This window comes from Lujinxingia sediminis (assembly GCF_004005565.1).
GTDB classification, from domain to species: domain Bacteria; phylum Myxococcota_A; class Bradymonadia; order Bradymonadales; family Bradymonadaceae; genus Lujinxingia; species Lujinxingia sediminis.
Window position 1 is genome coordinate 173,014 of sequence record NZ_SADD01000001.1, and the last position, 461,373, is coordinate 634,386.

At 63.6% G+C, this 461,373-nt stretch carries 385 protein-coding genes, 5 tRNA genes, 2 pseudogenes and 1 riboswitch (2 of these 393 cut by a window edge); of the genes and pseudogenes, 189 read left to right on the forward strand and 203 right to left on the reverse strand.

What is annotated here, in order from left to right; genetic code table 11:
• The 4 genes from phnE to EA187_RS00695 form a co-directional block, all read right to left on the reverse strand.
• A protein-coding gene (phnE, locus tag EA187_RS00680; protein ID WP_127778836.1) for a phosphonate ABC transporter, permease protein PhnE crosses the window boundary here: on the reverse strand, positions 1 to 1,263 show its 5' portion. 351 nt of this gene lie to the left of the window's left edge; only the first 1,263 of its 1,614 coding nucleotides appear in the window; its start codon is at positions 1,261 to 1,263; its stop codon lies off the left edge, out of view.
• Positions 1,264 to 1,298: 35 nt separating this feature from the next.
• Positions 1,299 to 2,255: a phosphate/phosphite/phosphonate ABC transporter substrate-binding protein gene (locus EA187_RS00685; protein WP_127778837.1), complete on the reverse strand. Its 957-nt coding sequence runs from the start codon at positions 2,253 to 2,255 to the stop codon at positions 1,299 to 1,301.
• 238 nt (positions 2,256 to 2,493) lie between these two features.
• Complete coding sequence (locus EA187_RS00690) at positions 2,494 to 3,636, reverse strand: 4-hydroxyphenylpyruvate dioxygenase family protein (RefSeq protein WP_206524144.1); 1,143 nt, start codon at positions 3,634 to 3,636, stop codon at positions 2,494 to 2,496.
• 180 nt (positions 3,637 to 3,816) lie between these two features.
• Positions 3,817 to 4,419 (reverse strand): HD domain-containing protein, encoded by a 603-nt coding sequence (locus tag EA187_RS00695; protein ID WP_164855868.1) that lies wholly within the window; start codon positions 4,417 to 4,419, stop codon positions 3,817 to 3,819.
• 82 nt (positions 4,420 to 4,501) lie between these two features.
• On the opposite strand from EA187_RS00695, the gene EA187_RS00700 reads away from it, so the two are divergent.
• The 9 genes from EA187_RS00700 (at position 4,502) to EA187_RS00740 (ending at position 15,244) form a co-directional block, all read left to right on the forward strand.
• Positions 4,502 to 5,410 (forward strand): Rossmann-fold NAD(P)-binding domain-containing protein, encoded by a 909-nt coding sequence (locus tag EA187_RS00700; RefSeq protein WP_127778839.1) that lies wholly within the window; start codon positions 4,502 to 4,504, stop codon positions 5,408 to 5,410.
• A 238-nt stretch (positions 5,411 to 5,648) separates the two neighbouring features.
• On the forward strand, positions 5,649 to 6,527 hold the full coding sequence (gene cpaB / locus EA187_RS00705; protein WP_164855869.1) for a Flp pilus assembly protein CpaB: 879 nt from the start codon (positions 5,649 to 5,651) through the stop codon (positions 6,525 to 6,527).
• 253 nt (positions 6,528 to 6,780) lie between these two features.
• Positions 6,781 to 8,160, forward strand: coding sequence for a pilus assembly protein N-terminal domain-containing protein (locus EA187_RS00710; RefSeq protein WP_164855870.1), 1,380 nt, complete (start codon positions 6,781 to 6,783; stop codon positions 8,158 to 8,160).
• 12 nt (positions 8,161 to 8,172) lie between these two features.
• Positions 8,173 to 10,023, forward strand: a complete 1,851-nt coding sequence (locus EA187_RS00715; protein ID WP_127778840.1) for a TadA family conjugal transfer-associated ATPase — start codon at positions 8,173 to 8,175, stop codon at positions 10,021 to 10,023.
• A gap of 176 nt (positions 10,024 to 10,199) precedes the next feature.
• The gene (locus EA187_RS00720; protein ID WP_127778841.1) at positions 10,200 to 11,054 is read left to right on the forward strand and encodes a type II secretion system F family protein; all 855 of its coding nucleotides are present in this window, start codon (positions 10,200 to 10,202) and stop codon (positions 11,052 to 11,054) included.
• Positions 11,055 to 11,105: 51 nt separating this feature from the next.
• Positions 11,106 to 12,035, forward strand: coding sequence for a type II secretion system F family protein (locus EA187_RS00725; RefSeq protein ID WP_127778842.1), 930 nt, complete (start codon positions 11,106 to 11,108; stop codon positions 12,033 to 12,035).
• Positions 12,036 to 12,093: 58 nt separating this feature from the next.
• Complete coding sequence (locus EA187_RS00730) at positions 12,094 to 13,428, forward strand: FHA domain-containing protein (protein WP_127778843.1); 1,335 nt, start codon at positions 12,094 to 12,096, stop codon at positions 13,426 to 13,428.
• A 16-nt stretch (positions 13,429 to 13,444) separates the two neighbouring features.
• The gene (locus tag EA187_RS00735) at positions 13,445 to 14,773 is read left to right on the forward strand and encodes a tetratricopeptide repeat protein (RefSeq protein WP_164855871.1); all 1,329 of its coding nucleotides are present in this window, start codon (positions 13,445 to 13,447) and stop codon (positions 14,771 to 14,773) included.
• Between the two features lie 36 nt (positions 14,774 to 14,809).
• A complete protein-coding gene (locus tag EA187_RS00740) occupies positions 14,810 to 15,244 on the forward strand; it encodes a Flp family type IVb pilin (protein ID WP_127778845.1) in 435 nt (144 codons plus the stop codon).
• An 11-nt stretch (positions 15,245 to 15,255) separates the two neighbouring features.
• On the opposite strand, the gene EA187_RS00745 is transcribed toward EA187_RS00740, so the two are convergent.
• The 9 genes from EA187_RS00745 to EA187_RS00785 form a co-directional block, all read right to left on the reverse strand.
• Positions 15,256 to 15,948: a heme exporter protein CcmB gene (locus EA187_RS00745; protein ID WP_127778846.1), complete on the reverse strand. Its 693-nt coding sequence runs from the start codon at positions 15,946 to 15,948 to the stop codon at positions 15,256 to 15,258.
• An 18-nt stretch (positions 15,949 to 15,966) separates the two neighbouring features.
• The gene (locus EA187_RS00750; RefSeq protein ID WP_127778847.1) at positions 15,967 to 16,674 is read right to left on the reverse strand and encodes an ABC transporter ATP-binding protein; all 708 of its coding nucleotides are present in this window, start codon (positions 16,672 to 16,674) and stop codon (positions 15,967 to 15,969) included.
• 27 nt (positions 16,675 to 16,701) lie between these two features.
• Positions 16,702 to 18,060, reverse strand: coding sequence for a hypothetical protein (locus EA187_RS00755; RefSeq protein WP_127778848.1), 1,359 nt, complete (start codon positions 18,058 to 18,060; stop codon positions 16,702 to 16,704).
• Positions 18,057 to 18,614, reverse strand: coding sequence for a zinc ribbon domain-containing protein (locus EA187_RS20545; protein WP_206524145.1), 558 nt, complete (start codon positions 18,612 to 18,614; stop codon positions 18,057 to 18,059). The genes EA187_RS00755 and EA187_RS20545 overlap by 4 nt, the downstream gene beginning before the upstream one ends.
• Positions 18,611 to 20,800 carry a heme lyase CcmF/NrfE family subunit gene (locus EA187_RS00765; protein ID WP_127778849.1) on the reverse strand — a complete coding sequence of 730 codons (2,190 nt, stop codon included), beginning with the start codon at positions 20,798 to 20,800 and terminating at the stop codon, positions 18,611 to 18,613. The genes EA187_RS20545 and EA187_RS00765 overlap by 4 nt, the downstream gene beginning before the upstream one ends.
• 14 nt (positions 20,801 to 20,814) lie before the next feature.
• Positions 20,815 to 21,357, reverse strand: a complete 543-nt coding sequence (locus tag EA187_RS00770; protein WP_164855872.1) for a cytochrome c maturation protein CcmE — start codon at positions 21,355 to 21,357, stop codon at positions 20,815 to 20,817.
• A gap of 254 nt (positions 21,358 to 21,611) precedes the next feature.
• Positions 21,612 to 22,451, reverse strand: a complete 840-nt coding sequence (locus EA187_RS00775) for a hypothetical protein (RefSeq protein ID WP_115603399.1) — start codon at positions 22,449 to 22,451, stop codon at positions 21,612 to 21,614.
• 38 nt (positions 22,452 to 22,489) lie between these two features.
• Entirely contained in the window at positions 22,490 to 24,460 is a 1,971-nt protein-coding gene (locus EA187_RS00780) for a protein kinase domain-containing protein (RefSeq protein WP_127778851.1), read from the reverse strand.
• 63 nt (positions 24,461 to 24,523) lie between these two features.
• The gene (locus EA187_RS00785; protein ID WP_127778852.1) at positions 24,524 to 25,633 is read right to left on the reverse strand and encodes a TadA family conjugal transfer-associated ATPase; all 1,110 of its coding nucleotides are present in this window, start codon (positions 25,631 to 25,633) and stop codon (positions 24,524 to 24,526) included.
• 324 nt (positions 25,634 to 25,957) lie between these two features.
• Between EA187_RS00785 and EA187_RS00790 the strand changes: the two genes are divergently transcribed.
• From EA187_RS00790 to EA187_RS00805, 4 genes are read left to right on the forward strand one after another with little or no spacing between them, the layout of a single operon-like run.
• Positions 25,958 to 26,665, forward strand: a complete 708-nt coding sequence (locus EA187_RS00790) for a cytochrome c biogenesis protein (protein ID WP_115603396.1) — start codon at positions 25,958 to 25,960, stop codon at positions 26,663 to 26,665.
• Positions 26,666 to 26,722: 57 nt separating this feature from the next.
• Positions 26,723 to 27,010 carry a CcmD family protein gene (locus EA187_RS00795; RefSeq protein ID WP_115603395.1) on the forward strand — a complete coding sequence of 96 codons (288 nt, stop codon included), beginning with the start codon at positions 26,723 to 26,725 and terminating at the stop codon, positions 27,008 to 27,010.
• Entirely contained in the window at positions 27,010 to 28,152 is a 1,143-nt protein-coding gene (locus tag EA187_RS00800; RefSeq protein ID WP_115603394.1) for a hypothetical protein, read from the forward strand. Before EA187_RS00795 ends, EA187_RS00800 begins: the two co-directional genes overlap by 1 nt.
• Positions 28,153 to 28,181: 29 nt before the next feature.
• On the forward strand, positions 28,182 to 29,153 hold the full coding sequence (locus tag EA187_RS00805) for an NAD-dependent epimerase/dehydratase family protein (RefSeq protein ID WP_127778853.1): 972 nt from the start codon (positions 28,182 to 28,184) through the stop codon (positions 29,151 to 29,153).
• A gap of 182 nt (positions 29,154 to 29,335) precedes the next feature.
• Here EA187_RS00805 and argS read toward each other — a convergent pair whose 3' ends face one another.
• Complete coding sequence (gene argS / locus EA187_RS00810; RefSeq protein WP_127778854.1) at positions 29,336 to 31,261, reverse strand: arginine--tRNA ligase; 1,926 nt, start codon at positions 31,259 to 31,261, stop codon at positions 29,336 to 29,338.
• 473 nt (positions 31,262 to 31,734) lie between these two features.
• Between argS and EA187_RS00815 the strand changes: the two genes are divergently transcribed.
• The 3 genes from EA187_RS00815 to EA187_RS20230 all read left to right on the forward strand — a co-directional run bounded on the left by EA187_RS00815 (position 31,735) and on the right by EA187_RS20230 (position 33,823).
• Complete coding sequence (locus EA187_RS00815; protein WP_127778855.1) at positions 31,735 to 32,496, forward strand: hypothetical protein; 762 nt, start codon at positions 31,735 to 31,737, stop codon at positions 32,494 to 32,496.
• Positions 32,497 to 32,819: 323 nt separating this feature from the next.
• Positions 32,820 to 33,467 carry a hypothetical protein gene (locus EA187_RS00820; RefSeq protein WP_127778856.1) on the forward strand — a complete coding sequence of 216 codons (648 nt, stop codon included), beginning with the start codon at positions 32,820 to 32,822 and terminating at the stop codon, positions 33,465 to 33,467.
• A gap of 125 nt (positions 33,468 to 33,592) precedes the next feature.
• Positions 33,593 to 33,823, forward strand: a complete 231-nt coding sequence (locus EA187_RS20230) for a hypothetical protein (protein ID WP_164855873.1) — start codon at positions 33,593 to 33,595, stop codon at positions 33,821 to 33,823.
• A 79-nt stretch (positions 33,824 to 33,902) separates the two neighbouring features.
• Here EA187_RS20230 and EA187_RS00830 read toward each other — a convergent pair whose 3' ends face one another.
• Entirely contained in the window at positions 33,903 to 35,132 is a 1,230-nt protein-coding gene (locus EA187_RS00830) for a hypothetical protein (RefSeq protein WP_127778857.1), read from the reverse strand.
• Positions 35,133 to 35,305: 173 nt separating this feature from the next.
• On the opposite strand from EA187_RS00830, the gene EA187_RS00835 reads away from it, so the two are divergent.
• Positions 35,306 to 36,253, forward strand: a complete 948-nt coding sequence (locus tag EA187_RS00835; RefSeq protein ID WP_127778858.1) for a hypothetical protein — start codon at positions 35,306 to 35,308, stop codon at positions 36,251 to 36,253.
• 109 nt (positions 36,254 to 36,362) lie between these two features.
• Here the strand turns inward: EA187_RS00835 and EA187_RS00840 are convergent, their stop codons facing one another.
• Positions 36,363 to 37,205: an alpha/beta fold hydrolase gene (locus EA187_RS00840; protein WP_164855874.1), complete on the reverse strand. Its 843-nt coding sequence runs from the start codon at positions 37,203 to 37,205 to the stop codon at positions 36,363 to 36,365.
• Between the two features lie 310 nt (positions 37,206 to 37,515).
• On the opposite strand from EA187_RS00840, the gene EA187_RS00845 reads away from it, so the two are divergent.
• The 4 genes from EA187_RS00845 (at position 37,516) to EA187_RS00860 (ending at position 41,314) form a co-directional block, all read left to right on the forward strand.
• Positions 37,516 to 38,409, forward strand: coding sequence for a hypothetical protein (locus tag EA187_RS00845; RefSeq protein WP_127778860.1), 894 nt, complete (start codon positions 37,516 to 37,518; stop codon positions 38,407 to 38,409).
• 29 nt (positions 38,410 to 38,438) lie between these two features.
• A complete protein-coding gene (locus tag EA187_RS00850; protein WP_127778861.1) occupies positions 38,439 to 38,978 on the forward strand; it encodes a polyhydroxyalkanoate synthesis regulator DNA-binding domain-containing protein in 540 nt (179 codons plus the stop codon).
• A 101-nt stretch (positions 38,979 to 39,079) separates the two neighbouring features.
• On the forward strand, positions 39,080 to 40,471 hold the full coding sequence (locus EA187_RS00855; RefSeq protein ID WP_115603384.1) for a zinc-ribbon domain-containing protein: 1,392 nt from the start codon (positions 39,080 to 39,082) through the stop codon (positions 40,469 to 40,471).
• Positions 40,472 to 40,474: 3 nt separating this feature from the next.
• The gene (locus EA187_RS00860) at positions 40,475 to 41,314 is read left to right on the forward strand and encodes a hypothetical protein (protein ID WP_127778862.1); all 840 of its coding nucleotides are present in this window, start codon (positions 40,475 to 40,477) and stop codon (positions 41,312 to 41,314) included.
• 100 nt (positions 41,315 to 41,414) lie between these two features.
• Here the strand turns inward: EA187_RS00860 and EA187_RS00865 are convergent, their stop codons facing one another.
• Together EA187_RS00865 and EA187_RS00870 are read right to left on the reverse strand one after the other, a co-directional pair.
• Entirely contained in the window at positions 41,415 to 42,791 is a 1,377-nt protein-coding gene (locus tag EA187_RS00865; RefSeq protein WP_115603382.1) for a phosphomannomutase/phosphoglucomutase, read from the reverse strand.
• A gap of 150 nt (positions 42,792 to 42,941) precedes the next feature.
• Positions 42,942 to 43,715: a hypothetical protein gene (locus EA187_RS00870; protein ID WP_127778863.1), complete on the reverse strand. Its 774-nt coding sequence runs from the start codon at positions 43,713 to 43,715 to the stop codon at positions 42,942 to 42,944.
• 158 nt (positions 43,716 to 43,873) lie between these two features.
• On the opposite strand from EA187_RS00870, the gene EA187_RS00875 reads away from it, so the two are divergent.
• On the forward strand, positions 43,874 to 45,730 hold the full coding sequence (locus EA187_RS00875) for a hypothetical protein (RefSeq protein WP_127778864.1): 1,857 nt from the start codon (positions 43,874 to 43,876) through the stop codon (positions 45,728 to 45,730).
• 13 nt (positions 45,731 to 45,743) lie between these two features.
• Here EA187_RS00875 and EA187_RS00880 read toward each other — a convergent pair whose 3' ends face one another.
• Positions 45,744 to 48,137, reverse strand: coding sequence for a transglycosylase domain-containing protein (locus tag EA187_RS00880; RefSeq protein WP_127778865.1), 2,394 nt, complete (start codon positions 48,135 to 48,137; stop codon positions 45,744 to 45,746).
• Complete coding sequence (locus EA187_RS00885; RefSeq protein WP_127778866.1) at positions 48,137 to 49,579, reverse strand: hypothetical protein; 1,443 nt, start codon at positions 49,577 to 49,579, stop codon at positions 48,137 to 48,139. The genes EA187_RS00880 and EA187_RS00885 overlap by 1 nt, the downstream gene beginning before the upstream one ends.
• A 172-nt stretch (positions 49,580 to 49,751) precedes the next feature.
• Between EA187_RS00885 and EA187_RS00890 the strand changes: the two genes are divergently transcribed.
• The 4 genes from EA187_RS00890 (at position 49,752) to EA187_RS00905 (ending at position 53,355) form a co-directional block, all read left to right on the forward strand.
• Positions 49,752 to 50,711 carry a bifunctional riboflavin kinase/FAD synthetase gene (locus EA187_RS00890; protein WP_127778867.1) on the forward strand — a complete coding sequence of 320 codons (960 nt, stop codon included), beginning with the start codon at positions 49,752 to 49,754 and terminating at the stop codon, positions 50,709 to 50,711.
• Positions 50,704 to 51,165: a PaaI family thioesterase gene (locus EA187_RS00895; protein WP_164855875.1), complete on the forward strand. Its 462-nt coding sequence runs from the start codon at positions 50,704 to 50,706 to the stop codon at positions 51,163 to 51,165. Before EA187_RS00890 ends, EA187_RS00895 begins: the two co-directional genes overlap by 8 nt.
• A gap of 185 nt (positions 51,166 to 51,350) precedes the next feature.
• Positions 51,351 to 52,403 (forward strand): DUF3078 domain-containing protein, encoded by a 1,053-nt coding sequence (locus EA187_RS00900; RefSeq protein WP_127778868.1) that lies wholly within the window; start codon positions 51,351 to 51,353, stop codon positions 52,401 to 52,403.
• A 58-nt stretch (positions 52,404 to 52,461) separates the two neighbouring features.
• On the forward strand, positions 52,462 to 53,355 hold the full coding sequence (locus tag EA187_RS00905) for a CPBP family intramembrane glutamic endopeptidase (protein WP_164855876.1): 894 nt from the start codon (positions 52,462 to 52,464) through the stop codon (positions 53,353 to 53,355).
• A gap of 486 nt (positions 53,356 to 53,841) precedes the next feature.
• On the opposite strand, the gene EA187_RS20235 is transcribed toward EA187_RS00905, so the two are convergent.
• From EA187_RS20235 to EA187_RS00930, 6 genes are all read right to left on the reverse strand, one after another.
• Complete coding sequence (locus EA187_RS20235; RefSeq protein ID WP_164855877.1) at positions 53,842 to 54,336, reverse strand: GNAT family N-acetyltransferase; 495 nt, start codon at positions 54,334 to 54,336, stop codon at positions 53,842 to 53,844.
• Positions 54,337 to 54,415: 79 nt separating this feature from the next.
• Positions 54,416 to 56,764, reverse strand: coding sequence for an FG-GAP repeat domain-containing protein (locus EA187_RS20240; protein ID WP_164855878.1), 2,349 nt, complete (start codon positions 56,762 to 56,764; stop codon positions 54,416 to 54,418).
• A gap of 31 nt (positions 56,765 to 56,795) precedes the next feature.
• Complete coding sequence (locus EA187_RS00915) at positions 56,796 to 58,241, reverse strand: FtsX-like permease family protein (RefSeq protein WP_127778871.1); 1,446 nt, start codon at positions 58,239 to 58,241, stop codon at positions 56,796 to 56,798.
• Positions 58,242 to 58,285: 44 nt separating this feature from the next.
• Entirely contained in the window at positions 58,286 to 59,002 is a 717-nt protein-coding gene (locus EA187_RS00920; protein ID WP_127778872.1) for an ABC transporter ATP-binding protein, read from the reverse strand.
• 2 nt (positions 59,003 to 59,004) lie between these two features.
• Positions 59,005 to 60,768: a hypothetical protein gene (locus EA187_RS00925; RefSeq protein WP_127778873.1), complete on the reverse strand. Its 1,764-nt coding sequence runs from the start codon at positions 60,766 to 60,768 to the stop codon at positions 59,005 to 59,007.
• A gap of 434 nt (positions 60,769 to 61,202) precedes the next feature.
• A complete protein-coding gene (locus EA187_RS00930; RefSeq protein ID WP_127778874.1) occupies positions 61,203 to 62,153 on the reverse strand; it encodes an isopenicillin N synthase family dioxygenase in 951 nt (316 codons plus the stop codon).
• Positions 62,154 to 62,595: 442 nt separating this feature from the next.
• Here EA187_RS00930 and EA187_RS00935 point away from each other — a divergent pair, with 442 nt between their 5' ends.
• Entirely contained in the window at positions 62,596 to 63,069 is a 474-nt protein-coding gene (locus tag EA187_RS00935) for a DUF2267 domain-containing protein (protein ID WP_164855879.1), read from the forward strand.
• A gap of 25 nt (positions 63,070 to 63,094) precedes the next feature.
• On the opposite strand, the gene EA187_RS00940 is transcribed toward EA187_RS00935, so the two are convergent.
• The 3 genes from EA187_RS00940 to nirK form a co-directional block, all read right to left on the reverse strand.
• A complete protein-coding gene (locus EA187_RS00940) occupies positions 63,095 to 63,928 on the reverse strand; it encodes a class I SAM-dependent methyltransferase (RefSeq protein ID WP_127778875.1) in 834 nt (277 codons plus the stop codon).
• A 53-nt stretch (positions 63,929 to 63,981) separates the two neighbouring features.
• Entirely contained in the window at positions 63,982 to 64,998 is a 1,017-nt protein-coding gene (locus EA187_RS00945; RefSeq protein ID WP_127778876.1) for an SCO family protein, read from the reverse strand.
• A 133-nt stretch (positions 64,999 to 65,131) separates the two neighbouring features.
• Entirely contained in the window at positions 65,132 to 66,652 is a 1,521-nt protein-coding gene (nirK, locus tag EA187_RS00950; RefSeq protein ID WP_127778877.1) for a copper-containing nitrite reductase, read from the reverse strand.
• Between the two features lie 567 nt (positions 66,653 to 67,219).
• On the opposite strand from nirK, the gene EA187_RS00955 reads away from it, so the two are divergent.
• From EA187_RS00955 to EA187_RS00970, 4 genes are read left to right on the forward strand one after another with little or no spacing between them, the layout of a single operon-like run.
• Entirely contained in the window at positions 67,220 to 68,470 is a 1,251-nt protein-coding gene (locus EA187_RS00955) for an NnrS family protein (RefSeq protein WP_127778878.1), read from the forward strand.
• Between the two features lie 10 nt (positions 68,471 to 68,480).
• Positions 68,481 to 68,975 (forward strand): CopD family protein, encoded by a 495-nt coding sequence (locus tag EA187_RS00960; RefSeq protein ID WP_164855880.1) that lies wholly within the window; start codon positions 68,481 to 68,483, stop codon positions 68,973 to 68,975.
• Positions 68,976 to 69,032: 57 nt separating this feature from the next.
• Complete coding sequence (locus EA187_RS00965) at positions 69,033 to 69,497, forward strand: hypothetical protein (protein ID WP_127778879.1); 465 nt, start codon at positions 69,033 to 69,035, stop codon at positions 69,495 to 69,497.
• On the forward strand, positions 69,497 to 69,898 hold the full coding sequence (locus tag EA187_RS00970; RefSeq protein WP_127778880.1) for a hypothetical protein: 402 nt from the start codon (positions 69,497 to 69,499) through the stop codon (positions 69,896 to 69,898). The genes EA187_RS00965 and EA187_RS00970 overlap by 1 nt, the downstream gene beginning before the upstream one ends.
• A 15-nt stretch (positions 69,899 to 69,913) precedes the next feature.
• Here the strand turns inward: EA187_RS00970 and EA187_RS00975 are convergent, their stop codons facing one another.
• The 5 genes from EA187_RS00975 to EA187_RS00995 all read right to left on the reverse strand — a co-directional run bounded on the left by EA187_RS00975 (position 69,914) and on the right by EA187_RS00995 (position 75,095).
• A complete protein-coding gene (locus EA187_RS00975) occupies positions 69,914 to 70,714 on the reverse strand; it encodes an ABC transporter permease (RefSeq protein ID WP_127778881.1) in 801 nt (266 codons plus the stop codon).
• A 32-nt stretch (positions 70,715 to 70,746) separates the two neighbouring features.
• Positions 70,747 to 71,751 (reverse strand): ABC transporter ATP-binding protein, encoded by a 1,005-nt coding sequence (locus EA187_RS00980; RefSeq protein ID WP_115603359.1) that lies wholly within the window; start codon positions 71,749 to 71,751, stop codon positions 70,747 to 70,749.
• Positions 71,752 to 71,806: 55 nt separating this feature from the next.
• On the reverse strand, positions 71,807 to 72,667 hold the full coding sequence (locus EA187_RS00985) for an ABC transporter permease (RefSeq protein ID WP_115603358.1): 861 nt from the start codon (positions 72,665 to 72,667) through the stop codon (positions 71,807 to 71,809).
• 27 nt (positions 72,668 to 72,694) lie between these two features.
• Positions 72,695 to 73,630 (reverse strand): ABC transporter ATP-binding protein, encoded by a 936-nt coding sequence (locus EA187_RS00990; protein ID WP_164855881.1) that lies wholly within the window; start codon positions 73,628 to 73,630, stop codon positions 72,695 to 72,697.
• 61 nt (positions 73,631 to 73,691) lie between these two features.
• On the reverse strand, positions 73,692 to 75,095 hold the full coding sequence (locus EA187_RS00995; RefSeq protein WP_127778883.1) for a serine/threonine protein kinase: 1,404 nt from the start codon (positions 75,093 to 75,095) through the stop codon (positions 73,692 to 73,694).
• Between the two features lie 135 nt (positions 75,096 to 75,230).
• On the opposite strand from EA187_RS00995, the gene queG reads away from it, so the two are divergent.
• From queG to EA187_RS01010, 3 genes are all read left to right on the forward strand, one after another.
• Positions 75,231 to 76,391 (forward strand): tRNA epoxyqueuosine(34) reductase QueG, encoded by a 1,161-nt coding sequence (gene queG, locus EA187_RS01000; protein ID WP_206524147.1) that lies wholly within the window; start codon positions 75,231 to 75,233, stop codon positions 76,389 to 76,391.
• 140 nt (positions 76,392 to 76,531) lie between these two features.
• Positions 76,532 to 77,425: a R2-like ligand-binding oxidase gene (locus EA187_RS01005; RefSeq protein WP_127778885.1), complete on the forward strand. Its 894-nt coding sequence runs from the start codon at positions 76,532 to 76,534 to the stop codon at positions 77,423 to 77,425.
• Positions 77,426 to 77,486: 61 nt separating this feature from the next.
• Positions 77,487 to 78,341, forward strand: coding sequence for an N-formylglutamate amidohydrolase (locus EA187_RS01010; RefSeq protein WP_164855882.1), 855 nt, complete (start codon positions 77,487 to 77,489; stop codon positions 78,339 to 78,341).
• 107 nt (positions 78,342 to 78,448) lie between these two features.
• Here the strand turns inward: EA187_RS01010 and EA187_RS01015 are convergent, their stop codons facing one another.
• Positions 78,449 to 79,039 carry a YqaA family protein gene (locus EA187_RS01015; RefSeq protein WP_115603352.1) on the reverse strand — a complete coding sequence of 197 codons (591 nt, stop codon included), beginning with the start codon at positions 79,037 to 79,039 and terminating at the stop codon, positions 78,449 to 78,451.
• A gap of 123 nt (positions 79,040 to 79,162) precedes the next feature.
• The gene (locus tag EA187_RS01020) at positions 79,163 to 80,941 is read right to left on the reverse strand and encodes a hypothetical protein (protein ID WP_127778887.1); all 1,779 of its coding nucleotides are present in this window, start codon (positions 80,939 to 80,941) and stop codon (positions 79,163 to 79,165) included.
• A 174-nt stretch (positions 80,942 to 81,115) separates the two neighbouring features.
• Here EA187_RS01020 and EA187_RS01025 point away from each other — a divergent pair, with 174 nt between their 5' ends.
• The 4 genes from EA187_RS01025 (at position 81,116) to rpsU (ending at position 85,553) form a co-directional block, all read left to right on the forward strand.
• Entirely contained in the window at positions 81,116 to 82,246 is a 1,131-nt protein-coding gene (locus EA187_RS01025; protein WP_127778888.1) for an esterase/lipase family protein, read from the forward strand.
• Between the two features lie 151 nt (positions 82,247 to 82,397).
• Complete coding sequence (locus EA187_RS01030) at positions 82,398 to 84,278, forward strand: choice-of-anchor D domain-containing protein (protein WP_127778889.1); 1,881 nt, start codon at positions 82,398 to 82,400, stop codon at positions 84,276 to 84,278.
• A gap of 262 nt (positions 84,279 to 84,540) precedes the next feature.
• On the forward strand, positions 84,541 to 85,218 hold the full coding sequence (locus EA187_RS01035; protein ID WP_127778890.1) for a hypothetical protein: 678 nt from the start codon (positions 84,541 to 84,543) through the stop codon (positions 85,216 to 85,218).
• Positions 85,219 to 85,328: 110 nt separating this feature from the next.
• Positions 85,329 to 85,553 carry a 30S ribosomal protein S21 gene (gene rpsU / locus EA187_RS01040; RefSeq protein WP_115603347.1) on the forward strand — a complete coding sequence of 75 codons (225 nt, stop codon included), beginning with the start codon at positions 85,329 to 85,331 and terminating at the stop codon, positions 85,551 to 85,553.
• A 118-nt stretch (positions 85,554 to 85,671) separates the two neighbouring features.
• Here the strand turns inward: rpsU and EA187_RS01045 are convergent, their stop codons facing one another.
• The gene (locus EA187_RS01045) at positions 85,672 to 87,180 is read right to left on the reverse strand and encodes a serine/threonine-protein kinase (RefSeq protein ID WP_115603346.1); all 1,509 of its coding nucleotides are present in this window, start codon (positions 87,178 to 87,180) and stop codon (positions 85,672 to 85,674) included.
• A 108-nt stretch (positions 87,181 to 87,288) separates the two neighbouring features.
• Entirely contained in the window at positions 87,289 to 88,326 is a 1,038-nt protein-coding gene (locus EA187_RS01050) for a PEGA domain-containing protein (RefSeq protein ID WP_127778891.1), read from the reverse strand.
• Positions 88,327 to 88,561: 235 nt separating this feature from the next.
• Here EA187_RS01050 and EA187_RS01055 point away from each other — a divergent pair, with 235 nt between their 5' ends.
• Entirely contained in the window at positions 88,562 to 90,550 is a 1,989-nt protein-coding gene (locus EA187_RS01055; protein WP_127778892.1) for a serine/threonine protein kinase, read from the forward strand.
• A 116-nt stretch (positions 90,551 to 90,666) separates the two neighbouring features.
• On the opposite strand, the gene EA187_RS01060 is transcribed toward EA187_RS01055, so the two are convergent.
• The 6 genes from EA187_RS01060 to yidD all read right to left on the reverse strand — a co-directional run bounded on the left by EA187_RS01060 (position 90,667) and on the right by yidD (position 96,633).
• Complete coding sequence (locus EA187_RS01060; protein WP_115603343.1) at positions 90,667 to 92,871, reverse strand: fused MFS/spermidine synthase; 2,205 nt, start codon at positions 92,869 to 92,871, stop codon at positions 90,667 to 90,669.
• A gap of 114 nt (positions 92,872 to 92,985) precedes the next feature.
• A complete protein-coding gene (locus tag EA187_RS01065; protein ID WP_127778893.1) occupies positions 92,986 to 93,501 on the reverse strand; it encodes a hypothetical protein in 516 nt (171 codons plus the stop codon).
• Between the two features lie 68 nt (positions 93,502 to 93,569).
• Positions 93,570 to 94,007 (reverse strand): Fur family transcriptional regulator, encoded by a 438-nt coding sequence (locus tag EA187_RS01070; protein WP_115603341.1) that lies wholly within the window; start codon positions 94,005 to 94,007, stop codon positions 93,570 to 93,572.
• 124 nt (positions 94,008 to 94,131) lie between these two features.
• The gene (locus tag EA187_RS01075) at positions 94,132 to 94,824 is read right to left on the reverse strand and encodes an SDR family oxidoreductase (protein WP_127778894.1); all 693 of its coding nucleotides are present in this window, start codon (positions 94,822 to 94,824) and stop codon (positions 94,132 to 94,134) included.
• Positions 94,825 to 94,967: 143 nt separating this feature from the next.
• Entirely contained in the window at positions 94,968 to 96,017 is a 1,050-nt protein-coding gene (locus EA187_RS01080) for a hypothetical protein (protein WP_127778895.1), read from the reverse strand.
• The gene (gene yidD, locus EA187_RS01085; protein WP_127778896.1) at positions 95,983 to 96,633 is read right to left on the reverse strand and encodes a membrane protein insertion efficiency factor YidD; all 651 of its coding nucleotides are present in this window, start codon (positions 96,631 to 96,633) and stop codon (positions 95,983 to 95,985) included. Before yidD ends, EA187_RS01080 begins: the two co-directional genes overlap by 35 nt.
• A gap of 158 nt (positions 96,634 to 96,791) precedes the next feature.
• Here yidD and EA187_RS01090 point away from each other — a divergent pair, with 158 nt between their 5' ends.
• Positions 96,792 to 97,688 carry a universal stress protein gene (locus EA187_RS01090; RefSeq protein ID WP_127778897.1) on the forward strand — a complete coding sequence of 299 codons (897 nt, stop codon included), beginning with the start codon at positions 96,792 to 96,794 and terminating at the stop codon, positions 97,686 to 97,688.
• A 110-nt stretch (positions 97,689 to 97,798) separates the two neighbouring features.
• On the opposite strand, the gene EA187_RS01095 is transcribed toward EA187_RS01090, so the two are convergent.
• Positions 97,799 to 98,566, reverse strand: a complete 768-nt coding sequence (locus EA187_RS01095; protein WP_115603336.1) for an SDR family oxidoreductase — start codon at positions 98,564 to 98,566, stop codon at positions 97,799 to 97,801.
• A 135-nt stretch (positions 98,567 to 98,701) separates the two neighbouring features.
• Between EA187_RS01095 and EA187_RS01100 the strand changes: the two genes are divergently transcribed.
• The 6 genes from EA187_RS01100 to EA187_RS01125 all read left to right on the forward strand — a co-directional run bounded on the left by EA187_RS01100 (position 98,702) and on the right by EA187_RS01125 (position 107,370).
• A complete protein-coding gene (locus EA187_RS01100; RefSeq protein WP_127778898.1) occupies positions 98,702 to 99,796 on the forward strand; it encodes a coiled-coil domain-containing protein in 1,095 nt (364 codons plus the stop codon).
• A 58-nt stretch (positions 99,797 to 99,854) separates the two neighbouring features.
• Positions 99,855 to 103,067, forward strand: coding sequence for a [protein-PII] uridylyltransferase family protein (locus EA187_RS01105; protein ID WP_127778899.1), 3,213 nt, complete (start codon positions 99,855 to 99,857; stop codon positions 103,065 to 103,067).
• A 130-nt stretch (positions 103,068 to 103,197) separates the two neighbouring features.
• Positions 103,198 to 104,121 carry a branched-chain amino acid transaminase gene (locus EA187_RS01110; RefSeq protein ID WP_115603333.1) on the forward strand — a complete coding sequence of 308 codons (924 nt, stop codon included), beginning with the start codon at positions 103,198 to 103,200 and terminating at the stop codon, positions 104,119 to 104,121.
• A gap of 173 nt (positions 104,122 to 104,294) precedes the next feature.
• Positions 104,295 to 105,374 carry a class I fructose-bisphosphate aldolase gene (locus EA187_RS01115; RefSeq protein ID WP_127778900.1) on the forward strand — a complete coding sequence of 360 codons (1,080 nt, stop codon included), beginning with the start codon at positions 104,295 to 104,297 and terminating at the stop codon, positions 105,372 to 105,374.
• Positions 105,375 to 105,467: 93 nt separating this feature from the next.
• Positions 105,468 to 106,289, forward strand: coding sequence for a hypothetical protein (locus EA187_RS01120; protein ID WP_127778901.1), 822 nt, complete (start codon positions 105,468 to 105,470; stop codon positions 106,287 to 106,289).
• Between the two features lie 187 nt (positions 106,290 to 106,476).
• Positions 106,477 to 107,370, forward strand: a complete 894-nt coding sequence (locus tag EA187_RS01125; RefSeq protein ID WP_115603330.1) for a universal stress protein — start codon at positions 106,477 to 106,479, stop codon at positions 107,368 to 107,370.
• A 17-nt stretch (positions 107,371 to 107,387) separates the two neighbouring features.
• Here the strand turns inward: EA187_RS01125 and EA187_RS01130 are convergent, their stop codons facing one another.
• Positions 107,388 to 108,035: a hypothetical protein gene (locus EA187_RS01130; protein WP_127778902.1), complete on the reverse strand. Its 648-nt coding sequence runs from the start codon at positions 108,033 to 108,035 to the stop codon at positions 107,388 to 107,390.
• 259 nt (positions 108,036 to 108,294) lie between these two features.
• On the opposite strand from EA187_RS01130, the gene pdhA reads away from it, so the two are divergent.
• From pdhA to EA187_RS01150, 4 genes are all read left to right on the forward strand, one after another.
• Positions 108,295 to 109,371, forward strand: coding sequence for a pyruvate dehydrogenase (acetyl-transferring) E1 component subunit alpha (pdhA, locus tag EA187_RS01135; protein ID WP_206524148.1), 1,077 nt, complete (start codon positions 108,295 to 108,297; stop codon positions 109,369 to 109,371).
• A 10-nt stretch (positions 109,372 to 109,381) separates the two neighbouring features.
• Complete coding sequence (locus EA187_RS01140; RefSeq protein WP_127778903.1) at positions 109,382 to 110,359, forward strand: pyruvate dehydrogenase complex E1 component subunit beta; 978 nt, start codon at positions 109,382 to 109,384, stop codon at positions 110,357 to 110,359.
• An 88-nt stretch (positions 110,360 to 110,447) separates the two neighbouring features.
• On the forward strand, positions 110,448 to 111,743 hold the full coding sequence (locus EA187_RS01145) for a pyruvate dehydrogenase complex dihydrolipoamide acetyltransferase (RefSeq protein ID WP_127778904.1): 1,296 nt from the start codon (positions 110,448 to 110,450) through the stop codon (positions 111,741 to 111,743).
• 101 nt (positions 111,744 to 111,844) lie between these two features.
• Entirely contained in the window at positions 111,845 to 112,813 is a 969-nt protein-coding gene (locus EA187_RS01150; RefSeq protein ID WP_127778905.1) for an NAD(P)H-dependent flavin oxidoreductase, read from the forward strand.
• A gap of 84 nt (positions 112,814 to 112,897) precedes the next feature.
• Here the strand turns inward: EA187_RS01150 and EA187_RS01155 are convergent, their stop codons facing one another.
• The 6 genes from EA187_RS01155 to EA187_RS01180 form a co-directional block, all read right to left on the reverse strand.
• Positions 112,898 to 113,671, reverse strand: coding sequence for a toxin-antitoxin system YwqK family antitoxin (locus tag EA187_RS01155; RefSeq protein WP_127778906.1), 774 nt, complete (start codon positions 113,669 to 113,671; stop codon positions 112,898 to 112,900).
• A gap of 147 nt (positions 113,672 to 113,818) precedes the next feature.
• On the reverse strand, positions 113,819 to 114,286 hold the full coding sequence (locus tag EA187_RS01160) for a hypothetical protein (RefSeq protein ID WP_115603323.1): 468 nt from the start codon (positions 114,284 to 114,286) through the stop codon (positions 113,819 to 113,821).
• Between the two features lie 4 nt (positions 114,287 to 114,290).
• Positions 114,291 to 114,815 carry a GtrA family protein gene (locus tag EA187_RS01165; RefSeq protein WP_115603322.1) on the reverse strand — a complete coding sequence of 175 codons (525 nt, stop codon included), beginning with the start codon at positions 114,813 to 114,815 and terminating at the stop codon, positions 114,291 to 114,293.
• Between the two features lie 64 nt (positions 114,816 to 114,879).
• The gene (locus tag EA187_RS01170) at positions 114,880 to 115,764 is read right to left on the reverse strand and encodes a GNAT family N-acetyltransferase (RefSeq protein ID WP_115603321.1); all 885 of its coding nucleotides are present in this window, start codon (positions 115,762 to 115,764) and stop codon (positions 114,880 to 114,882) included.
• A 12-nt stretch (positions 115,765 to 115,776) separates the two neighbouring features.
• Complete coding sequence (locus EA187_RS01175; RefSeq protein ID WP_127778907.1) at positions 115,777 to 116,562, reverse strand: hypothetical protein; 786 nt, start codon at positions 116,560 to 116,562, stop codon at positions 115,777 to 115,779.
• A gap of 157 nt (positions 116,563 to 116,719) precedes the next feature.
• A complete protein-coding gene (locus tag EA187_RS01180; protein WP_127778908.1) occupies positions 116,720 to 117,964 on the reverse strand; it encodes a serine/threonine protein kinase in 1,245 nt (414 codons plus the stop codon).
• Positions 117,965 to 118,274: 310 nt separating this feature from the next.
• Here EA187_RS01180 and EA187_RS01185 point away from each other — a divergent pair, with 310 nt between their 5' ends.
• Complete coding sequence (locus tag EA187_RS01185) at positions 118,275 to 118,505, forward strand: hypothetical protein (protein WP_127778909.1); 231 nt, start codon at positions 118,275 to 118,277, stop codon at positions 118,503 to 118,505.
• A 105-nt stretch (positions 118,506 to 118,610) separates the two neighbouring features.
• Here the strand turns inward: EA187_RS01185 and EA187_RS01190 are convergent, their stop codons facing one another.
• Positions 118,611 to 119,768, reverse strand: coding sequence for a calcium/sodium antiporter (locus EA187_RS01190; RefSeq protein WP_115603317.1), 1,158 nt, complete (start codon positions 119,766 to 119,768; stop codon positions 118,611 to 118,613).
• Positions 119,769 to 119,928: 160 nt separating this feature from the next.
• Here EA187_RS01190 and tgt point away from each other — a divergent pair, with 160 nt between their 5' ends.
• From tgt to EA187_RS01205, 3 genes are all read left to right on the forward strand, one after another.
• Positions 119,929 to 121,443 (forward strand): tRNA guanosine(34) transglycosylase Tgt, encoded by a 1,515-nt coding sequence (tgt, locus tag EA187_RS01195; protein WP_127778910.1) that lies wholly within the window; start codon positions 119,929 to 119,931, stop codon positions 121,441 to 121,443.
• A gap of 277 nt (positions 121,444 to 121,720) precedes the next feature.
• The gene (locus tag EA187_RS01200) at positions 121,721 to 123,844 is read left to right on the forward strand and encodes a transglycosylase SLT domain-containing protein (protein ID WP_127778911.1); all 2,124 of its coding nucleotides are present in this window, start codon (positions 121,721 to 121,723) and stop codon (positions 123,842 to 123,844) included.
• 57 nt (positions 123,845 to 123,901) lie between these two features.
• The gene (locus EA187_RS01205; protein WP_115603592.1) at positions 123,902 to 124,624 is read left to right on the forward strand and encodes an NAD(P)H-binding protein; all 723 of its coding nucleotides are present in this window, start codon (positions 123,902 to 123,904) and stop codon (positions 124,622 to 124,624) included.
• Between the two features lie 64 nt (positions 124,625 to 124,688).
• Here the strand turns inward: EA187_RS01205 and EA187_RS01210 are convergent, their stop codons facing one another.
• Positions 124,689 to 125,339: a M23 family metallopeptidase gene (locus EA187_RS01210; protein WP_115603315.1), complete on the reverse strand. Its 651-nt coding sequence runs from the start codon at positions 125,337 to 125,339 to the stop codon at positions 124,689 to 124,691.
• A gap of 106 nt (positions 125,340 to 125,445) precedes the next feature.
• Positions 125,446 to 126,798 carry a glutamate--cysteine ligase gene (locus tag EA187_RS01215; RefSeq protein WP_115603314.1) on the reverse strand — a complete coding sequence of 451 codons (1,353 nt, stop codon included), beginning with the start codon at positions 126,796 to 126,798 and terminating at the stop codon, positions 125,446 to 125,448.
• A 267-nt stretch (positions 126,799 to 127,065) separates the two neighbouring features.
• Here EA187_RS01215 and EA187_RS01220 point away from each other — a divergent pair, with 267 nt between their 5' ends.
• Both EA187_RS01220 and EA187_RS01225 read left to right on the forward strand, forming a co-directional pair.
• Positions 127,066 to 129,420 (forward strand): tetratricopeptide repeat protein, encoded by a 2,355-nt coding sequence (locus EA187_RS01220; RefSeq protein WP_127778912.1) that lies wholly within the window; start codon positions 127,066 to 127,068, stop codon positions 129,418 to 129,420.
• Positions 129,417 to 130,460, forward strand: a complete 1,044-nt coding sequence (locus EA187_RS01225; protein WP_127778913.1) for a type I phosphomannose isomerase catalytic subunit — start codon at positions 129,417 to 129,419, stop codon at positions 130,458 to 130,460. Before EA187_RS01220 ends, EA187_RS01225 begins: the two co-directional genes overlap by 4 nt.
• Positions 130,461 to 130,615: 155 nt before the next feature.
• On the opposite strand, the gene EA187_RS01230 is transcribed toward EA187_RS01225, so the two are convergent.
• A complete protein-coding gene (locus EA187_RS01230) occupies positions 130,616 to 131,932 on the reverse strand; it encodes a hypothetical protein (protein WP_115603311.1) in 1,317 nt (438 codons plus the stop codon).
• Positions 131,933 to 132,169: 237 nt separating this feature from the next.
• On the opposite strand from EA187_RS01230, the gene EA187_RS01235 reads away from it, so the two are divergent.
• A complete protein-coding gene (locus EA187_RS01235) occupies positions 132,170 to 133,027 on the forward strand; it encodes a ParA family protein (protein WP_164855883.1) in 858 nt (285 codons plus the stop codon).
• A gap of 176 nt (positions 133,028 to 133,203) precedes the next feature.
• Entirely contained in the window at positions 133,204 to 134,769 is a 1,566-nt protein-coding gene (gene gcvPB / locus EA187_RS01240; RefSeq protein ID WP_115603591.1) for an aminomethyl-transferring glycine dehydrogenase subunit GcvPB, read from the forward strand.
• A 96-nt stretch (positions 134,770 to 134,865) separates the two neighbouring features.
• Here gcvPB and EA187_RS01245 read toward each other — a convergent pair whose 3' ends face one another.
• The 28 genes and pseudogenes from EA187_RS01245 to EA187_RS01375 form a co-directional block, all read right to left on the reverse strand.
• Positions 134,866 to 136,014 carry an acyl-CoA dehydrogenase family protein gene (locus tag EA187_RS01245; RefSeq protein WP_115603309.1) on the reverse strand — a complete coding sequence of 383 codons (1,149 nt, stop codon included), beginning with the start codon at positions 136,012 to 136,014 and terminating at the stop codon, positions 134,866 to 134,868.
• Between the two features lie 92 nt (positions 136,015 to 136,106).
• Complete coding sequence (locus EA187_RS01250) at positions 136,107 to 136,586, reverse strand: cyclic nucleotide-binding domain-containing protein (protein ID WP_115603308.1); 480 nt, start codon at positions 136,584 to 136,586, stop codon at positions 136,107 to 136,109.
• 153 nt (positions 136,587 to 136,739) lie between these two features.
• Positions 136,740 to 137,243, reverse strand: a complete 504-nt coding sequence (locus tag EA187_RS01255; RefSeq protein ID WP_127778914.1) for a hypothetical protein — start codon at positions 137,241 to 137,243, stop codon at positions 136,740 to 136,742.
• A 252-nt stretch (positions 137,244 to 137,495) separates the two neighbouring features.
• Entirely contained in the window at positions 137,496 to 138,338 is an 843-nt protein-coding gene (locus EA187_RS01260; RefSeq protein ID WP_127778915.1) for a hypothetical protein, read from the reverse strand.
• 18 nt (positions 138,339 to 138,356) lie between these two features.
• Positions 138,357 to 138,905: a hypothetical protein gene (locus tag EA187_RS01265; RefSeq protein WP_127778916.1), complete on the reverse strand. Its 549-nt coding sequence runs from the start codon at positions 138,903 to 138,905 to the stop codon at positions 138,357 to 138,359.
• A 6-nt stretch (positions 138,906 to 138,911) separates the two neighbouring features.
• Positions 138,912 to 140,000: a hypothetical protein gene (locus tag EA187_RS01270; protein WP_127778917.1), complete on the reverse strand. Its 1,089-nt coding sequence runs from the start codon at positions 139,998 to 140,000 to the stop codon at positions 138,912 to 138,914.
• Positions 140,000 to 141,802: a hypothetical protein gene (locus tag EA187_RS01275; RefSeq protein WP_115603303.1), complete on the reverse strand. Its 1,803-nt coding sequence runs from the start codon at positions 141,800 to 141,802 to the stop codon at positions 140,000 to 140,002. Before EA187_RS01275 ends, EA187_RS01270 begins: the two co-directional genes overlap by 1 nt.
• A complete protein-coding gene (locus EA187_RS01280; RefSeq protein ID WP_127778918.1) occupies positions 141,802 to 142,563 on the reverse strand; it encodes an OmpA/MotB family protein in 762 nt (253 codons plus the stop codon). The genes EA187_RS01275 and EA187_RS01280 overlap by 1 nt, the downstream gene beginning before the upstream one ends.
• Positions 142,560 to 143,336, reverse strand: coding sequence for a motility protein A (locus tag EA187_RS01285; RefSeq protein ID WP_206524149.1), 777 nt, complete (start codon positions 143,334 to 143,336; stop codon positions 142,560 to 142,562). The genes EA187_RS01280 and EA187_RS01285 overlap by 4 nt, the downstream gene beginning before the upstream one ends.
• A 60-nt stretch (positions 143,337 to 143,396) precedes the next feature.
• Positions 143,397 to 144,134 (reverse strand): tetratricopeptide repeat protein, encoded by a 738-nt coding sequence (locus EA187_RS01290; protein ID WP_115603301.1) that lies wholly within the window; start codon positions 144,132 to 144,134, stop codon positions 143,397 to 143,399.
• Between the two features lie 19 nt (positions 144,135 to 144,153).
• A complete protein-coding gene (locus EA187_RS01295; protein WP_127778919.1) occupies positions 144,154 to 145,419 on the reverse strand; it encodes a hypothetical protein in 1,266 nt (421 codons plus the stop codon).
• On the reverse strand, positions 145,419 to 146,408 hold the full coding sequence (locus EA187_RS01300) for a hypothetical protein (protein WP_115603299.1): 990 nt from the start codon (positions 146,406 to 146,408) through the stop codon (positions 145,419 to 145,421). The genes EA187_RS01295 and EA187_RS01300 overlap by 1 nt, the downstream gene beginning before the upstream one ends.
• Positions 146,405 to 148,375 carry a hypothetical protein gene (locus tag EA187_RS01305; protein WP_127778920.1) on the reverse strand — a complete coding sequence of 657 codons (1,971 nt, stop codon included), beginning with the start codon at positions 148,373 to 148,375 and terminating at the stop codon, positions 146,405 to 146,407. Before EA187_RS01305 ends, EA187_RS01300 begins: the two co-directional genes overlap by 4 nt.
• Entirely contained in the window at positions 148,372 to 149,064 is a 693-nt protein-coding gene (locus EA187_RS01310; protein ID WP_127778921.1) for a porin family protein, read from the reverse strand. Before EA187_RS01310 ends, EA187_RS01305 begins: the two co-directional genes overlap by 4 nt.
• Positions 149,061 to 150,680, reverse strand: coding sequence for a hypothetical protein (locus tag EA187_RS01315; RefSeq protein WP_115603296.1), 1,620 nt, complete (start codon positions 150,678 to 150,680; stop codon positions 149,061 to 149,063). Before EA187_RS01315 ends, EA187_RS01310 begins: the two co-directional genes overlap by 4 nt.
• A 181-nt stretch (positions 150,681 to 150,861) precedes the next feature.
• On the reverse strand, positions 150,862 to 151,944 hold the full coding sequence (locus EA187_RS20550; RefSeq protein WP_206524150.1) for a hypothetical protein: 1,083 nt from the start codon (positions 151,942 to 151,944) through the stop codon (positions 150,862 to 150,864).
• Positions 151,945 to 152,108: 164 nt separating this feature from the next.
• On the reverse strand, positions 152,109 to 152,783 hold the full coding sequence (locus tag EA187_RS01325; protein WP_115603295.1) for an MBL fold metallo-hydrolase: 675 nt from the start codon (positions 152,781 to 152,783) through the stop codon (positions 152,109 to 152,111).
• Complete coding sequence (locus EA187_RS01330; RefSeq protein WP_127778922.1) at positions 152,780 to 153,838, reverse strand: hypothetical protein; 1,059 nt, start codon at positions 153,836 to 153,838, stop codon at positions 152,780 to 152,782. Before EA187_RS01330 ends, EA187_RS01325 begins: the two co-directional genes overlap by 4 nt.
• Complete coding sequence (gene nusB / locus EA187_RS01335; protein WP_115603293.1) at positions 153,790 to 154,236, reverse strand: transcription antitermination factor NusB; 447 nt, start codon at positions 154,234 to 154,236, stop codon at positions 153,790 to 153,792. Before nusB ends, EA187_RS01330 begins: the two co-directional genes overlap by 49 nt.
• A gap of 12 nt (positions 154,237 to 154,248) precedes the next feature.
• The gene (ribH, locus tag EA187_RS01340; protein WP_115603292.1) at positions 154,249 to 154,719 is read right to left on the reverse strand and encodes a 6,7-dimethyl-8-ribityllumazine synthase; all 471 of its coding nucleotides are present in this window, start codon (positions 154,717 to 154,719) and stop codon (positions 154,249 to 154,251) included.
• 27 nt (positions 154,720 to 154,746) lie between these two features.
• Positions 154,747 to 155,898: a 3,4-dihydroxy-2-butanone-4-phosphate synthase gene (ribB, locus tag EA187_RS01345; RefSeq protein ID WP_127778923.1), complete on the reverse strand. Its 1,152-nt coding sequence runs from the start codon at positions 155,896 to 155,898 to the stop codon at positions 154,747 to 154,749.
• Positions 155,899 to 155,919: 21 nt separating this feature from the next.
• Positions 155,920 to 156,558: a riboflavin synthase gene (locus EA187_RS01350; protein WP_115603290.1), complete on the reverse strand. Its 639-nt coding sequence runs from the start codon at positions 156,556 to 156,558 to the stop codon at positions 155,920 to 155,922.
• A gap of 3 nt (positions 156,559 to 156,561) precedes the next feature.
• Positions 156,562 to 157,719, reverse strand: a complete 1,158-nt coding sequence (ribD, locus tag EA187_RS01355; RefSeq protein ID WP_115603289.1) for a bifunctional diaminohydroxyphosphoribosylaminopyrimidine deaminase/5-amino-6-(5-phosphoribosylamino)uracil reductase RibD — start codon at positions 157,717 to 157,719, stop codon at positions 156,562 to 156,564.
• 6 nt (positions 157,720 to 157,725) lie between these two features.
• Positions 157,726 to 158,238: a transcriptional regulator NrdR gene (nrdR, locus tag EA187_RS01360; RefSeq protein WP_115603288.1), complete on the reverse strand. Its 513-nt coding sequence runs from the start codon at positions 158,236 to 158,238 to the stop codon at positions 157,726 to 157,728.
• Between the two features lie 22 nt (positions 158,239 to 158,260).
• Positions 158,261 to 158,719: a ribose 5-phosphate isomerase B gene (gene rpiB, locus EA187_RS21020; protein ID WP_347343327.1), complete on the reverse strand. Its 459-nt coding sequence runs from the start codon at positions 158,717 to 158,719 to the stop codon at positions 158,261 to 158,263.
• Positions 158,720 to 158,776: 57 nt separating this feature from the next.
• Positions 158,777 to 158,983: pseudogene (locus EA187_RS21025) on the reverse strand (acyl carrier protein); the annotation flags it as partial.
• A gap of 281 nt (positions 158,984 to 159,264) precedes the next feature.
• Positions 159,265 to 159,453 (reverse strand): 50S ribosomal protein L32, encoded by a 189-nt coding sequence (gene rpmF / locus EA187_RS01370; protein ID WP_111727862.1) that lies wholly within the window; start codon positions 159,451 to 159,453, stop codon positions 159,265 to 159,267.
• 102 nt (positions 159,454 to 159,555) lie between these two features.
• Entirely contained in the window at positions 159,556 to 160,143 is a 588-nt protein-coding gene (locus EA187_RS01375) for a YceD family protein (RefSeq protein WP_127778924.1), read from the reverse strand.
• A 192-nt stretch (positions 160,144 to 160,335) separates the two neighbouring features.
• Here EA187_RS01375 and EA187_RS01380 point away from each other — a divergent pair, with 192 nt between their 5' ends.
• Positions 160,336 to 160,806, forward strand: a complete 471-nt coding sequence (locus EA187_RS01380) for an LEA/WHy family protein (RefSeq protein WP_127778925.1) — start codon at positions 160,336 to 160,338, stop codon at positions 160,804 to 160,806.
• A 20-nt stretch (positions 160,807 to 160,826) separates the two neighbouring features.
• Here the strand turns inward: EA187_RS01380 and EA187_RS01385 are convergent, their stop codons facing one another.
• Entirely contained in the window at positions 160,827 to 161,987 is a 1,161-nt protein-coding gene (locus EA187_RS01385; protein WP_127778926.1) for a hypothetical protein, read from the reverse strand.
• 279 nt (positions 161,988 to 162,266) lie between these two features.
• On the opposite strand from EA187_RS01385, the gene EA187_RS01390 reads away from it, so the two are divergent.
• The 3 genes from EA187_RS01390 (at position 162,267) to leuS (ending at position 166,818) form a co-directional block, all read left to right on the forward strand.
• Positions 162,267 to 163,313: a M23 family metallopeptidase gene (locus EA187_RS01390; protein WP_127778927.1), complete on the forward strand. Its 1,047-nt coding sequence runs from the start codon at positions 162,267 to 162,269 to the stop codon at positions 163,311 to 163,313.
• Positions 163,314 to 163,360: 47 nt separating this feature from the next.
• Positions 163,361 to 164,080 carry a glutathione S-transferase N-terminal domain-containing protein gene (locus EA187_RS01395; protein WP_164855884.1) on the forward strand — a complete coding sequence of 240 codons (720 nt, stop codon included), beginning with the start codon at positions 163,361 to 163,363 and terminating at the stop codon, positions 164,078 to 164,080.
• Between the two features lie 149 nt (positions 164,081 to 164,229).
• Positions 164,230 to 166,818: a leucine--tRNA ligase gene (gene leuS / locus EA187_RS01400; protein WP_127778928.1), complete on the forward strand. Its 2,589-nt coding sequence runs from the start codon at positions 164,230 to 164,232 to the stop codon at positions 166,816 to 166,818.
• 509 nt (positions 166,819 to 167,327) lie between these two features.
• On the opposite strand, the gene EA187_RS01405 is transcribed toward leuS, so the two are convergent.
• Complete coding sequence (locus tag EA187_RS01405) at positions 167,328 to 167,540, reverse strand: hypothetical protein (protein WP_127778929.1); 213 nt, start codon at positions 167,538 to 167,540, stop codon at positions 167,328 to 167,330.
• A 259-nt stretch (positions 167,541 to 167,799) separates the two neighbouring features.
• Between EA187_RS01405 and EA187_RS01410 the strand changes: the two genes are divergently transcribed.
• Together EA187_RS01410 and EA187_RS01415 are read left to right on the forward strand one after the other, a co-directional pair.
• Positions 167,800 to 168,300, forward strand: a complete 501-nt coding sequence (locus EA187_RS01410) for a hypothetical protein (protein WP_127778930.1) — start codon at positions 167,800 to 167,802, stop codon at positions 168,298 to 168,300.
• A complete protein-coding gene (locus tag EA187_RS01415; protein WP_115603278.1) occupies positions 168,300 to 168,734 on the forward strand; it encodes a hypothetical protein in 435 nt (144 codons plus the stop codon). Before EA187_RS01410 ends, EA187_RS01415 begins: the two co-directional genes overlap by 1 nt.
• A gap of 722 nt (positions 168,735 to 169,456) precedes the next feature.
• Here EA187_RS01415 and EA187_RS01420 read toward each other — a convergent pair.
• On the reverse strand, positions 169,457 to 170,932 hold the full coding sequence (locus EA187_RS01420; protein ID WP_115603277.1) for a hypothetical protein: 1,476 nt from the start codon (positions 170,930 to 170,932) through the stop codon (positions 169,457 to 169,459).
• Positions 170,933 to 171,236: 304 nt separating this feature from the next.
• Between EA187_RS01420 and EA187_RS01425 the strand changes: the two genes are divergently transcribed.
• The gene (locus EA187_RS01425; protein ID WP_115603276.1) at positions 171,237 to 171,644 is read left to right on the forward strand and encodes a VOC family protein; all 408 of its coding nucleotides are present in this window, start codon (positions 171,237 to 171,239) and stop codon (positions 171,642 to 171,644) included.
• 90 nt (positions 171,645 to 171,734) lie between these two features.
• Here EA187_RS01425 and EA187_RS01430 read toward each other — a convergent pair whose 3' ends face one another.
• Complete coding sequence (locus EA187_RS01430) at positions 171,735 to 173,693, reverse strand: ABC-F family ATP-binding cassette domain-containing protein (protein ID WP_127778931.1); 1,959 nt, start codon at positions 173,691 to 173,693, stop codon at positions 171,735 to 171,737.
• A gap of 127 nt (positions 173,694 to 173,820) precedes the next feature.
• On the opposite strand from EA187_RS01430, the gene EA187_RS01435 reads away from it, so the two are divergent.
• The 4 genes from EA187_RS01435 (at position 173,821) to EA187_RS01450 (ending at position 178,852) form a co-directional block, all read left to right on the forward strand.
• Positions 173,821 to 174,135 (forward strand): GNAT family N-acetyltransferase, encoded by a 315-nt coding sequence (locus tag EA187_RS01435; protein ID WP_347343328.1) that lies wholly within the window; start codon positions 173,821 to 173,823, stop codon positions 174,133 to 174,135.
• A gap of 238 nt (positions 174,136 to 174,373) precedes the next feature.
• Positions 174,374 to 176,548 (forward strand): alpha-ketoacid dehydrogenase subunit alpha/beta, encoded by a 2,175-nt coding sequence (locus EA187_RS01440; protein ID WP_206524151.1) that lies wholly within the window; start codon positions 174,374 to 174,376, stop codon positions 176,546 to 176,548.
• Positions 176,549 to 176,692: 144 nt separating this feature from the next.
• Positions 176,693 to 177,826, forward strand: coding sequence for an MBL fold metallo-hydrolase (locus tag EA187_RS01445; protein WP_127778933.1), 1,134 nt, complete (start codon positions 176,693 to 176,695; stop codon positions 177,824 to 177,826).
• Positions 177,827 to 178,180: 354 nt separating this feature from the next.
• Positions 178,181 to 178,852, forward strand: a complete 672-nt coding sequence (locus EA187_RS01450; protein WP_127778934.1) for a class I SAM-dependent methyltransferase — start codon at positions 178,181 to 178,183, stop codon at positions 178,850 to 178,852.
• Between the two features lie 7 nt (positions 178,853 to 178,859).
• On the opposite strand, the gene EA187_RS01455 is transcribed toward EA187_RS01450, so the two are convergent.
• Positions 178,860 to 179,960, reverse strand: coding sequence for a saccharopine dehydrogenase NADP-binding domain-containing protein (locus EA187_RS01455; RefSeq protein ID WP_164855885.1), 1,101 nt, complete (start codon positions 179,958 to 179,960; stop codon positions 178,860 to 178,862).
• A gap of 380 nt (positions 179,961 to 180,340) precedes the next feature.
• Here EA187_RS01455 and EA187_RS01460 point away from each other — a divergent pair, with 380 nt between their 5' ends.
• The 4 genes from EA187_RS01460 to EA187_RS01475 all read left to right on the forward strand — a co-directional run bounded on the left by EA187_RS01460 (position 180,341) and on the right by EA187_RS01475 (position 186,118).
• Entirely contained in the window at positions 180,341 to 181,663 is a 1,323-nt protein-coding gene (locus EA187_RS01460; protein ID WP_127778936.1) for a hypothetical protein, read from the forward strand.
• 473 nt (positions 181,664 to 182,136) lie between these two features.
• Positions 182,137 to 184,092 carry a hypothetical protein gene (locus tag EA187_RS01465; protein ID WP_127778937.1) on the forward strand — a complete coding sequence of 652 codons (1,956 nt, stop codon included), beginning with the start codon at positions 182,137 to 182,139 and terminating at the stop codon, positions 184,090 to 184,092.
• A gap of 313 nt (positions 184,093 to 184,405) precedes the next feature.
• Positions 184,406 to 185,209 (forward strand): hypothetical protein, encoded by an 804-nt coding sequence (locus EA187_RS01470; RefSeq protein WP_115603267.1) that lies wholly within the window; start codon positions 184,406 to 184,408, stop codon positions 185,207 to 185,209.
• 519 nt (positions 185,210 to 185,728) lie between these two features.
• On the forward strand, positions 185,729 to 186,118 hold the full coding sequence (locus tag EA187_RS01475) for a hypothetical protein (RefSeq protein ID WP_127778938.1): 390 nt from the start codon (positions 185,729 to 185,731) through the stop codon (positions 186,116 to 186,118).
• Here the strand turns inward: EA187_RS01475 and EA187_RS01480 are convergent.
• Together EA187_RS01480 and EA187_RS01485 are read right to left on the reverse strand one after the other, a co-directional pair.
• A complete protein-coding gene (locus EA187_RS01480) occupies positions 186,115 to 186,402 on the reverse strand; it encodes a 4a-hydroxytetrahydrobiopterin dehydratase (protein WP_127778939.1) in 288 nt (95 codons plus the stop codon). The genes EA187_RS01475 and EA187_RS01480 overlap by 4 nt on opposite strands.
• 34 nt (positions 186,403 to 186,436) lie before the next feature.
• Entirely contained in the window at positions 186,437 to 190,609 is a 4,173-nt protein-coding gene (locus EA187_RS01485) for a serine/threonine-protein kinase (RefSeq protein ID WP_127778940.1), read from the reverse strand.
• Positions 190,610 to 190,936: 327 nt separating this feature from the next.
• Between EA187_RS01485 and EA187_RS01490 the strand changes: the two genes are divergently transcribed.
• From EA187_RS01490 to EA187_RS01505, 4 genes are all read left to right on the forward strand, one after another.
• A complete protein-coding gene (locus tag EA187_RS01490; RefSeq protein WP_115603263.1) occupies positions 190,937 to 191,728 on the forward strand; it encodes an exodeoxyribonuclease III in 792 nt (263 codons plus the stop codon).
• Between the two features lie 111 nt (positions 191,729 to 191,839).
• On the forward strand, positions 191,840 to 193,306 hold the full coding sequence (locus tag EA187_RS01495) for a M20/M25/M40 family metallo-hydrolase (RefSeq protein WP_127778941.1): 1,467 nt from the start codon (positions 191,840 to 191,842) through the stop codon (positions 193,304 to 193,306).
• A 147-nt stretch (positions 193,307 to 193,453) separates the two neighbouring features.
• Entirely contained in the window at positions 193,454 to 194,122 is a 669-nt protein-coding gene (locus EA187_RS01500) for an L-threonylcarbamoyladenylate synthase (RefSeq protein WP_115603261.1), read from the forward strand.
• Between the two features lie 83 nt (positions 194,123 to 194,205).
• Complete coding sequence (locus EA187_RS01505) at positions 194,206 to 195,000, forward strand: CAP domain-containing protein (RefSeq protein WP_115603260.1); 795 nt, start codon at positions 194,206 to 194,208, stop codon at positions 194,998 to 195,000.
• 83 nt (positions 195,001 to 195,083) lie between these two features.
• On the opposite strand, the gene EA187_RS01510 is transcribed toward EA187_RS01505, so the two are convergent.
• The gene (locus EA187_RS01510; protein ID WP_127778942.1) at positions 195,084 to 196,940 is read right to left on the reverse strand and encodes an ABC transporter ATP-binding protein; all 1,857 of its coding nucleotides are present in this window, start codon (positions 196,938 to 196,940) and stop codon (positions 195,084 to 195,086) included.
• Between the two features lie 191 nt (positions 196,941 to 197,131).
• On the opposite strand from EA187_RS01510, the gene EA187_RS01515 reads away from it, so the two are divergent.
• The 3 genes from EA187_RS01515 to EA187_RS01525 all read left to right on the forward strand — a co-directional run bounded on the left by EA187_RS01515 (position 197,132) and on the right by EA187_RS01525 (position 201,719).
• On the forward strand, positions 197,132 to 199,612 hold the full coding sequence (locus tag EA187_RS01515) for a hypothetical protein (RefSeq protein WP_127778943.1): 2,481 nt from the start codon (positions 197,132 to 197,134) through the stop codon (positions 199,610 to 199,612).
• Between the two features lie 10 nt (positions 199,613 to 199,622).
• A complete protein-coding gene (locus tag EA187_RS01520; RefSeq protein ID WP_115603257.1) occupies positions 199,623 to 200,873 on the forward strand; it encodes a DUF1501 domain-containing protein in 1,251 nt (416 codons plus the stop codon).
• Between the two features lie 180 nt (positions 200,874 to 201,053).
• Complete coding sequence (locus EA187_RS01525; protein ID WP_164855886.1) at positions 201,054 to 201,719, forward strand: HD domain-containing protein; 666 nt, start codon at positions 201,054 to 201,056, stop codon at positions 201,717 to 201,719.
• Positions 201,720 to 201,722: 3 nt separating this feature from the next.
• Here the strand turns inward: EA187_RS01525 and EA187_RS01530 are convergent, their stop codons facing one another.
• Together EA187_RS01530 and EA187_RS01535 are read right to left on the reverse strand one after the other, a co-directional pair.
• Entirely contained in the window at positions 201,723 to 202,622 is a 900-nt protein-coding gene (locus EA187_RS01530) for a histone deacetylase family protein (protein ID WP_127778945.1), read from the reverse strand.
• Between the two features lie 7 nt (positions 202,623 to 202,629).
• Positions 202,630 to 203,469, reverse strand: coding sequence for a TspO/MBR family protein (locus tag EA187_RS01535; protein ID WP_127778946.1), 840 nt, complete (start codon positions 203,467 to 203,469; stop codon positions 202,630 to 202,632).
• Between the two features lie 177 nt (positions 203,470 to 203,646).
• Between EA187_RS01535 and EA187_RS01540 the strand changes: the two genes are divergently transcribed.
• Positions 203,647 to 204,195, forward strand: coding sequence for a hypothetical protein (locus tag EA187_RS01540; RefSeq protein WP_127778947.1), 549 nt, complete (start codon positions 203,647 to 203,649; stop codon positions 204,193 to 204,195).
• A 4-nt stretch (positions 204,196 to 204,199) separates the two neighbouring features.
• On the opposite strand, the gene EA187_RS01545 is transcribed toward EA187_RS01540, so the two are convergent.
• Together EA187_RS01545 and EA187_RS01550 are read right to left on the reverse strand one after the other, a co-directional pair.
• Entirely contained in the window at positions 204,200 to 206,437 is a 2,238-nt protein-coding gene (locus tag EA187_RS01545) for a hypothetical protein (protein ID WP_127778948.1), read from the reverse strand.
• A 257-nt stretch (positions 206,438 to 206,694) separates the two neighbouring features.
• Positions 206,695 to 206,768, reverse strand: a tRNA-Leu gene (locus EA187_RS01550).
• 105 nt (positions 206,769 to 206,873) lie between these two features.
• Between EA187_RS01550 and EA187_RS01555 the strand changes: the two genes are divergently transcribed.
• The gene (locus tag EA187_RS01555; protein ID WP_127778949.1) at positions 206,874 to 207,740 is read left to right on the forward strand and encodes a hypothetical protein; all 867 of its coding nucleotides are present in this window, start codon (positions 206,874 to 206,876) and stop codon (positions 207,738 to 207,740) included.
• Positions 207,741 to 207,771: 31 nt separating this feature from the next.
• Here EA187_RS01555 and EA187_RS01560 read toward each other — a convergent pair whose 3' ends face one another.
• Positions 207,772 to 209,742 carry a polysaccharide deacetylase family protein gene (locus EA187_RS01560; protein WP_115603250.1) on the reverse strand — a complete coding sequence of 657 codons (1,971 nt, stop codon included), beginning with the start codon at positions 209,740 to 209,742 and terminating at the stop codon, positions 207,772 to 207,774.
• A gap of 7 nt (positions 209,743 to 209,749) precedes the next feature.
• Entirely contained in the window at positions 209,750 to 211,672 is a 1,923-nt protein-coding gene (locus EA187_RS01565; RefSeq protein ID WP_206524153.1) for a hypothetical protein, read from the reverse strand.
• Positions 211,673 to 211,876: 204 nt separating this feature from the next.
• On the opposite strand from EA187_RS01565, the gene EA187_RS01570 reads away from it, so the two are divergent.
• The 3 genes from EA187_RS01570 (at position 211,877) to EA187_RS01580 (ending at position 217,375) form a co-directional block, all read left to right on the forward strand.
• Positions 211,877 to 212,422 (forward strand): hypothetical protein, encoded by a 546-nt coding sequence (locus tag EA187_RS01570; RefSeq protein WP_115603248.1) that lies wholly within the window; start codon positions 211,877 to 211,879, stop codon positions 212,420 to 212,422.
• 62 nt (positions 212,423 to 212,484) lie between these two features.
• A complete protein-coding gene (locus EA187_RS01575; RefSeq protein WP_127778951.1) occupies positions 212,485 to 216,489 on the forward strand; it encodes a tetratricopeptide repeat protein in 4,005 nt (1,334 codons plus the stop codon).
• A 103-nt stretch (positions 216,490 to 216,592) separates the two neighbouring features.
• Positions 216,593 to 217,375: a double zinc ribbon and FHA domain-containing protein gene (locus EA187_RS01580; RefSeq protein WP_127778952.1), complete on the forward strand. Its 783-nt coding sequence runs from the start codon at positions 216,593 to 216,595 to the stop codon at positions 217,373 to 217,375.
• 214 nt (positions 217,376 to 217,589) lie between these two features.
• Here EA187_RS01580 and EA187_RS01585 read toward each other — a convergent pair whose 3' ends face one another.
• Positions 217,590 to 217,811, reverse strand: a complete 222-nt coding sequence (locus EA187_RS01585) for a cold-shock protein (RefSeq protein ID WP_115603245.1) — start codon at positions 217,809 to 217,811, stop codon at positions 217,590 to 217,592.
• Positions 217,812 to 218,328: 517 nt separating this feature from the next.
• Entirely contained in the window at positions 218,329 to 219,135 is an 807-nt protein-coding gene (locus EA187_RS01590; RefSeq protein WP_164855887.1) for a tetratricopeptide repeat protein, read from the reverse strand.
• Between the two features lie 143 nt (positions 219,136 to 219,278).
• On the opposite strand from EA187_RS01590, the gene EA187_RS01595 reads away from it, so the two are divergent.
• Positions 219,279 to 219,683 carry a hypothetical protein gene (locus EA187_RS01595; protein ID WP_127778953.1) on the forward strand — a complete coding sequence of 135 codons (405 nt, stop codon included), beginning with the start codon at positions 219,279 to 219,281 and terminating at the stop codon, positions 219,681 to 219,683.
• Here EA187_RS01595 and EA187_RS01600 read toward each other — a convergent pair.
• Entirely contained in the window at positions 219,680 to 221,293 is a 1,614-nt protein-coding gene (locus tag EA187_RS01600) for a hypothetical protein (RefSeq protein ID WP_127778954.1), read from the reverse strand. The genes EA187_RS01595 and EA187_RS01600 overlap by 4 nt on opposite strands.
• A gap of 160 nt (positions 221,294 to 221,453) precedes the next feature.
• On the opposite strand from EA187_RS01600, the gene EA187_RS01605 reads away from it, so the two are divergent.
• Complete coding sequence (locus EA187_RS01605; protein WP_115603241.1) at positions 221,454 to 223,241, forward strand: hypothetical protein; 1,788 nt, start codon at positions 221,454 to 221,456, stop codon at positions 223,239 to 223,241.
• On the opposite strand, the gene EA187_RS01610 is transcribed toward EA187_RS01605, so the two are convergent.
• Together EA187_RS01610 and EA187_RS01615 are read right to left on the reverse strand one after the other, a co-directional pair.
• Positions 223,228 to 224,088 (reverse strand): SIR2 family NAD-dependent protein deacylase, encoded by an 861-nt coding sequence (locus EA187_RS01610; protein ID WP_115603240.1) that lies wholly within the window; start codon positions 224,086 to 224,088, stop codon positions 223,228 to 223,230. The two genes, EA187_RS01605 and EA187_RS01610, sit on opposite strands and share 14 nt — an antisense overlap.
• Positions 224,089 to 224,144: 56 nt before the next feature.
• Positions 224,145 to 224,708 carry a hypothetical protein gene (locus EA187_RS01615; protein ID WP_127778955.1) on the reverse strand — a complete coding sequence of 188 codons (564 nt, stop codon included), beginning with the start codon at positions 224,706 to 224,708 and terminating at the stop codon, positions 224,145 to 224,147.
• Positions 224,709 to 225,032: 324 nt separating this feature from the next.
• Between EA187_RS01615 and EA187_RS01620 the strand changes: the two genes are divergently transcribed.
• Positions 225,033 to 226,148, forward strand: coding sequence for a hypothetical protein (locus EA187_RS01620; RefSeq protein WP_127778956.1), 1,116 nt, complete (start codon positions 225,033 to 225,035; stop codon positions 226,146 to 226,148).
• 303 nt (positions 226,149 to 226,451) lie between these two features.
• On the opposite strand, the gene EA187_RS01625 is transcribed toward EA187_RS01620, so the two are convergent.
• A tRNA-Leu gene (locus tag EA187_RS01625) sits at positions 226,452 to 226,535 on the reverse strand.
• A 211-nt stretch (positions 226,536 to 226,746) separates the two neighbouring features.
• On the opposite strand from EA187_RS01625, the gene EA187_RS01630 reads away from it, so the two are divergent.
• Positions 226,747 to 227,316 carry a hypothetical protein gene (locus EA187_RS01630; RefSeq protein ID WP_127778957.1) on the forward strand — a complete coding sequence of 190 codons (570 nt, stop codon included), beginning with the start codon at positions 226,747 to 226,749 and terminating at the stop codon, positions 227,314 to 227,316.
• Between the two features lie 187 nt (positions 227,317 to 227,503).
• On the forward strand, positions 227,504 to 227,659 hold the full coding sequence (locus tag EA187_RS20245) for a hypothetical protein (protein ID WP_164855888.1): 156 nt from the start codon (positions 227,504 to 227,506) through the stop codon (positions 227,657 to 227,659).
• A 261-nt stretch (positions 227,660 to 227,920) separates the two neighbouring features.
• On the opposite strand, the gene EA187_RS01635 is transcribed toward EA187_RS20245, so the two are convergent.
• Entirely contained in the window at positions 227,921 to 229,330 is a 1,410-nt protein-coding gene (locus EA187_RS01635; RefSeq protein WP_115603236.1) for an HD domain-containing protein, read from the reverse strand.
• A gap of 92 nt (positions 229,331 to 229,422) precedes the next feature.
• Between EA187_RS01635 and EA187_RS01640 the strand changes: the two genes are divergently transcribed.
• From EA187_RS01640 to EA187_RS01680, 9 genes are all read left to right on the forward strand, one after another.
• Entirely contained in the window at positions 229,423 to 230,502 is a 1,080-nt protein-coding gene (locus EA187_RS01640) for a glutathione S-transferase family protein (protein WP_164855889.1), read from the forward strand.
• A gap of 288 nt (positions 230,503 to 230,790) precedes the next feature.
• Positions 230,791 to 233,592 (forward strand): DUF4397 domain-containing protein, encoded by a 2,802-nt coding sequence (locus EA187_RS01645; protein WP_127778959.1) that lies wholly within the window; start codon positions 230,791 to 230,793, stop codon positions 233,590 to 233,592.
• A 578-nt stretch (positions 233,593 to 234,170) separates the two neighbouring features.
• Positions 234,171 to 234,242: transfer RNA gene (locus tag EA187_RS01650), tRNA-Gln, on the forward strand.
• A 216-nt stretch (positions 234,243 to 234,458) separates the two neighbouring features.
• Entirely contained in the window at positions 234,459 to 235,082 is a 624-nt protein-coding gene (locus EA187_RS01655; RefSeq protein WP_115603233.1) for a 50S ribosomal protein L25, read from the forward strand.
• A gap of 132 nt (positions 235,083 to 235,214) precedes the next feature.
• The gene (pth, locus tag EA187_RS01660) at positions 235,215 to 235,781 is read left to right on the forward strand and encodes an aminoacyl-tRNA hydrolase (RefSeq protein WP_115603587.1); all 567 of its coding nucleotides are present in this window, start codon (positions 235,215 to 235,217) and stop codon (positions 235,779 to 235,781) included.
• Positions 235,782 to 235,895: 114 nt separating this feature from the next.
• Positions 235,896 to 236,102 (forward strand): hypothetical protein, encoded by a 207-nt coding sequence (locus tag EA187_RS01665; RefSeq protein WP_115603232.1) that lies wholly within the window; start codon positions 235,896 to 235,898, stop codon positions 236,100 to 236,102.
• Positions 236,103 to 236,203: 101 nt separating this feature from the next.
• Positions 236,204 to 236,605 (forward strand): 30S ribosomal protein S6, encoded by a 402-nt coding sequence (gene rpsF, locus EA187_RS01670; RefSeq protein ID WP_115603231.1) that lies wholly within the window; start codon positions 236,204 to 236,206, stop codon positions 236,603 to 236,605.
• Between the two features lie 9 nt (positions 236,606 to 236,614).
• On the forward strand, positions 236,615 to 237,058 hold the full coding sequence (gene rplI, locus EA187_RS01675) for a 50S ribosomal protein L9 (RefSeq protein ID WP_115603230.1): 444 nt from the start codon (positions 236,615 to 236,617) through the stop codon (positions 237,056 to 237,058).
• Between the two features lie 118 nt (positions 237,059 to 237,176).
• Positions 237,177 to 240,149: an FAD-binding and (Fe-S)-binding domain-containing protein gene (locus tag EA187_RS01680; RefSeq protein ID WP_164855890.1), complete on the forward strand. Its 2,973-nt coding sequence runs from the start codon at positions 237,177 to 237,179 to the stop codon at positions 240,147 to 240,149.
• Between the two features lie 29 nt (positions 240,150 to 240,178).
• On the opposite strand, the gene EA187_RS01685 is transcribed toward EA187_RS01680, so the two are convergent.
• On the reverse strand, positions 240,179 to 241,597 hold the full coding sequence (locus EA187_RS01685) for a redoxin domain-containing protein (protein ID WP_127778961.1): 1,419 nt from the start codon (positions 241,595 to 241,597) through the stop codon (positions 240,179 to 240,181).
• Positions 241,598 to 241,696: 99 nt separating this feature from the next.
• Positions 241,697 to 242,482 (reverse strand): alpha/beta fold hydrolase, encoded by a 786-nt coding sequence (locus tag EA187_RS01690; RefSeq protein WP_241250170.1) that lies wholly within the window; start codon positions 242,480 to 242,482, stop codon positions 241,697 to 241,699.
• A 109-nt stretch (positions 242,483 to 242,591) separates the two neighbouring features.
• Here EA187_RS01690 and EA187_RS01695 point away from each other — a divergent pair, with 109 nt between their 5' ends.
• Positions 242,592 to 243,746: a metallophosphoesterase family protein gene (locus tag EA187_RS01695; protein WP_127778963.1), complete on the forward strand. Its 1,155-nt coding sequence runs from the start codon at positions 242,592 to 242,594 to the stop codon at positions 243,744 to 243,746.
• Here EA187_RS01695 and EA187_RS01700 read toward each other — a convergent pair.
• From EA187_RS01700 to EA187_RS01735, 8 genes are all read right to left on the reverse strand, one after another.
• Complete coding sequence (locus EA187_RS01700; protein WP_127778964.1) at positions 243,729 to 246,713, reverse strand: PD40 domain-containing protein; 2,985 nt, start codon at positions 246,711 to 246,713, stop codon at positions 243,729 to 243,731. The two genes, EA187_RS01695 and EA187_RS01700, sit on opposite strands and share 18 nt — an antisense overlap.
• Positions 246,714 to 246,763: 50 nt before the next feature.
• Positions 246,764 to 247,489, reverse strand: coding sequence for a hypothetical protein (locus tag EA187_RS01705; RefSeq protein WP_127778965.1), 726 nt, complete (start codon positions 247,487 to 247,489; stop codon positions 246,764 to 246,766).
• Positions 247,490 to 247,767: 278 nt separating this feature from the next.
• Positions 247,768 to 248,859, reverse strand: coding sequence for a hypothetical protein (locus tag EA187_RS01710; protein ID WP_127778966.1), 1,092 nt, complete (start codon positions 248,857 to 248,859; stop codon positions 247,768 to 247,770).
• 326 nt (positions 248,860 to 249,185) lie between these two features.
• Positions 249,186 to 250,043 carry a hypothetical protein gene (locus EA187_RS01715; RefSeq protein ID WP_127778967.1) on the reverse strand — a complete coding sequence of 286 codons (858 nt, stop codon included), beginning with the start codon at positions 250,041 to 250,043 and terminating at the stop codon, positions 249,186 to 249,188.
• Between the two features lie 758 nt (positions 250,044 to 250,801).
• Positions 250,802 to 252,307 (reverse strand): hypothetical protein, encoded by a 1,506-nt coding sequence (locus EA187_RS01720; RefSeq protein WP_127778968.1) that lies wholly within the window; start codon positions 252,305 to 252,307, stop codon positions 250,802 to 250,804.
• 28 nt (positions 252,308 to 252,335) lie between these two features.
• Positions 252,336 to 254,048, reverse strand: a complete 1,713-nt coding sequence (locus EA187_RS01725) for a putative ABC transporter permease subunit (protein WP_115603220.1) — start codon at positions 254,046 to 254,048, stop codon at positions 252,336 to 252,338.
• The gene (locus EA187_RS01730) at positions 254,045 to 254,890 is read right to left on the reverse strand and encodes an ABC transporter ATP-binding protein (RefSeq protein WP_206524154.1); all 846 of its coding nucleotides are present in this window, start codon (positions 254,888 to 254,890) and stop codon (positions 254,045 to 254,047) included. Before EA187_RS01730 ends, EA187_RS01725 begins: the two co-directional genes overlap by 4 nt.
• Before the next feature lie 54 nt (positions 254,891 to 254,944).
• Complete coding sequence (locus EA187_RS01735) at positions 254,945 to 256,501, reverse strand: hypothetical protein (protein WP_115603219.1); 1,557 nt, start codon at positions 256,499 to 256,501, stop codon at positions 254,945 to 254,947.
• A 202-nt stretch (positions 256,502 to 256,703) separates the two neighbouring features.
• On the opposite strand from EA187_RS01735, the gene EA187_RS01740 reads away from it, so the two are divergent.
• A complete protein-coding gene (locus EA187_RS01740; RefSeq protein ID WP_115603218.1) occupies positions 256,704 to 257,189 on the forward strand; it encodes a hypothetical protein in 486 nt (161 codons plus the stop codon).
• A gap of 27 nt (positions 257,190 to 257,216) precedes the next feature.
• Here EA187_RS01740 and EA187_RS01745 read toward each other — a convergent pair whose 3' ends face one another.
• The 7 genes from EA187_RS01745 to EA187_RS01775 all read right to left on the reverse strand — a co-directional run bounded on the left by EA187_RS01745 (position 257,217) and on the right by EA187_RS01775 (position 266,870).
• On the reverse strand, positions 257,217 to 258,005 hold the full coding sequence (locus EA187_RS01745) for a TatD family hydrolase (RefSeq protein ID WP_115603217.1): 789 nt from the start codon (positions 258,003 to 258,005) through the stop codon (positions 257,217 to 257,219).
• A gap of 19 nt (positions 258,006 to 258,024) precedes the next feature.
• Positions 258,025 to 259,212 (reverse strand): HEAT repeat domain-containing protein, encoded by a 1,188-nt coding sequence (locus EA187_RS01750; protein WP_115603216.1) that lies wholly within the window; start codon positions 259,210 to 259,212, stop codon positions 258,025 to 258,027.
• A gap of 30 nt (positions 259,213 to 259,242) precedes the next feature.
• Positions 259,243 to 261,219 carry a methionine--tRNA ligase gene (metG, locus tag EA187_RS01755; RefSeq protein WP_127778969.1) on the reverse strand — a complete coding sequence of 659 codons (1,977 nt, stop codon included), beginning with the start codon at positions 261,217 to 261,219 and terminating at the stop codon, positions 259,243 to 259,245.
• A 113-nt stretch (positions 261,220 to 261,332) separates the two neighbouring features.
• Positions 261,333 to 262,784, reverse strand: coding sequence for a PSP1 domain-containing protein (locus tag EA187_RS01760; RefSeq protein WP_164855892.1), 1,452 nt, complete (start codon positions 262,782 to 262,784; stop codon positions 261,333 to 261,335).
• Between the two features lie 64 nt (positions 262,785 to 262,848).
• Positions 262,849 to 263,877, reverse strand: a complete 1,029-nt coding sequence (gene holB / locus EA187_RS01765) for a DNA polymerase III subunit delta' (RefSeq protein WP_347343324.1) — start codon at positions 263,875 to 263,877, stop codon at positions 262,849 to 262,851.
• A 60-nt stretch (positions 263,878 to 263,937) separates the two neighbouring features.
• Positions 263,938 to 265,377, reverse strand: a complete 1,440-nt coding sequence (locus EA187_RS01770; RefSeq protein ID WP_127778972.1) for a trypsin-like peptidase domain-containing protein — start codon at positions 265,375 to 265,377, stop codon at positions 263,938 to 263,940.
• Positions 265,374 to 266,870: an HAD-IG family 5'-nucleotidase gene (locus EA187_RS01775; protein WP_164855894.1), complete on the reverse strand. Its 1,497-nt coding sequence runs from the start codon at positions 266,868 to 266,870 to the stop codon at positions 265,374 to 265,376. The genes EA187_RS01770 and EA187_RS01775 overlap by 4 nt, the downstream gene beginning before the upstream one ends.
• Before the next feature lie 418 nt (positions 266,871 to 267,288).
• Between EA187_RS01775 and EA187_RS01780 the strand changes: the two genes are divergently transcribed.
• From EA187_RS01780 to EA187_RS01800, 5 genes are all read left to right on the forward strand, one after another.
• Complete coding sequence (locus EA187_RS01780; protein ID WP_127778974.1) at positions 267,289 to 269,322, forward strand: hypothetical protein; 2,034 nt, start codon at positions 267,289 to 267,291, stop codon at positions 269,320 to 269,322.
• Positions 269,323 to 269,539: 217 nt separating this feature from the next.
• Positions 269,540 to 270,520, forward strand: a complete 981-nt coding sequence (locus EA187_RS01785; protein WP_127778975.1) for a fumarylacetoacetate hydrolase family protein — start codon at positions 269,540 to 269,542, stop codon at positions 270,518 to 270,520.
• A 130-nt stretch (positions 270,521 to 270,650) separates the two neighbouring features.
• Positions 270,651 to 271,292 (forward strand): maleylacetoacetate isomerase, encoded by a 642-nt coding sequence (gene maiA / locus EA187_RS01790; RefSeq protein WP_127778976.1) that lies wholly within the window; start codon positions 270,651 to 270,653, stop codon positions 271,290 to 271,292.
• Positions 271,293 to 271,301: 9 nt separating this feature from the next.
• Positions 271,302 to 271,754, forward strand: a complete 453-nt coding sequence (locus EA187_RS01795) for a GNAT family N-acetyltransferase (protein ID WP_127778977.1) — start codon at positions 271,302 to 271,304, stop codon at positions 271,752 to 271,754.
• Between the two features lie 124 nt (positions 271,755 to 271,878).
• Positions 271,879 to 272,607, forward strand: coding sequence for a metal-dependent hydrolase (locus EA187_RS01800; RefSeq protein ID WP_127778978.1), 729 nt, complete (start codon positions 271,879 to 271,881; stop codon positions 272,605 to 272,607).
• A 138-nt stretch (positions 272,608 to 272,745) separates the two neighbouring features.
• On the opposite strand, the gene EA187_RS01805 is transcribed toward EA187_RS01800, so the two are convergent.
• Both EA187_RS01805 and EA187_RS01810 read right to left on the reverse strand, forming a co-directional pair.
• Positions 272,746 to 273,114 carry a fluoride efflux transporter FluC gene (locus tag EA187_RS01805; protein ID WP_127778979.1) on the reverse strand — a complete coding sequence of 123 codons (369 nt, stop codon included), beginning with the start codon at positions 273,112 to 273,114 and terminating at the stop codon, positions 272,746 to 272,748.
• An 8-nt stretch (positions 273,115 to 273,122) separates the two neighbouring features.
• Positions 273,123 to 273,542 (reverse strand): fluoride efflux transporter FluC, encoded by a 420-nt coding sequence (locus tag EA187_RS01810; protein WP_164855895.1) that lies wholly within the window; start codon positions 273,540 to 273,542, stop codon positions 273,123 to 273,125.
• A gap of 673 nt (positions 273,543 to 274,215) precedes the next feature.
• Here EA187_RS01810 and EA187_RS01815 point away from each other — a divergent pair.
• The 3 genes from EA187_RS01815 to EA187_RS01820 all read left to right on the forward strand — a co-directional run bounded on the left by EA187_RS01815 (position 274,216) and on the right by EA187_RS01820 (position 276,098).
• On the forward strand, positions 274,216 to 275,010 hold the full coding sequence (locus EA187_RS01815; RefSeq protein ID WP_127778981.1) for a hypothetical protein: 795 nt from the start codon (positions 274,216 to 274,218) through the stop codon (positions 275,008 to 275,010).
• A gap of 188 nt (positions 275,011 to 275,198) precedes the next feature.
• The gene (locus EA187_RS20250; protein ID WP_164855896.1) at positions 275,199 to 275,369 is read left to right on the forward strand and encodes a hypothetical protein; all 171 of its coding nucleotides are present in this window, start codon (positions 275,199 to 275,201) and stop codon (positions 275,367 to 275,369) included.
• A gap of 102 nt (positions 275,370 to 275,471) precedes the next feature.
• On the forward strand, positions 275,472 to 276,098 hold the full coding sequence (locus EA187_RS01820) for an MYXO-CTERM sorting domain-containing protein (protein ID WP_127778982.1): 627 nt from the start codon (positions 275,472 to 275,474) through the stop codon (positions 276,096 to 276,098).
• Between the two features lie 127 nt (positions 276,099 to 276,225).
• Here the strand turns inward: EA187_RS01820 and EA187_RS01825 are convergent, their stop codons facing one another.
• On the reverse strand, positions 276,226 to 276,813 hold the full coding sequence (locus tag EA187_RS01825) for a hypothetical protein (RefSeq protein WP_127778983.1): 588 nt from the start codon (positions 276,811 to 276,813) through the stop codon (positions 276,226 to 276,228).
• A 58-nt stretch (positions 276,814 to 276,871) separates the two neighbouring features.
• Between EA187_RS01825 and EA187_RS01830 the strand changes: the two genes are divergently transcribed.
• On the forward strand, positions 276,872 to 277,558 hold the full coding sequence (locus EA187_RS01830) for a hypothetical protein (protein WP_127778984.1): 687 nt from the start codon (positions 276,872 to 276,874) through the stop codon (positions 277,556 to 277,558).
• Positions 277,559 to 277,649: 91 nt separating this feature from the next.
• Complete coding sequence (locus tag EA187_RS01835; RefSeq protein ID WP_127778985.1) at positions 277,650 to 278,321, forward strand: hypothetical protein; 672 nt, start codon at positions 277,650 to 277,652, stop codon at positions 278,319 to 278,321.
• Between the two features lie 100 nt (positions 278,322 to 278,421).
• Here EA187_RS01835 and EA187_RS01840 read toward each other — a convergent pair whose 3' ends face one another.
• Entirely contained in the window at positions 278,422 to 278,736 is a 315-nt protein-coding gene (locus EA187_RS01840; protein WP_127778986.1) for a hypothetical protein, read from the reverse strand.
• Between the two features lie 378 nt (positions 278,737 to 279,114).
• On the opposite strand from EA187_RS01840, the gene EA187_RS01845 reads away from it, so the two are divergent.
• The 6 genes from EA187_RS01845 to EA187_RS01870 all read left to right on the forward strand — a co-directional run bounded on the left by EA187_RS01845 (position 279,115) and on the right by EA187_RS01870 (position 284,028).
• A complete protein-coding gene (locus EA187_RS01845; protein WP_127778987.1) occupies positions 279,115 to 279,945 on the forward strand; it encodes a BRCT domain-containing protein in 831 nt (276 codons plus the stop codon).
• Positions 279,946 to 280,134: 189 nt separating this feature from the next.
• Positions 280,135 to 280,208 (forward strand) — tRNA-Arg (locus tag EA187_RS01850).
• 513 nt (positions 280,209 to 280,721) lie between these two features.
• Entirely contained in the window at positions 280,722 to 281,495 is a 774-nt protein-coding gene (locus EA187_RS01855; RefSeq protein WP_164855897.1) for an HmuY family protein, read from the forward strand.
• Positions 281,495 to 282,895, forward strand: coding sequence for an MXAN_6640 family putative metalloprotease (locus tag EA187_RS01860; protein WP_127778989.1), 1,401 nt, complete (start codon positions 281,495 to 281,497; stop codon positions 282,893 to 282,895). Before EA187_RS01855 ends, EA187_RS01860 begins: the two co-directional genes overlap by 1 nt.
• A complete protein-coding gene (locus EA187_RS01865) occupies positions 282,892 to 283,395 on the forward strand; it encodes a hypothetical protein (protein WP_127778990.1) in 504 nt (167 codons plus the stop codon). Before EA187_RS01860 ends, EA187_RS01865 begins: the two co-directional genes overlap by 4 nt.
• 138 nt (positions 283,396 to 283,533) lie before the next feature.
• Positions 283,534 to 284,028, forward strand: a complete 495-nt coding sequence (locus tag EA187_RS01870) for a response regulator (protein ID WP_115603193.1) — start codon at positions 283,534 to 283,536, stop codon at positions 284,026 to 284,028.
• A 22-nt stretch (positions 284,029 to 284,050) separates the two neighbouring features.
• Here EA187_RS01870 and EA187_RS01875 read toward each other — a convergent pair whose 3' ends face one another.
• Positions 284,051 to 284,725 carry an HAD family hydrolase gene (locus tag EA187_RS01875; RefSeq protein ID WP_115603192.1) on the reverse strand — a complete coding sequence of 225 codons (675 nt, stop codon included), beginning with the start codon at positions 284,723 to 284,725 and terminating at the stop codon, positions 284,051 to 284,053.
• A gap of 22 nt (positions 284,726 to 284,747) precedes the next feature.
• Positions 284,748 to 285,494, reverse strand: a complete 747-nt coding sequence (locus EA187_RS01880; protein WP_164855898.1) for an SRPBCC family protein — start codon at positions 285,492 to 285,494, stop codon at positions 284,748 to 284,750.
• A gap of 238 nt (positions 285,495 to 285,732) precedes the next feature.
• Between EA187_RS01880 and EA187_RS01885 the strand changes: the two genes are divergently transcribed.
• The 6 genes from EA187_RS01885 (at position 285,733) to gmk (ending at position 290,906) form a co-directional block, all read left to right on the forward strand.
• Positions 285,733 to 286,890, forward strand: a complete 1,158-nt coding sequence (locus EA187_RS01885; RefSeq protein ID WP_164855899.1) for a cysteine desulfurase family protein — start codon at positions 285,733 to 285,735, stop codon at positions 286,888 to 286,890.
• Between the two features lie 170 nt (positions 286,891 to 287,060).
• Complete coding sequence (mnmA, locus tag EA187_RS01890; protein WP_347343330.1) at positions 287,061 to 288,152, forward strand: tRNA 2-thiouridine(34) synthase MnmA; 1,092 nt, start codon at positions 287,061 to 287,063, stop codon at positions 288,150 to 288,152.
• 2 nt (positions 288,153 to 288,154) lie between these two features.
• Positions 288,155 to 288,982 carry a ribonuclease III gene (gene rnc, locus EA187_RS01895; protein ID WP_115603189.1) on the forward strand — a complete coding sequence of 276 codons (828 nt, stop codon included), beginning with the start codon at positions 288,155 to 288,157 and terminating at the stop codon, positions 288,980 to 288,982.
• 108 nt (positions 288,983 to 289,090) lie between these two features.
• A complete protein-coding gene (locus EA187_RS01900) occupies positions 289,091 to 289,324 on the forward strand; it encodes a Sec-independent protein translocase subunit TatA/TatB (protein ID WP_115603188.1) in 234 nt (77 codons plus the stop codon).
• Positions 289,325 to 289,348: 24 nt separating this feature from the next.
• Positions 289,349 to 290,239: a YicC/YloC family endoribonuclease gene (locus EA187_RS01905; RefSeq protein WP_164855900.1), complete on the forward strand. Its 891-nt coding sequence runs from the start codon at positions 289,349 to 289,351 to the stop codon at positions 290,237 to 290,239.
• Between the two features lie 4 nt (positions 290,240 to 290,243).
• Positions 290,244 to 290,906, forward strand: coding sequence for a guanylate kinase (gmk, locus tag EA187_RS01910; RefSeq protein ID WP_127778994.1), 663 nt, complete (start codon positions 290,244 to 290,246; stop codon positions 290,904 to 290,906).
• A 100-nt stretch (positions 290,907 to 291,006) separates the two neighbouring features.
• Here gmk and EA187_RS01915 read toward each other — a convergent pair whose 3' ends face one another.
• The 4 genes from EA187_RS01915 to EA187_RS01930 all read right to left on the reverse strand — a co-directional run bounded on the left by EA187_RS01915 (position 291,007) and on the right by EA187_RS01930 (position 298,193).
• Positions 291,007 to 295,047 (reverse strand): serine/threonine-protein kinase, encoded by a 4,041-nt coding sequence (locus tag EA187_RS01915; RefSeq protein WP_127778995.1) that lies wholly within the window; start codon positions 295,045 to 295,047, stop codon positions 291,007 to 291,009.
• Positions 295,048 to 295,103: 56 nt separating this feature from the next.
• On the reverse strand, positions 295,104 to 295,751 hold the full coding sequence (locus EA187_RS01920; protein ID WP_115603184.1) for a hypothetical protein: 648 nt from the start codon (positions 295,749 to 295,751) through the stop codon (positions 295,104 to 295,106).
• 167 nt (positions 295,752 to 295,918) lie between these two features.
• The gene (locus EA187_RS01925) at positions 295,919 to 297,574 is read right to left on the reverse strand and encodes a penicillin-insensitive murein endopeptidase (RefSeq protein ID WP_164855901.1); all 1,656 of its coding nucleotides are present in this window, start codon (positions 297,572 to 297,574) and stop codon (positions 295,919 to 295,921) included.
• 226 nt (positions 297,575 to 297,800) lie between these two features.
• Positions 297,801 to 298,193 (reverse strand): RidA family protein, encoded by a 393-nt coding sequence (locus tag EA187_RS01930; protein WP_115603182.1) that lies wholly within the window; start codon positions 298,191 to 298,193, stop codon positions 297,801 to 297,803.
• 237 nt (positions 298,194 to 298,430) lie between these two features.
• Here EA187_RS01930 and EA187_RS01935 point away from each other — a divergent pair, with 237 nt between their 5' ends.
• Positions 298,431 to 301,340 (forward strand): AAA family ATPase, encoded by a 2,910-nt coding sequence (locus EA187_RS01935; RefSeq protein WP_115603181.1) that lies wholly within the window; start codon positions 298,431 to 298,433, stop codon positions 301,338 to 301,340.
• Positions 301,341 to 301,387: 47 nt separating this feature from the next.
• Here EA187_RS01935 and EA187_RS01940 read toward each other — a convergent pair whose 3' ends face one another.
• The 5 genes from EA187_RS01940 to EA187_RS01960 all read right to left on the reverse strand — a co-directional run bounded on the left by EA187_RS01940 (position 301,388) and on the right by EA187_RS01960 (position 306,686).
• Positions 301,388 to 302,242 carry a Rossmann-like and DUF2520 domain-containing protein gene (locus EA187_RS01940; protein WP_127778997.1) on the reverse strand — a complete coding sequence of 285 codons (855 nt, stop codon included), beginning with the start codon at positions 302,240 to 302,242 and terminating at the stop codon, positions 301,388 to 301,390.
• On the reverse strand, positions 302,239 to 302,823 hold the full coding sequence (gene nadD, locus EA187_RS01945; protein WP_115603179.1) for a nicotinate (nicotinamide) nucleotide adenylyltransferase: 585 nt from the start codon (positions 302,821 to 302,823) through the stop codon (positions 302,239 to 302,241). Before nadD ends, EA187_RS01940 begins: the two co-directional genes overlap by 4 nt.
• Complete coding sequence (locus tag EA187_RS01950; protein ID WP_115603178.1) at positions 302,816 to 304,015, reverse strand: exo-beta-N-acetylmuramidase NamZ family protein; 1,200 nt, start codon at positions 304,013 to 304,015, stop codon at positions 302,816 to 302,818. The genes nadD and EA187_RS01950 overlap by 8 nt, the downstream gene beginning before the upstream one ends.
• The gene (locus EA187_RS01955) at positions 304,012 to 305,403 is read right to left on the reverse strand and encodes a hypothetical protein (RefSeq protein WP_127778998.1); all 1,392 of its coding nucleotides are present in this window, start codon (positions 305,401 to 305,403) and stop codon (positions 304,012 to 304,014) included. Before EA187_RS01955 ends, EA187_RS01950 begins: the two co-directional genes overlap by 4 nt.
• A gap of 218 nt (positions 305,404 to 305,621) precedes the next feature.
• A complete protein-coding gene (locus EA187_RS01960; protein WP_206524156.1) occupies positions 305,622 to 306,686 on the reverse strand; it encodes a ParA family protein in 1,065 nt (354 codons plus the stop codon).
• A gap of 257 nt (positions 306,687 to 306,943) precedes the next feature.
• On the opposite strand from EA187_RS01960, the gene EA187_RS01965 reads away from it, so the two are divergent.
• Positions 306,944 to 307,909, forward strand: a complete 966-nt coding sequence (locus tag EA187_RS01965) for a dioxygenase family protein (protein ID WP_206524157.1) — start codon at positions 306,944 to 306,946, stop codon at positions 307,907 to 307,909.
• Between the two features lie 285 nt (positions 307,910 to 308,194).
• Entirely contained in the window at positions 308,195 to 309,121 is a 927-nt protein-coding gene (locus EA187_RS01970; RefSeq protein WP_127778999.1) for a hypothetical protein, read from the forward strand.
• Positions 309,122 to 309,626: 505 nt separating this feature from the next.
• Here the strand turns inward: EA187_RS01970 and EA187_RS01975 are convergent.
• The 3 genes from EA187_RS01975 to EA187_RS01985 all read right to left on the reverse strand — a co-directional run bounded on the left by EA187_RS01975 (position 309,627) and on the right by EA187_RS01985 (position 315,672).
• Positions 309,627 to 311,399, reverse strand: a complete 1,773-nt coding sequence (locus EA187_RS01975; RefSeq protein ID WP_164855902.1) for an SMP-30/gluconolactonase/LRE family protein — start codon at positions 311,397 to 311,399, stop codon at positions 309,627 to 309,629.
• A 380-nt stretch (positions 311,400 to 311,779) separates the two neighbouring features.
• Positions 311,780 to 314,329, reverse strand: a complete 2,550-nt coding sequence (locus EA187_RS01980) for a hybrid sensor histidine kinase/response regulator (RefSeq protein WP_164855903.1) — start codon at positions 314,327 to 314,329, stop codon at positions 311,780 to 311,782.
• Between the two features lie 323 nt (positions 314,330 to 314,652).
• Positions 314,653 to 315,672: a lysylphosphatidylglycerol synthase transmembrane domain-containing protein gene (locus tag EA187_RS01985; RefSeq protein ID WP_127779002.1), complete on the reverse strand. Its 1,020-nt coding sequence runs from the start codon at positions 315,670 to 315,672 to the stop codon at positions 314,653 to 314,655.
• 112 nt (positions 315,673 to 315,784) lie between these two features.
• Between EA187_RS01985 and EA187_RS01990 the strand changes: the two genes are divergently transcribed.
• From EA187_RS01990 to EA187_RS02000, 3 genes are all read left to right on the forward strand, one after another.
• Entirely contained in the window at positions 315,785 to 316,336 is a 552-nt protein-coding gene (locus EA187_RS01990) for a hypothetical protein (protein ID WP_127779003.1), read from the forward strand.
• Positions 316,337 to 316,345: 9 nt separating this feature from the next.
• On the forward strand, positions 316,346 to 318,124 hold the full coding sequence (locus EA187_RS01995) for a hypothetical protein (protein ID WP_115603171.1): 1,779 nt from the start codon (positions 316,346 to 316,348) through the stop codon (positions 318,122 to 318,124).
• Positions 318,125 to 318,197: 73 nt separating this feature from the next.
• Positions 318,198 to 319,646 (forward strand): HD-GYP domain-containing protein, encoded by a 1,449-nt coding sequence (locus EA187_RS02000; protein WP_127779004.1) that lies wholly within the window; start codon positions 318,198 to 318,200, stop codon positions 319,644 to 319,646.
• A gap of 90 nt (positions 319,647 to 319,736) precedes the next feature.
• Here the strand turns inward: EA187_RS02000 and EA187_RS02005 are convergent, their stop codons facing one another.
• The 12 genes from EA187_RS02005 to coaE all read right to left on the reverse strand — a co-directional run bounded on the left by EA187_RS02005 (position 319,737) and on the right by coaE (position 334,981).
• Positions 319,737 to 322,523, reverse strand: a complete 2,787-nt coding sequence (locus EA187_RS02005) for a hypothetical protein (RefSeq protein WP_127779005.1) — start codon at positions 322,521 to 322,523, stop codon at positions 319,737 to 319,739.
• Positions 322,524 to 322,576: 53 nt separating this feature from the next.
• Positions 322,577 to 324,394, reverse strand: coding sequence for a molecular chaperone DnaK (dnaK, locus tag EA187_RS02010; protein WP_127779006.1), 1,818 nt, complete (start codon positions 324,392 to 324,394; stop codon positions 322,577 to 322,579).
• 51 nt (positions 324,395 to 324,445) lie between these two features.
• Positions 324,446 to 325,573 (reverse strand): J domain-containing protein, encoded by a 1,128-nt coding sequence (locus tag EA187_RS02015; protein WP_127779007.1) that lies wholly within the window; start codon positions 325,571 to 325,573, stop codon positions 324,446 to 324,448.
• A gap of 213 nt (positions 325,574 to 325,786) precedes the next feature.
• Positions 325,787 to 326,992, reverse strand: a complete 1,206-nt coding sequence (locus EA187_RS02020) for an acetylornithine transaminase (RefSeq protein WP_115603166.1) — start codon at positions 326,990 to 326,992, stop codon at positions 325,787 to 325,789.
• A 16-nt stretch (positions 326,993 to 327,008) separates the two neighbouring features.
• On the reverse strand, positions 327,009 to 328,424 hold the full coding sequence (gene hslU / locus EA187_RS02025) for an ATP-dependent protease ATPase subunit HslU (protein ID WP_206524158.1): 1,416 nt from the start codon (positions 328,422 to 328,424) through the stop codon (positions 327,009 to 327,011).
• A gap of 66 nt (positions 328,425 to 328,490) precedes the next feature.
• Positions 328,491 to 329,039: an ATP-dependent protease subunit HslV gene (gene hslV, locus EA187_RS02030; RefSeq protein WP_115603164.1), complete on the reverse strand. Its 549-nt coding sequence runs from the start codon at positions 329,037 to 329,039 to the stop codon at positions 328,491 to 328,493.
• Between the two features lie 3 nt (positions 329,040 to 329,042).
• Positions 329,043 to 329,990: a tyrosine recombinase XerC gene (locus EA187_RS02035; RefSeq protein WP_115603163.1), complete on the reverse strand. Its 948-nt coding sequence runs from the start codon at positions 329,988 to 329,990 to the stop codon at positions 329,043 to 329,045.
• Positions 329,991 to 330,023: 33 nt separating this feature from the next.
• Positions 330,024 to 332,195: a RelA/SpoT family protein gene (locus EA187_RS02040; protein WP_127779009.1), complete on the reverse strand. Its 2,172-nt coding sequence runs from the start codon at positions 332,193 to 332,195 to the stop codon at positions 330,024 to 330,026.
• 178 nt (positions 332,196 to 332,373) lie between these two features.
• Positions 332,374 to 332,775 (reverse strand): helix-turn-helix domain-containing protein, encoded by a 402-nt coding sequence (locus EA187_RS02045; protein WP_127779010.1) that lies wholly within the window; start codon positions 332,773 to 332,775, stop codon positions 332,374 to 332,376.
• Between the two features lie 47 nt (positions 332,776 to 332,822).
• A complete protein-coding gene (locus EA187_RS21030; RefSeq protein ID WP_206524198.1) occupies positions 332,823 to 333,026 on the reverse strand; it encodes a type II toxin-antitoxin system HigB family toxin in 204 nt (67 codons plus the stop codon).
• 184 nt (positions 333,027 to 333,210) lie between these two features.
• On the reverse strand, positions 333,211 to 334,314 hold the full coding sequence (locus EA187_RS02055; RefSeq protein ID WP_164855904.1) for an SDR family oxidoreductase: 1,104 nt from the start codon (positions 334,312 to 334,314) through the stop codon (positions 333,211 to 333,213).
• 16 nt (positions 334,315 to 334,330) lie between these two features.
• A complete protein-coding gene (gene coaE, locus EA187_RS02060; protein ID WP_241250152.1) occupies positions 334,331 to 334,981 on the reverse strand; it encodes a dephospho-CoA kinase in 651 nt (216 codons plus the stop codon).
• 185 nt (positions 334,982 to 335,166) lie between these two features.
• On the opposite strand from coaE, the gene EA187_RS02065 reads away from it, so the two are divergent.
• The 5 genes from EA187_RS02065 (at position 335,167) to EA187_RS02085 (ending at position 339,661) form a co-directional block, all read left to right on the forward strand.
• Positions 335,167 to 336,144, forward strand: coding sequence for a hypothetical protein (locus EA187_RS02065; protein WP_127779011.1), 978 nt, complete (start codon positions 335,167 to 335,169; stop codon positions 336,142 to 336,144).
• Positions 336,141 to 337,439 carry a hypothetical protein gene (locus tag EA187_RS02070; protein ID WP_127779012.1) on the forward strand — a complete coding sequence of 433 codons (1,299 nt, stop codon included), beginning with the start codon at positions 336,141 to 336,143 and terminating at the stop codon, positions 337,437 to 337,439. The genes EA187_RS02065 and EA187_RS02070 overlap by 4 nt, the downstream gene beginning before the upstream one ends.
• An 85-nt stretch (positions 337,440 to 337,524) precedes the next feature.
• Positions 337,525 to 338,121: a ribosome biogenesis GTP-binding protein YihA/YsxC gene (yihA, locus tag EA187_RS02075; protein ID WP_115603157.1), complete on the forward strand. Its 597-nt coding sequence runs from the start codon at positions 337,525 to 337,527 to the stop codon at positions 338,119 to 338,121.
• Entirely contained in the window at positions 338,118 to 338,603 is a 486-nt protein-coding gene (gene rimI / locus EA187_RS02080; RefSeq protein ID WP_115603156.1) for a ribosomal protein S18-alanine N-acetyltransferase, read from the forward strand. Before yihA ends, rimI begins: the two co-directional genes overlap by 4 nt.
• An 89-nt stretch (positions 338,604 to 338,692) precedes the next feature.
• The gene (locus EA187_RS02085; RefSeq protein ID WP_115603155.1) at positions 338,693 to 339,661 is read left to right on the forward strand and encodes a ribose-phosphate diphosphokinase; all 969 of its coding nucleotides are present in this window, start codon (positions 338,693 to 338,695) and stop codon (positions 339,659 to 339,661) included.
• A gap of 91 nt (positions 339,662 to 339,752) precedes the next feature.
• On the opposite strand, the gene EA187_RS02090 is transcribed toward EA187_RS02085, so the two are convergent.
• From EA187_RS02090 to EA187_RS02100, 3 genes are all read right to left on the reverse strand, one after another.
• Entirely contained in the window at positions 339,753 to 340,625 is an 873-nt protein-coding gene (locus EA187_RS02090) for a metallophosphoesterase family protein (protein WP_115603154.1), read from the reverse strand.
• 25 nt (positions 340,626 to 340,650) lie between these two features.
• The gene (locus tag EA187_RS02095) at positions 340,651 to 341,157 is read right to left on the reverse strand and encodes an HNH endonuclease (RefSeq protein ID WP_115603153.1); all 507 of its coding nucleotides are present in this window, start codon (positions 341,155 to 341,157) and stop codon (positions 340,651 to 340,653) included.
• 228 nt (positions 341,158 to 341,385) lie between these two features.
• Positions 341,386 to 342,141 carry a ComFC family protein gene (locus EA187_RS02100; RefSeq protein WP_164855905.1) on the reverse strand — a complete coding sequence of 252 codons (756 nt, stop codon included), beginning with the start codon at positions 342,139 to 342,141 and terminating at the stop codon, positions 341,386 to 341,388.
• A gap of 89 nt (positions 342,142 to 342,230) precedes the next feature.
• Here EA187_RS02100 and EA187_RS02105 point away from each other — a divergent pair, with 89 nt between their 5' ends.
• Positions 342,231 to 342,698: a 23S rRNA (pseudouridine(1915)-N(3))-methyltransferase RlmH gene (locus EA187_RS02105; protein WP_127779014.1), complete on the forward strand. Its 468-nt coding sequence runs from the start codon at positions 342,231 to 342,233 to the stop codon at positions 342,696 to 342,698.
• A 95-nt stretch (positions 342,699 to 342,793) separates the two neighbouring features.
• Here the strand turns inward: EA187_RS02105 and rsfS are convergent, their stop codons facing one another.
• Together rsfS and EA187_RS02115 are read right to left on the reverse strand one after the other, a co-directional pair.
• The gene (rsfS, locus tag EA187_RS02110; protein WP_115603150.1) at positions 342,794 to 343,243 is read right to left on the reverse strand and encodes a ribosome silencing factor; all 450 of its coding nucleotides are present in this window, start codon (positions 343,241 to 343,243) and stop codon (positions 342,794 to 342,796) included.
• A gap of 93 nt (positions 343,244 to 343,336) precedes the next feature.
• Entirely contained in the window at positions 343,337 to 344,623 is a 1,287-nt protein-coding gene (locus EA187_RS02115; protein ID WP_115603149.1) for a glutamate-5-semialdehyde dehydrogenase, read from the reverse strand.
• Positions 344,624 to 344,898: 275 nt separating this feature from the next.
• On the opposite strand from EA187_RS02115, the gene EA187_RS02120 reads away from it, so the two are divergent.
• From EA187_RS02120 to EA187_RS02140, 5 genes are all read left to right on the forward strand, one after another.
• Positions 344,899 to 345,189 (forward strand): co-chaperone GroES, encoded by a 291-nt coding sequence (locus EA187_RS02120; protein WP_115603148.1) that lies wholly within the window; start codon positions 344,899 to 344,901, stop codon positions 345,187 to 345,189.
• Between the two features lie 109 nt (positions 345,190 to 345,298).
• Positions 345,299 to 346,954, forward strand: coding sequence for a chaperonin GroEL (groL, locus tag EA187_RS02125; RefSeq protein WP_115603147.1), 1,656 nt, complete (start codon positions 345,299 to 345,301; stop codon positions 346,952 to 346,954).
• A 268-nt stretch (positions 346,955 to 347,222) separates the two neighbouring features.
• The gene (locus EA187_RS02130; RefSeq protein ID WP_115603146.1) at positions 347,223 to 348,935 is read left to right on the forward strand and encodes a serine/threonine protein kinase; all 1,713 of its coding nucleotides are present in this window, start codon (positions 347,223 to 347,225) and stop codon (positions 348,933 to 348,935) included.
• Positions 348,936 to 348,955: 20 nt separating this feature from the next.
• The gene (locus tag EA187_RS02135) at positions 348,956 to 350,494 is read left to right on the forward strand and encodes a serine/threonine-protein kinase (RefSeq protein ID WP_115603145.1); all 1,539 of its coding nucleotides are present in this window, start codon (positions 348,956 to 348,958) and stop codon (positions 350,492 to 350,494) included.
• A 179-nt stretch (positions 350,495 to 350,673) separates the two neighbouring features.
• A complete protein-coding gene (locus EA187_RS02140; RefSeq protein ID WP_115603144.1) occupies positions 350,674 to 351,942 on the forward strand; it encodes a peptidylprolyl isomerase in 1,269 nt (422 codons plus the stop codon).
• Between the two features lie 305 nt (positions 351,943 to 352,247).
• On the opposite strand, the gene EA187_RS02145 is transcribed toward EA187_RS02140, so the two are convergent.
• Positions 352,248 to 355,283, reverse strand: coding sequence for a fused MFS/spermidine synthase (locus tag EA187_RS02145; RefSeq protein ID WP_127779015.1), 3,036 nt, complete (start codon positions 355,281 to 355,283; stop codon positions 352,248 to 352,250).
• Between the two features lie 190 nt (positions 355,284 to 355,473).
• On the opposite strand from EA187_RS02145, the gene EA187_RS02150 reads away from it, so the two are divergent.
• The 5 genes from EA187_RS02150 (at position 355,474) to EA187_RS02170 (ending at position 358,655) form a co-directional block, all read left to right on the forward strand.
• Complete coding sequence (locus EA187_RS02150; RefSeq protein ID WP_115603142.1) at positions 355,474 to 355,923, forward strand: RrF2 family transcriptional regulator; 450 nt, start codon at positions 355,474 to 355,476, stop codon at positions 355,921 to 355,923.
• Complete coding sequence (locus EA187_RS02155) at positions 355,913 to 356,821, forward strand: pyridoxal-phosphate dependent enzyme (RefSeq protein WP_127779016.1); 909 nt, start codon at positions 355,913 to 355,915, stop codon at positions 356,819 to 356,821. The genes EA187_RS02150 and EA187_RS02155 overlap by 11 nt, the downstream gene beginning before the upstream one ends.
• 79 nt (positions 356,822 to 356,900) lie before the next feature.
• Positions 356,901 to 357,182, forward strand: a complete 282-nt coding sequence (locus tag EA187_RS02160) for a ubiquitin-like small modifier protein 1 (RefSeq protein ID WP_115603140.1) — start codon at positions 356,901 to 356,903, stop codon at positions 357,180 to 357,182.
• Positions 357,179 to 358,123, forward strand: coding sequence for a PLP-dependent cysteine synthase family protein (locus EA187_RS02165; RefSeq protein ID WP_127779017.1), 945 nt, complete (start codon positions 357,179 to 357,181; stop codon positions 358,121 to 358,123). The genes EA187_RS02160 and EA187_RS02165 overlap by 4 nt, the downstream gene beginning before the upstream one ends.
• Positions 358,124 to 358,127: 4 nt before the next feature.
• The gene (locus tag EA187_RS02170; protein WP_115603138.1) at positions 358,128 to 358,655 is read left to right on the forward strand and encodes a M67 family metallopeptidase; all 528 of its coding nucleotides are present in this window, start codon (positions 358,128 to 358,130) and stop codon (positions 358,653 to 358,655) included.
• Here EA187_RS02170 and EA187_RS02175 read toward each other — a convergent pair.
• The 3 genes from EA187_RS02175 to EA187_RS02185 form a co-directional block, all read right to left on the reverse strand.
• On the reverse strand, positions 358,627 to 360,825 hold the full coding sequence (locus EA187_RS02175; RefSeq protein WP_127779018.1) for a transglutaminase domain-containing protein: 2,199 nt from the start codon (positions 360,823 to 360,825) through the stop codon (positions 358,627 to 358,629). The two genes, EA187_RS02170 and EA187_RS02175, sit on opposite strands and share 29 nt — an antisense overlap.
• A 79-nt stretch (positions 360,826 to 360,904) precedes the next feature.
• Positions 360,905 to 361,768, reverse strand: coding sequence for an MBL fold metallo-hydrolase (locus tag EA187_RS02180; protein WP_127779019.1), 864 nt, complete (start codon positions 361,766 to 361,768; stop codon positions 360,905 to 360,907).
• A gap of 60 nt (positions 361,769 to 361,828) precedes the next feature.
• Entirely contained in the window at positions 361,829 to 363,316 is a 1,488-nt protein-coding gene (locus EA187_RS02185; protein WP_127779020.1) for a M61 family metallopeptidase, read from the reverse strand.
• 304 nt (positions 363,317 to 363,620) lie between these two features.
• On the opposite strand from EA187_RS02185, the gene EA187_RS02190 reads away from it, so the two are divergent.
• Both EA187_RS02190 and EA187_RS02195 read left to right on the forward strand, forming a co-directional pair.
• Positions 363,621 to 365,249 (forward strand): DUF4388 domain-containing protein, encoded by a 1,629-nt coding sequence (locus EA187_RS02190; RefSeq protein WP_115603134.1) that lies wholly within the window; start codon positions 363,621 to 363,623, stop codon positions 365,247 to 365,249.
• A 30-nt stretch (positions 365,250 to 365,279) separates the two neighbouring features.
• Positions 365,280 to 365,666 (forward strand): roadblock/LC7 domain-containing protein, encoded by a 387-nt coding sequence (locus EA187_RS02195; protein ID WP_115603133.1) that lies wholly within the window; start codon positions 365,280 to 365,282, stop codon positions 365,664 to 365,666.
• A 48-nt stretch (positions 365,667 to 365,714) separates the two neighbouring features.
• On the opposite strand, the gene EA187_RS02200 is transcribed toward EA187_RS02195, so the two are convergent.
• The 4 genes from EA187_RS02200 to EA187_RS02215 form a co-directional block, all read right to left on the reverse strand.
• Positions 365,715 to 366,749 (reverse strand): sensor histidine kinase, encoded by a 1,035-nt coding sequence (locus tag EA187_RS02200; RefSeq protein WP_127779021.1) that lies wholly within the window; start codon positions 366,747 to 366,749, stop codon positions 365,715 to 365,717.
• A gap of 46 nt (positions 366,750 to 366,795) precedes the next feature.
• Positions 366,796 to 368,313, reverse strand: coding sequence for an OmpP1/FadL family transporter (locus EA187_RS02205; RefSeq protein WP_164855906.1), 1,518 nt, complete (start codon positions 368,311 to 368,313; stop codon positions 366,796 to 366,798).
• A gap of 22 nt (positions 368,314 to 368,335) precedes the next feature.
• Positions 368,336 to 369,889 carry a class I SAM-dependent methyltransferase gene (locus tag EA187_RS02210; protein WP_127779023.1) on the reverse strand — a complete coding sequence of 518 codons (1,554 nt, stop codon included), beginning with the start codon at positions 369,887 to 369,889 and terminating at the stop codon, positions 368,336 to 368,338.
• Positions 369,890 to 370,002: 113 nt separating this feature from the next.
• The gene (locus EA187_RS02215) at positions 370,003 to 370,191 is read right to left on the reverse strand and encodes a hypothetical protein (RefSeq protein ID WP_127779024.1); all 189 of its coding nucleotides are present in this window, start codon (positions 370,189 to 370,191) and stop codon (positions 370,003 to 370,005) included.
• Positions 370,192 to 370,421: 230 nt separating this feature from the next.
• Between EA187_RS02215 and asd the strand changes: the two genes are divergently transcribed.
• Both asd and EA187_RS02225 read left to right on the forward strand, forming a co-directional pair.
• A complete protein-coding gene (asd, locus tag EA187_RS02220; RefSeq protein ID WP_127779025.1) occupies positions 370,422 to 371,279 on the forward strand; it encodes an archaetidylserine decarboxylase in 858 nt (285 codons plus the stop codon).
• 170 nt (positions 371,280 to 371,449) lie between these two features.
• Positions 371,450 to 373,081: an SAM-dependent methyltransferase gene (locus tag EA187_RS02225; protein WP_164855907.1), complete on the forward strand. Its 1,632-nt coding sequence runs from the start codon at positions 371,450 to 371,452 to the stop codon at positions 373,079 to 373,081.
• Positions 373,082 to 373,261: 180 nt separating this feature from the next.
• Here EA187_RS02225 and EA187_RS02230 read toward each other — a convergent pair whose 3' ends face one another.
• From EA187_RS02230 to EA187_RS02240, 3 genes are all read right to left on the reverse strand, one after another.
• Complete coding sequence (locus EA187_RS02230) at positions 373,262 to 373,801, reverse strand: hypothetical protein (RefSeq protein ID WP_115603126.1); 540 nt, start codon at positions 373,799 to 373,801, stop codon at positions 373,262 to 373,264.
• Positions 373,802 to 373,829: 28 nt separating this feature from the next.
• Complete coding sequence (locus EA187_RS02235) at positions 373,830 to 375,953, reverse strand: DEAD/DEAH box helicase (protein WP_127779026.1); 2,124 nt, start codon at positions 375,951 to 375,953, stop codon at positions 373,830 to 373,832.
• 153 nt (positions 375,954 to 376,106) lie between these two features.
• A complete protein-coding gene (locus tag EA187_RS02240; protein ID WP_115603124.1) occupies positions 376,107 to 376,541 on the reverse strand; it encodes a DciA family protein in 435 nt (144 codons plus the stop codon).
• A 300-nt stretch (positions 376,542 to 376,841) separates the two neighbouring features.
• Here EA187_RS02240 and EA187_RS02245 point away from each other — a divergent pair.
• The 12 genes and pseudogenes from EA187_RS02245 to sctV all read left to right on the forward strand — a co-directional run bounded on the left by EA187_RS02245 (position 376,842) and on the right by sctV (position 390,471).
• Positions 376,842 to 376,913 (forward strand) — tRNA-Val (locus EA187_RS02245).
• A 176-nt stretch (positions 376,914 to 377,089) separates the two neighbouring features.
• Positions 377,090 to 377,614 (forward strand): translation initiation factor IF-3, encoded by a 525-nt coding sequence (gene infC, locus EA187_RS02250; RefSeq protein ID WP_115603123.1) that lies wholly within the window; start codon positions 377,090 to 377,092, stop codon positions 377,612 to 377,614.
• A gap of 217 nt (positions 377,615 to 377,831) precedes the next feature.
• The gene (rpmI, locus tag EA187_RS02255) at positions 377,832 to 378,029 is read left to right on the forward strand and encodes a 50S ribosomal protein L35 (protein ID WP_115603122.1); all 198 of its coding nucleotides are present in this window, start codon (positions 377,832 to 377,834) and stop codon (positions 378,027 to 378,029) included.
• 63 nt (positions 378,030 to 378,092) lie between these two features.
• The gene (rplT, locus tag EA187_RS02260) at positions 378,093 to 378,449 is read left to right on the forward strand and encodes a 50S ribosomal protein L20 (protein WP_115603121.1); all 357 of its coding nucleotides are present in this window, start codon (positions 378,093 to 378,095) and stop codon (positions 378,447 to 378,449) included.
• A gap of 147 nt (positions 378,450 to 378,596) precedes the next feature.
• Positions 378,597 to 379,628, forward strand: coding sequence for a phenylalanine--tRNA ligase subunit alpha (gene pheS / locus EA187_RS02265; protein WP_127779027.1), 1,032 nt, complete (start codon positions 378,597 to 378,599; stop codon positions 379,626 to 379,628).
• Positions 379,629 to 379,684: 56 nt separating this feature from the next.
• On the forward strand, positions 379,685 to 382,168 hold the full coding sequence (pheT, locus tag EA187_RS02270; protein ID WP_127779028.1) for a phenylalanine--tRNA ligase subunit beta: 2,484 nt from the start codon (positions 379,685 to 379,687) through the stop codon (positions 382,166 to 382,168).
• Between the two features lie 201 nt (positions 382,169 to 382,369).
• On the forward strand, positions 382,370 to 382,651 hold the full coding sequence (locus EA187_RS02275; RefSeq protein WP_115603581.1) for an integration host factor subunit alpha: 282 nt from the start codon (positions 382,370 to 382,372) through the stop codon (positions 382,649 to 382,651).
• A gap of 63 nt (positions 382,652 to 382,714) precedes the next feature.
• Positions 382,715 to 383,455, forward strand: coding sequence for a MerR family transcriptional regulator (locus EA187_RS02280; RefSeq protein WP_115603118.1), 741 nt, complete (start codon positions 382,715 to 382,717; stop codon positions 383,453 to 383,455).
• 1,151 nt (positions 383,456 to 384,606) lie between these two features.
• Positions 384,607 to 385,452: pseudogene (rpoD, locus tag EA187_RS21105) on the forward strand (RNA polymerase sigma factor RpoD); the annotation flags it as partial.
• A gap of 93 nt (positions 385,453 to 385,545) precedes the next feature.
• Positions 385,546 to 386,670: a serine/threonine-protein kinase gene (locus EA187_RS02290; RefSeq protein WP_127779030.1), complete on the forward strand. Its 1,125-nt coding sequence runs from the start codon at positions 385,546 to 385,548 to the stop codon at positions 386,668 to 386,670.
• A gap of 296 nt (positions 386,671 to 386,966) precedes the next feature.
• On the forward strand, positions 386,967 to 388,178 hold the full coding sequence (locus tag EA187_RS02295; RefSeq protein WP_127779031.1) for a hypothetical protein: 1,212 nt from the start codon (positions 386,967 to 386,969) through the stop codon (positions 388,176 to 388,178).
• A gap of 199 nt (positions 388,179 to 388,377) precedes the next feature.
• Positions 388,378 to 390,471, forward strand: a complete 2,094-nt coding sequence (sctV, locus tag EA187_RS02300; protein ID WP_127779032.1) for a type III secretion system export apparatus subunit SctV — start codon at positions 388,378 to 388,380, stop codon at positions 390,469 to 390,471.
• Between the two features lies 1 nt (position 390,472).
• Here sctV and EA187_RS02305 read toward each other — a convergent pair whose 3' ends face one another.
• Positions 390,473 to 391,258, reverse strand: coding sequence for a hypothetical protein (locus EA187_RS02305; RefSeq protein ID WP_115603113.1), 786 nt, complete (start codon positions 391,256 to 391,258; stop codon positions 390,473 to 390,475).
• Positions 391,259 to 391,466: 208 nt separating this feature from the next.
• On the opposite strand from EA187_RS02305, the gene EA187_RS02310 reads away from it, so the two are divergent.
• A complete protein-coding gene (locus tag EA187_RS02310; protein ID WP_164855908.1) occupies positions 391,467 to 392,393 on the forward strand; it encodes a double zinc ribbon and FHA domain-containing protein in 927 nt (308 codons plus the stop codon).
• A 22-nt stretch (positions 392,394 to 392,415) separates the two neighbouring features.
• On the opposite strand, the gene EA187_RS02315 is transcribed toward EA187_RS02310, so the two are convergent.
• From EA187_RS02315 to EA187_RS02335, 5 genes are read right to left on the reverse strand one after another with little or no spacing between them, the layout of a single operon-like run.
• The gene (locus EA187_RS02315; protein ID WP_115603111.1) at positions 392,416 to 393,333 is read right to left on the reverse strand and encodes an alpha/beta fold hydrolase; all 918 of its coding nucleotides are present in this window, start codon (positions 393,331 to 393,333) and stop codon (positions 392,416 to 392,418) included.
• Positions 393,334 to 393,336: 3 nt separating this feature from the next.
• On the reverse strand, positions 393,337 to 393,897 hold the full coding sequence (gene pyrE / locus EA187_RS02320; protein WP_115603110.1) for an orotate phosphoribosyltransferase: 561 nt from the start codon (positions 393,895 to 393,897) through the stop codon (positions 393,337 to 393,339).
• Positions 393,898 to 393,928: 31 nt separating this feature from the next.
• Positions 393,929 to 394,765, reverse strand: a complete 837-nt coding sequence (locus EA187_RS02325) for a polymer-forming cytoskeletal protein (protein ID WP_127779034.1) — start codon at positions 394,763 to 394,765, stop codon at positions 393,929 to 393,931.
• 3 nt (positions 394,766 to 394,768) lie between these two features.
• Entirely contained in the window at positions 394,769 to 395,086 is a 318-nt protein-coding gene (locus EA187_RS02330) for a bactofilin family protein (RefSeq protein WP_115603108.1), read from the reverse strand.
• A gap of 38 nt (positions 395,087 to 395,124) precedes the next feature.
• Positions 395,125 to 395,457 carry a bactofilin family protein gene (locus EA187_RS02335; RefSeq protein ID WP_115603107.1) on the reverse strand — a complete coding sequence of 111 codons (333 nt, stop codon included), beginning with the start codon at positions 395,455 to 395,457 and terminating at the stop codon, positions 395,125 to 395,127.
• 368 nt (positions 395,458 to 395,825) lie between these two features.
• Between EA187_RS02335 and EA187_RS02340 the strand changes: the two genes are divergently transcribed.
• Both EA187_RS02340 and EA187_RS02345 read left to right on the forward strand, forming a co-directional pair.
• Entirely contained in the window at positions 395,826 to 399,209 is a 3,384-nt protein-coding gene (locus EA187_RS02340) for a hypothetical protein (RefSeq protein WP_127779035.1), read from the forward strand.
• Positions 399,210 to 399,266: 57 nt separating this feature from the next.
• Positions 399,267 to 400,532, forward strand: coding sequence for an OmpP1/FadL family transporter (locus EA187_RS02345; protein ID WP_127779036.1), 1,266 nt, complete (start codon positions 399,267 to 399,269; stop codon positions 400,530 to 400,532).
• A gap of 8 nt (positions 400,533 to 400,540) precedes the next feature.
• Here EA187_RS02345 and EA187_RS02350 read toward each other — a convergent pair whose 3' ends face one another.
• The 6 genes from EA187_RS02350 to EA187_RS02375 all read right to left on the reverse strand — a co-directional run bounded on the left by EA187_RS02350 (position 400,541) and on the right by EA187_RS02375 (position 407,164).
• A complete protein-coding gene (locus EA187_RS02350; RefSeq protein ID WP_115603104.1) occupies positions 400,541 to 401,554 on the reverse strand; it encodes a lamin tail domain-containing protein in 1,014 nt (337 codons plus the stop codon).
• The gene (locus EA187_RS02355; protein WP_115603103.1) at positions 401,551 to 402,222 is read right to left on the reverse strand and encodes a hypothetical protein; all 672 of its coding nucleotides are present in this window, start codon (positions 402,220 to 402,222) and stop codon (positions 401,551 to 401,553) included. The genes EA187_RS02350 and EA187_RS02355 overlap by 4 nt, the downstream gene beginning before the upstream one ends.
• Positions 402,219 to 402,710, reverse strand: coding sequence for a hypothetical protein (locus tag EA187_RS02360; RefSeq protein WP_127779037.1), 492 nt, complete (start codon positions 402,708 to 402,710; stop codon positions 402,219 to 402,221). Before EA187_RS02360 ends, EA187_RS02355 begins: the two co-directional genes overlap by 4 nt.
• A 122-nt stretch (positions 402,711 to 402,832) precedes the next feature.
• Positions 402,833 to 404,287: a UDP-N-acetylmuramate:L-alanyl-gamma-D-glutamyl-meso-diaminopimelate ligase gene (gene mpl, locus EA187_RS02365; protein WP_127779038.1), complete on the reverse strand. Its 1,455-nt coding sequence runs from the start codon at positions 404,285 to 404,287 to the stop codon at positions 402,833 to 402,835.
• A gap of 24 nt (positions 404,288 to 404,311) precedes the next feature.
• Positions 404,312 to 404,986 (reverse strand): PilZ domain-containing protein, encoded by a 675-nt coding sequence (locus EA187_RS02370; RefSeq protein ID WP_115603100.1) that lies wholly within the window; start codon positions 404,984 to 404,986, stop codon positions 404,312 to 404,314.
• Positions 404,987 to 405,010: 24 nt separating this feature from the next.
• Positions 405,011 to 407,164, reverse strand: coding sequence for a serine/threonine protein kinase (locus EA187_RS02375; protein WP_127779039.1), 2,154 nt, complete (start codon positions 407,162 to 407,164; stop codon positions 405,011 to 405,013).
• Positions 407,165 to 407,275: 111 nt separating this feature from the next.
• Between EA187_RS02375 and EA187_RS02380 the strand changes: the two genes are divergently transcribed.
• The 10 genes from EA187_RS02380 (at position 407,276) to EA187_RS02425 (ending at position 419,746) form a co-directional block, all read left to right on the forward strand.
• Entirely contained in the window at positions 407,276 to 408,694 is a 1,419-nt protein-coding gene (locus EA187_RS02380) for a DEAD/DEAH box helicase family protein (RefSeq protein WP_115603098.1), read from the forward strand.
• Positions 408,681 to 409,883, forward strand: a complete 1,203-nt coding sequence (locus EA187_RS02385; RefSeq protein WP_127779040.1) for a DUF790 family protein — start codon at positions 408,681 to 408,683, stop codon at positions 409,881 to 409,883. Before EA187_RS02380 ends, EA187_RS02385 begins: the two co-directional genes overlap by 14 nt.
• 134 nt (positions 409,884 to 410,017) lie before the next feature.
• Positions 410,018 to 411,136, forward strand: a complete 1,119-nt coding sequence (locus EA187_RS02390; protein WP_127779041.1) for an MYXO-CTERM sorting domain-containing protein — start codon at positions 410,018 to 410,020, stop codon at positions 411,134 to 411,136.
• A gap of 58 nt (positions 411,137 to 411,194) precedes the next feature.
• Positions 411,195 to 412,199: an MYXO-CTERM sorting domain-containing protein gene (locus tag EA187_RS02395; RefSeq protein ID WP_127779042.1), complete on the forward strand. Its 1,005-nt coding sequence runs from the start codon at positions 411,195 to 411,197 to the stop codon at positions 412,197 to 412,199.
• Between the two features lie 275 nt (positions 412,200 to 412,474).
• Complete coding sequence (locus tag EA187_RS02400) at positions 412,475 to 412,954, forward strand: GbsR/MarR family transcriptional regulator (RefSeq protein ID WP_127779043.1); 480 nt, start codon at positions 412,475 to 412,477, stop codon at positions 412,952 to 412,954.
• Entirely contained in the window at positions 412,947 to 414,404 is a 1,458-nt protein-coding gene (locus EA187_RS02405) for a TolC family protein (RefSeq protein ID WP_127779044.1), read from the forward strand. Before EA187_RS02400 ends, EA187_RS02405 begins: the two co-directional genes overlap by 8 nt.
• On the forward strand, positions 414,397 to 415,596 hold the full coding sequence (locus tag EA187_RS02410) for an efflux RND transporter periplasmic adaptor subunit (RefSeq protein ID WP_115603092.1): 1,200 nt from the start codon (positions 414,397 to 414,399) through the stop codon (positions 415,594 to 415,596). The genes EA187_RS02405 and EA187_RS02410 overlap by 8 nt, the downstream gene beginning before the upstream one ends.
• Positions 415,597 to 415,698: 102 nt before the next feature.
• The gene (locus tag EA187_RS02415; protein WP_127779045.1) at positions 415,699 to 418,785 is read left to right on the forward strand and encodes an efflux RND transporter permease subunit; all 3,087 of its coding nucleotides are present in this window, start codon (positions 415,699 to 415,701) and stop codon (positions 418,783 to 418,785) included.
• The gene (locus EA187_RS02420; protein WP_127779046.1) at positions 418,782 to 419,069 is read left to right on the forward strand and encodes a PG0541 family transporter-associated protein; all 288 of its coding nucleotides are present in this window, start codon (positions 418,782 to 418,784) and stop codon (positions 419,067 to 419,069) included. The genes EA187_RS02415 and EA187_RS02420 overlap by 4 nt, the downstream gene beginning before the upstream one ends.
• 146 nt (positions 419,070 to 419,215) lie before the next feature.
• Positions 419,216 to 419,746, forward strand: a complete 531-nt coding sequence (locus tag EA187_RS02425) for a hypothetical protein (RefSeq protein ID WP_115603089.1) — start codon at positions 419,216 to 419,218, stop codon at positions 419,744 to 419,746.
• A 71-nt stretch (positions 419,747 to 419,817) separates the two neighbouring features.
• Here EA187_RS02425 and EA187_RS02430 read toward each other — a convergent pair whose 3' ends face one another.
• A complete protein-coding gene (locus EA187_RS02430) occupies positions 419,818 to 420,399 on the reverse strand; it encodes a zinc metalloprotease (RefSeq protein WP_127779047.1) in 582 nt (193 codons plus the stop codon).
• Between the two features lie 352 nt (positions 420,400 to 420,751).
• Here EA187_RS02430 and EA187_RS02435 point away from each other — a divergent pair, with 352 nt between their 5' ends.
• From EA187_RS02435 to EA187_RS02460, 6 genes are all read left to right on the forward strand, one after another.
• Positions 420,752 to 422,374, forward strand: coding sequence for a collagen binding domain-containing protein (locus tag EA187_RS02435; RefSeq protein WP_127779048.1), 1,623 nt, complete (start codon positions 420,752 to 420,754; stop codon positions 422,372 to 422,374).
• A 215-nt stretch (positions 422,375 to 422,589) separates the two neighbouring features.
• Positions 422,590 to 423,351 carry an aquaporin Z gene (gene aqpZ / locus EA187_RS02440; RefSeq protein WP_127779049.1) on the forward strand — a complete coding sequence of 254 codons (762 nt, stop codon included), beginning with the start codon at positions 422,590 to 422,592 and terminating at the stop codon, positions 423,349 to 423,351.
• A gap of 211 nt (positions 423,352 to 423,562) precedes the next feature.
• Complete coding sequence (locus tag EA187_RS02445; protein ID WP_127779050.1) at positions 423,563 to 424,606, forward strand: DUF7151 family protein; 1,044 nt, start codon at positions 423,563 to 423,565, stop codon at positions 424,604 to 424,606.
• 239 nt (positions 424,607 to 424,845) lie between these two features.
• Positions 424,846 to 426,471: a hypothetical protein gene (locus tag EA187_RS02450; protein WP_127779051.1), complete on the forward strand. Its 1,626-nt coding sequence runs from the start codon at positions 424,846 to 424,848 to the stop codon at positions 426,469 to 426,471.
• A 423-nt stretch (positions 426,472 to 426,894) separates the two neighbouring features.
• Positions 426,895 to 428,760 carry an MrcB family domain-containing protein gene (locus EA187_RS02455; protein ID WP_127779052.1) on the forward strand — a complete coding sequence of 622 codons (1,866 nt, stop codon included), beginning with the start codon at positions 426,895 to 426,897 and terminating at the stop codon, positions 428,758 to 428,760.
• 11 nt (positions 428,761 to 428,771) lie between these two features.
• Positions 428,772 to 431,069, forward strand: coding sequence for a DUF2357 domain-containing protein (locus EA187_RS02460; RefSeq protein ID WP_164855909.1), 2,298 nt, complete (start codon positions 428,772 to 428,774; stop codon positions 431,067 to 431,069).
• Between the two features lie 42 nt (positions 431,070 to 431,111).
• Here the strand turns inward: EA187_RS02460 and EA187_RS02465 are convergent, their stop codons facing one another.
• Complete coding sequence (locus EA187_RS02465; protein ID WP_127779054.1) at positions 431,112 to 431,972, reverse strand: AraC family transcriptional regulator; 861 nt, start codon at positions 431,970 to 431,972, stop codon at positions 431,112 to 431,114.
• A gap of 43 nt (positions 431,973 to 432,015) precedes the next feature.
• Complete coding sequence (locus EA187_RS02470; protein WP_127779055.1) at positions 432,016 to 432,927, reverse strand: NAD(P)/FAD-dependent oxidoreductase; 912 nt, start codon at positions 432,925 to 432,927, stop codon at positions 432,016 to 432,018.
• Between the two features lie 782 nt (positions 432,928 to 433,709).
• On the opposite strand from EA187_RS02470, the gene EA187_RS02475 reads away from it, so the two are divergent.
• Complete coding sequence (locus tag EA187_RS02475) at positions 433,710 to 434,507, forward strand: hypothetical protein (protein ID WP_127779056.1); 798 nt, start codon at positions 433,710 to 433,712, stop codon at positions 434,505 to 434,507.
• A gap of 279 nt (positions 434,508 to 434,786) precedes the next feature.
• Positions 434,787 to 434,972 (forward strand): hypothetical protein, encoded by a 186-nt coding sequence (locus EA187_RS02480; RefSeq protein WP_127779057.1) that lies wholly within the window; start codon positions 434,787 to 434,789, stop codon positions 434,970 to 434,972.
• 133 nt (positions 434,973 to 435,105) lie between these two features.
• On the opposite strand, the gene EA187_RS02485 is transcribed toward EA187_RS02480, so the two are convergent.
• Positions 435,106 to 435,690 carry a type IV toxin-antitoxin system AbiEi family antitoxin domain-containing protein gene (locus tag EA187_RS02485; RefSeq protein ID WP_127779058.1) on the reverse strand — a complete coding sequence of 195 codons (585 nt, stop codon included), beginning with the start codon at positions 435,688 to 435,690 and terminating at the stop codon, positions 435,106 to 435,108.
• Positions 435,691 to 435,939: 249 nt separating this feature from the next.
• On the opposite strand from EA187_RS02485, the gene EA187_RS02490 reads away from it, so the two are divergent.
• Positions 435,940 to 436,209 carry a hypothetical protein gene (locus EA187_RS02490; protein ID WP_127779059.1) on the forward strand — a complete coding sequence of 90 codons (270 nt, stop codon included), beginning with the start codon at positions 435,940 to 435,942 and terminating at the stop codon, positions 436,207 to 436,209.
• Here EA187_RS02490 and EA187_RS02495 read toward each other — a convergent pair.
• The 3 genes from EA187_RS02495 to EA187_RS02505 all read right to left on the reverse strand — a co-directional run bounded on the left by EA187_RS02495 (position 436,192) and on the right by EA187_RS02505 (position 439,559).
• Positions 436,192 to 436,887, reverse strand: a complete 696-nt coding sequence (locus tag EA187_RS02495) for a DUF2306 domain-containing protein (protein WP_127779060.1) — start codon at positions 436,885 to 436,887, stop codon at positions 436,192 to 436,194. The genes EA187_RS02490 and EA187_RS02495 overlap by 18 nt on opposite strands.
• A 133-nt stretch (positions 436,888 to 437,020) precedes the next feature.
• Positions 437,021 to 438,520 (reverse strand): SLC13 family permease, encoded by a 1,500-nt coding sequence (locus EA187_RS02500; protein ID WP_164855911.1) that lies wholly within the window; start codon positions 438,518 to 438,520, stop codon positions 437,021 to 437,023.
• 70 nt (positions 438,521 to 438,590) lie between these two features.
• Positions 438,591 to 439,559, reverse strand: coding sequence for a hypothetical protein (locus EA187_RS02505; protein ID WP_127779062.1), 969 nt, complete (start codon positions 439,557 to 439,559; stop codon positions 438,591 to 438,593).
• A 193-nt stretch (positions 439,560 to 439,752) separates the two neighbouring features.
• Positions 439,753 to 440,050: riboswitch (cobalamin riboswitch) on the forward strand.
• Positions 440,051 to 440,253: 203 nt separating this feature from the next.
• On the opposite strand from EA187_RS02505, the gene EA187_RS02510 reads away from it, so the two are divergent.
• Positions 440,254 to 440,619 carry an acyl-CoA thioesterase gene (locus EA187_RS02510; RefSeq protein WP_430687890.1) on the forward strand — a complete coding sequence of 122 codons (366 nt, stop codon included), beginning with the start codon at positions 440,254 to 440,256 and terminating at the stop codon, positions 440,617 to 440,619.
• A gap of 3 nt (positions 440,620 to 440,622) precedes the next feature.
• Here EA187_RS02510 and EA187_RS02515 read toward each other — a convergent pair whose 3' ends face one another.
• Positions 440,623 to 441,771, reverse strand: coding sequence for a hypothetical protein (locus EA187_RS02515; protein ID WP_127779064.1), 1,149 nt, complete (start codon positions 441,769 to 441,771; stop codon positions 440,623 to 440,625).
• A 484-nt stretch (positions 441,772 to 442,255) separates the two neighbouring features.
• On the opposite strand from EA187_RS02515, the gene EA187_RS02520 reads away from it, so the two are divergent.
• The 3 genes from EA187_RS02520 to EA187_RS02530 are packed head-to-tail and all read left to right on the forward strand — an operon-like array spanning position 442,256 to position 445,180.
• Complete coding sequence (locus tag EA187_RS02520; protein ID WP_206524161.1) at positions 442,256 to 443,512, forward strand: di-heme oxidoredictase family protein; 1,257 nt, start codon at positions 442,256 to 442,258, stop codon at positions 443,510 to 443,512.
• A complete protein-coding gene (locus EA187_RS02525) occupies positions 443,509 to 443,922 on the forward strand; it encodes a QcrA and Rieske domain-containing protein (protein WP_206524162.1) in 414 nt (137 codons plus the stop codon). The genes EA187_RS02520 and EA187_RS02525 overlap by 4 nt, the downstream gene beginning before the upstream one ends.
• A 1-nt stretch (position 443,923) precedes the next feature.
• Positions 443,924 to 445,180: a hypothetical protein gene (locus EA187_RS02530; RefSeq protein ID WP_127779066.1), complete on the forward strand. Its 1,257-nt coding sequence runs from the start codon at positions 443,924 to 443,926 to the stop codon at positions 445,178 to 445,180.
• Between the two features lie 41 nt (positions 445,181 to 445,221).
• Here EA187_RS02530 and EA187_RS02535 read toward each other — a convergent pair whose 3' ends face one another.
• The 4 genes from EA187_RS02535 to EA187_RS02550 all read right to left on the reverse strand — a co-directional run bounded on the left by EA187_RS02535 (position 445,222) and on the right by EA187_RS02550 (position 449,538).
• Positions 445,222 to 445,434: a DMT family transporter gene (locus EA187_RS02535; RefSeq protein ID WP_127779067.1), complete on the reverse strand. Its 213-nt coding sequence runs from the start codon at positions 445,432 to 445,434 to the stop codon at positions 445,222 to 445,224.
• Positions 445,435 to 445,484: 50 nt separating this feature from the next.
• Complete coding sequence (locus EA187_RS21110) at positions 445,485 to 446,465, reverse strand: pirin family protein (protein ID WP_127779490.1); 981 nt, start codon at positions 446,463 to 446,465, stop codon at positions 445,485 to 445,487.
• An 897-nt stretch (positions 446,466 to 447,362) separates the two neighbouring features.
• Positions 447,363 to 448,619 carry an Nramp family divalent metal transporter gene (locus EA187_RS02545; protein ID WP_206524164.1) on the reverse strand — a complete coding sequence of 419 codons (1,257 nt, stop codon included), beginning with the start codon at positions 448,617 to 448,619 and terminating at the stop codon, positions 447,363 to 447,365.
• Positions 448,620 to 448,749: 130 nt separating this feature from the next.
• Entirely contained in the window at positions 448,750 to 449,538 is a 789-nt protein-coding gene (locus tag EA187_RS02550) for a sulfite exporter TauE/SafE family protein (RefSeq protein ID WP_127779068.1), read from the reverse strand.
• A 278-nt stretch (positions 449,539 to 449,816) separates the two neighbouring features.
• On the opposite strand from EA187_RS02550, the gene EA187_RS02555 reads away from it, so the two are divergent.
• Complete coding sequence (locus EA187_RS02555; RefSeq protein WP_115603062.1) at positions 449,817 to 451,931, forward strand: M13 family metallopeptidase; 2,115 nt, start codon at positions 449,817 to 449,819, stop codon at positions 451,929 to 451,931.
• A gap of 160 nt (positions 451,932 to 452,091) precedes the next feature.
• On the opposite strand, the gene EA187_RS02560 is transcribed toward EA187_RS02555, so the two are convergent.
• From EA187_RS02560 to EA187_RS20255, 3 genes are all read right to left on the reverse strand, one after another.
• Positions 452,092 to 452,484: a VOC family protein gene (locus EA187_RS02560; RefSeq protein WP_115603575.1), complete on the reverse strand. Its 393-nt coding sequence runs from the start codon at positions 452,482 to 452,484 to the stop codon at positions 452,092 to 452,094.
• Between the two features lie 86 nt (positions 452,485 to 452,570).
• The gene (locus EA187_RS02565; RefSeq protein WP_127779069.1) at positions 452,571 to 453,197 is read right to left on the reverse strand and encodes a hypothetical protein; all 627 of its coding nucleotides are present in this window, start codon (positions 453,195 to 453,197) and stop codon (positions 452,571 to 452,573) included.
• A 193-nt stretch (positions 453,198 to 453,390) separates the two neighbouring features.
• Entirely contained in the window at positions 453,391 to 453,549 is a 159-nt protein-coding gene (locus EA187_RS20255) for a hypothetical protein (RefSeq protein WP_164855912.1), read from the reverse strand.
• A 151-nt stretch (positions 453,550 to 453,700) separates the two neighbouring features.
• Between EA187_RS20255 and EA187_RS02570 the strand changes: the two genes are divergently transcribed.
• The gene (locus EA187_RS02570; protein WP_164855913.1) at positions 453,701 to 454,393 is read left to right on the forward strand and encodes a protein-L-isoaspartate(D-aspartate) O-methyltransferase; all 693 of its coding nucleotides are present in this window, start codon (positions 453,701 to 453,703) and stop codon (positions 454,391 to 454,393) included.
• An 18-nt stretch (positions 454,394 to 454,411) separates the two neighbouring features.
• Here EA187_RS02570 and EA187_RS02575 read toward each other — a convergent pair whose 3' ends face one another.
• The 8 genes in view from EA187_RS02575 to hemC are tightly spaced (at most 59 nt apart) and all read right to left on the reverse strand, a layout consistent with a single transcriptional unit that may run on beyond the window.
• On the reverse strand, positions 454,412 to 454,723 hold the full coding sequence (locus tag EA187_RS02575) for a GNAT family N-acetyltransferase (RefSeq protein WP_164855914.1): 312 nt from the start codon (positions 454,721 to 454,723) through the stop codon (positions 454,412 to 454,414).
• Between the two features lie 35 nt (positions 454,724 to 454,758).
• Positions 454,759 to 456,045 carry a glutamate-1-semialdehyde 2,1-aminomutase gene (gene hemL, locus EA187_RS02580; RefSeq protein WP_127779071.1) on the reverse strand — a complete coding sequence of 429 codons (1,287 nt, stop codon included), beginning with the start codon at positions 456,043 to 456,045 and terminating at the stop codon, positions 454,759 to 454,761.
• Between the two features lie 59 nt (positions 456,046 to 456,104).
• Positions 456,105 to 457,133 (reverse strand): ferrochelatase, encoded by a 1,029-nt coding sequence (gene hemH, locus EA187_RS02585; protein ID WP_115603057.1) that lies wholly within the window; start codon positions 457,131 to 457,133, stop codon positions 456,105 to 456,107.
• A 24-nt stretch (positions 457,134 to 457,157) separates the two neighbouring features.
• Complete coding sequence (gene hemB / locus EA187_RS02590) at positions 457,158 to 458,141, reverse strand: porphobilinogen synthase (RefSeq protein ID WP_127779072.1); 984 nt, start codon at positions 458,139 to 458,141, stop codon at positions 457,158 to 457,160.
• The gene (hemG, locus tag EA187_RS02595) at positions 458,138 to 459,544 is read right to left on the reverse strand and encodes a protoporphyrinogen oxidase (RefSeq protein WP_164855915.1); all 1,407 of its coding nucleotides are present in this window, start codon (positions 459,542 to 459,544) and stop codon (positions 458,138 to 458,140) included. The genes hemB and hemG overlap by 4 nt, the downstream gene beginning before the upstream one ends.
• A gap of 23 nt (positions 459,545 to 459,567) precedes the next feature.
• Entirely contained in the window at positions 459,568 to 460,596 is a 1,029-nt protein-coding gene (gene hemE / locus EA187_RS02600) for a uroporphyrinogen decarboxylase (RefSeq protein WP_115603574.1), read from the reverse strand.
• The gene (locus EA187_RS02605; protein WP_164855916.1) at positions 460,593 to 461,315 is read right to left on the reverse strand and encodes a uroporphyrinogen-III synthase; all 723 of its coding nucleotides are present in this window, start codon (positions 461,313 to 461,315) and stop codon (positions 460,593 to 460,595) included. The genes hemE and EA187_RS02605 overlap by 4 nt, the downstream gene beginning before the upstream one ends.
• 10 nt (positions 461,316 to 461,325) lie before the next feature.
• Positions 461,326 to 461,373 carry the 3' end of a hydroxymethylbilane synthase gene (gene hemC / locus EA187_RS02610; protein ID WP_164855917.1) on the reverse strand. Its footprint extends 861 nt past the window's final position, so only the last 48 of its 909 coding nucleotides appear in the window; its start codon lies beyond the right edge, outside the window; it ends in the stop codon at positions 461,326 to 461,328.

The window sequence follows — 461,373 nt, forward strand, 5'->3', positions numbered from 1 at the left end:
ATAAAAGGTCAGCGCCAGAATACCCGGAAAAGGTCCCAGACCTACAATCGCCACAAAGAAGAGCCCCCAGATGATGCTGGGAATGGTGCGCAGCAAGTTGAGGATCAGGCGCGCTCCCACCTGAAAGGGGCGTGCCGATATGTTACGCGCGGCGAGCGTGGCGATGGGCAGTGAGACAATCGCGGCGAGTGTGGTGCCGATAAGCGCCATCTGCACCGTCTCCAGAAGACTTTTCCCCACATTTTTGCTCACCGAGAAGTCCGGAGGGAGCATCCGAGAGAGGAAGTTCGCAGCGTGATCGACGTTGCCGAAGATACGGGTCACCGAGAAGTCCACGCCCATCGCCGACCAGATATACAGGCCCGCGATCAGGAGCATAAGTACCAGGTAAAACGAGGTCTTGCCCCAGAGCCCGTCGATGGGAAGTGGCGCGGGAGTCGCGGCGCTGGAGGCGTCCTGTTCTCCGGCCGCAGAGGGAGCGTCGGGTGCGACTTCTGTGCTCAGGTTTCCATCGGTCGCCCCGCGACTCTCAAGCTCTTCGAGCAGGCGACAGCCCTGATCGGGATCGCCATCGAAGAGGAGCCGACCGTGGTGCATCACGAGGACCCGCGTGGCGAACTGACGCGCCATGTTCAGATCGTGCATCACCATGACCAGCGCGCGCTCCGAGGTCGTCGCATCGCCACCTGCCAGGCGTTCAATCGATTGCCGGGCCCAGTGCACGTCGAGGCTGGCGATCGGCTCATCGAGGAGCATCACCCGGGGGTTCTGATGCAGCAGGCGCGCGATCGCCACGCGTTGCTGCTCTCCGCCGCTGAGCCGTGAGCTGCGCGTATGAATGCGCTCCTCAAGGCCGAGCTCTTCGAGGAGAGCGCGGGCCTGATCGCGATCTTCGCCAGGAAAGTGAAGCAGGCTGGCCGCCGAACGCTGATGCAGCAGGCGGCCGCAGAGCACGTTTTGAAGCGCGCTGAGCTGCGGAACCAGCCCGTAGTTCTGAAAGACCAGGCCCACCTGCTCATACATCGCACGCGGAGGCAGGCGGTCGGCCTCCATGCGGAAGCCGGCCACCTCGACAGACCCGGAGCTCGGGCTTAGAAGCCCACTGAGGACGCGCATCAGCGAGGACTTCCCTCCGCCGCTGCGGCCGATGATCGCCACGCGTTCCCCGGCGTCGACCTCGAAGGAGATGCCACGCAGCGCTTCGACGCGTTGCGCGTCGCGCTCATAGCTCAGATGGAGATGTTCAACCCGTATAACGCTCAAGGGGTTTGTCCTGCAGTGTGTGGAGCGCGTCTCGTTTAGAAGCGCGCCTCAAAACCGACCAGATCTCGCATACGCTTGAGCTCACTGACGTGCTCGTCGTGGCTACGCTCAATGATGCGTTCGGCACCGTAGACGCTCTTGAGCAGCTCGGCGTTTTCCGGTTCGTTGAGAGCCAGGAGGGCGTCTCGTACCTTATCTTTGACCTCCTGCGGGAGGTCACCGCGGATGGCGATGCCATGGGTAGGCACCGGACCCTGGCGTTCAATGACTTTGACGTTGGCGCGCTGTTCCTCATCGAGGTACTGGTTGAGCGCGTAATCGGAAGCTGCCGCAGCGTCAACCTGACCGTTGACAAGAGCAAGCAGGGCCTGCTGGTAACCACCGGCGTAGGTGACGTTACTGAAGAATTCGCTCGGATCCTGGTCCGCCTTCAGATACCCCTCATCGATGACCTTGCCCAGGGGGAAGAGATAACCGGAGGTCGAGGTCGGGGAGGTGAATGCGATGGAGCGGCCCTTTAGGTCGGCGATGGAGTCAATATCGCTATCGGCCAGCGCGTACCACTGCGAGTAGTAAAAGGGGTTTCCGCCGCGCTCTTCAACAACGAGCAACTCGGCACCGGCGTTCTCGTGAGCGACCAGGTAGGGAAGCCCGCTGAAGTAGGCGACGTCTGCGTTATCCGAGCGAAGCGCCTCGACCACCGCCGAGTAATTTGTCGGCAGAAAAATCTCGACCTCGTAGCCGGTCTGCTCCTCGAGGAACTCCGCCATGCGCTCAGCGTCGAGCTCCAGCGCCTGCGGATTCTCCTGGGGTTGGAAGGCAAAGGTCAGCTCGATCGCTTCGGCGGCCTCTCCTTCGGTGGCTTCGGCGGTCGCTTCTTCGGTGGTTTCGGTCGGCGCGGCCTCGTCTTTCTCGCAGGCCGCGAGCACGAGGCTGGTGCCCAGTAGAAGGGCCAGCGAGGGGCGATGAAGTCGATGGATGTGTGCCATCATATGCAATCCTCAAGCGAAGGAGAGGGACAACGCCGGGGCGAACTTCGCCCGACGCACCGGATCTGGACGACATAGATGGTCGTTGGTGCGCCGGTCGTCAATAAGAAATTGAGAATTGATTTCAATTGAGCCCGGGTTCGGGGCCCCAGAGTGGCACAGGCCGACATCGGAATGTCGGCCTGTGCCGGATGATGCGGGTGCGCTCCGGGCCCCGAGCGGGGCGCGGAGGGGCGAGCGATCAGATGCGGCCGCGCTCGACCTGGTCGCGCTCAATGGCTTCGAAGAGGGCGCGGAAGTTTCCGCCGCCGAAGCCCTGGTCGCCCTTGCGCTGGATCAGCTCAATGAAGAAGGGGCCAGCTTCGGGCTGATCGTAGTAGATGGCCGCCTCCTTCATGAAGATCTGCAGGAGGTACTTCTCGTCGGCGCCGTCGACCAGGATGCCGTGGTCTTTGAGCACGTCGTAGTCCTCGTCGATCTTGGAGACGCCCTGCTCCGCCATACGTCCCGGAGCGGCATCGTAGTAGCTCGGCGGGGTGTAGAGGAATTCTACGCCTTTGCCCTCCATCTCCTTGATGGAGCCGATGATGTCATCGAGGTTGAACGCCGCGTGCTGCACACCGCCGCCACCGAAATCTTCAAGGTACTTCTGGATCTGGGAGGCGTTGAAGAAGGGGCGCTGAGGCTCGTTGTTGGCGAACTTGATGCCGCCTTCCGGATCCCACATGACGATCGACTTCAGACCGGAGCCGGACTGGCGGGTGGGGTCAATGTCGCTGGTGTGGAAAGCGATATCCCAGAACTGCTCCATACCCAGCACGTCGCGGAACCAGTCCACAAGGGGCTTGAGCGTGCGCACGTTGGAGGTGAGGTGGTCGATGGTGGTGAAGTTGAAGCGGTTGGTGCCGCCGGTGTTCACCGTCTCGTAGCCGGCATCGTAATCGGTGTAGCCCTTCTTCTCGACGAAGCCGTAGGTGGTATTGCCCAGGGGCGTGGCGATCTCGAAGGAGCGACGGGTGCCGCCACCGGCCTCATCGGTCCGGATCTCGTCGATAAAGGTCGCACCACGTTCTTCGAGGCGCTTCCAGGCCTCTTCGATGTTTTGCACGGCGAAGTTAACGGTGCCGATGCCGGCGGTGTGAAACTTGCGGTGGTAGGCCGCCCAGCTGTCCTCGCGCTGCGACTCGACGCACTCAATGATGATGTCGCCAGCCGCATAGACTTCCGCCTTATCACCGGTCTTCTCTTCCCAGGCCGGGGTGGAACGGGCGACAAGTTTGAAGTCCAGCATATCGACGTAGAACGTGCGGCTGCGCTCGAGATCGAGCGTGACAAAACGAAGACCGTCGTAGCCGGTGATGCCGAGGTTCTTAATTTGCGACATGTGCGCCTCCAGAGTGTGAGGGGTAGAAGCCGTTGAGCGCTGTGCGTCCAGCCTGCGAATGCGTTGCCTCAACGTGCCGGGGGGATAGACCGCCGATCGAACTAGCTTAATGTCGCACCCCTGTAAAGACGGTGCTTCGTTGGCGTGAGGGCGGCTCGTGAGTTTGAGAAACGCGGGGCTTTAGTCGAAATGAGCGTCGAACCAACGCCTCTCTTCGTAACGTGTCCGCAGGGCGTCGAAGACGGCGCGGGCCAGGGGGATGCCGCGATCGTCGAAGGTGTCGTGGTCGTCAAAAAATCGCTCGACGTCGCCGCGTCGTTGCTGACGGTACTCCAGCGCTTTGGCCAGCATCTGAATGCGGTCGGCCACTTTAACGATGCGGGCCTCCAGGGTTTGTCCCTGGCGATATTCGTCAAAGGCCTGGCGCCAGGCGGGCACCGCGGCCAGGATGCGATCGGCTGCGCGATCTTCTGCCCTGTCGACGGCGTCTTTGCCGATGAGCTGCTTGACCGGGCGCGGGAGGTCGGTGAGCATCGCCTCGCTTAAGTCGTGGACCAGCGCGATGCGCATGACGCGCTCGACGTCGGGTTTAGGTTCCGGGTGGTGATCGGCCAACCACAGGGCGACCACCATCACGCCGTGCACGTGAGCGGCGATCGATTCGGGACGCTCCACCCCGCAGACCTGCCAGCCGGTCCTGGGCAGTGCTTCCAGTCGCTCAGCGCGACTCAGGAGCCGAAGGAGCTCCTCGGCGTCGCCGGGCGATGTGTTCTGATCTTTCATTCCCATCTCCGTCGTGGCGAGGATGTCGAGGGCGCATCCTCACGTGTCATCGTCGATGGGGAGTTTGAACTGTGAGACGCAGATGGCAAGTCAACAACGTGGAAGAGCAGCGATCTGCGGGGCCGATGAACTCGTGGGCGGACAGATCGCTCGCCGCCTGGTGGATGAGGGCGTCGAGGTTCGGGCGCTTGTCGATGCCGACGCGCCACGCTGGCATCTGGATGATATCGAAGTGGACTGGCGCGTTCATTCGCGTGCTCATCAAAGCGCTCAAGCGCTGGAAGCATCGCTCGTTGGATGCGGCGTCTTCTTTATCGCCGACGTCGCTCGCCATGCCCGCGGGGCACCCGACGCATCGACGGCCCGTCGCATTGCGGTGCGGGAGCTGAGGATGCGGCTCGACGCTGCGCTGGCCGCTCAGGTGCCGCGCGTCGTGGTATTGAGTGGGCAGCAGACGTTGGAGCTCGGCGCCGTGGAGGGGCCTCCTGCGCGGCCCGATGAGACAGGCACCTCGGTGCGGGAGGCTTTGATCGCGGTGGAGTCCGAGATCTATCGGTATGTGGCCTCGGGGATGCACATCTGCCTTGTCGTAGCCTCGCCAGCGCTCGGGCCTGGCGATGTATACGCTGAGCACGTGAGCGCCTTTGTGCAACCTCTGGCGGGGTGGGATGGCTTTGTCCAGATCTGTGATGCCCGCGATGTGGCCCAGGTCGTGATCAACGCTGCACGCCGTGGCCGCGCCGGGCGGCGTTATCCCTTCCTGGGAGAGGCGATCACGCTGGAGCGCTTTTCGACGCTCCGCGAAGAGCACGGCGGGGGCGGGCGGCCCGTGAACCCGGAGTGCCACTGGCCGCCGGCCTGGGCGCAGCACCCGCACGCCCTTAAAAGCGAGCTGGCCGCAGGTGAGCTGGGCGTTCGCACGCGGCCTCTGGCGTTAACACTGCGAGACGCCGCAAGGTGGTACCGTCGCGCCGGGATGTTCGTTTTTTAAGCGCGTCGCAGGGACTGGAAGCTCGTGAGGCCATCTGGTAGGCTTTCGCTTTACACGAGCTACGTTATCATCGAGGCCGGACCACTGTTGGAGATGGAATATGGTCCGAGGCTCGGGTCTGACTTGCCCCTGTCGGGCGAGTTGGTGTAGGAAATGCAGTTAAGCATAGATGAATGCTAACCGGCAGTCGCGCGGAGCGCGCTGCGATGCTCAGGGCTCTCGGCGAGGAGAAATTAGAATGGCCAAGAAGAAACTACTTATCGCGGCGGTCATCGTCGGCGCGTTTGCTGCCTTCCTGCTCTACCTCTACACGGCGCAGATTCAGGAAGAGAAAGACGAGCTGATGGCCAACCCCCGCGAGGTGATCGTGGCAGCGCGTGATATCGCTTCCGGCACCTTGCTGACGCGCGAGCACATCAACACCAAGACGGTGCCCGGGCAATTCTTGCCGGCCAACCCGCTCTTGAGCCAGGACCTTGAGATCTATCTGGACATGCCGGTGAGCGAATCGATCCGCGAGGGCTCGATGATTCTCACCAGTGACTTTGCCGTCGCCGAGGTGGCACGCACCCTCTCGGGTCGTATCCCGGCTGGCGAGCGCGCGATGACGATCCCGGTGGATGCGATCTCGGGGGTTTCCGGTCTTCTGCGCCCCGGTGACCGTATTGATATCCTGGGAACCTTTCCGGTGGGCACCGAGGATAACTTGATCCCGGAGGCGGCTGGAAATGACAGCATCGGCTATGTGACGATGAACCTGCTTCAGAACGTCACGTTGCTGGCTGTCGGTCAGGAAGTCTCCGACATCCCCAGCGGAGATTCCCGCGGCAATCGTGGACAGTACAGCACGGTGACCCTCTCGCTGACGCCGAGCGAAGCCGAGCTCTTGGTGATTTCGCAGACTCGCGGAAAGCTGATGCTGCTTTTGCGTCACCGCGACGATATCGAGGCGGTCACGGTCACCAAGACCACGCTCCGCGAGGTGCTTGAAGAGCTGGAAGTTATTAACCGCGACCGTCAGAAGCGCGTGGAGCGTCGTCCCAGCTGCGGCCCGAATCAGAAGATGAGCGGCGGCAAGTGTGTCGACACCATCGAGTTTTTGCGTGGTGGTCAGTAAGTGAGCTGAGCGCACGACGCGAAGCCATCGAATAAGGCGTGCTCCCGGAGTCGGGGGTGCGCCTTTTTTTCAACTGGAACGAATTCGCCTCGTTGACCGGGTTCGCAACGAGGTGAGGGGCGGGTTTTTCGATTGCGTTTTCTGAGACTTCGCGCGAGACTGCCCCCGTTCTATAGCCTAGTCGAGCCGGCAGACCGTCCTGGTGTGCGGATTGCTGAAGTGAATGCACTGGTATGCAGCTGTAAGGAGAAGCATGAAGACGCTTGTAAGGGTAGGCGCGTTGTGGGCGATCTTGTGTGTGGTGATGCCCCTGCTTGTGTGGCCGATGGACTCGGCGCACGCTCAGGAGACGGTAGTCCCCGACCATGAGTTTACGATCGCTGTGGGTGAGACGCTGACGATCAACGCGCGTGGTGTGCGCCGTGTCTCCATCGGCTTGCCCGATGTGGCCGATGCACAGACCAGCAACGACGCTCAGTATCTTTTCATTTCCGGTAAGCGCGAAGGCGTGACCACTGTCAATATCTTCTCGGGCTCGGGCGACGACCAGCGCACCCTGCTGATCCGCGTGGTCGGTGTGAACCCGACCTCGCTGGCCGAAGAAGTGCGGGCGGTTCTGGGCGATCGTGCCGGTGTCGATATTCGCGTCGTCAAAGGCCGCGTGCTGATTGAGGGCGAAGTTGCCAGTGAGATTTTCCAGCGCAAGATCGACCGCCTCACCGAGCTCTACCCCAACCAGGTGCTCAACTTCGCTACCTACCGTGAAGCCTTCGTTGAGGGCGCGCGCATGGTGGCCATTGATGTGTATTTCATTCAGCTGGCCACCACCAATCAGGACAACCTGGGCGTGCGCTGGAACCAGTTCATCGGCTACAACCTCACCGGTGGTCAGGGCGATGTGCCCCTCTACTACGAGGCTGGTGACCTGGGCCCGGGCGTGTTGCCTGCGGAGTCGAGCCAACCGCCGCGCCCGATGGCACTTACCGGCGGCAGTGGCCTGACGACCTACTCTTCGCTGGTCGGTAACCTGAACTTCGCGCTGGACCTGCTGGTCGATACCGGCATGATCAAGACGATTCAGAATGCCACGCTGGTGACCGAGGCGGGTACCGAGACGACCTACCATTCCGGCGGCACTCTGCTGGTTCCGGCGATCACCGCAAATACCACGACCTACGAGGCGATTCCCTACGGGTTGAAGCTCGCAATCACGCCGGTGCTCGACTTTGAGAATCGCGTCAAGCTCACCGTCGATCTTCGCTTCAGCGAACTCGACTATGCCAATGCTGTCGGGCAGGTTCCCAGCCTTCGAAACAACGATATCACCAGCACCGTCAACATGATCGAAGGTCAGTCGGTTCTGGTGAGCGCGCAGGACAATACGAGCATGACCTCCAACGAGCGGGGCTTGTGGCTTCTGAGCCGTATCCCTATCCTTGGGTGGGCGTTTAAGAGTCGCAACATGTTCAACCAGCAGACCAACAACGCCTTCTTCATTACCCCGCGGGTTTACGAGCCCGGGACCGATTTCCACCGCACCCTGGTGCAGGGTGTCTTCCAGCACCTGCTCGATGGGGGCGCTCAGGCCGAAGATCTGCCGGAGCTCTCCAACGCGCAGCCTCAGGGTGAATAAGAGGCAAGGCCCATGAAGCAGATTCGCGTTCTCGATAACCGCGGCCAGGAGTACCTCTTCCCGCTGGATAAGCCGGTGATGGAGGTCAGTATTGGCCGCAGTCAGAACAATGATATTGTTCTGAACAGTAAGACGGTTAGCCGTCGTCACGCGATCATCAAAGTGATGGGTGAGCGCGTGATGTTGGTCAACCAGTCGGCCAACGGCGTCTTTGTTAATGGCGAGCGCGTTGAGCGGGTGCGTGAGCTGCGACTGGGCGAGTACGCGGCGATTGATCCCTACCGATTCTGTGTCGAGCCGGCCGGGCCGGGGGCGCTTCCTTCGCCCTCGCCGGCAGGCTACGGCCCGGGTAATAACCGGGCGACGATACCGCCTTCCGGCCGTGCCACGCCCCCGCCGGCATCGGCCCGACAGGCCGCATCCGGTGGTGTGGCTACCGCGTCGCGGCCGGAGCGCCGTCCTGTGGCTCCCCGAGACATCAAAAAGAAGGCCGAGACCGTCGAGGAGCTCCTTGGTGATCTGGCGCCCAATCCGGATTATCAGGAGCAGCGCGTCAGTCTTCGCGGCGAAGAGGTCGTGATCCACGATCGCAAGGTGCGAAACGCTTTCATCGGCTTTAAGTCCGAGCTGCACGACGAGCTGAAAGAGCGCCTCGACCTGCACAGCTTTCAGATCACCGATTACAGCTCGCCGCGGGTCATTCGGCAGGTTTCTGAGAAGCTCAAAGAGCTTATCAGCCGACGCCAACGCGAGATCCCGCCGCCGTACACCCCGGACGAAGTCTTTAAAGAGATGATGGATGAGGTCTGCGGTCTGGGCCCCATTGAGGACCTCGTTAAACACAAGGGTGTCTCCGAGATCATGGTTGTCGACCGCGAGCACATCTACGCCGAACTCAACGGCAAGATCGTGCTTACCGACCGCATCTTCAACGATGAGAAGTCGATGATGACGGTTATTGAGCGTATCGTCATCCCGCGTGGTCGACGCATCGACGAGTCCAACCCGCTGGTCGATACGCGTCTGGCCGACGGATCGCGAGTCAACGCAGTCATTCCGCCGCTGGCGCTGAAAGATCCCTGCCTGACGATTCGTAAGTTTCCCGACGAGCGGCTCTCGGTTAAAGATCTTATCAACTTTGGCAGCCTTACCGATGAGATGGCGAAATTTCTCGCCCGTGCGGTTCGCTCCAAGAAAAACATCATCATCTCCGGAGGAACTGGCTCCGGTAAGACGACGCTACTCAACGTCCTCTCGGGCTTTATCGGACAGACGGAGCGCGTGGTCACCATTGAGGATGCCGCTGAGCTTCAGATCTACCAGGAGCACGTCATCAGCCTGGAGACCAAGCCCCCGAACCTGGAGGGCAAGGGCGAGATCGGGATCCGCGAGCTGGTCAAGAACGCGCTTCGTATGCGTCCGGACCGTATCGTCGTCGGTGAGTGTCGTGGTGGTGAGGCGCTGGACATGCTTCAGGCCATGAACACCGGTCACGATGGCTCCATGACCACGGTTCACTCCAACAGCCCCACCGAGGCGATCGCCCGTCTGGAGACACTCGTTCTGATGAGCGGGATGGAGCTTCCTACCCGTGCGATTCGCGAGCAGATCGCCGGCTCGGTCGACGTGATCATTCAGCAGTCGCGATTCATGGACGGCAGCCGACGCATCACCTACATCACCGAGGTTGTGGGCATTGATGATGACGGATTTGTGAAGCTCGAAGATATCTATCGCTACCGCCAGAAAGGGGTCAACGAGAAGGGGAAGGTCTACGGCTATCACCTGGCGACAGGTTATCTTCCCAGCTTCCTTGATGAGTTCTTGATTAAGGGGCTGGCGAACCCCGAAGACTTCTTTTAAGCGACGGGCAGGAGCTGTCTGGCCCGGGTGAAGTGGGCGGTTGCAGACTCGTAGGCTGCTCGTTAAAGTTTGCTTAGCATCGAAAGGGCTGGATTGGCGTCAGGTCGACCGATTCAAGCCGGTGAGGCCCTGGCCAACCGGGTTGAACAGGGCACCTACAGCGAGGAAAACACACCGTGTTATACTTATGGTTAGCGTTGGCGCTGGGGTTTGGTGCCGGGTTTCTTGCAATCTGGGCCGGAGGTGACTGGATCGCCGAGCGCCTTGCGGCGGAACGTGGCGTCTACGAGCGTATCGTCGGTAAAGAGCTTCACCGACTCTTCTTGCCGGTCTCCCCTCAGGAGTTTGTCCTCATTCATGCCGGCTTTCTGTTGATCTGCGTGCTGGCCGGGGGGCTGCTTTCAAAGAGCGCCATTCTGGGCGTTATCGGTGGTTTTTTGGCCGGAGTTTTCCTGCCTCGAGTCTACTTGAAGCGGGCGTGGGCGAGCCGCCTTGCTGCGATTGATGAGCAGGTCGAGGAGGCGATGGTGTACATGGCCAACAGCTTTAAGGCCAACCCCTCGATGCCCGAGGCGATTCAGGATGTGTGTAACGCGATGGGGCCGCCCATCAGCCAGGAGTTCGGCGTTCTGCTCAAGGAGTACCGCCTGGGTACGCCGCTGGATCAAGCACTTGTGAACCTGCAGCGTCGTGTGCCTTCACGTAACCTGGAGCTTGCGATCTCGGCGTTGGTCATTGGCCGTACCGTCGGTGGTAACATCCCGGAGATTCTCAGTCAGATCTCGGGAACCATCCGCGAGAGCTTCCGTCTTGAGCGGGTTATCGATACCCAGACTGCTCAGGGGAAGATGCAGGCATGGGTTATGGGGCTGATGCCGGCGGTCGTCATCGGGGTGTTCTACAAGATGGACCCGACGCTGATTCAGCCGCTTTTTGAAACCTTTGTGGGCTATATCGTCCTGGGGCTGGCCGGGGTGTGTAACATCATCGGCGTGGTCATGATCCTGAAGATTGTTCAGATCGACGTTTGATCGAGCCGCAGGCGGCCCTGCTGCGGTCTGCTCAACTTGAGCGAGGTACGTGTGAATTCGACGATCATTCTGTTCGGTGCGATGGGACTTATCTTTCTCGCCTTCGCGCTCTTCGTCTGGGGTTTTGTCCCTGAAGAGATCGAGGAGGACGAGATCTACGGTTACCGCCTCACCCGGCGCAAGCGGATGCTGGAGGAGGACGCGCTCTACGCCATGGTGCTTCCGCTGGTGAAGCTCTTTGCTCACTACATCCGCAGCATTCCCCGCCTGCCTTTTGTGGACATGGAGAATCTGCGCTCGTCGCTTCGCGATAAGTTGATGCGCTCGGGTTTTATGGGATCATTTACCCCGAACGAGTTTTTGGGGATGTGCTGTGTCTCCGGGCTCATCGCGTTTGTCTTTGTGATGCTCTTCACGCAGCTGGTCGTCGGGATGGCGAACATCGGGCTTGCCTGCGTGGCGGGGTTTCTTGCCCTGGGCTTCCCCTGGCTCTCTTTGAGTGGCGCGATCAGCAGCCGACTCATCGAGATCGACCGCCGCCTTCCGTACACCGTTGACCTGCTGGTGCTCTCGATGCGTGCCGGTCTGGACTTTATGTCGGCGTTGGACCGGGTGGTTGCCCGCGGGCAGATCCAGAACCCCGACGACCCGATGATTCAGGAGTTGGGTGTTGTGCTGCAGGAGATGCGCGTGGGTACGGCGCGTACGGACGCGTTGATTAACTTGTGTGAGCGTGTCAACTCGGAGTACCTCAACTCGATGGTAGGTGCGATCATTCAGTCTGAGCGTCGCGGTACACCGCTGGCGAACGTGCTTGAGATTCAGGTCGATACGATTCGCAACAAGCGTACAGCTAAAATCGAGAAGGCAGCCAGTCAGGCGGCTGTGAAGATCCTATTCCCGCTGCTCTTCATCTTCGGAGCGGTCATGATCGTGATCATGGGCGCGATGATCATCAAGGTCTCCGGGAGCGGGATGTGATTGAAGAGCCCCGGCAACGATCACCACTCCACGTTTTGCATTTGCGGAAGAATCCTCCATGTCATCCTTCTGGTTAGAGTTCGACCATAACGGTCAGACGCAGAACGCTTCGTTTAACAGCCAGTCCGTGACGATCGGTCGCGACCGCGGCTCGGATTTTATTCTGGACCATCCGACCGTTTCACGGCAGCACGCGCTGATCGTGGAGGAGGGCGGCGGCAACTATCGTCTGGTGGTGCTCTCCCGCGGCGGTCTGACGGCGGTGGACGGGCAACCGGTCAATGGGGAAGTCTCGCTGTGGGACGGTGCGATGCTGACGCTGGGCAAGCACTCGGTCCGTTTTCGTGCGCCTGATTCGGCGGTACGCGGCGGCCATGCTCAGGCAGCGACGCCGCATGCGCAGATGCCTCAGCCCTCCGGTTTTGGCGCAACGCCCGCCGGTGGCGGCTTCGGCCAGCCCTCCGGTTTTGGCGCAACGCCCGCAGGTGGCGGCTTCGGCCAGCCTGCGGGTGGCGGTGCGGGAGGGTTCGGCCAGGCTCCCAACGCCCCGGGGGCATCCGGCTTTGGACAGTCCGCAGGGCAGGGGCAGGGCTTTGGACAACCCGCCCCCGGCGGATTTGCTCAGCAGCCGGTGCCGGGTGGTTTCGGCGCGCCTCCGCCCTCGGCGGCGGCCCCGGAGAAGAAAGAAGAGAAGAGCGGGGACGCTGCGGGGATCATCTCCTGGGATGAGATCGCCGCCAGTGATGAGGCCCTCTCCGAAGGTGACGATGAGGCTGTAGCGAGCGACTACCAGCGTATTCAGTCCGCCAGCAAAAAGGCCGGCGCCAAGCCCGACGAAACAAGTCCGGTGGTGGTGATCGTCGGAGTGCTTATCGCGGTGGGAATGCTCGGGTACACCTTCTTTGGCGGTGGACCCAGCGTCGAGACCGGGGGGGCGGAGCAGGTCGCCTACTCGGAACTTCCTCCGGTGCAGCTCGATGTGGATTGCGTTGCCGAGACCGATTGCATGCGTAAGGCGCAGGAAGCCTATCGGATCGCCACAGATCTTCTGGATAAGCGTGATGTGGAGAACCGCAATCTGTTCGACGGTTATAAGAGGCTGCTCGAGTCGCGTGAGTTGATGACGAAGGGAGGTATCGAGCAGTTCCCCCCGGAGATGCAAGGCTGGCAGGCGCTCCATGATGACGCCCGCGCCCAACTCGACGCCTATTACAAGAATTTCCGGGCTGCCTTTCACAGCGCGAAACAACGCCAGCGCTACATGGAGATGGCCCAGACGCTCAAGCAGCTGGAGGCGTTCTTCCCCGATAAGACGTCGCGAGAGAACCGCTGGGCGTCTGAGATGGAAATGGACATGAAGAGCAGCGGTACCTACCCGCGGACCATGCGTTAAAGGCGATATGAGTCAGATGAAAGGAAGGTTCAGGAGCCTGCGCTGCGTGGTTGCGCAGGCTCTTCTCGTTTGTATGCTCGCGCTTATCGCTGGCTGTGTAACAACGCAGTCGTTGGGCGATCGGGCGTATCGGAGCGAGGAGTATTCGCTGGCGTTGGAGTACTATGAGCAGGCCATCGCCGAGGGCTCACGCGATCCGGAGCTTTATTATCGGGCGGCGCGGGCTTCGACCAACGTGGGGTCGTTCTCCCAGGCAGAGCGCTACTACAGCCGCTCGCTTCGACACGGTGGTGGGGTGCGCGTGGCACGCTCGCTGGCTCAGCTCTACGTGCAGACGAGCAACTTCGCCCAGGCCGTGCGAGTCTACCAGTACCTGATGCGGGTGGAGGAGGATGTTCAGCCGGTCTACAGCAATATGGGCGCCGCGTTGATGTACTCGGGACGCTACCTGGATGCGGAGTCGTTTATGATCATCGCGCAGCAGATGAAACCCTCCGATCCGGTACCCTATATCAACCTGGGCGTGCTCTATGACCGCCACATCCGCAATCGGCCGCGGGCGGTTGCGTTTTACCAGTGCTTTACCGAACTCACCCCCGACGTCTCTCAACGTCGCCAGGTTGAAAATCGGATGCTGGAGATGGCCAATGAGGGGCCGATCGATGCCTCTCGGGTCGGGCTCAAGTGTGGGGAGATTTATCGTCTGCCGGAGCCGACGGCCGTGGATCTTGGGGATGCCCTCAAGGACTATGGCGGTGAGGTGGACCTGGGGTTTGAGGTTGAGGCCGGGCAGCAGGACGATGCCGAGATCGAGATTCAGCGCACCGCTCCCCCTGAAGGACGATTGGATGACGTGCGCCGGGTTGAAGAAGGTAGCGAAATGGCTCCCGAAGCGTCCCAGGCATCCGAGAACACTCCGGGGGATGTGGCGAATGGCCGCGATGACGAGGCAGCGGTGGCGTTACCTGAGACTGCTGCAGGGGGAGCAGAGGACGAATCTGCGCCGGTCAAAGATGCGGAGGAAGTGGCTCTGAACCTCTATGAGGATGGCCGCTACGATGATGCGCTGCGAACTCTTCGATCGATCGACGGGCGAAGCGAGCAGGGCGATCGGGCTTTTGGACTGGCGCTCTACCGCACGGGGCGCTTTGAGGAGGCGGCTGAATGGTTGGAGCTTACCCTTGAGCGTCTGCCGAGTCCTGAGGTCACCGGCGCGCTTGTAGACGCCTACCGGCGCCTGGGCCGACGGGACGCGTTACTGACAGTGTGTGAGCGTTTTGAGGGGTGGCCTGATTACGAGAGTGCGTTGCAGCGATGTCCTGATGCGCCTCTGCAAATCGACTAGAACGTTGGGACATGTTCAGGCAAGTGGAGGAAAGCGATGATGCGTCGAATTCGCAGCGCCTGGGAGCGAACCCCGGTGTGGCTGGGGCGGGGAAGGGGAGCGACCGCGGCGGAGTACATGGTACTTCTGATGCTCGCTGCCCTGTTTATTGTAGCGATGATTCGGGTCTTTGGTTCCTCGGTGACCTCGAAGTTTGAGGCCAGCCGTCAGGAGATCTCCCAGATCAGCAGCGAAGACCGTGGGGATAGCGCTGGCAGCAGTCACGGGGCGGCCGGGGCGACGAACACCAGTCAGCGCAGTGTCACGCGGACCACTGCAGCGAGCACGGCGGCCGCGGATGCGCGGGCACGTGGCGAACGCCCGGATGCCCGGTTGTCCTCGGTCGGTGGTGTTAGCTGGGTCGTCGTCGCGATCGTGCTGGGGCTCTTCGGCCTCTTGGGCTACGTGATCTTCGGTGGAAAGAAGGAGTGAGGCGATAGGGCCTACTCCACTGCGGCGAGCACGAAGCGGAAGAGCAGGACGCAGAGCACGCCGTAGGCCAGATCCATGGCAATCATCGCCTTGAGCCATCCCTCAATCTGAAGCCAGCTCTGCCCGGCAAGCAGGGCTGCGCTGATCTTCACCCCGGCGATCAGCAGGGGGATGAGCAAGGGGTATAGCAGCACCGGCAGGAGTACCTCGCGAAGGTCGTTTTTGACGAGCATCGCTGAGACAAGTGTTCCCAGCGTCGCAAAGCCCAACGTGCCTATAAGCACCGAGCTCAGGTGCAGCACCCAGGTGGGGCCCAGGTTCACCGAGAAGGCCAGAAGCAGCAGGGGGATGAGCGCGAGCTCAAAGAGAAGCATAAAGATCAGGTTTGCCGCGAGTTTGCCCACATAGAGGCTGACCTGGCTTCCGGGGATCAACGCCAGTGCGCGCAGGCAACCGCTGGCCGTTTCATGCTGAAATCCGCGTCCAATGGCCAGTGTGCCGCTGAAGACAATCGAGATCCACAGGATGCCCGGGAAGACCTCGGCGGTAGCGTCGCCGCTGCGGTAGAAGGCAAAAGTAAACACGGCCATCAAGAGCACTGAGAACGCCACGGTGGTTGTGAGGATCTCGCGTGTGCGCCACTCCCGGCGCAGGTCTTTGGCCAGGATGGTGCGGCTCTGTCGCAGGATAAGCGAGGTCTTCATCACCAGAATAACCAGATCTCAGGCATGGGCCTGATAATGTGAGATAAGGGAGGTGCCGGACGGGAGCGGGCCGCTGGCGCGGAGCTGGCCTTTTCGGAGAATCAGGACGTTGTCAGCCAGCGTTTCGATCAGCGAGAAGTTGTGCGAGATGATCACCACGATGCGGCCCCCATCGCGGAGTTCGCCAAGCAGTGAGCTGACAAGCGCCGTGCCGGCCTGGTCGAGGCCGGTGGCGGGCTCGTCGAGGAGCACCAGCTGGGGGTCATGTAGGAGCGCACGCGCGATGGTCAGACGCTGTTTCATCCCACGAGAGTAGGTGCCCACCGGACGGTCAGCGGCAGCGCTCAGGTCAACACGCTGGAGCCATCCTTCGGCGACCCTTTCGATGCGCGGGATGCCGTAGAGTTGGCCAAAAAAGGTAAGGTTCTCTCGCCCGGTGAGTTCGTCGTAGACGAGGGTCTGGTGGCTGACCCAGCCGATGCGGGCGCGGCCGCGGCGGGCGAAGTCACGGAAGGCAACCTTGCCAAAGCGCACCTCCCCGTCGGAGGGGGCGTCGACAGTGGCGAGGATGTTGAGGAGCGTGGACTTACCGGCGCCGTTGTTGCCCAGAAGTGCGGTGATGGAGCCCGACGTTAAGGTCGTGTTCACGCGGTGGAGCGCGTACGTGCGCCCGAAGGCGCGCGAGACGTCTCGCAGCGTCACTGTGGTGGGAGAGCGTGGAGGCATGGAGCGCTCAGAGATGCTGGCCAACGATCAGGACTGAGGGGCGTGGCCCAGGTCGCGCAGCTTGGAGAGGATGAGTGAGAGACGCTCGCGCAGAAGTCCGACCTCCGCGTCGATCTCCCACCGGGTCTCTTCGTCAGCGCTCTGGCGCAGGCGCCTGAGCTCGGCCAGTTCGTCGAGGAGTAGCTCGCGCTCGGCGTTGAGCGCGCTCAAGATCTCCTCGCGCTTGCTGCCGTCATGAAGGCGACGATGCTCTCGCAGTCCGAAGACGATAACGAGCAGGGATACCAGGATCCCCAGCGCCAGAGCGATCCATCCGCCCATCGGACGCCCGAAGGGCAGCCCGCGCAGCTGGAAGGCATAAGGTTGAGCGGCGGCCACGTCGCGGCGGTTGGCGATGAGGAACTCCATGTCATCGCGCAGCCCCAGAGAGGAGGCGTCGGTGGTAAGCTCAAAGCCCGGGGCGACCATCTCCAGGGTGCTCAGGCGAGGGGTGCGTTTGTACTGGGTCTGAAGCGGGGCGATCAGCTGGACGGTGTCGGTCGGCCAGGCCATCTCCTGCTCGTAGTTAAAGACGTCGTCGCGCGCCGAAACCGAGAAGCGGATCTGCATCGTGACGGGCTCGCCGGGTTTGATGACACCTTTCCAGAAGACGACGTTGTTGATGACCTCGAAACTTCCCTGACCGTCGGCGCGGATGCCCTCGGCTTTGATCGGCAGGCGAATCGGAAGTCCGCGCTCGTAGGCCGGGTCGGGGAGCATGGCCACATCGACGGCGTGCTCGGCATCCAGCACAAAGGTCCAGGTCTGGCTGAGGATGATGTACTCCTCCCAGGGCTCGACGATGACGCGTTTGGATGCGACTCGAAGTCCGGCGAGGTCGTGGCCTCGGTCGAAGACGCGCACATCCATGCGCACGCCGTCAGCGGCGGCGTAGGCGCGGGAGCTAAAGGGTACGCCGCCGTAGGTGGCGTGAGCGCTCAGGCGCAGCCCCTGCTGCGCCACAGCCTCGGGAACCTGGTGGAAGACGGCCAGGCCCTCGGCGTTGGCCACCGAGGTCCAGCGGGCCACGGGCTCCGGTGCGTTGACTTCGAAGGGGCCGCGGGGGCGCGCGGCCTCCAGAATCACCGGGGTGCCTGCGAGGTCGGCACCGGAGTCGGCGCCGTGCTCAAGCTGAACGTTGATCGTCCAGTGTTGGGCTGCAGTCGCCGTAGGGGCGGCCTGCGGCTGGGCCTGAGCCACCGGGGCGGCCTGCGGCTGGGCCTGAGCCACCGGGGCGGCCTGCGGCTGGGCCTGAGCCACCGGGGCATCCTGAGCGAGAACCGGTGCAGCAGTAAGCGCCACAACAAGCGCAGCGAGAGAAGCGGGACGTAGATCGGGGAACTTCATCCGGTGACCTCGGAGGTCAGGGGGGCGGTGTGGCGGGGGCGCTCCTCGAGAGAGACCTCGCGTGGCGTTCCACAAATGGCGCAGAAGCGCGCGCGAGGGCTAAGCGGCTCTCCACATTCACTACAGGAGTCATTGGCCTTAGCGTCGTCTCGGGAGACCCGTGGCGCATCTTTAACAGGGTGGGCCTGAGCCTGGGGCTCGGGAAGGGCCTGATGGCGGGCGGCCACCGCGTCCTCGATATGGGATTCCCACTCGCGCCCGCCGTGAATGGCGTCGAGGCGTCGCATGATCGCTACGGCCCGGCGTTCATGGGAGCGTTTAAATCGCGTGTAGTCCTCGGTGGAGATCTTGGAGGTCTGGTGATCGTATTCGATGTCGCGAAGCGACTGCACCAGGGCTGCCTTGCGAGCCATCAGGCCTTCGATCTCGCGGAGTTCTTCGTCGAGGACTTCAAAACGGAGCTGCTCATCGCGCTTCGCCAGAAAGGGACGCAGCATATTGAGCAGCCCCCAGAGCGTAAACGCGATGGCGACAATCAGCAGGGGGAGGCTCATGAGGGCTCCGGCTGCGCAGGGGACACGTCAGAAGGGCCATCGATGAGCGCGGCCACCGGGGCCTGCTCCATGCGGCGGGCGTCGCCCCAGGAGGTGTGCGACTCGACGGTCCAGACGAGCATGGGTGAGAAGACGATCATGACGACGCCGCCGAAGATTGCGGCACGGCCCAGTCCGCCGGCGCCGGGACGCAACGACTCCAGAGATTCGCGGGTGGGCCAGAGGCAGATAAGCGTGCCGAGCACCAGGATGATGCCACCGAACCAGAACCACCATGTGAAGGGGCTGACAAAGATCTTGAAGGCGGCGCGGCGGCCGTCCGGATCGTAGTTGACGAGCGCCACGTAGACGTCTTCCAGAGGGGTGGAGCGGATGTCGATCTCGCTCACCGGCATGTTCGGGCTGGAGTGGAAGATGGATTTGCCGGGATGCATCTCGTAGAGCGGGCGGCCATCTCGGGCGACCTGCACGCTGGCGGAGTAGAGAACGCGCTCGCGGTTGTGCTGATCACTCAAGCTCTTGTAGGTGAAGCTGTAGTCACCGATCTGCATCGATTCACCCTGGGCCAGGCTGACGTCCTTCTCGATCTTCATGGCGTTGCCGGCGAAGGCAACGAAGGCGAAGACCACACCCAGGTGCACGATGTAACCGCCGTAGCGACGTTTCTGCTTCATGCAGAGGCGGTAGAGCGATTCGCCAAAACTCTCGTCGTGCATGCGCCGACGTGCGCTGATGCCACGGGAGAACTCCTGAACGATGGTGGCACCGACGAAGAAACACAGGGCGATGGCAATGATCGCGTAGCTGGCATCGAGGCTATTTGGGCTGACCAGCCCCTGGCCGCGTACCATCCAGTAGAGGCCCACGCTCAGGGGGGTGAGGATGAGGGCGGTGGCGATGGGGATGACGAAGTTACGCTGGAAGTTCTTCCAGTTCGCGCGGCGCCAGGCGATGATCGTGCCGATGCCCATCATCAGCATCATCAACAGACCCAGGGGAATCATCCAGCGGTTAAACCACTGGGGGCCCATGGCGATGTCCTGTCCGGTGAGGCCTTCTTTGATGCGCGGCCACAGGGTGCCAAAGAGCACGACCGCGGTCATGGAAAGGAACATCCAGTTGTTGAAGATGAAGGCCGCCTCGCGGCTGACCGGGCTGTCCAGACGCTGTTCGCTCTGGAGCGCCTTCCAGCGGTAGATGAAGAGCGCGATGCTGAGGACGGTGACCGTGAGCAGAAGGTTGAGGAAGTAGGGGCCGATGTCGCTCTGGGCAAAGGAGTGCACCGACTCGATCAGCCCGCTGCGGGTGATGTAGGTGCCGAAGATCGTCAGCAGGAAGGTGCCGATCATCAGGCCGACGTTCCAACGCTTGAGCATCCCGCGGCGCTCCTGAATGAGCAGGGAGTGGATCAGAGCGGTGGAGGTCAGCCAGGGAAGGAGCGCGGCGTTTTCGACCGGGTCCCAGGCCCAGTAGCCGCCCCAGCCCAGCTCCTCGTAGGCCCACATGCCGCCGAGGATGTTGCCGATGCTCAAGAAGAGCCAGGGCCAGAGGATCCATTTGCGGGCGGCTTCAACCCAGGCGTTGGAGAGGTTACCGCTTAAGAGTGCGGCGATCGCGAAGGCAAAGGGCACGGTCATCGAGGCCATGCCGGTGAGCAGAGCAGGGGGGTGCAGCACCATCTTCGGGGTCTGCAGCAGGGGGTTGAGGCCCTTACCCTGGGTGGGATCGTCGATCAGGTGGTAGCCCTCAAAGGGGTTGGAGCCGAAGACCAGAATGACGAGCAATCCGGCGGCCACCGCCAGGCTGACCGCCATCACCCAGGGCATAAAGTCCTGGTAGCTTTTGCGGTTGGTGTAGACGCAGATGGCCGTAAAGAGGGTGACCTTCCAGATCCAGAAGAGAAGGCTTCCGGCCTGGCCGCCCCAGAAGGCACCGAGCAGGTAGAAGGTCGGCATGCTCTGGTCGGAGAAGGCCGCCACGTACTTGATGCTGAAGTCGTGGGTGAGCAGCGCGTGGATGAGCACCATGGAGGCCACCGAGATGGCACCGAAGGTGGTGTAGGTGGCAAAGCGCGTGGCGTGTAAGAAGCGCCGCGAGCCGGTGCGTGCTGCGATGATGCCCATGGTCACGCCGACAAGTGCGACGTAGAGCGCAAGGTAGATGGCAAGGGATCCGAGCCAACTCATAGACTGTCCGGGGTTTAGCGTGCGGCTTGTGGCGAGAGTTCAGCGCCGGTGGGGGGGGCACCCTCGTAGCGGCTGGGGCATTTGACGAGGACCTCGTCGGCGTGAAGCGTCAGGGTCTCGTCGACGACCCCCTGGGCGACGACTTCGCTGTCTTCCTGAAAGGTGTCGGGGAGTGCCCGGGTGTAGACGACCTTCATGCCCACGCCCTGCTCGGAGATACGGAAGGTGTTGTGGATGCCTCCGGCCACGCCCTCAAAGGACCCGGGCTCGACGATACCTTTGACGCGTACGGTCTTGCCGATGAGGTCATCGCCTTTGGCCACGGCCTGATCCACTTCGTAGAAATAGGTCTCTCCTTCGAGGCCATCGAGGACCAGAAAGGCGATGGCGACGATGGCGACGAGCACGCCGATGATCAGGCCCCAGCTCGGGCCATCGGCCTGGGTGGTGGGGAGATCGTTGTAGCCGTCGAGCTCCTCGTCGAGGAGGTCGGCGTCGAGATCACCGTCCCAGCCGTGGGCGTGGGGGTCGGAGGGGGGCGTGGTGTGAGAGGTCATAGCAGGATCCAGAATAATGCGGTTGACGAAGCCACCGGGGGAACGTCGGGAGCGGCTTCGGGCATTCCCCGAAAACGCAGTGTTTTCGGGCATCGGCGGCCTGATGTGAGGGTTAGCGTAAGCGCACCATGCTGGCAAGGCGAGGGCTTGCGGCAATTTGACGCGAAGGCTGGCGTAGAAACGCCAGACGCGGCGCCCCGGGATGTCGGGGGCCGCGTCTCTGGGAGGTGCCACACTGGTGTGAGCCGAAGTTCTTACCAGAGGTTGATGATGTGGTTGCCGCCTTCTTCCTCTTTGGGCGCGGTCTTCTTTTTGGTGGTGCGGCGCGTGGTGGTGCGGCGTCGTGTGGTGCGGCGCGGCGCCTTCTTGACGGTGGGGTCGGTGAAGTCCTGCTGAATGCGGAAGATCGTCTCGTCGTAGCCCAGCGCGAGCTCGTAGGAGGGACGCGCCGGCTCGAAGAAGGGGGATCCCTCGACACCCGGCTCAAAGGCGGGGGTACGGAGGGTGACTTCGGCGGTGCGTCCGGGGATGCCCTCAAAGGCGAACTGGGCGACGCCGCGATCGTCGGTACGGGCAACTTCCTCGCCATTGAGGTGCACGGGGAGGTTGTCGCAGGCCCCTTCTTTGATGCGATCGTCGCAGTTGGCCTGGACCCAGCCCATGTAGGTGTGGCGCAGCGAGATGACTTTGGAGTTGAGGGTCAGCGGCAGGCTGGAGAGTTGTCCGCCGATGGTCTCGGTGACGCGAAGTTGATCGACAAGCTCGCCGTTCTCTGCCACGCGGAAGCCCTCCGGGGCGATGACTTTCAGCGAGACTTCGGTGCCGGGTTTCTCAACCAGCGTGGCTTTAAAGATACCGTCGGCGTCGGTAAAGCCGACGATCTGGCCGTCGAGTTCGATGGCGGCCGCGCCGATGGGCGCGTCCCCGGGGCCGGTGACCTGGATGTCGATGGGGAACTCAAAGTCTGGCGGAGGGGGCGGAGGGCCCTGGGGCTCGGACTCACAGGCGCTGATCATCAGGCTCAAAAGAGCGATGAGCGAGAGCGCGCCGAAGAGGCGCGTGAAACGAGAGGTGCGGGTATGGGGCTTGAGCATCGTAGGCTCCAGGGCGCGTCGTGGGGGCGTTGTCGCGATCACTTATCGGTGTCGTCTTCGTTGCGGGTCACGTTGACGACTTCGGCGGAGGAGGCGGCCTGGATGAAGTCGTCGGCGCTGGCCGAGGGATCGACGGCGCTCAGGTCTTCGTAATTTCTGCGGGCCTGGCTCACCAGACCTTTGTCGAGGTCGGCTTCGACACGCTCGCGCAGGTCTTTGACGTAGTCTTTGATTTCACCGTTGTTGTAAATCTCGCGCCAGAGGGCCAGGTCGTCTTCGGCGGGCACGTTCTGGGCACGGATCACCTGTGTGATCGCTTCGAGTGCCGGGCGGTAGCTCTCGAATTGTTCGCTGCGGCGCGCCTTATCGCCGTCGGCTTTGAGCTCTCGGGCCTGGGCGCGAAGTTCGTCGAATTGATCTTCGGTGATCTCGGTCGGGCCGCTGGCCGGCGGGTTCTGTTTGAAGCTCTGGGAGATGGTCAGGCGTTGGTCAACGACGATGGTGCCGGGGAGGGGAACGTCCGGGGCGTTGGGTTGCGCGGCTGCGGGATCGGCCGAATTTGCGGCGGGCGCCGGGGTGCCGGGCTCAGCCGGGGCGGCGGCCTGTTGCTGCTGTTGTGGCTGTTGTTGCGGAGGGGGCGGCTGGCTGGAGTCTCCCATGAACATCATGGCGACCAGGCCGAGCATCATCAACGCGGCGACACCTCCGATGACCACCTTCATGTCGAGCCCCCCACTGCCACCACCGGATTTGAGCGAGGCGGCGAACTCGAAGGGCGTCTGCTGACGCTGGGTCGGATCGGGATTGAGAGCGGTCTGCAGCGCCTGCGCAAGTTTCTGGTCGCTGAGCTGCCCCAGGCGCGAGCTGTCCAGGGGGAGGCCGGTGAGCGCGGCGGTGGCTACGGCGGCAAGACTGAAGACGTCGGTTGCCGGAGAGAGCTGGCGTTGGGCCGGCGGAAACTGCATTTCGGGGGGGCCGAAGGCGCCCAGTCCACCGCGATCTTCAAAACGCAGCATGTCAAAGGGCTCTACCATCGCGTTGCCCTGGGGGGTGATCCAGACCGCGTCGGTGGTGAGGTTGGCGTAGGCGAGCTGTTGGGAGTGGATGGTCTCCAGGACGTCGGAGACGGCTTTGAGCCAGGCGATGACCTGCTCGGGGGCCTGAGCGCCCTGCTGCTGGATGATCTGGGTGAGGCGCGTGCCCTCGGGGCGGTCGATCTCGACCCACATGCCAGATCGGGAGACGAACATGCCGTTCATGGGCACCAGGTTGGGGTGGCGCAGTGCGTGGAGCTGGGCAATGCGCTGGCGCAGCGGGGTGGACATGTGCTCGGCGGGACCTTCCCAGACGCGCTTGAGAACAACGGGGCGTCCGAGCTGGTTTTGAGCAAAGATGAGCGTGATGTCGCCGCGCTGAATGGCGTCGGGAGTGAAGACGTAACCGCGCTGCAGATCCTGGTCGTTCTCAATCGGGTCGCCGCCGGAGGATTCGGCGCCGGCCATCAGGGCGTTGACGTCGACGAACTGGGTGTTGCCATCGTAGCCCGCGGCCTGCTGCTCGGGGGTGTAATGCGCGGCCTGCTCGGCGAAGTCGGCGATGTTCACGAACTGGGTGCTGCCTTCATAGCCCGAGGCGTCTTCACCGATGTAGACCTGGTGGCCGCCGGAGCCCCCCATGGAGGGAGCGGGAGCGGGAGCGGCGGGCTGCGCAGCCGGCCGGGAGTAGCCGCCGTAGTCGGGAGCGCTGCTGGTGATGTGGTCGTTGTCGTGGCCCTGGCCGCCCATCATATCCGGGGGGAGCTCAAAGAGCTGAGTGGCCTCATCGGAAGGACCCTCGAAGGTGGGCGGAGGGGCGAACTGGGGTTCGGGTCCCCCCTGGAGCGCGTTGAGGTCCACCATCTGGGTTTTGTCGTCGGCGTCGGACTCAAAGCCGCCGTCGCCTCCCTGCTGGCGCTGGTTGGCACGGTCGATGAGGCTGCGGCGGGCTTGTTTGAAACGATCGTCGGACATAGTCAGGCCGTAAAAAGAGGGGGCGCAGGCTGCGGGGGCATCACGGGAGAGGTGTCATAGCGATCAGTCGCGGGGCTTGGCGAACCAGCGTTCATCGATGGGCAGGCCGCGCTCACGGATGGCGTCGATGAAGGTGGGGAGGTTGCCCATACCGATGTGTTCGCCGATGACCTTGCCGGTTTCGGGATCGTTGCCGCGGTTGCGGAAGACGAAGATCGGTCGGATGCGGTATTCGCCGCGTTCATCGAGGCCGAGGACCTCGCAGATGTGAGTGATCTTGCGGCTACCATCGTTGAAGCGGCTGGTCTGAATGATGACCTGGATGGCCGAGGCGACCTGGCTGCGAAGGGCGGCCAGGGGCATATCGACCTCACTCATCATGGCCATGGTTTCCAGGCGACGCAGGGTGTCGTCGGGGTAGGTGGCGTGGGTGGTCGACATGGTGCCACCGTGACCGGAGGTCATGGCCTGGAGCAGGGTCAGCGCCTCGCCGCCACGGATCTCACCGATGACGATGCGGTCGGGGCGAAGACGCATCGCGGAGTGGAAGAGGTGTTCGATCTCGACGGCACCGCGACCTTTGGCGTCGGGGCCGCGAGTCTCCAGCATCAGGCAGTGAGGCTGCTGCATCTGAAGTTCGGAGGAGTCTTCGATGACGATGATGCGATCGTGGTCGCTGATCAGGGAGCTGACGCAGTTAAGCAGCGAAGTTTTACCGGAGCCGGTACCGCCGGCGACGATGATGTTGCGCTCCATCTTCACGCAGATGTCGATGAAGTTGGCCGCCTCGCGGGTGATCGAGCCGTAGCTGATGAGTTTGTCGATGGTCAGATCGAACTTGCCGAAGCGACGAATGGCCATTGAGACGCCGTTTCGGGCGCAGGGCGGAAGGACCACGTGAACGCGGCTTCCGTCGGGGAGACGCGCGTCCATGCGGGGGTTGAGCTCATTGAGGGTCTTGCCGACGAACTGGGCGATGTTTTTGGCGCCGCCCATCAGGTCGTCTTCGTTCTCAAACTTCGCGTCGGTCTTCTGGAGCTTGCCCTTGACCTCGATCCAGATGTCATCGGGGCCGTTGACCATGATCTCGCTGACGGAGTCGTCGTCGAGATAGGGGGTGAGCACGTGGAAGTAGCGCCGAATCGACTGTTCAAAGATTTGCTGTGGGATCATGGTGACTGCTTACGTGGGGCGCGCAGGGCTCAGCGGGTGAGCGATCTGGTTGCGGGTGACACGCAGCGGTAGGCTGCGACGACGGGTCGGCGAGCGTAAAGGGTTGTCATCGTCGCGGAGTATATACAAGCGCTCAAAGGAGCGTCAATCGGGCAGCCCGCGGCCTGCGGGGCAGCTTGTGAGGGGGGGGAGGGCGTGCTAAAGCGGCGCGGGAATGCGGCCAGAAGACGTGATGTTGAGGCCGGACCGAAGGCCGGCAGTGTCCCGGCGCGCAGCGGTTGCGCGCGGGGGGTGGTCTGAGACGTCAAGACGGTGGTTGAGCCGATGTTGAAGTTTATCGACAGGTCGATATTTCCTGTGGTTGCGGCCCTGGCGGTGTTGAGCACGCTTGTGGCGATGGGGTTGATCTTCTTTTACGCGCCGGTCGAGCAGACGATGGGCATCGTGCAGAAGATCTTTTATGTGCACGTGCCCTCGGCGATGGCGTCGTACGCGGGATTCACGGTGACGGCGGTCTGCAGCCTGATCTACCTCTTTTCACCGCGGGAGCACTGGGATCACGGGGCGGTGGCGGGCGCGGAGCTGGGGCTGTTCTACTGCACCTTTGTGCTGATCAGCGGGCCTCTGTGGGCGTACAAGGCCTGGGGCACGCCCTGGACCTGGGATCCGCAGCTGACGGCGACCTTTGTGCTCTTTCTGCTCTACGGGGGTTATGTGCTCCTGCGTCATTTTGGCGGGAGCAGCATGCGTCTCAAAAAGATCGCAGCAGTGCTGGGGGTGATCGCCTTTGTCGACATTCCGCTGATTCACTATTCGGTGCGGATCTGGGGCGGATTGCACCCGGTGGTTGAGCGCGAGGGAGGCGGGGGGCTTGCTGCGGATATGGCGCAGGTCTTCGGGGTGAGCATGCTGGCCTTTTTGCTGATGTTTGCCACGCTTCTATGGCTGCGTTTTCGGGTGCGCTGGCGGGAAGCGGAGCTGGATCGGCTCTATCTGGAAGTTGAGGACCTGGCGCGGGTTCGCGAGGCGTAACGCCACGATCGTGCGGCAATACCGACAGGCTCAGTTGTGGTGTGTGAGGAGAGAGTGATGACGACGTTTTGTAAGGAAAAGACGGGCGCGCTGGTGGCGTTTCTGCTGGTGATGGGGGCGTCGCCCCTGGCGAGCGCGCAGGGGGCGGGAGCATCGCTGGCGTCGCAGGATACCTCGGTGCCGGGCGGGACGTTGTTGATGATTTGCTACATCATCCTGTGGGTGATGATCGGCGGGTATGTGTTTTTTGTGATGCGTCGGCAGAAGGCGCTGGCCGAGGACCTGGAACGGCTTGAGGGTCGGCTCGATGAGGTGTTGGGCACCGGCGCTCAGGGAGATGTGTGATGGCGAGTCGGAGTGAGACGTTGCGGGTTACCCCGGTGGTGGGGGCGAGGGAGAGGCTGGCGTTTGCGCGCTTCGGTCGGGAGATCGGCAAGGGGGATCCCAACCATCGAACGCTGCCCGATCTGGTGGTCTGGAACGATCTTCGGCCGGGCGGAAACCCCTGGTTTGAGCATGGGGAAGCCGAGCTCTTTCTGGCGCGGCGTGGCGAGCGGATTGTGGGACGAATCTCGGCCCAGATCGATCAGGAGCATCTGAAGCGCTACGAGGATGATGCCGGGTTTTTCGGTTATTTTGACTGCGAAGATGATGCGGAGGCGGCCCAGGCGCTGCTTGATGCGGCCGCCGACTGGTGCCGGGCCCGGGGCATGGTGAAGATGCGCGGGCCTTTTTCGTTTTCGATCAACGAGAAGTGCGGCCTTCTGATCGACGGCTTTGATACGCCGAATTACGTGATGATGCCGCATAACTCGCCCTACTATCAGGGGCTGATTACGGGCGCTGGCTTTGAGGGGATCAAGGATCTCTACGCCTGGCGCTACCACCGCGAGGATCCGCCGGAGTCGGTGCTTCAGATCGCCGATGCAGTGGCGGAGTATCCCGGGCTGGTGGTGCGTCCGTTGAATATGGATGACATCGAGGGGGACCTCGAGATCATCATGGATATCTTCAACGATGCCTGGTCGAAGAACTGGGGCTTTGTGCCGCTGACACGGGCTGAGGTTCATGCGATCGCGCAGCAGTTTCGGTTGATCGCCGATCCGAACCTCTGCCTGATTGCGGAGGTGGAGGGTAAGCCTGCGGCGATGGCGGTGGCGCTTCCCAACATCAATGAGACGGCGGCCGATCTCGACGGCAAGCTCTTTCCGCTGGGGTGGGCGAAGTTGCTTTACCGGCTTAAAGCCAGGCCGCCGAAGACGTTTCGGCAGATTTTGCTGGGGGTCAAACGCGAGTATCGCGGAAGCGTGCTGGGGGGCTTAAGTGTGCTGCTCTACGTGACGATTCATCGCACGGCATACTCGCGGGGCTATCAGGAGGCCGAGGCCAGCTGGACGCTCTCCGATAACGACCGGATCAACCAGGGGATGGCGTTTATGGGGGCGGAGCACTACAAGACCTACCGCATCTACGAGCGGGAGATTTAAGTTGCTTTGAGCGATGTGCGGAGGTGGTGATGCGGGTGTTTCTGACGGGTGGAACGGGGTTTGTGGGCTCGCATGTGGCCGAGGTGCTTCAGGAGGTGGGCCACGAGGTGGTGGCGCTGGTCCGGGAGAGTTCCGATGTGCGGCATCTGAACGCGCTGGGGGTGGAGCGGGTCGTGGGCTCGCTGGGGGCACCGCAGGCGCTCGTTGAGGTGTTGGAGAGCTGCGAGGCGGTGATTCACGTGGCGGGGATGACCACGGGGAAGAGTGCGCGGGAGCTCTTTGAGGTCAACGGGGCGGGCAGCGGGAAGTTGGCTCAGGTGGCGGCCGAGGCCGGTGTTGAGCGCTTTGTGTACGTGTCGAGCACCGCGGCGCAGGGTCCGGGAGAGGGGAGAGAGCCGCGGCCGCGGGGTGTGCGGCCGCAGCCGGTGAGTTATTACGGGCGCAGCAAGTTGCAGGGAGAGGGGGCCGTGCTGGCACTGCGGGAGAACATGGGGGTGACGATTCTGCGACCGCCGCCTGTGTATGGTCCGCGCGATCGGGATATGTTTCAGGTTTTTCAGCTGGCGAGGTTTGGCGTGGGCCCGGTGCTGGGGGATGGGTTGCGCTGGTTGAGCGTGATTCATGTGCACGATGTGGCGCGGGCGGCGCTGCGTTGTCTTGATGATGAAGGGACGGCCAACGTCTATACGGTAGATGACGGGGGGCGCTACACCTGGCGCGATCTGACGCGGATCGTGGGGGAGGCTGTGGGGCGACGCCCGGTGCACCTGCCGATTCCGCAGGTGCTCTTCGGGGCGGCGGCGCTTCTCAGTGAGGCGGGTGGCAAGGCGGTGGGGGCGACGCCGATCTTCAATACCGATAAGTACGCGGAGATGTCGCAGCAATCCTGGGTGTGCGGGCATGAGGCGATTGCCGAGAAGCTGGGGTGGGCGCCGACCTTGAGGCTTGAGGAGGGGGCGCGGCAGACGGCGCAGTGGTATCGCGAGCAGGGCTGGCTTTAAGACTCCCGGGCCACTCGGAGCGCAGGCGTGGCGTGACGCGTTGGGGTGAGGAAGGTCAGCGAGGTTAGAGAGATTCAGGCTGAATAAAAAAGGCCGCCCGGAGTGCCGGGCGGCCTTTTTTCGATCAGGTTGCTCTGGAGACGATCTTTATCGACGGAAGTGTCGATGTGTCGTGCGTGATCTTACATCTCGTCGAGGGTCTCGATGCCGAGGATGGCGAGGCCGGCTCCCAGGGTGTTCTGGACGGCGCGGGCCAGGAGGATGAGGCCGTCTTTGCGGGGGCCTTCCAGGTCGACGATGCGGTGGTCGGCGTCGTTGTAGAGGGTGCTGAAGGTTTTGGAGATGTTAAAGAGGGCCTCGGTGATGCGACCGGGGGAGAGCTGGGTGGCGGCGGTTTCGACGGTGCGGGGCCAGTCCTGGAGCTGGCGAATCACCGCAAGTTCGAGATCGCTGGAGAGGCTTTTGAGGGCGTTGTCGCGGGCCTCGTCGTTGAGCTCGGGCCAGCCGCCGAGCCTGCGGGCAATCGAGGAGATGCGCGCGTAGCTGTAGAGGCAGTAGGGGCCGGTGCGCCCCTGAAAATCGATGGACTTCTGCGGGTCGAATTGCACGGTGGAGCGCGGCGAGAAGTCGAGAATGAAGAATTTGAGGGCGGCCAGGCCGATGACGCGGGCGCGATGGGATTTGTCCTCATCGGAGAGCTCGGGGTAGCGCTCGGCGACGGCGGTGCCGGCGAGTGCCTCCATCTCGTTCATCAGGTCATCGGCGTCGACGACGCGGCCCTCGCGGCTCTTCATTTTGCCGTCGGGGAGCTCCACCATGCCGTAGGAGAGGTGGTTGAGGTTGCCTTCGAGCTCAGGGCGCAGCATGGCGAGGATACGGAAGAGCACATCGAAGTGGTAGTTCTGCTCATCGCCGACGACGTAAATCATGCGTTCGACGTCGTACTCGTCAAAACGGGCCAGAGCCGTGCCCAGATCCTGGGTCATGTAGACGCTGGTGCCGTCGCCGCGCAGGAGCACCTTCTGGCCCTGGAGGCCGAGGGCTTCGAGGTCGCAGACGACCGCGCCGTCGTCGAGTTTTTTGAACTTACCCTGCGTCAGGCCTTCTTCGACGATGGATTTGCCGAGTTTGTAGGTGTTGGACTCGTAGTAGACGCGGTCGAAGTGCACGCCCAGGCGGCTGTAGGTTTCATCGAAGCCGTCGAAGACCCACTGGTTCATGGTCTTCCAGAGGGCGACGACTTGCGCGTCGCCAGCTTCCCAGTCGCGGAGCATCTGACGAGCGGCGCCGCCGAGTTCGCTTAAGGTGTTGAAGTAGAGATCTTTAAAGGCGGCGAAGAAGGCTTTTTTGAGGGCGTCGGCGTCGTCGCCATGGGTCTTTCTGGCGTCTTTGCTCTCGGGGGAGTTGAGCCAGGATTCAAGGCGTTCTTTGGCTTCGGGGCTGGTTTGCCAGGTGGTGTATTCGTCGCGGAAGGCCTGGTCGAAGCGTACGTAGTACTTGCCGACGAGGTGGTCGCCTTTGATGCCGGTGCCCTCGGGGGTCTCACCCTGGCCGAAGCGCTGGTAGGCCAGCATGGATTTGCAGATGTGAATGCCGCGGTCGTTGATGAGGTTGACGCGGGTGACGTTGTGTCCGGCGAAGTCGAGGATGCGGGCTACGGAGTCGCCGATCAGGTTGTTGCGCACATGGCCCAGGTGCTGGGGCTTGTTGGTGTTGGGAGCGCTGAATTCGATCATGATCTTATGAGGATCGAGGACATCACGTCCGAAGTCGTCGCCGAGTTCCAGGGCCTGGGAGGTGACGATGAGAGCGAGTTGCGCGGGATTGAGGCGCAGGTTGACGTAGGGGCCGTCGGCGCTGACGGCGTCGACGAGGGGATCGTCGGCGATGACGCCTTCGAGGTATTCGGCCAGCTGGGCGGCGATCTGGGGGGGGCCCTTGCGCAGGTGTCGGGCCAGCACGAAGACGGGGAATCCGCGGTCGCCCATGGTCGGGTCGGGCGGGTTGGCCAGGGTGATCTGAGAGGCGATCTCGGCGGGGATCTCGAAGGCCGCCAGGGCCTGATCTTTGAGCGCGATGAGGTGAGATTCGATCTGGGCGATGCGCATGAACTCTCCAGTGGGCGCCCTTCCGGGAAGGTGTCCCCGGTGGGGACAGGAGGGCAAAGAGGGTGCGTGACGAGGGCTTCGTCGATGGTGGCAAAACAGGGATGTCGGGCGCCGTGCAGCGGGGCCGAGTTGTGGGGACAGCGCGGCCGTGGGGGGGCGCCCACAGAATCAGGTAGCGCCGGGGGTGCCACAAGGCGCGTCCGGCGGCTGAGGGCGCAGAAGATAGGAGGGGCAGGCGGGGAAGGCAAGAGGGGCTACGGTGTGGTGTTTGGTGTCAGGGGGGGCGCGTCTAAATTAGGGGTGGAGCGCGACCGGTTAACCTGAAGGTCCTTGGAGTTGGCGGGTCGAGACGACATGATCACTTGCCGCGCGGAGCCCGATGGCCCGGCGGGGGCAGACGGTGGCGCGGGTATTCAGCGACTCGGCCTGCGCCGCTCGTCAGCCGGTCGCCAACGTCAGCAGGGGAGTACGAGATGGCGAACAAGGAACAAGAACGAGGACAGGAGTATGGCAACGAACCCGTCACAGGCGCACACGCCTATGGCGAAGAGATTGTGATGGAGGGGGCTACGATTGTGGATCGTCCCATCTCGCAGATCTCATGGGGGGCGGTTGTGGCCGGGGTCTTTGTGACCTTTGTGGTCTTGATGTTGCTCAACGTGCTGGGGTTGGCGATTGGCGCGGCGAGTTTTGATGTGTATCAGCCCAATCAAGGCGGTGAGCTGGGGCTGGGCGCGGCGATCTGGTGGACGGTCAGCGCGCTGCTTGCGCTCTTTGCCGGGGGTTGGGTGACGGGCAGGTTGAGCGGGGTGCATCATCGTCAGGAGAGTCTGTTGCACGGCATTGTGACCTGGGCGGTGACTGTGAGCGCGCTCTTGCTTGTCGTGGGCACGGCGTTTGGTCAGCTGGTGGGCGGCGCGTTCGGATTCCTGGGCCGTGCGGTGGTGGGAGCGGCAGGGGCCTCCGAGGTTTTGGGGCAGCTGGAGGTGTCGGCGTTACAGCAGGGGTTAAGCGGTGACCAGCTTGCGCAACTTCAGGCCGACGCGATGATGATCGGTCAGGAGGCGACGTCGGCGATGGCAGCGGCGTCGTTCTGGGCATTTGTCGCGATCTTGCTGGGGGCGCTGGCGTGTGCGTTTGGCAGCAGCTTTGCGTCGGCCTCCTTGAGCGAAGAGGAGTATTTTGAGCGCGGCGGTACCAGGGCCTATCGGCGCATGCAAACGCGTGAAGTATAAATTTGAGGGCGATTTCTCGGGCTGTTCGTCCTTCGAAGGTGAGGGCAATGAGACTGGAGCCCGGGTAAGCAAAGCCCCCTGCGCTGAGGCGCAGGGGGCTTTTTTGTGAAAAAAATGAGGGTGGGACGCAAAGCCCTGCGTCGGGCTGCGACAACAAGGGTACGAGGCCTGGTTCAGGCTTCCGGGGGCGCCGCGAGGCGGACCCCTTGGCCGATGTTTCGACGGATATTTCGGGGAGCGGGGCAGGGCTCCGCGGTATTTATAAGGAGGGGATTATGCGTGCGAGTTTCAATGTAGGTGCATGTAGGCTTATGTGCGTTCTCATGGTGATGACGATGGTGAGCGCGGGGTGTGGGGGGAGCGATGAGGTCGCTGCGGCGACGTCCTGGCGAGGTGATGTGATCCCGGTGGGCGATGCGCCCGGGGGAGCGGGAAGCGGGAAGGGGGATGACGGTGCATCGCTGCAGGGCGACGAGATGCTGGAGGAGGGTGAGGTGAACGGGGTCGATGAGAGCGATGAGGAGGCAAGCGGTGAGGAGGAGGTGTCCGTGCGGGATGAGCGGGCGCATCGCTGTCGGGTGACCTGCTTCAAGGTGATGTGGTGTCAGGAGAGTTCGGAGGCGATGGTGTCGTGCGTAGAGATGTGTGAGTTGGAAGAGGAGAGCGGTGCGGTGAAGGAGCCGGTGGTGCGTTGTCTGGAGGGGGCCGAGACGTGTCGGGAGGTGGATCGCTGCCACCGTCGGCTGGAGATCTGCGATGAGGTTTGCGGGGCGAAGCACCATTGTGGGCAGTGGGACGATACGCGTGGGGACTGCCATCTGTGGTGCGCCGAGGAGGTGTGGTCGGGGCGGCTGACGTGGGAGAATCACGGCTGTGTGACCGAGCAGGCGCGGGGGATGCGCTGTGATGCGCTGGATGTGGAGCGCTGTGGGTTGCGCGAGGTGGAGGAGGGGAAGGTGTACGGGGGATGAAGGTGAGGTGCCGGGACGTTTGAAGAGGTTGACCGGGGCGTCAGGCCGCGTAGGGTATGCGGGATCGGACGGTGGCGATGGCGGGCGCCCCGGTGTTGAACTTCTTCAGCGGGAGAGATGGAGACGTGAAGTTACGAAAGCCGGGCAACACGACGTATAATCTTTTGCACGGGCTACCGCTGGTGCTGCTGGCACTGGGGCTGCTCTTCGGGGCGCATATGGGCTATCAGGTGGCCGTGGGAGAGCGGGAGGCGGATGGGGGGCTGGCGATCGCGGGGTTCATCCTGGTGTATTTTGCGTATCGGGCGCGCTTTTCGATGCAGATGCTTTTTGTGAAAGACGACGCGAAGGGCTGAGGCGTGCGGGGGAGGCGGGGGACGCCGGAAGGGAGTGCGGTTGTGCGTTCAGGGGCGATGCGAGGGGGAGCGGGAAAGGTCAGCCGTGAGCGGGGGCGTTGAGGGCCTGAAGGATGGCCTCTCGGAGCTCGGTGAGTCGCTCGGTAAGGGATGGAAGGTCGTCCGGGGCGTTACGCCAGCGGTCGAGGAGGCCTTCGCGGGCAACGAGCGCGGTGTCGCCGTGGCGGACCAGGCGAGCGCGCTGGAGGACTTCGAGAAGCTCGTGGGCCTTCAGGGTGTGGCAGTCGTCGGACTGGTCGCGGCAGTGGGGGACGAGAGCGGCCGGGATCAGATCGAGCGTGCGAGCCAGTTCGTTGAGTGCGTCGATAAGAGGGCCGAGCTCCTGGCCTCGCCACCAGAGGCGTACGCCGTACATGTCATCGGTGAGGGTAAAGAGGTGACGGCCAGCGCGATCGCAGCAGGTAAGCATGGCCATGATCATGGCCACGTAGGGGTTGCAGGTGACGATGAGTGTGGCCAGCTCCGGGCTTTTTTTGGAAGCCAGGGCCAGGGTGGTGGGGTTGAGGGGAATGGAGCCGAACCAGCGGGCGGGTTGGTCGAGGACATCGTAGGAGGCGCGCTGCCAGCGTTTTTGAGGCAGAGGTTCGCTGCGTAAAAAGAGCAGGAGTTGGGCGGGAAGGCCAATCCAGATGGCGGTTCGTGAGGAGAACTTGCGGGCGCTGAAAGCGCTCAGAAAGCTCTGGCCTTCAAAGGAGAGGGCAGCATGGGATTGGGGTAGGGGTTGGCCGGTGGTCCAGTCGAAGTCCTGGCGGTTGTAGGCATAGCCGAGCATGGCGGCCAGGGCGGAGGCGCGGCGATCGACGGTGGCAGCGGCCAGGTTGGTGTGGGCGGTGATGGCGCGGCGGCAGGCCTCGCGGGTGGCGGCGGGCTCGGGCGTATCGGCAAGTTCGGCGCGTTTGAGCTCGTGGACGGTGCGAACCAGCTGTCGGGAGAAGAGGGCGTTGGCGAAGATGCGCGGCCTTGCCGGTGCGCTCAGCGCAAAACGTTGCCCCTCGGTGCTCAACCCCCATTCACCGCTTCCCTCCATGATGGCCAGGCCGAGCCAGCGGGCGAAGTCGGCGTAGTAGCGGGCGGTGCGTGGGTCGACCTCCATGGCCCGGGCGATGGCGCTGAGCTCATGGGTGCCTTTGTGAAGCTGGTCGATGAGCGCCAGGAGGGTACCCAGGTTGTTGGCCTGAGGAGCCTCGGAGATGGGGTCGAGAAGATCGAGCTGGGGCTTCTCGGAGCTATCGTCGAAGGAGTCGTTCATCGCACTACTCTAGCGCAGAAGGGGGCAGGAGGCGACGCCCGCGTTTTGCAAGCGAGGGGGCTGTGTTATGGTCCGCGCCGAAACCACCGCTTAACGCCGCCGGGAAGTGACGTACGTCGTGCGGACTGAGAGCGAATGACCACGACATAATAAACAAGCATGGGAGCGACCCGATGCCTACAACCCAGAAGATGATCACCGTGACGTTGATGGCCTGTGCGCTGTGGGGATGCAGCAAGACCGAGGCGCGGGTGCTCAATGTGGTGACGCATGAGATCGAGAAGTGCCGCGCGTCGGAAGATGCCTTTTACGAGGTTAAGCTCCACGGCGATGAGACCTACCAGGTGCTGACGCAGACCTGTCATGAGGCGATCTCGGAGGTGGAGATGGCCAGCGAGTGGCGTGGTCTGGTGACGACCGGGCCTGTTTCGTGGATGGCCGGTGAGGACAGCGCGACGCGCGCATTTGTGCTGAGCAATGTGGAGTGGCCCGACCTCGATCGCGCGTTGCGGATGGCCAATAACCCGGAGGCCAACGCGAAGTCGCTGGCTGAAGCCGAGAAGAGCTTTGCGGCCGCACAGGCTGCGTATCCGAAGAGCGGCTGGGTGCGCCTGGCGCGTCTGGATAACCTGCTGAAGTTGCGTGAGGAGACGCGCTCGGGCACCGAAGCACCGGAGACTCTGGGTGACGAGGCCTCGGCGGTGATCGATGCGATCGATGCCTGGGCCAAAGAGAGCGGGGAGAGCGAAGTTGCCGCCGAAGCTCACCTCAAAGCGATCGCGTATTACGAGCGTTATATCACCCGTCAGGAAGTGGCGTTGGAGTCGTTGGGTTCGCGCACGCCCTGGTTTGAGGCGGCGATTGAGCAGGCGAAGAAAGATGGCGACACCAAGACCGTCGAGGAGTACTCGGCGGAGTTGGAGGAGCGACTTGCACGGGAGCCGGCCGAGCGCGAGGCGCTGGAAGTGCGCTTGCATCGTCTCAAGGAGCTGCGCTGTGAGCAGGCCTCGAAGTTGAGCGTCAGCGGTGTGGAAGATAATGCGTTGCGAGAGACGGTGAGCGCGAAGCTCTCCGCGATCACCTGCCCGGTGCCGGCGCGGGTGGCGGCAGATGCCGAATAAGGTGGCTGAGCGGAAGCTGAGCATGTCCTAAGAACGACGTATCGACCCGCCACCCGTGTGGCGGGTCGATGTCGTCTGGGGCTCCTGGGAGGACAGCTATGGGGAGGATTTAAGGGATCAGGAAGTCGTGCAGGGCGCGGTTAAACTCCAGCGGAGCGTCCTCCATGGGGCTGTGGCCGCATCCTTTAAAGATGTGCAGGCGGGCATCTGGGATGTCGCGCTGAAGCCGGTGGGCGGTGTCCAGGGGAAGGAGATGGTCGCGGTCGCCCCAGAGTAGCAGTGTGGGGAGGTCGATGGTGTGGCCCCCGGCGCTGCGGTCGCCGGCGGCGACGAGATCGCTGGCGAGTTTGAGCATAAACTCCAGACGCGCGGGCTCTTTGAGTGGCGAGAGGTAGGCGTCGAGTTCGGTGGGAGACATACGCGCGCGGCGCCACTGCATCGGTTCGAGAAGGCGGATGCCCAGGCGGTTCATGCCCAGGCGCGCCAGTGATGTGGGCAGGGCGTTGATGAGGGGGGCTGTACGCGGTGAGGGGCGAAGTTTAAGGCCGGGGCTGACCAGGCTCACGCTCTGGAGGCGGCGCTCGGGGGTATGGCGAGCGTGTAAGAAGCTCAACGTGGCGCCCAGAGAATGGCCGACCAGGTGGATGCGGGGGGCGTCGATGGCCTCGAAGAGGGCCAGAAGCCAGTCAGAGAGGGTGTCAAGGGTCGGAGCGATTTCCGGCGCCTGGTAGGTCTGGTCGCGACCGTGGGCCGGAAGATCGACGACGATGACACGGAAGTGCTCCGCGGCCGGCGCAATGGCCAGTCGAAACGCCATGGCATGGGCCATGATACCGTGGAGAAAGACGAGGGTGTCGGGGCCCTGGCCACATTCCCACCAGTGAAAGGGAAGGCGTCGAAATGGCGAGGGGGTGTAGACCGAGCGGAGCGGGGTCGGAGTCGGGACAGGCATCCAGGAGGCAGTCATGGCAGAGGCGGGGGCTTGGCAGTAAGGTAGGAAGGACGCGAGCGGACGTGAGCATAGCGGCGCCGGGCGAAAGGGGAAGCAAAAGGACGCCATCACAACGATCGTCGGACCCTGATGGCGTCGACGTTTGCAGGAGAAAGGGGGGGCGACTTGACGCTCCCCACCCCCCTTGATAGAACCGCGGGACGTATTGGAAGTGACCCAGGCTGCACCGGCAGTGATGGCCTCAAGTGAAGAGGCCTGCGCTGCGAAATGACTGAGCATGCTGCGTCGTCGGGCTGTTGGAGGTTGGTGGATGAGTGCATGGAAACGCCGAGTAGTGAGTCTGTGGAGCGCGCTCAGTGTGTTAACGCTGGCGGCGCCCGCGATGGCCGGCAGCAACGACCTTGAGTTGTCGCGCTTTGCGACTTTCAACGACACGACGAGTGCGTCGGGCTGTACGGAGACCTGTGGGTTTGCTGAACCCGATGATCAGCTTTTCTATGATCTGTCCCGAGATCTGGGGCAGGTTATGGCGCCGCGTTTTGTGGCGCCCTCGGAGACGCTGGGGCAGGCTGGTTTTGCGGTGATGTTTATGGGGAGCCTCTCGGCGATCCCCCATAATGAGGCGCACTGGCAGGAAGGTGTGCGCGACCGCAACCCGGAGTCCACGCTCTTTACCGGGCATCTTCAGGTGCGCAAGGGACTTCCCTTCTCGTTTGAGGTGGCCGGGAACCTGGGCTACCTCTACGACAGCGAGATGTTCACGATGGGGGCCGATGTGCGCTGGGCGCTCAACGAGGGGTTTTATTATTTCCCCGACGTGGGTGTGCGCGGGACGGTGAACACGGTGGTGGGCGCGCGTGAGCTCAACATGGTCAACGTGGGCTGGGACGTCTCCGCCTCGAAGTCGTTTGCGCTGGGCGGGGTGATGGCGCTGACGCCCTATGTGGGCTTTCAGCAGCTTTATGTGATCAGCTCCAGCCGTGTGCTCAACGCCTATCCGCAGGATCCGCGGCCGCCGCAGTTTAACCCGGACAGCCCCAATCAGGTGTTTGCGCCGGAGTTTGTGTTCGGTCAGGAGCAGATCCAGATCAACCGATTCCTGGGCGGGCTGCGCATGCACGTGTGGATCTTGAACTTCACGTTGGAAGCGGTCTTTTCGGATACGGTTCAGCAGTATACGTTTGCGGGCGGAGTGGACTTCTAAACTGCGACCCGTCAGCAAGGCTTGAAGGCATGCCAAAGCTCGTAAAGCGTTACGCGAACCGAAAGCTCTACGATACCGAATCGAGCACGTACATCACCCTGGAGAACATCGAAGAGATGGTTCGAGAGGGGGAGGATGTGCGCATCATCGACAACTCCACGGGGGAGGATATTACCAGCGCGACGCTGGCGCATATCGTGCTCGATCAGCAGCGCTCCAACCCGGCGTTTCCAGTCTCGGTGTTGCGGGGGATCATTCAGTCCGGGGAGGAGTTTTTTGCCCGGCTGCAGTGGCCTGTGACGCAGTTTCGCGATGAGTTTAAGCGTCGGGCCGAGGCGTTGGAGGAGGGGGGCAAGGCGATCCGTGAGTTTGTAGACGGGACGCAGCGCTCGATCGACGATATGCAGCGTAGGCTCGACGATCGTTTTCGTGATGCGGTCGATCAGCTCACGCACCTTCCCGAGATGCAGCGTGAGATTGACGAGCTCAAAGAGACGGTCGAGGAGCTCGAAGAGCGTCTGATGCGCCTGGAGACGATGGTCGTGCAGGAGCATGAGAGCTCGAAGTAGGGTGAGATAAGGGGCTTGGTGGCGCGAGGGTTTCGCGCTAGGTTGGGGGCCGGTTCTGGGGCCTAAGTCCGCAAGATAAAACGAGAAACCGAGGCGAGTCGATGATCATCCGGTGTCCCGAGTGTTCGACAGGATTCAACCTCCCCGACGAGCGGGTTAGCGAGAAGGGCGTCAAGTTGCGCTGCTCTCGTTGCAGCCACGTCTTCCGCGTGCGCGCGGGGGAGGGCGACGATGTGGAGATCTATTATCAGGACGAAGATAATGCTGAGGAGGGCGCTGAGGTGACATCGTCGGAAGATGCGGGAGAGAAGAAGCTGAAGTTGCCGTCGAAAGGCGGATTGAGCCTGGGTGGTTCATCCAGTGCCAATCCTTTTCCGAGCGCGGGGTTGAGTCTCAAGCCCAAGAGTGCGAGCGCGAAGGTGGGGGATGATGCGTTTGAGGGGGCATTTGACGAGTCCTCGGAGGCCGAGGAGATGGAGGAGAGCGCGGCAGCGACGCCTGCGGCGAAGTTCGGACCGCCGCCGGGGGTGAAGGTGGCCGGAGCGCCTCCGACAGCTGCGGCGGCGGCACTCGAGGACGAGGAGCCGATGCTGGGACAGGGCACCTCGGCCTTTGGCGATCCATCAGACTTTGTGGATGACTCGTTCGGGGAGGACGGGCCGTATTTTGATCCGAACACCGGCAAGGTGGAGTCGCCGGCGGCCCCGGCAGGGCCGAGCGCGGGAGGACCTCCGGCGGGAGCCCGTCGCCCGGGCGCTCCGGTCGCGCGTGGGGCAGCTCCGGCCGGGGCAGCTTCGGCTGCTGCTGCGCCGGCGCGTGTGGCTGTGGCACCGGCGAGTTTTGATGGCATCGACGATCTGGAGCCGCATCGCATCGGTGGAAGTGGGGGCTCGAAGGTGGTGATGCTGCTCTTGCTGGTGTGCCTGGTTGCGATGGGCTTTCTGGGAACGGTGGCGGCGCTCAACGGCGGGTTTTTAGACTTCAAGCAGTTCGGTCAAATGATCGAGGTGGCCTTTGGCGATGGTGAGTACTCGCCGAGGGAAGCGTGGGCAAAGCCCACGCAGACCACGATCATTCAGGCGCCCGAGGAGCCGCTGGTTGCGGAGAGCGTCTACGGCCAGCTGGTGGATGTGGGGCGCAGCGATAAGGTGCTGGTGGTGCGCGGCTTTGTGCGCAGCTACGCCGAGGAGTCATTTCATAATGTGAAACTTCGCGCGACGGTGAGCAGCGCGGAGGGGCGCCCACTTCGTGAGGTCAGCGGCGTTGCCGGGATGGACGTGAGCGCCGCTGAGATCGCCGGTCAGAAGAGCGTGGCGGATGCGCAGGGGCTGGTTGCCGGTGGCGGTCAGTCGGTGAGCCCGAAGAGCGTGGTGCCCTTTACGTTGGTCATCGATGAGGTGCCGCAGACGGTGCTCGACGGTGGCAGCTTTGGGCTGAAAGTCTCCGTCGCGGACCAGGCCGGTGGTGGCGCGCCGGTGGCTGCCGGCGAGTGAGTGATGTCGGACTCCTCGCAGGACGATGATTCCGGAGCCGCAATGCGTGCGGCCCGAGACGCGGTGCCCGATCCGCTGGCGTCGGCCTATGAGGCGATGGTGCGGCACGCGGTGGGTCTGCCGGAGATTCCGATGCGGGCCGCCGCGCTGGCCGAGCGGCTGGAGGCCCTGGAGGCTGAAGAGGCCGTATGGTGCCTCGATCAGCTGATTCGCGGGGCGCTCTGGGGAGATGCGGACGCGATGGAGGCGATGCTGGCCGCGTCCTTCTGGCTGGTGACCGTCGATGTAGATACGCACTACGCGACGTTGAAGGCGCTCTTTGAAGCGGCGTATAAAGCGGAGCGCGAGTCGGTGATCGCGCTCTTGCGAGACGCCCCGCCGGTGCGAGCGTTGGCCAGTGGGCGGAGGTTGCCGGAGGTTCGGCTGCCGCTTGATCGGGAGATCACGCTGGGGGAGCGGCGGATGATGGCGGCCGGTCAGGATCGTCGTCTTCTGGAGCGTCTGGTGATGGATCCGAGCCCCCTTGTGATCGGCAAGCTCCTGGCGAATCCGCATACCCGTACGCGCGATGTGCTGGTGATTGCAGCCCGTCGACCGACGATGCCCGATCTCTTGTGGGAAGTGGCCCGGCATCCGGTGTGGTGGCGACGTCTGGAGGTGCGGGAGGCGCTGGCGCGTAATTCCTTCGGAAACACCGGAATGGCGCTGAAAGTCCTGCCGACTCTGCCCTTGAAGATGTTGAGGCAGGTAGCAGGGAGCGGGGAGTTGCACGAGCTGGTTCAGGGCTTTGCTGCGCTGCTGGTGAAGTTGCGCGAGGAACGCACCGCACCCTGGCGCGTTTGAGGTCGTTGAGGGCGATTTAAGGGGAGCTACCTTGTAAAACACAACGAGCCTCCCGGGTCTGCCGGGAGGCTCGTTGTGTTTTTATGATGCCGAGTTTGGCTTACTGGGAGAGCTGCCGCTTGGCTTCGGCGACGGCATCGTCGAGGAGCTTGAGGTAGGCGTCGCGGGTTTCGGGGGAGCTGCCCTCGGCACGCATCACGAGCACAGGCTGGGTGTTGCTGGCGCGCACCAGGCCCCAGCCCTGGGGGAATTTGACGCGAACGCCGTCGATGGTGTTGGTCTCAAAGTCGGCGGCGAAGTGCTGAGCGACCAGGCCCGGGACACGGAATTTGAGCTGCTCGGAGCAGTCGCGGCGGATCTCGGGAGTGACGTGGGTCTGGGGGACGTCGGCCAGAAGCTCGCTTAAGGTCTTGTCGGTGTTGGAGAGGATTTCGGCCAGGCGGCAGGTGGCGTAGAGCGCGTCGTCAAATCCGAAGAAGCGATCGTTGAAGAAGATATGGCCGCTCATCTCACCGGCCAGGTGTGCGTTGGTCTCCTGGATCTTGGCTTTGATGAGGCTGTGGCCGACGCGCGCCATCACCGGCTCTCCCCCATGCGCCCTAATATCGTCGAAGAGGGTCTGGGAGCATTTGACCTCGCCGATAATCGTAGCACCAGGGTTGTTCTTGAGGACCTGGCGGGCAAAGAGGATCATGAGGCGGTCGCCCCAGATGATCTGGCCCTTTTCGTCGACGACGCCGATGCGGTCACCGTCGCCGTCGTAGGCAACACCGAAGTCGCAGCCGAGCGTTTTGACGCGCTCAATGAGGTCGACGAGGTTCTCGGGGACGGTGGGATCGGGGTGGTGGTTGGGGAAGGAGCCGTCGGGCTCGGAGTAGAGCTCTTCGACGCGGGCGTTAATGGCGTCGCGCAGAAGTTCGGGGGCGATGATACCGGCGACGCCGTTGCCGGAGTCGACGGCGATGTGGAGTTTGCGCGAGCCCATGGTGATGTTGTCGCGGACCCACTCGATGTAGGTCTTGCGAAGATTGGGCATGGCCGAGCAGCTCAAGTCGTCGCCGGAGGAGAAGTCGCGAGCTTCGATGAGGCGGCGCAGCTCCTGGATGGTTTCTCCATGGAGGGTTTCTTTGCCGATCATCATTTTGAAGCCGTTGTACTCACCGGGGTTGTGGCTGCCGGTGATCTGGACCGCGCCGTGGAACTCGGAGGTGACTGCGGCGAAGTAGACGAGCGGGGTGGGTACCACGCCCAGGCTGACGACGTGGGCGCCGGCCTCGCGCATGCCGCGCTGCAGTGCATCGAAGATGCGGTCGGAGGAGCGGCGCGCATCGCGGCCGATGCCGATGCGCGGGGCGCTTTGCGTGCGTCGGGTGACCATGGTGGCAAAAGCACGTCCGATGTCGCAGACGAGGTCGTCGTTTAGATCGGTGTCGGCGATGCCACGTATGTCGTAGGCGCGGAAGATCTCGGCGTTCATGAAGGCTCCGTCGTCGGGAGGGCGAGGGGGTGAGCGGCGCGGACGTCGAGGCCGGTGCGGGATTGGGAAAGCGGGCCGAAGCTAAGCGCCGCAAAACGTTTAGCAAGGCGGGGTGTAGCACCACGGTGGCGGGAGGGGCAAGTTTGGGGTTCAGGGGCGTCTGTCGGGGCGAATTTCGAGATCGAAGGTTCGCCAACGCGCGGGCAGGCAGAGGAGGTCGGAGCTGAGTTCCAGGCGAAGCCAGAAGCGCACCGAGGGGGCGGCGAGGAGCTCTGTGGCGGGGAGGTTGGGGAGCTCGAAGCTCAGGTCGAGGCGGTGGGCGCTGGCGCGGTTGCGGGTGGAGGGTTGAGGCGGGCGGCGCCCCAGGGCGAGTTCGGCCGGAGCGCCGGCGTCAGGGCGAGTGGCGACGAGCGAGATGGCGGTGAGGTGAGGGAGGATGGCGAGTGTGGAGGCGGTGCCGCGCTCTTCGATGGCGCAGAGCAGGGTCAGGCTGGTGTGGCCGCGACGGGTGGAGGCGCCGGCGACCAGGCGTCGTTGGGGAAGATCGCGAGCAAGTGCGGGCAGAGTGGTGCGGGCATCGGGGGGGCGAAGTTCGGGAGGCAGCGCGCCGCGGTCGGGAAATGCAAGCCAGCCAGGATCCTCGGGGCTTCCTGTGACGCGGATGGCCACCGGGTCATCGTCCTGCATCATGGAGTAGCCGATGACGGCGTGTTGGCGGGTGAGGCCCGCCTCGATGCGCTGGACGAGATTCTGCGCGGCGTCTCTGGCCTCGAAGCGCTGCAGGTAGATCTGACGGTCGAGGGTTCCGACGCGACAGATCGTGTGGCCGTCGGTAGCGATGACCTCGGGGAAGCGCTGGCCGTCGGGGCTGCGGTGGGTGCGCCAGAGGAGAAAGGGAAGTTCGGTAGGTGACGTTGCGCTCAAGGTGAATCCCTGCAGGTAGGCGTGTGGCGGGGATGATGAGTGTAATGGCAGCTGGCTCACGATGCCAGAGAGAGGGATGTTTTGACCCGGAGGGGATGGTGGTTCACCATGGCGGGGAAGTCGACGAGGAAGTCGGAGAAGACGTTGAGGGAGTCGCGATGCAGTTGAAGACGACAGAGATGGTGGCGGCGTTGGTGATGGCGGGGCTCTGCGCTTGCGAGACGCCACGCAGCTCGGAGGGTGGCGAGGGGGAGGCGCAGAGCGCCGAGGTTGACGTAGCAGGTAGCGATCGTGAGGAGGTGGTGCGGCAGGCCGCAGCGCTGCGCGATCGCGCCTTTGAGGTTCCGGTGACGATCGAGGAGGCGGAGACGCTCGGGGCGGCACGTCTGCCAGAGGCGGTCGAAACAGAGCGAGCGCGGCTCGCCGTCGGTCTTTATGGGGATGCGGAGGCGTTGAGGCTGCATGGGGACGTGAGCCGAATGCGGGCCTCGGCCGAATTTTTGGAAGAGGGGGTGCGTGTGCGTCAGGTGGGGCAGGGGGCGTCGTCGCGGTGGGCGGCGGCGGTGGCCGCGAGTCGGGCGCTGGAGAAGGAGGTGTTCGGGGCGATGGCGCAGGCTCAGACGGTGGACGGCTGGCTTGCGCGCGAGGTTGTGCTGGGGGCCGGGCCGATGTTTGCGGCGACGCTGGCGCAGGCACAGGCTCAGGAGATGAAGGTGGATGCAGCGCTGATGGCGCGGCGCCCCGATCTGGTGGAGCGGGTCGAGGGTGTGGGGCCGTTGCTTCGAGGGGAGGGCGATGGTCTGGGCGCGGCGGTGACACGAGAGGCGTTGGCGCTGGGCGCTGCGCTCTACCGTGCCCGGGGCTGGGCGGGGGTGGAGTGGGGGCGGGTGGAGGGGGCGGTGCGGAGCGTGGAGGTGGTGCGACCGGATCGGTGGTTGGCCGGCGACGGGGTGGCGACCTGGCAGTGGCCCGAGATGTTTGAGGAGGTGCAAAAGGCTCGGCGTTGGGAGGAGGTTGCCCGTGGGGAGGTGGGGCCGCTTCTGACGAGTGTGTGGCTTGAGGAGGTTCTTCCGGCGCATGAGGCGCGCTCGATCTTCGGGGCGTGGCTGGCCGATAGCTACCGGGTTTATGAGGGGCCGGGTGAGGCGGGCCAGGCCCTGGTGTGGCTGACGGCCTGGCGTACACCGCACGAAGCCCGGCAGGTGGCCGGCGCGATGGAGCGGGCGTTGCTGGCCCGGCTGGGGAGTGAGGCGCGTTCGGGGCGGATGCGCGTGGCGGTGCAGGGGCTTAATGTGGCGCTGACGAGCTATGAGAGGGCCCAGGATCCGCAGATTCTCGACGATGAGGTCAAGGCGCTGGCCGGGGCTGCGGTGGCGTTCTTGCCTGAAGAACCGGCGCCGATGTCGTTCGTTCCCACGACCTATGAGCGCTACGTTGAGGCCGCGCAGGATGCGACGTTGGAGGGCTCCACGTGGATCGATCCGGCGGCGGGCTGGCAGATGTCGCTGGCGGCGTTTGAGGGGTGGACGGTGCAGAAAAGCGATGAGGTGCACGTGCGCTGGTTTGCGACCCACGAGGATGGTTCGCTGGTGCAGTGGACGACGGAGCTTGTGGATCCCTCAGGGGCGGTGTTTGGCGGGGAGGAGTATGTTCGTCGGCTCCAACAAGCGTTCGCGAGCTCGGTGGTGGGATCGTCGCCAGAGGTGGTTGTCTCTGCAGAGGACGAGGGGCCACGGGTGTTGCTCTCGGCGGCCGGCGAGGTGGAGGGGGAGACGATCGAGCTGCGGCTATGGCAGTGGGAGCGCGGTGAGGTGATCGTCTCGTACAGCGTACAGGAACCCGAGAGTGGGTTTGGGGAGCGGTTGGGGGAGGCGCAGACAGTGTTAGAGACACTCAAGGTCCACGGGGAGGCGTTGGTGAAGGCGTCGCCGGGTGCCGAAGCTGAGGAGGGCTCCCGGGGCGGGGAGCAGAGTGATGAAGCGCAGGGGATTCTTGAGTTTCGGGTGGAGGAGTGAGGCCGGGTCAGGCTCAGCGGATCGCGTCAAGGCGCAGAATCTGGCGGGAAGCGCGGGTCGGGGCGAATTCGCCCGGGGCGGTGCCTGGTACAAAGAGGTAGGGCTGGCCGGGTTCGCCGGGCCGGGCGCGCAGGCCGGTGTCGGGATCGATGAGGATGGGGTCGAGCTCGATGGTGCGCTCGGGCCACTGGAGGGTGGGGTCTTCGAGGTGGGCGTAGAGCTCGGCCAGGATCGGAAGCGCGGTGCGGCCGCCGTGTTCGCCGCGGCCCAGGGGCTCTGTGTTTTTATCGCTGCCGACCCAGACAACGAAGGTGTGGTGGGGATCGGCGGCGGCGATCCAGGCGTCGAACTCGTTGGTGGTGCCGGTTTTGGCGATGAGGGGCCAGGCGTCGGGGAGTTTGGAGGCGGTACCGCGGGTGGCGACCTGGGTAAGCGCGCTGTGGAGAAGGGCGTTGGCGCGGGGGCCCAGGGCCTGCTCGGGAGGGGTGAGGGGAGCGGCGATGCGGGCCAGGCGCGCCGGCGCGGGGGCTGAGTGGGATGCAAAGTGGCCGCGGTCGTTGATGTGGCCGCTACGCAGGTCGACGATACGATCGATCTGGCGGGTGGAGGCTCTCAGACCGCCTCGGGCGACGCTGGCGTGGGCGCGGGCGATGTCGGGAAGTGTGACGCAACTTGCGCCCAGGGCCAGAGAGGCGGTGGGGTCGAGTTCGGAGCTGACGCCCATCCTGCGGGCGCGGGCGATGAGGGCAGGGGCTCCGAGTCGCTCAAGGAGGTGAAGGGCGGGGATGTTGCGGCTGAAGACAAGCGCGTTCAGCGCGGTGATGGTGCCCTTGAAGTCGGCGTCGGCGTTGCGGGGCTGCCAGCCCCGGGGTTGCCCACGGGTCTCAACGGTGGTGGGGATGTCGCGTAAGGGGGTGGCCAGGGTGAATGTGCCGGAGAGGGCTTCGGCGTAGAGGATGGTTTTAAAGAGGCTTCCGGGCTGGCGGCAGGCGCGGGTGGCGCGGTTAAAGGCGCTGCGATCGATACGGTGGCTGCCCACGCTGGCGACGACGTCACCGCTGATATGGTCGAGGAGCAGCAGGGCGCCTTCGGCGGGGGGGGCGTCAGAAAGCTGCCAGGGCATATCGGGGCCAGGGCGGCGAAGTACGACGAGGTCGCCGGGGTGGAGTAGGCTACGGTAGGCGTATCGGTCGCGAGGGCGCTGGCTGCGAGGCTCGATTCCGCCGAGCCATTGGAGGTTCTCGGCGTTGATGAAGATGTCGGTCTGCGGGGTTTGAAGGAGGATACCATCGCGCTCGACCTCGCGGACGAGCGCCGGGGTTACCCGATTGCCGGCGTTGATTCCACGAAAGAGGTTCGCGGGAGCCGGAGGAGCTGAGCCGGTGTGTGCGTTTTGCTTCAGGCGGGCGGGAGGCGCCCGGAAGCCCTGACGTTGGCCGTGGTCTTCCACGCCGCGTTGCAGCGCCCGGCGCGCCAGGGCCTGGAGGGCGGGGCGATGGGGGGTGATGATGTGTTTGCCTGCCAGGTTCCAGTCGAGCTCGGGGTGGTGGTTTGCGAGATACTGGCGGGCGTCGGCGTCGGCCTCGGGAAGTTGCAGGGCGGTGGATGGGGCGGGTGTGAGGAGCGCGTCCAGGGGCAGGGGGGCGTCGGCTTCGCGTTGGTAGGTGTCCTGATCGATGACGCCAATCTCGTGGAGGCGGCGCAGCACGCGGTTTCGCTTCTGCCTGGCGAGCTCGGGGGAGGCCACCGGGTTGTAGTTGCTGGGGGCGGGCAGGATGCCGGCGAGCATGGCCATCTGGCCCAGGGTGAGGTCGTGGGGGGCTGTGCGGAAGTAGCGGTGGCTTGCAGCGGTGATGCCCCAGGCCTGTTCACCGAAGTAGACGTTGCGAAGGTAGGTCGCGAGGATCTCGGGTTTGGAGTAGTGGGCCTCAAGCTGGCGGGCTAAGAGAAGTTCCTGGACCTTGCGGTGGGTTGTTTTCTGCCGGTCTAAGAAGTGTTTGGCGACCTGCTGAGTGATGGTGCTCGCGCCTTGCACGATGCCGCCAGCGCGCAGGTTGACGAGCGCGGCGCGAGCGATGGAGCGGGGGTTGTAGCCGCGGTGCAGGAAGAAGTCTTCGTCTTCGGCGGCGAGCACGGTGGCGATGAGGAGCGGTGGGAGCTCTTCGTAGGTGAGGGGTTGGGGAGGGGGCTGGGAGGTGAGGGGCCAGCCGTCCGCGGTGGAGCTATGTGTCGGGAGCTCCGGGTGCCAGGCGTTGAGGTCGGGCAGGGGGGGGAGGTTGGCGTGGGCGCGCGCGCTTAGCTGGGAGAGCCAGATGGCGAGTGCGAGGCTGGCGAGCAGGGCCAGGGCCAGGGTGTAGAGAAGGGCGCGTTTAAAGGTTGAGCGCCAGTAGGAGGGGGGGCGCGTCATCAGAAGCTCATGCCGGCACCCAGGCCGATGTTCCAGAGGCGCACGGTTTCAAAGACGCCGTCGTCGCGCAGCTGCCAGAGTCCGCCGTACTGCGCATGGGCGTAGATGGGGCCCCAGACACCCAGACGGCCTTCGGCGACGGTGAGTGCGCCGTTGAGGTCGAAGAGGCCCTCGGTGGCGCTTTCGTGGGCGGGGCCGTCGAGGTGGGCTTTGTAGTAGAAGGCGCCGAGTTGCAGGCGCTTTGTGAGTTGGAGGGCAGCGCGGGTGCGCAGGGCCGCGTTACCCGGGCCCTGAGCGTCTTCAAAGGCGGCGCTCAGGGTGAGGATGCCGGCCAGGCGAGCCTGCACCCAGGCCTGGGCGCCGTGACGGGTGGAGGGCGCGGTGGAGCGGGCCACGCGGAGTTTGGGGCCGGCCAGGCCGGGCTCGGTGGGGGAGAGGGTCTGGAAGCGGGAGACTTCGTAGAGGGGATCGATGTATTCGGGGAGGTAGCGGTCGGAGAGGCGGCGGTACTCGAGGCGCGCGGAGAGCTCGACGGGGTCGGCGATGTTCTGGCGCCAGAGCAGGCCTGCGTGCAGTCCGCTTCCCAGGCCGATGTGGGCGTTGAGGTCGAGGTAGGGGGTGAGGGTGATGCGGGCGCGCTCCAGGAGGTTGAAGCGTAGATCGAGGCCGAGCAGGGTGGTGGGTTGGGAGCTTTCGACCAGGGGCTCTCGGGTGGGGCCGGCCAGGGCGCTGCCGTCGGGGTTGCGCTCAAGGTCGGTCGGAGCGCGGAGGTCGGAGACCAGCGTTGCGCCGAGCTGAAGGCGATCGAGCGCACGGGGGGCGTCTTCGATGAATGTGGTCGGGCGCAGGTGGGCGCGCAGCCCTATGAGGTTGGGGCTGGCGAGGTTGTTGGTCAGAAGTTCAATGCCGGCGCGCTTGAGGTCGAGGTGGGCGCGCAGGCCCAGGCGGTAGTGGTCGGTGGTGATGACGTTGTAGTAGCCGCCGATGATCGTGCCGTTTCCGAGTGAGGCACCGCCGAGCTCACCGAGACGTACATAGAGTGGGTCGTTGAGGGTGCCGTATTCAAGGCGGCGGATGATGCGCAGGTAGTCGGAGAGTTCCAGCCAGTCTTCTTCGCGAAGCAGGGTGTTTTGTTCTGGCGAGCGGTCGGCAAGGCGCAGGCGTAGCGGGACCTGCAGCGCGGCATGGAAGAGTGCGGAGCAGCTGCCACCTTTCTCACAGAGAGGAGCGGGCAGGGGTTTGATGAAGGTCAGTCGCGGGGTGAGGTTGAGGAAGAGGTCTTCGGCGACAGGACCGACACCCACCTCCGCAGAGAGCATCATCATCGCGGCGCTATCATCCTTAGAAGACTCGCCGCTCTCAGCGCTGGCCGGGGCAGAAAGCGCCAGGACGACCAGGCCGGTCAGCAGGGTGAGTAGGTGGCGAGGGGGCAGAGAGCGCATAGGGAGGCCCGGAACGGGGTCATCGATGAAGATCCGGGAGGCAGCCTAGCGCGAGGTCAGGGGCGGGACAACCGGGGCTGTGAGCGGCGGCCTTGTCGGGGGGAGGGGGGATCATTACACTCCGCGCGTTCTCGCGGCCTACAAGGGGCTGCCTACGACCGATGAGCAGAAGATGACGCGAGTCTATACGACGATCGAGGAGGCCGGCGCCGGGCTTAAGCGCTCGGTGGTGACGATTGGCAACTTTGACGGGATGCACCTGGGGCATCAGGCCATCTTTGCGCAGGTTAAGGCGCAGGCTGCAGTGCAGGGGGCGACCTCTGTGGCGATGACCTTTGACCCGCATCCGGTGGCGTTTTTCCGGCCGGAGGCCGCGCCGGCCAAACTCAGTGTTTCGCCGCAGCGTTATGCGCTGATGGGAAGCTACGGGGTGGAGGCGGTGGTGGCGTTGCGCTTTGATCAGGCGCTGGCCTCGATGCGCCCGCAGGCGTTTATTGAAGAGGTACTCGTGGAAGGGCTGGGGGCAGTGGAGGTGGTGGTCGGTGAAGACTTCCGTTTTGGTCATCGCCGCGAGGGGACCACGGCGTTGTTGCGAGAGCAGGGGGAGCGTTTTGGTCTGAAAGTGGTGGTCCCGACGCTTGTGAAGGTGGACGGGGAGGTGGTCAGCTCGACACGGGTGCGGGGGTGCGTGGTCGCCGGCGAGTTGGAGATGGCGCGCAGACTACTGGGCCGTCCTCATCGTTTGATGGGGGAGGTCGTTCACGGGGAGGCGCGGGGGCGCGCGCTGGGGTTTCCGACAGCCAATCTGGCGGTGGCCGAGGGGATGGCGCTGCCGCCTGATGGGGTTTATGCCACGCGACTTGCTGTGGGGGACGCGCATGGGGGCTGGCAGGCGATCACCAATATTGGCACGCGGCCAACCTTCGGGGGCGGGGCGCGCACGGTGGAAACCTTCGTGTTGGAGGAGGGGGTTGGCGAGGAGCTTGATCTCTATGGCGAAGATGTTTCGCTGTCGCTTTACCGCCATGTTCGGCCGGAGATGAGGTTTGAGTCGCCCGCGGCACTTGTCGCGCAAATTCAAGAAGATGTGGCGCAGGTGCGCGCCTATTTTGAGGAGGGCCGTGATGCCTGAGCCTGAGGTTTTGATGCGTTTCGCGTCTGAGGAGCATAGTGTGGCGAGCTGGCGGTCGATGTGGCCGGAGCTACGCCGGGGCACGGCGCTTGAGGTGCACGGAGTGGAGCTTCTTGCCGCGGACGACGAGGGCATTGAGCTCTCGATGGTCATGGGGCCGCATGCCTTGCAGCCCTTCGGGCTCTTGCACGGGGGCATCAGCATGTTGCTGGGAGAGTCGGCGGCGAGCATGCATGCGTGCTGGAAGCTCGACCTGACAAGGCGGGTGCCGGTGGGCATCGAGATCAATGGCTCGCATATGCGCAGCGCGACCGAGGGGGTGATCTTGACGCGGGGGCGAGTGCTGCGAAAGAGCCGCACGTTGATCCATCACGAGGTCGAGATTGTGCAGGCCGAGAGTGGGAAGACGCTCTCGGTGATTCGGGTGACCAATCTCTTTAAGTCGATCGCGTGATCGCTGGTCGCCACGGGGGGAGGGGGTGGGGTGACGCGACGCGACGCATGGGTGCTTGTTCTCTTTGAAGATGTGGCTAAGGTGGCGCGCGGTCTGGCCCTGAACATGGCCCTCGAACGCCGCTCAAAGGAAGGGGCGGCGCGGGGTGTCCCGGGCAGGTCCGATCCGGAGTTGATGTCGAAGTTATGAAACCAGAAGTGGAGACGTTGATGTTGAAGTTGCAGAAGTTGGGAGTCGCGCTGGGAACCGGTTTGTCGGTGATGGCGATGGCAAGCGGGGCGATGGCGCAGGATGCCGATGCGCCGAAGTACGTGGGTCAGGAGCAGCTTGAGGTTGACGAGCAGCCTCAGGGCTTCAGCGGAAGCCTGGGGGTGGAAGCCAGCTTTAACCTGGTGTCCAACCAGAATGTGATCGGTCAGAACGAGGGGACGTCCTTTTTGCTGGGCGGGGCGGTCAACGGTGGGCTCGACTATTTTTCGGGCAAGCACCAGTGGCGCAATACGCTGCTCTACAATACGAGCTGGGCGCGCACGCCTGTGATTCAGGAGTTTGTGAAGAACAACGACAAGCTCGAGATCGAGAGCATTTATAACTACCTGCTCAACGACTGGATCGGGCCTTACGGGCGTGCGAGTGCGGAGACGAGCTGGTTTGCGACGGAGCTCGTGAGCGAGGAGCCCACCGGCTACCTGATCAGCCGGGAGGATGGGAGTGTGGACGGGGAGGTCACCGATCGCCTGCGCGTGGCCGATCCGCTGACGCCGCTCAACCTCTTCCAGTCGGTTGGTGTGGCGCTGGAGCCGGTGCGCAAGGAGGCGATTCGCGCCACGTTGCGCGTGGGCTTTGGTGCACGTGAGGCGTTGGCTGCCGGCGTGCTCGTGGTCCAGGACGACGGTGGAACCTCCGACGTGGAGCTCGTGGAGTTGAGCAACGCCTACCAGGCCGGTGCCGAGGCTTTCATCGGTGTGGAGGGTAAGTTCCCGGAACAGCGTGTGGACTACCGGGTGGGAGCCACAGCGCTGATGCCCTTCTTGAACAACGATGATCAGAACCGCTCCCCCTTTGAGCTGACGCGCATCGGGATGACGGGCAAGGTGCGGGTGGCGATTGTGGATTGGATGGGCCTGACCTACAGCCTGATGGTGCTGAGCGATCCGCAGCTTTTGGATGAGACTCAGGTTCAGAACAGCGTGCTGTTGACCTTCAACTACACGTTGATCGACACCAACGAGGAGTAAGGTTGTGGCGGCAGGCGATGGGGCAGAGTCGAAGGTTGGGGGGGCGCTGAGGCGCTATTTGACGTGGACCTTCATCGCGTGCTGGGGGTGGGCCGGAGCCTTGTTTCTGGCGGGGGTGGAGTACGGCGGGGCGATGAGTCTTATCATCGCCCTGCCTTATATGTTGATTCCGGCGATCGTGGCGATGGTGGTCGATCGTGGTGGGGGTCGGCGAGTGAGGGAGAGTCTGGCGATACGCCTCAAGCTCAACCGGTGGTGGGCCGTGGGGTGGGTTCTTCCGGTGGTGCTGGCATTTGCGGCGCTCTTTGCGGCGCTGCTGATTCCCGGGGTGGGGTTTGATGTGGGCATGGGGGGAATGCTGGAGACGCTGAGCGGAGTGTTGCCGTCCGATGAGATGGCAAAGGCGGAGCAGGCATTGGCGCAATTTCCGCCGCTGCTCTTTTTGTTGATTCAGCTGGTTCAGGGGTTGGTGGCCGGGGCGACGATCAACGCGGTGTTCGCCTTCGGGGAGGAGGCTGGCTGGCGCGGGCTGATGTTGCGGGAGCTGGCGCCGATGGGGTTCTGGAAGAGTGCGTTGGTGATCGGGGCTGTGTGGGGGGTGTGGCATGCGCCATTGATTTTGCAGGGGCACAATTACCCGGAGCATCCGGTGCTGGGGGTAGGGATGATGACGCTGTGGTGCGTGCTGCTCTCTCCGCTCTTCAGCTGGGTGACGGTGAGGGGGGGCTCGGTGTTGGTGGCGGCGCTGATGCACGGGACGCTCAATGCGACCTTTGCGTTTTCGTTTCTGTATCTGGATCGGACGATTCCGCTGGTGACGGGGCTCAACGGGGTTGTGGGGATGGGGGTGTTGGTGGTGGCCAACGTGCTGCTCTGGGTTGTGGGGCGGCCGGAGCTCGATGGCGGGATGTGGGCTCCGGGGGCGGAGGGTGGAGGCCCCGAGGCCGAGTAGGCGTTCTGTGCTGGCGAGAAGTGGAGGTGGGGATGCCGAGTAGCGGATCTCGCTGGCGAGAACGCCAGGTCGGGGTTCCGAGTAGCGGATCTCGCTGGCGAGAACGCCAGGTCGGGGTTCCGAGTAGCAGATCTCGCTGGCGAGAACGCCAGGTCGGGGTTCCGAGTAGCAGATCTCGCTGGCGAGAACGCCAGGTCGGGGTTCCGAGTAGCGGATCTCGCTGGCGAGAAGTGCATATAGGGGTTCCAAACATCACTTCTTGCCGGCGAGAAGTGATGTTTGGAATGTTATGTTTGTGAAGGTCTTGTGCCGAGTCGCGTACTCAGGGGGGAATGTCGAGCGGGTGCCGAGGCGTATCGGCCGCATGGCTTCGCGTGCGAGCGACGCGGGCCGGGATGATGTGCGGCCGTGTCGGAGAAAAGGCAGATGGCGCCGGACCAGGGGAGGTGAGCAGGTCGCGCAATACGGCGTAGGGCGTCGAAGGTACTAGAGTCGACGCTCCATAAACACGGCGTCTTCGTCGTAGCCTTCAGCAGGACGCAGGGGGCGGAACCCCTGCTTTTCCCAGAAAGGGGCGGCGTCTTGCACGGCGACAAGCGTGATCACCTCAAAGCCGTGCGTAGTGGCCGCGTCTACCAGCGAGGCGATGAGCGTCGAGGCGACGCCACGGCCGGAGCAGGCCGGGTCGACGGCGACATCATGCAGGTGCAGCGCGTCAGCGTCGTGGTGACGTTCGGTGAGGATACGACCCAGCCCGGGGCTTTCCTGCGAGGGCCAGGGGTGGGCCAGAAGGTAGCCCGCCAGGCGCCCCGTGTCCTCATCGGCCGGGACACCGAAACAAAACTCCGGGGCCAGCGCGATCTTTGAGAGCAATGCGTCGGTGGGCTCCTGGAGGCCTTCTCCGTAGGCAAGGCACTGAAGTCGGTCGAGCTCGGGGGCGTCGGCTGGCCGGAGCGGACGCGGTGCAATCGTCGATGTCATGGTGATTCTCCTCGCAGATATAGAAACACCGGCCCCATCTCCGGGGCCGGTGTCAGCGGTGGTGAACTCGTCGATGGTATCAGCCCGGGATGGGGGCGCACACCCCGTTGTTGAGGCAGTAGAAGCCGTCCCGGCATTGGTCGTTGGCGGTGCAATTGCAACCGACAGTAGCTCGCAGCTCGTTGTTATCCTCGTTGCACTCGCGGAAGTTGCGCTGGCCGGTGCCGTCATCGTTGATGCGTGCGATGACTTCCACCTGCTGACCGTCGCCGGCCTGAATGGGGGCATCGTACCAGTCGTAGTTAAACTCATGGCGAGCGCCCGGGGCCAGCAGGTCGTCGGAGAGCACGACGTCGATGAGTGTCTCCTGGCCGCCCTCGACCAGATAGAGAGCGACGGGGAGGCCTTCGATCACACCGCGGCTTCCCTGGTTGGCGGCGATGAAGGTCAGGGTGAGGTGATCGTCATTGCAGACGCCACTTCCCTCGCTGACGACGAGATCGGGGGCGTTGAAGAGGCCTTCGCCCTGGACGTTCTGGCGGTAGTTGTTGAGGTAGTCGCGGCTCCAGTTGTCAATGCGTCCGGAGGGGATGGCACCGGGGCGGTTGACGGTGCCCGGGCAGAGGGCGTCGTCGATACCATCGCAGACGTTGGTGACGCTGTAGGCGTGCTGGTTCCAGACGGGGCGCGTGGCGACCCAGCGGTTCTCGATGTCGCGGATGACGCGCACGCCGTTGGAGGCGCCGCCAAGATCTTCGAAGCCCGGCCATTTCAGGGCGCAGTTACCGCCGACGCCGGAGTAGTCGTTGGAGATCACGACGATCTCGGCGTGGTAGTCGGCGTCGACGTCCACGATGACGGGAAGCTCGCGGGTGGTGCCGCTGGTGTTGGCGATCTGGAAGAAGAGGTCGGTGCTGCCGTCGGGGTTGCCTTCGCCGTCGTAGACGCGCAGGAAGCACTCGTCGCCGTAGACGACCTCGGCTTTGCCGTCGCCCTGGAAGTCAAAGACCGAGGATCCGGTGACACGGCTGGAGAAGTCCTGGGAGGGGAGCTTCCACATCAGCTCTCCGCGCTCGTTGAAGACCACGTAGAAGCAGGCGCCGGCGGTGGCGACGTTGGGCAGGCCGTCGCCGTTGAAGTCAGCGATGGTGGGGGGACCGGCACCGTTGGTGTTGCACTGGGTGGTGGAGTAGTGGGGATGGCCCTCGGTGGGCATGGAGGCGGTCCAGATCAGCTCTCCGGTGACTCCGTCGTGGAGTTTGACGGCGGCTGCGACGTTTCCGGTGATGATGGCGACTTCCGGGAGGCCGTCGAAGTCGCCGTAGGCGAAGGTGCCGTTGATCACCTGACCGAAGTCAGCCACGGCGGGGAAGCCGCCGACGCCGTCGTTGTAGGTCCAGAAGGTGGGGCATTCGGCGGTGGTGTCGGAGGTGCGGTTGAAGCTGAAGGCGCCGTTGGACGCGACCACCTCCAGGTTGCCGGTGCCATCGAGGTCCGCCACGATCGCGTTCTTGGGCGTGGCGCCGACCTCAGCGTTGCTGCAGAGCTCGGCACCGGTGGCGCCGTCGAAGACGCGGTTGTTGGCGACGACTTCAATACGGCCGTCGTGGTCGAGGTCGACGAGGTAGGCACCGTCCCAGCTCATGGAGAAGCCGGGAGTGCGCCACATCTCGGTAAACCCGGTGGTGTGATCATCGAAGGCGATAAGGCCCTGGCCGCCACTGAGGACGGCGACGATCTCGTTGCGCCCGTCGCGGTCAATATCGCCTACGGCCAGCGAGGAGGCACCGGAGACGCGCACGGCCGGATCGGTGAGGTCGAAGACCGGCTCGTAGGTGCGTCCGTTGACTGCCCGCAGGATGCTGTCGACGTTGTAGGCGCTATTTTTGAATGTGGAGAAGATGATCTCGGGGATGCCGTCGCCGGTGATGTCGACGACGGCGGGGGTCATCATGATCTGCTTATGCTCCGGCTCCGGGGTGGTTTCATCGGCCTGCCAGGCCACGTCGACGACCGGGTCAAAGACGTCGCCCTCGGGCTGGTAGATGCAGGCGTCGCCCAGGTCGGGCAGGCAGCGCTCGAGGGTGGGCTCGCAGAAGTTGCCCTCGGGGCAGTCCAGAGTGTTCTCGCAGGCGTCGCCCGGGGTGACGCAGCCACCGGCCAGGCAGAGCTGATCGGGCCCGCAGCAGTCGTCGTTACAGACCTGCAGCGCGGGGCACTGAGGGGTGATATCAGGCTGGCCGGCGTCGTTTTCAGCGTCCGGGAGGTCGCCGCCGTCGGGGCGGCCCGAATCCAGCTCGGTGTCGCCTTCAAAGGCATCGCGATCGTTGTCGGGGCCGGTCAGGCCGCCGGTGTCCGCGCAGTCGCCGCAGCCGGAGAGGGCCAGCGCCAGAAGGGCCACTTTCAAAGAGAGTGAGAGCGTGCGCATGCAAGACCTCAGTATGAGTAGAAGGTATCGATCAGCGAGAGGTAAGGGCGGCGGCCGGAGAGATGGCTCCGGCGCGGCGCGCGGGTAAAAGTGCACCAAGCCAGCAGAATAAAAGAGCAGTGGCCAGTCCCAGGGCAGCCATCCAGGGCTGCCAGCCAAAGAGGGAGTTTGGCTTAAAAGGAAAGTCGCCTACCAGCGAGTGAAACGCAAGGTCTAGGCCATACGCCGCCAGCCAGCCCAGCAGCAGGCCAGAGGCCGCGGCGAGGAGGGCGACGACGGTGGCCTCACCGAGCACCAGGAGGTGGATGGTGCGGCGAGTGGCCCCGAGGGCGCGCATCAGTCCAATCTCGGCGCGGCGCTCCAGCACCATCATCGAGAAGGTGTGGGTGATGTTGAGCGCGGAGATGCCCAGGATGATCAGCGCGATGAGGTTAAAGAGCAGCGTGATCAGCGAGATGAGCAGCCCGATGCGCTCGGCCTGCTGATGACGAGCGGAGAGTTGCAGGCCGAGATCTTCGGTAAGGCGGCGAGTGAGCGGGGCGACCTGGTCGTTGGAGCGGGCCTCGACGAGCAGGGAGTGGTAGGTGTCGGCGCTCTGATCGCCGGAGTAGCGGCGGTTGAGGCGTTGCACGACGCTCAAGGGGAGAGTCGCGCCCATGGGCATGGCGCGCTCGGAGAAGCCGACAAGGCGCGCGCGCTCGGTCTGGCGAGCGGCGCGCTCATTGCGGCCGAGAAAGCTCTGGCCGAGGACCAGATCGAACTCCAGGCCGACGAGCATCGCTTCGGAGAGGCGCGGGAGCTGGCCACCGATGCCCTGACTGCCTTTGAGCGCGGTGCGCAGGCTTCCGTTGAAGAGCTCAATGAGGTTGGGGTGGGCAATGACCGGGATGGGCCAGGCGCAGGTGCGACGTTGGGCGTGGCAGTAGGCCTGGGCCCCGCAGCTCTTGCTCACGTCGTCGCCCGGGGTGCATGATGTCGGCTCACAGACCCCTTCTGCGCATTGAAAGCCTGTGGGGCAGGGGGCGTTTGCCTGGCAGGAGGCCGGGGCGGCGTGGTCGATAAAGCCCAGCGGGTCGGGGATGGTCTCGTCGACAAGGTTCTGGGGGATGCCGTCGGCGATGAACTCGATGGTGAGATCGCGACCGAGGAGGGAGCCGCCGCCGCGGGCGCTGGCCGGAAAGGTGAGTTTTTGTTTGGGGAAGACCGCCTCGACCTCCTCGAGTTCGGCGACGCGGCGTACCAGCCGGTCATCGAGGCCGCCGCCCGAGCCGAAGAGGCCGCCCAGGGAGGGGCCTTCGGCGGCCGGGTCGACGACCTCAAGCTGCCCGATCACAAAGACGCGCTCCAGGATCTGCGTGCGTACGCCTTCGCCCAGGGCGGTGAAGAAGAAGAGGGTGGCGATGCCCACGGCCACACCCAGCCCGGAGAGGGCGAAGTGGGCACGGTTGCGGCGAAGGCTCTGGGTGACCAGGGCCATCAGGCGACTTCGGGACGAAGAAGAGGCTGGGGAGGCTGAGGAGCTCACGCGACCTCGGGGGTGAGCGGGGTCTGGAAGACGTCTTCGATGAGTTTGCCCTGGTCGAGGACCACCCGGCGGTGGGCGCGGGCGGCCACATGGTGCTCGTGTGTGACCAGGATCACGGTGATGCCCTGCTCGCGGTTAAGGCGCTCGAAGATCTCAAGGATCTGAAGGCCGGTGTCGCGGTCGAGGCTTCCGGTGGGTTCGTCGCAGAGCAGAATGTCGGGCTTTGCGAAGAGGGCGCGCGCGATGGCCACGCGCTGTTTCTGGCCGCCGGAGAGTTGTGGGGGGCGCGCGCTGGCGAGGTGGGTGAGGCCGACGCTCTCAAGGAGATCGAGGGCGCGCTGCTGCGCCTGGGAGGCCGAGAGGCCGCCTCCGAAGAAGGAGGGCAGCGCGATGTTTTCGACCGCGCTGAGGTGATTGAGCAGGTTGAATTGCTGAAAGACGTAGCCCAGGTGCCGCTGGCGGGTTGCGGCGAGCTCACGCTCGGAGAGGGTGTGCAGGGCCGGGGCGTCGGGGCCGCCCAGGGTGACGCTGCCCTGGTAGTCGGTATCCAGTCCGCCGATGGCGTTGAGCAGGGTCGTCTTTCCGCTTCCGGAGCGCCCGACGATGGCCACAAACTCACCGCCCTCGATCGTCAACGTGATGGCGTCGAGGGCGGTGACCTCACGCTCGTCGAAGAGAAAGCGGCGAGTGAGGTTGTGTACGACGAGGTTCATGACTACTCGGCGGGGGTGTCAGCGGGGGTGCCCGGCTCGGGCAGTGGGGCGACGAAGTCGAGGGAGGCGGTGGCGAAGAGGCCTTCGTCTTCGACGGCGACTTCGATCAGCAGTTCCTGGAGGGGGTTGAGGGTGCTGATGACGCTTCCGATCATGGGCACCGAGCCGAAGTTCTCGCGAAGGCGCTCGAAGTTGAAGTAGAGGCCGTTGAGGTTCTTCTCGGAGGCGAAACGCGCGCCCAGGTCGAGGCCTTCGACGTCTTTGAGGGCGGGCTCGTCACGCTTGCCGCTTAAGTATTCGTAGACGGCGTCTTCGCCCATGCCGGCGGCGGCAAGGGTGAGGTTGTCGCCGCGCTGGAAGAGGCGCGCGGGCATCGCATTGAGGTTGGCCGGCACGAGCACGCGGGCGTCTTCGACGGGCTGTCCTTTGTAGTTGAGCGGGCGGAGCTCGGCGAAGCCTGTGGCGAACTGGCCCAGGCTGTCGACGAGGGCTTCGAGTTTGCGTTGCTCGCTGAAGTCGGCGGAGATGAGCAGACCGCTGGCCGAGATCACGCTGAGCGTCTGCTGGATCGCGGTTCCTTTGCCAAGGGCACCCATCAGCTTACTGGCAGCGACGCCGTAGAAGGCCACCAGAGAGTGGCCGCTCATCGCGGCGATCACGTCGTCTTCGAGGTTGAGGTTGTAGTTGCGGCCCAACTCCACGAGGTTGCGGCGGATGGCCCGGCTGTTCTCTTCGGGGAGCCCGTCGAGGAAGGCCTGGTAGGCTTTGGGCAGATCGAAGCTGGTGCGGATGCCGAGCATGGTGTTTTTGGTGAGCAGGTTTGCCCAGTCGGCCTCCATCTGGCTCAGATAAGCCTCGCGGGCCTTTTTGACGAGTTCCTCATCGCCGCCGGCGTACGCTTTGAGCTGAATACGGGTGTCGGTGGTCAGCAGGCCCACGCCCGCGCCTTCGGCGTTGTTCTGGGAGAAGAGCGCGACCTGCTTGATGAGCTGGTCGACCGGGGTGGGGCTGGGGTTCGGATTCATCTCCATGCGGGCCAGATAGCGGTCCGGATCGACGTAGACGCTCAGGGGAAGGTCTTTGGCCAGGTTGTCGCGAAAGGCGATAAAGGGCGCGCTCTTTCCGAGCGATTTCTCGGCCGACGTGGTCTGGATCTGGTTGGCGATGGCCAGCGCCGTACCTTCTTCGAGAGCCTCAATGACGTCGAAGGCCGGCAGCGCCACAAAGGCGATGTTGTTTTCGTAGAACCAGGCCAGCTCCAGCCCGCCGGATTTGCCGCTGATCTTAAGGGAGGAGTTGCCCATCTTCTCGTTCCGCACCGGCTCGGTGATCTCGAAGGTGTTGCGGAGGCGTTCGATAAGGACGCTCTCAAAAGCCTGCTTGTCGGCGACGTAGGTCAGCAGCACGGGTCGGTTGACGACCATGGCGACCATCAGGGAGCCGTCGGGGGCGATGCCGGCACGCTTCCAGCTTTCCGGGTCGTTGAGCTTGATGCCCCACTCGCGTTGAATCTGCGATTCGATCATGCGCACCGCCGGGTTGAAGGCTTCGGTGCGGCGCATGACGATGTCGAAGGCCTCGCGGGTCTCATTGAGTTTGGGGGCGATGATGAGGGCGTCGGTGCTCAAGGGGAGCTGCTCGGAGAGCTGGGTGATGCGCTCCCCGGCAGTCGCGGGGATGGCTCCTGTTTTGGAGCCGCACCCGTCGCAGGCAGGCGCAATGAGGAGCGCGGCCAGGGCGAAGAGGAGAATGAGGAAACGCTGCATAATGGCACTCCAAAAAGGGGCAGGTACAGAGCCCCGGTGTGGGGAGAGGTTGTCTATCGTCGTGGGGGTCATATCAACCCGGGACGACGTTCGGCTATCGTAGCGCGGGCCAGATGTTACGCTGTGAGCTATCATTGACGCCGTGTCTGCTGCGTTGAGAGCACCTCGGGCAGCGTTGCAAAGCCTCGACGATGCTAAAGCATCGCCTGCGTTTCGCGCCTTGCCCGAGAAGCTCTCAACCTCGCAGCCATCGACATCAATTTCTACTCACAGCGTAGTAAGAGGACAAAGGCGCGAGCGTCAAGCCCGGGCGCGTATGCGTGATGCGGGTACAGGCGAGGCGCTCCGGGGGCAATGGTGGGGAGAGCAAACAAAAAGGCCGCGAGCGAACTCGCGGCCTTCGGTGAGGGGCCCCGCATCGAGGGGGCGTCTTCTTACTTCAGCCCGATCTCACGGAGGCGCTCAAAGAGGAACTCTTCGGCGGTGATGGGCTCGCTGGCCGGCTCCTCGCCCTCTTCGAGGCAGGTGTCGAGGACTTCGAGCACGTAGTCGGGGTGGGGGTGCACAAAGAAGGGCATGGAGTAGCGGCTGGTGGCGTCGCCCTCGGGGTTGACCACGCGGTGGGTGGTGGAGGGGAGCTTGTTGTTGGTGATGCGGGCGAGCATGTCGCCGGAGTCGACGATCATCTGACCTTTGATGGCGTGGATGGGGCGCCAGGTGCCGTCGCGCTCCAGAAGCTCCAGACCGGACTGGGTGGCTTCGGGAAGCAGAGTAATCAGGTTGATGTCTTCGTGCTCGGCGGCGCGCATGGTGCCGGGCTCATCAAAACCGTCGCAGACCGGGTAGTGAATGACGCGGATGATGGAGTTGCCGTCCTGGATCATGTCCGGGAGGAAGCTCTCTTCCTGACCCAGGTAAAGCGAGATGGCTTTGAGCATGGTCTGGGCGGAGTTCTCCATGGCCTGGTAGAGCTCCTGAGCCTTTTCGCGAAGTTTTGGGACATCTTCGGGCCAGACGTTTTTCTGGATGCGCTCGGCCATGGCGTGGTCGGCGGGAAGATCGCGGCCCAGGTGCCAGAACTCTTTGAGGTCAGCCTTCTCGTTGTTTTTAGCGTGCTCGACCCCAAAGGAGGTGTAGCCGCGCTGGCGGCCGGTCTCGGGGGACTCGTAGCGGCGCTTGGTGTCTTCGTCGAGGGCGAAGAACTGCTCGAAAAGGTCGTAATTTTCGTAGAGGAGGTCGGTGTCGACGCCGTGGCCTTCAACGGCCACGAAGCCCAGCTCTTTGAGGGCATCACCGATTTTCTGGACGAAAGCCTGGCGGGTGGCTTCGTCACCGTGGGTGTAATCGCGAAGGTCGACGACAGGGATGGTCTGTTCCTTTGCCATGACAGCAACTCCGAGGGTGTGGCGCGGGGGCCAGAAGAGGCGTGTGAGCCGCGGGGTTTGCGGCGCGGGGGTGCTGGGCAGAAACACTTAGCAGATGGTGAGGCAAACGCAAGGGAGGGCGCGCCGCCGGAGTGGGTCTGTTACACGGCTGTCACACGGGTACGGGGGGCTTCGTTCATGGTGTGGCTCGGGGCCATACGTGGTCGGACTGCGTGTCTGCTTCCGGTGGGGCAGGGCGGCTTTACCACGGAGTGTCAGGCGCCGATTGGCGAGAGGGCAGACACGCGGCTGCGCGAGCCGCGATAGAGCGCTTCCACTCGCCGGTGGTCTGTGAGTGCATGCGTCGCGGGCGGTGTGCGCTGGTGGTACGTGTTTGGTGGCGGGCGTTTGCGCCGTATTTTTGGGGTGAGAGCAACGGACCACTTAACCTCGGAGGATGACGATGACGACGACCGGCCTTACAAATCTCGATCGCGCGATCAATACGCTGCATATCTGGCTCAGCGCGCTGGAAGACGAGCTGCGTTTTGAGGACCGCGCTCAGACCTACCGCGCGCTGGAGGCGACGCTCTGTTCGCTTCGTGATCAGCTGACGATCGAGCAGAGTGCGCACCTTAGTGCGCAGCTTCCCCTGATTGTTCGTGGTGCGTTTTTTAACGGGTGGCAACCCTCCCGGGTGCCGGTGAACGATCGCAGCCTGGAGGGCTTTCTCGACCATGTGCGTCAGGGGCTGGAGCACGGGCCCGGCAGCGAGAAGGTCGATCCGCTCAGGGTGACGCGCGCGGTCTTCGGGGTGCTCCAGGAGTTTATTGCGCCCGGGCTCATCGAAAAGATACGAGGAGGGTTGCATGGCTCGATCGCGGCGGTGTGGCCGAACCCATCCGAAGATTCGGAGGGGCGGCAGCACCTGCACTGAAGCGGTCGGCCAGCCCCGGCTAGAATCACCGGGGAAGACGACCCACGACCAGAAACTGTCGCTCGAGCGTGAGCTCGTGAAGTTCCGCCTCGAACCCGCCAGCTTCAAGCTCGGCGATGATCTGCTCAGGGGTCATACGATGTTGGGCGGGAGGCCCCTGGGGGGAGTCTTTATCGTAGTCGACGATCCATACCGAGCCACCCGGGCGAAGCCGCGAGGTGAGATGGCGGGCGTAGGCTTCGCGCTCGGGGATGTGGTGCCAGGTGTTGACGCTTAAGATGCGGTCGACCGACCCGGGCTCAAGCCCCGAGGCATCGGCGCGGGCCTGGACCGTCTCCACGTTGACCCAGCCGCGGGCCCGGGCTTCGTCGTCGATGTAGCGCAGCATCGCGTCTTCCATGTCGACGGCGTAGACGAGCCCCTCGGGGCCCACCTGGCCGACAAGATGCGGGATGAAGTAGCCGGTGCCCGCGCCGATGTCGGCCACGCTCATGCCCGGCTCGATCTGCATGGCTTCGACCACAGCGGCGGGACGTTGCCAGAGGTCGCGCTCGGGGCTGTTCCAGCGGTCGACGTAATCTTCGGGGTTTTTAAAGGCGTGGTCATGATGCCCTTGAGAGGGGTGGGCATGCTCGTGCGAATGGTGCTCGTGGTGTTTGTGGTGCTCGGTCACAGCGGGCTCTTCGGTGGCGCCGTCTTCGACGGCGAGTTCATCGTTGTCGGCCACAAGGGCGCCGGCGGAGTCGTCGACCACCGAGGCCTCCGCTTTCTCCATGGTCGAGGGGCCTGAGCAGGCCAGCGCGCCGGTCAGAAGTAAGGTCAGCGCTCCGGGGCAGAGGCGCGAAAGGTACGAGGTCATCACAGATCTCCATCAAGCGGTGAGAGGAATCCTTCACACATCACCTCGCCACCTTACTCGAAGACCCGGATTCGGATCACCTCCTGTGGCACCGCGGTGCAACCAAAGTAGAAATCACCCGGTTCGTCGAACTTCTGCAGCGCCGATTGACCCGGAGCCAGCGCGATGTCGCCGACGAAGTGGTACATGTAGTCGTCGTTTTTCCAGCGGATGGCGTCGCCCACGTTGACGCGCAGGTAGGAGGGAAGCGTGGGGTTTTGCTGGGCCGCACGGGTATACGAGCCGGCCTCAATCGAGACGTCGCGGACCTCGCCGACTTCGGGCAAACGCTGGCCAAGCGTGGGGTCTTTGAGAAGCGAGCGCACATCTTCGGTCATGGCCTCGACCGAGGTGCCGTAGGGGTAACTCACGGCAATGCGCTGGCCGTCCATCACCAGGTAGATCTGCCCGCTGTGATCCCATGTGTAGTCGCGGCCGGCGATGGGTTTTTCGAGCTCGACGCGGCGGCGCACTACGCCCCAGTTGTCGTAGGTCGGCTGCATGTCTTCGCCCGGGCGGGCGGTCAGGCCGACGATCTCACCATGATAGTGTCCCAGGTAGGCGCGGAGCTCTTCGGGCGTCTCTTTTTCGGGGTCGATGGTCACAAAGAGAAACTGCACCTGGTCGGCGTCTTCGCCCAGGTTCTCCTCGATCTTCTCGAATTTTTTGAGGTTGGTGGGGCAGACGTCCAGGCAGCTGACGTAGCCAAAGAAGACCATCGCCAGGGGGTGGGGCTGGCGCTTAAGCGAGAAGGCTCTGGCGTTGTGGTCGATGCCGTGCAGCGCCGGCGCGAGCCTGGGCGGGTTGTAGTGGATACCGCGCAGAGTTTTGGGGGCCTCGGCGGTGGCGGCCAGCTCGTCAGTGTCGCTGGCAACCAGCGCGCCGTTTAAGATGAGGGCGCTCAGGCCACCGAGAACGACCAGCGCGGCCGCAGCGGCGAGGAGGTTCTGGCGAGTAAAGAGGGTGGGGGAAGCGGGGCGCGCCGGGTCATGTGTCGGGGCGATGGTGTCGGGGAGACGTTCGGCGGTCATGGGAGCCTCCGGCGCGGCGGGTAGGGCGGAGAGGTCGGTGTGGCGTGGGGTGCCAGGTCATGGCGGAGCTCATGGAGGGGGAAGATTCGATGCTTTGCCTCCCGGGCCGCGAGCGGCCCGGGAGGCAGGAGGGTCAGTGAGCGGCGGGTGCCAGCCCGTCGAGGCCTTTGAAGATGCTCTCGTCCGCTTCACCGCTGACCTCCAGGATGCCGACGGCACCTTTGTCGAGGCGGCTCAGGGCGTGGTCGACGAGCAGGTAGCTGCCCGGGTAGTCGACCTCAAACTCCACCATCGTTGCGCCGCCCGGAGGTACCGAGGTGGTCTGCACGTTGAGCAGCGGCTCGTTGAGCAGGGCGCCCTCGGGGTAGACCCGGTCGAAGATCTCGCCAATGACGTGGAAGGCGCTGTGGAGGTTAGGACCACCCACCCCGAAGAAGATGCGCAGGGTGTCGCCAACTTCCGCCTTCATCGCGCGGTCGCCGGTGATCGAGCCCACTCGCCCGTTGAGAAGCACGTAGGTGGGGAGCTCGTCGAGCAGGCGCTCACCATCTTCCTCCATATGGCCGTCAGTGCCGGGGCGAGCGTTGGTGTAGTACTCGCCCTGGACGACGTAGTACTCGTGGTCGACTTCGGGGAGGCCTCCCGGGGGTTCGACCAGGATGAGTCCGTACATGCCGCGCGCCATATGCGTGGGGATGTGCGGGGTGGCACAGTGGTAGACGTAGATGCCGGCTTTGAGCGCTTTGAACTGCAGCGAGCGACGCTCCCCGGGAGGGACCTGCAGGTAGACCGCGCCGCCGCCCGGGCCGGTGGCCGCGTGGAAGTCGATGGAGTGCGGCATCAAGCTCGTCTCGTGATTATCGAGGTGGATGACCACATCGTCGCCTTCCATCACCCGCAACATCGGTCCGGGAACTTTGCCGTTGTAGGTCCACAACTCGAAGGTGGTGCCGTCTTCGATCTCGGCGATGACCTCTTCGGTCTCAATGACAAACTCGACCTTCTCGGGGCGCGTGCGGGTCAGCGGAGCGGGGATGTCGGAGGCGTCCCAGCCCACCTCGTCGATGCTGACGCGTTTGGCCGGTTTGAGGGCGGCGCCGAAGCCTGCGGGCGGGCCGCCGCTGTGGTGCGCCATCGTCGGAGCATTGGCCGTCGCTACCATCTCGGGGGCGGCTGCCGAGCCTTCGACGGTGAGCTTGCCCACCATGCCCGCCTGGCGATGGCCGGGGATGGTGCAGTAGTAGGTGTCGCTGGCCGCGGCGACGAAGGTGAAGGTGGTCGTCTCATCGACCTTCATGATGGCGTCGCTTTTGGTGCTGGCGTTCTCCAGGCCGATGTCGTGGGCCATCGCCTCCTTGTTGATGAGCGTGATGGTGACCTCGCTGCCTGCTTTGACCTTGAGCTCAGGGTTGATCGTGCCATCGATGGCACCACCGACGCCTTTGTAGCCCGTAATGTGGGCTTCCAGCGTGAAGGCGACCTGTTCAGTGGGCGCCTGCTTGCGGGCACCCTGCTTGAGCATCGAGCCGGGGGTATTCGTGCGGCCGTCGGTCTCCTCGAGGATACAGCCGCTAAAGGCGATGGCGGTCAGAAGCAGCGTCGCCAGCAGGGCGAGTCGCCGGGGCGAAAGGGCATCGAAGACATGCGTGGTCATGGCCTACCTCCTCGCGATCGATGACGCCGTCGATAGGCGCCGGGGGCCTGACGTATGCTGGCGAGGCCCTTCGCCAGTGCTCCTGTCGGGGGGGAGCGATGGGTTCGCATCGTCGTTGTGCCAGAGCCGTGCCACCGGCCGAGAGTTCAGGTGCGGTAAAGCTGACCATTTGGTTAAAGGGCGCACAGAATCTGAGCTTTACGCCATGTTACAAGTGCGGCTTTTTTCTCACGTTGCACCGGTATGCGCTTTGAAACGCGCGTACGGCGGCTTCTCAGTGTGCAGGAGTTGCGTTTGGTCAGTGTTTTGCGCAGGTATTGCGCGTTCATGTCGGCTCGTTCCCACGGGTGACGCTCATCGTTGAGCCATCGGGATGGTGGGTTGCCGAAGAACGATGCCCGAATAGGGGGCGGACGCCGGCGATTTACGGCGTTGCGAGTGAGGGCAGCGATACCATCAGGAAACGAAAGGGGGCGTCGGTACAGAACTTGCGACCAGGAGGATATGAGAGTGTAGTTTGCGCAAAATGTGCGTTAATGGCCCGACCATGAGGGTACCGAGGTGAGTATGGTGCAGATCGATCTTCTATCGCCCGGAGCAGCCAGGTCGGCTGACTCCGCCGACGCTCCCCACGCGCTATGGGCCTGCGGGTTTCGCCCCTTCTTTCTGGCGGCGGCGATCTTTGCGGTGGTTGCGGTGCCCTGGTGGGCGACGATCTTCGCGCGGGGGCTGCGCGTGGAGACCGGTTGGTCGGTGCTGAGCTGGCATGGCCACGAGATGGTCTTTGGCTTTGCGATGGCGGTGATCGCCGGATTTCTGCTCACCGCAGTGCAAAACTGGACCAAAGGCGTCACCGCGCAGGGGCCGTGGCTGATGGGGCTGGTGGCGCTCTGGGGGGCCGGTCGTCTGGCGATGAGCGGGGTTTGGGAGCCGGGGATCGTCGGAGCGCTCCTTGATCTGAGCTTCATCCCGGCGGTGGCCGTGGCGATCGGGCGGCCGCTGCTGGCCACGAAGAATCGTCGCAACTACGCCTTTATCGCGATGCTGGGCGTGCTTTTTATCATGAACCTCCTGATGCACCTCGCTTCGCTCGGTGCGCCTGTTTCCGGAGAGCGTCTGTGGCTTCTGGCGGCCCTCGATCTTGTTGTGGTGATGATGCTGGTCGTCGGCGGACGTGTCATTCCGATGTTCACCCGCAACGCCACAGGGGTCGCCGTGCACAAGCCGGCCTGGCTGGAGAAGGTCCTGAGCGTGCTCGTAGGCCTGAGCATCCTCAGCCAGCTGGCGCTGGGACTCGATGCGCACGGTTTGCGCTGGGTCGCCATTGGAAGCTCGGCGCTGGCCGGTGTGGCTGTGCTTGCCCGGATGGTCGGTTGGGGCACACGCGCCACGCTCAGGACACCGCTGCTCTGGGTGCTGCATGCCGGCCACGCCTGGATCGGCCTGGGCTTTGTGCTGCGCGCGGCCGCCTACCTCTGGCCCCAGGTCTCCTCGGCGATGGCCACCCACGCCATCACCGTGGGGGCGGTGGGCATGCTCACCCTGGGGATGATGGCGCGTGTGTCCCTGGGGCATACCGGACGCCCGCTCAAAGCCCACGCCTGCATGGGCTGGGCCTTCGCGCTGATCGGCATCGCTGCGCTCGGACGCACGTTTTTGCCCATGCTTGGTCCGGCGCTGCTCGCGGGCGTATGGCCCGGTTATTACGTGGGCCTGGTGAGCGTCTCGGCCACGCTCTGGGCGGTTGCGTTTTTGATGTATGCGGTGGTCTATCTGCCGGTGCTCACGCGCCCCCGTGTTGACGGGCGGCCGGGCTGAGGAGGCGCGGATGGAGATCGTCTACAAAGTCGCCGTCGCCACCCACGTTATTGCCGCCACGATCTGGGTGGGCGGGGTGCTCTTTATGGCGCTGGTGGCCATTCCGGTGGCCCGCACGCTCGAGCCGAAGCTGCGCAGGCATGTGACCTCGGCCATCGGCCAGCGCTTTCAGCGCGTGGGCTGGGCCAGCCTGGGGTGGTTGGTGCTCAGCGGAGCCTTCATGATGTACTTCTGGGGGGCGCGCTGGGCTAACCTCGTCGATCTCTCCTTCTTCCAGGCGCCGCATACCAGGGTGCTCAGCCTGAAGCTCGGGCTGGTCACGCTGATGATGCTCTTGAGCCTGACACACGACTTTGTTGTTGGGCCGCGCGCCTCCCAAAACGTCTCGCTGGAGCAGGCCACCCGCTATCGCAAACTCGCCGCATGGCAGGGGCGTATCACCGGGGGGCTTGTCATCATCATTGTCGTTCTGGCGACGGTGGTTGCGCGGCCCTGGTTTGTTTGATTTGGGTGTATCATGTTGATGTTGTTGGTGAATTGTTCTCTTTTAGAGGCGTGCTGAATGCCGGTCGTGAGCCGAATCTTTCTGAAGCTGGGGCTTCTGTACTTTGTGTTGGCGATGCTTTTTGCGGTGGGGCTGGCCCTGGCGGGAGGGGCGTGGACGGCGCTCTTGCGGCCGACCTACCTGCATCTTTTTATGGTGGGGTGGATCACCCAGTGCATCGTCGGCGTGGCGCTCTGGCTCTTTCCTAAATGGAGCAAAGAGCAGCCTCGCGGACCCGAGTGGCTCGGGTGGACGAGCCTTCTGGGGCTCAATCTGGGGCTTGTGCTGCGCGCCGTTGCCGAACCGATGCAGGCGATGCAAGGGGCGGATGAGGCCGGGATTCTGGGGGGCATGCTGGTCGTCTCGGCCATCGCTCAGTGGGCCGGCGGGCTGGCCTTTGCCGCCGCGATCTGGCCGCGGATCAAAGACCCCAAAGCCGAGCGGGCGCGGCGCAAGAAACAAGCGCGCGCCGGGGAGGGCTGATGGCACCGCTCTCGATACATGCGTTGCGCCTGGCGATTTTGCATCTGGTGGTGGGGTTGAGCGCCGGCGCGTTGCTGCTCGCCAATAAGGGCCCGACGATCTTGCCCCTGGCCGGCCTGGGGAGCACGGAGCTCTTACGCATCCACCATCACACGCTGCTTTTTGGCTGGACGGTGCAGCTTGTGATGGGCGTGGCGTACTGGATTTTGCCGACCTTCGGCGCGCGTACCGAGCGCGGAAGCGAGCGCGCGATGCTTGTGGCCCTCATCGCGCTCAACCTGGGGGTGGTTCTGGCCGTGGCGGGTCTGCGTCTGGAAGGTTGGGGGCTGCAGGCCATTGCGGCACTGAGCTTTGGCGTGCACGCCTGGCCCCGGGTCAAAGCCTTTGGGGAGTCCGGTTGAGTCCGAAACAAGCCCTCAGACGTGAAACTGTTTCTCGCGGAAGATCGCGGTGGCCGCGGCCGTGGCCAGCACCGTGATGAGTCCGGCCACCAGGAGCCCGAACCACCATTCAAAATTCAGGGGCTCATCGAGGATGAGCTTGTCGAGCCAGCCCGCGCGGTCGGCGCCCTGAAGGCCGGCGATGGTGCGGACATGGAACTTCACGCTGGCGAGCTCCATCACCGGAATGGCCGCCACCATCATCTCCACCACGACATAGTAGATGATGCCCAGCAGCAGGCTCGATGAGAAGATCACCGCCAGCATGGCAAAGAGCGCGGTGTAGGTGAGAGCCCCCACCGCCGCCGCGCCCAGCATCTGGCCCAGCGTCCCGAGCTCCGAGCCAAGCTCCCCGGAGCTCCCGGCGCAAATCGCAAAGAGCAGGGCGATGGGGAGTGTGCTCACCAGCGTGGCGCTGAGCATCGCGCTTTTGAGTTTGGAGAGATACAGAATCGCGCGCGGAATCGGTCGCAGGGTCAGGTAGGTGATGGTGCGCCCCTCAATCTCATCGACCACCGAAGGCCCCCCGAAGTAGAGCGCGGCCAGGGGCACGAGAAAGGGCAGATACACCGACTCCAGGCTGTTGCGGAACATCGTCATCCCGTCGAGCTCACCGAAGGCCACATAGGCCAGGGCGACGAACACCGGGAGCAGTTGGACCGCGAGCAGCACAAAGGTCTTTCGGGCGCGAAGCTGTCGACCAAAATCCAGCGCAAAGAGGCTTGTGGCCTGGCGCACCACGCCGAAGTTGCGGGCCGGAAGAGAAGTTGTGCTCATGGCAGGCTCGTCGGGAGCAGAGAGACGGTGGCTCAGGAGACCAGGTAGCGGAAGACCGCCGAGAGGTCGTTGTCGGAGGAGGTCAGCGCGTGAAGCGTCAGCCGATGTTCCACCGAGAGTGAAGCGATGCGGCTGTAGGCCAGATCGGGCTCGGAGGTGGAGACGAAGAAGCCGCGCTCGGTGAAGCTCAACTCCAGGGTGTCTTCAAACGCGCTCAAGAGGCTGGCGAGTTTGCGGGGCGACTCGCACTCCACATAGATGCGGTGCGGGTGCTCGTCGATCATCTCGCGAATGCGGTAGATGTTGCCATCGGCGAGCACACGACCGCGGTTGATGAGCACAATATCGGAGGTCATGGCCTCGACTTCGTGCAGAATGTGGCTGGAGACGACGACGGTTCGTCCTTCATCGCCGAGCCTGCGGATCAGGTCGATGATGGTGCGACGGCCGACCGGGTCGGTGCCGGTCAGCGGCTCATCAAAAAAGAGGACCTGCGGACGGTGCGCGAGCGCCTGGGCGATCTTGATGCGCTGGCGCATTCCCTTGGAGTACTCGCGAATGGGCCGGTGGGCCTGTTCCGTCAAACTCACTGTGGCGATGGCCTCTTCGGCAAGCGTGGCCGCGTCGCTCTTCGAGAAGCCCTGCAGGCGCGTGAGGTGGGTGACAAAGGCGCGCCCGCTCATCTCTTCGTAGAAGGCGTCTTGCTCGGGTACAAAGCCCAGTTTTGCGAAGGCTGCGGCGTTGTTCCAGACGCGCTGCCCTCCGATGGTCGTCATGCCTGTGGCCGGTCGAAGTTGGCCGGTGAGGCATTTGAGCAGGGTGGACTTGCCGGCACCGTTGGGCCCCAGAAGGCCCACCACGCCCTGGCCGATGTCAATGGAGATGTCGTTTACGCCGATGACCTGGCCGTACCAGTACGAGAGTTTGCGCGCAGCGATGACCACATCACCGCGACCCACGCGGGTGACCTCCGAGTTGGCTGCGCCTGTTGAGGCGGCAGCGGTCGGGGCGTCAGAAGTTGGAGCGGGGCTGGACATCAGCGCCTCGTCGCAAAGCGAGCAGAAAGAGAAGTTGCGTTACGAGAGAAGACCATCAGGCGATGCCCTCCAGGCGGCTGACGCGGCGGCCGAGCGCGGCAATGCCCGCACCACCCAGCCCCAGCGTCACGATAAAGGGGGCCCACATCGGCACCGTCTCCGGGAACTCCGGTCCGCCGGCCAGCAAGGCCTGGCCCAGAAGCGTCAGGTTGCCGGTGAGGCTGAAGAGCGCGGCTGCGGCGTGTCCGCCGCTGACCGTTCCGAAGATCGCGTGCAGAATCAGCGGTACAATGATCGCGCCCAGCCACCCGAGTACCGCGTAACCGGTGCGGTTGGTCAGGCTGCTCAATCCCACCACCATCGCGCTCATGACAGCCACAAGTCCTGCCGACATCAGTACGCCCACGGCGTGCAGCGCGGCGACCTGGCCGGCGTATTCGGTGGAGGCAAAGAAGGCGACACGCAGCGCGCTCAAGAGGATCGCCGGCGCGATTGTGGTCAGCGCCCCCAGCAGGAAGAGGCAGAGGAATTTTCCAAACGCGTAGTCAAAACGGCTGATAGGCTTGGAGAAGTAGAGCTGCACGGTGCGGTGGCGGAGATCGTCGCTGATGATCCCGCAGCCGTTGGCCACATAGACCAAAGCCAGGGCGAAGACCTCGAACTGCAAAAAGATCACCACCGGCCCGCGTCCCGGGGCCTCCGCCGCGCCCATCTGACCGAGCTGCGAGCGCATCGCGTATTCGCCGACGATGAGCACGCCGAAGATCAGCGGCACAAGCCAACTTCCCAGCACCACCAGTTTGGTGCGCCAGAAACGCCAGTAGGTGCGCAGCGAGATCCAGGCGATGGTCCACCAGGCAAAACGCTCAACGATGGGGCCTTCGTAGCGGGTATACTGCTGATCGCGGATCGACATAGGTAAGAACCGATGAGGAAAGGTGTGTTACGCACCGAGCTCCGTACGTGCCCGGGAGTTTTCTTGATCGAGGAGCGCCAGAAAGGCCGTCTCCAGGGTGAGGCGCTGGGGCAAAAAGTGACGTAGTTGCACTTTATGTTCCACGGCCAGACGCACCAGCTCATCGGCACTCTGCGCGCTGCTCAGGCGCACTTTGAGGTGCATGCCGGCCTGCTCAACCGAGAAGCCCGCCTCGGTGAGAAGTTGTGCAAAACGCTCGTTCTCATCGCGGGTGCCCACTTCGATGACCGGGTCGTCGCTCTTCTGCAGCTCGGCCAGCGAGCCCACGTGCACCAGCGCGCCCTGGTTGAGCATGACCACGCTGTCGCAGATCTTTTCGACATCCGGAAGAAGATGGGTGGAGAGCACCACGCGCACATCGCGCTCGCGCACATCTTCGATTAGCTCCAGCATCTCGTCGCGGCCTTTGGGGTCGAGGCCGTTGGTGGGCTCATCGAGAAAGAGCAGCCTGGGGCCGTGCACGAGCGCCTGGGCGAGCTTGGCGCGCTGCTTCATGCCGGTGGAGAAGCCGCCGAGCTGGCGGTAGCGGGCCTCGCCAAGCCCCACGTAATAGAGGACTTCGTGGGCGCGCCGAAACGCCTCGCTTTTGGGGAGCCCGCAGAGCTGGCCGTTGAAGCTGACGTAATCAACGGCGGTCATGTAGGGCAAATAGCAGTCGTTTTCGGGCATGTAGCCCACCGCGCGGCGGATGGCACGGGCGTCGTGAGGAAGGCGCATCCCCAGCACCTCGGCGCTGCCGCCGTTGATGGGGATGAGGCCCAGGAGCGCCTTGATGAGCGTGGACTTGCCTGCCCCGTTAGGGCCGAGAAGCCCCACCGCGTTGGACTCCAGCTCAAAACTGATGCCTTTGAGCGCGGCGAAGCCCCTGTAGTCCTTCTGGACGTTGTCGAGTCGAAAGAGCACGGGATGATCCCCCGGTCGGTGGTCGAGCGCGCGCGGCGCCTTCGGGTTAGGGCTGGCGCTTTTAGCGGGTGAGCAGGTAGCCGATGATGGCCACAAGCACCAGGAAGATGAAGGAGGCCAGGCCAATGACGATGGTGATGATCGTACGGGTGGAGTCGTTGGTTTTGCCGGGCTGTGCGGCGGCTGCTGCAATGCCTCCTCCGGCACTTGCGGATCCGGCACCGGGCATCGGCGCGGCCATCGCCAGGGTAGGCGCGCTCTCGGCCTCTGCGACGCTGGCCGGTGTGTGAGCGGGTGCCCCCTGGCTTAAGTCGACGGCGCGGTACATCCCGGTGAGTTCCATCCCGGGAACGTAGGCCGCACGCCCGCTGAGCCCGCGCTCTCGGATGATCTCCTGCTCGCGGGCCACCAGCGCCTCGAACATCTCCATGGCGTCTTCGAAACGATCGTTGGGGTCCTTGGCCAGCGCCTTCATGATGATGCGCTGCATGGTCGGCGCTACCGGTCCCGGCGCTACCGTGGCCAGCGGGGGCACCTCGTTGAAGACGTGAGCGGTGAGGATCTGCACCGGGGTGGACCCGGTGAAGGGGACCTTGCCGGTGATCAGCTCGTAGAGCATCACACCCAGGCTGTAGAGGTCGGTGCGGTGGTCGAGCTCCATGGCCTGAGCCTGCTCCGGGGAGAGGTACTCCGGAGTTCCGTAGACGATGCCGGCCTGGGTGAGCTTTTGCTGCTCGGGGCCGCCTTCAACCTCGTTGATTTTGGCGATGCCGAAGTCGAGGATCTTGACGAAGTTCGACTCTCCGCGGAAGTCGGTCAGAAGCACGTTATCCGGCTTGAGATCGCGGTGAATGATGCCCAGATCGTGGGCTTCGGAGAGGCCGCTGCAGAGCTGCTTCATCAGCTTGATGGCCTGGATCTCCTCCATCGGCTGGGAGCCCATGCGGTCGCGCAGGCTCTGACCCTCGACGTACTCCATCGCCAGGTAGAGCAGCCCCCCATCGGTGCGTCCGAAGATAAAGACGCGGATAATGTTGGGGTGGGTGAGCATGGAGACGACGCGCGCTTCGCGGTGAAAACGCTGAATCAGCTCATCACTCTCAGCAGAATGCTCGTGAAGGACTTTGACGGCGATCTTCTGGTCGATGGAGTTCTGCCGCGCTAAGTAGACCGCGCCCATGCCCCCTTCACCCAGTTTGCGAGTGATGGTGTATTCACCAAAAAGGCTCTGTCCGACGAGGTTATTCGGATCAAGGGGCGGGTTGGTGCGCATCGGCGCGCGTCCCGCGTGCTGATGGTTGGGCTGCTGACCGGTGGGATGCGGGCTGCGCATCGGCGCCGAAGCAGGTGGTGCGCTGCCAGCCGACGTGGGACCATCGACGCGGTGAACGAGCGCTTTGCCGTCGTCCGGACAAAAGAGCGTGTTGTCGGGAAAGCGACGGTTGCATTTAGGACAGATCCGCATCGGTAACTCCAGAACCTTGCAGGGAGATCAGCTCAGCGATCTCTTGTATCAGGTTTGCGCGCGAGCGCTTATAGCACAGCGCTTCGCAACACAACAACGGCGCGCAGAGCGCCAGAGCAGGGCGATGAGACGATGGTGAAGGGCAATCCAGACGAGCCCGGTTCAAAGGAGCGGGGCGCGCTACGTGATGCGATCAAGGCCGAGGCTGTGCGCCTGGGTTTTGAGGCCTGCGCGATCGTGCCGGCCGAGCGCCTGCCGACGGCGCGCGCATACCAGGAGTGGCTGAGTGAGGGGCGCCACGGCACGATGCACTATATGGAGAATCATCAGCCCCTGCGCGTGGACCCGCGTGTGCTGGAGCCTGGCACCCGTTCGGTGATCGTGCTCCTGAGCAACTACCGCCAGCCCACCGACCTCTTTGAGGGGGGCATGCGTGTGGCGAGTTATGCCCACGGGGACGACTATCACGACTTTTTGTGGGAGCGCATGCGCGCCCTTGCCGCCTTCGTGCATAACGAGACTGGCGTTGACGTTGCAACTCGCCCCGCGGTGGATTCGGCCCCCTTGCTTGAGCGTGATCTGGCGCGGATGGCCGGGCTGGGATGGGTGGGCAAAAACGCGCTGCTGATCCGTCAGGGGCTGGGGAGCTTTACAATCATCTCGGAGGTGCTCGTAGCGCTGGACCTGGGGGAGCCGGCCGAGCCCGCCGCCGACCGTTGCGGGCGTTGTACCCGCTGCATCGACGCCTGCCCCACCGGGGCGATCATCGCACCGCAGGTCATTGATGCGCGTCGCTGCATCTCGTATCTGACCATTGAACTTCGTGGGCCGATTCCCCGCCGCCTTCGTCCCCTGATCGGCAATCATCTTTTCGGGTGCGATATCTGCCAGACGGTCTGCCCCTGGAATCGGCGTGCGCCGCTGAGTGAGGACCAGAACTTTGCGCCCCGGGAGGCCTATCGCGCGCTCAGTCCCCTGGAGCTTCTGGGCTTCGATCATCCTCGCTACGTTGAGACGTTTCGGCGTTCGCCCATGAAACGAGCGAAGCTCGGGGGGCTTAAGCGAAATGCGGCGGTCGTGGTTGGCAACACCGGATCGGTCGACGATGTGCCGGCGCTGACCCGCTATCTGGAGCGCGAAGACGACGCTGTGGTGCGCGGGCATATCGCCTGGGCGCTCGGGCGTCTGGGTGGCGAGCGGGCCGCTGAGGCGCTTCGGGCCGCGCTGGCGCGCGAAGAGGATTCGCTGGTGCTTGATGAACTCGATGTTGCGCTCAGGATGGTCAGCGGCGTCTGAGGTGTCCGGGGGCATCTTTTTTCGCAGAAGTCCTTGCTCCGCGCGTGTTATCGGGCCTACACTTCCCCACACACTGACCCTCAGAATGGGTGCGCGGCATGGACGCGCCCCTACCGAACTCTTTGCCCGAGGAGCGAGCAATGACAATCGCAAGCGCTGGTCAGGCCCGTGTGTTTAAGTCCACCGGTGTTGGCGGGCTCGACTTTGAGAGCTTTCCGATGCGTCTTTTTCAGAAGGCCAAGAAGTTCGGTATCTGGGATCCGCAGAGCTTTGATTTTTCAAAAGATCGCGCCGATTGGGAGTCCTTTACCCCGGAGCAGCGCGAGGTGCTCCTGCACTTAAGCTCGCTCTTTCTAGGTGGGGAGGAGTCGGTGACCCTCGACCTTCTGCCGCTGATCGGTGTGGTGGCCGAAGAGGGGAGGCTGGAGGAGGAAATGTATTTAACCTCCTTTCTCTGGGAAGAAGCCAAGCATGTGGAGGTGTTTCGGCGTTTCCTTGATGAGGTGGCGCGGGATTCCAGCGACCTCACGCGTTTTCACGGGCCTTCGTATCAGGCGATCTTCTACCAGGAGCTACCCGGCGCGCTGGGACGTCTTCGAAAGGATCCTTCGCCGGTGGCCCAGGCGGAGGCGTCTGTAACCTATAACCTCATCGTCGAAGGCGTGTTGGCGGAGACGGGCTACCACGCCTACTTCCAGATGTTAGAGGCCAACGATGTGATGCCGGCGATGCGCGAGGTCGTCGGAAAGCTCAAGCAGGATGAGTCACGCCACCTGGCCTACGGCGTCTACCTCTTGAGCAGGCTTGTGGCCGAGCATGGCGACGAGGTCTGGGAGGCGATTGATCGGCGTATGAATCACCTCCTCCCGCTGGCGCTGGGTATGATCGATGAGATGTTTGCGGCCTATGATGAGCTGCCCTTCGGACTTTCCATGGACGACTTTGTGACGTTCGCCACCACGCAGTTCCAGAAACGCTACGAGCGAGTTGCAAAGGCACGCGAACAAGATCTGGAGGAAATCGTTGGGACGTGATACTTGCCTGCATATGGTCGAGGCAGTCCACCCGAGAGGGAGCATGAGCGAACCAGGTATCATGAGAGTCGAACGTCCGGAGGAGCAACGCGTCCCGGTGGTCGTCGACGTGCCGCACGCCGGGGAGTGGATCCCCGATGATGTGCACGAGGAGATGGTCATTGGCGAGCGCGTGTTGCGCCGCGATCTGGATCTTTATGTGGACCAGATCTGGGCAAAGACCACCGAGCTGGGGGCGACGCTGGTCGCCTCCAATGTGTCGCGTTACGTGGTGGATCTGAACCGCGCCGAGGACGACATTTCCCCGGAGACGGTCGAAGGCGGTAAGCGCATCCTGCGCCCCGGGTACTATCAGGATCGGGGGGTGGTCTGGCGCACAACCACCGCGCGCACGCCGGTGATGGCCGGGCCGATGAGCAAGGCGGCGTTTAAACGCCGGCTTAACGCCTTCTACCATCCTTACCACCAGACGTTGCGTGAGGAGATCGAGCGAGTCAAAAGCCAGTTTGGCTATTGCATCCTGCTCGATGGTCACTCCATGCCCTCGATGGGACGTAAGGGGCACGATGATCCGGGGCGTCGGCGAGCGGAGATCGTACCGGGTGATGTGGAGGGACTGTCCTGCGATACGACGCTGCGGTGGTTGGTCGAGGAGCATTTTCGCGAGAAGGGATTCAGCGTGCGCTCCAATGAGCCGTATAAGGGCGGCTGGATCACCCGGCACTACGGACAACCTCAGCAGGGAGTGCACGCCATTCAGATCGAGATTCGTCGCGATCTTTATATGGATGAGCGCAGCTTCCGCATCCGGCGGGAGGGGCTGGAGCGGCTGGCCGAGGCCTGCACCGCGTTGATCCCGCGCTGTGGTGAGCTTGATGAGGAGGCGCTTCGCCCCTCGAAGCGGCCGCGTTTCTAGAGCGGCTCAGGTCTGAGAACGCTAATCTGAGAACCCTAAGGGGGGGAGTGTAGGGCGCCGTGCATGCAGAGGTGAAGCCCACTTAAGGCGGGCCTCTGCGAGGTGCTTCAGGCCGCGGCGCTGGCCCAGCCGAAGGCGAAGAGGGCGTAGTAGACGCACACCCGGGGAACGCGTACCAGTGTGGCGGTGAAGAAGCGCTTAAAGGGCATGCGGTAGATGCCCGCCAGCCAGCAGACCACTGAGAAGGGCATCGGGGTGACGGCGGCGATACCGACGGCCCAGGCGCCCCAGCGCTTAAAGAGGGCTTCGCCGCGCGGGCGGAAGAGCTCCAGGCGGCGATCCAGAAAGGGAACGCGGGCCACCAGGGGGCCGACGACATAGGCGAGTGCACCGCCCATCAGGCTGGCCAGGCTGGTGGCGATGAGCACCGGGATCACAGCGGCGTCAGCGGCGACGCCTGCGAAGAGGTAGGTGGAGGCGGGGATCGGAAAGCTGATGGCGTCAGCGGCCAGTACGCCCAGGAATATCCCCAGCGGACCGAGCACCTGCACAAAGCTGGTAGCCATCTCGGTGATAGGGTCGCGCAGCCAGTAGCCCAGCAGGGCGGCTGTGGCGAACATCACGATCATGATGCCAAGGCTCTGCCAGAGCAGGCGTCGCATCAATTTGTCGTCGGCAATGTCAGGTGCTTCGCTCAAGGCATCGTACTCGGGCTGCAGGGGCGTAGAGGCGACATAGTGCCCTTGTTTGGCGTCAGAGGAAAGGAACGCGTCATCACGAGCGCTGCGGGCGGTTTATAGAAGTCTAACGCTCGGGATGTGTCAGTCCTTCCGATGGTGAGCGATCGACGTTCGCTGCTGGACCTGAGCTGCGCGCAGCGTGCAGGCCAGCGCGCGGGTGGAGGCGCAGTCCGGGGCAAGTTCCAGGATGCGTTGTGCCAGGTCGAGCGCGCGGGTGAGGTGGCCCTGGTGTTGGGCGCTCTGAAGCTCGGAGCGGAAGGTTGCGAGGGAGGTCTCGCGCGTGCACGCGTCGATGAGCGTATCGCGATAGTCGGCGCGTCGCTGCGGGTTGGCGAGCTCGGCGTGGGCCAGGTCCAGACGAGCCAGGATGCGCGCTTTGAGGGGGAGAAGGTCGGCCGAGAACTCGGGGGTGAGGATCTGCTCGCGCAGGCTGAGGTAGGCGCGTTGAATAAGCGCCGAGTAGGCCGACCAGTGAAGGTCGAGGAACGCGAAATGATCGTCGCTCTCGATGCGCGCATCGAGGCGGCGCAGTGCATCGAGACCGGGATCCTCAAAGGCCTCGTCCCCGGAGGCGGCCTGGCGATGGGGCGGAGCGAGCGCGTGCAGAAGATCGAAATGATGCAGCGTGAGCAACGCTGCGGCGACGGTGGATTCAGGAAGATCCAGTTCGAGAAGGCGTGTGGTTCTGCAGGGGCCGTCGAGCAGGGCTTGCACCACCGGGGTAATCTGTGGCGAGGCGGCAAGCTGCCGACGTCCCAGCCCGGGCTGCTCGCGTAGGATAAAGGGGCCAGCACCCGGCTGGCTGATGCGACTGCGGAGTTCCTGTTCGGGCAACGCCAGAAACGCCTTGAGGGTGCGCCCGAAGAGGTGGGTGCCCAGCTCCACGCGCGTCGAGGAGTCGAGAGCGGGAGACGTCTCCAGCGCGTAGAAACGGGCCTGGCCACGCTGCCATCGCGCTCCGCCAGGGTCGAGCACGTAGAGGATACGCGCGCGACGGGTCAGCGCGAGGTGGCGCGCTGAGAGGAGTTTGAGCTCCAGCAGCGCCTGCTCCAGCGAGCAGGACTTCGAGGTGGCGCGCGCGGTGGCGCGGGCGAGTTGCTCGGTATCGAGCTGGCCTCCGCGGAGCAGGAGCGTGGAGAGCGCGATCGACTCGGGGTGGGGGGCCTGCCAGACCTCCCAGACCGCGCGTTCAGCCAGCAAAAATGTCGTGACGCCCCGGGGCTGAACCACCTGTAGATAGCCCGGACTCGGATCATCGAGGTGGGTACGCAGCACCGAGGCGAAGGGCTGCGAGCTCAGGTCGACGTCGTAGCGATGCGGCAGCGAGGAGAGCGGCGGTGGGGACTCGGGCATCGCCACCACCGTGTTCTCGTTGCTGGCCGCTCCCAGCATGCGCCGAAGCTCCTCGCCGCGCAGCCGCGTGGCCAAACCCGGACGTTCCACCTCAAGCAGAAGCTCACCGGACTCATGGCGAGCGCGGCGAACCTTTAAGGTCAGCGTGCCACGCGTATTCGCACCTCGGGTACGAGGTCCGTGCAGCCGCAGGATGCCCGGAGTGCGCGCCTCGCCCGGGGGAACGCGTACGCAGAGGCGGCTTTCGGCGAGTACACCCCGCCAGATCCGCTCGAATCGCGCCAGGTTGTCGATCTCCACCTCCAGCACCGCCGGGGTCACCTCACCTGGCAACCAATGTGCACCGGGGAGCTCGTCGGGGGAGGCGGTACGCACGCGAAGATCGCCACCCAGGCGGTTGAGTTCCTCGGCGATATCGTGCTCTGGCAGGCTTGCAGCGAACTCTGCGATGACCTCTGAGAGCCGCTCGCTGAGCGCGCGGCGCACCTCTCGACCCTGGTGGCTCATGCCTTCCCCTGTGGTGGGCTCCCTGGCGGAGCCCCGTCCCCCTGTTATCTCACCGATGCCTCTGAAGTTAAGGCGCAGCGCGGCGCAGGCCAGCGTTCTCAAAAGATTGCTTTCACTGCGCAGGCGTGCACAATACCGGCCCAACGTTCACCGCAGCACGTGGCAGGCAGCGCAATGGCTCATCATCACATGTATCTGGTCGCCGGCTTCTTCGGATTCTCCAACCTGGGCGGGATCACGTACTTCCATCACGTGCGCGAGGCCTTGCAGACCGCATTTGAGCGCGCCGGTCACACGCTGCAGGTCCACAGCGTGCCGACGCTTCCCACCGGGTCGATCCGGCGGCGAACGGCGTTGTTGGCCGAGGCGATCGCTCGGAGCGCCGGGGATTGCGGGCCCATCCACCTGGTTGGACACTCCACCGGTGGACTCGATACGCGCCTGCTGGTCACCCCGGGGGTCTCGCTGCCGGTTGACGACGACGTCGATGTGGAGGCGTTGGCCCGGCGGGTGCGCTCGGTGACCACGGTGGCAAGCCCGCATCTGGGCACGCCGATGGCTTCGTTTTTCAATAACTTCTTCGGCGAGAACATCCTGCGGGCCATCTCATTGGGCACGATCTACACGCTGCGCTTCGGGCGTCTGCCCCTGCGTGCGCTTATTGAGCTGGCCGGCATCGTCACGCGCCTGGACCGCCTGGTGGGGCTCGATAACACGATTCTAGACCAGTTCTACCATGAGCTTTTTAAGGACTTTGACGCTGAGCGACGCGACGAGATCAGCGCCTTCCTCGATGATATTCGCGTGGATCGCTCCGTTGTCGGTCAACTCACTCCCGGTGCGATTGATCTCTTCAACGCCTCGACCGGCGATCGTCCCACGGTGCGCTACGGCTCGGTGGTCACCCGGGCGCCGGGCTTCTCTCCGAAGACGGCGCTGCGCCTGGGGGCCGATGCCTACGCCCACGCCTCGCATGTGCTTTTTCGCGCGTTGCAGGTCATCACCGCGCGTAGCGGGGATTACCCGCCTCTTAAACCCGACCAGCACCAGGTGCTTGTGGAAGCCTACGGCGCGCTGCCCGGTCGTCGCGAGAGCGACGGCGTGGTGCCCTCCCTCGCGCAGGTCTGGGGCGAGGTGATTCACGCCACGGTGGCAGACCACCTCGATGTCTGCGGTCATTTCAATGACGCCCATCACACCCCGCCCCACGTCGACTGGTTTATCTCCGGATCGGCGTTCACGCGCGAGCGCTTCGACAGGCTCTGGGATGACGTCGCGGCCTTCCAACTCGCCAGCCTGCGCTGAGCCTTTTCGGCGACTGCCACGCGGGTCGGTACACAGCGGCTTGCATTGAACCGGCCCGGGCCGCTAGGTTGTCGCGGTTAAACGCACTCTGCGAGCGCTTGCCGCTGGCAGGCGCTCAGGCTGGCCCAACGATGTAAACCGGAAGGTGAAGATGAATCGCATTCAATCGCTAGTTGCCACGGCTCTGATGAGCCTCGTTATCGGCGCGTGTGGGGGCAATGATTTCAGCTCCGACGCGGTGCCCGAGTTGACCATCGACCTGAGCGAGGCCCAGATCCTGCTCGACGCGGTCGGGCCCTCGGACAGAACGCAGACCATTGCCACGCCAATCATTCTGCGCAACTCCAGTGAGGGTGAGCTTCGTGTGACGAAGATCGAATGGGTCGCTCGCCCCGATCGTCTGGAGGGCTACTTCATCGGCGACGTCAGTGCGGCCAATGAGGGCAGCACCTGCAGCGAAGACATCGATTGTGGCTCCGGGGGTATCTGCCTGCGCAGCGGCATTTGCCGCGACGCCGGTTTCGAAGCCACGCCTTTTGAGGTGGGTAACCGCTACGACCTGAACTTCTTGCTTCGTCGCGGCGACACCATCACCTGCCCGACCCCGGGTGCCGATGTGCCCGTGGAGATTCAGGACCGCTACTGCGGCGAGCTTCGCATTGAGACCAACGCTTCCAACAATGCTGGCATCGTCGAAGAGGGCGCCGCTAACATCTACTTCCTCACCTCCGGCGGCAGCGGTGAGATGGCGGTGCAGCCCGGGTTGATTCAGTTCACAAACGCCACCGCCGGCGTCTCGCAGAGCTCGCAGTTCACCATCGAGAACCGCGCCGGCTCTCCGCTCTTTATTGAGCGGGGCGACTTCGGTCAGAACTCCCAGGTCTTCGAGATCACGCCTTCGGTCTTCGGGCGCGAGATCGCAGCGAACAGCACCGAGACCTTCACGCTGACCTACGCCCCCTCGGTGGAGGCGGAGCTTGAGTTCTCGACCACTCTGGAGTTCGCCAGTAGCTCGGTGACCGGCTCCTCCTCGGCCATCACCATCGAGGTGACCCAGGGGGTGGGGGACGCGCCGCTGATCGAGGTTGACCCCTTGCAGCTCTCCTTCGCCGACTCGAACTCCCAGACGCTGACGGTGCGCAACTACGGCGGTGCCACGCTTGCTCTGAGCCAGATGCGCATCATTCCCAGCGAGGCGGCCGCGTTCTACCGCATCATGCTCGACGGGGTGAACCTGCTCGAAGACTACACCACCCAGCGCCTCGCCCGTATGACGGACGAGGAGCCCAGTGAGCTTGAGCTGACGGTCGAGTTTGACGCCAGCGCCGAAGGATCTTCGGTCGGCACGCTGGAGATCCGCCACAATGACGCGGCCTCCGGCAACATCACCAACGTCTCGCTCCTGGGCGACGCCACCGAGATCGCCGTTGGTGAGGCCTATCCCACAACCCTCGCCCTGCGCTCCGATGGTCCGCAGGTCGAACGCGAGATTGCCATCTACAACGGCGGCAATGACGACCTGGTGATCACCGGCGTCAACGCGCAGGGGCAGGGTACCACTACGAACCTTGACCTCTTCCGCTTTGAAGGTTTTGAGGGCACGGTGCCTCCGGGCGGCGTCCATACCGGAACGGTGATCTTCGAGGGTGAAGATCCTTTCAATCACGCGGTGGTCGCCGCGATTGAGTCCAATCATGCCGGACAGGAGCAGGCGATGACCTTGCTGATCAACGCCCGCGTGGTCAGCGCCTCGCCGATGGACCTGAGCGTGGAGCCGTCCTTCTCCAACGAGGCGGTGGTGGGGCAGTCGACCACGCTGACGCTTCGTGACGCCGCGGATGCCGCGCTGCTCAACAACGCCCGCTGGTTCATCCTGGAGCGTCCGGCGGGCAGCGCGCTTCTGGTTCGCGGCATCGGTGAGAGCATCACGTTTGAGCCCGACGCCGCCGGCACCTACCGTGTTGGTGTGCTGGCCAACGACTCGACCAACCGCGAAGAGCAGGTCGTCTTTGAGTTTGAAGCTGTCAATTAAGGTTCAGCAGGATCGCTTCTGAGCCGAAGCATCGCCCCCCAGGCCCACCCGGTGGTCAGCGCTTGACACCGTAGGTGGGCCTACTTATATTCCGCCCCCGGTCCAGATCTGCGTAAAACCAGGGTCGACCCAGAACACCCGCATCATTTGCAGCGGGACAACATACATTGCACACGACAGACGTGGTTTCACACACGCATCCGGGCGTCGCTTTTTGATGGATAGTGAAGAGCGCCGCGCGAGCATCATGGAGAAAAGCCTCATGGCCGAAGTGTTTCAGAACGTCAATAACTTCTTTGTCGACGAGCGACTGCAGCAGATGCCGACCTTCCCGGAGTGGGAGAATGGCGCGATCGAGCAGTCTCTTCGTGAGATCGAGGAACTCCTCGAGAAGCGCCAGGCGCAGCTCGACGAGACCCCCGGTGAGCTGGAGACCCAGTACTACTGGATGAGCTACGTGTTGCGCGCGCTGGGCTACTGCGCCTCGGTGGCCGAGCCTCCCCCCCAGGGTGTTGACGCTGAGGACGTGCGCCCTGACTTCACGCTCTTCTACTCGGCCGACGACTTCCGTCGTGTGGTGGGCATGCGCGGCGAACGCGAGTTCTTCGCCAACGCTCTGGGCGTGGTCCGCACGCTGAGCTGGGGCTCCTCGCTCGATGAGTACGAATCGGAAGACGGCACCTACAGCCCGGCCTTCGACGTGGATCGCCACCTGCGCAATACCGGCACCAACTGGGGCATTCTGACCAACGGAAAGGTCTGGCGCCTCTACCACCGCGATTCCTCCGGTCTGCTCAACACCTACTTTGAGTTCGACCTGATGACCGCGCTGGAGTCCAACGACATGGACGCCTTCCGCACGTTCTGGCTGGTGTTCTCGCCGGAAGGGTTGGGCGGCTCGGAGGTTGGTGGAGCGATCGTACAGCGTCTCCTCAACTGAGTTTGAGTCTTTGATACGCATCCCGCGTGACGTCCCGCAGACAGCTGGACGCGCGTAGCAACCTTTTTGCCGGCGTGGCAGCACCCGGCACCTCACCGGAGGATATAACCATGGCCCGACGAGACGATAAGCTCGGCCCCCTCGAAGTTGAAGTTCGCGATAACAACGTCAACCGTGCGATCAACCGCCTTAAGCGTGAGATCGGTCGTGAAGGCGTCAGCCGCGAGCTTAAGCGTCGCCGCTTCTACGAGAAGCCCAGCGTCGCCAAGCGCCGCAAGCAGCGCGAAGCGGAGCGCCGCCGCCGTAAGGAAGAGCGTCGCCGCGAGAACCGCTGAGGTTTTTTAGGCGCGAACGCCCTTATAAAAAAGCCCCGCCACACGTTACGTGTGGCGGGGCTTTTTTATATCGAGCGGGTGAAGATCGAAGCGTCGCCGTCGTTCGTCGACGGAGATTTCAGCGCAGCAGCAAGATCGCGATGAGCGCCAGCGCAATCACGCAGAGCAGGGCGACGACCAGGTTCAAGGGCGTCAGCCAGGCGGGCTTGGATGTGGCGGAGGTCCTCAGCGGGGCGCTCAAGCCGGGCGCAGGGAGCTGCTGGCCGTCGGGAGCTGGTTGGGAATTGAGGGAGGGGCCAAACCCGCGGCTGGCCGGCTGAGGAGGTGCGGTGGGATAGGTCGGGCGTTGAGCCCGCGCTACGGGGCCTGACGATGAGGGGGCGGGCGTGGGGTTGGAGGAGGTATCGCTGGTGCCGGGCGTACCTGAGGCAAAGGGGCCCTCACCGCGTTCCTTCATCTGGCGCAGTGTTTCGAGGGGGTTCTCCATCATCTCGGTGGCGTCATCGGCATCACTTTCCAGGCGCTCGAAAAGCGGGCGCGTGTCGGTGTGGGTATCGGGCTCCTCCTTCAGGGCCATGTCCTGGGTGGCGTCGATGCCGAAGTCAGCGTTTTTGCGATGCTGCTCGAGCATCCCGACGGGCAACGCCTCCATGACCATCGTGGCGGCGTCCTCACCGGCAGCACCTGCCTCCAGAGGCTGGTTGACGGCCATTTCGGCGGTAGCGTCGACGTTGACGGCCGGGCTGCGAAGCGTAGCGGGCTCGCGGGGAGGCGGCATCACCTGGTCGAGCGCGCGGAGCATCATCTCGGAGCTGGCGTAGCGCTGGCTGACGTCTTTGTCCAGCGCGCGTGAGAGCCAGGGCCAGAGCGGATGCCGTGCAAGCACCTCCGGGGCCGGGAGAGGCGTGGGGGCGATCTGCACCCGAGCACGCTCCAGCGGCGTGGCTCCCTGGACCAGAGGCGCGCCGAGGATAGTCTCAGCCAGCGTCAGCCCCAGTGAATAGAGGTCGCTGGCAGGAACCGGTGACTTGCCCAGCAAGAGCTCCGGCGGCATGTAGGTGGGGCTACCCAGGGTCATGCCGGCCGAGGTCAGATCGTGGTTTCCGATCATCGTCTTGGCGATGCCGAAGTCGAGGACTTTGACAAAGTCACGCTCCCCCTCGAAGTCGCAGAGCATGATGTTGGCCGGCTTTAAGTCGCGGTGCACGATGTCCAGAGCGTGCGCAGCGCTCAGCGCGCGGAGTACGCCTCGGGCTACGCGCGCCACAAGCGCCGGTTCAAAGGTCCCGCAACGCACGATGCGCTCGGCGAGGGTCTCGCCACTGAGCAGCTCCATGGCAATGTAGAGTGCGTTGCTCTCGGGGCAGCGCCCGTATTCGTATTGACGAATGGAGTGAGGGTGGCGCAGGGAGCTGGCCATGAGCGCCTCGCGCTCAAAACGCTGCTCAAGCTGCTGCTGGTCGAGCTGATTGCCCGCGGCGTGCAGAACCTTCACAGCGAGTTCGCGCGACTGCTGAAGATCGTGGGCCCGGAAGATGATTCCAAAGCCCCCGCTTCCTATCTCTGCGAGCAGACGATAACGCTGCGCCAGGGTATCGCCGACCTGTGGTGCCTCTTCGACCCGCATCCGCAGCTCCCGTAGGTTGCCTACATACAAAGTCGGCGTGTCCGGGACCGACTCCGTGACCGCTTCGAACAACGCCGCCCCCCTTCTTGGGCGGGGGCGGCTAAGGGATTAGAAGTGCCCGCCGAGCACAAATCCGGCACTCTCCGCGCCGATGGCAGGTGCCACGCGCAGCCCCAGGCGACGCTGAATCGCGTCGTCGTCCGAGGTGCTCTTCGCGCTGTTCTGCGACATGTAGTCGTAGAGCAACCACGCACCGCCGCCGACGACCAGCAAACCGCCGGCGACATAGCTCCCGATGGCGATGTTAGCGCGGCTCTGCCGGCGCTGGGTCAGCTCGTTGTACTCTTCGGTCTGGCCGGGACTAAGCTGGCTGCGTTCCTCGTCAATACCGGGGATCACGACCAGGTCGAAGACCAGGCCATTGGCCAGCGCCAGAGCCCCTGCACCCATGAGTCCATAGGCCACATAGTTGACCGGCGCGTTGGCCTGGTCAGCCTCACCCGGTTCCTCGATCACCGTGCTGGCCACCGGCTCTGTTTCCACCGACGGCTCTTCGAGCAGCGCACCGACGGTGGCGTCCTGCTGGGCAGACACCTCGATCTCGCGGGTGAAGTCGGAGTACCCCTCCAGCTCCACACGCACCTGATAGGTACCCGGGGCCATGCCGGCGCGCTCGGTCGGGGTGGTGCCCACGAACTCTTCGTTGATATAGACCCGGGCGAACATCGGTTCGGACTCAAACATGATCCGACCGCCGAGCTCCTCGTTGTAGGCGGAGCACTCGCCGGTCCCTGCATCAAGCGCCTGCTGAGCGCTGGCGATGAGCTCTTCCTGGGCGGCGGGGTGGCGGATGAACGCGGCGTAATACACAAGGCTCATCGCGCAATCATCGGCCTGCGCGTAGCTGCGTGCCACGTTGAGAAGAAGGCGCGGATCGGGCTCTTTGCGGTTGGCAAGCAGCAGGCGCTCGATCGCCACGTCGTACTCACCGGCCTCGTAGGCTTCGCGGGCCAGCTGAACGAGCGTGTTCAAGTCTGAGTCGGCCAACTCCTGCTTGGTCACCGGCTCCTGGGCCAGGGCTGATCCGGCCATCGTCGCCGTCGTCAGCGCCATCACCGTCAGGGCTGTTGCAATCTTAGCTACCACGGATCTTCCTCCAGATATTCATCACTTCAGGTGGCCATACGTATCGAAAGGTCAGGCCGGACGTTGGTCGCACTCTAACGACGTCGGCAGATCATGTTGAAGATCAACCCGGGGTGTAGCATTTACGCCCTTCTCTTACAACGATGGCCGCGCAATGCTTGGAGCATTCGCGCCGTCTATGGTACACCGCACTACCTGTCATAGGTTAAAGCATGCACCCTAAGGAAAGAACCTCATGATGAACCTGCCCGAGCTTGGTGACGTCATCGACGACACCTATGAGATTCGCGACATCCTTGGAAAAGGAGGCATGGGAGCGGTCTATCTAGCCCGCCAGATTAATATGGATCGCGACGTTGCCATGAAGATCCTGGTGGCCAGCGGTCCGAAATTTGACGAGATGGTCAAGCGGTTCCGCCGTGAGGTCATGGCGATTCGTAACCTCTCCCACCCCAACACGGTGCGCATCTACGACTTCCGCGACGATCCGGAAGGGTTGCTCTACTACACGATGGAGGCGCTGCGCGGCGAGACGCTCAAAGACCTGATGCGCCGCGAGGGACCGATCTCCCCCAAACGGGTTAAGCACGTGGTGCGCCAGGTGCTCAAGAGCCTCTCGGAGGCGCATAGCTACGGGATCGTGCACCGCGACTTGAAGCCGGCCAACATCATGCTGGTCGACATGCACGGGGAGACCGACTTTGCCAAGGTCCTCGACTTCGGCATCGCCAAGGTGTTTTCGGAGTCGGACGATGACGAGGAATTGACCTCGGCGGGCATCGTGGTCGGAACGCTGCGCTATATGGCACCGGAGCAGATTGCCGAGAAGCACGTCGGGCCGCCCACCGACCTCTACGGGCTGGGGCTTATTGCCGTTGAGATGCTCTCCGGTCAGAGCGTGTTTGCCGGAACCGGGCAGTGGAATCTGATCCATCAGCAGATCAGCGACGATCCGGTGCCGATCCCCGAGGCGATCCTCAACACCGCGCTGGGTCAGGTGCTCAAGACCTGCGTGGAGAAGAGCTACGAGGCGCGCTTTCCGACGGCCGATGCGATGCTCAAGGCGCTCGATCAGATTCCGGAAAGCGCGCTGGAGACGGCACCGCTCTTTGAACGTGCGCCGGGCGGCGAGGGGTTTGTCGCAAAAGCCGGGGTGACGGCTGCGCCGGTGGATGAAGCTGCGACGATGATCACCGAGTCTCCCTTTGCTGCCGATGGTTCGATGCCGGCCCCGACTGGAAAGACGGCGGCCGTTCCGAGACCTCGTCCCTCCCGGGAGCACGTGAACACCGGCAACTTCGGAGGTTCGGCGGCGGCGAGTCAACCGGTTTCGGGAAGTTTCGGGGAGCCATCGGCGCAGTCGCAGCCCTTTGCGGCAACGGCTGGCGCCGATGCGATGCCGAATCTGGGTACGTTCCAGAACGCGGCGAAGCCCGCGTCCAAAAGCAAGGTTCTGCCGATCGCCGCGATCGTGATTCTCTTGCTCGCCGGCGGGGGCGCCGCCTGGGTGCTGACACAGGGCGGGGGCCAGGATGGTGAAGAGGTTGGAGCGCAGGCTGCGATGCAGCAGGCCGAGGGGCAGGGGGAGGCGAATCACGCGCCAGTCGAAGAAGCTGCCGTACCGACCACGGAAGAGGCCACCGCCGGGGAGGAGGCTTCCGGTGGCGAAGAGGTCGCTGTGCAACTGATTCGTGTGCGCAGTGAGGGCGTCCGCGCGATGGTGTTTGTCGGCGATGAGTTGATGGGCCGCACTCCGATCAGCATTGAGGTAGGGGATAGGGCTGTGGAACTCCGCCTGGAGGCCTCCGGCTTTGAGACCTTGACCACGGTGCTGGAGCCCGGTGGTCCAGAAGAGGTCGATCTGGCCCTTGTCGAAGATACGTCGTCGGCGCAGGAAGAGGAGGTCGTCGCTGAGCGCGAAGAGGCGTCTTCGGGGCGAGAATCCTCGGGTTCTGAGCGCCCCTCGAGCAGCCGCAGCGGGGCGTCGGTGCGCGACTCCGGTGCGCGCTCGCAGAGCGCTCGTCGCCCGGCTCGGGAGCCCGCGGAAGAGCAGGCCGCGCCTAAAGCCAGCGATGGCTGGGTTGACCTGGGGGCGATCGCACCTCGCGAGGACGACTCCAGGAAGAAAAAGACCGCGCCTCCGGCTGATGACGGCTGGGTGGATATCGCCGCGCCCCCTCCTGAGGAGGAGAAGAAAGAAGAGGTGGATATCCCGCTCTTCTGAGCGTGGATCTTCCTGGTGAAAGCATAAAAAAACGCCGGCTCCGTGCCGGCGTTTTTTTATGAAGGTCATCGCATGGAAGTCCGTGCTCGGCTGGGGAGGCGCGCGGCGCTCTACCCTTAGAAGTCCATGATATAGGCGTCGAAGATGTTGGCGTAGTCGTCGGTCCAGACGCGCAAATTGGGTTCGGGTTTGTACTCATGCCAGGAGGGGTGGTCGATGAGCGCGCCGAAGGCCTCTTCGTTCCTGGCCATCATCAGCCAGTCCGAGCCGTCGACGTAGAGGTTGTAGACCGGATCATCGGCGTCGACCCATTGGTCGCGACCGCGAACCACAAGCCCCAGCTCCCCGGCGATGCGGGTCAGCGGGGGTTGAAGGTCCAGGTGGCGGTTGGAGATGTGGAATGCCAAAATTCCATCGGGCGTCAGCTTATCCAGATACATCTCAATGGCCTCCCGGGTCAGGAGGTGCACAGGAATGGCGGTGGAACTGTACGCGTCGAGCACGATAAGCTCGTAGCGCTCCTCGGGCATCTGCGCGAGCTGCAGGCGACCGTCGCCTAAGATCACGCGGCACTCCCCCAGGCAGTCCTCCAGGTAGCTGAAGTACCGAGGGTCGCGGGCGATGCGAGCGATGGCCTGATCGATCTCGAAGAAGTCGGCCTCCTGGCCGCGGTGGGTGTAGGCGGCGATGGCACCGGTACCCAAACCCACGACCGCGAAGGGGTGGCGCTCGGGGCGTTTGCTCAGGACCTCAAAGAGCTGCCCCAGAGGACCGGTGAGGTAATAGTAGGAGAGAGGGACCTGGCGAAACTCGTCATCCTGGGCCTGAACCCCGTGCAGGGTCGTGCCATTGTAGAGCTTGTGGTAGCCGCCGTCGGGTGTTGTCAGCACTTGATTGGCGGCAAAGAAGCTGCGCTCGGCGTGGAGCTCGTTGCCTTCGGGCTGGCCCAGATACACTGTGGAGATAAGCAGCGGTACCGAGAGCAACACCGGTGTGAGGACGCGCGCCCGGGTGAACGCAATCACCGTCGGGATGCCCAGCGAGAGCGCCACCGCTCCCAGGGTGGCGATTTCGCGGGAGCGCTCCAGTCCCAGGTAGATCATGACGTCGCGGCCCACCAGATAGCCTGCGAGCGCCGCTCCGAGCAGCAGCGTGATCTGCACCGGCCGCCGGCCGTAGAGCGCCCCGGGGAAGGCCAGCGCTGCCATCACCAGAAGCGCCGGGTAGTCGAGCAAACGATCGAAGATCAGCGGGGCGAGCAGCGCGTTAAAGACCCCGCCCAGCGCTCCGCCGACCGACATCCAGCAAAAGAACTCGGTGAGGTGACGTGTGGCCGGACGGTCAGCGGCAAGCAAGCCGTGAAAGACCAGCGAGATGATCAGCAGGCCCAGAAAGTGCGCGCCAGCCACCCACTCCAGGGGATTGCCGAGCTGCACAAAGAGCATCGCCCCGAGCCCGAGCAAGGTCAGCGGAAAGAGCGTGAAGACGCCCAGCGAGCGAAACCACCCCACACGGGCGAAAACCAGCACAAAGGAGAGCAGGTAAATCGCAAGCGGGGGAATCCACAACATGGGCACCGGCGCGATGTCGGTGGTTACAAAGCTGGTCACAGCGAGCATCATGCTGGAGGGGATGAAGGCCCAGAGCACCCAGCGTGCGCGTCGCCCCCAGCTCAATGGCAGCACTGCTGCCGGCGGGCTCGCTTCGCTCGCCGCCGCGGCAGGCTCCGCACTGCGCCACAAGGCCACGGCGCACCCGGCCACCGCCGCGATCAACACCAGGTAGCAGATCATCCACAGCGTGGTCTGCGCCTGCACCCCGATGCGCGGCTCGATCAAAAAGGGATAGGCCACAAGCCCGAAAAAGCTCCCCACATTACTCGCGGCATAGAGATGGTACGGGTCAGCCGCGTCCGGGTGGTCCGTGGTAGAGAACCACTTCTGCAAGAGCGGCGCGCTCGTTGAGATCACAAAAAAGGGCCAGCCCACCCCTAAAAACAGCGCTCCCAGCAACCAGAGCGCCGGATTCTCCAGGCTGGCCGCATCGGTGGGGGGCTCAAAACCGATCGGCAAAAAGAGCACGCCGGCAATCATCACCGCCAGGTGCACCAGAGATTGCCGACGGGTGCCAAGCCACCGCGTTGAGGCGTGCGCGTAGACGTAGCCCCCCAGCAGCATGGCCTGAAAAAAGACCATGCAGGTGTTCCATACCGCCGGCGAGCCGCCGAGGACCGGCGTGACCATCTTGGCGACCATCGGTTGCACGAAGAAAAGGAGCGAGGAGCTCAGGAGCAACGTCAGGGCGTAGAGGAGGTAGCGCATGGAGACTCGTAGAGGATGGGTATGCAGCCGGGCAAGAAGCACAACAGGCGCGACCACGCTAACGCGGCCGCGCCCAGAAGGGGGGGGGATGCCATATGGGGCCGGACGACCACGTTAGTCATGGTCGTGATCGTGCGCTTCGGATTCGATGATGAGGCTCAACGTGGGTTCGCCGGCGGACCCAAGTTCGATCACGTAGCGTTGCGCGTCCAATGAGACGCGGTGCGCTTGCATAAGCTCCACGCAGCCGTCGACCTCGGAGACCCTTGTCTCCAGCGCAACATCGGCACTGGTGAGTACGCTGAGTTCCACCGCGGAGCTGGTGAAGATCACATAGTCGGCATGTCCGGGCGCCTCGAAGATCAGGTAGCCGCGGTACTCGCCGGAGCCGACTTCGGTCTCGTTGAGCGTGACTTCGTAGAGGGTGTGGCCCTGACTGACGTCGGCGCTTGCTCCGGCAATTCCCGTGCTTGCGGCAAGTGTTGTCGGGCTGTCCTGAGCGTGGGAGCAGGCTTCCTCTTCGGTGCTTCTCTCCTCATGAGCCTGATGATCATGGTCTTCGCCCTCGCCGCAGCCCGCGCCGAGAATCAGGGATACCATCGCCAGAGACAGGAAGACGTGCCACTTCATCGTGGTGCTCCGAGGTAGGGTAAATAAGCGCAGTGCGACGAGGTCGGTTGTGTTCGCTACACAGGGGCTCAGCCGCATTTGGCGCAGCGCCCCTTCAAAAAGATCTCGCTGATCTCGGCGACGAGCGCAGGGCTTTTGTCCTGTCGGTTCATGGTGATCTCGACCTCCGCCAGACACGAGATCTCACCACAGTCTACACACATAAAATGAGGATGCTCTCCCTCATCGTGGTGATGATCGCCGCGGAACTCGAAGCGCCAGATATGGTCGCCCAGATCCAGGCGATTGAGCAGGCCTACCTCGGTCAGATCGGTGAGGTTTCGGTAGATGGTGGCCTGGTCAAACCCCCGGGGCACCAGCTCCTCGGAGAGATCGGCATGACTCAGCGGCGCGTTGGCCCGGGCCAGTCGCGCCAGCACGGTGGTGCGCGAGGTCGTGCAGCGGAGCCCGGCCTCGCGAATCATCGCCTGAATTGCGTCTTCGGTGTACTCGTTGGAAGGGACCATCAGATGCGAGCCTCTAGGGGGGAAGAGCGGGACGGCGCAAGCCCCATCGACCTATCACGAGGGACCTTCAAGGCGCAATTGAAGGGCTCAGAAGGGGGCGGCACCGCCGCATTCTTACAAGGGTTCACCAGGCGATGGTGTTCCCATTCCACTCCTTGAAGCTGCCGGAGGTTGAGGCGTTGGCGTTGTCGATGACATCGAGCAGGCTCGTAACGCTGGTTTCGGTGTCGATGAGCGCGTTGGGGCCGCCCATGCGCGTTTGCACCCAGCCGGGGTGCACGACAAAGACGATGATACCTTCATCTGCAAGATCCAGCGCCAGCGAGCGTGTGACCATGTTGAGCGCGGCTTTGGAGGCGCGATAGGCGTAGGAGCCACCGCTGGAGTTCTCGGCAATCGAGCCCATTTTTGAGCTGAGGTTGACGATCTTGGCGTCTCCGGTGGCGCGTCGCAGGGCCGGAAGCAACGCCTCGGTCAGTCGCAGAGTGCCGATGGTGTTTACCCGAAAAGATCGCTCGATGACCTCGAAGTCCATCTCACCGAGCTCACCGCAACGCTCCAGGATGCCAGCGTTGTTGATCAGAACATCAATGGCGCGTGCGCCGAGTTCTTTTACAAAGGCCTCAATGCTGGCCACATCGGCGATATCGAGACTGAAGATGGCGAGCCGATCGGCGTGCTCTCCTTGCAGAACCTGTAGCTCCTCGGCGCGCTCGGGGTTGCGGGCGGTCGCCACCACGGATTCGCCGCGCTCGAGCAGCTCGCGGGTAAACTCCAGTCCGATACCTCGATTTGCGCCGGTGACCAGGTAGGTCATGGATGCTCCTTGGATGTGTAAATGGTTGCGTCGGCATGCGTGCTGCGCGCCGTAGTGAAGGTTCGGGCAGAAGCTGGACATGGAGGCAGGTAAGGCAAGTCGCGCCCCGCACCTTTTGCTGCATATCGATTAAAACACATCGATTAGAGCATATCGGGGATAGGCGGCTCGCTCGGTGGCGTGGCAGGCTCCGGGGTGAGCGCCGGCCAGTCAAAGCCGAAGCTGAAGATCACCGCGCTTTCCCGAACCTCAAAGCGCTGCCGGGCCCAGAGGTCGGTCTGAAGCTCGTCGTAGTAGCGCTGGTAGCGCGTGGCATTGATGCGCTTTGCGTCGACCAGCGCGTTGGCGATATTGCCGCTGTAAAAGCCCAGCGCTAAAAGGCCGGCGGCCACCGTCAGCGGGATGCTGTCCAGCCCCCGATAGGCGTAAACGCTGGCTGCGCCGAAGATGCCGGTAAACCCCAGGGCGAGCAGCGCGTCAACAGGGCGACCGTTGTAGAGTTGCCCCGCACCCGGAATCAGGGCCGAGAGCGTGGCCGCAAGCCAGGGCTGTTTGAGCTTCAGGCTATCGAAGGCCCGGTGGCGCGCCACGAGCTCACGGGCAGCCCCGGCCAGAGCGGGGTCGTCGAAGGTGTCGGCGCGCGCCTCGGTGACGCCTGGCGAGCGCAGCAGCGATTCCACAAAAAGGGTTTGATAGCGCAGCAGCTCTTCGAGTCCCGGGGCGTCTTCGTTCGCACGTGCCTGGAGCCCCACCAGCGTTTCATAACAGGTGGCGATTGCGCCCAGGTTTAGGCAGAGCTCCTGCAGGCCGAGCAGGTAGCTCTGAAGGCGAGCCTCGGCGTTGGGAGCGCTTCGGCTGGCGTCGAAGAAGTGCTGCATCGCCAGCTCCGACATGGCGTTTCGTCGGTAAATCTCGCCAATGAGCAGGGCAGCGAGGTGGTCGGAGTCGGGAGTGCCCGAGAGCAGGCGGTAGCGTTTGATGCTGGTGATGGCGCGGTAGTCGTCGCCCTCATCAAAAAGGCGCAGGCCGATCTCGACCTCGGTGCTGGCCTGCCAGTCCAGGTAGGTTTCGAAGTCAGGAGCAACCGTCGCGACGGGCTCTGGGGAGGCCGGGGCCGACTCCCGAGACGTTGGCTCCGCATGCGGAGCTTCCGGCTCTTCAGCGCGCGCCGGCGTGGGGCTCCACAGCAGCATCGTCAGCGCGATGACGCTCGAGAAGAGCGTCGGCCAGGCCCGAGCGTTGCGCCTGTACAAAGAGGTACCAGCCATGATGAGGGGACTCCGCGTAGGGGGTTCGATCAAGGGTGGGGTCGTCGCCCCAGATGGTGTACGCCTGAACCGGATCGATGAGTTTGCCGTCGGCACCGCTGGCGTAGAAGTCGTCGGGCCGTTGATCGCGCTGCAGACGGCCGAAGGTCCAGACCACGCCCAGCGGGCTGTGGGAGAGGGCCTCAAGACCAAAGCGCGAACAGCTCGGCGCGAAATTGCACGTGCTGCCGTCGACCCGGCTATAGGTCGCGCTGTAGGCGCGCCACCACAGGTAGGCGGTGGCCTGCGCCGGGCTGCTCGCCAGGTGCGCCTGGCCATGTCCGGCATCGGGCGCGTCAGCCGCAGAGCTCGGGGCTCGATCGCCGGCGAGCGCGGCCGGATGGGGGCGCAGCCGCTGAGGCGCGAAGGGCGTCAGCTGCTCCATGCGCGGCCGGTGGGCTGTGGGCACAAACTCCGGCGCGCTCACGCAGGCCAGGCCCGTCACCCCCAGGGCAACAACCAGCGTGCTCGGCACAAGGAGGGTGGAGAGCTGGGGGGGCATCGGCGTCCGTCACATGAGTTTCGAATTTCCTTTGAGCACACGGGCCGATGTTTACTATAAGGCCTCTGGTGATGCCAGCTTTGGTGAGACCTCTGACGAGCGTGGGCTCGCACAGGGGGCGATGATGCGCCATGATTTGACGGTCGAGAGGAGGCAGGATGCAGGGCAAGCGAGTGGTCATCGGGACGGATCTTTCGGAGAACGCGCAGCCAGCGGCGCGTTACGCGCTTAAGTTAGGCCGCTTGCTCGGGCTTGAGGTGCATGTGCTCCATGTGCTTGATGTCTCACTCAAAAGCTGGAAGAGCGCGTTTGAAGAAGTCAGCGGGGCCCAACTTCGCGATAAACTCGACGCCCGCATCCGCGACTGGTTTGAGGAGGCCACCGGCGAAGCTCCCGACGGCGTGATGCTGGAGGTGGGCTCGCCGATGCGTTCGACCTGTGAGATGTGCCAGAAGGGCGATGTGGCCTTCCTGGTCATCGGGATGTCAGGGCGCGGGGCCTGGAACAAGTTTATCTTCGGCTCCACAGCGATGGAGCTTGCGCATACGCCGCCCTGTCCCCTCATCATCGTGCATCCGGAGCGCGACCGGGTTGAGGCCGGCATGGAGATCGCGCTGGGCACGGACTTCAGCGAGCGTTCCGACCGGGCGATGGAGGTGGGGGTGGCCCTGGTCAACAAGCTCAAGAGCCCGATGCACCTGGTGCACGCACACGCCCTCTCGGCCACCACGGTTATCCTGGACTCCGAGCTCCCCGAGGCGCTGCAGTCCACCGCGATTGTCGACTGGGCCGAAGAGGCGATGGCATCCTTTATGAAACGCCACGACGCGCTGCTTGAAGGGGTGGATTGCGACGCGCACCTCCTCTCCCAGAGCCCGGTTGCGGGGCTTCGTGACTTTGTGGAGTCGGCGAACATCGATCTTGTGGTTGTCGGGCATTATCCGGCGGATGCCGGCCGCCTCGATCGCCTGGCGAGCGTGATGGTCAAGTGGGTGCAGAACATGAACTGCACCACGCTGATTGTGCCAGCACCCGGTGCGATTGCGGCCCGTTAAGTCGCATGAACAGGCGACATCCCGGCGTTGCCGGGATGTCGCGCAAAAAAAAGAGCGCGGGAGCTTCACTCGAAGCCTCCGCGCTCTTTCTTTATGGGCAACGCTGCGACCTAGATGGAAACCCCGCCATCGACGTCGATGCAGCGCCCGGTGAAGTAGTCGCATTCAATGATGAAGCGCACCGCCATAAAGATCTCTTCCGGCGTGCCCACCCGGCGAAGGGGCACGCGACTGAGCATTGCTTGAAGCATCTCGTCACGCATGCCCTCGAGGATCGGCGTCTCGATAAAGCCCGGCGCCACCGCGCCCACCCGGATGCCGTAGCGCGCAAGCTCCTCACCCCACAGCTTGGTGTCGGCAATCAGACCGGCTTTGGCTGCCGAGTAGTTCGACTGGCCCTGGTTGCCGTGGCGCGAGACCGAGCTGATGTTAACGATCACCCCGCCTTTCTCATCATTCTCCACCATCCACGCCGCCACCTCGCGGGTGAAGAGGAAGGGGCCGGTCAGGTCGACATCGATCACCGCCTGCCAGTCGTTGAGGCTCATTGTTTTGACCTTGCCGCTCTCGCGATCTTTTTTGACGAGCAGGCGATCGCGGAAGATCCCGGCGTTGTTGACCACACCGTTGACCTTGCCGAAGGCTTCCACGGTCGCGGCCACGGCCCCTTTGACGGCGTTTTCATCGCTGACGTCCGCAGCATAGGTCGCCAGTCGTCCGGGCAAATCGGTGGCCTCGGCGCTGAGCACGGCCAGGGGCTCGTCGGCGATATCGACCGCCATCACGTCGGCGCCGGCTTTGACGAGTTCGAGCGCAAAGGTTCGGCCCATGCCTTGAGCTGCACCGGTGACGATGATCTTCATCTGGTCGAGCTTCATACACACCTCAAATAGGTTTGCCTTGCGCCGGCGTTACCACTAGAAAAAGTGCCGTTGAGGGCCCGATGGGGCCCGGCGTCATCGCTTTAAAAGCGTCGGCGCATGGAGCAGGTTGACTAGCCAGGGTGAAGTATCATGAGTCGTACGACCTTCAAAGAGCTCAAAGAGCGGGCCGATTCCATCTACCAGCGCTATGACGCGCATTTCGCCGGCAAGGCTCGCGCGACCCGCGATCTGGAGCTGCTCGACACGCTGCTCGCCGATCTCGAAGGGGTGATCGAGGAGGGCACCTCCCAGATCAACGGCTCGCGTGATCCGGCGATCGTCTCGCTTCTGGAGATGGCCCGCGATAATCAGCAGGTTTACCGCGATGAGCGCCAGGCGATCGTGGAGGCCAAAGAAGCCGGCCCGATCTCCGAGGAGGCCGCGCGCGTGATCGCCGATGCCAACCTCGTCTTTGGCCAGTACCGCCGCCACTTCGCCGGAAAAGATCGCCGCACCCGCGACATGGGCCTGCTCATGGAGATCATCACCGACCTTGAAGAGGTGCGCGCGCGGATGAAGGCGCTGGTGAAGTCGCATCGCGCCGAGATCGAGCCCAACCTTCAGATCGTCGAAGATAACCTGCGGATGTATCGCAATGAGGCTCACCAGGTGGAGGCCGCCCAGACCCAGGGTACCCCTCAGGAGCAGGCCGATCTGCTGGCGACGCTGGCCAATGAGCAGTTCTCGCTCTACCGCGATCATTTTGCCGGGAAATCGCGTCTTACCCGCCGTGAGGGGCTCCTGGAGCGCATGATCGAGCAGCTCAAGCGGGCGCGCGTCGGGATGCAACGCCTCAAGAAGCGCGGGCTTCGCTCGCAGGCCAACGAGCGCAACGTGGGCATCATCACCGACAACGTGAAGCTCTACACCGGGGAGCTCGCCGCGATCAAAGAGGCCAGGGCCGAGCTGACCACCGAGCAGATCGCCGGCTCCCTGGGCGCCGCGGCCAACGAGGTGATGGCGGAGTATCGCGAGCATTTTGCCGGTCAGAACCGCGCCACCCGCGATTTGGCGAAGCTCTCGCTGATGTGCGATCAGCTCGCCGAGATCGGCCGCCAGATGCACGCCATTGAGGTGAAGTCTCCGCTGGAGATGAACGCCAAGAACCTCGACATCGTCAGCGACACTCGCACCATGTACGAGCGGGAGTACCGCGAGGTGGAGAAGGCCAAGGTCGGCGCTTAAGTTCGGAGCACGTCGGGGGGGCGTCTTCCGGGGGGGATTTCAACACAGGAGCTAAGCCGTGGCGTCGCAGCATTGCGAAAGGTTGGGGGAGGTGGTGCGCGAGTCCGGCGCTTCGCTGGACGCCGAGCTTATCGCGAAGCTCGGTCGGGCTGGCGACCAGGGGCATCTTGATCTCGATGCGCTTTTGCGCCGCATTGATGGGTTGAGCTGGCCGGGTGAGCTGCTCACCGACGTTCTGCGTCTGGTGGAGAGCCTGCTCGATCAGCAGGTCGATCTCTCGATGCCCGGCGAGGTCGATGTGGCCCTGAGCCTGGGCTCGGCCGGGCGCTACCCCTGGCGTGCGCTGGGCCGTCAGCCGGAGCTTCTGGGCTGGCTGGCCGCCGGGCGCTGGCGCGATGAGCCGATGCCGCCGCAGGCGATGGCCGAGGATTTGAGCGCCTACCTCGACGCGGTGGCCGCTCGCCAGGCCGAGGGGGCCACCCGTGAGGAGCGTTTTGCGGCGCTGCATCGCGCGCTGCGTTGGTTTAAACATCGCCAGCTTCTGCGGATCTTTTTGCGCGAGATCGAAGGTGCCTCGGTGCGTCATACCACCTCGGAGGTCGCCGAGGTGGCCAGCGTCTGCCTGGATGCGGCACTGCGTTCGGCGGCGGCCATTCTGGGGGCTCCCGCACTCACCGATCATTTTTGCGTGCTGGGCATGGGCAAGCTCGGCGGCCGGGAACTCAACTACAGCTCGGATATCGACCTGATCTTTGTGGCCAGCGACCAGGCCATGGCGACCTCCGAGTCACGCTCAAACGTCGAGGCGCTGGCCCGGGAGGTGGTGCGCGCGATGGACGCCATCACCGAGCAGGGGCAGGTGTTTCGCGTGGATCTTCGCCTTCGCCCCGACGGCTCCCAGGGCCCGATTGTGCAGGGGGCTTCGGCCACCATCGACTATTACCTGAGCTGGGGCAGGGGATGGGAGCGCGGCGCGATGCTCAAGGCTCGTCCCGTGGCCGGATCGATCGCGCTTGGCGACGAGGTGCTGCAGGCGTTGGAGCCCTTTATCTTCAGGCGCTATCTCGACTTCACCGCTATTGATGAGCTGCGGCGAATGAAGGCGATGATCGATGATCAGGCCCGCGCGACCCGCGCGATCTCGCGGGCACGCACGCCTCAAGGAGAGAGCTCACCCCACGCTCCTTCCTCGTCTTCGGCGACACCGGCTGCGGCGAGTTCGCCGCTTCAGCAACGCCTGCTTGCAAAGCTAGGCCGTGCCGCGCCGAGCGCGCCACCATCGAGCCCGACACCGCGCGCGCCAACCCGCGTCCCTCCCAACGATGAGGAGCAAGGACCGCACGGCTGGGACGTGAAGATCGGCCGCGGGGGCATCCGCGAGATCGAGTTCTTTGTGCAGGCTCTCCAGCTTGTGCACTGTGGCACGCGCCCCACGCTGCGCGTGCGCACCACCCTGGAGACCCTCGATCGTCTGCTCTACGCCGGGTTGCTCGGTGCCGAGGAGCATCGCGCGCTCGCCGACGCGTATGACCTCTACCGACGTCTGGAGCACCGGGTGCAGATGGCCGGCGATCGCCAGAGTCACAGGTTACCCGAGGATGCCGCAGGCTTCGCCCTGCTGGCCTGGCGCATGGGGGAGTCCGCCGAATCGTTGGAGCGACGCGTCGAGGTTTGCCGCCAGGCGGTTCGCGAGATCTTTGAGCGCCTCTTTGAGCAGTCACCGCGCAGCTCCGAGCAGGCCACCGTCGCTGATAGCTCCGCCGAGGAGCTCGCAGCGCTGCTGGCGATGGACCCCGATGAGCTTCTGCAAGACGCCGGCGTGCGTGCCCTGCGTGAGGCGGGGTTTGTCCGTCCACGCCAGGCCGCCGGCCAACTTCAGGTGCTTTCGCAGAAGCGTTACGGGCCCTTCTCGGCGCGGCGCGCGGTGGGCGATCCGGCGCAGGCCCGCTACCTGCTCAGCGCCATCTGCTCCGCACCTGATCCAGAGCAGGCCCTGGGGTATCTGGTGCGATTTACCACCGAGGTGGGCGACACTCCGGGGACCTGGCGGATGCTCAGGGAAAACCCGCACGCGGTGCGACTTCTGATGCACCTCTTTGGCTCCAGCGCGCCTCTGGCGCGCATGCTCGCCACGGAACCCGACGTCTTCGTAAAGATGATCGCGAGTTCAACCGCCGCCATTGAGCGCGATCAGGCTTCCATGGCTCGGGCGCTGGCCGCGCGGGTGGGAGAGGTCGATGATCCGGCCCATAAGCTCGGACGGGTGCGGCGATTTCACCAGGAAGAGAGCCTGCGCATCGCGCTCCATGAGGTCGCCGGTGTGGTGCCGGTCGATGTGACCTGCACACAGCTCAGCGAGCTGGCCGAGGTTGTGCTGGGGCAGGTCGATGCGATCCTCGCCACCGATGACGGCAGCGTCGAGGCTCAGCCGCGCGCCCTCTGCGTGGTCGCCATGGGCAAGTTCGGGGGTAGGGAGCTGGGTTTTGGCTCCGATCTCGACTTTATCTTCGTCTACGACGATGAGGGCCCCGGTGCGATCGAACACCAGGAGGCCACCCGCCGAGCCCGCCGCATGGTGCGCGCACTGAGTGCGGCGACCGAGGCCGGAGGTTTTTACGAGGTCGACCTCCGCCTGCGCCCCTCCGGCTCCCAGGGCACGCTGGTGACCTCGTTTGAGGCCTGGCGCGCCTACCATCTGGAGCGTGCCGCTTTTTGGGAGCGTCAGGCTCTGGTGAAAGCCCGCGCCATCGGTGGCACCCCCGAGCTCCGAGAGCGCCTTGAGCACGAGCGCCAACGCCTGGCTTACGACAGACCCCTCCCGGACGATCTCGACCGTCAGATCGACGCGATGCGCCAGCGCATGATCGATGCCGCCGAGATCCCCCGCGGCGAGATCGATATAAAGCAGAGCCGCGGCGGGCTGATCGATGTGGAGTTTCTTGCGCAGTACTTCCAACTTCGCGCGCCGCATACCGCCCGCCAGGCCCGCTCCACCACCGCCGCGCTTAGCGCCCTCAGTCGGGCCCCCGAGCTCAGCGCCGGACTGGATCTTGAGGGGCTCGCCCGCGATTACCTCTGGCTGCGTCGCCTGGAGCTTCGCCAGGCCATCGCCGGTGCCTCCACCCGCGTGCCCCGCGGCGGCTCCCAGCTCGCCGCGCTCGCCAGGCAGATGGGGCACCAGGGCCGCGATAACGTGGCACAGTTCCACGACGAGCTCGCCACCACTCGCCAGCGCATCAGCCTGGCCTGGTCACAGATCTTTGCGCGTTGATTCCTTTTCCTCCGGCTCACAGGTGTGATAGCCCTGTCGCGAATTCCGATGCCCGTTGTTGTCTTCTGACAGCGTGGGAACATCTTTGCCCCGACACGACGATATCGGGGCGTTGGACACAGGAGGAGACGTGGCAATTACAGCTGATAAAATCTGGATGGACGGTGAACTCGTACCTTTCGAGGACGCCAAAATCCATGTGCTCACGCACACCCTGCACTACGGACTGGGCGCATTTGAGGGCATCCGCTGTTATCAGCGCGCCGACGGTGCCTCGGCGATCTTCCGGCTCGGCGAGCATATTCGCCGTCTGCTTGAGACCTGCCATATCTGCACGATCGATAGCCCGTACACCCGCGAAGAGCTGGAGCGGGCGTGTGTGGAGACGGTGCGCGCCAACGGCTTCAAAGATTGCTACCTGCGCCCGGTGGTCTATCTGGGACACGGGGAGATGGGCCTGAGCGCCATGAGCAACGATGTCCGCGTAACGGTCATTGCCTGGCATTGGGGCGCCTATCTGGGCGACGATGGCATCAACAACGGGATCCGCGCCAAGGTTGCCAGTTTTAACCGCCATCACGTCAACTCCTCGATGGTTAAAGGCAAGATCAACGGCCAGTACGTCAACAGCATCCTGGCCAAGCGCGAAGTCATGAAGGCTGGCTACCAGGAAGCGATCATGCTCGACACCAACGGCTATATCTCCGAGGCCAGCGGTGAGAACATCTTCGTGGTACGCGACGGCGTGATCTACTCCACCCCCCTGGGAAGCTCGATCCTGGGCGGCATCACCCGCGACACGGTGCTGACGCTGGCCCGTGAGCGCGGCTACACGATCATTGAGCAACGCGTCACCCGCGACTTCCTCTACGTCGCCGACGAGATCTTTATGACGGGCACCGCCGCCGAGGTCACCCCGGTGCGCGAGCTCGACGACCGCACCATCGGTACCGGCAAACCCGGCCCGGTTACCAGGACTCTGCAGGACGCCTACTTCGATCAGGTCCGCGGCTCGGCCACCGACCACATGGAGTGGCTGACGATCGTCGAATAAATCTCGCCCGGGCTCCCCTGTGCGATGAAAGACGTTGAAGCGGCGCGGTAACTCAGGCTTTGAGTGTGGCGCCGCTTCTGCGTATGTACCGTCTTCAACCCCCGATGTTTGAAGTTCCCGCCGGCGAGGGTTTTGCCGAAGTACTCATATTCACTGGATCATTTGGAGGAGAGATGACCGCATCGATCGACCGCATCGTTGAGCTTCTTGGCTCGGACGCCGACAACCTTCTGGGCTATCAGTCAAAGACGATCGCCCGAGAGCGCCTCAGCCTTCCCGGACCGGATTTTGTGGAGCGCGTCTTTATGAACAGCGACCGCTCCCCGCGGGTGCTGCGCAGCCTGCAGGCGCTCTACGACGGCGGGCGCCTGGGCGGCACGGGCTACCTGTCGATCCTGCCTGTGGACCAGGGCATTGAGCACGCGGCCGGGGCGTCCTTTGCGCCCAACCCCGATTACTTTGATCCGGCCCACATTGTGGAGCTGGCTATTGAGGGAGGCTGCAACGCTGTGGCCTCGACCTTTGGCGTGCTCGGGATGGTGGCGCGGCGTTACGCGCACCGCATCCCCTTTGTGGTCAAGCTCAACCACAACGAGCTGCTCTCCTACCCCAACAGCTACGATCAGATCATGTTCGGTACGGTCGAGCAGGCCTACGAGATGGGCGCGGTCGCCGTGGGAGCTACCATCTATTTCGGCTCGCCGGAGTCCACCCGTCAGATCGTGGACGTCGCTCGCGCCTTTGCCCGCGCCCATGAGCTGGGCATGGCCACCATCCTGTGGTGCTACACCCGCAACAACGCCTTTAAGACCGAGGGCAATGACTACCACACCGCCGCCGACCTTACCGGACAGGCCAACCATCTGGGGGTGACGCTGCACGCTGACATCATCAAGCAGAAGATGCCCGAGACCAACGGGGGCTTTAAGGCCGTCAAACACGAAGACGGTTCGAAGTTCGGCCGCACGCACCAGAAGGTCTACGATGAGCTCAGCAGCGAGCACCCCATCGATCTGACCCGCTACCAGGTCGCCAACTGTTACATGGGCCGTGCCGGCCTGATTAACTCCGGCGGGGCTTCCGGCGACAATGACCTGGCGGACGCTGTGCGCACTGCGGTCATCAACAAACGCGCCGGCGGCACCGGGCTTATCCTGGGGCGCAAAGCCTTCCAGCGCCCTCGCAACGAGGGTATCGCGCTGTTGAACGCGGTCCAGGATGTCTACCTTTGCGACGACGTCACGATCGCGTAAGTTAAGCGGCACGCAACACGCTGAATTTTTGGAAACGGCCGGCCCGGGGGGCCGGCCGACGTGTCAGAACACGAATCGATGATCGAGGTGAGTATGAAGTCGCATTGGAAGGCAAAAGTCGCAGCAGGGGTCATGGGCCTGAGCCTGGTCGGGTGCAGCACCAACCAGATCGCCGGGAGCATCATGGGTAACGCCATGGCGACCACCGAGCAGCGCATTGGCGAGGAGATCGGAAACCGCGTGGCCGGGGCGTTGCTCAAAGACCTGACCCCCGCGTTGATGCGCCAGTACACTGTCGGTCTGATGCAGATGCTCTTCTACCAGGGCGGCTACAATATGGAGTTCGCCGAGTATCAGCCTGGCGAGTACACCTCCTGGAGCGTCGAAGGCTCCGACTTCGGCCAGGAGATCGTCAAAGCCTTTCTGCGCGTTGAAGAAGATGGCAAAGAGTGGTGGCGCATTGAGTCGCGCGCCACTGATAAGTCCAACGACGAAGAGGTCGAGCTGATTATGGAAGCGCTCTTCGAGATCAGCGAAGACGGCAAGCGCTATGTGCGTCGGGTGCGTGCGAAGTACCCCGGTGAGGAGGAAGCCCGGGAAGTGCCGGTGCACGAAGAGGACGCCGAGCGCTGGGTCGTCTACTCCCAGGGACAACTCACCGACGAGAGCATGGAAGGTTTGCTCAAGGGCGAGGAAACCCTGGAGACGCCGGCAGGCAGCTTCGCCACCGAGCGCTACGAGATGGATGGGACGCAGGGCGTCACCAGCTTCACCTGGTGGGTTACCGACCAGGATGTGCCCGGGGGACTTGTGGCCACCGAGCACCGTGACAACGACGACAAGGTCTATCAACGCATGGTGCTGCAGGCCTATGGCGATGATGCGGTGGAGTCGAAGCTCGGCGTCTTCGAGTGAGAGGGTGTCCTGAGGTCTGAGAACGTTTTGGAGGTCGTCGGTTTTATCGACGGCCTCCTTGCGTTTCAAATGGGTAACAATTGTATGCGGAGACTTTGCCCGGGGACGCCCGTGTGTACTCTCTGCCGGCCATACCCCGCCGTGAAGGGGCCTCCGAATGAATTGAACTTTAGAAGTGGGGACTTCAATGACTGTGCTCTGCGCCACCGACTTTTCAACCAACTCCCAGGCCGCCATCCGTCTGGCCGCTGACCTGGCGCGCCGCACCGGCCGCAGCCTCCTGTTGACCCACGCTGTGGATCTGGCCGCCGACGATCAGGCCTGGCGTGTGCTGGTCGAAGCCCCCGACGAGATCGAAAAGTCTGCCGGCGAGCAGGCGGCCACACGCCTGGAGACCTTCTTTGAGGAGAGCGTCGATCCGGCGCTTCGCCCCAAGTTGGTGCGGTTCGAAGTGGGTATGGGGTCGCCCGTGGAGGTCATCCTGGATCTGGCTGAGAAAGAGGCCTCCGCGATGGTGGTCGTCGGGACGCGTGGAGCCAGCCGCCTGCGTGAGATCTTTTTAGGGAGCGTCGCCAACAGTCTCGTGCGTCAGAGCGAGGTCCCGGTGCTTCTGGCACCGCCGGAGACGGCCAACGGTGCGTTCAAAACGATTGTGGTCGGACTGGATCTATCGCCGGTGAGCGGCGCGGTGCTGCGCCGTGCCGCGACGCTCGCCCGCGAACAAGACGCCGGTGTGCATGTGGTTCATGCCCTGATCGTACCGGAGGTCACCGGTCTTGCGATGTCGCTCAATGAGCCGGCCTCGCGTCTTCCCGAACTTCGGGCGGAGCGTCAGGCGCAGATCAAAGAGCTGATTGTCAATGAGGGCGCCGAAGATGTCGTCGATGAGGTTCAGGTCATCGTCGACGCACCGGATCGGGCGCTGGTTGATTACGCCGCCAACGTGAAGGCTGATCTTATCGCGATGGGCACGCGAGGTCGCCGTGGCTGGTCGCGTTTCTTTCTGGGGAACAGCGCGGAGCGCACGATGCGACGTGCGCGCTGTCCGGTCTTTGTGCTGCCGATTGGCGAAGAGGATTGAGAGAAGAGTGGGGCGCGTCAGCGCCCCAGCCACTCCAGCCAGGCAGCGTCGCGCCCGAGCCAGTAGAGCGCCGTCAGTCCGATGACGACGACCAGCGACTGTCGCAGGGTGTGTGGATCGCTTCCGCGGCGCCCCTGCATCGGCCCCAGGTATAAGAGCAGCAGGAGTACACCCTGGGTTACCAGCACTCCCTGGCCGGCGAGTACGACGGTGCGCGGGCCAAATCGCTCTGGGCCAAACGCAAAAATCCCTTGCATGCCCAGCCAGCCCGCCGCGCTCAGGGCGAGTATCGCGACGAGATCGCGCGCCTTTGGCGCGCGGCCATCACTGAAGAGCGCGAGCACCCCGGCAACCACCGGACCGCCCATCAGCGCGCCGAACACCATCAGCCAGGGATGCAACGCCGCCGGCTCCGCCGGCGGCGCCTGCTCACCCGCGCCACGCCGGGCCCGCATCAGCTCTGGAGCGATGCCCTGCATCGAAGGCGGAGCCTCAGCCCAGGCCCGCTCCAGCTCATTCTCATAGATCTGGGCCGACGTCGCATCGTGTCTGGCCGTGTCAGAGTCGGCCCACGCCTCAACGCCCCCGGCCGGCGTGTCGTCACGGCCGGAGGTGGCTTCATCGGGAGGAACAGGTCGCCGGTGACGGCGTCGATCGCGGGACATCTCAGGACACTCCGGACAAAAAGGTGAAAGACCGCGCGCAGCCTAGCACAGCGCGCCGCGGGCAGGCGATCGAAGCCTGCCCCCTTCTTGACGCCGCGCAGGCAGGGCACTATTGATCTGGCCGGGCACTCGCCCCCCAGCCACACTCCGGGCTCGCCATCTTCTGGTGCGGGCCTGACGCACTGCCATTGAACCTCAAGACGTCGATACCCAACTTTTTGCGGGCATCGGCACGGGTCGACTTTTACCTGGACGAATCATGGCACAGACGAAAGCAAAAGATGATGAGGCCAGCCAGCAGGCTGCCCCTCAGGTGGAGGCGCTCAATGTTGAGCTTGCCGCGCAGGTTCGCGAGGAGCTCGGTGATGAGCGCCTTGTGGCGATGTTGCGCGATATGCTCCTCTTGCGTCGTTTCGAGGAATACGCCGGTCGCGCCTACCAGCGCCGCAAGATCAAAGGCTTCTGCCACCTCTACATCGGCCAGGAGGCCGTTGGGGTAGGTGCGATGGCTGCGCTGACCGACGCTGACAAGATCGTCAGCCACTACCGCGAACACGGTCACGCGTTGGCCCGAGGCATGGAGCCCAACGCCGTGATGGCCGAGCTCTTCGGCAAGGCCACCGGTTGCACCGGCGGCAAGGGGGGCTCGATGCACCTCTTCGACGCCGAGAAAGGCTTTCTGGGCGGCTGGGGCATCGTCGGCGGCCAGATCGCGCTGGCCGGAGGCGTAGCCTTCTCCCAGAAGTACCGCGATGAAGATGCCGCGTGTCTGTGTTTTCTGGGAGACGGCGCGGTTCACCAGGGCATCGTCCACGAGACGCTGAACATGGCGTCGCTGTGGGATCTGCCGCTGATCACCATCGTCGAGAATAACCGCTACGCCATGGGAACCTCCATTGAGCGTGTGGCCGCGGTCACCGATTTGGCCAAAAAGTCCGAGCCCTACAACATCGTCGGCGAGACCGTCGACGGGCAGGACATCTTCGCGGTCTACGATGCTATTAAGCGCGCCCGTAAACGCGCCGTCGAAGAGGGCCGCCCCACCTGGCTTGACGTGCTCACCTACCGCTACCGTGGTCACTCGATGACCGACCCGGCCCCCTACCGCACCAAAGAGGAGGTTGAGGAGGAGCAGGACCTGCGCGATCCCATCGCTCGCATGAGCGGCTGGATGGTCAGCGAAGGCATCCTCACCGAAGACAAGGTTGGCGCGATCGACGAGGAGGTCACCCAGATCAGCAAAGACGCGATGGCCTTTGCGGATGAGTCCGACTTCCCGGACCCCTCGGTGCTGACCGAAGACGTGTACGTTGAGTGGCCCTGGGACATTGAATAAGGACGACGTCATGCGTGAAATTGCATTCAGAGACGCCCTCAACGAAGCACTCGCCGAAGAGATGGAACGCGACGAGTCGGTCTTTTTGATGGGCGAAGAGGTCGCCAACTACAATGGCGCCTACAAAGTCAGTAAGGGCTTGCTCGATAAGTTCGGGCCTCGCCGGGTGGTCGACACCCCGATTGTGGAGCTGGGCTTTGCCGGCATCGGCGTAGGTGCGGCGATGGGCGGGTTGAAGCCGGTCATTGAGATGATGACCTTTAACTTCGCCATCCTGGCGCTCGACCAGATCGTCAACCACGCTGCTAAGCTGCGCTACATGTCCAACGGTCAGCTCAGCTGTCCGCTGGTGATGCGGGGGGCCGCCGGGGCTGGCGGCTCGCTGGCCAGCCAGCACTCCCAGTCGCTGGAGCAGCAGTACGCTCACATCCCCGGGCTCAAAGTGATGATGCCCTCGACGCCCTACGACGCCAAAGGGATGCTCAAGACGGCCATCCGCGATCCGGACCCTGTGATCTTCATCGAGTCCGAGGTCATGTACGGCATGAACGGGGAGGTTCCCGACGAGGAGTACCTCATCCCCGTGGGCAAGGGCGATATCAAGCGCGAAGGGGCCGACTGCACCATCGTGACCTGGAGCCGGGCGGTGCACTGGTCGTTGCAGGCCGCCGAGATCGCCGCCGAGCAGGGTATTGATGTCGAGGTCATCGATCTGCGAACCGTGCGCCCCTTCGACAAAGAGATGATCGCCGAGTCGGTTAAGAAGACCAACCGCGTCATTGTGGTCGAGGAAGCCTGGCCGATGGCGTCGGTGGGCGCGTCGGTGGCCGAGTGGATCGGCCGCGAGCTCTTCGACTGGCTCGACGCGCCGGTTGGTCGCGTACACCAGCGCGACATCCCCATGCCTTACGCCTACAACCTGGAGCCGCTCTCCTTGCCCTCGGCTGAGAAAATCGCCGAGGCTGTCAAGAAGGCCTGTTACCGCTGAAGGTTGAGCCCTGCCGGCCTCCTCCGGCCGGCAGGGCGTGGGCGACCCGACAACGATCAATGGTTAGCTAAAGCATATCGAGGCACCGATGGCAGAAGTTATGGAGATGTTGGCGCTTAGCCCCACGATGGAAGAGGGCACTCTGGCGGAGTGGACCAAAGCCGAGGGTGATAGCGTCGCCGAGGGCGATATCCTGGCGGAGGTGGAGACCGACAAGGCGACCATGGAAATGGAGTCGTTTTATGCGGGCACCGTGCTCAAACTTCTGGCTGAGCCGGGGCAGACGGTGCGCGTGGGCGATCCTCTGGTGATTATCGGCAAGGAGGGCGAAGATATCTCCGGGCTGCTCTCGGAGCTCGGTGGTGGGGGCAAGCCCGCAGCCAAAGCGAAGTCTGAGCAGGCCGCGCCCGAGAAGGCCGAAGCCGCTCCCGAAGAAAAAGAAAGCGCCTCGATGGAGGTTGCCGAAGACGCAGGCAACGACGACGGCCGCCGCATCAAGGCCAGCCCGCTTGCGCGCAAGATGGCCGAAGATAAAGGCCTCGATCTTTCCACCATCGAAGGCAGCGGCCCCGGCGGGCGTATCATCAAGCGCGACATTGAGTCGGCCAAAGCGGCCCCGGCCAAAGCTCCGCGCGCCGCAGCTGCCGCGCCCTCGGCCGAGCTTCATGCTGCGGCCGGCCTCAGTGAAGTACCCGGCGAGCAGAAGTCGCTGAGCCAGATGCGCAAGACCATTGCCAAACGCCTGGTCGAGGTCTGGCAGAGTACCCCGCATTTCTACCTGACGATGGGCATCGACATGGCCGCGGCCATGAAGGTGCGCAAAGACATCAACGCTCAGCTGGCCGCGGCCGAGGCTGGCTACAAGGTCTCGGTCAACGATCTGATCGTGAAGGCCGCTGCAGCCGCGCTGGCGAAATACCCGGCGATGAACACCGGCTTTGCCGGCGACTCGCTCTATGCCTTCGATGAGGTCAACATCGGAGTGGCCGTCGCTATCGAAGACGGGTTGATCACCCCCACGGTGCGTAACGCCGATCAGAAGGCGCTCGGTGCCATCGCCCGCGAGGTGCGCGAGCTTGCCGGTCGCGCCCGCGACAAGAAGCTCAAGCCCGAGGAGTACAGCGCGCATACCTTCTCGATCAGCAACCTCGGCATGTACGACATCGACGAGTTCATGGCGGTCATCAACCCGCCGGACGCCGCGATCCTTGCCTGCGGTGCGGTCAAGCAGGTTCCGGTCGTCGTGGATGGAGAGCTTGCAGTGGGCACGCGCATGAAGCTCACCCTGGCCTGCGACCATCGCGTGGTCGACGGGGCCACCGGCGCGGAGTTCCTCAATGAGCTTCGTCGCAATCTGGAGAACCCGCTGTTGCTCCTGGTCTGATGTTGGAATGAAACACGTGCGAGGGCGGCTTTGTAAGCCGCCCTCGTTGCGTTCTACCCTTTCTTTTTTCACATCTCGCGTACCGCCTCGGAGTTGTAGTTATGACCCTCCCCGCGATTTTCAAGAACAACCGACTGCCCATCGTCGCCGCGCCTATGTTTCTGGTCTCCGGCGATGAGCTCACGATTGCCATCTGCAAGGCCGGTATCACCGGCACCTTCCCCGCGCTTAACCAGCGCACCACCGAGGGCTTTGAGCAGTGGGTGGTGAAGATCACCGACGAACTCAACGCGTTCCGCGAAGCCAACCCCGAGTCCCCCTGCGGTCATTTTGGCGTGAACCTCATTGTGCATCGCTCCAACCCGCGTCTGCAGGCCGACCTTGAGGTCGTGGTCAAACATAAGGTGCCGCTGGTCATCACCTCGCTCGGCGCGGTCAGCGACGTGGTTGACGCGGTGCACAGCTACGGTGGGGTGGTCTTCCACGATATCACCAACCGTCGCCATGCCGAGAAGGCCGCTGAGGCTGGCGTCGACGGTGTGATCCTGGTGGCGGGCGGCGCTGGCGGCCACGCCGGCACCCTTAATCCCTTTGCGCTGATGGCCGAGATTCGCAGTTTCTTCAAAGGTACGATCCTGCTCGCCGGTGCGATCTCCAGCGGCAGTGACGTGGCCGCGGCTCGCGCCATGGGGGCCGACCTGGCCTACATGGGCACTCGCTTCATCGCCACCCGGGAGAGCAACGCTCAGCCCGAATACAAGCAGATGATCTGTGATGCCCGCGCTGAAGACATCGTACACACCCCGGCGGTCAGCGGGGTTCCGGCGAGTTTTATGCAGCAGAGTCTGGAGGCCAATGGCTACGATCTTGCGACGTTGCGGGATCCGGCTGCCGTTGATTTTGGCAAAAAGCTCACGGTGAACGAGGAGGCCAAAGCCTGGAAGACGGTCTGGTCGGCCGGTCACGGCGTCAGCGCCATCGCCGACGTACCCACTGTCGCCGAGCTGGTGAACCGCCTCGAAGGGGAGTACCGCCAGACCCTTCAAGAACTCAGTGCCGAGCTCGGATAAGGGGCGCGGACTTTGAGCCATTCAGAATAAAAAAAGGCCGGGCGAGGATGCCCGGCCTTCTTTGTGTCTGAAGTTCGTTTGAAATCAATAGCTTACGACGCTTGCCTCCAGGCCGTTGCGGGTCCATCGGATCCAGGCACCCACGCGCGAGCCCTCGTCATACTCACCCTCACAGGAGGGCTCACCGTTGGTATGCCACTCGGTCCACAGGCCGACGCGCGCGCCGTTGAGGTACTCACCCTCCTCGGCAATCTGCCCGTTGGGGTGCACGCGCATATACGGGCCATGACGGGTGCCGCGCGAGGTGGCGCAGTACTGCTCATCCCGGGTGGCGACGCGATGGGTGCGGGCCGGGCAGCTGAGCTCGGTGTTTGTAAAGCGGTCGACCTCCACGATCACAACCTCGGTGTGGTGGTGATGATGTTCGACCACCGGGCGCGGGTAGTGATGGTAACGGCGGTGCACGCGCGAGCGGCGCGGACCACGGTACGTCTCATAGCGGGTGCGGTAGTGATGGTCATGATGCCGCACGTGATGGGGCGGTCGATAATCATGACGGTGGCCATGGCCCCTCCCCTGATGACGGCGATGCCTGTCGCCGTGGTAGCGATGGTCGCGCCCATGACGGTCATGGCGTTCGTGACGCGCATTGGGGTTGGAACGCACGTTGCGCACTCGCCGCTCGGAGCGTGTTGTTGTTGTGGTGGTGGTGCGCCTGGTCCGTCGCTCAGTTGACGGTGCGCTGCGGGCGTTGGATTGAGCGCTGGCCTCCGGCAGCGTGAAACTACCCCCGGCGAAGGACCATGCGGCAATGAGTGTGATGGCGAAGATGGAGAGTCGCAAGGGGGAGTGCTTCATGGCACAGCTCACGGTTGAGAGGTTGCGGTTAACTCGCATGTCAGCTGTCGGTTTGGACGCGAGCTTCAGCAACGTATTCATAATACGCCGGCTGTGCAGTGAAATCGGGGGCGTGTCAGCGCTCGCCAGGGGCGGGAGGCCGCACCATTACCAGCAGGTGGCCGGGGGGCACTGGCCCTCGATGGGGTAGCCCTTATCGCGTCGCGCCAGGTCGAGCGTGGCCTCGCACTGGGCCCGCGCGCGCTCCCTGGCCGCGATATCGTCGGGGTGCGCTCCCCAGCCGCAGATCAGATCTTCGGGGGAGTCGCTGCACTCGGGAGTGACGTCGCCGGGCAGGCAGAGCTTGACGCAGGAGAAGCAGGCCGGGGTACGCGGGTCGGCGCGCTCAATGCGCCCGCTCGCTTCTGCAGGCCGGGCATCCGGCGGCAAGGCCGCGCGCAGGAAGGGGTCGCCATCGGCGGGAGGAGGTCGCCCGATCAGCGTCTCTCCGGCGCGGGTCTGCTCCCGTGTTCCGCGCTCCTCACCCGATGATGCGCAGGCCGCAAGCCCGCAGAACAGAGCTAGAAGAAGCACCATCATGGCGGCATCGTGTACAAGGTTTTGGTACGGCGTCATGGTGTCAGCTCGGCGTGTCTGCGTCGCGAAACGCCCAGAAGTGGCTGGCTAAAAAGTTCAGGGCCATGCCGCACCCGATGCCGGTGAGAACGCCCAGCGTCGGCGCGAGCTTGTAGCCGGCGACTTGCCAGCCCAGCATCACCCACAGGGGCAGGCTGGCCCAGGCGGTGACCATCTGCACGGCCCCTGCGCCTGAGGCTGCCACGTAGTAGCGAGTAAGCCGGCGGTACCAGTCGCGACGATCGCCTTTGACGCGGTCGCCCCAGGTGAAGCGGTCGTTGAGCAAAAAGTTTGTGAAGATGCTCACGATCACCCCGGCCAGGTTCGCCAGCACAAAGCGCAGGTCGTCGCTCAGGGTGGTGGGAACGACCAGATGGAAGAAGAGCTTGAACACCGCCAGATTGACCCCGACTCCGCTCAAGCCCACCACGCCAAAGGTGATCAGCCGCGTGACCCGCGCGCGCCAGCGCTCCGGTGTCGGTCTGGCGAGCTCGAGTTCGGTGGAGATGTCGAGGGGTTCGATCGTCATAGAGCTTACTTCCTGAGAGAGAACAGCGCGTCGCGGCACACCCTAGCGGGCCTGCTCGCGCGCTTCAATCTGCAATGAAAACCGTCTGATAGGGCTCGCGAAAGCTAAAGCCGACGCGCCGATAGACGCGACTTGCCGCCTCGTTGGTCTCATTGACGTAGAGCGTAATGCGGGGAAGTCCCTGAGCGAAGAGCAGGGCGCAGAGGTCGCGCATCGCCCGCGTGGCGATGCCCTGGTTGCGATGCAAGGGGTCGGTGTACACACCCGAGATCTGCGCCCCCTGAGAGCCGCGTGTGGAGATATCGGCCTTAAAGAGCAGGCGCCGTTCGTCGAACCAGCTGTAGGTGCGTCCGTTTTCGATACGGTAACGCACATGGCGACGAAATCCCTCGGCATCGCGCTCCAGAGGATCTTCGAGCGTTTCCTCCCGGTGCATGCGCGCGCTGGCCAGAAAGATCGCTTCGAGCTCCTCCTGACGAGCCCGCCGCAGTCCCGATGGCTCGCCCCGACTCATGAGATTTGAGGGGGTGAGCTCATAGAGTTGCTGCTGCTGAATCAGGCGCGCTCGCACGCTCTGCTCGGCGGTGTAAGTGCTCCAGAAGGACTCAGCGCAGGCCCGTCGCGAGACGATGTGCTGAAAGAGCGTGCCCCGGCGAAGGAAGAACGCTCCGAACTCGCCACAGAGGGTCGGGTCATGAGCCTCCACCATCACGAGGCGCCCGGCCAGGTTGAGGGCGGCCGCCTGCAGCTCTCGCGCCTCATCAAAGAGCCCCCAGAAGGAAAACTGACCGCGAGAGTGCGCCTCAACCCCGTGCCCCTCCAGCCAGCAGAGCTGGAAGAGGTTGGCCTCCAGACGGCTCTCATACAAACGCGTCAGCGCCCGCCGATGCCGGTTTTGCAGCTCGACGGGCGCTGAGAGCGGTGCCTGGTTGGCGGGGTCTGTCGCCATCAACTCGCCAGGTTAGAAGCCACCACCGAAGGGATCGAAGTCCAGATCGATGTCGATCTTTTTCTTCTTCTCGGTCTTCTTGGTGGTGGAGCGAGCCGGACGCGAGCGACTCGTCGAGGATGAGCTCGATGCGGAGCTACGACGCGACGAGCTTCGGCGCGCGGCGGGCTCAGGTTCGGGCTCCGGCTCGGCTTCCGGGATCGGGTTAAAACTGAGTTCCACCACACTGACCTGGGTCTCCGAGGGGCTGTAGACGGCCTTGGGGTAGGTGGTGTTGTCGACCTGGTATCCGGCAGGCATCAGCAAAAAGGCTACGACACCGGCACCGATCACCGCGACGACCAGCGCAGCGAGCACCATGACCTGCGTCGAGTTGGACTTGGCCGGGGCGGCCTGCTCGGGCTGAGCGGCCTGAGCAGGAGCAGCCTGTTCGGGGCGTGCAGCCTGTGCGACCGGTGGTTGCGCGGCGGCCTCGGGAGGCGCTTCGTGCTTGAACTCTTCGGGCGGCTCCCACTGTCCGCTCTCTTTGAGATCTTCGATACGCAGCGCTTCGATCTTCTGGGTGCGGCGCTTCTCAACTTCTTCCAGACGACTCTTCTCGGCCGAGAGCCGGGCTTCGGCCTCGGCACGCCGGCGAGCGTCTTCTTCCTCTTTGCGGCGGCGCTCTTCTTCTTCGCGCGCGGCGATCTCGGCGGCGATGCGTTGCTGCTCAAGCTCGGCCTCGGTGGCCGTTTCATCCAGAATTCCTGCGAGCAGATCGCCGGCGTCGTCGTCGCTGGCCCACTTTTGATTCGCCACGGTCTTTCTCCTGAACACTCGGCCTAAAGCCGATCCATGTGAAGCTCAACAGGCGCCTGATCTCCAGCGCAAGTCGTCTGAGTATAATGGCGGCGGCCGGGGGCGACAACCGCGCATCCTCCCGGCGCTACAACCTGAAACCTGGCCGCTCGATGAATCAGCTGCGCATGTTGACCCGAAAGCGAAAGGGCCAGCGCCCGGCCAGGGTAAAGACCTCATCGTTGCGCAGCACGTGGCGGGCGATCTCGCGCTCGTCGACATGTGTGCCGGTGGCGCTGAGAAGATCGATGAGCAGGACTTCGCCAATCTCCAGCGGCAGGATCATCACGTGCTCTGGAGCCACCGCGTCATCCGGGATCACGATATCGCAGCGCCCCGGATGCCGGCCGATCTTCAGCCCGGCGCGGCGCAGAAGGATGCGCCCGGGCACAAGCCTTCCGGAGAGATCCTCGAGGTACCCAAAGGCCCGGGGCTCGGGAAGCGGTGAGGGCTCGGTGGGCTCAAAGCAGCGCGGATCACCGCCGCGCGAGCGGCTGGCAGCGGCAGGGCTCGCGTCTTCGGCGCGCTCACGCTGGATGGCCACCCGGCAGCGGCTCAGCGCGGCCTCCATTTCGCCGGCTGAGTAATAGCGTTCGTCGGGCTCTTTAAAGAGCGAACGCATCACCACCTCGACCAGACACTCCGGAAGATCCTCGCGCAGGGTCCGCGGGTCGGCTGGCTGCTCCTGCTCGATACGCTTCATCAGCGGGTAGCCTTCCTCTCCATCGAAGGGGACCTCGCCGGTGATCATCTCGTAGAGCGTCACGCCCAGGCTGTAGAGGTCGGCGCGGTGGTCGACGGTGCGCGGGCTGGTGAGCTGTTCGGGGGCCATGTAGACCATCGTGCCCACCAGGTCGCGGCTCTCGGTGACCCGCGCGTTCTTACTGCCGACTTCGGCGCGCGCCACCCCGAAGTCGGCGATTTTTACGCGCCCCTCGGGGGTGACCATGATGTTTTCGCTCTTGATGTCGCGATGAACCACCCCGTGATGGTGGGCGTAGGCCAGGGCGTCAAGGGCCTGAATGGCGATGTCGATCGCCATCAGCGGATCGACGACCTCAACCTCTTCATCGAGGATGTCGGCGATGGCGCGACCGGGGACAAATTCCAGCACCATGGCTGGCCGATCTTTGACCACCAGCGGCTCATAGCAGGTCACGATGCCCGGATGCTGCCGGCCGAGCATGTTTTGAATGCGGGCCTCCTGGTGCATGCGGTAGACGAGCACCTCATCACGCGCGCTCTCCTCGCTGAGCACCTTGATCGCCACGGGCATCCCGGTGGGGCGATAGACTCCACGGTAGACCGTCGCCATGCCCCCGCGCGCCAGAACGCGGCCGATTCTGTAGTTGCCGATGATCACGGCTTGATTCCCTGAAAAGAGGTCGCTGAGCGGCTCACCAGAGTCGCAGATGCAGTATGCACGTCGCGTGTGATCTTGGCGATGCTCATTGTGGCGTGAGAAGCCCCGATTCAACGAGGACCCCTTATTAAGCCCGGTACATCGCCGAGACCGGTGTCGGCGCGCTCAAACTACGGGGTTGAAGTAGTGCGGGAGGTTTTCTTGACAGCTTGCGTCATTCAGCTTATTCCCGAAATGTAGGCGTTTTTACAGCAGGTGCTGTGAAGACGAGATCGCAGAGTCGTAAAAGAATCGAAAGAAGAGGTCGCACATGTTCCGTCTTGTTGCCCTGATGTTCATCGCTATGTTCGCTTTCACCGCCTGTGAAGAGCCTGCTCCGGCTGAAGAAGCCGCTCCGGCCGAAGAAGCTGCTCCGGCTGAAGAAGCCGCTCCGGCTGAAGAAGCCGCTCCGGCCGAAGAAGCCGCTCCGGCCGAAGAAGCCGCTCCGGCTGAAGAAGCCGCTCCGGCTGAAGAAGGCGCTGAAGAAGCCGCCGCTGAGTAAGGCGCTTCGGTGTCCAATGCCTGATGGGTGTTCGACACGCTTCCGAAAAAAAGCCGACCGGATTTTCCGGTCGGCTTTTTTTTGTCCGGTCGCAGGGGGATTTCTTTATTCTTCAGGCGCGCTCGTTTCCCGGGCATCGTCTCGCTGCTGTCTGTAGCGCCACTCGCGAAGTCCCATGACGCCGAGCGTGAGCAACGTCAGCGGGCCGACAAAGCCAAACATCGTCGCCTTGAACTCCGCCGCGTAGGACTGTTCGGTGGCGTTGAAGACGACGTAGAGCACAAAGGCCAGATAGAAGACCATGAAGACGGCACCCTCCCAGCGGTCGACGCGCTGCGAGGTGAAGACGATCGGCAGGCAGGCCACCGCTACGGCCACCATCACCGGGAGATCGAAGGCCAGCGAGGCGGCGGCCACGCGTAAGCCGTCGGGACTCGCCACCCCGGCCGCCCCCAGTACTGCGAGCAGGTTGAAGATGTTGGAGCCGATGACGTTGCCCACCGCCAGGTCGCGCTGGCCGCGTACCCCGGCGAGCACCGAGGTGGCGACCTCGGGCAGTGAGGTGCCCGCGGCGACCAGAGTCAGGCCGACGACCAGCTCGCTCACACCCAGGCCCAGTGCGATGGTCTTCGCCCCGTCGACAAGCCAGCCTGCGCCTATTACCAGAAGCCCCGCGCCAGCCGGGAGCATCGTCACCTGAAAGAGACGTTGCTTCCAGCCATCGCTCCGGATCGGAGCGTCTGACGCGCTTGCATCGTCGGACGATGCGTGTTCGGCGGCCGCATCGATAAGCGCGGCGTCGAGAGGCTCGGGGGAGGCGCGGGCCTCCAACAGCAGCGCAACGATATAGGCTACAAGACCACCGCAGAGCGCGACGGCCTCGACGCGAACGAGGATGCCGTCGCGGGCCATCCACCACACAAGCACGGATGCGGCGATCATCACCGGTACGTCCCGGCGCACAATGGCGTTATGCACCACCAGCGGCGTGATCAACGCCGAGAGCCCCAGGATAAAGAGGACGTTGAAGATGTTGGAGCCGATGACGTTGCCCAGGGCCAGATCGCCTGTGCCGCCGAGCGCTGCGCCCACGCTTACCGCGATCTCCGGCGCGCTTGTGCCCAGCGCAACCACCGTAAGGCCGACGACCAGCGGCGAGATTCCCATGGCCAGCGCCAGGGCCGAGGCCCCGCGAACCAGCACCTCGGCACCAAGCATCAACACCACAAACCCGACAAGAACCAGAGCAAGCGCGATCAGCATGACAGTCACCAAGAGCGCAGAAAAAGGAAGTTGGCGCGGCGGTTGCGTTCGACCGCCGCGCTGAGGCATTTTGGCCGCGCCCCCGGGGCAGCGCGACGACGCCGCGCTCCGAGAGGGCCCGGCTCATCTCATCGACCGACTTACCCACGATAAAGATCTTATGACAGATACCACGCAGGAAGGCGCGCCCTCGCAGGCGCTCAGCTTTGAACTTAAATGCACCGACGGGCGCGCGCGCCGCGGGAAAGTCACCGTGACCCACGGAAGCTTCGAGACCCCGGCCTTCATGCCGGTGGGCACCCGCGGGACGGTCAAGGGCATGACCCCCCGCGATCTTCGGGAAACCGGCGCGGAGATCTGTCTGGGAAATACCTACCACCTCAACATCGCGCCGGGCGGAAAGATCGTCAAGAAGCTCGGGGGGCTGCATGGCATGATGGGCTGGGATGCACCGATTCTCACCGATTCGGGGGGCTTCCAGGTCTTCTCGCTTCCCAAGCTCGAGATCGAAGAAGAGGGCGTGACCTTCGCGTTCAAAAAGGGCGGCAAAGCCATTCAGCTGACGCCCGAGCGCAGCATGCAGATTCAGGAAGCACTGGGAGCCGACATCATCATGGCGTTTGACCATGTGGTCGCTCACCCCGCCCCCTACCAGCTGGCCGAGGAGGCGGTCTACCGGACCTCGCGCTGGTTGGAGCGCTGCCGCAAAGCGCACACCCGCACCGACCAGGCGCTCTTTGGCATCGTGCAGGGCTCGACCTTCCCTAATCTGCGCCGTCTTTCGGTGGAGCTTATCTGCTCGCAGGACTTGCCTGGCTATGCCATCGGTGGGCTCTCGGTGGGGGAGGGCCACCAGCTGATGATGGACACCATCGATCAGACTGAGCCCTTTATGCCGGCCGAGAAGCCGCGCTATTTGATGGGCGTGGGCTACCCCGAGGATCTGGTGGAAGCGGTGGCCCGCGGCGTCGACATGTTTGACTGCGTGCTGCCCAGCCGTCTGGCGCGCTCGGGCATCATCTTTACGCGTCACGGTCGCTACCGGGTGACCAAGGGGCGCTACAAGGCCGATAAGTTCCCGCTGGATACCAACTGCAACTGCTACGCCTGCCGCAACTTCAGCCGGGCCTACATCAACCACCTGATCAACTCCAAAGAGATCCTGGGTTCGGTGCTGGCTACCCTGCATAACATCACCTTCTACCAGGACCTGATGCGCGCGATGCGCCAGGCCATCGAAGAGGGGCGCTTTGAGAGTTTTCGGCGCGCCTTCCTCGACGAGTACCTCTCCGATGATCGCAAAGAAGAGCTCGATCTTGAGGAGGTCCTCGGTGTCAGCGAAAACGAGGGCGACGATCTTCCCTGGAAGACGACCCACTCGGTGGTACCGCCCACGACTGTTGAGGAGAACCGCCGGCGCTCGCGCCGTGACGCCGAGGTCAGCGTCCCGGAGGAGAGGATGAAGGAGCATAAACGCGACTCAAAGAGCGACTCCGGTAAAGGCTCACATGCGAAAGCAAAGGGCCAGGGCAACACCCGCCGCACCTCCTCCGGTCGCTCGCAGAAGTCGGCGAAATCGTCGAAATCCGGCGCGCCGAAGTCGGGTGGGAAGAACTCCGGGAAGTCGGCGAAGTTCTCAAAGTCTTCGAAGTCCGGGGCGGGTAAACCCAAATAAACGTCGTCACCACGCGAGCCCGGAGCCGTGCATCATCGCTGTGCGGCCTTTTGCCGCCGGGCGGGGGGGCGTGTGGACGAGGTCGTGTGTGTGACGAAATTTTTCCGCGCTTTACCGACAGGTGCAGAGTGCGGACCGGGGAGTCGGAGAGCAAAGGACGTTGGCTTTGAATGAGCACATCACAGGCAGATTACGAGAACCGTTCATCGCAGAGTGCTCGTGGCGCCTGCGCCTCGCCAGGCTGATCGCGCTGGGGGTTCTGCTGGGCGTTTTTCTTATGAGTTCGCCCGTTCTTGCTCAAGATGAGCCGCCGGCCGAGCTTACCGACGCCTACGCCCGCTGGCGTGTGGAGGTGGAGACGGACCCCGCCCGGGTGCTTGCTGAGGCGCAAAACGCTGCGGATTTCGGGCCTGTGGAAGAGCTTCGCCAGCACCTGGTGGCAGAGGCCGCCATCGCCGCGGGGCGACTCGATGTGGCGGTCGATGCGCTGGCCTGGCTCTTTGATAAGGCGCAGGATGGCACCGATCGTTTTGCGGCCGGCATCGATCGCGCCGAGTTGCTCGTGCTCCTGGGCCGTGCGGACGAGGCTCGAGCGCAGCTCGAAGACTTAGGAAGAGCGGAGCCCGAAGGGCGACGCGCAGACTCCCGACATCTGGCCGCGCGCCGCGCCCGGTTGCGCCATGATCTGGCCCTGGCCGCAGGCCAGGGCGCGGCGGCCAGCTCCTATGCCCGCGCGCTCCTGACGCGCTACCCGGCCGAAGATGCCACGCGCCGCCCCGGCTTAAGCGTGGGCGTCGGTGAACTCGATGACGCCGCAAAAGTCCGCCGCGGACTGGCCCTCTATGAGGCCTGGGATTACGAGGAGGCCCGCGCTGCGCTTGAACCTTTTGCCGATCACAAAGAGCACGCCGCCACCGTGCGCTGGCACCTGGCAGACATCGCTCTGAACCGCCTGCGCGATGATCCGGTGCTCGCCGAAGAACTCTACGGAGAGCTTGCCGCCGGTCGCACACGCCACGCGGAAGCCGCACATTACCAGTACGCCCGCGCCCAGATGCGCCAGGAGCGCTACGACGATGCGCTCGATACCCTGGAAGCCTACCAGGCGCGCTACCCGCGCGGGACCTGGTCGGAGGCCGTGGACTACTACCGGGGCTGGCTCCCCTACGATCATCGCGAAAACGAGCGGGCCATCCAGGGCTTTGAGCAGTACATCGACAAACGCGGCTATCGCACCGCGCGCTCCTCGCTCGTCATCGGGTTCTGGGCCTGGGCGCACATCCGAGAGCAGCAGTGGCAGAAGGCCATCGAGGTCTATGAGCGCCTGCACCGCTACGGCAACATGCTGGTGGAGGGCAAAGCGCTCTACTGGCAGGCCTACGCCCACCTGCAGCTTGAGGAGCGCGAGCAGGCCATCGCTCGCCTCGATCGTCTGCGCCAGCGCTACCCGGTGACTTACTACGGGATGCTTGGCGAGCAGCTGCGGGCGACGATCGAGGGTAAGGATCCGACCGCCTCGAAGGTGTGGTGGCCGCCGGGGTCGGGACAGGCCGATGACAGCCCCAGGGTCGACATCGATGATCTTCCGGTAGCCCGTCTCAGCGCCGCAGATCGCGAGCGCTGGCAGAAGGTGCGCTGGTTTGTGGCGTTGGGCGAGCCGGAGCGGGCCAGGGAGGCCTTTTTGCCGATGCGTCGGCGAGTTTTCGCCGTGGTGCCCGCCGACCAGCAGCGTGCCTGGATTCACGCCCTGGGTCAGTTCGTGGGCGACTACCACACGATGTGGAATGAGGTCACCGGTGGCTCGATCTCCGCGATGCCACGTCTTCCCGACACCTCGGCGCTGGAGACGGTGATGGCCTACCCTCGGGCTTACCGGCAGGTGGTGGAGGAGGCCACCTCCGAGTTCGAGCTTCCGCCGGAGCTGATGTGGGGCATCATGCGCCAGGAGTCGCGCTACCGCCCCGGCCAGATTTCGCACACCGACGCGGTGGGCGCTTTGCAGATGATCCCGGCCACCGCGCGCCGCATCGCCGAGGAGCTTCACGTTGACTACAACGTGCGCACCTTCCACCGGCCCGAGGTCGGTTTTCGTTTCAGCGCGTTTTATATGCGCCGACTCCTCGATGTTTTTGCTCAGCGCATCGTGTTGATGGCCGGCGCCTACAACTCCGGTCCGGACGTCATCAAACGCTGGGTGGAGAAGAACCCCGGGGGGGATTTCGCCGGTCTCATCGAGGAGTTCGAGTACAACGAGGGCCGCAATTATGCGCGCAAGGTCACCGAGCATATGCTGCGTTACCTCTACATCTACGAGGACGACGTCGAGCGTCGCGGGATGTGGCTCGACCGGATGTTCCCGCTGGACCGCACGATCGAACTTCCCGATGATGTGGGTTATTAAGGTAATGAATTCAATGGCTTGCGTGTGCCTTTTGAGGCCCGTTTGAAGGCGGCGACAATGAGCAAAGAATCGACGAAACGTGCATTTGTCGCCGGGGCGACCGGCTACACCGGTCAGCAGGTCGTGCGCATTCTGGCCGCGCAGGGCGTGGAGGTGGTGGCGCATGTGCGCCCGGACTCCTCCAGCCTTGAGCGCTGGCGGGAGAGGTTCGAGGGGTGGGGCGCCCGGGTGGACACCACCGCCTGGGAGCAGGGCGCGATGACGGCCACGCTCAGCGAGCTGCGTCCCGAGCTGGTCTATTGCCTCATCGGCACCACCCGCGCGCGCGACAAAAACACCGAGGAGGACGCCGGTTATGAGGCGATTGATTTTGGCCTCACCGAGCTTCTGGCCGGAGCCTGCGCGGCGGGCTCCCCGAAGGCGCGTTTCGTGTACCTCTCGGCGATGGGCGTGAGCGCGTCGTCGTCCTCGGCCTATTATAAAGCGCGCTGGAAGGCCGAGGAGTCGGTGCGGGAAAGCGGGCTGAGCTACATCATCGCCCGGCCCGGGCTTATCACCGGCCCCGATCGCGAAGAGAGTCGCCCGATGGAGCGCGTCGCCGGAGTGGTTTCCGGGGCGATCTTCAAAGGACTGAGCGCGGTGGGGGCTGATACCCTCCACGATCGCTACGCGCCCACCGATGCGGTGGAGCTGGCCACGGCACTTGTGCAGCGAGCGCTGGAGGCCACCGATGATGCGATCGTGTTGGAGACTCCCCGGCTTCGCTGCGGCCGCCTCTGAGCCCGAAGCTCGCTCCAGGTGGTGCGCGCCGCATCCCGGGTACAGGTCGTGGTCGCCGGGAGATTCAGCCGGCCAGCGCCATTTGCGGCTCGGCCTCACACACCGGGCGGCTGAGCTCCTGGCCGGTCTGCGGCTGCGGATGCTCCGCGAACCCCGCCGGCACCGACTGGCACCACCAGCTGGAGCAGCTGCGTTGCACCTGAAAATGCAGATGCGTGCCGCAGACCCAGCCCGAGTTGCCCACCCGGCCGACGACCTGGCCTGCCTCGACTTTGTCGCCGGGCTTCACGGTGACCGAGCCGGCATCCAGGTGCAAAAGCAGCGCGTCGTAGCCGTTTTGAAGATCGATGACCACGTAGTTGGCGTCCCAGGCAAACTCCGGTCCGCAGCCGTGGCGGGTCGAGTCATCGTGCACAAGCCTGACCTCCCCGGCGGCCGGCGCGCTGACCGGGGTGCCCACGGGAAGATCGAAATCGAAGGCCCAGGTGCCCAGCCCGGTGTGGCTTCCCACGTCGTGGGTCTGGGTGACGCGGAAAGCCTCCGAGCACTCCCAGGGGAGCTCCAGCTGACCGAGCTCCGGGAGCGGCGGCGGCGCCTGTGTGTCGGAATGATGCGAGTCTGGCAGCGTGGCCTGGGCGCTTCGCGCGGCGATAAAAGACAGCACACACGCGGCCAGCAGGGCGAAGAGGACGCCCGGCAAGAGATGGCGAATCATAAACGCTCTCGTTCAACGTCTGAAGAGATGGGAGCGCCCCCCGAATGCTCCGGGGGGCGGTGAGACGTTGAAGTAAAGGTGTAAGTTTACGATTTTATTTAAATTTTTAGATCGCGTGGCGTTTGAGTAACGCCCCGAGGTCGCCGCCGGTCTCGGCGAAGTCGTCGGCGAAACGGTCGGCCAGGCTGCGGCGGCTCTCCACGATCTCGACGAGCGGCTTGAGGAAGACCGCCTCACTTTCGTGACCGTATTCGGCGGCCAGGGCGTCGAGCCCGCGCGTGGCGATGGACACCAGTTCGCGGGCAAGATCGAGCACCGGTCCGAAGGCACTCTCCGCGTGAATGCCGCCGTCCATGGCCTGGACGTAGAGCGCGCGGTGGTTGGCCTCATCGAAGGGCTCGAAGAGTGAGACGACCTCTCTGCGGCTGGGCTCGTGGTAGAGCAGCCCCTTCCAGAGCGCGGGCAGCGCAACGATGAAGTCGCGCGGGCCACCGTCGGCGCTGCGTACCTCGATGTATTGCTTGAGCCGGACCTCGGGGAAGAGCGTGGAGGCGTGCAGCTCGAAGTCGCCGAGCACCGGGGAGTAATCCGGGTGCTTGCCGTCGACGAAGTCGCGGAAGGAGTAGCCCGCGAGGTCGATGTAGCCCTCCTCCCGGCGCACAAAGAACATCGGGACGTCGAGCAAGTACTCCAGATACTCGCTGTAGCCCCAGTCGTTGCGGTACATGAAGGCCGGCACGCCACTGCGGTCGGGGTCGGTGCGGGTCCAGATGTGGTTTCTAAAGGACTGCTTTCCGGTGGGCTTGCCCAGACGAACCGGGCTGTTGGCAAAGAGCGCGCCGACCACCGGGCTGGCGAGCACGGCGGTGCGAATGATGTCGGCAGCGTCATCTTCGCTCACATAGTCGAAGTTCGCCTGAATGGTGCAGGTGCCCTTCATCATCCAGTGGGCCAGGTCGCCACGGGTAGGCATATAATCCCGCATGATCCCGTAGCGGGCCTTGGGCATCCAGGGAATCGCATCGAGGTCGTAGGTGGGGTTAAGGCCCCAGCAGGCAAACGTGAGCCGGTCGCCGCCGGCAGCTTTGACCTCCCGGAAGTGGGTGTCGATCTCGGCGGCGGTATCAAAGACGGTTTTAAAGATCGCGCCGCTGAGCTCGAACTGACCGCCCGGCTCCAGCGTGATGGCCGCCCCGTCGCGCACAAGCGCCACCAGGTGGCCGCGGTCCAGCGCGGTGGCCTCCCATCCGTGCTCGGCCACCAGCGTCTGCAGAAGATCGCCGATGCCGCCTTTCTCCTCGTAGGACGCCATGTTCTGGTCGGAGGCACGCAGCACGAACTTCTCGTGCTCGGTTCCCACACCGCGATGGCGTCGGTCTTTTTCGCCGGCGCGGAAGAAGTCAAGAAGCTGCTCGCGATCGACGATGGGCGAAGTGTTGATGTTCTGGTCGCGGGACATGTACGGCTACTCGGGGAGGGGGGAGGGCGGGGGGGAGTGGGAATGCAGAGGGGGCCGGGGCCCATAAAAAAGACTGCGAGCAGCGAGGCTCGCAGCGGCGCCACACTAGAAGATGGGTGGCGAAGGGATCAACTGCACACACAAGCAATGAGCAGGGCTAAAACTTCCCCGAAAGACGAACTTTCGCGAATCTCGGAGAGCTTGCTGGAGACTCGTCCGCTGTGCTTAGTATGAGGACAGTCTATTGGAGTGACTTTTGGAGGATGCATGACCAGTCAAAATGCGATGTCCGGGCTACGAAACTCTCTGATCCTGGGCACGCTTCTGGGGTTGAGCGCGGCCTGCGCGTCGACCCCGCAGGGGCCGGTGGCCTGGCCTGATACCCCCATTGAGACCGCACCGGCCGGTGACCCGGAGGAAGAGGCGCGCTTTGAGCGCGGCGATGACGGTCTTCTTTATGTGGTCGGCGGTGAGCAACTTAAGGTCGGGCAAGCCGTCTTCGGGCGCTACGATGGCGTCTGGCCCCTCCAGGGGACCGCGCCCCCGGCGCTCTTTGTGGGGCAGGTCGTTGAGAATGCCGGCGCGGCGAGCTGGCGGGTGCATCCGCTTTACATCTTCCCGGAGACCGATGTCATAGCGCTTCAGCCGGCCCTGGAGCTGGCCGATGGCGAGCCCGAATCGATGGGGAAGGGCGTCGGCGAGTTAACCTCGATTGATTACAGCGGCCCGACCCATCTGGGGGTGAACCTCGGGGGCATCGAAGGTGTGCAGCAGGGGGATATGTACCTGGTGTTGCGCAACCCGGAGGCCGAAGGCGTCCCTGCCGGCCAGCTCACCCGTCGGCTCCTGGGCGTGTGCATGATCGTGGAGGTTGAGGCCGAGACGAGCACCTGTCGGCTGCGCGTGGGCCATCACGACTACGGCTGGGCCGGCACGATCAACGAGGGCGATCAGGTACTCTTTGCCGAGCCGAGTTTTGGCAAAGCTCCTGCCGAGGCTGTGATGTATATCAGCCCGGTGGAGGGGCGTGATGAACTCAACGCGAAAGTCGTGGCGCATCTGCAGGCCTATATCGATCGCATGCCCGGTGCGCGCGTGCGCGTCGAGCCCTTTGATGCCTCGATCGACGCGGCCGATGAGAATTTTCACCGCTGGGGTTCGCTGGCCAGCTCCAACGAGCTTCCGGCGATGCTTCTAGGCGTCTCAGTGGTGGATCGCGATGGCGAAGAGCACCTGGTGCTCAACTACACCGGCCTGAGCCCGGCGCTGGGCAGCGGTATGGTTGCCGCTCCCCCGGAGGGCGGTGTGGACATGGGGCCGATCGACGCGCTTGGTGAAGAGGCGTTCGGGCAGGTGGGCGCAACGGTGCTCGGCGCGCTGATGGTCTATCGGGGCCAGAACGCCGAGGCGCTCATGCACCTTCACGACGCGCTTCGCTCGCCCGGGCTCCAGGGGCCCTGGCGCTGGCATGTGCGCGATCAGTACGCGATGCGCTGGGGAGCGCTGGGGCATTTTGATGAGGCCCTCTGGCTGGTCTTGCAGGATGAGGCGATCGCTCGCGCCGAGAGCAATGAGCGCGCGCGCCTCAATGCGCTGGGAACTCGGGTGAGGCTGCTCGACTTCCTGGAGCAGCCCGAGGCTGCTCTGGCCGCGTCTGAGGCGTATCTGCAAGCGCGTCAGGACGAGCGACCCGGCACAAGTTACCTCTCCGCGCTGAGCATGAACGCCGAGATGTTGGCCGGTGTCGGCAACTTCGGGCGGGTGCGCGAGATCGTCGATGAGATCGTGGAGCTCTGCCCCGATGCCTGTCAGGGCGACGCCATCGGACTTCTGGCTGGCATCTACTGGGCCTCGATGGGTGATCCCGAACTCACCACCCGAATCGTCGGCGAGATGCTCACCCTGAGCACGCATACCGAAGACAACGCGATGGCCAGCGTGCGCATGTTCCAGGGGTGGACGGCGATGGGCGAGCGTGAGCTGGAGCAGGCTTTGATCGCGTTTCTGGAGGCGGAGCGACTTTTTGAAGAGGAGGGGTCAACCTACGGTCAGGCCCGCGCCAACCTCTACATCGCCATTGTGCAGATCGGGCGCGATGAGCCTCAGGATGCCTTTGAGCGAGGCATGGCCGCCCTGGAGACGATGACGCGCCTGGGCGACTACGGTTCCACGGTGCAGGTCTACGAGTATTTAAGCGGTCTTTACGCAGACATCGACCCTTCGCAGCCCCCGCAACCCTACCTGGGCGGGGCGGTGCAGGTGCTTCAGGGCAACCTGCAGGCCAAACTCGCCACGGGCAGCTTCGGCGACGCCTCGGAGGCTGCCTTCAGTCTGGCGAATTTCCTCTTTCGGGTCGGGCAGCTCGAAGATGCCGAGAACCTCTTTAAACGCGCGGTGACCCTGGGGTTGCGTTCGACGCGTTTTGATATCTGCGCGCTCTCTCATCTCTTTTTAGGACTTGCAGCCCGCGCTCAGGGCGATATGGAAGGGTTTCAGGACGAGGTGCTTCGCGCTCGTCTGATGAGTGAGCTCGCCGAAGATCCGATGATCGACGAGCTGATCAACAACCTGCTCTCACCGTCCGATGGTGGCGGCGACGACGTACCCACGCAGATGTTATGAGCGATATCACGCCCTATGTGTTGAAGATGCGCCCGCTCTTGATCGAGAAGATCTGGGGCGGGCGAAAGTTGGCTTCCCACTTCGGAAAGGCCCTTCCCGAGGCGGGGCGTTATGGCGAGAGCTGGGAGGTCGCGGATTTGCCCGAGGGGCAGTCACAGGTGGACTCCGGCCCACTCGCCGGGAGCACGCTCAGCGAGGTGGTTGCGCTCTGGGGGCGCGACCTGGTGGGCACGGCGGCGCCGGATGGCAGGCGTTTTCCCCTTCTTGTGAAGGTGCTCGATGCGGCCGCTGACTTAAGCGTGCAGGTGCATCCGGGGCATGCTGATCTGGCGGAGCTCCCCGGTGCGAACTCCAAAGATGAGTGCTGGATGATTCTCGACTCCGAGCCGGGAGCCTCGATCGTGCACGGGCTCAGCGAGGAGGTCGCGCCCGAAGCGTTTGCTGAGGCCGCCCGCCAGGGCACACTTAAGCCTATGTTGCATCACGCGCCGGTTCGCCCCGGGCAGGTCGTACGTGTGAGCCCGGGCACCGTACACGCCATCGGCGCCGGGGTGGCCCTGCTGGAGGTGCAGGAACCCTCCGACACCACCTACCGGGTCTATGACTACAATCGCCCCGGTCTCGACGGGGAGCTGCGCGCGCTGCACCTCGACGAGGCGATGAAGGTCAGTCGGCTGCGCCCCTCCGACGAGGTGGCTGTGGAGCCGATTACGCTTGGCGAGGGCGTTGAGCTTCGCGTGGACGCGCCGGGTTACCGCCTGGAGACACTGCGCCTGGCTGGCGAGCGTCGTGTCCGCTGGGCGGTCGAACGCAGCACGGCGCAGGTGATCTTTTGCGTGAGCGGCCGGGTGGTGCTTGACGACGGGGCAGGCGGAACGCTCGTCATGCAGGTCGGTGAGACGGCCGTGGTGCCCGCGGCATTGAGGCAGGTCAGCGCCCGAACGATCGACGCGGAGTTGGCAGTGGCGGGCCTGGGAGGTGCGCTGCTCATCCGCGAACTCAACGCGGTGGAGTATGGCGAGGAGGTCGCGCCGGTCTGATGCATTCGCTCAGGTTGTTTCAACGATGTAAGCGGGCCGACGCTCCACGCGTCTGAGCGCGAACGAAAAAAGCCCCGCCTCCTCAGGACTGAGGAGGCGGGGCTTTTTCGTATGACTGCATCAGAAGTCAGCATCGCGAGGATGCGTCGACGCGATCACTCGGGAATGCAGAAGTTGGGCATGTTGAAGAACTGACCGGCGATGCAGGTCTGACCGTCAGGGCAGTTGCCGCGAACAAAAGGCGGCGTGGGTATAACGGTAAGCTCACAACCGGTGCACATCAGCCCGTCGCAGGTTTGACCTTCACCGCTGCAGGTGCAGTCGGGGTTGCACATGCCACATCCCGCGTCTCCGCCAGCGCCGGAGCAGGTGTTGGTGGCCGGGTCACAGAACCCGGGGAAGGGGCAGGAGGTTGGGTCGTTGGGATCGCAGGAGCCACCGGCGTTGGGGATCTCGCAGGAGCCGCTGGCAGTGCACTCGTAACCGGCCGGACAGGCGTTGGGGTCGGTGGTGCAGTTGGGGGCCTGGCCGCAGAAGCCGTCGATGCAGAGCTCGCCGGCGGAGCAGTCGGCCGCACCCACGCACTCGGAGCAGCAGTTGTTGATGCAGTAGGGGGTGCCGTTACCGGACTGCCCGCAGATGCCGGGCTGGTCGTTGGAGCAGGGGGTGGCGCAGCCCTGCTGCTGCTCGCAGACCCCGGCGTTACAGACACGACCGGCGTCGCAATCACCGGCGTTTTCGCACTGGACGCAGGCGCAGGCTTCCGTGTCGAAGATCGGGTTGGTCGGGGTGCAGTCTTCCGGCCCGATATCGGAGCAGTTGTTGGTCTGGCAGGTGCCGTTGCTCTCGTCGCAGTATTCGCCAGCCTGGCAGCTCGCGCCGGGAAGGGTGCAGTCGGGCTGGCAGGTTCCGTAGCCTTCAACGCATCGCTCACCGTCGCCGCATGTTACCGTGTTGCAATCGACGATGGGGATGCACTGATCTGTGCCCGGATCGCAGAACTCGGTGCCCTGCTCGCAATCGTCGGTGCTCTCACAGGTGTTGTCGCTGCTCCCGGGAACGCACTCGCCACCCAGGTTGCAGACCTCACCTTCATCGCAGTCGCTGGCGTTCTGGCAGTCGCCGGTTTGGACGCTTCCGCCACAAACACCTTCAATGCAGGCTTCACCGTTGGAGCAATCGTCCGGGCTGTAGCACTCAGGCGCGGAGCAGGAGCCTTCGGGGCGCTCCGGGGTGATCAGGCAGACCTGTTCGATCGTGCAGAATTCGCACTCGGCGACGATGCACAGGCTGTTGGCGCCGCAGACGGTGCCGAGGTCGCAGTCGATGTCGGTGACACAGGTCGCAGCTGCGACGTCGTCACCGGGGCAACCGGTGGAGAAGGCCGCGACCGAAACAACCAGCGCCAGCGAGGCCAGGAAACGGCGCGTACACTGCGCCAGGCTCTGAGGGAAAGTAGTGTTCATCATCATGAGTCAATCCGGTGTATCAGTGCGTCCGCGAAGCTGCCCGGGATCATCCCTGGATGAGGACTACGGCTGACAAGAAATCAGACGCAACTCAGCAGCGAGGCCGTGACGCGGGGGTTCTAGTTGCCCTTGAAGGGACTGTCCACCATACGGGTTTCGCCTTGTAAGTCAAACGCTTCTATGATGTCTTTTCGCCGCTTAGGCCAGACCGGTTCACCTCAAAAACGAACGAAGGCGATCATGCGCAATCTGATTTCGACGGGCTTACGAAAGTTGGTCAAAAACGAGTCGCGTTACCCAAGGGGGCAGCGCAGCGCGGTGGTGATAGCCGTGGCGACGGTGAAGGGAGGTGTAGGGAAAACAACGACCGCCGTCAACCTGGCCAGCGCCCTGGCCACCTTTCACGACAAAAAGGTGCTCCTGATTGACCTCGACGCGCAGGGGCATTGCTCCACGAGTTTGAGTTCGGCGTTACCCGCGGTTGGGCCCGAGCCCACGCCGATAAGCGAGGTGCTGCTTTCGGAGGAGCGCCTTGATGTGCTCGACGCTCGCCGTTCCACCACGATCGCCAACCTCGACCTGACGCCAGCCGATCGGGGGCTGGCCGAAGCCGAGGGGCGCATCAGTCAGAAGATCGGAAAGGAGCTGCTTTTGCGTGACGCGCTGGAGTACGCGCGCACTCATTACGACGTGATTTTGATGGACTGCCCGCCCAATAAGGGGAACCTCACCCTTAACGCGCTTCTTGCGGCCGATCAGGTGCTCATTCCCACCGATCTTTCGCCCTTGAGTGTGCAGGGGGCCGATGAACTTCTGGAGACCGTGCTCACAATTCGGGACCGCCTCCATCACCGTGTCGAGATTCTTGGGGTGGTGCTCACGCGGGTCGATGGTCGAAATGTGACGATCAACCAGGAGATTTTGCAGAGCATTGAGGCGGCCTGGGGCGATCTGGTGCTGGGGCAGACCATCGGCATCAACACCCAGCTTGCGCGCGCGCAGCTCAGCGGGGAGTCGATCTTTGATCATGCACCGCAGAGCCGAGGGGCGGCGCATTATAAAGCGCTGGCCGATGAGGTCATCGCGCGTCTGGGATGAGCTCAGGTACGTCATCTTTGGAGGGATCAGGTTCGGTGTTGCTTGCGCACAGCCCCGGGCCTCTTCTATGAGCAATGCGACACGCGGGTTGCAGGCACACGGTCTGGCTCGGGTGTGTGGTTCGCATCTTTCGCATCGTGGATGTGACGGAGAATCAGCAGATGACGGAGCAAGCGATGGAAAACCCTGTAGGGCTTGAGGCCTTTGTCGAAAACGCGCCAATCTCGCCGGCCGAGCGCGTCTCGCGCGGTTTGCAATTTGAAGAGCCGCTGATCTTTGAGCGCAGCGAGCCGGGGCGTCGCGGTTTTGTCTTCTCGGAGAGCGATTGGGACGTGGAGCGGGTCGATGTCGCCAGCGAACTCGGCGAGCTTCTGCGCGAGAATGACGCGGAGCTTCCGGAGGTGACCGAGCCCGATGTGGTGCGCCATTATACGCGGCTCAGCCAGTGGAACTACGCCATTGATACCGGGTTTTATCCGCTGGGTTCGTGCACGATGAAGTACAACCCGAAGATCAATGAGGCGACCGCGCGGTTACCGGGCTTCGCGCGTCTGCATCCCTATATGCCCGAGCGCTGGACCCAGGGGGCGCTGGAGCTTCTGTGGAACCTGGAGGGGCTACTCTCGGAGATCGCCGGGTTGCCGCATTGCTCGTTGCAGCCCGCCGCCGGTGCCCAGGGCGAGCTCACGGGGTTGATGTGCATCCGCGCCTTTCATGAGTCGCGTGGTGATACGAAGCGCACGCGCATCATCGTGCCGGACTCTGCGCACGGCACCAACCCGGCGTCTGCGGCCTTTTGTGGGTTCAGCGTGGTGGAGGTGCCCTCAAGTCCTGATGGGACGCTCAGCGCGGCGGCGGTCGCTGCTGTGATGGATGAGACGGTCGCTGGCCTGATGATCACCAACCCCAACACTATGGGGATCTTCGAGGGTGAGATCGCCGAGATCTGCAAGGTCGTCCACGAGGGCGGCGGCAAGGTCTATATGGATGGTGCCAATATGAACGCCATTCTGGGGCAGGCGCGCCCGGGTGATTTTGGCATCGATGTGATGCATTACAACGTGCATAAAACCTTCTCGACGCCGCACGGCGGTGGCGGCCCCGGCGGCGGTCCGATCTGTGTGAGCGACGACCTGGCACCTTTTCTTCCGGTGCCGCGCATTGAGCGTCATGAAGTCGAGGGCAAGGCCACGTTTAAGCTCGTGCGCGAGGGTTACGAGCAGTCGGTGGGCAAGGTCAAAGCCTTCTGGGGCAACTTCCTGGTGTACGTGCGTGCCTACACCTACCTGCGCGAGTACGGCAGCAACCTGCCAAGGATCAGCGAGCGCGCGGTGCTCAATGCCAATTATGTACGCACGCAACTCAGCGATACGTACAGCGTGGCGTACCCGGGCACCTGCATGCATGAGGTGGTGTTTGATGACCGATCGTACAAGGCCTCGGGCGCAACCACGCTCGATATTGCCAAGCGCATGATCGACTTTGGGATTCATCCGCCCACGACGTACTTTCCGTTGAACGTGTCGGGAGCGCTGATGGTGGAGCCCACCGAGACCGAATCGTTGCGCACGCTCGATGAGTTTATCCTGGTGATGCGCACCATTCACCGCGAGGCGCTGGAGGCTCCCGAGAAACTTAAGGGCGCGCCGCATAACGCGTTCCGAACGCGCCTTGATGAGACAAGCGCTGCGCGCAAGCCCGTGCTCACCTACCGTCAGGCGCGCGCGCAGCGCGAGGGCTGAACGCGTCAGTGACGAACCGTGAAGCAAAAAAGCGCCTCCCCTGCGGGAGGCGCTTTTTTACTGGCTAAAACGTGGGTCAGAGTCTCATCGCTCGTCTCAGAGTCCCATGACCTTGGAGATGATCTCCTTCATGATCTCGGTGGTGCCGCCGCCGATCGAGAGCAGGCGCGTGTCGCGCCAGGCGCGGGCCACCGGGCCCTCTTCGACGTAGCCCATGCCGCCGTGGAGTTGCAGACAGCCGTCAATGACGCTCATCGCCGTCTCGCCAACCATCATCTTGGCCATCGAGATCTCGCGCTGGCAGGGAATGCCCCGCTCAAAAAGTTGGGCGGCGTGGTAGGTCAGCGCGCGGCAAGCTTCGAGCTGAGCCTCCATCTCCACGAGTTTATGGCGGGTGACCTGGAAGCCGGTCAGGGGGCGGTCGAAGGCGTGGCGTTCTTTGCAGTAGATGATCGTCTTATCGAGCACGATTTGAGCGCCGGCGGTGCCTGTGAGCGCGCCAACCAGGCGCTCTCCCTGGAAGTTCTGCATGATGTAGTAGAAGCCCGCGCCTTCGTCGCCAAGCAGGTAGCGCGCGGGGACCCGGCAGTCTTCAAAGAAGAGTTCGGCGGTGTCGGAGCAGTGGTTGCCGATCTTTTCGAGCTTTTTACCAACGCTGAATCCCGGAGTGTCGGTGGGGAAGAGGATCAGGCTGATGCCGCCGTAGCGGTTGTCCGGGTCGGTGCGCACGGCCAGGGTGATGAAGTCGGCGCGGGTGCCGTTGGTGATCCAGGTCTTCTGACCGTTGATGATGTAGTCGTCACCGTCGCGTTTTGCGGTGGTGCGGATGCCGGCGACGTCGCTTCCGGCACCGGGCTCGGAGACGCCCAGCGCAGCGATCTTCTCGCCACGGATGGCGGGTATTAAGAACTCTTCTTTCTGCGCGTCGGTGCCCAGCTCGCCGATGATGGGCGTGGCCATATCGCTCTGCACCAGCATCGCCATCGCCAGGCCGGCCATGGAGCTGTGTGGAAGCTCTTCGGCGAGTACGGCGGTGTGCCAGATGTCTCCACCTGCGCCACCGAGCTCTTCGGGGTAGCGACAGCCGATGAAGCCCAGATCGCCCATCGTTTTAAAAACCTCGCGAGGAAACTCGCGGGCGGCCTCCCATGCTTCCGCGTGGGGAGCGAGCTCCTTGAGGCAGAAGTCGCGCACGGCCTTACGAAACATGTCATGTTCGTCAGTAAACTGGGCGTACTTTTTCATGCGGCGAGCTCCGTGAAAGCAGTCCATTTGTGCTTGAATAGCCACAGTTTACGGACGCGACGCGCCGGCGACAAGGTTGCTCGCCGGGGAGCTTATTCAAACATGTTGGACATGGCGAAGAAGGCGATCTTCTCGTTGCTCTCGCGAAGTCGGGAGGAGAGCGTGCCGACAAAGCTCCAGAGGATCTCGTTGGCCAGGTCGCGGTCTTTGCTCATGAGCTCCAGGAGGGCGTCGCGTTGGAGCACGCCCAGGTGGCAGGTGCCCCCGGCGATGGCGTGGGCGCTACGCACGGCTTTGTCATCGAGCAGCGCCATCTCGCCGAAGTATGAGCCGGCTTTCAGAAACGCCAGCGCCTCCTCACCCACTCCGTGGATGTCTTTGGAGATGCGGACTTCGCCCTCCAGGATGATGTAGAGAGCGTCGCCTTTGTCGCCTTCGCGGAAGATAAGCTCGGCGGGTTTAGGGCGCATCGTGGTGGTGATAGCCAGGAGCGACTCCAGCGCGCGGTCGCTGACGCTGGCGAAAAGATCGACGTCGCGAAGCGCGGAGATGTCGAGAAATGTCCAGCTCACGGGCACCTCGGAGGTTGAGACGAGCCAGTCAGATAAAAAGAACGAGAAACGGATGTGTCTACGTCGAGTGTACGCGCTGGGGAGGGGGGAGCCATAAAAAAATCCCCGACACTGTGAGGTATCGGGGATGAAGAACACGCGAAGTGTAACGAGTTATTCACTTACGCTCAGAGCAAGTTCGGGGCTTGAGAACTCGACGGTACCATCGTGCAGGAGCTCCAGGACGATGGCCGTGTCGCCGGCGGCCAGTGCTGCGATGTCAAGGTGGTCACCGTGGACCGCGACGGCTACGACGCCCTCGGAGCTGCCTTCGGCGACGCTTGCCTGGAGGGTGTACTCACCGCCGAGAGCAACGGCGTTGCCATTGGCGTCGGCAATGCTGACGCCGACTTCAAGTTCGTCGCCGACGTAGAGTGCTGGAATCTCGCTATGCCAGTGGTCACCGTGAACGTCGGCGAGGACCTCGTCGTTGGAGGGGTCGAAGAGCATGAGTTCGAATGCTGTTTCGTGACCGTGGTCATCGTGATGGTCGTGGTCATCATGACCATGATCATGGTGATGATCCTCGTGCTCGGTTGTGTCGGTATCGCCGCATGCGGTGATGCCGGCGGTGAGAAGTGCGATCAAAAGGAGGGCGGGAAAACGAAGACGGTTCATGATGGGCCTCAGTGAGCAGGAGAGAGTCAGCGCACGGGGTGCGCACGTTTATGATGTTGGCGTCGCGGGAGGTGACGCCCTGGGAGTTTGTTAACGCAATGAAGTTGCATTTGCAATATAAATGCAACTTCATTGCATAAGGTGCTCCGGGCGTGCCAGTTCGGACGTGAGAGGGGCGTAAGGCGCGCGCACAAAAAAAGCGCCCGGGAGAGGGCGCCTGTTGGCATGAGTTGATGTGGCGTTAGCTGAGGTTCAGTCGGCGTTGACGACGATGGGAAGCGCCGCGGGGGTGTGCATGCTCATGCCAAAGTAGTCGAGCTCCAACACCACGCTGACCTCGCCAGGGCTGAGGGCGGTGAAGGTTACCCGTTCGACATCGACGGTCCAATCCACGACATCTTCGGCGGCATCGTCTGTGAGGACAGGAGCGACGACGTGGTCGCCCATCTCCATGGGGTCGCCGGATTCGCCAATGTAGAGGACGTCGACGGTGAGGGTATCGCCGACGTTGAGTTGCAGGGGGGCGCCGGAGTAGGCATCGCCCTCGATGGTAGCGATCGGGGCGTCGTCTGCGGAGACAAGCTCGACGCGGGAGATGTCGCCGTGATCATGGACGTGTTCTTCGCCCAGGGTGACGACGCGAGCGACCAGGGCGGGGGACTCAAAACGCAGGGTATCGTCTTCGAAGAGTTGAACGTGAAAGAAGGTCTGGCCGCGTTTGAGGGCGGTTAAGGTAAGGAGGTTGTCGTCGAGACTCAGCTCGAGGATGTCTTCGGGGGCGCCGTCGGCGAAGCGGAGCTCGGCGTGCAGGTTAGCGGAGAGGTCGAGCGGGTTGTCCTCGGCGTCGGCGAAGTTGAGGGCGATGGTCAGGGATTGCTCTTCGGCCACGGGAGGAATCTCGCCATGACGATGACCTTCGGAGGCCACGACCCAAACGTCGCCGGTATCGGGGTTCGTGATGGTGAGGCGGTCGCTCCTGGTGTCTTCGTTGTGGCCGTTGTGCTCATCGTGGTGGTGGTCGTGCTCACCACCGCCGCAGGCGCCCAGCGGGGTGATGGTGAGAAGCAAGGCGACGAGCATGGTGCGGTACTGCATATGAGGCTCCGGTGGGGCTTAGAGAGTAAGTCCGAAGACCAGGCGGCGATGGGCCGGTGCAAGATCGTCGGGGAGGGTCCAGTCGGCGATGCGAGTCTCCAGACAGCGTCGCAGGCTTTCGTTGAGGGCATCGGGGCCAGCGTTGAGGCTGACGTCATTGATGCTTCGGCTCTCGTCGAGGGTCAGGGTGACGCTGAGGCGATAGGTGGTGCCGGGGTCGCGCGTGCAGCCTTGAAGCGAGATGGACTGGTCCCGGGCCCAGGCGAGCAGCCGTTGGCGATCTTCGGCGCTCGTGGGAGGCGGGCTCGCGGGCAGGTGGGGATCACTTTTGACCGGTCGGGCGCGTGAGGGTTTGACGGGCTTTGCCGGTGCGGGCTTTGTCGGTGCGGGAGGAGGCTCTTCCGGGCAGCGTTCCACGATGCGGGTTTGAGCTTTGGGGCAGGGCGCGGGAGCCTCGATTTCGGCGGGCGGAGGCGCGCAGAGCCGTGGGCCGAGTAAAAGGCCCACGGCGAAGCTCATGGCCATGGCGGCCACCTGGGTGGCGATCTGGGAGGTGCGAGGTTGCATCGAAGTTCAGCGCAAAATGCGTTGCAGGTAGGCCGCGGCGCTCAGCGCGGCGCGGTCGGAACGCGAGGAGAGGGCCTGGCAGAGGTCGACGTTGTAGCCTTGGCCGCCGCTGGAACGAAGGTCGTTGATGAAGGGGCCGAAGTAGGCGTTTTCGGAGGGCTCCATCACGTCGAGGGCACCGGCGGGGAAGTTGGGCTCAGCCAGGCAACGGTCGGCAAATTGCTCAAAGGAGACTTCTTCGGCGGTGGCCACGGGCATATGGAAGATGCGCGAGGGGCTCAATCCGGAGGGGCCTGGCAGCGCAAGCCAGCTTGCGAGGTTGGCGTCGTCGGTGGTGCTCGCATAGGCCGCGGGGCTTTTGCCGTCGAGCTGGCAGGCCTGGCTGCCGTGTGCGCAGGGGCGAGAGGTGCCGGTGAGGTAGATGATCACAAAGCCGTCGGCGGCCTCTTTGAAGTAGGCGCGGGAGTCGTTGAGGGTGCCCGTCGGGTCGAAGATCGTGGCGCGGTCGAGGTCAAGGCCGAGCGCCGCGAGGTTTTCGCCGGGGACGTCAGTGCGGGTGTCGAGGTGACGCTGGCCCTCCTCACCAATGTAGTAGAGCAAGGTCTCGGCCAGGCCGAAGGCCTGGCCGGGGCCGCCACCGATGTCGTCCGGTTGAGAATCGCCCGGGGTGGGGTTTTCATCGGGCTCGGGACGAGGTTCGGAGGTTTCGCCGTCTTCGGGGAGGGGTTCGCTGAGGTTGCTGCCGTCGTTGCGGGGCGTCACCTCGCTCTGCTCGGAGCTTGAGGGGAGGGCGGGGCGGCCGTAAATCAGCGGCGGGGTGTCGCCCTGGCGGCGGTAGAGCGGAGCGACGGCCATCTGGCGGGTGGTGATGTTGTATTCGCCAAGCGCGTATTCGAACATTTCCATGAAGTTAGCATAGCCGCCCATCAGGTTGGCCGAACCGCGGGGCAGATCCACCAGCACGAGCACATCGACGACTTTCGGGTCGAACTCCTCGCCGGGAGGTGGGGGCGGGTCGACGTAGCGGATCAGCGTGCAGCCGCTCAGCATGGAAAGCGTCAGGGCGATCGATACCATCAGGGCAGAGCGTCGCATCAGAGGACCTCGGGTTCGGTGGGGGGGGCCTGTCGGGCGTGGGCTCCGCGGCGCAGCGCGTTGGCGTTGTAGGTGGCGACCTCAAAGCCATCGCGTGCCAGGGTGGTGCGCAGTGTTTGGGAGAAGGTACGACGTGCCTCCAGAAACTCCGCGCGGGTCGAGGGGATGTCCAGCGAGAGCTCGGTGGCCAGGGCCTGTCGGGTCGAGACGGGCGCGCGCGCCAGAAGATGATCGGCGATGTCGCGGCGGGTGCCGCGCATAAAGAGCGCAAGCGTCTCGACCGGGATGCGATGCAGGGTGTTGGCCAGAGGCTCGTCGGGCACGTGCATCGCCGCCGACTCCAGAACCATCTGGGAGAGGACGACGTCGGCGACGGCGGGCTTCTTGGCGAGGATGTCGCGCAGGATGTCTTCCTGCTCGCGCAGTGCCAGGGCTCCGATCATCTCGAGCATCATCGAGGCCTGGCCCTGAGCCTCGCGACCGGCATCGATGAACTCCTCGGCCATCGCGCGCTGGCGTGCCGCGAGCTCCCGGGCCTGGCTGCGGGAGAGGGCATCGGCGTCGCTGGTCTCCAGGAGAAGATCGCGTCGTTCCTCGCTCTCCAGCCCTTCGAGGTAACGCGAGCGCACCACTGGCGAGAGCCGTGTGAGCACAAAGGCGCGCTCCCGACGGGTGCAGCTCTCCAGCAGTGTGGCGATATGCGCCAGTCCCAGGCCTTCGAGGAACTCCCACTCGGCGTCGGTGGAGCCGTCGTCGAGGACCTGCTGGGCGGTCAGCCGCGCGCGGGCTTTTTCGGCGATGGCGTGGGCCTCATCGGCCTCAAGCGGTTGATCGCGGCGGGCGACCTCCTCGGCGATGGTTTCCATCGGGGCGCGCAGTGAGGCGTCGCGGCGCACATCGCTTAAGATGCCGGAGCCGACGAGGCGCACCAGCACGGCGAGCTCGGCCGGATCGTCGGCGATCCAGGCGCGGAGCATGCGGTTGAGCACCGGACGTGAATGTTTGAGTTCGTCGCGTAGAAGATCGACGTCGGGCATCGCGCGTGGACGGGCGTCGGGGGCCTCCTCGGAGGGGCGGGCGGGCTCGGGGGTGGGCTCTTGGCGGCGATCGGTGAGGGCTTCGAGCCGGCGCAGGATCATGATGATCAGGAAGCTCAAGATCAGCAGGGTGGCCAGCAACGCAATCCAGGGGAGCGCGTCTTGCCAGAGCGGACGGCCTTCCTCAACGGGAGGCTCCGGGGTGGGAAGGGGCTCGGCGGCGGGTTCGGACTCGGGATCTTCAGCCCGGGGTATCGGCGGCAGAGGCAGGGGGCGCGGGGCGGGCCTGGGCTCTTCCTGCATCATCGGGGGCATCGGCGGGAGCTGCGGCTCGGGGAAGTCTAGGAACTCCGGGCGAACCTCGATGGTGGGGGCGATGTCTTGCAGGCGAAACTGGGCCATGCGCGCGATGTTGGCGCGGAAGTTCTGCGGCAGCTTGCTGTCGAGGAGCACCGTGGCCTCAATGCGACTGACACGGGTCTCGTAGCTTGAGCCGGCTACAGAGTCGCCAAAGCCCGGGGTGACGCGGCCCACGGCGCGCGGGGCCTCGACCACCGCGCGCAGCTCCACAAGCTCGCAGCGCCCGGGGCAGAGCCGGCTGAGAAGGCCTTCGAGTTCGGCGCGGGCCAGCGCCTCGGCCTGAGCGCGGGTGCCTTCGATGGCGGCACGCTCTCCGGTGCGACCCTGGGCAAACGCTGGCGAGGCGCAGAGTGCGAAGGCTGCGGCGATAAGAGCAAAAAGAAGATGGTGGCGAGCTCGTAGCATCAGAAGATCTCCTGGGGGCTTTCCGGCACAGCATCGCCCGGGGAGTCGGCGTCGGGGTAGAGGCGTTGCACAAGATCGGGATCGAGGGCGTCGATGCGAATGACCACCCGGCGGTTGGCGCCGCGAACTTCATGGAGTGCGGCCTCATCGAGGGCGTCGACGGTGGTGGTGTCGTAAAGATCGACCTCGGTGGCCGGGCGAGTGTCGGCAAATCCCTGCACAGACATCCGTCGGCGATCGAGGCCGGCTGCGGCCAGGCGCTCCATCACATGGATGGCGCGCGAGGTGGAGAGCTCCCAGTTGGAGCGGTAGCGCCCGGAGACCACCGGCACATCATCGGTGTAGCCCTCAATGACCAGACCGTAGGTCGGGCCCAGGTCGTCGACGAGGTGGCGTTCAATCGGCTCAAAGACTTCGAGTGCGCGCGGTAAGAGCTCGGCGCTGCCGGAGTTAAAGAGCAGCGCATTGGAGAACTGGATCTTCAATCCCTCGTCATCCAACAGGGTCTGCACCTCTCCGCCGAGGGCCTGCTCCTCGATAACACGATCGATCTTCTCCTGGACTTCGTGGAGATTGCCGGCCCGCGAGCCGGTAAAGGCCTGGACGAGCAGATCGTACTTGGTCTGAGCGATGGTCGAGATGGAGAGGAGCAGGATCATGAAGGTGAGCAGGATCGTCATCATGTCGGCGTAGCTCACCAGCCATCCGGCCTGCCCGGTGGGGACCTCTTCGGTGAAGCGCTCCTGAATCAGCTGCGTCACGCGCTCCTCCTGGAGGGCTCGATCGGGGTGAGTGCGGTCTGGCGTCCCTGGCTGAGAAGTTGCTGAAGTTCATGCAGGGGGCGGCGTCGGGCGATCTTGAGCATGGCGTCGACGACGAGGTTTAAGTTCTCGGCGCGCTGCAGCCGGCGCTGGCCAATGAGGCGGGCCAGGGGAAGGTAGATGAGGTGGGCCAGCAGGAGGCCGTAGAAAGTGGTCAGCAGAGCGATGGCCATGCCCGGGCCGAGCTTTTCGAAGTCGCGCATGTTGGCCAGAAGTTGAATCAGGCCGATGACGGTGCCGATCATGCCCATGGCCGGGGCGAAGTCGCCGAGGCTGCCAAAGACGCGCTCGCCATTCTGAAAGGTGGAGAGTTCGCGGCGGCCGATGACCAGGGCGTCGAGCTCAAGTTCTTCGGCGTGGGTCTGCTGGAGGAGCTGGCGGCCCAGGTGTTTGAACATCGGGTCGGGCTCGCGCTCGATGATGGCCGAGGCCTCGGCGGGGCGCTCGGAGCGAATAGCCCGGGCAAAGGCCAGAAGATGCTCCACCAGGCGATCGCGCTCGGCGGCCGGGTTGCCAACGAGCGCGCGACCCAGGCCTTTGAACGCCGAGCCGATGACGCCAAAGCGGTAGGTCAGGATCATCAAGCCGATGGGCACCCCGCCGAGAAGAACGGCGGAGTACATGTTGAAAAAGCCGCTGAATTCCTGACTGATGTACTGAAACGCCGTCAGAAATGTGGCGATGACGATCAGCGCGCCGATCAATACGTGCATGGTATCTCCGTGCAGGGGGCGCCGGTGCGGCGCGCGCTGCGGGTGAGGAAGGCGTCGTGCTCAGTCGAGATCTTCGGTGTCGGGGCCCTGGTCGAGCTGGCGCAGCGCATCGATGACTTCGCGGTTATCGGGCTCAATTTGCAAGACCTGTTCCCAGGCCTGGCGGGCCAGGGGCTCACGGCCCAGAAAACTCCAGAGAGTGCCCTTCATCATCAAAAGTTGCACGTCGTCGGGGTAATAGCGCTCCAGATCGGTGAGGTGGACCATGGCCATCTCGTGGTTGCCGGATGCGGCCAGGCGCTTGATCTCTTCGACGCCGCGGTAGTAGCTGGGGCGAGAGGGGGCGGGCGCGTCTTCGGCGCGTCCGTCGGGGCGTTGGCGCGGCTCGGCTTCAACCTCACCGGCATTGCGATCGATGATGTGTTCGCCGTCGACGAAGGTGCCTTCCCGCTCGAAGTTGGGGTTGGTGCGCCGCAGATGTTCAATCAGCTCGCGGTCGGCCGGGGTGAGCGGGTGATGGGTGGGGTAGACGTCGTTTTGCTCGCCATTGCTGCCGAGCGGAATGCGCATCTCGTAGCCGGTGGCAACTTCCGGGAACTCCACTTCCCAGTCGCGGGAGCCGTCGCTCATACGCACGACGTAGCGCTGCGCCGGGATGGAGCCATCGCCCTGATATTGGGGGGCGGTGGTAGCGGCCGAAGGCACGATGAGCGGGCCCTGGGCCGCCTTGTTGCTGTTGGCACAGGCGCTCAAAAGCAGGGCCGCAGCGGCGATCAGGAGTGTCTGGCGAGTGTTCACGTCGGATCCTTCGGTCGAATTACCAGTTGAAGCTGGCGCGTGCTTTAAAGCCAAAGCCACCCAGGTCGTAGCCGGCGTATTCGGTGGGGAGGAAGTACATCAGGCTTACGCCGGCTCCGAGACGGAACTGCAGCACGGCGTCCAGGCCCCATTCTGCGGAGAAAGAGTTGCCCTCGCTGCCGGCGAAGAAGCCACCGACGGTGGGGCCGGTGCGCAGCTTTAAGCTGTTGAGGTTGGGCGGAAGCAGCTCGCGCTGGAAGGTTGCCCCCACGAACGCACCGAGCAGGCCGTTGGCATCCGAGAAGTTGGCAAAACCCTCGGCGCCGACACCGAAAAGGTAGCGTCGATCTTCGCCAAAATGCTCGTAGAGGCGGTAGCCAATGGCCGCGCCGGTGATGGCACCGGCCGGCCCATCGTAAGGAATGGTGCTCATGCCCAGGTAGAGGATGTGGCCGTAGTAGGGGCGCTCCTCGAGCTTTCGCTCCAGCTCGCGCACGCGCTCGGCGCGGCCGACCACCCGATCGCCGGAGCGCAGGATGGCGGCGCTGGTGGCGTCGGAGCGGTAGGTCTCACTCCAGAGGATCGCGCCGTCGTCGGCGCGGAAGATCTCCAGCTGCATGGCGGCGACGTTGGCCTCGGGGAAGAAGTGAAAGCGAAGATCCAGGTAGGTTTTGACGCCCAGGCGCTCGGCCTCGCGGCGCAGATCTTCGTGTTCGGTCAGGCCCATGCTCACCACCCAGTCGTCGCCTTCGACGCGCGAGCGCATCGCTCGGCATGCGATGCAGCGTTTGATGCGGATGTCGGTGAGGTTGGTGACTGCCGAGACAAAGGTGCTCTGGACGAAGTCGCCAAAATGCATGCTCAGGTTTGGCGAGACGTCGAGGTTTCGCACCGCCACCGGGGAGATGACCGTCGGGTTGAGGTCGGCGATGTCGGAGAGGGCCTCGTCGACCATCTCTTCAGCGAGCTGGTAGAGGGTGACGGTGCTCGCGCTGGTTTGAAGTTGGCGCGCGGTGCTTGCGGAGGCCTGGCGCTGGCGCTCTTCGGCGGTGGGAGCGGCGCGAAGGACGGGGTCATTGCTGCCGGATTCAGCGGCGTCGCCCTGGCGCGTCACCTCGCTCGACGCATCGTCGCTGGCCGGGGTGTCTTCCAGGCGAAGCTCATCGCCGGATTGTGCCAGCGCTGGCGAGGCCATGACGAGCAGCCCGAAGAGCGTGACCAGCACCAGCGTCATCGTGGCAAGGGCGCGGTGCGGGAGGTTATGGATTGGGTTAAACATCATCATCAGAAGGCCCATCCCAGGGTGAAGTCGAAGCTAAAGAGGCCGTCGGAGTTCATGTAGGCGCGGAGGTTGTCGCGGGCCTGGCGGTCGTAGGCGCCGGGCGCGTAGCTGACTTGATTGTAGAGCACGCGGCCGTGGGTGACGCCCAGGCGCGCGTTGAGCCCGAAGGAAAACTGGGCTTCAAAGCCCACTGCGGCACTGACCAGGTGGTATGTGACCTGCGTGTCGGAGTTGCCTCCGCTGGAGTAGTTGTAAAACTCGCCCGATCCCATGCTGAAGCCGGCGCTGAGGTAGGGGGAAAGCCAGCGGGACGAGGGCAGGTAGGTGGCCTGGGCGGTACCCAGGATGAGCGATTGGTTGCCGTCAATCGATCCCAGGGAAGGGTCGTCGGGCTGGTAGTAGAGGTAGCTGTTGACGAAGCGCGCGGTGGCCTCCGCGCGCAGGTGGCCGCCTAAAAAGGTGCGTCCGACGAGCATACCCGTGCCCAGGAAGTGGGCGGTGAAACCCGCCAGCCAGGGTTTATCGACACGGTGGATGTCTTCTTTACGGCGGGCGAGGATGACTTCGGCCTGGCGGCGAGTCTCGAGCTGCTGGCGGGCGATGTCGAGATGGCGGCGGCTGCGCTGGTGTTCTTTAAGACGCTCAATGCGGCAGCGGCGGTTCTGGCCGCAGACTCGGTCGGCACCCCCGTCGTAGGCATCTTGAGGTGGCGGTGTCACGTCGGTGATATCGCCTTCGGTGGCCCGGGTCTGCGCATGGCGTTCGGCGACCGCTTCTGGAGAGAGGCAGACGGTTTCGACGCAGGAGAAGCCCTCGTCGCATTCGTCGTGGAAGGTGCAGCGCTGCTCTGTCTCGGTTGCCTTTTTGTCGGCTTTGGAGCCGAAGAGCCCGCTCAGGCATTGGGCATCGGCAGTGGGGGCCAGTGAGGCCAGGGCGAGGGTGCATAGAGCTATGATCGCAAGCAACGACGCCGTTTTTTGAAGGATGGTCATGGCGCCTCCGTCGGTTGCTCGTCGGAATCGGTGCGTGCGTCGCGCTCAAAGTCGAAGCCCGTCGGCCACTCACGTAGCGAGCCCTGGTCGCGGGGCACGATAAGCAGAGAACGCACCGGTGGCCAGCTCATGCGGGGGGTGGGAGCATCGAGGGCCAGGTAGGCGGGGGGCACGTGCACGGTACCCAGAATCAGGGCGGTGGCCTCATCACGGCCCACCCGCTCTGCATAGCCGCGCGGATGATCTTCCAGCAGCTCGCCGGCCAGGTGGTAGAGCTCCTCAAGCTCCTCGCCGATGGCGGAGTCAGGGGTGGTGCGCATAAAGCGTTGGAGCTCCTCGATCATCAGGCCGAGCCAGCGCTGGCGGCGGGCCTGGTCGGCGGGGGCGTCGCCCCACTCGGCCATCAGGGGGAGCGCGGCACGGAGCACACGCGCGAGTTGGGCGTCGGCTTCGGCAAAGAAGGTGGCGCGACGTCGGGCGGGGATCACCTCGACGAGCGCGTCGGGGCGAGGGGCGATGAGGCGAAGAGCCTCGACAAAGGAGGGGGCGTCGTCGAGGAGGAAGGCTGCCAGCGCCTGCGTGGCGTGGTAGCGCGGCCGCCGGCGCGCGTCCCGATCTTCGTTGAGAAGATGTTGCGCCAGACTCTCGGCGACGCGGGGGCGTCCGGCGTCGATGGCCACATCGGCCAGCTCAGCCACACGCTCCAGGAGTTTGTTGCGGGGCCCGAACTCTTCGAGAATTTCAAAGGTGCGCGCATCAACCTGGTAGGTGGCCAGTTCGCGCAGAACCTCCTGATAGACCGCACCCAGGTAGGGGTTCCTTGCCCGGTCGCGATCGCGAAGCGCTTCGCGGGCGGCGCCGAAAAATGCGTCGGTGCGCCCGCTGCGGCGTAGTGCTGTGACTCCGAAGTAGGCGTGGGCCTCAAAGTAGCCCGACTGCGGCGGAGGCAGAGGAAGCGCGAGGTCGGCGGCCTCTTGAAAGCGGCCCTGCAGCCAGAGCAGGCGCAGGCGCAGATAGCGCGCCGCGAGTGCGATGGGGCCGTCGACCGTGTCGCTGAGCAGGCGCAGGGCGTCGCTTGCAAGCTCGATGTTGCCGGTGGCCATGGCCAGGGAGGCCTGTCTGGCGAGGGTGCCCGGGGAGGGTGCGCGGGCGTTGACACGCTGGATGTGCCCGAGGGCATCGTGGGCGGCCAGGGTGGCGTGGGCGCGGTCGCGGGCAAGGGCGACACACGCCTGAGGATCGCTTGTTTCGAGGTCGCGCTCCAGACGCAGAAGCGAAAGATCGACGAGGTGGGCGCTGAGCGTGTCATGCATATGCGCAAGATCGGGCTCAAGCGCAGTGTCGAGACGTTCAAGTATGGTGCGGGTCTGGTCGGATTCGCGTGCAAGCCACATCGCCGTCGAGAGGTCGCGTGAGCGTTGTCCGAGTGACTCGCATTCCCAGTCGATCTCAACCGCTGCGGGGCGCTCGCCAGGCCAGCGCTCGGTATGGGCGGGCCAGGTCACGATGTCGTCGGGGCTGTCGGCCGGCTCGGTGTTGAAGGCGTCGCGGGAGGTCAGCGTGGTGTGAATGGTGCCCGTATGCCAGCCGGCGCGCTTCTCGGCGGGAAGCTCAAGCGATTGGCGGACCAGGCGACGACGGCGGGTGTCTTCGAGCGCGATGAGGCGCGCGAGCAGGTGCTCGGCGAGGGCCTCATCGCGGTGGGCCAGTTCTGCGGAGGCCGTCGGCTCGACGCAGGTGGCCAGAGCGAAAAGGTCTCGGGCGATGGGATCGAGCGAGGTTGCGGCACCGCGCCGGGCCCGGTGGGTCAATCGTTGCTCGGCCTGACTGAGATCGCCCCGGTGGAGCGCATCAAATGGCCCCTGCGCCGGATCGTCGATGGTATCGAGGGGCATGCAGGCCGTGAGCAGAAGCGCGGCAAGGGAGAGGCCCAGGCGAGCTCCGGTGGTGTGGGGACGCGGGGTCATGGCTGGCCTCCGCGTGGGAGCGACCAGCCGAAGCTCAGCGTGGGGAGTACCCCGAAGGCCGGGGTGATTCCGCGCTGGCGACGCTCGAAGTTGGCTGTGAGGAGAAGATCGAATTTGACCTGCAGATCCCACTTAAGATGCACGAGCACGCCGGGCCCGACGGCGATGCTCGGGGCGATGCGCTCCTCGGCGAAGAGCACGCCGGCGTGGGCGACGAGCTGGGGATCGAAGCGGGTGACGAAGCGATCCCAGAGGAGGATCTTGGCGTAGCCCACCGAGCTGCGTACCCCGGCGCTCAACCATACGTCGGGGGCGCGAAGGTCGGGTGCCAGGCCGCTCTGCTGCAACACGGTCTTGCCGGCCTGGGAGAGGGAGCTGTGGAGGCGGAGCAGTCGGAGCTCGGCGCCCCAGCGCTCGTTGAAGTAGTAGCCGGCGTCGAGCCCGTAGCCGGGGCTGTCGTAGAAGTCGTTGCGTACAAGCCAGGTGCCGGTGGCGAGGGCGTAGAAGCGGGCGCTTTTATCCCCGACGCGATCTTCGACCGTGGCGCGCGCGTTTACGGGCGGGGTGTTGGAGAGAGGTTCAACGCTCGCAGGCGCGGGGGAACTCTGAGCGTGGGCCGGCGGTGTGCTGGTGAGGAGGACGCTGACACCGGCGAGCAGAAGTAAGGTCGGGCGTAAGGAGGCGTTCATCGTCCTCCCCACTGGCAGGCGTTGGGGGTGTTGAGCCAGGAGCTGTAGACCAGGCCGTTGCGTCCCCTGAAGGCGTTCTGGCAGAAGGCATCGCAGACCTCGTAGACCACCTCAAGGGAGCCTCCGTGGAAGTCGCCCGAGTACGAAAACTCCGATGTGGTGAGTGCGTAGCGAAGTCGCGGGAGAGCGCCGGCCGGCCATTCGAGTTGTGGCGCGTTAACAGGGTACTCTCGCTGCCCGGCGATGTAGGTCGTGGGGATGGGCAAAAGTTGGCAGAGCTTGAGGTAGCGCGGGGTTTGAGAGCCCGGGGGGAGCGGCAGCTCCAACTCGTAGTTCTCCAGCGGGGGAGTGCTTGTCAGTGGGAAGATGTAGCGGACGGCCGAGCGCAGCGGAGGCTCAAAGTCGCGGCTCTCCAGCGCCTGCCAGGGGGTGTTCCACGACCAGGTGATGCCCGGGTAGGAGACCTCCGAGCCGACAAGCCAGCCAAAGCTGTAGGGCGCATCGGGCAGCTCGGAGGCTTCGTTGAAGGCGCGCAGCTGCGCCACCTTTTCGGGGGTCGCGTTCAGCTGGAGGTTGTTGATGACCACCAGGGTCAGCGCTGAGCGCTCGACCTCATCGGCCATCGCGTTGCGGCCCTCGGCGAGGATGTCGTTGACGGGGTAGTCGATGCTGGTGGACTGATCGCATCCGGAGGTCGGCATGCCCTGGCGATCGCGCGGGTAGTACATGCCCAACTCGCGCACCGGTATGTGTTCCTCGGCGAACTCGCTGAGGATGGTCTGGCGCACTGCGTCGACGATCTGCTGGCAGCGCCCGGCGTTGGTCACCTGGAGATCGACCAGAAAGGCGATGTGGGTGGGGTGGCGAATCGCCTCAATGCTGTGGTCGAGCTCGGCGACGTGGAGCACGGGGCCGGGGTCCAGGCGCGCGACCTTATGGTGGGCGGGCTGGTCGGTACGTCGGGGACGTACGCCCATGCATGGAGGGTTGTCTGTCCAGCTCTGGGGTAGCTCAACCCGATCGCGAAGCGCCTGCCACCCCTCGGTCGGAGGGCTGGGGCAGGGGGCCGCGTCTTCACCGGGGGGAGCATCGAAGAGAACCCACTCAAAGGAGCGACGGTGCGGCAGGTTGATCGTCTTCAAAAGATCGGTGAGACCGGCGTCAGCAAAGCGGTTATTGGCTGTGGCGACCGGTGCGATGTCGAAGCTTGCGGCGACCTGCTGTGGCCGCACAGGTGCCGAAGGGATGAGGCCGAATCGTTTGTGCGTGGCGCGCAGGGCGGTGCCGCTACTCGGGGGGCTCCAAACACCGGGGAGCTGGTATTGCAGGCAGAGGTAGAGGCGATCGCAGGTAAAGGGGGCTGCGGGAATAGGCGCTTCGCTGAGCTCAATCGGCCGTAGTTCGCCGTCTTGCCAGAGCTCGTAGCTCAAGAGCTCGGGGTCTGCGACGTCGGCGATGCGCCAGACCAGGTAGGTCAGATCGTCGTGCTCAGAGTAGACGGCCTGCAGGGCGCGGGGGGCGTAAGGGCTCGTCTCGAAGTCGACAAAAGAACACGAGGCGGCACCGAATGCGGCGCTCAGCGTGAGCATCAGGATGTGAAGGCGATAGGGGGCCAAGCGCGAGCTCCGACCGAACAGAGATAAAAGACGGTCTCGGGCTCAGCAAAGCTCATGCCAGCACGTGAAAAGGGGGCTTCGAGACGTCATCGCATCGGGGAGGCACCCTAGCTGAAAGAAGGGCAAAGCTCCAGCCGCCGCGCTGGTGCGCGGCGGCCTGATTTGGGGCGTTTTGGAGGATTCAGGGAGAGGACTGGCGATTGATGCGTTCGGCGACAACGACGGCGTCGACGATCGACCAGATGTGCACGACCCAGCCCAGGAGCACCAGCCAGAGCAGGATGCAGAGCACCATCATGATGATGCCTTTGCTGACCTCGCCATTGTAGATCTGGCCGGTGCCGCAGAGGATCAGGCTGAGCAGGAGGGCCATCCCTGGCTGGTGTTCGGGTTGGTCGAGGGCGTTGGCCTGACTGAGGGCGAGCTCGCCAGCACCGGCCGGGGCCAGGGCGGTGGAGGGCCGTGGGACGGCGAAGCCGAAGGGTGAGCTTTCGGGCTGGGCGTAAGGGCTGGCCTCGTAGCCTGTGCAGGAGACGACGGTGGCGCGCTGATTGGCGAGGGGTTTGGGCTCGCAGCTGGCAGCGGCATCGACGATGACCGAGTTGGCGTCGCAACCTGTGTTGGAGGTGGCCGAAAAGCGCTCCGTGGAGCGAAGGCCCCCGTCGTACCCTTCGCGGTGCGAGAGGGTGGGGCGGTCGCGGCGCGAGGACACCACACCGTAATTGAGCGAGGATTGGCGGGAGGTGCCGCCAGGCGGTGCGACGTCTGTATGAGAGCGATGGAGGGGCGCGCGAGCGGCATCCGGGTAGCGTTGCAGCGGGGCGTCGGGGTGTTGGAGCGGTGAGAACGCCGGAGCTCCGACGGCGTCATCCAGGGTGGCACCAAAGGGGGATCTTGCCGGATCGAGGGGAGCTGGCACCGGAGACGGAGTGGCCTGGCGAGCGGGTTGAGGCTCACGAGGACTCGCAGCCGGGGAGCGGCCTGCGGCGAGATCGGCGGCGGCCTCCAGCTCTTGCCAGCTGCGGTCGGTCTCCTGGCGAGGAGGCGGAGCGTGGAGGTTCTGGCCGTTGGGGACCTGGTAGTAGAGGTTGCCGTCGGCGTCGCTGTCGAGCTCGAGCACTCCCTCTTCAAGAAGTTGATTGAGCAGGCGATTGGCCTCCCTCGACGGGATCCCGAGGTAGTAGGCGACCGAGGCGGTCGTGATCCGGGCGTCGGTCTCAAAGGCCATCTTCAAAATGGCTTGTTCAAATCGCTGCACTTCCATGGGGCGCCACCCTCTTGGTTACCACATCACCAGTGAACGAAACGGGCCGGGAAGCCTGCGCGCTCACTCTTAGAACCATCGTAGCGAGGCGAATTGTTCCCAACAAGCCAGGCTGCGAGCATGCATAGACTATGCCGCCGGGGCGTCGGGGGGAGTGTGCGGCTTCAGTGGGCCGACGTACCCATCACGATCACCCTGCTCTTAAAACTAAGCAGAGCCTCATCACATTCAACGCTCATCTCGACCTCTTCGACGGGCCAGGGGGATGTGGCCAGAAAGTGAGAGATGGGACGAAGTTTCAAGCCGACACGCGGGTCGGCCGCATGGGTGGGCACCACCGCGCGGGGACTGAGCGCGCGGCACCACTCCCAGGCCTGGGCGGCCCCGATGGTGAAGTAGCCTCCCACCGGCACGATCAAGAGGTCGATACGCGGGCCTGCGTTCAGGGCCTTGAGATCGTCGGGACGCGGGCTGTGGCCGACGTCGCCCAGGTGAACCAGGCGTCGGTTGGCGAACGCAATGCTGAGGATGTCGGTGGTGCCACCGCGTCGTCTGCCACGGTACTCGTCGTGGTAGACCCGGGTTCGGGTGAGGGTAAAGGGCCCTGTGGGGCCAGCCTCGACGCGGGGGGCCGGGTGAACCAGCGCGTCGAGAGCGGCGTGATCGTCGTGCTCGTGGGTGACGACGACGGCGTCAAAAGGATCACCGATAGGAGGCAGGGCCATCGCCCCGCCGAAGCCTCCCGGGCGGTAGGGGTCTATCAGCAGGCTGTGAGCACCGGCGTGCAGCCCGAAGCAGGCGTGTCCATACCAGGTCAGGGCGAAGGTGCCGGGGCTCATGGCCGGCGGTCGCGAGCGGGCACATCAAGCTCGACGAGGTTGCGATCCACCCAGCTTGCCAGGGCCTGGCGCGAGAGGGGAGGGAGCGCTTCGAGCGTGAGCGTGAGCAGCGCCGCGTCGCTCCATGAAGCCGCCGCCGCAGGCGCAATCAGCACCTCGCCGCGCTCGGCCAGGGCCCGGGGCTGAGTCTCACTGCGATCGATCGTCAGGGGCGAAGGATCGCGGTAGTCGCGGGCCAGCGACCAGCCGCGGGCCGGAGCACGTTCCGGGGACGAGGCGTGGGGCTGTGTCTGAGTCGAGGTCGGCTCGGGAGTCGCGCCATCACGCGCCGCTTCGGCGTGGTGATGGCCGGTGGACACGGTGTGCGCCAGGCTGCGCGCCGTGGCTGCCGCATGGCCGGCCTCGACGACCGCTTCGCCACCTTCGAGCGCCACGTCGGCGCGGGCCGGGGCGACGCTCTCATCGCTGAGCAGGGCGTGACGCTCCGCGACGCCCGGCGAGGTGAGCGCGGCGTAGAGGACGAGATCGTCGGCGCTGTGATTGTCGTCGGTCAGCGCGGTGGTTCGAGCCTCTTCGGGAGTGTGCTCGCCGCCGGCGCCCTCCTGAGGCGCGGGAGGTTGAAGAAGTCCCAGAAGTTGGCCCTGAGCGTCGAAGATGGCCCAGCGTTCGTCGGCGCGCTCAACCCGCCAGTGGCCGGGAAGTTCGGCGACATCATCGCTGATCCACCCGCTGGGAGCCGGGTTGCTGCCGAAGGTCGAGGCGCTAACCTGATGCTCGTCGCCGAAACGCACGGATCCCACCGGACGCAGCGCGCTGTCGTAGACGCGCGCCTGACGTGCGCGCAGCCTCACCTTCAGGAGCGCGCCATCGGGGCCGTTAAACACCAGGCGTTTTCCGCGGGTGGTGTAGTGCTCGTAGAGCGGATCGCCGGGAACAAAGCGGGTAGGCTCGGGGGGCTGGCGTACGCATCCGCTGAGAATCAGCAGAGTGCCGGCCAGCCCCACAATCAGGCCTCTTCGTCCGGGGCGGCGATGGTGATCTTTCGGTTTTGACATAGCTGGTCGAGGAGTCCGTTGATGAAGCCCGGGGTACCCTTATCGCCAAATTCTTTGGCGAGTTCCACACAGGCGTTGATCACCACCAGCGGCGCCGTCTCTCCTTCCAGGAGCTCGCTGACTCCCACGCGAAGCAGGTTGCGGTCGACCGCGGCCATGCGTTCGATACGCCAGCGTGGGCTGAGGACTCGAATCTCCTCATCGACACTGGCCAGGTTATCGATCACCGCATGCACCCGCGCGACTACCAGGTCCCAGTAGCGGGCCGGGTGATCATCGGGTTCGGCAAGGGTAGCGCGAATGGTCTCCAGCGCATGTCGGGCTTCGTAGCCTGAGACGTCAATCGCATAGAGGGTGCGCAGGGCCGCTCGGCGTGCGCGTCGTTGCTTGTCGATCATGGAAATTCTCGTTTAGCCTGAGAGCGCGTCGTAGAGGTTGACCATCTCCAGGGCGGCCATGGCGGCCTCGACACCTTTATTACCAACTTTGGAGCCGCTGCGCTCCACGGCCTGGTCGAGCGAATCGCAGGTGATCACGCCGAAGCTCAAGGGGACCTCGCCATCCATGGCCAGCTGTCCGATGCCCTTGGCGGCTTCGGAGGCGATGTAGTCGAAGTGCGGCGTGGAGCCGCGGATCAGCACGCCCAGGCAGATGATCGCGTCGACGTTGAGGGTGCGTTTGACCCTCGCGGCAGTCATCGGCAGCTCAAAACAGCCCGGGCAGCGCACCACGGAGATGTCGTCTTTGTCGACGCCGTGGCGCACCAGGGTATCGATCGCGCCGCTGAGAAGTTGCTCCGAGAAGAAGGAGTTCCAGCGCGAGGAGACGATCGCAAAACGCTTGCCCTGGCCTTGAAAGCCGCCTTCGATGATGGTGGTCATAACATAATCCTTTTTAAAATCAACCGTTTAGCGGTTTCGGGCGAGGATGGGGATCTGGTTGACGATCTCGATGCCGAAACCGTCGGAGCCGACGATGGTCTTGGGGCGGTTGGTCATGACCTCGACCTTTCCGCAGCCGGCGTCGCGCAGGATCTGGGCGCCGATGCCCAGCGAGCGCAAGATCTGGCGGGGCTGGTTGACCTGGCGTGCGCGTTCGGCCTCGTCAAGCTCCTCGGTGGCTTTATGCACGTAGCGACGCACGAGATCGGAGGCGCGGGCGGCCGGCTTGTCCAGATAGACGATGACGCCGGTGCCGACTTCACCGATGGCCTGCATGCAGTCGCCGAGCAGGGAGGCGCTCTCGCTGGTGTGGTTCAAGAAGATGTCGAAGCCGTCGACGCGCGGCTGTACTCGGACCGGCGTGGGCGTCTCGGCGTCGGGGGTGCCGCAGATAAAGCAGAGGTGTTCGGCGTCATCGACGCGGCTTCGGTACACGCGCACCTTCCAGTCGCCGGGGAACTCGGTGGGGAGTGCGGCTTCTTCGACCACTTCGAGCAGCGATTCGCGCTGCAGGCGGTAGGTGATGATGTCGCTGACCGAGAGGAGCACCATGTTGTGCTCTTCGGCAAAGCGCTCCAGGTCGCTTAAGCGCGCCATGGTGCCATCGGGGTTCATGATCTCGCAGATCACGCCGGCGGGTGTGCTGCCGGCCAGGCGAGCCAGATCGACGCTGCCTTCGGTCTGTCCGGTGCGCACGAGCACGCCACCGTCGCGGGCGCGGAGCGGGAAGATATGCCCGGGCATCACGATGTCGTGGCGGGTTGCCCCCTCGGCTACAGCGGCCTCGATGGTGCGGGCGCGGTCAGCGGCCGAGATGCCGGTGGTCACACCTTCGGCCGCCTCAATGCTTACGGTAAAGGCGGTGCCAAAGGGGCTGGTGTTGCTGTCGACCATCATCGGGATGCCCAGCGTCTCGATCTGGTCGGGGGTCAGCGTCAAGCAGATCAGCCCGCGGCCGTAGGTGGCCATGAAGTTGATGGCCTCCGGGGTGACCTTATCGGCGGCCATGACCAGATCCCCTTCGTTTTCGCGCTCTTCGGCGTCGAGCAGGATCACCATCTCACCGTTGGCGATGGCTTTGAGTGCTCGTTCTACCCGAGCGATTGCGGCGTCAGACATCGGCGCTACCTCCAGAAAGGATCATTGAAATCCGAAACGTGCGAGCTTCTCCAGGTTCAACCCGCCGGTGGCGTCGGGCTCGACGAACTTGCGGACATATTTGCCCAGAACGTCGGCCTCCAGGTTGACCCGCTGACCGACGGTGTAGTCGGTGATCTTGGTCTTGTCGGATGTAAAAGGGATGATCGCAAGGCCAAAGCGCGAACTCTCGACGGAGTTGACCGTCAGGCTGACGCCATCGACGCAGACCGAGCCCTTATCGATGAGGTAGGGCGCGACCTCCGGGGGGGCTTCGACCTCAAAGAGCCAGGCGTTTTTTTCTTTGCTGCGTTTGCGAATCACGCCCACGCCGTCGACATGCCCGAGCACCAGGTGGCCACCGAGGCGATCGCCGACGCGAAGTGCGCGCTCCAGGTGCACCTTATCGCCGATGCGGCGATCGCCCAGCGTGGTTTTACGCAGGGTCTCCGGGCTGGCGTCGACGCAGAATCCGTCGCTTGTGAGTCGGGTCACCGTGAGGCAGGCCCCATCGACGGCGATGGATTCGCCAAGCTCGATGGTGCTTAAGTCAAAGCGGGTAGCGATGGTGAGCTCCCAGTTCTCGCCAGCCTGGCGTTTGGAGCGAACTTCGCCCAGGTCGGCGACCAATCCGGTAAACATCGTTTAAGCCTCGTCGAAGAGCGAAGGGAGCTGTGCGCGGCGCTCAGCCGGCACCTCGCCATGAATGAGCAGGTCGTCGCCCAGGCGCTCCATGGCCGGGGCGTTCAGGGTGACAGCGTCGTTCATAAGCTCAAAGCCGCGTCCGCCAAGGGGCGCAGGTCCGCTTCCGCCGACGACTTTTGGGGCGACAAAGGCGTAGGCATAGTCGACAAGCCCCTGGTCGAAGAGTGCCCCGTGAAGCGCGGCGCCCCCTTCAACGAGAACGCTCAGAAGGCCGCGGGAGGCTATGGCGCGCAGGATATGCTCAAGATCCAGGGGCCCATCGGCGTTGCGTGCCACGTGGATCACTTCCACGCCAGGCCGAGCCTTAAGAGCTGCGGCGCGTGCCGGATCGGCATCGTCGGCACAGAGTACGATCGTGGGCGCGTTGGACTCGTGGAGGTTGTAGATCGCCAGATCTGGCGAGGACTTCAACGAGGTGTCGAGCACAAAACGCACCGGATCGCGACCACCGTCGATGCGGCAGGTCAGGCGAGGATCGTCGGCCAGCAGGGTGCCGGTGCCGATGAGGATGGCATCGAGGCGGTCGCGGAGCTGATGCACCCGTTCGCGGGCCAGTTCACCGGTGATCCAGCGGGAGTCGCCGGTGCTCGATGCGATCTTACCGTCGAGGGTCATCGCCCATTTGGCCACCACCCAGGGCATGCCCGTGGTGATATGCTTGAAGAAGGGCGCGTTAAGAGCACGGGAATCCGCGTCGAGCACGCCCTCGACAACCTCAACGCCAGCCTCGCGAAGCCGGCGCACCCCGCGCCCGCTGACCCTCGGGTTGGGATCGATGGTGCCCACGACCACCCGCGCGATCTTATGACGAATGATCGCGTCGGAGCAGGGCGGGGTGCGGTTGAAATGGCTGCAGGGTTCCAGGTTGACGAAGAGTTCGGCACCTTCGACGTCCCCGCCGGCATCCTTGATCGCGGCGATCTCGGCGTGATCTTCGCCAGCCCGCACATGGTAGCCACGCCCGATCACCTCGCCCTGGCGGACGATGACACACCCGACCATCGGGTTGGGCCGGGTGCGGCCTTCGGCACGTCTGGCCAGCGCGATGGCCTGGGCCATGTACTCGCGGTCGGTGGGCTTCTGAGAAGAGGCTGCCATGGGATCTCAGTCCTTGGTCGCCGGCTCGTCGGGCTCGCCAGCAGGTGGCGAGGGGTGACGGTCGCGCTCAAAACGATCGAGCTCGCGTAGCTCGTCGAGAAATTCGTCGATGTTATTAAACGCGCGGTAGACGCTGGCGAATCGAATGTAGGCAACCGGATCCAGATCGCGCAGCTCGGTGGTGATCGTGGAGCCGATCCAGTCGCTGGTCACCTCGCGCGCGCCCAGCTCAAGCATGTGCTCCTCGAAGCGGTCGACGACATCCTCGATCTGGGCCACCGAGATGGGGCGTTTGCTGCAGGCCAGGCGGATGCCCCGCTCGATCTTCTGGCGGTCGTACTCCTCGCGGGTCTCGTCGCGTTTGACGACCTGCGGGAAGGCCTCCTCGATCTGCTCGTAGGTGGTGTAGCGCCGCTCGCATTGCAGGCACTCACGTCGACGACGGATCGCCGAGCCCCCGCGAGCCTGGCGGGAGTCCACAACGCGATCTTCGAGGTGGCCACAGAAGGGACAGCGCATAACACGTCTGAGATAAGGAGGATCAGGAGTCGGTCTTGCCGCGCCCTTCAAGCTCGCAGATGCGGGCGACGCGACGGCGGTGGCGCCCGTCATCGCCCGGATCAAAGGGCGTGGTCAAGAAGGCTTCGATGCAGGCTTTGGCCATATCGGGGCCTGTGAGTCGGGCCCCCAGGCATAAGACGTTGGCGTTGTTATGCTTACGGGCAAGGGCCGCCTGTACCGGGTTGGTGACCAGGGCGGCGCGGATGCCGTCGATCTTGTTGGCGGCGATCGACATGCCCACGCCCGAACCACAGATCAGGATCCCCAGCGTGGCCTCCCCGCGCGCGACCACACGTGCAACCCGCTCGGCGAAGTCCGGATAATCGACCGAGGCGCTCTCGGAGGGGCCTAAGTCGCGCACCGACTTCTGCCGGGATTGCAACCAGGCGCAGAGTTCGGCCTTAAAGTCGACGCCGGCATGGTCGGCGGCGATTGCCACATCGTCGATCGCCACAGCCTCACTCGGCTCGCCGCGCAAGGGTTCAATCAGCGCCACCAGCTCGCCGACGGTTGTCACCGACTCCAGCGCCTCTTCGGGAAGTTCGCCCAGCCCGAAGACCTCCTCAATGCGCCAGACCAGGTTGACCACATCCAGGCTGGTCACACCCAGGTCTTCGGCGAAGCGGTCGTTGGGACCAATCTCTTTTGCGCTGATCTCGAAGACCTCCGAGATCACCTCGATCACACGCGCTAAGGTCGACATAGGTTTCCGAGCGTTACGACGCCATGAGCCAGCGTTGACGCCATGTCTGCTGCATGGAGAGTACTCTGAGCTGCGTTGCAAATCTTCGACGATGCGCGAGCATCGCCTGCGTTTTGCGCCTTGCTCACGTCACTCTCAATCTCGCATTCAAAGGCGTCACCCTTGCCTCATGGCGTTAAACGCAGCGCGCCGGTAAACCCGCCCCCGATCAATATTCGGGCGGGATCACCGGCGACAGCTGCTTCATCATCTTCAGATCCGACCAGGTCGGTGTGCGGGCCTTAGTACTGCTCCCACACCTCAACGACCTGCTCTTCGCCGTAGAAGCCGCAGTCGGCGCAGGCGCGGTGCGAGCGCTTGGGCGCGTAGCACTGCGGGCAGCGCTGCAGCTTGATCGCGGTGAGCTTGTCGTGGTTTGCGCGACGCGAGCGCGTCTTGGCCTGGGACTTACGTTTCTTGGGCACAGCCATGGTAGCCTCCTCTCATGCTTCTTGTCTGGCGCAGGCTCACAGGTGCCCTTGCCTTCATCAAAATTGCCTGAAGCCACCGACAATCGTCGGGGCCGGGGTCACTTATTCGGTGTCGTTGCTCTTGAGCTTAACCTCGCGCAGCTTCGACCAGCGAAGATCGATGGAGTTGGCCTCATTGGCCTCCACCGTCTCCTGGCCCACATGCGCCTCGAAGGCCGCGTCACAGGACGCTTTATCCTCCTCGGTGCACCGCGCAAACGTGGGGAGCTCCAGAACCACCGCTTCTACAATGAGTGGGCGAAGGTCAATGACCTCTCCCTCGTAGAAGCTCACGTCGAGGTCGTCGGCACTTAGCACGATCTCTTCGCGATCGCCATAGGCCTCCTCCCACGAAGCGCGAGACATCAACACAAACTCCACCGAAGAGTCAAGCTCGAAGCGCCGCTCACGCATGCAACGGCCACATTCATAGCTGAGCGCGCCCTCAACCTCGCCATGAAGACGCACGGTGGTCTCAATGAGCTGAGCGCTCAAGTCGACTTTAAAGGAGACGTCGTCGGCGGGGCGGTACCCGGTGGACTCGAGCCCTTTTGCCAGCCACTCCAGCTCCTCCATCGGGGCTTCAAAACTCAGCTCGATAGGCTCGCCCTGAAAATCCAGGAGATCGAGCTCAAAGTTAGCGCTGTTCATCGGGTGCCTCAGGTGGTGTCGGGTGAAGATCGATCGCGCGTTGCCCGAAGGCGACACGCGAAAGGGCGGACCTTGTACCGATGGTGTGCATCGGCGTCAACGCGCTTGCTCTAAGCGGGCGAGCTGGCGCACCATTTCGCAAACGAGGCGCCGGCGGAGGTGCTGTCCTTATTTACGCGAGGAGACCAGGCGATGACCGAATACACCACTTCGAGATGGCGCGTTACCACGGCGCTTGTGTTGCTTTTTTTGGCGGCGGTGCTGGTGGTCGGGTGTGCCGCACCGCGGGCGTCGGTGCGGGATGTGGAGTTTCGTTCGCTGAACTTAAGCGGGCTCAACTTCGGCCTGATCTTCGATCTGGCCAACCCTAACGAGTATGCGTTGCCGCTGCGGGAGGTGGACTGGCGCGTCGATCTTTTTTCGGCCTATCTGGCCAGCGGCTCGGCGCGCCCCGACCAGAGAATCCCGGCGAAAGGAAGCGCTCGGGTGGATGTGCCGGTCTCGGTGCGATTTGCCGAGGCGAAGCAGAGCACCTCGCGCATTATTCGCGAGCCGGTGATTCCCTGGCAGGTCTCCGGGGCGTGCCATTTTGAGACGCCGATCGGAAGCATCCCGGTCCGCTTCAATGACGCCGGGCAGTGGGACAATCCGCTGGTGCGTTAAAGGCGCCGCGCTGCAAGCGCTCAGAGTACGCCCTCATCGCGTAACTTTCGCAGCTCTTCCTGGAGGCGGTGGGTGGCGAAGTCCACCCGGCGCATGTGCTCTCCGTACTCGGGATGGCGACCGGCGAAGAAGGCGTGGGCGTTGAGGTAGACCAGGTATCCGGCCATCGCCACGTTGCCGCGGGCAGCATGGGCGTGGAGCGTCTCAATGGTGTCGTGGGTGTTTTTGTAGGCCCGCTCGGCCAGCGACTCGGCCAGCGCGATGGCGTCTTCGCTCAAAAGATCGGCGGCCGCGCCCCAGTGCTCTCCGCGCCAGTCACGGCGTTTGCGATCAAAACGCTGGCGGGTGGCCTCATCGCGCCAGCGGCGGCTGGCGTCGTAGAGCGGTGCGTAGAAATCAGGGGTGCGATGCACGATGTCGGCGTAATAGGAGTAGAAGGCGCTCAATTCCTTATCGAGTGCATCGCGAAGCTGGCGCACCCGGCGCATTTTCCACCACTGCTCCAGGCGCCGGCCAAGATCGCCGCTGACAAAGGCGTCGAGCACGGCGGTCGCGTCGAGGTTGCCGATGCGGTCGACGTCGAAGATCGCCGATCCCCGCTCCGATAGACCCAGCGAGGCCCCCCAATCGCCACCGCTCCGGGTGTCCCCTCGGAGCGCCCGTCGCTGGCGCGCTTCCTGGTAGGTGGGCACGCCACTTCCGGCGCGGCGCAGCACCGGGAGGTTGTCGGCATCTTGAGAGGCCACGTGATCCCCGGAATCGACCTCCAGCAGACGGCGATCCTCATAGCTCAGCGCCGGGAGCTGGCGTCGGCTGCCCACCTCGCGATGCTCCGAGAAGAACTCGCCAATGGCCTCCAGACTATCTTCTAAAAACGCGTCGTAGCTGCCGTGGCCGGCCACCAGATCTTCAAGCCGAGACCACGCGCCGAAGATCGCGTCCTCGGTGGAGGGAAGCAGGTTGTGGTGATGCATCAGCTCCAGCGCCCAGCTCGAAGCGCCCAGGTCCCAGTAGATATCGAAGATCGACACCCGGGTGTTGCCCACCGGTCGGGAGACGCGCAGCGCCTGACGCAATGTGGCGCGCTCCACCGCGCGGCGGCGCTGGCGGGTGGCCTGTGTGACTCCGCCGCCGGCCAGCAGCACCAGCGTGGTCAGTAGGGCCCAGGTGATCGGTTCCATGGCGTCCTGAAGCGTGCAGAAGGGCTGGGTGATAGGGGCGTTAGGGAGAGGCTTGCGATGGGCCAGACATCAGGCGCGCGATGATGTCACCGGGGCTCAGGCGCTGTCAAAACGCTCTGCGCCGAGCCGGGGTTGACGCGCTGGCGGTGCGGCACCATCATCCTCGCCACTCTGCACCCCGGGAGCCCTGCGAGCGCAGAGCGCTTGCGGGTGCACAACCCGGGTAGGATGTCGACGGTGCGGTGCCTCCTTACATGGGAGGCCGACAGGTGATCAGCAGTGCGAGCAGTCGGGACGTCTCAGAGCGCGGCGGCGCATCTTCGGTGGGAGCGTGGTGCAGAGCGCAGATACCTCGTGGGGCTGCTCTTGATGCTCACCATGTCGGCTGGCTGCGCCTCCTTTCGTTCGCCATCGCCGGTCTGCCTGGCGGGCGCCCAGCTCGATAAGAGCGGCATCTGCCGCAACCAGGTCACCCCCGAACATAAGATCCCCTTTCGCGAAGGCTTCAGCGCTGAGGTCACCCAGGGGTTCCACGGCTATACCAGCCACAAAGAAGATCTGGCCTTTGCGGTGGACTTCGCCTGCGAGGAGGGCACCCCGGTGGTCGCCTCCCGCGACGGCGTGGTCTGGTCGGTGCGCGGCGACTCCAACATGGGATGTTCCGATCTTGAGTGTGTGGAGGAGGCTAACTACGTGGTGCTCGATCACGGCGATGGCACCTACTCCTCCTATTATCACCTGCAACATTTCGGGGCCCTGGTGCAGCCTGGCGAGCAGGTCTGTGCCGGACATATCGTGGGGTTGTGTGGCAACACCGGTTACTCCAGCGGATCGCACCTGCATTTCGCCCTGAGCAACCTGGCCGGTGTGACGATGCCGGTGCGTTTTGAAGAGGCGCGCCGCATGGGCTACGCCTTTCCGCTGCCGCGCGCCACCTACGCCTCGCGCAACGACCTGTCGTTGACCTGTGACGACACCGAGTACTCCACGCTTCCACGTGACGCGTTCGCTCATCAGGGGATCTTTTTAGATAAACGCCTTCCCACGGTGCTGGAGCTTGGCGACGGGGTCGCAGGCCAGCGTATTGAGGGAGTCTCCCGGGGGCGTTTCCCCAACATCACCATTCACCGACGCTCGGTCGGCTCCAACCAGTGGGAAGAGACCTGCGTGCCGGTCGATGCGCGCGGGCGTTTTGAAGCCCTGCTTCCCTGGCCGCCGGGGGAATTTGAGGCGGGCTATTACTTCTTCATGATCACCGGCAGCGACGCCGAATGCGGCTCGCCGGGCTGGGCCTGGTCGTATCGCGTGCGCGTCGACCGCCCCTGAGCTTTGTTCAACCTCCCCTCTACGCGCGCCTGCGCTCAAGGATCTCGATGTCTGCTCTTAACAACGTCCATGCGTTGATGGTCTCCATGATGCGTGCCGGTCGCGGTCTCTTCGTGACGTCGCATAACCGCCAGCATCCCCCCCGTCCGGCAAAAGCGCTGGAACTCTATGAGTTTGAGGGCTGCCCTTACTGCCGCAAGGTTCGCGAGGCGATGAGCGAGCTCGACCTGGAGTTCATCAACCGTACCTGCGCGAAGGGTGATGAGACCAAGCGAGCGCGCGCGGTTGAACTCAGCGGCAAAGCGCAGTTTCCGCTGCTTGTGGACCCGAATACCGACACGGTCCTCCTGGAGTCGGAGGCGATCATCGCCTACCTGCATGAGCATTACGGCGATGGGCGCGGACTGCTCGACATCGTCACGAGCTTTCCGAGCACGGTGGCCGGCTCCATGGCCACAGCCATACGTCCCCGGGGGCTGCGCGTACGCCCGGGCTTTGAAGCTCGCTCGCAACCCGACTCAACGCTCGTCCTCTACAACTTTGAGGCCTCGCCATTTTGCCGAAAAGTGCGCGAGACCCTCAACGAGCTCAACCTCGACTACCATGTCAAGAACGTCGCTAAGGGCTCCGCTCGCCGACCTGAGTTTCATGAGCTTGCGGGGCGCGTGATGGTGCCTTACCTCGTCGACCCCAACCAGGGTGTGGCGATGTTCGAGTCCGACGACATCGTCGCCTACCTGCACACAACCTACGGCGCTCAGGATTGAGCGCTCGTCGGCAGGTGGCCCGCGCTCCTTGCCCCGCCTCCGGCGCTGGGCTACATCTCCCTGCTGCGCCTCATCGCTACGCGCACAGGGCGCAACCATGAAGCTGTTCAGCTGGATTCAACCTCGACTTTTTCCAAACGAGCCCGAGCATGTCCGATTTTCGTCCCGATCAGATCGAGCCCAAGTGGCAGGCCTTCTGGCAGAAGAACAAGACCTTTAAGGTCGAAGAAGATCTCTCCAAACCCTCCTTCTTCGTGCTCGATATGTTCCCCTATCCCTCGGGCTCCGGGCTGCACGTGGGACACGTCGAGGGCTACACCGCCACCGATATTATGGCGCGTTTTAAGCGTGCGCGGGGCTTTGATGTGCTGCACCCGATGGGCTGGGATGCGTTTGGGCTTCCGGCCGAGCAGCACGCCATCAACACCGGCACCCATCCGCGCGATACCACCGTTCAGAATATCGAAACCTTCAAGGGCCAGCTCCAGGCGCTGGGCTTTGCCTACGACTGGGATCGGGAGATCAACACCACCGACCCGGACTACTACCGCTGGACGCAGTGGATCTTCCTCAAACTCTATGAGCAGGGGCTGGCGTACATCGCCGAAGTTCCCGTGAACTGGTGCCCGGCGCTCGGCACCGTTCTGGCGAACGAAGAGGTCATCGACGGGCGCAGCGAGCGCGGCAGCCACCCGGTCATCCGCAAGCCGATGCGCCAGTGGATGCTCAAGATCACGGCCTACGCCGAGCGTCTGCTTGAGGACCTGGAGATCATCGACTGGCCCGAGCACCTCAAAGATATGCAGCGCAACTGGATCGGGCGCTCCCAGGGGGCGGAGGTCGACTTTAAAGTCGACGCCGGCTCGGCCAACGGGCTCGACGCCAACATCCGCGTCTTCACCACGCGCCCCGATACGCTCTTCGGGGCGACCTACATGGTGCTGGCGCCGGAGCATCCCCTGGTCGATGACCTGGCCAGCGACGCGCAGCGCGATGCGGTCGACGCCTACCGCAAAGAGGCCGCGACCAAGAGCGAGTTGCAGCGCACCGAGCTTCAGAAGGAGAAGAGCGGCGTGTTTACGGGCGCCTACGCCATCAACCCGGTCAACGGCGCTCGCATCCCCATCTGGATCGCCGACTACGTGCTCTACGGCTACGGCACCGGCGCCATCATGGCGGTTCCCGGCCACGATGAGCGCGACTGGGAGTTCGCCAAAGCCCACGGCCTGGCCATTGTGGAGGTGATCTCCGGCGGCGACGTCGCCGAGGCGGCGCATACCGGCGATGGTGAGCTTGTGAACTCCGACTTCTTAAGCGGAATGAAGGTCGCCGACGCCAAGAAGAGCATCATCGCCTGGCTGGAGGAGCGCGGGCTGGGCCAGGGGACCATCAACTACAAACTTCGCGACTGGCTCTTTAGCCGCCAGCGCTATTGGGGCGAGCCCTTCCCGATCTTGCATCGCGACGATGGCGAGATTGTGACGCTCCCCGAAGAGCAGCTTCCGCTGACCCTCCCCGACGTGGAGCGCTACCAGCCCAGCGGCACCGGTGAATCACCGCTCGCGACGATTGAAGAGTGGGTCAACACCGCCGACCCGCGCGACGGAACCCCGGCGCGTCGCGAGACCAACACGATGCCCCAGTGGGCCGGCTCCTGCTGGTATTACCTGCGCTACATCGACCCCAAAAATGATGAAGCGCCGGTCGACCCGGAGAAGGAAAAACGCTGGATGCCCGTCGATCTTTACGTCGGCGGCGCCGAGCACGCGGTGCTGCACCTTCTGTACGCGCGCTTCTGGCATAAGGTGCTCTACGATATCGGCGTCGTCTCCACCAGAGAGCCCTTCCAGCGGGTGGTCAACCAGGGGATGATCCTGGGCGTGACCTACCAGTACTTCAAGACCCCGCAAGGGGAGCCGGTGAGCTTTAAGGAGGTGGGCGATCGTCAGGACCTCTCCCCGGCCACCATCACCGCCGATAAGGTGGCGTGGAAGAACGAGGTCCCCTTCCACCCGGAGCACGGCATTGAGCTTGAGGAGATCGTCGAGAAGATGTCGAAGTCGCGCGGCAACGTCGTCAACCCCGACGACGTGATCGCCGAGTACGGTGCCGACAGCCTGCGTCTCTACGAGATGTTCATGGGCCCGCTTGAGCAGACCAAGCCCTGGAATCCGCGCGGGGTCAGCGGTGTGCATCGCTTCCTCTCACGCGTCTGGCGCCTGGTGGCTGGCGACGAGGGCCTGAGTGACACCATCGTCGACACCGACCCCACCGATGAGACGCTGCGCCAGCTGCACCGCACCATCAAGAAGGTCACCGAAGATACCGAGGAGCTGCGCTACAACACCGCCATCGCCGCGATGATGGAGTACGTCAACTTCCTCTATAAGCTCGATAGCGTGCCCCGCAGCGCGGTCAGCCCGCTGGTGCAGATGCTCGCGCCCTATGCCCCGCATACCGCCGAGGAGCTCTGGGAGCGTCTGGGCCATGAGCCCTCGGTCATCAACGCGCCCTGGCCCTCGTTTGAGGAGCAGTGGCTGGAGGACGACTCCTACGAGCTGGCTGTCCAGGTGATGGGCAAGCTCCGCGGGGAGATCACCGTGCCCAAAGATGCCGACGAGGAGGCCGTGGTCGCGCTCGCCAGGGCCAACCCGAAGGTCGAGGAGCACCTGGCCGGCAAGACCATCCGCCGCGTGATCTTTGTGCCGGGTCGGATTCTGAACTTTGTGGCGAATTGAGGCCTTCGGGGCGGGCGTCCGGGAACCTGTAGCGGGCGTCTGACGACCTTTGTGGCGATCGCGCAACGAAGGTCGAAACGAAAGCTCAACGAAGTTAAAAGCATGACAAAAAACGCCGGCGGCCGAGAGGCCGCCGGCGTTTTTTGTTCAGCGAAGGGGCTAAAACGCGAGATCGAGCGCCGGGCACGCGTTTTGGGAATCCAAAACGTGAGATCGGGCGTCGGGGACGCGTTTTGGGAATCCAAAACGCGAGATCGGGCGTCGAACTCGCGATTATGGTGGCCGGAAGCACGAGATCGAGCGCCGGGGATGCGTTTTGGGAATCCAAAACGCGAGATCGGGCGTCGAACTCGCGATCATGGTGGCCGGAAGCACGAGATCGAGCGCCGGGGATGCGTTTTGGGAATCCAAAACGCGAGATCGGGCGTCGAACTCGCGATCATAGTGGCCGGAAGCACGAGAGCGAGCGCCGGGGACGCGTTCTATGGCAGGAGCGCTCGCGAGCGTGTTTATTCGCTGAAAAGCTCATTTACGATCCGATAGCGCTCCTCGTAGAGGCCGCTATTTGGCACCGGGCTTGAGGTCGTCATCGCTTCGCCGAAGGTGGCGTAATAGGGGGCAGCTTTGAATCGCTCCAGCTCATAGACTTCCGGTAGCGCCGGGAGTACGTAGCGGGGGATGGAGCTGTCTTCGCAGTCGTCTCCCATCAGGTACCACTCCATGGTGCTCATTGAGCTAAAGTACTCGACAAAAGCAGTAGCGGCCCGCCCACAGCCCTCGACACAGTCGGTGCGCTGGTTCGCTTGACCCAGGAGGCGTTGAAAGCCGCCGGACGTCCGCCTGTAGCAGGCGTGCGGATTGCGGTACATTTGAACGAGCGGCAAGAAACGGCCCGATCGGTAGGGACTCAATTGGTCGCGGGGTTTCGTATGGTGATCGTCGTCTTTGACTCTTCTATCATCAAAAAGTGCGAGGTTTGCGATGGCGCGTGACCTGGAAAAAGATCTCGAAAAAGCGTTGGAAGTCATCGAGTCTGCCTCGGAGGATTGGATTGTTTCTATATTGCATTCCTATGGGGCTGAGTTGTCTGAACGGCGTGTAGGGCCGGATCTGGGGCAGGGGTTGATTCACCAATCCTTGTCTGAATCCGGTTTTAAAACGGTTGTGAAGGAGCACTACGAACGGCATGCCATGCTCGATGAACTGATAGCCCTCCTGTCGCCAAATGTTCACGAGCATGCGACCGTCAGAACGTGGAGCGAGGTTATACAGTTTTGGGGAGGAGATAACTCCTCGCGTGACGTTGTTTTGTCATCGCAAAACACGTTGATAAATCAGTTGGTGAGCGCGACAGGGGTAGAACGATTGGCGTTGAGTTGTCCGCATGCCCGTCACAAGAAGCAAGGTGCGCGCGATGTGATACACGTCCGAGTCGTGGGTCGAAATGCCACGGATGAGGACGCTGATGAAGTTTATGCGTAATGGATAATGATTACTTGAGTCCGATTCAGCTCGTAGGGACTTCTCTTCGTGAACTTTGTTTTAGATTTTCTGAAGATCGCGAAGCGTTTGAACAGAGGGAGCTTGATTATCGCCTGTCGCTCCAGGGAGGCGTCGGGATTGACGAGCACGATCCCAACGAGGCGATCATAACATTCAAAGTCGAAGTGGAGTGGGAAGAGGGGGCGGGGCCTTTTGAGTTGCGTATCGAATACGCTGCGATAGCCAGGCAGGACGGAAGCCTGAGTCGCGAGATGTTCGAGAAGCAGTGTCGACTCACCATCATGTCGGTTGTTTTGAGTTATATGAGACCCATGATTTCTCGGTTGATGGAGGAGGCTGGCGAGTCGTTTCGCTTGCCACTTATTGACCTGCGTCAGTTGGCGTCAAAAACAACTCATGGCGAGACGAAGTAGAATGTGCTCGAGTGTAGCGCTTTTAGTACAGTGTTATTACTACGCCGTGGGCCAATGTTGATGTTATGTCTTCTGCATTGAGAGTGCCCTGAACTGCGTTGAAAATCCTCGACGATGCTAAAGCGTCGCCAGTGGTTTGCGTCTTGCTCAGGTTAATCTCACTATCGCACTCAAAGACATCAACATTGCCTCACGGCGTTATAACGAGTTGTACGATGAGAACAACGAAGTCAAACGCATGATAAAAAACGCCGGTGGCCGAGAGGCCGCCGGCGTTTTTTGTTCAGCGAAGGGGCTAAAACGCGAGATCGAGCGCCGGGCACGCGTTTTGGGAATCCAAAACGTGAGATCGGGCGTCGATCTTGCGTCGCCCCGGTTCAAAACGTGAGATCGAGTGCCGATCTTGCGTCGCCCCGGTTCAAAACGTGAGATCGAGTGTCGATCTCGCGATCATGACGGACTGCAGCACGAGATCGGGTGTCGGGCTCGCGTTTTATAAATCCAAAACGTGAAATCGGGCGTCGGGGACGTGTTTTGTATCGGAAAGCACGCGAGCTTAAGTGTGGGGGACGTGATTTTTTGCAATTCAACGCGAGCGCGGCGCTCGCGGTCGTGATTTTTTGCGTTTCGGCTCGAGATCGACGGTTGCCCGTGGAGGTCATGCTCGAAGCGCAAAAAAGGCAGCGTGGGTCCACAGGGCGTCGCATCAGCAAAAATGCTGACTAACCGGATCGCTTCGCCTCAAGCAATCCGGCAATCGTATCATCCATGGTATAGGGGAGGCTCCCGCGGACCTGATTCAGAGCACTCGCCGCGTCCTCGTACGCATCGTCCGTCATGGTCGTATAGATATGATTTGCTTGCCTGCACCAGGACTGCAGCGATGGAAGGGCGTCATCGGGCGCTACCTGCACAATTCGCAGAAGGTAGGTGATCCGTGTCCAGATCGGGAGACGACGCAGCAGGTGCATCGCAAAGCGTCGCGTATGCTCAAGCGGGGCCTGCTCGTAGAACTCCCAGAGAGCTGGGCCGTCGAGGAGTTTGGGGTGGGTGGCAAGCGCGTCGCGGGCAGCCGCAGCGACGCTGGCCACGGGATCGCTCAGCATCGCGACAAGCGTTTCGTGGTAGTCGAGCACGGCCTCGTGGCGAGTGAGCCCCTGGATGGCAAGCCGCCGGGTTTTGGAGTGCTCGGAGCTCACATAATGCGCGATGCGGGTGACATCGTCGGGCGTACCGACATCGCTCAAGCCCTGTAGTCCGAGCGCGCGTTGAGAGGGCGCGGCGCTCTCGAGCGCACGGCGATAGAGCGCGCGAATCTCCTCGTGGGTGATGGCATCGGAGGCAAGCAGGTGAAATCTGGCAACCGCGCGCAGGGAGGCGTGGGGGTCGAGGAGCGCGGCGTGCAAGATCTCATCGGCGATGGCCGGGCAGTGCTCGGCGATGGTGCGAAGTGCGGCGCGGCGCACAGCATAGTGAGGGTCGCGAAGCGCTTTCTTACAGAATGCCTGAAGAGGTTCGCTGGAATATACCGTGGCGGCATGCTCCGCGGCGCGAAGGCGCAACGCCAGATCGCTCGACGCGGAAGCCCTCACGATACCTTCCTCCGCAACCTCCTTCGTCGACTGCATCGCCAGCCGAAACGCCTCTCGCCGCGTTATGCGGGAGTCGCTCTCCATCGCGTCAAGCAGGCAGAAGGCGTGGTCCGGCGACGTCAGGAGCCTGTGAATGGAATCGACGATCGCGTGCACGTCGCTGTAACGCTCGTGAGCGCTCGCGAGGCGAACAACCCCGGTCAGCGCGTTCGCGAAATGAGGCGCGCAAGCGCCAGTGATGCGTGCACGCAGGGCTTCGAGCGCAGGCGCGCGAACCTCGGGTACCCAATCCAGCGCGCGTAGCATGATGAAGGGGAGTTCCTGCCCAGTTCGGGACTTCGCCAGAGGGCCAAGCACCGCTTCGCGGTTGTAGCCGGAGGGGTGCATGCTGAGCAGTCCCCAGAAGAGCGTGATATGGGGCGCGTCGAGGCTTTCCAGCTCATGGAGAAGCGCTTCATCCAATCGCCAGCTCGGCCACAGATAATGGATAAAGCCCGAACGCACCCATCGAGAGAATGCTGCCAGCTCGTCGAGCGGAATCAGCGCCATTAGCTCACAGACGGCCTCAGCGGTGGCCAGATTGAACGCGCGATCGTCAGGCCTCATTCGGTAGATCAGAGCGCGAACGATTCCGGGTTCGCCAGCTTGCACCAGTTGACGTAGCACGGCGTGCCGTGTGTCTGTGAAGGCAGCGAGTCGAACGAGTCGTAGGATGCCCCTTGTTTTGCTCGGTTTATAGACAGGCAGCCGTTCTAGTAACTCGGCACTGCGAGGGGAGATGGTCCAGGACTTCATAAGGCACCTGATAGCAAGCTTCTAAAACGCACGTATGTCCTACCATCACGGAACTTTGCAGAGCGGTCCAGTCACCCGACATCTTATGCATTGATTGCAACTACGGAGGAACACCATGCTCGGACTTCGCACCGTCATCTACCCCGTCGACGATCTCAAAGCCGCCACCGCCTGGTATAGCGAGGCTTTTGGCGTGGAGCCCTACTATTCGACCGAGTATTACGTGGGCTTTGATGTCCACGGCTACGAGCTCGGGTTGATGCCGGCCGACGGCGATCTTAAGCCCTCGCTGGGGGGCTCGGAGACCTTATGGGGCGTGGAGGACATTCAGGCGTCGTTCCAGCGTTTGATTGCTCTCGGCGCGACCGCGTTGGTGGAGCCCTGGAACACGGGTGAGGAGATCTGGGTGGCGTCGCTGGCCGATCCTTTTGGGAATCGGTTGGGATTGATCTTTAACCCGCACTTCCGGGTGGCGCAGGTGCCGAGTCTTCATGAACTCCAGGAGAGCGCCACGAAGTCATGAGCGGAGGGGCACGACCCCGGGAAGGGCGGTCGTCTTCGTGTTGATGGTGTAGGTGGCGGTTGAGCGTGTCGAAGGTCCACGAGTCGGGCTTCAGCGCTTCTCTTCCAGCGTGCTCCACTCCGCCCACAGGCGTTGGATGGACTCACTCAACGTTTGAAGCTCTCGGTTCAGCGGCCCGATCTCCGAGCTCCGGCTGACATAAAGCGCCGGGTCGCTGAGCTGCGCTTCGATAGCTCCTTTTTTCTCTTCCAGGGCTTCCAGCTCACCCTCCAGCGTCTCCAGGCGCTGACGCTCTTTGAAGGTCAACCCGGCGCGCGTCGGCTTCGCGGCGCGTCCCTTTTGCGCATCGTCCTTGCTCGGACCTTTGTGTTTCGCGGACGCACTCGTAGCCGCATCCACCGCCGGGGTTTTCGCCCGGGAGAGCGCCGGACGACGCGCCCGGTAGGCGTCGTAATCCCCCTCGTAGCGCTGGAGTGAACGCTCTTCGACGGCGGCGATCGCCGTACACGTCGCGTTGAGGAAGTAACGGTCGTGGCTCACCATCACCACACACCCCTCAAAGCCGGAGAGCGCCTCCTCAAGGGCATGAAGCGCCATCATATCGAGGTCGTTGGTGGGTTCATCGAGGATGAGTACGTTGGAGTTCTGCGCGATGACCTTCGCCAGGGCCAGGCGCCGACGCTGACCGCCGGAGAGGGTGCGCACTTTCGCGCGCTGCAGGTGTTTGTCGAAGAGAAAACGCGCGAGGTAGTCGCGTTTGTGCAGCCGCTGCCTCCCCAGCCACACGTAGTCGCTCACGCCCATCGCCTCCAACACGGTCGCCTCGGGCGGACCGCCCGTGGCGTTCTGACGCAGATAAGCGATCTCGGTCAGCTCCCCGTGCTCCACCCGTCCGGCATCGGGGCGCAGGTTTCCTACAAGCATCTCCAGAAGCGTGGACTTGCCGCAGCCGTTGGGCCCCACGATTCCGACCCGGTCGCCGGGGCGCAGGCTCAGATGGGCCGACTCCAAGAGCGCCACGCACTCGCCGCCCTCCCGATTCTCGCTCTTAAAGGACTTCCAGACGCCGGCCGCCACCAGAATGTGATCGCTAAAAGGGCCGGGCGGCGGAATCTCAATCTCAATCTGACGCTGCTGGTAGACGGGCTCCCGGCCCGCGGCCTCCTCGATCTCCTCAACTCGCCAGCGGGCTCGCCGCGCCGTCGATTTCGCGCTTCCGTCGAGCCATTCGCGCTCGCGCTCCAGTTCTTTCTGGCGCTTTTCTTCGGTGCGCTCACGCACCTCCAGGCGATGCAGGCGCCGCTCCATGTACGTCTTAAAACTGCCCGGGTAATCGTAGAAGCCGTCGTGGTCGATCTCCAGAATGCGCCCGGCGACCTGCTCCAAAAAGTAGCGGTCGTGCGTGATGACGACGAGTGCGCCGGAGCGTGCCTGCAGCCAACCCTCGAGCCACTCGACCGTCTCGTCGTCGAGGTGGTTGGTGGGCTCATCGAGGAGCAAAAGCTCGGCATCATCGAGTAGCGCGCGCGCAAGCCCCACGCGTCGGCGCTGCCCGCCGGAGAGCAGGCGCATCGGCACATCGATGAGCGGTGAGAGGCCCAGGCGGTCGAGCATCTCCTCGACGCGATGCTCCCAGTCCCAGCCGCCGATGGCTTCGATGTGCTGCTGAAGCTCGGCCTGGCGCTCCAGCGATGCCTCCATCTCCTCAGGGCTCATCGGCTCCGATAGCTTTGCGCTGACCTCATGAAAGGCATCGATCGCCTCTCGTCGCGGCTTCATCGCCCGTGCCACGACCTGGCGGCAGGTCGTCTGCTCGCCAAACTCGACCTGTTGCGCCAGGTAGCCCACCCGGGTGCCTCCGCGCAGGGTGATATCGCCCTCATCGGGGATGAGCTCCCCGGCGATCAACCTCAGCAGCGTAGATTTACCGCAGCCGTTGGGTCCAACCACCGCGACCCGCTCTCCGGTGTCGAGCCCGAAGCTCACGTCACGGTAGAGCGCCCGGCCGCCAAAACTCATGCCTAAATGTCGTACGTTCAAGAGGTTCATGGGCTCGATCTAGCACAGGAGAGAGCTGCAGGTCAGGTGCCGCGTCAGCTCGCGATGCGGCGCTGAAATAGCAGAAGAGCGTGAGTTCTTCTTCCATGGAGACTCGAAGACACGCTGGCGAATTGCCATACACCCGGAGACAACGATGGACCTTATCTTTAGCTCCCAGCAGAGCCCGGCCACCCTCACCGACGCTGAGAGTGGCAAGGTGGTGTCGCGCATCGACTACCGCGAAGACGACACGGGCTTTTTTCTCGATTACCTCTGGACCGATCCGGCCTGTCGGGGGCAAGGCTACGCTCGCCGGATGATCGATCACTTTGCTGCGTATGTCGCGGCGCAGGGCAAGCGCATCACTCCCATCTGCGGGGTGGCCCGCGCGATGATGCAGGGGGACGCGCGCTACGCCGCGCTTCTTCATGTGGGCCTGCGCCCCCGCTGAACCTCATCCCTCATCGACCACCCACAACCCTCCTTCGGGCTGACGCATTGCGTCAGGCGATCCTCCCGCCAAATCGCCGTGAACCTCCCTTGTCGCCCCGCTCGAGCGTGTGTTAGTTCTGCGCCAAATCGAGCCGACCGCGCGCACTGAACGCCCGCGCGCGGATGCCCAACCCGGGCATGCGCCGACCCCGTTAAACCTGTCGACATACGCGTCGTACGCCCGCACTGGAGGTGAAGTGGTGGAACCTACACAGCAAGGTAACCTGAGCCCGTCCACGCAGCCCAAAACCAACGGTTCGGGGGCTACGCATCAAGGGGAACAACCCTACTACGGGTTGAGCAAAGCCGAGCTCGTCGAGATGTTCCGGCTCATCTACACCTCGCGAAAGCTGGATGACGCCGAGATCAACCTGAAGCGTCAGCAGAAGATCTACTTTCAGATCTCGGGTGCCGGCCACGAAGCCGTGCTCGTCGCTGCAGGCAAGGTGCTTAAGCCGGCCTATGACTGGTTCTATCCCTACTATCGCGACCGCGCCCTCTGCGTGACCCTGGGCATGACGCCGCTGGAGGTTTTGGCCGAGGCGGTGGGCTCGTCGGAAGACCCCAACTCGGGCGGTCGGCAGATGCCGGCGCACTGGGGCCACAAAGACCTCAACATCGTCAGCCAGTCGTCCTGCACCGGCACTCAGATGCTGCAGGCCGCCGGTGCCGCGCAGGTCGCCCGCATCATGGCGGCGGTCGAAGGGCTCCAGGATCGCAAGGACCGGTATACCGGCGATGAGATCATCTACGTCTCCATCGGTGATGGTGCGACGAGTGAGGGCGAGTTCTGGGAGGCGATTAATACGGCCAGCGCGATGAAGTTGCCGGTGATGTTCATGGTTGAAGACAACGGCTACGCCATCAGCGTGCCCGTCAGCGTTCAGACCGCCGGCGGCTCCATCTCGAAGGCCTGCTCCGGCTTTGAGAACCTCTTCATCACCGAGTTCGACGGCTGCGACCCGGTCGAGAGCTACGGCAAGTTGCAGGAGGCCGCCGACTACATCCGAAGCGGCCAGGGCCCGGCGCTTGTGCACGCGCACGTGGTGCGTCCCTACAGCCACTCGATGTCCGACGACGAGAAGCTCTACAAGCCCGACCACGAGCGTGAAGCGGAGGCAAAGCGCGACCCGGTTACAGCGTACCCTGCCTGGCTCATTGAGGAAGGCATCGCCACCGACGATGAGATCGCTGCGGTGCGCGCCGAGGTGGAGGCCACCGTCCGCAAAGCGGTCGATGACGCCCTGGAGCTTCCCACGCCTCACCCGGACACCGCTCTCGACTACATCTACTCCCCTGACGTCGACCCGACCTCCGGCGACTTCGAGACCTCCCCGGTCTACGAAGACGACGCGCAGGAGACCACGATGGTCGACCTCATCAACGACGCGCTGCGCACCGAGATGCGCCGCGACCCCTCGATTGTGATCTTCGGCGAAGACGTCGCTGACGTCACCAACGAGGAGCTGCTCGGCAAGGTCAAAGGCAAAGGCGGCGTCTTCAAGGTCACCCACCGCCTCCAGGAGGAGTTTGGCGGCGTGCGCGTCTTTAACAGCCCCCTGGCCGAGGCCAATATCATTGGCCGCGCCATCGGCATGGCCACCCGCGGCCTGAAACCCGTCGTGGAGATCCAGTTCTACGACTACATCTGGCCGGCGTACATGCAGCTCAAGAACGAGCTCTCCAACATCCGCTGGCGCTCCAACAACAACTTCAAGGCCCCGGTCGTGGTGCGCGTGCCCATCGGCGGCTACCTCAAGGGCGGCGCGCCTTACCACAGTCAATCCGGCGTCACTCTCTTCACCCATGTGCCGGGACTTCGTGTTGTGATGCCCTCCAACGCCGAGGATGCCAACGGACTCTTGCGCACGGCCATCCGCAGCGATGACCCGGTGATGTTCCTTGAGCACAAGCACCTCTACCGGCAGACCTACAACAAGGGGCGTAACCCCGGCTCCGACTACATGATCCCCTTCGGCAAGGCCAACATCGTTCAGGAGGGCACTGACCTGACGATTGTCACCTACGGCGCGCTTGTCGAGCGCAGCCGCCGCGCCGCGAAGATGCACCCGGAGCTCAGCGTCGAGATCCTCGACCTGCGTACGCTCAGCCCCTACGACTGGGACGCCATCAGCGCCTCGATCAAGAAGACCAACAAGGTCATCGTCGCCTACGAAGACAACATGAGCTGGGGCTACGGTACCGAGATCGCCACCCGCATCGCCGACGAGCTCTTCGAGTACCTCGATGGGCCGGTCAAGCGCGTCGCCGCCCTCGACAGCTTCGTGGCCTACCACCCCGACCTCGAAGATCGCATCCTCCCGCAGATCGAAGATCTGGCCGAGGCGATTGAGTGGCTGGCGAAGTACTGAGATAGGATAGGGCAGGGCGCGCAGCCATATCGTTGATGTGAGCCGGGAGCTTTTGCTCCCGGCTTATTTTGTATCCGCCGAGTTCTTCCAGGCATCTGTTCTGGCGCGAACCTTTTCACTCACTGAATTCCGGTGGACCCCTTGATGAACACCTCTCCTTACCTGCGTGTCGCGCTGCTGATCGCCGCCGCAACCCTCGTCGCATTGCTTCTGGTGCTCCTTCACTCCACAGCCTGGCTCGCAAGCCTGGGAGGCACACTTGAGGGAGAGCGCCTCGAACGCGCCATGGCGTCGCCCAACTGGAGCGCGGAGGAGACTATCTTTCTCAACCCCGTTGAGACTTCGGTGATGGAGCCCGGCGGCACCTGGGAGACGACCCGCGGCTGGTTCTCTAAGCCCGAAGACTCCGTCCCGTCGCGCGAGCTCCCCACGAACGTACCCGATCTCGCGTCCCCTCCTCTAAGCGGCCTACGCCTGACCTGGCTCGGCCACTCCTCGACCCTGGTGGAGATCGACGGGGTGCGCGTTCTTCTCGATCCTGTCTTCTCGGAGCGCGCTTCCCCTTCCACCATCCTGGGGCCCAAACGCTTTCATCCCCTGGTCATCCAGCCGGACGAGCTCCCCACACTCGATGCGGTGATCATCTCCCATGATCACTACGATCACCTCGATATGCAGGCGGTTAAAGACCTCTTGCACTTTAGCGACGCGCTCTTTCTCGTTCCGCTGGGCGTAGGCGCACATCTTGAGCGCTGGGGCGTGCCCGACGAACGCATCGTGGAACTGGATTGGTGGGATGAACATGACATCAAGGGCCTGACCATCGCCGCGACCCCCTCGCGCCACTTCACCGGACGCGGTCTCTTCGACCGGTTTGAAACCCTCTGGGCATCCTGGACCTTCGTCGGCCCTGAACACCGCGTCTTCTTCAGTGGCGACACCGGCTTCTTCGATGGGTTTAAGGACATCGCGGAGCGCTACGGCCCCTTTGACATCGCCATGTATGAGATCGGCGCGTACCACGCGGCCTGGGGGCAGATTCACCTGGGGCCCGAGGGCGCGCTTGACGCATTTGAGGTCATGGACGCAGCCATCGTCATGCCCATCCACTGGGGTAGTTTTGATCTCGGGATGCACAGCTGGACTGAGCCCATTGAAACCTTTGTCTCGCTGGCTGAAGAGCGCGGCCACACCTGGGTAACCCCGGCCCCCGGCGCTTCGGTTGAGCCTGGCCTTCATGAACCTCGCTCGCCGTGGTGGCGCGCCAACGATCGTTGATGGCCACCAGAGGTAGGTGGGGATTCGGACAGGATATCCCTGCCCCGGCGATGTTCGCTGGCTGAGAAGGAACCCTCAACCCGACCACGGCCCCCAATCCTTTCGCTTTCGACGTGGCGGCGTATGGGTTTTGCCTCGGCACAGCCATCGGTGGCACCCTCTCGGCGCTGTACATCGGGTCGGATACGCACATGGAGAGCGATCCTGGAGGCGCCGATCTGGCCGACGGCGACGATGACCTCGAACAGGTTGCCACGAAAGCTGAATGCAGGCGTCGCAACGGTATGATGCGCCGACGTCATTATGATGGAGGTCAGTCCACATCGTCGGAATCCCTGATTTTACGGACAGCTTATGGCAGCTCAAAAGGTCTTCAACAGCTCGGATGATTACACCCGGTCTATTACCAGCCTTCTCCCCGCCCACGCCTTGATGCGCGAGATTGCGATCGCCTCGCTCTTAGCGCGCGCCCCCGAGCGAGGCACCCTCGGTGTGGTCGGATCCGGCCCCGGAGACGAACTTATCGCCCTGGCGGCAGCCTTTCCCACCTGGAACATCATCGCCTTTGAGCCTGCCGAAGCCATGGCACATGCCGCCACCGAACGCCTGCGTCGCGAAGGGCTCCATGAGCAGGTACGCGTCATCCCACGAGCTTTGCAGAGGGGCGAATCCCCCGACTGGGACGCCGCCATCTCTCTGATGGTCACTCACTTCATCGCCCCCGGCTCCGATCGCCATGATTTCTGGCAGGCCTGGGCCAGCCACCTGCGCCCCGGCGCTCCCTGGGTCCTCTCGGAGATCGTGACATCGACCCCCGAGGAACGAAGGACCTGGGTGCAATGGTCTCGTCAGCAAGGCTGCTCTGATGAGCAGCTGACGCGCCTTGATGCCCGACTGGCCGGGAATGGCTTCTACGTGCTCCCGGAGCACGACACCGTGGCGATGGCCGAAAAGGCCGGCCTCACCGCACCCGAGACGTTGCTGCGCGTACTCGGCGTGCGCATGTGGTGCGGAACACGTGGGTGAGAGCGGCCTAAAGGGTCCAGGTGCTGACGCGAACATTCGGATCGTCGCCCTGGAGGGCGTCGACCAGGCTGGAAAGCCCCATGACCTGATGCAGATGCCAGATCCCGGCGGCGACGTCTCCCGAAAGCAGCTTTTTCACAGCGGCAACCGCCACCGTGGCGGTCGCCCGCGATTCACCTGCCCCCTCCATTCCCATCACAAACGTGGTGTCTCCCGACGACGTCCCGGCTTTCGCGCTGGCCGCAACTCGCCAGCGGTCCGTTCCGCGTGCAAATGACTGCAGACCGCCAATCGCCATCTGTCGCAGAGCGTTGTGGCGCAGCGCACGCGCTCCGCCCATCCGTGAAAGCCACGCCAGCGCCCCGGTAATCACACCCGAGCTGAGACGAAACCTCGTCTCCACACTCCGCGCAGTGCTGCGGCGAACAAGCGAGGCCTGGTCGGCAAAGGGGAAAGGGTAGTAGCGCCGGGGGTGGGGCTCTTCGGGCCATCGCAACGTGCGATAGCTCTCCAGACTCCGAACCTCCCTCCAGCCATCCGGGCCTCGCACCTGAAATCGCGTGTCGAGATGATCCAGCATCCAACCAATCGCCGCCTCCCCGTGAACATCGCCCATACCTAACTCGATCCACAGCGATACTTCGCTGTTCTGGCCGGAACGTCGCATGACCTCGGCCCCGAGAAGGTTGGTAAGCCCGGGGGCCAGCCCGACACTCAGCAGCGCTCTGCCCCCGGCTGCGATTGCCCTACTCTCAAGCGCCTCAATGGAGGTCAGCAGCCTGTCGTCAGCGCTGATATCCACATAGCCTTTCCCTGCTTGCACCGTCGTCAGCGCAGCGTGGGCGTCGGGTGCATCCACACACATCACGACCACATCAATATCTCGGATCGCCGCCTCAAATCCCGGGCGCTCTCCCAGGTCGATGTGACGCGCACTGACCTCCTCGCCACCGGCTACCTCGGAGAGCTCGGACGCAAAGCGCGTGGCCTCCTCTTCACGGCGACCTGCAATGACAACACGCACCTCGCCACTTCGCACCAACCCCTCGCTTACGCGTCGCCCCACCTCACCGTATCCGCCAACGACCAGCACCTTCGCAGTATCCATCGTTTCACTCCTGAAAAAAGCCCGAGCGACCTCCGAGCCTATCTCGAAGGTCATGGATGATAGCGACGTATGGCGCGGTCAACGGATTACACCGCGGCGTGCACGTTTGCGTGCCGTTGCTGTGCGGTGTGTAGACGCCCTAAGGACCCCGATAGGTTCCTTGCTTCAAGCACCACATAAGATTTCAAGCAACCTCAGTCCACAGGCACATCGATCTCGGCACCCCGCCCCCCGGCTCCGGCGCTTTGGGAGAGTCGGACCGTCATGAACCTCGATCGCTCTCGTAGCGTATCAAAGCTCCTCAACGACCCGAGACTTGAGCCGGGGGGACGACGCGTTAAGGTGGGGCGCTCACCTCAAACGCCGACGCGTTCTCTGCAATGGACGACGTCGCCACCGCCGGGCTTCATATGCGCTACGCTTGTGCTCTTTCTGCTCTCCGGGTTGCTTCGGCCGTGCTGCTCCTCTCGTCCTGTGACGAGCCGTCAAACCCCACGCAAGAGCCCTTCGATGCGGGCGCATCCAGCGATGCCGATGCCGTCGACGCATCCTTCACCGATACAGACCTTCCGGCACCCGATGCTGAAGAGCGCTCGGAGGCCGACGTTTCAGACGCCGCCGATAGCACACCCGACCCGCTCGAGGACGACTGCCCAGCCGCGGAGTCCGAAGGCATCAGTGCTCTGATCGGAGGGAGCGAAGAGGGCCAAACTCTCGTGATCTGCGGCCGCGGCTTCGGTGCACAGGGCCCGACGACCTTCTTTCTTGATGACTTCGAAGCAGGGCAGGCCGGAGCGCCTCTTCAAACCGACGCCACTCGGGGCCAGTGGCTTGATCCAAAGGGAACCTATGTCGACGACGACGCGCTCTCCGGGATGAACGCGCTTCTGGTCGCCGACCACATCGAGACGCAGGGGCGCGGTGTCAGTGCCGTGCTCGGTTTTCCCGACGACCAGGGAGACTTCGGCCTGAAGCACTTCAACGAATTCTTCGTACACTGGTCGATGCGCGACCTGGGAGACTTCCCCGGCCACGACTCCAGCCCCACCTCCTTCTCTTCCGACTCCAGCGCCAAAGACATCTGGGTGATGTACGGCGATCGCGGCGACAACTACGACTATTCGTGCTCTCAGGGCAGCTGCAACGGAAACGACATCATCCTGGCAACCCATACGGGCCAGGGAAGTTTCAAACATGACGGCAATAACACCACATCAAACTGGTGGATTGGCGGCTACTGGGCCTTTCAACAGTGGAACACCCTCTCCACCTATCTGAAAATCAACCCCGAAGACCCCTATGGGGCGACGACCGGAGTCTTCGAACACCTTAGCGCAGGGCAGGGCGTCTATCGTAGCACCTACAACGAAGGAGTGTTGCGTGAAGATCTCACCGAGCTCCCTCCCGTCTGGGATCGCCTCAAGTTTGGCGCCTGGTACCGCACCGCTGGCGATGTTCGCCGCCTTATGGACGACGTCTACGTCGCTGTCGGGCCCGGTGCCGCAGCTCGTGTCGAGGTGGCCAACGCCCCCAACTTCGATGAGGCCACCCGCGTCATCATCTCTCCGGTATACACCTGGACGGACACTCGCATTGAGGTGGACCTCCGACTCGCTGACCTCGTCACCAGCGACGACGACCTTTATCTCTTTGTCGTGGATGCGAGCCATCGGCGTTGCGCCGGTGTGGCGCTTCTGCATTAAGACATCGATGTGCTGCGATTCGCCCCTTTCTCTTGAAGGACGCGACGACGTCTGGGCTCGTGCGGTGACACACGAGCCTGGCTCATCCTCCCGTCCGGGGAGGACCGCACTCTTTGGGCGATGCTCGCACCACAAACACACTCGCCGCAACCTGGTGCAGCTCCTGAGACTGAACCTTGCGGCCTCCAGCTGCCGTGCAGCGCCCCAGCCCCACTAACTCCCTCTTCTCACGCACAAGCCGAAGGTGGCAGCGCCGAGTTTTTCCCTCATGGGCGTAGCGGAGGTGCCCGACGCTGTCGCGGCAAGCTACGCGTTGTAGGCTTTTTGACACGTAAAGAGCAGGTCCTTTCCGACCGGGGACCGCTCACCCGTCGTTATAACGACCTGCAACCTTGAATATGGGCCCGTACCCATTACCATCGCCGCGTTGCCAGAACTCTGAATCCCATGGATGGACCCAACCTGGAGCTCTTATGTCGCATGCCTTCTCTATGCCCCCGTCTTACTACGCCGCGCTGATTGTCTCCGGCCTCGCGCTGGCTGCGTGCAAATCTTCCGTTCCTGATGACGCCCCCACCGAGCAAACTTCGGCAACGAGCGTGGAACTCGGTAGCCTTCCGACTCACGAGCAGCTCTCGCGTCTTCTTCCCGCCGATACGCTCGTCGTCGCGGCATACAACATCGAAGGATTTCGTAAGCTCCATCACCAGTCTCCTCTGCCTCAGGGTATCTCCCAGGCGCTGATTCTCGATCTTCCTTTCGTCAGTGAGATCTTGAGCCATCAGAGCGGTGCCGAGCCGATCGAGGGCCTCGATCATTCGCGCTCGATTTACCTGGCGACCTCACGTGCGGGCTTTGAGAACGCGCTCGACGGGCTGCGTACCGCCAGCCCCGAACTGCTCGCATCCACAGACTTAGGGTTTCCCGAAGCCTTTCATGTTCGCGCGTTCCTCCCGGTGACTGATGCCGAGAAGGCCAGCTTCCAGATGGCTCAGTTGTATCAGGGAGCGTACACCGCGACCCCTCGCGGTGACTTCCTCGTGATCGACTTCGCTGCAGGCATTGTCACCCCGGAGATCAACCCCTGGCCCGAGGCTTCGCCCGTTGTCGAAGCGCTCGCCGCAGACCGTGATTCCCCCGCCTGGGCCGCTTTCAGCGGACGCGACGCCCCCTTCGCCATCTATGGCCAGATGAGCGGGCTCTTCGATCAGCTCGCACTCATCGAACTCGGCTCCACCTTGCTGATCCCCCGCACGCCCGCCGAGGAGCAGCGCATCGACGCTATCCTGGCGACCGAAATCGCTGCGACCGCTCAAGAGTTCAGCTTTGACAGCCCCGAAGTCGCCGAGTCGGAAGACCTCGCGCTACTGCTCTCCCTACACAATGATGTGTTGACCCTCGATGCCGTCGCCTCACTGACCGAGTACGGTCAGTCGCTCGTCGATGCCATCGCTCAGAGCGCGCCGATGCGCGCCCGACAGACCGAAAACGTTGCGCTGGACGTTCACTTCGGTCTCGACCTCTCCAGCGCCATCGAGCAGCACAGGACGCCGCGCTGGGCGCAGGATATTGCCGGCATGGAGGATGCAACGTTCAAACGCATGATTGAAGGACAGACCCGCGACTCCGCCTGGGGATTTCCTCTTGGCGTACTTCGTTCGCCGATTACCGGGTACGCGCTTTTTGACCGCTTTGTCGGTGAACAAACCACCCCCGCTGAGTTCGGCCTTGTCCGCGGTTTCTGGCTGCAAGTCCTCGGTGCCAGAGACGAGCAGCTCGTCTCCGCCCTGGGGCTGAACCTCCCGGTCGACGCGCCGCGCGAGCCTTTTGAAGAGTTCGCCAGGCTGGCCCTCAATCCCCTGGGGTCTCCCGTCGCAATCGAGATCGCTGAGCATGCCGACCGTCTCGAATTGATGGCCTCCTCCGCGGCTCCTACAGACGAAGTGTTTGCCCAGGGAGAGCGCGAGGTCGCAGCCGGTGTCGACGCCTTCGTAGACCTCCGTCAGATCTATCAGATCCTCCAGGCGGTCGACTCGACGGTGCTGACACCCGTCACCATCATGGGACTCAACGCGGTGGCCACTATGGGCTCCCCCCGCATCTTTGCACACGCTGCGTTTGCTCCGGGCCAGGGCCTGGCTCGCGTTCAGTGGGGCGGAGACTCGCTGATTGCCCCGCCCGTAGTGTCTACCTCTCGCTCTCCCGTAGCGTTGAAGTCGATGGATGCCTGCCTCTTCACCGCCCGAGAGTGGTCCATCCTTGGCCTGGGGGAGTTTGCCTCGCTCGCGGACCCCGCTGCTCAGACCCCCACCCTTGCTGAAGAGCTGGCTCAGGCCATCGATAACCTCGCCACCCAATGCGCCTCCGGGGACGCTTCAGCAACCGTCGAAGAACTCGCCGAAGACTGGCGTGACTTCGGTCGGCGCTGAGCGCTGCTCGACCAGAGCCCCCTGAAGAGGGCCCCGCACACGACAGAAAGCCCCCGACGCCCTGCGCCTCGGGGGCTTTCTGTCGTGTGCCACCTCGGCGTCTTGAATGTCATGTCGACGCGATGGCCCGATGTTGCGTGGGATTGCAGCGCGGTACACTTTTCATCGCTGATGCTTGGTGCTAGGGTCATGTCAATCTCACCACATGCCGCACCGCTGGGGGACCACTCGTTGTTGCCGCTTCGCGCCGTCGCGACAGGCAAGCATCGATTGCTGTTCACTTCTATTCCACGTCTCAATCATGGAGGAGTCAGTGACGCAAGAACCCTTACGCACCTACCTCAACGGTAAGGTGCTCCCAGCCGGGCGTCGAATCCTGACGCTCGAGTCCATCCTGGCAATTGCCTCGCGGATGGGTGACGACGCACTTGTGATGCGTTGTGACAAGGCTCTGAAGACCAATCGCCAGGCGCGTCGCATGGAGATGCGCTACAAATCCAACAAGTCCCAACACTCCCGCGCCCGCGGTGACTCCGTTGAACTCGATGCGAAAGTTGGCGAAGTGCTTGCCGGTATGTGCACCGTCGCTCAAGGTCAGGCCGTCGGTGATGATGAGGTCGCTCGCGCTGCGGCAGAATTCATCCTGCAGGTCGCGCCCAACGGGATCGCTCCGCTGACACGGCAGTCCTTTGAGGCGCAGCTGACCGATGCTCGTGTTCTCCTCGATCGTTTTGATGACGACCTTGCCCGCCATATCGAGTTGCTCGGGCTCGTTCGTCATCGCGACCACCTGCGCGGGCTTATCCCCCGCTTCGCTCGGGAGCTGCTGGCGGAGCGGGCTCAGCCCTGCACCTTCAGCGATGTCAAAGCGATCGACACCGCCGCGCGCGATGTCTTCGCTGCGACAATCTTTCACGTGCTGGCCGTTTACGCCGATAACCCGGTGACACGTGAAGCGTTGCTCACCGAGTACCATCGCCAGAGCGACCTTCTCTCCAAGTACTACCGTCGCCACCGCAAACATGTGGATGTCGACCCTGGTACCGGAGAGATCGTCGACGAAGGCGATGATGACCAGGCCCCCGAACTCCCGGCCGTTTCCGAGTCCGAGGCCTGATTCTACTCCTGTGTGACGGCGCAGAGTGGTTTGAGTTCGCCCCGTGGGCCCCCCGGCCCACGGGGCTTTTTTGTGCCCGTCGTTTCAACCCCCTCTTCCCCAACGCTATCCCCCCTTCTGCCGGTTCCAGCACTCCCGAATACCCCTATTCGCTGGCACGCAGCGCTCAATCATCTGGCGGGCGCACTCCCGTCCCGACATCGCCCCATGCCACGTTGTCACATCCCACGCGTTCACCTCCCCGGCCAGGCTCTCGCGCCTGTAGCTCAACACCATCCTCCCCCCCTCCTCAGCCGACTCCGTCAACGTCGCACCGAATCTCATCTCCTCGCCGAACTCGTAGAGGGCGATCCGACAAGGACCCCGGCACCCGTGATATCCGGGAGGATCAAGCCCTCGAAAACCTCGCACCCATAGAGCTCCGGCGGGGGCGGGCTGTTCAGAACCCCGTCTCGGGAGCGATCCCGGTACCCCGAGCTATTCACAACCTCGGTAGGTGAAAGATTCGAGGAGCTCGATGTGTTCACAACCTCGGCAGGCGAGGGATTCGAGGGGCTCGAAGTGTTCACAACCTCGGCAGGCGAGGGATTCGAGGGGCTCGAAGTGTTCACAACCTCGGCAGGCGAGGGATTCGAGGGGCTCGAAGTGTTCACAATCTCGGTAGGTGAGGGATTCGAGGGGCTCGAAGTGTTCACAACCTCGGCAGGTGAGAGATTCGAGGGGCTCGAAGTGTTCACAATCTCGGTAGGTGAGAGATTCGAGGGGCTCGAAGTGTTCACAACCTCGGTAATTGAGGGAATGAGGCAGAGGGGGGGCTTTCTGCGGGGATGCGGCGAGGAGGGGAAGGAGAGGATGGGGGGCCCTAACTCCCCGAGGAGGGGGGGGAGAGGATGGGGGGGCGAGCTTTAGTCGACTACGGTGTTGATGGCTTCCGCAAGGTCGAAATCATTGGAGGTGAGTCCACCGGCGTCGTGGGTGGTGAGGGTGAGTTCGACGCGGTTGTAGACGTTGAAGAGTTCGGGGTGGTGATCGGCGGCGTCGGCCAGGGGAGCGATACGATTGATGAAGGCGATTGCGTCGGGAAAGCTATCGAAGAGGAGCTCACGCTTGATGGCATCACCATCGCGTCGCCATCCGGTGAGCAATTTGAGACGTGCATCGATCGTGGCATCATCGAGGAGGGCAGGGGGCATGATCACTCCGTTGGGGGGCAATGAAAAGGGTTCATCAATGGCGGGGAGCGAACTCCGCGTCGAGTTTGTCGGCGAGGCTCAGGAGTTTGCGGGTTTGTTCGGCGCGGCCGAAGCGTTGCCAGATGGTCGCGACGGCACGCAGTTGGCGAGCGGCCTGTCGGGAGGGGGCTAGTTCTGCGCTGTGCATGGCGAGTTGACCGAGGACATCGAGCCAGATTTCGCGGTCGAGATCGGCCAGAATCTCGTGGCCATCGACTTCTGCGATGAGTGATTCGTACGCGCCATGTGATTCGGTCAGGAGAGCATAAAATGCGGCGTTTGCCTGGCAGAAGACTTCGACGCGGGGCATTCCGAGGTCTTCTGCGTCGGCGCGAGCGCGGCCTAATTCCAGGGCGGCCATGTGTAGGCGACTTAAGAAGCACTGCAACAGGCCCATCAGGCTGCGAGCTTTCGCGCGATCTTCTGCGGTCCCCTGGGCGTCGACATGGCGCAGCGTTTCACGAAGTGTGCGTTCAGCGCTCGCCAGTTCTCCGTGCCACATATCGACCAGCGCCAGGTTATTTCGCAGGTCGAAGAGGCCCCAGCTGGTGCCGAGGCTCTCTTTGAGTCGGCGAGCCTCGCGAAGGATGGTCTGGGCTTCGGCGAAGCGGCGTTGGTTGATGAGGACGATGCCTTTATTCGTCAGGGGTTGGGAGATTGCGACCTGATCGCCCATACGTCCGAAGACTTCGGCGGCGGCATCGAAGTGACGTTCGGCCTTGTCATAGCGACGGGTCATCACCATGAGGATGCCCATCGCGTTATGAGAGGCACCGATATTGAACGGCGTGCCCAGGGCCTGGTGGATATTGAGGCCTTGTTGGAGGAGGCTTTCGGCCTGGGCGAAGTCTTCGGTCTCCAGTTTGAGTTGGCCGAGTTGTCGAAACGCCTCTGCCAGGCCATGGCGGTCACCGATGGTGCGTTTCAGCTCGAGCGCCTCACGCAGTGTTTGTTCTGCGATTTCGAAGCGGTCAGGTGCATTGAGGGAGGGGGCCATCAAGGCTCCTCCCAGCGCGATCAAAGCGTCGCTCAGGCCTTGACGGTCCTGGGATGTCTCAAAGGAGGTGCGAGCTCTCTTTAAGTACTCGTAGCGTTTGTCGTGATCGCCTCTTCGTTGCGCGGCTTCCGCGAGGTGCAGCAGAACTTGTCCACTGACTTCGGCGTCGTCCAGGGTCTTAAGCATCATTTCGAGGCGGTCGCGGACCTGTTGACCTGCCAGGGCGTCGGCCTGGGTCAGGTGTACGCGAGACAGTCCGATGAGGGCCTTGGCGACACCGGCGACATCCTGGATTTGCTGACTGTAGTCGAGGGCCAGGCTGTAGAGGTGGGTTGCTTCATCAAAACGCGATTGAATGGTCAAGAGGTGCGCGAAGCCCCGAAGGGATCGGCTGCGTTCTGAGCCGCGAGCGCTGTCGGTATCCACAACTCGGCGGTAGTGTTCTTCGGCGAGCCCGAATTCACCGAAGCGTCGGGCAAGCTCGGCCATGGCGAGGTTGGCTTCGGTCCACAGCTCACCGCGTTCACCGCGGCTCTCCAAAAGTCCGAGCAGCTCACGGTAGCGCTCTCTCGCACCGCGCTGGTCAAACCTGTTCATCGAGCGCTTTGCGGCGGCGCTGAGGGTATCTCGATAGCGCTCCATCTCACCGGCCTGACGCCAGTGGTCAGCAATTTCGACGAGAGGAACCTCAAGCTGACGTTCGCTGTAGAAGGTATGCTTGAGCTGGGCAGCGCTCTGATGCATTCCGCGCGTGGACCACTGCTCACGAAGTTCTTTGAGAAGCGCTTCACGCAGTAAGCTGTTCTCAAACTCTACGCAGATCAGGTTTTGATGCAGGCTCTGGCGTGCGATCGCCTCTTCACTGAGCGCACCGAGTTCGCGCTCCAGGTCCTCGAGTTCGATGGACTCGAAGTGTCCGAGAGCGGCTTTAAGGAGGTCGACGGGAACTCGCATGCCGAGGACGCTGAGCCACTCCAGCACACGGCGCAGTTGTGGTCTGTCGCGATGCTTATGAATCGCTTGCTCAACGCGAAGGGCCATCAACTCCATCAGGTCGGGGGGGAGTTCGATCTTTCTGGGGTTGCCACTTTTCAGGCTCCACCGCGAGCCCTGCCGTGCCAGATTATTCTCGTTTTGCAGGTAGCGAATGATCTGAATCGCATGCAGCGGGACTCCCTGGCTAAGCCAGCCCACGCGTTCCTTGAGTCGCGACTCCAGGGGAAGGATCGAGTCGAGGAAAACCGAGAGCGCCTTGCCCGAGAGGCGCCTCAGTCGCTGACGTGAGAAGCTCACACCGACATTGGCCCCGATGGTGCGCAGGTGGTCTTCGAGGTCCGGGTTGAGTGCGCGCTCTTCGGGCCGCATCGTCAGCATCACCATCACCGGACAAGCCTGGGTGCGCATGGTGACAGCAAAATACTCCAGAAACGCCAGGCTACCGCTATCGGCGTATTGGACATCCTCCAGCGCCAGCACGATCGGGCGGCGCTCGGCGAGGCGCAGTATGAGGCGTTCCAGTCGGGCGAAGAGCACTCCGGACTCGGCCTGGGCCAGGTCGGTGGCTTCCACCACCCGCGGCCTGAGAAAGTCGACAATGGCGCTGATCTCGCTGTCGGAAAACCCACCGAGTTGGCGAAGATCCTGGCGTACCGTGGTATCGACCTGCATGCGTTCGCTATGTGAGACGCCCCAGAGTCCGGCGAGCAACTCGCGCAGGCCTTCCATGGGGAGCGAGCGTCGACGAAAGGCGGCGGTGGAGTAATCGACAGCTTCTTCGTTCAGCGCGCTCATGACGGCATGGACAAGGTGAGTCTTGCCTACGCCGCCTTCGCCCTCCAGCAGGACCACCTGTCCTGCGCTCAGTTGTTGAACGCTACGCGCCAATCCTACGAGCTGATCGAACTCGCGATCTCGCCCGATCAAGGGAAGATCGAAGCGTGGACGCGAGTGCGCTCTGGCGTGGAAGGGAAAGCTGGGGCGAGCGGCTTCGGAGGGGGGAGCCCCCTGGCGAGCGATGCGCTTGATCTCGACGCGGGGGGCGCCGCGGGGCAAGGGGGGGGGCTCGGGGCGCGTTGCGGGCATTTCGATCAAGTGAGTCGCGTCGATCTCGTCCCCGGCCTTGTTTGAGGTGGTATCAGGCAGGGGTGTCAGGACGGTGTCATCGACCGGCGTGCTGGATTCTTCGGTGGTGCTGGAGTGTGGGAATGCGCGCTGAACCTCCTGGGGAACGATATGGGAGGCGGAGACCTCGGGCCGGCTTGCGCCGCCCTGGGGCGTCGGCTTGATACCCATGGCCTGCATGGCGTCGAGGAAGCCATCGAGAAGCGCGGCAGCATCGGGGTAGCGAGTCGTCGGGTCTTTTTCGCAGGCTTTTCGGATCAAAACGCCCATCGGCGTAGCTTCGAGTTCCGGGGAGAGTTCCGGGACGAGATCACGGATTTGCTTGTGAATAACATCCATGCGGTTGCGGCCGGTGACGGGCGGCAAGCCGGTGACCATCTCGTAGAGAAGCAAGCCCAGAGCATAGACATCGGTTGCCGGCGTGATCGGCTCAGCGCAGGCTTGCTCGGGGGCCATGTACAAGGGGGTGCCGAAGATGCGACCTGCGCGGGTTAGGGCTTCTTCGCCGTCGCCTTCGTCTTCAGAGTCTGCCAGGGTCATCTTGGCCACACCAAAGTCCAGAACCTTGACGTAGTCACGCTCGCCAAACATCTCGCAAAGGAAAATGTTTTCGGGTTTGAGGTCGCGGTGCACCAGCCCACGGCGGTGCGCTTCGGAGAGGCTCTTGAGCACCTGGATGTAGACGTGAGCGGCGCGTGCCCATCCCAGCCCGCCCTGCGACTGTATGATGTCGCCGAGGGCGTCTCCCTCGAGAAACTCCATGACCATGTAGGCGAGCCCGTCTTCGGTCTGGCCGTAATCATAGAGGGTAATGGTGTTGGGGTGTCGGAGCTGACTGACATGGAAGGCTTCGCGTCGGAAGCGCTCCACATTGATGGGATCTTTGGCGACCACGGGTGTCAGAAACTTCAGCGCGACGTCGCGTCCGATGTTCTCCTGAACGGCCCGGTAGACCGTGCCAAATCCGCCGGTCCCCAGCACTTCCAGGATGCGGAAGCGGCCCCCGATCAGGTCCCCCGCCTCAGGAAGAGTGGCGTCAATTGATGTCATAGATCTACTCCGGAGCGCTATATCTCGGCGCTGCCCGACTCAGAAGCGACACGACTGCGTTGTCGCTGCTCCGTGCCGCGCTTGATGCGACGCCGGCTGCGCTTTATCGCCCCCTCTCGTAGTCCTCATCGACGGGGGCAAAACCGCCATCTTCTACCCCTTTAGCTCTAGCATGTCCCGCGTTGCAGACGCAACCACGGCCCCTGCCGTTTGACGACGTCACCCGAGCGTAGATACATCATGGCGCAGGAGTTCGGATGGGTGGGTTGCCCGTCGTTTGGGCTCAAACGCATCGTTGGGTACCCGTGTTTTTGAAGGAGTCGCCTTTTGAAGATTTACAGCTGGAACGTCAACGGATTGCGTGCCTGTGTGCGCAAAGGTTTTTTGGACTGGCTCGATGGGAGTGAGGCCGACGTCGTCGGCCTGCAGGAGGTTCGCGCGCTTCCTGAGCAGCTCACCCGAGCTTCCCGTGAGCCGGAGGGTTGGCACACCTATTTTCATCCCGCAGAGCGTAAGGGGTACAGCGGAGTGGGGCTCTACAGTCGTAGGGCGCTCGATGGGATCGAGAACTCTGTCAACGTCGAGGCGTTTGATGTGGAGGGAAGGGTTCAGATCGCGCAGCTCGGTGCGTTGAAAGTGCTCAATGTTTACTTTCCCAACGGCAGCGGAAAGAACCGCGATTTGAGTCGCATTCCCTACAAGCTCGAGTTCTACGCGCACCTGCGCGAGATGCTTGCGGGAGCGCTGACCGACGGCGAGCGTGTTCTGGTGATGGGGGATTTTAACACGGCCCATCGCGCCATCGATCTGGCGCGTCCCAAATCCAACGAGGCGACCAGCGGTTTTCGGCCCGAGGAGCGGGAAGAGCTCGACCGCTGGCTTGACGCGGGTTGGGTCGATAGCTTCCGTGCGGTTCATGGCGACGTGGAGGAGCGTTATACGTGGTGGAGTCAACGCGGTGATGTACGTGCGCGCAACGTGGGCTGGCGCATTGACTACATTTACGCCTCACCGGCGGCGATGGAGTTCGTGGTCGATGCGCGTATTCACGACCAGGTTATGGGATCCGATCATTGTCCGATTAGCGTTACTCTGGACCGGGCTATTCTCGAGGGGTGAACGCCGCAGCACATACTCGTTCATCGCCCTACACCGGGGTTTGGAGTTGGGAACGTTTTAGGGGGGGACATCTCCACTAAGGCGAGTTGATGCGGTGGCTCTGGAGGCTGGATGAAGATCTTTTTGATTCGCGCTGCGATGCTCATCAGCGTCATCGTTTTGGGGGGCCTGAGCCTGGCGATCGTGCGCGCCGCCTCATTAAGCTCCTCCGCAGAGCCCGCTGAGCTTGATCGTCCGTCGCTTACCGATGAGCGCGTGATCGTAAAGCGCCTCGCTCACGCGTTGACCATCCCAACCCTGTCGCCGACCCCGAGTGAGCCTCAGTTGGAGCGTTTCGGAGAGCTTCATGCGGAGCTTGAGGCATGGTTTCCGCGGGTTCATGCGCGGGCAGAAAAGGAGGTTATCAACGGGGCCACGCTTCTGTTCACCATCAGGGGATCGGAGCCTGAACTTCCCGGGGTGGCGTTTCTGGCACATCAGGATGTGGTGCCTGTGGAGGAGGGGACCGAGCGTGAGTGGACGCATCCTCCCTTTTCGGGGGCGGTCGAAGACGGCTACATCTGGGGGCGCGGGGCGCTTGATAATAAACATAACGTGATGGCGTTGTTGGAGGCGTTGGAGCATCTGCTTGAGAGCGGAGAACTCCCCCAACACACCCTCTATCTGGTCTTCGGGCACGATGAAGAGGTTGGCGGAATGCACGGTGCCAGGGTGGTTGCAGAAGGGTTCAAGTCCGAAGGCGTCGAGCTGGCGGCTGTCTATGATGAGGGGCTTATCATTGCGGATGGCATTGTTCCCGGCATTGATGGAGCCATCGCGTTGGTGGGAATCACCGAGAAGGGCTACGTCACCCTGGAGGTCACAGCTTCATCGGATGGTGGACACGCCTCGATGCCCCCGAAGGAGCTTGCGGCAGTGAAGCTGTCGCGGGCGCTGGAGCGTCTTTATGAGAGTCCGATGCGAGCAGCGATCGACGGTCCCACCCGTCGGATGTTCGATGAAGCTGCTCCCCATATGGACTTCGGGATGCGCCTTGTGTTTGGAAACCTCTGGCTGACCGAACCTCTGGTGATCTCGCAGATGGCGAAGAGTCCATCAACGCATGCTGCGCTGCGAACGACGATCGCACCGACGATGTTGAGGGCCAGCCCGCGTGAAAATGTGTTACCGCAGCAGGCCACGGCCACACTCAACATCCGCATTCACCCCCGGGACTCTATTGCGTCGGTGATTGCGCACGTGAACGAGGTCGTCGACGACCCGACCATCTCCGTCACTCCGGTCAGCGACATGCGGGCCGAGCCGGGCCCTGTCGCATCGATGGAGAGCCAGGGATTTCTGGCGCTTCGCGACGCGATTCATGAGGTCTTTGGACCGATCCCGGTTGCCCCCAACATGCTGATCGCTGCGGCCGACGCGCGCCACTTTACGTCCCTGACGTCAAACGTGTTTCGCTTCCAGGCGGTCGCCCTGACCTCGAACGATCTCGAACGCATTCATGGGACTGACGAGCGTATCTCCACGGAGGCCTACCTCGACCTGGTACGCTTCTACGTGCAGCTTCTGCGAAAGTGGTGAGCCAGCCTGGGGTGGGGACGAAAAAAGGCCGGTGGGCACGTTATTGCGTCGTGGTATGATGCAGAAGCGGCGCCCAACAACCGCTGTTCACCGGGAGCCGGCGTTATCCCCCGGCCCCTTCGTTCCTTTGCCTGGAGGCTTTTGTCTATGCACATCATCAAGCTGGAGTCTGACGCCGCGGTGACCGCTGAGGCCATCAATGAGTCGGTTCGTGTCCTGGAGCAGGGGGGGCTGGTCTGTCTTCCTTGCAAAGGCACGTATCGCATTCTTGCCGACCTCAAGAATGAAGACGCGGTGATGCGCGTCTTTCAGTCGAAGCGACGCGTTCATAAAGCTCCCTGCCTGGTGTTCATCGATACGAGCAAACGCCTCCATGAAGTCGCCCGGGATGTGGACCCGGCGGCCAGTGCGTTGATGAAAGCGATCTGGCCGGGGGAGTTGACGCTGCTCTTTGAGGCCAGTGATGAGCTTCCGCGCGGAGTGGTCAAGCAGCTGACCAAAGCCAACGGTAAGATCGGCGTGCGGGTGCCGGAGTCGAACCTGGTGCGCCAGGTCGTCGAGCGCTTCGCGGGGCCCGTGCTCGTCTCCAGTGCGAATCGCGGAAACAAGTCCGGCGAGAGTTCCCCGGCGCAGGTGCGTAAGAACTTTGTGGGGCGTGTGGATTTGTTTGTGGACGCGGGGGATTTGCCCCAGGCTCCGGGCTCGACGGTGGTCGATATTACCGACGAGGAGGTGGTGATTGTTCGCCAGGGAACTGTGCCACGGGCACGCATTGAGGAGGTTATTGAGGCTCTCGATGAGGATCTGGACGAGTAATACCCCCTTGTGAGAAAGTTCCGCTGGCCTGCCCCCGCTTGCAGGCCGGACGCTTTTCTCAATGCACAATCTGGAGTCGTATCATGCGCAACATCCTGAACTTCTGGCGACGTGCCGCGCTTGTCCCGGTGGCCGCCCTCGCGATCGGTGTGGGCTGTGGTGAGCCCGACGAAGAGCCGCTCTACATCCCGGATGATCCGCAAGAGCTCTGTGAGATGGCCTGCGCCAATATCTATGAGACCTGCGAGATGAACCTCACCTACACGGATGGCGCGCGCATGGGGCAGAACGCGTGTGTGACGGCCTGTGTGGAGCAAGACTACTTCCAGGGGGAGGCGTTCTGTGCGGCGCAGGCCGCCTGCTCGACGGAAGCGATTGAGGCTTGTCTGCCCGAGAAGGCTCCGGTCGCGGATTGCTCATCGTTACCCGAGTGGAACGAGGAGCTCGCTGAGATGGAAGAGCAGGTGGTTCATATCGTGAACCAGCGTCGTGCCGAGGGGGCCGACTGTGGGACCGAGGGTGTCTTCGGGCCTGCGCCTCCGGTTATCGGAGAGGGCGTACTTCGTTGTGCGGCTCGTCTTCACAGCAAAGATATGGCCGAGCGCGACTACTTTGAGCACGTGAACCCCTTTACCGGGGAGACGCCCTTCGATCGGATCGATGCGGCGGGATATACCGGGGGAACCCCTCAGGGGGAGAATATCGCCGCCGGTCAGTCCACTGCTGAAGAAGTTATGGCGGGATGGATGGACAGCGATGGTCACTGTTCGAACATCATGAACCCCGGCTTCAATGAGCTGGGTGTGGGCGTCTTCCGCGACCGCAGCCTGAATAATCAGTATGGGATCTACTGGACGCAGAAGTTCGGTCGGCGTTGAGCGCGGTGGTGCTCCGTAGCGATTGAAAGACAAAGCCCCGGCGCACGCGTCGGGGCTTTGTTTTTGACCTGGCCGGTTGGGGGTTACCAGGTCGTCGTGTCGGAGGCCGAGTCTTTGATGGCTTGCATCTGCACCATCCGAGCATAAACGCCGCCTTGTTCGACAAGCTCGGAGGGAGAGCCCGCTTCGACCAGGTTGCCACGGTCGAGCACGACCATGTGATCAGCGCGAGCGACCGTTGAGAGACGGTGGGCAATGATCAGCGTGGTGCGTCCTTCCATCAGCCGATCGAGGGCCTCCTGGACCAGTGCTTCGCTCTCTACGTCCAGCGCGCTGGTGGCTTCATCGAGAATCAAGACGCGCGGGTCTTTGAGCAGCGCGCGGGCAATCGCCACACGCTGCTTCTGGCCGCCGCTAAGACGGACGCCGCGCTCCCCAACCACGGTGTCGAGGCCCTCGGGGAAGCCCTCGACGAAGTCGAGGGCGTTGGCCGCCTGGAGTGCGTCGCGCACCGCCTGCTCATCGGCATCGGGGCGCCCGTAGCGTACGTTGTCGCGTACTGTCCCCGAGAAAAGCACCGGCTCCTGGGCTACCATGCCGATGCCCGCGCGCAGCGCATCTTCTGGAAAGTCGTTGAGTGGGCTCCCGTCGACGCGAATTTCTCCCTCGTCGGGCTGGTAAAAGCCGGAGAGAAGGTTGGCGATGGTGCTCTTGCCCGCCCCGGAGGCGCCGACAATCGCGAGCTTTTGCCCCGGTCGTACTTCAAAATCGATGTTTTGTAGCACGGGTGAGTCAAGCCGCGTGGGGTAGGTGAAGGAGATGCGGTGGAAGTGGACATGCCCGCGGGTGATGATGGCGTCTTCCCTGACGTTCGCCGAGGTAACTCGCCCCCGGTTCATCGCGGCAGCGTCCAGGAGCCCGAAGACTCGTTCGCCGGCGCCCAGAGCACGCGCAAAGTCGGTCCACAGCCCGCTGAGCACACCGAGGGACACCGCAACGAAGAGAACGTAGAGAATGTAGGCCGTGAGTTCTCCGGCACTCATCGCGTTGGAGAGCACCAGGTGTCCGCCGACCCAGACGATCAGCGCGATGGTCGCGTAGGCCAGAAAGGTTACCCCCCCGCCAAAGATTCCTCCCAGCACCGCCCTGCTTTTCGCCAGGTCAAAACTTCGCTCAATCGCCTCGCTGTAGCGCGCTCGCTCGTTTGCGACTCGTCCGAAGCTCCGAACGGTCCGCACTCCGGCGATGCTCTCTTCCGCAATCGACGTTGAATCGGCAATCGCGTCTTGAACCTCGCGTGAGAGTCGCCGCACCCGGCGCCCGTAGACCATCGCTGCGCCCATGACCACCGGCAACACCACGAGCATCGCAAGCGAGAGGCGTACGTTGGTCACAAAGAGCAGTACCAACCCGCCCAGGGCCTGAACGCCGTAACGCAGCGCCATCGAAAGGTTGGTGGTCACGACACTCTGCAAAAGCTGGGTATCGCTGGCCAGACGGCTGGTCAGTTCGCCGGTGCGCGTGCGGTCGAAGAACGCCATCTCCCGGCCGATGATCGCCTCGTAGAGTGAGGTTCGCAGGTCGGCCACGACCCGGTCGCCGACGACGGTGAAGAGGTAATAGCGCAGGCTGAAAAAGATCGCCTGAATGAGGAAGAGCCCCAGTAGGGCTGCGCCCACAGTGCTCAGATCGTAGCTCGCGCCGTCCGAGAGCACTTCGTCGACCACGACACGGCCGACCTGGGGGTAGGCCAGCGTGATTCCTGAGCCGATCACCAGAGCCAGTGTCGCAAGAGCGAGCGGTCGCCAGTGCGGTTTGGCCAGCCCGACGAATCGTCGCCAGGTAACTGTCGCGCCCTCAGGGGCCGCAACATCTCTGCCGGTGGGAGAGGAATGGAGTGGCGAGCGGGGCGACGCGGCAGGGTCAGTAGATGATGACATAGAGGGGGCCTACGACGTGATGAAACGATGTGTGAAGCGTTGTAAGTGCTTGTCTTTGTTGGTTTTTTGGGTTCTTGGGCTGTGTTAGCTTGCCGAGTCCTCAAGCGAACCGTTCTGGCTTGCTCTGAGGGGAATGCTGGCAACACCGTTGCATTGCGACGTCCTGGCGAGTCCAGCCGACGAGGAGTACCATGGACATCAGACACGACAAAGTAAGGGGGTTGACGCTGTTGACCCTGTGGGTCGCCACCCTGGCATTGAGCGCCTGCGAGGGCCAACTCAACGTGGAGGGGCATCCCAACACGACTTCCGTCTCCGGGGACGATTGGGAGGATGGGCCCGACGATGGCTACGTACCGAAAGACCCTTCGAACCCCTTTGAGCCCGGTCAGCCTGGAAACCCCTTTGATCCGTCGGATCCTTCGGACCCGGACAGCCCCGGCGATCCCTCCGATCCGGAGGATCCCCATCCCGGCAACACACCGGATGGGGAAGACCCCTGTCGCTCCCACGCGCAGTTCTTTGAGCGCGAGGTGTTCACCGAGGTGATTGAGCGGCAGTGCCAGTCGTGCCATGGAGAGAACGGCTTTGGAGCGGTCAACAGCGACTTTGAAATCGCCAACCAGCGGCTCTACTCCGAAGACTACCTCGCGCGAAACTACGATGAGATCTCCGGCTTTGCCCGGGATCGCCTTGCAGAGTTTGACGACCAGTCCCTCTTGCTGCTGAAGGCCACCGGCCAGGTGATTCACGGCGGCGGGGAAGTCTTCGCTCCCGATAGCTGGCAGGCTGAGAACCTGCGCGAATTTGGGACGCGCATCGATACTCCCGATCCCTGCCCGGGAGGAGTTGAACTCGATGAAGAAGGTTTCTTCGAGGGCGTCACCTTCATGAACGACCTCGACTGGCTCAGTCGCATGACGATGACTCTGGCCAGCCGGGTGCCGACTGCGTCAGAGATTGCACTGGTGCAGGCCGAGGGCGAAGCGGGCGTCGAGCAGGTGCTGGAGACCCTGTATGAGGAGCAGGCCTTCTACGATCGCCTTGAGGAAGGGCTCGCGGACATCTTCTTGACCGACTACTTCATCAACGGCAACCCGCCCGACAACGTGCTCAACTCCAACCACTACCCTCGTCGACGCTGGTGGGCGGAGATGGGGCTGAGTGTGGAAGAGCGCAACGAGCTTGCGCTGCTTGGAAGGCACGGTTTGGGACGCGAGCCCCTGGCGCTCTTCTCGCACATTGTGAAAAACGATCTGCCGGTCAGCGAGTTTGTTACCGCCGACTACGTGATGGTCAACCCATATTCAGCGAAGTCCTACGGGGTTGAGAATCAGGTCAGCTTTGAGGATCCCACCAACAAACTCGAATTTAAACCGGCGCAGCTCTCTGCGGTCTCGGGCATGCAGGGGGAGTATCCGCACGCCGGTGCTCTGACCTCCTACATGATGACCGGGCGCTATCCCTCGACGAACACCAACCTCAACCGCAAGCGCTCGGCGTTCTTCTACCTGCTCTTTTTAGGGGTGGACATCAACAACCTGACCACCGAAGCGTCGGACCCGACGGCCGTGGCAGATATTGAAAACCCCACGCGCAACGCTGCGGATTGCGCGGTGTGTCACGTGCCGATGGATCCGGTCGCGCAGCTTTACCGGACCTACAACAATTACGGGCACTACCTGCCCATCCGCGACGATCGCTTCGACGGGATGTTCCCGGCCGGGTTTAACGGCGAGGAGATCGCTCAGGAAGATGTCTGGCAGGGTCTGCGCTGGTTGGGGCAGCGTGTGGCGCAAGACCCACGTTTCTTCCAGACGATGGTGAGTCACCTCTATCGCGTTGTCGTGCGGCGACCTGTGCTCATCAAGCCCGTCGATCCGAGCGCCCCCAACTACGACGCTCGCCTCCGCGCCTTCAGGGTTCAGAATGCGTTTATTCAGCGGTTGGCGGTGCAGATGAGAGCGGGCGGAGAGAGCGCCAGGGTGGCCATTCGTGAGTTGGTTTTCAGCCCGTACTTCCGGGCCGAGGACATCGATCCGCAGACATTGACGCCGGAGCGAGAGGTGGAGTTGGAAGAATTTGGCGGCCCACGCCTTCTTCACCCCGAGGCGATGTCTCGACGCATCACCTCGGTCTTTGGTCGCCAGTGGATGTGGGGCCCCTTTGAGGCCTTTGCTCCCCACCTGTACCGCTACCTCTACGGAGGCATTAACTTCGACAACCTCACCCAGCGGCTCGACACGCCCAGTGGCGTTATGGGGGCGGTCTCGATGGTCATGGCCAACGAGTTGGCCTGCCAGAATGTGCCGCATGACTTTGAAGAGCCGACAAACCAGCGATTGCTCTTCCCCCATGTCGAGCTCGACGATGTGCCTGGCAATGCGCAGGCCGAGGCTCGCATTCGCGAGAATATCCAGCACCTTCACCTGCGCATCCTCGGTGAAGATCTGCCGGCAAACCATGTCGAGATCGACCGTACCTTCGACCTCTTCGTCGATCTCATCGAAGACGGGCAGGCCGGTCTGGCCGCCCGGGACTCAGACTACCCGGAGCGACTTGAAGATTACTGCCGCGGAGACTCCCTGGAGCGCGATCCCACCTATGCGGTGCGCGCCTGGGCCGGTGTGATCAGCTACCTCGTGTCCTCGTTTGAGTTCCTTTACCTCTAAGGAGGTTTCTATGAACCGTCGTGACTTCATCAAACTCGCCGGCATGGCCGGTATGACCGTTGTGTCTCCGATAGCGCTGACGCGTAGCGCGCGCGCTGAAGAGATGAACTACCCGGGCCCCTATTACGTGATGATCAACGCCATCGGGGGCTGGGATACCACCTACCTTTGCGATCCGAAGGGGGTGAACAACATCAACCAGGCCTACGGTCAGGGAGATATCGGCTCGATCGCCTCCAGTCCCATCACGTACGCGCCGGTGGGGAACAATCAGTACTTTTTTGAGAAGTACGCCAGTGAGCTGCTCGTACTCAACGGGGTGGATATGGCCACGACCAGCCATGCCACCGGGGAGCGCTACGCCTGGACGGGGAGCCTGGAGAATCCCGAGTACCCGACCTTTGCGGCGTTGGCGGCGGCAGCCTATGCGCCGACCTTGCCCCTCTCGTATCTGAGTTACGGAGGGCATGACGCCACCGGCGCACTTCTGCCACTTACCCGTGTGAGTAATGTGAGCCACCTGAGGGGGCTGGCCGATCCCGATCATAAGGAGGGTCACGCGAGCAAACCCTATCATGCGCCTCGGGCCGCCGAGATGATTCGGGATGCAGTCGATGCGCGTCACACGGCACGGCAGAACGCAAGCCACCTGCCGACGGAGCAAACTGCGCGTAGTGCGTTGTTCACTGCTCGGATGGGCGCGCGTGAGCTGCGCTGGGTGCGTGAGCACCTGCCCACCGATCTTCCTCGCGATAACGACATGAAGGCTCAGGCCCTTGTGGCGTTGGCCGCTTTTAAAGCCGGGCTCTCGGTCAGTGTAAACCTTGTTCTAAACGGGTTTGACAGCCACGCGCAGAACGACAGCGAGCAGCTTCCGAAGTTGCAGTTGGTGCTCGACGCGGTGGACTTCCTGCTGGAAGAAGCTGAGGGGATGGGCCTGCGCGATAAGATCGTCGTGGTCATGGCCTCGGACTTCGGGCGTACCCCGACCTACAACCCGGACCGGGGAAAAGACCACTGGGCGATCGGTTCGGTGATGGCGCTCGGTACCGGCATTCGTGGCAATCGGGTTATCGGCGCGACCGACGAGGAGCAGCGCCCCTTCAACGTCAATCCAACCACTCTGGCGTTGGAGTATGAGGGGATTCGTCTGCGGCCGGAGCACATTCACCGTGCTCTGCGGCGTCACGCCGGTATCGCAGATAACCCGATCGCTCAGCGTTTCGCGTTGAAGGAAGAGGATCTGGATATTTTCAGTTAAGCGCGGGTGAACCATCGCGATGAGCACCGAGGCGACCTTCCACCGGGAGGTCGCCTCGTGCGTTTCGGGCTGGAGTGTGGGACACGTCAGCCTGGCCAGAAGCTCTTTCTTCGCGCTAACGAAGGTCGCAGAAGTGATGCGGCGTAGTGCAAGGCCCCTTCGAACATGGAGTTGAGGATCATGGACACCCTGAAGACGACGACCGACGTAACGTCACTTGCCGATCTGGCACGCTCCTATGCGCGCACCGCGATGGCCGCTACGGCAGGCCACGATATGGCGCACCTGGAGCGGGTGCATCGCGTTGCCATGATGCTGTGGGAGCACGAGGGCGGAGATCGCGAGGTGATCGAGGTCGCTGCCTGGTTGCACGATCTGGTGAATCTGCCCAAAGATCATCCGAAGCGCCGCGAGGCCTCGACCCTCTCGGCACAAGCAGCGCTGGAGTGGATCGGTGGGCGAATGAGTGAGGGACAGCGCGGCCTGGTCTTTGAGGCGATCCAGCGCCACTCCTTCTCAGCCGGGTTTGTACCGGAGTCGCTGGAGGCGAAGATCGTCTGTGACGCCGATCGTCTTGATGCGCTCGGCGCCGTCGGGTTGATGCGCACTCTGGAGACGGGCGGGGCGCTGGGACGCGCGTCATTTCACGGTGATGACCCATTTTGCACCACGCGCGCGCCGGATGATGGTGTCTTCACCCTCGACCACGTCTTTGCCAAGCTCTTTAAGTTGCCGGAGATGCTTCATACCGACGCCGCACGTCGCGTTGCAGAGCAGCGCATCGCTGTTATGGAAGACTTCCTCGCTGCACTCGGCGATGAATTGGGCCGTCCGTACCGGGGCTGAGGGTTAGACGCCGAAGATCGCACCGGCGATCCGGTAGGTTTGCAGGTAGGCCTCTACCGTGGGCTCAATGGGGCGAGCGTAGCCACCGCCCAGGGTCATCGCGACTGGGATGCTCCGGTGGTGGGCCTGGGATAGGACCATGCGATCGCGTTCGGCCAGTCCCTTCAGGGTGAGGTTCATGCGTCCCAGGCTGTCCTCCGCCAGGGGGTCGACGCCGGCCTGGAAGAGGATAAGTTCGGGTCTGTGACGCCACACGGATTCCAGCGCTTCTTCCAGCGCGCCCAGGTAGGTTTCGTCGTCACACCCATCCGCAAGCCCCACATCAAGGTCGCTCGGGGGTTTGCGAAAAGGGTAATTCCTTTCGCCGTGTATGCTCAGAGTGAAGACGGCGGGAGCATCTTTGAGGATGGTCGCGCTGCCATCGCCCTGGTGGACATCGAGGTCGACGATCGCGACACGTCGGACGTTTCCGGCGGCAATGAGTGCGAGTGCAGCGATGGCCAGGTCGTTAAATACACAAAAACCGCCGCCCTGATCGCGGTGCGCATGGTGGGTTCCGCCGGCAAGATTGCCGCTGATGCCGATATCGAGGGCGCTTAGCGCAGCCATGAGAGTTCCTCCCATGGAGGTACGAACGCGCTCTACAAAAGCCTCGCTCCAGGGCAGGCCGATGCGTCGTATCGCCCGGCGCTCCATGGTCCCCGATAGAAACGCCTCGACGTAGGCGGCCTCATGCGAAGTGAGAAGCTGCGCGGTTTCAATGGCGGGCGACGCCACCAACTGCCTGGCATGTGCTACCCCTTCTTCAAGGAGGGAACGGTGGAGCATCCCGTACTTGGCCATCGGGAAGCGGTGTCCGGGAGGCAGCGGGACCTGCACATGGTCGTTGTAGTAGATCTTCAAAGGGTACTCAGACCGGGTCGGCTTCGGTGACAAGGGGGAGGCTGGCGCTGGCCTCGGAGCGCCGGCGCTCCGAGCGGCCGCTACCCACGATCCAACCTCGGGCGGCCGGCAGGGCCAGGATCAGAAAGAGGAGCGCGAGCCCCCCGGCAACGCCCTGTACGCTTGCGGGCTGGCCGTCGGCAAGTACGACTGCGACAAGAGCCCAGGTAAAGACCAGCGCCACGGCGGGCTCGTCGAGACCGACTCTCAGCGCCACGCCGATGACCGCCGCCGCCAGGAGCATGATGACCGCCCAGGTTGCCGCGCTCAAGCCCCATCCCTCCCACCCGGCGATCACCAGGACGCTGGAGGCGTTGAGTACCGTGGCCAATGTCAGCCAGCCGCAGTACGTGCCCAGGGGCCAGCGAATCATGCGAGCCAGTGACCAGCTTTCGCGAAGCTCCGGGGCGGGGCGTCCCTCCCGGGTGGCAAACGCTCGGTAGAGCCACAGTGCGCTGGCCAGTTGCCCGACGATCACCACGAGCGCCCAGCCAAAGAGGAGACTTTGCCAGACGAGCAACCAGGCGGCATTGAAGAGCATGTTGATGATGAGCGGTTGGCGAGCGTTTGCGTAGCGTTCACGATGCGCAAAGCGCGGCAGGATCTGAGCGACTGCCAGCGCAAGAATGCCCGCATAGATGATTCCCCACACCGCAAACGCGTAACTCGCCGGAATGATCAGCACATCTTCAAAGAAGCGGTCGGAGATGGCTCCCACGGATCGGCCGGGGGCGGCAGCCAGTTGAGGAAGGCCAATGGCAAGGGGAGGGACGACAAGCGCGAGTACTTTCAGCACGATCGAGCGCATACGACATCTCGTGTGGGAAGTAGGGGCGTGAGCTCAACCTAAGTAAAAGCACGAGATCGCGAGGGAGAAGCATCCCGCTTGCGATGGGAGGCGCGTCTGACGCAGACTTCGGCCGTCCTGATCTTGTTGACTTCCTTAATTGGCCGCATGGTTTGCGGCCCGAACTCTGGAGTGGCGATGCGAAGGGATACTCTGGTTCGAACTGTGATGGCGTTCGGCGCGGTCGGCGCCTTTTTTTTGCTGAACCCGCTGGCGCTTGGCTGTGGGGATGAGCGTGTCGAGGGCTACACCTTCGGCGCCGATGATATGGCAGCGGTCGTGGTGGGGGAGTGGTCCGGGGAGGTGACGTATGACGCGGAGGCGGTAGCGTTTACCCTGGTGATCGAAGCGTCGCCGGTCGGCGCGCAGCAGACGGGCAGCCTTCGTCAGCACCTCTGTGGGAATCGCACGCTGATCGCGTCGGCGGATGCCTGCATTGCCACCAGTCAGTTCGACGTCGTCGGTGAGGTTCAGGTGGCGGGGCAGGAGGCGCGTCAGGTGGAGGGGAGCCTTGTCGCCTATGGGCAGGATCTGAACGAGGGAGAGCTCACCCTTTACGGAGCTGGGGAGGTCTGGGTGGTGCAGATGATCGATGCTGCGCTGGCGGATGCCGGGGAGGTGCGGGATCAGGACGATCGCGCGCTGCTCGGGAGGTTTTTCCTGAGCAGCAGCGCGATGAGCGACTGAGGGCTCACGTGGCCTGAGCCGACGTGTTGGCCGGCGTGTTTGTGGGAGGGGCAGGCGCGGGAGCGAAAATGGCCTCACGGTGGGTCGATTCGGGGAGCCAGGTGTTTAACTGGCCCGTCCACCACAGGGTGATCACGATCGTGGCAGCCGCCCCCAGAAGGTAGCGGGGCCAGCGGCTTTTACGCTCAGCGAAAGGATCGTGTAATTCACGGGAGGCCCCTTCGGGGAGTGCCGCGATTCCGGTTAACGAACGACCAAGTGGGACATTGACCCGGGCCATGGCGTTGATGGCCCAGCCATTGGCGTCGAGTAAGGGGCCGAGATTGCGGGTGCGCAGCTTCAGCCAGGCGATCAGCATAGAGGGGCCGCTGATAAGCAGGATAAGACCAAGAATCCCCAGGGGCATCCACATGCCCAGGCCGAGAAACGCGCCCAGAAAGAGGCTTAGCGCGGCGGTAAGTCCGCCGACCCCGACGCCGATAGCAGCCAGCGTGCCGAGATCCATCTTCGGTGGGGAAGGCTGGTCGGTGCCCGTGACAGCCCCGGAGCCGGTCGGCTCCGCCGGACGTGTTGAGGTTGCCTCGTCGACTTTTGCGACGCTTGCTTCGACCTTTTTCGTGCTCTTTGCCTCGGCGGCCCGCGCACGCCTGGCGAGCTGGTCTTCGAGTAAGCGCAGCGCCTTTTTGTACGGACTCCAGAAGGCCTGGCGTACGCTGATCGGGTTGTCGACGATGCGCGTCACCGTGGCGTCCCAGTCTTTGCCATGACGATCGTAGAAGACACCATTTCGGCCGACCATCAGGTTGTCGACGTCGCCGTCGGTGACCGCCGCGGCAATAGACATCGTCTCACCGCGGGCGTTCTTGAGGTCGCAATAGAGCAAGTAGGCGTTGGAGTGGCCCGCCAGCTTGATATGGCGATCGGCGTTGGAGACGTGCACGCACAGGTCGCAGGCGCGCCGGTCGATGTAGAGGGTGCCGACTTGAAAGATCGCCGGCCCCTGGCGTCGGTAGAAGGTCTGGAAGGCCACGAAGTTGTTGGCCAGATCAAGGAGATTGGCGTTGAAGCGAAGCAGCTTCTCGACGCGCGCGATCGCGCTGGCCTGAGGGGCACGGGCCTCGTCGGCATCGAGCAAGGCTTCGAGTCTCGCCCGACCATCGCTCTCGGCAATCTCACGCAGCCGTTCCTCGCTTAGCCGGGTGAGTTGCGTCGCGGGCTCGGCGGCCATCCAGTCACGCATCGGGGAGAGTTTGGTTTTAAGCTCGGACCATGCCTCGTCGCTCAACGTGTCCGAGTCGCCCGAGAAGGGCTCGACGGCCAGCTGGCGAAACGCGTGCACGGCATCGGTCCAGGCGGGGTTGATGCCTTCGACCAGGGGAAGGGGACGGCCGGGCTCGACGCGTGCCAGGGGAAAGTCCACCAGCGCGTCAGCGCCGGCGCTTAGCGCTTCACGCGTGGCCTCCAGGTAGGCTTCCTGCGAGCGGTTCACAACGGCTGCCGCGCGTTCATCGTAGGCCGCAAGCCTGGCTCGGGCGAAGTAGTCGTCGATCTTCTCGCGCACCGACTCCACGGCGCGGTAGGCCCCGGGCGTTGCATCGCCGAGCGGGAGAATGGCTTCGGACTGACCTTTCTCAATCCAGTTGAGGCGTTCGGTGAGGCTCTTAAAGAAGGCTTCGACGCATGTGCGATTGACACCGGGCTCGTTGCTGCGGTCAACCGGAGCGTCGGGGGTGCATCGTACGATATCGGCGATGAGCGCTTGAAGATCCGGGTCGGATGATGACTTCGGCGGGACGATGCCGTCGCCGTTGGCGGCCTGCTGATCGAAGCGCGCGATGGCATCGATCGCCTCCTGCAGGGAGATCTCGTTGGCGTCGCCTTTGCCCAGGCTGTCCAGGAGCTCGCGAGCTGTCTTCTCCAGCAGCGCGCCCTCCTCGTTGGAGGTTGCGATCGCGCTCAGGGGCAGCACATCGCTACGACGGGCGAGTTCTTCGACATCGCTGAGAACCTCTCCCATCCACTGCGTTGCAGCAATCAGCTCGGAGGCGCGAATACGGCGGTCTTGATCGGCGTCGAGGAACTCAAGGGTGCGGCGATCACATTCAACGCCGTGTGTCGGGCAGGCCAGTGCCACCCATAATTTTTGATCAAGCTCCCCCAGGCGAACGAGCTCTTCGCCACGGGTCAGATGGACTTGATCGACAGCACCACTCCGAAAGAACTTCCATGGAAACGTTTGCATAGAGCTACCTCGAAGCCAGTCATCTCCACATCCCCCTCGCCGCACGCTCGCACAAGGGCACAGGCCAGCTGAGCAGCGGGAGGACCATCGTGATCACCGTGTCGCGATTCGCCACCCCGATGGGGTGATGCACGTCATGCGTCAGCGCACAGCGCCGGGTGAAGGACGTCGACGCACGGCGCAGCTCGTCGCGGGGCACGCGCGCGGCCGGTTTGGAGACCGGCGGCCGCGCTTAGCTTTGAAAGGATGAAGGTAGATGCCCCCACCGGGATTCGAACCCGGACTGGACGGATTTTAAGTCCGCTGCCTCTACCGGTTGGGCTACGGGGGCGGCGACAGGCCAACACAAGGGCACTGTTGCAATCGAGGCAGGATGTAGCATTGAGCCCGGAGCGGCGCAAGGCGGGCCGCCTCACCGGGATGAAGGGGGTCAATTATGACGGAACAATCCAGGAAGATGGTAGCGAGGCCGCCAACGGGCATCGATGAGCTGGGGCAGAACTTCTCGCGTCTGGTGCGGCTGGGCTGGGGCACAGTGCTGGTGCCCTGGCTGGCGATCGCAGCGATCGACTTCATCTTCGTTGCGGCAAGTGCGGCGTTGATCTGGGGGCAAGAGGGAAGCGATCCCTTGCCAGCCGGAGGTCCTCAGGCGGTGATCCTGCAAAGCATCAGCGCGGTGGAGATCGCGGTCGTGCTTACCCTGCGTGTGTTGCTTTTCCGAGCCCTGCGCGATCTCGCGATGCTGGGGCCCTCCTCGGTGATGTCCTTGCGCGAGGTGGTGCGCGGGATGCTCTCGCGAGTGGGGCCGACGTTTCTGGTGAATATCCTGGTGGGAGCGATCGTGTCGATCGGGCTTGCGCTCTGTGTACTGCCCGGTTTGGTGGCGCTCTATTTCCTGGCTTTTGCCCCCTACCTGGTGGCGGTGGGGCAGTCCGGTGTGCTTGATGCGTTGACGCGATCGGCGACGATGGCCAGGCGGCATGTCGCGCTCCTACTCACCGGTTTTGCGGTCGCGGCGGTCTTTGCCGGGATGATGGGCTGCTCGCTCGGGGCGAGTGCGGCGGTGATCCAGGGATCGGCAGGGGTTGCCGGCGGATTGCTGGTAGGCTGGGTGCTCAACACCGTGCTGGGTTACCTGGCATGGTTGTGGTGGGGAGCGGTCTACATCACCGCGGAACAGCGCGACCAGGCCTGGCGCATTCGAAAAAGCGCGGTCTCCGGGAGCGAGCCGCTTGCGGAGGGGAAAAACGAGGGCAGCGCTGACGATGAGCCGCTACCCGGGGTCACGAAGGACGAGCGCTGAGGCATGACGCCCCTGGCGGCGTATCATCTCTTCAGTCGTTGGGAATGGCCGCCGGAGCCGCATCCGCAGGGGAGGGCGTGGGCGCTCTGTAGTAGACGGTAATGACATGGCGACCCGGTGTCATCGCAAGGATGCGCTCATCACCGGGGCCGCTGTTGGCAAGTCGGCTGATGGCGACCTCTTGATCATCGACGAGGACCCGACGGATCGGGCGTCCTTCAAATTCGCGCGGGAACGCCACGCTGGCGATGGCTCCCTCCGGGGCGCTACCCAGCCGCGCGCCAAGCACGTTGACCGAGATCGTAAGTCGCTGCTCTGCGCTCGACCACTGACTGGTCAGCACGGACTGACGACGGGCGATCAGAAAGTCGACAAGGTCGCCGACGGTGGTGACCCAGTGCTGGTGATCGCGAGCCAGGGCGTGAAGTTGACGAAAGCCCAGAAGGATGCCGGCGGCAGGCTCGCGTGCCATCGCGTCGGCGGGCACGCTGACCGTCAGGGGTTGATGAAAGTAGGTCTCGCTGTTGACGAGCATCCGCTGCAAGCGCGCCGGGTCGATATTCGCCCCGCTGAGAACGAAGGGGGCTTCGAGAACCGGCAGTGGAAGCCCTCGGGTGTCAAGCGGGTAGTAGGGCATCGCGCTGCCAAAGAGGTAGCCAAAATGTTCGGCGCTGGTCGGTCCGAAGCTCGTGTCGACACGAAGCCCTGCCGCCGAGATGCGTCGGAAGGTGGAGTCCCAGTCATTCTCCCAGAGCGAGGCTTCGGTTCGCATCAGGCGGACCGGTTGCAGGTCGCCCAGGTTGGCCTGCAGCCTGACGCGTTGTTCGGCCAGGGGGAGTTCGCTCGCCCAGGGTTGCAGGGCACCTACGCCGCGGCTCTCCGTGAGCGCGGCACGCTCCTGGCCCAGCACCCATAAGAGGCCAACTTCGGCGCCCACCTGGTCGGCCAGCGCTGCCTGGGAGGCGGTGAAGCGATCCGCGGCCGTAAAGATCGTTGCATAGCCCTCATTCTTTCTCGCCCAATCAGCATAGCCCAGCGCCGCACGCGGCGACTCGGCGCTGGGGTGGGCGTTCGCCACCGCGCCCATATGGTGCCCGGGGAAGGGCCACAGGCGTGGCATCGGGCGATGCTCCGAGAAACGATCGAAGAGCGCACGCTTGAGTAGGTCTGCGTAGGGTACATGAGAGCTGAGCAGACGCTCGTGGGCCACACGACCCTCGCTCGGCTGCCAGCGCGGACTTCCGGGCGGGCCAAACTCCATCTGACGCGTGGGCTTGCCCTGATGCAATGCCGTCAACGAGCAGGCATAGTCGAAGAGCAAAGTGAAGACCTGTCCTTCTCCCAGGGGTTGCACGAGCAGGCCGGGCTGCTCTTCGACTTCGAGGATGACCGGGCCGGCCGGTCGCGGCAGCATGGGCGCGGAAGGCAGGAGCGGACCGGAGAGGGGGGCGTCGACCAGGTGCTCTCGGATGGGGCCATGTGCCCCGAGCCCATCGACCGAGGTGACGCGTCGGGCCTGGCCGACGTTTCCGGTCGTGGAGACGCCGGTGATCGTCTCCCAGCCCTCGCGCGGCAACTCCACGACGAGTTGACCGCCTTGTCGGGCGAAGTCTTCCAGTGCGCCAAGCGCGGCGCGAGGTAATCCCAGGGCGACACGCTCGGGGACAATCACCACGCTACGTCCTGCCAGAATTTGCGGGGAGAGGTTGTCGCTCTGGGCGGTGGCGAAGGCACCGTAGTGGTGCCAGAGGGCGTTAAACCACCCGTAGCTGCAATCCAGCGCTCGAAGCTCCGCGGCCTGAGCGGCCGGCGTCGCCGGGAGGAGCAACAGGACATCACCCTCGGTGCGATCGGGAGGCCGCGAACCGTTGGCCTGAAGCGACTCGGTGCGCTGCACGCTCGGCTCCTGAAGGCTTCCCCAGAGCAGCGCCAGAAGTCCCAGTACGATCAACGCGCCGAGATCCCAGGTCAGCGCTCCCAGTATTGTGCGTTGTCGCGCCATAGGCCTGTCAGTCGTAGTAAAACTCAAAGGTGTTGAAGCCCTGGGAGAGCGGCACCTGCCGCAACTCCAGCCCGATAAGCGAGGTCTCCAGGGTTTCGACCTCACTCGACATCAGCTCGCCACCGACCCTGCGCGTTCCGCTGCGCGCGCCGATAAACTCGTGTTCGCCGACGCGTGTCGGAACCACCACACTCATGTTGCGCTCTTTGGCTTCGACGCTCAGGCGCATGATCGTGCCGTGGCGCGGGCGATCGTCAGACTGCCGGGTGTGCGCGGGGAGTTCTGTGTCTTCGATGATGCGGCTGCGGATCGAACCGGCGCGACGCGAACGTTGAAAGGCGTCCAGGCGGAGTGCGTTCATAACGAGGTGTCCGTGGGCCTCGATGGATTCGAACTTGGCCAGCCACGCCTCAAAGTCGTCGACGTTGGGGTAGTCCGCGAAGGCAGCCGGATCGGTCAGAACGCTGATGACCTGGTGATGGCCCGCCGCGCTCGCTTCGAGCAACGCATCGAACTCGGGGCCTTCGAGGCGGTCGGGAGGAAATACCACCGGAAGTTCACGAAGCCCCAGCGGGACGCCCTCGTCACTCAGGGCCAGAAAAGGAAGGCCGCTTCCAAAGGCGTAGCCGCTCTGGCCTGGTACCGCATAGCTCGCGTCGATGCGGATGTTGGCGCTGGCCAGCGCCGCCAGCGGTGCGCTCCAGTCCTCGGACCACGTCCCTTCGATGGAGCGGGCGGTGCGCACGTAATTGACGGGGAGTACCTTGCGGAGCTGATCGAGCTGAGCCTCGATGGAAACGGGCCGCTCAAAGGGTTGAAAGGCTCCAAAGCCATCCGGCGCATAGCTCGCGGTGGTGGGGTGAGGGAAGCGCCAGAGCAGGCCAACTTCTCCGCCGCGTGCGTGGATGGCTTCTGCACCTTCCTTACTCAGCCCGGCATCGACGGTGGTCAGCAGGGTGCTGCTGGCCCGTCGGCTGTTCTCGTATTCCAGCTTCCAGGCGCCACCGTCACCCAGGCGGGCGTCTTCGTGCAGGAAGACCACCGCTCCCTGAGCATCGCCGGGAAAGGCCCAGAACGCCGGGACCGGAGCAAAACGCGTGATCACGCCGTAGGCGATGTAGCGCTCGAGAAGATCGGCGTAGGGGACCTCACTGCCGAGGAGTTTGGCGTCGGCCACCAGGTCGGCGGTTGTTGGCGAGCGCTGCACCCCGGATGACCGCACCCGGTACTCCTCGTCGGGGCGACCTTGCTGCAATGAGACGAGGTGCTCACCGAAGTCGAAGTCGACGGTGATCACGTGACCGCGGCCGACCGGCAGGGCGTAGATGACCGGGGCTCCGTCGATCGACAGCAAGGTCTCGGCGCCCTCACGTGGCGAAGTTGAGCCGATAAAGTCGGTGGCGACCGGACTCTGACGAAGTTGGGTGAGGTAGGGCTCGTCGAGCCCTTCGGCATGCGTGATGCGCTGGCCGCGTCGAACGCCGGCGCGGCCATTGGCCGAGAACATCTCGCGAAGCTGCCCGCCGGGTCGCTCTACCACAACGAGATTGCCCTCACGTGCGCGCCGACGAACGACGTCGAGCGTACTCGGCGGAAGATCGCTGGAGACGCTCGACGTCAGGATAATCACGCGCGCTTCATCGAGCATGCTTGCAGCCAGCGTCTGCGGGGTGGCGATGGCAACCGGGCCGAACTCTTGCTCGACGAGGTTGATCCAGGCGGCGCTGAAGTCACGCTGGCTAAACGCCGGGCCGCTTTGACGGATGGCATCATAGTCCAGTACCACCAGCACATCAGCGCGGGCCTCACGCGTGAGTTCCACCCCTTCGCCCGGGAGCAATTCAGCGTCGACCGCCATCGGGTTGCGTTGGAGCAGGACGACCGCCGCGATCAGGGCGACGAGGCTCCACAACGCGAGCCGATAGGGCAAGACGTTGACTTGTTTTCGACGTAAACTGACGACCATAACGACGTGTCGCGAAAGAGAAAGGCGTCGATGCACAGGGCCCGGAAGGCCGGCGAGCCAACCGACTCGGAAGGCGGCGGCATTCCCGCACGTCATACACTGATTTGTCAGGATGATTAAGTCGCGTGTCGTTCGCTGCGCGCATTTGACGGTAGATTCAGGAGAAAGATGGCAGATATCATCGTGGCAGCCGAGCGGGAGGGCACTCTGGAGGTCGGTCGCAGTCGCCTGGGGCAGACGAGGGCGGCGGTGGGACGCGCGGCGCTCTCTTTTCCGCTGGTGATGGGGGGGCTGGCGCTGATCCTTTTGCCGGACTATCTGGGCCGCTATCGGGAGGCCGAGCCGGTGCCCGGACTCTACTGGGTGGCGCTTGCGATCATGGCGCTACTTTTCGCGGTGATCGTGGGTTCGGTGAGCGCACTTCGTCGTGAGTGGTGGATCTTTGACGGTCCGAGGCGTCAGCTGCAGGTGCAGGTCCGGTTTATGGCCAGCGTGCAAGAGGCTTCGGTACCTCTGCGCGACGTCGAAGGCCTGAAACTTGTAAGAGGGGGCTTCGGGGGGCAAGCACGTCTGGATATCGTGCTCAAAGAAGGCCGACGAGAGACGCTGGCGCGGGGGTACTTTCCGGGCGATCGTCTCGAGGTTGTGGGCCAGGCGATCAGCGACTATCTCAAGTCGCACCGCTTCTTTGTGGAGTTGGAGCGCGAAGCGTAAGGCCGGGAGTACGGAGGAATGGCCGAAGCACGCGTCGAGGTTGGGAGCTACGAGGAGACACCATGGTCGAGCGGGAATCGAAGGGGAGCAAGCAGATGAGCAAGGTGGGGCGTTGGTGCAAAACCACCACGGTGGCGGCCTTCGCCGCGTCGACCCTGGCGCTCGTTTCGGCGCCGACTTCACTGCACGCGCAGGACTTTGAGGTCACAAGCGGCGATGAGCGCCAGCAGCGCATCGTCGAGCGTTATATGGAGCTTGTGGAGTCCAACCCCGCCGAGGAGCGTCACCTGCAGAGTCTTCTCTTCCACGTGGGCCGCGGCAGTGGGCTGAACGGTCTCATCACGCATTATCGCCAGCGGGTGGATCGGTCGCCGGAGTCGCTTAACCTCCACCTGGTTCTGGGGCATCTTTTACGCGCTCGCGGAGACTTCGAAGACGCGTTGACTGTCTATGAGCGCGCTGTAGAGCTGGGCGCGGAGAGCTCTAACGCGTGGTTAAGCCGAGGTCAGGTGCGCCTGATGATGGGCCAGCGCGCCGGCGCGCTCACCGACTTTGAGCGTGCACTGGAACTGGAGAAGAGCCGCACCCGACGCGGAGAGATCCTGCAGAACCTTGCGGAACTCTCGTTCTCTCAGCGGGACTTTGAGCGGGGCATCGACTTTTACAAGCGCCGCATCGAACTCTCACCCAACGATGAGTTTGTTCGTCGGGACTTCGCCGCGCTGCTTTTGCAGTACCGGCAGTGGGACGAGGCGCTCGAACAGTACGATGCGCTCTTGCGCATGGTCGGCCGCGACACCGCTCGGCGTGCGGAGTTTCTCTCGGAGCGCGCCGAGATCTTTGCGTCGATGGGACAGAACGACCGCGCGTTGGAGAGTCTGCAACAGGCGATCGGTCTGTTGCGTGCCGACAATTGGAGAGTGGGGGAGATGCGCGCGCGCATGGTCGATATCTATCGCCAGTCCGGTGAACTTGGCGCGTTTCTGGAACGTTACGCCCGCGCCTGGTCACGTGGTGGCTACGACCAACAGATGCTTGTGGCTGATGTTTACGCCGAGACTGGAAAGCTCGAAGATGCGTTGAGTCTGTATCGGCGAGCGGCCTCTCGCGATCGTAGCGCGGAAGAGCCGCGTCAGAAGATCATTCGTATCTATGAGAGGATGGGGCGAGAGCAGGACTTGCCGGCGGCCTACCGCGAACTGATGCGTGCGGCACCAAGGCGCCACGGATTCGGCCTGGAGCTTGCCCGTCATCACATGCGCATGGGGGAACGCGATGAGGCACTCGACGTTTTGAGGGCGTTGGAGCGGCGCTTCAGCGATGACAGCTATGTGCTTCTCGAGATCGCCGATCATTATGCGCGATGGGATATCGAAGATCGGGCTGAGGCGACCTTCGCCCGCGTCGAGCGTCTGGATCCGCAGGATGAAGTGGTTCTCCTCGCGCTGGCCGAGTTCTATTTCGCACGAGGGGAGCGACAGCGCGCCATTGAGACCTGGCAGCGCCTTCCCGACTCTCGCCTTGGACGCATCGAAGGACTGGCGCGGATGGGCGAGGTCATGGTCGATCGCGGCCTCACCGACCTCGGTATCGGCGCGTATCTCCGCGCGCTGGAAGAGGCGCCGGATCATGTCGGCGTGCGTCGCGGGCTGGCCAACGCCCTGGAGCGTGCGCGACGATGGGATGAGGCCGCCGAAGCCTGGGCTCAGGTGTACGCGCAGGCCGAACGCGAGCAGTGGAAGCAGGAGGCTCGCGCGCGCATCGTCGAACTCTACCGACGTCAGCAGACCCTGCGCGCCCAGATGCAGACCTGGGCGGCCGCGGTACGCACTGACTCCGACGTGCAGGCAGGCTTCTTTCTAACCGAGGCGCATCTGCGATTACGGGAGTTCGAACAGGGCGCGCAGGTGATCGAGGCCGTTATCGCGTCGCTCGCTCCCGACGCTCCAGAGATGGTCAGCGCGCTGACGCTCCTGGAGCGCGCGTATGTTCAAGCCGGTCAGTATGCCCGCGCCATCGACGCTCTTGAGCGCCTGGCCGAGCTTCGTCCAGAGCTCGCCGCGGATCTGCTCGCCAGGATGTCGGAGTACGCGCTGGAGTCCTCGTCGGAGGCGCAGGCCGTCGAGTTTGCGGTGCGCTCGCTGGAGGTCAATCCCGACGATGCGCGCGCTCAGGCTCGCGTTGCTGGCATCTATGAAGAGGCGGGCGAGTTGGAGGAGGCGGTGCGTCATTACCGCGCGGCCACTGAGATCGATCCGCAGGCTTTTGATCTGAAGCTGGCCCTGGGACGGGCATTGATCGCGATGGAACGGGACGCCGAAGGCGATGATGTCCTCTGGGAGGTGGTACGCGATGCCACCGAAGACGCCCTGATCCTGGAGGCGGGCGAGGAGCTGCTGCGCCGCGCCGCACACACCGGGCGGCTCGAAGCGCTGGAGGCCCGATGGTACCCGCTGGCGTTTCGGTTGCCGGTACGGGATGCGCACGGGCGACTTCTCTTGCAACTTTACAGCCGTCTGAGCAGTCCGAGGATCGTCGCTGCGCATCATGGCGACGATGAGACCCGAGAGCGCACCTCCGGGGAGCTTCGGGACCTGGGGGGGCGAGCGGCTTCCCTCCTGCTTGATATGGTGCAACGCGATGATGTGGGGCAGCGCGCCCGAGCGCTGCGGCTGATCGCTGAGCTGGAAGTGGAACTGGCCGTTCCTATGCTCGTCCGAATGATTCGGGATCGTGGAGAGGCCACGCGTGTAAGTGCGATTGTTGCGGCGGCACGCCTGAGTGACGCACGTCTGGTCGCCCCGCTGATCGAGGCGGCCGCCGATACCGATCCTACGGTTCGTCAGAGCGCGCTGTGGGCGCTTGGTTTTATGCCCTCGCAGCGCGCCGCCGTGGAGACGTTACGTGAGATCGTGGGCCAGGGGAGCGGGCAGAGCGATGATCAACTTCTGGCACTGGCCTCGTTAGCGCGTCTTGGCGGGGCCGCGTCGCGTAGCGTTCTGGCCGAAAGGCTGGAGGCGCTGCGGACCGCCGGAAGGGCGCGAAACGCACGCCATGTGATGGCCGCCGCCGCTCGAGCCTATGAGGACGCGAGCCCGGACGCGTTGATCGCGCTGCTGCGCGCGCCCTCCAGCGCACACAGCGCCCAGGCGGCGCAGGTACTCGGCGCCATCGCTTCGCCCGAAGCGATCGACGCATTGTGGACCACCTACCTGGAAGCCGATGTGCACACAGGAGCGGCCGCCGCGCAGGGGCTTCGTGGTGCATTGCATACAGGTGATGGTCCGACGTCGAGCGCGCGCCGGTGGCAAGACGAATCGCAGGCGTTTGACTGGCGTCGCAACGCCTGGCGAATCCAGGACCTTCTGGTAACGCAGGCAGCTTTTGATACAGGGAGCGCAGTCGAGCGCGCGCCGGATGCGGTCGGTGACGGGTTACGTCGAGTCGCCGGTCGCGATGTAGCGCGCTGGCAGGGGCTGGCGATGGCCCTGCTTGACGATGTCGCCCGGGAGCGCGCCGACGGGTTGGGGAACTTCGAGCCGATGCGTGCGATGGCCGCTGAACTTTCCCGGGATGGCATAGTGCCCGAAGGCAGCTCCGCAGCGTTGTTGTGGCAAGCCTACACCGGCACAACGACCCTTGAGGCGTTGGTAGAGGCGGCCGAGGATAGTGTGCTGACCGAATCCCAGGCACTGCTCGCGATGGTGGGCCTGGCGAACGTGCCGACCCCTCAGGGCAGAGCCGACGAAGGGATCGCACGCTGGCTCAGCGCCTCCCTTCAAAGCTCCGACCCCGCACTCCGCCTGCACGCTCTTCAGGCCGTGGCGCGCCACGCTCCTGACTCCGCTGAACTGAAAGACCAGGTGCGATCCCACCTTCGCGCCGAAGCTCCCGGGGAGGTCATCGCTGCAGCTCACGCCCTCGCGGCGCTGGGGGACGTCGAGGCTCTGGAGACCATGCGGGATCTTGAGGCACGCGCCACACCGGCGGTGCGCCGAGCCCTGCGTGAGGCGCGTCACGCACTTGAGAGTTCGTCTGACACGCTCGATCGCCCCCGCGGCTCTTGATCCTTTGGCCCCCACCTCTTACGCTTCGCCACGCTGATTCGATGATGTCGACAAGCCGTGCCTCTCCAGCGAAGGGAGTGCGGCGCCTGTGGAGGTTTTGAGCATGTCCAGCGCCCGTTTATGTGCCAACTGTAAAGCTGTTGTCCCGGAAGAGCACTTCTACTGCGGTCGCTGCGGCGCCAGCTACAATGAAGACGGTCGTGAGCAGGCCAATGAGACCCTCTTTTTCGGTGCGATGCAGGCCCCGGGGCGCGCCAAGATCATTCTTATCAGCGGCCAGGGCCTGGAGGGCTTGAGTTACCACCTCAACTCCACGACCCACGTCGCCGGGCGCTCCAATGGAGTGATCCTCTTTCCCGACGATCCCTTCCTCTCCGAGAAACACGCGAGCTTCTTCTACAAAGCCAACAAGCTTTACCTGCGCGATGAGAAGAGCCTCAATGGTACCTTTAAACGCATCCGTGAGCCTCGGGCGCTTCAGGATGGTGAGGAGTTTCTGGTCGGGCAGCAGCGTTTCCGTCTGGAGTTGCTCGATCTCAAGAGCGAGTACCCGATGCGCGAAGACACGCTGATGTACGTCAGCCCGCCGCGCCCCTACACCTTCCGCATCGTGCACGTACTCGATGGGGGACGTCCGGGAGCAGCCTACTGCAACGCGGAGAACACCCTGACGATCGGACGCGAAGGCACCGACGTGATCTTCCCCGACGACCGGCATATCTCCAAAAGCCACGCTCGCCTCGTCTGGCGCGAGGAGCAGGTCTGGCTTGAGGACCTCGACTCGAAGAACGGTACGTACGCACCGGTCAGCGGTGAGGCGGAGATGATCCATGGGGACTATGTTTTCCTGGGCAGCGAGCTGATGCGCATCGAAATCAACGCCTGAACGCGCATCACAGTCAGGATGCGAACAAAAAAGCCCCACCCGGATCGCCGGGTAGGGCTTTTTTGTTGCCCGTGGATGCGGTGCTCGCACCTTTAGAAGATGACGTTGGACGGAGGGCGTTGCCCCCCATGAAGAAAGGCCATGGGCGGCTCCCCGAGCCGCCCATGGCCTGTATCTGCTCTCAGGCTGACCTCGCGTCAGCCTTCAGCTCTGCTCACATCGAGTAGTCGTGCTCGTGGCTGCGCAGCACTCTCGCCGCGTGCAAGCCCTTGGGTCCACGCCGAAGTTCAAACTCCACGACCTCGCCTTGCTTCAAGGTCTTAAAACCCTCGCCCTCAATCTGGCTGTAGTGGACGAAGATGTCGTCTTCTCCTCCCTGAGTGATGAATCCGAAACCTTTGGCGTTGTTGAACCATTTCACAGAACCCGTTGCCATACTCATCCTCCCTCAAACAACAAAGATGTACGTTATGACGCTTCGCTCCACCTCCCTGGTGAGCGACTTCGGCCGCTGCCACGGCCCGCGATGGGTAATGTTCATCCTTCCTTAGATGTCCACGCCCACAGCATCACGATACGAAGAGTATAGTGTTAACGCTTTGTATGTGGTCAAGTTTGTTTTGATGTTATTTATTGGGGTTAAAGTTATAGGATAAGTGCAAATGGTGTAGAGTTACAGTGGGGCTATATGGTGTTTATTGTTACAGTGTAAGCAGATGCGGTGCATTATTCCGCTCTCACTGGAAGGCTTTAGAGCGATGGTACGCGCGGATCTTCAGGAGGCCCGGACGGTCGCTGCGAAGCGCAAAAGCGTCCGCTGTCTGAAGGCGCAAGGCGTCGCCAGGGCCAAACGCGCCCGTACATCAGGGACGACGGCGAGGCGCGCATAAAAAAGCCCCCGAAGCCTCTGTGGTGGGCTTCGGGGGCTTCTACAGCGCATTCTGTGAGCGTCTTCAGCGACGCCGGAGCCGGTTGGCCTGATTTCGCGCACGCGTGGCGTAGGGGCCTTCTGGTGCCAACTCCAGGTAGCGCTCAAAGGCACGCGCGGCCTCCTCCGTCTCACCGAGTTTCGCGAGTATAAAACCCTGATTGAAATAGGCCGGTGCGTAGTTTGGATCGAGCGCGCGAACCTCGTTGTAGTACTTCAGCGCTTCATCGGGGTTCTCCTCGCTAAACGCCAGAATCCCCAGACTGTGCACCGGCCGTGGATCGTCGGGCGCGAGCTCCGCGGCCTTCTCCAGAGCCTGCCGAGACTGTGGATGGGCCCGCAAGAACATGTAGGCAGCTCCGATGTTGAGCAGGGTGTCGACATCAAGCCTGTCGTCGTCGGCGGCCATGGAGGCGCGGTAGGCGGTGATCGCGTTTTGGTAGAGGCCGCGCTCCTGGTAAATATTGCCCAGGTTAAAGTAGACCTGCGGCTCGTCCTGACCGCCGGCCGACAGCGCATCGCCGATGGCGGCGATGGCGTCGTCGTAGCGCAGCGCAAAGGTCAGCGCGATGGCGCGGTTCATGTGCACGTCCCAGCGTTGCTGGTCGATGGCCAGCACCTCGTCGTAGGCGGCGATCGCGTCATCCCACGCTCGGGCATCAAGCGCCTCGTTGCCTTGAAGCACCAGCTCCTGTACCGAGATTGAGGGCGCCTCGACGCGCTCCTCGGTGGGAAGCTCGTCGCTTTTAGAGGCGTTGGACGAAGAGCAGGCCGGCGCGCATGACAAAATTGCACCGGCAATCAGCAGAGCGCGCAAAGGTTGAGAAGGCATCAATGAGACTCCAGAAAGAGCGGGTTCAAAAAACGTCGTCGCCCCCGGCACACGAAGCGACACCGGTAGGTCGTCCACGCGCCAGACGGTATCGCCTATTGAATCGGGGGGCAAGATGGCCCCTGGCCGTTGCGGCTCTGTGTGTGACGCTGGGCGGAGCATGTGCTGGCACCCCGGCCTCGACGTCTGAGCAGGACGCAGCGTCTTCGTCTACGAGCTCGGCGGCGGAGGTCCTCTACGAAGCGCTTGCGGAGAGCGTGGAGGCCAACAGCCCCGGGGTTGATGTGAGCTCGCGAGAGCAGTTTCTGGTGGTGAGCCACTATGAGGAACTCAGCCAGGCGCGTCGCCGCCGTCTGGTCGCGCGTGTGGTGCCCGTGGGGCGAGGGGTAGGGGTGCGGGTTGTGGCCGAATATCAGACGCGTCTCGATGATGAAGAGGGTGCCCAGCGTTGGGAGCCCGAGGCCCGTGAGCAGCACGCCGAGGACGCGCAGCGCTGGGAGCTTGCTGTCGCGCGCGACGCCGAGCGTCGTTTTCACCGTCGTCGCTAGTCCGTTCGCCAGCCTCGCAGGCGGAGAAACGCCAGCGCGACCATGGCGAGCCACCCGGCGTGGAGAGGGGCACCTGAGCCCGTGCTGCATCCTCCCTCCGGGTTCTCCGAGGGCACTTCCGGAGCGGGGTCTGTGCCGGTTTGACCGGGCTCAAATCGCCCCAGCGATTCCACTTCGACGGTGTTGGCCCCCTCTCCCGCGCTGATGGCGAAAGGTGCCGGGCTGCCCATCAAGCGTCCCTGTCCGCGACGATCTTCGGCCACCACCTGCGCACACCACGAACCGATGAAGAGCGGGGCGGTGTTGGCCTCCCCGCTGAGCATCAGCTCCTGCTGTGGCTGCAGGGTCGGTTCCCTGTACATCCACAGGCGAACCTCCTCGTGCCAGCGTTCTGCACTCCAATCCGACGTCGCTTCGCAGGAAGCGGGCGCGGCCAGAAGTTCAAATGAGCGCACAAAGGTCGCTCCGGCGGCCTCGTTACGCACCCCCAGGCTGAGGCCCAGCGGAGCGCCGGGGGCGACTTCGTCTTCGGCCAGCTTCAGATCATCGTAGACCACCAGCGTGCTCAGGTCGCTGAGTGTGGCATCGCCCCGGGACGCCTCAAGGCCAAAGGTGCGCGTGGCACCGTGGCCTGCGGCAAGTTCAATGGCCAGCGGCGCACCGTCCAGGGGCGTGCTGCGCGAGAGAGGGGCCGTTCCGCCCTGCGTATCGTAAACGAGAAGTCGGTGATTGGGATGCGGCGAGGTCCACAGCCCTGGCTGATGCGTCGAGGCGATGGCGAAGCGCTCCGAGATCCAGCTCAGCGCCAGAAATTCGCCGCCGACCCCGGCCTCGGCCAGCTGCGCCTGCCATACCACCTCGCCATCTTCGTTCAGGCGAAGAAGCGCGCCCGACGTCGCAATCAGGAGCTCGCCGGAGGGCAGCGCCATCATATCGCGAAGCGTCGAAAGTTCAGGAACAATAAGGGGATCCTGCCAGTCGGGATGCTCGGCTGAGAGCAGCACGGTGGCTGGCTCATTATGCGTGTCACGATCGAAGATCAGCAGGCCCGAACGTTCGACGGCCGGCCAGTTCACGGCCAGCGCGAAGCGTTCCCCGGGCAGCGCCGCTACAGCGGCCACCCGGGCCGTTGCGTTGGACAGCCCCAGAGATGTCGACCAGATGTAGCGCCCCTCCACGGTGTCGTAGACATGCGCGCGCCCCACTGTGTTGTCCCCCATCAAGAGCTCTCCGGGGGTGTTGTCGTCAAGGAGTGAGACTACGGCTAGCCCGGGCGAGCTGATCCACTGACCCGGTGCACTCAACGAGTCAACTTCGTCGCCGTCGGCGTCAAAGCGCACCGCCCCGCGCCCCGCGCCATCGCCCAGAAGAAGGTGACCGCCGGGCATCTTGAGCGCGGCGGTATAACCGGCGAGGCTCCCGTCCTGAAGGCTCACCGGGATGTCGGAGCGTCGGGTGATCTGCGCGCTCTGCGGGGAGACTTGCACCTGGTAGCTCCAGAGCGCATGTGTGCCTCCCGTGGGCACTACCCATACCTGGGTGCTCACCGACTGGGCCTGCGCGTCGGGCACCGTACTCAGCTGCAGCGCACATCCAAGCATTGCGGCCAAAAGAACTCGTGCCGGTGGCGCGACGCGTGATACCTTTTTAAGACCTTGCTTCACGTGGGGGCTCTCCGTTTTTGGCCCGTTGCTATCGGACCCGATCAACGTGTCGACCTTAGAGCAGGCGCGGCCTGCTGGCCATTCCTACTGTTTTCAGGATGTCTCGATGACTCAAGATGACGCCATCTGCGCCACCGGGCGATTTCAGATCTCGGAGCAGACCAGAGAGGTCATCGCGTTTCACCTGAAGACGATGCTCAACGTCTGGCTACGCTACTTCAAAATCGACGAAGTGCTTGTTTGCCCGGGCTTCGAGCACTCCTCGGTGGGGCTGGGCGCCTATGTGGTGCGCGAGGATGTGTGTGAGCCCGCCCAGGAGGGCATCTGGGACTTCCATGAGCTCTTGCAGACCTGGCGATACGGAAGTCATCGGATGGTCTGGAAGTCGGCCGAGCATCGCCTGGTCGCGGTCACCGAGAGCAGGGAGGGCGGCGAGCCTGTGTTTCTGGGGTTTGTGCTGGTGCGGGCCGATCGGATCGTTCCCGAGGTGGGCTTTGAGCAGCTACCGCACCTGGTCGGTGAGGCGCTGCGCTCCTGTCGCCGAAACGGGGTGCGACTCTTTTTTGAGGAGCGAAGCGACCTGGCAGTCAAAGCGCAGCTCTATCAACTGATGAGCAGTTTTTCGGAGTGGCTTGGCTGCGATCACTCCGCGTCGATTTTGCTCAGCCGGCAACCGCTGGAACTCGGGCACCTGGAGCAACCCGCCGCTACGGTCGACGTGTTGGCCGAGCGACTCTTCTTCGACGGTGAGCCTGCCCGCGACGAACTCGCGCAGGAGGAAGATGGCGAGGCGTGCCGTGAGAGCGCGCGCCGGCTGGTCGGGATGGTGCTTGATGTGGATGAGAGTTCACCACCCACCGTGCTCACCGAGGCACTCGCCAGGCAACTCGCTGAGCCGAAGACCTGCTGCCATGTTTTTATACGATCCGAGAAGAAGGCGTCTTCCGAGCGGGGGCTTCCCGGCTGGTGGACCGGCGATGCGCCCCGGGCGCGGATCGGGGAGTGGCATACCTTAGACGAGCGACCGATGGCGCGGGCCTGCTGGATGGTCCCGATGATCAGTCACACTCAGGGGGCGCCGGAGCTTCTGGGCTTTGTGGCGTTTAATTTTGCTCAGCCCCAGGCACCGGCGCCCCACGCGCTGGCGCTGATCACCGAGATCGCTGCGCAGCTGGCACGTGTGCTTCGTCACTCCTCCATCTATGTGCTCGCCGCCAGTAAACTGCGGATCGTCCAACAGATACGCCACATTGCTGAGGATGCGATCCGCTCCGGTGAGACAGGTGAGGCTGTGGTCAACGGCTACATCGCAAAGGTCACCGCCCTGATCGCCGAGCAGGTGGAGGTGCCCTCGGTGGCCATTGCCTACATTGTCGATCGGCAGGGGGAGCGTTGGCTGCGTTATGCTCACCCGCACGGTTGGACGCGTTTTGATCAGCTGGATATCCCTGTCGATGTGGCCGCTCGCCAGCGGGTCGACTCGGGCATCTCGGCGCTGGCCGTACGCCTGCGCCGCGCGCTCACGCTGGCCGGTGGACATGGAAGCGGCGATAACCTGCGCTTTAAGAATGAGCTCTTTATCGACGAGGGCAGCGGTACGCTTCTGGATGCACGCAGCCCGGAGTGGTCGAGCATCGAGGATCGCTCACCCTGGAGCAGGCTCAGTGACTATTATAAGCCAGCGCGAAGCAGCGCGTACGCCACGCTGGCCTTTCCCGTGCTCTACGCCGACCGTGCGCTCGGTGTGCTCACCGTAGAGGTCGAGCGCTCCACCGACTGGGTGTGGTGGTCCGGTCTGGGGGGGCAGCTCTTCTGGGAGCTTGTAGCCGCAGAGCTTGCCTTTGGTTTTGCCGCATTAGGCGGGCCGCAGTGGCACGCGCTCAACCCCGGTTGAGGTCTTGCACCCGGCGCAGCAAGACCGGCAACACCTCGCCGGTTTTGCCGCGAATGACGATATCGCTGATGTCCGAGAGGGCGCTCAAGTGGGGGTTGACCTCAATGAGAGTGGCGCCGTGGCGCCGCGCCGTCTCCGGAAGCGCGGCCGCCGGATAGACCAGCCCACTGGTGCCCAGGATCAGGCAGACCTGGGCGTTGCGGGCGAGCTCCATGCTCCTTTCCAGGGCATCTTCGGGGAGCGTCTCGCCAAACCAAACCACCCCGGGGCGAAGCGGGCCGGCGCACTCCGGACACCGGGGCTGCTTGCTGAGGTCGAGGTGAAGATCCTCGAGCTGATAGTCACACGCATGGCATCGCACGCTCAGCAGTGAGCCGTGCAGATGATAGATGCGCGGGCGAAAGCCCGCTGCGTCGCTGGCTGCTTCGAGCAGATGATCGACGTTCTGGGTGGAGATGGTGTAATCCCCGGTCTGCGAGAGCCCGATGAGCGCATGATGCCCGGGGTTGGGGTGGATGCGGTGCAGCTGCTCACGCCGCTCCTGATACCAGGTGAGCATGTGCTCCCGGTCGCTTTCAAAGGTGTCGACGTGGGTAAGGTGCGCGATCTCCTCATCGCTGTAGATGCCTCCCGGACCGCGGAAGGTCGGTACCCCGCTCTCGGCGGAGAGACCGCTCCCCACGCAGACGAGGACGCGAGGGTTACCCAGGAGAACATGCGCGGCGCGATCGATGGCGGGCAGGTTCATGCGTTGGCTCCTCAAGCGGGGATCGAGCATGGTCGGTAGAAGATCTGCGGCGCGGTCGACGACCTTGCGCGCCACGGTGCGGGCGATGGACTTTAACAACGGGGAGCTCGCTCCTGGGAGTGCGGCCGGGCTGCAGCGCGGCCGGAGGCTCTCCCTTAGTTCCAGCGGAAGTTGATCGGCGCGGCGCCGGCCGGCTCAAAGGGCGCCCGCGCCGGCGTAAAGCCGCTGTAGAAGGGGTTCGAGGTGCTGTTACGAATCAGCACCCGGGTGCGACGCCCATCGGCTTCGAGCTCCACCGAGAACTGGGGGGCTACATCGGGATGGCCCAGATTGAGCCGCGCGTACGTTTGCCCGAGCTCCATGCCGATGACGCGAAGCTGCGTAACCTCGGTATGAGGCACCGCGTCCGGATCGACTTCCACGAACTCCGTACGCTGCAGGTAGGCGCTTTCCACAAAGGTTCGCACCTCGCTAAAGGGGATGTCGTAGACGTGCTCAAAGTCGATGCGCCCCTGGCGGCCGACCTCCCGGGCGGACACGCGCTCCCAGGGGAAGTTCAGGGGGGAACGTGCAAATTGTGTGGTCACCAAAAGCTCATTCAGCGCGGCCATCTTTGGCGCGTACGCCTCACCATCGGAAAGCGGCGTCTGGGCGAAGCTCAGCGTGCTGGCGAGCGTGACCGAAGTCAGCGTCAGGCAAAAAAGAAGGCGTCGTGGCACAGGTCTACTCGCAGTATCGGAAACGTTTGGCACAGCGGGCTCTTCAGAGAGCCATGCGGTCTGAGATTGTAGCGCGACATCAAGTCCTGTCCACCCCGCGAATCGGGCCCTTCTCGGCTGGCTCTTCGCAGGGCAGAAGCACCGGGATCGCACTGTCAAGACTTGCAAAGGAGAAACTTGACCCTCGATCACGTCTTTTGTTAGCGTCCGCCCGATGGTTTGCATCATTCAAGAGGCTGGCCCTGAATCCAGTCATGAAAACACCGCATAGCCGTGATCTCTTCTGGAGAGGTCCGGTGTGAGGACACCCCCCGGAGGTAGTAGATGAAGCTGAATGACACTCTGAAACTTTTGATGGTCCTTCTTATGAGCGCCGGTATGGCGACCACCACCCTGACCGCGTGTGGGGGAGATGAGCCCGGTGAAACCGACGTTGAGACCGACGCCGGCGACGAAGATACCGGTGGTGTAGATAACGACGGCGGTGAAGAAGATACCGGCCCTGACGCCGACACCGGTCCGGGGCCGGACGGCACCATCGATCTGGTTCCCCCGCCCGCCCGCTGCGGTGAAGAGGGTGCGTCCGAGCGCTGCGACGAAGATCCGGAGACCTTCGAGTTTGGTGCCGCCTCCAAGATCAGCGCTCTGCAGATCGCCGGTGCCGACTGCTGCTTCGACCTTGACGGCGACGGCTTTGAGGATAACAGCCTCTCGCTGGCTGGCTCGCTGGCCAACGGTTCGCTGGCTGACGGCATCGCCGATGGCTCCCTGAGCCTCATCCTTGAGCACGACGGTCTGACGGCCCTCGAAGTCGGGCAGGAATTTAACGTCAACTTCCTGCTCGGCGCGGAGTCCACCGCCGATGGTGAGATCATCGATCCGGCGAGCTTCGACAGCGGCGTCGCCCCTCAGGCGGTTCTTCCTAACGCGACCATCGTTGATGATGGCGGCGTCTCGGTTGTGGAAGCCGGCCCGGGTACCGTGGTGATCGTACTGGAACTCTTCGGCCTGGAACTCTCTCTCGCGGTGCGTAACGCTGTGATCTCGGCCGACGTCGTGGCCGAAGAGAGCTCGCTTGAGACCGGTGTCACCCTTGAGAACGGCCGCCTCGGTGGTCTGGTGCTCTTCCAGGAGCTGGTCGATACCATCAACAACGTCACCGCCACCTGTGAGTGCCTGGGTAACCCCGAGAAGCTCATCAACATGGAAGCGGAAAGCGCTTGCATTGAGTACACCGAAGCCGAGCTTGCTGGCTGCGTCGACGATGAGTCCATCTGCGGCGACATCGCCGAAAACTGCAGCGCGGTCACCTCGCTGGCTCCCGCGCTCGTCGTTCACGACGTCGATGGTGACGGTGAGAAAGACGCCATCTCGGTTGGTATGACCTTCGAAGCCGAGCCCGCCGTCATCGCCGGTGTGGAAGCGGTTGTGGCCGAGTAAGGCTATTCAGAAGAGCAGCGGTGCCTGGTATCGCTGCTCTTCTGAGAAGTTCAAGACGCCCCGATCTTCGGATCGGGGCGTTTTTTTGTGCGGAGAGTGCGTGAGAGGGGCGCTCATCGCCAGAACCTGGTCAGGTTCGGGGTGGGAGGGGGATTGGAGTGTGTGCCTCTTGATGCGCGCCTGGTGGCTTCAGGGGCACAGACGTTGCGGTTATCCGCGACGCCGACGTGCCAGGGCGTTTGAGGTATTTTGGGCGGTGAAACGTAAAAAGCCGCACCCCGAAAGGGGTGCGGCTTTTTAGGATGCGGAAGAGAGGACTCGAACCTCCACGGTGTTGCCACCACTGGCACCTGAAGCCAGCGCGTCTACCAATTCCGCCACTTCCGCGTGGCTGTTGTCAGTCGTTGTTGCGACGTCCAACGTGAGAAGGGTTCTATAGCTGGTGGTTGGTTGTGTCAACGCTAAAAATGCAAAAAAATCATCCGCGCTGTCACTTTGATAATTCCAGGCCCCGGACATAGAGTCAGCGCATCGGAGGGCCCTCCGCTTTTGAGGGCCCGGGACCGATGATTCGGTATGATCGAGAGGAGCGACGATGATGGCCACAGATCCCCTGGCGAAGCTTAAGCGGGCGATGGAGCTGGGCAGCCAACGCCCCACGCTCTGGTGGGAGGAGGCCCCCGAGGGCGATCCACTCGCTGCGCTTCAGGCGCTTGTAAAGCGCGGCGATGCGCGTGGCGAAGAGCAGCCTGTCGAGGGGTTGCTCGATTTGATGGCGCAGGCCCGCGATCTGCCTGCGCCTCAGCCCTGGACGGCAGGGCAGGGCGATCCTCTTGAGCGCCTTCGCGCCCTCTGGCAACACCCCGAGACGTCTTCGGTCCCGGCGACCTTCGCGCCGTCGCGCCCTGAGAGCTCTCAGCAGGCGCAAAGCTCGCCGACCAGCGCTCCTGATGTTGCCTCGCCGTCACCCGTCTCTCCATCGCTTGAAGTAGGCGACAAGGCCGCTGACGCGCTGGGAGCGCAGGTGTATCGATCTCTGCGCGAGCGCCCGCTCTCCGGTGAGCTCCGTGCTACCGCGGCCGCTCAACTCGCTGCGATCTTAAGTACGCGGCCCGGCGAGGACCCCGAGCTTCGCGCTATCCTGGACTTGCTGATCTTCGAGCGTTGAACGCGCTGCCTTTGTGGCGACCGACTTGATGGGGGGCGATCCGCGTTTACGTTGACGCTGTGGCGATGCGAGGCCCCCCGCTTCCCCTCGTCGCGAGAGTGTCGGCCCGATGCCGGCGCGCGCCCTATCGCACCATCCTGGGTGTGGAGGCGTTTGAAGTCGACCCCGAACCAATCAGGAGGACGACATGATTGAGTGGATTGTCATGGCATTCTTTATCGGCGTTCCCTTGCTTTTGCTTGTGGGTGCCGGTGTGGCAATGGTCCGCCAGCGACGCGAAACATTTCGGGTGGCCGACGCCGAGCCAACAGCAGGAGACCTGCCGGGCTCCTCACCCCCGTGAAGGAATCTGCGATCTGGCATCTGGGGGTGTTCGAGTTGGGGTGAGGCCTGAACAGGGGGGGCTTTGGGGCCAGGTGCTCGTATCCATGCATGGCGTCGCTGTCAGCGATGTTGCGAACGCACCCGATTGATGGCGGAACCATGCGGAGAGGGTGGGCCAGGAGAAGATGATTTGTGTCGTTGATTCAACCAGAACGCCCGAGGGGGAGCTCTCCCCTGGGGCGTTTTTGCTTTAAGCCTGAACACAGGTCTGCCGGCCAGGTCATCGCTTGAGGATTTCGGCCAACAAGAGTTCATCCAGGCCCTCGAGCTCCCGCAGGCGCGCCGCGAGGGTGGGTTCGGCAAAGATGCGGATCTTCTTCACCACTGCGATAAAGTCGTCCTGAATGCCAGCCACCACCTGCGAGAGCTCGTGCAGCGGATAGTGGCGGCGGCCGCGCACCTCGGGGTAGACCACGTCGATCGTATCGATGCGGTCTTTGTCGCGAGGCGGGATGTCGATGATCAGTGCCGCCGGGTGCAGGGGCACGCCCAGGGCCGAGCCCAGGCGCGCACTCAGGCGTGCGGTCAAATCAAAGAGCTGCGCCCGCTCCATCGCATAGATCGTCTCGTAGGCGCGCTGCTTGTCGCGCTCCGCATAGATCCGGCTGTAGGTGGCCACCCGCTTGTAGAGCCGCCGACGGGTGGTCTGAAGTCCGCCCAGCAGAAAGCGCGGCGCGCTGGGGTCGGGCGACTGATCGAAGATCCATCGGAGGAGCTGCTCATCATCACAGCTCAGCAGCGTGCCCAGAAAGTCCTCCGGGTCGAGCTGCGTGCGGCTATGGAACGCCGCGATCGCGTTCTCAACCATGGCGCTGGCCGCGCGCACGGTGTGGTGCCAGTACACCTCACTGAACATCGTGTAGCGGCTGAACACGAACATCTCGGCGGGCACCTTCCCTTTGGCGGCGATCGCCAGTCCATCCTCGCGGGCATTGAGGGTGAGGTTGGCCAGCAGGCGCTCCCGATCGTAGGTGCGACCGTAAGGGACGCCGATATGGTGGGAGTCGCGCTCCAGGTAGTCCATCTTGTCGGCGTCGATGGTACCGCTGATGATCGAGTGCAGGAGTCGATCAACCTGGGAGGGCTTCTCCCCCAGAGCTCCGGTGCAAAGTGCGATGACCCGCTCGGGATTGACACCCCAGTCCCGCTTGAGAATGTCGGCGATGGTACGATGGCCGCGTAGAGCCTCAAACTCCCCCATGATGATGCGGCCGCCGACTTCTTCATGGCGGGGCGTGTCTTCACCTTTGAGGTGCAGCGCCTCCAGACTATGCGCGAAGGGGTAGTGGCCGATGTCGTGCAAGAGACCGGCGGCCAGCACACTGAGCAGATCTTCCTCACTCAGGGAGCTGGCCAGTTGCGGCAGTCGCCCCAGCGACTGTAAAAACCAGCGCGTACATCCGTAGACCCCCAGTGAATGCTCAAAACGCGTGTGCACCGCGCCCGGGTACACAAGGTGGGTGGGGCCCAGCATACGGATGCGCCGAAGGCGCTGAAACGCGGGGTGATCGAGGATCGCTTCGACCCGCGATGTCAGCGCGATGTTACGCAATTCAGGGACGCGCACGGTGGTGGCGAATGCGTCAGCTCGCAGCTCCGGGAGGCTGCTGAAAGAAGATGCGTGGGGCATGCTTACAAGTCCGATCAAGCTGGCCAGCCCGTCGAACTGGCGTTATGGGAGGGGAATCATGACGAACGATGAGTTCCCCGGGAGGATCGCCTATGTCCTATGAATTATTCATCAGCCGCGCCAGCCCCTATTCGATGAAGATCGCTGCGATGATGGCCTACATGGGGGTAGAGCATCGGCTGACCATCCAGAATGCGCTGAATCGCTACGCGGTGATCCGACGGCTCTCTGGACGCACGATGGTGCCGATGTTGCGGCGCGATGACTGGGCATTGAGCGACTCCACCGCGATTGCCCGTCACCTGATGCGCCGTGCCGACGTTCGCCGCCCGCTATGGATGCCCGAGGGTATCGACACGCTGAGTCTGTTGCTGGAGGACTTCGCTGATGAATGGATGGTGCGCTGGATGGCCCTCTCCCGTTGGATGCACAGCGAGGACTGCCGTCATGTCGAGCGTATCATCGGAGGAGAGCTCAGCGCAGGGCTTCCCGGGGTGGGGGGGCTTGTGGGGAGTGCCGCGCGTGCTGCGGTGGTCGCACGCCTGGAGGGGGTGGGGGTGAGCGAGGCCAACCGCCCGACGCTGATGGCCAGTGCGCATCGCACGTTGGAGGCATTGGAGTTGGCCCTGGAAGACGGGCGCCTCTACCTCTTCGGGGATCGAGCGTCATTGGCGGACTTCGGCATCTTCGGCCCGCTCGGGCAGTACGGCAATGACCCCACCGGGGCCAGGATGCTGGCCTCGTCGAACTATACCCGCCTTCGTGCCTATCTGGGACGCTTCGACGCCATGCTCGACGGGCGCGTGGTCGAAGGGCAGGCCACCGATGCGCCGCTTGATGCTCTGGAGGCGCTGATGGCCGAAGCTCTGGGGACCTACTGGGAGGTGATGGTGGCCAACCTGGAGGCTCTTCACCGGAAGAAACGGCCGGCTACCTCAGAAGCGCGACTCCTCGATGGTGCGAGCTTTGTGTTTGCCCCTTCGCGCTACCTCAACGGACGGCTTCAGGCGTGGTTGGAGGTCATGGAAGATGCCTACAACGCCCGCCAGGAACTCTTCGGCAACGAGGGCTCTGTGTTGGAGCGGGCCATCATCGGGCGAGTCGAGACGCTCGCCGAAAGGCCCGAGGCTGCCGACCTTCTGGCCGCGTATCCCGGGCTCGGCCTCCGCTGAAACGCGGCATCTTTGCAGGCCAGGTTGTCGCGGTAGCGCGCCGTGCAAAAACGATCGGTTGACCCTGAAGGCGATTCATCCGATAAGGTCACGTCTTTTTGCCGGTGACGCTAAGGCCCCGGTACGACACGCGAAGTACGTCCCAGGACATCAGTTGTCGGAGTGTCTGGCATGGCTTTTGTATGCATGCCGCTGAGGTGATTGACACCTGTTCTGTGGCTCCATTAAGGTGCCCAGTCCTGCAACGAGTCAAATTTTGCCCATCGCCGGGCATCGCATGGAGGTTCTATGAGTAAGTCGGTAACACAACTTTGGGCGTTGCTCGGCGTCGCTCTCATTGCGCTGATGGTATCAGCCTGTGGGCCAAACGACGTCTGTGTGAGCAACGATGAATGCGGCGCCGGTCAGGCCTGTTTCGATGGCGAGTGCGTTCCGCAGGTCGTGGATTGCTACGATGATCTGGACTGCGGTGAGAGTTATCAACAATGCCTCTCCGGTCAGTGTGTCAACAACACCACCTGTGACGTCACCAGCGACTGTGCTCCCGGCCAGGCATGTGATGAAGCCGGTGCCTGCGTGGAGCGCCAGTGCTCGCGCAGCAGCGACTGCCCCGGCAGCTACCTCTGCGACGAAGGCATCTGCACCACCACCCCGCGCCAGTGCCGTAACGTCGGCGAAGAGTGTGTGCCCGGTGAGCCGACCCGCTCTGGCTTCGCGTGTGAAGACCTCGGCGACGGCCCGACTTGCTACGAAACCTGCACCGAGTACCGCGTCTGTGGTGCCAACGGGCAGGCGTCCTCCGAATTTGATTGTGGCGGTGGCCAGGCGTGTGTCTCTGCGACCACTTTGCAGAACCGCCCGGTCTGCCGCCCCTCGCAGTGCGCGGGCATTGCGACGGCTGAAGAAGACTGCGCCGAGATCATCGCCGCCAATCCGGGACTCTTCGCCGACGGCGTAAACTGTGGCATGCAAAACGGCGTGCGCACCTGCCTGCCTGCCGGCAACGGCGAAGAGAACGATGCCTGCAACAACGCTGGGGACTGCTCTGAGGGGCTGGTCTGCGTGACCGACATTGACGCTCTGGTCGATCCGAACTCCAACTCCGGTGCTTCGTTTGTCGATGGTTTCTGCGCGCGTCCTTGCTCCGAAGACGGGCAGTGCGGCGGCGATCAGGCCTGCATCGGTGAGACCAGCGGTGCGGTGATGGGCAGCGGTTTCTGCGGCGATCGCTGCGATCCATTCGCCCACACCGGCAACCAGTGTGGCGAAGACCTGGCCTGTGCGCCGGTCGACGGAGTCGATGGCCTTTGCGGTCGTGAGAGCGACAACGCGCTTGAGCTGTATGAGAGTTGCTCCGGCAGCGGCTCATGTCCTGACAGCTCGGCTTGCATCCAGATCGAAGAAGGCGTGCGCAAGTGCCTGCCGTTGTGTGACCCGACTCTTCGCACTTCCGCGCAGCGCGACGCGAGCTGCCCCTCGGCTGACAGCAGCGCCTACATTCAGATCGCGCACTTCGGCGCGGCGCTTCCCGCGGTGGATGTCGTGGTCGACGGTGAAGCCGTGGTCGAAGGCCTCGCCTACGGCAGCATCGCTGGCGAGGACACCTTCCTTTCGCTGCCTTCCGGTGACCGCCAGATCACGGTGCGTTCGGCTGGTAGCAACTCCGTCGTTCTCTTCGACGAGACGCTCACCCTTGCTCGTGGTGCCGCGCTTTTGATTGGTGCGGTCGCTGACAGCAACGCCGCCACCGGGCTCTCGGTGCTGGTTTCGGAGCTGACGCGTGAGGAAGAAGTTGCTGCCGACCAGGCGCGGGTGCGCCTCGTGAACAGCGAGAACTTCCCCTCGGCCGTCGACGTGGCCTTTGTCAAAGATGGCACCGACCCGAGCGAAGCTGCTAACCGCATCAATGCTCTTGAAAACTCACTTTTTGGTGATGTCGGAAGCTATGTGAATCTGGAGGAAGGTGCCTACGATGTGTTCGTCTTCTCGCCAGGTGCGTTTGAAGCGGGCGAGGAGCTTGCGGCGATGAGCTTCAACGCGGTCGGTGGTGAAATCAGCACCGAGTTCATTATCACCGATGGCGAGGAGACCCTGGCCAGCGCCCCGTACGATTCGGCGCCGGTCGGTCGTGTGCTGGGTGGTACCTGCATTAACCTCTCGCAAGGTGCTGCTCAGATCGGTCTGGGCTTCTGCCTTGAGTCCTGCGCCAACTCCGACCAGTGGGGCGTGGGAGCCTGCAGTGGCGAGAATGATCGCTGTAACGAATTCGGCGACGGCACGGGCATCTGCCTGGGCTCCGGTGGCAAGGCCATCAGCGAGACTTGTGAAGAGGACAGTGACTGCGTCGACGGCGCCCACTGCGATATGGACGGTGCCGGCGAAGGCGTCTGCCGCTCCTACTGCCAGCCCGAGGAGCAGACCAATAGCGCGCTCTCCTGCGATAGCGGTGAGATCTGCGTGGCGACCGCGGGCGCCGATAACTTCGGTAAGTGCCGCATCGCCTGTAACCCGGGTGCGGACAGCACCGACCCGAACTGCCCGGCCGACCAGAAGGGCTGCTTCGGCCCCGAAGGCCAGACCTACTGCCAGCCCTCCGGCGCTCTCACCGAAGGTGCCAGCTGCGGTAACCCTGAGGTTCAGAACTGCCAGCCGGGCCTTGTCTGCGCCCGCCAGGCGAACACCCTGGGTGGCTTCCTGCAGAGCCCCTTCACCGCGCCCGAGGTGCTGGGTGCCCCCGGCGGTACCTGTACCCAGGTCTGTGAACCCTTCAAGGCTGAGAGTGGCTGCCCCGACGGCTTCGCCTGCTCGCCCATCACGCCTGATGGTGCAAGCGTGACCCTGGGTCACTGCGTGGAGCGCACCGCCGCTCCGATCCGCTCGCTGGAGCCCTGCGACCTCGAGGACACCGGTAAGATGTGCGACGAGAACTCCTTCTGCATTGAAGAAGCTCTCAATTCCTGTGCCGAGCCTCAGGCTATCTGCGTGCAGCTCTGCGACTTCTTCGGTGGTGGTGGTTGCACCGACGGCACCGCCTGTGAGGCCTGGTCCGACGACGGACCTCTCTTCGGTCTCTACGGCATCTGCCGCTAAGCCGATGCATCGGGCAGCAATGCCCGGTTCTCAGAGCGATTGAAAAACCGCGGGCTCCGGCCCGCGGTTTTTTTATGCCCGCGGTTTTTTATGCCCGCAGTGGTGCCATCCGTTGCGGACCGGGGGGGGCCATGGCAGGGGGGCTATGTGCGAGACAGTGGTGCCGCTCCACCTGACTCCGTTGCAGTCTGCCTAAGCGTCGTGAGGCCCCATGCTGTGTCGACGGGAAGCAGTCTGGCTCCGGGGGGGGGGGCGAAATCGCGCTTCGATAAGTGTTCAGGGCGGTGGCACCAAAGCCTTCCGAATTCCGCCTGAATATAGGAAGGGCGGAGGACGAGACAGGGTGGGACCTGGTCCCGTGCAGATTCAGCCTCAATGCTGGAAGGACGGAGGACAAAAGGTGGTGCGACGGAGGACGAAATGCGGTGGTACGGGGCCCCGAGACGAGCTTTGAGATCGCGTGCAGGATTTTTGATAGAACCTGTTGACAGGGTAGGGGGGCGGTGTTAATTAAGCTGCCCACCGGGTCGGAGGAACATTCCCGACAACGGTAGCGGCGGCGAAGTTAGCCAACGCACTGGGGTGTAGCCAAGTGGTAAGGCACCTGGTTTTGGTCCAGGCATTCCTAGGTTCGAATCCTAGCACCCCAGCTCCAAGCCAGCTCGACGCGACGCTCTTAGGGCGCGCAACAGTCAGGAGCTGACGAGAACGACAATCGCGCTGGGCCTCTCTGGCGAGTACGAATGAGAGGTCAGCGCGTTTTTTTCGGAACGCGAGCGGCATCACAGGCCGACTACGCATCAATCGCGCCCTCGCGCTGGTAAGCATGTTGAGCCAGCACGTCCAGGGGACCATTGGAGGATGTCATGGCTTCGAATACTAAACCTACCCTGAACGCGACGGTTCGCGCCGAGTCCGGGAAGGGCGTCGCACGCAAGCTGCGTGCGCAAGGCTTGATCCCGGCCATCTGCTACGGGACGAACACCGAGAACATCTCGCTGGCGATGGACCCGGCGGAGTTCGATAAAATCATGGACACCAAGCGTCAGATCAACTCGGTGTTCCACATTGCGCTCGACAACGGTACCACCGTTGAGAACGTGATGCTTCGCGACTACCAGTTCGACCCGATCCGTCGCGTTGTCATTCACGCCGACCTGGTCGTCGTTGATATGAATACGCCGGTTCAGGTCAGCGTGCCGATCGAGCCGACTGGCCGCGCCAAGGGCGTTCGCATGGGTGGTCGCCTTCGCGTCATCCAGCCGGTGGTCAAGATCGCTGCGTGTCCCGACGATATCCCTGAGGAGATCGTTGTCGACGTCACCGAGCTTGCTCCCGACGGCGCCATCATGGCCAGCGAACTGACCTACCCCGAAGGGGTTGAGCCGGCATACAAGATGGATTACGCGCTGCTGCGTATCCAGATGCCGCGCAAGAAGGTCACCAAAGAAGAAGACGCCAAGGGCAAGAAGGCCAAGAAAGCTGGCTGAGCCTGAGCGCAGGTTGTGTACGACCTTTAAAAGACCGAGAGCCTTTGCTGCTCTCGGTCTTTTGATTTTTTGAGCGGGAGTGTTCAGGTGTTCGAGTGGTTTCGCCGGCTTCTGGCTCCGAAGGAGGATGGGGTGAGTCGAACGCTGATCGTTGGCCTGGGAAACCCGGGGCCAAAGTACGAGGGGACGCGTCATAACATCGGCTTTGCGGCGGTGGATGCGCTGGCGCAGCGCTATCAGATGACGGTCACGCAGTCGAAGTTTCACGGGGTCTATACCACCGGGATTGTCGCCGGCCATGATGTGGCGCTCTTAAAGCCGTTGACCTTCATGAACCTCTCGGGCAAGTCGGTGGCTCCGGCGTTGAGCTTCTTTCATGTGACCCCTGATCGCCTGATCGTCCTCCACGACGAGCTCGACGTGGAGCTCGGGCAGATGAAGATCAAAGAAGGCGGCGGTCACGGCGGACATAATGGCCTGCGCGACATCGTGGCTAAGACGGGCACCCGCGAGTTTGTTCGATTGCGCCTGGGCATCGGTCGGCCGGAGCACGGCGATGTCACCAACCACGTCCTGGGGCGTTTTCGCCCGGACGAAACCCTGGCAGTTGACCGGATGCTCGACGATGCCTGCGATGCGGTTGAAGTTGTTCTGAATGAAGGCGTGGCCGTCGCTCAGAACCGTTTTCATGGGCGCTAAGACAGGTTCGGTTATTTTCCGCTGGAAAATCTTCCTGACCGGGTGTATGGGTTCCCCCCCCTTGATGGGTGTCTGGCGACGACTCGCCACAAGGCACCACACTGGAGTGTGATGATGATGACGTTCAAGATTCGCCGCATCCTTGCGGCCCTTCTCAGCCTGATTGTTTTTGGCGCTGCCGCTCCGGCGATGGCCCACCACACCGGCGAAGATGAAGGTGGCGATGAGATCGCCCATCACACCGATGACGATGGGGAAGCAGAAGTAGACGCGCGGCTTGCGCATCACACCGATGATGATGGTGAGGTCGAAGCCGCCTGAACGATGGTGTTCAACAGGATTGCGTCGCGCCTCACTCCGAGGCCGGCACGAACCTCGCTCCGCCGCATGTTGAGGCGGGGCTTTACCCGAGAGGTTATTTCATGGCTGTAGAGAGACTACGCGAATACGAGACGATCTACATCGTGCGTCCCGACGCCGGCGAAGAGGAGTTCGCCCGGCTTCGTGAGCGCGTTGAAGGGATCATCGAGAACGAAGGCGGTCACCTGCTTAAGTTCGACGACTGGGGCCAGCGCAAGCTCGCCTACGAGATTCACGACAAGTCGGAGTCCCGTCGTTTTGAGCGCGGTAACTACCAGTACTATCGCTACCTGGTCGGCGGAAACACGGTTGCGGAGATCGAGCGCAACCTGCAGCTGATCGACTCGGTGTTGAAGTTTTTGACCGTCAAGCTGGAAGACGACCTCATCGCTGAGGAGCGCCTTGCGCGCCCCGAAGAGGAAGAGGTCGAAGAGGTCATCCCGGCTCAGGACGACGACGAATAGGAGGCTGTGATGGAAGTCATTCTGACCGAAGATGTGCCCAATCTCGGCGAGATGGGCGAGATCGTGAAGGTTGCTCCGGGCTACGGCCGGAACTTCCTTATCCCCAAAGGTCTGGCGCTGCCGGCCAGCGCCAACGAAAAGAAGGCGCTCGAGCATAAGAAGCGTCAGATCGAGCTCCGCAAGGAGCGCGAGCGCGAAGCGGCTCTGGGCGTTCAGTCCAAGCTCGACGGCGTGCGTATCACCATCGCCAAGCGTGTTGCCGAAGGCGACGCTCTTTACGGCTCGGTGACCACGCGTGAGATCGCCGACGTGCTCAAGCAGGAAGGCTTTGAGGTGGAGCACCGCTTCATCGAAGTCGGCCGCGGCATCGACGAGCTGGGCATCTACAAGGTGCCGGTGAAGCTTGCCAGCGGCGTCTACGCTCACATCATCCTGTGGGTTGTGGCGATGTAAGTTGGCTTTGCCTGCGGGCATAAGCGATAAAGAGCCCACGATGAGTGCATCGTGGGCTCTTTTTTTGTTCTGGCGAGAAGGCGCCGTCTCGGATTTAACCCGGCGCATCAGGAGAGAGATGGCGATCGATGTTAGCCGCGCGCCCCAGGCGCTTGAGTCGTTGGCCGGGGAGCTCGAAGGAGAGCTGCGCCTCGATGATTTGCACCGTTCGCTCTATGCGCAGGACGCCTCGGTGTATCAGTCCGAGCCGGTAGGGGTGGTCTTTCCGCGCACGGTCGAAGATGTGCAGGCGATCGTGCGCACTGCCGACGCCCTGGGGCTTGGGCTTGTGCCTCGTGCGGCCGGCACAAGTCTGGCCGGGCAATGTGTCGGCGAGGGGCTGGTGGTCGATGTGGGCCGCCACATGAACCAGATCCTGGAGCTCAATGTCGAGGAGCGCTGGGTGCGAGTGCAACCCGGGGTGGTGCTCGATGAACTCAATCGCTTTCTGGCGCCGCACGGGCTCTTCTTCGGGCCGGACACCTCCACGTCCAACCGTTGCATGATCGGCGGGATGATCGGCAACAACTCCTGCGGCAGCCACTCCATCCTCTACGGCAACACGATGGCGCATGTGCTGGAGCTGGGGGTGGTCTTCTCCGACGCGAGCTTTGAGCGTGTGGGGCTCTGGAGTGAGGCGGAACTTAAGGAACGCATGCAGCGCCCCGACAGGCTCGGGGAGTCATTGCGTACGCTTGATCGCATCATGCGTGAGCATGGCGAGCTGATTGAAGAGCGTTACCCGCGCCGCGATGTCGTGCGGCGCAACACGGGTTTTCCTCTCGACGATATTCTCTGGCGCGCGCCTTATGATCAGGGTGGTGAGCCCTTTTCGCTGGCGCGTTTCTTATGCGGCACCGAGGGCACGCTGGGTCTGATGACCGAAGCTAAGCTCAACCTGGTGGAGAAGCCCCGCGAGAAGTGCGTGGTCTGTGTGCATTTCGACTCGCTGGAGGCTTCGCTGCGGGCGACCGTCGCTGCGGTGCGCCATAACCCGGCGGCCGTCGAGCTGATTGACAGGCGCGTGCTCGAGCAGACCCGCCAGAATATTGAACAGGCTCGCAATCGCTTCTGGGTCGAAGGCGACCCGGACGCGGTGCTGGTGATCGAGTTCTTCCGCGATAGCCACGACGCGCTGGAGGAGGCCTGCCAGGCGCTCATCGCCGAGCTGAAAGAGCTGGGGATGGGCTACGCCTACCCGATCTTGCGCGCGCCGCAGGATAAGGCGGTCTGGGAACTTCGGAAGGCGGGCCTGGGACTGCTCATGGGTATTGAGGGCGACGTGAAGCCGGTCACAGTGGTCGAGGATACTGCGGTGGCCGTCGATGTGCTGCCGGACTATGTGCGTGACTTTGCGGCCATTATGGACGCGTACAACACCGCGTGCGTGTACTACGCGCACGCCTCGGTGGGGGAGCTGCATCTGCGCCCGGAGCTCAACCTTAAAGATCCAGTGGATGTGGAGCGCTTTAAGGGGATCGCCACCGATGTCGCCGACCTCGTGCGCCGCTACCGCGGTGCCATTAGCGGGGAGCACGGCGATGGGCGCGTGCGCTCGCCACTTCTGGAGCGTTTTTACGGGCCGGAGATCATGGCGTTGCATCGCCAGGTCAAGGACGCTTTTGATCCCCGCGGGATCTTTAATCCTCGAAATATCGTCGATCCTCGCCCCATCGACGCTGACTTTCGCTTTGTGCCGGGGACGCCCACCCCGGAGCTGCGCACCTACTTTAAGTGGGAGTCCGAGCGTGGGCTTGTCCGGGCCACCGAGCTTTGCAACGGTGCCGGCGTGTGCCGAAAGAGCGCGGCGGCCGGCGGTACGATGTGCCCGAGTTATATGGCCACCGGCGATGAGAAGGACACCACACGCGGGCGCGCCAACGTCTTCCGTACGCTCTTAACAGGGGCGGAGCCGGAGGCCGCATTTGAGAGTGAGGCACTCTCCGAGGCGCTCGATCTCTGCCTCTCCTGCAAGGGTTGTAAGAGCGAGTGCCCGGCCAACGTCGATATGGCGCGGATGAAGGCGGAGTTTTTGCAGCAGCGCTACGATCGCCAGGGAACGCCAGCTCGCGCGCTGCTCTTTGGCCACTACGGCAAGCTCAGCCGCCTGGGGGCGTGGGTACCCTGGTTGGCGAATTTCATGCTGACCTTCGTGCTGACCCGCTGGATTTTCAACACCGTCTTCAAACTTGCGCCCCGGCGTCAGCTTCCCTTGATGGCGCCTCGCGCCTTCGACCGCGCCCTCACAAAAGCTCGCCGCTCCGGCGCGCTGGCTGCACCGCCGGCAGGGGAGGGAGCGCAGGCCAAAGCGGTCTGGCTCTACATCGATCCCTTTACCGACTACACCGAGCCCGAGCTGGGACTTGCGGCGGTGGAGGTGCTGGAGGCGGCCGGCTACCGCGTGGAGCGATTTGGCATGCGCGACGACGGACGTACCTACCTCTCCAAGGGCATGGTGCGTGCGGCGCGCGAGTTGATGGAGCGCGGGCTCCGTCAGGTGCAAGATCACCTGAAAGCGCACCCGGATCGCATGGTGGTGGGCCTTGAGCCCAGCGCGCTCTTAACCTTCCGGGACGAGCTTGGTGAGCTGGTCGATGAGGCGCTTCGACCCGTGGCAGATGATCTTGCCGGACGCTCGTTCCTTCTCGAAGAGTTCATTGTGCGCGAGGTCGAGGCGGGGCGCTGGCCGGAGGGGCTTTTTGAGACCGAGGGTGCGCAGCCGGCGCTGCTGCACGGGCATTGCCACCAGAAGGCCATCTGCGGCACGACTGCCACCGAGGTGGTGCTGGGGCTTGCCGGCTATGAGGTCGAAACACTCAAGACCGGCTGCTGCGGGATGGCTGGCTCCTTTGGGTATGAGGCCGAGCATTATGAGGTGTCGATGAAGGTCGGCGAGCTTGTGCTTTTGCCGCGGGCCCGCGCGATGGAGGAGGGGCAGGTGCTGATCGCGCCGGGGACCTCATGCCGTCATCAGATCAAGGATGGGGCTGAGCGGGACGCGATTCATCCGGCGTTGGCCTTAAAGATGCGTCTGAAGGCTCGCCAGGACTAAGTAGCGATGGCAGTCGGGTAGCGAGGGGCTCACCTGGCCATGGCGGCCTGGTCGGGCCAGGTAAGCTCCAGGCGCGTCCAGGTGCCGGTATCGATGTCGTGATGCCAGAAGGTGTGCGCGTGGGTGTCGCAGACCCAGAGAGAGCCCTCGGTGCTGGCGATCGCGGTCGGAAATTCGAACGCCGGGGTGTCCAGGGTGTGCAGCTCCTGGCGCTTCGGATCAAAGCAGCGAAGCGTGCGGTTGAGTGCGTCGGCGATGTAGACTCGCCCGCCGTGTACGGCGATTCCCCGGGGATGCTGCATCAGCGCGTCGCGCGAGGTTCCGTCGACGAGGCCGTGTTCAAAGAGGCTCTTGCCGATGAGAGTTTGCACGCGGTTGGAGTGCATATTGAGGGAGCGCAACGCCGAGGTGGTGCTGTCGATGATAATCAGCTCCTCCCCGTCGACCTGCAGGCCGGTGGGCTGGGCGAAAGCCGCGGAGCGACGATGACCGTCGATGCGGTCTTCGTCGCCCGTTCCTGCAAAACGCCCAACGTCGGAGCCATCGGTGTGCAGGCGCAGGATGGTGTGGGTGCTGGCACAGGCCACAAAGAGCCAGGAACACTGACGCGTCAGGGACCAGGGCGCGTGATGTTCGCCCGAGGCATCGTCAGCCAGTCTCGCGAGCGTGTTGACCTCCGAGCTTGAGAGATCGATGGAGCGGATGGCGTGGTTGGCCGTGTCGGCCACGAGAAGTTGATTCTCGACAAAGACGAGCCCCCGGGGGCTGAAGAAGCGCGCGCGGTCGGCCGGGCCGTCTTCAAATCCCGGCTCCGGGCCTCCGAAGCAGTCGATGACCTCCCCGTCAGGGGCGGTCAGGATGATGCGGTGATGCCCGGTGTCGGCGATCGCGACGCGATCGTCCCGGGCGCTGATGCCGGCCGGGAAGCTCAAGGATGCCGGGGAGGGTTGCGCGGGCATCGGGGCCGGCGGAGTGCTTCGGGGGGCGTCGGTCAGGCCGAGCAGGTCCTCCAGGGCGTCGATGAGCTGCAAGGGCTCGGGCACCCCGCGCAGCACACGGCAGACGTAACCGTGGGGATCGATGAGCGCCAGGGTGGGGAGCTCCCGCACATTGAAGGTTCGCGCGAGGCGGTGGTCATTGTCGATAGCTACCGCAAAGGGCACCCCGACGCGCTCCACGGCGTTGTGCAGGTAGTCGAGGTCGTGTTCGCCCGGGAAGCGCGGGCTGTGCACGGCAATGATCTTTAGTGCTTGCCCCTCAAAGCGTTGCATCGCGCGGCGCATTGCCGGCAGACCTTCCTGGCAGCGGATGCAGCTGGAACTCCAGAAGCCCAGCACCACCACCTGGCCCAGGAGATCGCTGAGGCAGAGGGACTGCTCCACGTTGATCCAGGGCAGCTCGGGAAACTCCGGCGGGCGAACGCCATGGGTGCATGGGGTCAGACGCATCGAGGGGCTCCGGGCTGGCGAGGGCGATCGCGCCCGGGCACGACCGCGGCTCTAAGAGCGCCTCGAACCTCCCGAAGTGGTGGCGGGCATATGCTTGAATTAGTTCAGGAATTCAAGCAGGGCGTCGCGGAAGGCGTCCGGGCGCTCAATGGGGATGGTGTGGCCACAGCGCTCCACCAGAATGTGTTCCCCACCGAGCAGGTCGGCCAGCTCTTTTGCGCCTTCGGTGGTCACGAGGAGATCCTCGTCGGCGGAGATCACCAGGGCATCGACGCGGAGATCTGTGGCCAGTTCGGCGACCGGGGGAAAGGCCATCAGCCCTTCGAGCAAGAGGCGAACGCCCTCCTGCGAGTTTCGCTGCACGGAGGCTTTGACGACGTTGTTGAGAAACTTCTGGTGGGAGGCCAGGAAGTCGTTTCCGAGGATCGTGGGGAGCGAGGCCCAGGCCATCGCTTCGAGGCCGCCGGTGACGAGCACCTGGTGCCAGGCGCGCACAATCGTCTCGGCCAGGGCGGTGGGGAGAGCGGTGGCGCTGCAGAGGATGAGCCGGTCGAGGCGCTCGGGGAAGTCGTTGGCGAAGCCTAAGGCGACGCGGGCTCCGTGGCTGAAACCGGCCAGGTGGGCGTGCTCAATGCCCAGGTGATCGAAGAGTTCTGCCAGATCGGCGGCGTGGGTGGCGAGGGCGGGCGGTGCGTCGGGGGCGTCGCTGCCTCCCTGGCCGCGGGCGTCGTAGAGAAGCACACGGAAGTGCTCGCGCAGCGCGCGGGCCTGGCTTCCCCAGTGTTGCGTGGACTGCGTCATGCCGTTGAGCAGCACAAGCCAGGGGCCCTGGCTGTGCTCATCGTGGGTTTCGTAGTGAAGTTTCGTGCCGTCGGAGAGCGTCATCGTGCTCAAGGGGAACCTCGCGCATCGGGGGGGAGAAATTTTGACAGGGGGGAGGAGGGCCTCAACAATCGCGCCGGAAGTCAGGACGTCCTTTTGACCAAGCGATATCATGCGCAGAGAGCTCATTCTAGCAGCAGCCACCCTGGGCGGGATCTTACTTGCGGTGCCGGCGATGGGCGGTACGCCGGTGCGTCCGTCCGATGGTGCCGTCGATGATGCGGCGGGGGAGGAGGCAGCCGATGAGGCTAAGCACGCCGAAGACGTTGCGCAGGCCGGGCAAGAATTGAGCGCAGAGGACCAGGCCGCGATCCGGGCCGCCAAGGATGAGACGCGGGAGTGGACCGTTGCGGTGCTCTCCGACTTTAACGGTGCCTACGGCTCGACGGCCTATGGCGATGAGGTTCATCGCGCGGTGGCCTGGCTCAGCGAGGATGTGCGCCCCGACGTGGTGATAAGTCCGGGCGATATGGTGGCCGGGCAGCGCGCAGGTCTTGATCATCGGGCGATGTGGGCGTCATTCCATGACGTGGTGACGCGCCCTCTGGCCCGCGCGGGCATTCCCTTTGCCATCTCGCCAGGCAACCACGATGCCTCCGGCTCGCCGGCCTTCTGGGAGGAGCGGGTGCATTTTGCCCGCGAATGGCAGGACCGCGCCCCGCAGGTCGAGATGGTCGAGGCGAGTGGTTATCCGTTTTATTATGCGTTTAAGGTGGGCCCGGCGCTCTTTGTGTCGCTCGACGCGACGACGGTCGGTCCCATCGATACGGCTCAGCGTCTCTGGCTGGACGCAGTGCTTAAGGCCCACTCGGAGGTGCGCACGAAGATCGTGTTCGGGCATCTTCCGCTGCATCCGGTCGCGCAGAGCAAAGAGCATGAGACTCTGGCCGATGAGGCGCTGGAGGCGCTGCTTTTGCACCACGGGGTGGATCTTTATGTGGCCGGCCATCATCACGCCTACTACCCGGGAAAGCGCGGTGAACTGGGACTTTTGCACAGCGCGTGCATCGGCGCCGGACCGCGCAAACTTCTGGGCGAAGATCGGGTAAGCGATCGCTCGGTGGCGCTGGTGCGCTACGGGGCAGAAGGGGTGCGCTCCGTGGAGGCGTACCGCGGGGAGGGATTTGAGGAGGTGGTGCCGCGCGAGGAGTTGCCGCGCGTTGTGGGGGAGGGGCGTCGCAAAATCTGGCGAGACGATGTGCAGCCGAACGAGGTGGATGTCCAGGCGAAGCGCCGGGTGTGGGGCGGTTTAGAAGGCGGCGCCTAAGAGCAGGTAGAGATCGGTGATGCCCTCCGGGCCAAGTCCCCGGGCGTAGCCCAGGCGAAGGCTGTTGCTGGCGTAGTAGCCCAGGATGGCGTCGAGTTGCACTTCGGCGCCGATGCCAGTGAGGCGATCGGCATCGGCCAGGTAGCCGTCGTAGGCGGCGCCGGTGTCCACAAAGAGCTGGCCTTTGAGCTGACGAAAAAAGAGGGGAAGCGTGGAGAAGCCCCGGTCGAGATCGAGGATCGGGAAGCGGTACTCCAGCTTTGCCAGCTGGTACTGCTGGCCGCGCTGCACTCCGGGGGCAAAGCCGCGGATGGGGTAGCCGACGCGGGGCTCCTGGAAGATCACAGCGCTTAAGATGTCCTGGGGGCTCAATCCGCCAATCGCGTACTGAAGTTGCGGGCCACTGGCACTTCGGGTGAGCGCCCCTCGAAGTTGCAGGGCGAAGACATGACGCTCGATGAGCGGGTTGGGATGAAAGGCGCTCAGGGCGTAGCCCAGGGTCAGCGCGTTGTACTGGTGGCCCAGCGCCGGGTGCTGCACGCCGACCGATGCGCTCATCGAGACGCCGCGCTCCGCCGAGATGGAGTGCGCATAGCGAAACAGTCGGCTGTAGGAGAGCCCGAAGGAGAGCTCGTTAAACCAGCCATGAAGGGGCTCGCGGGGGCGAATGTCGCCCGGCTCCGGGGTAACTCGGGGCCTCGCTTTGAAGGTGGTGTATTCGGCGCGGTAGTTGGTCGTAAAACTCATCCTTTCGGAGAGGATACGCAGTGGAAAGGAGAGCCCGAGCTGGCCGACGTACTGGCGCTCCAGGAAGGGCACGTAGCGGCTCTCGGCAATCAGCGATCGGGCACGCGGGTAGTCCGAAAAACGCCCCAGAAGCGTGAGATTAAAGGGGAGCCCTCCGTAGCGGTAGACAAAGCCCAGGTTGGCGCTCGGGTCTTCAAATCCCTCGGCGGTGGTGACGCCTCCGCTGAGCGTGTAGCTGTGACGCTCCAGCGGGTCGTAGCCCTCAAGTGTGGCGCCAAGGCCGGCGCCGGAGCGCAGCACGCCCGCATCGGGCATAAGGGTCAGCGGCGCTATCCAACGCCCGGCCCTGTAGGGCTCAGGCTGAAGATCGAGCTCGGGCTGAGGGTAGGTGATCGGCGGGCGCGCACGCGCACTCTCCGGCGGCTCGTGCTGGCGGGTGCGAGGATGGGGAAGGCGGGCGATCTCAAAGCCGCGCGCGGTGTACAGGCTCACGTAGATGAAGTCGCCGTCCGGGGTGACCACGGGCGAAAACGCGCCGGTAATGACGTTGCTCACCTGCCAGCGCTGCAAGGTCTCAAGATCCAGGGCAAAGATGTTGAAGACCCCGCCGGTATCGGCCGCGTAGTAGAGATGGCCCTCGGGGCCGAGATGCGGATCGAGCTCATGGGCGGCGGTGTCGGTGAGCTGTCTCAGCGCGCCATCGTTTAAATTCACCTCCCAGAGGTCGCGCTGGCGCAGGTCAAGCCGCCACCAGCTGAAGATGACCGTGTCGTCTCCGGGGCCAAAGATCGGCCGGGAGATCTGCTGCCAGTGCGCGTCATCATCGGGAGCATGATGCAGGCCGGAGACGACGATGCGCTCCTCGGTGGGGGCGTCGAGCGGACGCACCACAAGCTCCATGGTGCCCCGGCGGTTTCGTACATGGACGACACGCTCGCCATCCGGTGAGATGGCGGGTTCGCGGGCACGGTCGCCCCGGGTGAGCCGGCGGGTCTGACCGCTACGAGCGTCGTAGGCGAAAAGATCCTGGAAGGTGTACACGCGCTCAAAGGTGTCGGAGCGCGAGTAGACGAGCACGTTGCCATCGGGCGTCCAGGCTGAGGGGCCGGCGGCCCCCTCGGCCTCGCGAAGCGGGTGCGGTTCAAGCCCGCCGGCGCTCACGCTGGCAAAGACCGGGTGGGCCGACTCCGCCGAGGCGTAATAGGTGATCTCCGGATGCTCTCCCGGGCGCAGCGTGGGGTACTGATGGCGGCCTCCCCCGCGCGTGACCAAATCGGTGGGGCTGACCCCCCGGGCGATCGTCAACGTCTGGCGCGCCCGGGCTTTGGCCTGGGCCTCGGCCATAAATCCCGCCCAGAGCTCGTCGAAGCCTTTTCCGCTGATCTCTCGGGCGCTTCGGTTGAGCGCGTAGGGGACGATCCGCTTGCCGTAGAGGTGGTTAAAATCCCTGATGAAGGACTCGCCGTGATGCCTGGCGATGTAGTCGGCAAAAAAGCCGCCATAGAGGTAGGCGGCGCTCCCCGATGGCCAGGCCACCGGCAGGCCGGTGGATTGCCCCAGGGTAAAAAGCTCGTCCTCAAGCGCCGCGGTGCGCAGCCACATCGAGAAGAGCGGGCTGTCCACGCGTCCCGTACCCGCGCGTGTGGTTTCGAAGTAGGTGGCAATGCCCTCGGTGTACCAGCGGGGCAGGATGGCGTTGGGATGAAATTGTTTGCCGACGATGCGGTTGACCCACTGCGAGAGCCCCGGGTTGGTGTCGATATGCAGGGTGTGCACGTACTCGTGGTAGACGAGCACGCGTAGCCAATCATCGAAATAACCGAGCACGCTGTCGGCCTCGGGGGGCATCCCGTAGATCGTGATGAAGTTGCGCCCGAAGGCGCGGGCAAACCCGTTGGCCGAATCGACTCGGTCGGTCACCACCACGTGGGTGCGCTGGCGAGGTGTCCAGTCGAGCGTCGGCGCCAGGATCAGGTGTGCCTCTTCAAAGGCCACCGCGGCGCGTCGCGCCAGCGCTTCGGTCTGGTCGTCGTAATGGATGTAGAAGTGGGGGGTGGTCAGCGTGAAGTACTCACGCTTCGGATCGTCGAGGGCGTGCGCGCTCGGCGAAGCAAAGGTCGCAACACACGCCCCGATGAGAATGGCGAGCATCCACAGCCGGAGCATCACTGCCAGAAGGTGTCGAGCGCGCTCGGGCGCATGGGGAGGGCGTAAGAGCATAGCCTGGTGGTTGTAGCAGCGCGCCCGGCACGTTGAAAGCACGCCGTGCGTTACCAGTACGTTACACGCGCATCGACCGGTGCCGACGCCGCGGCAGGGGCGGCACCCCGGGGCGTTGGGTGACCGGCCACGCGGCTCTCCAGAAGTTTTGCCAGCGTCAGCGCCTGGTCGGCGTATGCCTGGATCTCATCGGCGTTGATGACGCGTTTTTTATATTCGAGACAGAGAGTGCCGTTGGAGATTTTGAGGTTTCCTGCCTTCAGGCTCGACGTGAGCAAGGCCTCGCGTACCTCCCCGTCGGCAAAGATTCGCCGCATGCCAGCGTTCGGCTCAACGTGCACATGAAGTTCGTCGTCAAAGCGGTCCGGGGAGAGCGCGTTGATGATGCCGGGAGCGTTATCATCGTGCAGCGTTGCCGGCTTTTTTTTGGCGACATGCCCGAAGTGAGTCCAGGCGGGCCCCATGGTGACCTGAACCTCGATGAAGTACGCTTCAATGACCTCACTGATCTCGGTACGGCGGATGACCTCACGCTCGTGGCGCGAGGCAATCTCAAGCTCAGCGCCCTGGTACGTTCCCTGGAGTCGATAACTCTCGAGGGAGTCGCCGCTCAGCTGAAGTCCCATCGCCTCGCTGGCGTTGGTCCAGGCTGTCCTTGCCAGATCGCCAACGATCCACCAGTAGAGAGCGATGACGGACACCACCAGCACAAAAAAAAGGATCAAAAAGACCTGAATGCTGTTCAGGTCGAAGGTTTCCATGACGAAGTTCAGCATGGGGTGCGCTCCTGGCCAGGTTACGGAGCGCATACTCTCACATAGTACGACGTCGTAAGCCAACGTTGACGTCATATCTGCTGCATGGAGAGCACCCTGAGCAGCGTTGCACATGCTCGACGATGCCAGAGCATCGCCTGCGCTTTGCGCCTTGCTCAGGTCACTCTCAATCTCGCATCCAAAGGCGTCACCATGGCCTCAGGGCGTCAGGGCGCGGCGCAACGTGGTGACAAAGCCTGGCCCCCCATGCTTCGCGCCGGCGAGGTGGTACGAAGACGCTACTTCGCGCCGATCCAGCCTTCGGGGCGAATGGTCACAAAGAACGTGGCCTGGCCCTGACCTCCGACCTCGTCTGAGGGAAGTTCCCAGCCCAGCAGGGCTTCCTGAATACAGCTCAGCGCCTCATCGGAGGGGTGCTCGGGGCCCGTTTCATTGCTCAACGTGAGGTCCATCGCCGCCGGCCGCACCGGGGTATCGGATGGCGTGGTGGGCCAGCCCAGCTCCACCTCTGCCACGATCAGGTCGAGGGGAAGTTGCGAGCGAAGCTGCTCGGCACAGGCCCCCAGCGAGCCGGCCTGGCGGGCCAGCGCGGCGGGCAAGGATGCTTCTGCACCGGCGGAGCTTCCCCGCCAGCGGAACCCTTCAAGGAGCACGGCTGCGGCCTGGTCGCGCCGGGGTTCGGTGGCCACGAGCTCAAAGTTCAGGCGGTAGCTCAGCGTATAGATCGGGGCGTCAGGCTCGCTCAGGTCGGGCTCGACGGGGAGTTCGAAGCTCAGATTCCAGAGGTGTTTGAGCATGCAGCGCGCATCATCGGCGGGCATGTCTTTGGGGGTGCCGTGGACGGCCATCGGATGGCCTTCTTCAGAGATGCGGAGTTCGACGAGCATCGCCGGTTGCGGTCGGTAGTTGCGAGGGTTAAGGCAGCTGCTCATGGCCTTGAACTCGCCGGAGAGTTGGCGCTCCAGGCGGTCGGGCGCAAGGGGAAGGCTCGTGACGAGCGCGTCGACCCGTGGGCGCCAACGCCAGGGGATCACCGCGACGTCGGGTGGCGAGGCCGAAGGTTGCGCGGTGTCCTCGGGGCGCTGCATCGCGCTGCCCTGAGGAGTCGAGGCGGGGATGGGTTCAACAAGGCCTTCGGCGCCGGTGCAGACGCGCTCACCTTCGGAGACGCCCTGCGCCTCACAGTTCTCGGTGCAGGTAAAGCAGCGCAGCGCGTCGGGGGCTGCGGCCCCGGCGGCCTCCTCACCCGCGAGGGGCTGAGCCTGGGCGTGGCTGACGCCGGCCATCAGCACCCAGATCAGCGCGAGCACCACCCAGCCCACAAGTCGCCTGCGCTCCTGCGCGTTCAAGGTCTCGGGTTCCTCTTGCATGATACACCTCACCCTTAAGCTCGGGTCGCCTGTTGCGGAGTGAACCGGGTGGTCCCTCCCCCCTCTTCGTGGTCGTGTTCGGCGCCCCCCCAACCCCAACATCGATGGGAGCTCCGCGCCCGCACTCCCTCAAAGGTAAACACCGCTTCGGGGCGCGGCCCAGGGCGCGCTCCGCCGGGGGTGTAACTCGACCACCACCCGGAGGGTTGCACGACCTCCTTGAATGCGACTCGACCTTCGCCCGCAGGGGTGTGCTTATCCCTGTGTCGAGGGTCGACCTCCACCTTGAGGGCAGCGGACTCCCCCGGGTCAGAGGCGGGCGCGATTCAGGGGGATCGGGGCACTGCGCTGATCACCAGAACCTCGATGTTCGTCGCGGTGATGCGCGCCTTCTCATCGGTGTAGCGATGCACCAGATCTTGAGCCTGACGGATGCGGCGCGCGTAGGTGGTGGGCGAGGGCTGATCGGAGCGAAAACGCACGGTGGCCTGCTGGTTGGCCAGTGCGCGCTCCAGCCGAAACCCCGCGCCTTCATACATCTGCGTCATCGAGGAGGTCAGGTCGACGACCTCCTCGCTCCGAACCTGTGTGCAGAACGTCGTGGCCGGGGAGGGCATCAGGCAGGGTGTGGGCTGAATCTCGGGCGCGGTGAAGTCAAGGGGGCGCGCTCCCAGCATCGACCACCAGGTCCGGGCGCTGGTCTGCAACGCCGGTTCTGAGAGGCTTTGCAGGCTTGCGCGCGTGCGCGCCCGTACGCGCTCCTGCTCATCTTTTCCGGGCTGCGCGGCGATGAAGCGCTCAAAAAGATCGCGTACCTTCTGCTCGATAGCTTCAGCGTCAGCCGCGGTGATTCGACCGCCGGCGTCGATCCGCAACGTGGGCACAAGGCAACCCAGGCGCTCGACGCGCTCGGGAAAAAGATCCGGGTCGATGACCGGCTCGAAGAGAGCGTCGTCGCGCTGCGGGCGAAGTGTCAGTCCGCGAGCATCGACCTCCACCTCGAAGACGAGCTCGCAGACGCGCAGGTGATCTTCGCCTTCCCTGCCTTCGACCCGCGTCTCAACCAGCCGCCGAACCTCCAGACCTTCCGTCGACTGCCAGGCGTCCAGCCAGCCGGGGGGAGCCTGCGCATCGGCCGGAGTACTGATGATCAGGGCGGCGAGGAGGGTCAGGGTTTGGACCACCGAGGTCCTGACGAGCGCGGGAAGACGATAAAAGGGCATAGGGAACTTTAAGATCGAAGGTAGGGAACGCTGCTTTTGAATCACTCCCCCCAGGTCAGGGCAGGAACACCGGCATCATGGAGAGCCCGTTGCTGGCGCAGTTGGAAGGGCACGCTGGACCTTCGGAGAGGGGCGGGAGGCTGTCGGCGCTCCGGGTGATCACAGCGCCGAATCACATGTGACCCTTGTCATGTAGGAGCAGGCGGTCCCGGTAAGGAGCGCAAGCGCGACGACCAGGCCCGGTTGGCGTGGATTCATTGGGCGGCTCCGGGCATCGACGCGGACAGCGCACATCATGGAGGTGTGGGGCACGGAGTTGTGGGAGCCGACCTTTAGCAAAGCGTGACCGGGGAGGCCAGCCCGGCCAGGCGTCGTCTGACCCCAACCAGGTCTGAGGCCTCGAATATGGAGCGTCTCGAACGGGCGCTGGGCTCAGCGGCCCCGGAAGGCCTGCGGGTGTGTGAGCTCCCAGGGTGTTACATCCCCCCCCGGGCCAGAGGGCTTCTGGCCCCGGAGCCTTATTAAGGCTCGGAAGCCAGAGGGGGTCTGGCCCCGGAGCCTTAATAAGGCTCGGAAGCCAGAGGGTGTCTGGCCTGAGGGGGTGTTGCCCCCCCCCTCGGGCCAGACACCCTCTGGCGTCAGGGGGGGGAAGCCCTCAGCCTCGCCAGAGGGCCTCTGGCGTTAAGGGGCTGGGAAGACTCCAAAGCCAGACAACGCGCTCAATGGGCGAGCCAGGTGCCCGGATAGGCCGGCGCGGCTTTGAGAAAACACGCTACCGGTTGGTCGCGATCGCCGGCGAGTAGGGCCCAGGTGGGGTCGGCCGAAAGATCGTCGAAGGTGGCCGGGTGGGCGTCGGGGCGGATCACCGCCGCGTTGATGTTGTCCTGCTGTGCCACGCCGCGCAAAATCGGCTGGTCGCGCGCGAGCTCATAGAGCGTCATGGCACTCTCTGTGCTGAGCGCGCGCGAATCGGCGTAGAGGATGGGCTCAATGCGCTCGGGTCGCCACAGCGCATAGGCCAGGTAGCCGGCCAGGGAGGGATCGTTGAAGACGCGCAGCTCTTTTCCGGCGCGGCGCAGAAGTTCGCCGCAGGCAAGCGGGGTATCTTCGGGGACCACCCCGCGCATCGGGATGGCCTGGCGAGCGTCAGCGTGAACGCGGGTGGTCATATCGGCGTGCCAGGGCAGCGCGGGCTGGGTAAGTACGGCCGCGCCCAGAAGCAGCACCGAGGTCAGCAGCGCCAGGGTGGGGCGGTGAAGTTCGGTGCTGGCCGGCGGTGAGAAGACGGTGGCGAGCAAAAGCACCAGCGCCAGATGGTGCAGGGGCAAGAGCGCCGGCACCATGCTCGCCCACAACGTCAGCAAGAAGACCGGGAGGGCCAGGGCCGCGGCGGCAGCCAGAGGCATCTGAGTGGCACGGGCGTGTCGCGCCCACAGCGCCAGACCCACCGCCCCGGTGCTCAGCGACAGGGTCACGCTGAGCGCCCCGGGCAGCAGGGTCGGCAGCGCGGGGCTCTTTGAAAGGTGCGCGAGCACGCCAAAGCCCAGCGGGCTTGCGAGCGGAGCCAGAAGCGCGCCGGCAAACGCCACGACCGCGCCGAGCTTTGCGCCGGCTTTCCAGGCGTGGGCACCCACCGCAAGGGAGGTGGCCATCATCACCAGCGCCGCCGGGAGCGCGAGGTTGACCAGCGCGAAGGCGCTCGCGCTCGTTACGATCGTGGCGAGCAGGCCGGGGCGATGCGAGGTCAACGCGCGTGTGGCGGCGATGAGCCCCGCGCATGCGATCGGTAGCGCCAGAGATTCGGGCCCCACCGCCGAGAAAAAGACCGCCGCCGGCACCCCCAGCCACGCCACATTGAGCAACGATGCGGGCCGTGGGCTGCGTTCGGCTGCGGCCCAACCCATCATCGCCACCGCCAGGGTGACCAGCGCGCTGCGGGTGACCATCGCGGCCTCAATTCCCCCCAGATCCACCAGGCGAAAGAGCGCCACGCTGGCAAGCCAGCTCGTGTCCAACCAGCCCGTGCCATCGGGAGCCGTGAACACCAGGAGCTCTTTGTCGGGGATGCGTCCGTAGGCCGAAATCAGGCGACCGTAGGCCACCCGCCACCAGGTGGCGTCCTGGCGCATCAGGCTCAGGCCCAGAAGCGCCAGGGTGAGTGCTGCGGGCAAAAGCGCCGAGGCCAGCTTGGTGCGGGCCGGAATCGGGCCAGGGGGCGTGCTCATGGTGGGTCCGTACTGCTTGAGAAGATCGTTAAAAACGCGCGCGCAACGAGCCTGCGCCGGCCTTCAGCGCGATCACAGGCGTCAACGCCGCGACCACAATGCCCAGCGCGGCAAAGGCCCATAGCCCGGAGCTGATCGTTCCGAATCGCTCAGGCTGGGTGAGCGCCAGGGAGGGATAGAACCACATCCCCAGCAGCATCAAGGTCAAAAAGATGCACGAGATCATAAAGATCACCGCCCCGAAGCTCGACGCGATCTTGGCGGCGTTGGGGTTATGAAATTGCGGATAGAGCGCGCCCATCCCTACTGCCACCGCTGCACAGACCGCGGTGATCACCAGGATCTGAATGCCGCTCAACAGGCAGGTCAACAGCGGCGTGCCCACCAGGAGGTTCGATGACCAGATCAAGAGCTGACCGATGATGACAATCGGCGCCAGACTCCCGAGCCACTTGCCCACCAGAAAACGCTCCAGCGAGATCGGTGCCTGCAAGATCAGCCAGAAGCTGCGCCCCTCAACACTGACCGCCGGAAAGAGAAAACGCCCGCAGAGCGTCACCGTCACAAAGCTGCACGCGGCAAGGTTGAAGAAGGAAAGTCCCACATCGCCCAAAAGCGCTTCATTGGCGGCGATCTCAAAGTACTTAAAGTTCACCAGATAGATGACGATGATCGCCACCACGATCAAAAGCTGCGACCACTGGCTGGCATCCCGCATAAAGACGGCCTGGTCTTTATGAATCAACGCCCTGAGCGACGAGAGGGGCTGCTCACCCAGCGCACGCAACTTCGCCATGCGCTCGTTATAATCGCCGCCAGCGCGCCGGGAGCGCTCCACCGCCCAGTTGCGCGCGATCGTCATCAGCCCGCCCCCGTGACGTCCCTCCTGGGTCTTGGTGTAGCCCCGAAAGTAGAGCGGGCGGTGCAGCCAGGCCGAGATGAAGTAGAGCGCCAGCGGTGTAAGCCCCAGAAAGGTCGCCGACCACATCCACTGGCCGCGCGTGTCGAAGAGTATCGGCGCGAGCATGTTGATCACCCAGTCGCTGGGTAAATACGAGGTCGTCGGTACCGAGAGCAGCCGCATCAGCTCCCCGATCGAGTCAAAACTCTCCGGGTTGAGCAGGCGTTCGGGTTGGACTGAGCGAATCACCACAAAGAGCGTCGCAAAACCCACCAATCCGAAGAAAAGCGCCGCATCGCGGGTGCGGTTGGCCGCAAGGATGTTGGTCACCAGCAGCGCCAGAATCGACGCCAGCCCGGTCGGGATCGCCACAAAGGGAATCAGTACCAGCACCAGATAGGGGTAGAAGCTCCAATGGGCCCCCATCCCGTAGCCGATGGCCGAGAAGAGGGGCACCCCGAAGAGAATGATCACCCAGCTCGATTGCAGCATCGCCTCCAGAAAACGCGAGGTGAACATCGCGTCTTTAGGGATGGGCTGGGCCATCAAAAACTCGAGATCGTCGGCCAGATAAAAGGAGCTGAACGAGGTGACGATGTTGCTGAACACCAGAAGCCCGAAGAACACCAGCAGCGTGATCGCCAGCAGGCGCTGCACCAGGAGCTCGCCCACCGGCTCCAACATCAAGGACTGGGTGACGATGAAGTGGCCGGAGCGAAAGAGGGCCGCAGCAAAGAGCAGGCTTAAGACAGCAAAGAAGGGCCCGCGCAGCCGGCCCTCATCGGAGCGAAGCGTGCCGCGTACCATGCGCAATTTGATGCCGATAAGGTCGAGGATCACGGGCGCTCTCCCGGCTCATGGCCAAAGCGCTCGGCCACTGCCTGGTCACGCTCGGCCTGCGACTCTTCGGTAATACGCAGGAAAACCTGCTCGAGGTTGCCGTCGGTCTGCCCCGACTCCAGGCGAAGTTCGCCCAGGGAGCCGCGCGCGACGATACGCCCGTGGTTAATAATCACGATGCGGTCGCAGACCTCTTCGGCCACCTCCAGGGTATGGGTGGAGAGCAGGATCGACATCTTTTTATCGGCCACCAGCTCGCGAAAAAGACTCTTTATGAGGCGATGGCCGCGCGGGTCGAGCCCGACCATCGGCTCATCGACCACCAACACCGAAGGCTCCGGCAAGAGCGCGCCGCAGAACACCAGGCGCTGCTTCATGCCGTGCGAGAAGCTCTCAATGAGGCTGTCGGCCCACTCCTTGAGTCCGAAGAGGTTGAGCAGCTCGTCGATACGTGAGGCCACATGGTTGGCCTTCATGTTGTAGAGTCCGCCGATAAAACGCAGGTACTCCAGCGTGGTGAGCTTGTCGTAGACGTAGGGGCGGTCGGGGATAAAGCCGGTGACTCGCCGCGCGTCGACCGGTGCACAGCCCAGGTCATGGCCGTCGATGACTACCTCGCCGCGGTCCGGGGCGATGAGTCCCGTGATCATGCGCAACGTCGTGGTCTTGCCCGCACCGTTGGGCCCGAGAACTCCGAAGACCTCGCCACGGGGCACATCCAGATCGATATGATCAACGGCGGTAAAGTCGCCGTACTTTTTATGCAGTCCGCGTACTCGCACGATCATGTCGTCCGGCGAGCTCTCGGGCAGGGGCGATGGTGCCACGGGGTCGGTGCTCATGATGATGGTCTCGCGAAAAAGTCGCACAAAGGATCATGTCAAAGGGGGACGAACTCAGCCGCCGGACACTTGCGCCTGCTTAAAGAGGCCGAAGATGCGGGCGGTGTCGAGGTCAGGACTCAAGAAGATCTGCAGATGATCAGCGCCGAGCTCGCCGGCGCGAAGCGGGTCAAGCTCATAGCGGGTACCATCGTCGCGGATGGCTACCATCCAGACGCGCGGGCCCAGAAAGCCCTGGGTGCCGAAGTTGAACCCGTGGGCCATGCGCACCTTGTGTCCGGCGCTTCGTGCCGCCAGATGCACTGCGGCCAGGCAATCCTGCGGCTGCATTGCCGGAAGTGCGTCGTCGGCCAACAACGCGCTCTGAAGTTCCTCAAGTGTGGGCGTGTTCTGTACCTCTTCACCCGGCTCGGGCCAGCGTAGTGAGCCCGTGCCGTCGCGCAGGGAACAAAGCTGCGCGAGCGCCTGGCGGTGCTGCTCCTGATCGTCGGAATCAAGGGCGCGGGCCATCGCCTCAATCGAGGCGGGAAGGTCTTCGGGGAGTGCCACCTCCGGCGCTTCGCTCCACGTCTCGCCAGGCCAATGCGGGTTCAAGGGCCCGACCTGGATGACGAGCTCCTTATCGGTCTCCAGCATCACCCGCTGGCGGGGCGACTCCAGGTGAAGCTCACTGCGCTCGTCGAGGCCCAGCAGACCCACCTCACGCAGATCGAGCTCCGAGACCCGTTCCGCGCCGGTGAGCGCCTCGATCTGACCGCCGCCCAGGTAGCTGGCCATCGTGAGCAGATCGCCCGCATCAATACCTTTCAGAAAGTCGGGGCGCTCCTTAGGAAGGGCCTCATACGCCTCTTCGGCACGCCGAAAGAAGCTCGTCGCCAGCGCCTCCGGCAGGCGGCTTCCGCGAATGCGGAAGGGAAAACCCTGTTGCACCACCTCGCCACGAGCGTCCACCAACACATCGAGGTACTGCGAGCCGATGGCCTGAACAAAACGATGCACCTTAACCTCTTCGCCATAGTGGCGAATGGTCTCCTCCCCCACGTAGCGCAGCGAGAGGTCGGTCGGGGCCAGCGTCATCGGGTCGATAAAGTCCTGCTCGTAGGTCGCACCCGGCTCAAGTTCACCGCCGGCGAGCAGGCGCGGGATGGCGTGGCCCACAAGCTCCGGCGGCGTGGCCAGCGGGATCGTAAATTGTTCGTGCTCGCCATCGAGATAGAGCGTCACATCAAAGGCCTCGCCGTCGTACTGCGCCAGCGCGCGCAGGTGCATCCCGAAGGCTTCGACCTCCCCGGAAGCCGAGCGCAGGCGAAGTTCATCGTCGAGCGAGACTTTCGAGTCGAGGTGCACCCCCTGGAGTTGGCCCATGATCGCGAAGGTCGCGTACGCACTCGTCTCAATAAGCCAGCCCTCGACCAGTCGCGTGCGCTCTTCGCGAATCACGCCCCGGTCGTCGTCCCCCTGCTGCAGTGTGATAAAGGTGACGCCTTCTTCCAGCGCGAAGACGCCGGACCCAATCGCCTGGGCGTCCCTGGAGGCACCCAGCGCAAAGACCGCCGAGGCCGCCAGCCAGCCGACGACAACCACGCCTCCGATGATGTCAAAGCTACGCAAGACTGGACTCCAGGAGCGAGAAAAAAGGGGCCGGTACCAACGCCTTGGAGTGTAGACGATCACCCGAAGTGCGCCAACCGCGGCACCCTCGTTGAACGTTCCGGGGGCCACCCTCGCACGGGGGGTTGATCCCGGGGGCTGTGCGGGGCATCATCGCCGTGGAGCCCCCTAAACTGCAGTCCCCGACGCAAGGCCAGCACGCATGTCGAAGAGCGACACGACCCACTTTCATTTTGATTTTGGCGGCATCACCCTGGAGCTTAGCGGCGAACGCGAGTTTGTAGAGAAGATGTACAAGCAGGTCATGCGCGACGTGGCCGAGGCTCGAAGCGGCGCGCATAATCCCCCCCGCGCCTCCAAGGCAGGGAAGGGGGGCGGGCAGGCGGTTCCCGTCAAACGCCGCTCGGTCTGGGTGCATCGCTGCAGCGACTTGATGCGCAAGATCTACATGGCGACGCCCGCCGATGTCAGCGCTTCGATCCTGGGGAGGGCGATCGACTCTGAGCCCGTCGGCGTGATCTACATCGACAAAGGGGCCTTCAAGGGCATCTTCCCCGAGATGGACGGCGGTCAGACGATGTGGGCCGAGTTCACCGCCGCCGGCAAAGCCAAACTCGCCGAGGCCACTCGCCCGGCGATTCAGGCGCTCTCTCCCGACGTGCTCAAGAAGTCGTCCGGCCAGCCCTGATCGCCGCCCGGGCGGTCCATCTCAGGCTCAGTCCGCCGGCCAGTTGTAGACGCGACAGGCGTTCTCGAAGGTAGCCTCGGCCAGCTCGTCGAGGGCGATTCCACGCGCCCGGGCAATCACCTCGGCGGTGTGACGCACATACCCCGGCTGGTTGCTCTTTCCGCGATAAGGCACCGGTGCCAGGTAGGGCGAGTCCGTCTCAATCAGAAGGCGATCCAGGGGGACGCGGGTGGCCACATCGAGCAGGTTTCGCGCGCTCTTAAAGGTCACAATCCCCGAGAAGGAGACGTAGAAGTCGCGCTCAAGCACCTCGTCGGCCATCTTCTGTGAGCCGGTAAAACAGTGCAGGATGCCACCGGTGGTGTGGGTTTCGCGCAAGAGGCGCACGGTGTCTTCTTCGGCATCGCGGCTGTGAATGATGATGGGCTTTTCAACCTCGTTGGCCAGCTCCAGAAAGCGTCGAAAGACGTCGATCTGCACCTGGCGCGGGGCCTTGTCGTAATAATAATCCAGCCCGCTCTCACCGATGGCGACGACCTCGGGAAGGCGCGAAAATTCGGTGACGATGGTCTCAAAGACCTCGTCGGTGCACATCGCCGCATCGTGGGGGTGAATGCCGGCGGTGCAGCGAATGAAGTCGTAGCGGCGCGCGATCTCCAGCGCTCGGAAGTTCGAGCCGAGCCCGCGGCTCGCCCCGATGGAGACGACCCGCTGAAGACCCAACTCGCGGCCGGAAGCCAGCACCTCGTCGAGGTTCTCGAAAATCGCCGGGAAGTCCAGGTGGGCGTGGGTATCGAAAAGTCTGGGCGTCGTCATGTGAGTCTCTCAAAAGAGTTCAGGGGGCACCGTCGACGTCCGCATCCGCTCGTGCGTCTCGAGGTGCGATGGGTTCGGGAGAGCGCCCGAGCGCAAGCCCGGCGCGCGCAAGTTCGCGAAGTTCGGGATCGGCATGGCTCTGCGCGATCGTGCGTAGCGTGTCGGTGGCGGCCTCACCACCGAAGTCGGCCAGGGCTAAAAGGGCGGTGTCGGCGTGATAATCCGAGGAGTGCGCAAGCTCGATCAACAGGTCGAGGTGTTCGTCGAGCTGCTTCACGCCTACCAGGCGAAGCGCATAGCCTCGTACGTCGTTGCGGCGCGCATGGAGGGATGCCGCAAGATGCTCGTCGCCACGTGCATCACCGAGTTCCATCAGGGCGGTAGCTGCGTCGAGTTTGAGCAGTGGATGAGCAAACCAGCGCGAGATCACCGCATGCAGGGCGTCGCGGGCGGCCTGGCCGTCCAGCATGGCCAGCGCGCGGGAGGCCTGGGCTACCCAGGCCTCCTCGCGAAGCATGGCGGTGAGTTCGTCGACTACCGCGCTCCGGCTGCGCTCCGGCAGCGATTCGGGGCTGAGGTCGCTGGCATCAACCAGCTCGGCGACGGCGACCGCCAGTGCTTTTCGCGCCGCGCCATGCGCCCCTTGCCAGCTCTGCAGCAACGCCGGCAACATCTCGGAGCGCCTCAACTCCACGGCAATCTGCGCGGCGCTGGCAGCGAGCTCGGCGTCTGGATCGGAGAGCAGGACTTCGAGCTTACTGGCGATCGCCGGGTGCTGCGGGGAGACCCGGTAGAGGGTCAACAGCGCCTGAAAACGCACGTCGGCGCGCCTGTCACCAAGCAGCTCCGCGGCCACCTCCGAGCTCCGATCGACCTGAGGGGCAAATCGCAGCGCAGCGAGCGCGGCCACCGCCGCCCGAGAGCTCTGCCAGTCCAGCGCATCGGCCCCAGGTGCCAGCGAAACAAGGTGTGGGGAGGGAGGTGCCTGACCCCGGGCGAGGCACACGAGCACCTCCACGACCTCGTCGCTCATCAGCAAACCCAGCCCGCGCGCCGCATCCTGGCGCACCGGCGGGTAGGGATCATCCAGGCAGACCAGCAAGAGCGCGCGCCGCTCGGCCGGCGAGCCCTGCTCCTGCTCCAGAATCCGCAGAAGCTCGCGATGGCGAGCCTCCGAGTTGGCGATATAGGCCAGTGTGGGCGTCAAAGCGCCTCCCTTTGCAGCGTGAGACGCGCCTTAGCTGATGCGCGTGCCCACCTCAACGCGCTCGTCGTAACGCGCCAGCGCCAGTTTGCCGTCGGTGGTCTTCGCCGCCAGGATCATCGCCTCACTCTTGATGCCAAAAAGTTTGGCGGGTTTGAGGTTGGTGACCATCGCCACACGCAGCCCCACAAGCTCCTCGGGCGCAAACGCTTTGGCGATGCCCGCCACGATTGTGCGCGGCGCTTCTTCGCCGACGTTGGCGCTGAGCTTGAGCAACTTATCGGCACCCTCGACTTTCTCCGCTGTGAGGACCTCGCCGACGCGAATCTCCACTTTGGTGAAGTCGCCAAACTCAATGAGCCCGGTGCTTTCGCTGTCGTCGCTTTTCTTACTCTTTTCCACCTTCTTCTCGTCTTTTTTGGCCTTTTTAGCCGGTTTTTGATCCTGCGGGGCGCTTTTCTCGCCGGCGTCGTCCTCTTCGACCGGGGCTTCGAGCTTGCTGAAGAGCACTCCCGGAGCTTCCAGCGGGGTGCCAGCCGGGAGGTTGGCCCAGGTCTTAAGCGTCTCGAAGCTCAGGTGCGCCTCGGTGGTCTGACCAAAGCCAGCCAGAATTTTGCGCGAGGCGTCCGGGGTGAAGGGCGCGGCCAGAAGCGCGATCCAGCGGATCGACTCCAGCGCGTTGTAGAGCGTCTGCTCCAGACGCTCGGTTTTGCCCTCTTTGTTCAGCGCCCAGGGCTGGGTGCGTTGGATGTAGTTGTTGACCTCGCTGGAGAAGGCCATCAGGTGCTCAAGTGCGCGGTGCAACTCGCGATCCCCAAACGCTTTGTCGATGGCGTCGCGTGCGGCAAAGGCCGCATCCCGAAGCGCGATATCCTCCGACTCGGTGAGCTCGCGCGGCGCGGGAATGCTGCCGCCGATGAACTTGCCGGCCATCGCAAAGGTGCGGTTGACGAGGTTGCCGATGTTGTCGGCCAGCTCGGCATTGTTGCGCTCGACCACGCGCGTGTCGCTGAAGTTCCCGTCGTTGCCGATCGGGATCTCGCGCAGGAGGTAATAACGCAGCACATCGAGGTCGTAGCGCTCGGCCAGCTCGAAGGCGTCGATGACGTTACCCAGGCTCTTGCTCATCTTGATGCCGTCGTTGGTCCACCAGCCGTGGGCCACGATCTGTTTTGGCAGCGGAAGGCCCGCGCTCATCAAGAAGGCCGGCCAGTACACCGCGTGGAAACGCAGGATGTCTTTGCCGATGAAGTGAATGTCGGCCGGCCAGAAGGTCTCAAAACGCTCGGGGTCATCAAAGGCACCCACCGCGGTGATGTAGTTGGTCAGCGCGTCGACCCAGACGTAGAGCACATGCTCGGGGTGCTCCGGCATGGGGATGCCCCAGGAGAAGGTCGTGCGGCTGATCGAAAGATCGCGAAGACCGCCCTCGACGAAGGACGCCACCTCATTGCGGCGCCCCGAAGGGGTAATGGCGTCGGGGTTGCTGCGGTACCAGTCGAGCAGCGGTTCTGCGTACTTGCTCAATTTAAAGAAGTAGCTCTCTTCTTCGACCCACTCCACGGACGCTCCGGTGGCGGTCGCTTTGCCATCGGCGATCTCGGACTCGTCGTAGTAGGCCTCGTCGGCCGCGGCGTACCAGCCCTCGTATTTGTCGAGGTAGATATCGCCGGAGGCTTTCATGCGCGCGACCATCTCGGCGACCGTCTTCTTGTGATCGGCGTCGGTGGTGCGGATGAAGCGGTCGTGGGTGAGGCGGAGCTGCTCAAAGAGCTCGCGAAAGCGTGCGGAGTTCTCATCGACCATCTGCTGGGGGCTGATGCCCCGATCTTCGGCGGCGCGCTGGATCTTGAGCCCGTGCTCGTCGGTACCGGTCAGAAAGAAGACCTCATCGCCTTTCTGGCGGCGGTAGCGGGCGAAGGCGTCGGCGATGATCGTGGTGTAGGCGTGCCCGATGTGCGGCGCGCCGTTGACGTAATAGATGGGCGTGGTCAGATAGAAGTTCGACATAAGAGAAGTCTCAACGCAGTTGGGAAGCCATCAGCTTAACGTGTGCCACGCGCTCGTCAGTGGCGCGTGGCTGCAGGGCAGGGTGAACCAGAAGTTGGCGTCGCTGGCAAGGCTCAGTCGCTTTTCGGTTTGGGCGACTCGGTGGCCCCTTCGGGGCGGGGAGGCTTATCACCACCTTTTTTATTGCGACCACGCCTGCGGCTGGAGCGGCGCTTGCTGGAGGAACGCTCGCCAGCGGCCTTCTCCGCGCCGGGTTTCGCGCCGGCTTTGGAGTCCTCTTTGCCGGTCCGGGCGTCGGCACCACCCTGGGTGCGCTGCTCACGTTGGGTGCTCTCGGAGCGGGAGCCTTTCGAGCGGCGCGAGCGGGAGCGGCCGGAGCGCCGGCGGCTGGAGCGGCGCTTCTTGGAGCGGCCCGAGTCGTTCGCGTGGGACGCATCCCCGCGCTGAGCGCTCTCTGGCGAGGCGCTGGCAGCGCTCTCTTCGGAGGGTTTCTGCTCGGAGCGTTGCGAGTTTCGGCGCCGATTGCGGTCGGAGCGCGAAGACTTCGAGCCGGACCCGGAGGGCTTGGAGCCCCGGGAGCGTCGGCCGGAGCGCGAGGATTTCGAGCCCTGGGAGCGACGCCGACTGCTCGAACCCCGGCGCTTGCGGCCGCCACCGCGCGCTGACTCCTCCTCAGTGCCGCCGTCGACCCCCCGGTCGATGACGTTGGGATCGATGAGCTCGATCTCGGTGACCGGCAACATCTTGCGGTTGTTGTCGGCAAAACTCACCATCACACGCCGATTGATGACGTCGACCTCCAGGATCTTCGCCTCACCGAGCTCAGTGCGCACCATCTTGCCCGCGCGTGGAAGTTTGGTGCGCATACGCCGGTAGAGCTGCTGCTCGTAGACCAGGCAGCACATCAGGCGTCCGCACATCCCTGAGACTTTTTTGGGGTTGAGCGTCAGGCCCTGATCTTTGGCCATACGAATGGAGACCGGCTCAAAGTTGTCCAGAAAGGTGCTGCAGCAGAGTTCGCGACCGCAGGGGCCGATGCCACCGAGCATGCGTGCGCCGTCGCGCACTCCGATCTGATGCATCTCGATGCGCGTGCGAAACTTATGAGCCAGATCTTTAACCAGGTCCCGAAAGTCGATGCGACCGTCGGCGCTGAAGTAGAAGACCAGCTTGGAGCCATCATGCATGTACTGCGCGCGGATCAGCTTCATCTGCAGCTTGCGCGAGCGGATGCGCTCGATCGCAAAGCGGTAGGCCTGCTCTTCAAACCCGGCGTGTTTGTCGGCCTGGGCGATGTCGGCCTCGGTGGCCTTGCGCAACACGCGAGGCAGGCTGTCGGTGGGTAAGACCTTGCGCGAGACCACCCCGCAGATTTCGGCGAGTGTGGGCCCGCGTTCGGTATCGACGATGACGTGATCACCTTCGCGAAGTTGCAACTCGCGGGCGTCGGCCTCATGGCGGGTCTGGCTGATGCGATAACGCAGCGACACCACGTTGTAGAGTTTCTTCTTTCCGCCGAAGGGGCGCGCCTGCTTTTTGGCAGGCTTAAAAAGCGTTGTGGTCATGGAAGTCATCTATGGATGCGCGGGAGAGCGCCGACAAGGCGCCCTGAGCCCGGGACTCATGCGGTTAAGAGGGCTGACGAATCTGGTCGAGGACACCCTCGACGATCAGCTGGGCGTTGACGTTGCGTTTCAGACGCCCGCGGGCTTCGGTCAGCGTATCGAGGATGCGTAAGATAGCGTCGAGCGAGAAGCGCTCCACGCCTTTGTCGATGAGGGCCATCAGGTCGGCGTTGATCACGCGCTGGCGATCGGCGCGCCGGGCCAACATCAGGTCGCGAAAATACACAATGAGCACATCGAGCTGGGCCTCCAGATCGGAGTTGCCTCGCCCGAAGCGCTCGGCGGTCTCCAGCCACTGGTTGGCGCGGTCGGCGGGCACCGCCAGAAACGCCTCCAGAAGTTCTTCGCGCTGCTCAAGCATTCCGGAGTCCAGAACCTCGACGGCTCGTCCCAGGCTACCTTCGCCATAACCGGCGGCGACCTTGAGTAGCGCCTCATCGGCCGGTTCTTCGAGCACATCGGGCAGGGCGCGGGCGACCTCGTCGTCGCTGAGCGCTCCGAAACGCAGACGCTGGCAACGACTGATGATCGTGTCGAGCAGGCGGTGGGGTTGATCGGTGATCAAAAAGAGCAGGGTGCGCGCGCTGGGCTCCTCCAGCGTCTTGAGCAGGGCGTTGGCGCCCTCTTCGGTCATGGCGTGCGCCTGGTCGATGAGCACCGCGCGGTAGCGTGCCTCATAGGGCGGGGAAAGCGCGGCTTTTTGAATGGCGCGAATCTGATCGATCTTGATGAAGTTGCCGCTCGGCGCGATCTCCAGCACATCGGGGTGCTGGCTGGCTTCGATGCGCTTGCAGGCGGTGCAGCGCATGCACGCATCCTCCAAAACATCGCCGGCGTGCTCCAGGCAGTTCAGGCTGGCAGCAAAGCTCAGGGCGGTGGTGTACTTGCCCACGCCTGTCGGGCCGCTGAAGAGGTAGGCGTGATGCATACGGCCCGAGCTCATCGCCTGCGTTAAAACCTGTCGCGTTCTAGAATTTCCTAAGAGTTCCGACCACTTACGCACAGAAGGGCTCCGGGGGGTGGGGGCCTGCACCGAGGGCGGCGCATGTTAGGGAGGGCGCCGCGCAGGTGTCAATCATCGCCGGCACAAAGCTCAGCGCTCAAAGGCCAGGTAGACCGAGCGACCTCGGCGGATGATTTTGAGGCGCACCACCTCGCCTGTGCTCAGTGCGGCCACCGCCTGCTCAAAGCTCTCCTGCGAGTCGATAGGGGTAGCGCCTACCTCGACGATGATATCGCGGTTGCGCAGGCCTCCCTGACGCGCCGGGGAGTCATCGCTCATACCGGTGACCAGCACGCCGCGCTCATCAGGAGCGCGTACCTGGCGGGCCAGACGTGCGGTCATCGGGGCGACCTCCACCCCGAAACGGGTCGGGCGGGTCGGGTCGGCCGGAAGATTCCCCGCGGCCAGCGGAAGGCTGGGACGCGCCTGGTCGGGAATGGCCTGCATCTGCACCTCGACGCGCTGACGTTCCCCGGCGCGCATGATCGCCACATCCACGGTGCTTCCGGCCGGGGTGGTCGAGACGTACCAGGGAAGATCGTCACTGGTGAGGATGGTGCGCCCACCAAAATGCGTGATGACGTCGCCCTCTTGAAGCGCGGCTTGCGCGGCGGGACTCATCTCAACGACCTCGGTGATGAGTGCCCCGGCGGCGCTCTCCAGCCGAAAACTTGTCGCGAGCATCGGCTCCAGGTCTTGCACGCGCACCCCCAGCCAACTGCGCTCGACAAAGCCACGATCCTGGAGTTGAGGCAGCAGCGTTTTCACCATGTTGATAGGAATCGCAAAGCTGATGCCCTGGCCCTGGCGGTTGATGGCCGTGTTAATGCCGATCACCTCGCCATTCATGCTGACCAGCGGCCCGCCGGAGTTGCCGGGGTTGATGGGCGCGTCCGTTTGAATAAAGTCGCCCTGTTGCTCCCGTCCTTCCACCGGAAGGTTACGCCTTCCGAGCGCGCTGACGATGCCGGCGCTCACCGAATGATTGAGCCCCAGGGGGTTACCAATCGCCAGCACATACTCACCGACCTGGAGCGCATCGCTATCACCCAGCGGAGCGACCGGAAGAGGCCCCTGAACCGAGTCGATTTTCAAAAGCGCCAGATCCGTGGGCTGGTCCACACCCACCACCTGCGCCGACATCTCGCGCCGATCGCTAAAACGCACATCGACGCTCGACGCGTTATCGATGACGTGGAAGTTGGTCAGCACGTAGCCGTCTTCGTGGATCACAAATCCCGAGCCCTGAGCCAGCGCTGGCCCCGAGCTTAAGTCCCGAAGGTGCGAGGGGCCGGTTCCCGGCGCATAGCTCACCATCACGCTGACCACCGCCGGACCAACCTCCTCGACCAACGTCACGAAGGGGGAGGTGTTCACCCCCCGCGCGCCCCGACCTTCGGTCCACAACACGCGCTCGGCGTCCTGAGCCCAGACCTGTGTGCCACCCGCAAAAAGCAGCATGACCAGCGCACAGATCGCGAGCGTCAGACGAGCGAGAAGGGGACTAGTGGCCAGGCGGAGAGGTCTCATGATCGCTCATGGGGCATGGGTTGTCGCGGCGCGCGGAAATAGTGCATCGGTGAGTAATGCACCAGATTCTCCACGCGGCTTGTGTAGATGCAGGCGTACACCTCGATCTGCTCGCCGAGGATGGTGTTCTCATTGCCCATCTTAAAGAGTAATCCCCAGTAGCGATTAAACTCACTTTCAAGCTGGCGCTCGACCTGCCAGAGCTCCTGAAGGACGCTCTGGCGACGGGCGCGAAGTTGGCTCTGGATGCGCGTGATCTCGTCGAAAGCCGCCTTCACCTCGACGTCACCTTCCGGCGCGTCGAGCTCCTGGAGGCGACGTGCCAGCCCGAGCTCAAAGGCGATCTCTTCGTTGATGCGCACCAGCTCATGCTCAATGGCGTCGAGGCGCGCGCGCTCCCCGCGAAGTTCATCGGTTCGCAGCAGTTCGCCCTCGATCTCCTGAACGACCATCGCGGTGCGCCAGGCCGTCGACTTCTTGCTGCGCACGATATCGCCGTAGATGTGGTCGCCGACGTAGAGCACCCGATCGGGGCGGAACCCGGTCATGCGGTGAAAGTCGATGAGATTGCCGCCCTGGTACATCTGGCCAGCTTCAAACTGCCCGAACTCCTCGCCGCTGACCTCTTCGCTGGCGTCGACGCGCAAAAAGGGCTGACGGTCGGTGAAAAAGCCTGGCTTCGACGCCCCGGTGATCACGATGTCAAAGTAGTCCTGCCAGCGCGGAAGCTGAGGCAGAAGATCGTCGAGCAGGTAGCTCATCACGTGTTCGGTGAAGCGGGCGTAGCTGTTGGTGAGCACGAAGAGCTTTTTACCGGCGCTGCGCAGGCGCTGCAGAGTGTGCGCCAGATCCAGGTTGCGGGTGAGGTACTGATCCATATTCGCGATGATGTCATCTTTGATGGAGTCGTCGCGGTGGGCCAGGTCGATGCTGTAGCGGATATCGTCGTAGAGGCGCCGCCAGTCGTGGCGCTGCTCGGGGCGAGTGCGCTCCAGGTAGTCGACCAGCGTGGCATAGAGCGCGGCTTCCGGCAGCGCAAAGAGCGTGTCGACCAGCGCGTAGCGCGAGGTCGTCATACTCATCGCCTGGGTGTGGTACTCGATAATATCGTCGCCATTCAGCTCTTTAAATCCGTGGTAGACCCGGCCTACAAAACGGTGGCTGTCGAGCTTAAAGATGTTGCCGCGCACGGTGTCGATGACAAGTCCGCGAATCGCAAAGTCGGTCGGGACCTTTAACTCGAGGATTTCGCGCGGATAGCCGCGCTCGATCACCAGGCGCTCCAGGGTCTTCTCCACGCTGAGACGCTCAATGGCGTCCTGGTGGTAATGCGCCAGGGTGTAGTCCATATCAAAGCCCACCGCCTCAACCTCAGCCAGGTTGAGGTCGCGGTTGCAGAAGACCTGGTGGACGGGAGCGAGCGATGGCGAGTGACCCTTTCGCAGGGTCTGGAGCAGCGAGAGAGGCCGCTCGGAGTCGGGAGGGTTAACCAAGGTTGTCTCGAAGCATATGTCGTTGTCGTGAGGGCCCCGGCGTCCAGCAGTACGGGGCGGCATCGTCGCGTGAGTATAGAGCGGGCGGCCAGAAGAGACGACGCGCAGAAGCCTGGTTTGCCACGTGGGCGCAGGATGCGGGCAGGCCGCGAGCAGCCTTTGAACAACAGGCAGGGCCTGTCGGGGATTCCGCCTCTTATCTCAGGGTACGGCGGCCCGGGCAGCGTGATGGCTGCCGGGTGATGTATCGACGCTTACAAAGGCCAACATCGATTCGCTGGAATCACGTCTGGGGCTGTGATAGAGCGTCGACTAAGTTGAGTTTGCCCCCGGCAGCCCGCGCAGAAAAGGTCTCGCAGGCAGGTGCCCGCGAAGTCCCGGGGCAACAATGTAGTCACTATTCTGACGGAGTAACACCATGTCCAGGAAGTTGTTTGCAATGCTGCTTGTCGGCCTGCTGAGCGCCTCGGTCACCGCCTGTGGCGGCGACGATACGCCGCTCGATACCCCCGACACCGATGTGGATACCGATGCCGGTGACGACACCGATCCCGACACCGATTCCAACGAGCCGCACCCCTTCGAAGATGAAGTGGATGTGTGGATGGGCGATGCCGTCAACGATCCCGACACCCCTCAGGCCATTGACGTCGGTCAGTCCTTCGGTGGGCAGCTCAATGGTGCGTCTCAGTACTACGAGCTCAACCTTGAGGCCGGTACCGCGCTTAAGGTGACCGTCGACGGTGTGGATGGTGATTTCACGGGCGAAGGCGCGTTTAACGTGGTCGTGGAGACCATGGCCGATGAAGGGCGTCGTGTGCTCTTCTACTCCGGTGACTCGGCCACCCGGGAGTTCTTCATCTACGCTGAAGGGGCCCACCAGATCTATTCGCTGCCCGGCGAAGGGGTCAGCGGTGCCTACAAAATCTCCACCGAGGTGGTTGAGCTTGCCCCCGAAACGCCGACCCTCCCCGGTGTGACCGAAGGCGATATGAGCGACGGCTCGATCAAGGTCTATGAGGTTGTGGCCGATCTCGACGGCACCCTGGCCGCCGAGACCTCCGCCCAGCGTCTTGCGCCCGAAGGCGGCGTCGACACCTTCCTGCACGTCTGGGACGTGGCCGCTGACGCCCGCATCGCCCAGAATGATGACTTCGGTGACGGCCATTATGACTCGCAGGTCTTCGCCGAAATCACCAGCGGCAACACCTACTACGTCATCGTCGACGCCTACAGCAACGACGCCGACGGTCTCTTCGAGCTGACGATGGAGACCTACGAAGGCGGCACCACCGAGCCGGTCGTCGTCGCCGATGGCGCCGAAGAAACCGGCAACATCGAAGCCCGCCTGGTCGGTGTAGACCTCAAGGCCTACTCCCTGACGGTGGAGCCCGGCGAGAACTTCCGCGTGCTCGTGGAAGGCGATGACGCCCTGACCCCGGCTATCGTGGCCGTCTCCGGCCCGGCCGGTGAAGAGCAGCAGGTCGGAGGCTCGCAGCCCGTTGAAGGCCGCGCCGGTATGTACGTCGGCGTTGGTGCTGACGAGGAAGAGGCGCAGACCTTCCTCCTCTACGTCTCCGATGAGCGTAACCTCACCGAAGGTGCCGAGTCGGTCGGTGGCGAGGGCTTCGGCTTTACGCTCACCGTCGAAGCGGTCGCCCGCGGGGCCGTCACCGTCGAAGGAACTCTGACGTCGCCTCAGGTGCTCGCTGACGTCGGTAACGTGACCTGGTTCGACGTGGTCGTTCCCGCCAAGACCATCGTGAGCCTGGCCGTGGAAACCGAAGTCGCCGAAGCCGACTTCGCTCCCCTGGTTGTCAGCGCCGACTACTGGACCTTCTCGCCGGCCTTCGAAGCGGAAGCTGTCCTGTACAACGACGCCGACGAAGCTGTGACGATGCCGGTGCTGGTGCGTGACGCGACCTTCCGCGGCTCGCCCACCACCACTTACGCCCTCAACGCCACCTTCGTGGACGCGACCCTGCCCGAAGGCCCGACCACCTACACCTTCACCGATCAGCTGCTGACCAGCGCCGACGCCGAAGCCATCGAGCTTCCGGCTCAGGTCTTCGGTCTGCTCGACACGGAAGCCGCTGAAGCCATCGATGAAGCGGCTACCCCGGTGCAGTTCTTCTCCGTCGACCTCGTCGCCGGTGACGTGCTCGTGGCGCGCACCTCGCGTGGTGCCGAACTTCCCGCCGACCCGGAAGCTGACGATCCCTCCACCACCGACACCGTCGTGCGTCTCTTCGAAGGTGACGGGTCCACCCAGATCCTGGCTGCGGACTACTACGTCGGTCAGGCCGATGCTGAGACCTTCTTCTCGGCCTTCATCTACGAAGTTGAGGAAGACGGCACCTACTTCCTGAGCGTGGAGCCCTTCTGCCAGAGCTTCCTGGGCATGAACTTCTGCTCCGATGGCGAGTACAAGCTCGACGTGTTCACGAACTGAGTTTCGCGAGCCGCATGTGTCCTCACCACGGCGTAGCTCCCCACGGGGGGCCCTGAGGTGAGGACAAAGGATGCATGAAAAGGGCGCTCCCCCGCGGGGGAGCGCCCTTTTTTTATGCCGTCGCTCCCTGGCGAGCGGGCATTGACACCCCGGCGGCCCGTGGCTACGTCTAGGGGCGAGATTTCGCACTGAAATGAACCAACCTGGAGGTTGATGCATGAAGCTGGCAACGCTACGCAACGGTACTCGTGATGGCGCGCTTGTGGTGGTGGGCAAAAACAATTCGGTCTACGCCTCGGCCGCCGAGATCGCCCCGACGATGCAGGCCGCGCTCGACCAGTGGGATGCGCTCGAGCCGAAGCTGCGCGCGTTGGCCGAGAAGCTGGAGAGTGGCCAGGTGGAGGGCACCCCGGTGGACCCGTCGCAGATGATGGCGCCGCTTCCCCGAGCCTACGAGTGGATCGATGGCTCGGCGTATATCAACCACATCGTGCTGGTGCGCAAAGCCCGCGGCGCCGAGCCGCCCGAAACCCTGGAGACCGATCCGCTCGTCTACCAGGGCGGCTCGGGCGTGCTTCTGGGCGCCCATGACCCCATTGAAGTCCCCAACATCGAGTGGGGCGCCGATTTTGAGGCCGAGGTCGGCGTCATCCTGGGCGATACCCCCCGCGGTGTGAAGGCGGCCGACGCCTCGAAGTACATCAAGCTCATCGTCATCCTCAACGACGTCACCTTCCGAAACCTGATCCCGGCCGAGCTCGCCAAGTCCTTTGGCTTCTTCCAGTCCAAGCCGGCCACCGCCTTTGCGCCCTTCGCCGTGACCCCCGACGAGCTTGGCCAGGCCTGGAAGGAGGGCCGCATCCACCTGCCGCTCTACACCTATTATAACGGCGAAAAATTCGGCGACCCGGAGGCCGGTCCCGAGATGCATTTTTCGTTCAACGATCTCTTGCAGCACCTCTGCAAAACCCGCGCGTACACCGCGGGCACCATCGTGGGCAGCGGCACCGTCTCCAACGACGATCGCAGCCGCGGCTCCTCGTGCCTGGCCGAGCAGCGCATGCTCGAGAAGATCGACACCGGTGAGTTCAAAACGCCCTTTATGAAGCCCGGCGACACGGTGAAGATCGAGATGTTCGACAGCGAGGGCAACAACATCTTCGGCACCATCGACCAGAAGGTCGTTGACGCCGACTGAGGCCGGGCCACCGGCATCAACTGTGGTACGCGCGCCGCGCCGCCGGGCATTCTGGACCCGCGGCGCGCGTGTGTTTAGCGCTTCTCAATCGGGCCCGGAACGGGCCCTCAACCCGGGGATGGAGGCGGCGATGATTCTTCACGGATACTGGCGAAGCTCTTCAAGCTGGCGGGTGCGCATCGGATTCGCACTCAAAGCGCTCGACTACGACTACCGCGCGGTGCACCTGGTCGAAGGCGGTGGCAAGCAGCATAGCGAGGAGTATCGCGCCAAAAACCCCATGCGCCAGGTGCCGATGCTGGAGTGGGAGGAGAATGGCGAGCAGATCTACCTCACCCAGTCGCTGGCCATCCTGGAGTTTCTCGACGAGCTGCGGCCGACCCCGGCGATCTTGCCGGCCAACCGCGTGCACCGGGCCTGGTCCCGCGAGATGGCCGAGGTCATCAACGCCGGCACCCAGCCTCTGCAGAACCTGGCGGTGATTCAAAAGATCAAAGCCGAGACCGACCTCGACGCCAAAGCCTGGTGCCGCGACTGGATCGAGCGCGGCCTGAGCGCCTACGAGCTGCTCGCGGAGCGCCGCGCCGGCACCTACTCGGTGGGCGATGAGGTCAGCCTGGCCGACATCTGTCTTATCCCCCAGCTCTACAACGCGCGTCGATTTGACGTGGATCTGGAGGCCTTCCCGACCATCCTGGGCATCGAGGAGCGCTGCAACGCGCTGGAGGCGTTTCAGCTCTCGCACCCCGACCAGCAGCCCGACGCTCCCTGAGGTTTTGACGTGCAGACGTTCACGTTGGAAGTGCAGATCAAGACCTTTGAAGAGCTCAGCAAGCTGGAGCTCTACGAGGTGATGGTCCTGCGCAACGAGGTTTTTGTCGTCGGCCAGAAGATCACCGCCGAGCCCGAGGTCGACGGCCTGGATGTCGACTGCGCCCATGTGCTTCTCAGGGCCGATGAGCGTCTGGTGGGCACCGCCCGCATCTTCCATAAAACGTCGCCGATGGTGGTCGGGCGAGTGGCGGTGCATCCCGAGCGTCAGGGGCAGGGCCTGGGCACGAAGGTCATGGAGGCGGTGCAGCGCTACCTTGGCGAGCGCGCGGCCGAGCTGCACGCCCAGGCCCATCTGGAGCGCTGGTACACGACTCTGGGTTGGGAGCGTTATGGCGAGCCCTTTGTCGAGGCGGAGATTCCCCACGTGATGATGCGCTGGCCTTCCGGCAGCCCGCGTTGATGCTCTGCCGCGGCGTCATACGACCGGGCGCCCCGGTGGGAAATGAAATACGCCGATCATGGTGTTCGGTCGGTGTTGCATAAAAAACTGGCAAACCACCACGTACACACATGAGGAGACGACCATGGCGTTGGAAGGCGTAAACATTCAGTGGCTGGGACATTCCACCTTTGTGATCACCACCCCCGAGGGAAAGACCCTGCTGGTGGACCCGTGGTTGCGATCCAATCCGAAGTGCCCGGCGGAGGCCTACGAGCTGACGCCGGACGCGGTCTTGATCACCCACGGTCATTTCGACCATATCGGCGATGTCTTCGAGGTGGCCGAGCGCTGTCAGGGGCCCTTCGTCGGCATTTTTGAGCTGACCAGCTGGCTGGGAAGCCGCGGGGTGGCGGCCGAGCAGCTCGTGGGCATGAACAAGGGCGGCACGGTGGAGCTCGAAGACCTTGATGTACGCGTTTCCATGACCGATGCGCGCCATAGCTCGTCCTTCCAGGAGGCCGACGGCATGAGCATCTATCTGGGAGAAGCCGCCGGTTTTGTGGTGGAGTTCTCCACCGGGGAGTCGCTCTACATCGCCGGCGATACCGCGCTCTTTGGTGATATGGCCTGGATCGCCGAGATCTACGGACCCACGGTGGGGATTCTGCCGATCGGGGACCGCTTCACCATGGACCCCCTGCAGGCGGCGATGGCCGCCGACCTGCTGGAGCTCGACGTGGTGATTCCCTGCCACTTTGGCACCGCCCCCGGGCTCACCGGCACGCCGGCCCAGCTCATCGAGTACCTGGAAAGCTACGAGATTGAGGTCGACGTGGTCGCGCTGGAGCCGGGTCAGGAGCACGCCTTCTAAGCGTCTCCAGAGAGCTATGTCCTGATTAAAAAAACCGCCGGCCTCTTGAGGGCCGGCGGTTTTTTATATCTCGGCCGTGCGCTGCTTTTGCGCGACCGGGCACCGTTGAGAAGCCCGCTCGCCAGGTGCTTCCAGGCCTCAGGCGCTCAGGGTGAGCGCCAGCGCAAAGGCCCCCACAGCCCCGCCCACCGTCAGCACCACATATCCCGACGCGCGCCAGAAGGAGCGCGCGGCAAGCTGCCGGGTCTCCACCGCGAAGGTCGAGAAGGTGGTCAGCGCCCCGCAGAATCCGAACCCGGCGAACATCAAAAGCGGGCTCTCATACATCGGAGAGTCGGCGGCCCGGACCCCGGCCATCAGCCAGCCCAGCAGCGCGCTGCCACCCAGGTTGATGAGCAGGGTATTGAGCGGAAAGCCCAGCCGATTCGAGACGCCGAGGAGCGCGCGGGTGAGCGCAAAACGCACAAGCGCGCCCACCGCCCCGCCCGCACCCACAAGGGCTGCCATCTCCCCGCTCACGCCCCACCTCCGGCGCTCGTGGAGAGCTGTCCGCCGCCCAGACGCGCGCCCAGCGCCGCCAGCGCCAGACCCCCGACCAGCGAGAGCGCCACGTAGCTCGCCGAAAGCCCCGGCGACGCGTCGCTCAGAAGCCAGAACGCCTCCGACGCGAAGGTCGAGGTCGAGGTGAACGACCCCAACAGCCCCACCCCCACGCCCTGCTGCAACCAGGCCGGGGGGCGCCGCATCTGGCCGACGCGGGTGGCCACCCAACCCAAGAAGAGGCAGCCCACCCAGTTGGCCACCAGCGTGCCGGTGGGCACCACGTTGATCGCCGGAAGCGCCAGGCCCACAGCCGTGCGCAGCAGCGCGCCGAGCGCGCCGCCCAGGGCGACGCATACGATCGTGATGAGGCGGGTCGGGGGGGAGGTGGGCATCGGCAAAATACTCAGTCCTGGGGATTCAGCGCACGCGGAGGTCCGCACCGGCAGAGTTAGCATGAGGGCTGGGAGGGCGTCGAATCGGGCAGATCCCGTGTGCGCGACGGTCGCGACAAGGGCTGCGCGGGTCAAAGCGTCTTCGCGAGTGTCGAGGACACGATGTGCGCACTCAAAACGCGCGCTCAACGCCCGTGGGCTCGTAGGCGACGACACAAAAGAGGAACTCGGCCGTCGGAGAGGCGTTTTGAGAACTCAAAACGCGCGCTCATCGGCCGTGCTCGTTATGGGTGTGCCTCCAAAAACGAGCTCGACAATCGGGGACGTGTTTTGAACTGGCGCGTCGTGAACTCGGCGGTCGGCAACGCGTTTTGAACTGGCGCGTCGTGAACTCGGCGGTGGGGGAGGCGATTTGAGAACTCAAAACGCGAGCTCGGCGGTCGGGGAGGCGTTTTGAAAACTCAAAACGCGAGCTCGGCACCTGGGACGGTGGTTTGAGAGCAGCGGCAGGTCAGCGCTTCGGTTTGAGCTTCGGGGAGCATTTGCTAGGCTCAGCCGCATACCCGAGTTGTTTTGCCGTACGGGGGCCCGTTTGCGGCTCGTTTCAGGTCTGCGTGCGCGATCGTGCGCAGACGAGAGGCGCATCATCTGCTTTTGGAGACAGGAGTTTGTGATGAGTAACAAAGTGGGAAAGACGGTGGAGAATCGTGTGAACTGGGGGCGCTGGGTGGCCTCTTCGATTGAGGTCCACGGGGAGAACGTAGCCGTGAAGCTCAAGGGGCAGATGGGCTTCGATACGCCGGATTGGCGGCGATTCATTGAGGGGCAGGGCAACGATCTTGGCGATCTGACCGAACGCCTCTGGCAGAAGGAAGCCGAGCTGGCCCGGGAGCGCGCCGACGATGGCGAGCACCGCACGGCCCGGGACGAGGCCGCTGCCCGTACCCTGGAGATGCTCTCGCGCACGCGCTCGCTTCTGGACGCCGGCGCTCCGGGCCTTGCAAAGCGCTTCGGACTCGACGGCACGTTGCCCCGTGAGCCCAAAGCGCTGGAGTCCTTTGGTCAGAACGTCGCCGCGATGTTGCGCGAGGCCGATCTCGACATCGATGCCATGGGACTCGTCATTGCCAGCCGCGAGCTCGCCAACAACCTTCAGGCCCCGATCGAGGAGTTGCGCAAAGAGCTGACGACGCTTAACGAGGAGGAGCGCAAGGCCGAACGCCTTCTCACCGAGCGCGACGCCCTGATCGAGGAGTGGTCGCGCATCTACCAGGCCGTCGCCGGAATCATGGAGCAGCTCTTCCGCCTGGCGGGCGATGATGAGTTGGCCCGACGCGTGCGACCCACAACCAACCGCTCTCTGGGCATCGACTCGCCAGCAGAGGATGGCGAACTCACCGAGCCGACCTCGCCGGCTGCTCCCGAGCCGGGGGATTCGCCAGAGCCGCAGCCGGAGGTGGCGGAGTGATTTTCAATCATGAAAAGCGCTAAAGCATGAAGGGGGAAACAAAATCGGCCGCCGGAGTGTCTCCGGCGGTCTTTTTTGGTCAGGGTTCAGGGAACCACGTCGCCAAAAGGCTGGAAATACGATCGATGCCCCGGCACACTGCCCCCTCGCACCCCGAACGACTCAAACCCTATGCCCGGAGATATCGCATGACGTTCTCACCCTCCGTCTTGTCCCTGCGCGCCCGATTCACGACGACCTCGGCTGTGCTCTTCGGGCTCGCTGCCGGGCTGGTCGCGCCGGGAACGCCGACGCCGCTGGGTTGGGTGAAGGTGGGAGTGGGGCTTGTAGGGCTGGGGCGCCGTGCGCGGCGCGGCTGACGAGTCTCCGGAGAGTTTCTGCCGGAAAAAGGACGTTCCCTTCAGCACACTGCTCGACCTGCCGCTTTCGAGTCATCAAACGTTTTTCGATGTGGACATGCCATGCTGCCATCACACCGCCCCACGTTCATCCCTTTCAAGAAATGGTCGGCCGCGCTTCTGGGGCTCGCCGCAGGATGTTTCATGGTGGGAGGGGTGCCGCAGGCGACCGCCCTTTGTCCCGCGCCCGAACGCTACGATGAGCTCAATGCCTATATCGACGAGATCTGGTCCACCGAGCGTTACGCATGTCTGGACGTCGAGGCTGACCCCGTCACCGACGCGGCGACGGGGCGCATTTGGATTGTCACGGACATCATTAACGGGTGTGAGGAAGGTATTCTGGTCGAATTCGAGGACCCGCCCTATCAAAATAACGAGTTCATTTCATCGGGAGAGGCGGTGACGTTGGAGGTGCAGGTGGAGAGCTACCAGAATGCACCGCAAGGGGAAGGCGAGCTGGAGTTTCGCGTGGACGGCGAGGACGAGCCGATCGTGCGTGTTCTCTATTCTTTTGAAGGGACACCCCGCGATAACCGCGACGTTGAGTGCAACGACGAAGTCTCGGTTGGGTGTGGCGGGTGTGCAGCCTCCAGCTCGACTCCGGCCCACGCGCCGCTGACCTGGGTGATGGTGGGGCTGGGGCTTGTGGGGTTGGGGAGGCGTGTGCGGCGCAGCGCGCGCTCCTGAGCTTGACGCTTCGCTCGATGGTTGCGCCGGGCACAGAGCCTGAGCGTCGCGGCCAGCAAAAAGAGCCGCCGGAGAGAACTCCGGCGGCTCTTTTTGTATATGGGCTTCAGATCGACGCAGCAGCGGGTTAGCGGGTCAGGCCAAACGCCACCTCGGCCAGCCCCGTGACCTGCTCATCGCCGTTGTTTTCGCGGACGATGATCTGCACATCGCGCACCCCCTCCACCTGCTCAAACTCATAGACCGCCGCGCTCGCCAGCTCCGGCTCGCCGGCCAGGTCTTCGAGGAGCAGGAGCTGTTCGCCGTTGGCGTCGAGGAACTCCACGTCGAAGCGCGCGATGGCGTAGCCCTCGCTGTAGGCCGGGGGCATCGTGGAGCGGTGGTGCCAGATGTAGAGGGTGTCCATGGTCGCCGGGCCGTTGAAGCTGTAGGTGGCCCAGGCGCCCTCGATGTCGCCGTTGGAGGTGGTCCAGTGGTTGCTGCCACCGTAGTCGGCGTGGGTATCGGCTGGCCCAAAGCCCCCGGGAAGACCGGAGCCGTTGATGGTGTGCGCGATGCTGTAGGAGTTGGACCACTCCGAGCTGGCCATGGCCTCGTCGGGCTGGAAGAAGGCAGCCTCATAACGCTCTGGCGAGGTGCCATCCTCAGAGACGCAGTCCACACAGAGCGCTTCTTTCTGGCCAAGGGGTGGAAAGGCGATGCGCTTTTCGGGCACACTGCGCGCTCCCACGAAATGGTTAAGGAAAGCGATACATGGACAGGGCGAGGGCATGATGACGATGAAGTCTGGCGAAGGCGCAAAAGAGCGGGTGTTGAGGGTTGCGTCCTGTGGAGTGGGGCTGTTGCTGGGGTGGGGCGCGCTGACAGGCGTGCCGGAGGCTTCAGCCGACACGGTGTGCTCCGGACCCTACGCCTACGGGGACCTTGATGTGCAGCTCGACGAGGTGCATAGCGAGGCCGCCTTTGATTGCCTGGCGGTGGAGTATGAGATGGACGAGGATGAGCAGTTTGGCACCATATCGCTGAGGCTCAACGTCGCGAACGCCTGCGGCGAGGACATCGCCATCGCGATGAACCTCGACGAGCATTACGGGGAACCCTACCTGTATGAAGAGATTGTCGCTGAGGGAGAAACGCTGCGCTTCGGCGGCCCGGTCAGGAAGCTCGATGATGAAAAGCAGGGCAATGGCGTCGCCGAGATTCGCGCAATCCCGGCCGCAGAGCGCACTGGCGAGGAGATGGGGTTTGAGGAGTATCGTGCGATGGCGAGCGTGCATTATTCGTTTTCGGGCACGCCCACCTACGCGGACCCCTACTACAATGAGGGCGCCTGCGGCCCGGGGACCACGTTCGGATGCGCAGTGACGAGTTCGGGGCCGCAAGCGCCTTCGTCCTGGCCGCTGGTGTGGGTGGCGTTAGGGGTTGTGGGGGTGAGGCGGCGAGTGCGCGAGCGTAGCTGAGATTCGGAATGAAGACGGTAGCACTCGCCGCGCTACAGCACGCCTTGTCTGGATTGACGCGAGGGCCAACCGCCTCGCTGAGGAGTTATAAATGAACGTAACGTCCCATCCACCCAACACACCTTCGACGCCAACTTTGCCAGGTGTACCGGCGCTTTTCGTCGCGTTGGCGGCGTTTGCGACAGTGCTGGTGCCGATCTCGGCCCACGCGTTGAGCTGCGAGCCGCAGCCGGAGTACCTCGAGCTCGACGCGCAGATCGATGAGGTCTGGAAGAACGAAGCCTTCGGCTGCCTGGTGGTAGAGCCCGAGATTCGGACTGAAATGTATAGGGGAAGCGTGGAGATGGTCGTCGACCTCGCCAACGCCTGTGGCGAGGACGTCTGGGTGCTCGCGGGCGATGATTATGCCCCCGGAGAACGCGTCGCTGACGGGGCGCTCGTAACACTGAGCGTGGAGGTTGCCTGGCTCTATGGCGAGTCGGAAGGGGAAGGGGAGCTGCAACTCAGCGTACTCTTTGGCGAGGGCCAGATCGTGGAGGAGGTGTGGGCTGATGCGTATGAGGCGTTGGCTTTGGTTCAGTACTCGTACTCCGGAGTCCCCAACGACCACGACGGGAGCTGCGGGGGCGCTACGCCTTTTTATGGATGCGCGGCCTATGGGGGAGAGGGGGAGGGACCGACGCCGTGGGCGTGGATCTGGGTGGTGGTGGGGCTTGTGTGGTCGGGGCGCTTCTCGTGCACCAGGGCACGTCGGAGGGTTTGAGGGGGGGGCAGGTAAGGAGGGAAAGGGGAGAAAAATAAGGTGAGTGCAAGCCCCTCAGAGCGATGAGGTGACGTCGAGGGGCATCGCATGACCTTGAGTCTCAGGTGTTTCCCCGAATCCGAATCTCTTTCGTTTCTTCGTCGAACTCGGGGAGAGCGTCCAGGTTATCCTTCTTTGTCTCGGGGTTCGGGGATTTGATTTCGATCAGAAGATCCTCTGCCAGAATCTCTCCTCCTCCCAGGTCGATTTCCGTCATGACATAGTGACCTGATGATAAAATGAGTTCTGCCAGAAGTTTATGGTCGCAGATCTCAATGCCCTCTTCTTCTCCGCTGATGACATCAGAGCGTTGGCAGACATATCGGGCCGACGTGCCCGAACCATTTCTGGCGAACACTTTGACGAGCGTTGGCATGCATACCTCATTGATGGATAGCCCCTGAATGGGCGTTGGTTGACTGGTCAATGGTTGAACGTCTTTAGAGCAGAATGAAGGGTATAGCGAGCAGAGAAGGAAGTGGTGTTCCGTAACGTAGAATGTGTGGGTTCGAGCGGTCAGGCGCGCTCAGACATCGTCCCACGCACATGATACCTCCGCTCGACGACTCGCTGCCTTGCGTCCGAACACAGGTTATGGAAGGGGATACGCCTCGATGAAAGCCGTGCCCCCGGCATCAAAACGCCCCGGGGAGTCGTGCCCCGGCCAGAAGCGAACTCCCACCACCGACACCCTCGTTGCCTCCTCTATGGACGCGGACGGCCGAGGATACCACACGACGCGAGTAACCCGACCATGAGCAGCATCACTCTGGCAGACGTAAAAATTGTTCTTTCCGGTGATCTTAGCCCGCTGGATCCGGACGAAGTGAAGTGGGATCTGATTGCCCGAGGCGCCTACGTGCTCACGTCGGTCACGAAAACCACCGGGGTGCTTGTGGCGGGCCCTGGCACCCGGGAGGCGCTCCTTGATCGTGCCGCAAAACACGGAGTGCCGGTCCTCGACCTGTCCGGGCTTCGTGCCCTGCTTGATGGAGCGACCGTCGCGGAGGCGGTAGCCGGGGCGGCCGAGAAACCCGCGACGTCTGCGAAGGCCCGTGCCGATGCATCAACACTTGCCGGCCTGCGCGTCGCCATCGTCGGCCGCATTACCGGCTTCACGAAAGCCAGCCTTTCGGGCCAATTGCAGGCTCTCGGAGCACGGACCCAGGCCAGGCCTTCGCCCCACGTCGATCTGCTCATCGTCGGTGAGAGTCCCTCGGCCGACGGGGTTGCCGCAATGGACGCAGGCGTTCCCTTTCTCCGAAAACACGCGCTCGATGCCCTGCTGACGGGGGCACCGCTCTCAGACTTTGTAGCTCCCGCTGGCCCGCCGGTCGACGATCCGGCAGGGCGAATCAAAGAGCTTGTCGAGGAGGCCCGGCCGGAGATGGTAGCGATCTCCGCCGGAGAGCCCTGGGATGATGAGCTAACCCTCACCCTTCACCCCGGCGGCCGCGTTGTTGCGGAGCTCAAGCATCTGGGCGGAACGCCCGTGCACGATCACGTGCGCGAGGTGCTACAGCGCAGGTCGTGGCCGAAGGTTCAGACCTCCACCTCCCTTACCTCGCCCATATCCTTTACCTGAACCATCTCTGAACCCACACGCGCGTAGTGTCCCCCCGACACGCGGACCCCTGCAGGAGGGCATCGAGGGGGTTCCGCCACCTGTCTGGTCGAGAGGAGCGTCCTGGTGATGAACAAGGGGCACAAAGCGCCTTGATCTGCGCGCCAAGGGGTGCGAAAAAAGGCGTCGCAGCCTGCGATGGCGCGCCCAGACCCCGTAGCTCAGTTGGATAGAGCGATGGATTCCTAATCCATAGGTCACAGGTTCAATTCCTGTCGGGGTCATTTCTTTAAGTGCTTGAAAAGGTTTTGCAAAAAGCCTCTCCGGGTTGGGTCCGGGGAGGTTTTTTCGTCTCAACCCCGGAGGTGAGCATGTCCCTGACGTACTACCGCGAGCTCGTCCGGGAGTTTTTCGACGGAAAGCGCGTCATCCTCGCCATGGGAACGGTGGCCGGGTCTGCGGGGCGCGTTCAGGCGTTGCGATCTTTTGGGCTCCGCCAGTTTTTGAGCGCGAGGCGATGCGTGAGGGCGAAGGCGCGCGCTGTGCTGGCAGTCGACCGGCGAAAGCGCGGGGGGACGAGGCGCCCCCATTCATATGCCGCCAAAACCTGGAGGGATGCTCAGTGCTGAGGGAGGCCCCGTTGGTGGCCTTGGTCGCAGACACATGAGAAAAGGCCCGGTTGCTGATCCCCGGGGTTTTCCGCTATGACCGGCGAGTTATGTGATGTTGGCCGCCGCTGAAGCGGTGTCATGGATGCGCCGTGCGCCAGGAGCGTGCGGCATCATGTGGGAGCAGCGATGAAGGTGAAGTGCGCGTGGATTGGCGTGGCGTTGGCCGCGGGGCTCATGGTCGGGTGTGGAGAGGGGAGCGAGGCGGAAGAGCCCCTCGTGATCCAGGAAGATGTCGGCGACGGGGATGTCGAGCAGATTGGTGAAGTCGACGATCGCGACGCACTCGCCGAGCTTCCCTGTGGTGAGGAGATGCTGGCGGATTGGCCACTGCTGGAAGAGGTTTCGAGCGGGGCGGTGGAGGTCAGCGAGCAAGGGGGCGTGTTCAGCGCCACGATCGACGCGAGCGCCGGCGGCACGCAGGGGGTGGCGAGCAACCCCTTTGTGTACCTCAACCTGGCGACCGGCGAAAAAGCGCAACTCAACGACGTGGAAGCCGCGCTCAGTGAGGAGTGGCATCTGGGCTTTAAGCGCGTTGTGATTCGCAGTAACAGCGGTGACTCGGGCCCGGGCGGCGTGCTCGTGACCAAAATGAGCAACACGAGCTTTGAAGATGTCGACTCGGTGCCCGGCAATCCGGAGGCCTACCGCACCGACGATACCTACGATGCGAGCTGCACCCCGGAGCTCGACCCGATCGGGACGCCGATGACGGCGTTCAACTACCTGAACCTGAACAACCCGTCGGGCTCGCAGTCCTGGTACAGCTACGGCGGCGGCGTCTCGCCAGTTGCCGGCGACGTCTATGTGCTGCGCGTGCCGAGCACGGGGGAGGCGTACAAGATGGAGATCACCGGGTGGACCGGCGGTGAGTTTGAGTTGCGCTGGGCGGAGATCAACTGATGCCAGGACATGCGCGTAGGATGGTGGCGGCATCGTTGGCCACCGCGGCGTTGGCGTTGGGAGTGGGGGAGGCGCAGGCGCTGCGCCCCACCGAGGCCGGGCATCCGCAGAGTTACGGGGGGGAGGCGCGTTACCTGGACAGCCCCGGGGGGCATGTGCGGGTGTGGTACGCCACCGAAGGAGAGCACCGATCGCCGCGAGTCGCCGGCGATGGGGAAACCCCGGAGATCGCCGAGACCGTCGCCGAGGTGGGCGATGATGTTTTTGAGGCGATGGCGACCCATGGTTTTCGATTGCCGCTGGTGGACAGCGAGCTCTACCCGGTGAGCGCCGATGACGGGGGCGATGAGCGTTTTGATATTTATCTGATCAACTTTGAGGCCGGCGACGGGCAGTTTGTGCCCGAGTATTGCACCACGGGGGCGCCCGAGCGGTGTGCGGGCTATGCGATGCTCGATCACGCCTTTGTGCCGCTGTATTACCCCTCGCGTGAGCTCGCGGTGAAGATCGTGGTCAGCCACGAGATCTTTCATGCGGTGCAGGCTGCCTACCGCGCCGACTGGCCGGTGTGGGCCTCGGAGGGAAGTGCGAGCTGGTATGAGGAGTTGGTTTACCCGGAGCAGGACGATTTTGAGCGCCTCTCCGGCTACTACTTTGAAGATTCGGCACGCAGCCTCAACGATCGGGCCCGCGGCCCCTCCGATGGATTTGCGTACGGGGCGGGGATCTTTTTCTATTACCTGGATGTGGTCTTCGGCTCAGAGATGATCGTGGCGTTGGCGGAGCGTTTTGCCGCGTCGGAGACGATCGAAGATGCGCTCCAGGCCGAGCTCGCTGAGAGCTTCGGTGAGGCTGATGACGCGCTGGAGCTCTTTGCGATCTACAACCTCTTCACAGGTGAGTTGGCCGGTGAGGGTGAGGGCTACCCGCAGGCGGAGCGTTTCGCCGGGGTCGAGGTGGTGGATCTTCCGGGGGAGGGGGCGTTCAACTGGGAGCAAAACGTCGACACGTTTAGCGCGCGTTTTGCCCGCTGGGATGTGAAGGTGCCGATGACCCTTACGCCGGTGGCGGTGGAGGGCTGGCCCTCGGCGAAGCTGGCGTTGCTTCGCGGTGGTCAGCAGGGCACCCAGGGCTATGAGAGCGTCGGGGTCGGAGACGTGGTAGCGGTCGGGCCGGAAGACTCACCGGTGTATCTGGTCGCGAGTCAGGGCCTGGGCGAGGATGCGGTGATCAGCGCGCAGGGGCGTCTTCTGCGCGAGGAGCCGCAGACCCCGTCGAGCGAGAGCAGTGAAGACGGCGGGGGCGGCTGCTCGCAGGCCGGTGGTGGTCGCACCTCAAGCGTGGTCTGGGCGTTTCTGGGACTATGTTTGATGGGACGACGCGTGCGTCGCAGGCGATGATGGAGGGGGTAAGCGGGGCGGTTGAACGCCTGGCCGAGGCACTCGGCCTGGGGCTTGTGGAAACCACACTGGGGGTGGTGGCGGTGCTGGGGCTTCTGGCGGGGCTTGTGTGGCTTCGTCTGCGCCGGCGCTGGCGTAGCGCCAGGGCGCGTCGCCAGGGGAAGCGCGCGCGCCGCGCCGAGGTGCGCGCCGGCCGCTGGCTTCAAAAAGAGGGGTATGAGCTCATGGAGGAGCAGGCCAGTCGCACCTGGGTGGTACGCGTCAACGACGATGAGGAAGTTGTGCGATTATCGGCCGACTGGCTTGTCGAGCGCGCCGGCAAGCGCTATGTGGTGGAAGTTAAGACAGGCAAACGCGCTCCATCGGTCCGTAACTCTGCCACACGGCGGCAGATGCTGGAGTATCTTTGCGCCTACGAGGTCGACGGAGTGATCCTGATGGATATGGAGTCGGGAGAGCTCGTTGAGGTCGAGTTTCCGGTGCGCGTGGAGCGGGTGTGAGACGTGTAAGTGCTTGAAGATGAACGAAGTGTCACACGAAATCATGGAAGATGCGTGCCCGGGGTGCTGTTGAAGCCTGATGTGTCGGGGAGCGTCGAAGGGGAAGATCAGGTGAATTCGGTCAATGAGGGCAGAGTGATGACGACAGGGCAGATGCAGGCAGTGGGGCGGCAGGAGGAGGCGGACGCCTCCCAGCGCATCCGGACGAAGCTGGCGGGACGTTGTGTGTTGCTGGTCGAGGATGATGAGGCGGTGCGGACGCTGATTGCGCTCTTGCTCAAAGACCTCGGTGTTGAGGTGGTGGAGCTGGGCGACGGGATCGAAGCGCTCAATTATGTGGCCGCCTCGGAGGTGTATCGGCGCTCGGTGCGCCGCCCGGATCTGATCGTGGCCGATATCAACATGCCCAACTTCAGCGGTCTCGATCTTTTGATGGGGCTGCGCGAGAGCCGGGTGCGCCCGCCGGTGGTGCTGGTTACCGCAGTCAACGACGAGGATATTCAGGCCGAGGCACGCCGCCTGGGAGCCGTGAGCATCGTTCAAAAACCCTTCGAGGTCGATGAACTCTTAGGAGAGGTCGCCGGCGCGCTCTTGCGTGCGGAGCAAAACGACGAAGATCTCGTCGAGGGCTGAGGTCTTCGGCGTGTGAAGGCGATCAGCTGGACCAGTCCTCGATGGTCCAGCCGCGGCGAAGGGCCTCGCGCCGGAGACGCGGATCGGGGTTGACCACCCTCGGGTGACCGACCTCCAGAAGCATGGGCAGATCCGAGTAAGAATCGGTGTAGAAGTAGGAGGCTTGAAGGTCGACGCCGGCCTGTTCTGCCCACGTCTTCGCCCAGAAGATCTTGCCGGGGCCGTAGCAGATGGGGCGCTCGAAGATGCCCCGCAGCGCTCCCTGCTCGTCGATAGGAAAGCGGTTGGAGAGCCAGGCATCGAGCTGCCAGTGCTCCGCGGCCAGCTTTGACATATAGGGGCTGCTCGCCGTGAGCAGAACCAGGGGGTGCGCCTGGGTGCGGTGACGCTCCAGGACCGCTTCCGCACCGGGCTGCACCGTCTTGAGCACGTGATCGTTGAAGAACTCTCGGGTGCGCTCGCGCAATGAATCTGCTGACTGGCCGCGGTAGTGGCGCACCGCCTCGGCGAAGGCCCGCTCCATATCGACGAGCGAGAGATGGTAGAGTCCCATCCACGCCGAGGCCTTCAAGAATTGCAGCGCCGAGATGCGCCCGGCTCGCCGCTCGTGGCGCGCGTACACAAAGGCGCTGTTGATGGCGATCAGGGTGCGGTCGAGGTCGAAGAAGGCGGCGGGCCGCCGGGTGGTCTGGGTCATGTTACGATGCCAAATCAGAGTCTCAGTGCAGGGTGGAGGAAGCGGCCTCAACCCGGTCGGGAATGCCAGCTTCGAGGACTTCGCGAATCCTGGCAAGGTCGCCGGCCGGGGAGAGCGGACCCATGCGTCCCAGCAGCTCGACCAGGCGCGCCCCTGTCTTGCCCCCCGGGGCGAGCACCCGCAGGTGAAGATCAACCTCGGTGGCCGCGCCTCCTTCGATGGGAGCAAAGCTCACCCAGCCCTCATGGAAGATGTCGGAAGGCTCGATGGCGCGCCAGACCAGAAGACGCTCGGGCTGATCGTCGATGAGTTCAACCTCGCTCTTGAGCAGCATGTCGCCCGGGCCTTTGAAGCTCCAGGTGGAGCGCGCATCATCGATGCGCTCGATGTTGTGGATGCGCGGCAGGTAGATGGCCAGGTTTTCAATCTCCCGCCAGAAGGCGTAGACCTCGGCCGGGGAGCGGTTGATCGCGATCGTGTGTTGGATGGGGGCCATCTCACGGGCAGCGGTGTGCAGCAGGCGGCGTTGCCAGTCCTGCTCAAAAAGCTGCTCGTCGCGGGCGGCTCGGTACGCCACACCAACGCCGACGCCGGTGAGGAAGTAGCCCAACACACCGCGGCGCTTGAGCCCGTAGGCGCTCAGAAGTGCGCCGGCGATAAATGGCAGGGGGTTGATGGCATCAAGACCGGCGCCTTCGCGCGCGCCGGGGTCGCGGCTCAGGGCGTTGAGCGCCATCACGGTGTCGGAGCGTTGATCGCGCGAGCTCATGGTGGAACCTCGGAGAAGGGAATACGTTGCGTGTGCTTCGGTTGTGAGGCCTGCAGCCGCACGGCTCATGCGTGCGAGCCAGCCCTCAAGCGTTGCCTCAAAGCCTAAGCACCGGGATCCGGGGTCGCCAGCGCCCAGCGCTTGACCCTGCCCGGGTCACCGACTACTAGCAGGCGTTGTCGGGCGAGCCCTGATGCGCGCCCTCGTTTTGCGACTATTGAGCCCCCGGAGATGTTCGATGAGCCAGCGAATCTACCTCGATTGGAACGCCACAGCGCCCGTGTTGCCCGAGGTGCGTGAGGCGATGGTGGAGGCGCTCGGCGCGGTGCATGGTAATGCATCGAGCATTCATCGCGAGGGGCAGGCCGCGCGCGCGGTCGTCGAGCGGGCCCGTCGCGCGGTCGCGCGCGCGGTCGGAGCGCCGGCGCAGGCAGTGGTGCTGACCGCCGGAGCTACCGAGAGCAACAACCAGGTCTTACGCCAGCACGCTCGCCAGACCACGGACCCTTTCATCGTCTGCACCGTCGTGGAGCATCCCTCGGTATTGGAGACGGTGCGCGCGCTTGAGAAGCAGGGCGTGCGCGTGGCGCTGTGGCCGGTCGACAGTAAGGGGCGGCTCCAGAAAGGCTGGCTTAAGGAGCAGCTCAACGCCGGCGCCACCCTGGTCAGCGTGATGTGGGCCAACAACGAGATCGGGAACATCTACGATATCGCGGCCATCGGCGCAGAGGTGCAGGCCGCCGGCGCTACCTTTCACGTCGATGGCACCCAGGCGCTGGGCCGCATCCCTATGGACTTCGCGTCGAGCCATATCGACTACATGACGCTGTCGTTCCATAAAATGGGCGGGCCCAAGGGCATCGGCGCCATTGTGACGCGCGAGGGGCTTATCGTTGAGGCGTTGCTTACCGGCGGTCATCAGGAGCGAGGGCGTCGACCGGGCACCGAGAACGTGCCGGCTGCTGCCGGACTGGAAGCCGCAGCGCGCGCGCTGGGCACCCAGCTCGATACCTGGCGTGAGGCCCTTGGCGAGCGCCGCCACAGCTTCATTGAGGCGCTTCAAAGTCAGATTGAGGGTATGGAGTTACGCGGCGATACCGAGCATCAACTTCTGAACACCCTCAACGTGGCCTTTGAGGGCGTTGACGGCGAAGATCTTTTGTTGGCGATCGATCTGGAAGGAATCAGCGCGTCGAGTGGTTCCGCCTGCACGGCAGGCTCGCTTGAGCCCAGCCACGTTGTGCTTGCCATGGGCTTTGATGAGCCCTCCGCTCGCCGCTCGGTGCGATTGAGCTTTGGACCTCATACTCCGATGGACGATCTGGAGCGGGCCGCCAGCATCATCGCCGCCGTCGTCACTCGACTTCGCGCCATGGGTGTCAACTCGCCCGTTTAACTTTGCTTTTGCACTTTTTGAGCGCAGCGGTTAGCTGTGTCGCCGTATCAGGCCTCGAAGGCCTGCCATGGTGAGGAAAGTCCCAGGACGAGACGATGTCGCAGACAATCACAGACATGCAGAGCTGCTCGGTAGATCAGCGCCCCCCCAGCCTTGAAGATGCCGACGATATCGCCAGCGCGGTGCAGGACCGTGTGGTGGTCGCCATGAGCGGTGGGGTCGACAGTTCGGTGACCGCCGGCATCCTCGCCGGTGAGGGCTATGATGCGGTGGGCATCGCGATGCGCCTCTACTCCACGCCGCAGGAGTCCTACACCAAGAGCTGCTGCTCGCCAGACGATCTGTTCGACGCGCGCACCGTGGCCGACTCCCTCTCGATTCCCTTCTACGTGGCCAACTACGAAGATGCGTTTCGCGAGCGGGTGATCGAGTATTTTGTCTCGGAGTATCGCCGGGGTCGCACGCCGAACCCCTGCGTGGCGTGCAATGATCACTTGAAGTTCGACATTCTGCTGCAGCGCTCCCTGGCGTTGGGCGCGAGCTATCTGGCCACGGGGCATTTCGCCCGCATCGACCGCAGTGGGGATGTTCCGAAGTTGTTGCGCGGCGTCGACCGCAACAAAGATCAGTCCTACTTCCTCTTCGGACTTCCGCGCGAGGCGCTCGGACGCATCCTCTTCCCGCTGGGCGGCATGACCAAGGATGAAGTCCGCGACATCGCCCGCACGATGGGGCTGGAGACCGCCGAGAAGGCTGAAAGTCAGGAGATCTGCTTTGTGGGCGGGGGCGACTACAAGGCCTTTGTCGCCAAACTGCTCTCGGAGCAGGAACGCACCCCGGGGCGCATTGTGACGACCTCCGGTGAGGTGCTTGGCGAGCATGACGGTATCCATAACTTCACCGTGGGACAGCGCCGTGGGTTGGGGCTGAGCTACCATGAGCCGCTCTACGTCAAAGCCATTCGCCCCGAAGACGGCACGGTGGTTGTGGGCGGACGCGATGAGCTGGCAGCGCGCGGGCTTGTGGCCGAGCGCTGCAACTGGCTCTCGTTTGACCGCCCCAATGGACCGATCGAGTGTCAGGTCAAGATCCGCTATGCCGGCGAGCCGGTGCCCTGCCTGTTGACGGTGGGCGCGGACCCGACGACGGCATTTGTCGAGTTTGAAGAGTCGCAACGCGCGGTCACCCCCGGGCAGGCCGCGGTCTTCTATCAGGGCGAGGAGGTCCTGGGCGGGGGCTGGATCGAAGAGCCCCGGAGCTAAAGATGGGCGCGACGAAGCATAAACGCGACGCGTTGCAGTACGAGCACCGCGAAGACCTCGGGGCGCTCGAAGAGGCGCTGGGCTACACCTTTGCGACGCGCGAGCTTCTGGAGCGCGCGCTGACCCATCGCTCCTATGCCAATGAGACCGCGGGGGTTGTGGGCGATAATCAGCGCCTGGAGTTTCTGGGCGATGCGGTGCTGGGACTTGTCGTCGCGCACCTACTTTTTGAAGACGATCGCCAGGCGGCCGAGGGTGCGCTCTCCAGCCGCCAGTCGGATCTGGTGTGTGAGGCCGCGCTGGTACAGCGCGCCGATGAGCTCTGCCTTGGCGAGCATCTTCGACTGGGGCGCGGCGAGGTGCTCACCGGCGGGCGGAGCAAGCCCGGGCTCCTGGCCGACGCCTATGAGGCGATCCTGGCGGCGGTTTACCTCGACGGTGGGTTTGACGCGGCGCGCGAGGTGATCGAGAGGCAGCATGGCCGCCTGATCTCCGAGGGCGTACTCGCCCAGCCGCTTGCGACGATGGTCGGGGAGGGGGCGCAGAAATCTCCCACCGACTTTAAGAGTTATCTGCAGCGGGAGGTGCAACGGCAGTGCGAGGAGCACCCGCGCTACCTCATCGTGGCCGAAGAGGGCCCCGACCACGCCCGCACCTTTGTGGCCGAGGTTCACGTGGATCAGGTCGCGCTGGGGCGAGGGCAGGGCCAGTCCAAGAAGCAGGCTCAGCAGGAGGCGGCACGCCAGGCCATCGAGCGGCTGGAAGCCGCCGGCGGTGATTTGTCGCAGCTCAAAATCGCCCCGTTGCCCCCGGAAGGGCGCGCGGGGTAAAACGCCTTGAAGACCTTGCGCCGCACGAAGCGCGGCGGTCATCTCCAACGTCTACAACTCGCCAGGAGTCGCCTGGCAGGTGGTCAACGTCACCACAGTGAGGACCCTATGTTTGGTCTCGGAACTACCGAACTTCTCATCATCGCCTTTATCCTCGTGCTGATCTTCGGCCTGGGGAAACTTCCCCACGCCGCCAAGCAGCTGGGCCTGGGGGTGAAGAACTTCCAGGACTCGGTGCGCGGCAAAGATGAGGAGCAGGCATCGATTGAAGATAAGTCTGCCGATCGCGCCACCCGCGACGCCGCGGTGACCAGCGACGAGCGCGTCGACACCAAGGCCTAAGCATAAGGGCGACCGATGCCGGTCATGAGTATGACGGGGTTTGGGGCGGCGCGGCTTGAATGTCACGGGCGAAGTTTGCGTGTGGAGTGCAAGAGCGTGAACCACCGCACGCTGGAGGTGCGCGTGCATGCGAGCCGCGAGCTGCGCTGGCTTGAGCCGCATGTGCTGCGGGCGGCGCGCGCGCGTCTGGGGCGGGGGCGAGTCGATGTGCGCCTGGAACTGGGCGCGCCCGCTGAGCATCAGGGGGGCTTTGACGCCATCGACCCCGCGCGTTTCGATGAGGTCGCGCACAGACTTCGTGAGCTGAGTGAGGCCAGTCTGGCGACAGCTCAGGTTACCCTCTCCGATGTGCTGAGCTATCGCAGCTATTTTGAGCGCGATGACGCCGAGCGTTTTGATGAGAGTGCGCTTGAGGTGCTGCTCCCTGCAGTGGTGCAGGCGCTGGACCGTCTTCAGGAAGCGCGCCGGGCTGAAGGGGCGGGCATCAACGATGACCTTCGCGGACACCTTGGCGACCTTGGCAGCCGCATTGATGCCGTCGAGGCCCTCGACGAGGTGGAGCGCCCCGCCTACCGAAGCCGCATTGAGACGCGACTTCGCCAGGCTGTGAGTGACTTCGGAGTGGGGCAGATCGACGAGGAGCGCCTGGCCCAGGAGCTGGCCTACGTGGCCGAGCGCGGCGACATCTCCGAGGAGCTGCAGCGTGCCCGCTCGCATGTCGAGCGCCTCGGCCTGGTGCTCGATGAGGCTGGCGAGGAGGGCGTGGGTAAGAAGATCGACTTCTACCTTCAGGAGCTCATACGCGAGGTCAACACCATGGGCTCCAAGAGCCACCTGGCTGAGCAAAGTGACCTGGTGGTCGAGATGAAGAGCATCATCGAGAAGATGCGCGAGCAGAGCGCCAACGTGGCTTAAGCGGTTGCGGCGCACCGAAGCGATTGAGTTTATCAAGAAGTACAAGGACGTAGAGATGGCCGAGCAGGGCGTATTGCTGATCGTGTGTGGACCTTCCGGCGTGGGAAAGACCAGCCTGTGCCGGGCGCTCCTGGAGGCCCGTCCGCGGCTTACGCCCAGCGTCAGCTACACCACCCGCGCGCGTCGCGGCGATGAAGTCGACGGGAAGGCCTACCACTTTGTGGACGTGCCCACCTTTGAGGCGATGATCGAACGCGACGAGTTTGCCGAGTGGGCGAAGGTACACGGCAACTACTACGGCACCTCCTCGAAGGTCATTGAGGCGGCCTGGGGCGAGGGGCATGACGTGCTCTTTGACATCGACTATCAGGGCGCACGTCAGCTTAAGGAACGCTACCCGCATGCGACCACGGTGCTCGTGGCGCCGCCGGATATGACGACGCTGGAGGAACGACTGCGCGGCCGTGGCACCGATGCCGAAGAGGTGATCGAGCGTCGCCTCAACGCGGCGCGTCACGAGCTCAATCAGCATGAGCTCTTTGAGTTTTTGCTGGAGAACCGCGACTTCGATGCGGCGCTCGGGGCGCTCAGCGCCATCTACGACTCGGCGCGCCACGCCCGCGCGATGAAGGTCGACTGGCTCAACGCGTTGCTCAAGCTGCCCTGAACGCAAGCGCGATGATGGAACACCAACGAGGCCGCCGACGCATGATGCGTCGGCGGCCTCGTTGGTGTGAGCGTGTCTCGAAGAGCAGTGAAGCGCGGGCTTAGCTCAGCGCCTTGCGCAGCCGCTTGATGTGCAGCGAGAGCTCGGCAAGCCCCTCGTACCACCCGATCTCTTCGGCCAGTGAGCGGGCGCTTCGGAAGTACTCTTTGGCCTGGTCGAGCTCGCCGGCCTCCATGGCCGTGATACCCAGGTTGGTAAAGATGCGGCTCTGGTTAAGTAGATCACCGGTGGCGCGGGCGAACTGGGCGGCGTTCTCAAAGTACTGCTGGGCGCGTTTGACGTCGCGCACGCTCAGGCTGAGCGCGCCGAAGTTGGACATCACCCGCACAAGCCCGCGGAAGTCCTCGATGGCGCGTGCCTGCTGGTAGGCGGTCTGTAAAAATTGCTGGGCGCGCTGGTAGTCCTTCTGGCGGATGAAGAGGGTGCCCAGTTGATTGTACGCGGTCCAGAAGAGCTTGCGGTCATCGGGATCTTGCAGGTCGAGGTCGCCCACTTGCTCGACCTTCTGGGATACCTGCATCAGGAGATTGGCGGCGTGAGGGAGCTGGTTTTCCTTCTCGAAGAGCTGGGCCATGGCGAGCAGCGCCTTGATCTCGCGCTTGAGATCACCGCCCTCGACCGCTTCGTTGAGGAGGGTCTCCAGGCTGGACTTGCTCTCTTCGATGCCGCCGGCGTCCATGGCGATGAGGCCGCGTTCGTAGAGAAGATCGTGTCGAAGCGCCCCGTCGAGGGTGCTGAGGTCGGGCAGGGCGTCGATGACGCGCTGGGCATCTTCCAGGCGGCCGGACTCGCGCATGGCGACGAGCTGGCGGGCCAGCGCAGTCAGTCTCGTCTCGTGTGTGGCGTCGACCTTGCCCCTGAGTAACTCGACGGCTTCCTGGAAGTTGTCGATCGCTCCGGCGTAGTCGTAGAGCTCCATCAAAAGTTCACCGGCGCGGGTCAGGTAATAGGCCGCACCTTCAAAGCCCTCGACCGCACGGTAGTGGAAGGCCACCATCAGGGGGTACTCAATGGGGTCGACCGCCGCGAACTCGGGTGCGCCCTCCAAAAACTCGATGATGCGCGAGTGCAGCTGAGCGCGCGTCGACTTCGGGAGGCGCTCGTAGGCAACCCGACGCAGCGCGCGGGGTTGGAAGGCGACGTGAATGCGCTCAAAGCCGTCGAAGCGGGCCTCCAGGAAGTTCAGCGCCACCAGATCTTGCAGCGCACCCTGTGGGTCCAGATGCGCCGGAATGATCTGCATGAAGAAGTCTTCGCGGAAGCTCTCGCCGACCACCGAGGCGATGGCCAGGACGTCACGAAGTTGATCGGGCAGGGCGTCAATCCGGGCCGCAAGCAGCTCCCGGAGGTTGAGCGGTACGCCGGCGTCGAGGAGCTCCTTTTCGCTGGCGAGCTTGCCACCGCTCTTCTGAAGGACGGCGCGCACCAGCTCGTAGAGGAACATGGGGTTGCCGCTGGAGCGAGCATGCACCTGAGCGACGATCTCCGGCGGCGGCGTATAACCGAGCACCTGCGCGACAAACTGACGGGACTCATCTTCGGAGAATCCGCCGATCTGCAGGATCTCGAAGTTCCCCGGCAGGCCGTGGTCGAGCGCGGTCGATTCAATGCGACGTGTGACGGCCAGGAGGATGGGCTGCTTCTGGATACCGGCCAGCAGGTTGTCGATGAAGTCGATGGTGAAGCGGTCTTCCACCATCACATCGTCGATGGCGAGCAGCACCGGGCCCTTCTTCATCGCAAAGCGCAGCAGGCGGTAGAGCAGGGCGGCGGCGAAGTTCGAAAAGCCCTGCGCGTCGCTCCATGGCACATCCGGGGTGTTGAGGGCGTCTTTTTGCTGGCCGAGAAAGACCTGCAGCACCGGGCCGATGTGTTTCTTGTTCAGACCGATGGCCTCGCAGGCCTTGGTGATGAGGACGGCCGGATCTTTGTAGGTCTGTGCGATCTGGCGAATCCAGGAGCGCACCGGCTGCAGCGCGACCTGGGCTGCGCCCAGCTCGGCGTCTCTGACGACGAAGGTCTGCCAGCCTGCCTCGCTCAGAGCGCTGGCGTAGCGATCGAGGAGCAGGCTCTTGCCGGTGCCCAGATCGCCGAGGATGGCAACGCCGCCGCCGACACCTTTACCGACTTCAGTGCCGCGCGCAGTGGTGGCGCGGCGCATCAGCTCTTCGAAGTAGACCGGGCGCGGTACGTAGACATCGATTTCGGCCAGATCGCGGGGGGCCCGGGTTGCGGGCGCCTCCATGCCCAGTACTTCGGCGGCCTCTTCGCCGGCGATCGCGCGCAGGTTGGAGAAGCGAACGTTTTCGCGGGTGGCGTCGATGAGATCTTCGTCGGCGAAGATCGAGGCCTCGCGCACGCCCCGGGCGATCTCGATGGCGCGATCGATGGCTTCGCCATAGGCGTTGCCGCCCTTGCGGTCGCTGACAAAGACCTCGCCATAGACCAGACCGATGCCGATATGATCAGCCCCCTGCTCCAGCGAGCGGAACTTCTGCTGGAGAGCGACGGCGCACTCCACGGCCCGCACGTTGTCGCCGACCCGGGCTTTGCGCGCGCCGAAGAGCACGGTGTAGGTGCCGCCCAGGTTGGAGTCGATCTCGCCATCGAAGTGGCGCACGATCTCTTCGATGAGCTTTTTCTCCTGACGGCTACGCCGGGCGAGCTCTTCGGGGTCGATGCCGGACTTGCGGCGAGAGCGCTGCTGAATGGCCAGTACGGCGACCTTGCGGCGTTCGCCAGCAAGGCTTCCCTCCAGAGCGTCGGCGCTAAAGGTCTGGTCGAGCACCGAGGTGCCCGCGGCGATGCCGGTGGCCAGGCGTTGGGATTGCTCAAGGCCCATCGCGCCGAACCCGCCGGAGCGGGTGTAGAGGCTGCTCAAACCGGTGCGGCTGGTCGAGCCGCTGTCGGGGCCGGGGCCGGTGGCCGGGCGCATGTTGCCCGTGCCCCCGCGCATGTTGCCGGTGCCGCCACGCACGAGACCGCTTGCAGCGAGCGAGCCGCTGTAGTTGCCGCTGTAGTTACCGCTGTCGCCGCTGTACGGGCCGACGTTGCCGGTGTGGCCGCTCTCCAGCTCGTTGAGTGCGCGCTGCAGGGCGTCGCGCATCTCTTTTGCGGTCTGGTAACGCTTGCGGACGTTGCGCTCCATCGCCCGCATCGTGATGTGCTCCAGCACAGGCGGGATGGGCACATCGGGGGCAAGCTCGGAGGGCGGGCGAATCGGCGACTGCATCACCCGACCGATGATCGTGACGGCATCTTTGGCGTGGAAGATGCGCTTGCGGGTGAGCATCTCGTAGAGAATGACACCGACCGACCAGACGTCAGCGCGACCGTCGAGGTCGTCTTTGCGCATGATCTGTTCGGGGCTCATGTAGTCGAAGGTGCCTACGATGTTGCCGGCCTGGGTGTAGGGGCCAGCCTCCATCGCGGGGCCTTTGACCTTGGCGATGCCGAAGTCGAGCACTTTGACGAAGTCGGGCTGGCCGGCGACCTTCTCGACCATGATGTTGGCCGGCTTGAGGTCGCAGTGCACGATCTCGGCGTTGTGAGCCTGCTCCAGCGCGCTCAAGAGTTGAATGAGGATGCCGCAGACGCGCTTGGGGTCGAGGGGAAACTCTTTTTTGATGACGTCTTTCAGCGTCAGCCCGGGCAGGTGCTCCATGACCAGGTAGAGCGTGCCGTCATCTTCTTTACCGTAGTCGACGATGGTAATGATGTTGGGGTGGCGCAGCATGTTGATCGCACGCACCTCCCGCATAAAGTAGAATTCGCCGTCGGGGTTGTTTTCGGTGGGTTTGAGGACTTTGACGGCGACCTTCCGCTCCAGCGGGTACTGGATGGCGGAGTAGACGTTGCCCATGCCCCCTTCGCCGATCTTGGAGACGAGTTCGTAGGTGTCTTTGAGGCGCGTGCCGATGAGCGGATCGGCCGCGCTCTTGCGCGCGGGGCGAGAGGGGGCGGAGAAGCCGCTGGGGGAGGTTCCCGGGCGGTGCGACTGGGAGATCGAGGCCGGGTCATCAGGGGCGAGCGGTTCGACCTCGACGTCGAGCAGCTCGGGGATGTTTTTGTCGTCGCTCATAGGATGGTGCCATCTTCGCGGAGGTGTCTCGGAGGCCGTTGCAGACTCTCCGGTGCTCAGTCGAGCTTGAGGTTCATCAGGTCGGCGATGATCGCCTCGCGTTTATGGCGTTCTTCGGCGATGAGGTCCTCGACGGTCCTGGCGAGCGCCTCTTCATTGCGGGTCAGCCATCCGAAAGATGTGTCCAAAAAGTCGCCGGAGCCGACAAGATCCACGTGCCAGGTTTCGTCCTCGGCCTGGACCATCACAAACTCCTGCTCTCCGCGGGTGACCACCAGGGCGGCGGTGCCTTCCTCGGAGACGCGAATCTCGCTGATTCCGGAGCCGAAGACGATGGCGTCATCGTCGGGCATCTCGGCTTTTTTGAAGACATGCTCGAAGAGCTCGCGCCCGTCGTTGACCGACTCCAGCAGCTCGGCGCCGGACTGGCTTCGGGCCAGACGGTGGTCGGTCTGGGGCAGGTAGCTCTCGATGAGCTGGTTCATCTGCACCAGACGCTCATGGCGTTCCTGAAAATAGGCGCGGGTCTGCGGGTCGAGGCGCTCCCAGACCACGTCGGGTGTGCCGGCGAAGAGGGCGTCGCGGAAGATGGTGTAGGCGTCGCCCGGATCGGTGGGATCAAGCTCCGAGGAGCAGGCCATCGCACCGAGCGAGAGGGTGAGCGCCAGCAGGGTGACAAGCAGTTTAGACGCGAGGCGATTCAAGAGCAGACACCGAGTGCGAGAGGGGATGAAGGCCGGTGGGCGCGGGGCTCATCCGGGGGTGCGCTGTAGGGCTGTAAGTTGGGGAGAGTGTAGCCCCCGGGGGAGCGCAATGTAAAGGTGGGCGCAGGGTTTGCGGGCTCACTCAATGGGGTGAAGTGAGGGAGCGCTCAGGAGTCATCGTCGGAGGCGTAAGGGTTGTTCGGGCCCAGGGTGGTCAGATGGGGAGGCATCGGCGGGAGCCCCATACGCTGCCAGCGGCGTTCGAACCAGCGTCGCCAGTAGAAGTTGGCGTCATGACGAGGCCAGCCCAGACTTTGGGGTTCGTTGCCGGAGAGGCGCATCAGGGTGCGCTGCGCGTTGTAGCTCAGGTGGGGATCTTCGGCGACGGCCTGGCAGAGCTCCCAGACGTAGCGCAGGCTGATCTCGTCGATCTGAAAACCGGCGATCTGAAAGCCGCGGGTTAACCACTGGTCGCGGCTGAGGCGACGATGCTCCTGGTACCAGGCGCGCCAGAGTGCGGCCGGGGAGTTGTCTTCGGGGCGGGGGTCGAGAGCGTGCGCGACGGCGTTGAGATCGTGGTTGGTGAGGATGCGCAGCGCGTGTTCGATCTGGCGTCGGGTGATCGGGTCGGCCGTGTCGAGGGCTTCGATGAGGTCGGGGACCGGCGTCGGATCGTCGCGTCGGGCCAGTGCTTCGGCGGCAAGGGAGGCCAGGGGAAGTTGGCCTGCAGAGCCGAGATCGACGACCTCGGGGCGCTGGAGCAAGCGGGCCAGCGCGCGGGTGGCGTCGGGGTCAGCGGTGCGAGAGAGGGCGTGAATGAGCTCGGCGAGGACCCGGGGGTGGGTTTCGACGCTCTGGCGAGCGCTGAGCGCTGGCAGGTGGCTGCCGAGTTCGGGGAGCGCGCGGGCGACGGCTGCGCGGACCCGGGGGGAGGGATCGTCGATCAGCGCCAGCACCTGGCGAGAGGCGGACCGGGAGCCGAGCAGCGCGAGGCGTTCGACGGCGGCTGCTCGGAGCTCGGGGGTGGAGCTGGCGAGGAGGTCGGTGGCGCGCTCTTGCACATCACGGCGGAGCGAGAGGTCGGGGCGAAAGCCCGGTCCGCGTCGGCCCCGCTCCACGCAACCCGAGGCCAGGTCGAGCGGGGTGCAGTGGATGCGCAGATGAAAGTGGTCGTCATGAGGCAGCGCGCCGCCCGGTTGCACAAGAAGCGTTGCTGCACGTTCCAGAAGTTCACGCGGCGCGCCGCGGCGGCGCCCTTCGGCAAGAAGCAATGTGCGCAGCGGATTGGAGATGAAGATGTATTGAAGGTCTGCGGCGTTCGAGCGCAACAGTCCCTCGACCAGGGTCCAATTGCGGGTGGGATCAAAGCGCAGCAGGCGGGGCGCTTGCGTTTCGTCATCTTCGAGCAGGATCTGGCCCTGATCGTCGAGGGAAAGAAGATCGTCGAGGAGCGCCGGTGTGCCCTCGACGTCGACCAAGAAGAAGGCCAGATCGGCGTCGCGGCCGTTATTATGGCTCACCGAGTAGGGGATATCGCCGCCGCCTTTGCGCCCGAAGTTGCCGAGAAAGACCACACTCCCGGGATGGTGCTCGGCGACGTGCGCGGCGGCATCCTCGACGAGGGCGATCATGGCGTCGGTGGTGTACATCAGCCCGCGGGTGCGCTGCACCGGGAGCACGGCCAGGTGCGGGTGGGGCAGGGGCAGAGGTCGGGCGTTGATCAGATGTCCGGTCACCACGTCGCCGATCGAGCGTGTGGGGGTGGAGTCTTCCCCGGGTACATAGGGGAAGTAAGGATCGGAAGCGCCGAGTTCGGGGAGCACCCATTGCCCCTCGGAGAGCGCGGGAGGAGGGATATAAGGCGGCGGCTCGGGAGGTTTTGGAGCCCTTTCAACGACCGGCGCTGGTTTCGCAGGCGGCAGCGGTGCCGGGGTGCTCTGACACGCTGAGAGGATCCACGTGAGACAGACCAGCGCCCCGGCCGCGCGCAGGCCTCGGCCAGGGAGCAAAGCGTTGCGTGACGATGGGAAAGGGGCGCGGGTCATGGGCTCAGGCGGTGGGAGAGGCGGCGATGACGTCGATCTCGACGAGCACATCTTTGGGAAGACGCGAAACCTCGACGCAGGCGCGAGCCGGTGGGTTCTCGTCGAAGAAGGCACCGTAGATGGCGTTGACCTTCTGGAAGTCCTGCATGTTCTTTAAAAAGATTGTCGCGCGGAGCACGTGGGTGAAGTTGAGGCCGGCGGCGGCCAGAACGGCCTCCAGGTTGGCCATCACCTGGCGGGTCTGGATCTCGACGCCTCCCTCCACGAGCTCGCCGGTGGCCGGGTCCAGGGCGATCTGGCCGCTTACAAAATAGAGGCCGTTGTAGCCCACGGCCTGGGAGTAGGGGCCGATGGCCTGGGGGGCGTTCTCGGTGCGGACGATGATCTTCTCACTCACGGTGACTCCATCATGGTAGGGGGCGAAAAAAAGGAAGGGCGCTTCGGCGGTGCTCCGCGCGGCGCAAGCTGGCAGAAGTATTGAGCAAGGTCGAGCGGCTAGCAAGGCCGGCTGTGGCGAGTGCGCCGCAAAGGCGCTTTACCTGGCGACGGCGGCGGTGTTAGCTTCGCTCCTAACTGACGTGATTCACCATGAAGAAGTTGTTGAAATCTGTACCGCCCGGAGGCACGAGCAAGGATGAGTCTACCTCTGAGTCGCGAAGTGGGATCTGTCTATCAGCAGGCCCAGAAATTAGCGGAACATCGTGGGGAGCCGGTCAGCAGCGGGCATGTGCTGCTGGCCCTCTTTGAGGTGCCCAACCAGGCGGCGACCTTTCTGACGGATCGTGCGATCTCGGTCTCGCAGATGCGTCTCGCGCTGGAGCATGAGCGTGCGGAGCCGGCTGAAGTGATGTCGCGCGTGGGCGATCGCAGCCAGCGACTTGCGTCCAGTGGCGGGGCCGAGGCTGTGACCAGTCTGCATCTTCTGGCGGCGTTGATCCGCGAGACGCGTGGGCAGGCCTACGGGCTGCTCTCCGCTTCCGGCGCGAATGTGGGGGCGATTCGCGCGGCGGTGATGAGTTATGCGACCTCCTCGCAGCCGGTGCCGCAGCGTTTCCAGCGCAATGATGTGCTGCCGGCCTCCCGGCGCGGGGGCCGTGAGGCCGCGGCCAAACCGGTGGAGCAGACGTTGACCCCCATCGGGCTCCATCCTTTCTTCAGCTCGGGTGGGCGCACCGGTTTGAGTGATGCGCCCTCAAACGCAGCGTTGTCAGCGAAGATGCAGATCGAAGAGGCCGAGGCGGCGCTCACCGAGCCGGACCTGCCACCGCCACCACCCTCGCCGCCGCGGGCACGCACACATCCCGGGGAGCGCGCCCCGCTGCGCGGGCCACGCTCGGGCCGCGGCGCGATCGATGCGCTTCGCGAGAGCGGAGGGGGGCTCTCGTTGGATAACCACCCGGGTATCAATCGCGGGGGGCGACCGCGTCAGCCGACGCGTCCCAACCCGGCGGTGCAAGACGAGCGGCCGGAGCTTGAGCATGACGCGCCCTCGCCGGAGGTGCAGGATGGCGGGGCGGCCACTCCGGTAGCGGATGCGACCGACGACGCGCGAAAGACTGCGCGCAGCCTGGCCGAGAGGCTTCTGGCCCGCGGGGGGCTTGAGCCCGTTGAGGACGCGCCGAGCGAGCCGGCGGAGCCGGCGCGCGAGGTGATTGAGGTCAGTCACACCCGGCCTCACACGCAGCTCGCGCGTCCCGACGAAGATCTGGCGGCGCGCTATGCGCTCAGCGAAGAGGACTTCCCCAATCTGGTGCGCTACGGCCGTAACCTCACCGAGGAGGCGGCGCTGGCCAACATCGACCCCGTGGTCGGACGCGATACCGAGATCGCGCAGCTTATCGATATTCTGGGCAAACGCCGCTCTAACAATCCGCTGCTCGTTGGCGAGCCGGGTGTGGGGAAGACGGCGGTGGTCGAGGGCCTGGCCTGCCGACTGGCCGAGATGGCTCGTGGTGGCATCGCTTTCGGCGAGCGGGTGATCGTGGAGTTGGAGATGGGCCGCCTCTTGAGCGGCACCCATCTTCGCGGCAGCTTCTCCGAGCGGCTCCTGGGCATCAAAGATGAGGTCGCTCGCGCCGGCGGTCAGATCATCGTGTTCCTCGATGAGGTGCACACCTGGATCTCGGCCGGGGCCAGCGGCGATGGCACCGATGCAGCCGGGGAGCTGAAGACGGCGCTTGCGCGCGGGAAGTTCCCCTGCATCGGGGCGACGACCCACGATGAGTACCGAAAGTTCATTGAGAGCGACCCGGCCTTTGAACGTCGCTTTCAGACGGTAACGGTTGAGGAGCCCGATGAAGCCACGGCGCTGCGCATCATCGAAGGTGTGCGTACCCATTATGAGCGCCACCACAGCGTGCGTTACTCGCCAGGTGCGCTGGCCGCGGCGGTAGGCCTGTCGGTGCGCTATGTGCATGACCGACAATTGCCCGACAAAGCCATCGGGGTGCTGGACCTGGCCGGAAGCCGGGCGGCGCGCCAGGGCATTCAGGAGGTGGATCGCGAGGCGATTGCACGGGTCGTCGCCGATGTGGCGGGCATCCCCGCCGACCGGCTCACCGGAAGCGATCGCGAGCGATTCTTGCACATGGAGAGCTTCCTCTCCGAAGGCGTGGTTGGCCACCTGGAGAGCGTACGCACCATCTCGGAGCTGATTCGACGCAACTACGCCGGCTTCCGCAGCAAACGCCCCATCGGCAGTCTGCTCTTCCTTGGGCCGACCGGTGTCGGTAAGACCGAGATGGTCAAAGTGCTGGCCGACTTCCTCTTCCATGAACGCGACGCGATCGTGCGGCTGGATATGTCGGAGTTTATGGAGTCTCACTCGGTGAGTCGCTTTATCGGGGCGCCTCCCGGGTACGTGGGCTACGAGCAGGGCGGCCAGCTCACCGAGGCGGTGCGTCAGCGCCCCTACCAGGTGGTCTTGCTCGACGAGATTGAGAAGGCCCACCCGGATGTGCTCAACCTGCTTCTTCAGCTCTTTGATGAGGGGCGGCTGACCGACGGTCGTGGCCGACAGGTGGACTTCTCCAACACGCTTGTGATCATGACGAGCAACCTGGGTGCGGAGGCTTTTGATGCCGCACCGCAGGAGAGCCGTGGGGCGCGCATCGGATTTGGGGCGCGGGCGATGAGCCCGCGCGAGGACACTCGCCGGCGCGATGCGCTTCGCGATGAGGTACTCACCGCGGCGAAGGGCCATTTCACCCCGGAGTTATGGAACCGCATCGACGAGCGGCTGGTCTTTATGCCGCTGAGTCGCGATGAGGTCGCGCGCATCGCCACCCTGCAGTTGGGAGACAGTCAGCGGCGGCTGTGGGAAGAGAGCGCGATTCGCCTGGCGTTTGATGAGGCGGTCGTCGATCACCTCATTGCAAACGGCGGCTACGATGCGCGCATGGGCGCACGCCCGATGCGTCAGACGATTCAGCGTCTGGTCGAAGGTGCCGTCGCCCAGGAGATACTCTCAGGGCGTGTGGTGCGCGGGGGCACGGTTCGGGTGGTGGTCGATGGCGATCGGCTGCGCTGTGAGACGCAAGGCTGAGAAGGGGCCATCGTTCGGGCTGAACGAGCATGCCGAAAAGGGGGGGCTCAATCGTCTTCGGTGGGGCGCATCAGTCGGCGCGCTCGCTCGGTGAGAAGATCGTAAATCGCCAGAAGGTCGCTCTCATCGCCGAGGTTGGCCAGCGCCTGGCGGTGTTGCTCGATGGTGTGTTCGTCGCCACGAGCCACCGGTCCGCTCAGGGCCCGGGCGGGGCGGTTGCGGCTGAGGTTGTCGAGGCTTGAGCCGGCCAACTCCACCAGGGCGGTGCGGGCGATGTCGGGATCGATATGGGCCTGGGTGGCGATGTCGATCGAGGCGTCAATTAGACTCACCAGCAGATTTGCAGCGGTGACCGCGGCGGCGTGGTAGTAGGGCTTGGTCTGAGGTTCGATACGCTGGGGGGCGATGCCCGCCGGACGCAAGAGCTCTTCGAGATGTTCGACGGCGCGATCGTCGCCCTCGACACTCCAGAAGGTGCGGTGGAAGCGCTGGACCGCGCGCACCGGTTCGGTGATGGCTTGCAGGGGATGCAGCGAGGCGATGGCGCAGCCCGGCGGTGGCGGTTGAAGCTCGGTGCTGGCGAGACTTCCCGAGGTGTGCACGATCACCGAGCCGGGGGCGATGTGCGGGGCCAGCGCGCGGGCTGTGGAGGCGATGGCATCGTCGACCACCGTCAGCCACACAAGCGCCGGCTCATCAAGGTGGGTGAGCAGTGCTTCGGGCAGCGCACCGAAGGTGCGCGCTCCGGGAGCCGGAGGTGCCGCATGGGCGGCAGCCTCGGTACGGTTCCAGGTCGCCTTAACATGCGCGCCAAGCTGGTGGGCGAGCAGATGCAGCGCTTGCCCTACGCGCCCGTAGCCTACGATGATCCAGGGCAAGTCGTCAGAGGTGGAGGTGCTCATGCGCAGTGCGTACCCAGGTAGAGCTGATGGTGATCGATGATGGTGAGCACGTCGGCCGGAATCCAGGCGCGCACGCTCTCGTAGTCGCAGCGCGCCAGAGCGTCGCGGATGATGGTGGAGCTGATGTCGGGGAGCTCAAGGTCGATCTTATCTGGAGAGGTGTCCAGGTTGTGACCGCGCCGGCCCACGACGATGAGGTTGACCCTCGTCATCAGCTCATCCCATCGCTTCCAGCGGTCGACTTCGCTTAAGATATCGGCGCCCACGACCAGCGAGAAGCGGGTGTGGGGGTGGCGCTCCTGGAGCGCGCTGACCGTATCGATGGTGCGACTCTCGCCGCCAAGTTCACGCTCGATCTCGCAGATACGCACATCGCGAAAGGGGGAAACCGCCGCCTGACACATCGCCTTTCGGGCCTCAAAGCTGGCGAGATCTTTGTTGAAGGCATGCTGGTAGGTGGGGATCCACCAGACCTCGTCGACAGGTTGAGTCTGCAAGACCCAGAGCGTGGCCAGGGTGTGACAGACATGCGGTGGGTTGAAGCTGCCGCCGAAGAGCGCGACGTTTTGGGGATCAGTCATGATAGAGCAAACACTCGTTGCGACGGGATTCAAACTCGGCGCGCGCGCTGCGGTTGGCCTGAGCCAACTCGCGAGGGTCGACGCCTTCTTCAAGGGCCCTGCGTTGTGCCGGGTCGCCCAGGAGCAGATCGATGGCGAGGCGATCGTTTACAAATTCGTAGGCCTGCTCACGCCAGCCAAAGCCTTCGGTTCCCTGGGCGATGACGCCGGCGATGATCGCGTAGCTCAGGGTGAGGCTGCGCATCTGACGCCGGTCAGTGATGTGAAGCTGAAGGCCACGGCAGGTCTGGCCGGCATGTTTTTGGAACATCGGTCGGAAGGCGACCAGGCGGTAGGCCACGCCCTCCAACTTCAGGGATTCGAGGTAGGCTTTTAAGGCCGGCGCGTCAACATAGGGAGCACCCACAAGTTCAAAAGGGCGTGTGGTGCCGCGAGCTTCGCTCAGGTTGGTGCCCTCAATCAGGCATTGTCCCGGGTAGACGGTGGCTGTGTCCAGCGTGGGCATGTTGGGGCTGGGCATCACCCAGGGCAGCCCGGTCTGGTCAAACCACATCGAGCGCTTCCAGCCCTTGAGTTCGATGACGTCCAGGTCACACGTCCAGTCGGTGAAGCGGTTGAAGTAATGCGCCAGCTCGCCGGCGGTCATGGCGTGACGGGTGGCGATGGGCTGCATGCCCACAAAGGAGTCGTAGCCTTCCAGGACAATGTTGCCCTCGATGTCGACGCCGTTAATAGGGTTAGGGCGGTCGAGAACCGTCACCGGAATCGACGCCTCACCGCAGGCCTGCATCATCAGACCGATGGTGTAGACATACGTGTAGTAGCGCGCGCCGATATCCTGAATGTCACAGATGACGCGATCGAGGCCTTCGAGATGTTCCGGGCGAGCCTTGAGGCTCTCAAAGGTATGTCCGTAGAGACTGATGCAGGGGAGCCCGGAGAGCGGGTCGATGGTCTCTTCGACGACCTCCATATCCTGGGCTTCGGCGCGTACACCGTGTTCCGGCCCGAAGAGTCGTACGATGTTGAGTCCGGCCGCTCGTAATGCTTCGATGGCGTGGTCGAGTTCGGCGGTGATGCTGGTCGGGTTAACCAGCAGCCCCAGCCGCTGGCCCTTGAGAGCGTGGAGGCGCTCGGGTTCGGCCAGAAGACGATCAAGGCCGGTTTGAACGAGGGGGGCATGCAGGGTCATGATGGAACATCCTCGGTGGGTTTCTCGGTGGTGGTGTCGCGGGAGGTTTGGGAAGCGCCGCCCATCATCAGAGGGACGCCGGTGATCTGCGGGTTGGCACCCGAGGCTCCGTTCATCTCGCTCCAGTCGCCGGGGGAATCCTCATCGTCGGGCATGGGCTTGCCCTGCAAGAAGGCGCTCATCACGTTGAGGTAGTGGGCCAGGCTGGCAGCGTCATCGTGGTAGCCCTCATGGGGGAAGTGATACTCCCGGTTGCCGGAGAGCACCTCCTGGACGCCCTGCTCGATCTGGGCGAAGCGGCGCGTGTAGAGATGCAGACTGAGCAGTAAGAAGATCGCGCCAACGACCAGCACACCGAAGCCCACGCGCAGCGTCAGCGCTTTGGCGTGTTCTACCGGTGCGAGCGTGGTTTTCATATTGGAGAGAAGCACCATCCCGGAGCGCTCGTGTTGAGCTCCGGCGCGATGGAAGAGGCGTACCAGCGCGCGGTAGGGAGTCTGGTTGATGGTCACGTCGACGAAGCGCTCCAGGTCCTCCTGGGGGGCGCTCTCTTCACTGAAGAGCTGGTTGGCCAGCGCGCGCTGGTTGTGGGTGCTCAGCGTCGATCCGTAGATGCGCCCATCGCGGAAGAAGGCAACCTCGGGGACCAGCGCGGCCTCGCGGGTATCCGACTCCGGGGTATACGCTCCGCTGGAGGCACCGGCAAAGAGCCCCTGGCTACGGCGAGCCACGCCGTCGTTGACCAGGTTGCCCAGGATGACAGCACCGAGGGTGGCGTCGCTGCCGGGGTCGCGCAGCGGCGCGATGGCCACGCGGTAGAGCTGGCGATCTTCGGTGGCGCTCCAGGACCAGTTCCAGGAGGCCAGCCGGGGCTCCCCGCGCTCCATAACCTCCAGCACCAGCGGGAAGTCGCGCGCGACGTTTTCTCCCATCCAGTGGGCCAGATTATCTCCCAGGGTGGCTACCCCGCGGCCGGAGCGGTCGATGGCCATAAAGATCTGATGGTCGGCCGGACGACGTTCGCCCAGGGGAAGATCGAGGTTGCGAATGCCTATATTTTTGGGTGCGATGAACTCCGTAAAACGAATCTGGTCGCGCTCCAGCAGCTTGTGCACCTCGACGTGGCGTTCGTACTCGGCGTCACCGTTGTAGTCGGCGATCATCGCCTGTTGCAGGTCATCGCGGGAGGCCACAAAACGAGCTTTCTCCAGCAGCGCGTACTCATCGAGCCGGCGCGACTTCTCCGCGATAAGCGCGGTGCGTTGCAGCGCGACGTCGCCGTCTTGCTGCAGGGCGGGACGCATTGTGTTTTCAATCACCAGATAGGTTGAGGCCATGAACAGCGCGACTAAGACCACGTAACCGAGGACGATTTTGAGTCGAAACATAGCGCGCTCCTGGAAGAGGTAGGCCTCCGCAGCGGGAAGCGAATTCACAGGGTTCTATCGCCGTCGGCGAAGCCGGGGCGATGATACGGCGTGCGTCTACAAGCTCATGCAGGGCGGAGCAGCTTCGTGGTGGATGCCGCAGGCCTGCTATCTATCGGGGTGTTGAACGTCTTTAGTCTACTGGCGGAGTGCTCCCCCCGCAAGGTGGCACAAGGGCCTCAGGCTGTGGCCTGAGCGCGGCGCTGATGCTCGCGAACCACCCAGTCGACGACTTTCTGGTAGTCGGAGGCCCCGCGGCTGTCCGGTGCGTACTCGAAGATGGACTGCCGATGCTGTGGCGCTTCTTTGAGACGAGTGTTCACGCGGATGGGCGGGAGCACCTTGTCGTGGAAGTAGCCTTTGAGGGTCTTGATGGACTCATCGCTGATGTTGTTACGCATGTCGTAGAAGGTGGGCAGAATGCCCATGATGCTGATGGGGTGGAGCAGGACCTGGTTGACGTTTTTGAGCGTCTTCATGACCTGTTTGACACCGACCAGACTCAGGAAGTCGCAGGAGACGGGCACGATCAGGTGGTCGGCAAAGGTCAAAGCGTTCATGTTGAGCAGCGAGAGGCTCGGGCCGCAGTCGAGCAGGATAAAATCATAGTCGTGGTTCTCGTGGAGAACCTTGCGCAGAAGTTTATCACGCCCCTCATTTTTGCGAGCCAGGAAGATCTCGGCGCTGGCCAGGGTGTCGTCTCCCACCAGCACATCGAGGTTGGGTCGGGCGTTGATGACGCTCTGGCTGAGAGGTCGCTCCTCGACCATCAGGTGGTAGAGGGTGTGTTTCCCCTCAATGCCCAGGCTGATAGCGACGTGGCCCTGACTGTCGACGTCGATGATGAGCACGCGGTGGCCGGCCAGTGCCAGGCCGCTCCCCAGCGCGACGGTGGTGGTGGTCTTACCGGTGCCGCCTTTCTGGTTGAGCACGGCGATGCGCATCGGACCGTGCTCGGTGTGGGTGCGGCGCTGACGGTAGTCCTGGACGGCCGGGGTGCGGCAGGCCATCGAGCAGTAGTGCACCTGACGACCATCGATGGTGGCCTGCTGAAAGGCGTAGGTGGGCACGAACGCTTTATCGCAGCTGGAGCAACGCGCCTGGCCTTGCTGCTCGGTCTGTTCCTGGCGACAGGCCTGGCTGCAGAAGTAGACCATCTCGGAGCCGCGACGCTCGATCTGGAAGCGAAATTTGACCAGAAACTGCTTCTCGCAGCTATCGCAAGTCTTGAGTGCGGGAGCCATAAGACATCCTTGTCAGGTCCGGGTTGCGCCGGGGGCACGGGTCGCGCCCCTGAAAAAAAGTGTACAACGCAAGGGCGGGGACAATAACGCTAAACGATCTCGCGGTAAAGCGCGCCGCAACGGGCAACGCCGCGGTGCGCCGGGGCAACGTTTGCTACGGAATCAAGCGCGTTAGGATGCTGTCTCCTAAGGTGCCTGGCGGTCGGAGCGCCGGGGAGCATTCTGGCCAATCGGGCCCGTTAACGAGGAGGCAACTCATGGGACACCATCACGATCATAACAATGCGTTGAGCCGACGAGCTTTTATGAATGCGCTCCTGGCCGCCGGGGCCGGTGTGGCGGCAGCCGGGTGGGGGGCGGCCTGTTCGCCGCAGTCCGCCGGCGCGTCGAACAGGTTGACAACGTCGAGTCGGGGCGACGAACAGGGGCAGGCTCCTGAAAAGCAGGGCGGTGCGCGGATGCCGGTGGGCTTTGTCGGGCACGGCGCACCGACGCTCGCCATCGACCCGGGGAAAGGCGGTGATCTGGCGCGCTGGTCCAAGGCGTTGCCGACGCCGCGCGCCATCCTGGCGATAAGCGCCCATTGGGAAGATGCCCCGGCGAGCGCCGGGACAACCCGGGTGCAAGATCTCATGTACGATTTTTACGGGTTCCCCGAAGAACTCTATCAGATCGAGTATCCCTCTCCCGGCGCCCCTGATCTGGTGCGGCGCATCGGAGCGTTGATGGGCGAAGAGGTCACCCGGCACGATCGCGCGCTCGACCACGGGGTGTGGGTGCCCCTTCTCCACATGGCGCCGCAGGCGGATGTCCCGGTGCTGCAACTCTCGCTGCCTTCGCGGGAAGGGCCGGAGGCGCTCTTTGAGCTCGGGCGCAAACTGGCCCCGCTGCGCGATGAGGGGATCTTTATTCTGGGGAGCGGCAACGTCGTTCATAACCTGCGCCGGCTCTCCTGGCATGATCCCGATGGTGCGGTGCCTCCGGGATGGGCCTCGGAGTTCGACCGTTGGGTTGAGGAGGTCATCGATCAGGGCGACTTTGATGCGCTGGTCGACTACCGCCACAAGAGTCCGGGGCTGCGCATCGCGCATCCGACTGAAGAGCACTTCCAACCGCTGCTCGTGGCCGCCGGTGCAGCGAGCGTCCAACGTGACCCGGTGGGCTATCCCGTGAAGGGGTTTGAATACGGGAGTATCAGCCGGCGTTGCGTGCAGTTCGGCTGAGCGCGTAGGTTGTGCGCTGTCGTTGATAGCCCGGGGGGGCTGCATCGAGAGCGCTCCGGGCCGTGGTGCAAAACCTCGTTCATGCCCATGCCTGACCCTGGGCTTTGCGCCTTGCCCGCAGCGTTATCGATGTTGCATCCCTCGGCGTCTGCTAGTGCGCATGGTGCAGTACATAGGGCGGGGTAAAAGGCCACAAAGGGGCCGAAGTTCCCTTCCCACGATCTGGTCTCATGGAGTAGGCTTTCAGCCATCATCCACTGTGAGAACATTTCTGGGAGTAGTGCCGTGACGTCTACGCGAAGCTGGATTTATGTTTGCGCCGCGCTCTGTGCGGGTCTGGTTACCCCAATTGTCAGCGCCGAAGAACTCGTCGAAGAGTCGATTGATGAGGAGTTTGGTGAAGCGTTGGTCGAGGAAGAGCCGGCGGCGGCCGAAGTCGGTGGGTTTCATTTGCAGTCCTCGCTGGCGATTCGTCCTTTTCCCATCGGGTTGGCACTGCGCACGCAGGGCGGTTTCAAAAAGGGGCTCTTTGAGAGCGATTCGCCCTTACTCTCGGGCACCTACATCGACGGCGGCATCTCGACCTCGTTGAGCCCGGCGGCGTTCTGGGCCGGGCCGTATCTGGAGCTTCTGCCCGTGGCGGTGCTCAAACTTAAGGTAAGCGCGAATTTTATGACCTACTTCGGCACGTGGGGGTACCTCTACGTGCCCGGAGACGCCGCCCAGGATTGGAGTCTGGATGCGCTGAGCGCGTCGGCTGATCAGGGCCTGGGACAGTCGACCACGGGCATGATGGTGGAGGCCGAGACGACTCCGCAGATGAAGGTGGGGCGCGTGGTCTTTCAGGCCCCGACGACCTTCGGCTGGATGAAGATGGACGTGGCAAATAACTACTACGAGCCCATCTACGATCTCTTCTTTGCGCCGGAGGATACCTACTGGGTGACGCGTCCGACGCTCGGGTACCTTTTTGGGGAGAACCCCGCGGAGAGCTTCGTACTGCTGGGCGTGCGCTGGGAGCACACCTCGATCGCCAACTCCGGGGTGGTCCGCGATACGGTGGGACTGCTCTTTAACTGGAAGTTGCCCTCGAGTTATCTGAGCTGGGGCGATGCCTCGATCTCGGGTTTTGGAGGCATGCACATCGATCACCCCAACCGTGGGGAGCTCTCGCCATATCTGGGGATTCAGGCGGGAGTGAAGCTGTTCTGAGCGTGGGATGAGGCGTTGTGTTTCGGTGTTTTAAAAAGCATGACGATGCAGGCAGGCCGGACACCAAGAGGTGCCCGGCCTGTATTGCTCTGCGCGGCAGGGACCCCGTGAATGCGCCGTGTGAGGTGATGCGGCGACGTCGGAGGCCCCGGCTTGCTTGCGCGTCGAAGGAGGCGGTCGTGCAGCGTATATGCGGGAGAAAAGACGTTGGTCATGGAGGGAGTGTGGCGAGCGTTGGCGAGTTGGAGTGCTCTGTAAGGGCTCGCGCGGGGGCAGTGCGGCGACAGGCGTCAGTCAGTGGGGGGATTTTGAGCCCCGGTGCGCGTGGGCAGAGTGGTGATGGTGCGTGACGAGGGGCGAGATGAGAGCACCTGTGGGTAAGGTCCGAACGCCCGGGGAGACGCACTCGCAACGAAGCCCCGGGAACGCGCGGGTTCCCGGGGCTTCATCGTAGGTGATGCGCGGGGCCGACGCTCCCTGAAAGGGAGCGTCGGCGGCGTGTCATTTAGTGCCCATGCCCGTGACCCTTACCGGGGTGGCCCGGACGCCCGAAGGAGCAACGAAGCGCTCCGCGACCGCGCGGAGCGATCTTGACCACGGAGTTGTCCGTATCAACGCTGACGTAGATCACGCCGCAATCATCAACGGCGATGCCGTTGAAGATGTAGGTCGGGGGCATACCGGAAGGGCCGGCCATTCCGATGTTGAGGCCGCTGGCCAACACGGACTTCTCGCCAGTCTCCACATCGATACGGGTGACCTGATTAAGGCCGGTTTCGACGACCAGAAGGTCGCCATCTTCATCGACGGCCATGCCTTCGGGAAAGGAAAGCCCCTGAGCGACGACTTCAGGCGCAGCGAGCGCCTGGCCATCCTCGGCGATGAGGTAGACCGATCCGGTGACCCAGTCGGCCGCCCAGAGGTCTTCGCCGTCAGTGGCCAGGCCGGTGGGCACGGGGATCGCAGCGAGCACCTCTTTGTCGGTAGTGCCGGCTTCACGGCGCACAACGCGGTTCGCGGTCAGCTCGGCCACGATGAGATCGCCCTGGTAACGAATCGCATTAAGAGGCGTGGAAAAATCGGCGTGGCTCTCCACGACGGCTTCCTGCGCCGGATCCCAGGTCTGGACGACGTTGGCAAACCAGGAGCTGGTCAGCACGCGGTCGCCGTCAGCGCTCGCCGTTATCGGGGAGGCCAGCGCGGAGACGCCGATCACGGAGTGAATCGAAGCGGTCAGGCGCCCGGTCAACGTAGAGAATCCCTTCATGGAGAGGGCGTCGGCCACAAAGACGGTCTGCCGGCCCTGGTAGGGAACCACGGCGACGCCACCGGGAGCGACAAGTCCCTCGCGGGTCAGGCTGCGCATGCGGCCGCTGGGGAGCACTTTGCGTACCCAGCCGTCGTGGGCGTTGGTGATGTAGATGGTGTCGTTGGCGTCAAATGCCAGGTTGTCGGCACCAGCCTCGTCGGCCACTGCGACCACATGGGTCTGACCGGTGTCCAGGTCGAGCGCGATGATCTCGCCGGTGTACTGATCGACGACGTGCAGGATTCCCTGAGAGTTGAACTTCACGGCAGCCGGCACCTGAAGGCCGTCGAGCACGGTGGTAAACGTCCCGGTGTCAACGTTGACGCGTACGACGTCCCCGGCGAACCATCGCGGACCGTAGAGCTGGCCATCCGGACCGAACTTCATGCTGTTGAGTCCGGCATAGCCGGTTCCGACGAGGCGAGGAGCATCGACCCCTTCGGGATCGAGCTCGTAGAGGGCGTCGCCCAAAAAGACGATTGTTGCGAAGAGGCGTCCGTCCGGAGACATGGCGATCGCGTTCACGCCGGGGGCCAGTTGGGCGACGGTGGTCTTGACCCCGTCGGGGCTCAATCGGCCGACTTCACCGGTAAGAAAGGAGGTCCAGTAGAGCGATCCGTCCGGACCGAAGATAAGGTCGTCCGGAGAGTCCACGCCGCGCTCAGTGCCAATCATGTCGATGATGCGGCCGGAGCGCGGGTTGACCACCGCGATAGCCCGGGAGAGTACGCTGGCGACGTAGAGATTGCCGTCCGGGCCAACCACGATACCGTTGGTAGCATGCAGATCAGCACCGGTCGTCAGGGTGCGAATCCGATAGTCGGAGTCCACTGATGCCGAGGTGTGCGACAGGGCGGCCTGAGACTCGCCAGTTGTCTCCTCGTCGCCACCACCACATGCGGCCAGGAGCAGCGCTCCGGCAGCCAACGTCGAAGTCCATCGAGCAGCGCGCATTGATACAGCTTTCATGATCGACTCTCCCGGTAAAGGCATGCTGCCCCGAAGTGGGGTCAGCACTCAAACATGCACCGATGATAGGAGAGCGTTTGTTGGGCATCAAATGTTAAGTTATATGATGATGGTCCTTGACAGGATCTGCGGGGGTGTATCTAAGGCCTTGTATTGATTGAACAAAACGGGGTCGGTGTGGTCGCGTGTCGGGGAGTGTGTGCTGATGTGTGATGGGGTGGTCGGACGTGGGTGTCTGTATGTTTGCGTCTGTTTCGATCGCCCGTTTGGGGTGTGTTGAGGTGCAAAAAAAACGACCACCGAGGCCCGGGGGGCAGCGGTGGTCGTCTGAGAGTCAGTTCCGTCGGTAGGGAGACGGTTCCCGGGGGGGAGATGCCTCCTCAGGTGGAGGCATCCTCCGGGGAGGCATCCTCCGGGGAGGGGGCAGGGCGTTTGTTGGAAATCACGGTACGCACATGCTGGCGGACCTGGGCCAGGAGACGCTCGCGATGTTCGCCAAACCCCTCGCCGCTCTTGCCGCCCTTGGTGAGGATCTCACTTGTGTCGCGACGCAGCTGAGCCTCTTCCTCCGGGGAGAGTTCCCGGGCTGTGACCACGATGACCGGGACTTTGCTGTAGTCGGGATGGTTGCGCAGGCGTCGCAAGAACTCAAATCCATCGAGGTTCGGCATCATCAGATCCAGGAGGACGAGCGCCGGATCGATGGTTTCGAGTTTTTTCAGGCCGATGCGACCGTCTTCGGCCTCGACCACGCTCCAGCCGTCATCTTCCAGGGTGCGCCGCATCAGAGAGCGGGTGGGCTCATCGTCTTCCACCAGCAGGATCTCGCCAGTGCTTTCATCGGGCCGTCGGTAGTTGTTGAGCGTCTCGATGAGGCGTTTGCGGTCGATAGGTTTGACCAGGTAGTCGTCGGCTCCCAGTGCGAAGCCGCGCGCGCTCTCGTCGAGCATGGTGACCATGACCACCGGGGTGTCGCAGAGTTCGGGGTGATCTTTGATCTTCGAGAGGAGTGTCCAGCCATCCATCGAGGGCATCATCACATCGAGGGTAATGACGTCTGGACGAAGTTGTTCGGCCAGAATCAGGCCTTCGGAACCATTGGCGGCCGTGACCACGGAGATGCCCTCACGCTCCAGCAGTCGGCGCAGCAGGTCGCGCATGGTGGGGTCGTCATCGACGACGAGCACCGTCTGGCTGCCGGCGTTTCGGAGTGAGGCGGGGAGATCTTCGGCGAGGGTAGCATCCTCGCTCTCGGTGTCGGTGGCGCGCAGATTGGTGGCCAGCTTGACCGTAAAGAGGCTCCCCTTACCGGGGGTGGATTCCACTTCAATGCCACCGCCCAGAAGTTCGCAGAAGTGGCGGGTGATCGTCAGGCCAAGGCCGGTGCCGCCAAATTCGCGGGTGGTCGAGGAGTCGGCCTGGGTAAACGCCTCGAAGATTGCTTTGAGTTGCTCCTCATCGACGCCCACCCCGGTGTCCTCGACCTCGCAGACCACGTGTTTGTAGGTCTCACTGGGGTACATCCGCATGGTGATGGTGCCATCGGAGGTGAACTTGCAGGCGTTGCTAAGCAGGTTAAAGAGGATCTGCCGCATCTTGGTGGCGTCGGTGTTCATGTAGCCGAGCTCGTCGCTGATCTCGACCTTAAGCGTATTGTGGTTCTTCTCGGCCAGGGGCATCACCGTGGAGCGGATGTCTTCGACCAGGTGATGAATATCGAACATCTCGACGTGCACGCTCATCTTTCCCGCCTCGATTTTGGAGAGGTCGAGGATGTCGTTGATCAGCGCGAGAAGGTGGGTGCCGGCGGTGCGAATGCGGCTTAAGTCGGGCAAGAACTCCGAGACGACACTGCCGTCTTTGGGCGAGTCCTTCTGGAGGTATTCGATCTCCTCGATGATGATCTCGGAGTAGCCGATGACGGCGTTGAGCGGGGTGCGCAGTTCGTGGCTCATGTTGGCCAAAAATGCGCTCTTGGCCTGGTTGGCGTGAATGGCGGCATCGCGGGCCTGGCGGATCTCGTGTTCGGCCTGCTTGCGTTCGGTGATATCGCGCAGGACCAGGATAAGGCGGTCGCCCAGGGTGCCGAAGGCGATCTCGGCGGGGAACTCCCCGGAGGAGCGGACGCCGGTGTGCTCCAGCGACTCGCCGGTGTCCAGATCCTCCAGCGTGCCTTGATCCATCGAGCTGACAAGTGCGGTGATGTGCTCTCCGGCGATCGTGCCGTGCTCGCGCTCAAAGATTCGAGCGGCGGCCTCATTGGCCGTGAGCACCTTGCCCTCGTTGTCGACGGTGATGATGCCATCGGGGGCAGTCTCCAGCACCGCGCGTGTTTCGCTCTCGCGCAGGCGTACCTCTTCGGTAAGCCAGCTCTGCAGGTCGTCTTTAAGCTGCAGGACGACGTGAGCGGTGACCGCCATACCGATCAGACTGATGCCTCGCTGCACATTGGCGACGACCGGAGGCAGCGCCGTAGGCGTGAATTCATAGCCGGTGAGTGTCCCCACCAGCACCGCGCCCCAGCTCAATACGACGGCGTAGAGCCACATCTTGGCAGTGCGGCGCCCCTGGAAGAGGTTGGCCAGCAGCGGGAGAATCGCCGGCCAGACGATCGCTGGCGCGGAGAGTCCGCCGTTCTGGTGAATCAAAAAGTAGAGCAGGATGTAAATCGGACCGACGATCAGGTGGCCAGCCCAGTCCATGCGCGACGTGGAGCGCAACAGCAGCGGTGCGGTGGCCACGGTGCTGCCGCAGAGCGTCAGGGCGAGTGCGGCCTGATATGAGCCACCCGAGAAAGAGATCGATGCTGCGACTGCGGCCCAGAAGACAACAGTAAACGTTGTCTTTACCCCGATTTGAGCACGTTTAAGCTCAATGCCGTTCTCGGCTTTGAGCGATTCCGGGATGAAGAAATCCGTAAACTTACCCATAAGCATACATCCATTTTCAGCGAGTACAGACCGTGCTGTTGTCGTGAGTGCGGAGACGCACATTGCTGCCGTCGGCGAGTCCGCCGCGACGAAACTTAGGGCTAGCTTGAAAGGCTCGCGGGAGCCTACGTATCGTCGAACTCAGTCTTGAAACTTCTGATTGCTTACCACAAACGAGGTGATGGGCCGAAAAAATGGGATGTCGCGAACCATGTGTCTCCATCCGATAGTCAATTTCCCGGAGGAGGACAAGAGAGGCTTTTATGCTCGCCAGGGAGGAGAGGGCTGGCCGTCGGGGGACACCGGGACGCAAAAACCCGGGCTCAGGTGGTGCCGTGCTCGAAGGGGGAATCCGGGGCGCCTGGAGAAGAGGGAGGACGTCGCTCATAGCTCAGTAACGCGAGCGCGCCCACGCCTACGCCAAACCAGAGCGTCGTCAGGCGGATCAGGTAGGTCGCAGCCAGGGCCGGGGCGCTCGCGGACAACAGTCCCAGCAGGAGCAGCGCGCCGACCATGCTGCCTTCGGTCAGGCCCAGGCCCCCGGGCAGAAAGCTCAGCGCGCCGAGAAGGGTGGAGATCGCGTAGACAAAGAGCGCTTTGTAGACGGTCAACTCCATCGCCCCCAGAGCGTCGAGGATGCACCAGAACGCCAGGCCCTCCAGCGACCAGGACAGCGCGCTGAGCAAGGTTGTGGAGCCAAGCAGTGCTGGCGAGAGCAGCGTCCGCATGGAGGCGTACGCCTGACGAAGTTGAGGTTGAAGACGAGAGACTTTCGGGAGGCGTCCGACGCCGTCGATCACCGCGTGGACGAGCCGCTCGGACTGCAACGCGCCGATGAGGGCGAGTACCGCGACCAGTGCTCCGACGAAGATGCCGGCACCGAACTCAAAGGTGAGCACCCCGAGTGCTCCAATCGCGAAGAGACCCAGCAGGTCGGTGAGGCGTTCGGCAAAGACCACCGGCGCGCTGTGTGCGATCGGCACCTGGTAGCTTCGGCGCAAGAGAGCGCTTTTGAGTACCTCACCGACCTTGCCCGGAGAGATCGACATGACCAGCCCGGCGAGAAAGATCTGCAGGCTGGGCCGCCAGGGCACCTTGATGTCGAGGTGGTCGAGGTAGAGTTGCCAGCGCATAAAGCGAAAGGCGTAGTTCACCGAACTGAGCGCGCACGCCAGAAGGACCACCGAGACCGGCACCTTCCCCAGGGCCGGGATGAGCTGGTCAAGGTCGGCCCAGAGCGCAAAACCGCCGTAGAGCAGCACCGCCAGAACAAGCGCCCACATCAGGCGTGCCAGGCGCAGGGGGGCGGGCCCGGCAGGGGGCGTTGGCGAGGACGAAGTCATCGTGTTACCGCGGGAGAGGGATGTTCATGGCGAGCTTTACGCTCCTTTTGGTACCGGGGTACCATGGCGGTGCCGGGCGGCCAACGCAACGCTTCTTACGTCGAGTGACACTATGCGCGAAGGAATGAACGGAAGTCGGCAGAAGACCACAACGCTGATTGTGGCTCTGTTATGTCTGGCGCTCCAGGCGTGCGCGTATAACTACGCCGCGCGCGAGGGGCGTCGTGCGGCGAGCACCGAGCCCGAGAGCACGGCGGCGCCAGAAACGGGTGCGTCGACCGACACGGCCCATCAGACGGAGGCATCGAGCAAGCAGCCCGCGCACGAAGCCGTTGAGGATGAGGGGGATATCTGCGGGCGTCTCGTCTTTGAGGTGCATTATTTCGACGCAGAGGCCCGTTACGTTCGACAGCTCGCCTGTGAGAGTGGCGAGGTTCTCAATGTGCAGCGCGTACCGATGACGAACTCGTTTCTGGAGCGCGCCCGTCAGGCTCGCCACCCCGAGCAGGTATGGTATGTGCTGGTCGATCCGGAGGGGCTGCGCACCCGCTACCTGACCAATCCTCAGCTGCGCGAAGTTCAGGCGCGCTATCAGAGCGAGCTGGTCGGGCGAGACCCGATCGACGACGTGCTGATCTATCAGCTTCATATCGAAGGTTTCTAGGAGGCCGCAATGCAGGACGGTCAACCCTCGGGAGCGCAGGAGAGCAGCATCGCGCTCAGCTCCGAGACCCAGGAAGAGGTGCGCCTGGCCAGGCGATGTTTCGCGCAAATTGAACGCCTGACGACCGTGATGACGGGTTACCCGCCGGGGCATCCGGTGGTGGAAAACGCGCTCAAAGCGGTGCGCGATGCGTTCTACGACTTCTTTGAGATCACCGACCGACTCACCGTGCAGATTCATCCGCACTGGATGGATCTTTACGGCTCCGGCGAGATGGTCTGGGAGACGGGAGAGCCCCGTGATTACTGCTTCGCGCTGAGCCGCGACGGGGTCTACCTCCTGCACATCCTGGCCGGTGTTGATGAGGCCGAGCTGCGTGTGCTGGTGGGCGTGCTCAATGAGCTGGTCGATCAGCGTGACCTCTCCTCGGACGCGGCCTCGCTGCTCTTTGAGGCTGGCTTTCGCTACATCTCGTTTGATGCCATCGATGAGTCGCTGGCATTGCTCGCCGGCCTGGATAGTGACGTGCGTAACCGCGATACGCGTGAAGAGCAGGAGATGATCGAGGAGCTCTTCAATGACGCCTTCGACAAGGAGTTGGAGGCCAGCGTTGGCAGCGGTAAGGGCATGGAGCAGGACTTCGAGGTCCGTCTGCAACGGCGTGGCGAGCAGCAGATGAAGCTCGAGGTCGGTTCGCGGCAGTTCTTGCGCCTGGATGAGGATGCTCAGGCCCATCTTCTCGATTTGAAACGAGGTTTTACCGAGCATCATGAACTCGAGCATCGCCAGGGGGAGGTGCTCTCGGCTCTTCTGGGGGCGCGTCCGCGGGCGAAGTTGCGACGTGGCGCGGTTGCGCAGATCGGCAACGTGATGGGGACGCTTCTGGAGACGGCCCAGCCCTGGGAGGCGCTCTCCTTTCTGAAGTTGATCCATCACTGGCGCGATAAGTTTCCGGCCGAGGTTGCCGGCGAGCTGAAAGAAGCCGTCAAGGAGTGTTTTACCCCGCGGCGTATTCAGGCGCTGAACAAGCAGGTGGCCACCGCCGGGCAGGGGCCCCGACGGGCGATCTTGCAGATGTACAACGCGCTGCACCTGGAAGCTGCCAGTGAGGGGCTCGTGGAAGTGCTGGGCTGGAACCTGGAGGATGACGCACGTGATGATATCCTGCGCTACGTCCGCCAGCGCGCGCGTCGCGGGCTCGATTTCATCGAGCGTGCGCTTCCCCGGGTTCCCGGCGAGCGCGCCGAGCCTCTGGTGGACCTTCTGGTGGAGATGATGCCGCGTTCGCGCGCGCTTCTCCTTGAGCTTGTGCGCGGGCCGATGGAGCCGGCGATGAAGCTCAAAGCACTCAAGGCGATGCGCGGGACCTGGTCAGATGTCAACGAGGTGCGCGAGGTGTTGGTGCCGCTTGTGCGGGGCTCCCACAGCGCTCTTCGGTTGGAAGCGCTTCGGGAGCTGGCGACGGCCATGCCGGCACACGTGCTGCGCGTGGTTGAACCTCTGCTAGATCCGAAACTTGCAAAACGCCCTGAAGAAGAGGTTCGTGCGCTTGTCGCTGTGCTCATCAAGCATGGTGGTGCGCCGGCGGTCGAGAAGTTGCGTGAGCTTGTGCAGCGTCGCGGGATCGTCGCCGAAGACGAGCAGGAGTTGGCCGTCGCCATTGTGCGCGCGATGATCAAAAGCCCCACTCCGGAAGTCGTGGCGCTCCTGCACGATGTCGCCAAAGACTGGCTGGTGGCCGGTCGGATTCGCTCGACCTGCAAAGAGGTCGTGGAGCTGATTCAGTAAGAGCGTCGATGGGTGCCAGACCCCCGCGCATGAGAGCGTGTCGGGCGTGGTGCTTCTCAATGAAGGTGCAGCGATGAGCGAAGAATTCGACTCCCATGAGCAAGAACTCGGTCTGGCCGCGGCCAGCGTACCGTTGAGCGGTGATGACCCTCAGGCCTTCGGGCGTTTCGTGGTCGATAGCGTCTATCGCATCATGAAAGTCGCCTCGATTTACAGCGTCGATCATAACCAGACGCGTCAGGCGATGGAGGCGTTTATGCCGGCGTTTCGCCAGAGCGTCGCTCAGGTCGAGGGCGGGGCAATCTCACTGACGATTCGCGGTGAACTCTGCAGCGTCAACGGGGACACCCTCAGGTTACGGCGCAAGGAGCAGGAGAGGCTCAACGAACTTCATGGCATCTTTAAGGCGGCTGTCATTCGGGGCATCGCCTTTGAAGAGGCGATGACCATCGACGACCTGGTGGCCTTCCTGAGTGCGCTGAATGAGGCCGGGCGGATCGGTACGGGCATGGAGCATGTGCAGGTGCCCCATATTGTCATTCAGCATGGCACGCCGGATCAGTCGATCATGGAGGCCATTGCCCAGGTCAATAAGGCCATGTACGTCGCCCACGTTTATATCCGTGCGCTGGTCAAGGTGCGCAATATGCACGAACACGTCCAGCAGACGCAGTCACCGGAGGTGCCCACCGGGGTGGTGCGCCGCATTCTTCAGACGGTCTCGGAGCTGTTGGCAGACGATGACTTTACGATCCTCGGGCTGTTGCCCCTGCGTCTGGTGCCGCCGGATATCAGCTCGCATTCGGTGAACACTGCGATTTACGCCATGCTTCTGGCCGATCGTCTGGGGCTGGGTCAGCAGATGACGGCGTACGTGGGCATGGCGGTGATTTATCAGGATATCGATCGCCTGGTGGGAATCTCGGTGGGGCACCGCGATCGCGATCCGGGACTCGACTCCCACCGCCAGTTCTCTGCGAACCTTCGCGATGTGGCTTTGATGCTCGACCACGTTGAGGGCGACGTGATCTCCACCCTGCGGGTGCTGCTGACCTATGAGCGAGGCTGCGCGTTTGAAAATGAGGTCGGACGTCCTTTCTACCGGGCGCCGCGCAAACTTCACCTGATCTGTCGCATCATCGACCTCTGCCGTACCTACGATCTGCTCATTCAGGGGTTGCAGGGCTACAAGACACGTCGCCCTGATCTGGCGATTCAGTATGTGGAGAGTCGTGCCGGCGAGGTCTTCGATCCGCATCTGACGCGCCTGCTGGTCTCGACGCTGGGACTCTTCCCGATTGGCTCCACCGTGCAGCTTAGTTCGGGAGAATCGGCGGTGGTGATTCGCACGCCTTCGCCGGCGTCCGATCCGCGTCGTCCGGTGGTGCGGGTGCTTAACCGTCGCGATCCGATGGTCATCGACCTGAGCGATCCGCGCTTCGAGCACATCGAGATTGCCCGTTCCATTGACCTCGATGAGAGCGCGGAAACCAATCCCTCGCAGGTCTTTTTGCTCACCTGAATCAGGTGGCGTTCCAGTCACAAAAAACGCCGCGCCCCTTACGTTGGGGCGCGGCGTTTTCGTCTTCCGGGGGGGCAGTGCCCGCAGACCTCAGTGCGGCTCTACGCCGATGATGCCCTTCGCAAACAGTTCGGCCAGCAGGGTCAGGGTCTCCAGTCGGGACATCGAACTCATGTCGAGGATGTCTTCAAAGCAGAGCATGCCGTCGATCTGGCTGAGGAGAAAACCTGCGCGATGATCCAGATCCAGCCCGGCGATATCGCCCATGGAGACGTTGAGGGTGGGGACCTGAACCAATGAGCCCAGGCGATCGTGTTGAATGCGCTCCAGCTCGCCCTCGAGCACCCCGCGTAGATGCCGGGCCTCGGCATGATCGGTCTGATGGAGGACGTCGCTGACGATCTCAAGGGCGGTCTCAAACTCGCCCCTTTCATAGAGCCTTCGTGCCTGGGCGGTGATGGCGTTGAAGTTTGTCCCCTCAGCCGAGACCTCGGAGGGGGGACCGTCGACCTCTTCGAGCACGAAGGATGAGGCGGCCATCTCGCTCAAGGGGCGGTTGCGCACGCCGGTGGGCGCATCATGGGCAAAGGGGTTGGCGGAGCGCGCGGGGCTCTCGCTCGGGGGTTTCAGGTGGGCCGGCGTCGGTTCATTGCCCGCCTCACGAACCACCGGTTCTCCACGGTAGTGCGAGGGGCTCCGTTGGTGTTCGGAGAGCTCGAAGAGCGAGCTCATGGAGCTCTCTGAGGCCAGAGAATCGGCCAGAGCGAAGAACTCCTTCTCGTCGACGTGATCGCGCCTGGTGGAGATCACCCCGGAGCTGGGGGCGTCGTCCGCGAAGGGAATAGGCGTGGTGCCGCGGGGCGGCGTGGGCTCGGCGTGCTTCAGAGCGGCGATGTTGGTCTGAGGCGCCAGCGGCGTATCCTGCCGCTGGCGTGTGCGCTCCAGTGAGGGCATCTTGCCGGTGGGGCGCTCCTGCGTGGTGCCAGCCGACGTGGAGCGCGCAGGATTGCGCGACGTCGGAAGTTCGTTGCGCCGGGCGATCGGATCTGCGCTGGAGGGCTCACCAAAGAAGGAGGCTCGCATAGGCTCCGTTCCCTGAGCTGTCGAAGCCGGGCCTCCCGAGGCATTAAGCGGCGGGGGAAAGAAGTCTGCATCCTCGGGCTCGACGATCGCGCCGGGTGCCGAGGCGTCTCTCGCGGCGTTGAGGGGGGGGGGAAAGAAGAAGTCGTCTTCGGCAGGCTCGACCAGGGGGGCTGGCGAAGCGCCGGGGCCGCTGGCGTTTAGAGGCGGCGGAAAGAAGAAGTCGTCTTCAGGCTCAACCACCTTGCCGGGAACGGAGTCGGCTACGTCAAAATGCGTACTCGAGGCGGGGGCGGGCGTGGCACCGGGGCCAAGATCGAAGTCAAAGTCCAGGTCGTCGCTTGCCTGGGCCGCGCTCACCGGCTTCCTGGCCGGAACGGTGGTGGGGCGCTTCGAAAAGCCCGGGTCCGGAGACGCCGAAGAGGGGGAGGCAAAGGGGGCGTTTGTTGACGGGCCGCCGGAAGAGGGGAGCGCGTCCAGATCGAAGCGCCGCCCTGGTTCACCTTCTCCGGGGGCTTTCGAAGCCGGCGCCGGAAATCCGAAATCGAACGCAAAATCATCATCTTCGGGGGCGGAGGGCTCATCGAAGCTAAACTTCAGCTCGGCATCCGAAGGTTCGTTCAGGTTAAAGGCTGAGCCTCGGGAGGGGACCGCATCGCCAATCGTTTCTTCGCCCGGCGCAGAAGGCTCGGAGAGTTCGTTGAGAAGATCCTCGATTGGCGTGGAAATGGAGGCACCCATCGCGAAGTCGTAATCCTGCGGTGAACCGATGTCGGCGCGCATGATCTCGACGTCATCCTCAGGCGCACATCCGCCCGATGCATCAAAGGGCATCGAGAGTGATGCACCGAGCGCAAAATCGTAGCCCTCGGATACGTTTTCCGGCGGGGAGGCGGCGGGCACTTCATCAAAAGGATCGAAAAAACTCTCTTTGGAGGGTGTGCTCGAGGAGGGCTCGGCGCGTCTCAGGGAAGAGGAGAGGGCACGGGAGACGCCGGTGGGCTCGTTGGGGCCGGCGAAGGAGGGCGCTGCAAACGCGTCGGAGTCATCAAGACGGGGCGCTGAGGCCTCCGGGGAGCTGTGCAACGCGCGCAGTTGCTCCGGGTCGAACTGCCGGGTGTGATCGCCGCTTTCGCCCGACGACTCACCGGCATACTTCTCCGGGGTGAGACCGAGCTGCGCCAGCGCCGCGCTCGGGTCGATGCGTCGGGTGTGGTCACCGAAGTTGAGGGCGGGGGAGGACGCCTCATCGGAGTCGGGCGATGCGCCCAGACCTTCCGGAGCGTCGTCCTCGTCGAGTGCGTCGAAGCTCCAGTCGATGTCACTCTGAGAATCGGCGACGTTAAGATGCTCAAAGAAGCCGCCGTCATCATCGTCATCGCCGTCGAACTCGAATAAGGCGTTGAGCGAATCCTCGCCGACATCATCGATGTCATTGAGCTGGAGCATCGCGGACGGCTCGACGTCATCAAGGATCTCGAAATCGTCCATGCTGACCAGGTCATCGAGCTCGCCGAAGTCGTCCAGAAGATCAAGTTCATCGAAGAGGCTGACTCCCGGGGGAGGTGCTACGGCTCGAAGTTGGGTCTCACACCAGCGTGTGGCGGCGTTGAAGTCAGCCTGGGAGGGCGCGTCGCTCAGCGCCCGGATCAGCCGGGCCGATTCCGCGTCTTTGAGCCCGCAGAGGCGCACCAGGCGCAGCAGCGCCAACGCGTTGGGGGCATCGCCCCGCTCAAGGCAGGTGCGCAACTTCTCTAAGTGGCCCCGTTGTTGTTCGACGTCAGGCGCTTGGGTCATGAAGTTTCACCAGATCTTCTGCGGCAACATAAAGAGGCTACGGCGTGTGGTGCTCAGGCGCCCATGGCGGCGGCTTTCACCGACTGGAGGACCTGCTGAATCTCGTCGGCGATGGTCGTGAGCCGGGCGGTGTCTTTGGAGTCGAGGGCCTGGCGAGCGTTCTCAACGCTTCGGGTGACCCGCTCGCGTAGATGTTCCAGGAGGTGGCCGTCACCGTTGCTGATGGTCCGCTCGGTGAGTTTTTCAAGCTCGCGCACCGATTTACGAATCTGGCCGCGGGCGCGCTCAAGCTCTTCATCGCGCTTGAGTTCCACCAGGTAGTCCTCGTTCTCCTCGATCATGTTCTGGATTTCTTCTTCCGTCAGACCGCTGGTGGCGGTGACCGTGATCGACTGCTCCTTGCCCGTCTCCAGGTCGCGAGCCTGGACCGAGACGATGCCGTCGGCGCTGATCTCGAAGGCGACCTCGACCTCGACCTCACCTGCCGGCGCGCGGCGCAGCCCGCTGAGCACGAACTCACCCAGCATCTCGTTCTCCTCGGCGTTGGGCGACTCGCCCTGGAGCACGATGATTTTCACCGAAGTCTGGTTGTCGCGCACCGTGGTGAAGATATGACCGTGGCTGGTGGGGATGGTGGCATTGGCCTCGATCAGCACCTCAAAACCACCGCCGTGCACCATGATCCCGAGGCTGTGCGGGGTCACGTCGAGCAGGAGCACATCGCTGCTGCCCTCGATCAGGGCTGCACCCTGAACCGAGGCGCCCAGCGCAACTGCCTCATCGGGGTGCACCTGCTTGGAGGGGGCTTTGTCGAAGTAGTCGCGCACCGCGACCTGAATGCGGGGCATGCGTGTCATACCGCCGACGAGAATCACGTCGTCGATGTCGTCGATCTCAAGGCCGCTCTCCTGGAGAGTGGCCTGGCAGATCTTGATGGTGCGCTGCACCAGGTCGATGACCAGCTCCTCAAACGCGTCGCGGGTCAGTGTGGTCTGAAGGTGGAGGGCTTCGCCGTCATCACGGCTGTGAATGAAAGGCAGGCTGATCTCGGTCTCCGGCATTGAGGAGAGCTCGATCTTGGCCTTCTCGGCCGCGTCGCGAAGACGCTGCAGAGCCATTTCGTCTTTGCGTAAATCGACTTTATGCTCACGGGCAAACTCAAAGGCCAGGTGCTCAATGATGCGCGCATCGAAGTCTTCTCCGCCCAGGAATGTGTCGCCGGCGGTGGAGAGCACGTCGAAGACGCCCTCGTGGATATCGAGGATGGAGATATCAAAGGTGCCCCCGCCAAGGTCGTAGATCGCGACGGTGGCGTCGAGGTTCTTGCCGAAGCCGTAGGCCAGGGCGGCGGCGGTGGGCTCGTTGATGATGCGTACAATGTCGAGCCCTGCGATGCGGCCGGCGTCGCGGGTGGCGGTGCGCTGGTTGTCGTTAAAATAAGCCGGCACGGTCACCACCGCTTTGGTGGGCTCCTCGCCGAGGAATTCCTGGGCGACGAGCTTCATCTCCTGGAGAATGATGCTGGAGATCTCGGGCAGGCTGTATTCTTTGTCGCGAAGTTTGATGCGCACATCTTCGTGTGGGCCCTGCACGATCTCGTAGGGGCAGGTCTCGATGCAGTGGCGGACCTCCGAGGAGTTCCACTTTCTGCCGATGAGGCGCTTGGAGGCGTAGACGGTGTGACGAGCGTTGGTGATGGCCTGACGTTTGGCCATCTGGCCCACCAGTCGGCGTCCGCTCTCAGTGATCGCCACGACGCTGGGGGTGGTCTTGTAGCCACCTTTATTAGGAATGACCTGGGGGGTGCCGCCTTCAACGATGGCGACACAGGAGTTGGTGGTCCCGAGGTCGATTCCGATGATGCGCTCCATGCGTTCTCCTTAGCGGGTCGTGCGACGTGGCAGGTGGCAGGTGACGATCGTTCAGGCGCGCAGCTGTTGGAGGTGCGCGAGGATGTCGGCGTCGTCGGGTCGAAGCTCCAGCGCGCGCTCCAGGTGATAGATCGCGTCGGAGGGGGATTGTTTCATTATGTATAACTCGCCCAGAATGCGCAGCGCGTCAACGGAACGTGCTTCGATCTTATGAGCGGCGCGTGCAAAGGCGACGGCATCATCGAGGTGATTGCCGCGGTCTTTGAGGCTTTGAGCGACCCGAAGGGCCAGGGCGTGGTCGCGCTTGAGCGTGAGCGCTTTTCGGAACTCACGCAGCGCGGCACCTACATCATCGCGTTCCAGGTGGGCGTCGCCGCGGCGTACCAGCAGTTGAAAGGCCATCTCACGCTTGCGCTCGCTGGCGACCTCTTCGATCGGTTCGCTGCGCTGGGAGAGGGGCGTTGTGGCGAGTTCCGTGAGGGGCACCGGCTGGCGGTGCTGCTCCAGGAAAGCGTTGTATTCCGCACGTTTGTTGCGGTTGGAGAGGGTCTGGTAAGCGCGGGTGATGCGTTGAAAGATCTTTTCGATGCGCATGCCGTAATCGCCCAGCACCTTTCGAAAGAAGCGATCGGGATGGTAGCGCTTGGACATTGAGAAGTACGCGCCGCGAAGCTCGCGTCGTCCGCAGTCCACGTCCACACCGAGAAGCTGGTAGTAGTCAACCTCGTCGAGCTGGGCGTGCACGAAGACAACTTCGCGTTTGAAGTCGTCGTCCAGTTCGACGCTCTGCTCCAGGAGCTCGCGGTCGAAGTGGAAGTCTTCGATCGCCACCGGGAAGCGTGTGAGAATGGCCTCACTGAGGTCGTCCTCGCCAGGCTCGTGGGGCTCAGCGGTCTCGGATGCAGCCCCCGCTGGAGCGGGTGAGGCCGCGGTCGAAGAGGCGGGAGCCGGGGGTATCTGTCCGGGAAGTTCGATGAGCCCGTTCTTCCAGAGGCTCTCGATACACTCCAGGGTGAGGGGACGCCCCAGCCCGCTGACCGAGCAGAGCTGGGCGACGGTCATCGACCCGTCGACGCGCGAGAGCACAAAGAACTCTTCGGGAGTCAGCGGCGACTTGAGGCTTTTAAAGTCGACCCCGCTCAGCGCGCGCGGGGCGAGCGTCTCATCGATTGAGGACATCGTCTGACCGGTAGGGGAAGTGGGGGGCGAGCAGGGAGTGCGCGCCCGCAGGCCGAGCTGAAGTACGAGAGGAGTCCCCGGACAGTGTGTAGAGGGGTGAGCTACCCGGGAGCGCTGGCAACCAGAATGAACAGGAATTTACCTGAGGTTAAGGATACTTCGGCGCCGTCGATGTGGCAAGGAGGGCGCCGGCGCTCCCGGGCAGTCGGGTGTTCAGGACACGACCTTCTCAATGGCGCGCTCCAGGCGCTCAAGCGCCTCATCGACGTCAGCGTCCGTGATGATCAGCGGAGGCACAAAACGCAGGGTGTTCCCGCCGGCGGTGTTGATCAGCAGGCCCTCGTCCTGGGCGGCGGAGGCAATGGCCGAGGCGGCGTTGCCTTTGCATTCCGCGCCGACCATCAGCCCCAGTCCCCGGACGTCGGTGATGACGTCAAAATGCTCGGCCAGGCGGCGCAGGCCGGCCTGGAGGCGCTCGCCACGGGCGCGGGCGTTCTCCAGGAGGTTGTCGCGGGCGATGACCTCAAGCACGGTGTGGCCAGCGCGTGTGGCCAGCGGGTTACCCCCGAAGGTCGAGGCGTGGCTGCCGCGGGTCCATCCTGCCCAGGCCTTCGCACTGGCGAGCGTTGCGCCCAGGGGCACCCCGCCACCCAGGCCCTTGGCCAGGCTCATAATATCCGGGGTAACCCCGTAGTGCTGGTAGGCGAAGAGTGAGCCGGTGCGGCCGACGCCGGTCTGGACCTCGTCGAAGATCAGCAGCGCACCGTGCTTATCGCAGATCTCGCGCACCCCTTTAAGGTAGGCCGCATCGGCGGGGCGCACGCCTCCTTCGCCCTGCACGGGCTCCACCATGACAGCGGCAGTATTGCGATCGACAGCCTGGCGCAGGGCGTCCAGATCGTTGAAGGGCACATAGCTAAAGCCCGGGACCAGAGGCTCAAAGCCCTCGTGGTACTTCGGTTGGCCGGTGGCTGTGATCGCCGCCAGAGTGCGTCCGTGAAAGGAGTGCGTCATGGTGACGATGCCGGTCTTATCAGCGCGTCCGGCGACGACCTTCTGGTAGCGACGGGCAAGCTTAATCGCGGCCTCATTGGCCTCGGCGCCCGAGTTGCAGAAGAAGACCCGGTCGGCAAAGCTCTTCTCGACGAGGGCCTCCATCAGCGCGATCTGTTCTGCGGTATAATAGAGGTTGGAGACGTGCAGAAGACGCCCGACCTGATCGCGCAACGCATCGCTCAGAGTGGGGTGGGCGTGTCCGAGCGCACAGACGGCGATGCCGGCCACAAAGTCCAGGTACTCTTTGCCTTCGGAGTCAAAGAGGCGCACGCCCTGTCCGCGCTCAAAGATAATGGGCGCAGGCGCGTAGTTCGGGCTGTTGAGGTCGTTGGCTTTATGAAGCAGCTCGGCGGTGTCCGTCATAGGAGAGATCCTTCGATTAGAGGATGTAGCGGCTTAAGTCTTCGTCCTGGAGCACATCCTGGAGGCGCTCGCGTACGTAATCGGCGCTGACCACGATGTCTTGATCTTCGATGTCCGGTGCGTCAAAGGAGAGGGCTTCAAAGACCTTTTCCATGATCGTGTGCAGGCGACGCGCGCCGATATTCTCCAGCGACTCATTCACCTGGTAGGCCATCTCAGCGATGGTGGCGATGGCCTCATCGTCAAAGCTCACGGTGATGCCCTCGGTGCTCATCAGTTCGACGTACTGGCGAGTCAGGCTGTTACGGGGCTCGGTGAGGATGCGCTGAAAGTCCTGCTGGGTGAGGCTCTCCAACTCCACGCGGATCGGGAAGCGTCCCTGAAGCTCCGGGATGAGGTCGGAGGGCTTGGAGACGTGAAAGGCACCGGCGGCGATAAAGAGGATATGGTCGGTTTTCACGACGCCGTGTTTGGTCGTGACCGAGGACCCTTCGACGATGGGGAGCAGATCGCGCTGGACGCCCTCGCGCGAGACGTCGGGGCCTTGCTGTGACTCTCGTCCGGCGATCTTATCGATCTCGTCGAGGAAGATGATGCCGGACTGCTGGGTGCGCTGGAGCGCCTCCTGAGTGATCTGATCCATATCGATCAGTCGGCCGGCCTCCTCCTTCACGAGCGCGCCGAGGGCGTCTTTGACGTTGACGCGCTTCTTTTTGCGTCGGCGAGGGAACATGTTGCCGAAGACGCTGCCCAGGTCCATCTCCTCCATGCCCTTCTGGCCGGAGAAGACCTCGATGACGGGGTTGGACGAGTCGGTCAGTTCGATCTCGATGTAGTCATCGTCGAAGTCGCCCTGGCGCAGGCGTTGGCGAAGGTGTTCGCGCACGTTCTTGGGCGCTTCGTCGGTGGACTGGATGGTGCCATCTTCGCCGACGATAAAGGACTTCTGGCGGTTGTGGCGCTCGTCGAGGGGAGGGCGCTCGGAGTTTTTGAGTTCGAGTTGGTCGAGGATGCGTTCTTCGGCGATCTCGCGGGCGCGCTCCTCGACGCGCTCCTCGGCCTCAGCTTTGACCAGATTGATGCCCAGCTCCAGAAGATCGCGGACCATGCTCTCGACATCGCGCCCGACGTAGCCAACCTCGGTGAATTTGGAGGCTTCGACCTTGAGGAAGGGGGCGCGGGCGAGTCTGGCGAGGCGACGAGCGATCTCGGTTTTTCCGACGCCGGTGGGGCCGATCATGATGATGTTCTTGGGCATGATCTCATCGCGCAGCTCCTCGTCGAGTTGCTGGCGACGCCAGCGGTTGCGCAGGGCGACGGCGACGGCGCGTTTGGCGGCGTGTTGCCCGACGATGTAGCGGTCGAGCGCGGCCACGATCTGGCGCGGAGTCAGTTCCAAATCATCCTTTCTGGGGGCGGGGGAGGTGGCCATGGTCGGTGATCCCTTGGGCATTCGTGCAACGAGAAGGGGGGACTGCTGGTGAGCCTATCGGGGCACTCAACGTGAGGATGTGGAGAGTTCCTCGATGGTGAGCGAGTCGTTGGTGAACACACAGATCTCGGCGGCGATTTTAAGGGAGGATTCGGCAATGGTGCGCGCGTCGAGCTCGGTATGACGCACCAGAGCGCGGGCCGCGCTTAAGGCGTAGGAGCCCCCCGAGCCGATGGCGATGACGCCTTCTTCGGGCTCGATGACGTCACCGGTGCCGCTGATCAGAAGTGTGGCCTCGCTGTCTGCAGCGATGAGCAGCGCTTCGAGTTTGCGCAGCATGCGATCGGTGCGCCAGTCTTTGGCCAGCTCGACGGCGGCGCGGGTGAGGTTCCCGTTGAACTTTTTGAGCTTCTCTTCGAGCTTCTCAAAGAGGGTGAAGGCGTCGGCGGTGGAGCCGGCAAAGCCGCAGAGGACTTTATCGCCGTGAAGTCTGCGCACCTTTCGGGCGGTGGCTTTCATCACGATCTTTTCGCCCATGGTGACCTGACCGTCGCCGGCGACGACGACCTTGTCGCCGCGGCGAACGCTGACGATGGTGGTGCCTCGAAAGCTCATCGCTTACTCATCATTGGAAGTTGGTGAGGACTCGGTTTTGCGCCTTCCAGACGCCGATCGGGCGCGGGGATGGGCAGCATCGTAGACCTCCATAAGCCTGTCAATTGAGACGTGGGTGTAGCGCTGGGTGGTCGAGAGGTTGGCGTGGCCAAGGAGCTCCTGGATGCCTCGCAGGTCGGCCCCGGCGTCGAGCAGATGGGTGGCAAAGGAGTGACGCAACCCGTGTGGGGTCAGCGAAGTGTCGAGTCCTGCGCGAACCAGATGCTCTTTGAGCAGGCGTCGCACCGAGCGGTCGGTGAGTCGGCCCCCGCGGTGGTTGAGAAAGACCGCGTCGGGGGCGCTGTCGCCGTCGACCAGCTCATGGCGCCGCGCCAGATAGCGCTTGAGCGCAGCGCAGGCCTTCTGCCCCAGGGGCACGCGCCGCTCCTTGTTTCCTTTGCCGATGGTCTGCACCCATCCGGCGTCGAGATCGATGTCAGAACGGTTCAGTGAGACCAGCTCCGAGACGCGCAACCCCGCGCCGTAGCCCACCTCCCAGATGGCCATGTCGCGGATCCCCAGGACGGAGTCGCCCTTATGGCCGTCGAGCAGGTGAAAGATCTCGTCGACGCCCAGGTAGTTGCGCAGAGGCTTTTGCACCTTCGGGGTGGAGAGAAGTTCGGCGGGGTTTTTATCGACCAGGCGCTTCTTGATCAGAAAGGTCCAGAAGGAGCGCAGAGTTGAGATCTTTCGGGCCAGAGACGAGGCCTGGTTCGCATCGAAGCGGTCCGCGACAAACGCCCGAAGATCGTCGATGGTCAGCGCCCCGGGGTCGGGATTCTCCCGACCGCGTTCGGCTAAAAAGTCGGCCAGCTGGCCCAGATCGCTGGCGTAGGCTCGCCGGGTGTGCGCGCTGGCGCCGCGCTCCACGCGCAAATACGTGATGAACTGGTCGATACGCTCAGCGAGCATGGGAGGCCGTGGGCAGAGAGAAAAGGGTGAGGCTCAATTCATCGTGCGCTCGACTTTGTACACGCCTTTGATTTTCTCAATGCTGCGCATGGCGCGTTTGAGCTGTTCGGTGTTCTGAACGAGCACCTCAAAGGTGTTGACGGCGCGGTGATCTTCGGTGGTCACGCACTGGGCCTGACTGATGTTGACGCCGGAAGCCGAGAAGGCCTGGCTGATGTTGGCCAAAAGCTCGGGCTTATCGGTGCAATAGACGCGTACGCTGACCGGACGGCGCGCGTTGTCGGGCACGCTGGTGTCATTGGCCCAGCGCACCGAGATCTGACGCTCGCGCTCCAGATGCGTCACCCGGGTGCAGTCGCGGGTGTGCACCGAGAGGCCGCGACCGCGGGTGACAAAACCGATGATCTCATCGCCCGGCAGCGGGTTGCAGCACTTGGCGTACTGCACCATCACGTCTTCGATGCCGTCGAGAACCACGCCGGTCTTGCCCCGGTGGACGAGCTTGTCCCAGAGCTGGCCGATCTTCGATTCGGTGTCGGCCGCCCGCGCCTTCTTGTTCTCGGTGGGGTAGATCTTCTCGACGATGGTATCGGGCTGGGTCTTGCCGTAGCCGACGTCGGCGAGCATGTCGTCGATGTTGTTAAATTTGCTGAGTTCGGCGGCTTTGGCCAGGTTCCCGGCGCGCTCCCAGGCGCGGATGTTGGTGTGGTAGCGCTTGAGCTCTTTGTCCAGAAGTTCTCGGCCGAGCTCCTGGCTGCGTTCGCGCTGCTCGCGACGCACGGCGTTGCGGATCTTGGTGCGCGCGCGGCTGGTGGTCACGAAGTTGAGCCAGTCCTTGTTGGGGCGCTGGTTCTTGTGCGTGAGGATCTCGACGATGTCGCCGTTATGCAGCTCGGTCTTCAGGGGGACCATCATCCCGTTGACCTTGGCCCCGGAGCAGTGCGCGCCGACCTCGGAGTGGATCGCGAAGGCGAAGTCCACGCAGGTCGCACCGGCCGGGAAGCTCAACACGTCGCCGTCGGGGGTGAAGACGTAGACCTCGTCGTGGAAGAGGTCGATTTTCACCGACTCCAGAAACTCCATCGGGTCTTCGTGGTCCTGGTGTTCCTCCATCAGGCGGTGGAGCCAGGCGAACTTCTGGTCGTCCTTATCGGGGACGGCCTTGCCCTCTTTGTAGAGCCAGTGGGCGGCGATCCCCTCCTCGGCGACCTTATGCATGTCGTGGGTGCGGATCTGGATCTCGATGCGCTCCTGATAAGGGCCGATCACCGAGGTGTGCAGCGACTGGTAGCCGTTGGGCTTGGCGATCGCGATGTAATCTTTAAAGCGCCCGGGGATGGGCTTCCAGAGGTTGTGCACAAGGCCGAGCGACTCGTAGCACTGCACCCGCTCATCGACCAAAATGCGAAAGGCCAGCACGTCGAAGACCTGCTCAAACTCGATCTGGTTGTGGCGCATCTTCCGATAGATGCTCCAGAAGTTCTTGGGCCGACCGTAGACCTCGCCAGAGATATCGTTCTCGCCGAGGAGTTCCTGGAGGATCGTGATGACTTCGCGGATGAAGTTCTCGCGCTGGCGCTTCTTCGATGCAACCTTCTCGGCGATGTCGTAGTACGCCTCGGTGTGCAGGTAGCGAAAGGAGAGGTCTTCGAGCTCGGTTTTGACCCAGTTCAAGCCTAAGCGATGGGCCAGCGGGGCGTAGATGTCCATCGTCTCCCTGGAGATGCGCTCCTGAGACGAGGGGTTCATGTATTTGAGGGTGCGCATGTTGTGGAGGCGGTCGGCGAGCTTGACCAGGATCACGCGCAGGTCGCGGCTCATGGCGATGATCATCTTGCGGATGTTCTCGGCCTGAGCTTCTTCGCGGGTGTTGAACTGAAATTTGGAGAGCTTGGTGACTCCGTCGACGAGAAAGGCGACGTCTTCGCCAAAGCGATCGCTGAGCTCTTCGACGGTGGTGTCGGTATCTTCGACGGTGTCGTGGAGAAGGCCTGCCACCAGGCTTGCGACATCGAGGCGCAGGTCGGCGATGATATCCATCACCTCCAGCGGGTGGCTCATGTAGGGCTCACCGCTCTTACGCATCTGGCCCTCATGCATGGCCGCGGCGAATTCGTAGGCTTCGCGCAGCTGTGCGATGTCCGGGTCAGGGTGGTAGGAGCGGACTTTCTTGATGATGGAGTTCAGGCGGTTTTGCAGTTGCATCGACTCGACGACTCCCGGGCTAAGGGCCGGAGCATAAGCGCTCAATAAAAAGAACCGACCGCGGGAGGCATTCATTCGCGGGGGGGCTTAGAGGCCGGGTCGGCTGCTCACCAGAGGGGCGAACATCGCTCATGGTAACGGAGCTAAGCGTCGAATCAAAGAAAGAAGGGTAGGGGGATCAACCCGCTGAGGGGCGATGTTCCGCGTCGTCGCGGAAGGGGTTGTCGATCAGGGAGCCCGCCGGGATTTCGAAAAATGCGCTGAGCTTTTTAATCTGGTTAAGCGAGAGCTGACGATGCCCCTGAAGAACAGCAGAGAGGTGGGTGGGCTGGAGTTTAGCCTGACGCGCAAGCTCAGCCTGCGTCAGGCCGAGGCGCTCCATATGAAACTGGATCACGTCGGTGGGTGGCGCCTGCGCGATCGGGTAATGCTTTCGTTCATAGGCCTCGACCAGCGTGACCAGAATGTCGAGAAGGTCGAACTCATCGGTCCCCTCGGTTGGATCTGCGTCCATCAAGTCGGAGATGCGACGCAACGCGTTCTCGTAGTCCTGTGGGGTCCGGACGGGTTGGATGTTCATTGAGGGCTCCTGTCATACTGACGGGGTGAACTTCGAAAAACGACCCGTTAGAAGTCGTTGACGCTGAGGGCGTCTATTTTGTCGTATTCGGCGTGGGTACCGAAAAACTTTATGTAGACGACTTGTGACCGATAAGCGATGGATACGATGAGGCGGTAGGTGTTGCCCTTGATGTTAAAAACAACTCGGTTGCCCTTGAGAGTTACGCGCGTTTGGGTACCGCCTTGTGACGTCTTGCGGAGACGCCCAATGCGCTCGTTCGGCGTCGGTAAGCCACTCCTCTAAACGCTGTTTAACGTCAGGAAATCTCACATACTGGTCGATGATCGTCTTTTTCTTCACAATACGCATAGTTGACCTCAATAAAATAGTTAGCAGGCTATAATTGTTACCAGATTGGTAACAAGGGCAGGCGAAATTTTATTCGCAGAAATGTTACCCCATGATCTCCACCCCCAGCGGCATCTCCAGGTCGAGGTCTGCGGCGCGCACATACGCAATCAGTGCGTCGAGGTAGGTGGGAAGCGGCGGACAGAGGTCCTGACCTTCCAGGGCATCGAGGGTGTTGATGGAGTTGTAGATGGTCAGGTGGTTGAAGTCGTCCATGAACTGGCGGGGGTTGCGGGTGAAGCGCTCCAGGTAGGGGAACTTCATAAGCAGGCTGGTCAGCCGATAGGGGAGCATGCTGACGGGGGCGCTGCGGCCGGCGCGGTCGGCCACCAGCTGGAAGACGCGTCGAGCGGAGAGGGGGTTGGGGTCGCAGAGGTGAAAGGTGCGCCCGGCGGCGTCGTCGCGGCAGCTGATGCGGTGCATCGCGCGGCAGACAAAATCCACCGGCACGAGGTTTAGGGGTTTGTCACCGCGGCCCGGCATGGGGATGGGCACGATTGAGGGCATGTTGACCAGGGCGTTGATCAGGTAATAGGGCCCGGCCATCCGGTCGATCTCACCGGTACGGGAATCGCCGACGATGATGCTGGGGCGGAAGATCGAGATGGGCAGATGCTCCATGGCCTGGCGCATGGCCTGCTCGGCGCGGAACTTGCTCTCTTCGTAGGCGTTGCGAAAGCCCTGCCCCTCGTCGAGTTCCTCTTCCATGATCACGCCGGCGCGGTCGCCGCTGACAAAGGCCGTGGAGAGGTGATTGAGGCGTTCCAGGTGCTGCATCTCGTAGGCAGTGTCCAGGATGTTGCGCGCCCCGCGCACGTTGACCTCAAAGGCCTCCGAGCGCTCCACCCCCAGGAACCAGATGCTGGCGATGTGGTAGATGTCGGTGACGTTGGCGATGAGTTCCAGGTACTCGCGGCCGGAGAGGCCCAGGTCGAGGGCGACGACATCGCCGCTGAGCAGGTGAATGCGCTGGCGGGAGGCGTCGAGTTTTTGCAGCTGACGATCGGCCTCATCGAGGGCATCGGGGCGCACCAGCAGTCGGATCGTAGCGTCGGGCTCGTCGTTGAGGATGGTCTCAACGAGCTTGCGTGCGACGAAGCTGGGGAAGCCGGTGATGAGGATGTCGCGCTTTCGGGAGGGCTCGGTCATCGCGGTAAGTCCGTGCTCAGTCGTCGGTCGGGCGCGCGCTGCCACGCTGGCGGATGCGCGCGTCGATGGTTTCGAAAAGATCATCTACCTGGCGTCGAGTGTGGTCGAGGCTCTGATCGTTGTCGATGACAAAGTCGGCGACCTCGAGCTTCTCGCGCAAAGGCATCTGGGAGTGGATACGGGCCAGGGCCTGCTTTTCGCTGATGCCATCGCGGGCCATCAGGCGCTGGAGTTGCGTCTCTGGCGAGCAGGCGACCACGATGAGGCTGTCGAAGGCTTTATAAAGACCATTCTCTACGATCAGCGCGGCGTCGTAGATCACCCAGGGGTGGCCGTGTTCAAAGGCCGCGGCGCTCTGCCGGGCCATCTCCTGAGCGATGCGCGGATGGGTGATGGCCCCAAGTCTGGCGCGTGCGTCGGGATCCTGGAATATGTGCGCGCCTAATGCGGTACGGTTGAGCGTGCCGTCTTCGTGGAGGACGTTCGCTCCGAACGCCTCGACGATGTCGGCCAGGGCCGGCTGGCCCGGTTCAACGACCTGGCGGGCGATGCGATCGGCATCGATCACCGGGACGCCCAGAGCCTCGAAGTGACGGCTGACAGTGGATTTTCCGCTGGCGATGCCACCGGTCAGGCCGATGATCACGCCGGGTGAGTTCGTTGACACCTTTTGGCCCCTCGTACTAGGACTCGCCGCAATGATGCGCCGGCGGCTGGCGGCGATTTAAAGTGCAGGTTGAGCGCCTTAGAGATAGGGCGGTTGATACCATCGACAGGGAAAGCATGCAAAGGCGTGCAGGCAGGATAAGTGCCCGCTTTCAAGGGCGACGCAGGCGCACGCAGCGCTGGCTGATGATGTTGGCGAACCCGGCTGTGGCGGCCGCATCGCTGGTGCTGGCCGGGCTGATGGCGCTCTACGCGGCGGCCGGGGCTCCGGGGTGGCTTGAGGCCGGGCCGATGCCCCAGGTGGGCAGCGCTGCGGCGCTGTTGTTGAGTCTTGCTGTGGCGTCGATGGCGATGCGCTGGACGGCGCTGCAAGGTCGCTCGGAGCTCGGTGCGTTGGGCGTGGTTGCGATGGTGCTGGGCGGAGCGGTGCTGGCGGGCGGATGGCTGATGGGCCATGGCAGGTTGCCTGTGGGCGAGCTCGTGTTGCCGATGCATCAGACGCAGCAGACCTATGAGGTCAGGCAGGGGAGCCGCCAGGTCGATGTGATGTTGCCACTGCGCATGACCCTGCAGTCGGTGGTGCTGGGCGCTGAGCCGCGCATCGATCTGACGTTCTCGCGCCTGGGGCCTGACGGGGTGCCCCCGCAGCCCCTGGGTGTCGGTGAGAGTCTCGATGTCAGCGGGCTTCGTTTTGCGTTTGTGGGGCTTGTGACCGACACCGAGGTGTATCGGGCGGTGGTACGCAGCCAGGCGGAGAACACCATCCCCGCTGCCGGTGTCGTGGGCGACAGCCTGAGTCTTGCCATCGACGGCCCGAGCTACGAAGTGATCGCGACGACCTCGAATTACCTCGATGCCATGGGGCCAGCGGTGCAGCTCGAAGATGGCGAGGGGCGACGCTTCTGGGTGTTTGAGGAGCCGGGCGCTGAGCCGCGTCCGGACCTTGCTGCCGGGCTCTGGCTCGACGAGTTGCAGGAGGTGCCGGCGGCGGTGATTCGCGTCTCGCCAGTGCGTCCTTTCGGGGTGTTGGGCGTCGGTGCCGGACTGTGCGTGGCGGGTTTTTTGCTCCTCTGCGCCGGCGGGTTGGGTGCTGTGCGAAGCCCGGATGATGCTGCGGAAGATCACGAAGCCGAAGATGGCGATGCTGCGGAGGGCAAGCGATGAGCCAGGAGCCGAAGCTGGCGAGGCGCTCAGGCGCGTTTCGTCTGAGCGCTGTCGGAGCGTTGGTGGGAGGGGCGGGGCTTGTGGCGTCGCTGTGGTTTGGCGCTTCTGCGGGGATGCTGGTGGCGCTGGCGGCGCTCGGGAGCTTCGCTGGCCTTGTGGGGCTGGGGCGGCTCTCGGCTGCCATTGCGACCCGTGATGTGCAGATCGGGGCGAGTTTGCTGGTCGGGGCGGTGATCCTGGGATCGTTGCTGACGCTTGGTGCAGGCGCGCCCGGCCGGCTCTCCACCCTGGGGGCGATGTGGGCGGTGCAGGGCGCAGCCTGGCTCGCTGCGCTCGCCATGCTCTTTGTGGCGGCAGCGGCCGCAGGCCGCGCGCCCCAGGCCGTCGGCGCGTTGAGCGCCGCGCTGGGGCTGGGCGTCCTCGGAGTCTGGGCCGAGCGCGCTCGCAGCGGCGCGATGAACTTCGCCTGGCCCCTGGCCACCGATGGCGAGCCGCTCTTCTGGGGCCTGCCCGCGGTGCGTCAGGCCGCCGAATTGAAGGTGCCGGTGATGATGGGAGCTGAGAGCGCTGCCGGGCTTGTGGCCACCGCGTCTGTGGTGGCGGGCATCGCCGCGCTGGTAAGCTCGGAGCTCGTTGAGCCGACGCATCGCCTTCGCGCGCTGGCCGACAAGCTCTGGGCGGGCGCCGCCGCGCTCTTTGCGGTGGCCCTGGGGATGGTGTTTGGCACGTCTGTGCCCCACGCCGAGCGCCTGATCGATGCGGGGCTTAAGGGCCGGGCCGCAGAGTGGCTCTCCGCGCAACAACTTCCGCCGGGGCTGGCCGAGCAGGGGGAGCTCCTGGTGAGCCCGGAAGCGACCGCGATCTCGGTGCATCTGAGCGCGATGGGGGCTGAGGTTGTGGCGCTCTTGATGGCCGCGCTGCTCTGCGCCTGGGCGGCCTGGCGGGTGCGACGTGGCACTGGCGAAGTCGCGCCGGAAGGTGCAGCGGCGCAGGAGACATGGAGCCGCGGGCTTGTGGGGCGCGCGGTGGCGCTGATGGTGCTGGGCTGGGCCTGGGGGCTTCTTGTGACCTGGGAGTCCGGCGGGGCCTTCGGGGTGTTTACCCGCGCGGAGTGGGTGGGCTTTGGCGTGCCGCTTGTGGTGCTGGGCCTTCATCAGGCGATGTTTGAGCAGGGAACGCTCGGAGCGCTGGCGCGACGAGTGACCCCGGTGGTGGCGCTTGCATTTGTCAGCCTGGCCCTTCTGTGGGTATGGAGCCACGGGGCAGCGCCGGGTGTCGGCGTGAGCCTCTTTTGAATCATCTGTTAACGCGTTGCCCGAAACTCTCTCCCGCGTACTTTCGTCGCGGGAAACCGAGAGGCGCGGCACCGAGGAGCATCACATGAGCGCGATCTACAAGGTCAATACGGCGGCGTTTATGACGAGCGGCACAAAGCCCTCGCACTACCCGCCCACCGAGCTCCCGGAGATCGCCTTTGGCGGCGCGAGCAACGTCGGTAAATCCAGCCTGATCAATTCTCTGGTGGGGCGCACCAAGCTGGTCAAGACCAGTAAAACCCCGGGGCATACCCAGACGATCAACTTCTTTAACATCAACGACGCCATGATCTTCGTGGATCTTCCGGGCTACGGCTTTGCGAAGGTTCCGCTTTCGGTGAAGGCGGCCTGGGGGCCGATGATCGAGGGGTATCTGGCCGGGCGTCCGACGCTGCGGGCGATCGTCTGCGTGATGGATCTGCGCCGCGGGGTGCGCGATGACGATATGATGCTCATTGAGTCGGCACCGCTCTTTGGCATTCAGCCGATTCTGGTGTTCACCAAGGCTGATAAGTACGGGAGAAACGCCGCACAGCAGCGGCGCCGCGAGATTGCGAAAGGGCTGAACTGCCCGCCCGGCGATCTTCTGCTCTACTCCAGCACCAAAGGTGAGGGAGGGGAGGCGGTCTGGGATCGCATCCGCCAGGTCACCGGCGTATGAGCGCCGAGAGCTGGGGTGAGCCCGGCGGTGAAGGTGTGGCGGAGGGGCTGAGCGTGCGGCGGGCGACGCCCGATGATCTCGACGCGATCATGGAGGTGGAGCGTGCCGCGCATGCCCACCCCTGGCAGCGTGAGAGCTTTGAGCGGGAGTTCACCCTGGAGTGGTCACGCATCTGGGTGGCCACCGAGGGGGAGCGTGTGGCGGGCTTTCTGGCCTACTGGCGGGTGCTCGACGAGCTGCACATCCTGGATGTGGCGGTGCACCCGGAGTTTCAGCGTCGCGGGATCGCCCGGGGGATGCTGGAGATGCTCATCGCCCTGGGCCATGCCCACGAGGTGGTCTCGGTCCTCCTGGAGGTGCGCGTGAGCAACAAGGCGGCCATTGCCCTCTACAAACGCCTGGGCTTTGAGCGCATGGGCCGCCGCAAGCGCTACTACGACGATGGCGAGGATGCCTGGGTGATGTGCGCTGAGTTGGGCTGAGAGTTCTGGCGAGGTTGATCCTGCGCGCTGAGTTTTGTAAGGGGGGAGGCGTCGCACCCTCCCCCCACCACCTCGTTACGGAGTCCCTCGTGAACAAGCAGCTCAAAGTCTTCTCCGGCGGAAGCCACCCGGAGTTCTGCAAGTCGATCTGCAGGCATCTCGGAATTGAGCTCGGAAAGAGCACCACGGTTCGTTTCAGCAATGAGAACATGATGGTGCAGATCGAGGAGAACGTGCGCGAGTGCGACGTCTTCGTCGTGCAGACCTCGGCCTCACCGGTTCATGAGAACCTCTTTGAGCTCCTGATTATGATCGACGCGCTGCGCTCGGCGTCGGCCTCGCGCATTACCGCGGTGATGCCCTACATCCCTTACATCCGCAGCGATAAAAAGGATCGTCCGCGCATCTCGATCACCGCACGTCTCGTGGCCGATCTGCTCAAGACCGCCGGTGCTGACCGGGTGCTCACCATGGATCTGCACTCGGCGCAGGCTCAGGGCTTCTTTCGGATGCCGGTCGATCAGCTGCTGGGGGCGGGCCCCATCTGCGATCGTCTGCGTCAGGAGGAGGGGCGCGAGAACTGGGTGTTGGTTGCGGCCGACGCCGGCGAAGCCAAGGATCTCGGGCGTTACGCCAACCGCCTCGACCTGCCGATGGCGATCATCGACAAGCGTCGCGACGGCGATGATGAGCGCCCGCGTGCGGTCAGCCTGATCGGCGATGTGAAAGACAAAGTCGCCGTGATCGTGGACGATGAGATCGCCAGTGGAGGCACGCTCATTGAGGCGGCGACCTTCCTGAAAGAGAAGGGCGCCGACAAGGTTCTGGCCACGGCCACCCACCCCATCTTCAGCTCGAACGCCGCCGAGCGCATCGACGGAGCGTTCATCGACAAGGTTTTTGTAACCGACACCGTGCCGTTGCGCGCCAACCAGCAGTCGGAGAAGGTTGAGGTGATCTCGGTGGCGAAAGACTTCGCCGAGGCCATCAGCCGCATTCACGATGGGCGTTCGGTCAGCGAACTCTTTCACGCCAAAAAGCCCATGAAACAGGGCTAAGACGCGTAGTTTTGATCTTCTGAGGATCAAAAAAGCCCCGACGCCTGGCGTCGGGGCTTCTTTTGTGATGCAACCATTTCGACCGGGGCGCTCAGAAGCGCTCGGAGGGATCGATGCGCTTGAGAAAGTCGAGCATGGAGATGCCCGGCTCATAGACCGCATCGAAGTCGTCGAGGGCGTCAAGAGCGGGCTCACGCTCGGTGAGTTCGGCCCATTTTAAGAAGGGGACCAGGAAGGGGCGCGCGGCCTGAACCTCACGGTAGAGCAGACGCGCGGTGATGTTGCCCTCGGTGAGAAAGCCCGAGCGCTGGTAGTGTCTCAAAAAGCCCTCGCGGTCGTACTCGACCTGGCGCAGGGTGACCTCGCGGGACGGACCGCTTCCTGTGAGGATGGCGTACTGAGCACGCCAGTCGCCGTTAAAGGGGAGTCCCACCGAACCCACGTTGACGATCAGACCGTCGTCAAAGCGGTGGACGAGCGGGCGGTGGGTGTGAGCGCAGATGAGCGTGGAGCCCTCGATGGCGTCGAAGTGCGCGCGCAGGCGATCGTCGGGGGTCCAGGCGCCGATGCCCTCGCTGTGGGATCGCGGCGAGCCGTGAAAGACCTCCAGGGTGGGATCGGACTCGGCGTGAAGGGAGAAGGGCAGGGCGTCGATAAAGGCGACGGCCTCCTCGCTGAGTTCGTCGGCCATCCAGCGCGAGCCAGCCCACTCATCGAGGGTACACCAGGGCTCGGGAATGTCGCCGCGGCAAAAGGAGAGGAGGTAATCCTCGTGGTTTCCTTTGACGCTGCGCCAGCCCAGCTCGGCGATGCGAGCGACGACCGCGCTCCCCTGAGGGCCACGGCCGACCATGTCGCCGGCGACGATGACCTCGTCGATCTCATGCCGGGCGATATCGGCGATGACGGCGTCGAGGGCAAAGAGGTTGGCGTGAACATCCGCAAGGATAGCGATCGTAGGCATGAAGGCTCAGCGTGCTGGCGAGGGGTCAGGTCCAGAGGTAGGGCTTCCAGTCCTCCGGGTGGTCTTCAAGATTACCTGCCCCGGCGCTGAATGGCCACCAGCGAGGCTCGTAGGGCTGGGTGATCAGGGGCATGCGGGCCTCGGAGGGGGTGCGGGAGTTTTTGCGTCGATTGCAGGGCTGGCAGCTGGTGGCGATGTTGGTCCAGCTGGTCTCTCCTCCGCGACTTCGGGGCATGACGTGATCGAAGGTAAGGTCGGCACCGCTGAAACGCTCGCCACAGTACTGGCAGCGGTAGCCGTCGCGGCGATAGATGTTGTTGCGCGAGAACTGCACGCGTCGCCGGGGAATGCGCACGCGTCGCAGGAGGCGAAGGACGGAGGGAAGCTCCAGGGAGGTGTGCGTCGCGTGCACCTGACGCTCCTGGGAGACGAGGACTTCGGCTTTGCCCAGCCACAAAAGCGTGACGGCCTTTCGCCAGTCGACGATCGAGAGAGGCTCGTAGGAGGCGTTGAGCAAGAGGGCGGGTTTCATGCGTGCTCCGAGCGGTGGCCTTGCGGTCGAGGGGGGATGCGATGCCTCAGCAGACAACGTCGGCAAAAAAACCGTAAAGCAGGGTGAGCCTATTTCCTTCTTTTTTCAAAGGTTTACAGCGCGTTTGCCCGTGAGGGGCTGTGGGGCGTGGCGAGTTTCGGGGCAGCCGGCGCACCGCGAGCAGGACGGCGCGTTGTGGTACGCGTCTGTGTCGAAGATGATCGAAAGTTATTGACGGGGGAGGCTCCGGGCCAGCACCAGGGCGTGAATTTTTTCGACGCCGACCTCTCGAAGGGCGTTGGCGGCGGCATCCAGGGTGGCGCCGGTGGTGAGTACGTCGTCGACGAGAAGGACGCTTGTCCGGGGACGAGGGGTGAGCCGGGCCTTAAAGGCGTCGCGAAGGTTGGTGCTTCGCTCGATCAGTCCCAGGCTTGCCTGGGCGCGGGTCTGACGCGTTTTGTAGAGCGCAAAGAGTGCCGGTTGATGGTGGGTGCCTTTCGCCCAGCACCTGGCGAGCAGGGAGGGGAGATGAAAGCCACGTTGACGCAGGTTTTCGCGACGCGCAGGGACCGGAATGATCAGCGAGGGGGGGAGTGCGCGGAGGGTGGGCGCGATGAGCGCAGCGGAGACGTTGAGCAGCGATTGGGCGGCGACGAGATCGCCGGAGTATTTGATGCGCCGCAACGCCTCGGAGACGGCTCCCTCGTACTCCCAGATGGCCGTGGTGCGGGTGATGGGCGAGTGCGGCCGACGGGCGCAGCCGAGGCAGCCGGCCAGCGAGGGGAGGGAAGCGTAGGGAGAGCGGCTCAGCGGCAGTGGCAGGGCGCACCCCGGGCAAACGCTGTATGGAAGCAGGTAGCTGTCCTCCTCGCAGATCGCACAGAAGGCGCGCTCAAAGAGCGCCGGCTCCTCGCACGCGGCGCAGCCGGGGGGAAGGAGGCGATCAACGGCGTGCTGAAGGAGGTGGACAAGGCGATGAGGCACGGTAGTCTCCGGGGGCGGGCCGAGTGTGTGGATCTGTTATCGTGGCGGCCGGCCGAAGTTTGCGTGTCCCCGGGAGTTTGGAGAGATCGATGAAGATCAGCGTTGTGGCGATGGGCAAGATGCGAGACGAGCGTTTTGGCGCGCTCGCCAGAGAGTACCGTGAGCGTCTGGCGCACCATCTGCCGGTGGAAGACGTGGAGGTGCGTGAGGTGCGCGTCAGCGGTAACGATGTTGCCGGCGCACTCGCTGAGGAAGCCGAGGCGATGCGCAAGGCCTCGCCGGAGCCCGCGCTCACCATCGCGATGACCGAGGGAGGGAAGCAGATCGACAGCGCTGAGCTGGCCGAGTGGATGGACGACTGGATGGTCGGTGGCCAGCGCCACGTGGTCTTTTATATCGGCAGCGCACACGGGCTGGATCGGCAGTTTATAAAAAGCTGCGACCGGCGACTCTCGCTCTCGAAGATGACCTTCCCCCATGAAATGGCGCGCATGATGTTGTGGGAGCAGCTCTACCGGGCGATGACGATCATTCGCGGTGAGCCTTACCACAAATAAGAATCAAAAAAGCGCCCCGGCAGCCTGGCTGCCGGGGCGCTTTTTTAATGCTGTGTGCTCATGGTCTCGCAACGCACATCGCGTTGAGCCGAGGGCTATCGGGCTCCGAAGGCTTCGCCGTCGAAGTGGCCGTAGAGCTCTTCGGGAGCGTCTTCCAGCTCAAGTCGCGGAGCCTCCGACCACATGCGTTCCAGGTCGTAGTCCTTGCGGGCGTCCTGGTGGAAGATGTGCACGATGATGTCGCCGTAGTCGAGCAGAGCCCAGCGGCCGGTATCCAGGCCTTCGGTGCCCATGCTCTTGCGGCCCGAATCACGCATCTCGGAGTCGACCCGGCGCGCCAGCGCCTGAACGTGACGCTCGGAGGTGCCGGTGGCCACGATGATAAAATCGGTGTAGCTCACCCGGCCGCGCAGATCGATGACGGTGGTGTTGAGCGCTTTTAAGTCCCAGGTGACCGCGGCGATGCCACGAGCGACTTCGAGCAGCTCCTGATCGATGTCGGACTGGGTGGGGGGCGGGGTGGAAGCGGCGCTATCTGTCTTCATTCCTCTCCTGGTCAGGTTTGCCCGGAGCCTAAAGGCGCCGGTGACCTCGTCAACCCTCGCCGGCTGGGGAGGGCGTTGAGGTGAAATCGCGGGTCACTCCCGGATCTGTCCCGTACCTAACACAACGAATTTGGTGGTCGTCAATTCCTTTAAGCCCATCGGGCCGTAGGCGTGCATGCGGGTGGTGCTGATGCCGATCTCGGCGCCAAGGCCAAGCTGGCCGCCGTCGCTAAAGCGCGTCGACGCATTAATAAGTACCACCGAGGAGTCCACCGCGTCGATGAAACGCTGAGACTGGGCATAACTCTCGGTGAGAAGGGCCTCGGAGTGGCGGGAGCCGAAGCGATCGATATGCGCGATGGCCTCCTCGAGGTCGGCGACGACGCGTACCGCGAGCTCCAGGCTTAAGAACTCGGCGGCATAGGCGTCGTCGGTGGCCGGGATAAAGTCGATGTCGGCCGCGCGTGCGATCGCGGCGCTGGCCGGGCAGAGGTGCAGGCGTACGCCGGCCTGTGAGAGCGCTCTAAGGCAGCGTGGCACGTGCTCGTTGAGCGCGCTCCGGGTGAAAAGCAGTGTCTCGGCAGCATTGCAAACGCCCGGGCGCTGCACCTTGGCGTTGAGCACCACCCGCTCGACCGTCGCCGGGGTGGCCGAACCATCGACGACCACGTGGCAGACGCCCTCATCGTGTTTGATGACGGGAATGCGGGAGTGCTGATTCACAAATGCAATCAGCCCTTTGCCGCCCCGGGGGATGATGACGTCGATCGCATCACTAAGCGTGAGCAGGTGGGCGGTGGCTTCACGCTGGCGCGTCTCGACAAAGCCGATGGCCTGGCAGGCCTCCGGCGGAAGCGCGCTCTTCTGAAGTCCTTCTCGAAGGGCGGTGACCACAGCCAGGTTGGAGGCAAAGGCGTCACTTCCGCCTTTGAGCATCACGCCGTTGCCGCTCTTTAAACAGAGCCCGGCGGCGTCGCTGGTGACGTTGGGGCGGGCTTCGTAGATGATGCCGATGACGCCCAGAGGAATACGCTTTTTCGCGACCTGGAGGCCGTTGGGGCGCATCCACATCTCATCGTAGCCCCCCAGGGGATCGGGCAGGGCGCGGACCTCGTCGAGAGCGCTGGCCATCTGTTCAATGCGCTCGGGGCTCAGGCGCAGGCGATCGATGAAGGACTCTTCCAGGCCATTGGCCCGGGCGGCTTCAAGGTCGGCCTGGTTGGCGCTGAGGATGGCCTCGGTGTGGGCGCGCAGCGCATCGGCCATGTGCGCAAGGGCATCATCGCGCAGGGCACCGGGCTGGCGAGCAAGCTCGCGGGCGGCTCGACGCACTCGGTGGGCCTGCTCGTTAAGCTGGGAAGGATCAAAAAGGTCGGTCACGGAGTACTCGCAAGAGTCGTTGGGTCAGAAGCTCAAGGCCCCCGGAGTGCGCCTTCGAATGAGGCTGTGCGGGGCTTGCGCACGGGACGATAGCGCTAACGGCGGCGTAATTGAAGGGGAAGCGCGGTGTGTCAAACTTTTCTGCTTGACTTGGTTAGGTCGGCGCATACGGTATGCCGCGTTAGCACTCCCCCCTTGAGAGTGCTAAGGAGCCGCATCGGCCCCTGTTTTCCAACACTCAACGTGTTTCTTAACCCATTCTACGAGGTGAAGCGATGAAGATTCAGCCCCTGTACGATCGCGTCCTGATCCAGCGCGTGCCCAGCGAAGAAAAGACGTCGACCGGTATCATCATCCCCGACACCGCCAAAGAGAAGCCCCTTGAAGGCATCGTGCGCGCCACCGGTAAAGGTAAGCCCGGTGACGACGGTAAGCCCGTCGCGCTGCAGGTCAAAGAAGGCGACAAGGTCCTCTTCGGCAAGTACTCCGGCACCGACGTCACGATCAACGGTGAAGAGCACCTGATCCTGCGTGAAGAAGAGATCCTGGCGGTCATCACCGACTGAGTCTCACTGCCTCCTCGCGCACCAGTACAGGGCGCGAGAGATGTACTGCGTATGAATCTGGCTCGCCGGATGCGGCGAGCAACCTAACCGAAATTTCAGGAGACAGATCATGGCCAAAGAGATCATTTTTGATACCCGCGCGCGCCAGCGCATCCTCAACGGGGTTAACACCCTTGCCAATGCTGTGCGCGTGACCCTGGGGCCGAAGGGCCGCAACGTGGTCATCGAGAAGAGCTTCGGCGCTCCGCTCATCACCAAAGACGGCGTGACCGTCGCCAAGGAGATCGAACTCGAGGACAAGTTCGAAGACATGGGCGCCAAGATGGTCAAAGAGGTCGCCTCCAAGACCTCCGACACCGCCGGTGACGGTACCACCACGGCGACTGTGCTGGCCCAGGCCATCCTGCGCGAAGGCACCAAACTTGTGACCGCCGGTCACAACCCGATGGAAATCAAGCGCGGCATCGACAAGGCCGTCGCCGTGGTGGTCGAAGAGCTGCATAAGATGGCCACCGAGACCAGTGAGCGCGGTCAGATCGCGCAGGTCGGCACCATCTCGGCCAACAACGACGACTCCATCGGTAACCTCATTGCTGAGGCCATGGAGAAGGTCGGCAAAGAAGGCGTCATCACCGTCGAAGAGGCCAAAGGCCTGGAAGACGAGCTGGAGTTCGTCGAGGGGATGCAGTTCGACCGCGGCTACCTCTCGCCCTACTTCGTAACCGACGCCGAGCGTATGGAAGCGACCTTCGACAACCCCTTCATCCTGCTCTTCGACAAGAAGGTCAGCTCGATGAAGGACCTTCTGCCCCTGCTGGAGCAGGTCCACGGTCAGGGCAATCGCCCGCTCTTGATCATCGCCGAAGACATCGACGGTGAAGCGCTGGCGACCCTGGTGGTCAACAAGCTGCGTGGCGTACTCAACGTGGCCGCGGTTAAGGCGCCGGGCTTCGGCGACCGCCGCAAGGCCATGCTTGAAGACATCGCCATCCTCACCGGTGGCAACGTCATCAGTGAAGAGCGCGGCATGAAGCTCGAAGCCGCCACCCTTCAGGACCTGGGCACCGCCGGCACCGTGACCATCACCAAGGACTCCACCACCATCGTCGGTGGTCAGGGCACCAAGGATGCAATCACCGGCCGCGTCAACCAGATTAAGGCTCAGATCGAGTCCACCACCAGCGACTACGACCGCGAGAAGCTCCAGGAGCGCCTGGCCAAGCTCGTCGGTGGTGTGGCCGTGATCAAGGTCGGCGCCCAGACCGAGATCGAGATGAAGGAGAAGAAGGCCCGCGTTGAAGACGCCCTCAACGCCACCCGCGCTGCCGTCGAAGAAGGCATCGTCCCCGGTGGTGGTGTGGCCGTGCTGCGCGCCTCCAAGGTGCTCGACGGCCTTGAGCTTGAGCGTGAGCAGGCCTTCGGTGTCGACATCGTGCGCCGCGCCGCTCAGGAGCCCATCCGCCAGATCTCGGCCAACGCCGGTGTGGAAGGCTCCATCGTCATCCAGAACGTGCTCAGCAAGGATGGCAACTACGGCTATAACGCCCGCACCGACGTGTACGAAGACCTCGTCCAGGCCGGCGTCATCGACCCGGTGAAGGTGACCCGTACGGCGCTTCAGAATGCGGCCAGCATTGCCGGTCTGATGCTGACCACCGAGGCGATGATCGCCGAGAAGCCCAAGGCTGGCGACGACGACGCCGGTGCTGCTGGTATGGGCGGCATGGGTGGTATGGGCGGCATGGGTGGCATGGGCATGATGTAAGCCCTGTGTGCGTCGGCTCCGCGTTGAGTGCAACGAGAGCCCACGCCACCCCCGACGCCTTAAAGCGTTGAAAGGTCCGCCCCCCGTGAGATGCTCGCGGGGGGCGGTTTTTTTATGGGCGCATTTGCGCCAGAAGGTCGCGCTGTGGTCTCGCGTCAGCCTTGAACTCCTTCCACAAGGAGGCGATGGACCGTGGGGATCTCGGGTGCTAGATTCGTGCACCCGCGGTCCTGCGGGTGCACGTGGTGTGTTGAGCCAGAGAGTTTGCATGTCCCACCCAGAAGCTGAGACCCGGGCGTTTCGTGAGCTGCGCGCCGGGGTTCTCTTTGAAGGAAAATACCGCATTATGCGGCCGCTGGGGGAGGGGAGCTTTGCCACCGTGGTGCATGCGCGTCATGAGGTGATGGACCGTGATGTGGCGCTGAAGTTTTTGCGTCCCGAAGTGATGGCGGCTCACCCCGAGGTGGCCGAGCGTTTTATCACCGAGGTGCGCGTGGCCAGCCGCCTCAAAGACCCGCATACGGTGGCGATCTTCGACTTCGGGACCACCTCCGATAGCATCCCCTACATGGTGCTGGAGTACGTCGATGGGCGTACCCTCGATGAGGTTATTGAAGCGCGGGGGGCGTTGGGCAAGCGCCGATCCATGGAGTGTTGCCTGCAGATCCTGGCAAGTCTGGAGGAGGCCCACGCCCATCATGTGATTCACCGCGACTTGAAGCCGGCCAACCTGATGGTGGGGCGCACCGCCCGGGGGGGCTGGACCGTTAAAGTGCTGGACTTCGGGGTGGCCAAGCTGGTGGAGCGCGCCGGGGAGACGATTCAGACGAGCTCCGGGCGTCAGTCCACACAGTTTATCGGGACGCCGCGTTATATGAGTCCTGAGCAGATCCTGGGTCAGAAGGTCAGCGCCTCAAGCGACCTGTACAGTCTGGGGCTGATCTTTTTCGAGATGTGCACCGGCCGGGCGTGTATCGCCGAGACGAGTGTGGCGAAGGTGGCGCGCTTTCACCTGGCGGAGGAGCCGCTTCCGCTCCATGGCATTGAGGAACTGCCGGAGGCGCTTCAGGCCATCATTCACCGGGCGACGGCGCGTCACCCGCAGGCGCGTTACGCTTCGGCCCGGGAGTTTCGCGAAGAGCTGGAGGCGATCCTCCAGGGGCGAGCGCGCGGAGGCTCATCGTACCCCTCGCTCCCGCAGACGCCCGCATTGAAGTCGGAGCCTTCCGAGGCCTCCGCCGATGTGTTTTCTGGCAAGGGGTACGTGCCGCTCCCGGAAGATTCCGAGTCGGAGGCGTCCTCCGCAGCGCAGCGAACGCCCTCGGGCAACATGCGCCGAACCACCGGGATGCGCCGAACCACCGGCGTACGCGGGATCAGCAGCGCGAGCAGCACCCCGCCTCCCCAGCGCACCGTCTCACAGTCGGGAAGTCTTTCGGTCGGAGAGCTTGATCTGGACCTTCACTCGGTCGCACGTCAGCAGCATCAGCTCGCAGCGCGGCAAACGCCCAGTGTGGATGATCTTCGCCAGAGTCAGGACCGAGCCGCCAGTCACGCGCACTGGCGGCTGACGTTGGCGAGCAGCCTGGGGCTCGTGCTTGTCGCTGCGCTCTCCTTTGCATTGGTCTCCGCAGCGGCCACTCCCCTGGGAGGCGCCACACGTGCGGTGGTCGGTGTGTTGCCTTTTCTTCTGGCCTTTCTGTGGGTAGCCTTCTCCAACACGTTGCACTTTCCCGATGTGACCCGGCGATGGCTTCTGCCCTGGCTCAGGCGTACGTCGGCGGCAAGTGCGGTGGGGCTGGTGGTGATTGGCCTTGTATTTCCAGCCGCCGCTGCCGCCGCGCTACGCAATGAGGCGCTGTGGTTTCTGGGAGAGCAGGTCAGCGGCGCGCCCCTTTTTCTGCGTTTGACGATTGGCTCGCTGGCCGGTGCGTTGGCCGGGCTCTATGAGCTGATGGCTGGCCTGATTCCCTGGGCCTGAACTCCCGAAACGAGGATAGGATGAGCAGCCCGCATCGACGACTGCAACAACTTATCCGCCAGGGCGATCTTCTGGTGGGACGCTATCGCATTGGTCGCCGTGTGGGAGCGGGGGCCTATGGGATGATCTTCAGCGCGGTTGACGAGATCACCACCGAACGTGTGGCCATTAAGGCGATTCCTCCGGCCGATAGTCAGAGCTCGGAGACGGCCATCGGGCGTTTTCAGCGCGAGATGAAGGTGGTGCGCGCGCTGGTGCATGCCAACATCATCTCGCTCTATGACTTTGGGCGCACAGACGATGGCCTGATTTTCATGGTGCTGGAGTACGTCGATGGCGAGACGCTCGATAAGGTTGCGCACGCCTCGCCACTCTCGCTGGAGGTGGCCTCCGATGTGACCCGTCAGATCGCGATGGCGCTGGAGGTAGCCCACAATGCCGGGGTGATTCACCGCGACCTAAAGCCGGCAAACGTGATGCTGACGCCCACGCGCTACGGCGGCTACCGTGTCAAGGTGCTGGATTTTGGCATGGCCAAGGTGCTCTCGCGTCTGGAAGATGAATCGATCGTCGATCTGACGCGCGAGGGCATCGCGGTGGGAACGCCGCGCTACATTGCCCCCGAGCAGGCTCGCGGGCTACCGGTCGGACCGGCAGCAGATATGTACGCGGTGGGCCTGCTCTTCTACGAGATGCTCGCCGGTGAGCAAGCCGTGCGCGCGTCGAGCGTGGAGGACGCCATCAGCGCGCATGTCTCCCGAAAGCCTCTGGAGCTGGCGCGCCTGAGTGAGATTGACCCTCGAGCGCACGGGGTGCTTCGAGCGTTACTTGAAAAAGATCCCGAGCGACGGCTTCACAGCGCCGCGGCGTTGCTCAGCGCGCTCGACCGACTGGAGCGCGATCAGGAGGTCGTCCCCGCGCTCAACATCTCGGACGTTCGGGATGGGGCGCTGGGTGAGCAAGTCGATATCCTGGCCAGCGTCGACCCTGATGAGTTTAAACGAAAGCGCAGCGCTGGCGAAGTTGTCGGCGGTCTGTTCGGGCGTGGCGACGCGTTGGAGCTGGATTATGACGCCTACCGTGAGCACGCCCCCCGTGAGCGCGACCCGGTGGCACGCCGCCGCCAGCTGCGCTTTGACCGCTTCCTGAGATTGCCGCGCTCGACTGCGGAATGGGCCGAGGTGTGGTTGAGCCTCATCGCCTTCCCGATGGCCTTTTTGATGATTGGGGCTCAGGCCAGTGAGCTCGACCACCTGTTGCGACTGGGGGTTTCGGTGAGCCCCTTTGTGCTCGCGCTGGTGTGGTCACTGGCCTCGCCATCGAGCGACTGGTCGGGCTCGCTGGGGCGGTTGACCTGGCTTTTAAGCCTGGTCGGTGCCGGGGTAGCCCATGCGCTGGGCCCGGCGGACCTGGCCGGCGCCATGGCGCGCGATCCGGCCTGGTTTGCGCGCGGCATCGACCACCTGGCAGTGGTGCAGTGGGTGGGGGGCGTTGCCACCTGGTTCTCGCATCACTGGTCTACGCTTGTGCAGAGTTTGCTTCAAAGCGCATCTCGCTGAGGGCCAGAGTCCTTTCGAAGGGCGCGGGGGGGAATGCGCGGGGAGATGGCGCGGTTGAGGGCGGCGTACCCATCAAGCGCGGCACGACGGCCGGCTTGACACTGCTCCGGCGTGGGTTGTAGGCCAAAGCGCGTTCTTTCGTGCCAACCCATGCCCCCTTTATTACCCCGGGAGATTTCATGCTCTTTGAGAAACGCCGACTGATCGGGCTCGCGCTCGTTGCTGCTCTGGGAGGCGGCGTCGTCGCCTGCGATTCCTCCTCCACCAAAGACGAGGCTGCGCCCAACGCCGAGGCCGAGCTCGCCGAGGAGGAAAAGGCCGAAGGTGAAGCTGTCGCCGAGGAAGGTGCCGACGCCATCCCCTCGCCAGAGGACATTCCCCTTGAGGAGTTGCCCTTCCACGCCACCGGCCCCGTTGCCAAAGTCAACGGCAAGGATGTTGGTCATGAGACGTTTAACGAGATGGTTCGCCATCGCGCCGCGCGTCTTCCCGAGAAGGTTCCCGCGCAGATGCTCGAGATGCTCAAGTCGCAGACCGTCGACCTGGCCATCGACCACTACCTGGTCGAGAGCACCCTGGATGAGGCCAAGGTCGTCGCGACCGAAGGCGACGTCGAAAAGCTCTTCAATGAGTTTCGCGAGCGCTTCCCCAACGACGCGATGTTCCGCGGCTACCTCCAGCAGATGGGAATTGAGGAAGCTTCGCTGCGTGAGAATATGGCGCGTGACGCCCGCCTGGAGAACTACCTGGCGGATAAGTACGACCTGGAAGTCCCGGCCGAAGAGGTCGAGACCTACTACAACGAGCATACCGACCGCTTTACTCGCCCCGATGAGGTTCGCGCGCGTCATATCCTGATCAAGGTGGAGCGCGGCGCTGACGATGAGGCCGTGGCCACCGCGCGCGCCAAAGCCGAAGAGGTGCTCGCCATGGCCAAGGCCGATGGTGCTGACTTTGAGGCGCTGGCCAAAGAGCACTCCGAAGGCCCCACCGCCCCGCGCGGTGGTGATCTCGGGTTCTTCGGCAAAGATCGCATGGTCCCGGAGTTCTCCGAAGTCGCCTTTACGATGAACGCCGGTGACGTTTCGGATCTGGTGCGTACGCAGTTCGGCTTCCACATCATCGAGGTCGTGGAGAAGCGTGAAGCCGCCACCGCGCCCCTGACCGAAGTCGCCGAGGCCATCTCGGTGGAGCTTCGTCACCAGCGCCGCACCCAGCTCTTCCAGCGCATGCTGACCGAGCTTCGTGAAGCGGCCACCATTGAGCGTCTCGATGATAACATCACGGTCAACGAGACGATGGCTGCCGCGCCCTCCGAGATGGCTCCGGGCATGCCGCAGATGAACCTGCCCGGCCAGGTGGCTCCGCAGCAGCAGGGTCAGAAGGCGCTCCCCGGTCAGCAGCAGGGAAGCCGTCAGCTTAAGCTCGACCCGAGCCTGCAGCCCTGATGGCATCGCCCGCAGGGGCGATAGCGATCGACGTTAAGAGTATGACGCCGTGAGCCAGCGTTGACGCCGTGTCTGCTGCGTTGAGAGCACCTCGGGCAGCGTTGCAAAGCCCCGACGATGCGAAAGCATCGCCTTAAGTTTCGCGCCTTGCCCGAGACGCTTTCGGCTTCGCAGCCGTCGACCTCAACTTCTGCTCACGGGGTAGTAAGCCCCGGCGCCTGATGGCGTCGGGGCTTTTGGGATCTTGGTTGCGATACGCCCCGGTCGCTGCTGCAACGGCTCGGCGCCAGGGGGGGGGGCGTGAATCAGGGCGTGGACGAGCCGGGGAGGACATCGACCTGAGGCGACGCATCGGCGTTTTTCAGGTCAGGCTGGCCGGCGGCCCGGGCGAGTGCCTCGTAGGCCTCTCGGTAGCGCCGGCGCGTCTTGTAGACCTGGCCGGCGAGCAGGGGATAGAGCTCGGTGGAGGTGATGTGGGCGTCGTCGCCCAGGTGATCGAGCTGGCGAGCAGCACCTTTGAGGTCTCCTGAGAGCATCAGCGCCAGGGCATGCACAAGCCCCCGGCGACCATCGTAGCCCTGGCGGGGAGCCTTCTGTTGGGCATAGAGCGCATCGAGGACGGCTCGCGCGCCGTCTTCGCCCGACGCGCGGTGTGCGAGTTCGGCGAGAGGGTCGGTGGGATCAGCGAAGGTGCGCCGCGCCGCCGGCACGATGGCGCGGGTGTCGGCCTCAAGAACATCGAGGAGCTCATCGAGCTCACTATCAAGGTTACGCGCTTCGCGAAGCCCCCGCTCCAGCAGGATCGCCTCGGTAAGCTCGGCCTTACCCGCCACCCAGGCCGCCCGACCCAGCCGGGCGACCCGCTGCGCGCTCCAACGCTCGTCGTCGGGCCACCCGCTGAGGTAGGGGCGAATATCCCCGTAAATCTCACCGCTGAAGTAGTGACTCGAGAAGAAGAGTTCGCCAATCGAATAGAAGATCAGATCGTGAGGGGCGTTAAACTCCAGCAGCCCATTGTCGTCGGTGTTGAGCTCGGCGCCGGCGGCAAATGCCTCCATTTCGGCCTGGTTCATGAACATCAGCCCGTAGAGTTCGGTGATGTCCTCAATGCCCACCCGCTCAAGTTCCGCCCGCACCGACGCGATGGACCAGGCTCGCTCAAAACCCTCCGGGGGAAACTCCAGCGGGTGCTCGCTCCCGATCAAGATCAAGTCGGTGCTTTTGGCCTTCGATGAAAAGGCGTGCACATGCGGGAAGGCCGCCAGAAATGTGGCAAAGACGCGCCGCACATTATCCGGGTGAAGCTCATAAAGTTGGACCCACTGGCCGTAAACCCCGCCTGGATTGAGCTTCTGGCGGACCCGCTCAAAGTACTCGACCGTAAAGAGCGCGGAGACCCCGGCGATCCAGGGGTTGGAGGGCTCGGACACGATGACGTCATAGGTTCGCGGGGTGTATTCGAGGTAGTTGCGCCCGTCGCTCTCAATGAGCACGTGCCGCGGGTCGTCGAGGGGGCGGTGGTTAACGTGCTCAAAGAAACGTGAGGCCTCTACCATCGTGGCCTCAATCTCGACGACCTCCAGGCGCTTCAGCGGCCATTGCAGGCTGGCACCGGCGGTCACACCGCTGCCAAATCCGACCATCGCGGCCTCTTCCTGCCCGATGGTGAGATGTTCGGAGGCGCTACGCGCCACAAAGGGAAGAAGCCCGACAAGAATCTGAGTGTCCATGTCGGCGCCGTCGCTGGCCTCGGGTTTGCCGTTGGCTTTGAGCGCCACGCCGCCCCCGCGCCGCTCCACAGAGGTCGTCGCGGTAAGTCCGTCCTCATAGTAGAGGATCTCCGGGGTGCTCGTCTCAAAGCTCGTCGGACTGTAGACCTCGCGCGCCAGATGCACGCGAAACATCCCCGCGCTCAAACGCGCCCGATCGATGGGGGGCGCCACGACAAAAAGCGCAAGACCGACCCCCAGGGCCAGCGCCATCGCCAGCGCACGCGGCCCGTGGCGATGCTGGTAGAGCTCCATCGCCGACAGAATCATCGCTGCGCCCAGGTTGATCAGAATCATCGCCGCGATGGCCTTCTGCATGCCCAGCCAGGGCATAATGATGAAGCCCGCGGCGAAACTCCCCACAATCGACCCCGCCGTATTGAATGCATAGGCCGTGCCCACCTCCTCGCCGGTCTGCTCCACCCGGGCGTTGACCGCACGCACCACCACCGGAAAGCTCATGCCCTGAAAGAGTGAGGGCAAAAACACCACAAGCGCCACCAACGCGAACTGGTACGCATAGATCTCACCGACACTGGTGATCGTCTCCCGGGCGCGATCGTAGAGAAAGCCTGGAATGCGATCGAGCACATAGAAGCCCACCGTGGCGCTGGAGGCGACCAGGGCCTGCAACATCGCAAAGACGAAGATCGGCCGGCGCACCCGATCGATGACTCGCGCAATCACCACGCTCCCCAGCGCGATGGCGATGAGGATCGCTGTGAGCACAAGCGTAAAGGAGTACGTCGAACTTCCCAGCGTGATCACGTAGGCACGAGTCCAGAGCACCTGGTAGCTCATCGCGACCACGCCGCTGATGCCGAAAAGGATTAGCGTCAGTCGCAAGGCCCAGCCCGGAAGCGCCGCTCCAGGTACCTCATCGCTTTTGAGCGGAGCCGGATCGCGTACGCGTGTGTCCTCAACATGACCATCGAGCAGGGCGTCGGCGCTGACGCCTTCCTCGATCATCTTGAAGCTCGCCAGTACCGTCGCGCCCAGCGCCAGGTTGACCGCCACGAAGATCAGGTTGGTGGCCTGCAACCCGAAGCTCGGCAGGAGCACAAAGCCCGCCAGAAAACACCCCAGGCAGGCTCCGAGCGTGTTGGCCCCGTAGAGCAGGCCTATGCTGCCGTGAAAGATGCGCCGGCGATCGGCCAGCCACTGGCTGACCAGCGGGAGCGTCGCCCCCATCAGCGTGGTTGGAATCACCAGCACCGCAAATACCGCCGCAAATCGCAGCAGACTAAAGAGGTAGAAGTCGCTCATAAAACGCTCAAAGAGCGGCGCATAGAGCGAGGGCAACACGCCCAGAAGGAGAGGCACGAGCAGAGCGTAGATCCCGATCGAACCCTCCAGGATTCCGTAGAGTTTGAGCTGATTTCCCACCCTCCGGGCCAGGCGACCGCCGAGTACGCTACCCAGTGCAAGCCCCGCCATAAACGCGGTGAGAAGCGTGCTGATCGCAAAGCTCGTCGTACCGAAGACCTGCTGGAGCATCCGCGCCCAGATCACCTCGAAGACCAGGGAGCTGAACCCGGAGAAGAGAAAGAAGATGTAAACCAGCCGATGCACCACGTGCTCCTTGGCGCGGCGAGTGCGCCGCGAATGAAAGATGCGGGGAGCTTAGCGGAAGTTGTGCGCGGCGTTGAGGCTGGAAATACGCGCTCTGCGTTGACGGTTGGAAAGGCGTAGGCTAGGGAAAGTTGAGTTTGTTGGTCGGAATTGTTCCGAATAAACCTGATAAAACTGGTCGAGAACATCGATGCGCCTTTCAAACCGCGCAATATACGGGCTTCGCGCCATCTTTGACCTGGCCTACCACAGCGGTGGCGAGTCCACCCAGGTACGCGAGGTGGCCGAGCGGGCGCAGGTCCCGGTACGCTTTCTCGAGCAGATTTTTCTCGATCTTAAACGCGCCGGATTTGTGGAAAGCAAACGCGGCCCGCGCGGTGGCTACCGCCTTGTCGCGGAGCCGGCTGCGCTGACATTGGCCGAGGTTTTTGGCGCGCTCGAAGATCTCCCCGAGCTCCCCGATGTGCTCGTCGACGAGGTTGAGGACAGCGCCGCGCAGGTGCCCGATGTGGTCTGTCAGGAGATTTTTGCAAAAATGATCGATCTGCTCAGCGAGGTCACGCTGGCTGACCTGATCGAACGCGGCGAAGAGCTGGGGTTCTCCCGGCAGTGCTACGAGGGATTCACCTATGTCATCTAAGTCCGCCAACGCCACGCCGAAGGCGCCTGTGGTCGAGCGTATGGATCAGCTCGTGGGTAACACACCGCTGGTGCGCCTCAAGCGCACCGGGGAACCGAGAGGGGCGACGGTTTATGTGAAGATGGAGCAGTTTAACCCCAGCGGCAGCCTGCGAGATCGCTACGTGGCCGAGATCCTGGAGCGCGGCATTGCCTCGGGCAACGTCGTCGAGGGGGATACCGTGGCGGTGGCAGGCCTGGATGACTCCGCGGTGGCCGCCGCGCTCATCGGTGATGTGTTGGGATTGAAGACCCGCGTCTTCGCTCCGAAAAACGCCAGCCGGCGCCTCTTCGACCTGGTCGTGCGCTACGGTGCGACCATCGAGTGGACCTCGGCAGACGGTGGGTTGGCCGAGGCCATCGAACAAGCTGCGGGCTGGGCACGCCAGGCCTCCGATCGTCTTTACGTCGACAGCTACCGTCGTGAGGCAGTGCGCGACGCCTACGCCGCCATGGCCAGCGAGGTGCTTACCGCCCTTGATGGTGCACCACTCGGAGCCTTTATCACCTCGATTTCCACCGGCGGCACCTTCCGCCACGTGGCCCGCGAACTGCGTGAGAGCTATCCCTCGGTGCGCATGGGCGGTGCCATTCTGGGAGATCTGGAACTTCCTGCCTTTAAAGAGCATCGATTCAACGAGCTCGCTCGCTTCTCCATGCGTGAGGCGTTTGCGCTTCGCGATGAACTCGCCGCGAGCGAGGGGATCCTGCTGGGCCCGAAAGGGGCGGCCTGTGTCGGGCTGGCCCTCCAGCTGCAAAAAGAGCTGGGGCCCGAGGATGTCATCGTGGCGCTCAACCCCGATAGCGGCCAGCGCTACCTGGGTTGGGAGCAGGAGCTCATCGATCCGAACGACCGCTAGCGTCCCCCGGAGCATCGCTCCGACTCCTCCTTGTGGGGAGGTTTAAGTGATTGAAACTCAAAAGACATCAGGAGATATCATGAGCGTTAACGTCCGCATTCCTACCCCCCTGCGTAAATTCACCGAAGGTCAGGACATCGTCAGCGTGGAGGGCAGCACCGTCGGTGAGGCGCTGGCCAATCTGGCGGAGGCTCATCCCGAGCTTAAGGCCAAGATCTTTGGAAATGACGGCAGCGTTCGCCGCTTCGTCAACATCTTCGCCAACGAAGAAGATATCCGCTTTCAGGATAAGCTGGAGACCTCGTTGAGCGATGGTGACTCTCTTTCGATCGTGCCGGCGATCGCCGGTGGCCTGCGATGAGCGTCAACCCTGCATGGACCGGACGTCTGCAGGCCACGCGTCCACCCCAGCGGCGTGAGTCGCTGGTGGATCAGGTCGGCAACACGCCGCTTGTGCGTCTGCGTAAGGTCACCGAGGGGCTTCCCGAGGCGGTCGAGGTCTGGGTGAAGCTCGAGAGCATGAACCCGGGCGGCTCGGTCAAAGACCGCCCGGCGCGCCAGATTTTGCTCGACGCCTTTGAGCGTGGCGATCTGGGTCATGGTCAGATCCTCATCGACGCGACAAGCGGCAACACCGGCATTGCCTACGCCATGCTCGGCGCGGCAATGGGCGTGGAGGTCCGGCTGGTGATGCCCGAGAATGTCTCCCCGCAACGCAAGCATATCGTGGAGACGTTCGGCGCGAAGATCATCTACAGCGATCCGATGGAGGGCAGCGACGGGGCAATTCGCCTGGTGCGTAAGCTTGTGGCCGAGGACACGGAGGGGAAGTACTTCTACGCCAACCAGTACGGCAATCCCTCCAATCCGCGCGCCCACGAGCTGACCACCGCGCCCGAGATCTGGGCGCAGACCGGCGGGCGCGTCACCCACTTCGTGGCCTGCACCGGCACCTCCGGAACGGTCATGGGAACGGGGCGAGGGCTCAAAGGGTTTAGCGAGCAGATCCAGGTGATCGGCTGTCAGCCCGCCGATGCGTTTCACGGGCTGGAGGGGCTCAAGCATATGCCCAGCTCCATAAAGCCCGGGATCTACGATGAGTCGCGGCTCGACCGACTGATGTGGCTGGAAACCGAAGACGGCTGGGATATGGCCGAGCGGATGGCCGCCGAAGAGGGCATCGCCTGCGGGAACTCCGCCGGTGCCAGCGTTTTTGCTGCGCTGCAGGTCGCCCGTGAGCTTGAAGAAGGCGTCATCGTCACTGTGATCTGCGATCACGCCGACCGATATTTTGGAGAGTGATCCGATGGCTTCATCATCGACGACGATTGACGCCCGCTGGACCCCGGCGTTGCTCGATGAGCTGACGCGCTGGGTATCCGGCGCGTATCCCGAGGAAGGCTGTGGGCTGATCTTAGAAGGGGATCAGCGCGCGTGGCGTTTTCACCCCTGTGAGAATGTCGCCGATAAGTACCACCGCCTCGATCCGGAGCAGTACCCGCGTACTGCGCGGGACTTCTACATGATTGATCCGATGGAGTTTGTGCGCGCCGATGAGCGTGGCGAAGCTCTGGCGGTGATCGTGCACAGTCATCCCGACGTGGGCGACTACTTCAGCGCGGAGGACATCGCTGCGGCGACTTTTCCGCGCGATAGCGAGGAGGAGCCGCTGGAGCCGATCTATCCCGACACCGACTACCTGGTGGTGTCGGTACGCCAGGGGAAGGCCGATGGGGCCACGCTCTTTCGCTTTGATGAAGCGCTGGGGGCGTTTGCCAGCGTGAAGCGATTTAGCGAACAGGAGCTCAGGGGCATGGCGGCGCCGGTGGCGTAGCCTCCGCTTCGGTGGTCGAGCTGGTTTCGCCGTTGGCGATCACAAGCTCGCCCTGAGCCACCGCCCGGGCGTAGACTGCGCCGCAGCGGGTGGTGGCAAGTTGCTCGACGCAGCTTCCTCCAGCAAGCCCCAGCATATCCGTTGAGGCGCTGATCGGGGCCTGACCGCCTTGAGGATCGTGGAGACAAATCTCCAACTCCGGTGAGGCGATGGCCTGCTTTGTGGCGCAGAATGCGCGACTCAGCGCGAGAAGCTCGCGCGTAGCAACACACATCGAAGGCGCCTGATCCGCCGGGGGAGCTAAGGTTGAAGAAGCCGCTCGAAGGCTCCGTGCGATAAGCTCTGCGTGGAGGTCGAGATGGCGAGGGGGGGAGAGCGGATCGTTCTCGTCGTGTTGTGCAACCTGCGCCAGGAGAGCATCGATGGGGTGGGCGCGCATCCAGCCGCTTAAGGGCTCGACCGACCACCAGCCAAAACGCTTCACGCCGTCGACTTCCACGGCGTGAAGCGGGGAGAGGAGCACGCGCCCCTGGCGTCGAATGCTCTCGCGCAGCCGTGTCCGGAGCGTATCGTTGATGCTCAAAGCATCGAGTCTCTCGATGCTGCGAGGGTCGATGGTCGTGAAGGGAATACGCTGTTGGGAGGCGCGCCGGAAGATGCGCGCGACGGTGAGCATCTGGCGGCCGTCTTGCTGTTCAAGAAACTCGGCGGTGAGGGTGTCGAGGAGGTGGCCGTACAAGCCGCCGAAGGCGGCGGTGGCAACCGCGGGAACTTCCCCCAGTGGGAGCGCATCGACGCGGTCGCCCGAGAGTCGAAGATCGACAAAGACCTGGTCGCCTCGCTGCAGCGAAGCGGTGACTACGGCGCGGGGCTGGCTGAGTACCGGTCGCACTCCCAGTCGGTGCGCATTTCGGAGAACGCTGCGATCGAGCTTGCGAATAAACGCCGCGGGCATCATCGCGTTGAGCTCGTGCATCACCGCGTTGGCCGCAAGGCTATCTGCCGCCTCGCCGTCGACGGCCGCACTGGCCAGTTCTTCGGCGTACGTCTGCAAGGCGGAGAGTGCTGCCTCGGCGGCGGTCTTCGATCGCCTGGCAAGCCAGGCATCCGAGGACCAGCCCGGCATCAGCGTGACGCTGAAGTGTTGTGCGTCGAAGGAGAAGATGTCGAAGTTCGTGGCGCTGCGGTAGAGGGTTTGGGTCCAGCGCTGTTCCCGCGCGCCGCTTTTCAGCCGGAAGCTGAGTTCCAGCGATTCCAATGCGTCGATGGGGATGGCCTGCCCGCGACTTGATTGGTCGCCGACGAAGAGAACGGGAATGCGGCCTTGTTTGCGCATCGAATCCGGCTCAAAGCCCAGCGTCAACGTGCGGTAGGCGTAGCGTGATAGGGGACCGGAGACGGTCAGATGGCTGATACGCTGCGTGTCTTTGAGGTGGCTCGAAAGCTCAACCTCAAGCGTGGTGGTCCAATCTTCGGGGAGCTGCTCGTGATGCGCTTGCGCCCGAGCCGGCGTCATCCCGACCAGGGGCGCGGCGATGGGATCGACGGCGATGAACTCGCCACGCTGCTCGACTTCGACCCAGATATGGTCGCGAAGTCGCGCAATGAGCGCGGCATCGAGTCCGGGCTCACGGGCTGCTACGGCTTCACCCCGGCGCTCCACTCGCGCGCTGGAGGCGAGTCGAGTGAGCACCTCACGGATGTCGCTGTCATGCAGCCGACCGGTGGCAAATCGGGTGGTGTGGCCGGAGCGTCTGAGTAGCTCGCGGGTCAACAGGGCCTGGTCCACCGCGTTCGCGGAGCCAGCGATAAGGGTGCCCTGAACCCCGCGCAGCGCTCCGGTATAGGGCTCAAACGCGATGGTGTCGCGAACCCAGCGGTAGATGTTGCCCGGTGAGTGAGGACGCGGGATCTGATTCAACGCCTCGTCGAGGGTCAACGGGCTGGCGTGCGCGTCGGGTTGCTGCAGAGTTCGGGCCTGGCGCCGAAGTTCGGAGATACGCGCCTTGAACACACCCAACTCGGTGGGGGAGAGCGCCGGAGCTTGCGCGCCCTCGGCGGCCTCCTGAGCGGCGAGGGGCGCCGCCCAGACTGCCCACATCATGATGATGAACGCTCGTATCAGCGTTGCCCCGCGGGGCGACCCGGTCTGTAGGAATGTCTCGCGCATGCCTCGCCTCGTCTCAAAAACGTCCACCCAATAAGTGCACGCTAACAGCGACGGCAAGCCCGCGCAAAGATTCAGGTGGTCAGGTGTGGGATAATGTCTTCAGCGGTACCGGGATCACGCGCCCTCGGGCGTCCACATCGATCCGTGCCATCGCGGTGGTGGGGTCATGCTCGAAGATCAGGATCCAGTCGTCGCGCCGCGCGTGATAGAGCAGCTCACGCTTCTCTTCGACCGTCTTCAGAGGTTGAAGATCGTAGCCCATGACGTACGGATCGCGCAGGTGAGCCGCGGTCGGAATGAGATCGGCGACGAAGGCATAGGTCTGGTCGGCGGCATCGATTTTGACGACCTGCATCCCGAAGGTATGGCCGTGCACAGGTAAGACCTCGACCCCTTCGAACAGTTCGGCGATCCCGTCGACGAGGTGAAGCGGAGGAGCGTCATCGGCATCAAAAAGATCGAAATCCTGAAGCCGGTAGCTCCCCCCGTCGCGGGCGCTGGGGCTATGCGCCCAGCTCCAGTTCTGACGCTGAACCCAGTGACGCGCGTTGGGGAAGGTGGGCCGCAGGCTCCCGTCTTCGTTCGGGGTGCGCAGCCCCCCGGCGTGGTCAAAATGCAGGTGGGTCAGGATCACATCGTCGACGTCTTCCGGGGTCAACGAGTACTGCCGCAACGCCGCGCGTAGTCCGGCATCCTGGCGATGAATGTTGTAGATCTCGCGCTCTTTTTCGCTAAAGCCCACGCCCATCCCGGTGTCGACCAGGGTGACGCGATCCGGATCGATGATCAGCAGGCAGCGCGCGCTCATCGCGATGCGATTGGCTTCATCCGGCGGGTTGGTCTTCGCCCAGAGGGGGCGAGGGATGATGCCGAACATCGCGCCCCCATCAAGACCAAAGTGGCACTCTTCCAGGGCGATGATCGTGCGGTCGGGGTGGGGCATACGTCCTCCAGAGGTCAGGTCAGATAGGCAGCGATTCCATGTGCCGTTCAAGCCGCAGCATCAGCGGGCCAGGTCGGCGTCAAAAAGCAGATCAAACTTCGCCGGTTCACCCTCAATGGGCAGCAGGCGGGCGGGGCCCCCACCGCCTGGCGCCAGCCAGTGGAGGTTGAGTTCGGTGAAGAGCGCGCGCGGATCGATAGGGCTTTCTTCGCGCACCAGCCGCTCGAAGCGCTGGACGGGCTCCGGACCGAGGGTGTCGCAGATCTCCCGAAACGCCCTCTCAAGCAGGGCGGTGTCGTAGGCGCGCGCGGTGTCGCGAAGATGCGGCTTTAGTAGTTGAACAAGCCAACGCTCCAGTTGAACGCGGCCCTGGCTGGCCTCACTCAGTGCGATGTCCAGGCTGAGCGCAATCAGAAGTCCGCGGTCGTAAGGAAAACGCGCCTGGTCGAGATCGTTGGCAGCCTCCCGGCGCGCCAGCGGATTCTGGCTGTAGTGTTGGGCGGCCGCGGCCAACTCGCGTAGGAGTGCGCGACGATCCACAAGCCCTTCGCGGGCAAGGGCCTTAAGGGCGAGGTAGTGGGTCAGGCCCTCTTTGAACCACCGCGTCTCGGCTTCAGCTTCCGGGGCGGGCACGAGTTCGTGACCGTTCCACATATGTAGCGCTTCATGGGCCATCAAGAGCAAAAGCTCCGGGCCCATCTGCTGATGAGGGGGCACCTGGACCACAAAACCACCGCGGCGACCCATGCCTTGAAGTTCGCTTCCCTCGGTCGCTGCATCGTTGGGGAGGATCGCGGCGACAACATCGTCGTAGATGCCATAGCGGGCCATAAAGCGCCGCACGATGCGCGCGGAGGGCCCGGTCAGCTCATCAATGCTAAAGCGCATCGCGGGAGACTGAACCACCGTCAGCGTGCCCGGATGCAGTTCGACACGACGCGAGGGAAGGTCTTCTCCGGCGAGCACGAAGGCATCGCGCAGCGTACGGACATTCTCGGCGAGGTAGCCGGTGATCAGTCGGTCGCCGCGTGCGCTCAGCGTGGTCGCGGCATGCGGGGGCCAGGTCGCGCTGACGTTCCATCCCCGGGGGGTGTGAATCTCGATGGGGATGTCGCGAACCTGTCTGGCGAGCCCCTCACTGGGTAAGACAAAGATCGTGGGCGCGTAGGCAAAGAGTTCGTTGGCGGTGCGTCGAGGATGAAAGCGTGAATGAGCCTCGCCGGCGCGCGGCGGACGCACCCGGTAGGTAAGCTCCAGCCAGGCCACATCGCCGGCGTTCACATCGATGCGGCCCGCCTCGCGCACCAGGTGCATGGGCAGTGCGCCGGAGGGGCCCTGCGTGGACTCCACCACGATCCGTTCGTCGAAGTCGTCCTGGCCCGCCCAGGGGCCGGGGAGAAAGAAGCTGGCTGCAGCTGGCGGAGCATTCATACGAAGCCTCACCCGCAGCGCATCGCCGGTGAGATCGAGCTGGTACCAGAGCGCGCCGCGCTGAGCCGGCGCTGGCGCGTAGGATGTTGTGGGACCGGGCTCAGGGGCACCGACCATCGCATCTTCGGCAGGGGGCGAGGACGAGGGCTTCGGCGCGGCGCAGGCCCAGAGCAGTGTGCTACAAAAGGCCACAAAAAGGGCCCGCCGCCAGCCCGCAGATGCGCCGCCGGGGCGCTCGACCCTCCCTTGCCGGGGTGGGGAAAGCGTGGTTATATAGGGCGCGTTTTGGCCCCCTATGCCTGCTTCAACAGAACGCACCCGCGGCCTGAGCGCAGGCGGGTTCGAGGGGCGATGAGCGAGACGCTTGGCGGGTTTGTTGAGCACGTGGCCTGCACCAGACTTAAGACCGTGACCGGAGCCGATGGCGAAGATGTACCATATATTGATCGTCGACGAAGAGGAACATCTGCTGTGGGCGCTGGAGCGCAACCTTTTTCCTCAGCGCCAGGACATCGCCGTCCACACCGCGCGCTCCGGGGAAGAGGGGCTGCGCATTCTGGACGACCAGCCCATCGACCTGCTCATCTCGGATATCAAAATGCCGGGAGCCGTCGACGGGTTTCAGCTGATTCTGCGTGCCAAAGAGATGGCCCCTGATGCCCGGGTGATGATCATCACCGCGTTTGGCACCCATCGCATTCAGAACTTCGCTGAACGCATCGGCATCAGCCACTACATCGAGAAACCCTTTACGGTCGATGAGGTGCGCGATGCCATCCTGGAGATTCTCAACGAGAAAGAGGGCTTCCAGGGCGTGTTGAGCGATCTGGAGCTGACCGACATCATCCAGATGCTCTGCCTGGCCAAGCGTACCGCGCTCTTGCATCTGAAACATCGCGACCATCGAGGTCGGATTGTCTTTGACGCCGGCGAAGTGACCCACGCGGAGTTCGACGGCGAGGTCGGTCCGGAGGCGGTCTACCAGATGCTCGCGCTGCGACAGGGCGACATCTTCATGCAGTCCGACTTTGAGTCGGTGCCTGCCACCATCGATATGGGCTGGCAGGATCTTTTGCTCGAAGGGGTGCGCCGCACCGATGAGCAACGCTTTGAAGAAGAGCAGCAGGCCGGCCCCTCGATCGGCGGTGAGGTCGCCGGTGAGGTGGAGCCGGTGCTCGCTCTTGACCTGGATGATGATGACTTCGCACCTGGCCGCTCTCTGACTCCGATGGGAGTAGGTGCGGCGACGATGTTCGCCTCGACCTTTGAGACCGAGCCCAGCCAGCCCGGGCTTGCGGATAGCTCATCGAGCGCTGCGTTGCTTTTCTCGCAGGCCGAGCTCGATGAGATGGCCGCCGCCTCCGGCGGCGCTGTCGAAGAGGCTGCGCCGCTGGCGCAGCCGCAAACCCAACCCGCCGCCGTGTTGAGCGCCCCGGGCATCGAAGAACTCTCGGAGGTGGAGATGGGACCGGCCGTCTCCCAGAGTGACTTCCCCGGACGCAAGCGACGCAAGACCTCGCCGGGCATGTCGGCAGTCAGTGCTCAGGTCGTGGTGACCGAAGAGAGCGGGGAGTTTGAGCTCTTTGCTGCGCCCGCGCTCAACGGCCGACACGCCGAGGCGATCGCCAGCGATCGTACCAGCGCGACGGAGGAGCGTGCGGCTAACAGGCCGGATTCGCTCCTCGAGGAGTTTGTTCATGAATGTCCCGGGCTTCGCGCAACGGGGCTGGTGAACGCGCAGCAGGGGCAAGCGTTGGAATTTCTGACCTTGCGCGGTGACACCGCCCTGGATGAGTCGGAACTCTCGGTGCGACTGGCGGAGGTCTTTCGTCGCGCGCATCGCTCGGTTCGCGCGCTCTACCCGGACGATGCCCTCGAAGAGATGCAGATGGCGATGGCGGGCGATTACGTGTTGATTCGCGCGCTCAAGGGTACGCCCTACGTCCATCTGGCCATTGTGGAACGCGAGGCCAGCCTGGGCATCGCCCTGGTGCTGATGCGCCAGCTGGGTCGTCGTCTGACTCGCTCCAACGTGCTTCCCGACGCCTGAGCGTCCCCCTCCCGATTCTGAGAGAACTGCATGTCGTCTTCGCTTTACGAGCTGCTCACCGAGATCACCACTGAGCTCCCCGGCTGGCTTCACACCAGCGTGGTGGATCGCGAGACCGGCATGTCTCTGGCTTCGCTCTCGCAGGGTGACCCGCTGGAGGCGGCAGGTGCCGATGCCTTTCACAGCGATCTCTACCGCATGACCGCCGCATTGCTCGAAGGGCTTCCGCTTGGCGAGCAGGCCGACAGCATGGTGCTGAGCAGCCAGCGCGCGACGTTCGTCTCGGTGCCTATGGCTGAGATGAACTACCTGTGGCTGGTGGTCACCGAGCGACGTATGACGGTGGGCTTTACCCGGGCGTTGATGCGCAAGCATCAGGCGCGCATTGAAGAGAGCGTGCGCGCCCTGTTGCTCTGAGAGACAGGGCGAGTGGAAGCTCGCCCCCGACGGCGCCGCACGCCGGGCTCAGTACGATCGAAAAAGTTGGGAGGTCGTGGTCACCGGCAAGAGCAGAGTGACGCGGGTGCCTTTGCGCGGCTCGGTTTCAAAGCGCCACTGGCCACCGGCGTCGCGTAACGCCTCGCGCGCATGAGCAAGGCCCATGCCCAGGTGGCCGGGGCGTGTTGTGAAGAAGGGATCTTCAGCGCGTTTTCGTACCCGCTCGTTCATGCCCTCGCCGTAGTCCTGCACCACGATATGGGCAAACCCCTCATCGAGCTCTTCGATGGTGATCTCGACCTTCTTGCCGACGCGCGAGGCGTCGATGGCGTTTTCGACCACCGGGAGCACCACCCGTTCGATCGAAGAGGCCGCGATCAGCGTCCCCATATCGACCTCGCGCACCTCACAGCGCACCTCGACCTCGCGGCTTCCCCAGGTGCTGATAACCGCTTCAAGATCGGCCAGTCGCACCGGCTGATCTTTGTAGTCGGTATGCGCCTGGACGTCGGGGATACCGGTGAGCACGCGATTGAGCGCGGACTTCAACTCGTCGACGGCTGCCAGCATTCGCGGCGCCGACTGCTCGACAAGCTGCGGGGCATCCCGCAACGTCTCGGCCAGAAGCTGCACGGTGGCCAGACGGTTTTTGAAATGCGCCGAGAGTGAGTTCTGCACATCCTTTAAGATCTCGCGTCGCAGCCGGCGATAGTCCCAGTCGTGAGTCTGGGTGATCGCGGTCTCATCGACGACGTAGAACGCCACACTCCCTGGCATATACGCATCGACCTGCCAGTAGCGAAAGCTGCGGCGAGTGCCGAAGAGCCCCTCCACTTTGACGTGCGTCTCCGTTGCCCCATAAGGGTGACGGAAGATGCGCGTGACCGACAAAAAGGGAGCCTGCGTCGCATCAAAGAGGTGGTAGATCGAGGGAGCGTCGCGATGCTCCAGATAGAGCGCCTGCTTAAAGAAGTCGGGCGCCTCTAAGATCGCGCCATCATCGGCCAGCACGAGGCGGCCGCCGGGGCGAGAGGGTGCGGGGGAGTGGGAGTCTTGGCTCATGCGGGTGGGGTCCGTCGGAGGCTTCGGAAAGGTGCAAAACGTCGCATCAGTAGCGCCAGGTGACGCCGGCGCTTAGCAGTTGAAAGGAGGCCGTCCAGCTGCCTTCGTTCTGGGGGTTGCCAGGTGGTGTTCCGGGCTGATCGCAGCCGGGGTGGTCAAACTCAGGCCCGGCGCACTGGCTCATGGGAATCGGGTTATAAATCTCGCCATGGCGGACCTGCCGATCCGGGGAGAAGATGTGCATATAACCCAGCTCCAGCTCCAGGTTGGCCGGAAGGTGCACGCTGGCACCGGCGCTCAACCCGTAGCGCTCCCAGCTGACAAAGTCCACGGTGGTGTGGGCGTTTCGTTGGGCGGGAGTCTCCATCATCGCGCCGCCGTGGGCGGTGATGAAGCGATTGATCCCGTAGCTCGCACCGACGCGAAGGCTGTAGGCATCCTGGTAGTTCTTGACCTGGTAAATCGGATAGATCGGGATGCGCGGCGGATTGCCATTTTCATCGGGGGGAACATCGGCAAGTTCGATGTCCCCGGCAATGTCGATTTCAAAAAACTCCACCAGCGACCAGTTCTCCCACACCGCGTTGACTTCCAGATCAAAGCGGGACCGCTCAGCGTCAGCCGGGTGCTCTCCCAGTTCCACCCCCCAACCCAGACGAAGCGATCCGGCCTGCCAGGTCGAAAAAGTCATCGCGTCATCGGTGAGGTACGCGCCCGTGGAGGATAGAAACGCGGGGAGCTCCACCCTTGCTTTGCCTTTTGTCTCCCAGTGGATCGGCGGGCGGTAGGAGGCCGCCAGACGCATCGGACCGTCCTGGTAGGCTACACCCACAATCGCACTGGGACGCCAGGCCTGGAGATCTTCGGCGCGAAAATACGCCTCCGCACGGGGATCTTCGGACCAGGGCGCGGAGACGTTCGGGTCGCTCTCTACCGCGATGCTGAAGCTGGTGTCCTGGTAGGCGGCGATTGCCGTAAGCCCCACGGCAAGCGAGCGCTCCGGGCCGAGATCAAACTCATACCCCGCACCGAGACTGAAATAGGCCAGGAAGAGATCCTCGCTGACCAGCATGCCGCGCGCCGGACTCTCCGGCGCAAACGTACACTCCCCGTCGACCATCGCCCCGTAGCACGGGCGCCCGTAGGCGCTGGGACCAAAGGCCCCGACGGCCAGTGCGAAGTTCTCCGGACCTACATCGAAGCTCGCGGTTAGAAACGGTGCCGGGAACCAGCCGCCCTCGTTTTGCACCGGGCCAAAGGACTTGGTCTGCGTCTCATTGCGGCCGCGAAGCACCAGATCGTCGCGCTGAAACCCCAGGTTGAGCTTGAGCAGGTTGGCGTTGAGCAAGACTTGATGTCCGCGCGCTCGCGGGAGCAACGCCGGGTTAAAATAAAGGGCTGACGGGTCGGCCTTATTGACCGCCCCGGTGCCACCACGGGCCAACGAACGGGTGGTATTTTCGCCGACTTCAAAGCCCGCCGCCTGAACCTCAGGGATCAAGGCGCCGGTTGCAGCGACCACAAGCAACGCCGCGGCAGTGCGGCGCAGAACATCAACAGCCATCATAGCTCCAGCAGGTTGCAACTCAGTGCGACGTTTCGGGCTCGGTGTTCTCGGAGTCAGGGGCGTCTGACTCCGCCTCACTCGCCTCCGAGGAGCTCTCCTCCAGACTGTAGTCTCCGCTCTCGTCGGCCTCGTCTTCCGGCTCACAGGCGGCGACATCGCCATCGGAGGCTCGCTCGCCAGGGGAGTCAGCGCGTGTCTGCTGATCTTCGGCTTTCACATAAGAGAGGGGCTTGGTGAAGATGCCGGTGGTCTCGCCATCGAAGGCGCGATCCTGGTCGTCGATAGGAAGTTCGTAGACGCCCGTGGGCTGATCGTCGCTCTCGCTGTAGGCGTGGTGTTGCCAGAGGTGCACGGTGTCAACGAGATGCTCGATGTAGCGGTCGCGCTCATGGAGCTCGGCGCGGGTGCGCACGAAGAGGTCTTCCATATCGGCGCGCACCTGCTGATAGAGGTAGGTCATCTGCTCGAGCTGATCGCGGATCTGATCGAGGCCGCGTTGATGGTCGGCCTGGGCGCGTGCGGAACGCTGCCCGTAATCGTAAGGCTGGGGAGGCTCTACGTTGGCGCGTCGACTGCGCTTTTCCAACGCCCAGTGGTTAAGTGCGCGAAATTCCGAGGTGGTTTCACGCTCGGAGAAGCCTCCGCCGGCCTCAATCACATCGCCAAAGGAAGGGTCGCGTTGAGAGGGATGCTGGCGGATCTGAAGGTCGGAGATGAGGTTATGCAGCCGGTCCACAAGCCCCGAATAGGGCATGCGAATCTCGCGCAGGGTAGGGGGGGGCATATGCGCATCTCCGCAGAAGAGCAGCTCCACATTGGAAGCATCGCCTTCATGTTCCCAGAGCTGCTCATCGATGCCCAGCCAGCGCCCGGGGCGCTGATCGGTGTTCTCGGCGCTGTCTTCCCGCGGAGCGTCGCCCACCCATAGGCCGCTTTCATCGGGCTCTCCCGAGGCTTTGCGCATGGTGTAGGGGCGCGAGGCGCTACCTTCGCGTTCGCAGTTGAAGTCGAAGACATAGCTGTAACGGGGCTGTTGCAGCACCGAGACGACCGTCTCAAAGCACTGGCGCAGGTTGCCAATCTGGGGGACACGGTCTTCGGAGCGATTGAGCTCTACGCTCTCGGCGTTGTCGTTATAGCCGTAACGCGGCAGCAGGCTCTCCACGCCCTGGATGTTGCGACGCTCCACGGCGCATACGTACTCGCCGCCGGGTTTGAGGACCCGCTTAATCTCGACCAGGAGATTGAGATCGGTCACCGGCGACGTCGGATCGAGACAGAGGACCATGTCGAAGGTCTGGTCGGGAAAGCCCAGCTCCTCCCAGAACATCACGTGAAAGTCGAGACTCTGCTTGGCGTGCTTCATGCGCGCGAGTTCGAGCACCGCGGGGCGATGGTCGATGGCGTCGACATGCTCGGCGCCCAACTCCAGAAGCAGGGAGGAGCCGATGCCGGTCCCGCATCCGATATCCAGGACGCGCTTGCCTTCGAGGCGATCGGAGAGCAGGGCGTAGCGCGGAAGCAGGCTGTGCCACTCCCCTTCCAGAGTGTGAATCCCAAAATATCGCGTCATAAGAGCTGCCCGCCGGGTGGGTTAAAATGACTGCCAGTGCTGCGCCGGGAGTATAGAGGAGGAGATTCTACAGGCGCAACATCAAGGGCGAGCCATCGGCAGGGAGGTGCTGCTCAGAAACGCAACCCCCACTCGGCGCGGTAGCGTAGCCAGCGGTAGGTCAACCAGGCCGTGACCGGCACGCCGGCAACCAACACCGTCGAGGAGAGCATCGCGGCCAGTGCAACCGTGGCGGTCGCCGAGCCCAGCGCCAGGTAGCCTTTGGAGCGGGCGTTCTGTTTGGTCATCTCGGTGCGTCGCATCATTCGATCCTTCGTTATCCATGGAGAGAAATCGAGCGTTCCACCGCCTCGACAGGCGGCATCATCCGTAAACGGGCGTCTTATACCAAGGGTAAACACCGGCGCGCGACGGTGGATTCCGCCGCCGAAGATTGACGCGCCCGCAGGCATCGGGCATCTCTGAGCGGCGCTGGCGCCGCGGTGGCGACGGCATCGAACGAATTCGACAAAGTGGGTTGAGGAGTTGCGCGATGGTGATGGAAAAAGCGGCGGTGAAGGCTTTGGAACGGTTGCCCAAAAACCTGGTCAGCCGCGCCTTTGGCATGGTCAGTGAAGTGGAGCTGCCGCGGCCGATCCAGAAGGTGGTCAACAGCTCATTTGCGGAGTTGGCCGGTATCGACGTGGCCGAGGGCGAGCGCAGCCCTCGTGAATACGACAGCCTCAATGCTTATTTCACCCGTCGGCTCCGCAGTGGAGCGCGCCACATCGAAAGCCACGAGGCCGACACCCTGGTCAGCCCGGTCGATGGAAAGGTCGGTGCGTTCGGAAACATCAACGCCGGCACCCTGTTGCAGGCCAAGGGCCGCACCTACCGTCTGCTGGACCTGGTCGACAGCGCCGAGGAGGCTGCGCGCTTTGACGGCGGCGCCTTCATTACGATCTACCTCTCCCCGAGGGACTACCACCGTATTCACGCCCCGGTGGGAGGGCAGGTTGATGCAGTCAGCTACATCCCCGGCTACCTCTTTCCTGTGAACCCCTTTGCGGTGCGCAATATCGATGAGCTCTTCGCGGTCAATGAACGGTTGATCAGTTACCTCGACACCGAAAAGTTGGGTCGGGTTGGGGTGGTTAAAGTCGGAGCGACCTGCGTGGGCCGCATCGGGCTTGCGTTTGATGGCTTTGAAACCAACGGTACCTTCCGCCGCCGCGAAGACTTCTCCCCGCGCGAAGAGCTTCACGTGGATCACGGCGATGAGCTTGGTGTCTTTAATCTGGGCTCCACTGTCATTCTCCTGATCAGCGAGCCGACCTTCCGCTTCCGCGAAGATCTACGCTTCGGCGACGTCGTTCGGCTTGGCGAGCGTCTCGGGGCGCTCGAGGGGTAAGGGCGAAGCACCGGGACCTCTGGAGGCCCGGTAGCCACTTGTGGGCCTGAACCCCCTGCGTTACACTCGCCGGGCGTTCACACCCGGTGAAAACCCGCGCGCGTGGCCAGCGCGACGCGGCCGCACGGGCGCCCCGAGGAGGCTGGTTATCAGCCAGCATGGTGAGGCCGATGACTGCGCCCGACCGGGGCTGCGAGGAGTTTGAATTCGTGCCAAATTCTGCCGATAAGTCCCCCGAGATTGGGCCGCACCTCGATGAGGAAAGCGACGTGATCGAGCTGACCGAAGAGATCAGCAAGAGCCTCACGGCGCCTTCCGAACCCGATGGGTTGAGCCTGGAGATGCCCGCGTTCCGAGTGCCGGAGAGCATCCTGGATGACGAGCTCGATGGCGAGACCAATCGCCTCGATGCGCAGGCTTTGGAGGGGGCGGGCTATGACCGGCAGGAGATGGTCAAGACGATCTCCATGGAGCCGATTCGCCGCGAAGACCTTGAAGCGCTGGCGCCGACGCGGGCCCCTGAGTTGGATGAGCCCCTGGGCGACGCTCGTTTTGCACCGGATATTGTGACGGCCCCTCCCCGCGTCTTAATCAAGCGCTGGAACGACGGGCTTCCGGTCGCTGCGCTTAAACTGGTTTCCGCGCCACCGCCCGGGTCGCCGCCACCGGTGGTCGCGGCCGCAAGCGCGACGCCCGTCAACTCCGAGGCGGCCATCCCGCCGGCGCCTGTCCCGCCCTCGCTCGAGGAAGAGAGCGATGTGTTGGAACTCGATGAGATTGAAACCATCGCGGAGCCCCCGGCTCGTCCGCCCGCCGGCGCTCCGAGCGCAGCGCCTCCGACGCCCGAACTTCCGGCAACCCCCGACCTGGATACGCCCCGCGCGGCCGAGGCTGCGCCTGAGTCGATTCCGACCCCGGCCGAGCCTCCCTCCGCAGCCGAGCCGGCCGGTGATTCCGAGATGCAGGGCCTGGTTAAAGAGCTCCTCGAAGAGAAGAAGGCCAAGGCGCAGGGGCCCCGCACCAAGCGACTGCGTCCGCGCGATGTCTGGTTCCAGGAGGTCTTCAGCGAGGAGTACCTGCGCACCATCCCGGCATCGATTGGAGAGCGCACCGAGCACGAGGTCGACTTCATCCGCAAGAGCCTCAAGCTCAAGCGGGGCTCGCGCATCCTTGACCTGGCCTGCGGCTTTGGCCGCCACGCCATCGGGCTGGCCGAGGAGGGCTATGAGATGGTCGGTATCGATCTCTCAATGCCTCTCCTTCAGAAGGCACTTGCCGATGCCCGTCAGCGCTCCACCAACGTGAAGTTCATTCACGGCGATATGCGTGAGCTCAACTTCAACGAGGTCTTCGACGGCTGCTACGTCTGGGACACCTCGGTGGGGTATTTTGACGACCGCACTAACCTGCGGGTCTTCCAGGGCATTCAACGCGCGCTCAAGCCGGGCGGGCGTATCCTGATCGATGTCATCAACCGCGACTATGTCGTACGTGAGACGCCCACGCGCCTGTGGTGGGAAGGGGAGGGCTGCATCTTTCTGGAGGAGAGCGAGTTCGACTTTCAGACAAGCACGCTGCACGCCAAGCGCTCCTTTATCTACGAAGACAACTCCCCACCGCTTGAGCAGAACAGTTACATTCGTCTCTACAACGTCCATGAGCTCAGGCAGATGTTGCACGTGGCCGGTTTTAACGTCCTGGAGATCAGTGGCGAGCGCTTCACCCGCGGCTACTTCCTGGGGGCGTCGAGTCGGCGGGTAATCGTGTTGGCGGAGAAGCGCGCACGCAAGGACACGGTGTAGGCGAGCACCTCCCTGGTAAGCAGCGGTCGACGAGGTCGCCGCTGGCCGAAGATGATACGAGCGGCATAAAGAAGGCCCACCCGGAGCTCCGGGTGGGCCTTCTTTATGCGTTCGCCGGGCTGGCACTTCGACCCACCGCCGGCGTCGCAGAGACCGGAGCTGAGCCGGGGGGCCCCTCATTTAGCCCTTGGGAACCTCATTATCGTCGATCGCGTCCAACTTCAGCAGGCCGTTCTCCGAGGAGACAAAGCCCTCGGCCATACGCTGGTAGGTCCCCTTAAACGCGTAGCTCTCGCCCTCGCGCACGCGGACCTTCTTGAGAAAGTCGTTGGTGTAGCCCACGACCATCATCTCGTGACGGGCATCGGCGTCGTCGCGAATCACCAGGTGGGGCTGCGGGCAGGACTCCCCGCGCTGGCGGGCGCGCTTCGGGTCGCAGTCGCCCTTGACCTCCATGACCACGCCGCGGACCAGGACGTTCTGATCCATATGGCGATCGCGGTATCCGATGAGCCCCTCAACGCGCAGGGTGTCGTCGTCGTTTTTCTCGACGATCTCAAAGGCACTTGCCGGCGGTGGAGCTGGAAGATCGACCACCGCCGGAGGCAAATTCTCATCGACCGGGAACTCGTCGACGGGCACCGAGGGGGCGTCTTCCTGGCAGGCGCTCATCGTGAAAAGCGCGCCGGCTAGCAGCAGGGCTACGAGGGGTGTGCGCATAGCTCAGACCTTATCGCGACCAGAGGGGTTATTTACGAGCGGCCTCGGCAGTGAGGTTGTTGCCTTCCCAGACCTGCCCGTTGAGCGCCACGACGACGTCGCGGAAGTACTCGCGGCGCACATGAATGAAGGAGTAGGTGTTCTCCATCTGAAGCTCACCAAAGTCCTCCGGGTCCATGCCGGACATGTAGCATAGCATGGTCACCAGCTCTTCGTCAGAGCCGAAGGTGGCGCTGCCCAGGTTCAGATACATCTTACGCGTATCGCGAGGTGCCGGAGCTGCCGGTGCGGCCACCGCCACAGGCGTCGGAACCGAAGGCGTGGCGATCTGCTGGACCCCTTCCTGGCTGCTGCCATTGCGCGCGGTGCGCGAGCGGCGGCGAGTCCGTTCGCGACGCGGCTTGCTCTCGGGAGCAGGGGTGCTTTCGTCGGCGCTCGGCTTGACGACGGCTTCCTCCTGAACCTCCTGGGGAGCCGCGCTGGAGCCGCGGCTTCCGCGAGAGCGGCGACGCGCGCCTCGGCGACGGCGACGGCGGCCGGTGCCCTCCTCGCGCGCCTCCTCGCTTACTTCGGTGCTCTCTTCCTTTGCCTCTATCTTCTTCTCCTCGGCCTTCTTCTCTTCGACCTTTGGAGCTTCGACCTTCTTCTCCTCGACCTTTGGAGCTTCGACCTTCTTCTCCTCGACCTTTGGAGCTTCGGCCTTCGTCTCCTCGACCTTTGGAGCTTCGGCCTTCGTCTCCTCGACCTTTGGAGCTTCGACCTTCTTCTCCTCGACCTTTGGAGCTTCGACCTTCACGTCAGCAGTCGCAGCTTCACGGGTCACACTCTGAGAGCGTTGAACGCGCTCGGCGATAGCCAGCAGACGCGCCACGGTACGCACCGGATCAAGTTCGCTGCCCTCGGAAGCCTCATTGAGCAGGATCTCGGCGATGCCCATGTGCGCGCCGTAGGGAAGGTCGCTGCGGCTCTCCAGCTGGTTGGCGATGCGAGTAAGCCCGCGACGTTGGCGCGCCTTCATGATCTCCACCGGCGTGGGAAGGCTTTGCTCGATGAGATTCACCGAGTACATCTTGCGCACCTGGAAGAAGGTCGCGACTTCATTGGGCGCGATCAGGCTGATGGCCTTGCCCTTTTTGCCGGCGCGACCGGTGCGGCCGGTACGGTGGATGTAGACTTCGGCGGAGTCCGGGAGCACGAAGTTGATCACGTGGCTCAGGTCGGAGATGTCGATGCCGCGGGCGGCCACATCGGTGGCTACGATGTAATCAATTTTGCCATCGCGAAGTGCAGCGAGCGTCTTCTCGCGTTCTTTCTGCGGAAGATCGCCGTTGAGCACGTCGGCGCGATAGCCGTGACGCTTCAGAAAAGAGGTCACCATGAAGGTATCATCTTTGGTGTTCGCAAAGATGATCGCGCTATCGGGCTCCTCGTACTCCAGCACTTTGATCAAGTCCCGTGGGCGACCTACGCCGCGCACCGGGTAGTAGTAGTGTGCCACATCCACCGAAGCGACCGAGTCGGTCGAAAGCAGGACGTTCTCCGGGTAGAAGAGCGTCTTGTTGCCCAGGGCCTTGATCTCATCGGTGATCGTTGCGGAGAAGAGCAGGCTCTGACGCTCCTCGGGGAGATACGCCATGATCGCTTCAATGTCGTCGCGAAAGCCCATCGAGAGCATCTCGTCGGCTTCATCAAGGCAGAGCAGACGAAGCTGGCTCAAATCGATCTTGCCGCGCTCGCACAGGTCGATAAGACGCCCCGGGGTGGCGACCACGATCGAGGACTTCTCCAGCTCTTCGTACTGACGCTCGTACGAGGTGCCGCCGTAAATGGCGGTGGCTTTGACGCGTTTGAACTGCCCGAGGCGCTCAAATTCATTGCAGACCTGCTGCGCGAGCTCTCGCGTGGGCGCGAGCACCAACACGTCGATGCGACCGGGGACCGGCTCCAGCATCTCAATCATGGGAATGCCGAAGGCGGCGGTCTTTCCGGAGCCGGTCTGCGACTGCAGGATCAGGTCGATGCCGGCGAGGATAAGAGGAATAGCGGCCACCTGCGCTTTGGTCGGGCGGGTGTAGCCGATGGCGTCGAGAGCACGACGCATCTCATCGCTGAGGTAGAAGTCGTCAAAAGTATGTTCAGCGGTCGTCAGCATGTTCCTCTTTCTCGTCAAAAAGACCCGGGGGTTAGGGCGCCCATTGCGCCAAAACGTGAACCGCCTGCGGATCAATGCGGCTCGTCCTTACCTAATGTCGGGCGAGGTCGCAAGGTGCCGCGCGCCCGCGCGGCCTCGCCCGCGCTACCGTGTTCAGCTCGAGTCGCGCTCGCGGCGTAGCCGGTCGATCGATGCGATGAGTCGCTTCATCTCATCGTCGAGGTCCTCTTCCATGAGTTGCACCTCGCCGCGCTCAAAGGCATCCACAACTTCCCGGGGTGGTGGGGGAAGAGGCGTGCCGGCACGCTCGTCGAGTTCAATCTCGATGCGCTCGACAGGCCAGGGGGCATAGCGCTGGACCCGACGCAGAAGCGCCAGCGGTCGGCGACGCCACTCATCGGCCAGCGCAGGATGACGCACGGCCACGCGCAATGTTCCCTCATAGAGGGCCAGGGGCTCACAGAGGTGGGTGAGCTCTTCACCCACCATGGTCGGCCACACCTGACGCAGGAAACTTCGAGTGGGGGCGGGCAACTCGCCGCGCTCTTTCCCGGCGCGGGCCGCTGCTTTGAGTATGTCGTCAAACATCCATGATCTCCGAGGTGAACCTAAACCTCCCTCCTTATTATAGGACCGGCCTCAAGAGGCAAGTCTCACGCTCGTGCTGGATCGTGATCAGGCCGTCTTCAGGATTTTTGGTGCGCTTGCCTTGTTGGTTAAGGTGTTGAATGTGCGCCGTTTTTGGCGTTTAGGTGGAAGGTTGGCGCGTTTCGGGCGAAAAAAGTATGAAAAATCTGTTGACACTCCCGGGGTGCAGGGCTACAAACCGACTCGTGCCGCGGCGGTGAAAAACACCAACGCAACATAGCACAGCAAGCATCCCATTAAAGGCGCGTAGCTCAGTGGGAGAGCACTTCCCTGACACGGAAGGGGTCGGCGGTTCAATCCCGCCCGCGCCTATATCATCGAAACCCAGAACGTATCGCATGATGCGAACCTTCGGGCCGGAATGAAAACTGAGAAATACAGGCTGGCGGCTCCCTCGCATTGAGCGTTAGGGGGCTGCTCTGGCATTTAGACGGGGTTTTTGGGGCCACGGCAACAACAACCCCCGCTTAGAGCTTTGATCGAGGTCCATGGCGGATAAAGAACCGAAGATTAATCGTCGCATTCGCGCTCCCGAAGTGCGTGTGATCGATCCCGATGGCGAGCAGCTGGGTATCATGAGCTCCGACGACGCACTGGAGAAGGCCGAGGGTTTTGGCCTGGATCTGGTGGAGGTCGCCCCTCAGGCGCGCCCGCCGGTCGTCCGGATCATGGACTACGGTAAGTTCAAGTACCAGCAGAAGAAGCGCACTGCCGAGGCCCGCAAGAAGTCCTCGCGCGTCGAGCTTAAAGAAGTCAAATTTCGTCCGAAGACCGACGAGCACGACTTCCAGACTAAGCTTCGCCGTGCGCGCCGCTTCCTCGAAGAGAACAACAAGGTCAAGTTGACCGTGATGTTCCGCGGCCGTGAGATCACCCACCCCGAGATCGCGCGCACCATGCTCCAGCGCGCGGCTGAGGAGCTGGCCGATGCAGCTCAAGTTGAGCAGAGTACTCGGATGGAAGGGCGCAATATGACGCTTTTCCTTACTCCGAAGAACGTCATTGTCAGCTGAGACTCTGGGCCTCAGAGAGTAAAGAAGCGCCGGACATGTTGTCCGGCGTTTTTTTGTGAGGGGGCACCATGGCACGGCGTCCCGAAACCTCGGTGGGCCGATCCTCCTCAAATTGAGGGTTGCCATACCGATGTCATTCAGGTAGCTGTATCCGCCCTTTCAAAGGGAGCTTTTGAGCGTGTCGGCAGTCGGCACGCCATCTGTCCAGGAGATTGATATGTCGAAGATGAAAACGCATCGCGGAGCCGCCAAACGCTTCAAGATGACCAAGAGCGGTAAAGTGAAGTACCGCCGCGGCTTCCGCGCCCACATCCTGACCAAGAAGAGCAGCAAGCGTAAGCGTCATCTCCGCAAAGACGGGTACATCCACCCGGCGGACGAGCCTCGCGTCAAGAAGCTTATTGGCGAAGGTTAAGACACCACGTTTGTGCTTTACCCGGTCCTGATCTGGGTTGCCCCAACACCATGAGGAAGAGCTATGCCACGCGTCAAAAGAGGTTTTAAAGCGCGTCGTCGTCGCAAGAAGGTCTTGCGCGCGGCCAAAGGTTTCGTCGGCGGTCGCCGTCGTTTGTTCAAGAACGCCAAAGAGACCCTGCACCGCTCGTGGGTCTACGCTTACCGCGATCGTCGTCAGCGCAAGCGTCAGTTCCGTCGTCTGTGGATCACCCGTATTAACGCCGCCGCTCGCCAGAATGGGATGAGCTACAGCGCGTTGATCGGTGGGCTGAAGCGCGCCGGTGTGGAACTGGACCGCAAGGTTCTGGCGGATATGGCCGTGTTTGACTCGGCCGGGTTCGCTCAAGTGGTCAGCGCGGCGAAGAACGCCTCGAACTGATCGCGGCGCACTCTTAAGAAGCGCTGCAGGTTGAGTGACGCCCCGTTTCGAATCATCAGTCAGGATGAGGCGATCGGGGCGTTTGTTTTTTCTTGGCGGTGGATGCCGCCGGATAACGATCGACGCGAAGCAAAAGGATAAGGCGCGATGAACGTGGAAGAGCTCAGCAACAAGCTCGAAGATCTGGCCGGGCAGGCCGTCGAAGAGCTGGCCGTTGCTCCTCGCAAAGAGGACGCCATTCAGATCAAGAACCGCTACCTGGGTCGTAAAGGCGATGTGCAGGAGATGATGAAGGTGCTGCGCGATCTGCCTCATGAAGCGCGCCGGGTGGCCGGGCAGGCCTCCAACGCCTGCAAGACCGCCATCGAAGAGGCCTTTGAGGCGCGGATGCGCGCGCTGGCCAACGAGGAACTCGAGCGCAAGATGCGCGATGAGGCTGTCGATATCACCCTGCCCGCACGCCCGCTGAACGCCTCGATGGGACATCCGCTGCGCCAGATCGAGCAGGAACTCATCGGGATCTTCGAGGAGATGGGCTTCGAGGTGGCCGAGGGGCCCGAGATCGAGACGGACTACTTCAACTTCGAGGCGTTGAACTTCCCGCCGGATCACCCCGCGCGCGATATGCAAGACACCTTCATGCTCGATGACCAGCGTCTGTTGCGCACGCACACCTCACCGGTGCAGGTGCGTACGATGCAGGCCTACGACCTTCCGGTGCGCGTGATCTCGCCGGGGCGCGTCTACCGCTGCGACAGCGATATTACGCACAGCCCGGTTTTTCATCAGATCGAGGGGCTCTTGATCGATGAGCACGTGACCTTTGGCGATCTCAAAGGAACGCTGCAGCTCTTTGCCGAACGCTGCTTCGGAGAGGGCACACCGATTCGTCTGCGCCCGAGCTTCTTCCCCTTCACCGAGCCGAGCGCCGAGGTCGATGTCGGCTGCATCTTCTGCCGCGGCCAGGGCTGCCGTGTGTGCAGTCACACCGGCTGGCTGGAGATCTTAGGCTCGGGCATGGTCGACCCCAACGTGCTGGAGGCCTCGGGCATCGATCCGCAGCGCTACAGCGGGTTTGCGTTCGGGCTCGGGGTGGAGCGAGTGGCGATGCTCAAGCTGGGCGTCAACGACATCCGGCTCTTCTACGAGAACGATCTTCGCTTTCTTGAGCAGTTCTGAGCTGAGTGCCCTTTGCAGGCGCGCCAACACAAGACCTTTTGAACGACGAGTAGACGATGAAAGTGAGCTTGAACTGGCTCAATCAGTGGGTGGAAATCGAAGATCTGGACGCCGATGAACTGGCCTCTCGCCTGACTCTGGCAGGGCTGGAAGTCGAAGAGGTCGAGCGGATCGGCGAAGGTCAGGAGAAGATCGTGGTCGGTCGCATTGACGCGATCGAGGAGCACCCGAAGGCCGATCGCCTGGTGGTTTGTCAGGTCGACGCCGGGGAAGGGGAGCTGCGCCAGATCGTGTGCGGTGCCAAGAACATGAAGGCGGGCGATTTTGTACCGGTGGCCCTCCCCGGAGCGGAGCCCCCGGGCATCGACTTCTCCATTGGCGCACGCAAGGTCATGGGCGTTCCCTCGGCCGGGATGTTGTGCAGTGAGGAGGAGCTTGACCTGGCGACGGAAAGCGAGGGGCTGATGCTCCTCGATCGTAGTCTCCCGGTCGGAACGCCGATCTTTGAAGCGCTGGGTCTCAAAGACGTGGTGCTGCATATCGGGCTGACTCCTAACCGCCCTGATTGCCTCAGCCATCGCGGTGTGGCGCGAGAGGTTGCCGCGCTCTACGGGCGCGTGCTCCGCTCGGAGCGCCTGCTGGCGAGTGCCGCGGCCTGGGAGGGCAGTGCATCCGACGCGATCGACGGGGCCGCTGCCCTGGAGGTGGTCGACGGGGAGGGCTGCCCGCGCTACACCGCTGCGGTGCTTGAGGGGGTTAAGGTAGGGCCGAGCCCTCTCTGGCTTCGTCATCGCCTCGTCGCACTGGGGATGCGCAGCGTCAACAACATCGTCGATGTGACCAACTACGTGCTGATGGACCTGGGGCAGCCGCTGCACGCGTTTGATCTCGATAAGATCGAAGGTCATCAGATCATCGTGCGACGTGCCAGCGCCGGGGAGACGATCGAGGCCATCGATCATAAGACCTACAAGCTCGATGAGGCGGATCTTGTGATTGCCGATGGCTCGCGCCCGGTGGCGATCGCCGGCGTGATGGGGGGCGCCGAAAGTGAGGTGACCGAGGCGACCACGCGCATTTTGCTTGAGTGTGCGTACTTCGACCCGCGTTCGGTGCGCGTGACGGCCAAGCGCCACGGGCTGCATTCCGAGTCGAGCCACCGCTATGAGCGGGGCATCGATCCGGGGACAATCGTCGATAATCTGCGCGAGGCTGTGGCGCTTCTTCTCCAGGCGCAAGCGCACCTGGAGGGCGATGCGCCCGTGGTGCGCAGCGGCATTCTCAATGAAGGGCCAGGCGTGAAAGCAGCCCCGGCGATTGCTCTCGGGAAAGATCGCGCGAATCAGGTCTTGGGTACGGACATCGCGCCCGAAGAGGTGCTGAGCTACCTCAAAAGCGTCGGCGTTGAGTCTGTTGAGGATGAGGGCGACTCGTGGCGCTTTAGCGTTCCGAGCTACCGCCCGGATCTGGAGCGGGGGATTGATCTTGTTGAGGAAGTCGCCCGTCTGCACGGCTTCGATAAGATTGAGGCGACGCTTCCCCGTGCTTTAATGGGGCATGCGCACCAGCTGCAGAAAGATGCGGAGCGCGGCACGATCGTCTCGCGCGCTGAGCGACGCGCGCTGAACTGGGTTCGCGATCTTCTTCTGAGCCAGGGTCTTCGCGAAGCGGTAAACTACAGCTTTATGGGAGAAGGCGATCTCGATCGCCTGCGTTTTGAAGACGATGATTCCCGGCGACTTGCGCCCAGGGTGGCCAACCCTCTGGTCCAGGACCAGGCGTTGATGCGGACCACGCTGATCCCCGGCCTGCTCAACAACCTCAAGGTCAATCGGGCGCAACGGCGTCAGGATGTGGCGATGTTCGAGGTAGGGCGTCGCTACTTTATGACCGAAGAGCGTCGCACCCTTGGCGTCGCGCTGACCGGGCGTAAGCGCATTCACTGGAGCGGTGAGACAAGCTGGGACTTCTTCGACCTCAAGGGCATGGTGGAGGCATTGGGGCAGGCCTTTGATGCGACGGACGCGAAGTGGAGCAAGCCTCAGGTCGATGAGCCGTACCTGCATCCCGGTGTTCAGGCGGTGTGGACGGTGGGCAATCAGCCGGTAGCCTTTATCGGTCAACTGCATCCGGCGATAGCTTCCAAAGAGGGAAGTGAGCAGCCGATCTTTGTGGCCGAGGTCGATCTGGAGGCGTTGATCGACGAGGGGGCCCCCCTGCGCACGTTTAGCGCGTCGGCACGCTTCCCGGCGGTGGTGCGCGACTTCGCTCTGGTGGCTGATAACGAGGTGGCCTACGCGCGACTTCAGGAGGCGATCGAGGGACTTTGTGGCCGGGACGCCAGCTTTGGTGAGCTTTTTGAGAGTGTCGCGCTCTTCGACATTTACACCGGCCAGCCCATCCCCGAGGGCAAGCGTAGCCTCGCCATTAAAGTGACCTACCGCGCGCCCGATCGCACGCTGACGGAGGCCGAGATCGAGGCCGCAGATAACGCTCTGCTCGCCGCGGTTGAGGCGCAGGCCGGGGCTCGTCTGCGATAAGTCACAAAGATCGTGTTTCCTAAGACGGGGCCTTGTCTTAGACTGGGCCCCGTCTTGTGATTTTGATGTCTCGGGCAGGGGCTCCCGGGGAGTGCGCGCGCAGCTGAACTCAGGGTTGCGCGCTGCGCTTGCGCCGACTACAAACCCGCCCGCTGTTCGAGTTTCCTGCGTATCGATGTGAGGAGTTGTAAGAAGATGACGATTACCAAAGCGGATATTGTCGACACTGTCTACGAGAAGGTCGGGATCACCAAACGAGAGGCGTCTGACTATGTCGACACCATCTTCGAGGTCATGAAAGAGACCCTGGAAGAGGGCGAGGAGATCAAGGTCAGCGGGTTTGGCAAGTTTGAGGTGCGGGAGAAGGGCGAGCGTGTGGGACGGAACCCGCGCACGGGCATCGAGATTGTGATTCCCGAGCGTCGCGTACTGCGATTCAAAGTCAGTCAGGTGCTCAAGGACTCGATCAACGGCAAACGTTGATCTCCCCGGTCTTGTGACAAGACTCGTAATCCCATTTCGCTGACTACCAGATGAGTACTCCCGATGACTCAGACCTCCGAGAAGACCTCGCCGGCAATGATTGAACTGCCTGAGAAGACCTATTTTAAGATCGGTGAGGTCGCCAAGCTGCTTGATGTAGAGCCCTACGTGCTGCGCTACTGGGAGACGGAGTTCGACACTCTGGAGCCGGAGAAGACCAAGAGCGGTCAGCGGGTTTATCAGCGTCACGACATTGAGCATCTGCTCGAGATCAAGGAGCTTCTCTATGTCGAGATGTTCACGATCGCCGGGGCGCGTCGGCAGCTGGAACGCGGAGGAGCGGTGCGCCTGTCGGCTTCAGTTAGCGGTCCTGCGGGCAGTGTGGTGAGCGCCGATGAGGAGCTTCTGGCAGATCTGACCGAGGCGCGCCGTGAGCTGGCCGAGGCGCAGCATGCATTGCAGGAAGCCCGGGAGTCGCAGCATGTGGAGCAGCAGCGTCTACGCGCCGAGCATCGTGCGCTGAAAGACGAGCGCGACGCGCTTGGCGAAGAACTCTACGAGGCGCGCGCGCAACTTGCCGAGGGCGGCGACGTGGACGCCGAGGAGACCTTAAGGCTCGAGCAGGAGCTTGAGGCGTTGCGCGAGGAGCTCGCGCGGGAACGCCGTCGCCACGATGAGGTCTCCGAGGCAGGGCGTCGCATCGCGGAAGAGCGTGAACAACGCCGTCGTCGGGTGCTCTCCCAGATGCGCCGAGAAGTTGAGTCGCTGGCCGTGCTTGCGGATATCAACCGCTCGCGGCGCTGATTCGCTGCTGCCCTGATGGCCGCCGGGCCTCAGGGCATTCGTCTTGTACGTCGATATTTTTTGGGGGAAGAAGCGTCCCGAGCTAACTGTTGAGCCCGGTGAGGCGCATCGCTCTGCGCCCGGTCTATGAAAAGATTTCATAGCGGGGTCAACGATCCTCAGCGCTTCGGGTGAAGTGGAGTAGGAAACCCCCGATAGGTGAAACGTTGCTCCGCATGGCGCTTGCCTCGATGTTTGATGGTTGCAGCGCCTAAGTGCTTGTCGTGACTAGCGAAAGGGCCATCCAAAATCAACATCTGTTGTTGGTATAAGATGTGCATATGAGGTGAGGGCCTGCTCGGTGTGGAGCGGGTACTCTTCTGAGTCTGTCGAACGCAAGGGCTGCTACCATGACCAATCTCGAACAGGCCTCCAATGCCGGGCGCGGGGACACGATGACCGAAACTGAGGACGACTTCATCGCCCAGCGGCGGCAGAAGCGAACGGAACGCAAGCGGAGTCAGTCGGTCGATGACTTTCGTGACCTTGATCCGGTGAAGATGTATCTTCGAGGGATTGGCCAGGTCAGTCTTCTGACCCGGGAGGGCGAAGTCGCGGTGGCCAAGGAGATCGAGGCGGGTCGCGAGATCGTCTTCGCGGTGCTGGTGAATACGCCTGCGGCCATCGAGATGATTCTGTCGGTGCCCGATCGTCTTCGAGCCGGGACGGCGCGTGCGCGCGAGGTCTTCGACGAGTATGAGCCCGGCGGCGAGGACAGCGACGCACCGGTGGCTCCCGAGGTCTTCGAGCGTTTTGATAAGTTGCGTCGTGCCTGGCGGGCGCTGGAACGTAAAGAGGCCGAGCAGGCCCGCGCTCAGGAGACGGGGGAGGGCGATGCGCTGGAAAAGGCCGAGCAGGCGCGCAAACGCGCGCATACCCGGATGGTGAAGGCCGTCGAGGGCTGTCTTCTCTCCCAGCGCTTCATTCACGAGATCGTCGACAACTTTAAAAGTGCGGTCGACAACATCGACCGCTGCGAGCGTCGTCTACACCGCTACGCTCAGCGGGCCGGCGTGCGGCGTGAGAAGATGGACGTCTGGCGCGAACTCTACCGGACAGGTGAGCGGCCGGATTTTCATAAAGAGCGCATTCACGCCTCGATCGCCGCCGAGATGGACCAGGCGCTGGAGCAGTCGGTGGCCATCATCGACAGCATTGAACATGAGCTGGGTATGACGCAGGCGATCCTGCGCCAGACGGTACGAGAGATCGAGCGCGGGGAGCGCCGTGCCGAGCGCGGAAAGAGTGAGATGATTCGCGCCAACCTGCGACTGGTGGTCTCCATCGCCAAGAAGTACGTCAACCGCGGCATGCACTTTCTGGATCTGATTCAGGAAGGCAACATCGGATTGATGCGGGCGGTCGAGAAGTTTGAGTACCAGCGTGGCCATAAGTTCTCGACCTACGCGACCTGGTGGATTCGTCAGGCGATCACGCGTGCCATCGCCGATCAGGCCCGTACCATTCGCATTCCGGTGCATCTCATCGAGACGATCAATCGCATCCTGCGTACGTCTCGTCAGCTGGAGCAGGAACTGGGGCGCGAGCCGGAGGCCGAAGAAATCGCCGAGAAGTTGGAGATGTCGGTTGAGGCGGTACGCCGTGCGATGAAGATCTCGCGTCATCCCGTGAGTCTGGAGACTCCGGTGGGCGACGATGAAGACAGTCAGCTGAGCGACTTCATTGAAGATATCAACTCCCCGAGTCCGATGGACGAGGCGGAGACGCGCAACCTGCGCGAGCAGACTTTGGAGCTTCTGGCCACGCTGACGCCGCGTGAGGAGAAGATCCTGCGCATGCGCTTTGGCATCGGAGAGAAGAGCGACCATACGCTCGAAGAGGTGGGACAGGACTTCAATCTGACCCGTGAGCGGATCCGTCAGATCGAGGCCAAGGCGCTCGAGAAGTTGCGGGTGCCCAACCGCGCCGATTCGCTTAAGCCCTTCCACGAGAGCTGAGAGATTTTTTGACACGTTCCGGCCCTCTGTAACACTTCGGGCAGGAGCTCCCAGGGAAGGGGGCACCACCTGAAGTGCACCAGGGAGGGTGTCATGACCAGCCATATCCGCCGCGCGCCCGCAGCGCCGGCTTCGCAGCCCCAGGCCACGCTTAGCTACGGTCAGCATTTTGGCCCCTACGTCATCACCGGCTTTGCCGGGAGCGGGGCTACGAGCTACGTCTACAAGGCGCGTCGCCGCGATCGCGTCGAGCCGGTGGCGATCAAGGTGCTGCATCCTCATCTCGTGGCGGATGCGACCAAGCGCCTGAAGTTCTACCAGGAAGCGCGCATTATGATGCGCATGCAACACCCCAACGTGGCGCGTTTTCATGACATCATCGAAGACGGCGACACGCTGGCGTTCGTTATGGAATACATCGACGGGCATACCCTGGAGCACTGGCGAGCTCTGCACAGTGAGCAGCTCGATGAGGCGACGCTGGGCTGTGTCTTTGTCGACGTGTTGCGGGGCCTGACCGCCGCCCACCGCCAGGGGGTGGTGCATCGCGATATGAAGCCGGCCAACGTCATGATCGCCCAGATCGAGGGGCACTACACCGCCAAGATCATCGATTTTGGGGTCGCTCGCTTTATGGGGGAGCCTCTCAGCGAGAGCGAGCGCACCAAGATCGTCGGCACCGCCGCCTACATCTCACCGGAAGAGGTGGTGAACCCGGAGGAGGTGTGCCTGGCCAGCGACATCTACAGCCTGGGGGTGATGCTCTACGAGGCGGCCTGTGGTCGGCGCCCCTTCGAGGGTATGGAGGTGCGCGAGTTGATGGAGGCGCATGCGCGTTGCGCGCCCGACCGTCCACGTCAACTCAATCCCGGACTCTCCGGCGGCTTTGAGGCGGTGATCATGCGCACGCTGGAAAAGCGCCCGGACTCGCGCTTTGGCTCGGCCGCCGAGATGATCGGTGCCATAGAGATGGCCCTGCAGGGGGCCTATGAGCTTGAGCAGGCACCGATGCCGGGTGGTGAGCAGGAAGATGCAGCCACCGCCGAATGGACGCGGGTGGCTACTGAGGTTGCAACGCAGAGCCGACGTCGCAGCGTGGGGGCGTGGCTGCGACGATGCGTTGAGGCGGCTATCTCGCATCTGAGCTCGGAGCCCGCCCACGACGACCCGGCGCACTTTGCGCGTCGGCCCGCAGACGCGGTCATGCCCTTTCGCTGAGCGTGTATGACACGCTGCGACATGTTCTTGACACAGAAGGTCATATTCGTAAGGTACGTCGGTAGGTTTCTAGCGAGCTATAGGATCGTAGCTGGTTGCGCTGCCCGCCAACAACACCTGTGTTGTTGAATGTGTTTCCGCTGATCCCGGCTTTGGCTAAGAATCACGTGTTGGCCACGTCCTCCCAATGTGGAGGGCTCAGCCGTCGAGTCCGAGGAGCGGCAAGTCGCACCCTGAATGCGTTTGTCGACAGCGGGTATGCAATGCAACCCGTATGGTTTGAGGAGAGAGTAGTGATGATGAGCAAAAAGAAAAACATGTTGCGCAATGGCATCCTGGCCGGTCTGGCCACGATGTTCATGGCGTTCGGTGTGGGCTGTGGCGACGACGAGCCGGAGAGCCAGTGTGAAGCAGACCAGGCCTACCTGGTGATCGGCGCGAACCCGGCTCAGTGCTACGACACGTGCGAAGTCGGCGAAGACGAAGTCGACCCCTGTGGCGAAGGTTTTGCTTGCCGTCCGGCCGGTGCCGTCAGCGTTTGTCGTGAGACGAGCGAGCCTGATCCTGATCCTGATCCCGATGCCTGCGACGCGCAGGTGGTCTGCGAGAGCTTCTGCGAAGCGCAGTTCGGTGCCTGCATCGACGAGCATTGCGGTGGTAACGCCGATGTTCGCACCCAGGAGATGGATTGGTGCCTGAACGGTCAGACGCTTCAAGGGCCCGACGGTCAGCCGGTTGAGATTAGCGCGGGCTGCCTGGCGGATGCCGGGGCCAGCGAAGCGGCGTGTGAGCAGATTGAAAGTGAGGCAGCGCAGCTTGAAGGGGCTGGTTGTGCCGGTGATGCTGGAAAAGCGTTCGCGTGCTCTGGGCTGGGTGTTTACAACGCGGATGGTGGAGATGCGATCTTCAACGATGTGTGTGGTTGTGAAGCCGTGCCTGTTGCCGCTGAGTGCACGACCGATGCAGATTGCAAGGGATCTGTGTATGAGGGCTTTTGCGTGACCGAGTTGGACGACGGCCCAGTGGAAGGGGGGTTCTGCACCTCCTTGTGCGAGAAAACGGGAAGCCTGTACGAGCCTGATCTCAACTGTGGCGGCACTGACGGATATTGCTCTACCAGGGCGATCCAGGGGCAGACTGTCTCGATCTGTGAGCAAGGGTGCCAGGAGCTTTCCGACTGTGGTGAGCGAAGTGGCGTGAGCTGTCGTCCTGACCTCTTCGGCTCGAATCAGGCTGGTGATATCTTCACGTACGGCGCCTGCGACATCCCGACGTGTGACGCTGAGGCAGACGTGACCGGCTGCGAAGGCAACGAAGAGGTTCAAGGGCTTCCGGCGGCGACTGCGTGCCATCCCTTCGGGTTCTGCACCCAGCCCTGCACCTTTGATGCAGAGAGCGAGGCTTCGGATTGCCCGGCGATTCCGCTCTCGGGTAACTCCAGTGTCCAGTTGCTCTGCACCGAGGCGGGCTACTGCGACTACCCCTGGGCACCGTCTGCGGAGAACTAAGCCTTACGTGGCGATGTGCTGAGTTTTCCTAGCTGGGAACGCAGCACGTTCTTCGGTACTTAGAAGAACGCCTCCCCTTCTGGGGGAGGCGTTTTTTTTTGCCTTTGACGCAAAACCTCGGCGCGCCCTGCGACAATAGAGGGTGGGCCGGGCGCACGGGGCGCCTGCCAGGCCGGATGGAGACTGCGTTGAGGGGCAGATGATGATGGGAATGGAGCGGTGGTTAAAGCGCTACAGCGATGTGTTCTTAGCGGGGCTGGTCATTGGAATCATCGGGATGATGATCGTGCCGCTGCCGACGCTGGTGCTGGACTTGTTGCTGGCGCTGAACATCGCGCTGGCCGTGACGCTTTTGATGGTGAGTTTGTATATCCCCAGCGCTCTTAAGATCGCGGCGTTTCCATCGATCTTGCTCATCACCACATTGTTTCGGCTGGCGCTCAATGTCTCGTCAACGCGTCTGATTTTGTTGCATGCCGACGCCGGAGAGGTGATCGCGGCATTCGGGGACTTTGTGGTGCAGGGCAACTTCGTGGTGGGGGCGGTGATCTTTTTGATCCTCACCTTGATTCAGTTTCTGGTGATCGCCAAAGGCTCAGAGCGCGTCTCGGAGGTAGCGGCGCGATTTACGCTGGACGCGATGCCGGGCAAGCAGATGTCGATCGACGCCGACCTTCGCGCCGGGGCCTTCGATCTGGATGAGGCTCGCCGCAGGCGCGCGCTGGTGCAGCGGGAGAGCCAGCTTTACGGGGCGATGGACGGGGCGATGAAGTTTGTGAAAGGCGATGCGATCGCGGGCATCATCATGACGGCGATTAACATCGTGGCCGGGATGATCATCGGGGTGATGCAACTGGAGATGTCGGCCGGAGATGCGGCGCAGGTCTACACGCTCTTGACGATCGGCGACGGGCTGGTCAGCCAGATTCCCGCGCTGTTGATTGCGACAACGGCCGGCATCATTGTGACGCGGGTTGCCAGCGATGATGAGGGGGCGCACCTGGGCGGGGATATCTTCTCGCAGCTTCTCGAGCAGCCCAAGGCGCTGGCGATCGCTGCGGCGCTTTTGATCGCGCTGGCGATGATCCCGGGGTTGCCGGTGGTTCCCTTTCTCGCGTTGGGCGGGGCGGTGGGGGCTGTTTCGTACGCGCTGCAGCGCTCGCGGGGGCAGGGCGATGGCTTGAGTGAGCAGGAGGCCCGGGAGGTGGCCTCGATTGAGCGTGAGGCCGAGCAGGGGGCGCGTCAGGCCCGGGCGATGATTCCGGTGGTGACGCCGCTTACCGTGGAGTTGGGGGCGGCGCTGGCCGAGGCGATGGGGGAGGAGCGCGAGCGCTGGTTGAGGGAGATGATCCCGGCGATGCGCGAAGGGATCTTTTTTGAGACGGGGGTCAAGGTGCCCGGGGTACGCATGCGGGTGGGCAGCGGTCAGGGCAGTGCGCTGGCGGTGATGCTCGATGAGATCCCGGTGGAATGTGCCGAGGTGCCTCTTGATGAGGTTATGGTCGCCGATGATCCGGAGGGGGTGGCGGTGTTTGGCATTGAGGCGCGGGCGGCCCGCCATCCGGTCAGCGGTCAGCCGGCGTGCTGGGCGCCGGCAGAGGCCCGTGAGCGACTCGAGGAGGCGGGTTATCAGGTGTGGGATAGCGCCGACTACGTACTGTTGGTGATGAGCGCGGCGATAAAGGCCCATGCCCATCGTTTTGTGACCCTGCAGGGGGTGCGTGGGATGCTCGATCAGCTTGAAGGGCCCTACCCGGCGCTTGTCTCCGAGGTGGTGCCCCGGCAACTGGGGCTTCAGGAACTCACCGAGATCTTGAAGAGGCTGGCCGAGGAGGGGATTTCATTGCGCAACCTGCCGACGATCCTGGAAGTGCTGGCCGATCGGGCGCGCAGCGAGAAGAACCCGGTCAAACTCACCGAGGAGGTACGCGCCGGGTTGAGCGCCTACATCACTCACAAGTACTCCGGCGGGGAGGGAAGCGTGTTGGTGTATCTCGTGGATCGGGAGATCGAGGAGGTGATTAAGAGTGCGATTCGTATCGGAGAGCGGGGCAGTTTCTTGACGCTCGCGCCGGAGGACATTCAGGAGATCCTGGGCGCGGTGCGCTCCCAGGTCAGCGGGGATGTGGAGGGGGAGCGTGTGCCGATCTTGCTGACGGATCAGCGCGTGCGGCGCTACCTGAAGCGACTGGTAGCGATGGAGATCCCGAATGCGGTCGTGCTGGCCTACCAGGAGCTGGATCCGGCGCTGACGATTCAGCCCCTGGGGCGTATCGTTGTGGGACGCGGTTGAATCAGTCGGGGCGGACGGCGCTGGCCTCGGAGGTCGGCGCCGTATCATCGGCCAGAAGCTCGGTGAGGCCGGAGCCGTCGCCCAGGGTGTCTGCGATGGTGCGGGCGATGTTGCGCTGTGTGATGTCTTCGTTGAGTTGGCGGCTGTAGAACTCGCGGTACATGCGATTGAACCACATGGTGTGTCCGGTGCGGGTGTCGATAAGTTTAGCCTGAAAGTGGCTGATGACGCAGGGACGAGGAAACTCGGTGGGGGCGTCGGCGGTGCTGGAGGTGCGTGCGTAGCGGGTGAAGCTGCTCGGGGACTGACGGCAGATACCGCGGCTGTGGTAGACGATTTGCCCCACGAGCAACGTGTCGGCTGGCAAGGCGTCTTGCTCGTTGATGGTTCGAAGGGTGAGGACTTCGACGCGCGGCTCAGTCTGGTCGTCCACCGGCTCAAAATAACGATGGAGCGAGCCGTGCAATGCGACGCCTTCGTCAAAGATCTCCCAGAGCTCGCGTTCTCGTAGGTGGTTCTCCAGCGCATCGGGGGCGATGACCTCAAATCCCATGTCTTCGAGCCAGGCCATCGCCTGGGCCTGGTAGGCCATTCGCAGGGGCTCAAAGTGGGCGGTGGGCATCCCGAAGGTTCCCGATGCGTAAAAAGGCACCACTGCCACCGAGCGTACCCGTGCGCTGCGGTAGTCGTCGCGCACGCCCACGTCCGGGGTCGAGGCGCAGCCCGCAGGCAACGTGCAGAGTAAAAGACATGCGGCGATGAGGCCGAGGTGGGGTGTACGCAGCATAGGGCGTCTCCCGAAAGACGATGAGGACCAGAGTTATGAGGCCACCCTAAGGTAGCACGCAGTGAGCCTCTCGCAATGGTGTGCACCACGTGCGGTGCGGACCAGTCGATGTGATGGTGTCGACGTTGTTGCGTGGAAAGGGCTTCCTTGTTAGAAAATCGAGCTTGTTTCCATGCTTGATTCGCGACGTACTTTAAGGGAGCCGCCGGTGATCATTTGTAAGAGCTGTGGTCGGGAGAACGAGGACAAATTTAAGTTCTGTCTGGGGTGTGGCTCGGGGCTGGAAGCGCCCAAGCCCAAAGCGCAGCCCGACACGTTGGATTGCCCCCATTGCGGTGCGGCTGTTCCCGGGGGCTTTAAGTTTTGCGGGGCCTGTGGAGGTTCGTTGCAGCAGATGGCGAGCGAGCCCGCAGTGAATGAGACGACGCTCACCGGTGGGCCGCGCCCGGCCAGTTCCAGTTCCGAGCCCGAGGAAGAGGTTCGCCGCCTGGGCGAGCTGACCGTGATTCGTCCGGATGGCTCGGAGGGGGCGCGCATTGAACTCACCAGCAAGGGCGTGACACTGGGGCGCACGAGTGAGCATGAGGTTCTGGCCAATGACCCCTTCCTCTCTCCGGAGCACGCTGCGCTGAGCTATGAGAGCGGTCGGGTGATGCTACGCGATCTCGACAGCATCAACGGTGTCTTCTGGCGGCTACGCGATGATGTGGAGCTTGAACATGGCGATATGATTCGCGTGGGCCAGGAGCTTTTGCGTTTCGAGATGGCCGATAAGGTCGATGAATTGTCGACCGGTTGGAAGGGAGACGACGCCGAGGTCAAACGCCAGGGGAGTCCGGATCGAGGGGTTTGGGGAAGGCTGGCGTTGATCGGCGGACCGGATGTGGAAACGCGTGCCTACGAGGTCCACACCAGCGAGGTCACCCTGGGACGCGAGATCGGCACGATCCTGTTTCGGGATGACGGGTTCGTTTCGGGTAAACACGCCCGTATCTACCGCGATCAGGATCGCGTTTATCTGCGTGACCTCGGGAGTAGTAACGGCACGTACATCAAGATTCGAGGGCAGCGTCAGCTGGCCAACGGCGATCTGATCTTGATGGGGCAGCAGCTCTTCCGCCTGCAGATCGGCTAGGCGAGATAACGCAGCGGCAAGGTTATGACGAGCTCGGCGCGCTTTGCGCCGGGCTCGTTGTGTGTGCGGGGGCGGCGAGCAGGTCATGCTTGATGAGGAACTTCTCCATGGCCTCATTGACCAGGTCGGGCATCTCCAGCGGGGCGACGTGGGTACCCCGGGGCACGACGACAAGCTTGCTGTTGGGGAGCATCTCGCTCATCTCGACGGATCGGTACATCGGGGTGAAGGTGTCATTCTCACCGGCGATGACAAGGGCGGGAACCGAGATCTCAGTTAAGAGCTCTTCAGCGGAGTGCAGCGAGAGCGCGGAGAGAAGCGAGAGGAAGAAGTTGAGATCCATGCGCGAGGCATGTTCCAGGTAGGGCAGGAAGTCTTGCTGGCGCAGAAGCTGTCCGTTGACCTCGGCGGCCTGCACGGCGACTTTGTACCAGATCTGGCGGGGGAGCACGGTCTCCCAGGTGCGCTGGATGGCCTGGGGGGCGGAATCAACCGCGCGGCGCAGATAGGGGAGCACACGCCGCATCAGGTCGGAGCCGTGAAAGGTGTCCAGGGGGTGTTTGTAGCTGCCGCAGATGGGGATGAGCGCGCGCACGCGCTCGCTGTACGTCTCGCAGAAGTTCAGGATCACCTGCACGCCCATGGAGTGTCCGGCGAGGATCGCCTGGTCGATCTCGAGAGCATCGAGGACGAGCGCGAGATCGTCGCACATCTGGTCGAGGCTGATCTTTTCGGGGTGTTCGGGCACCGAGCTGGCGCCGTGGCCGCGGTAGTGCCAGCGCACGATGGTGAAGTCGTCGATGAAGCGATCGATGACGTAGGGCCAGATGAAGCCGTCGCAGGCCAGGCCATCGCAGAGGACAAGGGCGGGGCCGCGGCCGACGGTTCCGTACCAGATCTGGGTTCCGTCGGGGGCGGTCAGGTAGTGGCTGCGTTCCAAGGCTTAGTGTCCTGTGAGCTCATCGATGGTGAAGAGGGCGTGGAGGGTGACGCCGATGTCGGCCAGGGCCTCTCTCCCGCCGGCCTGGCGGTCGACGACGGTGAGGGCATGATCAACTTTGAAGCCTGCGGCGCGCAGCGCTTCGATGGCCTGGAGGGTGGAGGCACCGCTGGTGACGACGTCGTCGACGGCGACTACCGGGGAGCCTGCGGCCAGGGTGGGGGGATGTTCCAGGTAGCGCTCGGTGCCATGGGCTTTGGGGGCCTTGCGCACGATGATCGCATCGAGGCTGTGGCCAGCCCGATAAGCGGCGATTGAGGTGGCTGTGACCAGGGGATCGGCCCCCAGGGTCAGTCCGCCGATGGCCGCCGGTGCCGGCTCAAGCGTGAGGGCGGCTTCAAAGAGGGCCTGGCCGATGAGCCAGCCGCCTTCGCCGGTGAGCGAGGTGGCTTTGACATCGACGTAGACCGAGCTTGTCTGGCCGCTGGCCAGACGGAAATGCCCGGTCCTCACCGAGTGGGTGGTGAGGAGCCGGGCGAGTGTGGCGCGCGAGGCGTCGTTCATGGCATTTCCGAAGCGCGGACCGAGTGATACGTCAACTCTCGGCCTGAGCTTGAGCTTGAAGCAAGCGCTCAATGAGCTCGGACTTGGTGCCGCTGACCGGCAGGTCGAGGGCACGGAGTTGCTCTTTGAGCTCCTTGACGGTGAAGTCTTCTTCGAACTCCTGGATGGTCTCCGGGTCGATGTCGGGTTCGGCCTCGGCCTCGGCCTCGGCCTCGGCGTGAGTTTCAGCCTCGGCGTAAGCTTCGACCTCGGCGTGAGTCTCGGCCTCGGCGTGAGTCTCGACCTGGGCTTCAACTTCCGTACCTTCGGAGACCTCGGCGCTGCTCTCGACCTCGGCGACAGGCTCGGGTTCGGCCTCGGGCTCCTCCACAACGACGGTGGTGGTCGTCGTCGTGGGGGCTGCCTGGGTGAGGGTTGAGCTCGGCCCCGAAGAGGCGCGCACAGGCGCGGCGTTGCGCGATGAAGCGCGTGCGGTGACGGTGCTTGCCGGTGCGCTTCGGGTTGGCTGGGAGGTGCGGGCCGGGACACGCTGCGCAGTGGGAGCTTCGGCATCGACGCCGATATTCAGCTCGCCGCGAAGTTGTGCGCCGTCGGCCATCTCCACAAGAGGGGCCAGGATGTTGGCTACGGCGCGGGCCGTGGCGCTGAGCACCACGCGCTCCTCGGCGCTGACCTCTCCGTCGAGGACGCCTTCGATGATGACCTGGCGAGCGCGTATAGATCCGTTGACCACGCCGCCCTGGGCGATGGTCAACGTCTCGCTGAGCTCGATGGTCCCATCGACGCGGCCTTCGACCCTCAGATCGGCGTCGCCGCTGATGCGCCCGGAGACTTGAGTCTGGGCGCCAATGATGGTCGGGTCAGCCATAGCTTAGTCCACGTCCATGTCGATGTGACCTTTGAAGCCTGCGCCGTCGGCGATCAGGATGCGGGGGGCTTTGATGTCGCCGACCATTTTACCGATCGAGGCGATCTCCACGCGCTCGGTGGCGACGATGTTGCCGGTGACCTGACCGCTGACCGCAATCTGCGGGGTCTCGACGTCGGCTTCGACCACGCCGTTTTCGGCAACGGTGACCAGCGCGTTGACCGCGATGCGGCCTTTTACGGTGCCCTCAATGGTGACCGGGGCGTCGCCGGAGATCTCGCCATCGATGGTGATGTTGGGGCCGATAAGTGTGTCCGCCATGATGTGCTCCTACAGCAAAAAAGAGGGTGGAGAGAGGGTCAGCCGTCGATCTGGACGTCCATATCGATGTTGCCCTTAAAGCGGGCGCCTTCCTGGATGATGACGCGCGGGGCGCGCAGGTTGCCGGTGACCAGGCAGCCTTCCAGAAGTTCGATGACGTCGTGGGCGACGACTTCACCGTTGACCTCGCCACGGATGGCGATGGACTGGACGTCGATGTCGGCGACAACTTTGCCGCCTTCTTCGACGGTGAGGCGGCTGGAGAGGGCGACGTTACCTTCGATGGTGCCGAAGACGACGACTTCGTCGTCGCCGGAGAGGCGGCCATTAATGGCAACGCCCGGTCCGATGGTGCAGCTCGTCGGGGCCATGGGGGGACTTCTCCGAGAAAAATTTCATTCGTCAGTGGACTTCGGCCGCCGCCTCTCAGGGAAGCGTAGCAGGAGGGCGTGTGGCCATGGCGCTCGTTTCTAACATCGAAGGTTCACCCCTTCAAGATGACTTACTCCACAGGGAGGTATAGCTCGATGCTCCGGCACCGCTGCATCTGCCGCAGCTCGTTGCGTGGCGCTGTCGGTGAGGATCAAAGAGAGGCGCTGACCGGGTGTTTAGGCGTGGTTGCAAGGGTGAGGCAACTCGCTATGATAGGCGCGCAACGATTCCAATACAGTAGGCCTATCAGGGGTAAGTTCCCGTGTGAGTACGGGGATTACCGACGATCCGATGATGCGGAGGCTGCATGAGATGGCGAGCGGTACCAGCGGTGCTGGCAACGGTGATGGTGTGGGCGTGTGCTCCGGAGATTCCCGAGCGCGATGCGCCTGTAGAGCGAGTGGAGGCGATCTTTGATCCCTCGACGGCAACGATTCCTCTGCCCAATGACGCGGCACTCCAGGAAGGGAGGTTGCCGGCGCTCGAGGGGGCCGGTGATGCGACGGCTGCCGGACAGTTTGGAGCGTTTCTCACCCAGCTCAGTGGATGGCTTCCGAGTACACCGATCGAGATTCCTTTCAGCGGCGCGCTCAATGAGGAGACGCTGACCGCGGAGAATATTCGTTTTTACCGTTTCGATGAGACGCTGGAGCCGTTGGAAGTCGCTTCGATTGAGGCGTTGGATAGCGATGGCGAGGGGCCGGTTGTGGTGCGAGTGACGCCGGTCGAGCCGGTGGAGCGCGGCGAGCATTACGCAGTGGTTGTGACCCGCAGTGTGGAGGGAGCCAACGGGGAGACGGTAAGCGAGCCGCCGGCTATCTTCTTCGCCGCTTCGGAGGAGCCCCTTGTGGACGGGAATGGCAAGCCCACACTTGATGTGCTCGACGATCCGGAGAACCCCGGGCAGGCCGCACAGCTTGAGGGGCTGCGCCAGCTTCTCGCGCCACTCTTTGATGCGGCCGAAGCCGAAGGTATCACCCGCGATCAGGTGGTGATGGCCTTTCGCTGGACGGTGAGTCCGGATGCCAGCGCGCTCTTCGACCCGGTGACAGCACAGGTTCCGCTTCCCAACACCGCAGCGCTCGACCCGGATGGGACCTTCCCGGATTCGGCCGGGTGTTTTGTGGATGAGAACAGCGCCAACGGGGTGCTGGATCGCTACCTTGCGGGGCTTTCGGGCTGGCCAGCGGCGACGCCGATCACGCTGCCGCTGAGTGCGCCGATCGATCCGTCGGCCATTGGCCCGGATGATGTTCAACTCTACCGCTGGCTTGATGATGGGAGTCTTTCGCGGGTGGATGATGTGACGGTGACCTACATCGAAGAGCAGACCGACCGCTGTACCGGGGAGGTGGGAGAGGGTTACGCGTTGGTGCTGAGCCCGGCGGAGCCGATGGGGGACCGGGAGCGTTATTTTGCTTTTGCCACGCGCGCCATTGGCGGTGAGGGCCTGGGGCTTTTGCCCGACGTCCCGATGTTTATGGGAATGCAGCCCTATCCGGTGGTCGATGAGAACGGCAGCTCGCTGGTGGGCTCTTTTAGCGACGCGCAGGCGCAGGGGATGGCGGGCATCCAGGCCTCGATCGCGCCGATGATGGCGTATCTGGAGGATGAGCTGGGGCTGACCTACGAAGATATGGCCGCGGTGTGGGGCTGGGGCACCTGGAGCGATACCTTTGTGGTCTTTGATCCGTCGAGCGGGTCGATCGCGTTTCCCAGCGCGTTTCTGGTCGATTCGGAGACCGGACAGATCAACCTTCCGGTGCCCGAGGGGGCTGATCCGCTCACCGAAGGCATCATCACGTTGCTCAATCAGCGCCGCGGGTTTTCCACGACCGCGTCGGGCTGGATTCCGGTCGACGGGGAGGTTGACCCGAGCACCATGGATGAGGATTCGGTCGTCATGGCCTCGGTGGCCGGCTTCTCGCCAAGGGTGCTTCCGCCCGAGGAGTATAGCGTGAGCTATGAGCCCGAGTGGGGGCATCTGGTGGTCGAGCCGCGGGTGCCGTTCCATGAGGGGCTTCAGCACGCCGGAATTGTGACGACGTCGATGCTCGGGGTGAATGGACGGCCGGTGCAGCCGACGGCGGTCTTCGCGCTCTTGCGCAGCACCTACCCCCTTGTGAACGGCGATGGCGAGAGCCAGGTGTACCTGCTTGACGACTCGACGGCGGCCGCGTTGGAAGAGGCCCGCACCGCGTACAGCCGCCTCTTCACCCTCGCGGTCCTGTTGCCGGGTGGAGGTTATGAGCGCGACGAGATCGCGACGGCGTGGGCGTTTACACCCGAAGATCCGGCGCTCTTGCTGCAGCAGACGCGCGCCCGGGCGATGGCCGCGCTGGATGCGCGTGCTGAAGTGGTGGCCGAGCGCTTCTGCGATGGTGAGCCCACCTGCAACAACGATCCTTATTTCGAAGCGCTGAGTGCGGACACCTTTGAGCACCCGACCTCGGCGGGCACGCAGGTCGATGTCTCGAATCTTGAGGCGATCTACAGCGGTGGGGAGTACGATTCGGTGCTGGTGGCCAGCCCGCTGGGTGATGTTGCCGATCCGCAGGACGCCTCAACGCGGGTGGGAGTGACGGTGATGCTGCCGCGTGCGGCGCAGGACGGTGGTGACTGTGTGGCACCTTTCGATGTCGTGATCTCCCAGCATGGCCTGGGCGGTAACCGCTGGGGTGGGGCGCTGATGACGGCCAATGAAGTCGCGGCTTTCCCGAGCTGCAAGGCGACGGTGGCGATCGATCTTCCGCTGCATGGCGGTCGTGCCACGGCGGCGACGTCTCTGCACCCGGAAGATGCGATCCCGACGTCGGGATCGGGCTTTTTGACGAGCAATCTGATCGCGAGCAAGGTCAATTTTATGCAGGCATCGATCGACCTTTTCGTGCTGGCACGATTGATCGTCGGTGATGGCGGTGGGAGCGGTCTGACACCTCTCTTTGCCTCGACGCCCTACAGTGGCGAGGAGCTCTTCAGCGGCACGATTGGATTTGTGGGCCAGAGCCTGGGCGGAATTGTGGGCGTGCCCTTTGTGACGCTGGAACCTGCGGTGGATACCGCGGTGATCAGCGCTTCGGGCGGCCGCCTGACCTGGATTTTGGAGGGCGATGAGGCCGGTCCCTCGACCATCGGCGGCCCGATTCTGGATGCGCTGGCCTCGCAGGGAGCGGTGCCGGGCACCTTTGGCTTTATTCGTACGATGGCGCTGGTGCAGTGGACGGCTGATGTCATCGATCCCTTTGCGTTTGCGCCCTTCACCACCGAGCGTCCGCGCCAGAATCTGGCGTACGATGCGGGAAGCGACACCTTCGGGCCGGTCACCGGTGACCTCTGCGCAGATAGCGCTGAGTGCCCCGAGGGGTGGTCCTGTGAGGCGGTGAGCTCGGATGTCGATCGCTGCGTGGAGCTGCTTCCGGCCAACCAGATGATGCTGCAGATGGCGTCAGGCGACCGCACGGTGGTCAACCGTGCGACCGAGGCGCTGGCCCTGGCCCTGGGAGTGAGTCTGGACGACACGACCTTTGAGAATGCGCCGCACTCCTTCCTCTCGACGCTCAATCCGGCCAGTGAAGGGTATGCGGCCGGCCAGTGCGCGCGCGAGCAGATGGGGGCCTGGCTGGCCAGCGGGATGGGCGGCGTGGCGGAGCTTCCGGCTTCGCTGAGCGCATCGGCCTGTCTGGCGCAATGATCCTGAGACCCACATTGAGATGATGCCGAAGTTTGATGCTTCGCAGGAGAATCGACGATGAAGATGCAGCAGAAAGAGCATGCATGGATGGGGCTCGGGGCGGCGCTTGTGGTGTGCGCCGGCGGGCTCTGGAATCCGCCGGCGGCGCAGGCCGCCGGTTTTGCCAACACGGCGCAGAGCGGCACGGCCACGGGCATGGGCGGGGTGGCCACGGCCAACGCCGATGAGCCCAACGCCAACTTCTATAACCCGGCGGCGATGGTGTTCAGTCAGGGGTTTAGCGCTTATGTGGGGCCTACCCTGATCAAGCCCTCGGTGAGTTATGAGGGGCAGGGAGGGGAGGAGCAGACCGAGCCGGCGCTCTTTCCCCCACCGAACGTGAACCTGACACTGCCATTTGGGGAGCAGTATGCGGTGGGCCTGGGGGTGACGCTTCCCTGGGGGCTGGCGATCCGGTGGCCGGATAACTGGGTGGGGCGCGAGAACTTCCGTGCTCAGCAGTTGCAGACGATCAACGTCAACCCCAACTTCGCCTACAAGGTGCCGGGCATGGACCTGGGGCTGGCGGTCGGGGTGCAGGCGATGTACTCGACGATCACCCAGGAACGCACGGTGATCTTACGCGATGATCTGGAGGTGCCGGTTTTGCTCGGCGGCCAGGGCTTTGGTGTGGGGGCGACCGCAGCGGCGTTCTACAAGCTCAACTCGCAGTGGTCGATGGGGCTGAACTACCGCAGCGCGGTCAACCTCAACTACGAGGGGCGGGCGCATTTCGGCGAGGAGGTGGAGGGCACGCCTTTCGAGCAGCGTTTTGTGGATCAGGATATTACCACCGAGTTGACCGTGCCCCACACCGTGAATCTGGGGCTTGGTTATCAGGCGACCGAGGCGCTGTGGGTGGGGCTGGACCTGAACTACATGACCTGGTCGACCTACGATCGCATCGAGATCAACTTCGATGAGCAGAGCCCCGAGGGTGAGCCTGGCGAGTCGGAGCCGCCCACGGTGGTGGAGTCGAACTGGAATGACGCGCTGGCGGTTCGTCTGGGGGCGCAGTTTGCCATCACCGACGCGCTCAAAGCGCGCGTCGGCTTTGCCTACGACGTAACGCCGGTGCCCGATGAGACGGTGGGGCCTTCGCTCCCCGACAATAACCGTACGGTGGGGGCGCTGGGGCTGGGGTATGAAGTTGCCGGTTTCCGGGCGGATGTGGCCTACCAGTACATCTATCTGCCCACCCGTGAGATTCGAAACGGCAGCGTGGATGGCGACTACCAGCTCAGCTCCCATCTGGTGGGCATCAATGTGGGCTACGGGTTCTAACCCGTCGTTTAGCCCGGCTCGGACGCGTCTGGATTGGAGGCGTCCGGGGCGGGTTGAGCATCATCTGGAGGCGACGGGTCTGATGAGGATTCGTCGCCTTCGTTGTTTTCGCCATCGGGGAGATCGTTGGGGGCCGCGCAACCGGAGGTCAGAGGACGTCCATCGGCGCAGGTTCCCGGGCTGAAGAGGCGATCTTCAGAGAGCGTGGTGTGATGTGCGAAACTTCCAGAGCTGAGCTCCGGGCTTCGGTTCAGTGAGCGGGGCGGGGCGTTGGTGTAGAGGGCCTCGTCGATGAGTTGGCCATCTGCGCGGTAAAGGGCGACGCGTCCGCCGTCATTGGCCAGCTGAAAGCGGGAGTCTGCAAGCCAGGTGTCAAAGCCTTCCCCGGCAGGGGGCGGAGCTCCGGAGGTGCTGGCGGCGAAGATCACCGCGCCGTGACCGGCAGCCAGGCAGTGTGGGGGGAAGGTAAAGCGAATGCTGGTATCGTTGGCCACGCCGACGCCTTCGAGATCGAGGGTGTGGGGGCTGATGTTGACGATTTCGACGAATTCATCGTCGTGGGCGCTGCGGGAGCCGTCGGCGTTGGCATCGCCTTCGGGGCCGGTGGGGACGTTGGGGAGGAGCTCGTTGATGAGGAGCAGGCCGGCTTCGGGCCGGCGGGCCTCGGGGCAGGGGTGGGGGAGGTCGGGGCTACCCGGGAGATCGGCGTCGGTGGTGGTGCCTGTATCGGAGCTCCCCGGTGACGGGTCGGCGGGGAGGTCGGTTGGGTCCGTGTCGGGCGTGTGGCCAACGTCGTTGCCCGAGGACTCGCTCTGATCTGACTCCTCGCTGACGATGTAGACGCAGCGCGAGAGGCGGCAGAATTGTGCCGACAGGCAGTCGTTGGAGGTGCGGCATTCCGTCTCAGTAGCCGGTCCGCAGCCTGCGCTGGAGAGCAGCAGGGCCAGGAGCGAAAGCAGCACCAATGAGGCTGTGGGGAGGTGAGACTCTGTGCGATCCACGTGAATCCGTGCGCTCTTCATCGATCACCTCCCTGTGCGCTGCGCAGTTGCTCGGAGAACCAGCCGCCGGTCAGCGCGTCGAGGCGCGCGGTCAGGGCCTGAACCTCCAGGTGGCGGGCCAGCGCTTCCTCCTCGGAGTCGGGCATCAGGAGCATGTCGTAGAGCTGGTGACGGCGGCGCGTAAAATATGTGTCGGTGACGATTCTGAGCAGGTCGTCGCGGTGCTTCCAGCGGGCACGCACCTCGCGCTGGATCACCATTTCCTGCGGGGTGTAGACCAGCTGACTTAAGTCCAGGGAGAGGCGCAGTGAGTAGAGGGTGCGCGAGCGGGTATCGTCATAGAGGTAGTGCTGGGCGTAGTCCCGCTGGTAGTCGCCGTTTTCGTCGGCTTCGATGTTTTCACGGAAACGGTTCTGTAGGTCATGCTGATCGAGCCAGGCCACCTGGCCCTGAACCTGCGGGAGCAGGGCGGAGAGGCGAGCGCGACGCGTCCAGTGGTCGAGGTCGGGAGCACCCATTTCAAGGTGTCTCAGGGCGGCCTGGTGGGTGTCGGCGACGGTGGGCTCATGCGCAAAGGCGCTGGAGGCCTCTTCGATCTGCGCGCCGGTCAGCGCGAGGGCGGCCGGTGCAGCAAGTGTCAGCGTGAGCGTGAGTATGGCGAGTGCGAGCGTACGAAGAAGATGCGTCATCGGGCACCTCCGCGCGGAGAATGCCCGGTGATGAAGGCGCGAAGCGCCTGAATCTCGAGCCAGCGATCGATCGCCGCCTGAGGCTCCAGCAGGGTGTAGCCGGCTGGAGCGTCGAGCTCCAGGAGCAGCAGGCAGGCGTTGAGTTGGGGGAGGAGGGCGTCGGCCACCGGGGCGACTTCGTCGATGCGCTTCGGTGTGAGTTCCGGGCTGCGCCAGGTGGCGCTTAAGAGCCAGACGGTGGGGCGTCGCTCGTCGGCGTGATTCAGGGCGCTTGCGTCATCAAGGAGGCCCGGGGCGGCCATCGTCTCACGGGCCTGCTCGTCGAGGCGCTGCCGGGACTCCAGGGCCGTGGTCACGCTCAGGGTGAGCGTGGGCAGGAGCTGTGCCAGCCGGGTGGATATCGTCGGCTCGGGCCAGGAGTAGGAGGAGGGGCAGTGCGGCTCGAAGGTGGCCGCACTCAGAAGTGTAATCAACGCAAAGAGGTGCATAGACTCGCTCCCTGTCGAAGGTCAGTCAGGCCCCTCCGTCGTGGAGGGTGTGCGACTGTTATCGAGCGGGAGCCGGAGCGTTTGCGTCACGAAGGAAACTTTTTTGGGTATGAGCGCCGGGTTCAGGTCTCAAGGCGCGCGCGCAGCGCGCTGGCGAGCTTATGATGTAGCCCTCCAAATGCTGCGCCCGAGAGACCGACGATGAGGTCGCCGGGCTCGGCCTGGCCGGCGACGTGGCGCACGATGTCGTCGACCTCTTCGATGAGCTCGGTGGTGGGGCCAAGCTGGCGGATGGACTCGGCGATGTCCGAGATGTCGACACGCATCTCTTCGGGAAGATCGTCGTCTTTTTTCCAGGGACGCGAGAGGATCACGCGGTCGGCCTGCGCAAAAGCCGGAGGATAGTCGTCCTGGAAGACACGACGGCGAGAGGTGTTGCTTTTGGCCTCAAAGATCGCCCAGATGCGCCGGTCGGGGAACTGGCTGCGCATGGCGCTTAAGGTTGCGCCGACAGCGGTGGGGTGGTGGGCAAAATCATCGTAGATATCGATGCCATCCACGTGCGCGATGTGCTCCTGGCGTCGGCGTACCGATTTGAAGCGGTGCATGGCGTCGGCGATCTGCGCAAAGCTCAGGCCTTCGTCCATCGCCAGGGCAGTGGCTCCCAGTGCATTTCGCACGTTGAAGTCGCCCAGAGTGGCCAGATCCAGCTCGCCGAGTGCCTGACCACCGAGGGTGATGGTGGTGCGGGTGCGGCCCTTCTCAAAACGAAGATCGGTGGCGCGCAACGTGTTGCCCTCGCCCAACCCGAAGGTCTTTCGGATGTCCTGGCGATGCGCCGAGACCGCCATCGCGCGCGGGTCGTCGCCGTTGACCCAGAGAGAGCCTTCGGCCGGGATCAGATCGCAGAAACGCCGGAAGACATGCTCGATGTCTTCGACGTTCTCGTAGATATCGGCGTGGTCGAACTCCAGATTGTTGATCGTGGCGCGGAAGGGGGCGTAGTGCCAGAACTTGGGCACCTTATCGAAGTAGGCGGTGTCGTACTCATCGCCCTCAATGACAAAGGTGTCGCCGTGGCCCAGGCGGTAGTTGGAGCCGAAGTTGCCGGTGATGCCGCCGACCATAAAGCCCGGATCACGGCCCTGGTCAGTGAGGATCCAGGCGAGCATGCCGGTGGTGGTGGTTTTTCCATGGGTGCCGGTGAGCACGAGGGGGCGGCGCGCTTCAAAGAAGAAGTGGCGCAGCGCCTCGGGCAGGCTCAGATAAGGGATGTTGCGCTCGCGGGTGGCCACCGCGTCGGCGTAGCTCGCGCGGCTGACGTTGCCGACGATGACGATGTCGGGGTTCCAGTCGAGGTTGGCTTTGTCGTAGCCGCGCATGATGTCGATGCCGCGCTCTTCAAGCCAGGTGCTCATCGGCGGGTAGGCGATCGCGTCGGATCCGCGCACCTCAAAGCCGCGCTCCTTGAGCATGGCGGCGAGGCTCCCCATGGCGGTGCCGCAGATACCGATGATGTGGATGCGCTCAATGGCGTCGGGAAGGGCGGGGAAGTCGCGGGGCTTTTCGGCGGTCATGGAGGCTCTGCGAGGAGGGGATGTTCAGTGGGTGGTGTTCTGACCGGCGAAGAAGCGGTCGAGCTCGGTGGTGTCGTGTGGAAGCGTCAGCGAGAGGCGAAGCCCGCGCTCGCGAATCGAGCCGTCGACCACCTCATCGACGCGGGCGTCGATGGTCAGGGTCTGTCCGCTGGTGGGGTGGGAGACCAGGCAGTCCACGCGGGTGCCCGCCGGGTGAAGATCGGGGGTACGCAAAAAGAGCTGGCCGCGGGCAAGATCCACCTCGCGGAACTTCTGCAACACCGAGGGGGTGGGGATGCGCACGCGCACCGCCGGGCGACGCGAGCGCTCGACCTGAGCGCGGGCCTCCGGGTTGGCCTCGTAGGCCTCGTCGATGAAGTCGCGCCAGCGGCGGGCAGTGTCATTGCCCAGGCTGAAGAGCTGGATGCCCATTCCCGGGGTCTTGCCGCTCTCGTAGGCATCGCCGGCGCTCAGGGTGTGGGCGACCAGTCCCAGCATCTGCAGCTCTTCACCGGTCGTGGGAAGACGGGTGCGAAAGCGAATGAGCTTGCGCAGCGGAAGCGGCTCTTTCGAGACGATGAAGACGCCCTCGTAGGAGGCATCGTGGGTCTGGAAAGGCACGTCGCCATCGACGGTCTGCAAGATAACATCGAGGCTGGCGAGTATACGGGGAGAGCGTCGATTTGCGGCGGTGGCCATGATCGTCCTCAGCCAGGGCGGGGGTTACCAGCGGACGTAGTCACCCTTTTGGGTGTCATCCTTCTCGGTGTTGCGGATATTACCCGGACGCGTGGGCGCCGGCATCGAGGGACGCGTGGGAGCCGGGGAGGTGCGGCGCTCGGGTTGCGGTGCGGGGGCAGGCGCTGCCGGCTCGGGGGAGCCTGGCGGCGTGGCGCGCGGGCGGGTCGAGGCGGGCGGAGGGGCGATCACGCCGCCCTCGCCACCCTGCACGGCGGTGGGCTGGCCATCGTAGAGGCCGATCTTCGTCATGGCGACCTCGATGCCGTCGGCCATGGTATACGAGAGGGAGCGGTTGGCCTCGGTGACCGGGGTGGGCTCGAAGTTTACGTCGACGTTCTCGCGGAAGAACCAGTTGGGGTCGTTGCGCAGAAAGTCGGTCACTCGCCCCGCCATCGCAAAGGACATGATGATGCAGGCCGCTGCGGCGAAGATCGTCGTCCCGATAAAGATACGCGCCAGACGGTCGGTGGGACGTTTGACGACGTGGAAGCGCTCCTTCTGGCTGTTTTCACCCAGGGCCGTAAAGATCGGGATCGAGAGCGCGAGTGTGCTGGCGACCCCCAATTTGACGGTGCCGTGGGCAAAGTCGCCCAGCAAGGCGCCGGTGGTGATGAAGGTGATGTAGCAGAAGAAGATGGACAGAATGCTCAAAAAGATGAGCTTTACGACGGTGAAGGCAAACGAGATCAAATTATCATCGGAGCCCGCGCGGGGGGGCGGTTTGGGGGAAGGTGAGACGGTGGCGTGGGCGGCGGTCGTGTGCACGCCGGGGCTGCTCGCCGCCGTTGGCGGAGCCGGTACCTGAGGGGTGACCGGAGCGAAAGGGCTGTTGTTGGAGTAGGCATCCGGGGGCAGCGGAAGCTCGGAGCTGGGGATGCCCAGAATCTTTTCTTCCGAAGGCTCGTAGTCGACCTGGTTGCCGACGAAAGGTGCCGACTCCGCCGGGCTCAGAGCGCCGCTGGCCGGACCGGTGCCGAAGTCGCGATCGGTGAGGTTACCCTGGATCCAGCCCGCCCCGGCGCCGGATGGGGCACCGGTGGAAGAACTCAGGCTCGCACCCAAGCCTGCGGCGGGAGCGGGAGCGGCGGCATGGTGTGGCCCTCGCGCGCGCGGCCGCGGCGTGTGCTGATGGGTGTGGCGCGGGGTATGCGGATGAACACCGCTGGGGTCGGTGCGGGGTACGGAGTTGAAGTTGCCGCTGACTGCAAAGTAGCCCCCGGTCGCCGGCGAGTAGCCCTGCTCCTGGGAGAGGGCCATCATGGCGTGGTCGATGGTCTCGCAGAACTCCTCGGCGGAGCGAAAGCGTCGGGCGATGTTCTTCTGGGTGGCTGTGCGGATGAGATCCTGGAGCAGCGGGTGCAGCGCCATCAGACTGGGCAGGCGCAGCGGCTCTGGCGTGAGCTGCTGGCTGATCAATCCCATCGTGGTGTCGCCCTGCACCGCCGGCTCGCCGACGAGCATCTCGTAGAGGATAAGCCCCATGCCGTAGAGGTCGCTTGCGCCCGTGAGTGACTCGCCGCGGACCTGCTCTGGGCTCATGTAGCGCGGGGTGCCGATGAGCGCGCGCTCGCCCTCGGGCACGCCGATGGAGGTGAGATCGTCGTTCTGCTTGCCCAGAAGGCGAGCCACCCCGAAGTCGAGCACTTTGACGAAGTCGGGCTCGGTATCCAGGTCGGTGACCATGATGTTGGCGGGTTTCAGATCGCGGTGCACGATGCCATGGCGATGCGCTTCGGCCAGAGAACGGGTGATCTGGCGGGTCAGCGCCAGCGCGCGCATCGGGGGCTGGGCACCCTCGGCCCGGAGGATGTCTTTGAGCGTGGCGCCTTCGACAAACTCCAGCACCATGTAGACGACGCCCTCAAACGTCTCGCCATAATCATGGATCGTGACGGTGTTGGGGTGGCGAAGTTTACTGATGATTTTGACTTCGCGCAGGAAGCGCTCGCGCGCGCTGGGCGCCTCGGAGCCTACCCCGGGTTTGAGCACTTTGAGGGCGACGTGGCGGTCCATGGCCACCTGGAATGCCAGGTACACCATGCCGAAGCCGCCTCGGCCGAGCTCGCGCAGGATGCGGTACTTACCCTCAAAGAGGTGTCCTGGCTCTAAGCTATATGTTGCATCGAAGACGACCACGGAGGTGGACTCCCCTGGGGCATAGACCTATGGTTGGCATCATCCTTAAGCCAGCTCAGGCTATCAACGGCCCCGGAGCAGGTCAATCCAAGCGGGACACAGAATCTTACGATGTCCAGTATCAAAGAACACGACTGCGGGGAGAAGGCTGACGGGGAATCCCGGGCGGTGCTCTCCTTTGAAGAGGGGACGCTGGTGTTGCGGGGTGTGGCGCGGGAGCAGGGCGCGGCCGGGCCGGGGTGGGTCTATGATGCCCGGGTGGAGGCCTGGCGGGCACCGGCCTGGCGCTACCGGCAGGTGCTCGCGGCGCTGGTGCGCTCGGGGTTGAGCCTGCACGATGAGGCCCGCGCCTACGTTGAGCATGATTTGAAGATGGAAGGGCGACGCTTTAAGCCCTACGACCATCAGGCCGAGGCGCTGGAGGCCTGGGGCCAGGGGGGAAGGCGCGGGGTGGTGGTGCTGCCCACCGGTGCGGGAAAGAGCTATGTGGCATCGATGGCCATTGAACTCACCGGGCGCACCACGTTGGTGGTGGTGCCCACCATCGATCTCATGACGCAGTGGGTGGGGAACCTTGAGGCGGCCTTCGGGCAGCCGATCGGCATGCTTGGTGGAGGCTACCACCAGGTCGAGCGCATCACGGTGTCGACCTACGATTCGGCGGCGATTCATATGGAACGATTGGGGGATCGTTTTGGCCTTGTGATCTTCGATGAGGCGCATCACCTGCCCGGGGAGGTCTACCGGCAGGCGGCCCTGCAAAGTATCGCGCCCTTTCGGCTGGGGCTGAGCGCCACGCCGGAGCGAAGTGACGGAAAAGAACGCGATCTCGACGATCTCATCGGCCCTCAGGTTTACCGTCGCTCAATCAAAGAGCTCGCCGGGGAGGTGCTCGCTGACTACGAGGTCCGCACGCTGGACGTTGCGATGAATGACGAGGACCGCGCGATCTATGAGGAGGCGCGCGCGGTCTACCGCGGCTTTGTGGAGTCGCAGGGCATTCGCCTGGGCGGGCGCCATGGCTGGCGTAACTTTCTGGCGGCTACGAGCCGCTCCGATGAGGGGCGGCGCGCGCTCAAGGCTCACAGGTTGCAAAAACGCCTGGCGCTCGTGCATCAGGAGAAGTTGGCGCTGCTCTATGAGCTCCTCGATGAGCATCCCGATGAGAGGGTGCTGATCTTCACCAACGATAACGCCTCGGTCTATGCCATCAGTGAGGCGCTCTTCTGTCCGGCCATCACCCATGAGACGAAGATCAAGGAACGACGCGAGATCTTAAAACGCGTGCGGGAGGGAACCTACCGCGTGCTGGTGACAAGCAAGGTGCTCAACGAGGGGGTGGACATTCCGGAGGCCTCGGTGGCGATGATCCTGGCCGGCTCCGGTAGTGTCCGGGAGCATGTGCAGCGTCTGGGGCGTATTCTGCGGCGAGGAGAGGGGAAGAGGGCGTTGCTCTATGAGTTGGTGACGGCGGATTCGGTCGAGGGGTTTGTGAGCCAGCGACGTCGGGAGCACGATGCTTACCAGTGATCTTTTGCGGGTAAAAAAGACGCGCGGTGCCATCGTGCCGCGCTACCTGGACGTGGACGCGCCAGAGGCCCGGGAACGGGCGCAGGCACTGGTGGGGATCTTCAGCGGGCATCTCCATAAAGCGCGGGCGCTGGTCGACGAGCGGGTGGAAGAGGCCATCGGCCACGGCACCGATTTTTTGATCTGGCGGGGGCTTGCGAAACTTCTCTATGACCGCAGTGCGTTTGAAGTCCGGGCTGAGGCGGAGCCCGCAGATGTGCGCGAGGCGCTCTTTCTGGCGGCGGCGAAGGCGGGAAACCCCCACCGCGATGAGGCGCGCGCTGCGGTGCTTGCGCAGGTGGGTGAAGCGATGGGCCTGAGCGCTGAGGCACTTGAGGTGGCGCTCTACGCCGATCTTGAAGAGCGCCAGGTGCTCTCTTCATTTAAGGCCATTGACGCCGAGGGGCTTCTGCACCGCTACAACCTGGCGCTGGCTCAGGCGGTGCTTTATCGCGCGCTGACCCTGAAGATCACGCTCAAGGGGCAGGACTCGAATCGGCTGCGTTACCTCTTTCAGATGTTGAAGTTTCACCGGCTGATGCATCGCACCGAGCGGGTCAAAGGCGGCTATGTGATCGAGGTCGACGGGCCGGCCAGTGTGCTCAAGGGAGGGAAGCGCTACGGGCTCTCGATGGCCAGTTTTTTGCCAGCGGTACTGCATCTCAAGGGCTGGCAGCTCGATGCGGTGGTCGATTGGGATAACAAAGAACGCACCTTTGAGCTGGGACCGGACCAGGGGCTAACGAGCGGACGTCGGGTGCGGGGGCAGTGGGTGGCCGAGGAGGAGCAGTGGTTTGAGGAGCGCTTTCCCGACCAGGCACCGCAGGGCTGGGAGCTTGTGCGTCAGGGGGAGATCGTCGATCTGGGCGACAATGAGGTGCTGGTGACCGATTACGTGGTGCGGGAGCCCGGGGGGCGGGAGGCGTTGTTGGAGATCGTGGGGGCCTGGCGAGCGGGGTATCTGCGCAGGCGTCTGGAACGGCTGGCAGCGCTGAAGAGCGAGCGGCCGGTGATCCTGGTGGTCAGCGAGCGGCTTCGCGCCGACCGCGAGAAGATGGAGGCCGGGGCGGCCGGGGTGGTGTTTTTTAAGGGGGTGATCCTGAGTGACAAGGTGGTCGAAGCGGCCCGCCACGCGCTGGGGATCGGGTAAGCACGGTCCAGGCTCAGCCTCATTGTTGCAGGGGCCGCCTGAGGAAGGTGCAGGCGGAGCGCGGAGGTGCGCGGGGTGCTGGCAGCGAGCAAGCGCTGCGGGCACAGTGGCAGGCATCCCGCGTCGAGGACGGAATGGTTGATGGCGTAAAAGAGAGCGAGACGATGATGCGAAGTTATCAGGTGGCAGGAGCGGCCCTTGTGGGGCTTGCGGTAGGCGGGGCGATGATGGTCGGGCAGGTGGCGGAGGCCGATGCGTGTATGCCGCCTCCCGGTCAGATCAACGAGGCCTACCCGCTCGAAGGAGATCAGGTGGCCCCCGAGGTGACCATGTGGCTCTTTGGCAGCGGGGTCGGGCAGCTTCCGACCATCGAGCTTCGAGACGCCGATGACGAGCTTGTGCCGACCTCGGTGCTCACGAGCCACCTGGCGTCGCGCTTCGGCGTTGCTCATGCTGTGGACCCGAGCGCCCCGCTGGCCGAGGGGACCTACACGCTGCGTGCTCAGTTTGAGTATGCTCCGCAGAATAACTTCGAGCGCGTCATTGAGGTCGATGCCGATGCGGCCTGGCCTGCGCCGCCTGCGCCGCCTGCGCTGACCTGGTACCGGGAGACATACGACCAGGCCGTGGGCAACTCCTGCGAGTTTGGCGATGAGCATCACCGCATCGCTCTGGCCCCTGGCGAAGGCGCGGTGGTTTATCGCGTGGAAGTGGAGACCGACGTGGATAGGGCGTTTGAAGTCGGCCCGGTGGCCGGTCGAGCCGAGATCGAGCACGGGATCACCCTGAGGGATGTCCGCTGCGTGCGCGCCTACGCCATCCGAGGCGATGGCACCGAGAGTGAGGTGTCGGAGCGTTGCGTGCCGCAAAAATGCCGTCATTACGACCTCGATGAAAGCCCCGGCGCGCTTGGAACCACGGACTGGAGCCTTGTGATGGAGGGCGGCTGCCCGGGCGATCCCGATGAGGGCGATGTGCCGGTCGGCAGTGATGTCGGGGAGGATGCCGGTGATGATGTCGGGGAGGATGCCGGTGATGATGTGGGGCCTGGGCCGGGCGATGATGCTGGCGAGAATCCTCAACAGGATGTGGGAGAGCGTGCCGATACGGGCTCTGATGATGTCGGTCAGAGCGGCGGAGATGCCGGCGACGCGGTGGCCGGAGGTGGCTGCTCATCGACCGGTGGTCCCTCCGGTGGCGTGCTGAGCCTGCTGCTCGGTGCGCTGGCCATGGTGTGGCGACGCCGTCGCTGACGATGACACGTTTCACAACGATTGCGGGTCGCCGGGTGCGGCGGCCGGGAGTTTTGCGATGACGACGTTGAACTTGGGAACAGTCCTGGCGTTCGGCGCTGGCGTGATGCTGGCCAGCGCTGCTTGGGTGGAGGAGGCGCAAGCCTGTGACCCGGCGCTGGAATACGTGGTCGATGCGCTCCCCGCCGAAGGTGCGGTGGTGGCGCCCGATGCGCAGCTTTTGATCTTCTTTAACGGGTCGGATATCGACCCGACCATCGAGCTTGTGGACGCGGTCGGGGAGCCGGTACCGGTGCGTGTGGAGCGCACCGGCCAGGCCTCGTTCTTCGGGTTTGTGCGCGAGCTCGTGCCGGAAGAGCCTCTGGCCGAGGGCTCCTACCGCATGCGCGTCATCTACAGCGAAGCGTACCAGGATGACTTTGAGCGGAGCTTTGAGGTCGTCGCGGACCATGTGTGGGCTCCGGTCGAGGGCGCACCTGAGCTGACCTGGTATCGCGAGACCTATGCCGAGAGCACCGGCAACAGCTGCGAGTGGGGCGACGCATATCAGATGATCCGCATTGGCGAGGTGCCCGGGGCGATCAGTTATGACGTGGAGCTGCAGCGCGGCGATACGGTCCTCAAGCAACGCTACCTCAGCGATCACGTCGGGATGTTTCAGGGGTTTGTCCTGTCGAATATCGACTGTGTGCGCGTCGTGGCCCTCAGCGGCGACGGTGGCCCCGGTGAAACGACGGAGCTCTGTGCGCCAGACAAGTGCAACCACTTTGAAGGGGAGATGCCCTGGGATTTTGGCACCACCGAATGGGATGACATTGAAGGATGCACCATAGTGCCGCCGGTGGAGGGCGACCCGGACGATGGTGATGTCGGAGCTGGCGATGCCGGGGAAGGTGACGTCGGTCCGGGCGCTGACGTTGGCGGCTGGGATGTGGGAGAGCCCGCTGGCAGTCCGAACGACGAGGGTGGGGGCTGCAGCAGCACCGGGGGCTCACCGGCTGGCATGATGGCGCTGGCGTTGGCGATGTTGGGCGTGGTCTGGCGCAGGCGCAACGCGACCTGAAGGGAGGCCGGGGGGGCCTGAGTCAACGTTCAACGAAGTACCAGAGAGACGCGCGGCCCGGAGGGTCGCGCGTTTTTTATTTTTATTCAGGTGGCGGTGTTGGGGTTAGGTTCTTGATTTTGTTGGGTTTTTGAGGGGTTTGGTGGATGCGGGTGGCGCCGGCGTTGACGTCTGGTGAAATAGTCTACAGATTAGCGCCGTTAGTTTGTTCAGTTCATACTGAATGTTTCATATGAACGATGTTTCGAACGTCAAACACCCACTGAGACGAACCTATGAATGACGCAGAGATCGAGTTCATCGAGCGCTTCGGCCTGCTCTTTGAGGAGGACGGTGCCCCGCGCATCGCCGGTCGCATCTTCGGGTTGGCGCTGATTGAGGATCGGGCGCTGACTCTCGACGATATGGCCGAGAGCCTTCAGGTGAGCAAGGCCTCGATCAGCACCAATACGCGCCTGCTCGACGGAATGGGGCTCTTGGAGCGGACCACCGTTCCCGGCGATCGCCACACCTACTACCGCCTTGCGCCCGATGCCTTTGAGGTTTCGCTGGCGCGGGCGCGTCGCCGGATGGTCACCGTGCTGGAGCTGCTCGACGACACGATCCCGGGTCTTCCCGAAGACAACATCGTGGCGCGTCACCGTCTGACGAGGATGCAGAGGTGGCATCGCTTTCTGGTCGAGGATATGGACGCGATGCTGATTCGCTGGCGCGAACGTCAGGAAGCGAACTGCGAGGAGGGTGCCGATGCGTAAGCGAGGAACCATGCGTACGGGCGGCGTCGGTGCCCTCGGGGCCGCCGCGCTTTTGCTGGTAAGCGCGCCGGCCTGGGCTCAGGATGTTCCTGATAGGCCACCGGAGATGAACCAGGCCGACTCGCCGGCCAACGTGCAGCCAGAGGTGTCGAGCGAGGATGACCGTGAGGGCTCCGAGGCGCAGGTTGCATCGACCCGGCTGCTGACTCTGGAAGAAGCGATGGAGCGGGCCACCACCCGGGGCAACCAGATCGCCTTGGCGCAGGCCGATGTGCAGAGCGCGGAGCTGGCCTTAAAAGAAGCGCGTTACGGGCGGCTCCCCCAGGTCAGTGCCGAGGGCCAGTACTCCAACTACATCCGCACGCCCTTTATCGTGCTTCCCGAAGACAGTCCCTTCGGCGGCGGGGTGTTGCGCACCGGAAACAAGCACAACTTCAACCTCTCGGCGCAGGTCTCGGTGCCGCTCTGGTCAACGCAGCTAAACCGCAGCATCGATCTGGCCGAGGCCAGCGCGGAGCTGAGCCGGCAGGTGGTTGAGGCCTCCCAGACCACGGTCCAGGTGGAGGTGCAACGCGCCTACCTCAACGGGCTCATCACCCTGGAGTCCCTTGAGGTGCTTGAGGAGAGCTATGAGACCCTGCAGAAGAACCTGGAGCTTGTTCGCGCGCGCTACGAGCAGGGCGTGGCGCCGGAGTACGACCTGATTCGCACCGAGGTGCAGGTTCGCAACGTGGAGCCGGAGCTCAGTCGCGCGCTCAGCAACCATCAGGGGGCGCTCAATTACATCAAGCTGCTCACGGCGATTCCTATCGATGAAGACATCCGGCTGGCGGGTTCGTTGCGCGAACGTTTTGCCGAGGCCGATGCGGCCGAGCTGGAGCCTAACTTCGAGCAGAACGCCGACCTGATTCAGCTCACCGGTCAGCGCAGTCTGGTGGAGCGGCAGGTGGCCCTGGAGAAGGCCGCCTACTGGCCGACGCTGGCAGCCTTCGGGAGTTTTACCTACCAGGGGCAGGGCAACGACCTGAAGTTCTGGGATTACGAATGGGGGGAGACGGCGATCGCCGGGCTGACCCTCTCGGTGCCGATCTTCAGCCCGGGGTTGCGTCAGCGGGTGGAGCAGGCCGAGGTCGACCAGCTGCGTCTGGGGCTGCAGGAGGAGTTTCTGCGCCAGTCGCTGCGCTCCGAGTTTGAGATCGCGCAGGCCCGACTGACCGACCTGGAGAAGACCATTGAGGCTCAGGAGCGCAACGTCGCCCAGGCCGAGCGCGGCTATGCGATCGCGCAGGCAAGCTACGAAGAGGGCGCGTACGGCCTGATGGAGGTCAACGACGCGGAGAGCGCGCTGACCGACGCGCGGCTCAACTACACCGCCGCGCTCAACGATTACTTAAACGCGATGCTCGACCTCGAAGAGCTGGTCGGAGCCGGGAGCGAGAACGATGACTGAAGGGATGATGATGAACTCGACAACGACCTTTAAGAGCGGTCTGCGACGCGGTGCGGTAGTGGTCACGATGCTGGCACTGCTCATCAGCAGCGCGGCATGCAAGCCCCCGGCCGATGAGAGCAGCTCCGAGGTCGAAGCGACCGTGGAGCGCGCCGCGCCGGTGCGTGTGAGCTCACCGGAGCAGCTCACGCTGCCCCGGCGCGCGACCTACTCCGGGACGCTTGAGGCCTGGGAGGTGGCGCAGATCACCGGCCAGCAGGGCACGCGCATCGAACGCATGTTGGTTCAGGAGGGCGACCGGGTGCGCCGCGGTCAGGTGCTCGCCAGGATGGATGACGCCACCCTTCGCCAGGCGCAGGTTGAACTGCGTACCGCGAAGACCGAACTCGACCGCGCCAAACGCCTCGTGGACATCGGCGCGATGGCGCGTCAACAGCTTGAGCAGGCTCAGGCGGCGTATGACTCCATCAGCACCAATATTGAGCTTCTTCGGAGCAACACCGTGCTCACAAGCCCCATCGAGGGGATGGTGACCCACCGCTACTTTGTGGCCGGTGAGCAGTTCGTGGCCGGCGCTCAAACCCCGTCGCTCCTGACGGTGCAGCAGCTCGATCCGCTCAAGGTCATCATTGATGTGGCCGAGCGCTACTTCCCGCAGGTGAAGATGGGCATGAAGGCCACGGTGAACCTGGACACCTATCCGGGCGAAGATTTTGCCGGAGAGGTCACGCGCATCAACCCCACCATCTCACCGGATAGCCGCAGCTTCCGGGTTGAGATTCGCCTCGACAATGAAGACGGGCGACTCAGCCCGGGGATGTCGGCCCGGGCCAGCCTGGAGCTCGGCGAGGTGGAGGGGCTTTTTGTGGTGCGCAGCGCGCTGCAGACTCAGCCGGGTCGCGACGAGCCCTTTGTCTGGGTCGTGCAGCAGGGCAAAGCTCACCGTGCCTTCATCGAAGCTGGCGAGCGTTTTGAGGATCGTCAGCTTGTGCGTTCAGGCCTTGAGCCCGATGCGCAGGTGGTGACCGAGGGGATGTCGCGCCTCAATGAGGGCACCGAGGTCGAGGTGGTGGGGGCGCCCGAAGGTCAGTCGGAGCAGGGCGATGAGGTGACCCCGGAGGTCGATGAGCGCGATGTGCGCGCAGAAGAAAAGGCCGCCGAAGAGGCGGAGCGCGCCGACCAGCCCGGTTGATGCTGGCGAGCGCGCAGTCGCTATCCCTGCGCGCTCGCGCCCCCGGGTGGTGATTTGCCGGCTGCGGCGACGCTACCTGTTTTGCTGCATTGAGGACGTATTATGAACATCTTTCGTCTGGCCGTTTCCCGGCCTATTGCCACCTCGATGGTCTTTATCGCCATCATGGTCTTTGGCATCTACTCCTACATTCGCCTTCCGGTGGACCTCTTTCCGGAGGTCGACTCCCCCATCATCTCGGTGATCACAAGCTACGAGGGTGCCGGGGCGCTGGAGGTTGAGCGCAACGTCACCGAGCACCTGGAGAGCACGCTGGGCACCACCCCGGAGCTTCTGGAGATCACCTCCACCTCGATGGACAACGTCTCGGTGGTCACCCTGGAATTCAACGGTGGCGCCAATATGGACGAGGCCACCAACAACGTGCGCGACCGCCTGGGGCAGGCGGAGTTTTTGCTGCCCGATGATGTCAACGACCCCATCATTCAGAAGTTCGACGCCAGCGCCATTCCGGTGGTCATTTACTCGGTGACCGCCGAGGAGAGTTATCCGGAGCTCGAGCAGATCATCGACGATTATATCGTCAACCCCATCAACCGCATCAGCGGGGTGGGCGATGTCTCGGTGACCGGCGCACCCAGCCGCGAGGTGCAGGTGGTGCTCGATCCGGAGCGCCTGCGCGCCTACAACCTCGACGTCTCGCGTATCGCCCAGGCGTTGCAGGCCGAGAACATCTCCTCGCCGGCCGGGCGAGTGGACCTGGGGACCGAGAGCTACAACCTGCGCGTGAACACCGAGTTTCGCTCCGTGGACGATATCGGCGGGGTGATTGTGGCCAACTTCCAGGGCCGTCAGGTCACGCTGGATCAGGTCGCCAGCATTCGGGAGGGCTTTGCCGACGAAGACGCCATCTCGCGCGTGAACGGCCGTCAGGGCCTGACCTTCGCGGTGCAGAAGCAGACCGAGGCCAACACCGTCGAGGTCAGCGAGCGGGTCATGGCGCAGATGCCGGCGATCGCCGCGTCTCTGCCCGATGATGTGGAGATGACGCTGATCATCGACACCTCCGACTTCATCGTGGATGCGATCAACAACCTGAGCTCGGTGCTCTTCTATGCGGTGGTCTTCGTGGTGCTCGTGGTGCTGATCTTCTTGCGCCAGTGGCGGGCCACGATCGTGATCGCCGCGACGATCCCGGTCTCGCTTATCGTGGGCTTTATCTACCTGACGCTTGTGGGCTCGACGCTGAACATGATCTCGTTGAGCTCGCTCTCGATCGCGCTGGGGATGGTGGTCGATGACGCCATCGTCGTGCTCGAGAACATCATGCAGCATATCGAGCGGGGATCGACACCCAGGGAGGCCGCGATTCACGGCACCGGGGAGGTGGGTGTGGCGGTTGTGGCCACCACCCTCACGGTGGTGGCGGTCTTCTTGCCGCTGACCTTCCTGGAAGGTCAGACCGGCGTGTGGTTCGGCCAGCTGGGCGCCATTGTCGTGGTCACGGTGGTGACCTCCACGGTGGCTGCGCTCACGCTCACCCCGATGATGGGCTCGTTGATGATGAAGCCCGTCGATGAAGAGGGGCGCGGGCCGCTTAAAGCGCTGGCCCGCGGCATTGATAAAGGACTTCGGGGCATTGAGGCGGTCTACCGCGGCAGCCTGCGCGTCGCGGTGCGTTTTCGCAAAACGACCATGCTCGCAGCCCTTGCGGTCTTTGGCGTGAGCGTCGCACTGGTGCCGCGGGTGGGGACCGAGTTTATGCCCATCAGCGATGACGGTTTTGTCACGGTGAGCGGCGAGTTGGAAACCAGCCGAAGTCTCGACTACACCTCCGAGGTGGTGGGAAGGCTTGAGGCCGAGATCAATGCGTCGGTTCCCGAACTCAAGCGTCTCAACAGCACCAGCGGCACCAGCGGATCGATGTTTGGTGGCGTGGGCGGGGGCAAAAACGAGTTTCAGCTGCGTATGGAGCTTGTCGATCAGGATGAGCGGGAGCGTTCGGTCTTTGAGGTGGCCGATCAGGTCCGCGGCATCATGGCGGGAACGCCCGAGATCGTGACCTCCAAGGTGACCTCCGGCAACAGTGGTGGCGCCGGTAGCGCGCAGCCGGTGTCTGTGGAGATTCGCGGCTTCGACCTGGAGCAGACCACCGCGCTGGCCCGCGACCTGGCCGAGCATATGGAGGGCATTGAGGGCACCCGCGACGTCAACTTAAGTCGCGGAGAGAGCCGCCCGGAGTTTGAGATCGTCTTTGACCGCGAGCGCCTCAGTGACTTCGGTTTGACCTCGGCACAGGTGGCCCAGGTGGTGCGGGGCAACATCGCCGGACAGACCGCCACGATCTTCCGCCGCGACGGCGACGAGTACGATGTGGTGCTTCGCTACGCCGAGGGTCAGCGAGGTTCGCTGGAGCAGGTCCGGGAGATGACGATCAACACGCCGGCTGGCTCGCGCGTTCGTGTCGAAGACCTGGGCGAGATCAAAGAGTTCATGGTGCCTCCCAACATCGAGCGCATCGACCGTGAGCGCATGCTCACGGTCTCCTCCGGTATCGAGGGGCGCCCCCTGAACCTGGTGATGGACGATGTGCGCGAGTGGGTCGACGCGCAGAACCTGCCTCCGCAGATCGCCATCACCTACGGCGGCGACTTCCAGGAGCAGCAGGAGTCCTTCCAGGATCTCTTCCTCATCCTCGCCCTGAGTCTGATCCTCGTTTACCTGGTGATGGCCGGGCAGTTTGAGTCGCTCAAAGAGCCCTTTGTCATCATGTTCTCGATTCCCTTTGCCTTCACCGGTGTGATCCTGGCGCTTCTGGTCACGGACACCCCGCTGAGTGTCATCGGGCTTATCGGGGCGATCATTCTGGTGGGTATCGTGGTGAAAAACGCCATCGTGCTCATTGACTACATCAAGTTGTTGCAGGGGCGCGGGCAGCCCATCTTTGAGGCCATTGTCGAGGGCAGCGTATCGCGTCTGCGTCCGGTGTTGATGACAACCCTGACGACCATCCTGGCGATGATTCCGCTGGCGCTGGAGATTGGCGAGGGGGCCGAGCTTTGGAAGCCGATGGCCATCTCGGTCATCGGTGGATTGAGCTTCTCGACGGTGGTCACACTGATCATCGTGCCGGTGCTCTATGGAATGTTTGAGCGCAACGCCAAGACCGAGACCGGAGGTATGACGTGAAAGCCGTGATGATTACCTACAATGAGGTGCTCTCCGAGCGCCTGATTCACCTGCTTGATGCGCTTGAACTTCGCGGCTTTACGCGCTGGAACGGAGTGCAGGGCCGCGGCACCACCACCGGCGAGCCGCATATGGGAAACCACATCTGGCCCTCGCTTAACGGGGCGATGTACGTGGTGGTTGAAGATGAACACCTCGAGGCTTTTCTTGAGGCGCTCTCCGAACTCGACGCCCAGGGGCGCGGACTGCGCGCGTTTGTGAGCCCGGTAGAGCGGGTTATTTAAAGGAGGAGAGCGTTGTCTCTCCCCCGGGGGGAAGGTCCGGGCTGTCATCGCGATGGGAGGTGCGCTAATTTAGTAGCATCGTTGATGACCTATGAGGTGCCACCTCGTCCGATGTATGGCCACGACCTTCTCCCCCGGATCTTTTTATGCAAACGCTGCGCAAGTTGTTGGTGACATCGTTATTCGCGCTCGCGCTCCTGGCGACGGGCATGGCTTCGACGGCCTCGGCACAGACGCCGGATTTCAGCGGCAGCTATGTGCTCGATGAGGCGGCAAGCGACGACTTCTTCGATGCCTTCGAGCCCGCGCTCGAAGAGATGAATCCCATCAAGCGCGCGCTCGCCAGGCGTTACCTCAAAAAGACCGACGGCCCGGATACGCGCCTGCGTCTTGAGCAGAGCGCCGAGACGGTCACCGTTCAGGGCGAAGATCGCCCGGCGGTGGCCATTCCCCTCTCGGGGGAGCGCGTATCGAGGGAGGGTGACGACGGAAAAACGGTGCACTTTAGCGCCGGACTGCGTGGCGAGGTGCTGCGTGTGACGATGCTCACCGAAGGGGGGCCCTTTCGCACCGACTACCGCATGTTGGACGACGGACGCATGGAGATCCGTGTGCGTGTAGAGAACGAGCAGCTCCCCCTGCCGGTGACGTACAGATTGGTATATCGGGCGCAGTAGGTTGTGAGGTTAAGTTTTTGTTTTGATCAAAAAAGCCCCCGAAAACGGGGGCTTTTTTTGATCGGAAAGGCTCAGTAGGTTTCGACCATCGGATTTCGCATCAGTACAAAACGCTGCCCCTCGGTGACGGTGTGTTGCAGGAAGTCGGACTCCTGCGGGCCCGACCAGAACATGTTGTAGATGCCGCCGTGCTCGGCACACTCGTCAGCACTCAAGACGCGGTCGCGCGTGTAGTCCTGGCTCCAGTGACACTCCAGGGTGTCGTCGATGGGATCATGGAGGAGTCCGTGAAACTCCGTGGTGTGAAAGAGTCCCAGGTAGTGGCCCATCTCATGGGCCATGACGCTGCCGAACAACCAGGGGTCGTGCGTCAAAAGAAAGCCGGCCACGGTCACCCCGGAGTTGGAGATGTCGGGCCGCGAGGGAAAACCAGGGATCCCGCAGGAGAGTCCGAGCAGCCCACCCTGGGCGTAATGGCGAACCACGACGACGTTAAGGCCGGGAAGGGCCGCCTCGCTCATGGCTTCTCGCATATCTGTGCAAAGGGCCTCCGTGGACTGCGGCACGGCCAGGGTTTGACCGTAGCGGCCTTCGAGATCGTTGTACGTGATGGTGTGAATCTCCAGCCCTGTTGCTGCGTAGATGCGGCGCATCTCCCGGAGCGCCACACTGAGGTTGCGCGCCGGTCTTTCATGCCCCCCATCCTCATCGGGCCACCCATCGAGGATGGGATTGCGCTCTCGGCCCCGGAAGGCTCTTGTGCGTGTGAGCATCGCGCCCGGAGTGCCAGGCGTTGCGGCGCAGGGGGGCGCCGGGCCTCGACAGTCCCATCGCGTGCCGGGGGCAGGGGAGCTTCAAGCATCGCTTGCGGGCTATCCTCTAACACCTCGTAACATCTTGGGGGCTGACGGCGGCCGCCTGAGCCCGGTAGACTTCGCCTTAGCACTACTCGCTACAACTGAATCAATATGCGTCGCCGGAGGCGACGCGCTGTGGAGGCGTCTTATGAAGAACGCACGATGGCTGGTGTGTGCAGCGTTGGGGCTGGTCTTTGCTCAGGCCTGCGGTGGGTGTTCTGATGCCGCTGGCCCCGGGGAGGTTTGTGATCCCGAGGTCGCCGAGCCCTGTGAAGGCAGCGACTTTACGTTGGTGTGTCGCGCCGATGCTCAGGGGGATACTCGCTGCCTGCATCCCGATGGCGGACGTTGCGACATCGAGGACGACCCCTCGATCTGCGGTCCCGATGCCAGCTGCGTGGTGCCGGCCGCTGGCGAGGACTCGCGATGCCTTCTCTCCGAAGCCGCTGCCTGCGACCGGACCAATGATCAATGTGCGCCCGGGCTTGTGTGTGAGGCCACGGAGAGTGGCGAAGATCGCTGCCATACCGAACTCTTCGTGCAGGGGCAGGTCTTTGATTCGACCACCCTTGATGCCATCGAAGGCGCTCAGATCATCGCGTTTAACGAGGAGGGCAGCGCCCTGAGCGATGTGTCGGTGAGCGATGCGTCGGGGGCCTACCGTCTGCAGATCCCCGCGCTGCGTGATGCGGAGGGGGCGCCGGTGCAGCAGTTCTTTACGCTGCGCGGAAGCGCCGCCGACTTCCAGACCTTCCCCGGCGGGTTACGCACGGCGCTGCCCATCGACACGACCACCGCGGTGGCCGATGCCGAGGGTGGTGGCCTGGTGATCGACACGGCTCAGACCGACGTGGCGCTGCTGGCCCTCCCGGAGAGTGATCAGGGGTTTGCGTCGATCAGCGGGCGAGTGGACATTGGCGGCGGGCTCGGTGGCGTGCTGGTGGTGGCCGAGAGCGATCCGGATACCGGAATCAGCGGCGTCTCGGCTCGCAACGGCGCGTTTACGATCTTCAACGTACCCCCTGGCGAGTATCAGGTGCGGGGCTACATCGCCGGCACCCAGGTGGAGCCCGAGCAGGTGAGCATGGCCGACGCCCCCGTCGACAACGTGGTGCTCACCGAGTCGGCGGAGGGTCTTAAAGACGTCAGCGGTCAGATTCAGATCGTGGCGGCCTCCGGCGGCCTGCAGAGCTCGGTGGTCTTTGTGGTCGCCTCGACCTTCGACGAGGTTTCGGTGCGCGGTGAGGTGCCCGCCGGTCTGCGCGCTCCGCGCTCCGGGGCACCGAACATCGATGGCGAATGGACCATCGAGGGCGTTCCCGCCGGCGACTACTACGTGCTGGCAGGCTTTGAGAACGACGAGCTCGTTCGTGATCCCGATGAAGGGATCTCCGGCACCGAGCTTGTGCGGACCACCATTGAGGCCGGGGAGGGCAGCTTCGATGTGACGCCTTCCTTCAAGGTTACCGCCGCGCTGGACACCGTCAGCCCTGGCGCCGAAGGTCCCGAAGGGCTCAGCGAGCCCCCCACGCTGACCTGGGGCCCGGCCAGCAACGCCCAGAGTTACGATGTGGTCGTGTTCAACGCCTACGGCGATATCGTCTGGGAGGCCACAGACATCCCCCCCGCGGGCGGTAACACCAATCTCAGTGTGGATTACGATGGGCCCTTTGAAGAGGGCATGTACTACCAGTTCCGCGCTACGGCCCGCCGCGCTGACTCGGCGATCTCGACCACCGAGGACCTGCGCGGTGTGTTCTACAAGCAGTGATACCTGAGCTGCGTTTGCGCTGAGTTTTGATCGAAAAACGCCCCCGGAAACGGGGGCGTTTTTCGTACCCAGCTTTTGGGCAGAAGCCTCGTGCCATCCCCCCCCGGCTTTGGTCTTCGGCCCGACGCTCCTACGTTTTCAGGCAGGGCTCGCACTTCCTGCGGGCTCAATGGACGCGATGGTACCGCGCTCGGAAGCGGTCCAAGGAGCACGCCATGAACGCACGATTCGGACGTCTGCTGGCGGAGTTTGTAGGGACGTTTTTCCTGGTGCTGGCCGGATGCGGCACGGCAGTGCTCGCTGGAACCTTCCCCGAAATCGGGGTCGGAATTATCGGCGTCGCGCTGGGCTTCGGCCTGGCGCTTCTGGTCATGGCCTACGCCATCGGTGACATCTCCGGGTGTCATATCAACCCGGCGGTTTCGGTGGGCCTCTGGATCGGCGGACGTTTCCCGGGGCGAGATGTGCTGCCTTATATCGCAGTCCAGGTACTCGGCGGCATCGTCGCAGCCGCCGTCCTCTACATGATCGCCGGCGGCACCCCCGGTTTCACGCTCGCCGACGGCTTCGCCGCCAACGGCTACGCGGAACACTCGCCAGGGGGCTACTCCCTGCTCTCGGCGCTGACCATTGAAGTGGTCATGACGACGCTCTTTGTCTTCGCGATCATGGGGGCGACCCACAAGCGCGTGCCCGCCGCGGTGGCCCCGGTGGCGATCGGGCTGGCCCTCACGCTGGTTCACCTGATCAGCATCCCGGTCACCAACACCTCGGTGAACCCGGCCCGCAGCACCGGCGTGGCGCTCTTTGTGGGCGACTGGGCGCTCTCCCAGCTCTGGCTCTTCTGGCTGGCTCCCATCGCCGGCGGGGTGGGAGGAGCGCTGCTCTACCGGGCCCTTGGCGAGCGCAGCACCGAGACGGCAGAAGATGAGCGCGCGGTTGAGGTCCCACCGGACGCGGCGGCAAGGCCGGTGTGATAGGAGGTGCGGACGCCCCCGGAGACGGGGGCGTTTTCGTGGCGCATCGTTCTGACGGGAGACAAAGAGACGTTGACCGCCGGGGGAAGACGTCCTTACAAAAGGTGACCTTTGCACCATTGTCCCTGGCTGTTTTCGTTATCTTGAGGCTGCGAGCACATCGCTTCTTGATCGAGCCCGCGGCCTACTTCTGTTGTATGGAGTGTGAACTGTGTCTGATCTGCGACCTGCGATGCATTGTGTGTGTCTCGCCCTTCTCCTTAGCGCCTGTGGAGCCGATAGCAGCGGCGTGCAGGGGCCCGAGGGGGACGCCGGCCTCAATTCCCTGATCCGCACCGAAGCGGTGGAGCCGGGCGCCGAATGCGCCGAAGGGGGCGTCCGGGTCTTGAGCGGCCTGGACGCCGACGCCGACGGCGAGCTAGGCACCGACGAGGTGTCTGGCGAGTCCTTTGTCTGCGCCGGTGGGAGTGGGGAGCAGGGCCCCGGCGGACCGATCGCCCTGGTTCGCACCGAAGACGTCGCGCCCGGTGAGGACTGCGTCGTCGGAGGCGTGCGGGTCTTGACCGGTCTGGATGCCAACGCCAACGCGGAGCTTGATCCGGACGAGGTCACTGGCGAGTCGCTGGTATGCGCCGGCACCGAGGGGCTCAACTCCCTGATTCGCACCGCCGATGAGCCCGCTGGCGAGAACTGTGGCTATCGCGGAAGCGCCGTCTCGGTGGGGCTCGACACAAACGCCGATGGCGAGCTCGGTGAGGACGAGATTCAGGAGACCATCTACGTCTGCGAGACCCTCTTCACCGACCTGGCTTTTCCCTCAGACGACACCCTGACCTATGGCTCCGCCGGTTGGGGGGTACCAATTTCGGCCGGGCAAGGCCGCATGTTTTTCTCGCTGAGTCACTTTCTCCGTCACTACTTCACCGTGCCAACACCTCATTACGTGAGCTCCCTGAGCTATCGGCTGGAGGTGTTTGACGACACCAATATGGAAGAATGCGCCGGAGTCCCCCCGGAAGGCGGGTTTGACGCGGTGCGCGACTTCCAGATCACCATCGACGGCGTAGAAATCCACACCTTCAGCTTTCAGGGAGGTACGGGCGGTCAGACCCTGACCCTGGAGGGCAGCGTGGACTTTGATCCCTTCCTGCTCGATGGCGAGCACTTCGTCCACATTGGCCCCCTGGATGAGGTGTGCAGCGGAGGCGGCGGGTTCCGCTGGGAGACCGGCGGCCGCTTTGTCTTCTCAGGCTGAACGTGTCGAGGACCCTCCCGACGGCGACATATCAAGCCCACGCGGCCCCGCAGGTTGCGGGGGCTGCGTGGGCTTTTTTGCCGACTCATCGCTCGACTACTGCTCATCTGGCGAGTTTAAGGCTCCAGATGCGATTGAGTGACTGGCGAGCGACGTTTCGCCTACCGTGCGCCGTCCAATAAAGGGTGTGAGCTGATGAATCGTGCGCAGCGTGTCGCACGGTGCGCCAGGGAGTTTGTATGCAGCGTGTCCAATGGATGGTTCTCTTCGTGTTTCTGAGCGTGTTCTCGGCCTCGGCCTGCGAGCGAGCGACTCCCTATGTGGCCCCTGGCGAGGTCTGTGATCCGGCGGACGATGACGGCTGCATGTATGCACATGGTGAGATGGAATGTCGCCTCGACGCGACGGGCACGCCGCGTTGCCTGCGTCCTCTCGGCGGTGTCTGCGACGTTAGCGATAGTCCGTCACTCTGCGGTCCGGGAGCGTCCTGTGTAGGCCCGGAGGCCCGGGGCTCCGGATACTGCCTGCTCGATGAGTTTGAGCGATGCGATATCCGCGGTGGTTCTTGCGGGCCGGGTCTGGCCTGCGAATCGGCCGACGTGGTGGGGCGCTACTGCAACAAGGTGCTCTACATCCAGGGGCAGGTCTTCGATACCCAGACGCTCGCTGCGGTCGAGGGCGCGCAGGTCATCGCATTTGATGAGGAGGGGGTCGCGCTCAACGAAGCTGTGTTCAGCGACGCGTCAGGTCTGTACCGGGTGCCTATTGCTGCGCGTCGAGATGCGCAGGGGATGCCCGTGCACAGGGTCGTGTCGCTGCACGTCAGCGCCCCGGATTACCACGCCATCCCTGGCGGGTTGCGCACCATTGCGCCGCTCGATCTGAGCACAGCACGCATTGACACGAGCACTGGCGAGCTGCTTGTCGATACGGCGCATACCGACGTCGCCATGCTTGCACTGCCGCTGGAAGAGCGGGGCTTTGCGTCGATACGCGGTACGCTCGAGCCCTTTCATCACAATCACGGGGGAAGGATGGTTGCGTACAGCCACGCATCCGGAGCCTTCCGGGGCGTCTCGGACCGCTACGGGGCGTTTACGATCTTCAACGTGCCACCGGGCCGCTATCAGCTTCAGGACTACTCGGCGCGCACAGGACTGAAGCCGGCTGAGATCGACATGGGAGAGGAGCCCCGCGAGGGTGTTGCGTTCGAGAGGTCTTACAGGACGCGCCACAGCGTCGAAGGGCAGGTCCGACTGGTCGACGCGTTAGAGCACTCGGAGATCTCGGTGAGCCTGGTCGTCGCCTCCACCTTCGACGCGGCGCTGATGCGCGGCGAGATGCCACCTGCATTGCGCGCGTCGTCCACTCGCCAGGGCGACACCACCTGGACATGGCGAGTCCAGGGGGTTCCGCCCGGGGTCTACGACGTGCTCGTTTCCCATGAGAATGATGGCCTGGTGGTGGGCTCGTACGACGCGATCTTTGGCGACCAGCGCGTGCGCATCCAAGTCCCGGAAGGGGAGGGCCACATCGAAGTGACCCCCGTCATCCGCGTGACCGCGGCCCTCCCCATCCTCAGCCCCGGCGCCGAGGGTCCCCAGGGCCTCAGCGCGCGTCCTTACCTGCTCTGGGGCCCGGCCCCAAACGTCGACCACTATGACCTGGTCGTCTTCGATGACTACGGCAAGGTCGTCTGGGAGGCGCTCGACATTGCCCGTGGCGAGGAGGGCGACTACCTCAGCGTCGCCTACGACGGGCCTTTTCAGCCGGGGATGTACTACCAGTTTCGCGTCACCGCGTACCGCTCCGGCTCGCGTGTCACCTCGACCGAGGCGTTGCGAGGGGTGTTTTACAGGGAGTGAGGTCGGGGGGGCGTTGGCGTTTTGAGGAACCAGGACGCGCTCGGAGAGGGGGGCGTTTTTTGTCCCTGAAGCCGAATTGAGGCTAACGCGGGCTTTTTGGCATCGCGCGAGGCGCTCGCATTTTAGAGACCTACTCCAGTGGGGGACTTTGGCCGCGGTCGACGTTCGGTGCTCAACGCGATCATCTTCTTCCAATCGTTCGGTCAATGCTTCGGTGGTAGCGCCGGATTCGTGGGGAACGTCAGAACATTCAAGAAGGGGGGCTGGTGGGTCGGGAATGGAGGAGATTAGCTCCATCTGGCCGCTCTATGACAACTGTGGTAGTCAGACGCCCTTCCATCAGAGCGCGCAAATGGCGCGGTGCACAAAAATAACCGAAGTCGTCGGAAGGGGATCATCGTGGGAGAAGGGCCAGATTTGGAAATGATGCCGACCGGAGCGCGTACGGCGCTCGGCGGGTTGTTTCGTGCGGCGTGTGAAGAAATCTCCGAGAAGACGCCAGGTGAGCCGATCGGACGGGCTGATGCGGTGTGGGGGGCCGTCGAGCGGGTGGCCCTGGCAATTGAAGGTAGCTCTCCAGCTGAGCGACGAGAACACCTGCAAATGAAGTGGTCGGTGGGTAAGGGCCGGTACACCGAGGTGCCTTGGATAGCGCTTCTTGATGTGCGCGTTACCAACGACACCAAGCGCGGCGTTTATGTCGTCTATCTCTTCAACGAGGACGGCTCTGGGGTTTATCTCACACTCATTCAAGGCGTGACGGCGGTGCTTGAGCGTCATAAACCGCAAACAGCGGGTTATGGGGTTCTGACCGGGCGTTCTGATGCGATTGGCGTGTGCCTCGGCGGCGTCAAAAACATAGGTTTTCAAACCCAGCACGAGATGGCGCTTAAAGGGGCAAAAAAAGCACCAAGCTACACTCATGGCACCATCGCTCAGACCTATTACCCGGCCGACGCTATCCCGGGAGACAAGCAGCTGCTGGAAGACCTAGAGGCTATGCTTCAACTCTATGAGCGTTATGCGGAGCGTTTTGAAGGCGTGGCATCATCATCAGAACATGAGCAGTCGGAGTCGCTACTCAATATCGACGCTCCCCCCGCCCAGGCGGCCTTGGAAGCGGTCGCGCCACGCATTGACCTCGCTGCCACAGTTCAGGCCTTCTCCAACTCGTTGCGGAGCGCGGGGCTTTCATTCGGCGTTCAACACGACGCCTTCGTGCGCGCATTCATTACCAGCCTGGCCACCAAAAACTTCGTGATCCTCACCGGTTTGTCAGGCTCTGGCAAAACCCAGATCGCTCAAAAGTTTGGGCAGTGGCTCGGAGAAGCGCAGATGGCGCTGATCCCGGTTCGGCCAGACTGGACCGGCGCCGAGGCGCTTTTCGGCTACGAAGACGCGTTGGCCAAAGTCAGCGATGATGGCCGTCGCGGTTGGGCCGTACCTCGTGCGCTCGAGTTTATGCTTCGAGCGGCCCGAAACCCGGCTCACCCCTACCTACTCTTACTTGATGAGATGAATCTCGCGCACGTCGAGCGCTATTTTGCCGACGTACTTTCAGGGATGGAGTCTGGCGAGCGGGTTTTGCCAAACCTATCGCGTGAATCCGACGGTGTGTGGCGCCTTCAGCCTGGGGCCGAGCCCTGGGTAGCGGTGCCTTCCAATCTCTTTATTGTTGGCACGGTCAACGTCGACGAGACGACCTACATGTTCTCGCCAAAGGTCTTGGACCGCGCCAACACGCTGGAGTTCCGAGTGCCTACCGAGGCGTTGGCTTGGACGACGCGCAAACCTCAAGCGTGCGAGCTCGGTCCTCGTGATTTAGTCCGCGGGCTCTTGGCAATCAGCGCCGACCCCAATGGGCATCTGGAGAATGAACCCACCTGGCTCGGAGATTATGTGGACGAGCTTAAACGCGTTCATGAGCTGCTCTCCGAAGGTGGTTTTGAGTTCGGGCATCGTGTCTTTTTCGAGGCGATTCGCTTCGCGTCATTGCTTGAACAAGCGGGGGAAGAGAGTTGGACGGTCGCATTGGACCGCCAAATCCTCCAAAAACTACTCCCCCGACTTCACGGCTCGCGCCGCCGCCTCGAAAGCACCCTCTGTGCGCTCGGGCGCTATTGTTGGACGCAGGACGTGGAGCCCGGCGCCATCTTCGATGGTCGAGCTTTGAGCTTCGACCCCATCTCGCACAACCCCAACGAGGCGGCGCTTCCCCTCTCCGCTGACAAAATTCGGCGCATGACCCGCAGCCTTCGGGCCAACCAGTTTGCGAGCTTTACCGAATGACTCCCACGGGTATGTCATACGCGGAGCTCGAGATTCGTGATGGCCGTGGTGTAGTGCGCGGTGTGTTTCGCCTCCATGTGTTGCCGCATAGCAAAGCGCCTGCGGATACCGCGTTGCTTGTGGATCTGCGTGCTGCGCCGGCCGGTCTTGAGGTCGAGCATGGCGTCGAGCCGGTGCAGGTTTTGGAGGGGAGGGAGTATCGCTACGAGATCGAGCTTTTGGATGGTGAAGGGGCCATTAAAACGGACCGCCCCGAGGTGTTTTTTCCCGATAAGAATCAGGGCGAAACCGGGCGTTTTCGCCCCGGTCTTCGCACGGGAACGATGCCGATCAAGGTGCTCGCTAATGATGTCGAAGTGGGCTCCATCGCGCTGGAAGTGCGCTCTCGCAAGTTCGATTACCTCAAGCATTACCGCTGGATGCTCCGCGATCTGGCCGAGATCATGGCCGAGGTGGTCATGGAGCGCTTCGCCGCCGCTGAGCAGCGTTTCGCGGTCGACGATCAGCGAGACGCGGTGACCCTCTACCAGCGTTTTGTGCTCCTCCAGAGTCTCCTGCGCGACGACCACCTCCGGGGGGCGCTCCACCACCTCCTCGCTCGCCCCTACGTGAGCTGGACGAGCGAGGATGAGGTTCGCGCGACGCAGCGGGGTGTGCCGAGCACGTCGGCGGGCGTTCGCCAACTCAGTCGCCCCGGCGCGCGAGTTGCCTGGCCAGGTGGGGCGCTACCAAGCATTCCGCGCACCATCCGGGCCACCCGTACCTTCTCGTCGCACGACAACGCGCCGAATCGTTTTGTGAAATTCGCGCTGACCCGCTGGCGAGATGTCGTCGGGCATATTCACGACGTGCTTCGCCAGGTCACCAAACCAAGCGCCCCGATTCAACGAGGCATTGTTGAGACCGGCGCGCTCCTCGACGAACTGGACGCCTTGCTCGCCGAGGAGCTTTTTCGGGAGGTAGGTCCCCTGAAGCACTTCCCGGCGAGCAACCAGGTCTTGCAGAAGCGCGCGGGCTACCGCGCTGTGTTCCAGGCCTATGTGCAGTTTGAACTCGCCAGCAAAATTTCCTGGGCGGCCGATGACGTCTACGGGGCGGGGCAGCGCGATATCGCGACCCTCTATGAATACTGGGTGTTTCTGCAGCTCGTGCAGGTGGTTGCCGACCTTTGCGACACGCGCATCGACCGGAGCGCGCTGCTCACCGTGGATGACGACGGGTTGAGTGTAGGGCTTCGCAACAAAACCAAGTTGGCGTTTGACGGAACGGCCACCGGGAGAAGCGGACGGCGCATGCGCCTAGAGCTGCATTTCAACCGCTCCTTCACGCAAAAGACTGGGTCGTGGACACGCACCATGCGTCCAGATTGCTCCCTGCGAATTCAACCTGTTGAGGGTGACGCGTTGGCGGGTGATATTTGGCTTCATTTCGACGCGAAGTATCGCATCGAGGTTCTCCGCGAGATTCTTGGTGATGAGGACGAGGAGTTCGACGTAGGCGATGAGGACGTCGTCGAGGAGACGTCGATCAGGAGCGGCGCCAAGCGCGACGACCTCTTAAAAATGCACGCCTACCGCGACGCCATCCGCCGCTCGGCGGGCGCCTATGTGCTCTATCCCGGGACGACCGCCGATCGGATTCGGGAGTACAGCGAGATTCTCCCCGGTCTGGGAGCCTTTCCCCTCTCCCCGACGGATACCGGCTCAATCCGTGGTGCGCCGGAGCTTCGATCGTTCATTCAAGAGGTCATCGATCACGCCTCAAACCAACTCACCCAGCATGAGCGTGGGCGGTTTTGGCGCGCAGAGTCGTACACCTCCGGCAGGGCGATAAACGAAGCTCCCAAGCTGCCCGTGGCCTCCTTTCTCACTCGCCCTCCCGCCGACACCCTCGTCCTCCTCGGCTATGTCAAAAACGAGGCACACCTGGCGTGGATTCTTGAGCAGCGGCTCTACAACCTCCGCGCCGACCCGGAGCGCGATGGGCGGGTCGGGCTGGGCTCCCGAGAGCTCGCCAGCGATCTTGTCGTCCTCTATGGACCGGCGCTTTCTACCGCTCGAATCCTTCACGTTGCGGGCGAACCCCGCATCCTCGACCGCCCCGCCATGTTGGAGCTCGGGTACCCCAACCCACGGGGTTCACGCTATTTCGCGCTCTCGCTGGAACCTGTAGACGCCGGCGCCTGGGAGGCACTTCTCGACGAGGGGCTGGTGGCGGCCTTTGCTAAAAACCTCTCGCCCAACCTCCCCACCGGCGCGCCCCGCACCACCACCTGGCACCACCTCGCCACCCAGGCCACCTCGCACTAACCCCCCATCCCCGCACCTCCCCCCAACCCCCCTGATCGAAAATCACCCATGCACCCGCCGCCACTCCCCCGGACTCATCTGATGCGCCTCTTTGAACACCCGGTGGAAGTACGACGCGCTCGCATACCCCACACGCTCCGCGATGATCTCCACATGCTCGTCGCTGTGGAGCAGGAGCTGGCGGGCGCGCGACAAACGCGCCCGGGTCAGCCACTCCATCACCGTCGCGCCGGTGTGTTCTCGAACCAGCGTCGTTAAATACGCCGGCGATTTGCCCATCGCGCGGGCGACCTCTTTTAAGGAGATCGGCTCGCTGGCGAGGCGCTCGATGTAGGCCAGCGTTTCGGTGACGAGCGGTGGGGTGGTCATTGTGCTCGTCAGACCGGAGCGCGGGGCGGCGCGCTGGACCTCGGTCATGAGCAGCGCCACCAGGCCCAGGGTGGCGAGCTCGTGGTGGGGGGCCTGCTCATCCAGCTCCGTGCTCAAGCGCGAAAAAAGCTCAATCACGCCCGGCAGGCGCTGCCGATCGACGCGGCGTACCGCACATGCCCCGGCGGCGACATCGTCAAAGGCGGCGGTGATCAGGCCCGGGCTGTGGGGGGCAAAGCAGAAGGGGCAGAACGCGAGCATCCAGGATTCGCCCACGCCCCGGTCGACCTCCGGCGCTCCGAGCGGCGCGTGGGGGGCGCCCTGGGGCACGAGGAAGAACTCACCTTCGCGCACCCGGTAGTTGGCGCCCTGCCAGACGCGCAGCTCTCCTTTCACCACCAGATTCAGGCTGGCGTGGTCATGCACGACCCTCGCCACGCCCGGAGCCCGCGAGCAGGGTCCGGTGCTGTGACGGACGACGAGCGTTTTATGACCCTCCAACGCGGAGTGCAGAAGGGGCTGAGTGGTGGGCATCGTCGGGTCTCGGGGCACGTCGGGGCTCGGGGGGCGGGGGGAATCAGTCGGTGGAGAAGGTCAGGGTCATGATGATCGAGGCTGCCGCCCGGGCGCCGGAGGCCGCCGCCTCAAGCACCTGCTGGAAGCCCGTGGTGCAGTCGCCGGCCGCCCAGAGCAGGGGAAGCGAGGTGCGTTGCATCGCGTCGACCTCGACGCATGGGAGCGGGTCGCCCTTCAAAGGCAGGCCCAGCGCATGGATGAGATCGTGCTGGCGTTGCCCGGGTTTCACAAAAAGCCCCTGGCGAGCGAGGCGAGTGCCGTTTTGAAGCAGGATGGTTTCCAGCGTGCCATCCTCCCCCTCCAGCCCCACGATCGGGCTCGCGTAGAAGGGAACCTTCAGCGCGTCGAGCACCTTTTGGGTGTCCTCATCAAAGGGCTCTCCGTGGGAGAGCACGATCACGTCGTCGGTCCAGTTTTTGAGCATCGGGGCCATGTGGCGGGCGTAGTCGCCCTTGCCGACCATGGCCACCGGCCTGTCGCGCACCTCCCAGCCGTGGCAGAAGGGGCAGTGGTGAATGCTTTTGGCCCAGCGCTCGGCGTAGCCCGGGATGTCCGGGTGAACGTCGACCACGCCCACAGCCAGCAGCACGGCGCGGGCGCTGAGCGTAGCGCCGCTCTCGGTGCGGGCGCTCCAGCGGGTGCCGTCGTGGCTCATCTCGACCACGCGGGCCTCAACGCGCGAGAGCGTCGGAAACTCCTGAAGATCGGCCCAGGCCAGCTCCCGAAATCCCGCCGGGGTCACACCCTCCCGCGTCAAAAAATTGTGCACCCCTGCTGAGGGCGCGTGCCGTGGGCCACCGGCATCGACCACAAGCGCACGCCTGCGCGCGCGCCCCAGATAAAGCGCGGCGCTTAAACTCGCCGGCCCGCCGCCGATGATCAGAACGTCCAGGTTGGTTTCAATCATGCTCATAAAGACTCCGCCGGAAGGGGTTCGGGCCGATCAGGCCAGAATACGCGGGAAAGCGGGGGTCGCCTCCCTCATCTAACGTAGCGAGCGCCGGGGGAGGTCTGTAGAGCCGATCTTTGGTTTGAAGTGCTCGATTTTTCTGTTCAGCGGAGGGGAGGCGACGTGCCGGAGGGGAGGCGTGGTGGACAGGGGGAGGGCGGTTTGGCGTCGAGTGGGCGATCGGCCAGTCTGCATGCGCTTTATCGACCCTCTTTCAATTTGAAATTTTGATTGCGAAGCGTTCGCAACGGGTTTTGGGAGGGCCGGCGTGGTTGCGAAGCCTTCGCGACGGAGGGAGGCGACGGCGGGTCGTCGCGAAGCGTCAGGTGGGAGGCCGGCGAGTTGAAGGCGTGTCGTAAGAGGCTTCGCAGCGAGTTTGCCCCGTTTGGGACAGGCTGCGAAGGCTTCTGTGACGTGATGGGCGTCAAGGGTCGCGTCGCGAAGCCTGTGTTGAGCGCAGTGAGCTGCTGCGAACCGGAGCGAAGCCTTCGCCGGGACCGGGGGCCCGGAAGGAGGGGCGTCTAAGGCTAAAGCGGGGGCATGTCAGCGCTGAGGGGGGCGAAGAAGGCGTTCGCAGCCTGGTGAGCGCGCGTCCGGCCTGCTAGCGAGGCTGGATGGCGGGTTGCATCAACGAAAATTCTGAGGCTAGAGTCTGTGTATGAACAACAACCTGTCCTCGAAGTCGGGGGCCGGGCTCGACTGGCGAGCCGGCCTGTCCGGGGGGCCGTAGAACCGTGAGGTTTGGTATGGCGAGGATCTCAAAGCAGGTAGCGCACCGTGAGGCGATCAAAGAGAACGTACGCTCGTCGATGGAGCGTCATCGCGAGCAGGTGGTCAAGGCGGTGGAACGCGCACTCTTCGGGGGCCAGGCGCCCGCGTCGCTGACGATGGGTGAGTTTTTTGATGCGTTGACCGGGAGTCTGGAGTCCGCCCACCAGGAGTTTGCCGCGCTTGAACAGCAGCTCTCAGTGGAGCGCGGCGAGGAGTCGCGGGCGCGGGTGCGCCGGGATGAGGCCGCAGAGGAGATGCGCCAGGCGTTGATCCGGGTGCGCGGTCTGATCGAGGGTTTTTGGAGCCCGCAGGCAGCCGTTCAGGCCGGGTTCATCGGGGTGACTCCTCAGGTGCATCGCGACCTTGTCGTCTACGCGCAGAACGTGGAGGCGCATATGGAGGGCGTGCTCCAGAATGCCGAGGCCGCGCTGGCGTTGCCTCTTCCTGACATCGGCGGGCTGCGCGAGACGGTGCGCAGGGCCCGCGTTGGTTTGGAGGCTGCGCTGGTCGAGGTGGGCGCCGAGGAGCGCGACGCCCTGGACCTTCAGAACCGCCGCGATCAGGCCGCCGAAGCCTGGAACAAGACCTACATCCCGGTGGCCAACATCGTCGAACACCTCTTCCGCCTGGCCGACATGCACGCCTGGGCCGACCAGGTCCGCCCCACCGCGCGCCGACGCGCCGGCATCGCCGAGCCCGAGGACCTCAATGTGTCGGGGGACGACGCGTCTGGCGAGGTGGTGGATGAGGAGCCGGCGCCGGTCGCCGAGTGAGCGCGGCGTTTCGCGCGCCGCGAAGCGTGTGGGAACGTGCCGCGCGTGACGTGAGATGAACGAAAAACCCCGGGCCGCGGAAGCGGTCCGGGGTTTTTTGATCGGGGAGGCCGGGTATGGCGTCCCTTGATGGGTTGTATGATTCATGAGGGCATAGGAGAGCGTTCGGGAACTGGAAACCTCGCGACGCACCGACTACGATGCCCTTAGCGATGAGGCCCGGTGCTTAGTTTTATAGCGCGAGAGCAGAAATCATCCGACAGAGGCGTAGGTGGCGAGATGAGCGAGCAGAAAAAAAACCGGAGCGTTACGCCCGACACCTATGCGGGCTACAGTGACGAGCACATTCTCGAGGCGAAGTGCCGACAGGGCTCTGATCGCATTGAGGGTGCCGCGTTGCCTCTCTACGCATACCTCTCTGACGATCCCCGGGACGACCCTCGAGGGCCGATCGAGCAGCGCTGAATTTTTAGACAGGGGGGAAAGGAACAGGGGGAGCCGGAGTGGATGGTCAGTTATTGCGCCCCTGTTTGAAGCCGGTTGAGAGCGTTTTTCCAACACCACGAAAACGTATTCGGCCTCGCGAAAATGTGGGATTTTAAGGCATAAGCCCCCCAAAAGGCTCCAACACGCTCAATACCTCCTCGAGCTCCGTCTTCGATACAAAACCGCGCTCCAGCGCTTCGTGCGTCGCCTGTCGAAGAAGCTCCAACGAAAGGTCTGCCAGGGCGCAGTCGCGCAGTGTGCGGGCCGGTGACGTCACCGGGACCGGGCCGAACCACTCGCGCTCCTCAGGTTTGATGTCGGCGTAGTAGGTCGTGACGCCTGAGGGCGTGCGCAGCCGTCGTTTGCGCCAACTCGCGGGAAGTGTGATTTCAATGCCTGCGGGGAGCGCGTCGGAGAGCTGATGCAGGCTCAGGGCGGTCTGGTGGGAGAAGACCCCCTGCTGCTCAGACCAGAGCCAGATCACGACGAGTTCTTCGTGCTCGTCTGCCGGATAGTGGGTCAGGCGATAGATGCCGCGGCGAACACGAAAAATCTTTCCGTTACCCAGGTGGTGAGCCAGAAGCTGAGGGGAATAGCCGGCTTCGGCGGCCTGCTGGGTGGTAAAGTGGCCACTTTGAGCTGCGGCAATGTCGAAGAGTTGGTCCCAACTGGGGGATGATGTCTGTGAGGTGTCCATGCACAAAACTTAAGCATGGCTTTAGTTTTGTGAAAGGTTCGTCGTTGTAGGAACGTGCTACGTCGGCTCGTTTGTAGATGGTCCACTCGGCTGCCATGAAGAGCTCGCTACGGCATGGACGCCGCCCTCTGAGGGGGGCAGGGTGGAATCGCCGGCTCGAGGGCGAAACACCGATGTCGCTCAGACCCAAACGTGGAGGTCCCTGTGGTCTCAGATAAGAACGACTCAAAGCGAGATGAAGCACGCGCGTTGTCCACCTCTCCCGAGGCGCTGCGCGACCCGGTGACAGGGCTGGGGCCCGACGAGATCACCGAGGAGGGGGTCGATCGCACGCTGATCCGGTGGTTTCTATCGCTGACGCCGGACGAGCGGTTGATGTGGGCGCAGGGGCATGCTCAGGCGGTGCTAAAGATGAGGGGAGGGCGCATGGTCCGCGCGTCGAAAGCGTGCGCCGATACTGAGGATGCCGTGATCGAGGTCGATCTGCCGGGGGAAGAAGGTTCAGCGTCCGGGAGCTGATCGCCGGGCAAAAAGCCGCGCGCGCCAGTCCGAGCGCAGTCGCCCCTTGTAGGTGGTGGCGCGGATGTAGAGTTCCGCGAGGATCAGGTTGGGGACCCAGCAGAGCCAGGTGATGAAGGGGTACCACTGATCCAGGGTGAGAAAGGCGGGGTGGGGGAGCATGCGCACCGTGACCACGGCCAGGGTGATAAGGTAGCTGCGCAGCATCCACTCGCGGTGCTCGCGCAGGCGCCTGGCGAGGGCGGTTTTAAGGGCCATCCAGGTGGTGAAGAACCAGACGACCGCCAGGGTGGCAAAGCCGAGCTTTGCGAAGATGCCGTACGCGTTGGCCGTGGCCAGCGCGAAGCCGGTGATGCTGCTGACGAAGATGGTGACCACGTAGACCCAGCCCGACCAGCGGTGGTAGCGGGTGCGCAGGTAGCGGCGGATGAAGTTAAAAGGACCGAGCATCAGCGGCGGGAGCGCGGTGAGGATGTGCACGCCCAGGATCAGGTTGTTCAGGCGGTGCCGGCCGGCAAAGACCTCGGAGGAGAGGGGCTCGGAGCGGGTGAGAAACCCGTGGGAGATGAGGATATAAATCACCGAGGAGGCGGTCACGTAGGCCACGACCGTGGTGAAGAACCAGACGACGCGCTGGTAGAGCTCAAAGGAGTCTTGAGGGGAGCGGTGGTTGGCCATGCCTGCGCTGTCTCTGCTCGTGGGGGCCGGGTGGGGCGCATGCGTGTCGGGAGCGCCCCGGGTCGGGGAGGATGTCAGAACGTTGACAGAAAGGCGGCAAGGGCTCAACCGGAGGAGGGCGATGCGGAGCGTCTTAAATTCCCCAGGCCACCGGCAACCAGAAGCGGCCGAGAAGGGCGATGAGCACGATAAAGGCGATGTTGAGGCGCAGGCCGGCGCGCATCATGTCGTTCATGGTGACGTAGTTTGAGGCGAAGACCACGGCGTTGGGCGGGGTGGCCACCGGGAGCATGAAGGCGCAGGAGGCGGCGGTGACCACCGAGATCATCAGGGTGTAGGGGTGCAGTCCCACGACGGTGGCCAGGATGGCGACCACGGGTACAAAGATGGTGGCCGTGGAGGTGTTGGAGGTGACCTCGGTCAAAAAGATGACGACGGCCACGAGCACCAGGATCACGAGGATGCCCGGGGCGCCTTCTAAGAAGCCCAGGCCCTCAGCAAGCCAGGTGGCAAGGCCGCTGGCCTCGATGCCGCTGGCCAGCGCGAGCCCGCCGCCGAAGAGCAGGAGAATGCCCCAGGGGACCTCGCGCACGTCCTCCCAGACGAGCAGGGGCTCGCCGGGCTCGCAGTGGGAGGGAACGATGAAGAGGAGGATGGCGCCCAGGATGGCCACGGTCGTGTCGGAGAAGCCGCCCAGCCCGAAGGAACTCAGGTAGGGTGCCAGGGCACCGCGCAGCACCCAGAGGCCGGCGACAAGCCCGAAGATGGCGAGCACGCGGCGCTCAGAGTGGCGCATGGGACCAAGCTCGCGCAGCCCCTCGTCGACCACGTTGGCGATGCCCTCCATGCCGCCGATGCGGATGGGGTAGGCTTTTTTGGTCAGGTAAAACCAGGCGATGAGGATGCCCACCACGGCGATGGGGAGCCCGTAGTACATCCACTGCAGAAACGAGATCGTGGTGCCATGGACGCGGTCGACGTAGCCCACAAAAATGGCGTTGGGGGGGCTTCCGATGATGGTGGCGATGCCGCCGATCGACGCCGAGTAGGCGATGCCGAGCATCAGCGACATGCCGAAATGAAAGCCTCCCGGGCTGGTGTCGATCTCGGGCTGGTGGCGTTCGGTGAGCGCGGCGACCTGGGTGACGACGGCCAGCCCGATGGGGACCATCATCATGGCGCTGGCGGTGTTGCTGATCCACATCGACAAAAAGCCGGTGGCCACCATAAAGCCGAGCACCAGGCGAGCGGGCTCAAAGCCGACTTTTGCGATGATGGAGAGGGCGACACGGCGGTGCAGGTGCCATTTTTCGACGGCGATCGAGAGCAGAAAGCCGCCGAGAAAGAGGTAGATGAGCTCGTGGCCGTAGTTCAGCGTGGTTTCGGCCGCCGGCAGCACCCCGGTGAGCGGAAAGAGCACGATCGGAACGAGCGCGGTGACGTAGATGGGAATGGCTTCGGTGAGCCACCAGATGGCCATGAGAAGCGTGATGGCCAGGGCTGCGGTGCCGGCCTCGGAGAGCCCTTCGATGCCCTGTCCGAGCATGATCAGGAAAAAGACCACGGGGCCGGCGATGAGGCCGACGCTGCGCAGCGTGGAGGGAGATGGGGATTTTTTTGGGGTGGGGGCCATAGGGGCGCTCCGGGAGGAGAGGGGCGCATCGCGTCGTGGCGGCAAAAGTGGGTCAACGCCGGAAGTGAGCTTAGAGCGCGTGGTGGACGCGCGCCAGCCTGTGGGCGTGTTCCTCGACGTTGAGTCGGCCCTCTTTGAGCAGGCGTTCTGCGGCGGCCGGGCTCGTATCGAGCGCGGCGGCGACGGCATCGAGCGTGTGGCCTTCGGTGAAGAGGCGCAGGGCGCGGGCCTGGTCGGCGCGAAGCTCGCAGAGGGCGGCCAGGGTCAGGCTGAGCGCGGCAGGAGGCCCGAAGGTGTGATCGGGGCTGCAGAGGGCATTCTGGCTCTTGCCGTTCTCCAGAAGCTCCATGGCGAGGGGAAGCTCTTTTTGGAAAGCGGCGTGCAGGGCGTCGAGGTCGCCGGCATCAAAGCGCTGGCAGACGTGGATCACCAGCGCGTGAAGGATGTCGGCGGCGGCAAACTCCGGGGCCCGGCGAGTGAGGTGTGTGAGGGTCTGGCGGTGAAGGGAGGTGTCGCCGGTGTCGGGTTGGTGAAGGGCGCTGACACAGCGCTTAAAGCCGACGACGACCTGTGTGTCATCACCGCTGGCGCTGAAGACGATGTGGGAGTCGCCGGGGTCGGTGGTGCGCCGGCGTTTGAGCTTTTGCAGCGGCGCGTACCAGAGGGGAGGGCCTGCCGCCGTCGGGGATGTGGAGGCGTCGGTGGCGGCGCCAGGGCGCGTGCCGCCGGCGGCGAGGACGAGCGAGAGCGCGACCAGCGGCAGGGCGGTGCCGACGACCAGGCCGATGCGAAAGGGCGTCGCGGTGAGCCGGCGTTTGAGAAGGCGCGCGATGAAGAGGGCGACGCCGCCTGTGCCCAACACCACAAAGGGTGAGATGGCGAGTTGCTCGATGGCCCAGAAGCCGACGGCGAAGGCGAGGATGGCAAAGACGCTGTAGTAGGCCAGCCAGGCAAGCAGGCGTTGGGTGCGGGAGGGCTCGGCGGCCTGTCCGGCGCGCATCACGGCCTCAAAGCTGGCGCGGGTGGGGTCTGAGTTCATGGGCGTTGGTCGGGTGCAAGGGAGGGGCGCTCGCGGTGCGATGGGGGCCAAAATAACGCGGAGGGCGTCTCGGGAGAAGGCCAAAGGGGCAGAGAGGCGGCGGGGAGAAGAGGGGCTTTTCCTTGCGCGTTGGGGGCAGGGCGACCGATACTCCCCCCGCGCTGGTGTCCCGGCCTTTTTGCAAAGGTCGGGAGCGAGGTCTCCAGGCGCTCGGTGGTCGAGGGCTCGACCCGGAGCGTGTGCAGGCCAAGAGGGAACCCGGTGAGATTCCGGGGCTGCCCCGCAGCGGTGAGTACGCCATGAGCTATCGTTGATGTCGCGTTCGTCTGCGATATCACCTTGTGCTCAGGGCGTTGACGAGAACGAAAGCCACACCAATGGCACTGCCCCCTGCTAAAGGGCGTGGGAAGCCGTGGCCGGTAGGAGGTTGGTCCCGAGATGGGATCGCCACGCTCGTAAGCCCGAAGACCTGCCAGCGCCGGGAGTCCCCGAGAAAAGGGAGCCCGAAATCGACCTTGAATCTCGCGGGAGATGGGCAGGTCGCCGTGCGCCGACATCCGTCGGTTGCTCTGGCTTGCTGTGCATCTTCGGCCCCCACACGCTTTTGAGAGGCAGACCCATGCACAGCTCCAACGACTCGACCATCCAGCAGACCCTCGCGCCCGGCCTTGTGACCGAGGTGCAGCTTATTGAGATGGTCTTTCCGCAGCAGACCAACCACTACGGCACGCTCTTCGGGGGGCAGGCCCTGGCCCTGATGGATAAGGCGGCGTTTATCGTGGCCTCGCGCTACACGCGGCGCACGGTGGTGACGGCGTGCAGCGAGCGGTGTGATTTTCATGTGCCGGTGCGCCAGGGGCAGCTCGTGGAGCTGACGGCCCGGGTGGTGGAGACGGGCCGGACCTCGGTGACGGTGGAGGTGACGCTGGTGGCCGAGGATCTCTTAAGCGGCGATCGGCAGCCTGGCACCCGGGGCAAGTTCGTGATGGTGGCGCTCGATGCGCACGGAAAGCCCACGCGGGTGCCGGAGCTGGAGAGCATGGCGAGTCAGGTGCCCTGAGGCTCAGTCGTCGCGCCGGATGAGGTCGTCATCCGACATCGCCCGGGGGAGCGGGGCTTCGGCGCGACCAAAATAGCCCCCGGTGTCGCTGATGAGCTCTGAGGTGGCCATGTCTGTGAGCTCGGGAGGGGCTTTGAGGCTGAGGGTGTGGAGGTCGACCTCCCAGAAAAAGGGCTGATTGCGCGGGCCTTTAAAGTAGGCTCGAAGTCTGGAGCCCTCGACACAGGGGGCGGCGATGGAGGCCATGCCGGCCACCTGAAAACGGGTCTCGGCGATCTGGTCGACGTAATAGCGCAGCCGGTAAGTCTCCCAACCGTTCGTGTGGTAGTCGTCGCGGTACGCGTCGGGGTCGGCGATGACGTGGTAGTGACCCTCCCGAACGTGTCGCGCCGCCAGGAAGTCGAAGAGGGCGCCGGCCAGCGCGGTGAGAGCCGTGGTGGTGGACCACTCGGGGTGGTCGGCGATCAGGTCCGGCCAGGTGTCGTAGGGCTGACTCTCGGCGTCGGTTGCGGGCGCTTCTCGAAGGGCAAAGCGCGCGCCGGTTTCCTCATCCCAGATGGCGACAAAGAGGTGCGTCGACGCCTCGGAGGAAGAGACCTGCAAGACACCGTCGGGCTCGCCGCCGAAGGTCCGGGCGATGACTTCGAGGGTCGGGGTCGCAACCGGGGTCGAGGAGTCGATGTCTTCGCGTGTGAGGGGCCAGGAGGGCGACGCGAGGTCGGCCGTGTATCGGGAAGATATGGCGAAGGGCGCGCCTACCGAATGCTGTAGGTCAATGGCCACGAAGACCAGGGCGTCACCCTTCCAATGCGGTGCTTTCAGGTCGTCGGGAGCCGGCAGGCCCGGGGCTCCATCCCGGTACCAGCGCTGCACCTCGCCGAGGTGTTTGGCGTTGTAGGTTTTCGGGAGCATCGCCATCAGCGCATCCCGGGAGAGGTAGATCCGGCCCTGGATGGCCTCTCCCAGGTGGTGGAAGGCGGCGGCGAGCTCCACGGCCATCCGTGGGCCGTAGCTCTGGAGGGTGGCGAGATCGGGGAGCGCGTCGCGCAGTTCCTCAAGGTTGGAGACCTGTACCTGCGTCGGGACAAGCTCCACGACGGGATCAAAGTGCGAGTCGTAGGTCAGACTGAGCTGAATCGGGGGTAGGGGCATCAGGGATCCTCCGGGGTGGTCTCTGGGTGTGGCAGGGGCATCTGGGCGTTGGGCGGCACGCTACGTGATGGGAACCGGGCTGTCACCCCGGTGGCTCAACATACAAGCGTCGAGAGCGGGCGTGGGTTCGGCGCTTTTGCGTCCGAGCAAAAAGGGGGGGCTCAGGACGGTGTCCTTTGAACGAGCTCGTGGCGACGGTCAGCTCGCGGATGCGGCCTTTTGAATCGCGTTCCATGATCCGGGAGGCGCTCGGGAGCCTGGCACCCGGGCGAGGAGGATGCGCGCGGCGGCGCAGGCGTCGTGGTGCGTCCGGGGGGCCGGTGTGGGGAACCTCAGCGGGAAGAGAGGGAGGCGAGAACATGTCTTGACAGTCTCGAAAGATATAATTAGCGATCGTGAACCGAATGTTTAGGTTTTCCTAATTATTTTCGGCGGCCGTGATACTCCTCAACGACCCGAGAGGTCATGCATGCAAGGGATGGTGATGAAGAGACTGGCAAGAATGGGGGCGGTGTGGAGCTCTGCGCTGGGCCTGATGGCCTGTGATGTGCTGGTGCCCGGTGAGCCCGACGCGGCGCATATCTTTGACGCGCCGATCGATGGGTTGACCCCGGCGCAGACCCGGCTTTTTGTGATGGGAGACGAGGAGTTTTCGCGCAGCTTTAGCTTCTCGGAAGGGCTGGGGCCGATTTTTAACGCCCCCTCCTGCGACTCCTGCCACCCGGGAGAGGGGCCGGGGCACCCGGAGTTCGGGTTCTTTCGCTTTGGCCGCTACGACGCCGAGGGGCACTTCGACGCGATGCTCAACGAGGGCGGCCCGCAGCTTCAGGACCGGGCGATTCCCGGCTACGAGCCCGAAGTGCTCCCGGCGAGAGACGACATCGTGTTCACCCGTCTGCTCGCGCCCTCGATCACGGGGCTGGGGCTTTTGGAATCGGTGGATGACGCCACGCTCCTGGCGCTGGCCGACCCGGAGGATGAGGACGGCGACGGGATTTCGGGGCGGATCGCCTGGATCGAAGCCACCGCTCGTCTCGATGCGATGGCGGGGCTGGCCGAGCGGGGCGGCGGCACCCGGATTCAGCGCCATGACCGGGGCTACATCGGTCGCTTCGGACTCAAAGCCTCGTCGATCACGCTCTTGCACCAGACGGTCACGGCCTATCACCAGGACATGGGGCTGACCTCGGACTTTGCGAGGGTGGATCCGATCAATGTTCAGGTGGGGGATGCCAGCGCGGACCTGGTGCCGGATCCGGAGCTGGGCTCGGGGACGCTGACGGCGGTGACCCACTATCTGCGTACGCTGCGGCCGCCGCTGCGTCGTAACGTCGACGACCCGGATGTGGTGGCCGGGGAGGCGATCTTTGAGACGATCGCCTGTGCGAGCTGCCATGTGCCGAGCCTGACGACGGGCACGTCGACGATTGCAGCGCTCTCGGAGGTGGCGTTTGCCCCCTACACCGACCTGCTCCTGCATGACATGGGGCCGGAGCTCGACGATGGCTACACCGAGGGCGGGGCGCAGAGCAGGGAGTGGCGTACCGCGCCTTTGTGGGGCCTGGGGCTGGCCGCGGATTTCCAGGGTGGGCAGGGTTTTTATCTGCATGACGGTCGCGCCCGCTCGGTGCATGAGGCCATTGAGCATCACGGTGGCGAGGCGGCGGCCAGCCGGCAGCGCTACCGCGAGTTGAGCGCCACCGAGCGCGCCCAAATCCTGGCCTTCCTGGAGTCTTTATGAGCGCCACCCACCCCACTCGTCGCACCTTTATCAAAACGCTCTGTCTGGGGGCGCTGGGGTGTACGGCCGCCTGTTCGGCGCTGCCCCGCTACCTGCTGGAGCAACCCCCGGGAGATGAGGGGATGCGGGTGCCGCTGTCGGCGTTTGGCGAGGAGGGGCGCCTGGTGGTGGTGTCGGCCGACGGGGCCTCAAGCTACCTGATCTCGCACCATGGCGAGGACTTTGTGGCCGTGGAGCTCGTCTGCACCCATCGGGGCTGCGGGCTCCAGGTGCGAGCGCAGGAGCTGCATTGCCCCTGTCACGGCAGCCGCTTCTCGCCAGGGGGGGAGGTCCTGGAGGGGCCGGCTCGACGTCCTTTAAAAACACTGAACGTCACCCGGAAAGGGGACGAGCTACACCTTGAGAGTTGAGATGATGAGATATGGATGTGCATGGAGTATGGCCGCGGCGCTGCTGAGCGCTGGCACGATGGCTCAGGCCCAGGAGACGCCGGCTGAGGCGCAACCGGCGTCGGCCGAGGCAGCCCCGGAGGCCTCACCGCGTGGCGCGGGCGCGGCGATCGACACCGATCCGTTGCAAAACGCGATCTTTGACCGGCCCTTTGTGCTCAGCGGGCTGCGGGCGGCAATGGGCGGGTACGCCGAGACCCGGGCGCTCTACGGGGTGCATGAGGGGATCAGCGAGGGCCTGTCCTTTGAGATGACCCGCTTTAACCTCTTTGCCTTTGCGCAGCTGGGCTCGCGGATGCGCTTTCTCTCGGAGCTGGAGTTCGAGCAGGGCGCCGAGGAGATTAAGCTGGAGACGGCCCAACTCGACGTGGAGGTGGTGCCGGAGTTTGTGATCCGCGGTGGCATCATTCTTACGCCGCTGGGGGCGTTTAATCAGCGCCATGATGGTCCGCTCTGGGATTTTGGGGATCGCCCGCTGGTCTCGACCACCCTGATTCCGGCGACGCTCTCGGAGGTGGGGGCCGGGGCTAACGGCGTGGTGGGGCTGGGGCCAGTGGAGCTGGATTATCAGGTGTACGTGACCCAGGGGCTGGCCGACGGGGTGGTCGACAACGCGCTGGGGCGCACGAGCATCCCGATGGGGCGCGACCCGCTCTTGATGGAAGAGGACTCCAATGGCGAGCCGGCTGTGACCGGGCGTCTGGCGCTGCGTTATCAGGGGCTGGCCGAGGTGGGGTTCTCGGGGTGGCACGGGGCGTACAACACCTTTAAGGCCGAGGGCGAAGAGGTCGACGAGCGCCGCACGCTGACACTGGCCGCGGTGGATGTTGCGTGGACGCCGGGCTGGCTCGATCTGCGGGGTGAGGCGGCCTGGGCCCGCGTGGAGCTCCCTGAGGGGCTGGCCAGCGCCTATGGCGAGGAGCAGTGGGGCGTGCATGTGGACGCGCTGGTGCCCCTGTGGCGCACGCTGATGCTCGATCTGCCCACGACGCTGCAGGCGGGCGTGCGCCTGGAGTACGTGGACTATCACCGTGGGGAGCTGCGCAGTGGCGATTCGGCTGGCCAGGAGCACACCCGGGCGACGGCCGCGCTGGCGCTGCGCCCGGGGAAAGAGACGGTGTTCCGGCTGAACTACGGGCTGGAGTGGATGACCGACCTGGTGGGCAACTCGCCGGAGCGGGGCATGCTCGTGCAGCTGGGGCTGGCCACCTACTTTTGAGAGCCGGGAGCCCCGGGGCCCGCACGCGGGCCCCGGGGCTTTCAGGTGGTGAGTTTGAGGCCGGCCAGGCCCGGCACGACCAGCACAATGCTGAGCCAGCGCAGGGGGGAGGTGCTGTCACCGTAGACCAGCATCCCGAGGATGGCCGTGCCCACCGCGCCGATGCCGACCCAGATGCCGACCCAGATGCCGTAGGCTGAGCTGGCCGGGAGCACCTTTATGGCCTGGGAGAGCAGATCGAAGCCTGCGCCCATGGCGAGCACGGTGGCGCCACGTTAGGAGCGTCTATGAGGGGACGTCAGGATCAGACGGGTTCATCGAAGGTGCCGTCGGCGTGAAGCGCAAAGCGGCCTTTCCTGACCTCGTGCACCGGGCCGTTGTCATGGAAGGACCAGCCGCCAAATCCTGTGCGCTGGTAGTCGGCGTAGGCCTGACGGATCTCCTGCTGGGTGTTCATGACAAAGGGGCCGCGTTTGGCGACCGGCTCCCCGATAGGCGCGCCCTGGAGAAGGAGCACTTCGGCTTCGACCGAGCCACCTTCCAGGATGATGGGGCCGGGTTGCTCGAACTCCACGCGACGTTTGTTGGCGATGGCGCGGCCGGCGATGGTCACGCCCTGTCCCTGATGCACATAGAGGGAGCGCAGGGTGCCGGGGTTGACCTCGGGGAGCTCAAGCCGGGCACCGGCTTCCATACGAATGGACCAGATCGCCACGTCACTCTCCTGGCGAGTAGCCCAGGAGGAGGGGGGCGGCGCCGGAGGGCGGTTGTCTTTAAAGGTGCCGGCGGCGATGGTCAGCTCGCTGATGCGGCCTTTTGCGTCGTGTTCGATGACACGGGGGATGCGCTCGTTCCAGAGCATTGTGAAGTGCGGGTCGACCATCTTGTCGGCGCGCGGCAGGTTCATCCAGATCTGAAAGAGCTCCAGGGGGTTGGGCGCATCGCTGCGTAGCAGCGGGAACATCTCGGAGTGTTGAATGCCGGCGCCCGCGGTGAGCCACTGCACGTCGCCCGCCCCGTAGCGGGCGGTAGCGCCCATGGAGTCGGTATGATCGAGAAAGCCCGATCGCACCACGGTCACGGTTTCAAAGCCGCGGTGGGGGTGGCGCGGAAAGCCCGGCACACTCCTGCCATGGTACATCCGCCAGGATTTCTCCTCGTCAAAATCTCGGCCCAGGTGGCGACCGGCCAGTGAGGCGGCCGGGCCCATCTGAGCGTTGCCCTCGGGGTAGTCGTCGCGGTGGTGGGCGCAGAAAAGGAAGGGGTCGGTGGTGGGCCAGTTCATGGCGTCGATAGCGCTGACTGCCGTGATCGCCGCCGGGGGATGCTTCAGGTCGGGCGAGGACGGGGCGCTTGCGCTCGCGGGAGAGGTGGCACGGGCGGGGCGGTTGTCTCGCTCGATCTTCTGGCAGGCGGCGGCGGGCAAGAGGGCGCCGGCGGCGAGTATCTTCAGCGCGGTGCGCCGGGCGACCACCGGTGTTCCGATGCGACCGGGGGAGGGCTCGCTGAGCATCAGGCGGCCCGGGAGACGAGCGTCGGTGATGTGAAGGGTTTCGCCGCAATGATCGTGGAGCTTCCAGGCGTCGAAGATAAGGTCGGCCAGATCGTCGCCGGTCAGCGTGTGGCCGCGGGAGACGCGGGCGTGCAGCACCTCCAGGCGCAGCGCGAGCTTCGCCTGCCGAGGCGGCGAGCTCTGGCGAGCATAGAGACGTTTGAGAGAGCCCGCGTGGGGGAGCTGGCCTTTTTCGCCGCTCTGGATGTCGCTGAGCGGTTCGGGATGCAGCGCATTAAGCAGCCAGCCCACGCCGTGCCAGACCTCCTCGAAGGCCCAGTCGAAGGCATCGAAGGTGAGGTTTTCGGTGGCTTCATCCAAAAACGCGTTGCCGCGCTGCAGGGCATCTTCGGGGGTCATACATCAGGCCTGTGAGACGGGGTTCTCGGGGATATTTAGCGGATTTACCAACGTGGACTCCAACGTGGGCGGATGAGGATTCATTTCATAGATGTGGCGCATGTTTATTATGCGCGCGGTGCATGGTTTGACGGGGTTCCAGAAGTTTCGCCGGCGCTCCGATCGGAGCGCCGGCGATGTTTCAATCCGGGCAAGCGTTGGCCCTTCGCAGGCCCGGAGCTTCGCGGCCTTTTCTACCTTGTACGGTACGCACCACGTCTACGGGCAGGGTTAGCCGAACATCTCGCCGAAGATGGCATTGAGAACGCCGCGCCCGGAGCTTAGCGCCACGTAGGTCGCAAAGATCACGAGCACCACGTTGATCACGTTGCTCTTCCAGCCGTTGACGTGGTCGCCCATTGTTTTTTTATCGTTGACCGCCCAGAAGAGAAAGGCCGCGGTCAGAGGAAGGCCGAATACCCCGTTGAAGGCCGGAAAGAGGGTGATCATCTGCACGATGCTCAGCCCGGTCACTGCCGAGACAATCGGCGACGACATCCCCAGGAGAATGCCGCCGGCGTAGATGGTCTTAAAGGCCCGGGAGTCCTGGTCTTTTTCAGGAGCGTCGACCGCTTCGAGGATCATGTAGGGGATGGTCCACATGATGGGCACGATGCTGTTGAACGCAGCGCCGATCACACCGAGCAAAAAGACGACCATGGCCCACTCGCCAAGGACTTCGGCCAGGGCTTCGCCGGGCGTAATGAAGCTTGTCAGTTCGGTATAGCCTGCCGGGCGGAGTACGGCGGCCGAGACCACGATGATGCACACGGTGATGATACCGCCGACGATGTATCCAAAGCTCAGGTCGTGGCGTACATCGGAGAGGTCGTCTTCGGTGGTCCAGCCTTTCTTCTTTACGAGAATCGACTCCAGGAAGAAGTTCGGCCAGAGCGCTGTCGTCCCGAGAATGGCCGCTCCCAGGAGCATCGCACCCTGGTCGGGGAGGGAGGGCACAAAGCCCCGGGCCATCTCGATCGGGGAGGGACCGCTGGCCCCGGCGACGACGATGTAGAGTACGAGCAGCACGAACATCATCGCCGTCACAAACATCTCGACGCGGTCATACTTGAGCACGCCGGTGAGGATGGCGGCCACGCCGGCAACCAGCGCGACGGGCTGCCAGGCGAGCGCCTCCCCGGTCAGGATCTCTACCGACATGCCGACTGCTGCGGTCAGCGCGACGGTCCAGGCGATGCATCCCAGCGAGAGAAAGAGCGCGATGGTAAGTGCCGGGCCTTTGCCGAGCTTTCTGCGGATAAAGCCCATCAGGGTGTCGCCAAAAATACCCAGGCGCGCGCTCATATCCTGGGCCATAAACCCCAGGAGAACCGCGCCGATGACGGCCCAGATCAGCGTGTAGCCGTACTCAACCCCGGCCTGGCTGGCGATGTAGATGGAACCGCTACCGAAGTAGCTGGCGACCATCACGAAGCTCAGGCCGTACTTTTCAAAAAAACGCTTCAGGAGGGACTGCACTTTCAACATGGGATCTCGTTGTGCGAGGGGGGGAAGGGGGGCAAAAGGCGCGCGGAACCCGGGCGAGAGGTTTCGCGCAGCGAGAGCATTGCAGGGGGATAGCTTCGCGAAGGATGGCGTGGTGGAACGTCTCGCGGCGCTAGGTCGCGCCGGCACCCGAGAGCATGTAGATGCCCAGCGCGACGAGCACGAACGCCAGCCCTGTTTTGAGGCGAGTGGGGTCGATGCGACGTGCGATAACCCAGCCGGCGATGGTGCCGATGAAGAGGGGGATGCCCACCAGCACGGCCAGTCCCCAGTCGATGGCATCGACCATCGCAAAACCAAGGGCTGCGAAGGCTGCGATGAAGATCGATTGCACCTGGGCCAGCGCGACGGCCAGCAGCATCGGCACCCCCAGCACCACCATCAGCGGTACCGCCAGCACCGGGCCACCGACGCCGAGCAGGCCGCCGGGAAGCCCCACCGCCAGACCCAGCCCGGCCATAGCAAGGCGGCCTTTCGGGGAGTTGAGCTCGAAGTCCGCTGGAGCCTCCAGCGCGCGGGCCCGGGAGCGCTCTCGCACAACGATGATCACGCCGGTCATCAGTACGAAGGCCCCCAGCAAAAGCCCGAAGAGGTCGGCGTCGAGCACCGTGTTGAGGCGCGCTCCTACAAAAGCACCGACAACGCTCGTCAGGCTCAAGACCAGCGCGGCGTTGCGGGCCGTGGTTGTGGCGAGTTGTCCGGAGCGAAGGTAGGCGTAACTTCCCAGAAGCCCCGTGCCGATAAAGGTCACGCTGGCGGTGCCGGCGACGGTGGCCGGGTCGATGTTGAGCAGAAGAAAGAGCGCGATGGTGACGAAGATGCCACCGGGGCCGATGGTGGTGATGCACACGCCGCCGACAAGCGCGATGAGACTAAGAATAATGCCAAGCCCGAGAGTCATGGGGGCCTTATGAGAGGGTCAACCAGGCTGTCTATACAGACGGCAACGAACGCGGGACGCAGCACAAGGCAGGGTAGAAAGAGGCAGGCTGCGCCCCCCTTAGAGCGCGGAGAGTATACATAATTCCGGGTGTTTTGAGGAGGGCCGGTCGGAGGTTCTCCCGGACCTCACTCTTGCGCGAGGATTGCCGAGGGGGGCTGTGGCGGTTAATCAGGTTGCGAGTTTTTGAGAAGACGCGGGGTCTGCCCGCGCATACGGCAGAGAACAGCGAGGAATGTATGAGGTTGAAGAAGAGCAGCTGGTGGTTGGCAGGGTTGGGGCTGGCGGTGGGGGCGGCCTGTGCGACCCAGCCGCAGAGTGCGAGCGAAGGGACCGAGCCCGAGCTCGGCGTGGAGGTCGAAGGTGCCGCGGAGGCCGAGGCCACGGCAACGCCGCGCTTTGGCAACTTCGGCTTTGATACCGAAGGCATGAACACGGAGGTGGCTCCCGGTGATGATTTCTACGCCTACGCCAGCGGCGCCTGGCAAGAGGTCACCGAGATTCCTTCGGACCGCGCCCGCTACGGCGTCTTCGACATGCTCAGCCTCGAAGCTGAGGAGCAGGTCAACCAGATCATCCTCGCCGCCGCAAAAGAGGGCGGTGAGCCGGGCAGCAACACGCAGCTTATCGGTGATCTTTACGCCAGCTGGATGGACGCCGAAGCCATCGAAGAGGCCGGGCTGACGCCTCTGAAGCCTCATCTGGACACCATTAACGCGTTGGACTCCCACGAGGCGGCCGCTCGCCAGATGGCCGACCCCGCCTACCCGGTGATGGTCCGTGTGCGCATCATGCCCGACCCGGCTGACCCCACCGTCTATACGGTGAGCTCGGGGCAGGGCGGGCTGGGAATGCCCAACCGCGACTATTATCTCGACGAGTCTGAGCGTTTTGTGCAGTACCGCCAGGCCTACGTCGAGTACATCGCGCACCTCTTTGACTTGGCCGAGATCGAAGACGGTGTGGCGAAGGCCCGGGCCATCCTCGAGCTTGAGACGGCGATCGCCCGGGCGCACTGGACCCGCGAGCGATCGCGTCAGGTGGAGGAGACCTACAACGTGCTCAGCATCGCCGAGTATGAGGCCCTGGCACCCTCCCTCAAGCTCGCCGAGGGGCTGGAACTCCGCGGGTTGACCGGCGTCGAGAAGGTCGTCGTCTCCCAGCCCAGCGCGGTGGAGGGGATTGGCGAGGTCTTTGAAAACGCCTCGCTTGATCTGCTCAAAGACTACCTGACCTTTCATTTCATCTCGGACCGCGCCTCCTGGCTTCCGAGCGCGTTTGATGAGGCCAGTTTCAACTTCTACTCGAAGACCTTGCGCGGCACCGAGGAGCAGCGCGAGCGCGATCGCCGCGGCACCGAGCTTGTGGGCTGGACGCTGGGCCATGCGGTCGGCCAGGAGTACGTCGCGCTGCATTTCCCGCCGGAGTCCAAAGCCCAGATGGAAGATCTGGTTCAAAACCTCACCGAAGGCTTCGCAGGCCGCCTCAAAAACCTCGACTGGATGGACGACGCCACCCGCGAGCAGGCCCTGGATAAGTTGTCGACCTTTGAGCCCCGCATCGGCTACCCCGAGAAGTGGGACAGCTACGAGGGCCTGGCGCTTGCGGCCGACGACTACTTTGGCAACCGCATGCGCATCAGTGAGCATCGGTGGAACGAGGAGCTCAAGCGTTTCAAAGAGCCTGTCGACCGCGAGCGCTGGAGCTGGCCGCCGCAGATGGTCAACGCGAGCTACAATCCGTTGATGAACCAGATCACCTTCCCGGCGGGTATTCTTCAGGCGCCTTTCTTTGACCCGAACGCCGATCCGGCCATGAATTATGGCGCGATCGGGGCGGTGATTGGCCATGAGATTGGCCACGGCTTTGACGACCAGGGCCGCCGCTTTGATGCTCAGGGACGGATCCGCGACTGGTGGACCCCCGAGACCAACGCCGCGTTTGAGGAAGCCTCCAGTCGTCTGGGTGAGCAATACTCGCAGTTTTGCCCGATCGACGACCTCTGCATCAACGGCAAGCTCTCCATGGGAGAGAATATCGGCGATCTGGGCGGCATGCAGATGGCCTACGCGGCCTACCGTAACTTCGTCGAGAAGACCTACCCCGAAGGCGAAGCGCCGGTGATCGACGGTTTTACTGGCGACCAGCGCTTCTTTCTGGCCTGGGCTCAGGTCTGGCGCTCGCTCTACCGCGACGACGCGCTGCGCGCCCAGCTCGTCAACGGCCCGCACTCTCCCGGCATGTACCGCGTCAATGGCGTGGTGCGTAACCTCGACGCCTGGTACGAGGCCTTCGATGTGACCGAAGACCACGCCCTCTACCTGCCGCCGGAAGAGCGCGTGCGCATCTGGTAATTTTTAATCAGGGGAGAGCGTTGATGCCGGGAGAAGATCTCGAGCACTTCCCGACGCCGGACGCACTGCCTGAACGAAAAGTACCCCCGAGATTCACGTGGATCTCGGGGGTATTTTTGGATCCGGGATATCGCGCGACGTCGGGAACGCCCCGGAAGGCTCAGACATCGGCGGCAAGCTGGGGGGCCGGCGGCTCCCACAACTCGAAGCGATGTCCCTCCGGGTCGACCGCCCAGCCAAACCTGCCAAACTCCGAGTCTTCGATCTTCGCATCGACCTCGACGCCCGCATCCCGAAGACGCGTGAGCATGGCATCGAGGTTATCGACCCGGAAGTTGATCATGAAGGCCTGGCGCGCGCTGCCAAAATACTCAGTATCGTTCTTAAAAGGCGCCCAGATGCTGTAGGCATCGGGCTGCGTCTCGTCTTTGTTCTGAAAGATGACGTAGCCATCGATATCCGGAAGGCCCAGATGCTCCACGTACCAGGCTCTGAGGGCCTCGGGGTCGGTTGCGCGAAAGAAGATGCCGCCGATACCTGTGACGCGTGCCATGCGATGCTCCTCGGTGGGGGAATGCAGCCAGGAGGGAACCATCGCATGAGGTCATGGTGGCGTCTACAACGCAGTCATACCCGGGGTCAGGTGCGGGCGGTGGAGCGCGGTGCGGCGGCCATGGCGCGAAGACCAATCCAGCACAGTAGAAGAATGATCAGCAGGCGGTTGGGGCTCGAAGGGCTGCCGGTGCTGCAATCGGCGGCGTCCTCGCCAGCGTCGTTCCCGGGGGCTGGCCGGTAGGACTGTTCCAGGCTCAGGTTCACCTCATGGGAGGCCTGCCCGTCATGGGCCAGTAAGAACGCCGAGGTCAGGTCCTGGCCGATAAAGGGCTCGCCTTCCTCATCAAGCCCCGCCTCCAGGGGAAGCTCCCACTCACCACCGGAAGGGAGCTCGGCCAACAGGCAGCTCTCATTGAGCTCGCCCTCGGCTTCAAGCGCGATGCACTCCCCGTCATAGAAGTTCAATGCACCCGCGCAGCTGTTGGTCAGCGTGATGGTGATGGCGCAATGATCGTCATCGGGAAACGTCTCAAAGGGCGCGTCGCTCTCCAGGCACTCAAGCGTCTCGGCGAGGTTGGCGGAGGCGCTGCAGCGCAAGGGACCGAGCTCGGGGCTCGTTGCGCTGGCTTCACCGAGGCTGATGCTCAAGCCCATCACCAGCGTCATCAGTGCGAGCGCGAAAGGGTGGAGGGGGCGTTGTCCAGAAAACATGGCAGGCCTCTCGAGCGTGGGGTGGAACGTATCCAACGCGCCCGTGGTACGGGCTTCAGCACTGAATCAGTGCAGAGAGCATGCCATGGTCTCCTGCTCAGGAATCAGGCGCAGTGCAACTCGGAGACCGTTCCCAGGCGAATGATGCACCGGTTGGAGGTGCATGGCGCATTGTCGTCGCAAGGCTCGCTGCTCATGCGTTCGCGCAGCGTCCTCCCAGGCAGGCTTCGCCCCCAAAGAAGTCCAGAGCGCTCTGGCTGGCGAGCGCCGCGTCGGAGGAGCTGGCAACCATCAGCGCGCTGAGCAGCAACGCAGCACAGCAGCGAATGAGAATTCTGGGACGTCGCAACATCGGTCATCCGGGATGAAGGAGGGCAGCGTCCGGCGAGCCTGATCAAGCCTCCCGTTTCGCTCAAGGTGCCGGGCCGGAGGTTTGGTACAACCCCGCAGGTGCGCAGCTTTGCGATCAGCAGCGATGGACTTCCTCGTTTCGCGGAGCCGTAATGTCAGACGCACGAGAGGATCGCTACGCCCCGGCACGCCGGAGAATGGTGGAGCAACAGATCCGTTCCCGGGGCATCGAGCTTGAGTCGGTGCTCAGGGCGATGGCCGAGGTGCCCCGGGAGCGCTTTGTCCCCCGGCGCTACCGATCGGACGCCTACGAGGATGTGGCGCTGCCCATCGGAGGCGGCCAGACCATCACCCAGCCTTATCTGGTGGCCTGGATGACGGTGCTCCTTCGGCCGCACCCCCATGACCGGGTGCTGGAGGTGGGTACCGGCTCGGGTTACCAGGCCGCCGTGCTCGCCAGGCTCGTCGATGAGGTCTTCACCATTGAGCGTGTCGATGAGCTCGCGGAGCGCGCGCGCGACACGCTCGCTGATGTAGGCGTTGATAATGTTGCGGTGCGCAGCGGCGATGGTTCGCTGGGCTGGGCCGGCGTTGCTCCCTTTGATGGCATCCTCGTGACCGCCGGCGCCCTCACCATCCCCGAGCCACTGCTTGAGCAACTTAGTGTGGGAGGCCGGCTGGTCATGCCCCTGGGCACACAAAGTGCTCCGCAGACTCTGGTGCGCGTCACGCGTACCTCGGAGCGCCGCTACCGCCGTGAGGAGTTCGGCCAGGTGCGTTTTGTGCCCCTGATCGGCGAAGAGGGCGCCGATGAGGCGCCCTCTCGCGGGGATTTCTGGTTTTAAACGAAGGGCGCCCGAGGCTCAGGGCAGATCGGCCGCTTCGAGCACATCGTGGTAGTCGGGCGTCTTCTGCAGGATCGCACGGGCCGCTGAGCAGGTCGGCGTGATCTTGCATTCGGTGCTGCGCGCATGTTTCACGGCCTCGGCCACGAGCTTGCGCGCCATGCCCTGACCCCGAAGCGACGCATCCACAAAGGTATGATGCACTTCCATCGCTCCGGATGGGGCGCGTCGGTAATCGATCGTCGCCACCCGCGCGCCGTCTTTCTCCAGATAGATGGAGCCACCGGCCTCGGTCTGCTGATGCGAAAAATTCGGCTCGTGTTCGGTCACGGTGGCTCCTTTCATGGGAGTGAGGCGGGCGGGATTCAGTCGGCGAAAACCTCGGCCAGTGCGTCTTCGGCATAGGCCAGGGTCTGATCGATAATTTCGTCACTGTGGTGCGTCGACAAAAATCCGGCTTCATACTGGCTGGGCGCCAGGTACACGCCGCGCTTAAGCATGGCGTGGAAGAAGGCGTTAAAGCGATCGAGATCGCAGCGATGGACGTCTTGATGGGTATGCACGGTCGTATCGGTAAAGAAGACCCCGAACATCGCGCCGGCGCGCGTCTGGGTCATCGGGTAGCCGTGCTTGTCGATGATGGCTTGCATGCCCGTGCCCAGGCGCTCGCTGGTGGCTTCGAGCTGCTCGTAGACCTCGGGGGTCAGGAGCTGCAGGGTCTTGAGGCCCGCGGTCACCGCGATGGGGTTCCCCGAGAGGGTGCCCGCCTGATAGACCGGCCCATCGGGGGCGATGTGCCGCATCAGATCCTCGCGGCCGCCGTAGGCGGCCAGCGGGAAGCCCCCGCCCACGACTTTTCCAAAGGTGTAGAGGTCGGGCGTGACCCCAAATCGGGCCGCAGCGCCACCGTAGCCCACGCGGAAGCCCGTCATGACCTCATCGAAGATAAGAATCGTGCCGTGGGCATCGCAAAGCTCTCGCAGGCCCTCAAGGAACCCGGGGTCGGGGGGAATGCAGCCGGTGTTGCCACAGACCGGCTCCAGAATGATGGCGGCAATGTCGGTGGGGAAGGTCTCAAAGAGGCTGCGCACCGAGTCCAGGTCGTTGAACTGCGCCAGCAGCGTGTCTTTGGCGGTGCCCGCAGTCACACCCGGGGAGTTGGGCGTGCCCAGGGTGAGCGCACCGGAGCCCGCCGCGATCAAAAACGAGTCGGCGTGGCCGTGGTAGCAGCCGGCAAATTTGATGAATTTGTCGCGGCCGGTCGCCCCGCGTGCCAGGCGAATTGCCGACATGCAGGCTTCGGTGCCGCTGTTCACCATGCGAACCACATCCAGCCCGGGCACCCGCGCGATCATCGTCTCGGCCAGCTCGATCTCAAGCTCAGTGGGGGCCCCGAAGGACGAGCCCTTTGCCATCGCGGCCTGACAGGCTTCCACCACCTCGGGATGGGCGTGGCCGATGATCGCCGGGCCCCAGGTCAGCACGTAGTCGATGTAGCGGTTGCCGTCGGCATCATAGAGGTAGACCCCCTCGGCGCGCTCCATAAAGGGCGGGGTGCCCCCAACAGACGTGAACGCTCGCACCGGCGAGTTGACCCCGCCGGGGATGGACTTGGTGGCGCGCTGAAGGAGCTGCTGGCTTTTTTCGAGCATAGCGGAGGCTTCCTGTAGTGATGAGACGTGACGTTAGGGTGCGGTCTTCGAAGTCACACTCACACGGCGAGTGTGCCGGCGAGGTAGTCGGTTACAAAGCGTTCAAGAAGGTCGATCCACAGGGTGGAGTCGTTGAGGCAGGGCACGAGGTCGTAGGCTTTGCCGCCAGCCTTAAGGAAGTCTTCTTTGCCCTCCATACCCAGCTCTTCGATCGTCTCCAGGCAGTCGGCCACGAAGGCCGGCGAGAAGACCGCAATGGACTTGACGCCCTTCGAGGGGAGCTCTTCGAGCACGAAGTCAGTGTAGGGTTTGAGCCAGGGGTCACGACCCAGGCGCGACTGGAAGGACACCGACCATTGCTCCCGCTCCAGACCGGCCCTTTCAGCCAGCATCTTCGCGGTGGTGAAGCACTGATGGCGATAGCAGAAGCTGTGAGCGGGATGGCTCATCTCGCAGCACTTCTCCATGCGCAGGCAGTAGCAGCCGGAGGGGTCGGTGGCTTTGACCTGGCGCTCCGGAATCCCGTGAAAGCTAAAGAGCACGTGGTCGGGGTTCTTGGCCAGCGCCTCGCTTGCCCGATCGAGCACCGCGTCGATGTACTGCGGGTCATTGTAGAAGGGAGGCTGCACGACAAGACGCATCTTCGGAGCGATGGCGTCCATGGTGTCCTGCACTTTGGCCACGGCCGTCTCGTAGCTCGACATGGCGTAATGCGGGTAGAGCGGGATGAGAAAGAGCTCGGTGACCCCGCGGGCCATCAGCGCACGGATGCCCGATTCGGCCGAGGGGTTGCCGTAGCGCATGCCCACCTCCACCGGAAGATCGATGCGCTCGCGCAAAAGGTCGCGCACTCGATATGTCGTGGCGATAAGCGGGGAGCCCTGCTCGGTCCAGACCTCTTTGTAGGCCTCGGCCGATTTGGGAGCGCGGGTCGGCGCGATGATCAGGTTGACCAGCGCCGAGCGCTGAATCGGGTTGATGTCGAGCACCCGCGGGTCGCTCAAAAATTCGCGCAGGTAGCGACGTACATCGCCGGTTTCGGTGGAGTCGGGAGAGCCCAGATTGATGAGCAGGACACCTTTACTCATGACTGCATGCCTGAAGAAGAGAGGTCAGCTAAGGTCGCCGGCCAGATCGCGGGCGAAGTAGGTGATGATGATGTCGGCACCGGCACGCTTCATGGAGAGGAGCTTTTCGGTGGCGAGCGCGCGCTCATCCACCCAGCCCTTCGCCGCGGCGGCCTTCACCATCGCGTACTCGCCGCTGACGTTGTAGGCCGCCACCGGCAGATCGAAGTTGGCGCGGATACTGGCCACAATGTCCAGGTAGGCAAGGGCGGGTTTGACCATCAGAATGTCGGCCCCCTGCTCCACATCGAGGGCGGCTTCCACCAGGGCCTCGCGGGCGTTGGCCGGGTCCATCTGGTAGGCGCGACGGTCGCCGGACTGCGGCGCCGAGTCGACCGCGTCGCGAAAGGGTCCGTAGAAGGCCGAGGCGTATTTCACCGCGTAGCTCATGATCGGAAGATCGTCATAGCCGTCTTCGTCCAGCGCCTGACGCATCGCGCCGATCATGCCGTCGATCATGCCCGAGGGGGCGACCATATCGGCCCCCGCCCGCGCATGGGAGAGGGCCTGACGTTGCAGGTTGGCCAGTGTCGGATCGTTGAGAAGACGCCCGTCGTCGGCCAGCACACCGCAGTGGCCGTGGTCGGTGTATTCGCAAAAGCATACGTCGGTGATGACGTAGAGGTGCGGGTGGCTCTTTTTGATGTGGCGCACCGCCCGCTGAATGATGCCGCCCTCGGTATCAAAAGCGTCGGAGCCCACCGCGTCTTTATGCTCGGGAATGCCAAAGAGGATCACCCGCGGCACGCCGGCCTGGCTGATGGCGTCGAGCTCGCGGTCGAGCGCATCGAGCGAATGCTGGAAGATGCCGGGCATCGAGGGAATCTCGCGGCGGATGTTGCTGCCGTGCGAGACGAAGATGGGCATGATCAAGTCATCGCGGCGCAGATGCGTCTCGCGCACAAGGTCGCGAATATGCGAGGTCGCGCGCAGGCGGCGCGGTCGGCGAGTCAGGTCAAAAGAGCTCATGATGAAGCCGGGGAAGTTGCGAGTTGAAGGAAGTCGGTGACGCGCGCGGCATGATCGTGGCGCGCGTTGAGGAGGGCAGGCAGCGCGACGGTGTCGCGGGTGTTGCCGGCAAAAAATACGCCGGGCATCGCCTCCTCAAGCGAGGCGTAGGCGTCGAGCATCAGCTGATGGCCCACCTCAAACTGAGGGATGGCGCGCTCCCAGCGTGAGACGTGCACAAACTCGGGCTCGGCGCGCAGCCCCAGGATGCGGTTGAGGTCGAACTTCACAAGGTCAATGACGGCGTCATCATCCAGGAGCGCGAGCTCGGGCTGACGGGCGCCGCCGACAAAGGTGGTGAGGTTGACCCGTCCCCGGGGGGCACGCTCCGGAAACATCGAAGAGACAAAAAGGGTGCCCAGGGTGTGCATCTCTTCGGCCCGGGGGGCCAGCACTCCGAAGCCATCGAGGGGGTGCGCGACGTCCTCGCGCTTAAAGCCGGTGGCGACCAGCGTGCAGGGCGCAAAGGTGATGTTTGTGACGCGCTGAAGCTCGCGCTCGGGAGGCGTCACACCCTTAAAGCGAAGTTCGGCCAGCGCGTAGGAGGGCAGGGTGGAGACGATGGCGTCGACGCTGACGCCGGCGCTGGACTTGCCGCGGCGGTAGAGCACCCGCCAGCTGCTTTCGTCGCGCCGGAGCCCGGTGACGGTGGCGCTGAGCTTGAGCTCGCCGTGGAGCTTTGCCGCGAGCGCGTCGGTCAGGGTCTGGAGGCCGCCTGTGAATGAGAGGAGGCGTCGCTTTGCCGGCGGCGTCTCGGAGCTCGGTGTGCGAAGTTTACGCTTGAGCGCGCCGAGCACCAGCGAGCCTGCCTCATCTTCAAGTTCTTTGAGCATGCCGAAGGTATGGCGGGCCGACATCTGGCGGGGATCGCCGGCGTAGGTGCCTCCGACGAAGGGATCGAGCAGGTAGTCGAGCACCTCCTGACCCAGGCGGCGCTCCACGAAGTTCGCCAGGCTCTCATCGACACCCTCGCGATCGAAGGCGGGAATCAGCGGTTCGGCCAGAAGGCGAAGTTTGGCTGCGGTCGAGAGAAGTTCGCTCTTGAGAAAAGCGGCAGGCGACTGCGGCAAGGCCAGCGGGCGGCCGTAGCGTACCACGTAGCGTCGCGAGGCGCTCTCGCGAGCATCGACGATCGCGTCATCAAGCCCAAGCTCCGTAAGCAGCGAGGCCAGGGCCGAGGTCCGTTGAAAAAGGGTGTGGGGGCCGTGCTCCAGCAGGTAGCCATCGATGCGCGAGGAGCGCAGAGGACCTCCCACACGCGCGTTGGCCTCAAAGAGGGTCACGCGCATCCCGGCCTGCTCCAGCGCGTACGCAATCGAGAGCCCGGAGATGCCCGCTCCCAATACGGCGATATGAGGTGTCATCGTGGCTCCGCGCAAGATGCTGCTCACTGACCGTAAGTGGTCACCGTCTCGACCAGCGCTTCCATGCATTCGATCTTGGCCTGGGGGGTGATCCCGTGACCCAGGTTGAAGATGTGCCCATCGATGCCGCGCATATCATCAAGGATGCGCGTGGCCTCTTCGCGCACGATCTCCGGGGTGGTGTTGAGGATGATCGGATCGAGGTTGCCCTGCACCGCGACGTTGGCCGGAAGAGCGCGACGCACATCGCTCAGGCGCGTGGTCCAGTCCACTCCCAGTACATCGGCGCCGGTGGCCACCAGCGGATCGAGCAAGTGATGCATGCCCTTGGAAAAGACTACCGTGGGCACGCGCCCGCCGATGGCCTCGACCACCCGGCCCATCCACTTCGTGGATGCATGCTCAAAGGCGTGGGGGGAGAGCACGCCGCCCCAGCTGTCGAAGATCTGCAGGGCGTCGACACCGGCCTCGATCTGCATCTCGAAGTAGCGGACCAGTCCGGCGGTGATCTTCTCCATGAGCGCTTCAAAGAGCTCGGGCTCAGCGTAGAACATCTGCTTGGCGCGAGCGTACGTTTTCGACGATCCGCCCTCGATCATATAGGTCGCCAGCGTCCAGGGGCTGCCTCCAAACCCGATCAGCGCACGGTCATCACCGAGCTCCTCGCGGATGAGTTTGATGGCCGCCGGCACGTACGCGAGCTTCTCTTCGATGGCGTCGATGGAGAGCTTGTCGATGTCGGCCTTCGAGCTGAGGGCGAACTCCATCTCGATGCCGCCCACATCCCGGAAGTGGTAGGGCTGGCCGAGCGCCTCGGGGATCACCAGGATGTCGCTAAAGAGGATCGCCGCATCCATATTGTAGCGGCGCAGCGGCTGGGTGGTGACCTCCAGCGCCAGCTCCGGGGTCTGCACGAGCTCATGGAAGGAGTACTTCTCTTTGAGCTTGCGATACTCGGGCAGGTGGCGGCCGGCCTGGCGCATCACCCAGATGGGGGGGCGGTCAACGGGCTGGCTTTTACAGGCGGCGAGAAAGCGTTGGCGGCGGTTCATGAAAGGTCCTGAAGTATGGCCTCGATCAGGCGATCGCGGTCGGGGCTCGGGGCTATCCGATCAACTCGAAGGTGAAGGTCGCGAAGTCGCTCCGCGGTGCGCTCGCCGATGGCCGCCAGGCGCGGCCGGGGCTCAAGAGCGGGCAGCGTCTCAAGCGCTTGATGCAGGGCCTCGGCGCCGCGGGAGCTGGTCACTGTGATCCAGTGGGGGCGATGCTCAATGAGGGCCGCGCGAAGCGCGGCGACGTCGGGCAAGCTCTCATAGACCGGCACCGGGTGGAAGGCAACGCCTCGGCGTTCGGCCAGCTCGCGCAGGTCGCGCTCTCGATCGAGCAGCCCAAAGGCGAGGATATCGCGTGCCTCCACCTTTTCGAGCAGGTCTTTGAGGTTTTCAAAGTAATGCTCAGCGGGCACCGATACCGCGACCCCCAGAGCGTTGGCCAGAAGCTCGGCCGTCATTGGACCGACTGCCACCAGGTGGTGGTCGCGGGCGTTGTCGCGGGTCAGAATCGTACTGGCGAGCACGGCTTCGGCGGCGCGCGCGCTGTAGAAGATCACCAGATGAGGGGCGTTGAGGCGCGCGCGCAGCGCGTCGGCGTCGATCTCAAGCCAGGCCACCTGCAGCGCCGGGCAGTGCAAAAGCTCGACCCCATCCATCGGTGCGGCGGGCCGAGTGCCTGTGTCCAGGATGCGCAACGCGGTCTCCGGGGTGAAGGTCATGCGCGAAGGATCATGCGCGAAGGATGCTGCGGGCGCCGCGTTCCAGGAAGTCCTCAAC

Coding starts and splice junctions, on each gene's coding strand:
- EA187_RS00685 (WP_127778837.1), bottom strand. CDS start 2,255: ATGATGGCACACATCCATCGACTTCATCGCCCCTCGCTGGCCCTTCTA.
- EA187_RS00690 (WP_206524144.1), bottom strand. CDS start 3,636: ATGTCGCAAATTAAGAACCTCGGCATCACCGGCTACGACGGTCTTCGT.
- EA187_RS00695 (WP_164855868.1), bottom strand. CDS start 4,419: ATGAAAGATCAGAACACATCGCCCGGCGACGCCGAGGAGCTCCTTCGG.
- EA187_RS00700 (WP_127778839.1), top strand. CDS start 4,502: ATGGCAAGTCAACAACGTGGAAGAGCAGCGATCTGCGGGGCCGATGAA.
- cpaB (WP_164855869.1), top strand. CDS start 5,649: ATGGCCAAGAAGAAACTACTTATCGCGGCGGTCATCGTCGGCGCGTTT.
- EA187_RS00710 (WP_164855870.1), top strand. CDS start 6,781: ATGAAGACGCTTGTAAGGGTAGGCGCGTTGTGGGCGATCTTGTGTGTG.
- EA187_RS00715 (WP_127778840.1), top strand. CDS start 8,173: ATGAAGCAGATTCGCGTTCTCGATAACCGCGGCCAGGAGTACCTCTTC.
- EA187_RS00730 (WP_127778843.1), top strand. CDS start 12,094: ATGTCATCCTTCTGGTTAGAGTTCGACCATAACGGTCAGACGCAGAAC.
- EA187_RS00735 (WP_164855871.1), top strand. CDS start 13,445: ATGAAAGGAAGGTTCAGGAGCCTGCGCTGCGTGGTTGCGCAGGCTCTT.
- EA187_RS00740 (WP_127778845.1), top strand. CDS start 14,810: ATGATGCGTCGAATTCGCAGCGCCTGGGAGCGAACCCCGGTGTGGCTG.
- EA187_RS00745 (WP_127778846.1), bottom strand. CDS start 15,948: ATGAAGACCTCGCTTATCCTGCGACAGAGCCGCACCATCCTGGCCAAA.
- EA187_RS00750 (WP_127778847.1), bottom strand. CDS start 16,674: ATGCCTCCACGCTCTCCCACCACAGTGACGCTGCGAGACGTCTCGCGC.
- EA187_RS00755 (WP_127778848.1), bottom strand. CDS start 18,060: ATGAAGTTCCCCGATCTACGTCCCGCTTCTCTCGCTGCGCTTGTTGTG.
- EA187_RS20545 (WP_206524145.1), bottom strand. CDS start 18,614: ATGAGCCTCCCCCTGCTGATTGTCGCCATCGCGTTTACGCTCTGGGGG.
- EA187_RS00765 (WP_127778849.1), bottom strand. CDS start 20,800: ATGAGTTGGCTCGGATCCCTTGCCATCTACCTTGCGCTCTACGTCGCA.
- EA187_RS00770 (WP_164855872.1), bottom strand. CDS start 21,357: ATGACCTCTCACACCACGCCCCCCTCCGACCCCCACGCCCACGGCTGG.
- EA187_RS00775 (WP_115603399.1), bottom strand. CDS start 22,451: ATGCTCAAGCCCCATACCCGCACCTCTCGTTTCACGCGCCTCTTCGGC.
- EA187_RS00780 (WP_127778851.1), bottom strand. CDS start 24,460: ATGTCCGACGATCGTTTCAAACAAGCCCGCCGCAGCCTCATCGACCGT.
- EA187_RS00785 (WP_127778852.1), bottom strand. CDS start 25,633: ATGATCCCACAGCAAATCTTTGAACAGTCGATTCGGCGCTACTTCCAC.
- EA187_RS00790 (WP_115603396.1), top strand. CDS start 25,958: ATGTTGAAGTTTATCGACAGGTCGATATTTCCTGTGGTTGCGGCCCTG.
- EA187_RS00795 (WP_115603395.1), top strand. CDS start 26,723: ATGACGACGTTTTGTAAGGAAAAGACGGGCGCGCTGGTGGCGTTTCTG.
- EA187_RS00800 (WP_115603394.1), top strand. CDS start 27,010: ATGGCGAGTCGGAGTGAGACGTTGCGGGTTACCCCGGTGGTGGGGGCG.
- EA187_RS00805 (WP_127778853.1), top strand. CDS start 28,182: ATGCGGGTGTTTCTGACGGGTGGAACGGGGTTTGTGGGCTCGCATGTG.
- argS (WP_127778854.1), bottom strand. CDS start 31,261: ATGCGCATCGCCCAGATCGAATCTCACCTCATCGCGCTCAAAGATCAG.
- EA187_RS00815 (WP_127778855.1), top strand. CDS start 31,735: ATGGCGAACAAGGAACAAGAACGAGGACAGGAGTATGGCAACGAACCC.
- EA187_RS00820 (WP_127778856.1), top strand. CDS start 32,820: ATGGTGATGACGATGGTGAGCGCGGGGTGTGGGGGGAGCGATGAGGTC.
- EA187_RS00830 (WP_127778857.1), bottom strand. CDS start 35,132: ATGAACGACTCCTTCGACGATAGCTCCGAGAAGCCCCAGCTCGATCTT.
- EA187_RS00835 (WP_127778858.1), top strand. CDS start 35,306: ATGCCTACAACCCAGAAGATGATCACCGTGACGTTGATGGCCTGTGCG.
- EA187_RS00840 (WP_164855874.1), bottom strand. CDS start 37,205: ATGCCTGTCCCGACTCCGACCCCGCTCCGCTCGGTCTACACCCCCTCG.
- EA187_RS00845 (WP_127778860.1), top strand. CDS start 37,516: ATGAGTGCATGGAAACGCCGAGTAGTGAGTCTGTGGAGCGCGCTCAGT.
- EA187_RS00850 (WP_127778861.1), top strand. CDS start 38,439: ATGCCAAAGCTCGTAAAGCGTTACGCGAACCGAAAGCTCTACGATACC.
- EA187_RS00855 (WP_115603384.1), top strand. CDS start 39,080: ATGATCATCCGGTGTCCCGAGTGTTCGACAGGATTCAACCTCCCCGAC.
- EA187_RS00860 (WP_127778862.1), top strand. CDS start 40,475: ATGTCGGACTCCTCGCAGGACGATGATTCCGGAGCCGCAATGCGTGCG.
- EA187_RS00865 (WP_115603382.1), bottom strand. CDS start 42,791: ATGAACGCCGAGATCTTCCGCGCCTACGACATACGTGGCATCGCCGAC.
- EA187_RS00875 (WP_127778864.1), top strand. CDS start 43,874: ATGCAGTTGAAGACGACAGAGATGGTGGCGGCGTTGGTGATGGCGGGG.
- EA187_RS00880 (WP_127778865.1), bottom strand. CDS start 48,137: ATGACGCGCCCCCCCTCCTACTGGCGCTCAACCTTTAAACGCGCCCTT.
- EA187_RS00885 (WP_127778866.1), bottom strand. CDS start 49,579: ATGCGCTCTCTGCCCCCTCGCCACCTACTCACCCTGCTGACCGGCCTG.
- EA187_RS00890 (WP_127778867.1), top strand. CDS start 49,752: ATGACGCGAGTCTATACGACGATCGAGGAGGCCGGCGCCGGGCTTAAG.
- EA187_RS00895 (WP_164855875.1), top strand. CDS start 50,704: ATGCCTGAGCCTGAGGTTTTGATGCGTTTCGCGTCTGAGGAGCATAGT.
- EA187_RS00900 (WP_127778868.1), top strand. CDS start 51,351: ATGAAACCAGAAGTGGAGACGTTGATGTTGAAGTTGCAGAAGTTGGGA.
- EA187_RS20235 (WP_164855877.1), bottom strand. CDS start 54,336: ATGACATCGACGATTGCACCGCGTCCGCTCCGGCCAGCCGACGCCCCC.
- EA187_RS20240 (WP_164855878.1), bottom strand. CDS start 56,764: ATGCGCACGCTCTCACTCTCTTTGAAAGTGGCCCTTCTGGCGCTGGCC.
- EA187_RS00915 (WP_127778871.1), bottom strand. CDS start 58,241: ATGGCCCTGGTCACCCAGAGCCTTCGCCGCAACCGTGCCCACTTCGCC.
- EA187_RS00920 (WP_127778872.1), bottom strand. CDS start 59,002: ATGAACCTCGTCGTACACAACCTCACTCGCCGCTTTCTCTTCGACGAG.
- EA187_RS00925 (WP_127778873.1), bottom strand. CDS start 60,768: ATGCAGCGTTTCCTCATTCTCCTCTTCGCCCTGGCCGCGCTCCTCATT.
- EA187_RS00930 (WP_127778874.1), bottom strand. CDS start 62,153: ATGGCAAAGGAACAGACCATCCCTGTCGTCGACCTTCGCGATTACACC.
- EA187_RS00935 (WP_164855879.1), top strand. CDS start 62,596: ATGACGACGACCGGCCTTACAAATCTCGATCGCGCGATCAATACGCTG.
- EA187_RS00940 (WP_127778875.1), bottom strand. CDS start 63,928: ATGACCTCGTACCTTTCGCGCCTCTGCCCCGGAGCGCTGACCTTACTT.
- EA187_RS00945 (WP_127778876.1), bottom strand. CDS start 64,998: ATGACCGCCGAACGTCTCCCCGACACCATCGCCCCGACACATGACCCG.
- nirK (WP_127778877.1), bottom strand. CDS start 66,652: ATGACCACGCATGTCTTCGATGCCCTTTCGCCCCGGCGACTCGCCCTG.
- EA187_RS00955 (WP_127778878.1), top strand. CDS start 67,220: ATGGTGCAGATCGATCTTCTATCGCCCGGAGCAGCCAGGTCGGCTGAC.
- EA187_RS00960 (WP_164855880.1), top strand. CDS start 68,481: ATGGAGATCGTCTACAAAGTCGCCGTCGCCACCCACGTTATTGCCGCC.
- EA187_RS00965 (WP_127778879.1), top strand. CDS start 69,033: ATGCCGGTCGTGAGCCGAATCTTTCTGAAGCTGGGGCTTCTGTACTTT.
- EA187_RS00970 (WP_127778880.1), top strand. CDS start 69,497: ATGGCACCGCTCTCGATACATGCGTTGCGCCTGGCGATTTTGCATCTG.
- EA187_RS00975 (WP_127778881.1), bottom strand. CDS start 70,714: ATGAGCACAACTTCTCTTCCGGCCCGCAACTTCGGCGTGGTGCGCCAG.
- EA187_RS00980 (WP_115603359.1), bottom strand. CDS start 71,751: ATGTCCAGCCCCGCTCCAACTTCTGACGCCCCGACCGCTGCCGCCTCA.
- EA187_RS00985 (WP_115603358.1), bottom strand. CDS start 72,667: ATGTCGATCCGCGATCAGCAGTATACCCGCTACGAAGGCCCCATCGTT.
- EA187_RS00995 (WP_127778883.1), bottom strand. CDS start 75,095: ATGCGGATCTGTCCTAAATGCAACCGTCGCTTTCCCGACAACACGCTC.
- EA187_RS01005 (WP_127778885.1), top strand. CDS start 76,532: ATGACAATCGCAAGCGCTGGTCAGGCCCGTGTGTTTAAGTCCACCGGT.
- EA187_RS01010 (WP_164855882.1), top strand. CDS start 77,487: ATGAGAGTCGAACGTCCGGAGGAGCAACGCGTCCCGGTGGTCGTCGAC.
- EA187_RS01020 (WP_127778887.1), bottom strand. CDS start 80,941: ATGAGCCACCAGGGTCGAGAGGTGCGCCGCGCGCTCAGCGAGCGGCTC.
- EA187_RS01025 (WP_127778888.1), top strand. CDS start 81,116: ATGGCTCATCATCACATGTATCTGGTCGCCGGCTTCTTCGGATTCTCC.
- EA187_RS01030 (WP_127778889.1), top strand. CDS start 82,398: ATGAATCGCATTCAATCGCTAGTTGCCACGGCTCTGATGAGCCTCGTT.
- EA187_RS01035 (WP_127778890.1), top strand. CDS start 84,541: ATGGCCGAAGTGTTTCAGAACGTCAATAACTTCTTTGTCGACGAGCGA.
- rpsU (WP_115603347.1), top strand. CDS start 85,329: ATGGCCCGACGAGACGATAAGCTCGGCCCCCTCGAAGTTGAAGTTCGC.
- EA187_RS01045 (WP_115603346.1), bottom strand. CDS start 87,180: ATGCGGGTCGAAGAGGCACCACAGGTCGGCGATACCCTGGCGCAGCGT.
- EA187_RS01055 (WP_127778892.1), top strand. CDS start 88,562: ATGATGAACCTGCCCGAGCTTGGTGACGTCATCGACGACACCTATGAG.
- EA187_RS01060 (WP_115603343.1), bottom strand. CDS start 92,871: ATGCGCTACCTCCTCTACGCCCTGACGTTGCTCCTGAGCTCCTCGCTC.
- EA187_RS01065 (WP_127778893.1), bottom strand. CDS start 93,501: ATGAAGTGGCACGTCTTCCTGTCTCTGGCGATGGTATCCCTGATTCTC.
- EA187_RS01070 (WP_115603341.1), bottom strand. CDS start 94,007: ATGGTCCCTTCCAACGAGTACACCGAAGACGCAATTCAGGCGATGATT.
- EA187_RS01075 (WP_127778894.1), bottom strand. CDS start 94,824: ATGACCTACCTGGTCACCGGCGCAAATCGAGGTATCGGACTGGAGTTT.
- EA187_RS01080 (WP_127778895.1), bottom strand. CDS start 96,017: ATGCTGCTGTGGAGCCCCACGCCGGCGCGCGCTGAAGAGCCGGAAGCT.
- yidD (WP_127778896.1), bottom strand. CDS start 96,633: ATGCCCCCCCAGCTCTCCACCCTCCTTGTGCCGAGCACGCTGGTTGTT.
- EA187_RS01090 (WP_127778897.1), top strand. CDS start 96,792: ATGCAGGGCAAGCGAGTGGTCATCGGGACGGATCTTTCGGAGAACGCG.
- EA187_RS01095 (WP_115603336.1), bottom strand. CDS start 98,566: ATGAAGCTCGACCAGATGAAGATCATCGTCACCGGTGCAGCTCAAGGC.
- EA187_RS01100 (WP_127778898.1), top strand. CDS start 98,702: ATGAGTCGTACGACCTTCAAAGAGCTCAAAGAGCGGGCCGATTCCATC.
- EA187_RS01115 (WP_127778900.1), top strand. CDS start 104,295: ATGACCGCATCGATCGACCGCATCGTTGAGCTTCTTGGCTCGGACGCC.
- EA187_RS01120 (WP_127778901.1), top strand. CDS start 105,468: ATGAAGTCGCATTGGAAGGCAAAAGTCGCAGCAGGGGTCATGGGCCTG.
- EA187_RS01125 (WP_115603330.1), top strand. CDS start 106,477: ATGACTGTGCTCTGCGCCACCGACTTTTCAACCAACTCCCAGGCCGCC.
- EA187_RS01130 (WP_127778902.1), bottom strand. CDS start 108,035: ATGTCCCGCGATCGACGCCGTCACCGGCGACCTGTTCCTCCCGATGAA.
- pdhA (WP_206524148.1), top strand. CDS start 108,295: ATGGCACAGACGAAAGCAAAAGATGATGAGGCCAGCCAGCAGGCTGCC.
- EA187_RS01140 (WP_127778903.1), top strand. CDS start 109,382: ATGCGTGAAATTGCATTCAGAGACGCCCTCAACGAAGCACTCGCCGAA.
- EA187_RS01145 (WP_127778904.1), top strand. CDS start 110,448: ATGGCAGAAGTTATGGAGATGTTGGCGCTTAGCCCCACGATGGAAGAG.
- EA187_RS01150 (WP_127778905.1), top strand. CDS start 111,845: ATGACCCTCCCCGCGATTTTCAAGAACAACCGACTGCCCATCGTCGCC.
- EA187_RS01155 (WP_127778906.1), bottom strand. CDS start 113,671: ATGAAGCACTCCCCCTTGCGACTCTCCATCTTCGCCATCACACTCATT.
- EA187_RS01160 (WP_115603323.1), bottom strand. CDS start 114,286: ATGACGCCGTACCAAAACCTTGTACACGATGCCGCCATGATGGTGCTT.
- EA187_RS01165 (WP_115603322.1), bottom strand. CDS start 114,815: ATGACGATCGAACCCCTCGACATCTCCACCGAACTCGAGCTCGCCAGA.
- EA187_RS01170 (WP_115603321.1), bottom strand. CDS start 115,764: ATGGCGACAGACCCCGCCAACCAGGCACCGCTCTCAGCGCCCGTCGAG.
- EA187_RS01185 (WP_127778909.1), top strand. CDS start 118,275: ATGTTCCGTCTTGTTGCCCTGATGTTCATCGCTATGTTCGCTTTCACC.
- EA187_RS01190 (WP_115603317.1), bottom strand. CDS start 119,768: ATGCTGATCGCGCTTGCTCTGGTTCTTGTCGGGTTTGTGGTGTTGATG.
- tgt (WP_127778910.1), top strand. CDS start 119,929: ATGACAGATACCACGCAGGAAGGCGCGCCCTCGCAGGCGCTCAGCTTT.
- EA187_RS01200 (WP_127778911.1), top strand. CDS start 121,721: ATGAGTTCGCCCGTTCTTGCTCAAGATGAGCCGCCGGCCGAGCTTACC.
- EA187_RS01205 (WP_115603592.1), top strand. CDS start 123,902: ATGAGCAAAGAATCGACGAAACGTGCATTTGTCGCCGGGGCGACCGGC.
- EA187_RS01210 (WP_115603315.1), bottom strand. CDS start 125,339: ATGATTCGCCATCTCTTGCCGGGCGTCCTCTTCGCCCTGCTGGCCGCG.
- EA187_RS01215 (WP_115603314.1), bottom strand. CDS start 126,798: ATGTCCCGCGACCAGAACATCAACACTTCGCCCATCGTCGATCGCGAG.
- EA187_RS01220 (WP_127778912.1), top strand. CDS start 127,066: ATGACCAGTCAAAATGCGATGTCCGGGCTACGAAACTCTCTGATCCTG.
- EA187_RS01225 (WP_127778913.1), top strand. CDS start 129,417: ATGAGCGATATCACGCCCTATGTGTTGAAGATGCGCCCGCTCTTGATC.
- EA187_RS01230 (WP_115603311.1), bottom strand. CDS start 131,932: ATGATGATGAACACTACTTTCCCTCAGAGCCTGGCGCAGTGTACGCGC.
- EA187_RS01235 (WP_164855883.1), top strand. CDS start 132,170: ATGCGCAATCTGATTTCGACGGGCTTACGAAAGTTGGTCAAAAACGAG.
- gcvPB (WP_115603591.1), top strand. CDS start 133,204: ATGGAAAACCCTGTAGGGCTTGAGGCCTTTGTCGAAAACGCGCCAATC.
- EA187_RS01245 (WP_115603309.1), bottom strand. CDS start 136,014: ATGAAAAAGTACGCCCAGTTTACTGACGAACATGACATGTTTCGTAAG.
- EA187_RS01255 (WP_127778914.1), bottom strand. CDS start 137,243: ATGAACCGTCTTCGTTTTCCCGCCCTCCTTTTGATCGCACTTCTCACC.
- EA187_RS01260 (WP_127778915.1), bottom strand. CDS start 138,338: ATGCAGTACCGCACCATGCTCGTCGCCTTGCTTCTCACCATCACCCCG.
- EA187_RS01265 (WP_127778916.1), bottom strand. CDS start 138,905: ATGCAACCTCGCACCTCCCAGATCGCCACCCAGGTGGCCGCCATGGCC.
- EA187_RS01270 (WP_127778917.1), bottom strand. CDS start 140,000: ATGCGACGCTCTGCCCTGATGGTATCGATCGCCCTGACGCTTTCCATG.
- EA187_RS01275 (WP_115603303.1), bottom strand. CDS start 141,802: ATGCTACGAGCTCGCCACCATCTTCTTTTTGCTCTTATCGCCGCAGCC.
- EA187_RS01285 (WP_206524149.1), bottom strand. CDS start 143,336: ATGCACGTATTGATCGGCGCGCTGATCGTCATCGCCACATTTCTGACG.
- EA187_RS01295 (WP_127778919.1), bottom strand. CDS start 145,419: ATGATGATGTTTAACCCAATCCATAACCTCCCGCACCGCGCCCTTGCC.
- EA187_RS01300 (WP_115603299.1), bottom strand. CDS start 146,408: ATGACCATCCTTCAAAAAACGGCGTCGTTGCTTGCGATCATAGCTCTA.
- EA187_RS01305 (WP_127778920.1), bottom strand. CDS start 148,375: ATGACCCCGCGTCCCCACACCACCGGAGCTCGCCTGGGCCTCTCCCTT.
- EA187_RS01310 (WP_127778921.1), bottom strand. CDS start 149,064: ATGAACGCCTCCTTACGCCCGACCTTACTTCTGCTCGCCGGTGTCAGC.
- EA187_RS20550 (WP_206524150.1), bottom strand. CDS start 151,944: ATGGAAGTGCAGCGATTTGAACAAGCCATTTTGAAGATGGCCTTTGAG.
- EA187_RS01325 (WP_115603295.1), bottom strand. CDS start 152,783: ATGAGCCCCGGCACCTTCGCCCTGACCTGGTATGGACACGCCTGCTTC.
- EA187_RS01330 (WP_127778922.1), bottom strand. CDS start 153,838: ATGTCAAAACCGAAAGATCACCATCGCCGCCCCGGACGAAGAGGCCTG.
- nusB (WP_115603293.1), bottom strand. CDS start 154,236: ATGATCGACAAGCAACGACGCGCACGCCGAGCGGCCCTGCGCACCCTC.
- ribH (WP_115603292.1), bottom strand. CDS start 154,719: ATGACCACCATCATCGAAGGCGGCTTTCAAGGCCAGGGCAAGCGTTTT.
- ribB (WP_127778923.1), bottom strand. CDS start 155,898: ATGTCTGACGCCGCAATCGCTCGGGTAGAACGAGCACTCAAAGCCATC.
- EA187_RS01350 (WP_115603290.1), bottom strand. CDS start 156,558: ATGTTTACCGGATTGGTCGCCGACCTGGGCGAAGTTCGCTCCAAACGC.
- ribD (WP_115603289.1), bottom strand. CDS start 157,719: ATGGCAGCCTCTTCTCAGAAGCCCACCGACCGCGAGTACATGGCCCAG.
- nrdR (WP_115603288.1), bottom strand. CDS start 158,238: ATGCGCTGTCCCTTCTGTGGCCACCTCGAAGATCGCGTTGTGGACTCC.
- rpmF (WP_111727862.1), bottom strand. CDS start 159,453: ATGGCTGTGCCCAAGAAACGTAAGTCCCAGGCCAAGACGCGCTCGCGT.
- EA187_RS01375 (WP_127778924.1), bottom strand. CDS start 160,143: ATGAACAGCGCTAACTTTGAGCTCGATCTCCTGGATTTTCAGGGCGAG.
- EA187_RS01380 (WP_127778925.1), top strand. CDS start 160,336: ATGACCGAATACACCACTTCGAGATGGCGCGTTACCACGGCGCTTGTG.
- EA187_RS01385 (WP_127778926.1), bottom strand. CDS start 161,987: ATGGAACCGATCACCTGGGCCCTACTGACCACGCTGGTGCTGCTGGCC.
- EA187_RS01395 (WP_164855884.1), top strand. CDS start 163,361: ATGTCTGCTCTTAACAACGTCCATGCGTTGATGGTCTCCATGATGCGT.
- leuS (WP_127778928.1), top strand. CDS start 164,230: ATGTCCGATTTTCGTCCCGATCAGATCGAGCCCAAGTGGCAGGCCTTC.
- EA187_RS01405 (WP_127778929.1), bottom strand. CDS start 167,540: ATGGAGTGGTACCTGATGGGAGACGACTGCGAAGACAGCTCCATCCCC.
- EA187_RS01410 (WP_127778930.1), top strand. CDS start 167,800: ATGGCGCGTGACCTGGAAAAAGATCTCGAAAAAGCGTTGGAAGTCATC.
- EA187_RS01415 (WP_115603278.1), top strand. CDS start 168,300: ATGGATAATGATTACTTGAGTCCGATTCAGCTCGTAGGGACTTCTCTT.
- EA187_RS01420 (WP_115603277.1), bottom strand. CDS start 170,932: ATGAGGCCTGACGATCGCGCGTTCAATCTGGCCACCGCTGAGGCCGTC.
- EA187_RS01425 (WP_115603276.1), top strand. CDS start 171,237: ATGCTCGGACTTCGCACCGTCATCTACCCCGTCGACGATCTCAAAGCC.
- EA187_RS01430 (WP_127778931.1), bottom strand. CDS start 173,693: ATGAACCTCTTGAACGTACGACATTTAGGCATGAGTTTTGGCGGCCGG.
- EA187_RS01445 (WP_127778933.1), top strand. CDS start 176,693: ATGAACACCTCTCCTTACCTGCGTGTCGCGCTGCTGATCGCCGCCGCA.
- EA187_RS01450 (WP_127778934.1), top strand. CDS start 178,181: ATGGCAGCTCAAAAGGTCTTCAACAGCTCGGATGATTACACCCGGTCT.
- EA187_RS01455 (WP_164855885.1), bottom strand. CDS start 179,960: ATGGATACTGCGAAGGTGCTGGTCGTTGGCGGATACGGTGAGGTGGGG.
- EA187_RS01460 (WP_127778936.1), top strand. CDS start 180,341: ATGGACGACGTCGCCACCGCCGGGCTTCATATGCGCTACGCTTGTGCT.
- EA187_RS01465 (WP_127778937.1), top strand. CDS start 182,137: ATGTCGCATGCCTTCTCTATGCCCCCGTCTTACTACGCCGCGCTGATT.
- EA187_RS01480 (WP_127778939.1), bottom strand. CDS start 186,402: ATGCCCCCTGCCCTCCTCGATGATGCCACGATCGATGCACGTCTCAAA.
- EA187_RS01485 (WP_127778940.1), bottom strand. CDS start 190,609: ATGACATCAATTGACGCCACTCTTCCTGAGGCGGGGGACCTGATCGGG.
- EA187_RS01495 (WP_127778941.1), top strand. CDS start 191,840: ATGAAGATCTTTTTGATTCGCGCTGCGATGCTCATCAGCGTCATCGTT.
- EA187_RS01500 (WP_115603261.1), top strand. CDS start 193,454: ATGCACATCATCAAGCTGGAGTCTGACGCCGCGGTGACCGCTGAGGCC.
- EA187_RS01505 (WP_115603260.1), top strand. CDS start 194,206: ATGCGCAACATCCTGAACTTCTGGCGACGTGCCGCGCTTGTCCCGGTG.
- EA187_RS01510 (WP_127778942.1), bottom strand. CDS start 196,940: ATGTCATCATCTACTGACCCTGCCGCGTCGCCCCGCTCGCCACTCCAT.
- EA187_RS01515 (WP_127778943.1), top strand. CDS start 197,132: ATGGACATCAGACACGACAAAGTAAGGGGGTTGACGCTGTTGACCCTG.
- EA187_RS01520 (WP_115603257.1), top strand. CDS start 199,623: ATGAACCGTCGTGACTTCATCAAACTCGCCGGCATGGCCGGTATGACC.
- EA187_RS01525 (WP_164855886.1), top strand. CDS start 201,054: ATGGACACCCTGAAGACGACGACCGACGTAACGTCACTTGCCGATCTG.
- EA187_RS01535 (WP_127778946.1), bottom strand. CDS start 203,469: ATGCGCTCGATCGTGCTGAAAGTACTCGCGCTTGTCGTCCCTCCCCTT.
- EA187_RS01540 (WP_127778947.1), top strand. CDS start 203,647: ATGCGAAGGGATACTCTGGTTCGAACTGTGATGGCGTTCGGCGCGGTC.
- EA187_RS01545 (WP_127778948.1), bottom strand. CDS start 206,437: ATGCAAACGTTTCCATGGAAGTTCTTTCGGAGTGGTGCTGTCGATCAA.
- EA187_RS01555 (WP_127778949.1), top strand. CDS start 206,874: ATGACGGAACAATCCAGGAAGATGGTAGCGAGGCCGCCAACGGGCATC.
- EA187_RS01560 (WP_115603250.1), bottom strand. CDS start 209,742: ATGGCGCGACAACGCACAATACTGGGAGCGCTGACCTGGGATCTCGGC.
- EA187_RS01570 (WP_115603248.1), top strand. CDS start 211,877: ATGGCAGATATCATCGTGGCAGCCGAGCGGGAGGGCACTCTGGAGGTC.
- EA187_RS01575 (WP_127778951.1), top strand. CDS start 212,485: ATGGTCGAGCGGGAATCGAAGGGGAGCAAGCAGATGAGCAAGGTGGGG.
- EA187_RS01580 (WP_127778952.1), top strand. CDS start 216,593: ATGTCCAGCGCCCGTTTATGTGCCAACTGTAAAGCTGTTGTCCCGGAA.
- EA187_RS01585 (WP_115603245.1), bottom strand. CDS start 217,811: ATGGCAACGGGTTCTGTGAAATGGTTCAACAACGCCAAAGGTTTCGGA.
- EA187_RS01590 (WP_164855887.1), bottom strand. CDS start 219,135: ATGCCTTCTCAACCTTTGCGCGCTCTGCTGATTGCCGGTGCAATTTTG.
- EA187_RS01605 (WP_115603241.1), top strand. CDS start 221,454: ATGACTCAAGATGACGCCATCTGCGCCACCGGGCGATTTCAGATCTCG.
- EA187_RS01620 (WP_127778956.1), top strand. CDS start 225,033: ATGAAGCTGAATGACACTCTGAAACTTTTGATGGTCCTTCTTATGAGC.
- EA187_RS01630 (WP_127778957.1), top strand. CDS start 226,747: ATGGCCACAGATCCCCTGGCGAAGCTTAAGCGGGCGATGGAGCTGGGC.
- EA187_RS20245 (WP_164855888.1), top strand. CDS start 227,504: ATGATTGAGTGGATTGTCATGGCATTCTTTATCGGCGTTCCCTTGCTT.
- EA187_RS01635 (WP_115603236.1), bottom strand. CDS start 229,330: ATGCCCCACGCATCTTCTTTCAGCAGCCTCCCGGAGCTGCGAGCTGAC.
- EA187_RS01640 (WP_164855889.1), top strand. CDS start 229,423: ATGTCCTATGAATTATTCATCAGCCGCGCCAGCCCCTATTCGATGAAG.
- EA187_RS01645 (WP_127778959.1), top strand. CDS start 230,791: ATGAGTAAGTCGGTAACACAACTTTGGGCGTTGCTCGGCGTCGCTCTC.
- EA187_RS01655 (WP_115603233.1), top strand. CDS start 234,459: ATGGCTTCGAATACTAAACCTACCCTGAACGCGACGGTTCGCGCCGAG.
- EA187_RS01665 (WP_115603232.1), top strand. CDS start 235,896: ATGATGACGTTCAAGATTCGCCGCATCCTTGCGGCCCTTCTCAGCCTG.
- rpsF (WP_115603231.1), top strand. CDS start 236,204: ATGGCTGTAGAGAGACTACGCGAATACGAGACGATCTACATCGTGCGT.
- rplI (WP_115603230.1), top strand. CDS start 236,615: ATGGAAGTCATTCTGACCGAAGATGTGCCCAATCTCGGCGAGATGGGC.
- EA187_RS01680 (WP_164855890.1), top strand. CDS start 237,177: ATGGCGATCGATGTTAGCCGCGCGCCCCAGGCGCTTGAGTCGTTGGCC.
- EA187_RS01685 (WP_127778961.1), bottom strand. CDS start 241,597: ATGCGTCTGACCCCATGCACCCATGGCGTTCGCCCGCCGGAGTTTCCC.
- EA187_RS01690 (WP_241250170.1), bottom strand. CDS start 242,482: ATGACGCTCTCCGACGGCACGAAACTTCACTACGAAACCCACGATGAG.
- EA187_RS01695 (WP_127778963.1), top strand. CDS start 242,592: ATGCGCAGAGAGCTCATTCTAGCAGCAGCCACCCTGGGCGGGATCTTA.
- EA187_RS01700 (WP_127778964.1), bottom strand. CDS start 246,713: ATGCTCTTACGCCCTCCCCATGCGCCCGAGCGCGCTCGACACCTTCTG.
- EA187_RS01705 (WP_127778965.1), bottom strand. CDS start 247,489: ATGCTGAACTTCGTCATGGAAACCTTCGACCTGAACAGCATTCAGGTC.
- EA187_RS01710 (WP_127778966.1), bottom strand. CDS start 248,859: ATGCAAGAGGAACCCGAGACCTTGAACGCGCAGGAGCGCAGGCGACTT.
- EA187_RS01720 (WP_127778968.1), bottom strand. CDS start 252,307: ATGAGCACGCCCCCTGGCCCGATTCCGGCCCGCACCAAGCTGGCCTCG.
- EA187_RS01730 (WP_206524154.1), bottom strand. CDS start 254,890: ATGAGCACCGACCCCGTGGCACCATCGCCCCTGCCCGAGAGCTCGCCG.
- EA187_RS01740 (WP_115603218.1), top strand. CDS start 256,704: ATGTCGAAGAGCGACACGACCCACTTTCATTTTGATTTTGGCGGCATC.
- EA187_RS01745 (WP_115603217.1), bottom strand. CDS start 258,005: ATGACGACGCCCAGACTTTTCGATACCCACGCCCACCTGGACTTCCCG.
- metG (WP_127778969.1), bottom strand. CDS start 261,219: ATGTCGAACTTCTATCTGACCACGCCCATCTATTACGTCAACGGCGCG.
- EA187_RS01760 (WP_164855892.1), bottom strand. CDS start 262,784: ATGACCACAACGCTTTTTAAGCCTGCCAAAAAGCAGGCGCGCCCCTTC.
- EA187_RS01770 (WP_127778972.1), bottom strand. CDS start 265,377: ATGAGACCTCTCCGCCTGGCCACTAGTCCCCTTCTCGCTCGTCTGACG.
- EA187_RS01780 (WP_127778974.1), top strand. CDS start 267,289: ATGTCCAGGAAGTTGTTTGCAATGCTGCTTGTCGGCCTGCTGAGCGCC.
- EA187_RS01785 (WP_127778975.1), top strand. CDS start 269,540: ATGAAGCTGGCAACGCTACGCAACGGTACTCGTGATGGCGCGCTTGTG.
- maiA (WP_127778976.1), top strand. CDS start 270,651: ATGATTCTTCACGGATACTGGCGAAGCTCTTCAAGCTGGCGGGTGCGC.
- EA187_RS01800 (WP_127778978.1), top strand. CDS start 271,879: ATGGCGTTGGAAGGCGTAAACATTCAGTGGCTGGGACATTCCACCTTT.
- EA187_RS01805 (WP_127778979.1), bottom strand. CDS start 273,114: ATGGCAGCCCTTGTGGGTGCGGGCGGGGCGGTGGGCGCGCTTGTGCGT.
- EA187_RS01810 (WP_164855895.1), bottom strand. CDS start 273,542: ATGCCCACCTCCCCCCCGACCCGCCTCATCACGATCGTATGCGTCGCC.
- EA187_RS01815 (WP_127778981.1), top strand. CDS start 274,216: ATGAGTAACAAAGTGGGAAAGACGGTGGAGAATCGTGTGAACTGGGGG.
- EA187_RS20250 (WP_164855896.1), top strand. CDS start 275,199: ATGACGTTCTCACCCTCCGTCTTGTCCCTGCGCGCCCGATTCACGACG.
- EA187_RS01820 (WP_127778982.1), top strand. CDS start 275,472: ATGCTGCCATCACACCGCCCCACGTTCATCCCTTTCAAGAAATGGTCG.
- EA187_RS01830 (WP_127778984.1), top strand. CDS start 276,872: ATGACGATGAAGTCTGGCGAAGGCGCAAAAGAGCGGGTGTTGAGGGTT.
- EA187_RS01835 (WP_127778985.1), top strand. CDS start 277,650: ATGAACGTAACGTCCCATCCACCCAACACACCTTCGACGCCAACTTTG.
- EA187_RS01840 (WP_127778986.1), bottom strand. CDS start 278,736: ATGCCAACGCTCGTCAAAGTGTTCGCCAGAAATGGTTCGGGCACGTCG.
- EA187_RS01845 (WP_127778987.1), top strand. CDS start 279,115: ATGAGCAGCATCACTCTGGCAGACGTAAAAATTGTTCTTTCCGGTGAT.
- EA187_RS01855 (WP_164855897.1), top strand. CDS start 280,722: ATGAAGGTGAAGTGCGCGTGGATTGGCGTGGCGTTGGCCGCGGGGCTC.
- EA187_RS01860 (WP_127778989.1), top strand. CDS start 281,495: ATGCCAGGACATGCGCGTAGGATGGTGGCGGCATCGTTGGCCACCGCG.
- EA187_RS01865 (WP_127778990.1), top strand. CDS start 282,892: ATGATGGAGGGGGTAAGCGGGGCGGTTGAACGCCTGGCCGAGGCACTC.
- EA187_RS01870 (WP_115603193.1), top strand. CDS start 283,534: ATGACGACAGGGCAGATGCAGGCAGTGGGGCGGCAGGAGGAGGCGGAC.
- EA187_RS01875 (WP_115603192.1), bottom strand. CDS start 284,725: ATGACCCAGACCACCCGGCGGCCCGCCGCCTTCTTCGACCTCGACCGC.
- EA187_RS01880 (WP_164855898.1), bottom strand. CDS start 285,494: ATGAGCTCGCGCGATCAACGCTCCGACACCGTGATGGCGCTCAACGCC.
- EA187_RS01885 (WP_164855899.1), top strand. CDS start 285,733: ATGAGCCAGCGAATCTACCTCGATTGGAACGCCACAGCGCCCGTGTTG.
- rnc (WP_115603189.1), top strand. CDS start 288,155: ATGGGCGCGACGAAGCATAAACGCGACGCGTTGCAGTACGAGCACCGC.
- EA187_RS01900 (WP_115603188.1), top strand. CDS start 289,091: ATGTTTGGTCTCGGAACTACCGAACTTCTCATCATCGCCTTTATCCTC.
- EA187_RS01905 (WP_164855900.1), top strand. CDS start 289,349: ATGAGTATGACGGGGTTTGGGGCGGCGCGGCTTGAATGTCACGGGCGA.
- EA187_RS01915 (WP_127778995.1), bottom strand. CDS start 295,047: ATGAGCGACGACAAAAACATCCCCGAGCTGCTCGACGTCGAGGTCGAA.
- EA187_RS01935 (WP_115603181.1), top strand. CDS start 298,431: ATGAGTCTACCTCTGAGTCGCGAAGTGGGATCTGTCTATCAGCAGGCC.
- EA187_RS01940 (WP_127778997.1), bottom strand. CDS start 302,242: ATGAGCACCTCCACCTCTGACGACTTGCCCTGGATCATCGTAGGCTAC.
- nadD (WP_115603179.1), bottom strand. CDS start 302,823: ATGACTGATCCCCAAAACGTCGCGCTCTTCGGCGGCAGCTTCAACCCA.
- EA187_RS01950 (WP_115603178.1), bottom strand. CDS start 304,015: ATGACCCTGCATGCCCCCCTCGTTCAAACCGGCCTTGATCGTCTTCTG.
- EA187_RS01955 (WP_127778998.1), bottom strand. CDS start 305,403: ATGTTTCGACTCAAAATCGTCCTCGGTTACGTGGTCTTAGTCGCGCTG.
- EA187_RS01960 (WP_206524156.1), bottom strand. CDS start 306,686: ATGGCTCCCGCACTCAAGACTTGCGATAGCTGCGAGAAGCAGTTTCTG.
- EA187_RS01965 (WP_206524157.1), top strand. CDS start 306,944: ATGGGACACCATCACGATCATAACAATGCGTTGAGCCGACGAGCTTTT.
- EA187_RS01975 (WP_164855902.1), bottom strand. CDS start 311,399: ATGAAAGCTGTATCAATGCGCGCTGCTCGATGGACTTCGACGTTGGCT.
- EA187_RS01980 (WP_164855903.1), bottom strand. CDS start 314,329: ATGGGTAAGTTTACGGATTTCTTCATCCCGGAATCGCTCAAAGCCGAG.
- EA187_RS01985 (WP_127779002.1), bottom strand. CDS start 315,672: ATGACTTCGTCCTCGCCAACGCCCCCTGCCGGGCCCGCCCCCCTGCGC.
- EA187_RS01990 (WP_127779003.1), top strand. CDS start 315,785: ATGCGCGAAGGAATGAACGGAAGTCGGCAGAAGACCACAACGCTGATT.
- EA187_RS01995 (WP_115603171.1), top strand. CDS start 316,346: ATGCAGGACGGTCAACCCTCGGGAGCGCAGGAGAGCAGCATCGCGCTC.
- EA187_RS02000 (WP_127779004.1), top strand. CDS start 318,198: ATGAGCGAAGAATTCGACTCCCATGAGCAAGAACTCGGTCTGGCCGCG.
- EA187_RS02005 (WP_127779005.1), bottom strand. CDS start 322,523: ATGACCCAAGCGCCTGACGTCGAACAACAACGGGGCCACTTAGAGAAG.
- dnaK (WP_127779006.1), bottom strand. CDS start 324,394: ATGGAGCGCATCATCGGAATCGACCTCGGGACCACCAACTCCTGTGTC.
- EA187_RS02015 (WP_127779007.1), bottom strand. CDS start 325,573: ATGTCCTCAATCGATGAGACGCTCGCCCCGCGCGCGCTGAGCGGGGTC.
- EA187_RS02020 (WP_115603166.1), bottom strand. CDS start 326,992: ATGACGGACACCGCCGAGCTGCTTCATAAAGCCAACGACCTCAACAGC.
- hslU (WP_206524158.1), bottom strand. CDS start 328,424: ATGGCCACCTCCCCCGCCCCCAGAAAGGATGATTTGGAACTGACTCCG.
- hslV (WP_115603164.1), bottom strand. CDS start 329,039: ATGAGCTTTCGAGGCACCACCATCGTCAGCGTTCGCCGCGGCGACAAG.
- EA187_RS02035 (WP_115603163.1), bottom strand. CDS start 329,990: ATGCTCGCTGAGCGTATCGACCAGTTCATCACGTATTTGCGCGTGGAG.
- EA187_RS02040 (WP_127779009.1), bottom strand. CDS start 332,195: ATGCAACTGCAAAACCGCCTGAACTCCATCATCAAGAAAGTCCGCTCC.
- EA187_RS02045 (WP_127779010.1), bottom strand. CDS start 332,775: ATGAACATCCAACCCGTCCGGACCCCACAGGACTACGAGAACGCGTTG.
- EA187_RS02055 (WP_164855904.1), bottom strand. CDS start 334,314: ATGACCGAGCCCTCCCGAAAGCGCGACATCCTCATCACCGGCTTCCCC.
- EA187_RS02065 (WP_127779011.1), top strand. CDS start 335,167: ATGATGTTGGCGAACCCGGCTGTGGCGGCCGCATCGCTGGTGCTGGCC.
- EA187_RS02070 (WP_127779012.1), top strand. CDS start 336,141: ATGAGCCAGGAGCCGAAGCTGGCGAGGCGCTCAGGCGCGTTTCGTCTG.
- yihA (WP_115603157.1), top strand. CDS start 337,525: ATGAGCGCGATCTACAAGGTCAATACGGCGGCGTTTATGACGAGCGGC.
- rimI (WP_115603156.1), top strand. CDS start 338,118: ATGAGCGCCGAGAGCTGGGGTGAGCCCGGCGGTGAAGGTGTGGCGGAG.
- EA187_RS02090 (WP_115603154.1), bottom strand. CDS start 340,625: ATGCCTACGATCGCTATCCTTGCGGATGTTCACGCCAACCTCTTTGCC.
- EA187_RS02095 (WP_115603153.1), bottom strand. CDS start 341,157: ATGAAACCCGCCCTCTTGCTCAACGCCTCCTACGAGCCTCTCTCGATC.
- EA187_RS02105 (WP_127779014.1), top strand. CDS start 342,231: ATGAAGATCAGCGTTGTGGCGATGGGCAAGATGCGAGACGAGCGTTTT.
- rsfS (WP_115603150.1), bottom strand. CDS start 343,243: ATGAAGACAGATAGCGCCGCTTCCACCCCGCCCCCCACCCAGTCCGAC.
- EA187_RS02120 (WP_115603148.1), top strand. CDS start 344,899: ATGAAGATTCAGCCCCTGTACGATCGCGTCCTGATCCAGCGCGTGCCC.
- groL (WP_115603147.1), top strand. CDS start 345,299: ATGGCCAAAGAGATCATTTTTGATACCCGCGCGCGCCAGCGCATCCTC.
- EA187_RS02130 (WP_115603146.1), top strand. CDS start 347,223: ATGTCCCACCCAGAAGCTGAGACCCGGGCGTTTCGTGAGCTGCGCGCC.
- EA187_RS02135 (WP_115603145.1), top strand. CDS start 348,956: ATGAGCAGCCCGCATCGACGACTGCAACAACTTATCCGCCAGGGCGAT.
- EA187_RS02140 (WP_115603144.1), top strand. CDS start 350,674: ATGCTCTTTGAGAAACGCCGACTGATCGGGCTCGCGCTCGTTGCTGCT.
- EA187_RS02150 (WP_115603142.1), top strand. CDS start 355,474: ATGCGCCTTTCAAACCGCGCAATATACGGGCTTCGCGCCATCTTTGAC.
- EA187_RS02155 (WP_127779016.1), top strand. CDS start 355,913: ATGTCATCTAAGTCCGCCAACGCCACGCCGAAGGCGCCTGTGGTCGAG.
- EA187_RS02160 (WP_115603140.1), top strand. CDS start 356,901: ATGAGCGTTAACGTCCGCATTCCTACCCCCCTGCGTAAATTCACCGAA.
- EA187_RS02165 (WP_127779017.1), top strand. CDS start 357,179: ATGAGCGTCAACCCTGCATGGACCGGACGTCTGCAGGCCACGCGTCCA.
- EA187_RS02170 (WP_115603138.1), top strand. CDS start 358,128: ATGGCTTCATCATCGACGACGATTGACGCCCGCTGGACCCCGGCGTTG.
- EA187_RS02175 (WP_127779018.1), bottom strand. CDS start 360,825: ATGCGCGAGACATTCCTACAGACCGGGTCGCCCCGCGGGGCAACGCTG.
- EA187_RS02180 (WP_127779019.1), bottom strand. CDS start 361,768: ATGCCCCACCCCGACCGCACGATCATCGCCCTGGAAGAGTGCCACTTT.
- EA187_RS02185 (WP_127779020.1), bottom strand. CDS start 363,316: ATGGTCGGTGCCCCTGAGCCCGGTCCCACAACATCCTACGCGCCAGCG.
- EA187_RS02190 (WP_115603134.1), top strand. CDS start 363,621: ATGGCGAAGATGTACCATATATTGATCGTCGACGAAGAGGAACATCTG.
- EA187_RS02195 (WP_115603133.1), top strand. CDS start 365,280: ATGTCGTCTTCGCTTTACGAGCTGCTCACCGAGATCACCACTGAGCTC.
- EA187_RS02200 (WP_127779021.1), bottom strand. CDS start 366,749: ATGAGCCAAGACTCCCACTCCCCCGCACCCTCTCGCCCCGGCGGCCGC.
- EA187_RS02205 (WP_164855906.1), bottom strand. CDS start 368,313: ATGGCTGTTGATGTTCTGCGCCGCACTGCCGCGGCGTTGCTTGTGGTC.
- EA187_RS02210 (WP_127779023.1), bottom strand. CDS start 369,889: ATGACGCGATATTTTGGGATTCACACTCTGGAAGGGGAGTGGCACAGC.
- EA187_RS02215 (WP_127779024.1), bottom strand. CDS start 370,191: ATGCGACGCACCGAGATGACCAAACAGAACGCCCGCTCCAAAGGCTAC.
- asd (WP_127779025.1), top strand. CDS start 370,422: ATGGTGATGGAAAAAGCGGCGGTGAAGGCTTTGGAACGGTTGCCCAAA.
- EA187_RS02225 (WP_164855907.1), top strand. CDS start 371,450: ATGACTGCGCCCGACCGGGGCTGCGAGGAGTTTGAATTCGTGCCAAAT.
- EA187_RS02230 (WP_115603126.1), bottom strand. CDS start 373,801: ATGCGCACACCCCTCGTAGCCCTGCTGCTAGCCGGCGCGCTTTTCACG.
- EA187_RS02235 (WP_127779026.1), bottom strand. CDS start 375,953: ATGCTGACGACCGCTGAACATACTTTTGACGACTTCTACCTCAGCGAT.
- EA187_RS02240 (WP_115603124.1), bottom strand. CDS start 376,541: ATGTTTGACGACATACTCAAAGCAGCGGCCCGCGCCGGGAAAGAGCGC.
- infC (WP_115603123.1), top strand. CDS start 377,090: ATGGCGGATAAAGAACCGAAGATTAATCGTCGCATTCGCGCTCCCGAA.
- rpmI (WP_115603122.1), top strand. CDS start 377,832: ATGTCGAAGATGAAAACGCATCGCGGAGCCGCCAAACGCTTCAAGATG.
- rplT (WP_115603121.1), top strand. CDS start 378,093: ATGCCACGCGTCAAAAGAGGTTTTAAAGCGCGTCGTCGTCGCAAGAAG.
- pheS (WP_127779027.1), top strand. CDS start 378,597: ATGAACGTGGAAGAGCTCAGCAACAAGCTCGAAGATCTGGCCGGGCAG.
- pheT (WP_127779028.1), top strand. CDS start 379,685: ATGAAAGTGAGCTTGAACTGGCTCAATCAGTGGGTGGAAATCGAAGAT.
- EA187_RS02280 (WP_115603118.1), top strand. CDS start 382,715: ATGACTCAGACCTCCGAGAAGACCTCGCCGGCAATGATTGAACTGCCT.
- EA187_RS02290 (WP_127779030.1), top strand. CDS start 385,546: ATGACCAGCCATATCCGCCGCGCGCCCGCAGCGCCGGCTTCGCAGCCC.
- EA187_RS02295 (WP_127779031.1), top strand. CDS start 386,967: ATGATGAGCAAAAAGAAAAACATGTTGCGCAATGGCATCCTGGCCGGT.
- sctV (WP_127779032.1), top strand. CDS start 388,378: ATGATGATGGGAATGGAGCGGTGGTTAAAGCGCTACAGCGATGTGTTC.
- EA187_RS02305 (WP_115603113.1), bottom strand. CDS start 391,258: ATGCTGCGTACACCCCACCTCGGCCTCATCGCCGCATGTCTTTTACTC.
- pyrE (WP_115603110.1), bottom strand. CDS start 393,897: ATGAACGACGCCTCGCGCGCCACACTCGCCCGGCTCCTCACCACCCAC.
- EA187_RS02325 (WP_127779034.1), bottom strand. CDS start 394,765: ATGGCTGACCCGACCATCATTGGCGCCCAGACTCAAGTCTCCGGGCGC.
- EA187_RS02330 (WP_115603108.1), bottom strand. CDS start 395,086: ATGGCGGACACACTTATCGGCCCCAACATCACCATCGATGGCGAGATC.
- EA187_RS02335 (WP_115603107.1), bottom strand. CDS start 395,457: ATGGCCCCGACGAGCTGCACCATCGGACCGGGCGTTGCCATTAATGGC.
- EA187_RS02340 (WP_127779035.1), top strand. CDS start 395,826: ATGAGATGGCGAGCGGTACCAGCGGTGCTGGCAACGGTGATGGTGTGG.
- EA187_RS02345 (WP_127779036.1), top strand. CDS start 399,267: ATGAAGATGCAGCAGAAAGAGCATGCATGGATGGGGCTCGGGGCGGCG.
- EA187_RS02350 (WP_115603104.1), bottom strand. CDS start 401,554: ATGAAGAGCGCACGGATTCACGTGGATCGCACAGAGTCTCACCTCCCC.
- EA187_RS02355 (WP_115603103.1), bottom strand. CDS start 402,222: ATGACGCATCTTCTTCGTACGCTCGCACTCGCCATACTCACGCTCACG.
- EA187_RS02360 (WP_127779037.1), bottom strand. CDS start 402,710: ATGCACCTCTTTGCGTTGATTACACTTCTGAGTGCGGCCACCTTCGAG.
- mpl (WP_127779038.1), bottom strand. CDS start 404,287: ATGACCGCCGAAAAGCCCCGCGACTTCCCCGCCCTTCCCGACGCCATT.
- EA187_RS02370 (WP_115603100.1), bottom strand. CDS start 404,986: ATGGCCACCGCCGCAAATCGACGCTCTCCCCGTATACTCGCCAGCCTC.
- EA187_RS02380 (WP_115603098.1), top strand. CDS start 407,276: ATGTCCAGTATCAAAGAACACGACTGCGGGGAGAAGGCTGACGGGGAA.
- EA187_RS02385 (WP_127779040.1), top strand. CDS start 408,681: ATGCTTACCAGTGATCTTTTGCGGGTAAAAAAGACGCGCGGTGCCATC.
- EA187_RS02390 (WP_127779041.1), top strand. CDS start 410,018: ATGGTTGATGGCGTAAAAGAGAGCGAGACGATGATGCGAAGTTATCAG.
- EA187_RS02395 (WP_127779042.1), top strand. CDS start 411,195: ATGACGACGTTGAACTTGGGAACAGTCCTGGCGTTCGGCGCTGGCGTG.
- EA187_RS02400 (WP_127779043.1), top strand. CDS start 412,475: ATGAATGACGCAGAGATCGAGTTCATCGAGCGCTTCGGCCTGCTCTTT.
- EA187_RS02405 (WP_127779044.1), top strand. CDS start 412,947: ATGCGTAAGCGAGGAACCATGCGTACGGGCGGCGTCGGTGCCCTCGGG.
- EA187_RS02410 (WP_115603092.1), top strand. CDS start 414,397: ATGACTGAAGGGATGATGATGAACTCGACAACGACCTTTAAGAGCGGT.
- EA187_RS02415 (WP_127779045.1), top strand. CDS start 415,699: ATGAACATCTTTCGTCTGGCCGTTTCCCGGCCTATTGCCACCTCGATG.
- EA187_RS02425 (WP_115603089.1), top strand. CDS start 419,216: ATGCAAACGCTGCGCAAGTTGTTGGTGACATCGTTATTCGCGCTCGCG.
- EA187_RS02430 (WP_127779047.1), bottom strand. CDS start 420,399: ATGCGCCGCATCTACGCAGCAACAGGGCTGGAGATTCACACCATCACG.
- EA187_RS02435 (WP_127779048.1), top strand. CDS start 420,752: ATGAAGAACGCACGATGGCTGGTGTGTGCAGCGTTGGGGCTGGTCTTT.
- aqpZ (WP_127779049.1), top strand. CDS start 422,590: ATGAACGCACGATTCGGACGTCTGCTGGCGGAGTTTGTAGGGACGTTT.
- EA187_RS02450 (WP_127779051.1), top strand. CDS start 424,846: ATGCAGCGTGTCCAATGGATGGTTCTCTTCGTGTTTCTGAGCGTGTTC.
- EA187_RS02455 (WP_127779052.1), top strand. CDS start 426,895: ATGATGCCGACCGGAGCGCGTACGGCGCTCGGCGGGTTGTTTCGTGCG.
- EA187_RS02460 (WP_164855909.1), top strand. CDS start 428,772: ATGTCATACGCGGAGCTCGAGATTCGTGATGGCCGTGGTGTAGTGCGC.
- EA187_RS02465 (WP_127779054.1), bottom strand. CDS start 431,972: ATGCCCACCACTCAGCCCCTTCTGCACTCCGCGTTGGAGGGTCATAAA.
- EA187_RS02470 (WP_127779055.1), bottom strand. CDS start 432,927: ATGAGCATGATTGAAACCAACCTGGACGTTCTGATCATCGGCGGCGGG.
- EA187_RS02475 (WP_127779056.1), top strand. CDS start 433,710: ATGGCGAGGATCTCAAAGCAGGTAGCGCACCGTGAGGCGATCAAAGAG.
- EA187_RS02480 (WP_127779057.1), top strand. CDS start 434,787: ATGAGCGAGCAGAAAAAAAACCGGAGCGTTACGCCCGACACCTATGCG.
- EA187_RS02485 (WP_127779058.1), bottom strand. CDS start 435,690: ATGGACACCTCACAGACATCATCCCCCAGTTGGGACCAACTCTTCGAC.
- EA187_RS02495 (WP_127779060.1), bottom strand. CDS start 436,887: ATGGCCAACCACCGCTCCCCTCAAGACTCCTTTGAGCTCTACCAGCGC.
- EA187_RS02500 (WP_164855911.1), bottom strand. CDS start 438,520: ATGGCCCCCACCCCAAAAAAATCCCCATCTCCCTCCACGCTGCGCAGC.
- EA187_RS02505 (WP_127779062.1), bottom strand. CDS start 439,559: ATGAACTCAGACCCCACCCGCGCCAGCTTTGAGGCCGTGATGCGCGCC.
- EA187_RS02510 (WP_430687890.1), top strand. CDS start 440,254: ATGGTCTTTCCGCAGCAGACCAACCACTACGGCACGCTCTTCGGGGGG.
- EA187_RS02515 (WP_127779064.1), bottom strand. CDS start 441,771: ATGCCCCTACCCCCGATTCAGCTCAGTCTGACCTACGACTCGCACTTT.
- EA187_RS02520 (WP_206524161.1), top strand. CDS start 442,256: ATGAAGAGACTGGCAAGAATGGGGGCGGTGTGGAGCTCTGCGCTGGGC.
- EA187_RS02525 (WP_206524162.1), top strand. CDS start 443,509: ATGAGCGCCACCCACCCCACTCGTCGCACCTTTATCAAAACGCTCTGT.
- EA187_RS02530 (WP_127779066.1), top strand. CDS start 443,924: ATGATGAGATATGGATGTGCATGGAGTATGGCCGCGGCGCTGCTGAGC.
- EA187_RS02535 (WP_127779067.1), bottom strand. CDS start 445,434: ATGGGCGCAGGCTTCGATCTGCTCTCCCAGGCCATAAAGGTGCTCCCG.
- EA187_RS21110 (WP_127779490.1), bottom strand. CDS start 446,465: ATGAACTGGCCCACCACCGACCCCTTCCTTTTCTGCGCCCACCACCGC.
- EA187_RS02545 (WP_206524164.1), bottom strand. CDS start 448,619: ATGTTGAAAGTGCAGTCCCTCCTGAAGCGTTTTTTTGAAAAGTACGGC.
- EA187_RS02550 (WP_127779068.1), bottom strand. CDS start 449,538: ATGACTCTCGGGCTTGGCATTATTCTTAGTCTCATCGCGCTTGTCGGC.
- EA187_RS02555 (WP_115603062.1), top strand. CDS start 449,817: ATGAGGTTGAAGAAGAGCAGCTGGTGGTTGGCAGGGTTGGGGCTGGCG.
- EA187_RS02560 (WP_115603575.1), bottom strand. CDS start 452,484: ATGGCACGCGTCACAGGTATCGGCGGCATCTTCTTTCGCGCAACCGAC.
- EA187_RS02565 (WP_127779069.1), bottom strand. CDS start 453,197: ATGTTTTCTGGACAACGCCCCCTCCACCCTTTCGCGCTCGCACTGATG.
- EA187_RS20255 (WP_164855912.1), bottom strand. CDS start 453,549: ATGTTGCGACGTCCCAGAATTCTCATTCGCTGCTGTGCTGCGTTGCTG.
- EA187_RS02570 (WP_164855913.1), top strand. CDS start 453,701: ATGTCAGACGCACGAGAGGATCGCTACGCCCCGGCACGCCGGAGAATG.
- hemL (WP_127779071.1), bottom strand. CDS start 456,045: ATGCTCGAAAAAAGCCAGCAGCTCCTTCAGCGCGCCACCAAGTCCATC.
- hemH (WP_115603057.1), bottom strand. CDS start 457,133: ATGAGTAAAGGTGTCCTGCTCATCAATCTGGGCTCTCCCGACTCCACC.
- hemB (WP_127779072.1), bottom strand. CDS start 458,141: ATGAGCTCTTTTGACCTGACTCGCCGACCGCGCCGCCTGCGCGCGACC.
- hemG (WP_164855915.1), bottom strand. CDS start 459,544: ATGACACCTCATATCGCCGTATTGGGAGCGGGCATCTCCGGGCTCTCG.
- hemE (WP_115603574.1), bottom strand. CDS start 460,596: ATGAACCGCCGCCAACGCTTTCTCGCCGCCTGTAAAAGCCAGCCCGTT.
- EA187_RS02605 (WP_164855916.1), bottom strand. CDS start 461,315: ATGACCTTCACCCCGGAGACCGCGTTGCGCATCCTGGACACAGGCACT.